This is a genomic window from Streptomyces sp. NPDC096013 (assembly GCF_044763565.1).
In the GTDB taxonomy this organism is placed as follows: Bacteria; Actinomycetota; Actinomycetes; order Streptomycetales; family Streptomycetaceae; genus Streptomyces.
In genome coordinates, this window is sequence record NZ_JBIWGK010000001.1 from 1,308,250 (window position 1) to 1,769,622 (window position 461,373).

Sequence of the window (461,373 nt, forward strand, 5' to 3'; positions counted from 1 at the left end):
TGCCGGCGTCCGGGTTGTAGACGAGGCGCCACATGATGCCGACGACGACCTCGGGCATCGCCCACGGGACGATCGCCAGCGCCCGCGCGAGCCAGCGCAGCCGCAGGTCCTGGTTGAGGAGGAGGGCGAGGCCGAGGGCGAGCAGGAACTGCGGCACGGTCACGCCGATCGCCCACACCAGGCCGATCCGGAACGACTCCCAGAACAGCGTGTCGTGCAGCAGGTCCCGGAAGTTGAGACCGCCGATCCACCGCGTGGGCGCGGTGCGGCCCGACTGGGAGTCGGTGAAGGCCAGCAGGACGCCGTAGAGGAGGGGGCCGACGCTGAGCACGAGGATCGGGATCAGGGCGGGTAACACCAGGAACCAGGCCGCGTGGTCGGGAGCGCCTCGCCGGCGGTCCCGGCTCGGGGCGCGGCTCGACGGCCTCCTCACCTCCGTCACCGATGTCATGGAATCAGCCCCTTTGCGCGGCCCGGTCGGGCCCCGTCATGGTCGTGAACACGTCGTACCGCGTCAAGGCACCTCGCATGCCGCCCCACCTGTGCGAATGCGACACTGACCGTCGGATGGCGGGAACCCGACGCCGTCCGCACACGCACAGGGAGACCACGGAGGCGGACGATGGACGAGGCACGGGCCCGGGACGTACTGGCCGCGGCGGACGTACTGCCCGGCGGGGCGCGGGACGCCCGACTCCTGGCCCTCGGCGAGAACGCGGTGTTCGCCGCGGGTGACCTGGTCGTCAGGGTGGGCCGCGACGCGGAACTCCTCGACCGGGCGCGGCGCGAGCTGGATGTCGCGCTGTGGCTGGCCGCGTCGGGCGTTCCCGCGGTGCGGGCCGCCGAGCCGGAGGCGCGGCTGGTCGACGGGCACCCGGTGACGGTGTGGCACCGGTTGGCCGATTCCGTACGCCCCGCCGAAGCCCGGGATCTGGCCGGACTGCTACGCCTCGTCCACGCCCTCCCCTCCCCCTCCTTCGGCCTTCCGCCGCGTGAGTTGCTGGGCGGTGTGGAGCGGTGGCTGCGTCTCGCGGGTGACGCGATCGACCCGGCCGACGCGGCGTATCTGCGGGAGCGGCGGGACGGTTTCGCGGCGGCCGCCGCCGCGCTCACGCCGCGGTTGCCGCCGGGGCCGATCCACGGTGACGCGCTGCCCCGGAATGTGCATGTCGGGCCGGACGGGCCGGTGCTGGTCGATCTGGAGACCTTCTCCGCCGATCTGCGCGAGCATGACCTGGTGGTGATGGCTCTCTCGCGTGACCGGTACGCGCTTCCGGCGCGGTCCTACGACTCCTTCGTCGAGGCGTACGGGTGGGATGTGCGGGAGTGGGACGGGTGCGGGGTGCTGCGCGGGGCCCGGGAGACGGCCAGCTGCGCCTGGGTCGCTCAGCATGCGCCGAGCAACCCTGAGGCGCTTGCTGAGTTTCGGCGGCGGGTGGGGTCATTGCGGGACGGGGACGAGACGGTGCGGTGGTTTCCGTTCTGAGCGCCTGGTGAACGGGGGCTGACTCGTATCGGGCGGCCGCGGGTTCGTTGTGGCTTGTCGCGCCGCCCCCCGCGCCCCTTTTGGGGCGCCTCGTCCCCGGGGCGCTTTCGGAGTTCGCCGGGTCAGACCGTCTCGTCCGCCAGTTCGCGGAGCGGCCAGGTGCCGTCCACCACCGCGTCCTGGTCGCCCTTGCGGCGAAGGAAGCTCTGGAAGTCGGCGGCCCATTCGGCGTACCACTCGATCTGGCGGCGGTGCAGGTCCGCGGGGCCGAGGGCGGCGACCTTGGGGTGGCGGTCGGCTATCGCGCCGGCCAGGCGGGCGGCGGCGAGGGCGTCGGCCGAGGCGTCGTGGGCGGAGTCGAGGACCACGCCGTACTCCTGACAGACCGCTTCCAGGTTGCGCTTGCCCCGGCGGTAGCGGTCGACGGAGCGGTCGATCGTGTACGGGTCGATGACCGGGGCGGGGTCGGTGCCGCCCAACCGGTCGCGCAGGGACGGCAGTCCGTGCCGGCGCAGCTCCGCGGAGAGCAGGGTGAGGTCGAAGGCCGCGTTGTACGCGACGACCGGGACGCCCGTCTTCCAGTACGTCACGAGGACGTCGGCGATCGCGTCGGCGACCTGGTCGGCGGGGCGGCCCTCGGTGGTGGCCCGTTCGTTCGTGATGCCGTGCACCGCGACGGCGTCCGCCGGGATCTCGACGCCCGGATCGGCCAGCCATTCCTTGCGGCCTATCGGGCGTCCGCCCCTGACCTCGATGACCGCGCCCGTGACGATGCGCGCCTCGCGCGGCTCGGTCCCCGTCGTCTCCAGGTCGAAGCCGATGAGCAGCTCCTGGTGCCAGGCCATGACGGCCCCCCTTCTCGGTGGTGCTTTCCCCCAGTGGTCTCCACGATCGCATGAGCCACTGACAATCCGATGACCGCGTTCCGCTTACCGCCGGAGCGGACCCCGGGCGCGGCCCTGGGACAGGTCAGGACACCGGTCGCGAATCCGCCCACATCTGCTCGAACTCATCGCGATAGGTGGGGAAAAGTGCGCTGTCATCCATTTCGTCCGACTTGACCAGTCGGCTGCCGTTCCGCAGCACCAGCACCGGCGCCTCCATGCCGCGGCTGCGGCGCAGATAGGACTGCACGACGGCGATGCCGTCCGAGCCGTCGCCGTCGACGAGGTACGCCGTGAAGCGCGGCGTCTCGTCGAAGACCTGGATCTCGAAGGCGTCCGGGTCCCGCAGCCGGGAGCGGACCCGCCGCATGTGCAGGATGTTCATCTCGACCGCACGGCTCAACTCGCCGCGCTTGATGCCGAGTTCGCGCTCGCGCCGCTTCACCGCGCTGGAGGCGGGATTGAGGAAGAGAAGCCGTACCCGGCAGCCCGACTCGGCGAGCCGGACCAGGCGGCGGCCGGAGAAGTTCTGCACGAGGAGGTTGAGACCGATGCCGATGGCGTCGACGCGGCGGGCCCCGCCGAAGATGTCCTCGGCCGGGAACTGCCGCATCAGGCGCACCCGGTCGGGGTGCACGGCGACCACGTCGGCGAAGCGGTCGCCGATGAGCTCCTCGACCGCGTCGACGGGCAGCCGGCGCGCCGAGGGCACGTCGCTCCCGGCGCCGAGGGTCTCCAGGAGTTTCGCGGAGGCCCGCTCGGCCTGGTTGAGGACGGCCTCGGACAGGGCGCGGTTGCGGGAGACGACGTTGCGGGTCACCTCCAGCTCGTCCAGGGCGAGTTCGACGTCACGGCGCTCGTCGAAGTACGGCTCGAAGCACGGCCAGTGCTGCACCATCAGCTCGCGCAGCTGCGGCAGGGTCAGGAAGCTGAGGACGTTGTCGTCGGCCGGGTCGAGCAAGTAGCCCTTGCGGCGGCTGACTTCGCGGACGGCGACCGCGCGCTGCACCCACTCCTGGCCGGCCGGTCCGGCGGCGGCGACCACCCACTCGTCGCCGTGGACGGGTTCGTAGATGGGACGCAGAACAGCGGCCACGACCGCGCGCAGCCGCTGTTCGACGAGGTTCAGCCAGATGTAGGCGCGGCCGGCTCGCTGGGCGCGCGTACGCACCTCGCGCCAGGCGTCGGCGTCCCAGTCCAGCTCCGGACCGATGGAACCAGCCGCGTCCATCGGACGTGCCAGGGACACCGCGCCGGGCGGGACTTCTGCGGAGTTCCCCTCGTGACCCTCGTCACCAGGGGGCAACTCCAGCCCTCCCGAGCCCACCCGTGCACCGCCTTCCGCTCCCCCGAGCTCTCCCCAGTCTCAACGATCAAGGAAGGGTACTCCGGGACCGGTCGGCGGTGCAGCCGGATGGACAGGGTCGTTTCTCAACTTCCGCCGAGTACATTGCCGTTCTGGTTGGCGAGCGCGGCCGGAGTGAGCGGATTCATAGCGGTGACGTCGCGCGGGGCGATGGAGAATCCCTGCCAGTGGACCGGCATCGGCTGCTGGTCCTCGTCGCGGGCGATGTGGTGGAAGCCGACGTTCACCCACACCACGGGGTGGGTGAGGGTCTGTCCGTTGACCCACTTGTCGACCGACTTCGGGTGCCCCGCACCGCAGTTGGGCAGGTTGTCGCTGGCGAACTGCTCGCACTTGTTGTACTCGGTGAAGTACACGTCGTGCTGGGTGAAGCTGCGGCCCGGGTACTTGGTGGTGGGGCCGGGGACTATCTCGTAGGACCGGGCGTGGTTGTCCTTGTTCTTGCCGGTCGCGCTGACGACGCGCCACCAGCGCATGTTCTTGGCGTCGCCCGCGAGTTCCTTGGTGACCTTGGTCATCGTGGTCTTGTTCGTGGGGGTGTTGGCGCCGTGCGTGGTGACCGCGGAGTCGTACTGCTCGACGCGGCCCTTGGAGGAGCCGTCGAGCGCGAAGTCCAACTTCCAGAAGACGTCGTGCTGGTGGCTCGTCGCGTACGCCGTGGCGCCCTTGCCGAGGGGCCAGCCGCGGCCGTCGCCCGCGTCGTAGTCGTACGGCGAAAGGCTGCCGGTGGCACCGACGTTCATGTTGATGGTGCCGTCGTCCTGGAAGCGCCACTCGGTGATGTACTCGTACCAGCCGACCTGGTTGACCGTGTAGACGAGGAAGTCCTTGCCCTGGGTCTGGAAGACCTTGTTGGCGGTGTCGCCCTGCATGCGGAAGGCGTGGCCGCGTGAACGGGTCGTCGTACAGAGGCCCTTGACGTTCGGGTGGGCCGGGTCGATGGCGTCGGGGACCTTGACGGTCTTGATGGTGCCGCCGGGGCACTCGCCGGGCGCCATGTTCATCAGGCCCGTGCCGAAGCCGTACTGCGTGAGGTCGCTGTACTCGTTCGTGCCGTCGTCGTACGGCACGTGGATCTGGGCGAGCTTGGCGTCGGCGAGCACCTTGATGGGCGTGGCCTGGCCGGGCGGCTGGTAGGAGATGTTCTCCAGGACGAGGCCGGCCTCGCGCTCGTAGTGCCAGCACATCCGCCAGGTGGTGCCGGTGGAGAGCTTCTGCTCGATGGTGTAGGCGGCGCTGCACCCGGGGGCCGCGGCGCTCGGGGCGGCCTTCGGCTGGGCGACGGCCGGGCCCGCGCCCGCGGTGGCACCGGCGGCCAGGGCGGCCACGGCGAGGGCGACGGCGCCCCGCCTGCCGGCACTGCTGGTTCTCCGCGGCCGGAAGCTGCTGATGGAACGCTTTACGCGCATGAAGAAATGACTCCCTTACAGGGAAAGCAAGTTGGGACAGTGGTCGAAGGAGGCGCGGTCGGCTCAGCCGGTGAGCTTGCCGACCTTGCGGGCACTCAGGTCGATGACGAAGTCGCGGGCGTCGATCCACGGCCCGTTCTTCACCTTCGGGAACAGCCGTACGCAGCGGTGCTCGCCGCACTGGTCGAGGTCGCCCGACTGCTTCCCCGGGGTCGCCTTGTAGATCATCGCGGTCAGCAACAGCTGGTCGGGCGAGGTGAGTTGACTGCCCGTGGCGTCCTTGTAGTCCGCCTTCAGACCCGCGCCGAGCGGGCTGGCGAGCAGCAGTTCGGCGGCCTCGACGTCCTCGGCGTTGCTCGCCGGGGGCTGCACTCCGTGCTGGGTGCCGGTCTGTTCGACCTTGCCGGTGTCGAGGTTGACGGTCTTGGTGAGGACCGAGTCGTCCTTGTAGTCGTAGAACGTCACGTCCGCGCGGCGCGGTGCGTTCGGGTTGTCCAGCTCGCTCGGCTCGGGGGCGGCGAGTTCGACGTCGAGGCGCTGCGGGCCACGCTTCCCGTCCACGTTCTCGGTGGAGTTGAACAGCTGCTGGTTCACCGCGATCTGCTCGACGCGCTTGGTCTCGTCGTCGGTCAGCGGGTCGCGGCCCTTGCCCTTCTCGCCCTCGGCGGGAGCCTGCTGGACCACTCCGGGTGCCGCGCCGAGCGTCCCCGCGGCCTGCTGTCCGGCCGATCCGGCGGCCTGTCCGGTGCCGCCCGACTCGTCCGCCCCCGCCGTGCCCGGCAGGGTGACGGCGACCATCACGGCGGTCCCGGCGACCGCTATGGCCGCACCTGCCACCACTTTGCCCAGGTGGCGGTGCACTGTCCTTCGCACATTTCCCCCTACTCCCCCTGGATCCATCCCCGGACCGCTGGGAGTGGTCTGTCGCACTTCCTTCGGGATACGGCATCCGTCGTATCCACCGGTCATTTGGTAAGAGGGACGTAAGTCATACGTGGTTCCCTCACTTTCGGGGAGACTCATTCCCAAGGCGCCCCGGTGGCGGGGCCCGGCTGAAAGAGTCGTGACCATGCAGGTCTGGCCTGGAGAGGCGTATCCACTCGGTGCCACGTATGACGGCGCCGGCACCAACTTCGCGGTCTTCACCGAGGCCGCGGACCGAGTAGAGCTGTGTCTGCTGCACGACGACGGCTCGGAAACGGCGGTGGAACTACGGGAGAGTGACGCGTTCGTGCGGCACGCGTACGTGCCCGGCATCATGCCCGGGCAGCGGTACGGCTTCCGTGCGCACGGACCGTACGCGCCCGAGCGCGGCCAGCGGTGCAACTCCGCGAAGCTGCTGCTCGACCCGTACGCGAAGGCGGTCAGCGGATCGATCGCCTGGGGCGAGGAGGTGTACGGCTACCACTTCGACGCGCCCGACAAGCGCAACGACCTGGACTCGGCGCCGCACACCATGACGTCGGTCGTGGTCAACCCGTACTTCGACTGGGGCGACGACCGGCTGCCCCGGCGCGGCTACCACGAGACCGTGCTCTACGAGGCCCACGTCAAGGGCCTGACGATGCGGCACCCGGGGCTGCCGGACGAGCTGCGCGGCACGTACGCGGCGCTCGCGCATCCGGCGGTCATCGAGCACCTGGTGGAGCTGGGCGTGACGGCCCTGGAGCTGATGCCGGTGCATCAGTTCGTGAACGACCACCGGCTGGTCGACATGGGGCTGAACAACTACTGGGGCTACAACACGATCGGTTTCTTCGCCCCGCACAACGCGTACGCCTCCTGGGGCGACCGCGGCCAGCAGGTCCTGGAGTTCAAGTCCGCGGTACGGGCGCTGCACGAGGCCGGTATCGAGGTCATCCTGGACGTCGTCTACAACCACACCGCCGAGGGCAACCACCTGGGGCCGACGCTGTCCTTCAAGGGCCTCGACAACCCCTCGTACTACCGGCTGACGGAGGACCCCCGCTACTACATGGACACCACGGGGACGGGCAACTCGCTGCTCATGCGGTCCCCGCACGTGCTCCAGCTGATCATGGACTCGCTGCGTTACTGGGTCACCGAGATGCACGTCGACGGCTTCCGCTTCGACCTGGCGGCCACCCTGGCCCGGCAGTTCCACGAGGTGGACCGGCTGTCGTCGTTCTTCGACCTGGTGCAGCAGGACCCGGTGGTCTCCCAGGTGAAGCTGATCGCGGAGCCCTGGGACGTCGGCGAGGGCGGCTACCAGGTGGGCAACTTCCCGCCGCTGTGGACGGAGTGGAACGGCAAGTACCGCGACACCGTGCGGGACATGTGGCGGGGCGAGGGGCGGGCGCTCGCGGAGTTCGCGTCCCGGCTGACCGGCTCGTCCGATCTCTACCAGGACGACGGACGCCGTCCCCTGGCGTCCATCAACTTCGTGACCTGCCATGACGGGTTCACGCTGAACGACCTGGTGTCGTACAACGACAAACACAACGAGGCCAACGGCGAGGACAACCGGGACGGTGAGAGCCACAACCGGTCCTGGAACTGCGGGGCCGAGGGCGAGACCGACGACCCGGCCGTCCTGGAGCTGCGCGCCCGCCAGATGCGCAACTTCGTCGCCACGCTGATGCTGTCCCAGGGCGTGCCGATGATCAGCCACGGGGATGAGTTCGCGCGCACGCAGAAGGGCAACAACAACGCGTACTGCCAGGACAGCGAACTGGCGTGGGTCAAGTGGCCCGAGAGCGAGGCCGAGTCGGCGGGGTTGCCCGCCTTCACACGCGCGCTGGTGTGGCTGCGCAAGGAGCACCCGGTGTTCCGGCGCCGGCGGTTCTTCCACGGGCGGCCCGTGGAGGGCACCCACGACGAGCTGTCGGACATCGCCTGGTTCACCCCGGAGGGCAAGGAGATGGCCCAGCGGGACTGGGACTCGGCACAGGCGTCCGCGCTGTCGGTGTTCCTGAACGGCAACGCCATCTCGGAGCCCGGTCCCCGCGGGGAGCGGATCGCCGACGACTCCTTCCTGATGATGTTCAACGCCTCCCCGGAGACGCTGGAGTTCGTCGTGCCGGTCAACCACGGCCGCCAGTGGGAGGTGGTCGTGGACACGGGCCGCCCCGAGGGGGTGCCGCCGGGCACGGGCGCGAAGGTGAAGGCCGGTGACCGGCTGACGCTGGTGGACCGCAGCATGACCGTGCTGCAACGGCCCACCTAGGAGGCGGGTCGGCCGATCAGAGCACCGGATGCGGGGTCGATGACACGAAAGACGGCCGGGCGGGTACGTAGGTCTGCATGACACCTGAGCGACCCGACCCGGCAGTGCCCACGGCCACCTACCGGTTGCAGCTACAGCCCGAGTTCCCGTTCCCGGCGGCGGCTGCGGCCGTGCCGTACCTGGCGTCGCTCGGCGTCTCGCACCTGCACCTGTCCCCCGTCCTCGAGTCCGTCCCGGGCTCCACGCACGGCTACGACGTCGTCGACCACGCGCGCGTGCGGGACGAACTCGGCGGCGAGGACGGGCTGCGGGCCCTCGCGCGCACCGCGCGCGAGCACGGTCTCGGCCTCGTGGTGGACATCGTGCCCAACCACATGGCGATGTCCCCGCGCCACAACCACGCCCTGTGGGAGGTCCTCCGGGAGGGCCCCAAGTCGCCGTACGCGCGCTGGTTCGACATCGACTGGGAGGCCCAGGGCGGGCAGGTGCTGCTGCCGGTGCTCGGCGGTCCCGTCGGCGGGGAGCTGGAGCACATGGCGGTCGACGGCGACGTGCTGCGCTACTACGACCACGTCTTTCCGCTGCGTGAAGGCACCGCCGAGCTGCCGCTGCCGCGGCTCCTGGACGCGCAGCGGTACCGCCCGGTGTGGTGGCGGCTGGCCCGCACCGAGCTCAACTACCGGCGGTTCTTCAGCATTTCGGAGCTGATCGGGGTGCGCGTCGAGGACCCCGAGGTCTTCGACGCCACGCACGCGAAGATGCTGCAACTGCTGCGTGAGGGCGTCGTCGACGGGCTGCGCGTCGACCACCCCGACGGCCTCGCCGACCCCGACGACTACCTCGCGCGGCTGCACGAGGCCACCGGGGGCCGCTGGACGGTCGTGGAGAAGATCCTCGCGGACGGAGAGCACCTGCCGGCGTCCTGGCCCGTCGCGGGCACCACCGGCTACGACGCGCTCCGCCAGGTCGACGGGCTGTTCACGGACCCGGCGGGCGTGGGGGAACTCCTGGGCCAGTACCGGAGGTTCGCGGCCCCGCAGACCGACCGCGGCGGCCAGTGGGAGGCGACGGTACGGCGGGCGGCGTACAAGGTGCTCACGCACGAGCTGGTCGCCGAGATGGACCGGCTGACCCGGGTCGTGGTCCGGCTGTGCGCCACGTCCCCGGAGCCCGCGCTGCGCGACCGGGCCCCCTGGGCGCTGCGGACCGCGCTGCTGGAGCTGCTGGTCCGCCTGGAGGTGTACCGGCCGTACACCTCCGGGGACACCGCCGCGGTCGTCACCGAGGAGGCGGCGGCCGAGGCCCGGCAGGCGTTCGTCGTCCCGGAGGAGGCGGGCGCCGTCGACGTCGTACGGGAGCTGCTGCTGGGGGGTCACGGGGACGGGCCCGAACAGGTCGAGTTCCGGACGCGGTTCGCGCAGACCGCTTCCGCGCTGCGGGCCAAGTCCGTCGAGGACACGGCCTTCTACCGGTATGTGCCGCTCCTGTCGGCGACCGAGGTGGGCGGGAACCCGGGGAGCCCCGCGGTGTCCCCGGAGGACTTCCACGCGTTCTGCGCGCGCGTGCAGCGCGACTGGCCCGCCATGGGCACGGTGCTGTCGACGCACGACACGAAGCGCAGCGCCGACGTACGGGCCGCGCTGGCGGTGCTCACCGAGGTGCCGGAGCGCTGGGCGGACGTGCTGGCCGAGGTGACCCGCACTGGCGAGGGCGTGCCGGACGCCCAACTGGCGTGGGCCGCCTGGCAGACGGTGTTCGGGCTCGGCCCCGCGGACCCGGAGCGCGTCCAGGAGGCCCTGCTGAAGCATGTGCGCGAGGCGGGCCTGTACACGAGCTGGACGGAGCAGGAGCCGCCGTACGAGGAGGCGGTGGCGGCGTTCGTCGCGGCGGGCCCGTGCGGGGCTCCGGGTGAGCGGGTGGCGGCTTTCCGTACGGCACTTGAGGCGCACATCCGGGCGAACATGCTGAGTGCCACCCTGGTCCAGCTCACGATGCCCGGCGTGCCGGACCTCTACCAGGGCACGGAGACTGAGTACCGGGCCCTGGTCGACCCGGACAACCGCCGCCCGGTGCCGTTCCCGCCGCCGCACCCCGGCGACAAGGGCGCGCTGACGGCCGCCGCGCTCCGGTTGCGGGCCCGGCGGCCCGAGGTGTTCGGTGACGCGGCGACGTACACCCCGCTGACGGCGGAGGGCCCGGCGGCGGCGCACTGTGTGGCGTTCGCGCGCTCCGGGAGTGCGGTCACGGCGGTGACCCGGCTGTCGTCGCGGCTCGCGGAGGCGGGCGGCTGGCGTGACACGGTGCTGCCGCTGCCGCCGGGGCGGTGGGTCGATGTGCTGGCTCCGGAGCGGGAGTTCACGGGGCACGCACGCGTGGCGGACGTTTTCGGATCGTCGCCCGCGGTGCTGCTGGAGCGGGTGGGCGAGAGTGACTAGCGGGTGCGGACCCTGAGGATCTTGGGCGAGCGCCGGACCAGGTCCTCAGGCGCCGCCTGGGCGCCCTCTGCGCGGCGCAGGCCCGGCAGGACGGCCAGCAGCGCCCGCAGGCCGTGTTCGGCCGTGAGACGGGCGAGGAGGGCCTCGGCCGAGGCGTGGCGGCCCGTGCCGTGGGCGAGCGGGGCGGGGTCGGGGCGGAAGGCGTCGTAGCGGTCGGGGTCGGTGAAGCGTTCCGGGTCGCGGCCCGCGGCGCCGAGGAGGCAGGCGACGGTGGCTCCGGCGGGGATCGCGCCGACGGGTTCGACGGCCCGGCGCTTCACGATGTGCAGCGGCGGGTCACGGCGCAGGGACTCCGCCCAGGCACCCGCCGTGAGGTCGGGCCGGTCCCGGAGCACCGCCAGCTGTCGTGGGTGCTCCAGGAGGTTGGCGAGGAACGACGCCAGCGCCCGCGCGGTGGACTCCCCCGCGGCGCCGAGCAGCGTGCCCACCAGCCCCGTGACGGCCTCGTCGGTCCGTTCGGCGCACAGCACGGAGAGCAGGTCACCGCCCGGGTGGGCGCGGCGCCGGGCCGTCAGCGGGCGCAGGAAGACGGCCAGTTCGGAACGCCCGCCCCCGGAGGGGCCGAGTCCCGTGCGGCACCAGCAGTGCACACGTGCGGTCTCCTCGTACGGCAGCCCGAGCGCGGCCACGAGCGTGGCGGTGGGCAGCCAGTCGCAGAACTCGGCCACGAGGTCGGCCTCTTCACGGGCGGCCAGCCGACGGGCGAGGACATGGGCGCCGCGTTCGACGGCGGCGGTCAGCGCGGCCGACGCGGGCCCGTGCAGCGCCCGTTCGAGGCGCTGATCGGCCTCCGACGTCCCCTCGCCGGGCAGGGGGATAAGCCGGGGGTCGGCGAGCGCGGCGCGGACGTCGACGTAGCGGCTGACGAGCCAGGCGCCGAAGGGCTCGTCGTACACCAGGGGGTGATGCGTACGCAGGGTGCGGTAGAGCGGATACGGGTCCCGTACGGCCGTCCGCAGGCTCGGCGGGGCCGGTGGGCGGGCGGGGATGCCCGTGGTCCGCGTGACGAGGACGTCCGTGAGACACAGCACCGCCGTCCGCTCCCGTGGTCGTCGCTCCGCCGCACACCGCCCTGGGGGCGCGCGGCCGGTCGTCCGCGCGATGCGCCCACGCGGCTGCCCCCAGCCGACCACCACTGCTCGCGGGGCGCAGCTCCCGTACGGCCGTCCGGGTGAGGCGGGCGTCCCGGAGACCTACGGCGTACGGGGACGGCCGCACGCCATGAGAACCCGGGCCCCCTGCCGGCGCCCACGCCGTTACCGGCTGCCGGTACACGCGCCTGGGCGCCCCCGGTAGCCTCCCCCGCGGTCTCCTTGACAGTTCCCAGAGGCCGTGGGGTACTGCGGTTGCGAAGCCGGGGCGGACTAGTCGGGGGTGAGTCTTCTGCCGGAGTTGCGATACCCCAGTGTGACCGAACTGGTCTCGACCGCAGGGGCGTTGGCCGCGCACCGGCCGGGTCTGTGCGCCCTGAGGCAGGTGGGTGTCTCCCGCGCGGGCAGACCGCTGCACCTGTTGTCCGTGGGGCACGCCCAGCGCGCCGTCCTGGTGGTCGCGGGCGCCCACGCCAATGAGCCGACGGGCGGCTCCACTCTCCTCGCCCTGGCCGAACGGGTCGTAGCGGAGAAGGAGTTGAGGTCGGACACCTCCTGGCACTTTCTGCTCTGCGCGGACCCGGACGGGGCGAGTCTGCATGTGACGCCGGCGCCGCGGAGTCTGTTCGACTACCACCTGGGGTTCTTCCGTCCGGCCGGGCCGGAGCAGCCGGAGTGGTCGCCTTCGGTGCTGCCGCCCGACCGGCTGCCGCCGGAGACGCGGGCGCTGACCCGGGTGATCGACGAGCTGCGGCCCTACCTCCAGGTGACGCTGCACGGGACCGATCTGGGCGGCAGCTGGGTGCAGCTGACGAAGGACATACCGGGGCTGGCCGAGCCGTTCGCCAAGTCGGCGGCCGAGCTGCACATCCCGGTGGAGACGGGCGCCTCGGACGCGGCGGGCTGGCCCGCCTCGGGGCCCGGGGTGCATGTGATGCCGGCGCCCGGCGTGGACATGGCGTACCCGAGCATGCCGGACGACGCGCGGCACAGCACCTGGTACCACGCGCACCGGTACGGCGGCCTCACGGCGGTCGTGGAGGTCCCGATGTGGGCCAGCGACCTGGTGGACGACCCGGCACCGCATCCGGCCCCCGCGGCGGCGATACGGCGGCTGGCGCGCCGTCTGCTGCGGGACGGGCGGGAGGTGGACCGGGTGCTCGCCGAGGCGCTGCCGCGGCTCCAGGGCGTCGACGGGCCGCTGCTGCGGGCCGCGAAGTGGGCCCTGGAGCTGGTGCCGGGTCTCGCGGCGGACTGGATGCACACCGAGCCGGCCGGCACGACGATGGCGTACGTGGGCAGCGTGGACGCGTTCGGGCGGCGGCTGCCGTTGCGGGCCGCGGCGATGCTGCTGCGGGTCCTGCGGGAGACCGACGACCGCGCGGCGCCCCTGCTGGAACAGCTCGTGGCGTCCTGGAGCGACGCCTTCGAGGAACGCTTCCGGGCCCGCTGGGTGCCGCTGGAGAACCAGGTCGAGCATCAGGCCCGCACGGTCGTGGCGGCGGCGCTGCACGCGCGCGAGCAGGCGGGCGGGTTCGACGAGGTCTCACGCGCGCGTGCCCGGCACTCGGCCTGATCCCGCCCGCTCCGGCCGCTCCGCCCGCGCCTCAGCGGTCCAGCGCGAAGACGTCTCCTGTGCGTGCCGCCATGGAGCACGCGTTGGCGAAGGTCCTGTTGTAGTCGACCGGGCGCCCCTGCCACTCCCCGCGCGCGTGGGCGGTCACCGGGGCGTAGATCATCGGGCAGAAGGCGCTCTTGGGCGGGAGCGCGTCGATGTCGCCGTCCGCCGCGGCCAGTTCGGCGCAGGCCTCGGCCGCGTGGGCGTGCCCCTGGGGCGGGTCGCACAGCAGCAGGGTCCCGCGCGTGTCACTGGACCGGCTGTCGCCCCGGGTGACGGTGAGGTAGAGCCAGTCGCCCCGGAGACCGTGGTGGGGTGCGGTCGCCCGGGCCGGTGCCTGCCCGGCGAGGAGCACGAGGGCCGCCGCGAGCAGGGCACTCCGTAGGGCGGTCGCCTTCCTGGTGCGGGTCTTCAGGGGGCGGATTTCCGCGATGCGGGTCTTCGGGGCGTGCGGCTCGGAGATGGTGTGCGTCATTCCCGGTGCATCGGCACCACGGTCTCCGTACCCCACCCCGGCTCACCCGAACGGGAACGCACGGGCGCGTGCCGGTGGGCCAGTTCGAACGCGCTGAGCACCACGCGCGACTGGTACTCGACCTGGCGTGCGACCGAGATCCAGCGCGCACCGCAGCCGTCGCGGTAGTCGGCGCACCATTGGTCGACCAGCCGGTCCAACTCCGGGAGGACATCGGCCTGATCGTGCCCGGAGGTGACGACGACCTGGTAGAGCAGCCCCGCCGTGCGCAGCGCCAGGCGCCGCCCCGCGATGCGCAGGGCCGCCAGATGCGCGGTGCCGAGCGGCGGGAGCGGACGGGCGGCGCCGGTGTCGACCTCGGGGTCCCACGCGTCGGCGAGCCCGGGGCAGACCAGTAAATAGTCGTCGACCGGCGCGAGCAGCCGTGCGGCGTCGGACACGACGAGGGTCCCGGGCCGCGCGCCGGGCACGGTGGACGGCGGCACCGGTCCACCGGTCCGCGCGAGCCCGCCCGACTCCAGGCCCGCCCGGGAGAGTCCTCCCGCTTCCGCGCCGCCCGGCACGAACGGCCGTATCCGCGCGAGGAGTCGCTCCAGGATGCGGGTGTCGTGGCGCAGGGTGTGGCTCACGGTGCGGAGGAACGCGTCCGCGTCGGCGGGCGGGGTGCCGTCCTCGACGCCGGCCACGCCCCACATCGGCGCCTCGACGACCGCGGTGACGGTGCCGTACCGGTGCGGGTGGTACCAGGTCGACTCGACGGCGGCCTCGGTGATGGCGGCGGCCAGGTCGCCCGGGCGCGGGGGCGGGATGCGGTAGACGGCGGGGCCCAGGCTGGGCCAGTACAGCGTGTCGTACGGGCCGAGTTCGCGCGGGACGGCGAGGCGGGCGGCGGTGTGGGCGACGCGGCGGGCGAGGCCGGGGAGGTCGTGGGTGAGTTCCACGAAGCCGCCGCCGACGTCGACGCCGTGCAAGGAGCACTGGAGGAACGGCCGGAGTTCGTCCTGGACCGCCAACAGGGCGCGGGTCTCCGGGAGTCGGGCCCCGGCCGCGCCGTCCGGGAGCCACTCGGGCTGCTCCAGGAAACCGGGCCGGAAGAAGTTCCGGAAGTACCGGCCGAGGCTGTACGGGCCGGACAGCCAGCCCTCGTTGCGGCGCGAGCCGTCGGGGTCGAGGCACAGCAGCAGGTTCCAGGTGGCGTCGGCGCCCTCGCTCAACCGGGGGTCGGCCAGGACCCGTTCGGCCAGCCGCAGCACCGTCGCGCCCCCGACCGGCTCGTTGGCGTGCGGTCCGGCGACCACGAGGGCCTGACGGCTGCCGTGGCCCACGGAGAGCAGCCACAGGGGCGTACCGGCCCGGGAGGTCCCGACGCGGCGCAGCCGGGCGTCCTGGGGGTGGCGGGCGACGAGCGCGGCGGCCTGGGCGCCCAACTCGTCCACGGACGGGTAGCGGAGGAGTGGCGGCAGGGCGCACCTCCACAAATGTGGTGCGGTCGGTTCACCTGGTGTGCATGGTGTACGCACAGTCAGTCACGGCGTACGGGGTACGTCAACACCGCCGTACACAAAGGGATTTCACGCACGCCAAGATCGCCACATCGGGTAATGCCCAGGCCAGAGGTGAGGTGGAGGTGCCGGTCGGCCGTCGCCGGACGCCGTCCGGGCTCAGGTGACGGCGAGCCGGAACGCCATCCGTCCGAAGCCGATCTGGTCGCCCTCGCGGACGACGGCCGCCCCGATGACCCGTCGGCCGTTGACCGTCGTGCCGTTGGTCGAGCCGAGATCGCGCAGCACCCACATGCCGCCCTGGCGGCTGAGTTCGGCGTGCACCCGGGACACCGTCTCGTGGGTCAGGCGCAGTCCGTTGGCGGGGTCGCGGCCGATGCGCAGCGGATGTCCGTTGCCCGGGTGGGGCAGCAGCAGCTTGGGGAGCCGCTCGGCCTGCCAGGCCCTGCGCAGCCGCACGGTGAAGCCGGAGACGGCCTCCACGGTGCCGAACAGCACCCGGGAGAGGCGGCTTTCGGTGGGCAGGTCGGCGGTGAGCAGCGCGAGGTCCTCGGACCGGCGGGCGGCGAGCGCGAGCTCCATGCGCCGGATGAACGTGTCGTGCGACAGCCTGCCCATGGCGACGCCGTCATGGAGGACCTTGAGCGCCTTGTCGCGCTCCACGTCGGACAGCCGCGCGGGGTACGTGTGGAACTCGAAGGACGACGTCACGTTCGTGATTGTCGGGCAGTGAACCCCGGGTGTCCAGCAGACGCGGAAACGGCCCGCACGCGCGCGAACATGACGACACCTGCGCCAAAGGGGTGGATTCAAAAGCGGATTGATCTCGTTTGAAGCACGATGGACGGGCTACATCCCGGTGAGCAGACGAAGGGGAACCGTCCGTGCAGTTCGAGGTGTGGGCACCAGAGGCAGACCGAGTGACGCTCCATTGCGACGGCGCCACGCGCGCGTTGGAGCGCGATTCCGAGCGCGCGGGATGGTGGCGCGGGGAGGCGGAGGCGGGCGACGGCTCGCGGTACGGGTTCGCGGTGGACGACGGGCCGCCACTGCCCGACCCGCGCTCGCGCCGACAGCCGGACGGACCGGACGGATTGAGCGCCGTCGTCGACCACGAGCGGTACACCTGGCGTGCCGCGTGGTCCGGACGCCCGCTCCCCGGAGCGGTCCTCTACGAGCTGCACGTCGGCACGTACACCCCCGAGGGCACCCTGGACGCGGCGGCCGACCGGCTCGGCCATCTCGTCGAACTGGGCGTCACGCACGTCGAGTTGATGCCCCTGTGCCCCTTCCCCGGCCGAAACGGCTGGGGCTACGAGGGCGTCTCCCTGTGGGCCGTGCACGAGCCCTACGGCGGCCCCGAGGCACTCAAGCGGTTCGTCGACCGCGCCCACGAACTGGGCCTGGGCGTCGTGCTCGACGTGGTGCACAACCACCTCGGCCCGTCCGGGAATTACCTCCCCGCGTTCGGCCCCTACTTCACGGACACGCACCACACGCCCTGGGGCAGCGCCGTCAACCTGGACGCGCCCGGCTCCGACGAGGTCCGCGCGTTCCTCCTGGGCAGCGCGCTGGCGTGGCTGCGTGAGTACCGGATCGACGGGCTGCGGCTGGACGCGGTGCACGCGCTGAAGGACACGCGCGCGTGCCACTTCCTGGAGGAACTGTCGTCCGCCGTCGACGCGTTGGCCGCCGAGACGGGCCGGCCGCTGTTCCTGGTCGCCGAGTCCGACCTGAACGACCCGCGTGTGGTGACCCCGCGCGCGGAGGGTGGCCTCGGGCTGCACGCGCAGTGGAACGACGACTTCCACCACGCCCTGCACACCGCGGTGACCGGTGAATCGCAGGGCTACTACGCGGACTTCGCGCGGGCCCCGCTCTCCGCGGTCGCCAAGACGCTGACGGGCGGCTTTTTCCACGACGGCACCTATTCGAGCTTCCGGGGCCGTCATCACGGCCGCCGCCTCGACCGCACGCGCGTGGCCGCGCACCGGCTCCTCGGCTACAGCCAGACCCACGACCAGATCGGCAACCGCGCCCAGGGGGACCGCCTTTCGGCCTCCCTCTCCCCCGGCCTGCTGGCCTGCGCCGCCGCGCTGACCCTGACCGGGCCCTTCACCCCGATGCTGTTCATGGGCGAGGAGTGGGCCGCGGGCACGCCCTGGCAGTTCTTCACCGACCACACCGACCCGGACCTCGCGGAGGCCGTACGGCAGGGCAGGCGGCGGGAGTTCACGTCGCACGGCTGGGCCGAGGAGGACGTGCCCGACCCGCAGGACCCGGCGACCCGCGACCGCTCGTGCCTCGACTGGACGGAACCGCAGAGCGAGCCCCACGCACGCGTGCTGGCCTGGTACCGGCGGCTCATCGCCCTCCGCCACCAGGAGCCCGACCTCACCGACCCCGACCTCACCGACACGAAGGTCGCCTACGACGAGGACGCCCGCTGGCTCGCCCTGCGCCGCGGCGACGTCCGCGTCGCCGTCAACCTCGGCAAGGAACCCGCCGCGATCCCCCTCGGCACCCGCTCGGCGGAGATCCTGGCCGCGTGGGAGCCGGTGGAGGTACCGGGGGCGGACGGGTTGCTGCGGGTGCCCGGGGAGTCGTGCGTGGTGTTGGCGCAGGGCTGACGTAAACGCTCGCGCAAGCGTTTACGCCCTAGAGTTCCGCGTCCCCACCCGCGTCCGCGTCCCGCAGCTCCGTCACCCGTTCCAGCAGGATCGCCTCCCAGGTGCGCCGTAGCTGGGTCCTGAGGAGGGGCAGGGGGCCGGTGTCGCGGCCCTTGAGGTGGTCGGCGAGGCGGATGACGGTGTCGCAGCGGGCGAGCCAGAGGCCGCGCAGACACGGGCGGGCGCCGTAGCCGGCCAGGGTCGCGGCGCGTACGGCGGCGGGGGAACCGACCGCCAGCGCGAGCCCGGCGATGTCCTCGGCGGGGTCGCCGAGGACCGCGTCGGTCCAGTCCAGGACTCCGCGGACCCGGCCCTCGGCGCTGACCACGAGGTGTTCGCCCTTGAGGTCGTGGTGGACGAGGACGGCGGTACCGGCCTGCGCGGCGAGCTGGATCGCGCCGGGCTGGGTCAGCTGGTGGAGGCGGGCGGCGTCGAACTCGTCGGTGGCGGCGAGCCGTTCGGCGGCCCGCTCGGCGGCGCGGCGCAGCGCCTCCAGGGAGCGTGGTGCGGTGCGCGGGACGCCGAGTGACTCGGCCTGCCGGGCGGGCACCTCGCGCAGCCCGGTGAGCAGTCCGGCGAGGTCGGCCTCGCCGACGGCGGAGACGTCCTGGTCCTCGCCGGAACGCCCGGGCACCTTGGTGTCCAGCGTGTAGGTGAGCCCGGGCGCCCACTCGCCGTACGCCACGCTGGTGGGGACCGCGACCGGGAGGGACGGCCGTACGAGGTCGCGCAGGCGCAGTTCGCGGCGCTGGCGCAGGGCGGCCTCGCGGGTCGGGGCGAGGCGCAGCACATGGCGGGAGCCGACCCACCAGGTGGCGTGCTCGCCGCCCTCGGCGACGGGCCGGATCTCGGGTCCGGCGCCGTCGGCCGCATTGTCCTTGAGCAGGGAGCGGACCAGTTGCCGGACGGTGTCCGCTGTGGGTGTCGGTGCCTGGGTCATGGTCGCGCCGTCGCCGTTCGGGGTCGGGGCTCCTGGTCGTCGTCAGTCCACCAGGGCCATCTCACGGGCCGTGTTGTTGAGCCGGCGACCGCCGTCCTCGGTCACCGTGACGATGTCCTCGATACGTACCCCGAAGCGGCCGGGCAGATAGATGCCGGGCTCCACGGAGAAGCACATCCCGGGCACGAGGGGCTGTTCCTCGCCCTCGATCATGTACGGCGGCTCGTGCGTGGTGACGCCGATGCCGTGGCCGGTGCGGTGGATGAAGTAGGGGCCATAGCCGGCGGAGTCGATGACCGCGCGGGCGGCGCGGTCGACCTCCTGGCAGGCGACTCCGGGGCGCACCGCGCGGAAACCGGCCTCCTGGGCCTCGCGGACGAGGTCGTGGACGCGCTGTTCCTCGTCGCTGGGCTCGCCGACGTGGACCGTGCGCGAGGTGTCGGAGCCGTAGCCGTCCTTGAGGCCGCCGAAGTCGAGGACGATCATGTCCCCCTGCTGGATGACACGGTCGCCCACTTCGTGGTGCGGGTTGGCTCCGTTGGGGCCCGAGGCGACGATCGTGAAGTCGACCTGGGAGTGCCCGAACTGCCGCAGCAGATCGGCGAGATCGGCGCCGACGTCGGACTCGCGGCGGCCGGCGAAGGGAACCTTCCGGATCTCCTCGTACGCTGCGTCGGCGGCGGCTCCGGCCGCCGCCATGAGGTCCAGTTCGGCCTTGTCCTTCACGGCGCGCAGCATCGGCAGCGCGTCGGTGAGGGAGGCGTAGGTGGTGTCGGGCAGCGTCTTCTGGAGGCCCAGCAGGTGCATGGACCAGGCGTTGTCGCTGATCCCGAAGCGGCCCGTGGCGTCGAGGAGCGCGGCGGTGGCGGCGTAGGGGTCCTTGCCGTCGGTCCAGTCGCGCAGGGTGAGGGCGTCGGCTCCGGCCGCCTTCGCGGCGTCGGGGGCCTCCAGGGTAGGGACGACGAGGACCGGGGAGCGTCCGGGCGCCAGGACGAGGACGGTGAGCCGTTCGGTGATCGCCGTGGGCACGTAGCCGGTGAGCCACACGAGGTCCGGTCCCGGAGCCACCAGCAGGCCCGCGAGACCGGCGTCGGCGGCGGCCCGGGCGGCGCGGTCCATGCGGGCCCTGTAGTCGTCGGCGGTGAAGGGCGCGGGCGGGCTACCGGTCATTCAGGGCCTCCGAGAGCGTGCGGAAGGGGGCTACGGTCAGCATCCTGCCCTCCCCCGCGGGGCCACGCGAGCCGATCGCCCGCTCTTTCCGCCCCGGACACGATCACGGCGTCAGCCCTCCCGGGGCCATGGGGGGACCCCCAGGAGGAGCGGCACTCCCCCGGGGACCTGCTCCGGACGCCTGCGCACACCGGCCCCGGGAGAGCAGCGTCCTGACTCGCCCGACGCACCGCACGGAGAGGCCGTGATAGCCCGCGTCGTAGACCGCCCCAGTACGGCGAGCCCGATCAAGGCGGGCTGGGCGGTACTGGACGCCGAAGCCGACCAGGACCACCGAGCCGAGGACCCGGGTCACGTCGTAGGCGACCTCGGCGGACCAGCGCTTTTCCCACCCAGGTGCTTCCTGGTGACTGACGTGGTTCGTCAGAGGACGTACCCCGGGACCACGGTGAACTGCTGGAAGCCGCCGCTGTGGTGGCGGACCGTGACGGTGACCTCGTCCCCGGGGTGGGCCCGGGCGACGGCGCGGGCGAGGTCGGCGGCGGAGTCGACACGGTCGCCGTCGAACGTGAGCAGTACGTCACCCCGGATCAGTCCGGCGGTGTAGCCGGGCCCGGGCATGTGGACGCCTACGATCAGGGCGCCCGCCTTCTCGGCGTCCACGGCCTCCACGCCGAGGGTCGCGGTGGCGGCCGTGGGCGACGGCGCCGGCGTCGGGCTCCCGGAGGACGCGGGCTTACCGGACGACGGTGCCGTGGACGCCGGTCGATGGGCGGCCTGGCGTTGCATCTCGGCGAGTTTGCTCATGCCGATCACCGTGGCGCCGACCGTGCCGAGGCCGACCCCGGAGAGGACCAGGACGGTCCCGACGAACACGCTGAACAGCAGGGTGATGAGCCGTCGGCCGCGGCGCCGCGCGGCGTGCGGGCGCCGGGGGCCGCCCGGCCTGGTGCCGTCGCCGGGTTCCTGACCGGGCATCGGCTTGGGACGCAACGCAGTCTGTTCCATGGATCGCCTCCGGCAGATGCTCTACCCGGCGCACCGGCGCCCGACGTGCCACGAACGAGTGAGACTGACCGGCGGTCCGTACGGTGCACGACACGCGGCTCCGCCGACGGGACGGCGACCGCGCCCGGTACCCCCGCGGCCGCCGAACGGGGCAGCGGGGTCAGGCCGAGACCGGCGGCGGCGAGAGACGTGAGGACGAGGAGCGTCACACCGCGCGCGGGTGGGCGTTCAGGACGCGGGGTCCGAGTGCGGTGAGCGCGGTGAGCGCGGTGAGCGCGGTGAGCGCGGTGGCGAGGGTGAACGCGCGTTCGGGGATGCGGCCAACCGGACGACGTCCGCGCCGCGCGACCCGATACCGGCGACTACCGATCCGGCCCACATCCTCCCGCTCCACCCGGTGTCAGTGGCGGCGACCACCCGGAACCCCGCTGCCCGGCCGCGTTGTCAGTGGCGGCTGTTACGTTCTGTGACATGACCGATCACGCACTGCGGCTGCTCCGAGAACACCCGCACCTGGCCGAACTGGCCGCGTCCCCCTTCGACTTCGACCTGGACCGGGCCGAGCACGGCGAGCCGGTCCGGCTGGCTTCGGGCGGGCCGCTGCGTCCGGTCGCGGGCGACGGGACGGGCGGTACGTACTTCGTGTGCGCGGACGGTTCCGTGCTGTACGCCGACTCCGAGGGCTCGGCCGGGATCATCGGCTCCAGTGTCGACGAGGCGCTGGAGATAGTGATCGGTCTGCCGGGCTGGCGCGACCATGTCGACCTGTCCCCGGCCGACGGCCCGGAGCAGATCATGGCCCGGGTCGCGGAGGCGGAGGAGGAGTTCCGCGAGGACTACGGCATCGACGAGGCGAGGCCCCCACTCCGCGCCGCCCTCGGTCTCCCCGAGCGCTCCCCCGTCGAGCTGATCGGCATGCTGCACACCGCCCTGCTGCGCACGGAGCCCGACTTCCTCCTCCTCAACGCCGAGGAGGGCTGCGCCTACGGCCTTCTGGACCACCATCCCCGCCGCCCCCTGTGGGAGCCGGTGCTCGCTCAGGGGCGAGCGGATCTCGCGGCACTGCGCGCGGGCGACCGTACGGTGTGGGATGCGACGGCCGTGGACCCCGTACGGCGTCGACTCGCGCTGCGGGCCGCGCAGTTCGACCGCGCGGACGGCGACCTTGAGCTGCTGCGGCACCTGGTCCGCCATGAGGCGGAGTCGTCGATGACGGACGAACTCCGGCTGGCCGCCGTGCTGGTGGGGCTGCGCGGACACGCCGAGGACCTGCCGTTGCTGGACGAGGTGCGGGCCACGGACTTCGACACGGCGTGCGGGCTGAGCGAGATGCCGGGGCCCGACGCGGACGGCGCGGCGCTGCGGGAGTGGGCCCGGGGCCTGGACGAGTCGCTCTTCGGTACGGACCCCTCCGACGAACCCCCTTCCACCTGGACCGAGTTGGCGGCCGACCAGGGACTCGTCGAGCTGGCCAGGACGGCCCTGATCCGCCGGCTGGACGACATTGAGCTGGATCAGAGCAGGCTGCGGCGGCGGAACGCCCCGAAGGCACTCGACCCGTCTCCGCTGCGGTCACTGGCCCGCGAGTTCGAGCGACTGGGCGACCGTATCCAGGCGTTGCGCGCCCAGCGTCTGTACACCGCGCTCCAGGACACGGCATGGGACCGCGTCTCGGCCCGGCTGACCCAGGCCCGCCTGGAGCGCGAGACAGGTCAACTCCCGCGAGCGGGGCAGACGTTGACCGCACTGCGGGGCATCCTCGCCGACCCCGCCGACGACTCCCTCCGGCACTGGTGGGGTGTGAACCTCGGCCGCTTCATCGCCGAGGAGCACTACGCCCTGACCCGCGCCCTGGCCGACGCGGACCTCCCGGAAGAGGCCCGCGCGACCCTGACCACCGCCGAGGAGATACGCGGCGAGCTCTCGGGGGCCGCCGCAACGGCCGTACGAGAGCTCGCCGTCGAGGTCGCCGAGCGGGTCGAGGACGTACGGGACCTCGGCTGAGCAGCCGCCTCAAGCCTCCCGAACCCCCGCCCGATCCGATCCGCCGTCAGCCGAACCGCAGCGCCGGCACCCGGTCCGGCACGAACCCGTGCGCACGGCTCGCCAGATACTCGGCCTTGTAGCGGTCGACCTCGCTGTGCCAGTTCAGGATGCCCGCCATCCAGTGCTGGAGGTCGGTCACATAGCCCTTCATGATCTCGCGGGCCTCGTCCGAGAGGTCGAAGTCGTCGTAGACGATGGGAAGTTCGTTCGCGGCGACGTGTTCGAACTGGCGCATCCGCTGGGTCATCAGGTCGTGGACGACGCCGAGTGCGGTCGGGTAGTCGATGCCGAAGAAGTTCTGGACGACAAGGATGGCGTTGTGGATCTCGCCCTCGTACTCGATCTCCTTCTGGTAGGAGAAGACGTCGTTGAGGAGGCAGGCGTAGTCGATGGCCGCGTTCTCCAGCGCGCGGACGGGACCGGTGCGGTAGACCTCGGGCGGCACCTTCGGGCCGTGCCCCATGCGGCACATGCTGAGGGTGAGGTCGGAGCCGAAGGTCGCGCGGCGCATCTCCAGATAGTCGATCGGGTCGGGGATGCGGTGCTGGACCTGGTTGGACAGCTCCCAGACCCAGCTCTCGGTCATCGTGTTGATCGCGGTCTTCAAGGTGCGCCGGTCGTCCAGGGGCATCTCGGCGGTGGTGAGGGCCCACAGGTCGATGAGGCCGCGTTCCATGCCGTTGACCGGCACGATGACCGCCGGTCCCTCAAGGGGCATGCACTCCGAGAGGCGGGCCGTGGTGACGCGGGCGGCGGCGAGGTCGCCGCGGTTGCCGTAGACGAGGGGGTAGTAGTCGTCGCCGTAGGTTCCCCAGGCGAGCCAGCGGGAGCTGAGGTCGAGGGCCGCCTCGGTGGCATCCGGGTCGATGCCTGCGGAGCAGAGCGGGAGGTCGGCGGCGGCGAGTTTCTCCTCGTCCCAGACGCCCTCCTCCAGGATGCCCATGGCGTGCGCCCAGTCGACGAGACGGTGGCGGGCGCCGTCGAGGTGCGGGCTGAGTTCGACCGTGAACGGCATGTAGAAGTCGGGGAGCCGGGAGGGGCCGACCTTCTGGAAGGGCACATGGGTGTAGGCGCGCAGCCGTTCGGCGCCGGCCGAGGCGAGGAGCGCGCCGACGTCGGCGGCGGAGGTGCCGATGCCGGTCGGTCCGTCCAACGGCGAGTTGTCCAGGGCGCCTTCGTTCATGTAGCGGCTGGACCGCAGATGCCATTCGTGGCCGCCGGACTGCCAGTCCTGGAGGCCCTGGGCATAGGCGGCCACGGCCCTGACCTCGTCGGGGGTGAGACCTTTCTCCAGGGCCACGGCGGGCACTTCGGTGAACGCGGTGTGCTCGAACTGGTGGAGCCGTGAGGTCAGCACGTCGTTGACGGTGTCGGCGGCCTCCTGGGTGGTGCAGCCGAAGAAGGACTCCAGGACGAGGACGCCGTTGCTCAGCTCGCCCTCGTCCTCGACCTCCCGCTGGTAGGAGAAGAGGTCGTTGCGCAGGTGGACGCCGTCGGAGAAGGTCTCCATCAGCACCCGCAGCGGTCGCTCCTCGGCGACGGACGCGGGTACTTCGGCGGTCGCGTACTCCACCAGACCGGCCGACCAGGGCGCCCCACCGACCTTGCGGCGCATCTCGATGTACTCGACGGGGTTGGCGACCCGCCCCTCGTTGATGTTGGACAGCTCCCACAGGGACTCGTTGAGCAGGTGCTCGGTGGAGACGGCGAAGCGGCGGCGCCAGTCGACGGACATCGAGGGCACCGTGCGCGCCCACAGGTCGGCGAGTCCCGCCTCGACCGGATTCTCCGGCTCGGGCACGGGGGTCGACAGGTCGAGCGGCATGAACAGCGGCAGCCGGTCCAGGTAGGCCTTGCCGCCGGCGCGGTCCTGGCTGCGCTTGAAGGTCTCCAGGAAGTGGTCGTCGAAGAAGAACACCCACACGTACCAGTCGGTGATCAGCGACAGGGCGGGCCCGTCGCAGTCGGGGTGGGTGTAGGCGCAGAGCAGGCCGTAGTCGTGCGCGTCGAGGTCGGCCTGCTCCCAGATCCCGGAGCCTTCCAGCATGCCCATCTCGCGCGCCCAGGCGGAGGAGTGGGCGCGGGCCTCGTCCAGATGCGGGTTGAGGCGCGCGGGATACGGCATGTAGAAGTGCGGGAGTTCGAACGGCTGGGTCATGGCCGGGCCCTACCCGTGGCCCTCAACACCCATCCCGGGCAGGGGACATGATCACACCATCGCGTGAATCACCGGTGAACCCATGCGTTTCGACCGCCTCTTGTGACGTTCACTTCTACGGGCGCGGACTACGGGGGTTCCGTGTCCTCTCGCCTGAGTCCCGCTGAAACACTCCCGCCCCTACCCCCGCCGTGCCACGCTCACCTCGCCGGCCGGTGCGGCGCCGACATCGGCCGGCTCGGCAACCCCGCCCACGACACGGCGGACTTCAGCGACACGACGCCGGGCAATCTGCCCGCGCACCACGTCCTGCCGTCCAAGGGCCTGCTCCCGGGCCGCAACGGCGTCTTCCGGCCGGCCTGACACCGCACCGGAGCCGAGTCCGCCTCCCCGCCCGGTACAGGCCGCCGACGACCGGGGCGCCTACCCGGCCCGCACCTGGATCAGCGCATGCGTACCCCCTGTACGCCACCGCTGCCCCTCCGCCTCGACCAGCGCGGCCTCCGTACCGGCGTCAAGCCCGGTGATCACATCGGACTTGAGGGTGCGCAAGGCCGCCACCGGCCCGGGGAAGTAGGCAGTGACGTCCGCGAACGGCGTCGTGGGCGGCCAGCGCCGATCCCCCACCAGGCGACGGTAGTTGAGGTCGCCCTTCAGGATCGTCAGGGTGGCCGCCGCGAACTCGGCGCGGAGGTCGGCGGGCATGTCGGCGTACGGCAGCGGCGCGCAGGAGAAGGGGTGGGCGCGCACGGTGAGACGGCCGTCCGCCATGGCCGACCAGAGGCCGCGGCCGTACGTCGCCGCGGCCCCCGGCGCGCCGAAGAGCCGGTGCAGGGCGTCGACGACGTCGGCGGTCGTGGCGTCGGAGACGTAGTACGGGTGCGGCTTGATGTGCAACACCGCGCGCTCGACGCGCTGTTGGTCGAGGAGATGCGCCAACAGGAGCAGATCGGGGATGAGTTCGCGGCCCGCGTTGTCGGCGACGAGGCAGAGGGTGCCGGTGCCGGAGAGCAGCGACCACAGCCGCTCGCTGTCGTCGGCGACCAGGGCCGGCACCGGGGCCCGCGCCGCCGACTCCGCTCCGGCCGCCGAGAGGCGGAAGCCGAGGTCCGCGCGGTTGCCCCAAAGGGAGCCGTGCAGCAGGGAGTCGGCGCGTTCCTCGGGTGACTTGTCCGCCAGCGCGTCGAGTGCGGCGAGTTCCCCGTCCGTCTCGGGGGCGTCGAGTTCGGCGTGCTTGAAGGGGCGGAACGGGTCGATGCCCTGCCAGGCGCCGGGGCGGAAGTAGCCGACGGCGTCGAGGAGTTGGCGGTAGAAGTAGCTCTCGGACCAGAGCCAGGGCACGTCGTACCAGGACTGTCCGGCGTACCGGTCGGTGCCCCAAGCGGCCCATTGGTCATGGTCGGGGGCGTCACGAGGGAGGGGTTCGATCGTGCCCTGGGTGCAGTTCTTCAGGAGGGCGTCGAGGGCGCGGTGCTGCTCGGGGCCGTAGGGGAAGGCGTCGCGTACCTGCTGGATGATCGCGGGGTGCCGTTCGGCCAGCACGCTGCGGGGGAACGAGTCGGGCTCGTCGCCGAGGATCACGGGCGCGGTGGGGGTGTCGGGCATGCGGCTCACCGTACCGGGCGGGTCAGCCGGCTTCGATCTCCCGCTCCAGGCGCGCGGCGAGGCTGAGATAGCGGGCGCGGCGCGGGACGGGGACCAGGCCGCGGATCACGAGGTGCCACATCTCGGCCGTTCTGCGCGGCTGTAACGCGACCGGTTCGAGGGTGCGGCCGAGGACGCGGATGCCCACGAAGAGGCCGACGAGGGTGCGGGCCATGGCGTCCACGTCGGTGTCGGGGTGTGCGTCGGCCTCCGCGACGGCGCCCGCGAGCTTGCGGGAGGCGATGTCCAGCCACTCGGTGAAGGGGTGCGGCATCGGGGGCCGTACGTCGATCTCCCCGGCGGCGAGCCGGAGCCCGGCGCGCGAGATGGGGCCCTCGACGGCGAGGCGTGTCATGCCGAACGTGACACGTATCAACGTCTCCAGTGAGGTGTACCCCCTGTTGTCCATCTCCTTGGCCATCTGGCGCGAGGCCTTGGCCTGCATCTCCAGGATGGTGTGGGCCAGGTCCTCCTTGGCCGCGAAGTGGAAGTACAGGGCGCCCTTGGTGACCTGGGCTTGGTCGACGATGTCGCTCAGGCTGGTGGATTCATAGCCCTGCCGGTCGAACAGCTCGGCGGCGGCCGTGATGATCGTTGTGCGGGTCTGTTCGGCCCGTAGCTGCCTCACCATCGACTGAAACACTCCCGATGAAGGAAAAACAACGGCCCATGCCGTTTTTTCTTACCCCCTGTACACAGTAGCTCACCCTGTGGCGGTGTCGACCTTGCTTCCGAAGACCACCAACACCCCTCACGTTCCCATCACTTGCATCTCTGTGTCACCCCCGTCCCGACTCTTGACCACTTTCAGTGGCTATGGCACGTGTCAACGCCGGTTCCCGGCCAAAGAGAAGACCGGCCAACCCGGCGGGGCACCCACGAAAGTACGCCCCGCCCTACGGGTCAGTCGGTCTGTTTCTCTGCATCCCCTGTGCGACCAGGGGTGTTGTGCGGAAGTGCGCTGTGACCCGCTACGAACCGCCGCGCACGGCCCGCACGGTCCTGGCCGCGTCCGCTAGTCCGGCACCGCAGCCGCCGGGGCAACTGCCCGGCAGGGCGCGGGCGTTCGCCTTGATGGCCGATTCGATCCGGGCCGGGGTCAGCGCGGAGTCGGCCGACTTCATCAGCGCGACCAGGCCCGCGATGTGCGCGGTGGCCATGCTGGTGCCCTGGTAGCGGGCGTACGACTCGGTGGACGGCGTCGTGGTGCCGGAGTTCAGCGTTGAGTGGATGCCGTCGGCGGCGCCGGTCTGTCCGCCGGGGGCCGAGATGTCCACGCCGGAGCCGTAGTTGGAGTAGGACGCCTTCGCACCGGCGCGGTCGGTGGCGGCGACGGAGATGACGTCGGCGCAGTTGCCCGGCGAGTGGTTGGCGACGTTGTCGTTGTCGTTCCCGGCGGCGACGACGACCGTGGTGCCGCGGTTCACGGCGGCGGTGATCGCGCTCTGGGTGGCCGAGGTGCAGGCGCCGTCGCCGCCCAGGCTCATGTCGATGACCTTGGCGACGTGGGCGTTGGCGGGGACGCCGGGGACAGTGCCGCCGGACGCCCAGGTGATGGCGTCGATGATGTCGGAGTCGTAGCCGCCGCACGTGCCGAGGACGCGCAGCGGGGAGATCTTCGCGCCGGGGGCGATGCCCGCGCTGCCCTTGCCGTTGTGGGGGACGGCGGCGATGGTGCCCGCGACACGGGTGCCGTGCCAGGAGGAGGGGCCGGCCGGGTGGCCCGCGCCGCACTCGTTCGCGGCGGAGCCGTCGCCGGGGTCGGCCGGGTTGCCGTCACGGCCGTCGCCGTCGGCCGACACGGCGGTGTCGGAGATGAAGTCGTAGCCGGCGACGACGTTCACGGCGAGGTCGGGGTGGGTGACGTAGCCGGTGTCGATGACGGCTACGGTGACGCCGCTGCCGGTCGAAGTCGGCCACGCGGCGGGCACGTCCATCCCGGCCGTGGTCTCGAAGAGGTCCCACTGCCCGCTGTACCCGGTGTCGTCCGGGCCGGCCTGAGGGGTGTTCAGCCGGTCCGGTACGACGTAGGAGACCTGCGGGTCGGACCGGAACTCGGCGATGACGTCGGCGACTTCGGTGGTGGAGCGGGCCTCGCCGAGGCCGACGAGGGCGGCGCCGGTGCCGAGGCGGCGCTCGAAGTCGACGCGTTCGCCGGTCGCTTCACCCTTGGCGGTGGCGTCGGCCTCGGCGGCGCGGTTCGAACTCGCCTCTGCGGCACCGGACTTGTAGCCGACGATGAGGCGTTCGGCGAGGGTGCCGGGGGCGGCCTCGGTCTGTCCCGGCAGGGCCGGGGCGGCGGTCTGGACGGGGGGTTCCTGGGCGACGGCGACCGAGGTCGCCGCTGTGACGAGGAGGGCAGCGGAGACCGCGGCGCCGGATATCAGGGCCCGTCCCGTGGTGCCTGCCGTGGGAGTGCGCAAGGGCTTGCCTTTCGTGGCCGTGCTCCACGCGGCGCGGAGCGGCGGTCGATGCGCTTCGCCGTCGAAGCGGGTAGGGGGTCGAGCCGAAGAGCGCCGGGCGCGGACGGGTGCCACAACAGGGGTTGCCCATGGGTCAGCTGGGGTCAAACGATAGGCAAAAAGAAGGTCACCGGGATACGGGGGAAACCCTCGATCAGGCCGGAAACCACCCCTGAGTGCCGGACGGTTGACCGGAAACGTCCTGGTTCACCGCGAGGGGCGGACTGAACGCGTCGGGCCTGGTTCCCGTATTGCACGAACAGACCGTTGCCGCCCCCGGCCGAGGAGACGTTCCGGATGTCCCGGATGACCGCACATCGCACCGCCATGGCGGGCGCCGCCCTGGCCCCGCTGCTGCTCACCGTCTGGGCGGCGGGTCCGGCGCGGGCGCACGGCGCGCCGACCTATCCGGTCAGCCGCGTCTACGCCTGTTCGCCCCAGGGCGGCAGCCAGGCCGGCTCGGCCGCGTGCAAGGCGGCGATCGCCGCGAACGGGGCGCCGTTCACCTACTGGGACAACCTCCGCGTCCCCGACATCAACGGCCGCGACCGTCGGCTGATCCCCGACGGCAAGCTGTGCAGCGGTGGACTCCCCGACTACAAGGGGCTCGACCTCGCCCGCACGGACTGGCCGTCCACACGGCTGACCCCGGGGGCGAAGCTGACGATGACGTACGCGTCGACGATCGCGCACACCGGGACGTTCAAGCTGTATCTGACGAAGGCCGGTTACGACCCGGCGAAGCCGCTGACCTGGTCGGAGCTGCCGACGACACCCTTCGCCGAGGTCAAGGACCCGCCGCTGACCGGCGGCGCGTACCGCATCGACGCGACGCTGCCGACGGGCCGTACCGGACGCCAGCTCATCTACACCATCTGGCAGAACAGCAGCACCGAGGACACCTACTACTCGTGCTCGGACGTGGTGTTCCCGGGCGGCGCCACCGCCTCCGCCCCCTCGTCCGCCTCGTCCGCGGGGAAGGCCGCCTCGAAGGGCACGCCGACGAGGCCGTCGCCGTCGGTCAAGTCACCGACGGCGGCGAGCAGTTCGGCGAAGGCCCCGGCATCCGCCACGGCGCAGAAGGCGTCCCCCGCCGAGGAGAGCACCGCGCCGGGCAGCACCCCGGTGGCGTCCGACACCGACGCGTCCGGTGGTCCGTCGGCGCCCATGATGGCGGGCGGCGCCGCCGCGGTGCTGGTGCTCACCGGGGGCGCCGCCCTGGCCCTGCGACTGCGCCGACGCTGAACTCGGCGCGTACAGGCCCTCCTTGCCACGTGGCCGGAACTTGTCGGCCGGTACCTCTTGGTTGGTGAAGACCGCCGCGTTAGTTGGTGAAGACCGCCGCGCCGCCGTCGGTCACCGGGGCGTACTTCGCGGTGAAGTAGCCGGCGCTGAAGCAGAGGGACGAGCCGGAGGTCTTGGTGAAGGCCTGGTTGGTGAAGTTGATGCTGGAGTCGGTGTTGCTCGCCGTGCCGTTCAGGCTGGGCGCCTGGTAGACGCAGGTGATGCTGCCCAGCAGGGTGGTCAGCTTGACGGTGGTCTGGATGGTGGAGCCGCTGGCCGGGGTGACGGTCAGGGTGCCGTCCGAGACGGCGGCCGTGCTGTACGGCAGGTTGTCGACGGTGATGCTGGTGACACCGGTGACGCCGAGCACGTTGCTGGTGCAGCTGCCGCTGGTGAAGGTCTGCCCGGAGACGGACTCGGTGGCGGTGCCCGGCGCGGTCGGGTTGTCGGTGACGGTCGCGGTGAACTGCGACGAGGTGCACTTGATGCCGCTGGTGCCGGTCGCGCTGGAGTACAGGGTGGCGGTGGTGCCGGTGGCCAGCGGCGCGGTGAGGACGTCGCCGACGGCGACGGGCGTACCGCCGAGGCTGCCGGTGGTGAGCACCGGGGTGTCGGCCGCCGAGGCCGGGACGGTGAAGGGGAGGGTGAGCGCGGCGACGGAGCCGACGAGGGTGAGGACGGTGCGAGTACGCATGCGGGTGTACCTCTTCTTCCGAAGTGGACCGTCGAACCAGGGGGGTTCTCGGGGGGGTGGGGAACTGGGGATCGGGGGCGCGAGTCCACCGCCGCCGGGCTTGCGCGCGTCGCCGCCGCCGGCCCGTGGCGCCTTCTCCGTACGCGACGGACCGGCAGCGGCGGTCGGCCGGTGACCGGCCGGAGGCCCGCGGGGGTTGGGGGTCTCCGGCCGGGCCGGGCGGTGGGGCGGACGGCACGGACCAGGGGGAAGCGGCCGTGCCGCGCCGCGGGGTGCGGACTCTGAGGGGCGTCAACTGCCCCTGTGGAAAGGGAAGTCCGGGAACGCGGCTCGTGCCGCGCGGCGGATCCGGCGCCACGGATCCCGCAAACAAGGGAGAGTTGTAGACCTGAGCGTCCGTCAACGTCAAGAGATACAGGGCAAGTTGGCGTACAGGACGAGGTCTGCCGAGAGGCCGGAAAGCCTTCTCTCACAGGTGGCGCATCATCAACACTCTTTTTTCACATCTCCCTTGACCCTTGAATGTAACCCCCGGTAACTTCCTCGACGGCTACTGCTGCGTAACCCTGAAAGCCCTTGCACCCGCCGGGAGTTGTGAGGAGGGCTGCGCCGCACCCGCTGTCCGCGCCAGGACAACGCGCCATTTGGAATCCGACCCGCGTTGAACCAGAGCAGCACATTGGGAGCAGACATGGCTTCACCCTCGGACGCCACCCCGTCCAACGGAAACACCCCTGAGCAGCCGGAAAGCGGTTCCGCGCCGGAGACGGCCGAGGGGCCCGAGAGACGCGGTCAGGTCCGGCTGCGCCGCGCGGCGGTCATGGCGGTGCCGGCCACGCTGGTCGCCGCGGCCCTCGCGGTGCTCACCGCCCAAGGCGCCCTGGGGGTGCAGTTCTCCATCTCCGGCATGCCGTTCACGGTCACCGCCAAGTCGATGGACGGCACCGGCTTCGAGCAGTTCGGCGACCTCGACAACATGATCCCGAACAGCCCGAACGCGGGTGACACGGGCGGCCAGGAGCTGATCATCACCTCCGCCATCAAGAACGCCACGCTGGACAGCCTCTGCCAGAGCGTCGACCTCGGCGGGGTCAACCTGCTGATCAAGGCGGGCAGCGGCGCGACGAAGGTGACGGCGACCGACCTGACCACGGACTCGACGGAGATGTCGGGCAACGCGTCCTTCAACAACATCGAGATCGGCAACGACGCCAGCACACTCACCAAGGCGGGCGTGCAGGGCAAGAAGGGCGTCTTCAGCCAGCAGGCCGACACCGTGCACATCGACAACCTGCGGCAGACCAACTACGCCACCACGGCAGGTGTGTTCAAGCTGCCGGGCCTCAAGCTCAGCTTCAGCGACTCGGGTTGCTGATGTCCGGAAACCTGTCACGGCAGGGGATGCGGCCCGCCTTCCGAGGGTGGCGGGCCCGCCGTCCGTTCTGGGGCGGGCTGCTGCTCGCCCTGGGCGGGGCGGAGATCCTGGTCACGGAGAAGGTGTCGCTCAAGGTCGCGATGCACATCGGCATGCAGGGCATGACCGGCTATCTGCTGCCCGTGGTGATGCTGCTCTGCGGACTGCTGATCCTCTTCAGCCCCGGCCAGCGCCTCTTCTACTCGCTCATCGGCATCCTGTGCAGCCTCGGCAGCTGGCTCACCTCGAACCTGGGCGGCTTCTTCATCGGGCTGCTGCTGGGCATCGTCGGCAGCTGCATGACCTTCGGCTGGCTGCCGGACCAGGAGCCGCGGTCGGAGCGCCGCCGCCGTAAGCGCGAGGCGAAGTCGACGGCGGAACCCCTCCAGCAGCAGTCCTGACGAACACTTCGGCCCCGGCGACCGCCGGGGCCCGACGCGTTCCGCCCTGGGTCGCGCTCAGGGGGTCAGTGAGCGGTTGCCGGTGGTTCCGTAGCGGTGGCCGCCGGGGACTCGGTCACGGTGGTGTGCGCCGTGGTCGGCTCCACCGTGTTGCTCTCCTCCTTCATGGCCTTCGCCTCGCTCTTGAGGATGCGCATGGACTTGCCCAGTCCGCGGGCCGCCTCCGGGAGCTTCTTCGAGCCGAACAGCAGAATGGCCAGGGTCACCACGACCAGCAGGTGCCATGGTTCGAGTCCGTTGCGGAGCATGGCCTCGCCTCTCTTCACCGACAACAGTTGCTATGTTGCGCAACTGTACAACCCGGAGGTCGCGCGGGAACCGCTCGGGGCCAGGGCGTCGTAGGGCCCGGAAAGGGGTGTGCGGGTGGGCGGAGCTGTCAGAGTCCGCGGAGGCGGGGCACGGGCAGGTCGGTCCGGTCGGCGCGGGCGCCCAGGCGGGTGACCGCGAGCCGGACGATGTCGACCACGTCGGGATCGTCGACGAAGTACACCTGGCGGCGGCCCTCACGGCGGGCCCGGACCAGTCCGGCGAGCCGCAGTTTGGTGAGGTGCTGGCTGACCGCGGGCAGCGCTCCGCCGACCCGTGCCGCGAGCCTGGTGACATCGCTCTCGCCCTGGGCCAGCGCCCACACGATGTGCAGCCGCGCGGGCGAGGCCAGCAGCCCGAAGGCCGCGGCGGCGTCCGCGAGCACGTCGGCGGACGGGTCGTCGAAACCGCTGCCGGCTGCCGTCACCGTCGTCGCCTCCCGCCCCTGACCGGTCCCTCGCACGGACCGCACCAGTCTAGGCGGCCGGAGTTTCTCCCCGGTGCAAGGAGAAGCCGGCCGGGGCGCGTGCGGTGATCCGGGTCGGCATCGTGATCGGCGGTGCGGACGGCGACTTCGACAAGGCCGAGCAGGCCGTGGTCCGCGAGGCGTGTTTCACCCTCGACCTCCCGCCGCACGGGTTCGGCCTCTGACCGACCGTCGATTTCCCCGTCCGGGACACTTCTCCGTCTCCCCCTGGGTAACCTTCACACCCTCGGCAACTCCCGTACGACGTCGCGATGATCACGATGCGGCAGCAACAACTCACTCCATGTCGCTGCTCACTTGACTACCAGCGGTCACACGCGATTGGCTCCGGCCCAACGGGAGTAACCCGGTCGGCGCACCTCATACGGCTCCGGGCGCACTCTCCCCGTCCCCGAGCTCGGCCGCACAGCGAGGTGCCGCACCCCCCATGACCACTCCTCCCTCACCTCACCCCTCCTCCCGTCTCATACGCGGTACGGCGCTGCCCTTCGCCGTCACCGCATGCGTGCTGCTCTCCGGCTGCTCCGGGACCGGCGCCTCCGGCACGGACGCGGCCGGTGCCGCGGACGCCGGTCGCCTCAGGCTCGCGCTGGTCACCCACGCGAGCAAGGGCGACGCCTTCTGGCTGCTGGTGAAGAAGGGCGCCGAGGCCGCCGCGGCCAAGGACGGCGTCGATCTGACGTACTCGAGTGACCCCGACGCCACCGGGCAGGCGGAGCTGGTGCGGGACTCGGTCAAGGACGGGGTCGACGGCATCGCGCTGACGCTCGCCAAGCCGGACGCGATGAAGGGGCCGATCAAGGAGGCCAGGGCCGCGGACATCCCGGTGGTCGGCCTCAACTCCGGTATCGCCTCATGGCAGTCGGAGGGCGTCCTGGAGTTCTTCGGCCAGGACGAGAGTGTCGCGGGCCGCGCCGTCGGTGAGAAACTGGACGCCCTCAAGGCCAAGCACGCGCTGTGTGTGATCCACGAGCGGGGCAACGTGGCCCTGGAGGCGCGCTGCGCGGGCGTGAAGAAGTCGTTCACCGGCCAGACCGACATGCTCTACGTGGACGGCACCGACATGGGCGCCGTGTCCGCGGGGGTCACGGACCGGCTCAAGCAGGACCCCAGCATCGACGAAGTGGTCATGATGGGCGCCGATTTCGCCCTCGCCGCGGTCAAATCCGTGAAGGCGGCGGGCAGTAAGGCCAAGGTCGCCACCTTCGACCTGAACCAGGACCTGGTCAAGGCCGTGCAGGGCGGGGACGTACAGTTCGCGGTCGACCAACAGCCTTACCTCCAGGGCTACTTGGCCGTGGACTCGCTGTGGCTCTACAAGACCAACGGCAACATCAGTGGCGGCGGGGCGGCTCCCGTGCTCACCGGCCCGGCGTTCGTGACGAGGACGAACGTCGGCGCGGTCGCGAAGTTCGCGGCCAACGGAACGCGCTGACCGGACACTTCGTACGAGGATGTAGCGAGGACGACCACGATGTCTCCACGGACAGGTGCCCGGCGCCGCGTCGGCTCCATACGTCTTTCCCTGATCCTGCTGGCCCTGGTCCCCAGCGTCACGCTGGCCGCGATGTGGGGCGTGACGACGACCCAGATGTTCACGGAGGGCCTACGGCTGCGCTCCCAGACGGAGTTGAGCCGCTCGACCGGCGCCATGGGCACCGAGGCCGCGCTCGCCCTCCAGAAGGAACGCAGCCTCTCGGCGGCCTGGATGGCCGATCCGCACGGCTCCCAGGCCGCGTTGGAGACCCAGCGCGCGGCGACGGACAAGGCGGTGGCCCAACTCATGGGCCAGTCGGGGGCGATCAAGAAGGCGCCGTCCCGCGTCAAGGACCGGATGTACTCGGTCGTCGCGTCCGTGGACAGCCTGGAGTACTACCGCAGCCAGGTCGACAATCCCACCGACATCACCGCCCAGCAGGTGCTGGACCAGTACACGGCGATCATCGACGACCAGATCCAGGCGTTCCAGGAGCTGTCCCAGGTCGACGACGGCGACCTCACCTCGCAGGCGGAGCCGCTCGTCGCCCTGGAGCACGGCGCCGAGCTGGTCTCCCAGGAGGACGCGCAGCTGACGCTGGCCTGGCGCTCCGGGCACCTCGACGACAAGTCGTGGGAGCAGTTCGCCGAGGTCGTGCACGCCCGGCGCTGGCTGGTCCAGGACCAGATCGTCACCGCGTTCCAGGGCCCCGCCAAGACGAAGATCGAGCACATCCTCCAGAGCCCGGAGTGGAGCACCCTGGAGTCCGTGGAGGACGCGGTGCTCACGTCGGGCACGGCGGACAACGACACGGCGGGACAGATCACGCTGCCCCCCGAGCAGAAGGAGTGGAACGCGGCACTGTCCGAAGTCGCCGACCAGTACACGGCGTTGATCAGGCAGCAGACGTCCGGGCTCCTCGACCGCAGCTCCGACAAGGCGCACAACCTGCTCGTCACCGCCGCCTCGCTGAGCGCGGGCGGACTCGCCGCCCTGCTGCTGTGCGTGGGCATGTCCTGGCGGATCACCCGCTCGCTGTCCCGCCGGCTGCGCGGCCTGAAGATGGCCACGCTGAGTCTGGCCGAGGACCGACTGCCCGATGTGGTGGCCCGGTTGAACCGGGGCGAGAAGATCGACGTGGAGTCGGCGACCCCGCCCCTGGACTACGGCGACGACGAACTCGGCCAGGTGGCGCAGGCGTTCAACGCCGCACAGCGCACCGCCGTGCACACCGCGGTCGAACTCGCCGACACCCGCAGGGGTTTCCAGAAGGTCATCCTCGGCATCGCCCGGCAGAGCCAGAACCTCGTCAACCTCCAGCTCACCAAGCTCGACCAGCTGGAGCGCCGCCACGACGACCCCGAGGTCCTGCGCGGCCTGTACGAACTGGACTCCACGGCAAGCCAGTTGCGCCGCTACGAGGAGAACCTCGTTGTCATCAGCGGCGAGCAGCCCCGCCGCAGCTGGACCGAGCCGGTCGCGTTGATCGACATCCTGCGCAGCGCCGTCGGTGAGGTCGCCCAGTACCAGCGGGTGGAGGTGCACACCGAGGAGGAGGTGTGCCTCGCGCCGCCCGCGGTCGCCGACGTGATCCACCTGCTGGCCGAGCTGATCGACAACGCCACCGTGTACTCCCCCGCGCCGAGCCCGGTCGGGGTGCGGGCCGCGATGGTCGCCAAGGGCCTGGTCGTCGAGGTCGAGGACCGCGGCCTCGGCATGTCGGAGGAGGACTACGCCTCGCTGAACGCGCAGTTGGCCGTGGCACCGAAGTTCGACGTCGTCGCCCTCGCCGACGACCTCCGGCTCGGTATGTTCGTGATCGCCCGGCTCGCCATTCGGCACGGCATCGCGGTGACCCTGCGCTCCTCGCCGTACGGCGGCACGACCGCGATCGTGCTCATCCCGCACGACATCGTCGTACCCGAACCGGTCGAGGAGTTCACGCCGGGTGCGTCAAGTGCCGCGGAGGACGAGGCGGTCGTGGCCGAGAAGGCGGCCGGAACCTCGACCGCCGCGCCGGACCGGGCAGTCGAGGTCCCGGATCGCGCTCCCGCGGCGCGGGCCGTCGTCCCTCCGGCGCGATCGTCCGAGCCGTCGGAATCCATCGATTTGGGTGGGCTCGCCCCATTGCCGCGGCGGGTGCCGCAGACCAGTCTGGCCAGTGAGTTGCGGGAGGAGGCCGGACCGCCCGAGGAGGACGGGGAGTTGGAGGACTTCACCGCGGAACGCGCGGCCTCTTCGCTGGCCGGGTTCCAGCGCGGCACGCTCCAGGCGCGGGACTCCCTCGACGACGACGCGCCATCGCAGTACGACCGGGAGGAAGCAGCAGCCTCCTCGAATCCGCCCGCCGACCGCTCATGAAGGACTCCGCCATGACACGTCCCGTCCCCGCCACGCACACCCAGCTCGACCAGTTGCTCACCGGACTCGTGGACCGGGTGGCCGAGGTGAACCAGGCCGTCGTGCTGTCCGAGGACGGCTTGGTCGTCAGCAAGTCCACCGGGTTCCTGCGCGACGACGCCGAGCGGCTCGCGGCCACCGCGTCCGGGCTGATGAGCCTCAGCAAGGGGGTCAGCATGGACTTCCGGGGCGGCCCGGTGCGCCAGGCGCTGATCGAGATGGCGAACAGCTATCTGATCCTCACCTCGGCGGGCCCCGGCGCCCACCTGGTCGTGCTGACCGGTCCGGGCGCGGACGTCGGGGTCGTGGCGTACCAGATGAACATGCTGGTGAAGAAGATCGGCGAGCATCTCAGCGCCGCGCCGCGGGCCGGTGTCGGCCCCGCGGCCGGCTCCGGCGAGTGAGGTGAGCGGTGGCGACGCGGCGGGGCGGCTCGTACGGCCGTTCACGCTGACCGGTGGCAGAACCCGGCCCAGCCGCGCCGATTTCACCCTCATCACGACGGTGACCGCGGTCGAGCCGGCGCCCGCCCGTGCGCCCAGGCCGCAGCCGGAGCAGTCCCGCATCCTGCGGCTGTGCGCCGAGCCGCTGGCGGTGGCGGAGGTCGCCGCTCTTGTCGACCTTCCGGTGAGCGTGGTAGTGATCATGCTCTGCGATCTGCTGGAGGCGGGCCTGATCACGGCCCGGCCCCCGCACCCGGTCTCCCGTACCAGCCCGGACCTGGACCTGCTGCAGAAAGTGAGGGAGGGCCTTGACCGGCTCTGACACCATCGCTCCGGCACCCGCGCCGCCCGAGACGGTCAAGATCCTGATCGCGGGGGGCTTCGGCGTCGGCAAAACCACCATGGTCGGTTCGGTCAGCGAGATCGCGCCGCTGCGCACCGAGGAGCCGCTGACCGTGGCGAGCCTCGCCGTCGACGACCTCGACGGCATCGAGGAGAAACGGGCCACCACCGTGGCCCTGGACTTCGGCCGCATCACCATCGGCCAGGACCTGGTGCTCTATCTGTTCGGCACCCCGGGCCAGCAGCGCTTCTGGTTCATGTGGAACGACCTCGCCCTCGGCGCCCTCGGCGCGGTCGTCCTGATCGACGTCCGCCGCCCGAAGTCCAGCTTCGCCGCCGTCGACTTCTTCGAGCGCCGGGGCATCCCGTTCGTGGTGGGCGTGAACGGCTTCTACGGCGAGCACCCGTATCCCGCGGAGGCGGTGCGCGAGGCGCTGGCCCTCCCGGAGGACGTCCGGGTGCTGCTCTGCGACGCGCGGGAGCGCGACTCGTGCCGGAACGTACTCATCGCGCTGCTCGACCAGTTGATCGCCGCCGCCATCGAGGACGGGGGCGGCGGCAAGCTCACTCGTCCGGCCCGCTGAGCGGTTCGTCCGAGGGGGCGACGACCCGGGCGGTGAGGTCCGGGTCGGGCATGTCCCGGTCGAAGGGGAACATGGGCCGCCGGATGCGGTGATGGCCGAGCCGTTCGAGGTCCTGGTCCACCCCGCCCGGGGTGAGGGCCATCTTCCAGTCGGCGGCCATGGCGAAGAGTTCGGGTTCGAGATAGCCGATCTTGACAAGCACGAGGTCGGCGGAGCGCGGGTCCAACTCCAGGTCGGTGAAGTCGTGTTCGTGGTGGTACGGCTTCCGCAGCCGGGTCAGGATCACATACACGCCGCCGACTCTGAGGACGACCTCGGTCTCCGCGTCCCGGTCGCCGTGCCGGATCGAGTGCACGACTCCGGTGAGGGTGAGCGGGCCCGCGTGCCGGTCGTCGACCTCGGCGCCCGCTGTGACGGTGACGGTGGCGCCGACTCCCGCCGCCGCGGCCGTGTCCACGGCTGCCGGTCCGGGGAGCGACGCGTAGATCACCGTAGGGCCGCTCTCGTCCTTGAACTCCGGGCGTTCCAGGACCTGTTGGAGGCCCCAGGTGACATCGCCCGCGCCGCCCGCGGTGGGGTTGTCGCCGGTGTCGCTGATGAAGTACGGGCGGGCGGTGGAGGCGAGTGCCTCGTCCAGGCAGTCGGCCAGGGTGCCGGTGGGCGCGACGAACTCGAAGTCGTGCCGTGCCTCCCAGAAGCCTCGGGCCAACTGCTCGGCGGCTGCGGTGACATGGGGCTCCGACGGGCCGGTGACGACGACCGCGGCCCGGTTGCGGGGCTCGTCCGCCCAGGCGTAGCCGACCCAGATCGCGGCGTCGGTGACCCCCTCGGTCGCCTCTGCTTCCGCTACGGCCGCGTAGACGCTCTTCGCCGGTTCGATGCGGGTGGAGGTCTGTTCGCCCGCGAGCAGTACGGGGACCGGGACCCACGCCTTGACCGGGCGGGGGGCGCCGCTGGTCAGGAGCTCCACGAGGTTGCGGGCGGCGCGTTCCTTGGTGTCCATGGCGTCCTCGTGCGGGGCCATGCGGTAGCAGGTGATCAGGTCGCTCCGGTGGACCAGTTCGCGGGAGACGTTGCCGTGGAGGTCCATCGAGGTCGAGATCAGGGTGTCCGGGCCCACGATCTCCCGGATGCGGCTGAGGAGGAGGGATTCGGCGTCGTCCATGCCCTCGACCGTCATCGCACCGTGGATGTCGTACCAGAGGCCGTCCACGGGGCCCAACTCGGTTAGTCGGGCCAGGAGTTCGTCGGTGAGTTCCGTGAATGCTGCCGCGGTTACCGTGCCGCCGGGGAGGGCCTTGCCCACGAGGGCGCCCTGCCAGGTCGCGGATTCGCCGAGGGGGGTGCCGGGGGCCAGGAAGGGGTAGCGGGTGAGGACTTCCGGGCCTCGCTGGGGGTGGAAGGCGGAGGCGTCGGTGCGGGCTGGGGAGAAGGTCGAGGACTCGATGCCCAGGCCTGCGATGGCTATTACGGGACGGGGTGACGGCATGGGTTCTCCAAGTCGTGTTGTCTGCGGATTCGTCGTGGCTGGTCGCGCAGTTCCCCGCGCCCCTAGGGATGTCACCTCGCCCCTGATTGATCCGTGACCGTTTGGAGGGCTTGTGCCAGGGCTCTCTGTAGGGCGAATTGGCCTGCGCCCACCAGGCCCGCGTCCGCGCCAAGGCTCGCTCGTTCGATGATCAGGTGTTCGGTGACCAACGGGTGGCAGCCCTCGTAGAGCTGGCTTCGGACGGCCGCGACGAAGGGTTCCAGGGTGGAGAGGATGCCGCCGAGGTAGACGGCGTCGGGGTTGAAGAAGTTGACGTTGGCCGCGAGGACCTGGCCGAGGTAGCGGCCGGCCTGGCGGACCGCTCGGGTTGCCTCGGGGTGGGAGTCGGTGGCGAGGCGTACGACGTCCTCGGTGGAGGTCACGTCGAGGCCGAGGCCGCGCAGGATGCGGACCAGGGCGGCGCCGGAGGCGACGGTCTCCAGGCAGCCGGTGTTGCCGCAGGAGCAGGGGATGTCGTGGGCGGCCTCGACGCGGACGTGGGTGATCTCGCCCGCCGCGCCGGTGCCGCCGCGGTAGAGGCGGCCGTCGGCGATGACGCCCGCGCCGATCGCCGTGCCCGTCTTGACCATGATCGACTGGCGTCGGTCGGCGGGCTGCACGGTGTGTTCGCCCACGGCCATGCAGTTGGCGTCGTTCTCGATGGCCGCCGGGACGCCGAAGCGGTCCTCCAGCCAGGCCCGGACGGGGAACCGGTTCCAGCCGGGCATGCGGGAGGGGAGGGTGACGACGCCGTTCGTGACGTCGACCGGGCCCGGCAGCGAGAGGCCGACCCCGCGCAGCAGTTCCGGCCCGCGGCGCTCGGCGAGATCCTGGAGGGTGTCGGCCAGGCCGGGCAGCGCCGCCTCCGGGCCCTCGGCGGTCGGGAAGGGCACGGTCGATACGTCGGTGAGGCCGCCGCCGGGCAGGACGACCCCGACGTGCGCGTGTTTGCCGCCCAGTTCCGCCGCGACCGCGAAGCCGTCGCTGCCGCCCAGCCGGAGCACCTTGCGCGGGCGCCCGCCGGTGGAGGAGCGGGTGCCGTGTTCGGCGACCAGGCCGAGGGAGACCAGCTGGCCCACGGCGAGGGAGATCGTCGAGGGGGCGGCGCCGAGGAGTTCGGCGAGTTCGGTGCGGGTCGCGGCCTGGCCGGAGGCGAGGAGTTCGAGGACGTGCTCGGCCAGTGAGGAGACGCCCGAGGTGCTCTTCCGGCGGTGCGCACTTTTTTCAGCCATGAAGGAAGTTACTTCCGGATCGGCGGTCGAGGCGACGAGCGTAAGTCACCCACATGCCCTGTCGGCTTTTTTCAGAACGGCAGTAACAGGCTTTTTACAGCCGCACGCCTGTTTCTTCGACAGCAGGGGTCGTTGACTGTCCTCACTCCCGCCTCCGCCCCTCTTTTTCCGAGGAGAACCATGTCCCCTGTTCGCTCGAGACTCCTCGCAGGTGCCTCCCTGACCACGGCCACGCTGCTGCTCGCGGGCTGTTCCGGGGCGAGCGGCACGTCGTCGTCCGGGTCCCACGACTCGATCGACTACGCGCTGCCCGCGAACTTCACCCCGAACTGGATCCTGCCGATCGGCACCGCGGCCCACCTCAACACCAACAACATCTCCCTGGCGAACTCGCTGTGGGAGCCGCTCATCGCCTACGACGGCTCGACCGGGACCATGGGCTGGAACAAGAAGGGCTCGGTGGCGACCGCCGCCGACTTCGCGGCCGACGACAAGAGCGTCACGATCACCCTCGGCGACCGGCACTGGAGCGACGGGAAGCCGATCACCTCCGCCGACGTGAAGTTCTGGTTCGACCTCATCAAGACGAACAAGTCGCAGTGGGCGGGCTACAACCCGGGCAAGGCGCCGGACAACTGGACGTCCTTCAAGGCCGTCGACACCACCCACTTCACGATCACGTTCGACAAGGCGTACAACCCGCAGTGGATGCTGGCCAACGAGCTGAGCTCCATCACCCCGCTCCCCCAGCACGTCTGGGACAAGGCCGGGGACGCCAAGAAGGACTGGACGTACCTCAACGACGCGGCGAAGAACATCAACGGCTACGCCACGAACGCCCTGTGGAAGACGATCAGCGGCCCCTACGCCGTCAAGTCCTTCTCCACGGCCGGCAAGGTCGTCCTGACCGCCAACGCGAAGTACGACGGCGGCGAGAAGCCCGGCATCCCCACGGTGAACCTCCTCCCCTTCACGACGGCGGACGCGGAGAAGAACGCGCTGCGCTCCGGGTCCGTCGACTACGGCTACATCGAGGCGACCGACCTCGACCAGAAGGCGAGCTTCACCGCCCAGGGCTACACGGTGAAGCCGTGGTCGGGCTGGGCGATCACCTATATGCCGTACAACTTCAACAACCCTTCCATGGGTGCCGTGTTCAAGCAGCTCTACGCCCGGCAGGCCGTGCAGCGCTCCATCGACCAGGCGGGCCTGTCGAAGGTCATCTTCAACGGCACGGCGGTGCCCGGATACGGGCCGATCCCGCAGGCGCAGACGTCGTCGTTCCTGTCGGCCACGCAGAAGTCCGACCCGTACCCCTTCTCCACCTCGGCCGCCAAGTCCCTGCTCAGCACCCATGGTTGGACCGAGCAGGGCGGGGTCATGACCTGCACCGCCCCCGGCACCGGCGCCGCCCAGTGCGGCGAAGGGGTCGCCAAGGGCACCAGGTTCCAGATGCAGGTGCTGTCGCAGTCCGGTTCGACGGTGACCGACAACATGATGAGCGCGATCCAGTCCTCGCTGGCGAAGACCGGCATCAAGTTCTCCATCAAGACCGCGCCGGTCAACTCCGTGCTGTCGCAGACCCCGCAGTGCACGGCCTCGCAGTCGATCTGCAAGTGGCAGCTGTCCTTCTTCGGTACGGCGGGCAGCTGGTACTTCCCGGCCTTCCCGACCGGCGACTCCCTCTTCCAGTCCAAGGGCGGCGCGAACTTCGGCAACTACTCCAACCCGGCCGTCGACAAGCTCATCTCCGCGTCCACGACGTCGAGTTCGACCCAGGCGATCCAGGACTACAGCGCGGCCCTCGCCAAGGATCTGCCGGTGATCTGGCTGCCGGAGCCCGACTACCAGATCTCCGTGGTCAAGAACGGCCTCGGCGGCTTCTCGCAGGACCCGCTCGCCAACTTCCACCCGGCCCAGTGGAAGTGGACCGGCTGAGGCATGGACACCCTCCTGTATCTGACCCGGCGGATCGCCCAGGCGCTGGTCGTCATCCTCATCGTGACGGTCGTGGTGTTCGGTCTGCTGCACGCGCTGCCCGGGGGTCCCGCACGCGGGATCCTCGGCCCGCAGGCCACACCCCAGCAGCTCACGCTGTTCAACCACGACCAGGGTCTCGACCGGCCGCTGCCCGTGCAGTACCTGTACTACCTGCGGCAGTTGCTGCACGGTGACCTCGGCACGTCGTACACCCTGAACGAGGCGGTGTCCCAGCTCATCGGGCAACGGCTCCCGAAGACACTGGTGCTGACCGTGCTGTCGGCGGTGCTCGGGCTGGTGCTCGCCATCCCCCTGGGCATGTGGCAGGCGGTACGGCGCAACAAGCCGGCCGACTACGTCATCACCACGCTGAGCTTCGTGGCGTACTCGACTCCCGTGTACTTCCTGGGACTTGTGCTGGTGCTCGTCTTCACACAGATGCTGCGGTGGTTTCCCTCGCAGGCGCCACAAGGAGACACCGTCGCCCAGGTCTTCGCTGACCCGGTGGCGTTGGTGCTGCCTGTCGTCACCGGGGCGGCTTCCATGGTCGCCGTGTTCAGCCGGTACATGCGGGCGTCGACCCTGGAGAACCTGTCCGAGGACTACGTCCGTACGGCTCGGGCGGGGGGTTCCCGGCCGCGGGCGGTTCTCTTCAAGCATGTGTTCCGGAACTCGTTGACGCCGGTGATCGCGATGCTGGGGTATTACGTGCCGGTGCTGTTCGGCGGGGCGTTGGTCGTCGAGCAGCTGTTCAACTACCCCGGGATGGGGCTGTTGTTCTGGAGTGCGGCTCAGTCGTCGGACTACCCGGTGCTCCTCGGGTGCGTCCTGGTCATCTCCGTCGCGACCGTGGTGGGGACGCTCCTCGCCGACGTCGTTCAGCGGATCGTGGATCCCCGAGTGAAGGCTGGTCGGGCATGAGTGTTCAACGTGTCCGCCGGTGGGGGCTGGTCGCGCCCCGCGGCGGAGCCGCATATCGACGCGGCTCCGCGCCCCTGAGCGCGCGTTTCGCGCGCAACAGACTCGCGGTCGCCGGACTCCTGGTCGTGGTCCTCTTCTTCCTCTTCTGCTTCGTGGGGCCTCTCCTCTACTCCACCGACCAGATCCACACCGATCTCACCCAGGTCAATCTCCGGCCCGGTGGGGCCCATTGGCTCGGCACCGATGCCGTGGGCCACGACGAGCTGGGGCGGCTCATGTACGGCGGGAAGGTGTCGCTGCTCGTCGGGCTCGCGGCCGGGGTGCTCGCCACGGTGATCGGGACCCTGTGGGGGGCCGTCGCCGGGTATGCCGGCGGGTGGGTCGATGCCGTGATGATGCGGGTGGTGGATGCCGGGATCGCCATACCGGCGCTGTTCATTCTGCTGGTGGTGTCCGCCATCACCACGCCGGACACCGGTGGGTTGATCGTCATTCTGGGGCTGGTGTCCTGGCTGGTGCCCTCGCGGTTGGTGCGGGCGGAGACATTGACCTTGAAGAGCCGGGACTATGTGCTGACGCTGCGTGCCATCGGGGGGTCGCACAGCCGGGCCATCACGCGGCACATCCTGCCGAACTCGGTGTCGACCATCGTCGTCGCGGCCACTTTCCAGGTCGCCGACGCGATTCTGCTCGTCGCCTATGTGTCCTATCTGGGGCTGGGAGTTCAGCCGCCGGCGACCGACTGGGGCGGGATGCTCTCGGCCGGGCTGACGGCCGCCTACTCGGGGCGCTGGTGGCTGATCGTTCCGCCGGGTCTCGCGATCATCCTCGTGGTGTGCGCGTTCAACGCGATCGGTGACGGGCTTCGTGACGCCTTCGACGTGAAGGGACGGGGATGAACAGCATCCTGGAGATAGAGAACCTGGGCGTCACCTTCTCCACCGAGAGCGGTGATGTGCCCGCCGTGCGTGGGGTGTCGCTGCGGGTGGAGCCCGGGGAGACGCTCGCCCTCGTCGGGGAGTCCGGGTCCGGTAAGTCGACCGTGGCCCTCGCCGCTCTTGGCCTGCTGCCCGGCAACGCCCGTGCGTCCGGGGGCGTTTCGGTCGGCGGTACGGATGTCGTGGGGGCCGGCGAGGCCGAACTCGCGCGGCTGCGGGGGCGTACGGCCTCGATGGTGTTCCAGGAGCCGGCCACCGCGCTCGATCCGCTGACCCGCATAGGCGGGCAGATAGCGGAAGTCGTACGGAACCACCGGGACGTGTCCCGGCGGGAGGCCGCCGCCGAGGCCGTCGCGTTGTTGCGCAGGGTCGGGATTCCCGAGCCCGAGCGGCGGGCCTCCGCGTTTCCGTTCCAGTTGTCCGGTGGGCAGCGGCAGCGGGTCGTGATCGCGATGGCCATCGCCAACTCGCCCGGGCTGCTGGTCGCCGACGAGCCGACCACCGCGCTCGATGTCACCGTGCAGGCCGAAATCCTCGACCTGCTGCGGGCGTTGGCCGCCGACTCCGGGACCGGGGTACTGCTGGTCACGCACAACATGGGGGTCGTCGCCGACTTCGCCGACCGGGTCGCCGTGATGCTGGAGGGGGAGGTCGTGGAGACGGGGGCGGTGGAGGACGTGCTGTTGCGGCCCACTCATGAGTACACGCGGCGGTTGCTGGCCGCCGTGCCCCGGCTGGCGGTGAGCGAGCCGGTGGGTGCCGTCGCAGGTGAACGTGAGTCCGCCGAGACGGCGCCCGTCGTCGAACTGCGGGACGTGAGTGTGCAGTTCGGGCGGGGGCCCCGTGCCGTGCGGGCCTTGGAGGAGGTGTCCTTGACCGTGCGGGCCGGTGAGACCGTGGGGCTCGTCGGGGAGTCCGGGTCGGGGAAGTCGACCGCGGCCCGGGTCGCGCTCGGCCTCGTCGCGCCGGAGTCGGGAGGTGTCTCGCTGTTCGGGGCCGATCTGCGCAAGGCGCGGGGACGGGCCCGGCGGGCGCTGTTGGCCGGGGTCGGTGTGGTGTTGCAGGACCCGGTGGCCTCGCTGGACGCGCGGATGAGTGTCGCGGAGTGCGTGGCCGAGCCGTTGCGGGTGCACCGGCGTGGGATGGGTGCGGCCGAGCGGCGCGAGCGGGTCGCCGAGGTGCTCGAACGGGTGCGGCTGTCCAAGGAGTTGGCGCGGCGCGGGCCGCGTGAGCTGTCCGGTGGGCAGCGGCAGCGGGTGAGTCTCGCGCGGGCGCTGGTCCTCGCACCGCGGCTGCTGGTCGCGGACGAGCCGACGAGCGCGCTGGACGTGAGCGTGCAGCGGACCGTGCTGGAGGTGATCGCCGAGTTGCAGGCGGAACTCGGGTTCGCGTGCCTCTTCGTGTCGCACGACCTCGCCGTGGTGCAGCGGTTCGCCGGACGGGTCGTGGTGATGCGGAACGGCCGGGTCGAGGAGGAGGGGCCGACGATGCGCACGCTGCTGCGTCCGGAGAGCGCGTACACGCGCCGGCTCATCGCCGCCGTGCCCGTCCCCGATCCGGTGCTCCAACGGGAGCGCAGGGAGAGCCGGTTGGCGCTCGGGACGGGGGCGGGCGCGTGAGCGACCCTCTCCAGGTGGTCGCCGGCGTCGACATCGGCGGCACGACCACCCAGGTCGTGCTGTGCACACCCCGGCTCGACGTCCTGGACCGGGCGGAGGTGCCGACCCCGGCGAGCGAGGGCGGCCCCGCGATGCTCGACACGGCCCTCTCCGCGCTCCGGCCGCTGCTGGCCCGCAGACCCGCCGCCCGGCTGGCCGGGGTGGGGGTCGGCGCCGCCGGGGTCGTGGACGCGCGGGCCGGGCGGATTCTCGTGGCGAGCGACTCCTTCCGCGACTGGGCCGGGTTCGAGGTGACGGCCGCAGTCCAACAGGCCCTGGGCGTACCGGCGTTCCTCGACAACGACGTGAACGCGTTTCTGCGCGGCGAGGTCGCCCGGGGCGCGGTCGCCGGTGAGGCGAACGTGCTCGGGATGACGCTCGGGACCGGCGTGGGCGGCGCGCTGTGGCTGGATGACGCCCTCTACGACGGGCCGCGCGGGGCGGCGGGCGAGATCGGGCATGTGCCCGGGTTCGGCGAACTGCCCTGCACGTGCGGCGGCCGGGGGCACCTGGAGACGCTGGCGTCGGGCCGGTCGGTCGCGGCGCGGTACGGGGAGCGGACAGGGCGGGAGCGGACGGCCCGTGAGGTCGCCGAGGCGGCCAGGGCGGGCGATCCGGACGCGCGGGCCGTGTACGCGGCGCTCGGTCGCGGTGTGGCCCGCGCGCTGCTCATCACGGCCGGGCTGCTGGACGTCACGACCTGTGTGATCGGCGGTGGTGTCGTCGGGGCCTGGGACCTGGTCGAGTCGGGTGTGCGCGAGACGCTGGCCCTGGAGCCACCGGTGAGCGGCCATCCGGTGCGAGTGCTGCCTGCGCTGCTGGGCGGCGACGCGGTGGCGGTCGGGGCGGCGGCCCGGGCACGGGCGGAACTCGGGGTGGGCGCGGGCGTGTGAGGGGTCGGGGGCGCGGGCGCGAGGTGTCGGCCCCTGATCCACACAGGAGGTGCTCAGGGGGCGCCTACGTGAACGACGGGAATCGGCCAAGCCCGACCGTGTGATTGACGCGCACGCGCCCCCTCCTTACCTTCTGATCGGCTTGCCGAACCACGTTCGGCATGTCGGACACGCAGGACTATCGGGCCGCACGTACCCCCTGGAGAACACATGGCCGTCCCTCCGCTCCCCCACCCGTCCCGCCGCCTGTTCCTCGGCATGGCCGCGACCGTCCCCCTCGCGGCCACCGGCGCGCTGACCCTCGGCGCGGGCAGCGCCCGGGCAGCCGCCAACTCGGCTTATGTCATGTGCTACTTCACCGAGTCGCCGACATTCCTGGGCGCCGACTACGGCCTGCACCTGGCCGTCAGCCCCGACGGGCTGGAGTGGACCCCGCTCAACCAGAACGCCCCCGTCGCCACCCCCACGGCGGGCTCGCTCGGCCTGCGCGACCCCTTCATCCTGCGCAAGCAGGACGGCACGTTCGTCGTCCTCGCCACCGACCTCAACGGCACCGACTGGTCGTACGTCAGCCAGTACATCCACGTCTGGGACTCCACCGACCTGCGCAGCTTCACCGGCTACCGGCGGATGAAGCTGCACGACCTGAACACCCACGCCTGGGCGCCGGAGTCGTTCTGGGACGCGGGGCGCGGGCAGTACGGCGTGATCTACTCGGCCGTCAACGACAGCGGCCACAACGTCATCATGGTCAACTACACGAGCGACTTCGTGACCGCCGGTGCTCCGCAGGTGTTCTTCGACCCCGGGTACGACGTCATCGACGGCGACCTGGCCGTCGGCGTGAACGGGGTCAACTACCTGTACTTCAAGAAGAATTCGACGCTGGTCGGCGCGAGGTCCACGTCACTGGACCCGGGCAGCTTCACCGAGTTCAGCACCGCGGTCTCGCACAACGGCACCGAGGCACCGGAGTTGGTCAAGTCCCTTACGTCAAACGGCACTTGGTACCTCTGGGGTGACACCTGGGACCCCAACGGCGTCTTCTACGCCTGGCAGACCAGCAGTCTCGCGGCGGGCACCTGGACCGCCGTCGACCAGAAGCTCTACACGCAGCCGCTCAACTCCAAGCACTGCGGCATCCAGCCGATCACCGGCGCCGAATACACCAACCTGCTGGCCAAGTGGGGCACTCCGGCCTGGAACCGGCTCAAGTCCTACAACTATCCGGCCCGTTACGTCCGCCACTCGAACTTCGTCGGACGGATCGACGAGTACGCCTTCGACCCGTACACCGACTCGCAGTGGACGCTGGTGCCGGGCCTCGCCGACCCGGCCGGGGTGTCCTTCCAGTCGGTGAACTACCCGACCCGCTATCTGCGGCACTACGACTACGCGCTCCGACTCGACGTGAACGACGGCACGTCGACGTTCGCCGGGGACGCCACGTTCTACCGGACCGCCGGGCTCGCGGACTCGGCCTGGGCGTCGTTCCGGTCGTACAACAATCCGACCCGCTACATCCGGCACTCGAACTACGTCCTGCGCATCGACCCGGTCTCCACGGCGACGGACCGGCAGGACGCGACCTTCCGCGTCGGCTACTGAGGGCCGGTCGCCGGGTCCGCGCAGCACGACGCGGGTGCCTCCCGGAGAAACGGAGGCACCCGCGTCGGCCGGAGCGGTCCTAGTCCATGCCGGCCGTCTTCAGCCAGGCCTTCGCCACGTCCAGCGGGTCCTTGTTCTGCGACTGGACCTGGGTGTCGAGGTCCAGCAGGGTCGCCGTGTCGAGCTTGGCGGAGACCGCGTTGAGGGCGGCGACGCCGGCCGAGGAGAGGCCGCTCTTGTAGACGAGGGGCTGCACGTTCTCGAAGCCGAAGAGGTTCTTCGGGTCCTGGAGCGTGACGTGCTTCTCCTTGACGATGGTCGGGTCCGTGGTGAAGAGGTCCGCCGCCTGGACGGTGTTCTTCTGCAACGCGGCGGCGGTCAGCGGGCCGCCCGCGTCCAGCGCCTTGAAGGACTTGAACTCCAGGCCGTAGACCGACTTCAGGCCGACCAGGCCCTGCTGCCGGGTCTGGAACTCCGGCGAGGCGCCGATGACCAGGTTCTTCGCGATGTCCTTGAGGTCACCGATGCTGGAGCTGGACGTGAGGTTGTACTTCTTCGCGGTCTCGGCGTTGAGCGTGACCGAGTCCTTGTCCTGCGCCGGCGACGGGTCCAGCAGCGACAGCTTGGAGTCGAGCTTGGCGTTGATCGCCGCCGTCGTGGCGGCCTCCGTCGTCGGGGTGGCCTTGGCGTCCAGGTAGGCCAGCAGCGCGCCGTTGTACTCGGGCAGCACCGTGATGGAACCGTTCTTGAGCAGGCCGTAGGTCGTCTCACGGCTGCCGATGTTCGGCTTGTAAGTGACCTTGACGCCCTTGGCCTTGAGGGCCTCGCCGTAGATGTCGGCGATCAGGATGCTCTCGGCGAAGTTGTTCGAGCCGACGACGACGGTGTCGCCGCTCGCCTTGCCGCCCGAGAGCGGGTTGTCGGACTTGCTGTCGGAGGACGAACCACATCCCGTGACCAGCGCAGCCGTCGCGGCGAGCGCGATGGCGGCCGCGCCGGGGTACCTAGTACTGGACCAGCTGTTCTTCGCTTTAGAAGTCACAATTCCCGTTCCGGGCTCGGATGTTGGCACAGGCGTGCAGGCATGGCTGTGGCGTCCACGCGCGGAGCGTGAACGCCGCACTCCGCTGATCCAATCCAGCCGGTTCTCGGTCAGTCAAGAGAAGTCTGGTCACCGATTGGCCTCAATGAGTGCCCAGTTGTGAAGGCGACGTAAACAGACCGGTCACGAACACAGGCGCTTTGTAATTGATTCTTGACGTAGGGCGACGCACTTGATCGTTCAAAGAGGCGGTAGTCTCCCCGGAGTTGGCGTCGGTCACAGCGGTGTGCGGGGGCCGCTTCGATCAAAAACAGTCACACGCGTCGTTGCGCGTACCGTGACAACACCCCACGAAGGAGGCCTGGTGTCCATACGGGGCTTCGCAGACCGTTGGCCCTTCAGGCGCAAGCTCAATCTGCTGGTCGGCGTACCGCTCGCGGTGGTCGCGGCGCTGCTGGCGTATCTCATCGCCGATGAGATCGGGCAGTCGACGGATGCGAGCGACGCGGCGCAACTGGTCCGGGACAGCGGGCAGGTCGCCAGGCTGGTGAACCTCGTGGAGGCGGAGCATCAGCAGGCCATCCTGCTCTCCGTGCGCTTCGAGGCCACCAACGACGGCGGCACCCCCTCGCAGAGCGCCTACCGGTCGGCCCAGAAGGCCGTGGACGCCCAGGTCGAGAAGGTGCGCGACACCTTCGGCGACCGGCTCCCGGACAACGAGGCCCAGGCGCTGCGCGAGATCAACGGCCTTCAGACCCTGCGCGACACCGTCGCGCAGAGCTATCTGCCCGCCGACAACATCGACCCGGCGTACACCAGCGCCTCCGACGGCCTGATCGACGGGCTCGACCTCGAGCACAACGCGAACCTCTCCACCACCTTCACCGGCAACATGCTGGACGCCGTGCTGCGGGCCGACGCCGCCCACAGCTCGTTCGAGACCAGCGTGTTCTCGGCGACGACCGGTGACAGCAACGCGCTGATCGAGTTCAACAACGCGGTCGGCTCCTACGAGCTCTACACCTACCAGGCGGCCAGGTTCGCCCGGTTCGCCACCGAGGTGCAGGCCGACCAGCTCGCCGGCATCGAGCACACCCCGGCGCAGCGGCAGATCGCCGAGGCCTACGCGGAGCTTCAGATCGACCCCAGCGGGCTACAGGCGTCGACACCGGGCGCCGTCCGCAAGGCCTTCGCGGACGCCATGAGCGACTACCCCGCCTACCCGCAGCAGGCCGCGGGCCGGCTGAAGATCACCACGTCGCTGATCGGTCAGATCGCGAGCCGCGCCGACAGCGCGTCCAGCTCCGCGTCCTGGCGCGCCGGACTGCTGCTGAACCTCGCGCTGATCGGCTTCGCGCTGTGGCTCTTCTTCGTGGTGGTCGTGCGCCGCTCGGTGGTCCGCCCGGTGCAGGCCCTCACCGGCGCCGCCAAGCAGGTCGCCGAGGTCGCGGGCCGTGAGCTGGCCCGCGTCGCCGACGACGACGCCGAGGACGACGGGCCGCCGCTGCTGCGGGACATGCCGGTCACCGCGAAGGACGAGATCGGCGACCTCGCCGAGGCCTTCAACCATGTGCAGACCACGGCCGCCGCGCTGCTGGCCCGCCAGGTGATCAGCCGCCGCAACGTCGCCGAGATGTTCGGCAACGTCGGCCGCCGCGTCAGTAACCTGACGACTCGTCAACTCGCCCTGATCGACGCGGTGGAGCGCGGCGAGACCGACCCGGCGCTCCTTGAGCGGCTGTACTCCATCGACCACATCGCCGTCCGTCTGCGCCGCAACGCGGACAGCCTGATGCTGCTGGCCGGCATCCGCGAGACCGTGCTGGACGGCGGCCCCACCGAACTCACCAACGTCGTACGGGCCGCGCTCGGCCAGATCGAGGGCTTCCAGCGGGTGAGTCTGCGGGCCGACACCGAGGTCATGGTGGAGCCCGACATCATCGGCGACCTCACGCTGATGGTGGCCGAACTGCTGGAGAACGCGGTCTCGTTCTCGCCCGCGGGCAGCCCCGTCGAGGTGGTCGTACGGACCGACGGCGACGACGCGCTGATCGTGGTCGCCGACCACGGTCTCGGGATGAGTGCCGAGCGCATCGCCGAGGAGAACGCGCGGCTGATCCGCCGTGAGCGTCTCGACCTGGTGCCGACGAAGGTGCTGGGCCTGTTCGTGGTCGGTACGCTCGCCCGCCGCTGGGACATCGACGTCACGCTCGCCCGCACCCCGGGCGGCGGTGTGACGGCCGAGATCACGATCCCGGCGACGCTGCTGCTGCGCATGAGCGCGCTGGCCTCCACCGGCGCCTCCTTCGGCGGCTCCATCGAGTCGGGGTCCGGAGCGGGATCGGCCCCCCTCGCGCCGCTGCCCGTCGAGCCGCCTGTCGTCGCGCACCACGACCACCGTCCGGCACCGTCCTGGGCCACCTCGGACTCCGGGCCCCGCCCGTCGATCACCCTGAGTACGCCCGAGCCGGTCGCCCAGGAGCACATGCGCGCCGACGAGGCCGCGCCGCTGCCCCGCCGGGTCTCCCGCTACGACACGGCGCAGGCCGGCGTCGCAGCGGAACCGGCTCCCCCGCACTCCCCGGTGGACGAGTCCGCCGACGGCCCCGACAGCGCGCCCGGCGGCTCCCGTCCGCTGCGGCGGCGGGTCCGGGGGGCCACCCTTCGTACGGGCGCCGACGCCGCCGCCCAGCAAGCCGCCCGGCAGGCCCCACGGCCCGCCGACGCGGACGCCGTCCGCTCGGCCCTCGAGGAGTTCGAGGCCGCCGTGGAGCAAGCGCATCGCGACAGCGACACCCTCACGGGCCTGCGCGCGCCGGACGCGAACCACCCGCACGACCAGAACCACCTCCCGAAAGGAGCGGAGCAGTGAGTACGTCGACAGGTGAAACTCCCACGGGAGGCACCACGCCGGCCGATCTGCAGGCAGCAGCGGCCGATTTCAACTGGCTGCTCAACCGTTTCGCGACGGAGACCGCGGGTGTCGTCGACGCCATCGCGGTGTCCTCCGACGGTCTGCTGATCGCCGTCGCGGAACTGCGCGAGCACGCCCACTCGGAGCGGCTCGCGGCCATCGTCTCCGGCATCACCAGCCTGGCCGCCGGGGCCTCGGGCAACTACGGCCTGGGCGCCCTGAACAAGGTCATCATCGACCTGGAGGGCGGCCACGTCCTCGTCTCCGCGATCGGCAGCGGCGCCGTCCTCGGCGTCGTCACCGACAAGGAGGCCAAGCTCGGCAACATCGCCTACGAGATGACGCTGTTCGCCAACCGTGCCGGTTCCGCGCTCAACCCGCAGCTGGTGCTCCAGCTGAAGAACAGCGTCGGCGCCGCTTCGGCTCGGTGACCGGTCCCCGACCGGTCGAGAGAGGAACAGCCACTCATGCCCGACGGCCGCACTCCGAGCGGTGCCGGCGCGGACGGGGCCACACCCCCGGGTCGCGATCCGGTGCGCACGCCTTCCGCCGTACGGCCGTTCCTGGTCACCGCCGGCCGGGTGGCGGGCGCCGGAGCGGCCGACTCCGGGCGGCCGATCCCGGTCGAGACCCAGGTGGTCGCCACGGCCGCCGGGCTCGAGGTGCTCGACCGGCTCTCCTTCGAGCAGCACGACATCGTCGCCGCCTGCCGGCAGCCGCAGTCCCTCGCGGAGATCGCGGCCCGGCTGCGGCTGCACCTGAACGTGGTGCGGGTCCTCGCCGAGGACCTGCGTGCCGCCGGGCAGTTGACGGTGCACGTGCCCAACTCCGACATCACCCATGACGCAACCGTCCTGCGAAGGGTCATCGATGGCCTCCGCGCCATCCCCAACTCCCGGGGAGTACTCCGTGACACCGACTGAACCGGTCGCCCGCGGTGCGGCTGCACAGACCGCCGTACGACCGCCGCTGCCGGTCAAGATGGTCGTCGCGGGCGGCTTCGGCGTGGGCAAGACCACCACTGTGGGCGCGATCTCCGAGATCGAGCCGCTGACCACCGAGGCCGCCATCACCGAGGTCGCGGCGGGTGTGGACGATCTGTCCCACACCCCGCGCAAGACCACCACCACGGTCGCGATGGACTTCGGCTGCATCACCATCGACCCGACGCTGAAGCTGTATCTGTTCGGTACGCCCGGGCAGGACCGGTTCGGCTTCATGTGGGACGACATCGTGGAGGGCGCGGTCGGCGGTCTCGTCATCGTCGACACCCGCAGGCTCGACGACTGCTATGCGGCCGTGGACTACTTCGAGCACCGGCAGATCCCGTTCGCGGTCGCCCTGAACGCGTTCGACGGCAAGATCGAGCACTCTCTCGACGAGGTCCGCTGGGCCCTGGACGTCAACGAACGCGTCCCGGTCCTGGCCTTCGACGCCCGTGAACGCGGCTCGGTGCGGGACGCGTTGCTGGTCGTGCTGGAACTGGCGCTGGCCCGCACGGAGAACTGACGGCCGCGCAAAGGGAGATGGGGGAGGGTCACGGTGACCCTCCCCCATCTCCCTTTGCGTACCGGGGTGTTCAGTTGCTCCTGCGGACCCCGGGTGACACCGCGAGCCGTGCGATGCCCCAGAACAGCCCCAGGGTCACCAGGGCCATGCCGGCGACGAGGGTGGCGCCGCCGACGACCTTCTCGTAGTTCTTCTGGTAGAGGCCGTCGATGATGTAGCGGCCGAGGCCGCCGAGGCTGACGTAGGCCGCGATGGTGGCCGTGGAGACGATCTGGATGGCGGCTGAGCGCAGGCCGCTGAGGATCAGCGGGAGGGCGACCGGGAGTTCCACCTGGAGGAGGATGTTCGCCTCGTTCATGCCCATGCCGCGGGCCGCGTCGACCGGGGACGGGTCGACGGAGCGCATCGCCTCGTACGTGGTGACGAGGATCGGCGGTACGGCGAGGACGACCAGCGGGATCATCACCGGGACCAGGCCGAAGCCGATCAGCACGAACATCAGCACCAGCAGGCCGAAGCTGGGCAGGGCGCGGGCGGCGGTGGCGATGAGCGCGAGGGTGTTGCCGCCCCGGCCGGTGTGGCCGGTCACCAGGCCGACGGGGAGGCCGATGGCGGCGGCGATGGCGAGCGCGGTCAGCGAGTACTGGACGTGTTCGCGCAGCCGGGTGGGGATGCCGTCGTAGCCGTGCCAGTGGCTGCTGTCGCTGAAGAAGGTGTTGATGAAGTGGAGTACGTTCACCGGGCTGCGTCCTCCAGTGCGGGCTCGGCCGGTTCGGGCCGGTCCTCGGCGGTACGGGCCTTGCGGGTGCCGCGCGGCATCCAGGGCGTGAGGAGCAGGCGTACGGCGACCAGGACGGCGTCCACGACGATGGCGAGGACGGCCGTGGTGATCACGGAGAGCCAGATCAGGCGTGGCTGGTGGTAGATCTGACCGTCGTTGAGCAGGTTGCCGAGGGCGCCCTGGTTGCCGATCAGCATGCCGACGCTGACGAGGGAGATGCTGGAGACGGTCGCCACCCGCAGTCCGGCGATGATCGCGGGCACGGCGATGGGCAACTGCACCTGGAGATAGCGGCGTACGGGCCCGAGGCCCATCGCGGTGGCCGCGTCCAGGGTCTCCTGGGGCACCGAGCGGACGCCGTCCACGATCGCCGGGACGAACACCACGAGGCTGTAGACGCCGAGCGGGATCATCACGGTGGTCTCGGTCTGGCCGGTGTAGTCGATGAGGACGACGAAGAAGGCCAGCGAGGGGATCGCGTAGAGCACGGTCGTCACCCACAGCACCGGCGGGTACAACCAGCGCAGCCGCACGCAGAGCTGGGCGATGGGCAGTGCCACCACCAGTCCGACGAGGACCGGGATCACCGCCTCGCGCAGATGCAGTCCGACCAGTCCGAGGTAGCTGTTCTGGAGGTCGCTGGGGATGCGGAACCAGTCGTTCATCCGGCGACCTTCGTGCCGCCGCGACCCGCCGCGTGCGCCTTCCGGATCGCCTCGCCGACAGCTCCCTGCGACACGACCCCGACCACGCGCCCGGACCCGTCGACGCCGACCGCCCAGCCGGTCGGCGACAGCACCGCCCCGTCCAGCGCGGCCCGCAGCGAGTCCTTGCCGGCCTCGAACGGGCGGCCGTGGGAGAGGAGCCGGTCGGTGTCGATCCGGCCCGCGGTGAGGGTGCCGGGTTCGCTCCAGCCGAGCGGCCTGCCGTCGAGGTCGGTGACGAGGAGGTAGGGCGCGTCGGGGGTGGTGCGTTCGGCGATCTGCTCGGCGGTGGAGTCGACAGCGACGATCGGGGAGGTCTTGAGGTCGAGGGCCGCCGAGGAGAAGAAGGAGAGGCGGCGGATGCCGCGATCGGCGCCGAGGAAGTCCTCGACGAAGGCGTCCGCCGGGTCGGAGAGCAGTTCGGCGGGCGGGGCGAACTGGGCCAGTTTGCCGCCGGTGCGCAGGACCGCGACCATCGTGCCGAGCTTGATCGCCTCGTCGATGTCGTGGGTGACGAAGACGATCGTCTTGCCCAACTCGTCCTGGAGGCGCAGGAGTTCGTCCTGAAGGCCCTTGCGGACCACGGGGTCGACGGCCGAGAAGGGCTCGTCCATGAGGAGGACGGGCGGGTCGGCCGCCAGCGCGCGGGCGACACCGACGCGCTGCTGCTGGCCGCCGGAGAGCTGGTACGGGTACCGCTTGGCGAGGGCAGCGTCGAGGCCCACCCGCTCCATCAGTTCGGTGGCCCGCGCCCTGGCCTTCTCCTTGCCCCAGCCGAGCATCCGGGGCACCGTCGCTATGTTGTCGGCGATCGTCCGGTGCTGGAAGAGTCCGGCGTTCTGGATGACGTAACCCATCGACCGGCGCAGGGTGTTGACCGGCTGCTTGGTGATGTCCGCGCCGTCCAGGGAGATCGTGCCCTCGCTGGGGTCGATCATCCGGTTGATCATGCGCAGGGTGGTCGTCTTGCCGCAGCCCGAGGGGCCGACGAGGACGGTGATCGAGCGGTCCGGTATGTCCAAGGACAGTTGGTCGACCGCCACCGTGCCGTCCGGGTACCGCTTGGTGACTGAATCTATCCGTATCAAAACGCCGAATACCCTTCGGGTTTGGCAGAATCTGCCCGTTCTCGGCCACGGTCGCAGGCCACTGGGGGCAGAGTCTAGACCGACAGTGTTGCGGGAACTTGGCGGGTTCCGACTCGACGGAGTCGGTACCCGGCGGCCGGAAAGCGCTGTTGACCGGTCGGTAGCCGCGTACTGTCATGGACGGAGACCCGACGGTTCCCGACCTTTCTCGACCGCATACGCACGCATCCGGCCGTCCGATGACGAGGAGCGCGACGTGACGAACGGCGGTACGTTCCCCTCCGACGCCGCCGTGCTCGCCCGGGGACGCCGACTGCTGGCCCTCGCCGGGGACGCGCGCGGCCGTGACTCGGCCGAGGAGGCGCGGACACTGGCGCTGCGGGCGGCGGCCGATCTGGAGCGCGGCGTGCGGCTCACCGGTGGTGCGGCGCCCTCCGCCGTCCGCTGCCGGGCGCTGCTGGACCTGGCCGAGGCGCGGGCGGTGGCGGCGGCCGACAGCGGGGCGACCGGGGTGCTGGAGGCGCTGCACGAGGCGGTCGAGGACGTCCGGGACGTGAGCCCCGATCTGCGGGTGCTGGCGCTGCGCAGGCTCGCCGAGGCGCACGGCGCCCGCTACCGCTACACCGCCGACCCGGCCGAACTCGACGCCGCCGACCGGGTGTTCGCGCAGGCGCAGGGTCTGGTGCAGCGCGACGACCCGGTGCGGGCGGAGCTGCTGGCGGGCCGCGGCGAGGTGCTGCTCGCGCGGGCCGACAGCGGCGGCGGACTGGAGGTGGCCGCCGAGGCGGTACGGGAGTTGCGCGCGGCGCTGGCACTGACGGCGGGCGGTGACCTCCGGCTGGCGGAGCGGCAGTTGCTGTTCGGCCGGGCGCTGCACCGGCACCACACCGCGGGCGGCGCGGCGACCGATCTGCACGAGGCCGAGTGGATTCTCGCCCGCGCGGCCCGCGGCGCCCGGGCGGACCGTACGGCGGCGCTGGCCTGGCTGGAGCGCGGCGAGGTGCTGCTGACGCTGGCCGGGGCGACCGGGGCGCCGGAGTGGCTGGATCTGGCGGCGGAGTCGTACCACCACGGGGTGCGCAGCGCGCTGCGGGCAGGCGAGCCGCTGCTCGCGGCGCAGGGGCACCATCAGCGCGGCGCGGTGCTGGAGCGGACGGCCGGGCCGGTGCGGGCGTTGACGTCGTACCGGGCGGCCTGGGAGCTGTGGCAGCGCGCCGGTGCGGCACAGGGGCCGCAGGCCCGGTCCACGTTCGAGCGCATGACCGCGCTCGGGGCGACGACGTAGAGGAGTGCAGAGTGGCGGACTTGGCGCGCTACGACGTGCAGGAGTGCGGGGTGGCGGAACCGGCCGCGCACGCGCCGGACGGGGGGCGGGGGCCGCTGCCCGACTACACCGGGGTCGATCTGACCGCGCTGCGGGCGCGGGTGGACCACCCGGTGCTGGGTGCGGTGCTCGCGACGCTGCTGGCCCGGTCCTGCCATCCCGACGGGGGCCTTGTCGCGTATCACGAGGACTCCCCCGGGGCAGAACGATAGGGGCGGCAGAGCGCCGGCCGACGGGAGGCGACGCTGTGCACAGGGCACCGGAGCACACCTTACGGACGGCCAGGGACCGGGAACTCGCGCCGTGGCCGCATGCCGTGCTCGATGTGGCGGCGCTCCGGCGCGCGGGTCAACGGCCTTTTCCCTTCCGGCAGTTCGTGCTCAAGGTGCACGGCCGCTGCAATCTCGACTGCACGTACTGCGTCATCTACCAGGGCCAGGACGCCGGTTGGCGGGAGCGTCCGGCGCGGGTGGGCCCGGAGGTGATGCGGCAGACCGCGCGCCGGATCGCCGAACACGCCGTCGCGCACGGGCTGTCGGAGGTGCGGATCGATCTGCACGGCGGCGAACCGCTGCTGTCGGGACCCGAGTCCGCGCTCGCCTACACGGCCGCCGTGCGCGCCGCGCTGCCCGCCCGTACGGCGCTGCGGACCACCGTGCAGACGAACGGCACGCTGGTCACCGAGCGCACCCTTGACCGGCTCGCCGACGCGAACATCCGGGTCGGGCTGAGCCTGGACGGCGGCACCGCCGTGCTGAACCGCCGCCGGGTCGACCACGCGGGCCGCTCCTCCTGGCCGGCCGCCGCCCGCGCCGCCCGTCTGCTGGCGGACCGCCCGGAGCTGTACGCCGGCATCCTGTGCGCGATCGACATCTCCAGCGATCCCAAGGACGTGTACTCCTCGCTGGCCGCTTTGCGACCGCCCCGCCTGGACCTGCTGCTGCCGCACGCCAACTGGTCCCAGCCGCCCGCGGGGTTGGCCGCCCGCCCGCCGCACCGCACCCGCGCCCAGGTCCCCACCCCGTACGGCGACTGGCTCTCGGCCGCCTTCGACCTGTGGTGGGACGGCCCGCCGGACGGTACACAGCCGCGGGTGCGCCTGTTCACCGAGATCGTGGCCCTGCTGCTGGGCGTGCCCAGCGCCACCGAGTCCGTGGGCCTGTCCCCGACCTGCGCGGTGGTCGTGCACACGGACGGCGCGGTCGAGCAGATCGACTCCCTCAACCTGGCCTACGACCGGGCCACCGCCACCGGGCTCGACGTCTTCGGCAACAGCTTCGACGAGGCGCTCGACCACCCCGGGATCGTGGCGCGGCAGCTCGGGACCGAGGGGCTCGCGGACGACTGCCGGGCGTGCCCGGTCGGCCGCGTGTGCGGCGGCGGCAACTACGGCCACCGGTACTCCGCGGGAACGGGTTTCCTGCACCCTTCCGTCTACTGCGCGGATCTGGAACAACTGGTGCGGCACGCGGCCCGACGGCTGAGCGCGGTAATGCCCGAGGACTGACTCCGCATCGACTATCGTGCACGCGAAAACCCGTAAAACCATGAGAAAACAGCTCATTTGCCTATTTTCGGTGCAGGGGGAGACGGCGGGATGACCGACAAGTCCAAGGGCGCCGAGTCCCACGAGCACTTCACCATCAGCTACGCGGGATTCAACCGGCCGTGGGCCACCTGGATCGCCCACCAGCTGGAGCAGTTGGGACACGAGACGACCCTGCTGCGCTGGGACCCGCCGCGCCGGATGTCGCTCGCGGAGGCGCTGCGCAACCTGCTCCAGGCGCCCGGCCGGGTCCTGCTGGTCCTCGACGACTGGTACTTCTCGCTGGGCCCGCGCACCGACGCCGAGTGGACGCAGGCACTGCACGAGGTAGTGCCGCCGCACGTCGACCGGTTCTCCGCGGTCAGTGTGGCCACGAGGGCGCTGCCCGCGACCGCCGCCCCGCTGCGCCCGGTCGACCTGCGCGACCTGGACTCGCGCGAGGCCCGGCGCCGTATCCTGCGCCGCCTGGACCTGGACGCGACGGTCTCCCCCGGCCCGGTCTCCGGGACCGCGCCGCGCTTCCCGAACGATCCGCCGGCCGTGTGGAACGTGCCGCGCCGCAATGTCCGCTTCACCGGCCGCGACGCCATCCTGGAGAAGCTGCACGCCCGCTTCGAGGAGGGCGGCCGAGGCGGCGCCCGGGTCGCCCTGCGCGGTATCTCGGGCGTCGGCAAGAGCCAGATCGCCATCGAGTACGCGCACCGGTTCGGCAACGACTACGACATCGTGTGGTGGGTGGGCGCGCGCTTCCGGGCCCCGGCCCGCGAGCAGTTCGCCCAGCTGGCACCCCGGCTCGAACTGCCGGTCGGGCAGGAGCTGGGCGAGCGGATCCGCGCGGTCCACGAGGCGCTGCGCACCGGCCGCCCTTTCCGCCGCTGGCTGCTCGTCCTCGACAGCGCCGACGACATGGAGCAGATCGAGGACCTCCTCCCCGAGGGCAACGGCCATGTCCTGATCACCACCCTCACCCAGGACTGGGCCACCTCGGGCAGCGTCACGGAGATCGAGGTGCAGCCCTTCCGCCGCCCCGAGAGCGTGGCCTACGCCCGCCGCCGCGCCCAGCGCCTCACCGAGTACGAGGCCGACGATCTCGCCGACGCCGTACAGGACCTGCCGCTGCTGCTCGCCCAGACGGCGGCCTGGCTGGACGCCAACGTCATGCCCGCGAAGGACTACGTGGCGATGATCCGGCGCGGCGAGGCCAGCCAGATCGGGATCCGGATCTCCTCGGACTACCCGATGGGTTTCCAGACCAGTTGGTCGATAACTCTGAACACGCTTCAGGAGAACAACCCCGAGGCTGTGGAGCTGCTGCATCTTTTCGCGCTGTTCTCGCCGGACGCCATCCCGGTCCGGCTGATGCAGGCCGCCCACCCGTCCGACCTGCCCGCGCATCTGGCCGCGCTGGCCGCCGACCCGATCCGCTGGCACACGGCACTGCGGCGGCTCTCCGAGTCGACCGCGGTCCGCCTCGACTACGTGGAGTCCTCGGAGGCCGAGCCCGCCGTGGACCGCGTGTCCATGCACCGGCTCTACCACAGCTTCCTGCTGAGCACCCTCACCGAGGACCGCCGCGAGGCACTGTCCACCATCGCCTGCACGCTGCTGGCCGGCGCGGACCCGCGGCGGCCCAACGACACGCGTGAGTGGACCCGTTACGCGGAGCTGATCCCGCACCTGGAGACCGCCGGGGCACTGGACAGCCGGGAGCCCGTGGTCCGCCAGCTCGTCCTGAACTGCGTCGACTACATGCGGGTGCGGGGCGAGAACCGGGCCGCGCTGCGCCTGTGCGAGCAGACCGTCGCCCGCTGGCGCACCCGGCTCCAGCCCGACGAGCGGGACATGCTGGTGCTGACCCACGACCACGCCAACATGCTGCGCCGCAGCGGCCGTTACCGCGAGGCGGAGGCCGTGGGGCGTGCCGTCCTCGACCAGCTCACGGAGACCCGCGCCGCCGACGACCCCGATCTGCTGCGCGCCAAGAACGGTCTCGCCGGCACGCTCGTGTCGCTGGGCCGCTACGACGAGGCCCACCAGATGTTCGAGGAGTGCGTCCACGCCTACTCCGACACCCTGGGCGCCGAGGCCCCGCGCACCCTCCAGGACCGCGGCAACCTCGCCGTCGTCACCAGCCTGCTCGGCCGCTACGAGGAGTCCCTCCTCCTGCACCGCGACATCCTGCTGATCCGCGAGCGGCTGCTGAACCCGCGCCACCATCTCACCCTGCGCTCCGGCATGTTCTACGCCTGGATGCTCCGGCTGCTGGGCCGGTACGGGGAGGCCACCTCACGGCAGGAACTCAACGTCCGCGCACACCGGCAGGCGATGGACCGCTTCACCCCGCAGACCCTGTTCGCCGAGCACAACCTCGCGCTGTGCATGCGGCGCACCGGCGATCTGCTGGGCGCCGAGTCGCTGATGCGCAGCGTGGTCGAGCGGTTCGTGCAGCGGCAGGGGCCGCGCCACCCGGACGCGCTGCTCGTGCAGGCCGACTTCGCGACCTTCAACCGCGAGCACGGCAATCTCGAACAGGCCCGCGAGATGGCCGCCACCGTGGCCGAGGACTACGCCCGTCTCGTGGGCCCCGATCACCCTTATGCCGTAGGCACGTTGGGCAATGTCGGGCTCGCGCTGTGGGAGTACGGGGAGCGCGACGAGGCGCTGCGGATCGCCGAGGAGGCGCTGACGCGGATGCGGGCCGCGGTGGGTCCCGCCCACCCGTGGGCACTGGGCGCCGCGCTCAACGCGAGCGGTGCGCGGAGCCTGGCCGGTGACGAGGAAGGGGCGGCCGAACTCAGCCGTGTCGTCCTGGAGTCGGCGCGCGCAGCCCTCGGCGAGACCCACCCGCTGACCCTGTCCTGCAAGGCGGCCCTCGCCGGTGACCAGCGCGCCCTGCGCCGCGGCCAGGAGGCCACCAAGCTGGAGAACGAGGCACTCCAACAGCTCTCGGACACCCTCGGGCCCCAGCATCCGCACACCTTGTCCGTGCGCCGCAGGGAACGCCCGTACTGGGACTTCGAACCGTTGACAACATGAGCCCCAGGGGACCAGTAGCATGGCCGAATTCGTTATCCCAAGGGGGACTTCGGCCTTCCTGGAGAGGTAGATCGTGCGGGGAACAGAAGGGGACGGCCCCTCCAGGCTGGGAGAGCGGGGGCCGGGTGGCGTGCTGCCCGACTTCGCGGATCTGGATCTGAGGGCCCTGTCCCGGCAGTCATCGCATCCGGTGCTCGCGGCGGTGGCCAGCGGCCTGTTGCCCCGGATGCTGCGCGGCGAGCCCGCGATGGCCTTCTACGAGGACGGCCCCTACCAACTGTGACCGCCCTGTGGCCCCTTGAGAAACTCGACGTCGCGGCGTTGCGGCGGTCCGGGGTACGGCCTGTGCCCTTCCGCCAGTTCGTCCTCAAGGTCAACGGCCGCTGCAATCTCGCGTGCACCTACTGCTACGTCTACGAGGGCGCCGACAGCAGCTGGCGGGACCGCCCCAACCGGGTCTCGCCGGATGTCGTGCGGCGCACCGCGACCCGGATCGCCGAGCACGCCGAAACCCATCGACTCACCTCCTTGCAGCTCAACTTGCATGGCGGCGAACCCTTGCTGGCGGGCGTCTCGCACCTGATCGACCAGGTCAGCGCGGTGCGCGAGGCGGTCCGCGACCGATGTGGCCGAAGCTGCACTGTTGACGCCTCGGTGCAGACCAACGGCACGCTCCTCACCGAGCGCGCCGTGGACCGGCTGGCCGACGCCGGCGTACGGATCGGGGTGAGCCTGGACGGCGGCACCGCCGCACTGAACCGGCGCCGGGTCGACCACGCGGGCCGCTCCTCCTGGGCGGCGACCGTGGCCGGACTGCGGGTGCTGCGTGGCCGTCCCGACGCCTACGCGGGCATCCTCAGCGTGATCGACCCGGACTCGGATCCGGCCGAGGTCTACACGTCGTTGACCGCGTTCGAACCTCCTTCGATGGATTTCCTGCTGCCGCACGCCAACCACGCGTTCCCGCCCGCCGCGAAGGGCCCGCATCCCTACGGCGACTGGCTGGTCCGTCTCTTCGACCTCTGGTTCGACGCCGGTGAACGGGCCGTGCCCGTACGGCTGTTCCACGAGATCATCGCGTTGCTGCTCGGGGTGCCGGCCCGCGCCGAGGCGGTGGGCAACGCGCCCGTCGTCGCCGTCGTCGTCGACACCGACGGCACCATCGAGCAGGTCGACTCCCTGAAGACCGCCTACGCCGGGGCGCCCGCCACCGGGTGCAACGTCTTCGACCATACCTTCGACGACGCCCTGGACCATCCCGGCGTGGTGGCACGGCAGTTGGGCGTCGACGCGCTCTCCCCCACCTGCCTCACCTGTCCGCTCGCGGAGGTGTGCGGCGGCGGCAACTACGCACACCGCTACCGCCCGGTCGAGGGCTTCCGCAATCCGTCCGTCTACTGCGCCGACCTGCACCTCCTCATCCCGCACATCGCCCGCCGGGTGCGCGGCGCGGCCGACGCCGACTTCCCCCGCGAAGCGATCAACGCCGGTTGACCACAAGGCTGTTGATGGCACGCCAGAATTGGGGAAGGTAAGGAGAGGATTCCGGCTCGGCAACGGGGGAAGTGCTGCATGGCGATCGTGACGAGGGCGTCCGCGGACGGCCAGGACCGACAGGTGCCGATCTACGTGGAGGTCGACACCCCGCTCGCGCCGGACGGCCTCGATGGCCTCTACGACGGGATCGACACCCGGGAGAACGCGGCGGACCGCGTACTGGCGGTGGCCCGGGACGTCTACGGCGACGGTCTGGAGCTGGCCCGGCGCTGCGCCCGGCAGGCGGCGACCCGGCTGCACGACCTCGGTGAGGGGCTGACCCCGGACGAGATCGAACTCCAGCTGTCCATCAAGCTCGACGCCGAACTCGGCGCGTTCCTGGTGAAGTCGGGGGCCGAGGCACAGCTCCAGGTGACCTTCCGCTGGACCCCGGGCAGCGCGTCGTGACCGGTGCGCCGGGCGGCTCGGACGTGCACATCCTGCCGTACAGCCATGTGGTCGGGCAGGCCGAGCTGAAGCTCGCGCTCGAACTCAACTACATCGCGCCGCGCATCGGCGGGGTCCTCATCAGCGGGCAGCGCGGCACCGCCAAGTCCACGGTGGTACGGGCCTTCTCCCTGCTGACCGGGGGCGAACTGCCGGTCACCCTGCCGATCAACGCGACCGACGACCGGGTGCTGGGCGGCTGGGAGCTGGACGCGCTGATGCGGGGCGAGGCGCGGACCCAGCCGGGGCTGCTGGAGGAGGCCGGCGAGAAGGGGATGCTGTACATCGACGAGGTCAACCTGCTGGACGACCACATCGTCAACATCATCCTGGACGTCGTCTCCACCGGCGTGCTGTCCGTGCAGCGCGAGGCCATCGACACCGTACGGAACATCGCCTTCGGTCTGGTCGGCACGATGAACCCCGAAGAGGGCGGTCTGCGGCCGCAGTTGCTCGACCGGTTCGGTCTGATGGTCGCCGTCTCCGAGCTGGACCAGGAGCAGCGCCGGGCGATGGTGCTGGCCGTGCTCCGCTTCGACGACGCGGCCGGCACGGACTCCCCCTGGCTGGCCGAGGGCCTCGACCGGGACCGGGAGTTGCGCGGGCGGCTGGACCGGGCCAGGGACGGCATCCAGGACGTGCGGCTGAGCGAGGACATCGCGAAGCTGTGCGCCGATGTCGCCACCCGGCTGCGGGCGGTGGGCCATCGCGGCGAGGTGGTCACCGCGTGGGCAGCCCGTGCGCTGGCCGCGTTCGAGGAGGCGGACGCCGTGACCGCCGACCATGTGCGCCGGGTGGTCCCGCTCTCCCTGCGGCACCGGCGGCCCGAGGCCGCGCACGGCGGTCCGGTCGAGTGGACGGCGGAGGAGTCGGAGCTGCTCGACGGGCTGCTGGGGTGAGCGCGCCCGCGGAGGCGCGTCCGGTCGGGCCCCGGCAGCGCCTGTTACAGGCCCTGGCCTGCTCCGCGCTGGGCCCCGGCCTGGACGGGGTGCTCCTGTTCGACCTGGAGCCGGAGATGGTCGCCCCGGTGACGGACGCGTTCGCCGCCCTGCTCCAGCTCCGCGAGCAGCGTCCCGTACGACGCACCACGCTCGGCTCGGTCACCGGTGACGACGAACTGTGGCTGCGCCCGACGCTGCGCCACGACGGCAATGGTGTCAACTTTTCTTTGTCTCCAGGCCCGTTGGTGGACAACACTCCCGACTCGGCGATGGTCGTCGTGGTCCCCGACCTGGTCCGCCTCAGCCTGCCGGGCATGCGGGCGGCCGTACAACTGCTCGGCGCGGACGTGGCGGCGGTCGAGCGGTCCGGGTTCCGGGCCCGCTGGCGCCCCCGCGCCCGCTGGCTGGCCGCCTGCCAGGAGGCGGAGATCGGCCGCCTCTCCCCCCACCTCCTGGACCGCTTCCCGATCCGCCTCAACGCGGCCGGCCTACGGCGGACCAGCAGCGGGCCCGAACGGGTGCTGGACGCGCTCGACGGACGTGAACCCGAGCCGGGGCTGGGCGAGTTGCCACCGTCCTGGCACAGCGCGCTCACGGCCCGCACGCGCCCGGCGTGCACGCTGACCGAGGAGGCGGCGGCACACGCCGTGGGCCTGTTCCGCGGGGACACCAGCGGGCGCCGGGCGATCGGACTGGCCCGCCTGGCCCGCGTCCTTGCGGTGGTGAACGGCGCCGACACCTGCGGCCCCGACCGCGTCGACGAGGCCGCCCGCCTCCTGGGTGTGGCCGCGCCCCCGGCGGCCCCGGCCGGCCCCGGCCACTCCGCCAACGGCACCTCCCTCGCCACCGGCGACGGCAGCGCCGGCCGCCCGTCCCCGCCCGAGCAGCCGAAACCGGACCCGGTCCCCGAGGAGACCGCGCCGACGGGCCAGCCGGGCGGCGCGATAGCACTCCCCGCGGGCCCCGCCGAGGCCCTGGACACCTTCACGGCCGAGACAGGAGAGGGCCAGGGCTCCCCGTTCCCGGAGGACGACGCCCGGTTCCTGCGGGAGTTCGCACCGTTGCGCATCCCCTGGCAACGCCGCCCGGAGCCAAGTTCCGCACGGGGCCCGGTGATCGGCGTCCGCTCCGCGACAACCCTGCGGGACCTGGCGGTCGTCGCGACGGTCGTCGAGGCGGCCAAACACCAGAACCTGCCGGGCCGCCGTGCGCTGCGAGCGGCCGGTGACGGCCAACTGGTCGTCCTGCCCACGGACTTCCGCAGCTACGCCCGCCTCCCGGTGGCGGAACGCATGCTGGTCCTGCTCCTCGACCACACCAGCCGCCGAGGCTGGGACTGGCAACCGGCCCTCGCCCCCTACCTCCAGTGGGCCTACACGGGACGGGCCTCGGTCTGCCTGGTCGAGGTGGGCAGCAGGGACGCGGCCCACGAGCTGCGTGCCGACCACTTCATCGCCCGCAGCGTCCTGGACCCGAGGGTCGGCAGCGCCCTGCACCGCCAGCCCGGCCGCAGCACTCCCCTGGCCCACGGCCTGACCCTCACCGACCAGCTCCTCCGCCGGGCCTTCCAGCAACGCTCCAACCTGGTCGAGGCCTGGCTGGTCGTCGTCTCCGACGGCCGGGGCAACGTCCCGTTGGACGCCAGCGCGGGCGGCCGTCTCCTGGGCCCGGTCCGCCGCACGGGCATCGACGACGCGATCACCGCCGCCTCCCACATCGGCGCCATGGGCCGCATGCGCCTCCACTCCGTGGTCATCGACGCGGCCCGCCAGCCCCACCCGGACCTCCCGTTCCTCCTGGCGGACGCCCTGGGCGGAGTGACGGTGGCGGGCCGCACGACCCGGGGGGTGCCCAGTGCCCGCTGAACCCCCCGGCCCCCGCCCCCTCGGCGGAGCCGTCCCCCTGGGCCCGGGAACCCCCGCCCGCAGGCCCGCCCCCGAGCCCCTCCCCGCCCCACGGACAGCGGGCGTCCCCGAACACGTCGTGGAGCCGTACGAACCCGTGCCGCTCACCCCGGCCCCCGTGGACCCGAACGCCCAACTCCCCCCGGGCTTCGCGAAGCTGGTGGTGAACAGGGCCTACGACGAGCGGAACCAGGAGGTCTTCTGGCTCACCGGCCACAGCGGCGACCTGGAACTGTCCCTGGACTCCGAGGACACCCGCCTGCGCCCCAGCGGCCTCGCCCTCAGCAACCTCCGCCCCGACGGCTTCCCCCCGACCGAGATCTTCCGCGCCGTGGCCGCGTGGTCGGGCCAGCAGGAGGACGTCGTGCGCTGGATCAACGAACTCCGCGCCCGCTTCGGCCCCGACCTGCACCTGGTGATCTGGGACGACACCGACTACGACATCCCCTGGGAGATGCTGCGCCTCACCGGCGGCCACGACCACGGCGTGGAGGACGGCATCCTCGGCGCCCTGGTGACCGTGGTCCGCTGGACCACCATCCGCGAGGCCGGCCGCACCCCCTTCAACGAACCGGCGGTCTGCTCCGGCCATGTGCTGGGCTACTACGCCGAGGAGATGCGCCGGGACGCCACGGTGTTCGAGAAGTTCGAGCACCGGGGCCACTTCGGCACCACCCGCACCTTCCTCACCGAACTCGCCCGCCCGAGCCTCGGCGCCGGTCTCGTCTACATGGGCTGTCACGCCACCCACGGCCCGAACCTGTACAAGCTCAAGCTCGGCACGGTCACCTGGAACGAACTCAACGACCTGGACATGTCGGCGCTGGACGGCCGCCGCACCCTGGTCTGCCTGAACGCCTGCCACTCCGCCCGGTTCGTCAACAACCGGCCACTCGGCGAGAACGCCCTGCGCGGCTTCGCGGAACTCTTCCTCCGCAAGGGCGCGGGCGGCTGCATCGCCACGTCGGGCAAGGTCGGCGACGACGTGGCGCACACCCTGATCCGCGAACTCATCGACCGGCTCTGCGCCGATCCCGAACTGCCCGTCGCCCGCGCCCTGCGCGACTTCCGGGCCGCCGCCGTCGCCCGGCTACCCGATCCGCTGCCGTACGTCTACGGTGACGACGACCGGGTCAATACCGAGGAGCAGCGGAAGATTCTGCCGATCCTCTACAGCTTCATGTTCCTCTACTTCGGACACCCCTTGACCACGCTGCGGCTCAGCGTCCGCGCGCAGGAGGCGAGGACATGAGCGGCGATCCCGCTGCGTTGATGATCGAGCCCCTGGTGGGCTGGCCCCGCAAGGCCCAGGCGGGGCAGAGCTATCTCGTCACCGTCGACCTCAACGGCCCGGCGGCACCCGAGGACTGGCCGTACGACGAGGAGGAGTTCGACTTCGGCGTCTCCCTGGACGGCTCCCGCCGCTTCGTGTGCGAGGCCCTGAACGAGCCCAGCGTCGTCCTGCACCGCTTCGGCGGCACCTACGGCCCGGCCCGCTTCGTGATCAAGGCGAGCCGCGCGCCGGGCCCCGGCACGATCTGGCTGACGATCAGCAACCGCTGGGGCGTCCCGGTCCGTACCGTCGAACTGCCCAGCGAGATCGTCGCGGACGCCGTCGTAGGACAGGGCCATGTCGTCGTGCCCGCGCTGAACGGCAGGACCGCCACCCTCCCCGCCGAGCACACCGTCCCCGGTCAGCGCACCGGACGGCGTCCCGCGTCCGGTGTCTGGTCGCCGCACCACATCACGATCAGCTACGCCGGCACCGACCGCGCGTGGGCCGTGTGGACGGCGCGGCAACTGGAGCGGCACGGCTGCCAGACGTTCCTGCTGCGCTGGGACCCGCCGCCCGGGGTGCCGCTGGCCCGGCTGCTGTCGGATCTCCTCGGCGCGCCCGGGCGGGTGCTGCTGCTGCTCGACGAGGACTATCTGCGGCTCGGCCAGCGCACCGAGCCCGAGTGGAGCGAGGCGCTGGGCACGGTGGTCGGCACGGACCTGGACCGGTTCGCCGCCGTGGACCTCTCCGCGCGGACCCTGCCCCCCTCGACCGCCGTACTGGGACCGGTCAGCCTGCGCGAGCTGGACCCGGCCGAGGCGCTGCGCCGGCTGCTGACCACCCTCGACCTCCAGGACGCCCGGCCGGAGCCCGAGGACGAGTCCGTCGCCCCCCGTTTCCCGGACGCGCCACCCGCCGTGTGGAACGTTCCGCGCCGCAACTTCCGCTTCACCGGCCGCGACACGGTCCTGGAGGAACTCCGCGCCCTCTTCGAGAACGGCCCGCCCGCGGGCTCCCGGGTCGCGCTGCGCGGTATCTCGGGCGTCGGCAAGAGCCAGATCGCCATCGAGTACGCGCACCGGTTCGCCAACGAGTACGACGTGGTCTGGTGGATCAGCGCGAGCTTCCGCGCCACGGCCCGCCAGCAGTTCGCCGACCTCGCCGAACCCCTCGGCCTGGCGGACAGCAGCGCGCTGCCCGAGCGGGTCCGCGCGGTCCGCGAGGCGCTGCGCACCGGCCGCCCGCACCGCCGCTGGCTCCTCGTCCTGGACAGCGCCGACGACCTGGAACAGGTCTACGACCTCCTCCCCGAGGCCGGTGGCCATGTCGCGGTGACCACCCTCACGCAGGGCTGGGCCGCGTCCGGCGGGGTCGCCGAGGTGCAGGTGGAGCGGTTCACCCGGGCGGAGAGCATCAGTTACGCGCGGCGGCACGTGGAGCGGCTCACCGAGGACGAGGCCGACCAACTCGCCGACGCCGTCGAGGACTTCCCGCTGCTGCTGGCCCAGACGACGGCGTGGCTGGACGCGAACCGGATGTCGGCGGCCGAGTACATCGGGCTGCTGCGCCGGGGCGACGCCGACGAGATCGGCATCCAGACCCTGCCGGACTACCCGATCGGCTTCCAGACCAGTTGGGCCCTCACGCTCGACTCGCTGGAGCAGGACAGCCCCGAGGCCACCGAACTCCTGCGCCTGTTCGCGATGTTCTCCCCCGGCTCCATTCCCGTCCGCCAGCTCCAGCGTGCGCGTCCCGGCGATCTCCCCACGCTGCTGGCCGAGTTGGCCGCCGACCCGGCCCGCTGGCTGGGTGCGCTCCGGCGGCTGTCGGAGTCGACTGCCGTACGGATGGACTACGTTCAGCCCTCGGACAGCGTCGGCTATGTGGACAGCGTGGAGATGCACCGCCTCTACCACCGCTTCCTGCGCCGCACCCTCACCCCCGGGGAACGGGACGAACTCTCGGCGGTCGCCTGCCGCGTGCTGGTCTCGGCCGACCCCCGCTCGCCGTCCGAGGTCGCCAACTGGCCGGTCTACGCCGAGCTGTTGCCGCATCTGCACCCGTCGGGCGCGCTGGAGAGTTCCGACGCTCCGGTGCGCGATCTCGTCCTCAACTGCATCGAGTACCTTCGGCTGCGCGACGAGGAAAGCACCGGACTCACCCTGTGCGAACAGGTGCTGGCCCGCTGGCGGATCAGGCTCGCGCCGACCCACCCGTCGATGCTGGTCCTCGTCCATCAGCACGCCAACATGCTGCGCCGGTGCGGCCGTTACCGGGAGGCGGAGGCGGTCGGCCGGGCCGTCGTCGAGCAACTCGCCGAGGAACGCCCCTCCGACGACCTCGACCTGCTGCGGGCCGAGGCGGGCCTCGGCGGCTCCCTGATGGCGCTCGGCCTCTTCAGGGAGGCCCACCAGCTCTTCGAGGACGTCTGGCGCGCCTACGACGTCCTCGACGGACCGGAGGCCCCCCGCACCCAGGCCTGCCTCAACAACCTCGGCGTCGCCCTCGGCCTCCTCGGCCGCTACCAGGAGGCGGCCGACGTCCATGCCCAACTCCTGTCCCTGCGGCGGCAGTCGTTCGGTTCCGACCATCCGTCGACCCTGCTCAGCGGTCTCACGTACGCGCGCTCGCTGCGCCTGCTGGGCCGCCATCAGGACGCCACCGCGATCCAGGGCGTCAACTCCCTGCTGCACCGCCAGACCATGGGCGACCACCATCCGCAGACCCTGGCCGCCCTGCACAACCAGGCGCTGTGCCTTCGCCGTTCGGGTGACGTCCCGGCCGCCGCCGACCTGTTGCGCAGCCTCGTCGAGCGGTGCCGGAACCTCCAGGGCGTCCGGCATCCGATGACCCTGATGGTCCAGGCCGACCACGCCTCATTCCTGCGCTCGCACGGCGATCTCACCGAGTCCGCCGAGCTGACGGACACGGTCGCCGACGGCTACCGGCATCTCCTCGGCGACGACCACCCGTACACCGTGGGTGTCCTCGGCAACCGGGGCCTACTGCTGTGGCTCGCGGGCGACCGGGCCGCCGGGGCGCGGCTGATCGAGCAGGCGCTGCGGGGCATGACCAACACCGTGGGCGCCGACCATCCGTGGACCCTGGGCTGCGCCCTGAACGCGGCGGCGGTCCGCCAACTGTCCGGACGGCCCGACGAGGCGGCCGAGCTGCGCCGGGAGACCCTGCTGCGGGCCCGCGACGCCGTCGGCCGCACCCATCCGCTCGCCCGCGCCTGCGAGGACGCGTCGGGGACGGCAGCGGACGCCCCACCCGGCTGGGACTTCGAACCGCAGCCCATCTGACGCCCTTCGCATCCGGCCCGAACTGCCCTGCCGGGCCCCAGCATTGGGGCCCGGCCTCAGCCCGCTGTGCACGACCTGTGAGTCCGCTGATTCTCATCGGCCGCTCAGTGAAGGCTCAGCGACGGCACAGGCGGGGACCGGAGAGTCACCGTCATGAACGCACAGAACGCGGGAGGCGTCCGGCGGCGCCCGGCCGGGGTCATGGTGGATGCGCACAAAGAGGCGCACGTCCTCGCCGGCGGCGTCGGCCGTCTCCATGCCTCCCTCGATGCGCCCTTCCCGTTCCCGTTCACGATCACCGTGGCGGACCACGCGAGCACCGGTGCCACCGCCCCTGTCCTGCCCGTCGGGGCGCCCGCCTCTCTCGCGGAACACCTGGAGTACGCGTCATGACGATCCTCGCCCCGCCCCCCGGTCAGGAGAGCGCCCGCCGCTCGCACCGCGCGGGCCCGGCGGCCGACCCGCGCTGGGCTCGCCCGGCCCTGTGGGCGATCCTGCTGCTGGCCACGGCGCTCTACGCCTGGAACCTGACCTCGATCACCGGCAACACCTTCTACGACGCGGCCGTCTACAGCGGCACCAAGAGCTGGAAGGCGTTCTTCTTCGGCGCGCTCGACTCCGGCAGCTTCATCACGGTCGACAAACCACCCTTCGCCCTCTGGGTGATGGGCCTCTCCGCCCGCGTATTCGGTTACGGCACCTGGCAGTTGACGCTGCCGATGGTCGCGGCGGGCACGGGTTCGGTAGCCCTGCTGTACCGCCAGGTGAAGCGGGACTTCGGCGCGGTGGCGGGCACGGTCTCCGCGCTGGTCCTCGCCCTCACCCCGATCACGGTCGCCATCACCCGTGACACCAACCCGGACCCGATCCTCGTCCTGCTGATGATGCTCGGCGCCGCGGCCCTCATGAAGGCCGTGCGCAACGGCAAGTTGGGGCCGCTGGTGTGGTCGGCGGTCGCGATCGGCTTCGCGTTCAACACCAAGATGATGCAGGCGTACGTCGTCCTGCCCGCGTTCTTCCTCGTCTACCTCTGGGCCGCGAACGTCTCCCTCGGCAGGCGCCTCCGCAACCTCGCCGTCGCCACCGTCGCGCTGGTCGTCTCCAGCGCCTGGTGGATGGTGATCGTCGACCTGATCCCCGCCTCCTCCCGCCCCTACATCGGCGGCTCGACGGACAACACGGTGTGGGACCTGGTCATCGGCTACAACGGCTTCGGCCGGATCTTCGGCGCTTCCTCGTCGGTCGGCTCGCAGGGCAACGGGGCGTCGTTCGGCGGCAGTTCGGGCCTGTACCGGATGTTCAACGAGATCATGGGCGGCCAGATCTCCTGGCTGATCCCCTTCGCGGCGATCGCGCTCGTCGGCAGCCTGGTGCTGCGTGGGCGCGCTCCCCGCACTGACCCCAAGCGCGCGGCCCTAATGCTCTGGGGCGGCTGGTTCGTCCTCCACTTCCTGACCTTCTCGCTCGCGGAGGGCACGTTCCACCCGTACTACGTCACCGCCATGGCCCCCGGCATCGCGGCCCTGGCCGGAGCGGGCGGGGTGCTGCTGTACCGCGCCTTCCGTGACGGCTCGGCGGCCGTGGGGGTCCCCCCGGTCGAGCGAAGCCGAGACTGGGGGAGGGCCTGGGTGCTCCCGTCGGCGATCGCGGCCGGCACCGCCTGGGCGGTCGTCCTGCTCCAGCGGGTCTCCGGCTCCGGCACGGTGTACACGGTCGCGGAGACCGTGGTCGCCGCGGCGGGCATCGCTTCCGTACTGGGCCTGCTGGTGAGCCGGTTCACCGGCCGCCACCGTCTGATGGGCTTCGCGGCACTGGCCGCGATCGTCGCCCTCCTCGCCGGCCCCGCGGCCTACTCGGTCTCGGCGGCGACCTCCTCGACCAACGGCACGAACCCGACGGCCGGCCCCAGCACGGGCGGCGGAATGGGCGGCGGCGGTGGCGGAACGGGCGGTGCCCCGAGCGGCACCAAGTCCGGTACGAAGCCCAGCGGTTCGGCCCCGACCGGCACCCGGCCCCCGGGCAGCGGTTCGGCGCCTTCGGCCTCCTCCGGCGCCACGGAGTCGGGTTCCGCGTCCGGTGCGCGGCAGGCCGGTGGCGGCATGGGCGGCGGCAGCCAGGTCTCGTCCGAGATGATCACGTACCTCAAGAAGCATCAGGACGGCGCCACTTGGCTGCTGGCGGTGTCCACCGACCAGACGGCGTCCTCGATCATCCTGGAGTCCGGCCAACCCGTGATCTCCATGGGCGGCTGGTCGGGCAGCGACAACGCGATGACCCTCGCCAAGCTCAAGTCCCTGGTGAAGTCCGGCAAGTTGCACTACATCATCATCAGCAGCGACGGCGGCCAGGGCACCGACACGGCCATCGCCACCTGGGTCAAGGCCCACGGCACGGCGGTCAAGTCCTCGGCGTACAGCTCCGGTTCGACCAGCTCGACCAGCTCGACCAGCACGGGCCTGTACCGCCTGGACGCCTCCGACGTCAGCTGACCTCCTCCTCCTGAACACCCCCTCCCCTGAACCACATGTCCCGACAGGAAGGGCCGCCGGTGACCCCGGCGGCCCTTCCGCATGTCCTGGATGGAGCGGTCGTGTCCCCGGGCTGCCTAAGCCGCCGCCATCGCGACCGGAAACCCGGCCGTACGCCGGACCCGGCGCTCGGCGTCGACCGCGAACACCTCGCAACCGGGCCGGGACGCGGCCCAGTCGACGCCCTCCGGGCCCATCGCGAAGGCCGCGGTGGCCGTGGCGTCCGCCTCGGTGAGGGAGGCGGACACGACGGAGATGCTGAGGAGCCCGGTCGCGGGGGTGCCGGTGCGGCCGTCGAGGATGTGGTCGCCGCGTTCGTAGCGGGCGGAGGTCGCCACCGCGCCGTCGGTCAACTCCAGAACCGTGCACAGCCGGTCGGCCTGTTCGGGGTGTCGTACGCCCACCCGCCACGGGCCGCCGGAGACGACCACGTCCCCTCCGGCGTTGAGGATGAAACGGCGGGCCCCGGCGGCGGTGAGGAGGTCCGCCGCGCGCTGCACCGACCAGCCCTTCACGACCGCGCAGGGGTCGAGGGGGCGGCCGGGCAGGCGGACGTCGAAGGCGCCGCCGGTCGCGACGCGGTACTGCTCGCAGAGGTCGAGGACCTCGGTCAGGTCCGCGCCGAGGTCGCCGAGCCGGAGCTCGCCCCGCTCGTAGCGGCAGACCTCGCTGTCCGGGCGGAACGGGCTGAAGCGGGCGTCGACCTCGCGCAGCCAGGCGAAGAGGGCGTCCGCCACCTCGTCCCCGATGCCTTCGTCGTCGACGCGCAACGACACCGGGAAACCCATCACGTGCTCGACTCGGCGCATCTCACGCGCCCTTGGCGTCGATCGCGGCCTGGAGCGACTGGACGTAGGCGTCGCTGGTGATCGTGGCGCCGGACACCGTGTCGATCTTCGAGCTCTGGGCGGTGAGGGTCTCCTCGATCAGCACCGGGACCGCCGCCTTGGTCTGCGGGTGGTCCGGCTGCTGGAGCATGCTCACCGAGCTGATCCTGTCGCCCTCGAAGGTCACCCGCACCTGCACGGTGCCCTTGGAGGTGTTGATCGCGGTGCCCTGGACGACCTTCTTCGTGGACGTGGACGGCGTGGACGCCGAGCCCGACGACGAGGAGGTGGACGTGGGGGTCGGTGTCGTGACCGTGGCCGGCGTATCCGCCGAACTCGTCGTCGTCCCGAGGGACGGCTCGTAGCGCCACACGGGGATCAACCCCGCGACGGACAGCACCAGAACAGGTATGACTCGCTTCACGATATGTCTCTCATCCCGCCAGGCTGAAGCGTTCGAAGTGGATCTGCCGCTTGGGCACGCCCAGGTCGCCGAGGCTGCGCAGCACCGCGTTCATCATCGGCGGCGGTCCGCAGAGGAAGACGTCGCGGTCGCCGATGTCCGGTACGAGCCGGGCGAGTTCGCGCGGGGCGAGCCTGTCGGGGACGGGCGGTCCCGTGACCAGGTGGAGCTGGGCGCCCTTGGCGTGGGCGAGTTCGACGAGTTCGCCGCGGAGGACGGCGTCGCGGTCGGTGGCGACGCGGTAGATGACGACGGCGTGGCCCTCCAGGTCCTCCAGCAGGGCACGGATCGGGGTGACGCCGACGCCGCCCGCGATGAGCAGGGACTCCGGCCTGGTGCGGTGCAGGGTGGTGAAGGCGCCGTAGGGGCCCTCGGCGAAGACGCGGGTGCCGGGCTTGAGGTGGCGCAGGGCGGCCGTGCCGGCGCCGGCCGTCTTCGCGGTGAGGCGGAGGCGGCTGCCGTCGGGGGCGGCCGAGAGGGAGAAGGGGTTGGCCTGCCACCAGCGGTCCTTCGTGAGGAACCGCCAGAGGAAGAACTGGCCTGCCTGGGCCGGGAGCCGGTGGAGGTCGCGGCCGGTGATGTAGATCGAGACGACGTTGTCGGACTCGGGGACGACCGCCTCCACCCGGAGCCGGTGGCGGAGGTTGCGCCACAGCGGGAGGATCACGCGGCCCAGGGCCACCGAGCCGAGCGCGACGCCCCACACCGCGTACCAGTACGTCGTCGCGGCGGACGACGCCGTGAACGTCGTACCGACCGCGACCTGGTGGGTGAAGGCGAGGACCACCGCGACATAGGTGTAGAGGTGGATGAAGTGCCAGGTCTCGTAGGCGAGCCGGCGCCGGGCGTAGCGGGCGGAGGTCGCGCCGATGACGAGGATCAGGGCGAACGCGACGAGCGCGCGCAGGATGCCCTCGGTGGTCTCGGCGAGGTCGACGACCTCGCCGACGGGCCCGGTGCCGGTGCCCTGGGCGTAGCCGAAGGCGATGAAGACGAGGTGTCCGAGCAGCGTCCAGAGCAGGGCGAAGCCCGTCCAGCGGTGCCAGGAGGTCAGCCGGTCCATGCCGATCCGGCGGTCGAGCCAGGGCAGCCGGGCCACCAGCAGCAGCTGGAAGGCCATGACGAGGGCGGCGTAGAGGCCGAGGACGCGGCCGATGACGATGAGGGTGTTGGAGGCGAAGCCTGCTTGGACGAAGAAGACGGTCACCACGGCGACGTTCGCAGCCAGCACGGCGTACAGGCTCGTGCGGGCCACCACCCTGGGGCGTATCGCCGTGGGGGGCGCAGGGGGTGATTGGACGGTCGTCACGGACGGCAGCTCCTTGATCGGGTCCTGGGACTCGAGCTTCGCCTCGGGGCACTGTCGTTTTCCTGTCGGACGACTTTCAAGTGGCTGTCGATGTGGGTGGGACGGTGACGCGGGTCTGGTGTCCCGCGGTGCGTGACGCAGTATGAGCGGGTGGACAAAGTACGACTCCTCGTCGTGGACGACGACCCGCCGATCGCCGACCTCGTCGCGACGGTCGCCCGGTACGAGGGCTGGGAGGCCGCGTGCGCGTACTCCGGTGAGGAGGCGCTGACCGTGGCCGCCGAGTTCCAGCCCGACATCGTGGTGCTCGACCTGATGCTGCCCGGCCTCGACGGCTTCGGTGTGCTGGACCGGCTGCGCCGTTCCGGGACGATGGTGCCTGTGGTGTTCCTCACGGCGCGGGACGCGGTCGCCGACCGGGTCGCGGGGCTGACGCGCGGCGGTGACGACTATCTCGTCAAGCCGTTCGCGGTGGAGGAGCTGATGGCCCGGCTGCGGACCGTGCTGCGGCGCAGCGCCGGGCCCGGTTTCCCGCGCTCGGTGCTGCGGGTCGCGGACCTGACGATGGACGAGGACACCCGCGAGGTGCGCCGCGGCGAGCGGCTCGTCACGCTCACGCCGACCGAGTACGAGGTGCTGCGCTATCTGCTGCGCAAGTCGCCGACCGTGCTCACCAAGGCGCAGATCCTCGACCATGTGTGGGAGTACGGCTTCGGCGGCCGCTCCAACGTGGTCGAGCTGGTGGTCAGCCGCCTGCGCCGCAAGCTCGACGAGGGACACGATCCGCTGATCCACACCGTGCGCGGCTTCGGCTATGTGATCCGGCAGGCCGCCGAGTGATCCGCCGGCTGCGCGAGACCTGGCGACGGCTGCGCCTGGGCACGCGGCTCGCGCTCGGGCTGGGGGCGCTGGCCCTGGTGGTGTTCGCCGTCGTCGGCACGGCCCTGACGACGTACATGCGGGACTACCTGTCGGCCCAGCTCGACGACCAGCTCGGGCTCGCCCAGACCGCGCAGTCGAAGTCCATCGTGGCCAACGGCACGCTCCAGGGGAAGAAGTACTACCGCTGGTACTACGCGGTGTACGACGTCAAGGACGGCATCCCGGTCCTGCGCAAGCCCGAGGAGAGCTCGGACCTGCCGTCGGACATCGGCGACCTGACCGCCGTGGCCCGGGCCCAGATCGCCGAGGGCACGGAGGTGCTGCGCACCCGCGACCTCACCGGCGAGGGCGAGTTCCGGCTGCGCGGCTGCGAGGTCGAACCCGGGGTGGTGCTGGTCAGCGGCGCGCCGATGGACGCGATCAACGACACGGTACGACAGCTGGTCATCATCCAGGTGGTGGCCTTCGGGCTGGCTCTGCTGGCACTGGTGGTGCTCGGCCGCAGGCTGCTGCGGCGCGGGCTGCAACCGCTGAGCGACATGGCGCACACCGCGCACGGCATCGCCTCGCACGACCTGACCGAGTCGGCGGCCCGGCTGCCGCTGCGCGCGGACGAGCGGGGCGGCGGCCCGGAGGTGGAGGAGCTGCGCACCGCGTTCAACACGATGCTGGAGCACATCGACGACTCGCTCGCGGTGCGCGCGGAGGCGGAGCAACGGCTGCGCCGGTTCGTCGCGGACGCCTCGCACGAGCTGCGGACCCCGCTGATGTCGGTACGCGGTTACGCGGACCTGTTCCAGTACGCGGCGGCCAACGTGCCCGAGGAGCGCGACAGGCACCTGGCCCGGCTGCGCGCCGAGGCCGCCCGCATGGGCATCCTCCTCGACGACCTCCTGCTGCTGGCCCGCCTCGACGCGGCCGACGTGGAGACTCCGCTGCGGCCCGAGGACGCGGACCTGGCCGAGCTGGTCGAGCAGGCGGCGGACGCCTTCCGCGCCGGGCACCCGGACCACCCGCTGACGGTGGCGCTCGGGGAGCGTCCGGTGCGGCTGCGCGTGGACCCGGTGCGGATTCGGCAGGTGCTGGACAACCTGCTGACCAACGCGGCCGTGCACACCCCGGCCGGTACGGCGGTGTCGGTGACGCTGTCGGTCGCCGGTGGCATGGCGTCGGTGCGGGTCGCCGACGCGGGGCCCGGTATCCCAAAGGACGACCGGGCCCGGGTCTTCGACCGCTTCTACCGCGTCGACAAGGCCCGCAGCCGCGACCGGGGCGGCAGCGGGCTCGGCCTCGCGGTGGCCCGGTCGCTGGCGAGGGCGCACGGCGGCTCCGTCGAGCTGGCCTCCGAGTCCGGCGCGACGGTCTTCACGGTGACGATCCCGCTGGGGGCCGCGCCGGCCCGGTGAGCACGGCGAGCGTGCCCTCGTTCGCTCTGGCTCCTCGAAGGGCTTGTGCCTACCATGGGTGACGTGTCGTCACCTGAGGCTCAGGACCATCAACTGGCTCTGTTTCATCGGCAGTTGTCATGCTTCGAAGCCCAGAGGCCGCCGTCACATCCCGCGCCACACATTGTCGTACGCCGCGTCCTCGACGGTCTTCCGCTGCCGTACGGCCTCCAGTTCCGTCACCGCGTCGTGGACCACGGCGATGACCGTGGCCAACGACTCGTCGGTGACCTTCGCGGAGTCCTCGTCGGACACCTCGCGAATACCGGCGGCCGACGCGAGCTGGGCGAGGACGGGCTCGCCCTCGGACCAGCGCTCGGCCGCGCGGCTGCGGGCCGGGGAGTCGACCAGTGCGGTCTTCCCGGTGCGGACCGGGATCCAGCGCCCGCGCTGCCGGGCCACCAGCCCTTCCGCCTCCAGCGCGGCGAGATAGGCGGAGGAGAGGCCACGCCCCCGCCGCCACAGCCAGTTCTCGACCGACTCGTACGGCGTCTCCCGTACGAGCGCGGTCGCTGCCTGGTCCAACAGGCCGTCCTCCAGTGGCACTTGGGGGTTCGGCACGATCAGGTCGCCGTCCAGTACGACGGCTCCGGCGGCGAGGAGGTCGACCACCTCCGCACCGGCGAGCGCGAGCGAAAGGTCACCCGTCTCGACAGGGCGGTCGGGTGCGACATCCATGGCGACGATCATCAGGTCCCGCGGTGTGCTCATGGGTGCCAACCTAGCGCGGCCTATGCGAGGAGGCATCGACACCCAACGTTTACATAATTCCTTCCTGCCGTCAGTGGTGTTTCGGGACTGTGAGCCTCGGATGAATAGCGGGGGCTTTTGGACCGCTTGCGCCACTGCGGCCGAGCGGTGTGCCCTCTGAAGGAAATTGGCAGGTTTTTCGGTTGTTTGGGGGCCGGTTCCGACTGGCCGGATCATTGCCGTCCACCAGCTGATTGCCTTGCCGTTGTTGACCGACGAGTAACAGAGGGCTAGCTTTCAACCAGCCATCTCGCGCCTTTGCGATTCTATTCGGCGCTGCGGCCGAAAACCCCCCACCGTGCAGTTTCACCGTTTATTCGGAGAATCATGACGTCTGTCGCGCACGCCGAAGCAATGATCATTGGAATCACCCCGTTCCATGAACCGGACGCCCGGCTCGCGGCGGCCGTCAGCCGGGCCGGCGGGTTGGGCGTACTGGACCTGGGGCACGGCGACCGAAGATCCGGGGAGGCCCTGGCGCGCATCCGGCGCTGGTCCCCGGGCCCTTTCGGGGTACGGGTCGGACCGCACTGCCGGACCGCTCCGGGTGACCTCACCACGGGCCCCGGCGCCGCCCCGCACACCGTCGTCCTCGCGGTGGACGCGCCCTGGCGGGTCGACGAGGTCGCCGCGGAGCACCGGGTGCTGGTCGAGGTCACCGACCTGGACCAGGCACTGACGGCGGTCCGCGCCGGTGCGCACGGTCTGATCGCCCGGGGCGCCGAAAGCGGCGGCAGGACAGGCGAGTTGAGCACCTTCGTGTTACTCCAGCACCTGCTGTCCGAACCCGCCGTGGACATCCCCGTCTGGGCCTGCGGCGGTATCGGTCCCCGTACGGCATCCACGGCCGTCGCAGGCGGTGCCGCCGGAGTCGTCCTGGACAGCCAACTCGCCCTGCTCGCCGAGTCGGGCCTCCCGGAGACGGCCGCCGCCGCGCTCCGCTCGATGGACGGCTCCGAGACCACGGTGATCGCCGGTCACCGCGTGCTCCTACGACGCGGCCCCGACGCCCCGCGGGTGCCCGCCGACCGGGTCACCGAACTGCTCGGCGCCCGCGACCCGCGCACCCAGCTGCTGCCGGTCGGCCAGGACGGCTTCCTCGCCGCGCGCTTCGCCGAACGCTGGGGCGACGTGGGCCGCACGGTACGCGAACTGACCGCCGCCATACGGGAGTCGGTACAGGACGAGAGCCCCGCCGACGCCCTGCGCGCGGACTCCCCGATGAGCCGGACCCTCGGCACCCGGCTCCCCATCGCCCAGGGCCCGATGACCAGGGTCAGCGACCGGGCCGACTTCGCCGCGGCCGTCGCCTCCGCCGGTGCGCTGCCGTTCATCGCGCTCGCCCTGTCGACCGGCGAGCAGTCGCGGACGGTGCTGACCGAGACCCGTACCGCCGTGGGCGACCGGCCCTGGGGTGTCGGGGTGCTCGGCTTCGCCCCCGAGGAGATGCGCGACGCCCAGCTCGAAGCGGTACGGGAGTTGGGGCCCACCCACGCGATCATCGCGGGCGGACGCCCCTCCCAGGCCGAGGCGTTGGAACGGTCCGGGATCGCCACCTTCCTCCACGTGCCCTCACCGGGACTGCTGCGGCAGTTCCTGGACGCCGGTGTCCGCAGGTTCGTGTTCGAGGGCTCCGAGTGCGGCGGCCATGTCGGACCGCGTGCCAGCTTCCCGCTGTGGGAGGCCCAACTCGCCGTCCTGGACGACTTCTTGGAGACGGCGGCAGCGGGTACCGCCGAGCACGTCGAGGTGTTCTTCGCGGGCGGCGTCCACGACGAGCGCTCGGCGGCGATGGTGGCCGCCCTCGCCGCACCCCTCACCGCACGCGGCGCCGCCGTCGGCGTGCTGATGGGCACCGCCTACCTCTTCACGGAGGAGGCGGTGACGCGTGGAACGGTCCAGCCCCTCTTCCAGGAGCAGGTGGTCCGGGCCACGCGGACCGCGCTGCTGGAGACCGCGCCCGGCCACGCCACCCGCTGTGTACCGAGCCCGTTCAGCGACAACTACCTCGCCTTCGCGGCCGAGTTGCGCGAGCAGGGCGTCCCGGACCGGCAGATCTGGGAGCGGCTGGAGCGGCTCAACGTCGGCCGGCTCCGCATCGCCAGCAAGGGCGTCGAGCGGGACGCGGCCGGCGCGCTGACCTCCGTGGACGAGCAACGCCAGCTCTCCGAGGGGATGTTCATGGCCGGCGAGGTCGCCGTGCTGCGTTCGGCGACCACCACGATCGACGCCCTGCACCGCTCGGTGACCGAGGGCGCCGCCGCCTTCCTGGCCGACAGCGCGCGAACCGCCCGCGCCCGCCTGGGAGTCGAGGAGACGGCCGAGCAGCAGGCCCCGGCCCCGCTGGACATCGCTGTCATCGGCATGGCGTGCATGTTCCCGCAGGCCCCCGACCTCCCCACGTTCTGGGCGAACATCCTCGGCGGACGCGACTCCGTCGACGAGGTCCCGCCCGACCGCTGGGACCCCGCCGTGCACTACTCGGCGGACAAGGGCGGCGCCACCACGTCGAAGTGGGGCGGCTTCCTCCCGCGCATCCCCTTCGACCCGCTGCGCTACGGCATCCCGCCGGCCTCCCTCGGCAGCATCGAACCCGTCCAGCTGCTGGCCCTCGAAGCGGCCCGGCGCTCCCTGGAGGACGCCGGATACGGCGACCGGGGGCGGGAGTTCGACCGCGCCCGCACTTCCGTGGTGTTCGGCGCGGAGGCGGGCAGCGACCTGTCCAACGCGACGACACTGCGCGCCGTACTGCCCTCCTACTACGGCACGATCCCGCCCGGCATCGAGGAGCAGCTCCCCGCCCTCACCGAGGACTCCTTCCCCGGCATGCTCTCCAACGTCATCTCGGGCCGCATCGCCAACCGGCTCGACCTCGGCGGCGCCAACTTCACCGTCGACGCGGCCTGCGCGTCCTCGCTGGCCGCCGTCGACGTCGCCTGCAAGGAACTCGTCGGCGGCACCAGCGATGTCGTGCTGTGCGGGGGCGCCGACCTCCACAACGGCATCAACGACTACGTCCTCTTCTCCTCCGTGCACGCCCTCTCCCCCACCGGCCGCTCCCGCGCCTTCGACAGTTCGGCGGACGGCATCGCGCTCGGCGAGGGCGTCGCCTGCGTGGTCCTCAAGCGGCTCGCGGACGCGGAGCGGGACGGGGACCGGATCTACGGCGTGATCAAGGGAGTCGGCAGCTCCAGCGACGGCCGCTCGCTGGGCCTGACGGCGCCACGCCCCGAGGGGCAGCGGGCCGCGCTGGAACGGGCGTACCGCAACGCGGGCGTCTCCCCCGCCGAGGTCGGCCTGGTCGAGGCGCACGGCACAGGCACGGTCGTCGGCGACCGCACCGAACTCTCCATCCTCAGCGAGGTGTTCACCGAATCCGGTGCGGAGACGGGAAGTTGCGCGCTCGGCTCGGTCAAGTCGCAGATCGGGCACACGAAGTGCGCCGCGGGACTCGCCGGTCTGATCAAGACCGTGCTGTCCCTCTACACCGGCGTCAAGCCGCCCACCCTGCACATGAAGCGGCCCAACCCGGCCTGGCAGGAGGACAGCAGCCCGTTCGTCTTCCACGCCCGGCCCCGGCCGTGGGCGGCACCGGCCGGGGAACGCGTCGCCGGACTCAGCGCGTTCGGCTTCGGCGGCACCAACTTCCATGCCGTGATCGGTGCTTACGGCGACGCCGTACCGCCCGCACAGGGGCTGGACGCGTGGCCCGCCGAGCTGTTCACGTTCCGGGCAGCCGACCGGGCGGCGGCGCGGCGGGGTGTCGAGGAGATCCTGAAGCTCGCGGAGACGGGTCACTGGAGGCTGCGTGACCTCGCGCTGAGCGCGTCACGGCGGGCGGACGCCCGGCTCGAACCGGTCCAGGTGGCCGTCGTGGCACGGGATGTGGAGGGGCTGGTCGGGCAGCTGCGGCGGGTGCTGGACGGTGAGCAGGACGTGGCCGCCGGTATCCACCTCGGGGACGGTGACGCGAGCGGGGATTGTGGCAAGGTCGCCTTCCTCTTCCCCGGCCAGGGCAGTCAGCGCCCCGGCATGCTCGCCGATGTCTTCATCGCGTTCCCCGAGTTGCAGCACTACCTGCACCTCGGCCGCGACCACGCCGACGCGCTCTACCCGCCGACCGCCTTCGACGACACCGCCCGCGACCGACAGCAGGCCGGGCTCACCGACACCCGGGTCGCACAACCCGCCCTGGGCATCGCCGGGTTGGCCGCCCACGCCCTGCTCACCGAGGCGGGTGTGCGGCCCGACATGGCGGCCGGGCACAGTTACGGCGAGCTGGTCGCCCTGTGCGCGGCCGGTGCGATCACGCCGGAGGCACTGCTGGAGCTGAGCACGGAACGCGCGGCGGCGATCCTCGAAGCCACCGGCACCGACGACCCGGGGACCATGGCCGCGGTGGCGGCAGGAGCCGAGGACGTGGAGCAGGCCCTGAAGGCGGCCGAGGCACCGGCTTCAGTCGTCATCGCCAACCACAACTCACCCCGCCAGACAGTGATTTCGGGCCCGACGGAGGCGGTCGCCACTGCCATACGGCTGCTGCGGGAGGCCGGTCTCGGCGCCAAGCGCATCCCCGTCGCCTGCGCCTTCCACAGCCCGCTGGTGGCAGGCGCCGGTGACCGCTTCGCACAGGCCCTCGCCCAACACCCGGTCCTCACACCCGAGTTCCCCGTGTGGTCCAACCGCACGGCGGCCCCGTACGGCGACGACGCCGAAGCGGTCAGGTCCGAACTCGCCGCGCAGATCGGCTCCCCGGTCGGCTTCGTCGCGGAGATCGAGGCGATGTACGAGGCGGGCGCCCGGGTCTTCGTCGAGGCCGGCCCCGGCTCCGTCCTCACCCGTCTGGTCGGCCAGATCCTCGGCGACCGCCCGCACCGCACCGTCGCCTGCGAGCCCGACCGGAACAGCGGGCTGCGCGGCTGGCTCGACGCGCTGGCCCAACTGGCCGTCGCCGGGCTGCCGGTGCGCACCGGCCGGCTCTTCAACGGGCGCGACGCCGTCGACGCCGCCCGGACTCCCGTGCCCTCGCGACCCGGCTGGACGGTAGACGGACAGCTCGTCCGTACCGCCGCCGGAGCACTCCTGCCCGGTGCCCTCGCACCGGCCCGACGCGTTGTGGAGACGACTGTGACGACGAACCCTCAGGACGGTGCTCCCGTCGAGGCGAACAGGGACGCGCTCATCTCCGAATTCCTGCGCACCAGCCGGGAGATGGTGGCCGCGCAACGGGATGTGCTGCTCACCTACTTCGGCGCGACGCAGGGCACGGCACCGCAGGGCACCTGGATACCGGCACCGGCGGCACCCGCCGCGATCGACGCACTCCCCCAGACACCCGCCCTGCCTGCCGCGGCAGCACCCGTGGCTCACCAGCCCACGGCTGTACCGGAGTTGCCCGCACCTCAGGCGCCCGAGACCGTCACCGAGTCCGACGTGCTCCGGGTCGTCCTGGAGATCATCAGCGAGCGCACCGGCTACCCCGTCGACATGATCGAGCCCGACCTCGACCTGGAGGCGGACCTCAGCATCGACTCCATCAAGCGCGCCGAGATCGCCGGCGAACTGGCCCAACGGCTGGGCATCGGCGGCGGGATGGACGTCGCGACGCTCGACGACGCCGAGCTGGAGGACCTGGCGAAGGCCCGCACGGCGGCCTCCGTCACCGGCTGGCTGTCGGCACGGCTGACGGCACCCCCGGCGACGGACGAGACGCCCGCGACCGTCAGCACCCCCGAGGTCGCCTCCCCGAACGCCCCGGCCGCACAGGACGAGGTCACCGGCGTCGCCCCGAAGCGCCTCCGGCTACGCCCGGTACTCCTGGCCCACCAGGACGGCGACAGCCCGGCGGACCCGGCATCCGTCCTGAGCGGCCGACGCTTCGTCCTCCACGGCGACGGAGACAGCGACGTCCCGGAGACGGTCGCGGCCCGCCTCTCCTCCTACGGCGCCGACCCGGTGATTCTGGGCCCCGAGCACCAACTCATCGAAGCCGACGGCGAGGTGGACGGCGTCCTGTACCTCGCCCCGCTCACGGCGTCGGCACCGGTGCTGCCGGACGCGTTCCCCGTGATCCAGGCCGCCCTGCGCCGTGGACCGCGTCAACTCCTCGCGGTACAGCGGGCGGACGGCGGTTCGGCGGGCCTGCGCGGACTGTTCCGCACCGTCGCGCGCGAGTACCCGGACACCGTCGCCCGGGTCGTCGAGCTGACGGACACCGCACCGGCCGCAGTCGCCGACGCCCTGATCGCCGAACTCCTCGCCCCCGACACCGAGCCGGTCGTCCTTCGAACCGCCGCCGGACGACACGGACTTGAGCTGGCCGAGACACCGCTCGGCGCGCTCGCGACGAACGGTGCCGGACCCGCCGGTGACGGAGTCGCGGAGGCCGCCGCGATCGGGCTCGACCGTGACGCGGTGGTGCTGCTGGTGGGCGGCGCGCGGGGCATCACAGCGAAGTTCGCCGCCGCACTCGCCGCGGCCTCCCGCTGCCGTATCGAACTGCTGGGCAGGACGGCCGCACCGGCGGGACCCGAGGACCCGGCGACCGCGGGCGCCCGCACCCCGGCCGAACTGCGTGCCGCCCTCGCCGCGCGGGGCGGTGGGCTCACCCCCGCCGAGATCAACCGCGCCGCCGAACTCCTGCTGGCTCAGCGGGAGATCACCGCGACCCTCGACGAACTCACCGCCCTCGGCAGCCGGGCCCGCTACCACTCGGTCGACTTCCGCGAACCGGACGCCGCGCTCCAGGCCGTCAAGGAGATCCACGCCGAACACGGCCGCCTCGACGGCGTCGTCTACGCGGCCGGGGTCATCGAGGACCGGCTGATCGCCGAGAAGACCACCGAGTCCTTCCAGCGGGTCTACGGCACGAAGGTCCACGGCGCCGAGACGCTGCTGTCGGCGCTGGAAGAGCTCCCCAACGGCCCGTCCTTCACCGTCCTGTTCGGCTCCATCTCGGCCGTGCTCGGCAACCGGGGCCAGGTCGACTATGCCGCCGCCAACGACGCGCTGGAGAGCCTGGGCGCCGACTGGACGGCCCGCACCGGGCACCGCGCGCTCACCGTGCACTGGGGGCCCTGGGCGCCCACCGGCGGCCACCACGGCATGGTCACACCGGAGTTGGGGCGCGAGTACGCCCGGCGCGGTATCTCGCTGATCGACCCCGAGGAGGGCACCGCGGCCCTGCTGCGGGAACTCGCCTGGGGCGACGAGTCGGCCGGAGCCGTCGTCTACACCGCTTCGGGCTGGTAGCCATGACGGACCGTCAAGTGCCGGTCGCCATCGTGGGCATGTCGGTGCTGCTGCCGGGCGCCGCCGACCTCGACGCGTACTGGCGGAACCTGCTGGGCGGCACGGACGCCATCAGCGAGGTGCCGGACGGGCGTTGGGACGCGGACTACTACCGCCCGGACTCCGCGAGCGGTCCGGCCGTCGCCGACCAGGTGTACTGCCGGCGCGGGGGGTTCGTGGACGGTCTGGCCGAGGTCGAGGTCACCCGGTTCGGCATCATGCCGAACTCGGTGCCCGGCACCGAGCCCGACCAGCTCATCGCGCTCCATGTGGCCGCCGCCGCCCTCGCCGACGCGGGCGGCGAGTCCCGCCTGCCCGACCGGCGGCGCGTCGGTGTCGTGCTCGGCCGGGGCGGCTATCTCACCCCCGGCCTGGTCCGCCTCGACCAGCGGGTCCGGACGGCGGGCCAGCTCGTGCACACCCTGGGCGAGTTGCTGCCCGACCTGGACCCCGGCCAACTCGACCGTATCCGCACGGCGTTCACCGAACGGCTCGGCCCCGACAGCCCCGAGTCGGTCATCGGCCTGGTCCCCAACCTCGCGGCGTCCCGCGTCGCCAACCGCCTCGACCTGCGCGGCCCGGCCTACACGGTGGACGCGGCCTGCGCCTCCTCGCTGATCGCCGTGGACCAGGCGGTCACCGAACTGGCCGCCGGGCGCTGTGACGTGATGCTCGCGGGCGGTGTACACCACTGCCACGACATCACGCTGTGGAGCGTCTTCTCCCAACTGCGCGCGCTCTCCCCGAGCCAGCGCATCCGCCCTTTCCATCGCGACGCCGACGGCATCCTGATCGGTGAGGGCACGGGAGTCGTCGTCCTCAAGCGCCTCACCGACGCCGAACGCGACGGCGACCGGATCTACGCCGTCATCCGCGGCACCGGGGTGTCCAGCGACGGCCGCGCGGCGAGTCTCGTCAACCCCGACTCGACCGGCCAGACCCACGCCGTACGGCAGGCCTGGCGGGCGGCGGGGCTCGACCCCGCACTGCCCGGTTCCATCGGCCTCCTTGAGGCGCACGGCACGGCGACGCCCGCCGGTGACGCGGCCGAACTCGCCACGCTGGCCGAGGTGTTCGGGGACACGGGCACCTCTGACGGCCGTGCGGTCATCGGCTCGGTGAAGTCGATGATCGGCCACACGATGCCGGCCGCCGGAGTCGCCGGTCTGGTCAAGGCCGCCCTCGCCGTCCACCACGGCATGCTGCTGCCGACCCTGCACTGCGACGACCCGCACCCGGCACTCGCGGCCACCCGGTTCCGCCCGCTGGAACAGGCGGCCCCCTGGGAAACGACCCCCGAACACCCGGTGCGCCGGGCCGCGGTCAACGCGTTCGGATTCGGCGGCATCAACGCGCATGTGGTGCTGGAGGAGGCGCCGGGGGCACGCGCGTCGCGTTCGTGGGCGGCGCCCGCCGACGGGCCGGAACGCCGAAGTGTCCGTGCCCGCATGGCCTCCGTGGACGAACCGGAGCGCGTGCTGACACTCGCCGCGGACTCCCCCGAGGCTCTCGCCGCACTGCTGGACGCGGACGACTCCACCCTCCTCTCCGCGCCCGCCTCCCCTGCCGCCTCGGGCCGTTCGCGGCTCGGCATCGTCGCCCCCGATGCCAAGCGCCTCGCGCTGGCCCGCCGGGCGGTCGCCAAGGGGCGTGCCTGGCAGGGCCGTAGCGATGTGTGGTTCACGCCGAGCCCGCTCATCGGACCCGGGGCGGGCAAGCTGGCGTTCGTCTTCCCGGGACTGGAGGGCGACTTCACGCCCCGGGTCGAGGACGTGGCCGCCCACTTCGGCCTGCGCGAGACCCGGTCGGCAACTCCCGTACAGGTGGGGGATGTCGGCCGTCACGGCTTCGATGTCGTGGGCGTCGGGCGGTTGTTGGACGCCGCGCTGCGCGGGATGGGTGTAGTGCCGGACGCGGTCGCCGGACACAGCGTCGGTGAGTGGACGGCGATGACGGCGGCGGGGGTGTACGCGCCGGACGAGGTCAGTGCCTTCATGGAGGCGTTCGACCCCGACTCCGTGACGGTCCCCGGCCTGGCCTTCGGGGCGATCGGGGCACCGGCCGAGCGCGTGCTGTCGGCCCTCGCCGCCGACTGGCCGGACGCCGGGATCGTCCTCTCGCACGACAACGCGCCGGGCCAGTCGATGGTGTGCGGACCGGACCGAGCGGTGGACGCGTTCGTACGGTCCTTCCGTGCGCAGGGTGTCCTGAGCCAGGTGCTGCCGTTCCGATCCGGGTTCCACACACCGATGCTGAAGCCCTATCTCGCGCCGATCGAAGAGGCCACGAACCGTTTCCGCCTCCATCCGCCGACGGTCCCCCTCTGGTCCGGGACCACCGCCTCGCCGTATCCCTCCGACGAGAAGGCGGTACGCGCGCTCTTCATCCGCCACCTCCTGGAACCCGTGCGCTTCCGTCAGCTCGTCGAGGCCATGTACGCGGCCGGTCACCGCGCCTTCGTCCAGGTCGGCACGGGACAGCTCGGCTCCCTCATCGACGCCACCCTCAGCGGTCGCGATCACCTGGTGGTGGCCGCCAACTCGCCCCACCGCTCCGGCCTGGCCCAACTCCGGCGCGTGGCGGCGGCGTTGTGGTCGGCGGGCGGCACGACGGACCCCGTGACGCTGGCTCCCCAGAAGACCGCGCCACGACGGGAACGGGCCCCGATCCGGCTCGACATGGACGGCGCCCTCGTCTCCCTCGACGCCCCGACCCTGGTGAGACTGCGGGCCGAACTACGCACACCGGCCTCCGCCAACTCCCCTACTACTGCTGCCCTTTCGCCCCTGGACGCCCTCACCGACCGCTTCCCGGCCGCCGCCGAACTGCACGCCCTCATGCGCGACACCGCCGACACGGCCGCCCAACTCATCGGCGCGGGCGTCCGCCGTGCCGCGACGACCGTCCCCGCACCACGCGTTACGGCCGCGCCTCCCGCTGCCCCACGGGAGTGGCAGACCACGGTCCATGTCTCCCCCGAGTCCATGCCGTACCTGATGGATCACTGCTTCTTCCCGCAGCGCCCCAACTGGCCGGATGTGGCGGACCGTTGGCCTGTGATGCCCGCGACCACGATCGTGCAGCACATCATCGAGCTGGCGGAGCGGGCCGCCCCGGGGATGCGGGCGGTCGCCGTGCACGACGCGCGGTTCGACCGGTGGCTGACGGCGACACCCTCGATCGACGTACCGGTACGGGTGGTCGCGGAAAGACCAGACCGCCTGGCCGTCTCCTTCGGCCCGCATGCCCGCGGTGTGGTCGAACTGGCCCCCGCCCACGCCCCGTCACCCGCATCGCGCCCCCGCCCGGACCCGACCACCGAGCGCGTCCCCGACCACACGGCGGCCCATCTCTACGACGAACGCTGGATGTTCCACGGCCCGGCGTTCCAGGGCGTCACCGAACTCACCGCGATCGGCGACCGCCATGTACGCGGTGTCATCACCACACCGCCCGCACCCGGCGCCCTGCTCGACAACGTGGGCCAGATCCTGGGCTATTGGATCATGGCGACCCGCACGGAACGCACCGTCGTCTTCCCGGTCGGCATGCGCGAGATGCGCTTCCACGGCCCCCACCCGCGCCCCGGCACGGAGGTGGAGTGCCTGGTGCGGATTACCTCGCTCACCGACACCGTGCTCGAAGCCGACGTACAGCTCACGGTCGACGGTGTGGTGTGGGCGGAGCTGACCGGCTGGCAGGACCGGCGCTTCGACAACGACCCGCAGACCAGGCCGGTAGAGCGCTTCCCCGAGCGCAACACCCTGTCCGAGGCCCGCCCCGGCGGCCGGACCCTGCTCAACGAGCGCTGGCCCGACCTCGCCTCCCGCGACCTCATCATGCGCAACTCCCTGAGCAGTGTGGAGCGTTCGCAGTACGCGGAGCATCCGCCGCGGGGGCGCAGGCAGTGGCTGCTGGGCCGGATCGCGGTGAAGGACGCGGTGCGGCAGTGGCTGTGGGGCCAGGGCGCCGGACCGGTCTATCCGGCGGAGATCCGGGTCCACAACGACGAGTCGGGCCGTCCGTACGTCACCGGTCTGCACGGCAGGACCCTGCCCCCGCTGGATGTCTCGCTCGCCCACCGCGCCGAGGCGGCGGTCGCGATCGTACGGCCGCATGTGCCGGGTCCCGGCCCCGGGATCGACATCGAGGAGGTCGTGGACCGGCCTCCGGCCACCCTCACCACCGCTCTCGGCGAGGAGGAACTCGCCCTGCTGCGGACCCAGTCGGCGGCCACCGGCGAGTCGGAGGCGCTGTGGTTCGCCCGTTTCTGGGCGGCGAAGGAAGCGGTGGCCAAGGCGGAGGGCACCGGCTTCCGGGGCCGTCCGCGTGACTTCGCCGTCTTCCAAGTGGCCTCCGGGTCACGGCTGTTGGTGTCGGGGCGGCTGGAACGCGCCTACACCGTGCACTACGAGGCGGCCGGCAATCCCCCCAATCTGCCGGACAGGACCTACGTCGTGGCCTGGACGACGGGACCCGCGCACGAGGAGGAGTACGACCGATGACCCCCACCACCGAGGACACCGTCCTCGCCGATCTCACCGGCATGCTCACCACGCTCCTGGAGGACGAGTACGGCGTCGACGACGTCGAGATCACCATGACGACGACCTTCAACCGCGATCTGGAACTGGAGAGCATCGACCTGGTGACCCTGGCCGGACTGCTCCAGGAGCACTACGGCACGAAGGTCAACTTCGCCGAGTTCCTGGCCGGGATGGAGTTCGACGAGATCATCGAACTCACCGTCGGCCGGCTCGTGGAGTACGTCACGCAGAGCCTCAAGGCAGCCGAGGCGGGCTGAGACATGGCGATGGTCGACACCGGTCAACTCCGGCTGCACGTACAGCGGATGAGCCCGCCCGACGGCCGTCCGGTCACCGCCACCGCGGTGCTCGTGCACGGTCTGCTCACCGACAGCCTGGCCAGCTACTACTTCACGATCGCGCCGCCGTTCGCGCTGGCCGGCATCGACGTCGTCATGTACGACCTGCGCGGTCACGGCCGCAGCGGGCGCCCGGCGACGGGCTACACCCTCGACGACAACATCGACGACCTGGAGGCGCTGCTCGACCGCCTGGAGGTGACGGGACCGGTCCATCTGGTCGGCAACTCCTACGGCGGGACGGTCGCGTTCGGGTACGCGGCCCGCCATCCGGAGCGGGCCGCCAGTGTCTCGCTCATCGAGTCGGAACCGGCGACCACGGCCTGGGCGCCGAAGCTCGGCGGCATCCTGGACCGTGTGCTGCACGAGCTGGCGCACAACGAGGACGACGCCCTCGCCTGGATCAGCGCGAACCGCGGCCACAACACCGCCCGCCTCGCGAAGGGCGCCGCCCGTCTGGCCCGCGAGACCTCCCTCTCCCAGGACATCCCGGCCAGCGCGGTGTTGACGGAGGATCAGATCCGCGCGGTGTGCTGCCCGGTGCTCGGCGTCTACGGCGGCGACTCGGACCTCGCCCTGCTCGCACCGTGGCTGGAGTCCACGCTGACGGACTGCCGGACCGTCGTCGTCCCCGGCCATGAGCACTCCGTGCTGGTCGAGGCGGCGGGCACCGTCGGCGGGCACATACTCTCCCTGATCCAGGCGAGCGCCCCCGCGGCGGCGGTCCGGTGAGCCGGTTCCTGTTCGTCGTCCCGCCCTTGGTGGGCCACATCAACCCGGCCGCCGCCGTGGCCGCCGAACTGAGCGCGCGCGGCCACGAGTTGGCATGGGCGTGCGCCGATCCCGCGCTCGTGCGACGGCTCGCGGACGAGACCGCGACCGTGTTCAGGTGCGCCGGTCCTGTGCCGGGCGACTGGGGCGGCGCGCGCCCGGCGGACATCCGTGGCCCGGAGGCGCTGAAGTTCCTGTGGGAACGCTTCCTGGCGCCGCTGGCCGTGGAGATGGCGCCGGGTGTCGAGGCGGCCATGACGGAGTTCCGGCCCGACGTGGTCGTCGCCGATCAACAGGCCCTGGCCGGTGGGCTGGTGGCCGAGCGGCTGGGGGTGCCGTGGGCGACCTCGGCGACCACGACGGCCGAGTTCACCGACCCGCTGGCGGGCATGCCCAAGGTCACCGAGTGGCTCGACGGGGTGCTCGGCGAACTGCGGGCCGGCATCGGCGACCCCTCGGGCAGCGCGGACCCGCGTTTCTCCCCGCATCTGGTGCTGGCGTTCAGCACCCCCGAACTCGCGGGCCCCGAAGCCCGGTCGGGCGACCCCATCCGCTGGGTCGGCCCGTCGATCGCCGCGCGTCCGGCCACACCGGACTTCCCCTGGGACTGGCTGGACCCGTCGCGCGCCACGGTCCTGGTGAGCCTCGGCACCGCCAACACGGACGTGGGAGCGCGCTTCCTCACCGAGTGCGTGACGGCGCTACGGGCCCGAACCGACCGCGTCCAGGCGGTGATCGCCGATCCGGGCCGAACCCTGGGCACACCCGAGGGACAGGACAAGGACCTGCTGATCCTCCCGTCCGTCCCCCAACTCCCGCTGCTCGAACGGGTCGACGCGGTCGTCTGCCACGCCGGGCACAACACGGTCTGCGAGGCCCTCTGGCACGGCGTCCCCCTCGTCGTCGCCCCGATCCGCGACGACCAGCCCGTCGTGGCCGCCCAGGTCACCGGCGCCGGTGCGGGAGTCAGGGTCCGCTTCGGCCGCGTGACGGCCACCCGACTCGGCGCGGCCCTGGACGCCGTACTCCACGAACCCGCGTACCGCGCCGCCGCCGAGCGCGTCCGTACGGCGTTCCGCGCGGCCGGCGGCACCCGCACGGCGGCGGACCAGCTGGAGCGGCTGGCGGCCGGCGCGTCCCTCAAGGAGGACCAGTGAGCAACGAGCCCGTGAGCGACGAGCCGCAGACCGCGCCCCCGAGCCGCGCCGAGCAGATCGCCGCCCTGCGCCCCGTCTACCAGGCCGACCTGGCCGAGGGGTTGGACCGGTTCTTCGAGCCCCGGCGCGAGACGTGCCCCTGGTGCGACTCGTCACGGCTCAGGACCAGGCTGCGCACGAAGGACCTGATCCAGCACAAGCCGGGCACGTTCGAGCTGGACCGGTGCGAGGACTGCCGGCACACCTTCCAGAACCCCCGACTGAGCCCGGCCGGGCTGGAGTTCTACTACCGGGACTTCTACGACGGCCTGGGCGAGAAGCAGTTGGGCAACACGTTCGCGGCCCGTACCAAGATGTACGAGCAGCGCGCGCGGTCACTGCTCGCGCACTCGCCCACTCCCAAGAACTGGCTGGACGTCGGAACGGGCCACGGCCACTTCTGCGAGTCGGCCCGCACGGTCTACCCCGACACCGCCTTCGACGGCCTCGACTTCACGGACGGCGCCGAACTCGCCGAGCGGGCAGGGCGGGTGGAGCGCGGATACCGGGGCGGCTTCCCCGAGCTGGCCCCGGATCTCGCGGGCCACTACGACGTCGTCAGCATGTTCCACTACCTGGAGCACAGCACCGAGCCCGAGCGCGAACTGGCCGCCGCCCACCAGGTCGTGCGGCCCGGCGGCCATCTCCTGATCGAGGTCCCGGACCCCGACAGCCGCTACTCCCGGCTGCTGGGCCGCTGGTGGCTGCCGTGGCTCCAGCCGCAGCACCTGCACTTCATCCCGGTCGAGAACCTGCGCCGCCGCCTCACCGACCTGGGCTTCACGGTCGTGGCCGAACAGCACGCGGAACCCCACGACCCGGTCGACCTCCTGGCCGGCGCCTGGCTGGCCCTGGACACGGCCGCGCCCCGCGACAACCTCCCGTGGCTGCCGAAGCCGCCGACCGGGCCGGCCCGTGCGGGCCGCGCGGCGGTGCTGATCGCGGGCATCCCGGCGCTGCTCCTCGGAACGATCCTGGACCGGTTCGTCGTGAAGCCGCTGTCGCACCGGCTGAAGGTGTCGAACGCCTACCGGCTGGTGGCCCGACGGGACTGAGCCCGGCCGCGCGTCGCCCGAGTACCGGCTGTCCCCCATTGAATGATGCATTCACCGCGTCTAGCATCATGTGGTGATTCCATCAATTCCCGTCTGACTTCCGCTCGTCGACGGCGAGCGTGACGGGGGTCGTGGCGACGGCGAGCGGCCGCGGCCCGGTTCCGGGGGCTCCGGCCGCTCGTCCACGGGATTCAGACTCAGCTCGCGGTACGGCGGATGCGCCCCTCGTACCGCTTCTCCAGCTCCAGGTTGCCCTCGAAGCCGCCGGGCACATTGGCCGAGACGTACACGGGCGGTCGCTCCCCCGAGGCGATCAACCGTGCCGCCGCCTCCGCGACCGACAGCTGGACGAGCATCGCGCCGGTGAGCGTGGACAGGGCGCAGACGGCACCCCCCGTGGGGAGTTCGAGGAGTGCGTCGCCGCGCGGGGCCGCGTTGTCGAGGACGACGTCGGCGAGGTCGGCGAGCTTCCTGCCGCTCGGGTGACCGGCGGGGACGGCGCTGCTGTGGGCGAGCGAGGTGATGGCCAGCAGCCGGTGGCCGCGCTCCTTCACCCGTAGCGCCATCTCCACGATCACCTTGTTCACACCGGAGTTGGAGATGATCACGAAGAGATCCTCGGGGCGGGGCGCGGCGAGGTCGTAGAGACGGTCGGCGATCCCGGCCCGGCGCTCCAGCAGCGGGTCGTCGAGGACGCTCGGGGCGTCGCCGCCGTAGAGGACGAGGTCGGCGATGCTGAGGCGGTTGGTGGGCACCAGGCCCCCTGCCCGGCCCGCGAGTTCGAGGACCATGGCCTGGGAGTGGCCGGTGCCGAAGGCCTGGACGACGCCGTCGGTGCGGACGCAGTCGGCGATCAGTTCGGCGGCGCGGGACACGGAGTCGCGGCTGGACTCGGTGATGTGCTGGAGGACGGCCAGGCTCTCGCGCGCGAAGGTCTCGGCGCTCACGGACTCGGCGGACACGCGATGCTCCTCACCGGTGGATCAAACCACCTGTTCCTTTTAGATCATGGAATCAATAAATCACATGCGGTCCTGGTATTCAATCGATGGCCTGTGGGGTGGCTGATACCTTCTCCCCATGCCTCCGACGGACGTCACCACCCTCATCCGCACCGAGCTGCCCCGGCTGGCCGGCTCGCTGCGGAAGGTCGGCGAGCTGATCCTGGAGGATCCCGCTGCCGTCACCCACTGCTCGGCCGCCGAACTCGGCCGCCGTACCGGCACGTCGCAGGCGACGGTGACCCGGTTCTGCCGGGCGGTCGGTCTCGACTCGTACCAGCATCTGCTGATCGAGCTGGCCCAGGAGCGCGGTCGCGGCGAGGTCTCCGACTGGGGCACCGCCGAGATCGGTCCGGACATCTCCCCCGACGACGATCTCGAACGGGTCGTGCAGGTCGTGGGCAACGCGGACCTCAGAGCGGTCCAGCAGACGATCGAGCGGATCGACCTCGACGCGGTGGAGCGCGCGGCCACCGCCGCCGCCCGCGCCCGACGGATCGACGTCTACGGCATCGGCGGCAGCGGCGCGATCGCCCAGGAGACCGAGACCCGGCTGTTCCGCATCGGCTGCGCGGTGCGCGGCTGGACCGAGGTCCACGCGGCGGCCACCTCCGCCGCCCTGCTCACCCCGGCGGACGTCGCGATCGGCATCTCCCAGTCCGGTTCGACGCGCGAGACCATCGAACCCTTCGAGCTGGCCAAGGAGCGCGGCGCCACCACCATCGCCCTCACCTCCGACCCGCGCTCCCCGCTCGCCCGCGCCGCCGACATCCGGCTCATCTCCTCGTCCTCCGCGACGAGTTTCCCCACCGGCATCATCGGCGCCCGCCACTCCGTCCTGGTCCTCATCGACTGTCTCTACGTCCGTATCGCGCAGCTCTCCTACCAGCGCGCGAGCGCCTCGCTCGCCCTGACCGACCACATCGCGGGGGAACACACGGCGAAGTCCCGCCGGGGCCGGTGATCCCAGGCGGTGGAGGGGGTGGGGTCGGTCATCGGGGGTGACCGTCGTGGGCGAGGCGGGCGAGGGCGACCGCGCCCCGGCAGCCGTCCGGTACCCAGTCGAGGGTGAGGCCGAGGGTGTGGAGGCGGGCGGTGAGGGATGCGGTCAACGGACCCTCGGGGCCGAGCAGTCCGCCGGTGGCGACGATGCGCTCACCGGGTTTCGGCTCCAACGCCCGCACGGTGTCCAGCAGTTGGGCCGCCGCATCGTCGAGGATGCCTTCCGCCACGGTGTCCCTCTTCCCGGCCGCCTCGACGACCAGGGGGGCGAACCGGGCCAGCCGGATGGGGAGTTCGGCCATCACGGCGGGGAGGACGCGCATCCGGTAGGCCTCGCGGTGGGCGCGGGACCAGGCGCCGTCACCGGGCAGTTCCTCGGCCGGTACCCCGAGCGCCTGTCCGACGGAGTCGGCCAGCACGGTCGTAGGGCCGCGTCCGTCCGCCATGCGGAGGGCCGCGCGGACCGCGCTCCGGCCGATCCAGAAGCCGCTGCCGTCGTCGCCGAGGAGCCAGCCGTCGCCGTCGACGCTGGTCGTGGTGGTGCGGCCGGTGATGCGCAGAGCGACCGCGCCGGTGCCGGCGACCAGGGCGAGGCCGTCGGCCGGGGTGCCGGGGGCGGAGGCGAAGGCCGCCTCGATGTCGCTACAGACGCGGAGCCGGTCGGCGGGGATGCCGAGGCGGCCCAGCGCGGCCGTGAGGGCGGCGCGGGCGTTGACGTGTCCCGGCTCCTCGGTGGAGGCTGCCGTGGCGCCCGCGAAGCCGCCGGACACCGCGACCACCCGGGCGCGCAGCGCCTCCGGGACGGCCTGGCCGATCGCCTCGGCGAGATGGTCGGTGAGGAGCGGGACCGGCACGGTCAGGGCGTTGCCGGGACCGGCCGCTCCCTCGCCGAGGTGACGCCCGTCCTCGGCGGCGGCGAGTACGGCACGGGTGCGTGTGCCTCCGGCGTCGAGGCCGATCACCCATTCCTGGCTCACATCATTGCTCATCGCTGACCATGGTGGTTGACACATTCGCCGTGAACAAGCGCAGGCGGCCCGAGGGGCAGGGCAGTTGGCGGCGGCGGGGCATCGAGGACGTCGTGCGGCTGGAGTGACGGAAGGCCTCGGCCGTCCCGCGCTCGGCGGTCACACGCCCGCCAACACCTCCGCGGCGGCGCGCAGGTTGGCCTTCCCCCGCCCGTAGGAGCAGAGGGCGCCGCCCTCCGGCAGTCCGGTGTCGACCAGTACGGCATCGGGCCGCCGGGCCGCCAGTGTGTCGCGCAGCCGGGCCTGCCAGGGGTGCAGTCCGGCGTCGGCGGTGGCGACGACCAGCGGTGCGCCCGTCCGTACGATCCCGTCGACGAGGGCAGCGCAGTCCGCCGGCTCCGTGGTGAGTGCCGTGCCCGTGGCCGTGGTGTCGAGTGCGCGGAGTTCGGTGAGGAGGTCCTCGCCGCCCCGGTCGAGGGCGGGGTGCGGGGCCGGGAACAGGTCGACGAGGTGGGCGCCGCGCACCGGCGCGGGCAGGGTCCGGGTGCGGACGGCGCGGCGGGCCGCTTCGAGGCCGGCGTCCGTGTCCCAGGGGGCGACCGTGCGGCGCGGTGTGGCGTACCGCTCGGCGAGGCGTCGTACGCGACCGGCCGCCTCATGGACCCGCTCCTCGGGCAGCGCGCGGGAGTGCAGTGCGTCCAGGACGGCGTCACGGCAGGCCAGGGTGACCGCCAAGTCCGGTACGGCGACGATGACTTGGTCCGCTCCGGCGGCGAGGGCGATCCGGGCTCCGGCTGCCTCGCCGTAGGCGTCGGCGATCGCCTTCATCTCCAGGGCGTCGCTCACCAGGACGCCGTCGAAGCCGAGTTCGAGGCGGAGCAGATCGCCGAGGATGCGGCGGCTCAGGGTGGCGGGGCGGTTGGCGTCGAGGGCGGGGAAGACGACGTGGGCGCTCATCAGCATCGGTACGCCCGCGTCGATGGCGGCGCGGAACGGGGCGAGATCGACGAGGAGTCGGTCGTAGGGCCGCGGGTCGACCGCGATGCCGTGGTGGCTGTCGGTGACGGTGCCGCCGTGGCCGGGGAAGTGCTTGGCGCAGGAGGCGATGCCGGGCGTCGGTGGCGGTGATCCAGGCGCGCAGATGGCGGCCGGCCAGGACGGGGTCGGCGCCGAAGGAGCGGGTGCGCACGATCGGGTTGCGCGGCTGGTGCTGGAGGTCGGCGACGGGGGCGTAGGAGGCGGTGATGCCGAGCGTGGCGAGGTGGCCGGCGAGGGCGTCGGCGCAACGGGCGGTGAGGGCCGGGTCGTCGGCGACGCCGAGGGCGTAGCAGCCGGGGGCCTCCGGGGCACCGGCGTTCACCAAGTGGCCTGTGTCGCCGCCCTCGTTGTCGATGGCGACGAGCAAGTCCGGGCGCAGCGCGCGGAGTTCGTCGGTGAGGCGGCGCACCTGTTCGGCGTCGCGCACATTGCGGGTGAAGAGGATGACCCCGCCGAGGCCGCGGTCGATGAGCCGCTTGAGCGTGTGCGGGACGGTCGTCGTGCCGTCGAACCCGGCGACCAGACAGCGGTGGGCCGCCTCGTCGAGGTCGAGGGGAAGGGCGGTCGCGGCGGCGGACGGACGGTCGGCGTGGGTCATAGTGAAATTCAAATGGCTCGATCAGCCGCAAGTCAACAAAACGATGGATTGTTGATTCAGGCAATGAACTGGAATGAACGGGAGTGGCGCGGGCCCGGCGCGGGGATGACACAGAGGACTGGCCCGGGGCCGGGACAGGTGATGCGGGTGCGTGTTCCCCCACGCCCCATCCGCATCCCACGCCACGACCACCGTGCCATTCACGCCATGTATGCCGTCCGCGTCGCCCACCCGCCCGCGCGCCTTCCGCTTCCGGACACCGCGGCGTCATACCGGAGGGGAACGTTTCGCCTCGTGTCCCTGCTTCCGCTCGAAGACATCCCCGGGCCGCTCCCCGCCTCCCCCGCGGGCCCCGCTCCCGCCCCTGCTCCCGTCCCCTTCCGCCTCCCTTCCGCGGCGCGCCTCATCACCAAGGTGCTGACCCTGCTGCCCCTCCTGCTGATCGCGGTGTGGGCTGCGGTCGACTGGCGTGCCATGTACGACGGCGCGAACCGGCTCGCCTCCGCCGACCCCTGGTGGCTGCTGGCCGCGTTCTTCTTCACCTGCCTCGGCTGGGGCACCGCCGCCCTGGTGCGCCAGGGTGCCGTGCCGGAACGGCTGCCGACCGGTCTGCTCATCGCCTCGCAGTTCGCCGCCGGAGCCGCCAACCACGCCCTTCCGGCCAGCATCGGCGCCCACGCCGTCACGCTGCGCTTCCTCCAGGGCCGCGGCATCCCGCTCGCCCGCGCGACCGCCTCGCTCGCCCTGTACTCCCTGGTCAGGCCGATCGCGAAGACACTCGTGCTGCTCGTGTTCCTGGTCTCCTTCCCCGAGATCCTGCGCTCCGGCCAACTCGTCCCCCGGGGCTGGTCGTTGGTCCTCGCCTTCGGCGGTCTGGGCGGCGGACTCGTCACGGCCGCCCTGCTCCTGGGCGTCGTACGTCCCCTGCGCCGCCCGGTCCTCCGCTGCTTCCGCACCGCCCTGACCGACGTACGGCAGCTGCACACCATGCCCAGCCGCATCCTCGCCCTGTGGGGCGGGGCCGCCGCCGCGCCGGTGCTCCAGGCGACGGTGATCTTCTCGGTCGGCGCCTCGCTCGGCATGCCGCTGACCTGGCCGCAGGTCGTCCTCGCGTTCCTCGCCGCCAGCACGGCGGTCGGCGCGGTTCCCGCACCCGGCGGGATCGGTCCGGTGGACGCGGCGACGGTGTTCACGATGGTCGCGTTCGGCGCCCCCATGGAACTGGCCACGGCGAGCGTGATCGGCTACCGGGTCCTGACGGTGTGGGTGCCGTTGCTGCCGGGGGCGCTGATGCTGTCGGCGCTGGTGCACCGGAAGGTGCTGTGACCGGAATCCCCCTGTCCGTGGAAATCCCTTTGTACGGCGGCCCGTTGCACGTCTAACGTCGCCGCTCGACGGCGTGTAGCTCAGCAGTGGAGCACCGGGCCTCTCATCCCGGAGGGCGCAGGGGCAGAACCTGCCGCGCCGGCTTATGGACGACAACGCTGACCAGCAGCACCTCACCGCGGCCCCCGGCTATGCCCAGGGCCAGTTGGCCAAGGCCTTCACGACCGCGCTCACCCACCAGGACGCGGACACCCGCCGCCGCGCGGAGGGCCGCGTGAAGCGCTGGCGTGCCGTCCTCGCGGGGATGGCCAACGGCCTGCTCACGATCGGTTCGCGCACCCCCGTGACCGGGTTCCCCGCCTGGGTCACCCCCGAGGTGGTGCACGGCGGCTTCGCCACGGGCGCCCCGGGCGCGGGCGGCCCGCTCCAGCCGTACGAGACACGGCTCGCGGAGCGGTTCGGTGTGCCCGCGGACCGGCGTGCGCTGTTCGCGCACTGCCTCACCGACACCGGACTCACCTGGCTGTGGGGGCAGTTGAACAGCGGCCGGTACGAGGTGACCGTGCCCGAGGAGGGCGCCCTGCTCACCATGGCCTGGCTGGTCCGGCACGGGGAGACGGCCGCCGCCCTGAACCTGGTCGCGGAGTTGGCGCCGTTCGCGGGTCGGCTCCGGTTCCTGCCCCGCCCGTCGACGGGTCGGCCCGCACCGGGCGCCGGCGACGCGCTGCACCGCCGTAGTGTCTCCGCCACCGTGGCGACGCTGGCCCGGCGGCGCCCGAACGCGGCCGTGGAGACACAGCGCGAGGCACTCGCCGTATGGCAGCCGTTCGGGGACGAGTTGCTCGCGCACTGGCTGGAGACGGCGGGCGGGGAGGGCGGCCGGGTGCTCGAACTCGCTCCGGACGCGCACTGGTTGGCGCGCGGCGAGGCTCTGTTGGACCGGTACGGACTGCTGGCCGAGGAGCACACCCGCTGCGGGAAGCACCGCAGGCCCAAGGAGAACCTGGCGATTCTGCGCGAGGCGCTGGAGGAGAGGGTCGCCGGGCGGCCGTTGGACCCGCGACGGCTCGGGCTGCTGCGGCACGCCGTCACGTCGATGGTGCGGCGACGCGGGCTGCCGGGTTCGGCACGGCACACGGAACTGCGGCGCGCCCAGCGGGCCCAGGCCGCCCTTCCCTCTCATCACGCCCTCGCGCAGCTGGTGGTGGGCCGCCTCGCCGCACTCCCCCAGGAGTCGGGCATCGCGGACCTCGCCCCCGTACTCGCCCCCGTCTCCGAGCGGGAGGAGCGGGACACCGGCCTGCCCTCCGGTGCCGAACTCCCGCCCGCGATACGCCGGGTGGTCGAGCGCGCGCTGAGCGCACCGGTGTCCGCCCTCGTGGAGCGCGGAGTCGTCCCCTCGGCGGAGGTACTGGCCTCACTGGTACCGCAGTTGGTCGCCGTCACCAGCGCGCGCAGCTACGACGACGAGGCGCTGCGGACGCTGATGGCCGAGAACTACCGGGCGTTCCGCAACCGCCGTTCGCTGCTCCTGCTCAACCTGGAGCGGCAGGTCCGGATCGAGGAACTGCCCTGGGTCCGCGCGGTGTCCGCGCGGCGCGGCGACACCACGGCCGAAGCGGCCCTGCTGCTACGGCAGTTGGGCGAGCTGGCGGTGGGGGCGTTCCCGGGCACGATCCTCCCCAACCCGCTCGTACGCGAACTCGGCGTGCTCGCCCGGCAGTCGGAGCTGGGCGCACCCCTGGTGGAGGAGCTGGCGGCGGACATCTTCATGGACGCGTTCGGCCCCAAGTTCCTCGTGGCGGCCGGGATCGCGGGCGAACTGCTCGGCGGTTCGGTGTACGAGCGGTACTACGGCATCGACTACGCGGCGGTCCGTGAGCTGGCGATCGCCGAGGCCGGCGCGTCGGCGGGGCGGCCGGAGAGAGCCAGGGCCGGTGCCGCCGCGGCCCGGACGTCGCCGGGTTTCCTGCGGCTGTGCGCGGAGCGGGCGGCGTCGGCGTCCTCGGCCCCCGAGGGGTCGTCCGGGGTCTCGCGCGGGTCCGGGGTGGCGGCCAACGGCAAGGTGATCGAGCAGTCCCAGATCCTCACCACGCACAACCTGGCCACGCTGGTCCACCGGGTCGGCATCGCCCCCGAGCCGGGCTGGGCCGAGCTGGCCCGCCGTGCCTTCGGCACCGTGTGCCGGCTGACGGCCCGCGTGCATCACGACGCGAGGCCGTACGGCACGATCAAGGACGCGGCCTACGCGTGGCGGCAGTCGGTGTTCCACCTGTCCCTGTGCCCGCCCGCCGAACAGCGCGCCGTGCTCGCCGACTTGGACGCGGAGGCGGCCCGGTGTCCCGTGCGGGTGACCGCGCGTCTCGCACCCGCGCTGGCCGGGCTGCGGCTGGTCGTGGAGGGTGGCGTGTTCGACCCCGACGGCACGGCGGACCGTGGCCGGGCGCGGCGGCTGCTCGGCTGGACGACGGACGGCCACTGGCTTGCGGCGGACCCGACTGCCGTAGGAACAAAGGGCAGTTGAGAGGCAGGGGCCGAGGTGGAGACATCGGTCGGCCCTGGTTCTCCTCCGGCGACCGCGCCGCCGCCTCCGTCACGCCCCGCCGCAGCGGGCACCCCTGCCTCCGTCACGCCCCCTCCGCCGCAGCCGGCACGCCCGCCTCCGTCAAGATCCCTCCGTCACCGCCCGCACCGCCGCCTCCATCACGCTCCCTCCGCCACAGAGGGCACCCCCGCCTCCGTCAAGATCCCTCCGTCAAGACCGCTTCCGCCGCCTCCCGGACCGCCGCCTCCGTCAGCGTCCTCGCCGTGCGGACCGCGCTGGCTACGGCCTCGTCCGGGGAGAGGCCCAGCAGGTCGGTGAGGGTGAACAGGGCGTCCGCGCCCATGACCACGGCGAGGCTCCGCTTGAGCTGGGTGAGCGCGTCCGGGTCGGTCGTCCCGAGGGTGGCCGCGAGGGGGGAGAGGGCGTGGTCGATGAGGCCGAAGCGGATGCCGGGTCTCATGTCCGCCGTGTCCGGGCGGACGATCGTCGCGGCCATCATCGCGCGCACCCCGCCCTGCCGGGCCAGTATGCCGCGGAGCAGGAACTCGCAGGCGAACGCGATCCGTTCGACCGGATCACGGGAGTCGGCGACCGGGCCGAGCGCGTCGACCGGGTCGGGCCAGACGCCCGCAAGGGCCTCGCCGATCAGGGACGGCAGGTCGGGGAAGTAGCGGTACGCGGTGGCCTCGGAGACCAGGGCGGCGCGGGCGACCTCGGGCATGGTCACCTCGCTGCCCGAGCCGATCAGGCCACGGGCCGCCTCGACGATCGCCGTACGGGTGCGCTTCTTCTGGTTGCTGCGGCCCGTGTCCGTCTGTGCTGTCGCCATCGGTGCGTCACTCCCCGTATCCGTTCGTCGTCGCCGTCCGTCCCGCCGACTTTATCATGCCGGACTCTCGTCATGAGAGTTCACTTGCATAACGAGAGTCGCGGGCCTAGGGTCCGGGGAGCCACAACGTGCCGCGAACACAAGGGAGTCGGCGATGAACGAGATGTCGAGCGAGGTATCCGTGGTCGGTCCCGACGACGGCGAGACGATCCGCCTGGGACCTGTCACGATGCGCATCCTGGAGGACGGCGGCACCACCGGCCACCGTCTGGGCATCGGTGAGATCACCCTCGCCCCGCACACCGAGGGCCCGCCCCAGCACCGGCACGCCCAGCACGACGAGGGCTTCTACGTCGTCTCGGGCACCGTGCACTTCACCATCGGCGAGACCGTGCACATCGCCCCGGCCGGCACCCTCGCGATGATCCCGCCGGGCGCCCCGCACACCTTCGCCAACCCCGGCGACGAACCCGCGGTGATGATCAACACCTTCACGCCCGACCTGTACGTGCAGTACTTCCGTGATCTGCGGGACATGATCGCGGGCGGTCGGGAACTCGACGCCGAGTCGACGGTCAAGGTGATGAGCCGGTACGCCACGGTCCCCTCGACCGACTTCGCCTGAACCGGACCGAGTCGACCGAAGCGAGCGGACCGCGCCCGTGGGGTCCGTCCGTCAGGAGCCGCCTCCGCTCGACGGACCGAAGAACTCGATCTCGGCGATGGCCACTTGCTTCTTCCCGGAGATCCCGTAGGCCGACTCGACGGTGAAGCGGACGGCGACGACCTTGCCGACCCGGAAGGCGCGGCGCTGGGCGCCCGCCCCCTGGTCGAGGGTCAGTTGACGCTTGGTCGTCTTGCCGTCGGCCGTGGTGATGTCGGCCTCGATCCGGTGCGGGAGCGCCGACTGGCCGAGCTGGTCGGGGCGGGTGGAGACCCCCGGGGTGATCAGCACGTCCAGCAGCCGGGTCGGCTCGTCGAACCGTGCCTCCAGCCACTGGCCCTCGCCGGACTGGGTCACCCCCGGCCCCCACCAGGTGTTGTTCAGCTTGTCGAACGCCAGCTCGGGCTTGTGCCCCGGGTAGGAACGCGACGCGGTGACGCGGTCCGGGGAGACCGGGGCCCGCTTGGCGAAGTGGTCCTTGGCCGCCTGGACGCCCCGCGGGATGTTCACGGCGAGCACGATCAGCAGGGTCAGCACGATCGCCGCGCCCAGCCAGGTCAGTATCCGGTCGAAGGTACGGCGCAGCCGGGGCCGGTCCCCCGCCCACGGGATCTCACCGGTGCGGAACGCGAGGAGCCGCCGCCACCAGGGCAGTCGGCCGGGGGCGCGTTCCTCGCCGGCCATGGGCATCGCGCAGCGGGTGCAGTAGTGCCGGTCGGGCCGGTTGGCCGTGGCGCACCAGGGGCAGGGGATTCCGCCGACGGCGCCGGGATCGACGCCGGGTGCCCGCACGGACTGGGGGCGGGCGGCGACCGGGCGGCCGGGCAGCACCGGCGCGACGGAGGGGGCCTGGCGGGGCTCCGGGTCGTTGACCGGGACGAGGAGACGCCGGGCGCGCTCGGCCTCGGACTCCGGTTCCGGGGCGGCGGCGGGGACCGGTTCGGTGGGGGCGGTGTCGGTCGTGGAGGGGATGTGGGGGGCTGTCCTCGGGTCGGGCGCGGGGGCCGGGTTCTGGGCCGGGTCCGTCGTGGCGTGGGGCGCGGGGTGGGGCGTGGAACTGCCGGACGTGAGCGGGATCGTGGCGCCGTTCCCGGACGCGTCGCCGTGCGGCGGGTCCTGGCGGGTGGCCGCGCCGACCGGGTCGTGGGTGTCGCCCGCGGCCAGGGCGTCCAGGCGCAGGGACAGGGCGTCGAGGCGGGCCGCGGGGTCTTCGGCGGTCGAACTGCCTTGTGGTTGGGGCCGGTTGGTGCGCGGGAGGCCGGCGCCGTCGGACTGGGAGAAGGCGTCCCAGCCCGGCTCGCCGCCGGTGGCCAAGGCTCCTCCCGTCCCCTCGCCGCCGGCGGTGGGGGCGCCTCCCGCTGACTCTCCGCGCTCGGCCGGTGCCCCGGTGCGGGCGCCCGCGCGGTCCGTCCAGCTCAGGACGGCACCGCAGGCGTCGCAGAACGACTGGCCCGGTTCCGCGCGGGTTCCGCATTCGGCGCAGCTCTGGGTGGTCGTCATCTCTCGGGGTTCCTTTCGGCGGGTACGGCGGCGGTGACCTGCACCGTGTACGGCATATGGGCGGGGCGGGCGGCCGCCACAAGGGCGTCCAGGCGGTGCGTGTCCAGGGTGGTCGGCGTGGGCAGCCGCAGATGGACGTGGAGCCGGGGGCTGCGTTCGCCGGGCACCGGGCCGAGCGGACGGGCGCTCCAGTCGGCGGCGCCGCTCTCGGTGATCTCCGGTTCGGCCCCGAACGCGAGCCGGACCGCCTCGGCCAGTCCGCGCCGGGTGCCGCGGATGCGGTGCAGGTAGGTGGCGGCAGCCACGGCGGCCCGCAGCCGCGCCTCCGGTTCGGTCCCGTCGGTCTCGGCCCCGACCCAACTGCCCAGCCACTGAACGAAGTCGAGCGGTGCGAGCGACGGGCGGAAGTAGGTGTCCAGGCAGTCCAGCACGCTCAGGATCGGCGCTACGACCTCGTCGAGCCCGGCGACGAACCGCTGGGCGAGGTCGTCGTCGGCGAACACGGCGGGCAGCATGGCGCCGATCGGCGCGGACGAGCCGAGCCCGTCAACCGATCCTCTCAACGTGAGCCTCCCCAGGCGGAGTTGCGGGTGTTCACGCGCCGTCTCCGATCACGCGGACGCGGTGGTCGAAGGAGAACACCAGCGACGGCCGCTCCAGGTCGATCCGGTCGGTGGGGTCGCCGCGCTTGCCGGTGAGCGGGTCGGCGGGGTGCAGGACGACCTCGTCGACCAACTCGACGCCGGGCACGCGCTGGAGCACCGCGAAGACCTCGCCGGACTGCACGGGCCGCCCGAACGGCCAGCCCTTGCCGTCCGATCCGCCGACGAGCGGGTCGAGGTGGCGGTACAGCGCGTCGTGGGCCTGGCGGCGCACCCGGTCGGTGTCGACACCGCGGAAGGCGTGGACCGTGGCGACGACGGTGACGCCCTGGTAGAACGGCGGGCCGACCGCCAACCGGGTCCCGATCAGCCGCCGTTCGTCGAGATGCCGGGTGATGCGGTCCAACAGGGCGTCCCCGGGGACGAGTTGTTCGAAGCGCAGCCGTCCACCGGGGTCGGGCACGGCCTGCGGGACGACCAACACCCGTACGGCGTACGCCCCGTGCTCCTCCTCGTCGCCCTCCAGGCAGGTGATGCGCGCGGTCTCGGGGGCCGCGCGGCGGGACAGCTCCTCGTAGTCCCGGAGGGTGACGGCCCGTTCCTGGGCGCGCAGGGTGATCGGCGCGCGGGTCTTGGCCTCCTGGACGGTCTCGCCGTCCACTCCCCCGCGCGCGGCCTCGCGGTTGACGACCTCGGAGACGTACGGGATGGAGCTGCGCAGGATCTGCACCGCACCGCGTGCCACATTGCCGGCCCGGCCGCCGCCGGTGCGGTAGCGGCGGGCGCGGATCACCGCGCCCTTGGGGGCGACCATGCCGTACTGCCGCAGGGAGCCGTCGGGTTCGCGGACGGCGGGGCCGAAGGCGAGCTCGCCCGTGGCGGCGTCCAGGGTGATGTGACGGTCGTCGGGGCCGGAGGCGGCGAAGTTCGGGACGACCTGCCAGTCCGTCCAGCCGTCGCGCTCGGCGGTCTGGAGGAGCAGGGGTACGGCGTCGCCGACGACCGGCGTGTGGGAGAGCCGGAGCCGCTGTCCGGGGAGGCCGGTGGACTCGCCGAGGGCCTCGTCGTAGACGGTGTCGGCGTGGACGACGGTGGTGGTGCCGCCGATGGTGAAGGCCTTGGCGGAGCGGACGGTCGGCGAGGTGGTGTAGAAGGGCTGGTCGGAGTGGGGTTCGGTGACGCGGCAGCGCAGCCAGCCCGCTTCCTGGCCGCCGTTGCGGGACAGGGTGTGGCCGGCGGGGACATGCAGGACGACCGCGCCGGGCCGGTTGAGGCCGCCGGTGCCGTCGCGGTCCACCTCGCACGCCTGCCAGCCGTCGGCGGTCCACGCCTCCCAGACCAGGGGCGGTTGGCGCGGGTCCACGCCGACTCCGTCGACGCGGCTGTCGAGTTCGAGGGCGAGCGCGCAGTGCGGGACGGCCGCGGTGAGACCGAACAACATCGAGTCCCCGGGGTCGGGCGACTCCGCGAAGCACATGACGTCGTTGCCCTCGGCGAGGTCGTGGGTGCGGTCGACTAGCTGCTTGCCCCGGTGCTGCACGACCAGATGCCTCAACGCGCTCGGTACGACGGCGAGTTCGCGCTCGGTGGCGAAGACGACCGCCTCCTCGCCCTCCGTGCGCATGGTCGCGACCTCGGTGCCGAGCGGCACATGGACCGCCTCCTCCTGGGGCGCCGACAGCCAGAACGTGACGTCGGTGCGGGCCGCCGACGGCGGGAAGAGCGTGATGCCGACCAGGTCGAGGAAGGCCAGGTGGTTCTTGTCCGGTACCCGGTTGAGGCGGTAGACGATCTGGTCGGCCATGTGGGCGACCGTCTCGACGAGGGTAACGCCGGGGTCGGAGACGTTGTGGTCGGTCCACTCCGGGGCGCGCTGCTGGATGTAGCGCTTGGCGTCGTCGACGAACTGCTGGAAGCGGCGGTCGTCGAGGTTCGGGGAGGGCAGGGCCATCGGTCAGTTGTCGCTTTCAGCAGCCGTGCCGGGCGTACCGGAGGTGTCCGGCTCGTCGTGGGACGGGATGACGTAGAAGGGGAAGACGAGGCTGCGCGGGTTGTTGGTGCCGCGGATCGAGTAGCGGACGTCGATGTACAGCACGCTCTGTTCGGTGCCCGCGGTGACCTCGACGTCGTCGACCTCGATGCGCGGCTCCCAGCGGTCGAGGCTGACGTGCACCTCGTGCTGGATGCGGCCCGCGGTCTGCTCGTTGACCGGCGCGAACACCAGGTCGTGGATCGCGCAGCCGAAGTCGGGCCGCATCGGCCGCTCCCCCGGCGCCGTCGACAGCACGAGCCGGATCGCCTCCTCGATCTCGCGCTCCCCGCTCACCAGCGCGATGCCTCCGGTCGGCCCGATGCGCAGCGGGAACGACCAGCCGGAGCCCACGAATTGTTCGGCCATCAGACAACACCCGCCTTTTCTCCGCACGTTGAGCCACGCACGTCTTCGCCCGTCGCGCTGCTCATGTCTTCGCCCGTCGCGCCGGTCATGCCGGAATCACCATCGGGACGAGGCCGTTGAGGGTGACCACGCCCATGATCGGCACGGTGGCGGCCCGAATGCCCACGGTGGCAACGGAGTTGATCTGCACACTGCCGATCCCGGAGAGCGTCGCGTTGCCGAGCGCCTTCATGTTGAGGGCACCCATCGCGTCCACCGTGACCGCTCCGGTGGTCGACTTGAGGTTGACCAGGCCGCGGCCCTCGATGTTCAGCGGCCCGCCGCTCTTGATGGTGAGACTGCGCCGGGCGCTGAGCGTGAGATCGGTACCGGCCTCGACGGACACCGAGCGGCTGCCCTTGATGGTGACCTCGCCCTTGCTGTCCACGATGATCTCGGTGTTGGTGCGGTCCAGGGTGATGGTCAACCGCTTGTCCCCCGAGGCCAGTCGGACCCCCTGCTTGCGGCCGCCGGTCTTCTGGCTGAGCAGGTCCATGCGGTTGCCGTCCCGGTCGGAGACGGTGTGCCGGCTCGCCTTCTTCCGTACGGCGTCGTGCAACGGCACATCGCCCACGACGGTCGGCTTGTCCTTGCCGTTGTAGAGCCCGCCGATCACGAACGGATGGTCAAGTGCCCCACGGTCGAAGGCGACCAGCACCTCGTCGTTGACGTCCATGGGGAAGATCCCGCCCCCACCGAGCCCGCCCCACTGGACAGTTCGCGTCCAGTCGCTGACGTACGTGTCGTCGAGCCACGGGAACTGGAGCCGCACCCGCCCCTGCTTCAGCGGGTCGTTGACGTCCGTGACAAGGGCGTTGGCGACACCGGGCAGCCGGGGCGTGGTCTCCGAACCGCCCGAGGTGAGCCCGTACAGGGAGCGCCACTGCCGTCCGCTGACCGTCACCCAGGTCTCGTAGTGCTTGCCGTCGCCGAAGACATGCCGTACGGAGGTGGCCGTGTACTTGCCCTCGAAGGGTGTGCCCACGTCCGCGAGGGCGACCGGAACTCCCGGGCGCAGCTTGGGATTTCCGCGGGCGACGACCTCCAGCTCGGCGAAGGAGGACGTCACGTCGTCGGCGAGGGCGGCGGCGGCGAACTTCACCTCGGTCTGCTTGTCGTAGGGCGTGCCCGTCTCGACCAGCTTGGCCGTCTTGAACTTGCCGGCCGCCGCGCCCGGGGTGGTGCCGATGCCGATCGCCGGGTTCGAGGCCCCGGGCGAGGAGGCGGTGAGCTTCTTCTTCGTGGTGACGTCCCAGCCGCGCGCCTCGACGGTGCCGACCTGGTCGGCGGCGGTCACGGCGGCCCGCAGCCGCAGGATGTCGTGCCCGGCCTGGAGCACGAACGGGCTCTTGTCGCCGTCGGTTTCGGGCGAGGGAGCGCCGGAGGACGGCTTCGGCTCCACGAACTGGAACTTGCCGTCCGCGTCGACGGACATCACCATCTCGTTCTCGTCGGCGAGCCGCGCGAGGAAGTCCCAGTCCGACACGTTGGACTGGGAGATGAACTCGTAGACCGTCCGCGTCGAGGTGATCCTCCCGATCGGCACGCCGTCCTGGGCGGCCAGTTTGCGGGCGATGTCGGACGCGCTCTGGTTGCGGTAGGCGGCGACCCGGCGCTGGCGCAGCAGCCGGTGCCCGAGGTCGTAGCCGCGGACGACGGTGAAGGTGCCGGTGCCGTCATAGTCGGCCTCAAGTCCCGTGACCTCACCGGTGAGCAGCGGATCGGAGGCGCCCTGTCCGTCGGCGACCGGCGCGATGACGACCTTCGTGCCGAAGGTGATGCCGAGCTTGCCGAGGAGCTGCCGGTACGGGTCGCGGAAGGTGAGCCGGAACGCGGCCGGGACGCCGACGCCCTGGTCGACGTAGCTGTCGACGAGGGAACGGGCGTACTCCGAGGGGAGTTTGGCGCCGCCGATCTTCACCTCGACGATGTTGGAGAACGCGGACTTCACCATCAGGAACGCACCTCCTCGGCGGCGGGCAGCACGAGTTCGACACCGTTCGCGAGGCGGGTCGGGTCGTCGATGCCGTTGGCCTCGGCGATCGCCCGCCACGCGGACGAGTCGCCGTACTCCCGCCAGGCCAGCGACTGGAGGGAGTCCCCCGCCACGACCCGGTGGACGCGCTGTGCGGTGAGCGCGCCCGAAGTCGGGTTCTGGCCCTTGGTGTTGCTCGGTATCTCGTGCAGTTGCAGCCGGCAGGTGGCGCGGATCGGCACGCCGGTGGTCCCGAAGAGGGAGTAGGCGGCCTCGACGGAGGAGACGTACGCGGTGAAGCGGGCGGTGGAGAAGGACCCCCACTGGAACACCACCCACGGCGGTGAAGGCTGCTTTGCGGCAATGGACTTGGTGGTCACGTCGCAGCAGGCGAGGAGCGACTCGACCTTCTTCAGCACCGAGTTGCTGGTGGGTTCGTCGGAGGAGTCGAGGAAGATCTCCACGCTCATCTGGCGGGGCTCCGATCCCATGAACTCCGGCAGGGAGCCGTCCCGTTCGATCTGCGCCGGGGTGGTCTTCCACTGGGCACGGCGGCTGAGTGACAGCTGTGCGGGGTTGAAGTCGAAGGCGAAGGTCTTGATGAGCCCGCCCGGGGTGGTGCTGCCTCCCACGGGTGGCTCGTGGATGGCGAGGTTGGCGCGCACAAGGCTCTTGCCCGCGCCCCTGCTGTTGCTGGCCATGGTCTGTCTCCGCCCCGCTCAGTCCGTGAATCCGTGGTGCGCGATCTCCAGGACCTCCGTGGCGACCGCCGGTCCCGACGGGTCGAGCGAGGGCCCCTGCCAGCTCACCGGCAGCACGTCGATCAGCCCCCAGTGCGCGACCTCGGAACCGTCCGCGCGCAGTGCCGCGATCTGCCCGGTGGGCCGTCTGATCCCGGTCTGCACGGAGGAGATCCACTTGGCGACCTTCGCGGTGTCCGGGGTGAGCGGGCGGGTCAGCCGGATGGTGGAGAAGGTGACACGGGTGGGGAGTTGCCAGACGAAACCGTTGTTGCCGCCCTCCTGCCGGTGCTCGACCTCCACCGTCGACGACAGCCCGTCGCACCCGTTGAAGTAGCCGAGGCTCTCGCCGTCGATGCTGAGGGTGAACCAGATGGTGGAGCCCGGGTCGAGGCGGGACATCGGGGGTGGGCCTTTCTCTCGTTGCGCGGCGGGACGGAGGGGATGCGGTGGGTCCGGTCAGTGGCGGGGGTCGCGGAGCTTGCCGATCCGTTCGCGGTCCAGGCGCAGTTCCGTGCGGATCAGGCGGGTGATACGGCCGATGATCCGGTGCACGAGTTCGTCGAGCTGGAAGTCGGTGAGGTCACGGGGGTCGAACTGGCCTGCGGGGATGGCCTCGTAGGCGGGCGGGGGCGGGGAGCCGGAGGCGGAGGCGCTCGGCGGGGAGTAGGGGGGCGGGGGGTCTGGGGGTGGGGTGGAGGTGGGCGGGGTGTACGGCGGGGGTGGGGTGGACGGACGGGTGGCGGGGGCGGCGACCGTGGAGGGCGGGGAGGCGGCCGGGGATTTGGCGAGGGTGGGGTGGGGGTGGTTCAGGGGGGTGGGAGTGGAGAGGGCGGTGGAGGCGGGGGTGCGCTGGACGGTGGGGAGGGGGGTGGTGGCGGGGTAGGCGCTGCGCTGGACGGTGGGGAGGGTCAGGGGGACTGCGGGGGTGCTGGGGGTGGCGGGTGCTGCGGGGATCGCGTGCGTGCCGGGGGTGGTGTGGGCCGTGGGGCCCTGGGCGGCCGTGCGGGGATGACGTTGTACGGAGGTGAAGGGCGACCGGGTGGTGAGGGGTTGTGCTCGGGGTGGGGTGGGGCGCGGGGACATCGCGGGTGCGGTCATGGTGAGCTGCGACGCGAGGGGCGAGGGCGCGGTGGAGAGAGGCGGGGGCGTGGCTCCGCCGGGAGTCATGGCTGCCGGGGGCGTCATGAACGGGGACGCGGGCGTGGTCGGGGTGGCGGAGGTGGCCGGCGCTGTCGGCATGGCCGGGCTTGTGGTGGCTCGGGGCGCGGCTGGTGGGTGCGTGGTGGTCGGGTACGGGGCGGGTGCCTGCGCGCTCGCCGGGTGAACGGCGGTCGGGCGCACGGCGGTTGGGGAGGCCGGGGACCGCTGGACCGTCGCCAGGGGTACGGCGGGGCGGTGCTCGCCGGACGGGGGTGCGGCAGGCAGCCGCACCGTGGCTGAGGGCGCGGTGGACCGTTCCACCGGGGCCGGAGGCCCGGCGGGCGGGTGCGCGGTGGTCGGGTAGGTGGCAGGCGGTTGCGCTGCCGTCGAGGGCAGGGCTGACCGTTGCACCGCAGTTGACGACGCGGCGGCCGGGGGCGCGGCAGGCGGCTCGACAGTGGCCGGACGAGAGTGGGACCGCTCCACCGTGGCCGGGGGCACCGCAGGCAGGGGCTCGGCGGTCGATTGCACGGCCGGTGACTGGACCGTGCTCGGGCGAGCCGCCGACCGTTGCACCGAAGCCGGGGACGCGGCAGCCGGGTGCTCGGCAGCCGGACGCGCGGCCGGTGACCGGACCGTGCTCGGGCGCACGGCAGACCGTTGCACCGCAGTCGGCGACGCGGCAGGCAGGTGCGCGGCGGGCGGCTCGACAGTGGCTGGGCGCGCGGCGGACCGCTCCACCGTGACCGGGTGCTCGGTGGTCGGATGTGTGGCCGATGGCTGGACCGTGGTCGGGTGGGCGCCGGATCGTTCCGCTGTGGCCGAGGGCGCGGCGGACGAGTACGTGACAGGTACAGGTGGGTGCGCGGCGGACGGAGGAGCCGTGGACCCTTCCGCCGTGGCCGAAGACGCGGCAGTCCGGTGCTCGTCAGTCGGGTGCACGGCGGGTGGTCGCGCGGCAGACCGTTGCACCGGGGCAAGGGGTACGGCAGGCGGGTGCTCGGTGGTCGGATACGTGGCCGACGACTTGACCGTGGCCGGGGTCGCAGCGGACCGTTGCACCGTCGCCGGCGCCGGCGAGGCGGCAGGCAAGGGCTCGTCGGTCGGGTGAGCGGGCAGCGGCTGCGCGGTAGTGGGGTACTGGGCCGGCGAGTGCGGGGCTGCTGACGGCGCGGCCGGCGACTGCGGTGGTGCCGGGGAGACGCGCGGGGTCCCGGAAGACGCCGTGCGGGCCGTGCTCCGTTGGATCGTCGGCGGTGCCTGGCCTGAGACCGGGCTCGAACCCGTTTCCGTACGGTGCCCAGTACTGCCCGGCGGGACCGAGGCACCGGCGATGGGCCTCGCGTCCGCGGGCATCGCGGTGACCGGAGCCCCGAGAGGTGAACGGCGTCGGGCTGGGGGTGTCGTCGCCGGAGCCGGAGAGCCGGGAGCCTGTGGTGGCGCGGGCGGGGCGGGTGTCGACGGGCCCGCTGCCGGAGCCGGGAGCGAATCACCGTGCGGGGAGGGGGCGTTGGGCGTCCCGACCTGCGCCGAGGACACCGGCGTGGAGGTCTGGCGCGTCTCACCCGGGCGGGCGGCGAGCGGGGCGCCCAGAGGTACGCGAGGCGGGCGGCGGGCGGGGCTGCGTTGGACCTGGGGTGCGGGAGGGGGCGTAGAAGCAGGGGTTGGGCCGTTCCCGGAGTCGGCGGTGCGGTCACGGAGGGCCGGTACGGCGGGCCGCGGCTGGCCGGTGCTGCCCTCACGGGAGGTGCCGGGTGCCGTGGGCCGCGTGGGGACGGGGGTCCCGGTGGACGGTGACTCGGCCGACGACTGTGGGGAGTTCGGTCGGGAGGGCGTGGCGGTCGCCCGCTGTACGTCGGCCATCCTGTTCCCTGAGACGGGAACCTCGCCGCCACGCGTGCCAGGGCGACTCTCCGGCACCGGCGCTGGTGACTCGGCCGACGGCTGCGCGGAGTTCGGCCGGGACGGCGTGGCGGTCGCCCGCTGCACGCCGGCCGTCCTGTTGGCGGAGACGGGAACCTCGCCGCCACGCGTGCCAGGACGGCTCTCCGGCACCGGCACGCCGGGCACGGCGAGTCCATAACTACCGTGCGCCGAGGGCGACTTCGGCACGGCGTCCTGTGTCGTCGGCTGAGCCGAGGGTGACTGCGCTCGCCCCGTGTCGGTCGTCGATCGCCGTTGCACGACCGGCGCGGCACCCGGAGTCCCCGCGGAGCCGCGAGTGTCGCCCGTCGGCGGAACACCCACAGGGGCAACGGGCGTAAGCACGGCAGAAGCGCCCCCACCGGCCCCGTCCGGGCCACCTCCCCCACGGTTCCCGTCAGTTGGCGCGACCGTGGAGCCGCCACCCTCGCCGCCACCCGAACCGCGCCCCGAATCACCCTCCACCGCACCGGAGTTGGGCCGGGCGACCAGCCGCCGCTGCACTCCGAGAACACCCGGACCCGACCGAGTCAACGACCCCGACCCCGACCGAGGCGACTCCGAGGACACCGGACTCACCCGAATTCCGGAGACCGGACCCACCGCACCGGCTGCATCAGCCGCGGGACGCACCGCCCGCTGCACCACGGACCCGGAACTACCGCGCCCCGCAACCGGACTCGGCCCCGGGCCCGCACTACCGCTCGCCCGCAACGGCACAACCGGCCCCTGCTGTGGAGCCAACGCCTTTCCGACCACAGGCAGTTCACCCGTTGGTCGGCCAAGACTCGATACCGCGCGCGCCGGGGCCGCCGACGACGACACGGCCGAACCCCCGATGCCGGCACTCCGCTCCGCGTCCAGCACCGAGCGGAACCCCGCCCCCGTGAAGGACGGGTTCTGCCACGTGGGCAGCCGTCCACCGAACCCGGCATCGGCAACCCCGGTGCCCCCTGCGGCGGAGGCACGCTGAATCGGCGGCAGCCCCGGCCAGGCGGCCACCGCCACCGCGGGCCCGCTGGAACCCGTAGAACCCATAGGTCCCTGAGACTGAACCGCACCAACTCCCGTACCACGGGCGGACCCGGACCCGGACCCGGACCCGGAGCCGGACTCGGAATCGGAATCGGTGCCGATGCCGGAGTCGGCGCCCGCACCGGTGACGGCCCCATCGCCCGGCCCTTCTCCCCTCCCCCGCAACCGGTCCAAGAACCCCACGTCTCAGCCCTCCGCCCCGGCCCGTGTGACCAGGGACGCGATCTCGCCCGTGTAGCGGCGGCGGTCGTGGTGTTCGAGGTCCAGGATGTCCTCCAGGCTCCAGTGGAAGTGGTAGGCGACGTACGCGATCTCCTCGTGCAGCCGGTCGGTCGCGTACGTCACGATTCCCCCAGGCGGCTCCCGCCGAGCTCCACTTCGAAGGACTCCGCGCAGTGCGGGCACTGAACTGCCGCGCGGGTGTGGCCTTCCGCGTTGATCTGGCGGTAGAAGTCCTGGAGGAAGGCGAGGTCGGAGGCGAACATGTTCTCCACGATCCCGTCGTGGACCATGGGGACGGTGCCCAGCCGGGTGATCACCCGGCCGAGCAGTACCACCGACAGATACGCCGGGTTCTCCTGCACGCGGACGTCCCGCAGCGGCACCAACTCGTCGCGTGCGGTGGCCAGTCGCATCACGCCGTCCTGGTGGACCGTTCCGGATTCGTCGACATAGCCGCGCGGCAGCTGGAAGGGGAACTCGGTCCGCAGCGTCTGCCGTACGGCCGGAGCGGGCGCCGTGGCGGCGGCCGGAGCCGGCACCGGACCGGCCCCCGCCTCGGTCGCCGTCTCCGCGCGCGCACCCGGCGCCACCGCCGCCGCAGCCCCCGAACGGCGCATTATTCGATGACCAGTTCTTCGAACACGATGGTCACGGACTCGGTGAGGGCGGCTGCCTCGCCGGCCTTCACCGTGCTCGCGTCGATCTTGCTGCACCAGGCGTTGCGCAGGTGGTAGCGCTTCACCGGGTTGTTCTGGAAGTCCATCATGATGATCGACGCGTTCTTGCGCGCGGTGGTCATCTGACCGGAGATCGACTCGTTGATCCACTGGGTGAACGAGGCGGACTGGGTCATGCCGCGGATGACCGTGCAGGTGCCGTTCTTCTTCACGCCCGGCAGGTTCTTGACCACGTTCTGGCCGTTGGGGGTGTTCTGCTGGTACGTGATGACGTCCTGCTCGATGCTGAGGCCGCTGACCTCCGCGAGGTACTCGACCATCACGCCGTCGATCTGCAGGCCGAAATTGTGTGAGGTGAGGGCGTCACCCGGCTGGAGACTCATGAATTCGCTGTCCTTCTAAGGGTGTTGATGACGACCTGGGGAGATGACGACCGGGAGCCGCGACGGGCTCGGGCCCGTCTACTCCTCCAACTCCCCGCTGCCGCTGGAGAACTGCGCCAGCCGGAAGATCACGAACTCGGCCGGCTTGACCGGCGCGATGCCGATCTCGCAGACGACCCGGCCGACGTCGACCGACTCCGGCGGGTTGGTCTCCTCGTCGCACTTGACGTAGAACGCCTCCTCCGGCCGCTGGCCGAACAGGGCACCGCTGCGCCACTCGTTGACCAGGAAGGCCGAGATGTTGCGCCGGATGCGCGCCCACAGGGCGTGGTCGTTCGGCTCGAACACCACCCACTGGGTGCCGATCAGGATCGACTCCTCCAGGTAGTTGAAGTACCGGCGGATGTTGAGGTAGCGCCAGGCCGGGTCGGAGGACATGGTGCGGGCGCCCCAGACGCGGATGCCGCGGCCCGGGAAGGCGCGGATGCAGTTGACGCCGATCGGGTTGAGCAGGTCCTGCTCGCCGCGGGTGATCTGGTTCTCCAGGTCGACCGCGCCGCGTACGACCTCGTTGGCGGGCGCCTTGTGCACACCGCGCTCGGAGTCGTTGCGGGCCCAGACGCCGGCGATGTGGCCGCTCGGCGGGATCAGCCGGGACTGTCCGCTGGACGGGTCGAAGGTCTTGATCCACGGGTAGTACAGCGCCGCGTACTTGGAGTCGTAGCCGGCCGTCTCCTGCCGCCAGACCCGGATCTGACGGGCGTTCAGGCTGGGCGGTGGGTCGATGACGGCGACGCGGTCGCCCATCAGCTCGCAGTGTGCGATCAGGCCCAACTGGACTGCCTTGACGGCCTCCAGGTCGATCGCGCCGCGCTGGTAGGCGGCCATCAGGTCGGGCACCGCGACCATGGAGATCTCGTCGACGGCCTCCAGGCCGCCGAAGCCGGTGCGGTCGGCGGAGTCGCCGAGGTAGGTGGCCGGGCCGGGGTGTGACGCGGTGTCATCTCCCTTGCCGGGTACGGCGGGTGCGGCCTGGGCGGCGGCGGGCGCGGTGAGGGCGACCGTCTGGTTCTCCGGGCGGGCCAGCTGCGCGGCGGGCGCGGTCTCGGCCACGGCGATGAGCTTGGAGCGTTCCTTGACCTGGGTGACGACGTAGTTGCGGCCGCCCTTCTTGGCGGTCACGTCGAAGGTCTCGACGTCCTTGCCGGCGTCCTTGACGACGAGCCGGAAGCGTTCGGCGGGCCCCTCGCCCTCGGCGTCGGTCACCTCGACGCTCAGGTCTCCGGGCGCCAGGGCTGTCACGGCGAACGTGCCGAGCTGGGCCGGCTCGCCCGCGGTCAACGCGGCCGGCGGGGCCGAACCGGTCACCGCGGACGGGGACTTGGTCTCCCCGGCGGTGCCTTCGCCGGTGCCGCCGACGCGGACGACGTAGGCGGCGGAACCGCCGTTGTTGAAGAAGCCGTAGACGGAGTGCGCGAGGTAGTACCCGTCGGTGAACTCACCGAAGGCAGCGACGTACTGCGTCCAGTTGGTCACCAGGGTCGGCTCGTTCAGCGGACCGGTCGGGGCCAGACCCACGAAGGCCGCAACCGAGGTGCCCACCCCCTCGATCGGGCGCGAGCCGCTGGCCACCTCCTCGACATAGACGCCGGGCGACAGGTAGGACGGCATGCTCTGCTCTCCTCGGGGTACGAGACAGGATGCCCTCAAGCGTCACGCGCGCGACCCGGCCGCCGAAACGTCCCCGAGTGCCTGCCTTGGGGCAACTTCCTTGCCCTCAGGGGCAGTCCGGTGCTGTGACGAGGGCGGCACGCTGCGGTGGACACCGACGCCGTAGGGGCAGGGGCGGGTTTGGCGGGCGGCCCTTTTGGGCAACTCCTGTTGCCCCGGTGGCTCCTGACGCGCTCTCACCGTCTGTCGTAGCGTCGGCCCATGAGTCTGTGGACCTCCCTGGAGCCCGCGTCCGCGACCGTCGATCCCGGTGGCAGTACCCGTGTGCGGCTGCGGCTGCGCAACACCGGCGACGTCGTGGACGAGTACCGCTTCGAGCCGGTCGGGAGCATCGCGCCCTGGACCGCTGTGGAGCCGCAGACGCTGCGGCTCTATCCGGGTACCACGGGGACGGTCGACCTGACGTTCACGCCGCCGCGCACCCCGGACGCGACGGCGGGCCCGAACCCGTACGCCGTACGCATCACGCCGACCGAGCACCCGGAGGCGGTCACCGTCCCCGAGGGCAATCTGACCATCACCCCGTTCACCGAGGTGCGGGCGGAACTGGTGCCGCCGACGGTCAAGGGGCGTTTCCGGGGCCGGCCCCAGCTCGCCGTGGACAACCTCGGCAACACCAGGCTGACGGCGTCGATCAGCGGCAGTGACAACGGCGACCAGCTGTCGTACGACATCCATCCGGGCAATGTGCAGATCGAGCCGGGCCGGGCCGCGTTCGTCAAGGCGTCGCTGAAGCCGCGGAAGATCATCTGGTTCGGGCCGAAGGAGCAGCGGCCGTACACGCTCAACGTGCTGCGGTCCGGCGCCAACCCCCTTCCGGTGGAGGGGACTTACCTCCAGCGCGGGTTCCTGCCGCGCTGGCTGGCGACCTTCCTCGGTGTTCTCACCGCGCTCGCCGTCACGTTCCTCATGCTGTGGATCGCGTACAAGCCGCAGGTGCGGACCTCCGCCACCGAGCAGCTCAAGGACGCGGGCGTCAGCACGCTCGCGCCCGCTCCCTCCCCGACGGCCAGTGTGCCGCCGCCGCCCGCAGCGACGGCCCCCACTCCCCAGCCCGCGGCCGAGACCTCCACGGCCGCCGCGGCGGGCGGCGGCGGGGGCGGGGGCGGGGGCGCTTCCGCCAAGCCCAAGCCCAAACCGGCGACGGCGGCGACCGCGGTGCGGAAGCTCGCCGCGAAGGACGCGGGCCGGCACATCTGCTACCGCGCGTTCATCGCGGGCGACGGCTGGACGGACGCGGTGTGCGACGGGGCCGCGACCGGCACGGTCGACGACGCGAAGAAGATCACGGCCCTGAACATCGCGGTGTCGGGCGCCCTCGGCTCGGCCGCCAACGCCTTCATCCACAACCCCGACTCGACCGACGGCAACGGTCACTGGGAACCGCAGTGGTCGGCGATCATCGCCGACCAGAAGGACAACTATGTCGGCAGCACGAAGGACGACGCCCCGTACATGACGGGGTTCGCCATCAACATCGGCAGCGGCCAGGTCTGCGAGACGGCCCGCAACACCGGTTGGGACTGGGGCGGTCAGGGGTGTGCGGACGCTCGCCCGAAGTACATCTTCGGCGGCACGCTCGACAACTCCCGCTGGCTGGTGGCCGTCAAGTTCACGGTGTAGCGCGCCGGGGCGGCTACCAGGTGCCCTCTCCCGGCACCAGCCGCCCCGCCTTGCGGTATTCGCGGCGGGCCCCTTCGAGGAGGTCCGCCGCCCCTACCGTGTCCCCGCGCCCGGCGGCGAGGTAGGCGGCGGTGACCACGGCGCTGCGGATGGACCCCCCGGCCAGCTCGAACTCGTCGGCCAGCGGCGTGAGTTCGAGGCCGGGGGCGCTCGGCACATGGGTCAGGCCGTGCCGCCACAGGGCGAGCCGCTGGGCGGGGTCGGGGAACGGGAAGTCGACGACCAGGTCGAGGCGCCGGGTGAACGCCTCGTCGATGTTGGCGCGCAGGTTGGTGGTGAGCAGCGCGATCCCGTCGAAGGACTCCAGCCGTTGGAGCAGATAGGCACTCTCCATGTTGGCGTACCGGTCGTGGGAGTCCTTGACCTCGGACCGTTTGCCGAAGACGGCGTCGGCCTCGTCGAAGAGGAGCACGGCGTCGGTGCGGTCGGCCTCCGTGAAGATCCGTTCGAGGTTCTTCTCGGTCTCGCCGACGTACTTGTCGACGATCGACGACAGCTGAACGACATAGAGGTCCAGGCCGAGTTCGGCCGCGACGACCTCCGCCGACAGTGTCTTGCCGGTGCCGGACTCCCCCGCGAACAGACCGAGCACGCCACGCCCCCGGCCGCCACCCGCGCTGAGCCGCCAGTCGCCGAGGACGCGGTCGCGATGCCGGGCACGCAGGGCGAGTTCGTGCAGCTGGGTGAGGGAACGGTCGGGCAGGACGAGGTCCGTCCAGTCGACGGCGGGCCGGATGCGCCGGGCATGCTGTTCGAGCCCCGACGCCGACTGCTGCCGTGCGGCGAGCCGCAGATGGGCGGCGGTCAGCGGGGTCCCGTCGAACTGGGCGAGTCCCCTGGCCGCGCGGGCGGCGCGGGCGATGCGGTCGGCGCCGAGGTGGTAGGGCGCGATGGTGGCCCGTACGTCGAAGCCGCTCTGCTCGCCGACGGCGTCCGTCCAGGCCCGCACCGCCGCGGCGCGCTGCCGGGGCGCCTCCAGGATCAGCGGATCGCTCTCGCACCACTGCGGGTCGTACGGCCGCGCACCGGCGATGAGCACGGTGACGTCGACTGCGTCGGTCAACGCCCGCACCAGCGGGCCGGGTTGCTCGGCCAGCCCGCTCACGACGACCGCGCGTCCGGTGAGCCGGGCCTCCCGCAGCAGCTCGGGCACCCGCTCCACGGGCCCGGAGTACCGCACGGCGTCCACCCCCGCCGCGTGCAGCCCGGCCGCCACGCACACGAGCCCGTCGCCTTCGTGACGTTCCCTCAGATAGACGGTGCGGGGCGGTCCCTCGCCGAGCAGCGCGCCCAGCCGGTCCACGAAAGCGGCGAACTCGTCGTCTCCGCCTGCCTCTTGTCCGTCGTACGACCCGCTCGGCACCGGCAGCGGGTGGAGGTGGCCGGTGAGGGTCGCGTCCGGGGTGTCGTCGCCGAGGAGGTGGGCCACGACGCGGTCGGGCACGCGCAACGAGCGGCTGAGGAAGGGGCGTTCGGGTTCCTCCACCGTGATCAGGCCGAGCGCGGACAGCGGGGCCGTCGGCAGGAACCGGGCCCTGCCCTCGGCCTGGTGGGCCGGTACGCCGCACAGGTCCAGGGCGAGTCCGACGGTGGCCCGGCGCCGGCTGACGTCGTCGTTGAGATAGCCGTAGAGGGGCTCGAAGGTGCGGTCCAGGTCGGGAGCGAGGGCGACGAGGAGGAGGGCGGTGTCGAGGTCGGTCAGGCGGAGGGCGGCGAGCCGGTCGGCCGGGCCGCGGTCCGACTCCGGTGCGGGCAGGGACGGCCCCGGCGGGCGCAGGAGCAGGTGCCGTACCGCCTCTTCGGGCAGGTAGAGGCCGCGCATCGGGTCGCCGGCCGTGGGGTCGGTGGCCGACCGCCCGTCGACGAGCAGGGCGACGCGGTCACGGAGCCGACCGAGGCGGGCGAGGAGGGCATCGGTCGCCGGCTCGGCGGCGAGGACAGCGGTATCCCTGGCCTCGTCCGTCATCGTCATCACGGCATCCCCGGCCTGCCCGACATCGTCGGTGGTTCTCATGTCGACGCCCCCGGTGCCCTCTTGCGCCGGGCGACCTCGCGCGACTCCCGTACCGCCGCGACCTGCCGCGGGCGGTGGGCGCGTTCCTCCGGGGCCGGTTCGGTGCCGTCGAAGCCGCCGAGGCGGACGGCGGCGCCCTCGGTGACGGGCGGCCCGGCGTCGTACTCGGGGTAGGCCGGGAAGGGCGCGGTGACCACGAGGTCGAGGGACGGCTTGAGTTCGCCGCCGAGGGCGGACCAGATCTCCGCGAGGGAGCGTGACTCGGTCTGGATGCCGGCCACCGATATCGGCACGGTCAGGCCCAGCTGACCGAGGGAGCCAGGAAGTTCGGCGGGGGCGAGCAGCTCGCGCGGGATGAGGGTCGCCAACACGGCCGACAGCAGCCGGTGTTCGTCCTGCGTCCGTTTCGTCCACGCCGTCACCAGGTACGACAGCCGGAACCAGCGCGGCGGCTGGCGGCGCTTGACGACCACGTCCCGCTCGTCGCGCACGGCGAGATGCCCGCGCTGGCGCCGGTGCACGTCCTCCCGGATGTCGTACAAGTAGGTGTTGATCGTGGGGGTGTTGCGGCGGGCCGCCCAGTCGCGGGTCGGGGCGTCGAAGGAGACCTCGATGCCCGAACCGGCCAGTGCGCCACCGCCGATCAGGCCCTTGAGGACCTCGTCCACCTCGTGGATCACCGCCGAACTCCCGCCCTGCCGTGCTGTCGTGCCCCGCGGTACGCGTCGGGGCCCGGTACGTCCCTGTCGGCCGTCCCCCGATCGTGCCGTCCGAACCGCCGTTCCCCGCAAGCACCTTGGGGACGCGAAGGGGGCACGACACGCTGCCCGCGCGTTCCCTTTCGAGTGCCCGTTCGGTCAGATGTAGCCTTCCCGAAGGGCATGCGCCACGGCATGCGCCCTATTGCGCAGGTGAAGGCGTGTGGTCAGTCCGTGCATGACGTTTTTGACGGTGCGTTCGGAATAGGAGAGCTTGCTGGCTATCTCTCCTGTGTCCAGCCCCTCGGCGACCAGCCGCAGGACGTCCACCTCACGCGGCGCGAGCCCCGAGGCGTGGACTCCGGATCGGCCCGCCGCGCTGCGATGCAGTGTCCCCACCTGTTCGACGAGGCGCCCGATGAGGTCGGCGGGCAGGTCGCCGTCACCGCGGGCGGCGGCGACCACGGCCTGTACCAGGCGCGGCGCGGTCGCCTCCTCGCGCCACACGATGGCGCCGACCCCGCACTCGATCACATCGAGCAACTCGGCCTCGCGCAGCGCCCCGACGACGAGCACGGCCCGCCCGCCCTCGCTGCGCACCAGTCGGCGCAGCCGGGTGAGCGCGGCCTCGTCGAGGGTGTCGGCGATGAACAGGGCGACTCTGCCGGGCCCGGTGTCGCTCTCCTCGCGGAGGTCGATCTCCGGGTATCTGCGCAGTTGGCTGAGGGCTCCCTCGCGGGAGATCGGGTCCGGGGCGTGCACCGCCACCGGTATCCGGTCGGCGGGGTCCGCCGTACCGGGATGTACGGGCCGCGATGAGCTGAGCAACGTTCTCTCCCGAATCCACATCCAACTACGTGCCGTCCCAGTCGCGCTGGTGGCGGCCGTGTACTCCTCACCCTCACGGGGCGGACGGGGCGCGCGCAATCGTGGAGCACCACGAGCAGCACCACGAGATCGGACGTACGGGGGACCACGCGGAGTGAGCGGCGGGAACGGCGGGATCGACCGGCACGACGGGTACGACGGAGACGAGGGGGGACCACGATGACGGGGACCAGGTCGGACGCCGCCGTGTCCGCGCTGCCGCCCGAACACCGGGAGGCGGCACGGGCGTTGGCGGTGGAGGCGGCGTGGGCCAGGGCGGGTGCGGGCCGGCTCGTGCTGCTGCGCGGGGCCACCGGGACGGGCCGGACCACGGTGCTGGAGGCGGCCGTGGCGGACGCCCAGGCGCACGGCATGCGGGTGCTACGGGCGCGCTGTTCGCCGCGGGACCAGGGGGTGCCGTACGCGACGGTGCTGCAACTGATGGCTCCGGTGCCGGAGTTCGGGGACGCGGCGTTCTCGGGGAACGACCGGGCGGGTGCCGCGCTGTTCCGCCGGGTGCTGCACTCGTACGCCGACCGGGCGCCGCTGCTGATCGCGGTGGACGACGTCCATCTCGCGGACCCGGCCTCGCACCGCTGGCTGGTCGAGTCCGCCCGGAACCTCGACCGATTACGGATTCTGCTGGTCGCCACGGAGCGCAGCCAGTACGACGTCGATCCCCCGGCCCCGGGCCTGACCCACACCCTGTCGCCCGCCCTCGTCCGCACCCTCACCCTGGCCCCGCTGACCGCGGACTCGGCCGCCGAGCTGGTGAGTTCGGCGCACGCGGACGCCTCCGCCTCCTGGATCGAGGACTGCGTACGGGCGGGCGCGGGAAATCCGCTGTTGCTGCGGGCCCTGCTCGACGACCTCGGTGCCGGCCGGCATCCGACCGTGCCGACGACGTCGGCCGCGCTGTACCCGGGCGCGTATCCGGCCGCCGTGTCCTGGTGGTTGGAGAGCGCGGGCCCTGGCACGGGTGAGGTCGCGCGGGCCCTGGCCGCGCTGGACGAGGGCTGGGACGGGGACGCTCCGGGGGAGCTGCCGAACGGGGCCACCGGTCCCGACGTGGTCTGCCCTTCCGACGAACTGACATCGCTGATCGCCGAGTTGACGGGTGCCGACCCGGCGCGGGTGGCCGGCTGGGTCACCGCGATGACCGGGCTCGGGGTGCTGCGCCCCGACCTCGACGGACGTCCGCGCTATGCGCACCCCCTCCTGCGCGACGCGGTCCTCACCGGGGTACCCGCGGCCAGGCGGCGGGCCGCGCACGCCGCGGCGGCCGAGACGATGCACCGGCACGGCGTCTCACCCGACACGGTCGCCCGGCAGTTACTGCTGTCCGACCCGGTGGGCGCGCCCTGGACGTCGGCCGCGCTCCAGGAGGCCGCCTCGCTCGCGCTGCGCGAGGGCCGCACGGACGACGCCGCCGCCTTCCTCCGCCGCACCCTGCGCGAGCCGCTGCCGGACGCCCACAGACAGCGCCTGCTGACCGAACTGGGCTCCCTGGAGTACAGGGCGAACGCGACCTCGGCCGGCATCCCCCGTCTGAGCGAGGCGTTACGGCTGCCCGGGGCGCCGCAGGACACGGTGCGCGCGGCCGTCGCACTCGGTACGGCGCTGGCCGGCCGGGGCAGGACCGTGGCCGCCGTCGACTTACTGCGCACGGTGGAGGACGAGTTGACGGACCGTCCGCAGCTGATCCGTACGCTCCAGACCGCCTCGGTGCTGCTGTCCGAGCAGGACCCGTCGGTGCGCAAAGAGGTGTACCAGTGGCTGTACGACGCCGCCGAGCACGCGCCGGAACTGATCGGTACGGCCGGTCACGCGCTGGTCGTACGGCACGAGGCCACGGCCGGGCTGATCTCGGCGGCGGAGGCGATGAGAAGGCTGCGGGCGCTGCTCGCCCAGCCCGCCGACCCGCAGACCGAGCCGTTCCTGATCGGTACGGCCGCCGCCGTCGCCCAGTGGGCCGACGAACTCCCCGAAGCGGAACGGCTGGTGGAGTCCGGCCTGGTGGGTCAGCGGCCCGACCTGCTGCACCCGATGCACGAGGCCCTGGCCAACGTACGGGCCGACATCCTGGCCGCCCGTGGCGAGCACGCGCGGCTGCTGGCGGAGCCGTGGGCGCGGGACCCGGCGCGCACCGCGCCCTCCAACCGCCAGGCCCACGTGCTGCTTTCACTGGTGGCGACCGGCGAGGAGGCACGCGCCGTACGGCTCGCGGACGGTCTCGATCTGCGGTCGGCGCCCGATTCCTGGGAGTTGAACCGTTTTCTCTACGCGCGGGGTGTGGCGCGCGCCGCCGTCGGCGACACCGCGGGCGCGCTGCACGACTTCCTGGAGTGCGGGCGCCGTCAGTCGGCCCGTGAGGTGGTCAGCCCGATCGTCACCCCGTGGCGCACGGCCGCCGCCGAATGCCGTATCGCCCTGGGACGCCCCCAGGAGGCCATCGCCCTGGTGGAGGAGGAGCTGCGGCTGGCCCGGGTGTGGAACACGCCCCGCACGGTGGGCCGTTCGCTGCGTGTCCTGGCCGAGGCGACCGGCGGCAGGCGCGGTCTGGAGCTGGCGGAAGAGGCCGTAGGGCTGCTGCGGGACGGGCCGCAGGGGACGGAGGCCGAGTTGGTGTCGGCGCTGATCGCGCAGGGGCGGGGGCTGACCGCGGTCGGGGACCGGGGGCGGGCGAGGGCCTGTCTGCGGGAGGCGGCCGAGCGGGCCGAGCGGCTGGGGGCGGCGCGCCATTGGGCCCTGGCCGAGGAGGCGTTGGGTGAGAGCGGAGCCCGGCGCACAGCCTCGGCGCGGACCGGGTCGCGGTCTCTCACGAGCAGTGAGCGGCGGATCGCGGAGCTGGCCGCCGACGGGCGGACGAACACCGAGATAGCGGATCTGCTGCATCTGGCGCGCCGTACGGTGGAGACCCATCTCACCAGTTCCTACCGGAAGTTGGGCATCCACCGGCGGGGCGAGCTGTCCGGGGTGCTGGGGCGCGCGGGCGGGAAGTGACGGGCGCGCGGTGGGTGTTGGCCGTGTCCGGCGTACACCGTCGGCCGCCTCCCACGTCGTGTGCGTGGCAGGCGGCCGTGGGCTGCTTCCCGCGCTGGCCGGCGGTCGGCTACTTCTTGCGCGTACTGGCGGTCGGCTTGGGCTCGGTGCCCTCAGCGCGAACAGTGCTGTGGCCCTTCTTGAGGACGTGGCGGGGCACGACGTCCTGAGGGAAGGTGAGTTGCTGGTTCATCCATGTGAGGGTGGCGGGCATCTCCCGTACCCAGGTGGGGAAGTTGTGGCTGCCGGACTCGGGCAGGATCGACGCGACGCGCATGGGGGCCTTGACGGCCTTGATGAAGGCGACGGTCTGCGGGTAGCCGCGCTCGCCGTGCTTGCTGTCGGCGACCAGGACGGAGACCTGGGGCACGGGCAGGTGCTTCAGCCGCCACATCAGGTCGTGCCCGTTGACCCGGTTCACCCGGCCGAGTCCGCTGCCGAAGAGGTTGCCGGTGGTGGGGTCGTCCTTGATCCGGTAGTCGGGCGAGAGCGCCCCGGCCGTCGTGTACACGTGCGGGTTGCGCATCGTGAGCTGGAGGGCGCAGGTACCGCCGGAGGAGTAGCCCATGACGCCCCAGGCGCTGGCGTCGTGGCCCACGCGGTAGACGGACTTGAGGGCCTGCGGGAGATCCTTGGCGAGGAAGGTCTCGGTCTGCGGTCCGCCGGGGACGTTCACGCACTCGGTGTCGCGGGGCGGGGCGATCGTCGGCCGGATCATCACCATGATGGTCGGCTGCATCTGCCCGCTCTTCTGCAACTGCCCGGCGGTCTGCGACACCCGCAGGTACTGCGCGAGGTTGAAGATGCTGCCCGGGTAGCCGCTGAGCGCGACGATGACGGGGAAGCGCTGGCGGGCGTAGGCCTTCTGGAAGTACTGGGGCGGGAGGTAGACGAACGCCGGGTCGACCACGCCCGTGCGACGCCCTATGACCTTGACGGACTCGACCTTGCCGTTCACCGCGGGATTGCCGCTCGGCAGTCCGCTGACCCGGCTCAGCTGCTCGTCACCGGCGGGCTGCACCAGGGCACCCTTCACGGCGACGGCGGCGGTGCCGGCGCTGTTGTGGCCGGCGGCCTGGGTCACACCGACGGGGGCGGTGTCGACGTTGCCGAACAGCTCGCCCCACGATCCGAAGAACTGGTACGAGGAGTTCAGCCAGCACGCGAACGCCGCGATGATGGTGACCTGAGTCACCCCAATGGCTGCCAGCCGCCCGAGCACATGCCGCACGCCCGGACTGGCGAGCCGCGGCCACACCCAGACCAGCAGCACCACGCAGACGGCAGCCACGGCCGCCACCACATAAACGGTAGTCTCGCTGGTCAAACCCATGCCACTCAGTCCCCGGTTTCCTTGCCTGTGCTGTTTCCTTCACACAGAAGGAGGGTTACGGACCCTTCTGCGTTCCTCAACGAGCACGAATAGGACAAAGAAGCGGGTCCGCGCGGGTTTCCACGGACGGCCTCATCCGAGGTTTACGGCTGCCCGCCCGCTGTCGGCCGGGGCGTCCGTCGCTCATGCGCGAGGTCGCGCCGTGCCCCGCCGTCCGGTCCGACCCGGTAGGTTTCGCAGCGGCCCGAAGGAGTCGACTCCGGGGAGGGGAACGGCATGGCGGCGGACGATTCCGCCCTGCGGTCCGGCACGGCGTACGCCAACTCGGCGGACGGGCAGGGCAGATCGGCCGGAAACGGCCGCCTCGCGGACCGGCTGGCGTCCGCGCGGTTGCAGTACTTCGTCGGCAGGCACGAGGAACTCGCGCTGTTCCGGAGGGCGTTGGCCGGTGAACCCGGCGCCCCGATGGTCATCGTGCTGCACGGCCCGGGCGGCATGGGCAAGAGCGCCCTGCTGGAACGCTTCGGAGCGGAGGCGCGTGCGGCGGGCCGTCCCGTCGTCGGCGTCGACGCCCGTACGGTCGCGCTCTCGCGGTCGGCCTTCGAGGCGGCGACCGCCGAGGTCTTCGTCCGTGACAACGCTGTCCTGCTCGTCGACGACTTCGAGCGCTACCGGGACATGGAGGAGTGGATACGTGACCGCTTCCTGCCCCGGTTACCGGCGGGCGCGCTGGTCGTCGTCGCCGGACGGCACCCACCGGACCCGCTCTGGAAGGCGGACCTGGCGTGGAGCGAGGTCCTCCAGGTCGTACCGCTGAGGGAGTTGGGGCCCGCCGACTCGGCGGCGCTGCTCACCGCGCAGGGCGCGGACCCGGCACTGCACGCGGCCCTGCTCCGGTTCGCAGCGGGCCATCCCCTCGCCCTGCGCCTGGTCGCGGAGGCCGCGACCCACGACAACACCGCGACGGACGAGGTCTTCTGGGCGCCGCTGCGCACGGTCGTCGACCGCCTGCTGACCCATATGGTCGGCCGACCGCCCACGCCCGCCCACCGCCGGGCCCTGGAGGTGTCCGGCCATGTCGCCGACACCACCGAGGAGTTGCTGCGCGTGGCCCTCCCCGACGAGGACGCCACCGAACTCTTCGCCTGGCTGCGGCAGTTGTCGTGCATGAGGTCGGGCCCCTTCGGGGTCTGCCCCTACGACGTCGTCCGTGATGCCCTCGACAGCGATTTCCGCTGGCGCGACCCGGAACGCTACAAGGCCATGCACCGCACGATCCGCCGCCACCTCGTGGAGCGGGTGCGCAACGCGCCGGAGAAGGAAGCCCTGCGCGCGGCGCGGGAGTTCAACCACATCGTGTCCAGGGCCCAGTGGCTGAGGGAGTTCCAGGGCGCCCGGGACGAACCCGCCGTCCACGAACAGCCGCTGCGCCCCCAGGACGCCCCCGCCCTCGTCGAACTGACCCGGCGCGTGGAGGGCGAGCACAACGCCCGTACGGTCTCCTACTGGTTGGGACGCCAGCCCGAGGCGTTCCATGTCCACCGGCGCTGCGACACCGGCGAACTCTCCGGTTTCATGGCCTGGTTGAGGATCGACGGCCTCGACGAGGAGACCCGGGCGGCCGACCCCGTGGTGGCGGAGGCGTGGGAGCTGGTCTCCGCGATGACTCCCCCGCGCCAGGGCGAACACCTCGGTGTGGCGCGGTTCATGGTGCACGCGGAGCACCATCACCGCCCCTCGCGGTCGTGGGACGCGGTGCGCACCCGGATCGTCTTCGAGGTGCTGCGCGCCAAGCACTGCGCCTGGTCCTGCTTCGTCAGCGCCGAACCCACGTTCTGGGCGCCGCTGTTGACGTACCTGGGCATGTTCCAGCCGCCCCGCCGGGCCGTGCACGCCGATCGCGGGTACGGCCTGTTCTGTCACGACTGGCGGGCGTCGCGGGTGGACGAGTGGGCCGACGGCATCGACGCGCGTCTGCTCGGCGGGGCACCGGCGGTGGCGACGGGGAAGCCCGCAACCCGGCTGACACCGCTGAGCCGGGAGGAGTCGGACGCCGCCGTCCGGGAGGCGCTGCGCGGCTGGCTCGACCCCGGCGGGCTCACCGACAACACGCTGCTGCGCGGCCGGCTGGTGGAGGAACTCAGCGAGGGAGACCCGGTGGCCGCCCTGCGCGAGCTGATCGGCAAGGCCGTGGATCGGCTCGACTCCCATCCCCGTACCCGGCATCTGCACGACGTGCTGACGCTGACGTACCACTCGACGTCCACGCAGGACGCGGTGGCGCGGAAGCTCAACCTGGCGTTCAGCACCTACCGCAGGCATCTGGCGCGGGCGCTGGACGAGGTGCGGGAGACAGTGTGGGAGTGGGAGGTGCACGGCCGGATCAGGACGGAGCATGAGCCGAACCGTCAGCCTTCATAGACGAGTTGGGCGCGTTGGGCGCGTTGGGCGCACGGCTGTGGTCCCTTCGGGATCACACGGCAGTGGTCTCCTCGGGATCACACGGCAGTGGCCCCTTCGGGATCGCCTGGAACAGCTCGGATCGATCGGGAGCCACTGCCGTCGCCGCCTGCCGGACCTGCTTACTCGGCGGGCTTGTAGAACGCGTACGTGGCCGTGTACCGCACGCTGACCTGGTCCGAACTGGTGCCGGTGCAGGCGGTGGTGGGCGCGACGCCGCCGCTCGTGTCGAGGCGCTGGACGTAGGAGACGCCGGCGAAGGTGCCGGTGCCGCGGGTGGCGGTGGCCTTCAGGAGCAGCTCGGGGATGGTGCCCGTCTTGGGCGAGTTGGCGATCGCGGAGCCGTTGACCGCGCTGCCGTCCACGGTGGACACCCAGACCGGGCCGCGGGAGTGCAGGGCGACGGGACGCTTGGTGCGGTCGTGCTTGGCCCACAGGGTGGCGGCCGGCTCCAGCAGCGTCCAGGCGCTGTTGACGCAGGTGTAGGTCTGGACGCCGGCGGCGGAGAAGACGCCGGTGAGCCGGTTGCCGTCGGGGACCTTCAGCGCGTCGGGCACGGTGACGCCGAGGCGGAGGGGCGGCTGCGGGGTGGCGGCCTGGCCGACGGTCGCGCTCACGAGCGTGCCGGCGGTCACGGCGGTGAGGGCCGCGGTGGTGAGGACGAGACGTTTGGCGATCTTCATCGGTGTGTCTCCAGAGCAATGTCCGAACAGGGTTGCGGGGAACCGGACTTCAAGGCGATCTTCCGGTCGGCCTGCCGGTCGTCCTTCAGGGCGACTGGATGATCTTCGGCCCCGCTGTCGCAATGTATGGCGGATTACTCGCGCTCAGGTTGCCACCTTCTGATCGACTTCTGACCACTACTGCTCACCCGGGGGGCGTGGGTCAGCCCGCCGACTGGAACGCCCGCCCGGCCGCCGTGGTCGTCGTACCGTCCGTGAACAGACCGCTGCTCGGCTTCGACGGGTCCGCGCCCAGCCCGAACCACGCGTAGCGCTGCACATAGGGCAGCCCGTCCAGCGCCTTGGTGGACGCGGTGACGAAGTCGGCCTGCTGCTGCGCGGACGGGAAGCGGGTCCCCTGGGAGAAGTCGATCAGCGCGTACTCGGTGAGCCAGATCGGCTTGTGATAGCGCTCGTGCACGGCGGCGAGGTACGACGTCAGCTGCTGGACGGCCTGCGGGGTGCGGAAGTCGCCGCCGTACCAGTGCAGCGTGATGAAGTCGACCCGGTACCCCTTCGCCCGCGCCCCGGACATGAACCGGTCGAGCCAGCCGCCCGCCGTGTCCCCGCCGTAGGCGACCGCCGGGCTGCCGAGGATCTTGCCCGCGGCCATGAGTCTGGGCCACAGCTCCAGCGCCTGCTCGACCGTCATGTTCGACTGCTGCGCCATGTCCGGTTCGTTGAACCCCAGCAGATACGGCCCGTACGACCGCGCCTGCGCGAGCGAGGAGTCGGTGACGGACGACGCGCCCCAGATCATCGGCACGAACGACCCCGAGGACGGTGTGGTGACGCCGGAGTGCTGTGTGGACCAGGTGTAGTACCAGCTCGCCCCGCTCGCGGCCAGCGCCTGGCTCACCCCGCCGAACGACCACACCCCGACGCCCTTCTTGGCACCCGAGGCGATGTGCGCGGGGGCGGCGGCGGTGTGCTTCGAGGGCGAGGGACTCGGCTTGGCCTTCGGTGTCGGGGACGGGCTCGGCGAGAGCGAAGGGGTGGGCGTGGGGCTCGGGGTGGCACTCGCCACGGGCGCGGGCGACGCGGAGGTCGGGGCGACAGCCGCCGTGGAAGACGAGCCGCCCGTCAGCCGGGGCGCGACCAGGGCCGCCACCACGGCGACGGCGACCGCGGCCGAACCACCGACGACCTGCTTTCCGATACGGCCGGACCGGCGGCCGTGTCGGCGACGTGCGGACCGTGAGGGCGTCGCCGTGTGCTCGGCGGGCGCGGCCGAACCGCAGTGCGCCGTAACGGCGTTGAGCACCCGGGCCGGATCGAGACCCGCGGGCACCGCCACCAGCGGGAGCCCGCTCAGCAGCCGGTCCATCGGGAGCAGGCCCTCGTCCATCCCCTCGCACACCCCGCAGCCACGGATGTGACGGGCAAACCGCTTGCGCCACAGGGCACTTGGGGTGCCGTCCCAGGCGGCGGCCGTCTCGTCCAGCTCCGCACAGCGCGGCGCGGCGGCCAGCGCCCGCACCACGACCCGCGAGACCTCCATCTGCTTCTTCATCCGCTGCACGCGGACGGACGCGTGCCGGTCGGAGAGCCCCAACGCACCGGCGAGATCGGCGCGTTCGAGCTCGCCGGTCTCCTCCAGCCACCACAGGGACAGCAGTTCCCGGTCGTCGGGGTCGAGCCAGCGCGTGGCCTCGGCCACCTCACGGCGCTGCTCGGTCAACCCCAGCCGCAGGATGGTCAGTCCGGCGAAGTCGAGCGCGGGGTCGGTGATCGCCTCCGCGTCCTCCAGGTGCGCCCTGCGGTCGCGGTCGGCGGCCCGTATCTGCTCACGGTCGCGCACCTGCCGGATGGTGATGGCCACCAGCCACGACCGGAACGCGGCCGGATCCCGCAGCTTCGGCAGTCCCCGCACCATGCGCAACAGCGTCTCCTGTACGACGTCATCGACATCGGCGTGACCGTTCAGGGCCCGGCCGACGATGTTGTAGACCAGCGGCAGGCACTGCGTCACCAGGTGGTCCAGGGCCTGCCGGTCACCCGCGCCCGCGGCCGTCACCACAGCCGAATCGGGTCCGCTCCTGGGCTTCTTGGGCATCTGGTTCGTTCCTCCGCGTGTGGTCCGGCCGTGCTGTGTCCCTGATTCGGAGACCGCCGGCGCGCGCCAGGACTACAGAAATCGGCCGGTCGGCTCGAAATTTATGTTGTCGAGCCGCCGCCGAGAAGGTCACCGATACGCGAGCACGCATCCGGAGAGCTTCAGGAAGGCGCGAGAACGATGGCACGAGGACGCAGAAGACACGGCGCGGAACCCCGACGACCGCGCCGCCGCTGGTGGTTCGCCGCGGTCGCCGCCCTCGCGACGGCGGCGACCGTACTGATCGCCTACGGCGCGTGGACTCCGTCGGGGACGGCGGGCAGTCGCGCCACGGCCCACCAGGACGCGGCCCCGGCCGCGCGCCCGTCGGCTGCGCGCGGCACCTCACCCTCGCCGTCCCTCTCACCCTCGCCCTCGTCCTCGCCCTCGTCGGGCCGCAGTGCCGCCGCCTCCCCCTCGCCCGAGGCCACGGCGTCGAAGCGGAGCACCCGAAAGCCGGCCGCCGCCTCGGACGCACCGGCGCGGCAACCCGCCACGGCCCCCGCGGGCAAACGCCTGATCACGGTCGTCAACCGCACCCCGAAGACGGTCTGGGCGATCGTCACCGACACCGCCCTCTACCCGGCGGGCCGCCGACTCGCCCCGGGCCAGAGCGTGTCGGTGACCGTGGCGAACAACTGGGGCGGCCGGATCTGGGGCCGCACCGGCTGCACCTCGACGGCCGCGGGCCACTGCGCGACCGGCGACTGCACCAGCGTGTGCGAGGGCGCCAACCCGCCCACCACACTGGGGGAGTTCACGTTCGACGCGTACGCGGGGATGGACTTCTACGACGTGAGCATGGTCGACGGTTCGAACCTGCCGATGTACATCAACATCTCGCACACCACGACCGTCGACCCGGTCAGTTCCTCGGGCTGCTACAAGGGCGTCTGCACCTCGGACGTCGACTGCCCCGCCGCGATGCGGGCGACCTCGGGCGGCCAGGTCGTCGGCTGCGAGCCGCCCTGCGCGGCGTTCGGGGGCGACACGTACTGCTGTCGTGGCGCCTGGGCGGGCCGCGACCACTGCGTCCCCGCGAAGTGGCCGGTCGACTACACCCAGGTCTTCAAGCGGGCGGCGCCCTACGCCTATGCGTACGCCTTCGACGACGGGGCGACGATGCCGTGCAAGGGCGCCTGCTACTACCGGGTGACCTTCGGGACGACGGGGTCGTAGCGCGCGGTGCGACGGTTCGGCCCGGTTCACCGCTCGGGGGTGGTCTCCGGTTCCGTGCCGCGGGCCGCGTGGGCGTAGCGGGCGGCGAGATCCCGTCCGTAAGGCGCTGACCAGCGAGGCGAGCGCGGCGTCCGGGGCCTGGGCGCCGCAGGCTGCCGCCAGATAACCCGGGGCACCGTCCGACCTGCTGCACGGTGCCCCTGCCCTGACCGGCCCGTCGCCGCGCTCCTTGTGCCGCTGTGGGGTGCGCCCTTCGGGGCGGTGCCCCTGACCGGGGCTGAATCAGCGGTCGACCCCGCCCGCCAGGGACCCTGCCCCGCTCCCGCTCAGATGTCGCGCAGGAGCCGGGTGAGCCAGTCGGTGCGGGTCCGGCGGGCCGCGGTCGAGATGTCCGCCCGCGGATACAGGGCGTCGAAGCCGTGGAACCCGCCTGCCCAGACATGGAGTTCGGCCTGCCCTCCGGCCGCCCAGATGCGCGTGGCGTAGTCGGTGTCCTCGTCGCGGAAGACCTCGGCGGAGCCCGCGTCGATATAGGTGGCCGGCAGGCCCGAGAGGTCCTCGGCGCGGGACGGCGAGACGTACGCGGGCACCTCGTCGTCGGTGAGGTCGCCGAGGACCGCTCGCCAGCCGAACTCGTTCATCTCGCCGGTCCAGACACCGGGCACGCCGGAGAACTGGCGGCTGGAGATGGTGGCGTTGCGGTGGTCGAGCATGGGGCAGATCAGCATCTGCGCGGCGATCGCCGGGGCGCCAAGGTCACGGGCCAGGAGCGTGAGGCCGGCAGCGAGGCCGCCGCCCGCACTGGCACCCGCGACGATGATCCGGGCGGGGTCGATGCCCAGTTCCTCGGCGTGCTCGGCGGTCCAGAGCAGCCCTTGGTAGGAGTCCTCGACGAGGGTCGTGCCGGTGACCTCCGGCGCGAGCCGGTACTCCACGGAGACCACGACCGCACCGAACTCGTCGAGCCATTCCAGCGGGATGTCGAGCTGCGAGAAACGGTCGCCCATGACCATCCCGCCCCCGTGGATCCAGTAGACGCAGGGGGCGGTCGTGGTGCGGTCGATGGTCGCGGGGCTGAAGACCGACAGGTGGATCTGGGCACCGTCCTCGCCCGGCACGGTGATCTCGCGCCGGTCGATCTGCCGGCCGGCCAGGAGCGAGTCGACGGGAGCCGTGGCGAGTTGTCGCACCTGCGCGAGGATTTCCGGAGTGAGCCGGGACATGAGGGGCATGTCGGTCAGCAGCTCGCGCAGTTCGGGGTCCAGAGCGGGACGTGCCGTGGTCATGGTGTGGGCCTTTCGTGGTGTGGTGCCGGACGGGGGGCGGGCAGGCGACGGATGGAGGACGACAGAGGACTAGGACGACAGACGGCGAAGCCGGGGACGAAGACGAGGCCGGGGCCGGAGCCGGAGCCGGAGCGTCTGGCCGGGCGGGCAGGTGGCGGATCGGCCGGCCGGGGGTCAGAACGCGGCCTTGCCGAGGACCGGGACGTAGTCGGTGTACTCGGACTCCTTGGCCAGCAGCCCGCCGATCCGCGCCACGATGGCCTGAGCCGCCTCGCCGGCGAAGATCCGGTGGTGGTCCTCCTCGCTGGTCCAGCCCTCGGTGACGTGGACGACGTCGGGGTCGGACGCGGAACGGGAGACGAGGTAGACGACGCAGTGTTCGCTCGCGCCGGGGCTGCCCTCGTCCAGGCCGGTCAGCAGCAGGTCGACCAGCTGGGTGCCCATGCCGGGCTTGGCGGTCAGGGTGGCGTTGAATCCGTAGTCGACAGGCATGATCTCTTCCTTCACGGTGGTGGCGCGGTGGACTGAACTGATTCCATTCAACGCTCCTGACCTGTGTAAACGTTAGAATGATGCTCGCGGACACTTGCACGATCCTCGCGATATCGGGAGGCGGAGGGCGGCGAGGTGCTGCAATGGACGCATGTCCCTGGAAGAGTTCCGAACCCTGCTGGACCGGCACGCCCGGCCCGACTGGACCACCGCCATCGACGGTGTCCTGATCTCGAAGGTCGACCGGCCCGATCCGCCCGCGCCCTCCACGTCCGGCACGGTGGTCGCCGTCATCGCCCAGGGCGCCAAACGCCTCGCGCTGGGCGAGCGGGTCTACGAGTACGGCCCCGGGCAGTACCTGGTCGCCTCCGTCGACCTGCCCGTCACCGGGCAGTTCACCCAGGCCGACCCCGAGCGGCCGGCCCTCGGCTTCGGCCTCACCCTGGAACCGTCCGCCGTGGCCGAACTCCTGCTTCAGGCCGGTCCCGGCGACCTCCCCCGCGGCGGCGGAGCCACACCGTCGGGGATCGCCGTCAGTGACGCCCCGGCCGCCCTGCTCGACGCGGTGGTCCGGCTGCTGCGCCTGCTCGACGAGCCGCGGGACCGGGCCGTACTGGCCCCGCTGGCCAAGCGCGAGATCCTGTGGCGGCTGATCACCGGCGAGCAGGGCGCGACGGTCCGGCAACTCGGTCTGGCCGACAGCGGGCTCAGCCATGTCTCCCGGGCCGTGCGCTGGATCCGCGAGCACTACGCGCAGCCCTTCCGGGTCGAGGACGTGGCGCGACTGTCCGGCATGAGCGTCTCGGCCTTCTACCGCAACTTCCAGGCGGTGACCGCGATGAGCCCCATCCAGTTCCAGAAGCAGATCCGCCTCCAGGAGGCCCGGCTGCTGCTGGCCACCCACCCCGGGGACGTCACGGGGGTCGGGCAGCGCGTCGGCTATGACAACCCGTCGCAGTTCAGCCGCGAGTACCGCCGCCAGTTCGGCGAGCCCCCGAGCCGGGACGCGGCCCGTCTGCGGAGCGTCGCGCGATCTCCCGTGAGCGTCCTGCCCTGAGCGGGACAGGAGCGCCGTAGAGGATCGTGCAAGCATGGGAGAGGATGACTCTACTGTCTTCGCAGCTGAGAGCGATTTACTGGGATCAGAAGTTCTTCCGCCGAGTAGGAACATGCCTGCTCGTCGCGGCTCCCACGACCTCGCGAGGATCTCAGCATGAAGACAGTTCTGATCACCGGTGCCTCATCCGGATACGGCCGGGCGACCGCCCTCCACTTCCTCGCGCAGGGGTGGAACGTCATCGCCACGATGCGCACGCCGCGTGCGGGCGTCCTGCCCGAGTCGGACCGGCTGCGCGTCGTCGCACTCGACGTGACCAGGCCCGAGACCATCGCCGCCGCGTTCGAGGCGGCGGGGCCCATCGACGTCCTGGTCAACAACGCGGGCATCCCGTCGATCGGCGTGTTCGAGGGCACCCCCATGGACCGGGTGCGGGACGTCTTCGAGACCAACACGTTCGGCGTGATGGCGACGACGCAGGCCGTGCTCCCCCAGTTCCGCGAGCGGGGCTCCGGCGTGGTGATCAACGTGACCTCCAGCGTGGTGCTGGGCCACATGCCCCTCACGGCCGTCTACAAGGCGAGCAAGATGGCCGTCGAGGGGTTCACCGCGTCCCTCTCCCTCGAACTCGCGCCCTTCGGCGTGCGGGCGATGACGGTGGAACCGGGTGCCTGTCTGACGACCAACTTCGCCGCCACCGCGGCGAACGACGCCCCGCTGGACGAGCTGGTCCCGGCGCCCTACGCGACCTGGGCGAAGAAGAGCATGGACTCCTTCATGGGCCAGGACCGGTTCACCGAGGAGAGCGACGTCGCCGAGACGGTGTGGCGCGCCGCGCACGACACGACCGGCCAACTGCGCTTCCCGGCCGGCCCCGACGCTATCTGGCTCGCGCAGGCGAAGTGACCGACCCGGCAGACACGGAAACGGAGCGGGGCCCGCGCATCTGCGCGGGGCCCGCTCGCTGTCCCGGAACGCTCCGACCGCCCTCCACCGGGCGGCTTGCCGGTGTCAGCCCTCGTCGGGCGTCAGCCGCAGCGAGATGCTGTTGATGCAGTACCGCTGGTCCGTGGGCGTCGCATAGCCCTCGCCCTCGAAGACATGCCCGAGGTGCGAACCGCACCGGGCACATCGCACCTCGGTGCGGACCATGCCGTGCGAGCGGTCCGCGATCAGTTCGACCGCGTCGGAGTCCTTCGGGTCGTAGAAGGACGGCCAGCCGCAGTGGGACTCGAACTTCTCGGTGGAGGTGAAGAGTTCGGCGCCGCAGGCCCGGCAGGAGTAGACGCCCTTGGTCTTGGTGTCGGTGTACTCACCGACGAAGGCCGGCTCGGTGCCGGCCTGCCGCAGCACCGCGTACTCGGCCGGGTTCAGCTCCGCGCGCCATTCCTCGTCCGGCTTTTCGACGTCGTACGACATGAAGCTCAGCCCCTTACTTCGCGAGACGGTCCAGGATCCGCGGGCCGAGGTCAGTCACATCGCCCGCTCCCATGGTGAGAACCAGATCACCAGGCTTCGCCATTCCCGCGACGGCCTCGGGCACGTCCGCCTTGTCGTGGACCGGGGTCACGTCGGCGCCCGCGGCACGGGCGGCCTCGATGATCAGGTCGCTGGTGACGCCGGGGATCGGGTCCTCGCGGGCCGGGTAGATGTCCAGGACCAGCGAGGCGTCGGCGAGGGCGAGGGACTGGCCCATCTCCTTGCCGAGCTCCTGGGTGCGGGAGAAGAGGTGGGGCTGGAAGACGACGAGCAGCCGCGCGGTGGACGCCGCCGCGCGCATCGCCTCCAGGTCGGCCGTCATCTCCGTGGGGTGGTGGGCGTAGGAGTCGATCACCTGGACGCCGGCCGCCTCGCCCTTGAGCTGGAGGCGGCGCTTCACGCCGGTGTACGCGGCCAGCGCGGGCGCCAGCTCCGCCGCCGGGATGCCGAGCGCGACGCCCGCGGCGAGGGCCGCGACCGCGTTGCTCGCGTAGTGGCGGCCGGGGACCGAGACGGTGAAGGTGAGTTCCTCGCCGCTCAGGAGGACGGTCACCTCGCTCTTCAGGCCCTGTGCCACGACGGACAGGATGCGGACGTCGGCGTCCTCCGCCTCTCCGTACGTCACGGTCCTCAGCGCGTCCGACGCGACCCGCCGGGTCAGCTCCCGGGCGCCCTCGTGGTCCGCCGAGATCACCAGGGTGCCGCCCTCGGTGATCCGGTCGGCGAAGGTCTGGAAGGACTCGTAGATCTCTTCCATGGACGCGTAGTTGGCGTGGTGGTCGAGCTCCACGTTGAGGACGATCGCGACCTCGGGGGCGTACTTGTGGAAGCTGCGGTCCGATTCGTCGGCCTCGGCGACGAAGATCTCGCCGTCGCCGTGCAGCGCGTTCGACCCGGGGGCGTCCAGGTCGCCGCCGATCGCGTACGAGGGCTTCAGGCCCAGCTCGGACAGCGACACCGCGAGCATCGAGGTCGTGGTGGTCTTGCCGTGCGTGCCGGCCACGGCGATCGGGCGGAGGCCGTCCATCAGGCGGGCCAGCGCGTCCGAGCGGTGGACGACCGGGATGCCCAGCTCGGCCGCGCGGGCCAGCTCGGGGTTGTCCTGGCGGATCGCCGACGACACGACCACGCAGGTGGCGTCGTCGGCGAGGTGCTCCGCGGCGTGTCCGATGTGGACCGTGGCACCCAGGGTGCGCAGGGCGTCGGCGGTCGCGGAGTCCTTGGCGTCGCTGCCGGCGACCTTCGCCCCGCGCTGCGCGAGGATCTTGGCGATCCCCGACATCCCGGCCCCGCCGATGCCGATGAAGTGCGGTCGGTCCATGGCGGCGGGAAGGCCGGGTGCCATGCGTGTCTCCCTGTGCGTGCTGGTTCCGTACGGGTACGGCGGACGTTCAGCGGCAAGCCTATGCGGTGCCACTGACAATCACGGACACCCGTCGGCCCTCCCGCCGGCCGCTACTCCTTGCTGTGCGAGAACAACTTCAGGACCGGTACGCCGACCTTGTGGCGTGCGCGCGACGCCCAGTCCCGGTGGAAGAACTCCTCCACGTAGTGGGGGTCGGTCAGCACGATCACCTCGTCCGCGCCGATCTCCTCCACAAGGGTCTTCAGCGCGTCCAGCGGATGGTTCTCGATGAGCCGGCCCTCGGCCGCGCTGCCCGCGGCGTGCAGCGCGTCCAGGGACACCTGGAGCGCCTGTGCGCCGAGCGCCGCCGCGTCCTTGCCCTCGGGGGTCTCCCGTTCGTGCGCCGCCTCGTCGAGTTCGCCGAGGGCGACGTCGTCGATGGCCCGCAGCAGGCGGTCCGCCTGGTCGCCGCGGGGCTGGAGCAATACGTGGAAGGAGACGGTCTCGTCACCGTGCAAGGTGGTGACGAACTCCACGTCGGCGGACGTAAGGGCCTTCTCGATCATCAGTACGCTTGTGAACACCAGGCGCCCTTTCTCCTTCGAGAACCCGAGGGTCCTCTCTCCTCCGTAGGCCTGCCAGGCCCTGCGGAAACCATCCTGCCCCGTGATCGCACGGGTACTGCCGGATTTAGTGTGCCCGTCGAAAGCTAAACGGAACGGATGATTCCGCCCCGTTTCTATGACCGACGGTAACGACCGAACAAGAACCCGGCCTCTTCCAGCAGGGACACCAGTTCGAAGCGATGGGGAACCCTAACCGACGGCCCGCCAGCGATCCGCGGCGCCTCCCCCGCGGCCAGCATCGGCGAGAGGGTCAGACACAGTTCGTCGAGCGCCCCGGCGGCCACGAACTGCCCGAGCAGCCGCGGCCCGCCCTCGGTCAGCAACCGGGTGTGCCCCAACGCGGCGAGCGCCTCCACGACCCGCGCGGGGTCGACGCCGACGCCGTCACCGGCGACGACCACCCGGGCGCCCGACTTCTCGGCGGCCGCGATCCGGTCCGGCGCCGCCTGGGCACCCGTGAGGATCAGCGTCGGCACCAGGGGCGAGACGAAGAGCGGAAGCGAGAAGTCCAGGTCGAGGCTCGCGGTGACGACCGCGATCACCGGGGCCGATCCCTGCCCGGCACGCGTGCGTGCCTCCGCGAACTCGGCACGCGCGCGTGCGGGGCGATAGCCCTCCTGGCGTACCGTTTCCGCACCGACGATCACGACGTCCGCCAGCGCCCGCAGGGTGCCGAAGATCCGCATGTCGGCGTCCCCGGAGATGGGCTGCGAGCGGCCCTCGTGGTGGCCGGCCCCGTCGAGCGTGGAGACCATGTTGGCGCGCAGCCAGGGAGCGTCGGCGGCCGGGTAGGCATACGCCTCCGCGAGGTCCGCGAGCCCCCATTCGCGGTCCGTCCCACCCGCATCAGGGGCCCCGTCCGAGGCCTGGGCTGCTGTTTCGTCGGTCACAGGGATCAGGCGTCGCATGTCGTGCAGTGTGGCACGGCCCTTAGAGTGGTGAACCGTGTCGTCCTCCTCCACCGCAGCCGGGACCAGCCCGATAGCAGACGCGGCCCCGCTGTCCCTGTGCGCCCGTGAGCCGTACGTCCCCGCGGACCGGCTGGTCGCCGAGATGGTGCCGCCGCCGCGCTTCGACTCGGTGCGCTTCGCCACGTACATCCCGGACCCGAACCAGCCCAGCCAGACCGAGGCGGTCGGCGCCCTGGAGGCCTTCGCCGCCGGGCTCGGCGGGGCACACGCGGCCGGCGCCGCCAAGCGCGGCTTCCTGGGCTTCGGCAAGGGCAGGGCGAAGGCTCCGGCGGGCCCCCGCGGCGTCTACCTGGACGGCGGTTACGGCGTCGGCAAGACACACCTCCTGGCCTCCCTGTGGCACGCGACCCCGGCCGAGCCCGCGCTCAAGGCCTTCGGCACCTTCGTCGAGCTGACGAACCTGGTCGGCGCCCTCGGTTTCCAGCAGACGGTCCGGACGCTCTCGGGCCACCGCCTGCTGTGCATAGACGAGTTCGAGCTGGACGACCCGGGCGACACCGTCCTCGTCTCGACCCTGCTCGGCAGGCTCGTCGACGCCGGTGTGGCGCTCGCCGCCACCTCGAACACCCTGCCGGGCAAGCTCGGCGAGGGCCGCTTCGCGTCCGTCGACTTCCTGCGCGAGATCCAGGGCCTGTCCGCGCACTTCCGCTCGCTGCGCATCGACGGCGAGGACTACCGCCACCGCGGCCTCCCGGAAGCCCCGGCACCGTTCTCCGACGAGCAGGTGACGAAGGCCGCGTACGCCACGCCCGGCGCCTCCCTCGACGACTTCCCGCACCTGCTGGCCCACCTCGCCAAGGTCCACCCCAGCCGCTACGGCGCCCTCACCGACGACCTCAGGGCGGTCTGCCTCACCGACGTCCAGCCGATACCCGACCAGTCGACGGCGCTGCGCCTCGTCGTCCTCGCGGACCGGCTCTACGACCGTGAAGTGCCCGTTCTGGCCTCGGGGTTGCCCTTCGACCGGCTGTTCAGCGAGGAGATGCTGAACGGCGGGTACCGCAAGAAGTACTTCCGCGCGATCTCGCGCCTCACCGCGCTGGCCCGGGACGCCAAGGGCCTCGTCGAAACCGCCTAGTTCACGCCAGCCCAGGCACGCTTTTCACGCTCTCTTTCATCGGAAACGCTGCGTTAACCCTGCAAACAACTTCGCTGGGCTACCGTGTTTCTTGACCAGTCATTGACCAATCGTTGGTCTGTACAAGAGATGCGAACTGCGTGAAGGGGGGCGAATGTTCCGAGGTAAGACGGCACGGACCGTGATCACGCTGATCACCACCGTCCTGCTCGCCCTCCAGTTCTTCGCACCCACGGCATCCTTCGCACCCGCGCACACCGTGCGTCATGCGGAGGCCAAAGCACAGCCGGTGCTCAAGCTCGGCGGCAAGGCCGTGCGCACCGAGACCATCACCTTCCGCGACTGCGGCGCCTCCGGGACCCCCACCGTCCCGCTGCGCCTGCGTGACCGTTACCGCGCCGCCGACTGCGGGCCGGAGGCGCCCGAGCGCCCCCTGCTGACCCAGGACCCGGCGGCCGTCAGCACCCCGGTGGCGCCGGGCGCGGCGCACCATCGCACCTCCAGATCCTCGACAGCGCACTCTCCGGCGGCACTTCAGGTCTTCCGCTGCTGAGAGACCGGCAGGCAGTCACTTCCCCCACGCACACTGTCATGCAAGCCCGACGCGCCCAGAGGGCGCGCCAGGAGGAGTCCACACGTCATGCAGCCCCTCATCGACAACGCCCGTACGTTCGGACAACGCCCTGAGGAGTTCGCCAGACTCGCCGAAGGCCAGTCCCCGCAGGTCCTGTTCATCACCTGCTCCGACTCCAGGGTCGTCCCGGCCCTGATCACGGGCGCCCGCCCCGGCCAGCTCTTCGAACTGCGCACCGCGGGCAACATCGTCCCGCCGTACGCCTCCGGCAACCCCACCAGCGAGGCGGCCACCATCGAGTACGCCGTGGAGGTGCTCGGCGTCCAGGACGTCGTCGTCTGCGGCCACTCCCACTGCGGTGCCGTCGGCGCCCTGGTGCGCGGCGACGACCTCGCCGCCGTACCGGCCGTACGCGACTGGCTCGCGCACGCCGCCGGCGAACCCGCGCCCAGCGACACCGCCGACCCGACGGTCGCCGGAGCCGTGCAGAACCACGTCCTCGCCCAGTTGCTGCGGCTGCGCTCCTACCCTTGTGTGGAGCGGCGGTTGGCGGACGGGCGGCTGCGGGTGCACGGCTGGTACTACGAGGTCCACACCGGTGCCGTGCTCGAACACAGCACGGACACCGACCGGTTCGAGGCCCTGTGAGTCGCGCCATGGAGAATGACCTGACCCCCGCGAAGACCAAGTTCCCTTATCTGCGGCAGGACTTCGCCGCCTCGCTCGTCGTGTTCCTGGTCGCGCTCCCGCTCTGCGTGGGCGTGGCCGTCGCCTCCGGTGTCCCGGCCGAACTCGGCCTGGTCACCGGCATCGTGGGCGGGATCGTCACCGGACTCATGCGGGGCAGCAGCCTCCAGGTGTCCGGGCCCGCCGCCGGTCTGACCGTGCTGGTCTTCGAGGCGGTGCGGGAGTACGGACTGCCCGCCCTCGGAGTCATCGTGCTCCTCACCGGTCTGCTGCAGATCCTCATGGGCGTCCTGAAGCTGGGGCGCTACTTCCGGGCCATCTCGGTCTCGGTCGTCGAGGGCATGCTGGCCGGTATCGGACTGGTGCTGATAGCCGGGCAGTTGTACTCGGTGGCCGGGGCGAAGGCCCCCGCCTCGGGGCTGGACAAGATAGCCGAGCTGCCCGGCGCGCTCATCGACGCCGCCGGGAACACGGAGGCACTGGCCTCGCTCGCGCTCGGCGCCGCCACCATCGCCGTCCTGGTGCTGTGGAGGCGGCTGCCCGCCAAGGTCCGTACGGTGCCCGGTCCGTTGGCCGCCGTAGGACTGGCGACGCTCGCCGCGCTCGTGTTCGGGCTGCCGGTGGCGACGGTCGAAGTGCAGGGGCTGCTGGGCTCGTTGCAGCCGCCGCCGCTCAGCGCGTTCGGTGACCTCGCACAGGTCGGGATGCTGGGCACCGTCGTCGCGTTCACCCTGATCGCGTCCGCCGAGTCGCTGTTCAGCGCGGCGGCCGTCGACCGGCTGCACTCCGGCCAACGCACCCAGTACGACAAGGAGTTGGTGGCCCAGGGCGCGGGCAACGCGCTGTGCGGCGTCCTCGGCGCGCTGCCGATGACCGCGGTGATCGTGCGCAGCGCGGCCAACGTGCAGGCGGGTGCGCGGACGAAGGCGTCCCGGGTCATGCACGGCGTATGGCTGCTGCTGTTCGCGGCGCTGCTGCCGGACGTCCTCGCGTACATCCCGATCCCGGCCCTGGCGGGCGTCCTGGTGCACGCCGGTGCCAAGCTCATCCCCGTCCGCCAGATCGTGTCGCTGTGGCGCGAGCACCGGGGCGAGGCGCTGATCCTGGTGGTCACGGCGCTGTCGATCGTCGCGGTCAGCATGTTCGAGGGCGTCCTCATCGGCCTCGCGCTGGCCGTCGTGAAGACGGCGTGGGAGGCCTCGCACATCAAGATGGAGGTCGTCGACAAGGGCGCAGGCCCGGTCCAGGCCTATCTGTCGGGCAACGCGACCTTCCTGCGGCTGCCGAAGATCCTCGACAGCCTGGAGGCGCTCCCCCAGGACCGCCCGGTGGAACTCCACCTCTCCGGCCTGCACCACCTCGACCACGCCTGCCGTACGGCCCTGGAGAACTGGGCCGAGCGGCACAGCGCGGCCGGCACCGAGCCGGTGAAGGTCACGGCCGCGAGAATCCCGGCGCCGAAGATCCCGACGCCGCACTAGGCGGGACAGCGGTGCCGGTGCCTGCTCCGGGGTGATCGTGGCCCCGGGGCAGGCACCGGGCATACCCTTGCAGGAGCAGACAGAACGGCCTCTCCGTGAGGGGGTCAGGATGCTCCAGGAACTGCTGGTGGCGGGCGCGGCTGCCGGTTCCGCGTGCGTGGTGTACGTCACCGCGGCGGCGCGGGTGGTCAAGCAGTACGAGCGCGGGGTCGTCTTCCGCCTCGGGCGGGTGACCGGTGACGTCCGGGCACCCGGGTTCACCATGGTCGTCCCGTTCGTGGACCGGCTCCGCAAGGTGAACATGCAGATCGTGACGATGCCGGTGCCCGCGCAGGAGGGCATCACGCGCGACAACGTGACGGTGCGCGTGGACGCGGTCGTCTACTTCAAGGTCGTCAACGCGGCCGACGCGATCGTCACGGTCGAGGACTATCGCTTCGCCGTCTCGCAGATGGCCCAGACGTCCCTGCGCTCGATCATCGGCAAGAGCGACCTCGACGACCTGCTCTCCAGCCGCGAAAAGCTCAACCAGGGGCTGGAGTTGATGATCGACAGCCCGGCGGTCGGCTGGGGTGTCCAGATCGACCGGGTCGAGATCAAGGACGTCTCCCTGCCCGAGACGATGAAGCGGTCGATGGCCCGGCAGGCCGAGGCGGACCGTGAGCGCCGGGCCCGGATCATCAACGCGGACGCCGAGTTGCAGGCCTCGAAGAAACTCGCCGAGGCCGCCGAGCAGATGTCCGAACAGCCCGCCGCACTCCAACTCCGGCTGCTGCAAACGGTGGTGGCGGTCGCTGCCGAGAAGAACTCCACGCTGGTCCTCCCCTTCCCGGTGGAGTTGCTGCGCTTCCTGGAACGGGCCGCGCCCCCTCCCCCGCCGCCCGTGGAGAAGTGACGCCCGGCGCCGACCGCCATGGACTGGCGCGTCCCGCGCCCACCCCGCAGGATCGAGGGACCCGACCGGAAGGGACGGCCCATGAGCGAGAAGGGCTCCAAGAGCGCGGAGCAGAAGAAGAGCAAGGGCAGCGGCAAGGGAAAGGACGGGGGCCGGAAGAAGCCGGAGAACGCGCATGCCTCCCCGGACGAGGTGAGCACCCTGGCCGACGAGCTGCGCGTCCCGGCCGGCCGCCCGGTCGACCTCTCCTCCTACGACCCGAGGGCCACCCCCGGCGGCCCCGCCGACAAGGCCGCCGGTCTCAAGGACACCGCCCGGATGGGCGAACACCTCGCCGACCTGCAAGAACGCCTCTGGGCCGCGAGCACGGCCGGTGACGGCCGCCGCCTCCTCCTGGTCCTCCAGGGCATGGACACCAGCGGCAAGGGCGGCACGGTCAAGCACGTCATCGGCCTGTTCAACCCCTCCGGCTGCCGGATCAGGGCCTTCAAGGCGCCCACCCCCGAGGAACGCCGGCACGATTTCCTCTGGCGTATCAAACGCGCCCTCCCCCACCCCGGCGAGATCGGCATCTTCGACCGCTCCCACTACGAGGACGTCCTCATCGCCCGCGTCCGCGACCTCGCCCCGCACCGCGAGATCAACGACCGCTACGGCCGGATCAACCGCTTCGAGAAGTCCCTCGCCGAGGACGGCGTGACCGTCATCAAGTGCTTCCTCCACATCTCCTACGACCAGCAGCGCCGCCGCCTGCTGGAACGCCTGGACAACCCGGACAAGCACTGGAAGTTCAACCCCGGCGACATCGAGGAACGCGCCCTGTGGCCCGCCTACCAGCAGGCCTACGAGACCGCCCTCACCCGCTGCTCCACCCGGGACGCCCCCTGGTACCTGATCCCGTCCGACCGCAAGTGGTACCGCAACTGGGCCGTCAGCCGCCTCCTCTTGGAACACCTGACGGCCCTGGACCCGCAGTACCCGAAAGCGGACTTCGACGTCGAGGAGTGCCGGAAACGGCTGCTGAGCACGGACTGACCGCCCGTCCGTGTCGGTGCCCCAATAATCCCTTTTATCCTTCTATCTTCCTACGGTGACCATTCGAGTACGCCAAGTCGCCGCCGCCTGTGCGCTCGGCGCCGCGCTCACCGCCTGCGGGGCCCCTTCGGCGCCGCACGCCGCCCGTCCGGCGCCCAGTGCGCCTTCCGCCGCGGTGTCGCGGCCGCCCACGCTCGCGCCCGGCCCCGCCGGGCTGACCCCCGTGTTCAAGAACGGCCCGCGGACCGGCGGCAAGACCGTCGCGCTGACCTTCGACGCCGACATGACCGCCGACGAGGGGCCCCGCGCGGCGAAGGGCGAGCACTTCGACAATCCGCAGCTGATCTCCACGCTGCGCACGCTGAAGGTGCCGGCGACCGTGTTCATGACGGGCCGCTGGGCCGACGAGTACCCGGCCGAGGCCCGCGCCATCGGCCGTGACCCGCGGTTCGAGATCGCCAACCACTCCTACAGCCACTACGCCTTCACCGGTGACTGCTACGGCCTGCCGACCGTGGCCCCGGACCGGATGAAGGCGGATGTCGAGCGGGCGTACACCGCCTTCAAGAAGGCGGGCGTGCCGAACGCGATGCCGTACTTCCGCTTCCCCGGCGGGTGTTACGACCGCCGGGCGCTGAAGGCGCTGAGCGCGGTCGGTGTCACGGCGGTGCAGTGGGACGTGGTGAGCGGCGACGCGTTCGCGACGGACTCGGACGCCGTGGCCCAGCAGGTGCTGGACGGTGTGAAGCCCGGCTCTGTCGTCGTCATGCACTGCACGCGCAGCGCCGCCCCGGCGACCGAGCGCGCCGTCCGCATGATCGTCCCCGAGCTGCGGAAGAAGGGGTACCGGTTCGTGAAGGTCTCCGAGCTGATCGGGGCGACCGGCCGGCACCGCTGAGCGGCCGGCGCTCCCTCGTACGCTGGTGCCATGAGCGACGAAGAGACGGCACCGGCGTACGCGGAGTGTGTGCTGTGCCGGGAGTCGACCGAGTACCCGGAGTCGTACAAGGGGATCACGCTGTGCCCCGTCTGCGCATGGCAGGAGGCACAGCGCACCGCCTGTTCGGGGTGACGGCGGGGGCTCGTCGCGCGGTTCCCCGCCCCCCTCGGGCAGGTCCCCCAGCGGTGCTGCCAAGGGCCGTTCCTCCGGCTGGCAGACTGAGGGGGTGATCAGTGACTCCTCCGTTCCCGGCGACAGCGCCGACCCCTTCCTGAACGAGCCCACCGTGCGCGACGAGGCTCCGCAGTTCGTGCTGCCTCTCGTGGTGCGGATCGAGCGGGACGCGCCGCCGGTCCGTACGGACGCGCTGGAGACGGCCGCCCGTGCCGTGCTGACGATCCTCAGCGACGAGCGGGCTCTCGGGGACGGCGAGTGGGCGCAGGCCATGCGGGACTGGCAGGACGCGCGCATCCGGAAGGTGGTCCGGCGGGCGCGCGGGGCCGAGTGGCGGCGGGCCGAGGCACTGCCGGGCATCACCGTGACCGGGAAGTCGGCGGAGGTACGGGTCTTCCCGCCCGTCCCGCTCGACGGCTGGCCCAAGGACCTCGCCCGGCTCCAGGTCTCCGGCACCGACCTCGACGACCCCGAACCCCCGGCCGACGCGGACCCGACGGCGCCGGTGCTCTGGCTCAACCCCGAACTCGACATGTCGGCCGGCAAGACGATGGCCCAGACCGGTCACGGCGCCCAACTCGCCTGGTGGGAGCTGTCCGACGAGGACCGCACCGCCTGGCGCCACGCGGGCTTCCCGCTCTCCGTCCGCACCGCCACCCCTGCCCACTGGGCCGAACTCATCAGCACCGAACGCCCGTTGGTGCGCGACGCGGGCTTCACCGAGATCGCCCCGGGACTCACGGTCGCGGTCGAGGGGCACGACCGCGTCGGCGATCTGCCGGGTGAGGACGCACCGCCGGTCGACTGACCTTGCCCGCGTCCGCCGGCGGCGGGTGTCACCCTCTCCTCACTCCCCCAGCATCCTCATCCGCCGCCGATGCCACACCACCGGTCTCCGGTCGTCGTCGGACCTCATCGCCAGCACCCGCAGCACGATGATGTCGTGGTCGCCGGCCGGATAGCTGTGCTCGACGGTGCACTCCAGCCACACCGGCGCCCCGTCGAGGAAGATCGCGCCGGACTCCGCCTCCACCGTGCGCAGGTCGGCGAAGCGGGCCGCCTTGCTGCGGGAGCCGAGCTGGCGGGCCTTGTCGCTGTGGCCCTCGCCCAGGACGGAGATGCCGATGGCCTGCGCGCGGGAGAGCAACGGCCAGGTCGTGGAGGTGTGCTGGGCCGCGAAGGAGACCATGGGCGGATTGTGGGAGACGCCGACCGCGAACGAGGAGACGATCATCACTGTCGGTTCGCCGTGGACGCGCGCGGAGAGGGCCGCGACCCCCGAGGGGAAGCCGGAGAACGCGCTCGTCATCTCCCCGGGATCCCAGATGATGCCGTCCAGATCCTCCAGGCCCTCCATTGCCGTCATCGTGCAACCCCCTTCCGCATCAAGCCTGTTGAGAGCTCGGCAGGCTTCATCAGGCAACCCCTGTGGGCAGTTGGGACGGGGCGGGAATCCCGGGGTGCGCGCTCGTCGGCGACTCGGTCCGCAGGAGCGCGCACGCGAGAAGACACAGCACTCCTACGGCCGCGAGCCCGCCGAGTGTGACCGCGTAGCCGTGACCGGCCAGCAGCACCGCGCACACCGCGCTGCCCAGCACCGCCCCGAGTTGCTTCATGGCGTTGAAGGTGCCGGACGCCGCCCCGACGTCGTCCGGTCGCACCGAGGTCACCGCCGCGATCGAAAGGGGCGACCAGACGAAGGAGTTGGCGACCCCGTACACCGCGAACGTGGCCGTCAGCGCGGAGATCGGCGCGTTCGTGGCCACGAGCGCCGCCGAGGCCCCGATGGAGAGGACCAGCGCGCCGGAACCGATGACGGCGACCGCGCGGGACCCGATCCCGTTGTTGAGCCGGGCCGACACCGGCGCCCCCAACAGGCAGACCACACCCATCGGTACGAGGGTGAGAGCGGCGGCGCCCGCGTCGAGCCCGCGTTCCCGCTGGAGGTACAGCATCAGCGGGATCATCGCCGACCCGGAGCAGAAGGCCGCCGCGGCACCGGCCGAGGCCGCGACGACGAACCCCCGGCTGCGCAACAACTCGACCGGCACCAGGGCGCGTTGACCGTCCCGGCGCTGGAACCACACCACACCGGCGACGACCACGACACCCACGGCGACGAGCAGCCACCGTGGCACGCCCCGCACTTCACCGCTCGCCGCGTCCGTGCCCTGGATGCCGATCACCAGCGCGCCGACCCCGCTCGCGTTCGCACAGATCGCCCACACCGGGATGCGCGCCTTCTGTCGCGGCAGCACCGGCACGAACACGGCCACGGCCACCAACGCGCCCGCACCGACCGGCACGTTGACCCAGAACACCGCGGGCCAGCCCCCGGCGGCGACGAGGAAACCGCCCAGCAACGGTCCGACGGCCACCGCCGCTCCGCCCACCGCGCCCCACACGCCGAGCGCGACAGCGAGGCGCGGGGGCCGGAACAGCGCCTTGATGAGGGTCAGGCACTGCGGTGTCATCAGCGCCGCGCCGATGCCCTGTGCCACCCGCCAGGCGACAAGTGCCGTGATGGAGGCGGCGGTTGCGCACAGCAGCGAGCCGAGGGTGAAGGCCGCGAGGCCGATCAGATGGACGCGTCGGTGGCCATAGCGGTCGCCCAGCCGTCCCGCGACGACCAACGGCACGGCGTACGCGATGAGATAGCCGCTGTTGACCCACATCGCGGCGGTCTCGCCGGTGTGCAGTCCGGTGATGAGGGACGGCAGTGCGACCGAGGTGATCGTGCTGTCCAGCAGGAGCATGAAGAACCCTGTGCAGAGGCTGCCGAGGGCGAGCCAGTCGCGCCGCGTGCCCGTGCCTCCGTCCCCACCCGCGCTCACCGCCGGCATCTCAGACGGCCAGGTTCTCGCGGAGAGTCGGCCCCGGGTAGGCCGGTGCGAGCGCGCCGCGGCGGCGCAGTTCGGGCAGCAGCAGTTCGCTGATCGCGGCGAAGCCGGAGGGCATGGCGAGCGGGCTGGAGAACATGAAGCCGCCGCGTGCTCCGGTGTCGGCGAAGTTCTCCTCCAAGGCGTCCGCCACGGTGGCGGGGTCGCCGACGATGCTGTGGTCCAACCCCGTTGCCCTGCCCCGCCCGTGCGCGAAGAACTCGCCGCGGCTCATGGTGCGGTCCGCGCCGAACTCCGCGACGAGCGAGCCGACGATCCCGGCGGGACTGGCGTTGGCCGCCGCCAACTCGTCGCGCAGTTCGCCGAGTCGGAAGGAGGCGGGCAGCGTGGAGAAGTCGTAGCCGGCGTTGTGCGAGAGGTAGGTGGCGACGGCCTCCTCGTTCCAGAACTCGTGGACCGCCTCGCAGCGCGCCGACGCCTCGGCCTTGGTGCGGCCGACGATCACCTGGGTGGCCCACAGGATGCCCACGTGATCCGGGTCCCGCCCTTCGGCGAGAAGGGCCTCGTCGAGCAGTTTGCGGTGGCGCCGCTGTCCGGCGAGGCTGCCGCCGAAGCCGAAGACGAGGTCGGCGAAGCGGGCCGAAGCGGCGATGCCCCGGGGCGAGTTGCCCGCCTGGACGATCAGCGGGTGGTACTGCGGGCCGGGTACGGACGCGAGCGGGCCCTTGACGGTGAAGAAGCGTCCCTCGTGGTCGATGGGGTGCACCTTCGCGGGGTCGGCGAACCGGCCCGTGCTGCGGTCGCGGACGATGGCGTCCGGTGCGACGGAGTCCCACAACGCCCGGCAGACGGCGACGAATTCCTCCATCCGGTCGTAGCGCAGGTCGTGGTCCATCAGCTCGGCGAACCCGTAGTTGGCCGCGTCCGCGCCGCGGGTGGAGGCGACCACGTTGAAGGCGATCCGGCCGCCCGTCACATGGTCGAGCGAGTTCAACAGCCGCGCCACGTAGAAGGGATGCATGAACGTCGAGGAGTACGTCAGTCCGAAGCCGACCCGTTCCGTGACGGTGGACATCGCGGCGATCACCGGTGCCATGTCGTGGCGCGGCCACTGGATGCCCCACTCCACGGCCGGGGCGATGCTGCCGCGCCAGGTGCTGGGGATGCCGCTGCCGTCGCCGAAGAACAGCAGGCCCACGCCCGCGCGTTCGGCGGTCTGCGCCAGCTCCATGAACATACGGACGTCAGGGAAGTCCCGCCCGACCCAGGACCCCTGACGCGCCCAGGCGCCTTCGGTGTGGGTGAAGGAGAGGTCGTAGCCGATGTGCATTCCGGTCATCGCGCGGCCTTCTTCCACAGCTCGACCACTTCGTCGGCGTCGCTCAGCACGGCCACGTTCAGGCCGAGTTGGAAGAGGGCGGCGGCGTTGACGTGGTGGTCGTAGGCGGTCGTCGTGTCCTGCGGTACGACGACGGGCCAGTCGAGTTGGACGGCGTCCTGGGCGGTGGCGTAGACACAGCACTCGCTGGTCAGGCCGACGACGGTGAGCCAGTCGCAGCCCGTCGCGCGCAGCCGGGTGTCGAGATCGGTGCCGAGGAAGCCGCTGTAGCCGCGCTTGACGACGCGCGCCTCTCCCTCGGCGGGCCGCATGCGGTACCACTCGGCGCCGGGTGTGCCGATGCGGCACGGCTCGTCGGGGCTCATGGGTGCGTCGTAGTCGCCCTCGCGCAGCCAGTTGCTCGACCGCCAGGGCCGTGCCGGGTCGCTGCCCAACTCCACCCAGACGACCGGTACTTCGGCGGAGCGTGCGGCGTCGACGAGGTCGGCGATACGGGTGACCGTCCGGTCGAGGGTGGCCAGCGCCGCGTCGGTCAGGCCGTACGCCCCGAGCAGGTCCGGGTCGGCGAAGTCGCGCTGCACGTCGACCACGACGAGCGCGGGCCTGCTCAACGGTCGTACAAGATGGGCGAGTTGTCTGTCCCGCAGGTCGGGCATCAGGCCGTCACCTCGTCGCGGGCGCGCAGTGCGGGCAGCACGGTCTCGCCGAACAGCACCATGTCCTCGTCGTACTCCGGGAAGATCAGCATGAGTCCGTCGAGGTCGGCCTCGCGCACGATGTACTCGATGTGCTCGGTGACGGTACGGGCCGAACCGGCGACGTACGGCGTCTGGAAGGCCGCCTCCCCGTCGGCGCCGGCGGCCCACGCGCGGGCCTGGTCCTCGGGCACGCCCCAGGTGTGCCGCATATGGGCGAGCGCCTCGCGGTCGACGCCCGCGCCCCACTCCCTGACCTTCTTGACGGCCAGTTCGTCGGTGTCGTCCTGGACGACGGTGAGCATCGAATACGTCCGGCAGACACGGCCGTTGGCCTTCGCGCGGGCGTGCACGTCGGCGGAGAGCGACCGCATGTCGTCGAGGCTGTCGGCGGCGAGGAAGGCGCCGTCGGCGTAGCGGGCCTGGAAGCGGCGCGCGTCCTCGGAGCGCCCCGCGCTGATGAGGGTCGGCCTGGTCGCGGGATGCGGCCGGGACTCGCAGTCGACGAGGTCGAAGTACGGGGTGCGCAGGGTGACCGAGTCCTCGGTCCACAGCCGGGTGACCGCCTCCGTCCACAGCTCCGTCATCCGGTAGCGGTCCTCGTGGCTCAACTCCGGGTCCCAGTCCCCGAACTGCTCGAACTCCCCCGCGTACGAGCCGTTCACGATGTTCATCCCGGCCCGGCCGCCGGAGATGTCCTGGAGGGTGGTGAGCATCTTCGCGGCGACGGCGGGGTTGTGGATGTTGGCGTGCAGGGTCGCCCAGATCTTGACCCGGCTGGTGGCCTCGGCGAGCGCCGCCATCATCGTCATCGACTCGAGGGAGCGGCCCCAGTGGTCCGTACTCCCGCCGAAACCACGCCACTTGGCCATCGACATCACGAAGTCGAGACCGATGTCCTCGGCGTGCAGCGCGGCACGCCTGTTGTAGGCGTAGGTCGCCTCGGGGTGCGGTGCGGTGGTGGACAGCATCCAGCCGCCGCTCCCGATGGGAAGGAAGATTCCATACTCTTTCGCGGGCACGTCGCGCGCCTTTCTACGGCTCTTTCAGGGGTTTTCCACGGCTCCACGGTGGCTACGGCGCGGGCCAGACGAGCTTGCCGCCGCTGTAGAGGTCCTTGACGAAGGAGGTGTCGAACCATCCCTGGGCCTTCGCGGCGGTCACACCGGCGGGCACGATCTTGAACTGGTGCAGCATGTCGACGAGTTGGGTGACGTTGTCGGGGTCGACCCCGCCCAGCGGCTGTCCGGGTGTCGGGTTCTCCTTGACGACCTGCGTCTCGGTCTTCCAGATCGTCGCGTTGAGCTTCTTGTCGTAGGTCGGTCCCGACAACTTGGCCGCGTAGCCGACGCATTCACTGATGTGCGCCTCGCTCGCGGAGCAGTACGCGTACGCGTGCAGCGCGGCCCGCAGCACGTCCTGCACGGCATGCGGATGGGCCTTGGCGAAGGCCGGGTTGACCGCCATCGCGCCGATCGAGCTCGGGATCTTGTAGTCGACCGGCTTCCACACGGTGACGTCCTTGCCGGCCGCCTTCAGCTGGTTGGGCTCGTTCGAGATGAACCCGGTGAGCGCTTCGAGACCGCCCTGCTTGCGCGGCAGCACGGAGGGGTCGTAACCCTCCTTGACCAGCTTGAGCGAGTCCCAGTTCACTCCGGCCTTGACCAGCATCGCCTCGACGGCGGCGGGCACATATCCCTTGTGTCCGATGACCTTTCCGTCGAGCTGGGTCAGTTCGGTGATGTCCTTGTTGGTCATCAGGATGTCGAGACCGGCATTCGAGTACGACGAAATCCCCTTGATGTCGATCCCGTTGGCCTGCGCCTGAATGAGGTCCTGCTCGGAGATCGCGGACACGGTCGCCTGTCCACCGGCGAGCAGTTTGGTGTTCTGCGCGGTGTCACCACTGCCGGGCTTGAGGTCGACGGTGAGGCAAAGGTCCTTGAAATAGCCGAGTTTGGCGGCGGCGATGTATTCGAGGATCGAGACGGAGGACTGGAACTGATAGCCGGAGAGATACGTGATCTTCCCGGCGGCCTTGTTCTCGGCGCAGCGCTTCGCGGAGATCGCGGACCCGGCCGAACCGGCGGAGGTGCTGTCGTCGGAGCCCGAGCCGCATCCGGCGGCTCCGAGCACCAGGACGGCGGCGACGAGGGCAGATCTGGTGGAGCGGTAACGAGGCATGGGTGACTCCGAACTGGCTGGAGAGCCGGTGAGTTGAGCGCCCCGGGAGGGCGCGAGGAACTGCGCGGCCGGCCCCCGGCCGGCCCGCGGATCGACGACAGGTGCCACTACTCCCGCACGCTGTCGTGCCAATGCAGCACACGCCGCTCGACCAAGGTCACGGCGAGCAGCAACAGCACCCCCATCACCGCGAGCACGAGGATCGAGGCATAGACAACGGGGAGTTGATTCATCGAGGAGGCCACACTGATCGCGGTGCCGAGCCCCCCGGTGGACCCGGACGCCGACATCTCCGCCACCACCGCCCCGATGATCGACAGCGGGAAGACGATCCGCAGCGCGGCGAAGAGATACGGCAGCGCGTTGGGCACGCGCACGTGCCACAACAGCTCGACCCGGCTTGCGTCCATCGTCCGGTACACCTGCACCACCTGCTGAGGAACGGACCGCAGCCCCGTGGCCGTGTTGATGAGGATCGGGAAGAAGCAGATCAGCCCGGTGATGATCAGCTTGGGCATGGGCCCGAACCCGAACGCCACGACGAGGGCGGGTGCGATGGCGACCAGCGGCGTCACATTGAGGACGACGGCGATCGGCATCACCGCCCGCCGGACCAGAGGGAGTTCACTGGTCAGTACCGCGAGCACGAACGCCGCGACGAACCCGATCCCCAGCCCGGCGGTGGCCTCGCCGAGCGTGACGAGGGCGTTGTGGACGTAGTAACCGAGTTCGCCGGAGAGGGAGTCGCCCACAGCGGACAACGGCGGCAGCAGATAGGGAAGTTGGCCGGCCCCCCAGTGCCAGAGCCCGGCAAGCAGTACCAGCATCACGACGAGCGGCAGCCATACGGCCGGACGGACCCACGCGATCCGGGATCTCGGGTGCTTCAGGCTGAAGCGGGACGGTTCGGCGGGCGGCGGTGTCTTGGCCGCCGGGGCGGTGGTGCGTTCGTCGGCTACGGTCATGTCCTCGCCCCCACTCACGCGGCTTCGCTGTGCCAGGCGCGGCGCAGCCGCTCTCTCACCAGGTCCTCGTACTCGTGGAACCGCCGTTCCCCGAAGAGCCGTTCACCGCGCGGCCGGGGCAGGTCGACGTCGATGCTCTCGACGATCCGGCCCGGGTTCGGCGCCATGACGACGACGGTGTCGGAGAGCCGTACGGCCTCGGAGACGGAGTGGGTGACGAACAGGACGGTGGTCCTCAGCTCCTCCCACAGGTCGAGAAGCTGGTCCTGAAGGCTTTCGCGGGTGAACTCGTCGAGCGCCGAGAAGGGTTCGTCCATCACGAGCACGTCGGGCCGCAGGCCGAACGCCCGGACGATCGCCGCGCGTTGGCGCATACCGCCGGAGAGCTGGGCCGGGAGCTTGTGCAGGGCGTCGCCGAGACCGGCCTTGACGAGGAGTTCCTCCATGTCGGGTACCGCCGGCTGCCGTTCGGCGAAGTCGGCGATGCGCTCACGGCGCTTGCCCGCACCCCGGTTGATCTTCTGCGGCAGCGTGACGTTCCGCAGGACGGAGAGCCAGGGCAGCAGCGCGGGGCTCTGCGGGACGAGGCCGATCATCTTGGCCGCGCAGGCCTCGGCCGGGGTCACCCCGTGCACCGACACCTCGCCGAGGTCCGGCTGTTCGAGCCCGGCGACCAGGCGCAGCAGCGTCGACTTCCCGCAGCCGCTGGGGCCGATGAGACTGACGAAACGGCCCGACGGCACCGTCAGGTGGACGTCGTCGAGGGCCGTGGTCGCGGTCGACCCGTAGCCGTAGACCCGTCGTACCGACCGCAGTTCGAGTGCTGGCGTACCAGTCACCTTCACGCTCCCATCCATGTCGCGGGCACGAGTGCCCGATCCTGGAAGTCGGAGAGCGTGCGTAGCGAGTGCGACTGACTGCCACGCGGAAATCCGCTTAGGTGCCCCCGACCGTAGGAAGATTCTGTTTCGGCGGACGGCAGTTGTCTGTTACGCGCGCTTTACGGCTGGCCGCGCCGGGGCCCGCAAAGGGACGATCGCGCCATTGTCGAAGACGTGGATCTCGATCCCGAGGTCGGTCGCGGCCCGCGCCACCCAGCCGCCGAGGGCCTGCACGATCACGTCCGTGACCAGCAGGACCGCGCGTTCGGCGGTCGGTACGGACTCCCGCAGCCAGAGCAGTTTGAACATGTCGGCCATGACCTTGTTCCGGTAGGCGGGTTTGTACGCGCCCTGGTTGCCGACGAGCTGGACGAGGACGCGGCACGCGGCGTCGATCCCCTCGACCTCGACCCGGCTGCCGTCGGGCAGCATCAGCGGCTTCGGGCGCAGCGGCGTGCCGAGCCGGTCGCCGAGCGCGAGCAGCATGCGGCGCTCGACGGAGCCCTCGGCGAACCGGCTCCACTCGTTGGATGCGTCCAGGACGGTCAGGTGCACGCGCCGCATCCTAGGAAGGGTCCGTTTCCCCCGTGTTGCTTAGGGTGGACCACCATGGGAGCGGGCGGAGTGGACGAGGGCACGGCGACGACACGACTCGACGGCCGGGTCGAGCGGGGCAACCGCACCCGGCGGCTCATCCTGCGCCGCACCGTCGACATCGCCTCGGTCGAGGGCCTGGAGGCGCTGTCCGTGGGGCGGTTGGCCACCGAGCTGCGGCTCAGCAAGAGTGGGGTGTTCGCGCTCTTCGGCTCCAAGCAGGAGCTACAGCTGGCGACCGTGCGCGAGGCCGCCCGCATCTACACCGAGCAGGTGATCAGGCCCGCCGCCGAAGTCGCCCCCGGCATCGGCCGGTTGTGGCGGCTGTGCGACCTGTGGCTGGAGTACTCGCGGGGCCGGGTCTTCCCCGGCGGCTGCTTCTTCTACGGGGTCATCGCCGAGTTCGACGCCCGCTCCGGGCCGGTGCACGACGCGATGGTCGGCGCGCACCGGGCCTGGATGTCGCTCGTGGAGCGGACGGCCGCCGAGGCCCGGGACACCGGCGAGCTGCGGGCCGACACCGACATACCCCAACTCGCCTTCGAGATCGTCGCGTTGATGGAGACGTCCAACGCGTTCTCCGTGCTGCACGACGAGGAGTCCGTGTACCGCAGGGCCCGTACCGGCATAGCGGCACGGCTGCGGTGCGCTGCCACCGATCCCGCCATGGCCCCTCAAGTCCTGTGACATTAGCGGCATTTCCCCTCCTCCCGATTTCGGCCGAAAACAAGTAGCACGATCGTTCGCACAGTTTTACGCTCACGCTTCATGACCACCACCGGAACGGACATCGTCGAGCTCGACCGGATCGCCGTCCACGAGGCCCTGCGCGTAGTGGAGTCGGCGCGGGCGGAGGACTGGGAGCGGGACACCCCCTGCGCGGGATGGGACCTGCGGCGGCTCGTGGCGCACATGGCCGCGCAGCACCACGGGTTCGCGGCCGCCGCGCGCGGCACGGGCCAGGACCTGGACTCCTGGCGGGAGCCCGCGGACATGAGCGAACCGGCCCGTACGCACCGCGCGGCGGCCACCGACGTCCTCGCCGCGTTCGCCGAACGCGGCGCCACCGAGCGGGAGTTCACCCTGCCGGAGCTGGGCGCGAGCTTCCCCGGCCGGACGGCGATCGGCTTCCACTTCGTCGACTACGTGGTCCACGCCTGGGACGTCGCCGCCGCCCTCGGCGTACGGCTGGACCTGTCGGACGACGTGCTCGACATCGCCCTGGCCGTCGCCCGGTCGGTGCCGACCGACCCGGCCGGGCGCGGACCGGGATTCGCCTTCGCCCCGCCCCTCGGCATACCGCCGGACGCGGGCCCGCTCGACGAGACGCTACGGCTGCTGGGCCGATCGCCGGAGCGGTGGCCGACGAAGGACTGACACACGGGCCGGCGGAGACCCGGCGAGGGATTGGCGGAGGCCTGAGGAGGGTCTGCCGGAGGGCCGCCGAGGGCTTGCCGGTGGGGCCACCGAACTCCCCTTCTTTGCCTGCCCTTTGAGGAAAGCTGCCCTCCCTTTGAACAAGGCGACCCGCCCGCTCGTACCTCCTGGCACTGGCCACGTGTCGACTTCTCCAACGACCAGTTGGTTTCCCCGGGAGGCTCCCTTGCGTCGTATCAACGGTACGGCTGTGCTCATCACGGCCATCGTCGCCACCACCGGCGCGCTCGCTTTTCCGGTGTGGTCGTACGCCGACCGCGCGGGCACCGGGCAGGCGAACGTGGCGGCGGGCACCGTGAACACCGAGTGGGGGCCGTTGACGGCCGCCGACCGGGATCTGATCGTGCGGGTGCGGCTGGCCGGGCTGTGGGAGCTGCCGGCGGGCCAGCAGGCGATCGAGCGGGCGCCCAGCCAGGCGATCAAGGAGGCCGGTGACCATCTCATCGTCGGCCACACCGACCTCGACAAGCGGGTGCGGATCATCGCGGCCCAGCTCAACGTCGCGCTGCCGAACGTGCCGAACGAACAACAGCAGGGCTGGCTGCGGGAGATGAGCGCGGCGACCGGCGCCGAGTACGAGTACAAGTTCGCCAACCTGCTGCGTGCCGCGCACGGCAAGATCTTCCCGGCCATCGGCGCCGTACGGAACACCACCCGCAACACGCTGGTACGGCAGCTCGCCTCGGACGCCAACCAGACCGTGCTCGACCACATCACCGTGCTGGAGAAGACCGGCCGGGTCGACTTCGACGCCATCGCCAACGAGATCGCGAACGCCTCCACCGCGAGCCCGACCGGCCCCGCCGCGCCGGTGCCCGGCCTGCCCGCGCCCTCCGCCCCGGCCGCCGAGGCGAGCGGCGACATCGGCACCACCTCGCGGCCGTCCCCGGCGGCGCCCGGGACGGTGAACACCGGTCGACCGGATCCGGTCGACTCGAACGGCGTCCTCGGCTAGGGGACCGCCCCTCCGAACCTCAAATGTTGCTCTGAAGGTGACGCGGCCGGGGTTCGGGACCCGCTGTCGCGGCGATACCCCCGTCACGCCGGAACAGCGGCCATGGGAGTTCATGGATTTCCTGGAGGACGGGGACGGACGATGGAGCGACTGGGGACAGGCATCGGCTGGCGGCCGGAGATCGCGGACGCCGTGGAACGCATGCCGGGCATCGACTGGGTCGAGGCCGTGGCCGAGAACGTCTGCCCCGGCCACCTCCCCGACTCCCTCCTACGGCTGCGCGCACGCGGCGTGACCGTGATCCCGCACGGCGTCTCCCTCGGCCTCGGCGGCGCCGACCGCCCGGACGAGTCCCGGCTGACGGCGCTCGCCGAGCGGGCCGAGGCACTGGGCGCGCCGCTGGTCACCGAGCACATCGCGTTCGTCCGCGCGGGCGGCCCCCTGACCGCCTCCCCGCTGCTGGAAGCGGGCCATCTGCTGCCCGTACCGCGCACCCGGGACGCTCTCGACGTGCTCTGCGAGAACATCCGCATCGCCCAGGCCGCGCTGCCCGTACCCCTCGCCGTCGAGAACATCGCCGCGCTGCTCGCCTGGCCGGGCGAGGAGATGACCGAGGGCCAGTTCCTGTACGACCTGGCCGACCGCACCGGCGTACGCCTCCTCATCGACGTCGCCAACCTGCACACCAACCACGTCAACCGCGGCGAGGACCCGGCCAAGGCCCTCGCCGAACTCCCCGTCGAGGCCGTCGCCTACGTCCATGTCGCGGGCGGGATCGAACGCGACGGCGTGTGGCACGACACCCACGCCCATCCCGTGCCGGCGGCGGTCCTCGACATCCTGACCGACCTGGCGTCCCGGGTCTCACCGCCGGGGGTGCTGCTGGAGCGGGACGACAACTTCCCTGATCCCGCAGAGCTGGAGCGGGAGTTGGAGGCGATTCACGGGGCGCTGACCAAGGGGTGGGCACGGCGGACGACGCGCGGGGCGGCCTCGCCGGAGCCGAAGGCCGGGACAAAGCCGGAGGCAAACGCTGAGGCGCTACGGGCCGCGGGGCCGCCGGATGCCTCCGACCCCGTCCGCCAGCGCCTCGCCCTGGCCGAGACCACCCTCCTCTCCGCCCTCGTCGCCGGGACCCCCGTCCCCGACGGCTTCGACCGCGTACGGCTCGGTGTGCAGGCCCGGGCGCTCGGGGTGAAGCGGGCGGACGTCGTGGCGAAGGTCGCTCCCGAACTACCGGAGATCCTCGGGGAGTCCTACCGCACGGCGTTCCTCGCGTACGCGCACTCGCACCCGATGACCGGCGGCTACCGGCGTGACGCGCTGGACTTCGCCGGGCAGCTGCTGCTGTCCGGCGGCCCCGAGGACGCCGAGGCGCGGCGGGAACTGCGGGAGTGGTGGCTGGAGCGCTCGGGTCCCGTCCCCCGGTCGCAGCGGCCCGGGGTACGGCTCGCCCGTGCCACCCGGCGGGTGCTGCTGGGCCGGTGAGGGCCGTGGCGAGGCTGACGTGGGGCCTTGGGGGGTGGGAGTGACCCCGAAGTAATGTTGTGGTCCCGCACGAGAAGCGCACGCGCGTGCGGTGCCGTGACAGGAGGCCCCCATGCGACCACGACCCCCCGTACAGGGCCGGGGCATCTTCAGCGGAACGGGCGTCATCGTCATCGGCCTGACCGCGACCCTGGCCGCGCTGATCTTCCCGGTCTGGTCCTATGCCGACCGGTCCGGCACGGCCGGTGCCAGCGTGCTCAGCGACCAGACCGTGACGACGCGGTACGGGCCGTTGTCCGCGCTGGACCGGGACTTCATCACGAAGGTCCGGCTGGCCGGGCTGTGGGAGCTGCCGGCCGGCCAGCAGGCCGAGGAGAAGGGCACGACCGCGGCCGTACGGACGGCGGGGCAGCACCTCATCGACGGGCACACCTACCTCGACCAGCGGGTGCGGGACGTCGCCGCGCAGCTCGGGGTGCCGCTGCCCAACCAGCCGAACGCGCAGCAACAGCAGTGGCTCGGCACGCTCTACGCGGCGCAGGGCGTCGACTTCGACCGCACGTTCGCCAACATCCTGCGCCTCGCGCACGGCAGGGTGTTCACGGTGGTCGCGCAGGTCCGGGCCACCACGCAGAACTCCCTGGTACGCGCCCTCGCCGACGACGCGAACACGACCGTCCTGGACCACATCAAGCTCCTGGAGGCCACCGGCTACGTCGACTTCGGCGAGCTGGCCCGGGACATGGCGGCGTCCAGCTCGCCCGCGCCCAGCGTCTCCGCCGCGGCCGACCCCGGCCAGGTCGTCCCGCTGGCCCCGTCGGTCTCCCCGACCTACACCCTCCCGCCGGCCGCCTCCAGTCCCCAGGCGTCGGCACAGCCGTAGACCTGTTTCGGCCGTGGGCGGTTTCCGGACAAGCGGAACGTCACGTGCCGACAACGCTCTGTCCGGATTGTGAACAAGGCATGGCGTCGCACTGGGCCTTTGGCATAGAAACTTGGCATGTTCTGGGTCCTTCTCCTGCTCCTGGCCTGGGCCGTCGCCGGCACGGCGTGCACGCGGCTGTGCCTGGCCGCCGTCAGAGCGGCGGCCGTCGACGCGGACGACGCGGGCACGGGACATGATCTGACGCTCTACGAGGCGGCGTTCCTGTCCGGCGGCCCCGCGCGGGTCGCCGATCTGACGCTCGTCTCCATGGCACGGCAGCACCGGCTGCTGCTCGCGCACACCGGCTGGGCGACCGTCGTCGACCCGCGTGGCCGGGACGCCATCGAGCGGTCGGTGATAGGCGCGATCGGGCCCGAGGGGCAGTCCAGGATCGGCCCGGTGCGGGCCAGCGCGGCGGCCACGGACGCGGTGCGCGACCTCGCGGTCCGGCTCGTCGACGCGGGTCTCGCCGTACCGGACGGGAGTACGACGACCGTGGCGTCCGGCGTCCGGCAGGTGCGGGCCGCCGCGCTCGTCGTGCTCGGGCTGGGCGCGACCGCGCTGCTGACGCCCGGGGCGGAGATGCCGCAGGGCCTGGTCGCGCTCTGGTTCGCGCTGCCGCTCGCGCTCACGCTGAGCTGTCTGGCCATCGCGCGGGTCGAGGTGCACCCGTACTCGCGCTGGGCCTCCCCGGCCGGTCAGCGGCTGCTGGGCACGCTGGCGCGGCACTCGGGGAGTGGTGACGACCGTACGTATCTGACGTCCGTCGCCGTACGGGGCATCCGCGCGGTCGGCGAGCCGGATCTGCGGGCGGCGTTCGCGCACCGCGAGCAGTACGAGTGGCGCCGCTGAGCACAGCGTGAGGGCGCTCCCCGGGGGCGCACGGGGGTCATTGGGGCCGACACCGCCCGACGGTGCTTGCCTTCACCTGGAAGCGAACGAAACATCCCCTTTGTTGCTGCCGTGCTCCGAAGGGATACGCCACCATGCGAGCCGCCGCCCTGTACTCGGCCGCCGGGTCCTTGCTCCTGACCACCCTCGCCGCCGCCCCGGCCACCGGTACCCCGGCCGTTCCTGGTGTCGGGGCCGCCGAGTCGACCGGCACCGCGCTGGCCGCCGCGCACGCCCGGGCGAAGGGCATCACCTTCGGGAAGTGCCCCGACGCGCAGGACCTGCCCGGCACCATGGAGTGCGGCACGGTCTCCGTCCCGCTCGACTACGCGCACCCCGACGGCACGCGGATCAAGCTGACCGTCAGCCGCGCCCGCGCCACCCACAAGGACCCGCACAACAGCAAGCGGAGAGTCCCCCGCCAGGGCTCCCTGGTCTACAACCCGGGCGGCCCCGGCGCCTCCGGCCTCTACTTCCCGCTGATCGGCATGCTCCCCGAGTGGAAGCGCATCGCGTCGGCCTACGACCTCGTCGGCTACGCCCCGCGCGGCGTCGACAAGTCGGCACCCCTGTCCTGCGAGGACCCCAAGCACTTCTTCAAGGCGCCCTCGCAGTCGCCGACGTACCCCTCGGAGTCGTACAAGAAGCAACGCGTCGCGGAGGCCAGGTCCTACGCCCGCGGCTGCGCCAAGCGCTCCGGCAGCAAGCTCCGCTTCTACACCTCCCTCAACAACGCCCGCGACCTGGACGTCCTGCGCGCCGCGCTCGGCGAGGACCGGCTGACGTTCATGGGCGCGTCCTACGGGACGTACTTCGGGGCGCTCTACGCGACGATGTTCCCGACGCACGTACGGCGGATGGTGTTCGACTCGGCGGTGAACCCGGACCCCGAGCAGATCTGGTACCGCAACAACCTCGACCAGTCGGCCGCGTTCGAGGGCCGCTGGACGGACTTCCGGGAGTGGATCGCCAAGCACGATGACGTCTACGGCCTCGGCGACACGGCGGACAAGGTGCTCGCCGCCTACCGCAAGGCCGAGGCGCGGCTCGCCGAGAAGCCGGCGGGCGGGAAGGTGGGACCCGCGCAGTTGCAGGGCGCGATCCTGTCCGCCGGGTACTACGACGACTACTGGCCGCACAGTGCGGCCGCGCTGTCGTCGTATCTGAAGGGTGACCCCAAGCCGCTGATCCAGCAGGCCGGGCCCACGCAGGGGGCGGCTGTCGAGGCGGAGAACGGGAACGCGGTGTACACGGCCGTCGAGTGCAACGACGCGCCCTGGCCGACCGATTGGCGGACCTGGGACCGGGACAACACCCGGCTCGCCCGGGTGGCGCCGTTCGAGACATGGGACAACGTGTGGATGAATCTGCCGTGCGCGTACTGGCCCGCGCCGCGTCAGCAGCCCCTCGATGTGCGGACCGGGCCCGGGGAGTTGCCGCCGGTGCTGATCATGGCCGCCGAGCGGGATGCGGCGACGCCGTACGACGGGGCGCTTGAGTTGCACCGGCGGTTGTCCGACTCCGTGTTGGTGACCGAGCGGGATGCCGGGACCCATGGGATCGCGGGTGGGGCCAACAAGTGTGTCAACGGGTATCTGGATGCTTACCTGTTGGAAGGGCGGTTGCCGGAGCGGCATGCTGCGTGTGCTCCGCATGCCGAGCCGAAGGCTGCGCGACCGGGCAGTGTTTAGTCTGCGGCCCGGTGGGGGCTGGTCGCGCAGTTCCCCTCGCCCCTGAAGACACCTATGCGAGGCCTGCCACCAAGTCGCCGATGTCCTTGCGGCGGCCCGTGTAGAAGGGGACCTCTTCCCGGACGTGCATACGGGCCTCGGAGGCTCGCAGGTGACGCATGAGGTCGACGATGCGGTACAGCTCGTCGGCCTCGAAGGCCAGGAGCCATTCGTAGTCGCCGAGGGAGAAGGACGCGACCGTGTTGGCGCGGACGTCCGGGTAGCCGCGGGCCATCTTGCCGTGGTCGGCGAGCATGCGACGGCGGTCCTCGTCGGGGAGCAGGTACCAGTCGTACGAGCGCACGAACGGGTACACGCTGATGTAGTTGCGCGGGGTCTCGTCGGCCAGGAAGGCCGGGATGTGCGAGCGGTTGAACTCGGCGGGGCGGTGCAGCGCCATGTTCGACCAGACCGGCTCCAGGGCGCGGCCGAGCTTCGTGCGGCGGAAGAGGTTGTACGCCTCCTGCAACTGGTCGGCGGTCTCGGCGTGCCACCAGATCATGAGGTCGGCGTCGGCACGCAGTCCCGAGACGTCGTACGTGCCGCGGACCGTCACGTCCTTCGCGGCGAGCTGGTCGAACAGCTCCTGGACCTCGTCGGCGTACCCGGCGCGGTCCTCGGGCAACACGTCCTTCAGCTTGAAGACGGACCACAGGGTGTAGCGGATGACCTCGTTGAGGTCCTTGGCCAGCTTGCCCTTGTTCGGGACACGGCCGGGCTCGGTGGTGGGGGCGTCGTCGCTCATGGGGCTATTCTCCCGCTCCGCCGGAGGCGCTCGGCACCGGGTCGCCGGTCAGCCGCTCGACGGCCGCGTACGCGCTGGCGATGGTGGCCGGGATGCCCACACCGTCGTACGCGGCACCGCAGACGGCGAGGCCGGGCAGCTTGGCCACGTGGTCGCGGACGCGGGCCACGCGCGCGTGGTGGCCCACCGGGTACTGGGGCAGGCCGTCGGTCCAGCGGGTGACGCGGGTCTCCAGGGGGGCGGCGTCCAGGCCCGTCGCCTCGCGCAGGTCGTGGCGCGAGACGTCCACCAGGCCGGTGTCGTCGCGCTCCAGGATCGCCGTCTCGCCGTACCGGCCCACCGAGGTGCGCAGGACGACCACGTCCGGGTTCTCGTCGGCGATCCAGCCCCATTTCTGGGAGGCGAACGTGGACGCCTTGATGGTGCGGCCGTCGACCGGCGGCACCAGGAAGCCGCTGCCCTCGGGGAGTTCGATGTCCGCGCGGCGGTAGGCGAGGGTGACCAGGGCCATCGAGGCGTACTCGACGGCGGCCAACTCGGTCGCCGCGCCCGGCGCTTCGGGGCGCAGCAACTCGGCGGCGGCCGGGGCGGGGACGGCGACGATCACGCCGTCGGCGTCCAGGACGCGGTCTCCGGCGACGACCCGCCAGCCCGACGTGCCGGTGCGGCGCAGCTCGGTCACCGGGGTGCCGGTGAGGATCTCGGCGCCCCGCGCGCGTGCCGACTCCGCCACGGCGAGCGGGAGCCGGCCCACTCCGCCCTGGACGCCCATGAAGACCGGGCCGGTCTGCTGTGCGGCGGCGGCGCGCTCCTGGATGCCCCGGACGGCCTCGGTGAGGGAGTCGTGGGTCTTCGCCGCCTGGTACAGCTGCGGGACGGCGGAACGCATCGAGATGCGGTACGCGTCGCCCGCGTAGACCCCGCCTAGGAGGGGTTCGACGAGGCGGTCCACGACCTCGCGGCCCAGCCGGGCCGCCACGTACTCGCCGACCGCGACGTCGTCGCCGACCTCCGTGCGGGGCAGGTCCGCGTCGCGCTCGATGCGGTGCAGGCCCTCGGCCGAGAGGACTCCGGCGAGGGCGGAGGCGGTGCCGGGGACGCCCATGACGTGGCCCTTGGGCATGGGGCGCAGGGCACCCCGGGTCCAGATCGACGCGGTGGCCGTGGCGGGCGTCCGGAGGTGGTCGGTGAGGCCCACCTCGCGGGCCAGGGCGACGGCCTCGGGGCGGCGGGCCAGCATCGACTCGGCGCCGAGGTCCACACGGGCGCCCGCGATCTCACCGGGCACCAGCTTTCCGCCGACCCGGTCCGACGCCTCGACGACGGTCACGCGCACGCCGCTGTCCAGCAGCCGGTGTGCGGCGGCCAGCCCGCCGATCCCGGCGCCGATGACGACGACATGCCCTGTGCCCGTACGAGTCTCCACTTCGCGCATGTCCCCAGCCTCTCAGACCCCACTGACAGTCCGGCTCCGGGCCGGTGTCCGGCGCGAGTCCCGACCGTGACCGCATCGGGACCGTCCGCCGCCAACGTCCCGGCCGGTCCCGGCGTCGAAGGTGCGTCAGTCGTCACGACGAACCCCCGGGGGTAGCGACACATGCGCACACGACACTCCGTACGGCCCGTCCAGGCCCTGGCCGCGCTGCTGCTGGCCTCGGCGCTCGCACTGGCCGGGTGCGGCGGCGGCGCGAGCGACAAGAGCTCCAGCGCCAGTGAGGCAGGCGGGAACGCCAAGGCCGCCGCTCCGGACAGCGCCCGGCAGGAGGGCGCGGCGGGCAGCGGCAACGCGAGGAACACCAGGGCGGTGCCCAAGCTCACCGCGAGCAGCATCATCCGGACGGCCTCGCTGTCCGTGCGGGTCAAGGACGTACCGAAGGCGCTCGACGAGGCCCGTACCACCACGGAGAACGCGGGCGGATTCGTCGGCGAGGAGTCCACCAGCCGCGACGGGCAGGGGCACGAGCGCACGCAGGTCGTGCTGCGGGTGCCCAGCGACAAGTACGACGGGGTCCTCGCCGACCTGGAGGGTGCGGGCAAGCTCCTGCGGCGGACCGCGAAGGCGCAGGACGTCACCGATCAGGTCGTGGACGTGGAGAGCCGCGTCGCCTCGCAGCGGGCCAGCGTGGCACGCGTGCGTGAACTGATGGACCGGGCCACCAAGCTCAGCGATGTGGTGGAGCTGGAGGGCGAGTTGAGCACCCGCGAGTCCGACCTGGAGGCGCTGCTCGCCCAGCAGGCCTCCCTGAAGGACCGCACCGGCCTCGCGACCATCACGCTGTCCCTGTCGCAGACCCCGGTCGCGAAGGCCGCCGCGAAGGACGACGGCCCCGGCTTCGTGGACGCCGTCGCGGGCGGCTGGCACGTCTTCGTGACGATGCTGCGGTGGATCGCCCTGTCGCTCGGCGCGGTGCTGCCGTTCGCGGCCGTGGCGGCGTCGGCGCTCTTCGTGTGGCTGCGTCTCGTACGGCCGCGCCGGGCCGGGTCCGGACCGGCGGCCACCGGAGCGGGCGCTCTGCCGGAGCGGGGCGGTCAGGACTGAAATGATCGGTCCCCGTAGCGTGTTCGCATGAGCATGAGCCGTGCGAGGGGTACCCGGGAACGACTGGTCGTCATCGGCGGTGACGCCGCGGGCATGTCCGCGGCGTCGCAGGCCCGCCGTCTGAAAGGGCCGGACGAGCTGGAGATCGTGGCCTTCGAGCGCGGTCACTTCACGTCGTACTCGGCGTGCGGCATCCCGTACTGGGTGGGCGGTGAGGTGTCCGCCCGGGAGGAGCTGATCGCCCGCACCCCGGAGGAGCACCGCGAGCGCGACATCGACCTGCGCATGCGCACCGAGGTCGTCGAACTCGACGTCGCGGGCGGCCGGGTACGCGCGCGTGACGTCGATTCCGGGGAGGAGTCCTGGACGTCGTACGACAAGCTCGTGATCGGGACCGGGGCGCGGCCCGTCCGTCCCGACCTGCCCGGGGTGGACGCGCCCGGGGTGCACGGGGTGCAGACGCTCGACGACGGGCAGGCGCTGCTCGACTCGCTGGCACGCACGCGTGGACGTCGTGCGGTGGTGGTCGGGGCCGGGTACATCGGGGTCGAGATGGCGGAGGCGTTCGTCAACCGCGGGTATGACGTGACCGTCGTCAACCGGGGCACGGAGCCGATGTCCACGCTCGACCCGGACATGGGGCGGCTGGTGCACAAGGCGATGGAGGGCCTGGGCATCACCATGGTCAACGACGCCCGGGTCACCGGGCTGCGCACCGGGGACGACGGGCGGGTGCGGGCCGTGGTCACGGAGGACGCGGAGTTCCCGGCGGACGTGGTGGTCCTGGGGATCGGCGTCCGGCCGGAGACGACGCTCGCGAAGGCCGCGGGACTGCCGCTCGGACAGCACGGCGGGCTGCTCACCGACCTGGCGATGCGGGTGCGCGGGCACGAGAACATCTGGGCCGGGGGTGACTGCGTCGAGGTGCTCGACCTGGTCTCCGGGCAGGAGCGGCACATCGCCCTGGGGACGCACGCCAACAAGCACGGGCAGGTCATCGGCACCAATGCGGGCGGCGGTTACGCCACCTTCCCCGGGGTGGTCGGTACGGCCGTGAGCAAGGTGTGCGATCTGGAGATCGCGCGTACGGGGCTGCGCGAGAAGGACGCCCACCGCGCGGGCCTGGAGTTCGTGGCGGTGACCATCGAGTCGACCAGCCGGGCGGGCTACTACCCGCAGGCCTCGCTGATGACGGTGAAGATGCTCGCCGAGCGCCGTACCGGCCGTCTCCTGGGCGTGCAGATCGTCGGCCGGGAGGGCGCCGCGAAGCGTGTCGACATCGCGGCGGTCGCCCTCACGGCCCGTATGACGGTGGAACAGATGACGGCCCTGGACCTCGGGTACGCGCCGCCGTTCTCCCCGGTGTGGGACCCGGTCCTGGTGGCGGCCAGAAAGGCGGCCGCGAAGGTCCAGGCGGGCCCGCGGTAAAGCGTTTACGCCGTGCCGTTTACGCCGTGCCGTTGATGCGGTCTATGGCCTGCCGTGCCTGCTCGGCCGGCGGCCTGGCGGGCAGGGACGAGACGGACGCGCTCGGCGGGACCATGGCGGCGGGCTGAGCCCCGGCCGGTTTCGCGTGGGCGCCCAGCGCGTTGGACCGCAGCCGGTTGCTCACCGCCTCGTCCAGGGTCACCGGCCGCTGCATCTGGGCGGCGAGGCGTCCCGCCTCCTGGCCCAGCCGGGCGACGTCCTCCCAGGGGAGGCGCACCACCAGGGAGATCTCGGCCTCGCCGTCGGGCGCGGCGGTCAGCTGCGGAGAGATTCGGTCGTTCATCGCCTGTTCCTCACGTCGTCCCCGCGACCCGCCTTCCCCGCGCCGCGGGCGGTTGAGGAGTCATACGCACAGGCGGACGGCGGTGTTCACCGGTTCGCCGCGCGGATCGGGGGCAGTACTTTCATGTGGTCATCCCCGTCCATGACGTGAACCCTGTGCGCCGCACCCCCTGGGTGACGTATGCGCTCATCGCCGCGAACGTGCTCGTCTTCCTGTCCACGCCCGGAATGGCGGGCTCCGTGGCGGGCGGCAGCGACCTCTCCCAGCTGTGCCATCTTCAGGCGTTCCTGGACCACTACGCGGCCGTGCCGCGGGAGCTGATCCACCACCAGATGCCGCAGATCGTCCCGACCGGCGGCATCCAGGTGGGCCCCGGCGGCGCGACCTGCGCGGCAGGCCCGCCGACCTATGACAAGTCGGCCCCGCTGAGCGTGTTCACCGCGATGTTCCTGCACGGCAGCTGGATCCATCTGCTGGGCAACATGCTGTTCCTGATGATCTTCGGCAACAACGTCGAGGACCGCATGGGCCACATCCGCTTCACGCTCTTCTACGTGGTGTGCGGCTACGCGGCGGGCTACGGCTTCGCGCTGCTGAACGCCGACTCCGCCGACCCGCTGATCGGCGCCTCCGGGGCGATCGCCGGGGTCCTGGGCGCGTATCTGGTGCTGTACACGAAGGCCAGGGTGTGGGTCCTGGTGCCGTTCCTGTTCTTCCTGCCGCTGCGCCTGCCGGCCTGGCTGGTGCTGGGCTTCTGGTTCGTGCTCCAGGCGTTCTACTCGTCCGGCGAGGGCGTCTCGGAGGCCGGCACCGTGGCGTACGCGGCACACGTCGTGGGCTTCCTGGCGGGCATGCTGCTGGCCTGGCCGCTCAAGGCCGGCACTCCCCCGCCGCCGGAACCGCGCGGCCTGCTGTTCGGCAGGCAGGCGAGGCCCCGGCACACGTGGTGAGCGGGCTCAGCGGGCCGTCTGCGTGTGGACGTACTCGACGAGCCGGGTGAGCGAGTCCGGGTCGGTGTTCGGCATCACGCCGTGCCCGAGGTTGAAGATGTGCCCCTCCAGGCCCTTCGCCGCGTCCAGGACCTCGCGGGTCTTGGTCTCGACGGCCTCCGTGGAGGCGAACAGGACGGTCGGGTCGAGGTTGCCCTGGAGCGCCTTGCCGGGGCCGACGCGGCGGGCGGCCTCGTCCAGCGGGACGCGCCAGTCGACGCCGACGACGTCCGCGCCGGCCTCGCCCATCAGGCCGAGCAGCTCGCCGGTGCCGACGCCGAAGTGGATGCGCGGGACGCCGTAGCCCTCGACGGCCCGGAAGACCTTCGCGGAGGCGGCTAGGACCGAGCGGCGGTAGTCGGCGGGGGCGAGGGCGCCGGCCCAGGAGTCGAAGACCTGGACGGCGCTGGCGCCCGCCTCGATCTGGACCTTGAGGAAGGCGGCCGTGATGTCGGCGAGGCGGTCGAGGAGGTCGGCCCAGAGCTCGGGGTCGCCGTACATGATCGCCTTGGCGTTCTCGTACGTGCGGGACGGGCCGCCCTCGATGAGGTAGCTCGCGAGGGTGAACGGGGCGCCGGCGAAGCCGATGAGGGGGGTGGAGCCGAGCTCGGCGGTCAGCAGGCCGATGGCCTCCGTGACGTAGGAGACGTCCTCGGGGGTGAGGTCGCGGAGCTGGGCCAGGTCGGCGCGGGTGCGGATGGGGTTCGCCACGACCGGGCCGACGCCGGGCTTGATGTCGAGGTCGATGCCGATGGCCTTGAGCGGGACGACGATGTCGCTGTAGTAGACCGCCGCGTCCACGCCGTGCCTGCGCACCGGCTGGAGGGTGATCTCGGCGACCAGCTCGGGCCGTGTGCAGGACTCCAGCATCGGGATGCCCGCGCGCGCCTTGTGGTACTCCGGGAGTGAGCGTCCGGCCTGTCGCATGAACCACACCGGGGTGTGCGGTACGGGCTCACGCCTGCACGCCTTCATGAAGGCGGAGTCGTAAGTGGCGGTCTGCTGCTGGCCCGCGGGGCTCTGGTTGGCACTCACGGGGCAAGTCTCGCACGGCGCCAAGAGGCGATTACACGGTGTGCTGAGCGGAAGAGGGGGTGTCTAGTCCCGCACGATGCCTCCGTTCCCCTTAATCTTCCCGCATGGCTGCGGCACAGGGACGATTGTCGGATGGCGCTGACGGGATGGACGACTCCAAGGAGGGGGACCGGGATGGGGGCGGTGCGGCGCCGCCGGCTTTCCAGGCCGCGGTCCAGGCCCTGCGGAACAGCCGGCTGAGGCCGCAGATCGAGATCGATCCGACGCCCGCTCCCCAGCGGCTCGCGCCGTACGCGTACGCGCTGGAGGCCGCGGTCGTCGACGGCGACCAGGATCTGGCCGACGGCCGCCTGGTGCTGCTGCACGACCCGGCCGGTCACGACGCCTGGCACGGCACGTTCCGGCTGGTGACGCTGGTGCGCGCGGAGCTGGAGGCGGAGATGGCGGCGGACCCGCTGCTGCCCGACGTGTGCTGGTCCTGGCTGACCGGCGCGCTCCAGGCGCGGGGACTGACGTACGGCGAGCCGAGCGGCACCGTCACCCGGGCCAGCTCCCACTACTTCGGCGGGCTGTCGGAGCGGCCGTCCGCCTCGCAGATCGAGATCCGTGCCTCGTGGACACCGCGCGAGGGGCTCGGCGGCGTGCCGGACACTGCGGCACATCTGGCCTCCTGGTGCGATCTGCTGGCCCAGGTCGCGGGCCTGCCCCCGGCGGGTCCCGGTGACGCGTCCATCGTCACGCTGCCGCAGCGCAGGGGCCCGCAGTCACGCTGAGCCTTACCCGAGGCACACCGAGGTCTTACCGACCACTTCCGGTGTCTTTGTCGATACGGCCACTTTCAATCAGGAGTGGCCCATCGAACGAGCCGTTTCGTGCACCGAACGATCGACAGCGTGTCCGAATTGCACTGATTGCTACTCACTAAATCGTGATCTTTCTCTAAAGGACCTGGGGTTTGGTGCCGAAGACGACTGTGACCTTGAAAGTCGTCCCACACCCCAGGAGGCCTGGTGTCCGTTCTCCTCGAGCAGCCCGCAAGCCTGGTCGCCTACCGCCCGAACAAGCCGACCGCCATGGTGGTCGTGGCCGACCCGCGCGTCCGCTCCACCGTCACCCGCCACTTGTGGGCGCTCGGTGTGCGCGACGTCATCGAGGCCTCGTCCGTCGCGGAGGCTCGTCCCCGCATCGGCAACCCCCGTGACATCTGTGTCGCAGACGTCCACCTCCCCGACGGCTCCGGTCTCACCCTGCTCTCCGAGACCAGAGCCGCAGGCTGGCCCAACGGCCTGGCCCTGTCCGCCGCCGACGACATCGGTGCCGTGCGCAACGCCCTCGCGGGCGGCGTCAAGGGCTACGTCGTCACCGGCACCCGCACCAACGTCGGGCTCCCCACCCGGCCCGGCGCCGCCCCCATCGGCTCCGCCGCCGCCCGTATGCACCGCCGCCCCCCGGGTTCCCCGAGCCACCCGGGTGGCTACCGCGAACTGTCCGGCCGAGAGGTCGAGGTCCTGCGCCTGGTCGCGGAGGGCCAGTCGAACAAGGCCATCGGCGTCTCCATGGGCCTGTCCGCACTGACCGTCAAGAGCCACCTCGCCCGCATCGCCCGCAAGCTCGGCACGGGCGACCGCGCCGGCATGGTGGCGGTGGCGCTGCGCACCGGAATCATCCACTGACCCTTCTCCCGCGACCCCGTCCCCGCTTCCCCTTCCGCTCCCCTTCCCGCTCCCCCTTCGAGCCGTGAACCGGATCTTTCACTTACCTGACTGGTTTACGACCCCCAGACGCCCGTCGACGGAACGTTCCGTCGGCGGGCGTTGTCCATACACGGATACCCTTGACAGGTGACCGACGCCCAAGAAACCGCAGCAGACAGCTCACTGCGAACCACCGGAGGCGCCCCTCCGGACGACGTCGAACCGGCGCCGATCCCTTTGCTCGAACCCCGGGAGGGCATTCCGCCCGTGATCGCCGACGAGGAGTCCCTCGCCGAGGCGATCGCGGCCTTCGCGGCCGGCACGGGTCCCCTCGCCGTCGACGCCGAGCGCGCGTCCGGCTACCGCTACGGACAGCGCGCCTATCTGGTGCAGCTGCGCCGTGAGGGCGCGGGCACCGCACTGATCGACCCCGTCGCCTGCCCCGACCTGTCCGGCCTCGGTGAGGCCGTCTCCGGCGTCGAGTGGGTGCTGCACGCGGCCACCCAGGACCTGCCGTGTCTGCGCGAGATAGGCATGGTGCCGACGCGGCTCTTCGACACCGAGCTGGCCGGCCGGCTCGCCGGATTCCCGCGGGTCGGCCTGGGCGCGATGGTCGAGAGCGTGCTCGGTTTCGTCCTGGAGAAGGGCCACTCCGCCGTCGACTGGTCCACCCGCCCGCTGCCCGAACCGTGGCTGCGGTACGCCGCCCTCGACGTCGAACTCCTCGTCGACCTGCGGGACGCCCTGGAGAAGGAACTCGACCGCCAGGGCAAGCTGGACTGGGCCCGCCAGGAGTTCGACGCGATCGCGTCCGCGCCGCCCGCCGAGCCCCGCAAGGACCCGTGGCGCCGTACGTCCGGGATGCACAAGGTACGGCGGCGCCGGCAGCTCGGTGTCGTCCGCGAGCTGTGGCAGACGCGGGACCGGATCGCGCAGCGGCGGGACGTGTCGCCGGGGAAGGTGCTGTCCGACGCGGCGATCGTCGAGGCCGCGCTGTCGCTTCCCGTCGATGTGCAGGCGCTGGCCGCGTTGAGCGGGTTCGGGCATCGGATGGGCCGGCGGCAGCTGGAGCAGTGGCAGGTGGCCGTGGACCGGGCGAAGGCGCTGCCCGACTCGGCGTTGCCGCAGCCCGGGCAGCCGGTCACCGGGCCGCCTCCGCCGCGCGCCTGGGCCGACAAGGACCCCGAGGCCGCGGCTCGGCTGTCCGCGGCGCGCGCGGCGGTCTCCGCGGTGGCCGAGGGGCTGAACATGCCGCAGGAGAACCTCATCACTCCGGACACCGTGCGGCGGGTCTGCTGGGAGCCGCCGAAGACCCTGGACATGGCTTCCGTGGGGGCGGCTCTTGCCGGGTACGGGGCTCGGGCCTGGCAGGTTGAGCAGGTTGCGCCGGTTCTGGTCGAGGCTTTGACCGCGAAAGCGCCGTAGGGGTCTGTGTCGTTTTGCGGGTGCGGGCTCGTTGTGGCTGGTCGCGCAGTTCCCCGCGCCCCTGAAGACAGAAATGCCTCGGAAGCGGAACTGGGGCGTCGAGATCAAGCCAAGATCCTCGGCGCACAGGCGGGGAACCGCTCGCGGGCGGGGTGTGACGTTCGCCGCTCCCGGCCCCGGGACTGGGCAGCTTGGTTACTCGTAAGTAGCATGGGTACTGAGCGCGCGCTCAGCGCATCGCAGCAGTGCCGATCCCGCACCCTGGAGGAGAGCCAATCGTGCCTCGTACCGTCAGGGACGTCGTCTTCGTAGACGGCGTCCGTACCCCGTTCGGCAAGGCGGGCCCGAAGGGCATCTACCACGAGACCCGGGCCGACGACCTCGTCGTGAAGGCGATCCGGGAGCTGCTGCGCCGCAACCCCGGACTCGACCCCGCGAAGATCGACGAGGTCGCGATCGCCGCGACCACGCAGATCGGTGACCAGGGTCTGACCCTGGGCCGGACCGCGGGCATTCTCGCCGGGCTGCCCCAGTCGGTGCCCGGCTACTCCATCGACCGCATGTGCGCGGGCGCGCTGACCGCCGTCACGACCACCGCGGGCTCCATCGCCTTCGGGGCGTACGACGCCGTCATCGCCGGTGGTGTCGAGCACATGGGCCGCCACCCCATGGGCGAGGGCGTGGACCCGAACCCGCGGTTCGTGAGCGAGAAGCTGGTCGACGACTCCGCGCTGTTCATGGGCATGACCGCGGAGAACCTGCACGACCGCTACCCCACGATCACCAAGCAGCGCGCCGACGAGTACGCGGTGCGTTCGCAGGAGAAGGCCGCCAAGGCGTACGCCAACGGCAAGATCCAGCAGGACCTGGTGCCGATCTCGGTACGCAACACCAACGACCAGGTGGGCGAGACCGGTTGGGGTCTGGTGACCGCCGACGAGCCGATGCGCCCGGGGACCACCCTGGAGAACCTGGCCGGTCTGAAGACGCCGTTCCGTGTGCACGGCAGGGTCACCGCGGGCAACGCGGCCGGCCTGAACGACGGCGCCACCGCGTCGATCATCGCGAGCGAGGACTTCGCCCGCGAGCACGACCTGCCGGTGAAGATGCGTCTCGTGTCGTACGCCTTCGCGGGCGTCGAGCCGGAGGTCATGGGCTACGGCCCGATCCCGGCCACGGAGAAGGCGCTCGCCAAGGCGGGCCTGTCCATCGAGGACATCAACCTCTTCGAGATCAACGAGGCCTTCGCCGTCCAGGTGCTGGCCTTCCTTGAGCACTACGGCATCGCGGACGACGACGAGCGCGTCAACCAGTACGGCGGCGCGATCGCCTTCGGTCACCCGCTGGCCTCGTCGGGCGTACGCCTGATGACGCAGCTGGCCCGTCAGTTCGAGGAGCAGCCGGACGTCCGCTACGGCCTGACGACGATGTGCGTCGGCTTCGGCATGGGCGCCACGGTCATCTGGGAGAACCCGCACTTCGAGGGGGACAAGTGAGCACCACCACCGAGCTTCTGAAGGGTGCGGCCGAGCTGTTCCCCGACGAGGTCGTGACGTCCGCGCACGTCCGCCACCTCGAACTGCCGTACGGCGCCGGGCGCTTCGCGCTCATCACGCTGGACAACGGCTTCGACCACACCAAGCCGACCACCTTCGGCCCGGCCTCGCTGGCGAACCTCAACACCGCCATCGACCAGGTCGAGAAGGAGGCGTCGGCCGGCGAGATCGTCGGTGTCGGCATCACCGGCAAGCCGTTCGTCTTCGCCGTCGGCGCGGACCTCAAGGGCGTCGAGCTGCTCAAGAACCACGACGACGCGCTCGCCATCGGCAAGGGCGGCCACGAGGTCTTCAAGCGCCTCGCGGACATCGCGGTACCGACCTTCACGTACTACAACGGCGCGGCCATGGGCGGCGGTGTCGAGGTCGGTCTGCACTGCGCGTACCGCACGGTGTCCAAGCACATCGCGGCCTTCTCGCTGCCCGAGGTCTTCCTCGGGCTGGTCCCCGGCTGGGGTGGCTGCACGCTGCTGCCGAACCTGATCGGTGCCGACAAGGCCGTCTCGGTGATCATCGAGAACAGCCTCAACCAGAACAAGCAGCTGAAGGGCCAGCAGGTCTTCGACCTCGGGATCGCGGACGCGCTCTTCGAGGGCGCCGACTTCCTGGAGCAGTCGCTGATCTGGACGGCGAACGTCCTCAAGGGCGACATCAAGGTCGAGCGTCCGGCGATCGACCGCGGCGAGGCCTGGGACCAGGCCGTCGCCAAGGGCCGTTTCATCGCGGACTCCAAGGTGCACGGCGCGGCCCCGGCCGCCTACCGCGCCCTCGACATCATCGCCGCCGCGAAGAACGGTGATCTCCAGCAGGGCTACGACGCCGAGGACCTGGCGCTCGCCGACCTGATCATGGGCGGTGAACTCCGCGCCGGCATCTACGCGTTCAACCTCGTGCAGAAGCGCGGCAAGCGTCCGGCGGGTGCGCCCGACAAGTCGCTGGCCCGTCCGGTCACCAAGGTGGGTGTGGTCGGCGCCGGTCTGATGGCCTCGCAGCTCGCCCTGCTCTTCCTGCGCCGCCTCGAAGTACCGGTCGTCCTCACGGACATCGACCAGGAGCGCGTCGACAAGGGTGTGGGCTACGTCCACGCCGAGATCGAGAAGCTGCTCGGCAAGGGCCGTATCAACCAGGACAAGGCCAACCGCCTCAAGGCCCTGGTCACCGGTGTGCTGGACAAGGCCGAGGGCTTCTCCGACGCCGACTTCATCATCGAGGCCGTCTTCGAGGAGATCGGCGTCAAGCAGCAGGTGTTCGCGGAGGTCGAGGCGGTCGCCCCGGCGCACGCGATCCTCGCCACCAACACCTCCTCGCTGTCGGTGTCCGAGATGGCGTCGAAGCTGAAGAACCCCGAGCGGGTCGTCGGCTTCCACTTCTTCAACCCGGTGGCGATCCTGCCCCTGCTGGAGATCGTGCGCGGCGAGCAGACGGACGACGCCTCGCTCGCGACCGCGTTCGCGGTGGCCAAGAAGCTGAAGAAGACCGCGGTGCTGGTGAAGGACGCCCCGGCGTTCGTCGTCAACCGCATCCTCACCCGCTTCATGGGCGAGATCCAGAACGTCATCGACGAGGGCACCCCGGTCGCGGTCGCCGAGAAGGCCGTGGAGCCGCTCGGTCTGCCCATGTCCCCGCTGGTTCTCCTGGAGTTGGTCGGTCCGGCCATCGGTCTGCATGTCTCGGAGACCCTCAACCGGGCCTTCCCGGACCGCTTCACGGTCTCCCCGAACCTCGCGGCCGTCGTCAAGGCGGGCAAGCGCGGCTTCTACGTCTACGACAGCGGGAAGCCCGAACTCGACCCCGAGGTCGCCGCGTTGCTCAAGCAGGGCGACTCGGTGCTGACCGAGGAGCAGGTGCGGGACCGGGTCCTGGACGCGGTGGCGCAGGAGATCGGCCTGATGCTCGACGAGGGCGTCGTCGCCGAGGCCCAGGACATCGACCTGTGCCTGATCACCGGCGCGGGCTGGCCCTTCCACCTGGGCGGCATCACGCCGTACCTGGACCGTGAGGGTGTCTCGCAGCGGGTGAACGGCAAGCCGTTCCTGGCGCCCGGTGTGGCCAGCGTTCCGGCGTGATGTGACGACCGGCGACTGCTGAAGGGGGGCCTCCGCGCGATCGCGCGGAGGCCCCCCTTTCTTCTCGGGTCCCGTCCCTCAGAACGTACCGCCGTAGTACGCGGCGGGGGTCGCGCCGGACGTGGTGTGCATGACCGTGAAGGGGACCGTGGTCACCGGGGACTCCGTACCGGAGGCGTCGACGGCGAAGACGTCGATGACGTGCGGGCCCGCGGCCCACTGCCAGCCGGACTCCCACGACCACGCGCCGTTCGGGGCGACGGCCGTGCCGCCCAGCAGGACCCCGTTCTCCCGGAACCCCACCTGTGTGGAGGCGGCGGCCGAGCCGGTGAAGACGACGCGCGGGTCGAGGACCTGCTCATGGGCCACGGGTTCCAGCACCACCGGCGCGGAGGTGCTCGGCCCGACCGTCGAGATCATCGTGGCCAGGGGCGCGGCCGGAGTGTCCGGTCCCGGGTCCACGGCCGTGAAGCGGATCTCGGTGCGCCGCGACTGGAAGCCGGACGCGTCGACGCCGTAGACCTTCACCGGGTGTTCGCCCTTGCTCCAGGATCTGCCGAGTTCCCAGGACCAGGTGCCGTGGGCGTCGACGTCGGTCTGGCCGAGGTACTTGCCGTGCTCCCAGACGATCACCCGGACCGCCCCGGGAGCGTGACCGGCGAGTCGTACGGCGTCCCTGCGGACCTCCGTGCCGGGTGCGGGTGTCGTCACCGCCGGGGGCGGGAACTCCTCCCCGCGGACCATGCTCGTGGCGGCCAGGTAGGAGTCGATGGCGGATCTGTCGCGGTCCGGCTCCTCGAATCCGTTGCCGACGAAGCCGAGCCGCGGGGCGATGCCGTCGATCAGGAGGTTGGCGATGCCCATCAGCATGGGGACGTTGCGGCCCGCGATCTGGGTGTGGTCCGCGATGTGCGGGGAGTCGCTGAAGACGAAGTTGAAGTTCTCGTAGTGCTGGAACAGGCCGAGGAAGGGTTCCACCTGCGTCGGGTACTGGTCGTCCTGGGGCGAGGAGACCAGGTAGACGTTGGCCGCGCGGTTGACGCCGGAGCGGACCAGGTCGGGGACGAGTGCGTCGACGATCCGCACGTTCTCCTCCGGGACGCCCTCGCCGAGCATGAAACCGGCGACTCCGGGGTGCACGTTCTTCACGTACGTGCCGATCGAGAACTGGGGCGCGATGGCGACGATGTTCCTGAAGCCGTACTTCAGGCCGAAGTAGAGGGCCGCGCTGCCGCCCTTCGAGCCGCCCCACAGGGTGACGGACTCCGTGGTGAGGTCGAGGGACTTCATCACGTTCGAGATGAGGGTGACGACGGACTGCTCCAGGCCGAAGTCCATCTCCTTGCACAGGTAGTAGCTCCGGTTGCCCTCGAAGCTGTCCCGGATCCAGAGGATGTTCGCGCGCAGCTTGTCGAAGACGCCGTTGGACCAGCCGTAGTCGCCGGGCGCGGAGAAGTTGGCGAAGACGACGACCAGATGCCGGTTGCCCTTCTGCGCGTGGGCGAACCGGTACTCGACGGGGTACGCCCCCGCGGCCTCGATGCCGGTGAGCAGCTGCCTCCCGCTCGCGGGTGCTGGGGACATGGGGAATCCGTTCTTGGGACGTGGCTGGGTTCAGTGGGCGGGGACGGCCGGGGTCGGGATGACCGCGAAGGTGACAAGGGCGGGCGGGGACTCGTCGCCGACGGCGTTCACCACGAACACCTCGACGGTGTGCGGGCCTTGGGCCCACCGCCAGTCCGCGTTCCACAGCCAGCGGCCGTCGTGGTCGAGCCCGCAGGACCCCAGGAACACCCCGTTCTCCCGGAACCCCACCTGGGTGGCGCCGTTGGCGGTCCCGGTCAACCGGACCTGCACGTCGAGGAGTTGCTGGTAGGGCTCGGGTGTCCGCACCAGCGGGGGCAGCAGGGTCACGACGGCCCCTTGGCCCGGCGCCGGCGCCTGCGCGACGGGTTCCTGAGCGGTGAACTGCGCTTCCGCAGGCTCAGGTTGCCGTTCCGGAGCCGCCGACTGCGGCTCTGTACGCACGGGTTGGCGTTCCGACGCCGTGAACCGCGTCTCCGTGCGCCCGGACTGGTAGCCGCTGGCGTCGACCGCGAAGAGCCGCAGCAGATGCTCCCCCGCGCTCCACGGCTGCTCCCGCTGCCAGGTCCAGGTGCCGTCGGCGGCGACCGGAGCGGACGCGAGATACCTGCCGTGTTCCCAGATGCTGACGCGCACCGCGCCCGGGGCCCGGCCGGTGAAGCGGACGTCGGTGGTGGGCAGCAGGTCGTGCGGCTGGGGCGCTGTCACGACCGGTGCGGCGAACGAGCCCTGTACCACCGCGGTCGACTCCAGGAAGGACGTGATGCCCGAGAGGTCGGCGTCGGGCTCCTCGTAGCCGTGCCGGGTGATCCCCAGGCGCGGGGCGATGCCCTCCACGAGGAGGTAGGCGATGCCCAGCAGCGGGGGTGTGTTCCGCTGGGTCACCTTGCCGTGGTCGGTGATGAACGGGGACTCGCTGAAGATGAGGTTGAAGTTCGGGTAGCGCTGCAACAGCCCGAGGAACGGCTCCACTTGAGTGGCGTACTGCTCGTCCTGCGGCGACGACACCAGGTAGAGGTTGGCGTCTCCGTTGGCCCCGGAGGCCAGCAGGTCGGGCAGGACCGCGTCCAGGACCCGGACGTCGTCGTCGGCCATCGCCTCGCCGAGCATGTGCCGGCCGGTGTCGGGATAGACGTCGCGCACGAAGGTGCCGATCCGCAGCTGCGGCACGCTGGCGACGATGTTGCGGAAGCCGTAGCTGAGCCCGAAGTGGAGCGCCGCGCTGCCGCCCTTCGAACTGCCCCACAGGGTGACGTCGTCCGGGGTCAGGCCGAGGGACTTCATCACGCGGGTGATGAGTCCGATCACCGACTGCCCGACCCCGAAGTCCATCCCCTTGCACAGGTAGTAGGTGTTCCCGCCGTCGAACCGGTCGCGGATCCAGAGGATGTTGGAGCGCAGGCCGCCGAGGACGCCGGTGGCCCAGCCGTAGTCGTCCGGGGCGTAGATGTTGGCGAAGACGACCATCAGGTGCCGGTTGCCGCTGCGGGCGTGGGTGAACCGGTACTCGACGGGGTGGGGGCCCGAGGCGTCGATCCCGCCGATCACCTTGCGGGCCTTCGCGGGTGCCTCAGCCATGGTGCGCTTTCACTCTCGTCGGGTGCTTGTGGTCCGGGCCGGTGCGGTGCCGGACCGGGAGGTCGGCCATGATGTCGTGATGCATCCCGCTGCCTCCCCGCCCAGGTCCGGGCATATGGGCATCCCGTGGCGCAGGGTCGCCGTCGCCGCGGTGGCGCTGCTGGGGCTCGCCACCGCGGTGACCGCGGTCCGCGCCCACGGGCCCGGCCGCTCCGCCGCGTCGGGCCGGGCGCTGACCGTGGCGACCTGGAACATGTGCGGTGTCCGGCAGTGGGGCTGCGCCGCCACCGGCAGCTGGGCGGAGAAGCGGACGCGCCTTGACCAGCTCGCCACCCGGGCGGGGGCCCGGGTGATCTTCCTTCAGGAGACCTGCGGCGCGGAGCTGGAGTCGGTGCGCCGGGGGCTCGGCGGGTCCTGGCACACGGCGTTCCGCGCGTACTCCGAGCGGGACGCGGCGGGGCGTACGGCACCGGTCCGCTGCGCGACGCCCGGAGCGGGCGCCGCCGGTTTCGCGATCCTGTCCGCCTATCCCCTGTCGGCCGTCACCACCGTGGCCTCGCAGCAGCCCACCGTGGGGGTGCGGCGCGGCATCCTGTGCGCCACCGTCGCCGCGCACGAACTCCGGGTGTGCACCGCACACGTGAGCCCGCGGCACAGCGATGCGGCGCACCCCGGCTGGGAGTTCCGCGACGACCAGCTGAAGGCCTTGGCCCGTGCGGCGGACGCCCGGCGCACGGTCTACGGCGGTGATCTCAACGTGAATCCGCCGGGTTCCCGCAACCCCTTCTCCTGGGTGTGGCCGTCCGGTCCCTACACCGACCAGCGGGAGTGCGACCAGCCGTCCGCGTCCTCCCGGGCGGGCCGGGACACCCATGTGTCGGGCCACAAGTTCGACTACCTCTTCACCGGGCTGCCGAGGGTCCGCTGCACGGTGCGCGACACCGGGACGTCGGACCACTACGCCCTGCTCCTGCGGGTACGCACCGGCTGAGATCCCGTTCACCGGTGTCGCCCGTGGCCGTCGGGGGTCATACGACCACGTCCTCGGCGACCCTTCCCGGGGGTGACGGCTCCTCGGAGAAACGATCCTGCCGTGCGCCGTGCGCGTCGAGGGTCCCGGCCGGCCTGGGCTGGGCGGGCAGCGCGTTCACCGTCCGGTCGACGGTGGGCGCTGTCTGCGCCGGGTGGCGCTGCGGGGTGAACCAGTGCTGGGCGTTCCAGCTGATCGGCGTGAGCGGGCGGCCCGGGTGACTCGTGTCCACGGAACCGACAGCGGGCGCCCGTGCCTCCTCGGGGGCGAGGTCTCCGCCGACGATCAGCATCCGGTCCGCCAGCCGGGCCGAGGCGTAGCCGTCGTCGAGGTCGCAGAACTCCCGCTGGAACCAGCGGTAGCGCTCGGCGTAGGCGTCCTGGATGCGGTCGATCTCCCGGATCGCGGTCACCAGGTCCTCGGAGGAGTACACCAAGGGGCCGGGCGCGCTGCGCTCGAAGTCGAAGTAGAAGCCGCGCAGGGTGTCCCGGTAGTGGTCGAGGTCGTAGGTGAAGAAGAGGATGGGGCGTCCGGTGTTGACGTAGTCGAACATCAGGGACGAGTAGTCCGTGATCATCACGTCGGTGATGAGGGACAGGTCGGCCATGTCCGGGTAGTCCGAGACGTCGAAGACGAAGCCGTCGCCGGCGCCCGGCACCGGGTCGACCACGTTGGGGTGACGCCGGACCAGGAGCACGTGGTCGGCGGCCAGTCGGGCCCGGGCGTCCGCGAGGTCGACGCGGAAGTCCAGCTTGTACTTGCCGGGGGCGTAGAACTGGTCGTCGCGCCAGGTCGGCGCGTACATCACGACCCGCTTGCCGTCGGGCAGGCCGATGCGCCGGCGGATCTCCCGCTCCCGCTCCTCCGTGCCGGGTCTGCGCAGGACGTCGTTGCGCGGGTAGCCGGACTCGACCATCTCGCCGGGGAAGCCGAAGGCGCGCTGGAGGATCGGGGTGGAGAAGCTGTTGGGCGAGACCAGCATGTCCCAGTTGCGCACCTCCTTCTCGACCCGTTCCAGATAGCGCTGGTCGGCGAAGTGGATGGCCTCGATGTCGTGGCCGATCTTCTTCAGCGGGGTGCCGTGCCAGGTCTGCACGACGGTCTGGCCCTCGCGCTTCTCGAACCAGTCGGGCAGGTGGTTGTTGGCGACGACATACCGGCTGGTGGCCAGCGCCTCGTACCACTGCGGCGACCACATGCGCACGGGGGTCGCGGTCGGGGGCACCTGGACCTGGTCGTCGCGGACGACCCAGAGGTGCTCCAGGTCGAGGCCGCGGCGCACCAGTTCCTCGTGCAGGGCGCGGGGGCTGTCGGAGTACTGGGTGCCCTTGAAGGCGTCCAGCAGGATCGCGGGGCGTACGGCCTTGCGGCGCGCGGCCGGGTAGGCCTTGGTGCGCAGCAGCTTCTGGCGGTAGGGGCCGCGGGCGTCGTCCGGCATGGCGGAGTGCACCATGAGGGAGAGCCGGTCGTAGGCCTCGGCCTGGAGTTCGTAGCGGCGCTCGTTCGCCTCGTAGTCCTGCGGGAAGGACTCGACCAGGGGCTGCTCGATCTTGACCATGAGGTCTTCGAGGCGGTCCTCGCGGGCCACCGAGGAGAGGTCCTGGCGGCGCAGGAAGAAGTCCCAGCGTCCGGCGGCCAGCGGGATCTCGCCGGCCAGGGTCCGCATCGCGGCGGGCGCGAGGACGGCGCGGAACGCGGTGCCGTCCCACTGGAGCGGTACGGTGCGCTCCGCTCCGTGCGCTCGCGAGCGGACGACGAGATGGGCGTCGCGGTACTCGCGTGCGGAGAGCCGGTCGGCGGCCAGATAGCGGCCCGTGATCTCCAGGGAGCCGTCCTCGCCCCAGCTGACCTCGCTCGCCATGGGCAGGGTGGCGCGCTCGAAGACCACGAGGTAGCCGGAGCCGTTGCGGTGCACGACGACCTCGCGGTCGCCCTCGCCGGTCTGCAACGCGGCGGGCATGCGGTAGTGCCCGTCGGGTGTCTCCTCGGCGACCACCGGATAGATGGTCATCTTGCGGCCCTCGACGTGGAAGGTGGTCTTCCAGCCGTTGCTGCCCATGTTCCAGGACTGGGGTACGTCCGCCCCGGCCTCGGCGGCGGCACGGTGTCCCGGGATGAGGACGCGCAGCGGAATCCGGGCGGTGAACGTGCACCAGCCGTCGCCGCCGGCACCGAAGTGGGCCCACGCCTCGTGCTGTCCGGTGCCGCCCATGCTGGTGACCCGGAGCTTGCCCCACTCGGGGACCTTGGGGCCGAGGTAGACGCCGTTCAGCTCCAGGTGGTCGCCGCTGACGCGGTGTCCGGTGATCCGGCAGCGCACGATCTCCACGCGTAGCTTGAGCTTGCCCTGAAGGAACACCGGCAGGACCCGGGTGTTCTTGTCGACATAGCGGTACGGCGGATTGGCGGCGGAGCCGGCGCTGCCGCGGTCGATGCCCCGGTAGCGGAACAGACCGCGGCTGAGCACTCCGGCGGCGACGTCCCAGGTGCCCTCGACCCACTGGCCCTTGCGCTTGAGCCGGGTGGTGTCGATCCTGGCCTCGAAGCCCGCCCAGTCGTAGCAGTAACGATTCTGGTTGGACTGCTCGGTGGCCTGCGGCGCATAGGTGGTCCTCGCCGTGGTGAGCACCATCCGGCCCTGCTTCTTGTTGCGCAGGGCGATCGCCTTCACCGACATGTGCTTCTTGTGCACGTTGATGAAGCGGACGTACGCCGAACCGCTCAGGGTGAGCAGGTGGCCGTTCGTGCTCCAGCGGGCCGCGTCCAGCGAGCCGTGCAGCGAGAACTCCTTGTCGAGGCGGTAGGCCTTCTTGTCGAGGCCGACCTCCCGGTCCCCGAGGTAGGGGTACTTGAGGTAGCGGCGGAACCGGCGCTGGACGGGCATCGGGCCGCCGCGCCGCTCGAACCGGATGACCTCCAGCAGCTCGGGCAGCCGCCCCTCGCGCACCAGGAGCCATTTGACCCGGGCGTCGGCCGGCAGCTCGTCGATGAGGGTGGGGTCCGCCTCGTCGAGGAACTCGTTGGCCCACTCCATGAAGGCCTGCTGGTACTCCTCGTCGGCGTCCGGGAGCACCTTCAGATGCAGCATCAGGTCGGACTTGAGGCAGGCGAGGTCGTACTTGCGCTTGCTCTCCTCGTAGAGCCGGGAGCGCCGTTCGGCCAGGAAGCGGCTGACCGACTGGACGGCTGCGACCCGGTCGCGGAGGTTGGACAGCTCGGTGTGGCGCTGGGTGATCGAGGGGGCCGCGCCGCCCTCGCGGCGGCGCCAGTAGTAGACGATGTCGGTGAGGACGTCGACCTTCGCGGCCCGGAAGTGGGCGAACATGTTGACCCAGGAGTCCTCGTAGAGGACGCCTTCGGGGAACGCGATGAAGTGGTGGTCCCAGAAGGAGCGCCGGAACAGCTTGTTCCAGACCGTGCGGTCGTAGATGAGCGCGTCGAACCGGGTGATGTGGGTGCCGCGCCGGTTCTTCTGCATCGGGGTCTTGTGCAGCGGGGACTGCCACTTCTTGGTGGAGTTCATCATCTGCACGTTGCCCGAGACGAAGTCCGAGCCGGACTCCTCCAGGGTGCGCACGAGCAGTTCGTAGGCGTACTCCGGGATGACGTCGTCGCCGTCGACGAACGCGACGAACTCCCCGCGCGGATGCATGGCCCGCAGACCGGTGTTCCGGGCGTGCCCCGGACCGTGCGACTCCTGGCGGATCAGCCGGAAGCGCGGGTCGGCCGCGCAGAACTCGGCGACGATCTCCGTCGAGCGGTCGGTGGAACCGTCGTCGACGAGGATCACCTCGAAGTCGCGGAACGACTGACGCGCGATCGACTCCAGGCACTCCGCGAGATAGCTCTCCACGTCCTGGAAGGGAACGACAACACTGAGACGCGGATGATCCGCCAACTCCGACTCCTACCGAGACAATGCGCCCGTTGAGCTTGGTCGAGAAGCCCACTCCGGGCGGACACCCCCTGACTCGGCACGCCCCCCAGCCTCATCGCTGGCACGCAACTGCCGCCCCTGTGGCCTCGGGCAGAGCCCCCTCCACCGAGTGTCACAGGATGCACATATTCTTAACAGATACTAACCATGGGTCAAGGTCGAGCCATGTGGCGTTCATCTTGAGCCCAGTGTCCGTACATCCCGGCTTAAAGCCAGGTCATGGGGATGCCTATAGTTCTGCCACTGCACTGCTTGTTTCAGTGGGCCGGAATCCCCCCTACCCGGGCCCCGCACCTCCGCGGAAGCGGAGCCCGTGAGGAGAGGAACCGCACACCCATGTCCCACAGCGCCACGACCGAGCCTCGGCGTGCCCGGAAGTCGAGCGGCGACGGCGGATCCACTCCCCCGCGCAAGAGACGCAAGGGACGCATCGTCCTGCTGTCGTTGCTGGTCCTGGTCCTGGCGGCGGGCGGAACGGCCTACTGGCTCTACAGCGGGATCGACGGCAACATCAAGGGCGTCGACATCGACAAGGCGATCGGTGACGACCGCCCGGAGAAGCTGCCGACCTCGGGCCAGAACATCCTGATCCTGGGCTCCGACTCACGCGCCGGAGCCAACGCGAAGCTGAAGACAGGCAATGTCTCCGGGGCCCGTTCGGACACCGCGCTGGTGATGCACATACCAGAGGGGCGTAAGAAGGCGGTGGCGGTCAGCATCCCGCGCGACACCCTGGTGACCCGGCCGCAGTGCACCACATCCGGCGGCTCCTCGGTCGCGTCGGCACAGCGTGTGATGTTCAACTCCATCTACTCCCAGGTCGGTCCGGCCTGTGTGGTGAAGACGGTGGAGCAGATCTCCGGGGTCCGCATGGACCACTACGTCGAGGTCGACTTCGCCGGCTTCAAGGACCTGGTGGACGCGATAGGCGGCGTGACCGTCACCGTCGACCAGGACATCCACGACACCTCCAGCGGCCTCGACCTGAAGGCGGGCACGCACAGGCTGAACGGCACCGAGTCCCTGGAGTTCGTCCGCACCCGGCACGGCATCGGCGACGGCAGCGACCTCGGCCGGATAGGTCTCCAGCAGAAGTTCATGCTGGCCCTGCTCACCGAGATCCAGAAGCAGGACCTGCTGGGCAGCCCCGTGAAGGCCTACAAGATCGCCGACCAGCTCACGGCGGCGCTCACCACCGACTCCGCGCTCGCCTCGCTCCCCAAGCTCGCGGAGTTCGGCCGCAGCCTGAACGGCGTCAACCCGTCCACCATGGAGACGATCATGCTCCCGGTGGCCTACGACAAGGTCGACCCGAACCGGGTGGTGGCCGCGGAACCGCAGGCGAGCACGCTCTGGAAGGCGGTCCGCAGCGACGCGACCATCCCCGAGTCGGCCAAGAAGTCCCCGGCGACGGGCGGCTGAGCCGTCCTCAGGAGCCCGGTGCGGGACGGTCGGCTCAGAGGGCGGACCAGGGGCCCAGGCTCAGTCCCTCACCGGGCTCCTGCCGGGCCACGCGCGGGGTGCCGTCGGGGGCGATCAGCGCCATGACGACCCGGCCGCGGCCGTCCCGGGCCAGCGCGGGCGTGCCCTCGCAGGGCTCGGTGAGCGCGTACCACCACAGGCCGTTGCCCTCGTCCCCGGCGCCGCCCACCCCGAACACCGCGTGTCCGTCCGGGTCCCGGTGGGCCAGGACGAGACAGTCGTAGCCGTCGATCGCCGTGCGCAGCGTCGCGTACGGCCGCTCCGCCGGGGAGCCGCCGAGCGGGGTGGGCCAGCCGCCCGCGCGCCAGGAGACCGCGGTGCCGTTGTCGGCATCGGTCCAGAAGAAGGTGGCCTGCTCCGGGCCGGTCTCCGCCCCGGCGACGGTGCCCGGCGCGGCGCGCAGCGCGAAGCCTCGCGGGCCGGTGAAGTCGCCGCCCGCTTCGAGCTGCCGCCACACGAACACCCCGGTCTCGGCGTCGGCGCACACCTCGACGCGTCCGCCGGAGAGGGCCACCGGCGCGGGCCACGGGCTGATGCCCACGCCCTGGAGCTCCTCCCAGGCCCGCCACTTGCCGTTCGGTGCCTCGCGGCGCAGCACCAGGCCGCCGTGTGCGCCCCGGGCGAAGACATGGACACTGCCGTCCGCCGCGACCGCGCCCACGAGCGGGCCCAGCAGCAGCCCCTGCTCCCGGTCGGGGTGCGGGTTGCCGAGGGAGCGCCAGTCGGTGACGGCGAGCCCGGTCTGGTACTGGATCGCGTGCACGACGTCCACCCGGCGCGTCCCGTCGGCGCCGGTGCGCTCCCGGCGGCCGAGGAAGTGCACGTAGGAGTCGGCGCCCTGGACCACCGTCAGATGCGTGAGCCCGGCGCCGGGCACGAGGTGGGGGCCGGTCCAGTCGGCTCCGCCCGGGGTGTTCTCGGTCCAGCGCAGCAGCCCGCCGTCGGCCGGCGCGTAGAGGCTGAGCCTGCCGTCCCTGCCGAGGGTCAGCCAGTCGCCGTGGGCGGCACCGGACGCGGCCGGTCCCGGGGTGCGGACGCCGGTACCGGCCGGGCGGACGGGGGCGACGGGACCTGACGACTTCTTCCGCATGGCCTGCCGCTCTCCCCTGAAGCCGACGCGTCATGCGTACGGATTGGCTGAAACACCGCTCATCATATGTCGGCGGTGTGCGCGTCCCCCGGGCTCCGGTGCTCCGGTGACCGGGGACTTCCCGCTGCTCAGACCTCCCGCCAGGCCTCCAGGGCGAGCCCCGCCTCCGCCTTCCGCCGGGTGACGAGGAGTTGGCCGGTCGACGGCGACACCGTCGCGGCGACCACCCGGTCGTCCTCGTCCAGGGCGAGGGAGACCTCGGCGTCGGCCGGGAGCTGCGGGCCGGACTCGGTCCACCAGGCGCCGGCCGACTCCTGTTCCGTGGGGTAAGCGGCGAAGGCGACCCGGCCGCTGGCCGACCGCTGGGCGAGCAATGTGCAGTCGTGACCGTCGAGTTCGCAGCGGACGGCGGAGACCGGGCCGGGGCCTGCCGAGGGCAGCAGGGTGATCGGTTTGGTGCCGGGGCGCCAGGCGCAGAGGTCGCCGGAGTCGTCCGTGCAGAAGAGGGTGGTGCGCTGCGGGGAGGTGGCGAGGGCGCGGAGCGTGCCGGGGCGGACCCGGGCCTCCATCGCCTCCTCCAGCACCGGTTGCGCTCCCGGTTCCAGCTGGCGCCAGTGCAGGATCGCCCCCGGTACCGACGCGTACAGCTCGACCGTGCCGGACTCCCCCGTCACCGCCGCCAGGTCCTCGTGGACCTCGCTGCCCTTGAGGTCGCGCCAGGGTTCCCAGCCGCCCTTCTCCTTCTGGGCCAACAGGCTGACCCCGCCGCTCGCGTTGCGCACGAAGAGGTGGGCGCGGCCTTCCGCGTCGACCGCGATCGCCGGTACGCCGGTGCGGTCGCCCTTCTTGTCCGGATGGCCGACCGGGCTCCAGTCGAGGGCCGCGAGCCGGGGCCTGAAGTGGGTGGAGTGGACCAGTCCGGATTCACCGGCCGCCGTGGGGCGCCAGGCCGCGAGGTGGGCGTAACCGTCCGTGCCCTGTCCGATGCCGAGGGGTCCCGGGTGCAGTTTCTGGGTGCCGCCCACCGTGCGCGGGGCGCTCCAGAGGCCGCCGGGGCCGCGTTCCGCCCGGCACCGGACGGCGTCGCCCGAGGGCAGATAGACACTGAGCCGGCCGTCGCGGCCGCGTATGAGCCAGTCGCCGTTCACCGGTTCACTGTAATTGGGGCGGGCGCATCCGTGCGGGGCACCCCCGTCCGCGTGCGACCCTGGCCCCATGGACGAGGACACCCCCCTGCTCGTGATCGTCGACGGAGCGAACGTCGTCGGGTCGGTGCCCGACGGCTGGTGGCGCGACCGCAAGGGTGCCGCCGAGCGCCTCCGCGACCGCCTCGCGAGCGACGGCCTGCCGGGCCGCACGGACCCCGTGGAACTCGTCCTCGTCGTGGAGGGCGCGGCCCGCGGTGTGACGTCCGTCCCGGGCGTCCGGGTCGACTCGGCCCCCGGCAGCGGCGACGACCGCATGGTCGAACTGGTCGCCGAGGCCGCCGGCCGCCCCTGCCTCGTGGTCACCGCGGACCGCGAACTCCGGCGCAGGGTCACAGAGTTGGGCGCGGAGGTCACGGGGCCGCGGAGCGTACGGGGCTGACGCTCGCCGGGGCTGACGCGCGGGCGACGGGACCCCGCAAGCCTCCCCCGGCGAGCGGGACTTACCAGGCCCGACGGCCGACAGGCCACCGGACGCCCCCGTCCCGGCCCACCTTCGCCCACGAACTCCGGCGCAGGGCGACCGAGTTGAGCATGCGGACATCGGGGCCGCGCGGTGCACGGGCCGACATCCACGCGCTCCGGCTCGCAGCACCCTCGGCTGACGACCACGGCACACGACCCCGCAAGTCCCCCTCACCAACCGGGACTTGCGGGGCCGTAGGACCAACTGGGCCGGCTACGAGGCGTTTCCGGGGGGCGGGGGCGTGGACTTGCCCGCGTCCGCCGCCTCTTGCAGGGCCAGGCGGCTGTGGGTGCGGCCGTAGAAGAAGTACACGAGGAAGCCGATCGCCATCCAGACGGCGAAGCGGAGCCAGGTCTCGGCGGGGAGGTTGAGCATCAGCCAGAGGGAGGCCAGGACCGAGAGGATCGGGAGGGCCGGGACCAGGGGGGTGCGGAAGGAGCGGGGGAGGTCGGGGCGGGAGCGGCGGAGGATGATGACGCCGATCGCGACCACGATGAAGGCGAACAGGGTGCCGATGTTGACCAGTTCGGCGAGTTGGCTGAGGCTCGTGAAGCCCGAGACGATCGCGATGATCACGCCGAGGAGGATGGTCGGGCGGTACGGGGTGCGGAAGCGCGGGTGGACGTGCGAGAAGAAGCGGGGCAGGAGGCCGTCACGGCTCATCGCGAAGAAGACGCGGGCCTGCCCCAGGAGCAGGATCATGCACACCGTCGTCAGACCGATCGCGGCGCCGAAGCTGATCAGGCCCGCGAACCACGGGTGTCCGGTGGCCTTGAAGGCGTCGGCGAGCGGGGCGTCGACCGACAGTGAGCTGTACTTCTGCATACCGGTCACGACGATCGCCACGGCGACGTACAGGGTGGTGCAGATGACCAGCGAGCCGAGGATGCCGCGCGGCACGTCCCGCTTCGGGTTGCGGGTCTCCTCGGCGGCGGTGGCGACGACGTCGAAGCCGATGAAGGCGAAGAAGACCACGGAGGCGGCGGTGAAGATGCCCATGACGCCGAAGTTGGAGGGCGCCCAGCCGAACATCAGCTGGATCAGCGGGGCCTTGAGGTTGCCGCCCGCCTCCACGGCCTGCGACTTGGGGATGAACGGCTTGTAGTTGTCGCCCTTGATGAAGAAGGCGCCGGCCACGATCACCACGAGGACGACGGCCACCTTGATGGCGACGACGACCGAGGTGACCCGCGCGGAGAGCTTCATGCCGAGCACGAGGATCGCGGTGAGGACCAGCACGAGCAGCGCGGCGAGGATGTCGAAGCCGAAGCCGTGGGCGCCGTCCCGGCCGCTGAGCGACTCGGGCAGGTGCCAGCCCGCGTTGTCCAGCAGCGAGTGGATGTAGCCGGACCAGCCGACCGCCACCACCGCCGTCCCCAGGGCGAGTTCGAGGACCAGGTCCCAGCCGATGATCCAGGCGGGGAACTCGCCGAGCGAGGCGTACGAGAAGGTGTACGCGGAGCCCGCGACCGGGACCGTGGACGCGAACTCGGCGTAGCAGAGCGCCGCGAGGGCACAGACGACGCCGGCGACGACGAAGGACAGGGCCACCGCGGGGCCGGCGGTGTTCTTGGCGGCCGTGCCGGTGAGGACGAAGATGCCGGTGCCGATGACGACACCGACGCCGAACACGGTGAGATCCAGGGCGGAGAGGGATTTCTTGAGCGCGTGCTCGGGTTCCTCGGTGTCCTGAATGGATTGTTCGACTCTCTTCGTCCGGAAGAGTGTGCTGCTCACGGGTGCTACCTCCCACGCTTGGCGTCCTCGGCATGATCGAGAGGGGGCGATGGGGACACCCCCGGTCGAACGAAGCCGAGACTGGGGGACCGTATGCCCCGAGGCGGGCGGGTTCACGCGAACGGGCCGCTTTCGCCACTGCAAAGAGTGGTGAAAGCGGCCCGTTCAGCGGTGCGGGCGTGTCTCAGTCGCGCGCGGACTCCACGGAGTCGGCCTCGGCCGTGGGTCGGTCGAAGCGGCCGTCCAGCTTGGAGACCAGGCCGGTGACCTGGCGGGCGATGTCGGGGGCGGTCAGACCGATCTCCGTCATCACCTCGGCGCGGGAGGCGTGGTCGAGGAAGCGCGGCGGGATGCCGAAGTCGCGCAGCGGGACGTCCACACCGGCGTCGCGCAGCGCCTGTGCGACCGTCGAACCGACGCCGCCGACACGGGAGTTGTCCTCGACGGTGACGACCACCCGGTGCTGCTCGGCGAGCGGGGCCATGGCCTCGTCGACGGGTTTGACCCAGCGCGGGTCGACGACCGTGGTGGTGATGCCCTGCTGGTCGAGGAGGGTGGCGATCTCCAGGCACATCGGCGCGAGGGCGCCGACCGACACCAGCAGGACGTCCGGGGCGTCGGTGCCGGGCGCGCGCAGCACGTCCATGCCGCCGATGCGGCCGACGGCGGGTACGGCCGGGCCGACCGCGCCCTTGGAGAAGCGGACCACCGTCGGGGCGTCCTTGACCTGGACGGCCTCGCGGAGCTGGGCGCGGACCTGGTCGGCGTCGCGCGGTGCCGCGAGCCGCAGGCCCGGGACGACCTGGAGGATCGACATGTCCCACATGCCGTTGTGGGAGGCGCCGTCGGTGCCGGTGACGCCGGCCCGGTCCAGGACGAAGGTCACCCCGCACTTGTGCAGGGCCACGTCCATCAGCACCTGGTCGAAGGCGCGGTTGAGGAAGGTGGCGTAGACGGCGAAGACGGGGTGGAGTCCGCCGGTGGCGAGGCCGGCCGCGGAGACGGCGCCGTGCTGCTCGGCGATGCCGACGTCGTAGATGCGGTTCGGGAAGGCGTCGGCGAACTTCTTCAGGCCGACGGGCTGGAGCATCGCGGCGGTGATCGCGACGATGTCCTCGCGCTCCTGGCCGAGGGCGACCATCTCGTCGCCGAAGACGGAGGTCCAGTCGGCGCCGGAGGCCTTGATCGGGAGGCCGGTGTCGGGGTGGATGGGGCCGATGCCGTGGAAGCGGTCGGCCTCGTCCTGGAGGGCGGGCTGGTAGCCGCGGCCCTTCTCCGTGAGGACGTGGACGATCACCGGGCCGCCGAACCGCTTGGCGCGGGCGAGCGCGGACTCCGTCGCCTCGATGTCGTGGCCGTCGATCGGGCCGACGTACTTGAGGCCGAGGTCCTCGAACATGCCCTGCGGGGCGATGAAGTCCTTGAGGCCCTTCTTCGCGCCGTGCAGCGTCTCGTAGAGGGGCCTGCCGACGACCGGAGTGCGCTCCAGGAGGTCCTTGCCGCGGGCCAGGAAGCGCTCGTAGCCGTCAGTGGTCCGCAGGGTCGCCAGGTGGTTCGCGAGGCCGCCGATGGTCGGTGCGTAGGACCGCTCGTTGTCGTTGACGACGATGACGAGGGGGCGGTCCTTGGCGTCGGCGATGTTGTTCAGCGCCTCCCAGGCCATGCCGCCGGTCAGGGCGCCGTCGCCGATCACCGCGACCACGTGGTCGTCGCGTTCGAGGACCTGGTTGGCCTTGGCGAGGCCGTCGGCCCAGCCGAGGACCGTCGAGGCGTGCGAGTTCTCGATGACGTCGTGCTCGGACTCGGCCTGCGAGGGGTAGCCGGACAGGCCGCCCTTCATCTTCAGCTTCGAGAAGTCCTGGCGGCCGGTGAGCAGTTTGTGGACGTAGGACTGGTGGCCGGTGTCGAACAGCACCCGGTCCCTGGGGGACTCGAAGACGCGGTGCAGGGCGATGGTCAGCTCGACCACACCGAGGTTCGGGCCGAGGTGGCCGCCGGTCTTGGAGACGGCGTCGACGAGGAAGGTCCTGATCTCCCCGGCCAGCTGGTCCAGCTGCTCCAGGCTGAGCCGGTCCAGATCGCGCGGTCCCCTGATGCGGGTCAGCAGCGGCACCCGTGCCTCCTTGCGAGTAGAGCTGATCGAGCTGTTGCCGGGCTTGTCGAGTCTAATGTTCCGCCTTCGCGGGCGTCGCCCGGGCTGTGCGTCGTAGGTCACGCGATCGGCTGTACCCAGGAACAGACTTTCGTACGACATGACTGTGCCCGGTACCGACGTCGGTACCGGGCACAGTACGGAAGGACACAGGTCAGCCGCGACCGGACGCCTTCTGGCTCTTGCGGGACACCGAGTCGATGACGACCGCGCCGAGCAGGACGCCACCCGTGATCATGTACTGGATCGACGTGTTCATGTTGAGCAGGTCGAGGCCGGTCTGGATCGACTGGATGACGAGCATGCCCAGGAGGGCGGACCAGACGGTGCCGCGCCCGCCGAAGAGGCTCGTACCACCGATGACCGCGGCCGCGATGGCCAGCATCAGGGTGTTGCCGCCACCGGCGTTGAGCGTGGCGCTCTGCGTCTGACCGGCGAAGAACATACCGCCGACCGCCGCGAAGCCACCGGAGATGGCGAACACGGTGATGCGGATCATCGGCACGTTGATACCGGCACGGCGCGCGGCCTCGATGCCGCCGCCGACCGCGAAGACCTTACGGCCGTACGGCGTACGACGGAGCACGAAGTCCACGATCACCAGGGACGCGAGGAAGATCACCAGCGCGTTGGAGACACCGGCCGAGGAGTTCAGCACGTACGCGGTGACGAACGCGGCCACGGCGAGCAGGCCGACCCGCAGCGCGATCTCGCTGGTGGGCCGGAACGGCACCCCGGCGGCCTTGCGGCGGCGCTGGTCGGTGAGCGAGCCGATGAGCAGGGAGCCGACGCCGAGGGCGGCCAGGATGTAGGCGCCCGCGATCGACTGGTTCATGAAGAACGAGCTCTGGCCGAACAGGTGCACCGGGCCGCTGTCCGGGATGTTGATGGTGCCGCTCGAACCGAGCAGCCACAGCATCAGACCGTTCCAGCCGAGGAAGCCGGCCAGGGTCACGACGAAGGCTGGTACACCGATCCTCGCGAAGAAGAATCCGTGCAGTGCGCCGATGCCGATACCGGTGATGATCGTGAGGACCAGCGCCAGCCAGCCGTTCATCCCGTGGTTGACCACGAAGACGGCGAACAGGGTGGACGCCAGACCGCTGACCGAGCCGACCGACAGGTCGATCTCGCCCAGCAGCAGCACGAAGACCAGGCCGATGGCGAGCATGCCGGTCGCGGACAGGTAGTAGCTGATGTTGGACAGGTTGTCCGCGCTCAGGAACCGGCTGTTCTGGACCTGGAAGATGATGCCGATGGCGATCAGGCCGGCGACGACCGGCAGGGAGCCGAGCTCACCGCCCTTGACCTTGCGCTTGAACTCGGTGATGTAACCCCTGAAGCCCTCTTCGCGGACCAGCAGACGCGGGTCGACGACGGTGGCGGCACCGGCCGCCGCCGTGGGGTCCTCCACGGGGGCCGCGGTGGGTTCCACCGCGTCCTTCTTCACGGTGCCTGACGTGTCGCTCACTTTGCCGCCTCCGTGCTGCGCACCGCACGACGGGTCACGGCGTTGTCCGTGGCACCGGTGATCGCGGCGATGATCGTTTCCTGACTGGTGTCCTTCACCGGGAAGGAGCCGTTGTTCTTGCCCAGGCGCAGCACGTTGACGGTGTCGGCGACCGCCTTCACGTCGGCCATGTTGTGGCTGATGAGGATGACGCCGAGGTTGCGCTCGCGCAGCCGCTCGACCAGGTCGAGGACCTGCGCGGTCTGCTCCACGCCGAGGGCGGCCGTGGGCTCGTCGAGGATGACGACCTTGGGGTCGCCGATCAGCGCGCGGGCGATCGCGACGACCTGTCGCTGGCCACCGGAGAGGCTGGCGATCGGGATGCGCACGCTCGGGATGCGGATCGAGAGCGTGCTCAGCAGCTCACGGGAGTTCTTCTCCATCGTGACCTCGTCGATGACCCCGCGGCGCAGCAGCTCACGCCCGAGGTAGAGGTTGCCGACGACGTCGAGGTTGTCGCAGAGCGCGAGGTCCTGGTAGACCGTCGCGACGCCGAGTCCCTGGGCATCGTGCGGCTTGTTGATGCTGACCGGCTTGCCCTCCCACTCGATGACTCCTTCATCGATGGGGTGCACTCCGGCGATGGTCTTCACCAGGGTGGACTTTCCTGCGCCGTTGTCGCCGACCAGTGCGACGACTTCTCCGGCGTGGACCTCCAGCTCTACTTCGGTGAGGGCCTGCACCGCACCGAATCGCTTGGAGACTCCGCGCAACGCCAGCACGGGCGTAGCGGACACGTGAACCATCTCCTTCGCCGCCTGACCGGCGGGGATGCCGCGCTTGTCAAAAGGCGCGGAGGGTTGTGCCTAGGCACAGATTTACAAGATGAACATGCGCGCGGCCGGTGCCAGTTGGCAACGGCTGCGTTCGCGGGGGTTCCGATCGGCGCCCGCCCCGCAGCGGGGTTTGAAGGTGGGGCGGGCGCCGAAGGGGGTCTGTCACCGCTGGGCGGTGGTTACTGCAGACCGGCTGCCTTGCACGCCTTGGCGAAGTCGGCGGTGCAGATCTGCGCGACGGTGTAGAGACCGTCCTTGACGACCGTGTCCTTGATGTTGGCCTTGGTGACCGACACCGGGGTCAGCAGCTGCGAGGGCACCTTGTCGCCGGAGCCGCTGGTCTGGGTCGTGGTGGCGAGCGACGAGATGCTCTTGCCCTGCGCCAGGTCGACGGCGAGCGTCGCGGCGGCCTCGGCCTCCGGCTTGAAGGCCTTGTAGACGGTGCTGGACTGGGTACCGGCGACGATGCGCTGGATACCGGCGAGCTCCGCGTCCTGGCCCGTCAGCGGGATGCCGCTGATGCCCGCGCCCTTGAGGACGGTGGCGATACCGCCGGCCATGCCGTCGTTGGCGGAGTAGACGCCCGCGATCTTCTTGGCGCCGAGCTGCGTGATGGCCGCCGACATCTTCTGCCCGGCGACGGTGTCCTTCCACAGGCCGGACTGCTCGTAGGCGATCTTGACCTTGCCGTCGAGGGCCTCGTGGGCGCCCTTCTTGAACTGGGCGGCGTTCGGGTCGGCGTCGTCACCGTTGATCATGACGACGTTCGCCGAGGGGGTGGCCTTCGAGCCCAGCGAGGTGAGGAGCGCCTGGCCCTGGAGCTTGCCGACCTCGACGTTGTCGAAGGAGACGTACGCGGAGACCGGGCCCTGCGCCAGGCGGTCGTACGCGACGACCTTGATGCCCTTGTTGACGGCCTGCTGGATCGAGGACTTGATCGCGGCGGAGTCCTGGGCGCTGATCACGATGACCTTGACGCCCTTCGTGATCATCGTGCTGACCTGCTGGGCCTGGGTGGCCGCGCTGGCGTTGGCGTTGGCGTACTGGACGGTGCAGCCGGAGCAGAGCTCCTTGACCTTCGCCTCGAAGTACGGCTTGTCGAACTTCTCGTACCGAGCGGTGACGCTGTCGGGCAGGAGCAGGCCGATCGAGGCGTTCGTACCGCCGCCCGAGGAGCTGGAGCTGCTGTCGGACTTCTTGTCGTCGCCGGCCTTGCCACAGGCGGCCATCGAGACGGCCATCGTGGTGGCGATAACGGCAACGGCGGCACGACGCATACGCGTGTTCACTTTGAAACCTCCCTGACGAGGCCGCGTCGTTGCGGCCGAGGTGGCTGGAAGTCAACTCGGCCGCGCGTTCGGCGTCAAGAAGTAAATACTTAACGAGATGGCAACGGCGTCGTGCGTTCTCTAAGTGAAGACAGGTGTGGCCGCGGTCAGCGACCCGTCCAAAAGGGTCGAATCGCCCATCTCGCTCAACGCGAGAGCGAGCGCTCCGAGCACCTCCGCACGGCCTCCAAGTGCCCCCGGGAGAACGGACAGTTGACGTGCCGCACTGGGGATCGCGTAGCGGCCGACAGACTCCCTGATCGGCCCGAGCACCAGCTCACCGGCCTCGGCGAGATCGCCACCGAGGACCACTCGGCTCGGGTTCAGCAAATTGCAGAGATTGGCGACTCCACTGCCGATGTGTCGGCCGACGTCGGCGATCACCCGACGGCAGCCCGGGTCTCCGTCCCGCGCCAGCCGTACGACTCCTTCCATGGTCAGGTCGGTGCCGTGGCTGGGCTGGAGGAGCGGCAGCACATAGCGCGCGGCCGTGAAGGTCTCCAGGCAGCCCCGGTTTCCGCAGCGGCAGACAGGGCCGGACTCATCAAGAGTAATATGCCCGATTTCTCCCGCTGTGCCACCCGGGCCCCGGTAGATCTTGCCGTTGATGACCAGCCCCGCGCCGACCCCGCTCGCCACCTTGATGTACGCCAGGTCCCTGACGCCCCGCCCGCTGCCCCAGACCAGCTCACCGAGGGCGCCGAGGTTGGCGTCGTTGTCCACGTGCACCGGTACGCCCAGACGGCTGCCCAGCTCCTCCGCGGGTCTGGTGCCGGTCCAGCCCGGGAGGATCGCGGTGGAGCCCAGGGTGCCCGACTCGACGTCGATGGGTCCGGGCACGCCGAGGCCCACTCCGGCGATCTTGGAACGGTCCACTCCGGTGGCCGCGATCAGCCGGTTGACCAGCTCTTCCGCCCGGTCGAAGCCCTGCGTGGAGGAGGCGTCCACATCGACGGGCTCGGACTCCTCGGCCAGCACCTGGTGGGCCAGATTCCCGACCGCGACGCGCAAATGCGTATGCCCGAAGTCGACGCCTATGACGATGCCGGCGTCACCGCTCAGCGAGACGCTGCGCGCCCGGCGGCCGCCCGCCGAGGTGGGGGTGACCTCGACCGTTCCGCCGTCCTTGAGCTCACGCACGATGTTGGAGACCGTCGCCGCGGACAGCCCGGTCGCCCTCGCGATCTCCGCCTGCGTCAGCGACCCGGCCAACCGCACCGCTCGCACGACCCGCTCGAGATTGGCTCGGTGCAGTGACGACTGCGACCCCGGAGTCTCCACGACGACCTCCTGCGCGCGGGACCGCATCGATGAGGCCCCGTCTATGTCCAACTAGTGAACTCTAAGCTGAGCCGTTCGGGCTGCCTCCCGTCAAGAGGTTGAACCGCATCGAGGGTTCAGGACACATACGTGGACACCGCTCCCGGCCTTCCGGGAGCGGTGTCGGAACGAGGGCTTCCTCCCGCGTTCTCCGGACGCGCTACTTGAGCGTCGCCGAGGTCAGACCGGCCTGCACCTGACGCTGGAACGAGAGGTAGACGACGAGCATCGGGATCATGGCGATCGTGACGCCCGCGAAGAGAACGGGCAGGTCGGAGGCGTAACCCTGTTGCTGCTGAAGCTGGATGAGGCCCTGGGTGAGGACATAGCGCTCCGGGTCCGAGCCGCTCTGCGGCTGCATCAGGACCGTCGGCAGGATGAACTGGTTCCACTGGCCGAGGGTGTTGAAGATGCCGACGCTGATCAGACCGGCCTTGGCCATCGGCAACATCACTTGGAAGAACGTCCGGGTGTGCGAGGCGCCGTCGAGGATCGCCGCCTCGAAGACCGCGGTGGGCAGCGTCCGGAAGAACGCGTGCATGAAGAACACCGTGAACGGCATCGAGTAGGCGATGTAGACCAGGATCAGCCCCTGGTACGTGTTCAGCATGTCCAGCCGCTTGACCATGAAGAACAGCGGGACCAGGGCAAGGAACACCGGGAACATCGCCCCGGCGACGAAGAAGTAGTACAGGATCCGGTTGCCCCAGAACTGGTAGCGGGCCAGCACGTACGCGGCCATCGAGCCGAACAGCATCGTCAGCGGCACCGAGAACACCAGCACGATGAGGGTGTTCACGAAGTAGTCGCCGATGCCCTTGCTCCAGGCCCGCCGGAACACGTCGAACGACCAGTTGTGCGGCCAGCCGAAGGCCGAGTTGCCGATCTGCACGTCCGTCTTGAACGAACTCAGCACCAGCCACAGCAGCGGCAGCACGATCAGCAGGGCCCACAGGGCGAGGAAGCCGTGCGAGAAGACGTTCAGTACGGTGCCCTCGCTCCGCGGCTCACGGGGCCGGGCGCCGGCCCGGCCGGCCGAGGGCTGGGGCGGGACGGTGCCGCCGGTGGGGGCGGTCTCCTTCAGGGGTGCGCTCATCGTCGTATGTCTCCCGCTCAGAACTCGATGCGCTCACGGCGGGTGGCGCGCAGCGTGACCACGGACAGGACCAGGGTGAGCAGCAGCATGACGACGCCCATCGCGCAGGCGTAGCCGCTCTTCCCGTAGTAGAGGAAGTTGCGCATCATCACGGTCGACATGACGTCGCTGTGATGGTCGGGACCGCCTCCGTAGGCGCCCATGTTCGACGTCATGGAGGAGACCAGGACGAACATGTCCATCGCGATGATGCCGAGATACACCCAGGCCGTCTGGACGGTCTCCCACAGCAGCGGCAGCGTGATCCGGAAGAAGGACTGGGAGCGGCTCGCGCCGTCGATCAGGGCGGCCTCGTAGACGTCTCTCGGAATGGACTGCATGGCCGCGGAGAACAGCACGAGATAGAAGCCGACGCCGTGCCAGACCACGACCGCCATCAGCGCCCACAGCACCATGTGCGGTTCGTTGAGCCATTCCACGGGGTTATTGGCGTCGACCAGGTGGAGTTTGATCAGGAAACCGTTGAGCAGCCCGCCGCCGTCGCTGCGGTACACGGCGTTGAAGAGCACCGCGAGAATCGCGAGCGACAGCACCTGCGGAAAGAAGTAGACGATTTTGTAGAAACCGGAACCGGCGACCCCCTGTACCCCGCCGGCCTTGCTGCTGCCTCCCGCGTTGACCATGAAGGCGAAGAAGAGGGCGAGCAGAATGGTGATCACCGGGATGAACACCAGGAACAGAAGGTTGTGCCAGATGGCCCCCAGGAAGACGTCGTCGTGGAACAGCGCTCGATAGTTGTCCAGTCCGACGAACTTGAAGGTCTGTGACTCGCCCTTCCAGTCGGTCAGCGAATAGCCGAACGTCTGGATGTACGGCCAGATCACGAAGATCAGATAGAGCGCCACGGGAAAGAAGAGAAATCCCGCGACGAACCTGTACTGCCCTTTGCGCATTGGCGTTTCCTGCCCCTGGTGTCCCGAGCGTGATCAGGTGGTGCGATCAGGCATTGTGATCAGGAGTGCACGTTCTTCTTGGACGCCGGGTCCTTGGCCTGCTTGTCGACCGCGGCCTGACAGCGCTTCAGCCACTCCTTGGGCTGGATGCGCTTGGACATCAGCTCGTTGGACGCGTTCTGGATGGAGGTGTCCATCTCGCTGTACCAGTCCGGGTACAGGAAGCGGAAGGTGTTGTCGCCGGCCGCCTTGGACGCCTCGACCGTGGACTGGGTGCCCGGGCGCAGGGTGACGCTGGAGTCGACACCGTCCTTGAGGATGGTGAGCGAGTTGGCCTCCTTGGCGAAGAGGGTCGACCACTCCTTGGAGAGCATGTGCCGCATGAACTCCTTGGCGGCGGGGAGGTTCTTGGCCTTCGCCGGGATGATGAAGGGCTCGCCCGAGCCGGCCCGGATCGCCTCGAACGGCATCTTGCTGCCGGACAGCAGGGGCATCGGCAGGAACTTCATGTCGAAGTCCGTGGGCGTCTGCTTCAGCTGCTCGTTCTCCAGCCAGGAACCACAGGTGATGAACGCGGCCTTGTACTGGTTCCAGCGGGTCTGCGACTCGGTGTGGGTCAGGCCGTTGGTGCCGGGCATCAACAGGCCCTTCTCCACCACCTCGTAGATCGCCTCGACACCGGCCTGCGCGGCGGCCGAGCCGACGAACGCCTTGGGGTCGAGGTTGTCGATCGCCTTGACGGCGTCGATCCCGCCCTTCTTGGCGATCAGGTCCATGATGGCGACGTTGATGTAGTACGGGTACTTGCCCTGGTGCGCGAGACCGCCGATGCCCTCCGCCTTCGCCTTCTGGCAGATGGCGATGAACTCGTCCCAGGTCTTCGGCGGGGTCCAGCCCTTCTCCTTGAAGAGCTTGCCGGAGTACCACAACCCCCAGACCGTGTAGATGTAGTTGAGGGCGACGACCTTGCCCTCCTGGACACCCGGGTCGAGGGTGCCGGGGATCAGCAGGTCCCTGACCTTCTTGCTCGGGTCGTCGACCGCCGGGGCGTCGAGCACCGGCGAGAGGTCGAGCAACTGGCCGTTCTTGTACAGGACGTCGATCTTGATCTGCTGGGCGCCCGAGTCGTCGACGATGTCCGGCGGGTTGCCGGCGTTGAAGCGGGGCTGGAGCTTGCCGGTGATCTCCTGCGTGCCGGTGTGGGTGGAGCCGACGCCGATCTTCGTCTTGAAGTTGGCTTCCCAAGCCTTCGCGTAGTCGTCTCCGTAACCGCCCTTGAAGACGACGACGTCGAGCGTGCTGCCCTTCTTCACACCGAAGGGATTCGACTTCGACGTGGTGCCCTTGGTGGTGTCGTCGCTGCTGCCACTGTCCCCGCCGCCGCTCGCGCACGCGGACAGGAAACTCATCGTGGGTACGGAGATCAGACCGAGTGCGGCCGACCTCTTGATCAGATCACGGCGGCCGACGCCTTTGGAACCGTTGTTCTCGGCGGAAGTGGATCCCATGCTCAAGTCCTCGCCTTCTCCAGGACTCAGGCGGTGAACCGGATCCTCCCCGGCACCGCGGTCAGGTCGAGCTTGGTCGTGCAGGAGTACTTCGTGCGTGCTGCGAGAGCGGTGTCGAACGCGACAGGTATAGTCCACTTCCGGCCGACAGAGCAAGATCGAATGCAGGGTGGGTTGTCGGTCTTTTCCGAAGTGAGACCTCGCGGAAATATGAACGCCCTGTGTGCGCGATGGCGGAGAAATCCCCGCCATTGCCCTCGAATGCCTCACTCAACACCCTTGACACATCAGGTCACTTGACTCCCTACTGTTCCTTGCGCATCGAAGCTGACAACGTTGTCCAGCGTGCAGGGAGGATGCCCTCGTATGCATCACAGATGGTGGGGTCCGGCGGTCGTCTCGACCGCCGCACTGGCTTTGCTCGTGGGTTCTCAGGGAGTGGCGGTCGCCCTCCCCGTGAAGGCCCCGGCCGCCGGCGGGGAGTTCGCCTCCTCGTTCGAGACGGGAGATCCGGCACCGGACTGGCTGAACACGGTCGACACCGCGCCCGACGGCGGCAAGCGGGCCTCGGGGGTCGACGGCGGCTACAGCACCGGCATCCCGGGCAATGTGACCGACCATGTCACCGATGTCCGGGCCAGTTCCGAGAACACGGGCGGCGGTGAGGTGAAGGAGAACCTCGTCGACGGCGAGTCCGGCACCAAGTGGCTGACCTTCGAGCCCACCGGCTGGGTCGAGTTCGACCTCGACAAACCGGCCAAGATCGTGACCTACGCCCTGACTTCGGCGAACGACTTCGCCGAACGCGATCCACGGGACTGGACGCTGTCGGGCTCGACGGACGGCAAGGACTGGAAGACCCTGGACACCCGCTCCGGCGAGAGCTTCGCCGAACGGTTCCAGACGAAGTCCTACGACCTCGCCGAGCCGGCCGAGTACCAGCACTTCCGGCTCGACATCACGAAGAACAACGGCGCGAGCGGCATACTCCAGCTCGCCGACGTCCAGTTCTCGACGGGCGGCACCACAGCCCCGGTCCCCGAGGACATGCTCTCGCTGGTCGACCGGGGCCCCAGCGGCTCCCCCACCGCCAAGGCGGGCGCGGGCTTCACCGGGAAGCGGGCGCTGCGCTACGCGGGCCGTCACACGGCCACGGGGCGGGCGTACTCGTACAACAAGGTCTTCGACGTGAACGTGCCGGTCGGCCGGGACACCGCGCTCTCCTACCGGCTCTTCCCGCAGATGTCCGACGGTGACCTCGACTACGACGCCACGAACGTCTCCGTCGACCTCGCCTTCACCGACGGCACCTATCTCAGCGACCTCGGCGCGACGGACTCGCACGGTTTCGCGCTGACTCCGCGGGGGCAGGGCGCGGCGAAGATCCTCTACGTCAACCAGTGGAACAACGTGGTCTCGCGGATAGGTTCGGTCGCGGCCGGCAAGACCGTCGACCGCATCCTGCTGGACTACGACTCCCCCAGCGGCCCGGCGAAGTTCCGCGGCTGGCTGGACGACGTGAGCCTCAAGCCGGTGGCGCCGGAGAAGCCGAAGGCGCATCTGGCCGACTACGCGCTGACCACCCGGGGCACCAACTCCAGCGGCAGCTTCTCGCGCGGCAACAACTTCCCCGCCACGGCGCTGCCGCACGGCTTCAACTTCTGGACGCCGGTGACGAATTCGGGGTCGCTCAGCTGGCTCTACGACTACGCGCGCGCCAACAACGCCGACAACCTGCCGACGATCCAGGCGTTCAGCGCGAGCCATGAGCCGAGCCCCTGGATGGGCGACCGGCAGACCTTCCAGGTGATGCCGTCGGCGGCCTCCGGCACTCCCGCCACCGACCCGAACGCACGGGAGCTGGCGTTCAAGCACGAGAACGAGACGGCCCGGCCGTACTACTACGGCGTCACGTTCGAGAACGGTCTGAAGGCCGAGATGGCCCCGACCGACCACGCGGCCTCGCTGCGCTTCACCTACCCCGGCGACGACGCGAGCGTGGTCTTCGACAACGTCACCGAGCACGCGGGCCTGACCCTCGACAAGGAGAACGGCACCGTCACCGGCTACTCGGACGTCAAGTCCGGGCTGTCCACCGGCGCCACGCGGCTCTTCGTCTACGGCACGTTCGACGCGCCGGTGACGGACGGCTCCTCCAGCGGGGTCAAGGGCTACCTGAGGTTCAAGCCGGGCGCCGACCACACGGTCACCCTGCGCCTGGCCACCTCGCTGATCAGCGTCGACCAGGCGAAGGACAACCTGCGCCAGGAGATCCCGGACGGCACCTCCTTCGACACGGTCAGGAAGCAGGCCCGGAAGGTGTGGGACAAGCTGCTCGGCAAGGTCGAGGTGGAGGGCGCGACACCGGACCAGCTGACGACGCTGTACTCCAGCATGTACCGGCTGTACCTGTACCCCAACTCCGGCTTCGAGAAGGTGGGTTCGGCCTACCAGTACGCCTCGCCGTTCTCCCCGATGACGAGCCAGGACACCCCGACCCACACCGGCGCGAAGATCGTCGACGGGAAGGTCTACGTCAACAACGGCTTCTGGGACACGTATCGGACGACCTGGCCCGCCTACTCGTTCCTGACGCCCAGTCAGGCGGGTGAGATGGTCGACGGGTTCGTGCAGCAGTACAAGGACGGCGGCTGGACCTCGCGCTGGTCCTCGCCCGGCTACGCGGACCTCATGACGGGCACCTCCTCGGACGTCGCGTTCGCGGACGCGTACGTCAAGGGCGTGAAGTTCGACGCCAAGTCGGCCTACGACGCGGCCGTGAAGAACGCGACCGTGGTCCCGCCCGCCTCCGGCGTCGGCCGCAAGGGCATGGCCACCTCGCCCTTCCTCGGCTACACCAGCACCGACACCGGAGAGGGCTTCTCCTGGGCGATGGAGGGCTATGTCAACGACTACGGCATCGCGCAGATGGGCCAGGCCCTCTACCAGAAGACCGGCGAGAAGCACTACAAGGAGGAGTCCGCGTACTTCCTCAACCGCGCCCAGGACTACGTGAACCTGTTCGACAAGCGGGCCGGGTTCTTCCAGGGCAAGGACGACCAGGGCAACTGGCGGGTGGACTCGGCGAGTTACGACCCGAAGATCTGGGGCTACGACTACACGGAGACCGACGGCTGGGGCTACGCCTTCACCGCCCCGCAGGACAGCCGCGGCCTCGCCAACCTCTACGGCGGCCGAAAGGCCCTCGGGGACAAGCTCGACCAGTACTTCTCCACCCCCGAGACCGCCTCGCCCGCCAACGCCGGTTCCTACGGCGGCGTCATCCACGAGATGACGGAGGCGCGGGACGTCCGCATGGGCCAGTACGGGCACTCCAACCAGGTCGCCCACCACGTCACGTACATGTACGACGCGGCCGGCGAGCCCTGGAAGGCGCAGAAGGACGTGCGCGAGGTGATGTCGCGCCTCTACACCGGCAGCGAGATCGGGCAGGGCTACCACGGCGACGAGGACAACGGCGAGCAGTCGGCCTGGTACCTCTTCTCCGCGCTCGGCTTCTACCCGCTGGTGATGGGCAGCGGCGAATACGCCATCGGCTCCCCGCTGTTCACCAAGGCGACCGTGCACCTGGAGAACGGCCACGACCTGGTCGTCAAGGCGCCGAAGAACAGCACGAAGAACATCTATGTGCAGGGCCTGAAGGTCAACGGGCGCACGTGGACGAAGACTTCACTCCCGCACGCGCTGCTGGAGAAGGGCGGAGTGCTGGACTTCTCCATGGGCTCCAAGCCCTCGTCGTGGGGCAGCGGCAAGAACGCGGCGCCCGTGTCCATCACCAAGGACGACCAGGTGCCGACGCCCCGCAGCGACCAACTCAGCGGTGACGGCGCCCTGTTCGACAACACGTCGGCCACGGAGGCGACGGTGACCTCGGTGGACCTGCCGGTCACCAAGGCCACCAAGGGCATCCAGTACACGCTGACGTCGCCCAAGGACCACACGCTGGCGCCGACCGGCTGGACCCTCCAGGGCTCGGCCGACGGCACCTCGTGGAAGACGCTCGACAAGCGCTCCGGCGAGTCCTTCACCTGGGACCGGCAGACGCGCGTCTTCTCGGTCAAGTCGCCCGGAGCGTACGCCCATTACCGGCTGGTGCTGAACGGTTCCTCGACGCTCGCGGAGGTGGAGCTGCTGGGCTGAGGCGCCCTCACGGCACGGGGAGGCGGGGCAGCAGCCGCCGCAACGCCTCCGCGTGCTGGTGGACCCGTCTGAGGACGCCCCGTCTGGTCGACGCGAAGACGGGGACGTCCTGGGGCGGACCGCACGCGGCGGCCGTGTACAGGTCGTCGAGCCACGCCCCCCTCCCCCTGGTGCCGTCCGGCGCCAGGGGGATCAGTCGTGTCAGGACCTCCGATTCGGCGCCGCCCAGGAACCACACCCGCACCATCAGGTCGGCGCGCAGATATCGCAGGCCCCCGTCTATGTCCTCCGGCGGCGCGAAGCCCTCGTCCCCCACCAGGAACGCGAAGGCGGTGCGCGCCTCGGCCCTGAACTCCTCGGGCAGCTGCGGCCGTTTCACCATCTGCGGATGCTCGCACGCACCGCTGTGCCCCCGCCACCGAAACGGGCGAGGGCACAGAGGGTGGACGTCAGTTCACCGCAAGGGTGAACACATGGAGATCCGGGTCGTCCGGAAGTGTCACGCTCTTGATGGTCTTGCCCGTGGGTGCCGCGAACGGCTTGGTGGCGAACACGTATGTGACGACCGGGTCCTTGTCCGCACCCGCGACATTGCGGTACGCGGCCCGCGCGACGACCTCGTTGCCGTACTGCACGGTGCCGCCGCCCCCGCCGACCGTCCAGTCCGTGAAGGACAGGTCGACGGCGTCGGTGCTGCCGTCGGTGTAGGTGACGGTCGCCTTGGTCTGCTGGTTGCCGTTGACCGCGCTGCCGATGAACGACAAGTTGGCCGCGGGCCGCGGGAGTTGGACGGTCTGGCCGGCCGCCGAGACGTTGTCGGGACGCCCGTTCGGCGAGGCGGGCCAGGTGAAGCCGAGCCCGTCCACCGTGCCCGCGCCGCCCGGGGTCAGCCCGGCGGCGTCGAGCGCCTGGAGGGAGTAGCTCCAGCCGCCCCCGTCGTAGTCCGCCTCGTCGTGCTCGCCGGTGTCGTCGGAGACGCCGGTGTTGTTGTAGGCGGCGAGGAGGGTGCCGGGCGCGGCCACGGTCAGGGACACCGGCTGCTCGTAAGACATGCTGCCCGAGGTGACGGTGACCTTCGCGTCGTAGAAGCCCTGCTGGACGTCGTCGGCGGCGGTGAGGGTGATGTCCTGGGAGCCGTCGACGACCGTGCCCTGTGCGGGCGTCGCGGTGACCCCGGTGGGTGTCTCGACGGTGTAGCGGACCTCGGGTCCGGTGCCGCCGCCGAGGGACAGGGCCCTGATGTTGACCTTGGTGCTCTCGCCGGGGGCGAGGGTCGCGGCGGTGGGGCCGACGCCGATCTGGTACGGCTGCTCGCCGGTCCGGAAGGACGGCGGGGCGTCGGCGGGGTCGCTGCCCCAGGTGCGGTTCGGGGTGGCGGAGAGGGTGTAGTCGAGCGTGCCGCCGTTCCTGACGATCGAGGAGGAGAGCCAGGGGCGGTCGCTGGTACGGCCGTTGACCTTCAGGGACTGGATGTACGGGGCGTCGGTCGCGGCGCCCCGCGCGTGGATGGAGATGTCGTTGCCGTGCGGGCGGGTGATCTCGATGCGCTCGAACAGCGGTGAGGCGAGGGTGAGTTCGGCGCGGGAGGGGACCTGCGGATACATGCCGAGCGCGGAGAAGACGTACCAGGACGACATCTCGCCGAGGTCGTCGTTGCCGGGGATGCCGGCCGGGTCGGTGGTCCAGAGCTGCTTCATGGCCGCCCTGACCGTCTCCTGGGTCTTGTAGGGCGCGCCCGCGTAGTCGTAGAGGTAGGGGACGTTGACGGACGGCTCGTTGTCCAGCTCGGACTTGTCGCCGCCGCTGCCCGTGAAGGCCCAGCTTCCGTCCGCCTCGTGGAAGAAGGAGTCGAGGCGGGCGAGCGCCTTGCCGGTGCCGCCCATCGCCGCGAACAGGCCCGCGGGGTTGTGCTGGACCATCCACGTGTACTGGGCGGCCGTGCCCTCGACGAAGCCGTTGCCGGTGCCTGGGGTGAAGCCGGTGACCCAACTTCCGTCCGCCTTGCGGTTGGCGATGTAGCCGCCGGTGGGGTCGGCGGCGATGTTGAAGTTGTTCTGCCACCACTGGGCGCGCCGGGCGAAGTCGGAGGCCGTGCTCTTCTTCCCTGCCGCCGCGGCGAGTTGGGAGAGCGCGAAGTCCGCCGTGGACATCTCCAGGGTCTCGGCGGCGCCGCCCCAGGCGTTGGAGACGGACGGCATGTAGTGCAGCTTCAGGTACTTGTCCAGGGACGGGCGTTGGCCCACCGAGAGGACCGGCTTGCCCGAGGAGGACAGGTCCTGGGCGGTCGGGACGGTGGCCGCCTCGACGAGGGAGGCGAGCGCCCCCTTGAGGTCGAAGTCGGTGCCGCCGAAGGCGCGGATGCCGGCCAGGGCGGTGGGTGAGGGGTCACCGTTCATGACGTGCGTGCCGTTCGCGCCGTGCAGCCAGCGGTCCCAGACTCCCCCGTTCTGCCGGGCGAGTTCGTAGAGGGACTGGGCGATGTCCGAGCCGGTGCGGGGGCTGAGGAGCGTGAGGAGTTGGACCTGCGACCGGTAGATGTCCCAGCCGGAGAAGGTCCCGTACTGCGCTGCATGGCCCCTGCTGACCTTGTGGACCTTGCCGTCGCTGCCGGTGTATCTGCGGTCGGCGTCGCTGATGACGTTCGGGTGCAGGAGGGAGTGGTAGAGGGCGGTGTAGAAGGTGGTGCGCTCGGTGTCGGTGCCGCCGCCCACCTTGATCGCGCCGAGCTGGTCGCGCCAGGCGCGGTGGGCCGCACTCTCGACGGCGTCGAAGGAGCGCTTCGGCGGGTTCTCCGCCGCGAGGTTGGCCGTGGCTCCGGCCTGACTGACGTACGAGATGCCGACCTTGACGCCGACCGGGCCGGTGCCGGGCTCGAACTCGACGTAACCGCCCGCGCCCTTGCCCGCGACGGGACGGCCGCCGCTGGAGAAGCCGCCCGTGCCGCCGGTCGCGCTCGTGGAGCCCGGGGTCAGCCTGTCGTCCTGCCAGGTGCCCGTCGACTTGAAGGCGCGGTCGAAGCGGGCGGTGAAGTACACGGTGTAGTAGGCGCGTTGGCCCTCGGGGTCGAGGTAGCCGCAGAAGTTGCCGGAGGTGACCGAGCCGGAGACCGTGCGGGTCTTCGGGTCGATGGTGACCGCCGAATCGGTGGACCCCACCTCGGAGTTGGCGGTGCGGATCAGCAGCGAGGCGGGCTTGTCGGCCGGGTAGGTGAAGCGGCCGGAGCCGGTGCGGGCCGTCGCGGTGAGGTCGGCGGTGACACCGGAGGCGAGGCCGACCTTGTAGTGGCCGGGTTCGGCGGTCTCGTCGGTGTGGCTGAAGTCGGAGGCGTAGACGGCGTCCTTGGTGTCGCTCGCCGGGGACGAGGTGACCTCACCGGCGTACGGGTAGAACGGGATGTCGCCGCTGCCGCCCGCGCAGCCCGTGCCGGACATGTGGGTGAGGCTGAAGCCCCGGATGCGGGTGGCGTCGTACTGGTAGCCGCCGGGCGCGGCCGTACTGGTCGCACTGCCTCTGGTGTTCTCCGGGCTCCAGGAGAGCATGCCAAAGGGCACGACGGCGCCCGGGAAGACATTGCCGCCGTTCCTGGTGCCGATCAGCGGATCGACGTAGGCGCTGGGGTCCTTGACGAGTTGTGGCGGGGCGGCGGCGGTCGCCGCCAGGGCGGGGGTGGCACCGCCGACCGCGAGTGCGGCGGCCAGTGCCGCGGCGGACATCGCCTTTCGCGGTACCGGCAACAGGGACATGGGACGGAAACGCATGGGGCGGACCCTTCTCCTTCGGACGGGTCGCGCACCGCAGGTCGCACAAGCCGCAGGGACAGTAGCGTGCGCCACCCGCACCACGGAAGAGCGCGTGGGCCGGTGGGGCACGCGGGACACCCACTCGGACGGCGCCCGCAGGCCAAGTGGGTTGACATCGTTGTCCGTTGAGGCGGTAGAGTCATGAGCAGACCATTCGACAACGTTGTCGCACCGCAGTGCCGTACCAAGCCACGCACCACCCGGGCAGGTTGAACCCCCATTCCCTGCCCGGCTCGCGGACCCGGTGGCCCCCGTCCACCGGGTCCGCCCCGAGCGCCGGGTCAGCCGACCTGGCAGGGAAGGGCGGTTGCCGGGTCACCGCCGTCGCCGTTGACGACGTAGCCGAAGGTGGCGGTCTGCCCTGGACTCAGTGAGCCGTTCCAGTCGGCGTTGTGGACCATCACGTCCTGGCCGGCGTAGGTCGCGTTGCCGCTCCACAGGCTGGCGACCGACTGCCCCGCGGGCAGCGACCAGTTGACCATCCAGCCGAGCATCGGGACGTCGCCGGAGTTGGTGACGGTCACCTCGGACTGGTAGCCGCCGGGCCAGCTGCCGGTCGTGCGGCGGGTGGCCGAACAGACGCCGGGGACCGGGTCGGTGGGGTTGCCCGGGTCGTGGATGCCCGTCACTTCGCCGTTGCCGCCGTCGAACACGACGTCCGAGCAGGAGTAGAAGGTCTCCGCGCTGTCCGAGCGCTGCCACACCATGTAGATGATGTGGCGCCCCGACTTGCCCGCCGGAAGCTGCCCGGTCCAGGAGTAGTTGGCCTCGACCGTGCCCGGCGTGCCGTTCAGCGGCGGGTGGTCGACCGTGAGGAACGGGGTGTCCTCCATGTCGTCCCACGTGAGCGTCTTCGTCGGGTCGAAGCCGTCCTTGGTGATGTAGACGTAGAACCAACCCGGGTGCGCCGCCCACGCGTTGTACGAGAAGTCGACCGTCGCGCCCGCGGTGAGATGGGTCAACGGCCAGTCGTCGCGCGGGAGATCGAAGCCCGTGAAGTTCGGGTTGCCGCCGCTGCACAGCGAACCGTCCGGCACGAAGCCCCGGGTGCGGCCGGCGCCGTCGGAGCGCAGCACCGAGAACCAGTTGTAGAACGGCGTTGTCCCGCTCACCTGTTGGGCCGCCCTGCACGCCGGGTTCACCGGTTTGATCTCGCCGGTGTCGGTGAGCGCGTCCTGCCAGCAGAGAAAGGTCCGGCTGCCGGGCTTCATGGGCGTACCGTGCGCCTCGGCCCGGCCTCCGGTGGCGAGGATCAGGGCCAGGGCGGGGACGGTGGTGAGGAGAGCCAGGAGCACCAGGAAGAGGGCCCGGTGCGGGGTGGGGTGCGGTAATCGCGGCACGGGGGCGGGAGTTGGGTGTGGTGTTGTCGCAGACATGACAGTTCTACGTCCCTTCGGTCGGCGGGTGCGAGGAACGTGCGGGGTGGATGGGTGGGGCGGGGCGATCCGGCCACCCGACGGGTTCCGGACCATCGGGCGGATGGGAGCGCTCCCACCCCACTTGTCCGTGAAGTTAGCGCGGACTTGGGGGGCTGTAAATGTCTGGTGGCTGCGGAAGTGGGGGTGGGGGTGGGGGTGTTCGGGGTGGGGGTGTCTGGGACCGGGGTTGTTGGGAGCTGGGGTGGCCTGGGGGTGGGGTTGTTGGGAGCTGGGTTGGCCTGGGGGCGGGGTGACCTGGGATCGGAGTGGCCCTGGGACCGGAGTGGCCTCGGGACAGGCGTGCCTGCGACCGAGGCGGCCCGGGACTGGGGTTGTCTGGGATCGGGGTTGATCGGAGCCTGGGTGCCTGGGACCGGGGTGGCCTGGAGGCGGGGCGACCTGGGACCGGGGTGACCTAGGACCGGAGTGGCCTGGGGACGGGCGCGCCTGCGACCGAGGCGGCCTGGAACCGGGGTTGATCGGAGCCTGGGTGCCTGGGACCGGGGTTGGCTGGGACCGGGGTGGCCTTCGACCGGGGTTGCCTGGCGTCGGGGTGGCCTTGGGACGGGTTTGCCTGGGACCGGGGTGGCCTGCGACCGCAGTGGCCCGGAGCCGGGTTGCCTGGAGCCGGGGCGGTCTGCGACCCAGGTGGCCTGGAGCCGAGGTTATCTGGAGCTGGGTTGCCTGGAGGTGGGTCTGCCCGGCGCCGGGTGCGCCTGGAGGCAGGTCTGCCCCGCGCCGGGTGGCCTGGAGCCACGTGCGCCTGAAGGCTGGTGCGCCTGAACGGGTGCGTCTGGCTTCGGGTGCGTCTGGCTTCGGGGCTCGTAAGATCTCGGGATGATCGCAGTCGTCGTCACGGTTGTGCTGGCCTTCGCCGGGTATGCCGCCGCCTATCTCAACGGGCTGCGGCTGACGCAGCGGCAGGAGCGGCTCGCTCGGGTCAATCGGCAACTCAGCGACTTCTACGGGCCGTTGTTCGCGCTGACGGAGGCCAACGCCCGCACCTTCGCCGCGTTCGTGGAACGGCACGGCCGCCCTGCCGGCGCCTCGCCCTTCAACGACGCGACGCCGCCGAGCGACGAGGAACTCGCCGAGTGGCGGCTGTGGGTGACGACGGTCTTCCTGCCGGTTCTGCGCGAGATGCGCGAGCTCGTCGTAGGGCGGGCGGATCTGCTGCGGGAGCCGGAAATGCCGCCGCTGCTGCTGGAGTTGTGCGCGCACGCGGCCGGTTACGAGATCACCGTCGCGCGCTGGGCGCGGGGCGACTTCACGCAGCATCTGTCGCTGGTCGCGTTTCCGAGTGCGGAGCTGGCCGCGTATGCGCGGCGGGGCTTCGGTGAACTGAAGCTGGAGCAGGCGCGGTTGCTGGGTGGCACCGTCACCGTCCCGTCCGCCGCGTCCTAGACCGATGCCGTGCGGGCGCGCAACGCCGGTTCGGCGGGCGGGAGTTCGGTGGTGGCCGCCGGGAGTTCGATGGTGAACTCCGTGCGGCCCGGGACGCTGGTCACGTCGATGCGGCCGCCGTGGGCTCCGATGATCGCCGTCGCGATGGCGAGGCCGAGGCCGGAGCCGCCCTCCTTGCCGCCGGCGCGGGCGCGGGAGGCGTCGGCACGGGTGAAGCGTTCGAAGACCGTGGGGAGGAGGGCAGGGGGGATGCCGGGGCCGTCGTCGCGTACCCGGATGACGACGGTCCGGGCGGCGGTGGCCTCGACGCCCGCCGTGACGGTCGTGCCAGCGGGTGTGTGCGTCCTCGCGTTGGCCAGCAGGTTGGCCAGCACCTGGTGCAGGCGGGCCTCGTCGCCGACGACCAGGGCCGGGGCGTCCAGGGAGAGGTGGAGCTGCCATTCGTGGCCGGTGCCTGCCGCGCGCGCGTCCCACACCGCCTCGGCGAGCAGTGCCGCGAGGTCGACCTCGGCGGACGCCAGCGGCCGGCCCTCGTCGAGCCGGGCGAGCAGCAGCAGGTCCTCCACCAGACCTGTCATGCGCGCCGACTCCGCGGTGACCCGGCGCCAGGCGAGGCCCGGTTCGATGCGGTCGGTGCCGCGGTTCATCAGCTCGGCGTAGCCCGCGATGGAGGCGAGCGGCGTGCGGAGTTCATGGCTGGCGTCGGCGAGGAAGCGGCGCATGCGTTCCTCGCTGCGGCGCATCTGCTCCTCGCCGCGCCGGCGTTCGGCGAGGGAGGACTCGACGTGGTCGATCATGAGGTTGAGCGCGGCACCGACCTGGCCGGCCTCACTGCCGGGGTCGGTGTCCCGTTCGGGCACCCGGGTGAGGGCGGTGACCTCGCCGTGCCCGAGCGGTGAGCGGGAGACCTCGACGGCGGTGGCGGCGACCCGGCCCAGCGGCCGTAGCTGCCGTCGTATGACGACCGCGCAGAGGCAGCCCGCGACGGTGAGTCCGGCGAGGGCGACGGCCGCCTCGACCGCCACCAGGCCGCTGATCATGTCCTGTACGTCGTCCATCGGGAGGCCGGTGAGGACCCGGACGCCCTTGCTGTCGAGGGCCGTGAGCCGGTAGGTGCCGAGGCCGGGCACGGTGCGGGTGTGCATCGCGCTGTCGGCGGTGATGCCCGTGAGGGCGGCGCGCTGGGCGGCGGTGAGGTTCCGGGGCGGGGCGTCCTGCCTGACGACGGCCGCGGCGATGATCGTGCCCTTGTCGTCGAATCGCGCGCCGAGCGTCCCGACGGCGTGGCCGTTCTCCAGGAGGAAGCCGAGGTAGTCGTCCAGTGCCGGTTGCAGTTCGGCCCCGCCGAGGCTGCGCTCGGCCGCGTTGCCGACCCGGTCGTCCAAGTTGTCCAGGAGATAGGCGCGTTGGGCCAGGACGGTGGTGAGGGACATCGCGGCGCAGACGACGACCAGGGTGGCGCTGATGAAGAGGAGGAGCCGGGTGCGGAGCGAACGGCCGTGCAGGCGGCCTCGGTTGCGGGTCAGGAGGTTCATCTGCCGTCCTCCACGGGCCGTAGGGCGTATCCCATGCCGCGCACCGTGTGGATCATCGGTGCCCGTCCGCGGTCTATCTTGCGGCGGAGGCTGGAGATGTAGACCTCGACGAGGTTGCCGCCGCCGTCGAAGGCGCTGCTCCACACCCGGTCGAGGATCTGGGCCTTGCTCAGCACCTGGCGGGGGTGGTCGAGGAACAGGGTGAGCAGGTCGAACTCCTTGGCGGTGAGCTGGATCGGCGCACCGGCGCGGCGGACCTCGCGGGTCTCGCCGGTCAGGACGAGGTCGCCGAGGACGCGTACGGAGTCGTCGGCCGGGGTGCGTTCGCGGCCCGCGCGGCGGAGCAGTCCGCGCAGCCGCAGGATGACCTCCTCCAGGGAGAAGGGCTTGGTGACGTAGTCGTCGGCGCCCGCTTCGAGGCCGTCGAGGCGGTGTTCGATGGCGTCGCGGGCGGTGAGCATGAGGACGGGCAGCCGCGGGTTCTCGTAGCGGAGTCTGCGCAGTACCTGGACGCCGTCGAGGTCGGGCAGCATGCCGTCGAGGACGACGGCGTGCGGCGCGCAGCAGCGGGCGATGCGCAGCGCGCTGCGTCCGTCCGGCGCGGGGTAGGGCCGCCAGCCCGCCTCGGTGACCGCGACGGAGAGCAGCTCGGTGAGCGCGGGCTCGTCGTCGACGATGAGCACGCGCACGCGGCTGGTGCGGGACCCCGAGGTGCCAGTCATGTCCCGATTCTGTCCCGGCCCGCTGGGGGAACCCTGTGTTCCACCTGAGTCCTGGCGATGTCCTGTACGGCTCCGACGGCGGCGAACGCGAAGGGCCGCACCCCCGTCGCCGGGGATGCGGCCCTCAACTGCGGTAACGGAGCCGCTAGTTGCGGATCAGGTTGCGCAGGACGTACTGGAGGATGCCGCCGTTGCGGTAGTAGTCGGCCTCGCCGGGGGTGTCGATGCGGACGACCGCGTCGAACTCCACGCCGGTGTCGGTGGTGACCTTGACCGTGCTCGGGGTGGTGCCGTCGTTCAGCTCGGTGATGCCGGCGACGGAGAAGGTCTCCTCGCCGGTCAGACCGAGGGACTCGGCGGTCTGGCCCGCCGGGTACTGGAGCGGGATGACGCCCATGCCGATGAGGTTCGAGCGGTGGATGCGCTCGTAGGACTCGGCGATGACGGCCTTGACGCCGAGGAGGGCGGTGCCCTTGGCGGCCCAGTCGCGGGACGAGCCGGAGCCGTACTCCTTGCCGGCCAGGATGACCAGCGGGATGCCCTGCTCGATGTAGTTGCGCGAGGCGTCGTAGATGAACGACACGGGCGCGTCGGCCTGGGTGAAGTCGCGGGTGAAGCCGCCCTCGGTGCCCGGCGCGACCTGGTTGCGCAGGCGGATGTTGGCGAAGGTGCCGCGGATCATGACCTCGTGGTTGCCTCGGCGGGAGCCGTAGGAGTTGAAGTCACGCCGCTCGATGCCGTGCTCGGTGAGGTACTTGCCGGCCGGGGTGTCGGCCTTGATGGCACCGGCCGGGGAGATGTGGTCGGTGGTGACGGAGTCGCCGAGCTTGGCGAGGACGCGGGCGCCCTCGATGTCGGAGACCGGGGTGGTCTCCATCGTCATGCCCTCGAAGTACGGGGGCTTGCGGACGTAGGTCGACTCGGCGTCCCACTCGAAGGTGTTGCCCTCGGGGATGGGGAGCGCCTGCCACTGGGCGTCGCCCGCGAAGACGTCCTGGTAGGACTTGTTGAACATGTCCTCGCCGATGGCGTTGGCCACGACGTCGTTGACCTCGGCCTCGGTCGGCCAGATGTCCTCGAGGTAGACCGGCTTGCCGTCCTGGTCGGCGCCGAGGGCGTCGCGGGTGATGTCCACCTTCATGGAGCCCGCGAGGGCGTAGGCGACGACCAGCGGCGGGGACGCCAGGTAGTTCATCTTGACGTCCGGATTGATCCGGCCCTCGAAGTTGCGGTTGCCGGAGAGCACCGAGGTCACGGCCAGGTCGTGGTCGTTGACGGCCTTGGAGACCTCGTCCGGCAGCGGGCCGGAGTTGCCGATGCAGGTGGTGCAGCCGTAACCGACGAGGTTGAAGCCGACCTTGTCGAGGTAGGGGGTGAGCCCGGCCTTGTCGAAGTAGTCGGTGACGACCTTGGAGCCCGGGGCGAGGGTGGTCTTGACCCACGGCTTGCGGGTCAGGCCCTTCTCCACGGCCTTCTTCGCGACGAGCGCGGCGGCGACCATGACGTACGGGTTCGAGGTGTTGGTGCAGGAGGTGATGGCCGCGACCGTCACCGCGCCGTGGTCCAGCTCGTAGGTCGAGCCGTCGGGGGCGGTCACCGTGACCGGGTTCGACGGGACGCCGTTGCTGGCGGCCGGGGCGTCGGAGGCCGGGAAGGACTCCTTGCCTGCCTCGTCGTCGTCGGCGACATAGTTGCGCACGTCGCTCTTGAACTGCTCGGCGGCGTTGGCGAGGACGATGCGGTCCTGCGGGCGCTTCGGGCCGGCGATCGAGGGGACGACCGTGGCGAGGTCGAGCTCCAGCTTCTCGGAGAAGTCGGGCTCGGCGGCCGGGTCGAGCCAGAGGCCCTGCTCCTTGGCGTACGCCTCGACGAGCGCGACCTGCTGCGCGCTGCGGCCGGTCAGCTTCAGGTAGTTCAGGGTCTCGTCGTCGATCGGGAAGATCGCGGCGGTGGAACCGAACTCCGGCGACATGTTGCCGATGGTGGCGCGGTTCGCGAGGGAGGTGGCGGCGACGCCCTCGCCGTAGAACTCGACGAACTTGCCGACGACGCCGTGCTTGCGCAGCATCTCGGTGATCGTGAGGACCAGGTCGGTGGCGGTGGTGCCCGGGGTCAGCTCGCCGGTGAGCTTGAAGCCGACGACGCGCGGGATGAGCATCGAGACCGGCTGGCCGAGCATCGCGGCCTCGGCCTCGATGCCGCCGACGCCCCAGCCCAGCACGCCGAGGCCGTTGACCATCGTGGTGTGCGAGTCGGTGCCGACGAGGGTGTCGGGGTAGGCCTGGCCGCCCCGGACCATGACCGTGCGGGCCAGGTGCTCGATGTTGACCTGGTGGACGATGCCGGTGCCCGGCGGGACGACCTTGAACTCGTCGAACGCGGTCTGGCCCCAGCGCAGGAACTGGTAGCGCTCGCGGTTGCGGCCGTACTCCAGCTCGACGTTCTGCGCGAACGCCTCGTGGGTGCCGAACTTGTCGGCGATGACGGAGTGGTCGATGACCAGCTCGGCCGGCGCCAGGGGGTTGATCTTCGCCGGGTCGCCGCCCAGCTCCTTCACGGCCTCACGCATGGTCGCGAGGTCCACCACGCAGGGCACGCCGGTGAAGTCCTGCATGATCACACGGGCCGGCGTGAACTGGATCTCCTGCGACGGCTGGGCCTGCGAGTCCCAGGTGCCGAGGGCGCGGATGTGGTCGGCGGTGATGTTCGCGCCGTCCTCGGTGCGGAGCAGATTCTCCAGCAGGACCTTAAGGCTGTAGGGGAGCCGGGCCGAGCCCTCCACCTTGTCCAGGCGGAAGATCTCGTACGACTCGTCGCCGACCTGCAGCGTGCTGCGGGCGTCGAAGCTGTTCGCCGACACGACAGTCTCCTTCATTGATGTGCGCGTTCCCACCGCATCCTGCCGCTACGACGTCGTGGCCGATCCGCTAAGGTAAGGCTAAGTTAGGCAAGCCTTACTTCTGGATCGGCGGAGTGTGCGGCTGCGGTGCACCTCGGCAGATATCTCGATGTCGAGATAACTCTAGTACATGGGGGCGAGCTGGTCATGCCCGGACCCGGCCACGCGGTAAAACCGCTGGAGCCGGCCCGCCCCGCAGCCCTACCGTCGCCGGAGTGACCTATCTGAGCCCGCTCGGCTATCTGCTGGGACTTGAGGGCGCCGCCCTGCTGCGCGGCCTCAGGGAAGGAACCGCCGACCAGGACTTCGTCGAGGCCAGGACCGCCGAGATCCGCGGGCTGCTGGACACCCCGGAGCTCGCCCGCGCCGAGGGCGTCACGGCGGTGCCCGGTGCGATCAGCACGGCCGACGTGTACCAGGACTGGGCGCCGTACTACGACGAGCCCGGCAACCAGATGATCGACATCGAGCAGCCCGTCGTCCGGCGCATCCTGGACGGCCTGCCGGTCGGCACGGCACTGGACGCCGCCTGCGGCACCGGTCGGCACACCGCCCATCTGCGCCGGCTCGGCCACCGCGTGACCGGCGTCGACGCCTCTCCGGAGATGCTCGCACTGGCCCGGGAGCGGCTGCCGGACGTCGACCTCCGCGAGGCCGATCTGCACCGACTGCCGTTTCCCGACGACGCGGTCGACACCGTCGTCTGCGCGCTCGCGCTGACCCACGTGCCCGATCTGGCGGCCGTGCTCGCCGAGTTCGCGCGGGTGCTGCGGCCCGGCGGCCACCTCGTGATCTCGGACGCGCACCTCATGTCGTCCTATCTCCGGCCCACGCTCCCCCGCCGCCCCGGCCCGGACGGCAGGCCGACCCTGCTCACCGAGTACCACCGCCCGCTCAGCGCCTACCTCTCCGCCGCCCTCCCCCTCGGCTTCCAGGTCCGCCACTGCGAGGAACCCCGCCGCCCGCGCCGCTCCCTCGACCCCGGCTCCGCCCCGGACGCGCCGCCCACGTGGATGTCCTGGGACCTCCAGCACTGGTGCCCCGAGGCGTCGGCCGCCGCGCTGGACGGGGCGCCGGTCGTCGTGATCTGGCATTTCCAGCTCGGGGACGACGGGGGGAAGTGAGCAACTCCCTTCTGTCCTCGGATGTTTGGCCGACTTCGGGGTATCCGGTGCGAGACGAAAGGGGGCGGGCATGCCGCTCACGTTCCGCAAGAGTTTCCGGATCCTTCCCTGGCTTCGGCTGAACATCAACAAGGGGTCCCTGTCGGTCACGACCGGGGGCAAGCGCGGCCCGCGGTACACACGCAGTACCTCGGGGCGCCGTACGACGTCGATGAACCTGCCCGGGCCGTTCGGGTGGCGCAAGACGCGCACCAAGAAGGACGACTGACGGCCCCGCTGACCGGCCGTCACCCGAATGGACCCCCCAGGAGGCGCCATCTCATATCTGAGATAACCTCGGCCTCATGGCAGACGACTACCTCGTACGTATCGGCAAGCTCATCCGTGACGCCCGGCAACATCGGGGCTGGACACAGACGCAGCTTGCCGAGGCGCTCGGCACCAGTCAGAGCGCCGTCAATCGCATCGAGCGCGGCAATCAAAACATCAGCCTTGAGATGATCGCTCGAATCGGTGAAGCCCTGGACAGCGAGATCGTCTCTCTGGGCTACGCCGGTCCGATGCATCTGAGGGTGGTCGGCGGACGCCGGCTGTCCGGCGCGATCGATGTGAAGACCAGCAAGAACGCGTGCGTGGCACTGCTGTGCGCCTCGCTCCTCAACAAGGGGCGCACAGTGCTGCGCCGGGTCGCGCGGATCGAGGAGGTGTACCGCCTTCTGGAGGTACTCGGCTCGATCGGCGTCCGCACCCGCTGGATCAACGACGGCGTCGACCTGGAGATCGTCCCCCCGGCCGAGCTGGAGATGGAGTCGATCGACGCCGAGGCGGCCCGCCGCACCCGCTCGATCATCATGTTCCTCGGCCCGCTGCTGCACCGCATGGACAGCTTCAAGCTGCCGTACGCGGGCGGTTGCGACCTCGGGACGCGCACGATCGAGCCGCACATGATCGCGCTGCGCCGCTTCGGTCTCGACATCGCCGCGACCGAGGGTCTCTACCACGCGCGGATCGACCGGTCCGTCTCCCCCGACCGCCCGATCGTGCTGACCGAGCGCGGCGACACGGTCACCGAGAACGCGCTGCTGGCCGCCGCCCGGCACGCCGGTGTCACGGTCATCCGCAACGCGTCCTCCAACTACATGGTCCAGGACCTGTGCTTCTTCCTGGAGGCGCTGGGCGTCGAGGTCGAGGGCATCGGCACCACCACCCTCACCGTGCACGGCGTGCCGACCATCGACGTCGACGTGGACTACTCCCCCTCCGAGGACCCGGTCGAGGCGATGAGCCTGCTGGCCGCCGCCGTCGTCACCGAGTCGGAGCTGACGGTCCGCCGGGTGCCCATCGAGTTCCTGGAGATCGAGCTCGCGGTCCTGGAGGAGATGGGCCTCGACCACGACCGCACCCCGGAGTACGTCGCGGACAACGGCCGTACGCGCCTGGTGGACCTGACGGTCCGGCCCTCCAAGCTGGAGGCGCCGATCGACAAGATCCACCCGATGCCGTTCCCCGGCCTGAACATCGACAACGTGCCGTTCTTCGCGGCCATCGCGGCGGTCGCGCAGGGACAGACCCTCATCCACGACTGGGTCTACGACAACCGCGCGATCTATCTCACCGACCTCAACCGCCTCGGTGGCAGGCTCCAACTCCTGGACCCGCACCGGGTGTTGGTCGAGGGCCCGACCCGCTGGCGTGCCGCCGAGATGATGTGCCCGCCGGCGCTGCGGCCCGCGGTGGTCGTCCTGCTCGCGATGATGGCGGCGGAGGGCACGTCCGTCCTGCGCAACGTGTATGTCATCAACCGCGGTTACGAGGATCTGGCGGAGCGGCTCAACTCGGTCGGGGCGCAGATCGAGATCTTCCGCGACATCTAGGACACCTCGCGGACGCCTGGGGTGCCGCCGTGCCTCACGGGTGCGGCGGCACCGCCGTGTTCAGCGGGTGCTCCACTTCTGGTTGTCCTGGCCGTTGCAGTCCCAGAGCTGGATCCGGGTGCCGTTGGCGGTCTTCTGGTCCTTGACGTCCACGCACTTGTTGGACTGCGGATTGACCAGGTCGTTGCTGGAGTTGAGGCGGAACTGCTGGGCCGGGTTGCCGCTGCACACCGCGATCTGGATCACCGCGCCGTTCGCCGACGAGCCCCAGGCGACGTCCATGCACAGGCCCATCGAGCGGATCGTGCCGTCCGAACGGAAGTCCCACTTCTGCCAGTTCTTGCCGGTGCAGCTGTTGATCTGCAGCGGCGAACCGTCGGCGCCCTTGTGACCCACCATCTCGATGCACTTGTTGGAGGCGTGGCTGTAGATGGTGGTGCCGGGGGCGCTGATCACCGTCTTGGTGGCCGTGACCTTGGGCGTGGTGGACTTCTTCGTCGAACTCTTCCCGGAGGACGCCTTCTTGGGGGCCTCGGCGGAACTGCCCGCGATGACCCCGGCACCGGAACCGGCGCCGGCCGCCGCCGCTCCCGCGCCGTGCTTCACCGCCTTGTTCTTGCCGCCCGACGGGTGCGAGGGGGTCGGCTTCGGCGAGGTCGGTTCCGGGGTGGCCGAACCGTAGGCGCCCGCGCCGCTGTCCGTCGTCGCCCCGTTCAGCACCGTCCCGGCGTCCGCGACCTGGTCCGACGGCTTGCTGTCCGAACTCGACTTGCCGAGCAGCCCCGACACCAGGAACGGCACCCCGATCAGCAGCGCACCGGCTATCGCGGCGCCGGCGAGGAGACCTCGGGAGGGACGGCCGAAGGCAGGAGCGGCGGTGGCCGTGTCCTCACCGGTTCCCGAACCCGCTCCAACCCCCGCTCCGGACTCGGCTGTTGCCGCTCCGGCGAGGGCTCCGGCGGCGGGGTCCGGGTCGGGGTCGGCGTGGCCCTGGGCCCGGGTGCCGGCGGCTGCTTCGGAGGTGGTGCCCCCGTCGGCGCCACCCCCGGTGCCCGCACGGGCGCTCGCATCGGTTCCTACGGCGGTTTCCGCGCCCGGGAGTTGCGCCGCCGCCGCCGCAGGCTGCGCGGGAGGCGTCAGCACCGCTTCCGCCTGCGCCGCGGTCTCCGGAGTGCCGGTGGCGGCAGTGCTGGCGCTCTCCGACTCACCGCTCGTGGCCGGGAGTTCGGTGGTCTCGGGGGTACCGCTCGCGGTGGTGTCCGGGGCCGGAGTGGGCTCCGCCCCGCCCGTCGCTGCCTGGTGCTGCGGGCTGTTCTTGCCGGACATGCTGGTCCTTCCAGAAAGGGGATCGGGTGACGACCGGTCAGTCGTCGTCCGGGGCGGGCGGGTTGACCGTGAACCGGTTGCCGTCAAAATACAAGGTCAGCGGGGCGCCCTCGGCCGGGCCGAGGCGCCGGGTGAGCTCGCCGGGGCCGAGCAGCACGATCGGCCGCCCGGTGTCCCGTGCGACCAGGGCCGCGAGGGTGGCCGCGTAGGCGGCGTCGTCGGGGCGGGCCAGCACCAGCGCGAGGCGGGCCGCGTCGTCGAGCCCGGCGTCCCCGACGGTCACCATGCCGCTTTGAAGGATCGACTGGGCGCGCAACTCCTCGGTGAGCGCGCCGATTTCGGCCAGTACGTCGGTCGACACCGCGGTCCCCGGCGTCGGGAGCGGGGCGTCGTCCGGGGCACCGTGAGCCGCCACGTCGGCCTGGGCCCAGGCGAGGAGGGCGGTGTGGGGGTCTTGGGCACGGGTCCAGACGGGGGCGGGGTCGGTGGTACCGGGAGTCGAGAGTAGACGGGCGAGTGCGTGGGCGAACGTCTCGGGTCCCTGTTCCGGCACGACGACGGGAGGGAGCTGCGGTTCCTGAGGCTCGTTCTCCGGCTCTTCCTGTGGGTCGTCCCTCAACTCGGCAGGGGTCGCGGACAGGGAACCGGCACTCAGCGGCGCCTCAGGTGCGTGGGAGGCGGGCCAGACGAGATCGGTGTCGGTGGGGATGGGGGTCGTGTCGGGGTTCTGGGGCGGGGTGGTCTCGTCCTGGCCCGTGTGGTCGTGGAGTTGGGGCCCGGCAGCGGTGACGTCCTCGATGATGCGGAGGTAGCGCTGCGGGATGTGGACCGGTCCTTGGGTGGTGGCCATGAGGCCGGTCGTGCGGACCGTGGTGCTGTTGGCGTGGTTGCGCAACAGGAAGTCGTTGTCGCGCTGCTCGTCCGGGAGACCGAGGTAGTGCAGGACCTCGTGGAGCAGGTCCTCGTCGGAGTGGTTGACGTCCAGGTGGAGTTGGTCGGCCCGGCCCGGCTTCGCGGTGTCGGTGAGCGTGACCGCCTCGGGGTGGGAGGGATCACTGATCAGGTTCAGGTTGATGTGCAGCTGGTCGCCTGAACGTGGCAGCGCCAGACCCGAGTTGAGATGCGTGTCCAGGAGACGGGTGATCCGGTCGTTCAAACGCTGTGCGAGGGCAGGGTCGTTGGCCGCGACCGGAAGATTGACCGTGTAGTCGCGTATCCGCTGGCCGTTGGGCGCCTGGATACGACGGATCTGGGCACGGATGAGAGTCGTCGCACCGCTGAGCGTCCCCGGGCGGGGCGGGCTGGACTGGTCCGCGTGCGGATCGAACCGCTCGGTGGAATGCACCGCAGGACGGGCATGCGGACGCAGACCGTGCCAACTGGCCTTCGGCGCAGGGTCCTTGACATGGACCGCGGGCAGGTCATCAGCCGCGTCACGCACCGGCTCGGGACGGTAACGGCCATCCGGCTGGACACTGTCGGCGTCCCCGGGACCCCGCGGCGCCTTCGACGTAGTGATGTTCGGCGGGGCGGCCACGGTGTTCACGTTGCTCGCGCTGTAGTGGTTCAGGCCCGTGTAATGGACCTCCAGCGCAGGGATGTTGGTGGTCGGCCCGTACGGCAGGACGATGCCTCGGGGGCCGCCGGTCGCGGTGGTGCCGGCGAGTGCGGCGGGCATCGGCTGGAAGACGTGGATCGGGGCGCCGAGGGTGTCGGCGAGCAACGGCAGGAAGGCGTCGCCGACGCGGTTCGCCCACTCCGTCGACCAGTTGCGCACCGCGCGGTCGAGTACGGCCGCTTCGGGCGCGGTGATCGGGGCGGTGCTCTCGTGATAGCCGGCGACCAGCAGGGCCCGGCGCTCGTCCGGTGTCATGGTGGCGACCGTCGGCAGGGCGTTCAGCGCACGGAGGTAGGCGAACATCCGCGCGTTGCTCGGCGGGGTGCCTGCCGGTGCGGGCGGTGCGCCCGGCGCCGAGACGGCCACCACGTAGCGGGCCTGGAGGTCGGCCGGGTCCATCTGCTCGGCGCGGGTCGGGCCCTGGATGCCGTAGAGGGCGAGTTGGGTGGCGACGGTGGCGTTGTTCATGCCCTGTACCGCCGTCGCGAACCGGCCGACGAGGACGCCCCGGAGCTGGCCCAGCACCTGCGGCGGGAGCGGGTGGGTGTTGTTGCGTGCGGCGGTGAGGCGGGCCAGCACCAGGTTCTGCAACCCCCGCTGGGTGGCGCGGAGATGGGCGGTTCCCTGGTCGACGGTCCCCGGGTGCTGCGCGAGGGTGGTGAGGGTCTGCCGGACGAGCTGGGGCTGCCCGAGCCAGGCGTCGGTGCCCGCGTCGAAGGTCGGGTCGGCCTGGCGCAGCCGGGTGGCGACGTGGCCGGGGGCGCTGCCGATCACGGCGTACAGGAGGCAGTTGCCGTCGCCGGGGGTCTGGACGGCGTTGCCGGTGGGGGCGACGTAGGGGGACAGCGGGGCGGCCGGGGCCGCGGTGGTGCCCGGTGCCGGGTTCTGGGTGGCTGTCGCGGTCGTGGTGGTCGTGCCGGGTTTGGGCGCGGGCCCGGTCTTCGTCTTGGTCTTGTCGGTGCCCGTGTTCTTCGCATTGCCGGGGCCCGGCTTCTTGGTGGTGCTCGTGCCGGCGCTCTTGCCGTTGGCCGACTGCTTGCCCTTGCCCTTGTCCTTCTCGGGCTTGGACGGCGCGGTCTTCTTCTGCGGCTGCTTCGGCGGGGTCTGCGTGGTCGTCGTAGCCGTCGTTGTGGTGGTGGTCGTGGTGGTGGTCGGCACCGTCGTCGTGGTGGCCGGGGGCGGCGTGTGGGTCTGGCCCGCGGCAGGGAGGGGGGTGGGGCGGCCGTCGGGGTCGGGCCAGCGGGGCGGGGTGGTGGCGAAGGTGGTGCGCGGGGACTGTTCGGGGGTCGGGGCGTTGTCCTGGACATCGGCGGACACACCGGGCAGTGCGGCGGTGGCCGCCAACTGGTCGGCGGCGGCCTGGAGTTGGGCGGTGACGGTGGTGGCGAGCTGGCCGTTGCGGCGGGCGATCCTGGCCTGGGCGCGGGGTATGCGGCGCTGGGCGCGGGCCTCGCGGAACCTGGCGATCCGCACGTTCTCGGCCCGGCGGACGACGGCGCGCGCGTCCTGCTCCGCCTCTTCGACGGCCTCCTCGTGGCTCTCCTCCGCCTGGCCGATGCGTTGGGGAGCGATGCTGACGATGTGCTCAGCGCGGGCCAACCTCGGCCGATCGGCGGCGAGTTGGTCGGTGGCCTGTTGGATCGTGTCGTCGAGGGCGTCGATCTGCGTGACCACGGCCCGCACGCGGGGGTCGTCGGCGACATCGGCCGCCGGGGTCTTGGTCCGTGCGGCGTTGGGGGCGACGGGGGCCGGTGCGGGGGTCTGCGTGGCCGTCGACTGCCCACCCTGCGCGGCCTGTTGGGCTGCCGCGCGTTCGGCGCGCACGGTGTTCTCGGTCTGGGTCAGGCGGGCCAGGGCTGTCCGGCGTTCGCTGCGGGCCCGGGTCTCGTCCCGTTCGTGCTGCGCGATCTGCGGCGGCAGGGTGGTGACCGTCCTGCGCGCGTCGGCGAAGTCCCGCTTCAGCCGCTCGACCAAGGCCGCCGCGTCGGCCGCCACCTTGGCGGAGGCGGCTGCCTCGTCCACGGCGTCACGGTGGGCGGTGACCGCGACGGTGACCGCGTGCCGCGCCCGTGTGTGGGCGTCGACGGCGTCCGTGTGCGCCCGGTTGCGGTGCTGGAGGGAGGCGGTGAGGCGGTTCAGCCGCTGCGGGGTGTCCGCGAGCGTGTCGGTGGCGTCGTGCAGCCGTACGGCCTCGGTGTGGAAGGCCGTCCACGCGGTGGTCAGGTCAGGGTCAGAGGTGACGAGGGCGCCGTCGGGGGCGAACTCCCAGCGGCGGATGCCCTGCGGGTCGCGGGTCATCAGCTCCAGCGGGCGGTTGCCCAGCACGGCGGTGCGGGACGCGGCGTAGAGGGCCCGGCCGAGGTGTTCGCCCTGAGGGTCGGCTCCGAGGGCCGCCCAGACCTGGACGCCGTGACTGCCCGCCGGGATGGCGGAGTTGAGGCGCTCGGGCAGGGTGTGCGGCTCTGCTGTAGCCCAGTTGGGGACGAGGGCGGGCAGGTCGTGGACGTTGGGCGGAGCCTCGGCCGGGGTGATGAGACCGTGCCCGAGGAGGTCGCGTTCCTCCACCCGGAGGGTGACGGTGCCGGTGACGTGGCGGGTGCCCTCCGGTCCCTCGACCAGGAGGTGGACGTCGGCGTCGACGACGTAACTCCGCGTACCGCGCGCGCCGTTGGCGGGAGCGGAGGTGCTGCCGGACTTGAGCCAGTCGCGGCGGCTGCCGGTGGTGGTGCCGCCGAAGGTGGAGGGCTGGGTCTGCCGCTGCGCGAGCGGGACGCTGACCCCGGCCAGCTGGCGGTTGTCGTCGTCGCCGCTGAGCAGTTCGGTGAACGCGGTGGAGAAGGAGTGGTCGGCGCCGGCGGCGGTGCTCACCGTGTCGGTGGAGTTGTGGAGCTGGTCGAGGGTGACGTCGTCGGCGTGGGTCGAGCGGCGCGGGTTGTAGAGGGTGACCGCGATGGTCGGGGGCTGGGCCGGTGCTCCCTCGAAGGGGGTGGTGCCGGGCAGCTTGCGGGTGAGGTCGGCGGCGAGCCGGGGGCGGTCGAGGCTGACCCGCCCGGCTTGGATCAGCTGGCCGAGCCGGACCGCCTGTCCCTCCACGGAGACCGACGTGATCTGCGCGTGCCAGCCGCGTCCACCGCGCGGTGCCACCGCGTCGAGGGCGGTCTCCAGGTGGGCCCAGCCGTCGAAGTGGAACGCCGGGGTGGGCCCGACCGGGTGGAACATCTGCGCGTCGGCGAGATACCGCGTGCGGGCCGGGCCCGGCAGCACGGTGTTGCGCGGGTCGGCGCCGGAGACGACCGACGGGGCGGTGACCGTCGCGGGCCGCGTGGGCGCGTTGGTCTCGGTGCCGGTGAACCGCAGACTCAGCCGGACCGGGACGGTGCGGGTGCGCGGGTTGCCACGCGCCAGCAGTTCGTCCACCCACCGGCGTACGTCGTGATCCGCGTCGGCCCAGGCGATGACACCGTTCTGGATGAGACCGCCGATGACGTTGGGCGGCCAGTCGGCGACCAGCGCGGAGCGCACGGACAGGACGTAGTCGTACTCGAGGCCGTCGAAGTCGGCGCCGTTGTCGGTGCGCAGCCAGAACCGGTTGTCGGCGGTGGTGGCCCGGCGGGCGGACCTGCTGGTGGCCGACTGCGGGGTGAACACCGGCGCCGCGCGGTCCGTCCTCTTCGGGTCGGGGCCCTGGCCGGGGCGGCGGTAGCGGGTGGTCAGGGTGACCGGGAGCTGCTTCTGCCGGACCGAGGCGCGGGTGGTGGTGCGGCCCGCGGCGGTGTGCGACTGCCACTGTTCGAGACCCGAGCCGGGCGTGGACGAGCCCCGGATGGCGGCCAGGTTCTGGGTCCGTCGGGGCACCGCCGTGAGCGTGACCTCGATCAGCCGCTCGCCGCCGTGGCCGTGGTGGCGGAAGTGGAAGCGGGTGGTGGCGCGGCGCGGGGTGCCGTCCGGGCCGCGTCCGGGCAGCGAGCGCAGTCCGGGCGTCGAGGTGAGCTGCGCGATCCGGCTGTGCACACCGGCCTGGTATCCGGCGTGCCCCGGGGTGACCGCGCCGGGCGCCTCCGCCTCCACCAACTCCAGCAGTTCGCGCCGGACTTGGCCGCGCCGCTCCCTCGGGTTGACCGGCCCGAGCGGTATGTGTCCCGCGGTGGGCCCGGTCGCCGGGACGGGGGCGGCGACGGGACGGTCGTACTCGATGACCGAGAGGACGCCGCCGAGGCCGAGTTCGCGGTTGCGGGTGTACGGCGTCGGGAGGGGGGCCGTCAGGGTCGGCGCGGGGGCCGGGGCGAGGCCCTGGACGGAGCCCATCCACCGCGCGTCGCGGGCGAGTTGGCCCTGCGTCATGAGGAACTGGAGGCCGTCGGGGACGTCGACCGCGAAGGTGACGGGGGCGACGGTGCCGGGCTCGCCGACGCCGTTGAGCAGGGTGCGGGAGCCGGCCCTGACCGTGACCAGGTAGGTGACGTCGGCGACGACGCGGTGCAGGGTGCCGCTCTCGGTGGGGGTGCGGTTGACGCCCGTGCTGGCGGAGAGGGTGTCGGCGGTGTCCGTGCGGGAGACATAGCCGAGCCGGGCCGAGGGGTTGAAGAGTCCCTTGAACGGCTTGCCGCTGCTCTGGACGGTGGAGACCGAACCGTCCGACTCGGGGCCGGTGTTGCCCTGTCCGGCCGCGTTCTCCGGGCCGCTCGGCTGCGTGGGCGGGTTCTGGGTGAAGACCCCGGTGCCGCCGAACTGGTGGGATTTTCCGAGGGACTTGGCCTGCTGGGCGCTGTCGGTGGCGGAGACGCCCGTCTCCAGGTACTGCCGGGTGGTGTCCAGCAGCCGGGGGCGGTGCGCGACGGCCTGGATCTCCAGGGAGTACTGCCCGTCGGCCAGGGTCCCCGGCAGGCTCAGGCCCTCGACCACATAGGAGTTCTTGAAGACTTCGTGGCCGTGGGCGACGAGGCTGCCCGGGGTGATCGCCGCGTGCCGGGTCTCGGCGGCGCGCGTCGTGCTGTCCGTGAGCCCGTGTCCGGCGAGCGGTGAGATGCCGTCGCGCTGCGGTGCGGCGGCGGGCGCGGGTGCCGTGACGGGCAGGATCGGGCCGGTGGCGGGGGTGGCGGGCGTCGGCTGGGCCTGGTTGCGGATGTCGGCGGCGGCGCGCTGGAAGGCCGACTCGATGGCGGCGGAGCCGCGCACGGTGTCGATCAGCGCGTCGTCGGGAATCCGCACCAGCTCCGGGCGCGGGGTGCCGGTCGCGTCGGTCCCGTCCAGCCGGGCCCGGTCCACCGCGTTGGCCGGACGCGGCGCCCCGTCGACACGCGCGACGGGCGGCGCGGCGACCGCCGGGGGTACGTGGGTACGGCCGTCCGGCACCGCGAGCCGCAGCGTGCCGGTGACGGTGGGCGCGACGGGCGGCGCGGGAGCAACCGGCGCCGCTCCGGGAGCGGTTGGGGCCGGTGCCGGGGCCGCGGCCTGGTTGACGTTCTGCCCGAACCGCTCGCTGGGCCGGTCCCCGTCGTCCGCGTACAGGTCGAGCGCCAGCCGCACCGGCACGGTGAAGGCGTGGCTGTCCTGGCCGGTGGCGATGAAGAACTGGTCGTGCCCGGTCGCGCCGCCCACGGTGTCGCCGTGCGTGACCTGGTGGCCGTACTGGTAGTCGGCCCCGAACCCGATGGACCCCCAGCCGCCGAGCGGCCCGCTGACGCTGCCCATCGGCCCGAGCGCGCCGCCGTAGGACTCGCCGCGCTGCTCGGCGTCGCTGCCCGCCATCTGCGCGAGGCCCATGACCTGGATGCCTGGGAGGACCAGGCGGTGGGTGCTGGCCTGGGTGTGGTCGCGGACGGCGGTGAGGAGCAGCCGGACGCGGCGGACGCCGGTGTCGGTGCTGTTGGGCACCTCGAAGTGCAGGGCGTGTCCGCCGTCGACCATGGCGTCGGTGGCGGCGCGCAGGCCGGTGCGGGAGCGGGCCTCGCGCAGTCGGCGGAGGTTGTTGAGCTGGGCGTGCAGCCGGATCTGGTGCTCGGGTTCGTGGTTCCGCGCCGTCTGCTTCAGCCGCTCGCCGACTCCGGTGGGTGCGGGCGCCGTTGGGGACGGTGGCAGGAATCCCTCGCGGCGCAGCCATGCCTCGGCCTCGTCGAAGAGGCCGTCCGTGCCGGTGACGTCGAGGGGCGCGGCGCTCAGCCCGATCCCGTCCAACCGCTCCAGGGAGTCAGGGAGTTCGCGTACCTCGGCGGGCGTCGGCGGGTGCCCGTTGGCGTCCGCCTGGCTGAGCACGCGGAGGTCCATGCCGCGGGTCTGGGTGAGCGGGGGCGCCGCCGTCTCGGTGCCGTCGGGGCGGATCAGGGTGACCTGGTAGGTGGTGCCGGAAGGGGTGAGGAGGTGGCCCCGGTTGGTGCGGATGGCGTGCATCGTCCCGGCGGAACTGCTCGCGCTGTAGGTGTTGGTGACGGTCGCCTGGGTCTGCCCGCGCAGACCGAGGCTGCCGCCGATCACGCTCGACGCGTCGGGGTGCCCCTGCGCGTGGTCGCCGGTGAGGGCGGCGGCACCGCTGCCGCTGACCCCGATCCCGCTGGTGTAGCGGGAGGAGAGGTCCACCTTCGCGGTGTTGACGAGGTGGCTCTCCAGGTTGATCTGACCCGGGGTGCTCTGCCGCAGCGGGGTGCCGACGTTCGGCACGGTGACCAGGTGCAGCATGCCGACCGCGTTGCCGGAAGCGTCCGTGAGGACCGGCGAGTAGATGCCGCCGTCGATCTGCATCGGCAGCGTGCCGCGCAGCACCTGCTCGGAGAGGAAGTCCGAGACCTGCCCGGCCGCGGTCTCGTCGAGGTCGGCGTGGAAGGTCTGGTGGACATGCTCGTACAGCGCCCTCGGGTCGAGCACCGAGTCGACGCCGTAGAGCGGGAGATCGGCCGGTGCGGCGGGCGCGGGCAGCGAACCCGGCGCGGGGTCGGCGGTGGTGAGGTGCCGGGGGAACCAGATCGTGGTCGGCCCGTGGGACTCCGCGGTGCCCCAGCCGTCGGCGGCGGGCGCGGTACCGGTGGTCGGCGCGGTGACGGCGGGCGCGTCGACGCGCACCCGCCACCGGGTGCTGAACTCCACTGGATCGGAGGGCTCGTTGGAGCGCTGCGCGGACGTCGTCTGCACGGCCTGGGTGACCGTGGTGGCATCGCTCGCCTGGTTGTGTGTGAGGGCAGCCGTCACCGAACCGTCCACCGCCCGTACCGCGGTCGCCGCCTCTATCGGCCACGACCCGGTCCACGGCACCTGGACCGTGCGATACGTCCCCGACGGCTGACTGGAGAAGTTCTCCCGCGTGCCGAACCCGCGCCGCTCGACGTGCTTGTCCGGATCACGCGCATCGAACCGCCCCTGCCGCAACGAGGCCCGGGCATCGGACAGCGTCAGCTGTACGTCCACGGTGTGGTCGCGCCCGTCGACCGTCACGGTGATCCGGTGACCGCCGTTCGACCGCAGATACGGCAGCTGGAGTCCGAGGTTGTCCCGGTTCAGCGCACCCCGTACCTGCTCGCGGACGGACTCCGGCGGATCGTCGGCGTCCAGCCCGAGCGCCTCGTAGATCTGCCCGTGCAGCCCCTCGATCACCTCGTCGGAGAACGGCTCCGCGTACACCAGGCCGACGGTCCCGTCCGGGAGCGAACCGTACGAGTTCACGTAGGACGACGGGAGTTGGGCCGGTGCGGGGGCCGGGACGGTCGGGGCGTGGGAGGCGGGCCAGACGAGGGGGGCGTCGGTGGGGATGGGAGTGGTGTCCGGATCGAGAGTGGGGGTGGTCTCGTCCTGGCCCGTGTGGTCGTGGAGTTGGGGCCCGGCAGCGGTGACGTCCTCGATGATGCGGAGGTAGCGCCGCGGGATGTGGACCGGTCCTTGGGTGGTGGCCATGAGGCCGGTCGTGCGGACCGTGGTGCTGTTGGCGTGGTTGCGCAACAGGAAGTCGTTGTCGCGCTGCTCGTCCGGGAGACCGAGGTAGTGCAGGACCTCGTGGAGCAGGTCTTCGTCGGAGTGGTTGGCGTCCAGGTGGAGTTGGTCGGCCCGGCCCGGCTTCTCGCTGTCGGTGAGCGTGACCGCCTCGGGGTGGGAGGGATCACTGATCAGGTTCAGGTTGATGTGCAGCTGGTCGCCTGAACGTGGCAGCGCCAGACCCGAATTGAGATGGGTGTCCAGGAGACGGGTGATCCGGTCGTTCAACCGCTGCGTGAGGGCAGGGTCGTTGGCCGTGACCGGAAGATTGACCGTGTAGTCGCGTATCCGCTGGCCGTTGGGCGCCTGGATACGGCGGATCTGGGCGCGGATGAGAGTCGTCGCACCGCTGAGTGTCCCCGGGCGGGGCGGGTTGGACTGGTCCGCGTGCGGATCGAACCGCTCGGTGGAGTGCACCGCGGGCTGGGCATGCGGACGCAGACCGTGCCAACTGGCCTTCGGCGCAGGGCTGTTGACCCGTGAGGCGGGCAGGTCATCGGCCGCGTCGCGCACCGGCTCGGGACGGTAACGGCCGTCCGGCTGGACACTGTCGGCGTCCCCGGGACCCCTCGGCGCCTTCGACGGGGTGATGGTCGGTCCGCCCGTGCCCTGGGTTGTGTCGCTCGCGCTGTAGTGGTTGAGGCCCGTGTAATGGACCTCAAGCGCACGGGCGTTGGTGCTCGGGCCGTAGCGCAGCACGATGCCCTGGGGGCCGGTGGGTGTGTCGGTCACCGGCTGGAAGACGTGGATCGGGACGCCGAGGGTGTCGGCGAGCAGCGGCAGGAAGGTGTCGCCGATCGGGTCGGTCCAGACGTTAGACCAGTCCTGCACCGCGCGGTCGAGGAAGGCCGCCTCGGATGGGGTGAGCGGGGCGGTGCTGCGGTGGTAGCCGGCGGTGAGCAGGGCCCGGCGTTCGTCCGGTGTCATGGTGGCGACCGTGGGCAGGGCGTTCACCGAGCGCAGGTAGGCGAACATGCGCCGGTTGCTCGGCGCGGCGCCAGTCGGTGCGGGCGCGGTGCCGAGCGTGACGGCCTGGAGGTAGCGGGCCTGGAGGTCGGCCGGGTCGAGGTCCTCGGCCTGGGTCATGCCCTGGATGCCGTACACGGTCAACCGGTTGGTGACGTCCGCGTCGGACATTCTCTCGACCAACGTCGCGAACCGGTCGGCGAGGACGCCCCGGAGCTGGCCGAGCACCTGCGGGGGCAGCGGGCGGCTGCCGTCCCGGGCCGCCGCCAGCCGCGCCGCGACCAGGCCCTGCAACTCCCGCTGGGCGGCCCGCAGATGACCGGACCCCTGGGTCACGGTCCGCGGGTTCCGCTCCATTGTCCTGAGGGTCTGCCGTACATCGTCGGGCCGGCCGAGCCATTGGGCGAGACCCGGGTCGAGGGTCGGGTCGGCCGCCTGTAGTCGGGTGCGGACCAGGGCGGGCGCGCTGCCGATGACGGCGTAGAGGAGGCAGTTGCCGTCGCCCGGGGTCGGGACCGCGTTGCCCGTGGGGGCGACGTACGGGGACAGCGGGCCGGCCGGGGTGGTGCCGGACGGCGATGTCACCAGCGGGGCCTTGCCCTTGTCGACGCCCTTGCCCTTGTCGACGCCCGTGCCCTTGGTGAGCGCCGTGCCCTTGTCCGGGCCCGGGGTCTTGTCGGTGGCCGACTTCTTGCTCTTGGCCGACTTCCCGCCGCTGGTACCGGACTTGGGCGGCGCGGTCTTCTTCGGCTTCGGCGCGGTCGCCTTGGGGACCGTGCCGGTGGTGGCGGTGGCCGGGGGCGGGGTGTGGGTCTGGCCGCCGGCCGGGAGGGGGGCGGCCGGGCCGTCGGGGGCGGGCCAGCGGGGCGGGGTGGTGGCGAAGGTGGTGCGGAGGGACTGTTCGGGGGTCGGGGCGCTGTCCTGGACGTCGGCGGACAGGTCCTCCAGCGCGTCGGTGGCCGCGGTCTGCTCGGCGGCGGCCCGCACCTGCGCGGTGACGACGGCGACGATCTCCGCGTCGCGTTGGTCGACTTCGTCCTGGGCCTCGTCCACCTCGTCCTGGGCCTCGGCCTCCTGCGCCGTGGCGGTCCGGAGGTTCCTGGCCGCGGTCTCCTCGTCGCGCGCGTCCCGCTCCGCCTCCTCGACGGCCTTCTCGTGGCTCCCCTCCGCCTGTTCGATGCGTTCGGGGGCGATGCTGACGATGCGCTCCGCGCGGGCCAACCTCGGCCGATCGGCAGCGAGTTGGTCGGTGGCCTGTTGGATCGTGTCGTCGAGGGCGTCGATCTGCGTGACCACGGCCTGCACGCGGGGGTCGTCGGCGACATCGGCCGCAGGAGTCTTGGTCCGGGCGGCGTTGGGTGCCACGGGGGCCGGCGCGGGGACCGACTGCCCACCCTGCGCGGCCTGTTGGGCTGCCGCGCGTTCGGCGCGCACGGTGTTCTCGGTCTGGGTCAGGCGGGCCAGGGCCGTCCGGCGCTCGCTGCGGGCCCGCGTCTCGTCCCGCTCGTGCTGCGCGATCTGCGGCGGCAGGGTGGTGACCGTCCGCCGCGCGTCGGCGAAGTCCCGCTTCAGCCGCTCGACCAGGGCCGCCGCGTCGGCCGCCGCCTTGGCGGAGGCTGCTGCCTTGGCCACGGCATCGCGGTGGGCGGTGATCGCGTTCGTGCGTGCGAGCCGCGCTGCCCTGTGCTCCTCCACGGCGATCGTGTAGTCCTGGTTGGCCTCCCGGCGGGCGGCGGTGCGGAGGTTCAGCAGGCGCGGGGTGTCCGCGAGGGTGTCGGTGGCGTCGTGCAGCCGTACGGCCTCGGTGTGGAAGGCCGTCCACGCGGTGGTGAGATCGGGGTCGGCCGTGACGAGGGCGCCGTCGGGGGTGAACTCCCAGCGGCGGATGCCCTGCGGGTCGCGGGTCATCAGTTCCAGCGGGCGGTTGCCCAGCACGGCGGTGCGGGACGCGGCGTAGAGCGCCTGGCCGAGCCGGATGCCGTGCGGGTCGGCGCCGAGGGCGACCCAGACCTGGATGCCGTGATCGCCGGGCGGGATCGCGGAGTTGAGGCGTTCGGGCAGCGTGTGCGGTTCCGCGGTGGCCCAGTCGGGGACGAGCGCGGGCAGGTCGTGGACGTTGGGCGGGGCCTCGGCCGGGGTGATGAGACCGTGCCCGAGGAGGTCGCGCTCCTCCACCCGGAGGGTGACCGTGCCGGTGACGTGCCGGGTCCCCTGCGGTCCGTCCACGAGGAGGTGGACGTCGGCGTCGACGACGTAACTCCGCGTGCCGCGCGCCCCGCCGGCGGGCGCTGCTGTGCTGCCGGACTTGAGCCAGTCGCGGCGGCTGCCGGTGGTGGTGCCGCCGAAGGACGAGGGCTGGGTCTGCCGCTGCGCGACGGGGACGTTGATCCCGCCGAGCTGGCGGTTGTCGTCGTCGCCGCTGAGGAGTTCCGTGAACGAGGTCGCCATGGAGTGGTCCGCGCCCGCGGCGGTGCTCACCGTGTCGGTCGTGTTGTGGAGCTGGTCGAGGGTGACGTCGTCGGCGTGGGTCGAGCGGCGCGGGTTGTACAGCGACACGGCGATCGACGGGGCCTGCTCCGGCGCTCCTTCGAAGGGGCGGCTGCCGGGCAGCTTGCGGGTGAGGTCGGCGACCAGCCGGGGACGGTCGAGGCTGACCCGCCCGGCCTGGATCAGCTGGCCGAGCCGGACGGCCTGTCCCTCCACGGAGACCGACGTGATCTGCGCGTGCCAGCCGTGCCCGCCGGGCGGCGCCACCTGGTTCAGCGCCGTCTCCAGATGCGCCCACCCGTCGAAGAAGAAGGCCGGGGTCGGTCCCACCGGGTGGAACATCTGCGCGTCGGCGAGATACGGCGTGCGGGCGGGGCCCGGCAGGACGGTGTTGCGGGGGTCGGCACCGGACTCGGCGGACGGCGCGGTCACCGTGGCCGCCGGTACGGGCACGTTGGTCTCGGTGCCGGTGAACCGCAGTGCCAGGCTGACCGGGACGGTGCTGGTGCGCGAGTTGCCGCCCTCCAGCACCCGGTCGATCCACTGGCGTATGTCGCCGTCCGTGTCGGCCCAGGCGATGACGCCGTTCTGGATGAGACCGCCGACGACGTTGGGCGGCCAGTCGACGACCAGCGCGGAACGGACCGACAGCTCGTAGTCGTAGCGCAGGCCGTCGAAGTCGGCGCCGTTGTCGGTGCGCAGCCAGAACCGGTTGTCGGCGGTGGTCGCCCGGCGGACCGAGATGCTGCTCGCGGACTGCGGGGTGAACCCGGGCGCCGAGCGGTCCGTCGTCAGGGGGTCGGGGCCCTGGTCCGGACGGAGGTAGCGGACGGTCGGTGTGATCGGGAGCTGTGTCTGCCGGACCGAGGCGCGGGTGGTGGTGCGGCCCGCGGCGGTGTGCGACTGCCACTGTTCGAGGCCGGAGCCGGGGGTGGAGGAGCCCCGGATGGCGGCCAGGTTCTGGGTCCGTCGGGGCACCGCGCGCAGGGTGACCTCGACCAGTCGCTCGCCGCCGTAGCCGTGGTGGCGGAAGTGGAAGCGGGTGGTGGCCGGGTGCGGGGTGCCGTCCGGGCCGCGTCCGGGCAGCGAGCGCAGTCCCGCGGTCGAGGTGAGCTGGGCGATCCGGCTGTGCACACCGGGCTGGTGGCCTGCGTGCCCCGGGGTGAACACTCCGGGTGCCTCGGTCTCGACCAGTCCCATCAGTTCGCGCCGGACCTGGCCGCGCCGCTCCCTCGGATTGACCGGCCCCAGCGGGACCTGTCCCGCGGTGGGCCCGGTCGCGGGGACGGGCGCGGCCACGGGACGGTCGTACTCGATGACCGAGAGGACGCCGCCGAGGCCGAGTTGGCGGTTGCGGACGTACGCCGCCGGCAGCGGAGCCTGGCCCGGGACGGGTGCCGGGGTGAGACCGTTCACCGAGCCCATCCACCGTGCGTCGCGGTTGAGCTGGCCCTGTGTCATGAGGAACTGGAGGCCGTCGGGGACGTCCACGGAGAAGGTGACGGGGTCGATCGTGCCGGGGTTCCCGACCCCGTTGAGCAGGGTGCGGGAACCCGCCCGGACGGTGACCACGTAGGTGACGTCGGCGACCACCCGGTGCAGGGTGCCGCTCTCGGTGGGGGTGCGGTTGACGCCGGTACCGGCGGAGAGCGTGTCGGAGGTGTCGGTGCGGGACACCTTGTTGAGCCGTACGGCCGGGTTGAACTGGTTCTTGTTCGGCTTCGAGGTGTTCTTACCCGCGGAGTCCGAACCACCCGTCTCCGTACCGGTGTTGCTCGGCGCCACCGGTGTGGTCGCGCTCTGGCTGACCGTCCCGGTGCCGCCGAACTGGTGCGACTTTCCGAGGGACTTGGCCTGCTGGGCGCTGTCGGTGGCGGAGACCCCCGTCTCCAGGTACTGCCGGGTGGTGTCCAGCAGCCGGGGCCGGTGGGCGACGGCCTCGATCTCCAGCGAGTACTGCCCGTCCGCGAACGTCCCCGGCAGGCTCAGGCCCTCGACCACATAGGAGTTCTTGAACAGTTCGTGCCCGTGCGCGACCAGACTGCCCGGGGTGATCGCCGCGTGCCGGGTCTCGGCGGCACGCGTCCTGTTGTCCATCAGCCCGTGCCCGGCGAGCGGGAAGACGCTCGCGCGCTGCGGCGCGGCGGCAGCGGGTGCCGTGCCGGGGGCGGCGACCGGGAGGATGGGGCCGGTGGCCGGGGTGGGCGGCGCGGCCTGCTGCGCCTGGTGGCGGATCTCCCGCGCGGCCCGCCGGAAGACCGACTCGATCGCGGCGGAACCGCGCACGGTGTCGATCAGCGCGTCGTCGGGAATCCGCACCAGCTCCGGGCGCGGAGTGCCGGTCGCGTCGGTCCCGTCGAGCCGGGCCCGGTCGACCGCGTTCGTCGGGCGCGGCACCCCGTCGGCACGCGCGGGCGGCGCGGGGGCCGTCGTGGGTGCGTGGGTACGGCCGTCCGGCACCGCGAGCCGCAGCGACCCGGTGACGGTGGGCGCGACGGGCGGCGCGGGAGCAACAGGCGCTGTCCCGGGGGCGGTTGGGGCCGGTGCCGGGGCCGCGGCCTGGTTGACGTTCTGCCCGAACCGCTCGCTGGGCTGATCGCCGTCGTCCGCGTACAGGTCCAGGGCGAACCGCACCGGCACGTCGAACGCGTGGCTGTCCTGTCCGGTGGCGATGAAGAACTGGTCGTGCCCGGTCGCGCCGCCCACGGTGTCGCCGTGCGTGACCTGATGGCCGTACTGGTAGTCGCCGCCGAACCCGATGGACCCCCACTTGCCCAGCGGACCGCCGACACTGCCCAGCGCCCCGAGCGCGCCGCTGTACGACTCGCCGCGCTGCTCGGCGTCACTGCCCGCCATCTGTGCCAGGCCCATGACCTGGATACCCGGCAGCACCAGGCGGTGGGTGCTGGCCTGCCCGGTGTCCCGGTCGGCGGTGAGCAGCAGCCGCACCCGGCGGACGCCCGTGTCGGTGCTGTTGGGCACCTCGAAGTGCAGGGCGTGCCCGCCGTCGACCATCGAGTCGGTCGCGGCACGCAGCCCAGTGCGGGAGCGGGCCTCGTTCAGCCGCCGCAGGTTGTTGAGCTGGGCGTGCAGCCGGATCTGGTGCTCGGGCTCATGGTTCCGCGCCGCCTGCTTCAGCCGCCCGCCGACTCCGGTGGCGGCCGGGGCTGTTGGGGCAGGTGGCAGAAAGCCCTCGCGGCGCAGCCATGCCTCGGCCTCGTTGAACAGACCGTCCGTACCCGTGACATCGAGAGGAGCCGCGCTCAGCCCGATCCCGTCCAACCGCTCCAGGGAGTCCGGGAGTTCACGCACTTCGGTCGCGGCGGGCGGGCGACCGGTCGCGGCCGTCTTGCTGAGGACGCGCAGGTCCATGCCGCGGGTCTGGGTGAGCGGGGGCGCCGCCGTCTCGGTGCCGTCCGGGCGGATCAGGGTGGCGTGGTAGGTGACGGCGGTGGGGGCCAACAGATGACTCTGGTTGGTACGGATGGCGTGCATCGTGCCGGCCGAACTGCTCGCGCTGTACGTGCTGGTGACGGTCGCCTGCACCTGGCCGCGCAGACCGAGACTGCCGCCGATCACGCTCGACGCGTTCGGATGCCCCTCGGCGTGGTCACCGGTGAGGGCGGCGGCACCGCTGCCGCTGATGCCGATACCGCTCGTGTAGCGCGAAGACAGGTCCACCTTCGCGGTGTTGACGAGGTGGCTCTCCAGGTTGATCTGCCCGGCGTTGCTCTGGCGTTGCGGGGTGCTGGTGCCCGGCACGGTCACCAGGCGCAGCATGCCCACCGCGTTGCCGTCGGTGTCGGTGATCACCGGCGAGTAGATGCCGCCGTCGATCTGCATCGGCAGCGTGCCGCGCAGCACCTGCTCGGAGAGGAAGTCCGAGACCTGCCCGGCGGCGACGGCATCCAGGTCGGCGTGGAAGGTCTGGTGGACGTGCTCGTACAGCGCCCGGGGGTCGATCACCGTGTCGACGCCGTAGAGCGGGAGATCGGCCGGAGCGGCGGGCGCGGGCAGCGAACCCGGCGCGGGGTCGGCGGTGGTGAGGTGCCGGGGGAACCAGATCGTGGTCGGCCCGTGCGACACCGGCCGGCTCCACGTGTCCCGAACCGGCGCGGTGGCGGGCGCGGCGGGCGGCGCGGTGACCGCCGGGGCGTCGACGCGCACCCGCCAGTGAGTGGTGAACTCCACTGGATCGGAGGGCTCGTTGGAGCGCTGCGCGGATGTCGTCTGCACGGCCTGCGTGACGGTCGTCGCGTCACTGGCCTGGTTGTGCGTGAGGGACACCGTGACGGAACCGTCCACCGCCCGCACCGGCGTCGGCGCGGTGATCGGCCACGTCCCGGTCCACGGCACCTGGACGGTCCGGTACGTCCCGGACGGCTGCCCGGAGAAGTTCTCCCGCGTGCCGAACCCGCGCCGCTCGACGTGCTTGTCCGGGTCCCGCTGGTCAAAGCGCCCCTGCCGCAGGGACGTTCGGGCGTCGGACAGCGTCAGCTGTACGTCCACGGTGTGGTCGCGCCCGTCGACCGTCACGGTGACCCGGTGACCGCCGTTCGACCGCAGATACGGCAGCTGGAGCGCGAGGTTCTCCCGGCTCAGCGCGCCCTCCACCTGCTCCCGCACCGACTCGGGCACGTCGTCGGCATCCAGCCCGAGCGCCTCGTAGACCTGCCCGTGCAGCCCCTCGATCACCTCGTCCGAAAACGGCTCCGCGTACACCAGCCCCACCGTGCCGTCCGGGAGCGAACCGTACGAGTTCACATAGGACGACGGGAGTTGGACCGGTGCGGGGGGCAGGGCGGTCGGTGCGTGGGAGGTGGGCCAGACGAGATCGGTGTCGGTGGGGATGGGGGTCGTGTCGGGGTTCTCGGCCGGGGTGGTCTCGTCCTGGCCTGTGTGGTCGTGGAGTTGGGGCCCGGCAGCGGTGACCTCCTCGATGATGCGGAGGTAACGCTGCGGGATGTGGACCGGCCCTTGGGTGGTGGCCATGAGGCCGGTCGTGCGGACGGTCGTGCTGTTGGCGTGGTTGCGCAACAGGAAGTCGTTGTCGCGCTGCTCGTCGGGCAGGCCGAGGTAGTGCAGGACCTCGTGGAGCAGGTCCTCGTCGGAATGGTTGACGTCCAGGTGGAGTTGGTCGGCCCGGCCCGGCTTCGCGGTGTCGGTGAGCGTGACCGCCTCCGGGTGGGAGGGATCACTGATCAGGTTCAGGTTGATGTGCAGCTGGTCGCCCGAACGTGGCAGCGCAAGACCCGAGTTGAGATGGGTGTCCAGGAGACGGGTGATCCGGTCGTTCAACCGCTGCGTGAGGGCAGGGTCGTTGGTGGTGACCGGGAGGTTGAGTGTGTAGTCGCGTATCCGCTGGCCGTTGGGCGCCTGGATACGACGGATCTGGGCGCGGATGAGAGTCGTCGCACCGCTGAGCGTCCCCGGGCGAGGCGGGTTGGACTGGTCCGCGTGCGGATCGAACCGCTCGGTGGAATGCACCGCAGGACGGGCATACGGACGCAGACCGTGCCAACTGGCCTTCGGCGCCGGGTCCTTGACATGGGCCGCGGGCAGGTCATCGGCCGTGTCACGCACCGGCTCGGGACGGTAACGGCCATCGGGCTGGTCGCTGTCGGCGTCCTCGGGACCCCGGGGCGCCTTCGACGGGGTGATGGTCGGCGAGCTGTCGCCGAGGGGACCGGCGTCGGTGGCGTTGTAGTGGTTGAGGCCCGTGTAGTGGACCTCCAACACCCGGGTGGCGGTGGGTGATCCGACGCGGGTGACGGTGCCGAGGCCGGTCGTCGGGTTCGGCCGGAGCACCTCCACGGCCACGTCCAGGGTGTCCGCCAGAAGGGGCAGGAACATCTCGCCCTGGTTGCTCTCCCACGCCTGGGACCACCTCTGGACGGCGTCGAGCGCGTGGGCGAGTTCGGCGTCGGTGAACTGGGCGGCACTGTCGGTGTATCCGTGCCCGAGCAGCCTGCGGAGCTGGTCGTCGGTGAGCTGTTCGAAGGTGGGGAGCCGGTTCGTGTCCCGGAGGTAGCCGAACATGTCACGGACGCCGGGCTCCGCCGGGCCGGTCACGTTGTCCTCGGTCAGCGCCCGGTCGTAGCGCGCGTTGAGGTCGTCCAGCTGGTCGGGCTCGGTCACCCCTGTGATGCCGTACTCGGCGAGGGTGGCGCGGAGTTGGGACCGGTTCATGGTCGCGGTGCGCGCGCCGAACCACGGCACGAGGGTCTGCCGTACCTGGCCGACCACCTCGTGCGGCAACGGGCGTCCGCTGCGGGCGGTGAGCAGCCGGTCCTCGGCGTGGGCGCGGAGCAGGTCGGCCGCGATCCGCAGGTGGTTGCCCGCGGTGGGCATCGGACCGCTCACGCCGTTCCACCGGGCGAACTGGACCATTCCGGCGCGGACTTGGTCCGGCCGCCCGAGCCAGGCGTAGGTCGCGGGGGCCTCTGTACGCAGGTTGGGCACCTGGTCGCGGATGCGCTGCGGGTCGGTGCCGAGGAAGGTGTAGAGCAGGCAGCGGCCGTCGCCGCGGGTCCGGATCGTACGGCCGCGTGGCGGGCGGATCTGGAAGGGGGCGTGCTGGGGTGCGGTCGGGTGGGGCGAAGTGGGGTTCGGGGTGGCGGGGTTGGGAGACGTGGGGTCGGTGGACGTGCCGTTGCTGTCGTCCTGAGCCGGGGCCTTGCCCTTGCCCTTGGACTCGGTCTTGGTCCCGTCCTGGGTGAGGGGGGCCGCGTCCGTGTCCGCGTCCGTGTCCGTCTCCGCCGGGGCGGTGTGCGGGGCTGCGGGTGTACTGCCGTTGCCCTGGGCCGAGTTGGTGCCGAGGTTGCCGACCAGGGCGTCGAACACGGTGTCCTGGTGCGGGACCGAATCCTGGTCGTCCTGGTCGCCGCCGGGGGTGTCGTCGTCGCCGGTCGGTGCGGGGGCCTTCGGCGGGACGGGCGCTGTCAGGTCGGGGGTGGTCAGTTCGGTGTCCGGGACCGAGTGGTCGTCGTCCGTCGGATCGTCGCCCGGGGTGGTGGTGTCGGTGTCGTCGTCGCTGGTGGAGCTGTCGTCGGTGTCGGTGCCCGGGGTGTTGCCGGTGGAGGGGCCCGCCGTGCGGGGCAGGCCCGAGCCCGGCCAGCGGGGGCTGGTGGAGGCCAGGGTCGTGCGCGAGGTGGGCAGTGCGGAGGGGCCCGCGGCCAGCACCGGTCCTGTCACCCCGGGCAGTTCGGTCTGCGCCGCCGCCCGGCGGGCCGCCGCGTCGTCGCGTCGGCCGAGGGCGTTGTCGATCTCGGTGTCGATGTCGGCGAGGCCCTGTGCCGCCCGGTCGTGGGACTCGCGTGCGTCCTCGTGGACGAGGGCCGCGTCCTCGGCATGCCCGCGCGCCGTGTCGGCGTCCGAACGCGCGGTCCCCGCGGTGGCCGTGGCGCCCGGCAGCTGCGACCGCACGTCCCGCAGGTCCGCCTCGTCGCGGTCCAGGCCGTTCCTTGCTTCGTCGAGGGAGGCACTGTCCCGCGCGAGACCGGCCCGCACCTCGGCGAGGTCGGCGTCCAACGTGCCGATCTGCGCCGTGACGTCCTCTATCTGCTGGGTCAGGGCGGGGTCCACAGCGGGGGCGTTGTCCGCTGCGGGGGCGGGGGCGGGCCCGGTGGTGCCGTCTCCGACCGGCGGTGCCACGGCCGTGTCCCGCGTGCCGGTGTCCGTGGTGGAAGGACCGGGCGCCGGGGTGTTGTCCGCGGTGGACGGGCCTGGCGTCGGCACGTTCTCCGTGCCGCCGGGGGTCCTCGTCGTAGAGGCTGCCGCCGCGCGGGCGTAGAGGTCGGCGAGGGTACGGCGGGTGGTCTTGGCCTGGGAGCTGAGGCTGAGTTCGGCGCGCTGGCCGTCGGCGACCGCGTCGGTGAGGGTGCCGACCCTGCGGCGGCCCGCGGAAATCTGCCCGATGAGGGTCTTCTCGCGGCCGGTGAGGTCGCCGAGGTGCTGTTCGGCCCGGTCCGCCCACTGTTCGGCGGTGGTCGCGGCCGTGTGGGTGCGGTGGGCCTCGGCCGCCGCGTTCGTCAGCGCGGTGACGGCGTGGTCGAGGGAGTCCTGCGCGTCGATCCGCAGCCCGCGCTGGAGGGCTTCGTCGACGAGCGCCGCCGAGTGGTCGAACTCGGCCCGGTCGAAGTCGGCGGCGACCCGCTCGAAGTCCGCCCATGCCTGGTCCAGGGCGGCGACACCGGTGGTGGAGCCGGGGGTCGTGGGGTCGGTGCCGGGTGCCGTGCCGTCGCCGGTCCCCGGTGTCGCATCGCCGCTGCTCCCCCGGTCGGTCGGCGGACCCGTCAGCGTGCCGTCCTGGTCGAAGGTCCAGACGCGGAGGCCTTCCGGGCCCCGGGTGACCAGTTCGACCGGGTGGCCCTGGGAGCGGGCGGTGCGTGAGGCGCCGTAGAGGGCGAGGGCGAGGCGGGAACCGTCGGGGTCGGGGCCGGTGGAGACCCAGAACTGGTAGCCGTCGTCGTCGGGGTGGACGCCGCCGGCCATGAGGTCCGGTACGTCGCTGAGGGGGGTCGTCGCCCAGTTCTCCGGGGTGAGACCGGTGCCCTGGGTGAGCAGGGCCGGGAGGTCGTAGACGCGGGGCACCGGTCGAGGCTCGGTGATGCCGTGGCCGAGGGCGTCGCGTTCCTCGATGCGGATGGTGGCGGTGCCGGTGACGTGGCGGACGCCCTCGGGTCCCGAGACCTCGATGTGGACGTCGGCCTGCACCTCGTAGCTGCGGGTGCCGCGGCCGTCGGCGGGCAGGCTGGTGCTGCCGGTCTTGAGCCAGTCACGGCGTCCGCCGGAGACGGTGCTGCCGAAGTTGCTCGCGTCGACCGGCCGTTGGAGGACCGGCGGGGTCGCGCCGAGGAGGTAGCGGTCGGGATCGTCGGTGCTCGCGACGAACGGCAGCGCGAGCCCGGTGGTGGTGTCGCCGCCGGAGACCGTGCTGGTGTTCTCCGAGGTGATGCGCAGCCGGTCGATGGTCACGTCGCCGCCGTCGGTGACCGGCCTCGGCCGGTACAACGACACGGTCAGCGTGGGCCGTTGGTCCGGCGCGTTCTGCAACGGGAACGCGCCCGGCATCGCGGGCAGCATCCCGCCGGTCTGGCGGGGCGTGTCGAGCGAGATCGTGCCGGCCTGGATGAGTTCGCCGAGCCGCACCGACGCGTTCTCGTCGGAGGTCGAGGCCGGCTGGGCGCGCCAGCCGCTCCCGGTGGCGGGGGCGACCTCGTCCAGGGCCCTGTAGAGCTGGTTCCAGCCGTCGAAGCCGTAGACCGGGGTGGAGGTGGTCGGGTGGAACAGGTCGGCGTCGTCCAACGAGGGTTGGCTGCCGGTGAGTTGGCGGGGGTCGGTCTGGGACACCGTGGGCGGCGGGGGTGCCTGGATGTCCGGCGGGTTCGTCTCGCTGCCGGTGAAGCGCAGGCTCACGAGCGCCGGTACCCGGACCTGGCCGCCGAGTTCGCCGGAGAGGGTGCGGCTGAGCCAGGAGCGGGTCGGCGCGTCGGCGTCGTCCCAGGCGATGATCCCGCGCTGCACCAGGGCGCCCAGGACGTTGGGCGGCCAGTCGATCACGTAGGTGGAGCGGACCGTGGCGACCAGTTCGTAGTCCAGGCCGTCGAAGTCGGCGGCGCTGTCGGTGCGCAGCCAGAATCGGTCCTCGGCGGTGCGCCCCGACTTGTCGACCTTGCTGGACGCGGAGACGACGTTGACGGAGGGGCCGAGCCGGTCGGTGCGGTCGTCGCTGTCGGGGCGGGTGAAGCGGGCCGTCGGGTTCGCGGTGAGCCGGTGCTGGCGGCCCTCGGAGGAGGAGACCGAACGCCCCTCCGCCGTGTGCGAACCCCATTGCTCGATACCGGACTTGTCGCCCGCCACTGCGGTGCCGCGTACGGCGCTCCGGCTCGCGGCGGTGCTGGTGGGGCGGGCCGAGAACGTCACCTCGACGAGGGCCGCCCCGCCGAACCGGTGGTGCCGGAAGCTGAACCGGGTCTGTCCGCCGCCGCGTCCGATCAGCCCCCGCTTCCCGGCGACACCGGTGTTGTCGGCGATGAGCGCGGCGACACCGGGGAGGTAGGAGGCATGGCCGGGGGTGGTGACGCCGGGGGCGTACCGCTCCACCAACTGCTGTACCTCGTCGTGGAGTCGGTTGCGCACCTCGGTCGGCGGAGGCACGGAAACGGTGCTGGTGCCGTCTCCGGTGTCCGTGTCGGTGTCGGCCGTCTGCCGCGTTCCGGGGCCGGAGAGTTCGGTGACCGAGGTGACCGCGGCCAGGCCGAGGGTGCCGTCGCGGACGTAGCGGCTGGGCAGTGCCGGGCTCTCCAGGCCGGTGGTCGGCGGATCGTCCGGGCGGTTCTCCACGGCGTCCATCCACCGGCTGTCGCGCCGGAGTTGACTGTCCGTCATGAGGAACTGGAGTCCGCTCGGCACGTCCACGGCGAGTGTGACGGTCTGCCCGGGGCCGATCCCGAGGGAGTTGGCGATCACGTTGCGGTGTCCGGACCGCACAGTGATCAGATAGGTGACGTCGGCGGTGACCCGGTGCTGGAGACCCGACTGCGTGGGCGTCCGGTTGGTTCCGGTGCCGCTGATGAGGGTGTCGGACTTGTCGCTCTTGCGGTCGTACTGGTAGCGGACCGACGGGTTGAAGCGGGACGGCGTCAGGGCCGGGGAGGGGGTGGGCTGCGGGCTCCCCGCGGGCTGCGGACTCGGGGCCGCGGGGGTCGGCGGGTTGTTCTGGACCACCGAGCCGCCCAGGCCGAACTGGTGTGTTTTTCCAAGGCCCTTGAGCTGCTGCGCGGAGTCGGCGGCGGAGATGCCGGTCTCCAGGTACTGGTTCACGCTGTGCGTCAGCCGGGGCGTGTGGGCGACGGCCTGGATCTCGATCGCGAGCTGTCCGTCGGCACCGAGGCCGGGCAGCGTCAGCCCCTCCACGACGTAGGTGCCGCCGAGGATCTGGTGGCCCCGGCCGACCAGCGACCCGGGCGAGAGCGCCGCCGTACGGGACTCGGCGCTCACCGTGGTGGTGTCGGAGGCCGGACTCCCGATCAGCGAACTGCTCAGGAATCCGGTGACCCCGCCCACCAGCCGGGAGACCCGCCCGGGTCGGGGAGTCGGGGTGACGGGGTCGACGACCGGCGCCGGGTCGGTGGCAGGGGCCGTGTCCCCATCGGTGGCGGGGTCGACGGTGGTGGTGTCGGTCGAGGACCGGACCGGTGGCGCGTCCGCGGCGGGGCCGGCGCCGATGCCGGTGACGATGCGGTGGAAGGCGTCCTGGAGAGCCGCCGAACCGCGCATCACGTCGATCAGCGCGTCGTCCGGGACACGGACCACGTCCGGGTGCGGGCCGCCGGTGGCCGGGTCCGTCATGGTCAGCCGCTCGGTGTCCAGCGGCGCGACGTCCCGCACGGTGTACGGGTCACCGTCCGGCGCGGCCTCCTCGGCGTCGAGGGTCCGCTCGTGCGGCACGGCCAGCCGGATCGTTCCTCCGACCCCGCGCGGGCCGATGAGCCGCGGGCCCTGCTCCAGGTCGCCCTCGGCGCGGGACCCGGCGTCCTCCCCCTCCCCGAAGCGGACCGTCGGGTCCGCGCCCGGGCCCTCGTACAGATCGAGGGTGAGGCGGGCCGGAACGTCGAAGACCTGGGTGTCCTGTCCGGTGCCGATGAAGAACTGGTCGTGGCCGAGCGTGCTGCCGGTGGTGTTGCCGAGGGTGGCCGCTCCGACGTACTGGTAGTCGCCGGTGCCGTTGAAGGTCCACGCGCCGTTCGGGGTGGGCACGGTGAGCCCGCCGCCGAACCCGGCGCCCAGGCCATAGGTGTTGCCGAGCCTGCCGTTGCCGCCGCCCGCCGCCTGGGCCAGCCCCATGACCTGGATGTTGGGCAGCACCGTGGTGTGCGTGACCGGCCGGTCCGGGTCGCGCCGGGCGCCCAGCTCCAGCCGCACCCGGCGCGGCCCGGTCACCGCGGGTACCTCCAGGAACAGCGAGTGGCCGCCGTCGACCATGGAGTCGGTGGCGGCGCGCAGCCCGAGCTGGGAGCGCAGCTCGCGCAGCCGCCGCAGGTTGTTCAACTGCGCCTGCACCAGCGTCTCGTCGGGCAGCCGGCCCCGGTGCGGCGCGGTGGCGGGCGGCGGCAGGAATCCATGGTCCCGCAGCCAGGTCTCGGCCTCCTGGAACAGCTGGTCGGTGCCCGTCACGCCGAGCGGCGCGGTGGACTGTCCTACGGTCTCCAGGTTCCCCAACTCGTGCGGCAGCGACCGGAGTTCGTCCTCTGTCGGGGTGTGTCCCCGAGCGTCCTCGGCGCTGAGCATCCGCAGGTCGAGACCGTGGGTCCAGGTCCCGGGCGCGTAGGTGCTGACGGAGCCGTCGGGCCGGATCAGGGTGAGGGTGTAGCTGACGTCGGCCTCGGTCAGCAGATGGCTGCGGTTGGTGCGCACCGCGTGCATGGTGCCCGCGAGGGAGCTGGTGCCGAACGCGTTCTGCGCCGCGAGACTCGCGGTGCCCTTGCCGTTGAAGCTGCCGCCGATCTGGTGGGAGCCGTCGGGGTGGCCGGCCCGCAGGTCGCTGGTGAAGTTCGGGCCGATGCTGCCGGAGAGGTTGAACCCGCTGTTGAACGTGGTGTTCTGGTCGTTCTTGACCGTGTTGACGAGGTGGCTCTCCAGGTTGATCTTCTTGTCGATGCTCTTGGCGACCGGGGTGGTCGGCGTGACGTGCGCGTCCAGCCGCATGATGCCGACGGCCCGGCCGTGCGCGTCGGTGAGCACCGGCGAGTACAGTCCGCCGTCGCGCTGCATCGGCAGGGTGCCCCGGAGCACCGGTTCGCCCAGGAAGTCGGCGAGTTGGGAGGACGAGGTGGCGTCCAGGTCGGCGTCGAAGTGCTCGGCGGCACCTTCGTAGAGCCGGCGCGGGTGGAGCACCGAGTCCACGCCGTAGATCGGCAGGGCGTCCAGGTCGGCGGGCTCGGGCAGTTCCTGGTCGGGGTCGGCGTCGGCGTCCACGACGTGCTGCGGGAACCAGATGGTGACGGGCCCGTGCGGCTGGGCCGGCCGCCAGTCGTGCGCGGGATCGGGGGTCGGGGTGCCGACCGCCGTGTCCGCTCCGTCGGTCGGGTCCGCGCCGCTCGGGTCCGCCGGGGGCGTGACGGGGGCGGGAGCGGTGTCCGCGTCCAGCCGGACCTGCCAGTTGCCGGTGAAGTCGTAGGCGCGGGACGGCTCGTTGCTGCGCTGGGCGCTGGTGGTCTGCACGACCTGGGTGACGGTGGCCGAGCCGTCCGCCTGGTTGTGGATGAAGGTCCCGGCCAGCGCGAGGTCGATCCCGCGGACCGGGCCCGCCGCGCCGATCGGCACCGAGCCGGTCCACGGCACCGGGAAGGTCGAGAACGTGCCGGACGGCTGCGCCGAGACGATCTCCCGGGTGCCGTGCCCGCGCCGCTCCACGTGTTTGTCGGGATCGCTCGTGTCGAGCCCGCCGCGCGCGGACGGCCGCGCGTCGTCGAGCGACAGCCGTACGTCCACCTGCCGCTCGACGCCGTCGACGTCGAGGGTGATCCGGTGACCGCCGAGGCTGCGCAGATACGGCATGTTCATCGCCATCTGCTCCGCCGACAGCACGTCCCGCAGCTGCGCGTGCACGGGGTCGTCCGGGCCGGGCGCGGGCCTGCCGAGCGCGGTGAGCACCTGCCGGTGCAGCCCGTCGACGACGTCCGGCGAGAACGGCTCGACGTGCACCAGACCCCACTGGCCGTCGTGCCGTCGCCCGTAGCCGCCGAGGTAGGAGGTACGACGGCCACCGCCGGCCGGTGCCTCGACCGACGTGACGTCTCCCTCCGGGGAGGTCACGGTGATGACGGGCGCGGGCACCGGCACCACGGCGGGGGCGGTCTCCGGCTCCGGCTCCGTGTGCGTGTCCGCCGGATCGGGGTCCGGTGTGACCGTGTCCTGGGACACCGTCAGGGGCGTGGACGTGGTGACCACGGGGGTCGGTGCGGTGTCGGCCGGATCGACGGTGGATGTGGTGAGGGGGGCGGGCGGGTCCGCGCCGGGCGCGCCCTTGAGCGGCCCCCGGGGACCGTTGCCCCGCCCGGCCACCGGCGTGGTGTTGACGATCCCGCCGATCACGTCGAGGTGATGGGACCTCAACCCGCCCACCACGTACGGCGCGTCGTCAGGGCCGGTCTCGGGCACGGGCCCGGTGGCGTCGCCCATCAGGCTCGCGGTGCCGCCTCGGTGCGGGGCGGCGGGGTCACGGCCGCTCTCGTCGCGCAGGCCGAGCTGGTGGCCGACCTCGTGGACGAGTCTGTCCTCGGGGATGTCGGCCGGCCACGAGTGATGGGTGGTCGGTACTCCGTCCGCCGGGTCGGTGAGGGTGACGTCGAGGTGCGGGGTCTCGCCGGGGGCGGCCGGTACGACGTTGACGCGCAGCAGGCTTCCGTCCCGCAGCCGGTGCCCCGGCGCGTTGAAGACCCGCTGAATCCCGTCCGTCATCCGCTGGTGGACACCGTCGACCTGCGGCCCGAGCTGCGGACTTCCGGTGAACCGGTAGGTGACGGTCACATCGGTGACGGGCCCGCCGTCATGACTGAACTGCCGCACGGCGAACCCGGCCCGCACGACGTACTGCGTGGGCCTCCCGTCCGGCCCGATCGGCCGGGACACCGGGTCCACCCAGGTGGTGCTCCGCTCCGAGGGCTCGACCCCGGACCGGACGTCCTCGTAACTCCCGCGCTCTGGCACGGAGTTGGGCGCCGGGGAGGGGGTCAGGACGACGGGCTCCGGCGCGGGCGTGCTCTCCGGTACCGGGGTGGGCGTGCTCTCCGGCGCCGGGGTGGACGAGAGGTCCGAGGAGGTGTGGACGGGGGTCGGCGGGGCGGAGGAGACCGTACCGGGATCGGAGTCGGTCGGCGGGGCCGTCTCCGGGGCGGGGGTGCTGCTCGTCGTGACCGGTGTGCTGTTGCCGGTGGTGGCGACCGGGGTCGGTAGGTCGGTGCCGGTGGTGTTGTCCGTGGTGGTGTTGTCCGTGCTGGTGTTGTCCGTGCTGGTGTTGTCCGTGGTGCTGCTGCCGATACCGGTCTCGGAGTGCGGGGTGCCGGTGCCCTCGGTGACCGTGGTGTTCGAACTGCCGTTGGCGTCCGTGCCGTTGGTGTCCGTGCCGTTGGTGTTGTCGCTGGTGGTGGTGTCGTCGGAGGTCGTGCTCTCCGGGCGCCCCGATGGCGTGTTACGCGGGTTGCCCCCGGCATTCGAGGACGTACCGGAGCCAGGCGCCGAGTTGCCCGAGGTCGTGCTGCTCGGGGTGGGAGTACCGGTTCCGGTCGTGTTCGTGTTCGTGCTCGGCGGTACGGCGGTGCTGTTCGGCGGTACGACGGTGTTGTCGGACCCGTTCGCGATCGGAACGTCCTTCGGGGAACCGGGAGTTGAGGTGTCCGGGGTATCCGAGGTGTCCGGGGTGTCCGAGGCGTCCGGACTGTCCGAGGTGTTCGAGGTGTCCGACGTATCGCCCTGCTGAACCGTCCGCACCGGCGCCGGAGTCCCCGAGTTGCCGGCGTGCGGGATGCCGTTCTGCTGGCCGGTGCCCTGCGGCTTGTTGGTGTCGTCGGTGGTGGTGTTCGGGTCGGGCTGGTCCTGCTCCTGGCCCCGCCCTTGCCCCTGCCCTTGCCCTTGCCCCTGACCCTGCGTCCCGGTCTGCGTATGGGGCGACCCCGTCGGCGTCTGGGTCGTGCTCGCCGGGTTCGTCGATCCGTGCGGGACGTTGCCCTGGAGGTTTCCGCCGTCGACCTTCACCTCGTCGAGGTGCGGGTCGGTGATGTGCGTGTCGACGTCGTCGGATTCCGTCGACGGGGTGTTCGTCGTGGTGCGCGGGGGGTTGGCCGTCGGCGTGGAACTGCCGTTGTTCGACGTGGTGTTGATGGCGCCCGGGCCCGATGTGATGGACGGATTCGACGACGGACCGTTCGTCGAGGAGTCGGGGCCGGAGTCGGTGTGGGAGTCGGAGTTCGTGTCGGTGTCGTCCGGGATGTCCGCCGTGCCCAGCGTGTTCACCGGCGCCGGGGTGTTGAAGTTGAACTTGTTGCCCAACGCGCCCGCGCCCTGGCCGAGATGGCGCTCGCTCATCGCGCTGAGTCCGCTGCCGAGGAAGGTGTTCAGGGGGTCGATGGGGAAGCCGAAGATGGACGCCGTCGCGATCTCGCCGAGCGTCTCCGCGCCGCCCTCGGTGAGGAAGTGCTCGAAGTCCTCGCCGAGTTCGTGCTTCACCTTGTCGCCGAAGGTCTTCGGCTTGGGGGTGGGCGTCGGGTTCGGCGTCGGGGTGATGTGCGGGGTCGGCGTCGGCGTGGTCTTCGGATTCGGTGTCGGCGTCGGCTTCGGGTTCGGCGTGGGTGTCGGCTTCGGGTTCGGCTTGGTGTTGAGGTCCGGGTTGTCGAACTTGTGGCTGTCGAACTTCTTCCCGTTGTCGCTGATGTCCTTGAACGGGTTGTGGCTGTTGAAGATGTTCTTGAAGTTGTTCTTCAGGTTCTTGCCGAGGTCGTTCAGCAGGCCGTGGAACAGTCCGGTGAACGCGCCGAAGACACCGTCCTGGATGATCTGCGACCAGTCGAACCCGTTCGGGCGGCGGCCCTTGGGCGCGCCGAGCATCATGGCCAGCCGAACCGCGAAGGTCGTGAACGCCTCTTCGATCGCCTCGGTGATGCTGGGCATCAGATGCGTCTTCTTCATCAGCCATTCCATCAGCGTGAGAATGGCGACCCGGCTGCGGGCCTTCGCCACCGCAGCCTGGCTGGAGGCGGAACCCCCGGTGAAGGCGGACAGCACGGCGATGATGAGCAACTCGATGAGCAGCCGCACCAGTTCGGCGATGATCTGCCACTTCGACTCCATGATGTCCATGGAGGACTTGGTGCGGGACTGCCCGATGCTGTCGAGCTGGTCGGCGAATTCCTTCAGGTAGTTGACGCCGCCGCTGTCGAGGAACATGTGCATCGCCCGCACATAGTTGTTCCCGACCTGCGGCGGCAACGCGCGCCCCACTCCACCGGCGGTCTGCGCGATCAGGTCCGAGAGATCACGGACACGCCGACTGAGCCGTTCGTACGGCTTGCCGTTGGCGTAGGCCATGTCCTCGTCGGCCTGGAGGAGCTTCTCGCCGATGAGCACGAACAGGAGGTTGTTCAGCTGGGGCGACGCGTGGATGGTCATCAGGGGCGATCCGCTGCGTCAGTGCTTTCCGCCGTGCGAACCGCCGTCGGTGCCGCCCGAGTTGATGTCGGAGTCGTGGATGGCGCCGAGGACGCCGTTCTGCGTGCCGATCACGCTCTTGAGGTTGGCGAGGGTGCCGTCACCGACGCCGACGATGGCCTCGGCCAGGGCGGAGCCGGTCGTGATGGTGCCCTCGCGCTGCTCCTTCTCCTGCGGCAGCATCTGCTTGGCGTAGCTGTCGTCGTGTCCGGGCCACCGGGAGGTGGCGGAGACGTCGGTGATGAACTCGCTGATCATCTCGTTGGCCAGCCGGCTGATCTGCTCGATCTGCCGGGTGCCGGCGATGAGCGCCGCCGGGCTGGCGGAGTAGGCGTTTCCCATCGTGTTCTCAGTCCTCCGGGTCTTCGCTGATCTCGTCGCGGAGCCGGCCGGCCCCACGCCGTCGGCCGCCCTTGGGGCCCTCCAGTACACCGGGCCCGAAGATCTTGTTCCAGTCGACGTCGAAGCCGGTGATCTCGGGGGCCTCGGGGTTGGCCTTGGTGAAGGGCTCGAAGGTGGCCATGACGTGCCGGGCCATCCGCGCCCGGGCCTCCTGGACGGCCTCCAGCACGCTCGCGGCGAGCTGACCGGCGGGCATGGTGCGGTACTTGTCGTCCAGGAAGGTCAGCGCGCGCAGGTCGCCCTGGGCGGAGACGGTCGCCTCGACCGCGCGGTCCGCGGAGCGCACCGTGCTCTCGGCGTGGGCGAGTTCGCCCTCCGCGCGGGCCACGGCGGCCTCGGTGGCCTCCAGTTCGGCCACGGCCTTGGCCAGCCGCTGCTCGATCGACTCGCTGCCGTTCACTCCGTGCCTCCCCAACGGCCTTGGTTCCGGCCGCCGTTCACCGTTCGTACCCGTCTCGTCATCGGCCGATCACCGCCGGGGCGCCGCCCTCGTCCGTGCCCCAGACGTCCTCGTCCTCGGTGAGCCAGGCCTCGCGGGCGCGGTCGCCGCTCTCGGTGGAGCGGCCGTTCTGGCCGGCGCCGTTGCCGCCGGGGCCTCCCACCGGGTAGGGGGCGCTGGACGTGGTGGGCCGGGTGTACACGACGTCCTCGTCCTCGTCCACGGAGGCCGCCCGGTTGCCCCGGCCGCGCCGGGTGCTGCCGTTGGACGGGTCGGTGAGGACGGCGCGGGTGCGTTCGCTGGTGCCGCCGCCCTGTCCGCCGCCGCCTCCCATGCCGCCGCCCATCCCCATCGGGTTGAGCGGGGTGCCGCTGGAGCCCTGTGTCGCGGAGGAGGCGTTGAGCGCGGTGCCGTCGAGGGCGTCGGAGCGCAGCGCGCCGCCGGTGTAGGGGGTGCTGTCGTACTCGTCGTAGCCGCTGTCGAGGCCCGAATCGAGGCCGCTGCCCGTGGTGTTGAGGCCGCCGCTGTTGAGGCCGGTCGTGTTCAGGCCGCTGGTGTCGAGACCGCCGCCGTTGTTGAGGCCGCTCGTGTCGAGGCTGCTGCCGTTGTTGTTCAGGCTGCTCGTGTCGAGACCGCTGGTGTCGATGCCCTTGCCGTTCAGGCCGCTGGTGTCGACCGAGGAGGAGGGGAGCTTGCTGCCGTCGATGTCGGTGGTGGTCGTGTGGCCCGACGGGTCGGTGGTGGTGAGCTGGCCGGTGTCCGGGTTGAGGGTCTGGCTGGAGCCGTCCGGGAACTTGGTGGTCAGCGTGCCGTCGTTGTTCAGCGTGGTGGTCGAGCCGTCCGGGTTGGTGAAGGTGTCACCGGGGTCGAGGTGCGAGGTGGTGACGTGGCCGGAGGGGTCGGTGACGGAGATCTGGCCGGTGTCCGGGTTCAGGGTCTCGGTGGAGCCGTCCGGGAACTTCGTGGTCACCGAGCCGTCGGCGTTGAGCTGGGCCGTCGATCCGTCCGGGGTGGTGAAGGAGCCGTCGGTCGGGTTGAGCGTCGACGTGCTGACGCTGCCGTCCGGGTTGGTGGTGGTGACCTGGCCGGTGTCCGGGTTGAGGGTCTGGCTCGTGCCGTCCGGGAACTTGGTGGTGAGGGTGCCGTCGTCGTTGAGCGTGGTGGTCGAGCCGTCCGGGTTGGTGATGGTGGTGCCCGGGTTGAGCTGGGAGACCGAGGTGGTGCCGTCCGGGTTCGTGGTGGTGACCAGGCCGGTCGAGGGGTCGATGGTCTGGGTCGAACCGTCCGGGAACGTCGTGGTGAGGCTGCCGTCGCCGTTGAGCTGGGTCTCGCCCCCGGTCGGGGAGTTCAGCGTGGTCGAGCCGTTCTTGGTGGGGTCGTTGTTCGTCAGCGAGTTCGGGCCGAGGCCGTTCAGCAGGGAGTTGGCGAGCTGCGTCGGGTCGTTGCCGTTCGTGCTGTCGTTGTTCAGCAGGTCATCGGTGTTGAGGTTGTCGGCGTTGAGGTTGTTGAGGTCGTTGAGGCCGTTGCCGACGTTGTTCAGGCTGTTGCCGAGGTTGTCGTTCAGGTTGCCGAGGCTGTCGTTGAGCCCGTCACCGATGTTGTTGAGGTCGTCGTTCAGGTTGTCGTTCAGGTTGTTGAAGTTGTCGCCGAGGTTGTTCAGGTTGTCGTTGAGGCCGTCGTTGAGGTTGTTGAGGTTGTCACCCAGGTTGTTGAGGTTGTCGTTCAGGTTGTCGTTGAGGTTGTTGAAGTTGTCGCCGAGGTTGTTGAGGTTGTTGCCGAGGTTGTTCAGGCTGTTGTTGAGGTTGTCGCTGTTCTCCTTCGCCTCCTGCTCGGCGATCTCGTTCTCCTCCTTCTGGAGGACCTCGGAGAGCGTCTCGTTGTTCTTGTTCGTGACCTCTTGGTCGAAGGCGTCCTGGACGTCGGCCCAGGCGTTCTTCACGGAGCTGAGCGCGTCGATGGCCGGCTGCTTGAGCTTGGCGTCCGCGTGGTCGGACCAGCTCTTGACGGCGGCGTCGGCGACCTTCTGCCAGGTGGTGTGCTGGGTGAGGTCGCCGTACTCGGGGACGGACTGCTTGAAGTTGGCGTCGGTCGAGTACGAGGTGTAGGTGCCGCCGCCGTACTGGCTGTACGTGGAGTGCTGGGACGACAGCACGTGGTTGATGTTGTTGTTGATGACCCACTGACTGATCTCGTCGAGGATCTTCTTCACGTGGTAGTGCGGGTCGTGCTGCCCGTCCGACGCCCAGTCGGTCCACGCGGTCTGGAGCGAGGTGATCGCGTCCTTCAGGGCCGTCTGCGCGGCGGCCAGCGCGTCGCTCAGCTTCGACTTCGGGACGTAACCGCCGAGGGTGGTGTTGGTCGGTGTGTAGTCGCTACCGCCCAACTGCGTGACGTAGCCGTTGTAGTTGGTCTTCAGCTCTTTCAGCAGATGCCAGAAGAGGCTGGCCGCCTTGCCCTTCCAGGACGCCTGGTCCTCGCCGAGCGAGGTCATCCACTTGTCGACGATGTCCGAGTGGTCCTTGAAGAACTGCACCACCCGGTCGAAGGACTGCCCGGTGTTCTCGAAGGAGAGCATGTCGACGGCGTTGTCGTCGATGACGGACAGCCCGCTGTAGGAGAAGCCCTGCGTCGAGTACGGCGACGCCAGCAGGTGGTCGAGGACCAGCTTGCTGCCCGAGATGTACTGCGCCATCGGCCCCGAGTCCCACTGGACGTGCGAGTACGAGCCCTCGAACGCGCCGCCGCCGGTGACCTCGCCGCCGCTCCACAGCGTGGCCCGGCCGTGCTCGTCGACGGTGACGCCGATCATCACGATGCGGGCCTTCTTCATCTTCACGCTGTTGTGCGCGCCGTCCCCGCCGGCGTCGTAGAAGGCCAGGTCGTAGTCCTCGCCCTTGTTGACCTGCCAGCCGCCGATCGCCGAGTAGTCGGCCGCGGTCACCGACCTCATGTCGATGCCCTGGATGTCCATCCGGAACAGCTTGAGGTTGCCGAAGTCGTCGTTGCTCGAACTGCTCAGCTTGTCGAACAGGGTGGACCGGGCCGGGAGCGTGTAGCCGGTGAAGTCGGTGACGGCCTGTGCGAAGTAGTCGTCCGGGTCGTAGTTGGCGGTCCCGGAGGTGGTGCTTTCGGCCATGGGGCGGAACTCCCCTGCTGGGAATGTGGGGGCGGGGACGGGGTGGGACAAGCGCGGCGCCCGGCCTGCGGCTCAGGGAGAGCCGGCCGGGCGCGCGCCGGGTCAGGTGGTCGTGGAGTCGCTGCCGCTCATCTCGCCGTCGACGGTGTCGAAGATGTCGAGCAGCTTCTCGCCGTCGATCGAGGCGAGGCTGTCGCCCTGGGTCTTCAGCAGAGTGGTGATCGTCTCGTCCAGGGCGCTGTCGATGTCGTCGAAGAGCGTCTTCTGGCCGGTGAGGATCTTGTCCAGGGCTTTCGCCTGCGTCTTGAGGGATTCCACGAGCGTGCCGCCGCCGACCGGGTCCTTGCTGTCGCCGCCGTTCATCAGGCCGATCCGGAGGATCTTGGCGAGGCCGGCGGCCGAGCCCTCACCGGTCTCCGCGAGGAGGTTCTTCAGGGACCGGACACCCGCGTTGTCCTTGCGGATGGCCACCAGATCGCTGATGAAGTCGGCGACGTCGGTGTTCTTGAAGTTCTTCAGCGCGGTCGAGTCGAGGTGGGTCAGGTCTGCCATGGGTGCCTCCGCGGGCGGAACGCGCCGACCCTGGCGTACGGCGCGGCGACGGAACGGGAAGGAGCCTGGACCGCACCGACCACGAGGAGACAGGTCGGTGCGGTGGGAGTCGGCCGGCTCAGCGGCCGATGGTGACCTCGGACCACATCTGGCTCAGCGAGTTCTCGCTGTACTTGTAGCTGTTCGAGATCTCGTTGAGGAGCTGCGAGTGCGAGGTGAGCAGCGTCTCCATGTTCTGCACCGCGCCGTCCCAGGCCGCCTGCTTCTGGCGGTAGGTGTCGGCGTCGTTGCCGTACCAGGTCTTGGAGAGCTCGCTGAGCTCCGCCTCAAGGTTGGACAGCGTCTGCGCGATCGCCTTGGTCTGCGCCACCATGTCGTCCGCGGCGTTCGACATGTGGTTGTAGCTGACGTAGATGACACCGTCGGACAGGTTGTCTGCCACAGCTAGCCTCTCTTACGCGATGGGTCTTGCGCGATGTGGGGATCGGACGTGACCGTGAGGTCAGCCGGCGAGCTGGTCGAAGGCCGACTGCGCCGCGTTGTACGCCTGGTTGATGGAGTCGTTCGAGGAACCCTGGGTCTTGTTGTGTTCCACGAGGCTCTGGTTCAGCCGGTCGATGACGTCCTCGAGGTTCTTGAGGATGACGTTGCACTGGCCGTCCCACTGCGCGAGGAGCTGGCCGTACTGGCCGCCGTCGCTGCCCTGGTAGCCGCTGCCCAGGGTGGAACGGGTGCTGTCGACGTCCTGACGGATCTTCACGATGCCGCTGAAGGCGCTCTCCAGGGCCTGGATTCCGTTCCGGGTCGAACCTTCGCTTGACTGCTGGCCATCTCCAGCCATCGTCCCACCTTTCATAAGTCGATCTACAGTACGAGTACAACTGAGCCTAGGTTGACGGAAGTTGCGCTGGCAACGAACTGAGGAAGATCTGAGGTTGCCATCGCTTCCATTCAAAGGCTTTTACCGGTAAGCAACTTGACCGGAACACGCTGTTCCGTTGATGTTGGTTCTGACCCTGATCCGGTTTGGCGTGAACACGATCCCCATCGGCGTGATTCCGTCAGTTCGAGGCACCCGGGGCACCCGAGGCGCTCCCCGAACCGCCCGCCGAGGCAGTCCCCTTGCCTCCCGCCGGGACGCCCCCGGCGATCGCCGGAAGCCCCGCGCCGATGGCTCCGCCGGGGCCCGCACCGGTCCCGGACGCGGCTCCGGTGCCGCACTGCGCCGCCGCGCCGCCCGGCGCCACGGCCGCCGTGCCCGAGTCCGACGACGCCGCCCGGGCGCTGAGTTCGGGGCCGGTCGGCAGCATCGACAGCAGCGTGGACGGAACCTTCACGGGAGTGGCCCCGCCGTAGCCGAGGGCGGCCAGCGCGTTCGAGTCCGGGATGCGGTACTTCACGCCGTCGTCGCCGATCAGGAACGTGGTGTCGCCGACCGTGCCGCCGGCCGCGCCCAACGCCCGTACCAGCGTGCCGTGTCCGGGCCGTGCCACCACCCGGTCCACGGTCACGCAGGCCGCGGTCAGCGCCGTCGGGTCGGCCTGGGCCGCCGGGAACAGCGCGGACTCCGCGACCCGTACCGACGTCACCCGCACCTGCCCGTCGGCCGGGTCGACCTGGGCGCACACCGACTCACCGGCGGGCAGGGACAGCGCGCTCGGCGGAGTGTCCGGCAGCCCGGCGACCGACGCGTCGGTGCCCGCCGAACCCGGTGCCTGGTGGGCGCGCAGGTCGGACACGTCGATGGTGACGACATTGGGCGCCCCGCCGTCGTAGGCCTTCTTGCGGGTGTCCGGATCGCCCAGCAGCAGTGCGGACTGGGTGTCCGTGACCGGGTGCAGGCCGTCCTTCTGGAGGAGGTACTCCTGGTTGCCGGAGCCCGCCACGACGCGGAACACCTGGCCGATGCGGGTGGCCCGGCCGCCGAGTTCGGGTCCTGCGGTGCCGCGGCCGTCGACCTTCGGGGTGGCGAGGTCGGGGCCGGTCACCAGGGCGTCCAGGAAGGCGGCGGACACCGGGCGGGGGGTCACCGGCGCGTAGCCGAGGGACTCCGCCGCGCCCGAGTTCTCGTCCAGCTCCAGACGGCTGCCCTGCCACACCAGATAGGTGTGTTTGTCGGGGCCCTTGACGACCAGCGCCGTCTTCGCGCCGACGGACTCCGTCTCGACCGGGGCGCCCGGCACGAGGGTGGTCTGCGCGCCGGAGCCCGTCGAGCAGACCTCCCACGGCGAGGTCTCCAGGTCACTCGTGCCCGGTACGGAGTCGGGGGCGCCGGTGATGCCGACCGGGCGGCCGACCGGGGTGCCTGCCAGCGACTTCGACCCGACCGAGGTGGTCTTGAGGTCGGCGCCGCCGATCAGCACGGCCGAGGCGTAGTTGCGCACCGGGCGCAGCCTGCCGTCGGCGTACAGATAGCGGGCGCCGGTGTCCTTGTTGACGATCAGGGTATCGCCGCTGCGCCAGGCGTCGTTGCCGCCGGGCCTGAGCAGCCCGAACACCAGCGCACCCGCGCTGAACAGCACGCCGACGATCACGCCGACCAGCGCGCCCCGGCTGGTTCGGCCCAGCGGGCTCTCCGGGGCGTCCGGGTCGGCGAGCAGCATGCCCGAGGTCAGGCGGCCCATCATGAACGTGTGCGCTTGCACCTGGTCGCGCTTCGACCGCACGCTTTCCTCCTGCTCGGTCGTTCAGGTTCTGGTCGGGTCGGCCCTGGCGGGCGGTCAGCCGAAGAGGCCGCGGAGGGTGCCGAAGACGCCCAGCAGCCACAGGGTCAGCGGCAGCAGCGCGATCGCCAGCAGCGAGTGCAGGATCTCCGCCGCGCGTCCCCAGTACGGGACCATGCGCCGTCCCGGTACGGTCCACACCGCGACCGTGAGCACCGCCGCCACCGCGAGCAGGCCCGCGACCAGCAGTGTCCGCCCGGAGCCGGACAGCCGCAGCCCCCAGCCGAACGAGAGCAGCAGCAGACCCCACGCGCCGGGCAGCACCAGCACCAGCCGCTGCGCGGTGTTCACCAGGCCCCGGCCGTGCAGGAGCAGCAGCAGCGACAGCACCAGCGCGACCAGCAGCGCGGGGAGGGTGGGGCGGCGGGCCAGCGCCACCAGGCAGGCCGACGAGAGCACGCCGGTCGCGCCGTACAGGGCGGTCATCCACTCGCCGGCCAGCTCGGTGCGCACGGCGACATCGTTGCCCCGGTAGGGCTCGATGCCCTCCTGGAGCTGCTCGGCGTTGGTGGGCAGCGCGGGCATGCGCATCCCGGCGAACTTGAACGACAGCGACGGCACCAGACCGCCGAGCAGCACCGTCAGCGCCGCGACCACACCGGCGGCGGCCGCCACGCGTACGTCGAAGACCGTCATCAGGACACCGCCGACCGCTGTGGCCAACGCCACAAGCGCCGAGGCGAGGAAGAGCGGGGTACGGGCCGCGGAGGCCGCGAGCGCGAGGACCGCGGCGCCCGCCCAGGCCGCCGCCGCCCCCAACAGCCGTGCCCCGAGCACCTGGTGGGCCTGCGGCCCGCTCAGCTCACCGCCCGGCACCAGCCAGCCAGCGAGCCCCAGCGCCGGAGACGCCAGCAGGCCCAGGATCACCCCGGTCGCCGGATCGTCCACGGCCCGGCTCGCGGAGGCGGCACCGGCCAGCAGCAGCAGACCGGTTCCTACGGCGGTGGCCGCGCGCAGTGACGCCGGGGCGCCGGGCAGGGCCAGCAGGACCAGGCCGGTGAGGACCGCCACGGCGAGCAGTCCGCGCAGCAGACGGCGGGCCGCCTCGGGGCTCCAGCCGTGCAGCCGGTCCCGGGTGACCGCGGCGATGCCGTCGACCAGGTCGTCGAGGCGCACCTCGGGCAACGCCTCGGTGCGCGGCCGGAGATGGAGCGCCTCGCCGTCGGTCAGCCCGAGGGAGGCGAGGGTCGCCTCCTCGTCGAGGGGCCGGCCGCCGAGGCGCTGGAGGACCCAGCCGTCGTGTTCGAGACCGGTCTCCTCGGCCTCCTCCCCCGCGTAGCGCAGCACCGTGGGCAGCAGGTCGGCGACCGGCACGTCGGACGGCACGGCGAGGTCGATGGTGCGGGCCGGGGCACGCACGGTCAGGTGGCACAGTCCGGTCACGGAAGTGTCGGTCATACCGGGGCTCACGTCTCCTGGACATCGAAACGGGGGCACGCGGCGCGGCGTGCGGGGGTGGGGGGAACGAGGTGTGTGTGAAGCGGGGGGTGACATGGACGTACGGAGTTGACGGGGTGCACACTACTGACACTCCCCGCGACGCGTGTCAACGGGAGTCCCCACGAGCGGTGTTGACAGCGTCCTCCACCGCGCCAGTGCCGAGGCCGGTTCCGGTGCACGCCCCCACATGCCGCCGCGGTACGCGAAGTCCGTTAGGAGCCCCAAGCGTTGAGCGTGGTCCTGTTCCGTCGCCCTGCCCGCCGTCGCGGACCCGACATGCCGGCCGGCGAGTTGGTCCTCCAGGAACCGCCGACCCTCATGGAGACCGTCCCGGACACGTCCGCGGTGTGGACGTATCTGCCGATGGCCATGATGTCGGTCTCGATGATGATGCTGTTCCTGCGGTCGGGCGGCCAGTCCAGCGGTGTCTTCATGTACATCGCGCTCGGCATGATGGTGATGGCCGCCGGTGCGATGATGGTCGGCCAGGTCATGCGGAAGGCCGGCGACCGCAAGCAGCGGCTGCGCGGTGAACGCCGTGACTACCTGCGCTACTTGGCGCAGAGCCGCCGTACGGTGCAGCGGGCCGTGGTGGAGCAGCAGCTCGCCCTGGCCTGGCGGCATCCCGAGCCCCGGGTGCTGCGGGCCATGGTGCGCACCACGCGGCTGTGGGAGCGCCGGGTCAAGGACGAGGACTTCGGCGAGGTGCGGATAGCCGTCGGCGACCAGCAGCTCGCGATGCGGCTGACTCCGGTCTCCAGCAAGCCGGTCGAGGACCTGGAGCCGCTGTGCGCGCACGCCCTGCGCCGCTTCATCCGCGCCTACAGCACCGTCCCCGGCCAGCCGATCGCGCTGTATCTGCGGTCCTGGTCACGGGTGTTGGTGCACGGCGACCCCGACGCCGCGCGGGGGATGCTGCGCGCCGCGCTGGCCCAACTCGCCCTGTTCCACCCGCCGGAGGAGCTGTGGATCGCGGTCTGCGCCGGTGACGAGGTGCGGGCCGAGTGGGAGTGGGTGAAGTGGCTGCCGCACAACCAGCACCCCCAGGAGACCGACGGCGCGGGTCCGTTGCGTATGGTGGCCTCCGCGTTCACCGACCTGGAGGACCAGCTCGGCAGCGAGTTCTCCGAGCGGCCCGCGTTCGACCCGGACGCCGTGCCCGGACGTGACGAGCCGCTGGTGGTCGTCGTCGTGGACGGCGCGAGCATCCCGGCCGGGCACCGCTTCGACGGTCCCGGCTACCGCAACGCCGTGGTCCTCGACCTCTCCGACAGCCTCACCTGGCGCCCCGGCCGCTCCACCCTGCGTCTCGACGTGGCGCCGGACGCGGTCTCCCTGGTGCGCACCGACCGCAGCCGCAAGGAACAGTCCACGGTGCTCGGCCGCCCCGACCGGGTGGGTCCGGTCGCCGCCGAGTCGCTGGCCCGGCTGATCGCGCCGTACCGGATGAGTCTCTCCTCCGACGCGGTCGAACCGCTGTCCAACGACACCGAGTTGACGACCCTGCTGGGCATCGCCGACCTGCACCGGCTCGACCCCGACACGATCTGGCGGCGGCACACCGGCTCGGCCCGGCTGCGCGTCCCGGTCGCCGTGGGCGCCGACGGGCGGCCGGTCGAGCTGGACATCAAGGAGTCCGCGCAGGGCGGCATGGGCCCGCACGGCATGCTGATCGGTGCCACCGGATCCGGCAAGTCCGAGCTGCTGCGCACCCTGGTCCTCGGCCTCGCGCTCACGAACTCTTCCGAAACACTCAACTTCGTCCTGGTGGACTTCAAGGGCGGCGCGACCTTCCTCGGCCTGGACGAACTCCCCCACACCTCCGCCGTCATCACCAACCTCGCCGACGAGGCCGCCCTGGTGGAGCGCATGCAGGACGCGCTGCACGGCGAACTCATCCGCCGCCAGGAGCTGTTGAGGTCCGCGGGCAACTACACGTCGGCGCTGGAGTACGAGCGGGCGCGGGCCGGCGGTGCCGCTCTGGCCCCGCTGCCGAGCCTGTTCGTCGTCGTCGACGAGTTCAGCGAACTCCTCGCCTCCCACCGGGAGTTCATGGAGCTGTTCGTGATGATCGGCCGCCTGGGCCGGTCGCTGGGTGTGCATCTGCTGCTCGCCTCGCAGCGTCTGGACGAGGGCAGGATGCACCAGTTGGAGTCGCATCTCTCGTACCGGATCGGTCTGCGCACCTTCTCCGCGATGGAGTCCCGGGGTGTCCTCGGTGTCCCCGACGCGTACGAGCTGCCCTCGCAGCCCGGCAGCGGCTACCTCAAGTCCGGTATCGAGGCGCTCACCCGGTTCCGCGCCGCCTATGTCTCCGGCCCGTACCGCAGGCGCGGCGGCGCGGTCGCACAGGCCCGGGTCGCCACGCAGGTGGTGCCCTGGTCGACCGGGTACATCGTGCCGCGCGCTCCCGCGCCGGCCGCGATCGTGCCGGAACCCGAGGCGGAGGAGAGCGCCGAGAGCCTGCTGGCGGTGGCGCTGGACCGGCTGCGCGACTCCGGGCCGCCCGCCCACCGGGTGTGGCTGCCGCCGCTGGACACCGCGTCCCCGCTGGACGTGCTGCTCGGCGGTCTCACCGAGGACCCGGACCGCGGCCTGACGGCGTCCCGCTGGGCCGGTGCCGGGAAGCTGCGGGTGCCGGTCGGCCTCGTCGACAAGCCCTTCGACCAGCGGCGTGACCCGCTCGTGGTGGACCTCGCCGCGGCCGGTGGCCATGTCGCCGTCGCGGGCGGTTCGCAGAGCGGCAAGTCCACGGTCCTGCGCAGCCTCATCATGGCGCTCGCGCTCACCCATACCCCGCGCGAAGTGCAGTTCTACTGCCTGGACTTCGGTGGCGGCACGCTCTCCCAGCTGACCGGCCTGCCGCATGTCGGCGGGGTCGCGGCCCGCCTCGACACCGAGCGGATCAGCCGTACGGTCGCCGAGGTCACCGCCGTCCTCACCCAGCGCGAGCAGTTCTTCCTCGACAACGGCATCGACTCGATGTCCACCTACCGGCGCCGCCGGGCCGCCGGGGAGTTCCCCGACGAACCGCACGGCGACATCTTCCTGGTGATCGACGGCTGGTCGGCGGTCCGGCAGAACTTCGACCAGTTCATCCCGACGTTCAACCAGATCGCCACCAGCGGTCTCAACTACGGCATCCACCTGATCGTCGCGACCGCGCGCTGGCTGGAACTCACCGCCCCGGTGCGCGACCAGTCCGCGACCCGGCTCGAACTCCGGCTCGGCGACACGATGGACTCCGTCGTGGACATCCGCAAGGCGAGCGCGGTGCCGCAGATCCCGGGCCGGGGTCTGACCGTCGAGACGAAGCTCCACTTCCTGTCGGCGCTGCCGCGTGGTGACGGTTCCACCGACCCGGAGACGCTCAGCGAGGGCGTCGCCGACCTGGTCGACCGGATCGCCTCCGCCTGGCACGGGCCGCGCGCCCCCCAGGTCCGGATGCTTCCGCACCGGCTGCCCGCCACCGAACTCCCCGCGCCCGAACTCGGCGACGGCGTCAGCCTCAAGATCGCGCTCGGCCAGGACGAGGAGACCCTCGGCACGGTCTGGCACGACTTCTCCCGCACCCCGCACCTCGTCGCCGTGGGCGACACGGAGAGCGGCAAGACCAACCTCCTGCGGCTGGTCGCGGACTCGGTCGTCGCCCGCTACTCCCCCGCCGAGGCCCGCATCCTGGTCGTCGACTACCGTCGCGGCCTGGTCGACGCCGTCCCCGAGGAGTACCGCCTCGGCCACGCGGTGGCCCTGGAGGCCCTGAAGCAACTGGTGGGCGGCTCGGCGAAGGCCCTCCGCACCCGTGTCCCCGGCCAGGAGATCACCCCGGCCCGCATGCGCCAGGCCGACTGGTGGACGGGCCCCCGGCTGTTCGTCCTGGTCGACGACTACGACATGGTCGGCGGCGGCACGGTCATGGACCATCCCTTCGCCCCGCTCTTCGAACACCTCGCCCTGGGCCACGAGTTGGGCCTCCACGTGGTCGTGGCCCGCTCCGCCACGGGCGCCGGCCGCGGTCTCAACGACCAGCTCCTGCGCCGCCTGGACGAGGTCAACACGCCGGGCATCCTGATGTCCTGCTCCCCGTCCGAGGGCTACGTCTTCGGCAACGTGAAACCCCGGGTCCTCCCGCCGGGCCGAGCCCTCCACATCGTCCGCCGCAAGCCGTCCCTCATCCAGACGGCGCTGGCGGCACCGGGGGCGGAGGAGTGAGGAACGGGCACTGAACGCAACGGCCCCGGGCGACTGTTCACCGCCCGGGGCCGTTCCGTTTCGCGCTCTGCGTGGTGTCCGCCGTCAGCTCTCCGACGTCCCCTGTGCACCCGTGCCCACCAGCACCGGGCTCTCGGCGCCCTCGGGTCCGGCCGTGCCCGCCTGCTCCACCGGGCCGGCCTCCGCATTCCCCCGCGACGGACGCCAGCCCAGGCGCCGCCCCCGGGGAATGACCAGGCCCAGCCACACCACCGCGATGATGACCGCGAGACCCGCCGACGCGGGCCACAGGGCGCGGCGGAGGGGGCCGGCCGCCTTGTCGGCGGGGAGGTGGACCGGGGCGGCGGGTTCGTCGCCGCGGGACGACGCGGCCGTGCCGGTCAGGATCGAGGTGACGGCCGCGTACGGGTCGAGTCGTGGGACGTCCGCCGGGTAGGCCGAGGTCCGGAGGAGGTCCGCGGTCTGGGTGGCCGTCAGGTCGGGGTGGACGGAGCGGACCAGGGCGGCCGTACCGGCCACGAAACCGGCGGCCAGGGACGCACCTGAGCCGATGTAGTGGCCCTTCTTCGCCGGGCCGATGCCGACGACCCCGTCACCGGGCGCGGCGACGGCGGCGCTGTCGGTCGTGTACGCGCCGGTCGGACGCTTGCCGTCCACGTCCACGTCCAGGACGGAGAGCACGCCCTTGTCCGAGGCCGGGTAGTAGGGGCGGGCGGGCGGACTGTCGGTCGCCGACGTCGCCGAGGCCGGGGTGTCCGGTACGGCGGCGGCGACCACCAGGACGTCCTTCTTCGCGGCGTACGCGACCGCCGACCGCAGTGCGGCGGTGTCGCTGCCGAGCGCCGCCGACACGGTGACGACCTTCGCACCGCCGTCCACGGCGGCCCGGATGCCGTCGGCGACCTTGCCGGCGGTCACCGACCCCCGCGCGTCGCTGCCCCGCACCGCGAGGATGCGCGCCTGCTGCGCGACCCCCGCGAACCGCACACCGTCGGCCACGGCCGCGCCGATCAGCCCGGCCACGAAGGTGCCGTGTCCCACGCAGTCGGTCCCGGCGTCACCGACCGCTGTCACCCGCCCCTTGAGCGTGGGGGCCGAGGACGAGACCCCGGTGTCGACCACGCCGACGGTCACCCCGGCGCCGGAGGCGAACTGCCAGGTCCGGCCGAGCTGGAGGGAGACCTGCTCCCAGGGTATGTCGGTGGCCCGCTGGTCCGAGCCCGCCGTGCAGGCCGCGTTGGCGTCCAGCTTCGAGGCGAGGACGGGGAGTTGGACCGTGGAGCCGTCGGCCGCCGTGGCGGTCCCGGCGCCGACGGCGCTCGCGGCGGCCGTCAGCAGCAGGGCCAGTCCGGCGGCGAGGGCCTTGCCGTGTGTCGTCGTCATGCCCGGGCCGCCCCGCTGGAGGAGGAGGCACCCGCCGGATCGGCGAGGTCCTCGGGCAGCAGCAGCCGCAGGTCGTCGAGGCTGGGGACGGCCAGCCTGCTGAGCCGGCCCGCCTGTCGGGTCATCATCCGCTCCAGGATCTGACGGGCGGTCCGCGCGTTGCCGAACGACCGGTCGCGGGGCAGCGAGTCGAAGTACTGCCGCAGGACCGGGCCGAGTCCGGCCGCGCACTCGTAGCCGAGTTGTACGGCGTGCTCGCGGACGATCGTGACCAACTCGTCGGAGGAGTAGTCGGCGAACTCCACGCGGCGCGAGAAGCGCGAGGACAGGCCCGGGTTGGAGGCGAGGAACGTCTCCATCTCCTGGGTGTAGCCGGCGACGATGACGACCACCTTGTCGCGGTGGTCCTCCATCAGCTTCAGCAGGGTGTCCACGGCCTCCCGGCCGAAGTCGGAGCCGGACGCCTCGCGCGGGGTGAGGGTGTACGCCTCGTCGACGAACAGCACTCCGCCCAGGGCCCGTTCGAAGACCTCGCGGGTCAACTGCGCGGTGTGGCCCACATAGCGGCCGACGAGATCCGCGCGGGACACCTCGACGAGCTGGCCGCGCGGCAACACGCCCAGGGACGCGAGGAGTTCGCCGTAGAGCCGGGCGACCGTGGTCTTGCCGGTGCCGGGCGGGCCGGTGAAGACGAGGTGGTGGCTGAGGCGGGGCACCGGGAGTCCGGCGGCCTCGCGCTGCTTGGCGGTCGACACCAGGTTGACGAGGTCGGTGACGTCCCGCTTGACCGCGTGGAGTCCGACCAGCGCGTCCAGCCTGCTGAGCGCGTCGTCGCCGGGGTCGACCGCGTTCGGGCCGTCGGCGGCGCTGCGGGCCGCCTCCTCGCTGATGTCCTGCGGCAGCAGCAGGGAGAGGTCCTGCTCGGTGACGTCGGTGAGCGCGGACAGCCGTACCGCCTGCCGGTCCACCATCTCCTCGAACACCTGCCGCGCGGCACGTCCGTTGCCGAAACCGGCGTCCTTCGGTATCCGCTCGAAGTGCACGGCGAGCGCGTGCCGGGTCTCGTCGGCGAGCGTGTACTGGTGGCGTACACACATGCTCTCCATGATCTCCACCAGCTCCGGCACCGAGTAGTTCTCGAACTCGACGGTGCGCGAGAAGCGGGACGCCAGACCGGGGTTGGAGCCGAGGAAGCTGCGCATCTCCTCGGAGTAGCCCGCCGCGACGACCACCACGTCCTCGCGGTGGTCCTCCATCAGCTTCAGCAGCGTGTCCACGGCCTCGCGGCCGAAGTCGGCGCCGGAGCCGCGGGAGTCGGAGGTGAGGGTGTACGCCTCGTCGACGAACAGGACGCCGCCCAGGGCCCGTTCGAAGGCCTCGGTGGTCTTGATGGCCGTACCGCCGATGACCTGGGCGACGAGGTCGGCGCGGGAGACCTCGACGAGGTGGCCGGAGCGCAGGGCGCCCAGCTCGGCGAGGATCGTGCCGTAGAGCCGGGCCACGGTCGTCTTACCGGTACCGGGCGGGCCCGCGAAGACCAGGTGGCGGCTCATCGGCGGGGCGGACATGCCGAGTTGGGCGCGGCGGGCGGCGAGCTGGGTGAGGTTGACGAGGGTGCGGACCTGTTCCTTGACGTTGTCGAGGCCGATGAGGCTCTCCAGCGCGGCCATCGGTCCGTCGGGGCGTCCGGGTCCTTCCGACGCCGGGACGGTGCCCGCCGGGTCGGTGCCCTCGGCCTCGCCGAAGCCCCACGCGTCGCGGGACTCGTTGCCGGTGCTGATGAGGTTCTCCACCGCGAGCCGGCCGCCCGCCTTGGCCTGGACGAGGCCGCCGCCCTTGTTGTCGCGGACCGTGCAGCCCACGACCGACACCGGCGCCTCGGACTCGACGCGGATGCCGTCGCGGTCGTTGCCCGCGGCCTCGCAGCCGTTCAGGGAGGCCCGGCCGCCCTCGCGGACCAGGAAGCCGTGCTCGGCGGCGGCCGCGGTCCGTACCCGGTTCGCCGTCAACTCGCCGCCGGTGTCGACGAGTACACCGCAGCCGCCGGCCGAGACCAGCTCGCCGTCGCGGATCGCCGCCGTGCCCTCGCCGCCGATCTCCAGACCGGCGCCACCGGGGTTGTTGACCCGGAACCCGGCGAGATAGACGTTGCCGCCCGCCGCGATCTCCGCGCCGGAACCGCCCGGTGTCTCCACCGTGCAGTCCTCCACCCGGCCGCGTCCGCCGTCGCGCACCGACACACCGCAGCCGCCGGCCCCGGTGATCCGGGCCCGCCGCACCAGCGGGTTGGCGTTGCCGCGGATCACCACACCGGCGCCCTTGACGTCGATGATCTCCACGCGCTCCAGCTCGGCCGCCGAGTCCTCTTCGAGGAGGACGCCGTCGGACTCGCCGTCGCGGACGGTCAGCGAGGTCAGCGTGGGCGACGACGCCCCGGCCACCCGCAGCGCCGCCGTCTGGGCGCCGGTCAGCCAGCAGTCCTCGTACGTGCCGCGCGAACGGTCCGTCACCAGCAGACCGTTGCCCGTGCTGCGGGCGGTACGGCAGCGGCGCAGCACCGGGTCGGAGCCGTGCGAGACGATGATGCCGGGGCCGCTGCTGCCGGTGACCCGCACCTCCTCCAGCTCACAGCGGGCGGCGCTGGTCACATGCACACCGATCGAGGTGTCACGGATCACGGTCCGCAGCACCCGCAGCGCGCTCCGCTCCTCAAGTGCCAGCGAGGGCTTGTCCGTCGACGCCAGATCGCAGTCCTCCACGGAGCCCTGGGCGTCACCGTTGGCGAGCACTCCGTTGCCCCGCGCGTCGCGCACGGTGCAGCCGCGCAGGGTGGCCCGGCCGCGGTCGCTGATCACCACGCCGCTGGTGCCGAAGTGTTCGAAGGTGCAGGACTCCAGCGAGCTCTCCGTGGGCGAGGTGACCACGACACCGGCGCCGGTGCGGTTGGACACCCGGCACTCCCGCATCGCGAGGGAACCGGAGTTGCGCGCGAGGATGGTCGTCCACGAGGCGCCGGAGAGGTCGCAGCCCTGCATCGCGACCTGTCCGTGCGAGGCGTCGACGGCGGGCTGTTCCTCGTCCTGGCCCTGCACCACGAGGTCGGTCAGCATCACCGCGTCCACGCGCAGCGAGATCACGATGCCCTTGCGCGGTGCCAACCGGACGGTGCCGCGCGCCTGTTCGGCGACGATGGTGACCCGGGTGGTGACGACGAGGTTCTCCTCGTACGTTCCCGGGCGCACACTCAGCACCGCGCCTCCACGCGCCCTGGCCAGGGCCTCTCCGATCGTCCGGGCGTCCCCGGTGCCCTCCGGACAGACCGTCAGTACCTGGCGCACTCAGCTGACCTCCTCGTGTCGGCACCTGTCGGTTGCGGCAACCCCATCATGCCGTCCCCGCACGCGCGTTCCCACTCCGGTCCGGTACGCGGGACGTCCGGCCGGGGTGCGCGGTACGGCACGACCGTGCCGTACGACGAATTATGGGCTGTCGCGCAACAGGCGTACCAGCGGCGGGGTGCAAGCGAGGTGATTGTTAACTCCGGTGAAAGGAACCGTCGTTGGCACATGCGCGTGATGAGAGGTGAATAGGATTGCGCGGACAGACGTACGACGAACTGCTGGGCGAACAGGGCGGACAGGGCGGATGACAGACCGGACCGGACCGGCCGCGCGGAACACGGCGGCAGAGAACTCGGTGGCGGGCACCCCGGCCGGCGAAGCGGCGGCGGACCCGACGACACCTGCACCGGCGACACCCTCGGCGGCCGACACCGCGGAGACGGACACGGCGGCGAAGAACACGGCGGGCGAGACGCCCAAGTCCCCATCGGGGGCGACCGGTTCTCCGGAATCCTCTTCAGGGACCACAGAAACCCCTTCGGGCACCACGGCTTCCCAGGGAACCGTGTCGGCGGAGACCGTCGCGGGGGAACTCTCGGCGGAGGCGGTCGCGGCGGAACTGAGCCGACCGGCGAGTGCGGGAGCGGGGGCGGGCTCGGAAGCGGGCACGGGTACGGCGGGCACGGCAGCGAGCGCGGGCACGAACCTGGCGGGTACGGCAGCAAGCGCAAGCACCGGCACGCCAGGTACGGCAGAGAGCGCGGGCACGAACCCGGCGGGTAAGGCAGCGAGCACCGGCACCGCGGGCACCGCAGCAAGCTCGGGCACGAGCGCGACGGCAAGCTCGGCGGAAGCCGCGGCGCTCGCCGGGGGCCGGGCGGCGGAGGAAGCGGCAGGGCCGGGTGCCGGTGCGGGGCCCTCTTCCGGGCGGGGCGGGCGGCAGGAGGTCGAGGCCGAGGCGCCCGCGGGGGTGCTGGCCGCGAGCGCGCCCGAGGGCGACGGGCCCACCCCCGACGCGCACGCCGCGTCGGTGGGGCGTCCCGGCCGGCCGCTGCTGGCCGGTGCGGCGGTGCTCGGCGCGCTGCTGATCGCCGTACCGGGGCTGCTGATGAGCCGGGACCGGGCGCCGGAGAGCCACGACCGGGTGGTCGCCGACCAGGCGGGCACCGTGCTCGGCGGCGGCGACGCGACGCAGGGAGCGGGGGCGTACGCCTCGTCGAGCCCGTCCGCGTCCGTCCTGAAGGCCTCGCCGAAGGCACTCCCGCACAAGAAGGCGCCGGCGAAGGCGTCCGTCGCGCAGCCGGTGAGCGAGCCGACGACGGTCAAGAAGACGAAGAAGCCGGTCGCGACGCCGAAGCCGAAGAAATCCACGTCTACGGCGAAGTCCGGGACGAGTTCGACCAGCAAGTCCACGACCTCGTACCCGTCGGACATCCGTGTCACGGCCACCCGGGTACTGCACGCGGGCCAGTCCCTCAACGCGAAGAAGGCCCGGCTGCGCATGCAGACCGACGGCAACTTCGTGCTCTACGACGAGAACAACAAGGCCCGTTGGGCCACGATGACCTTCGGCTCGAACTTCCACGCCGTGTTCCAGGCGGACGGCAACCTCGTCGTCTACACCGCCGACAACCGCCCCGTCTGGGCCAGCCGGACCGACGGCCACAACGGCGCGACCCTGCGGCTCCAGAGCGACGGCAACATGGTGATCTACTCGGGCTCGGCCCCGATCTGGGCCACCAACACCGTCCACTGACCGCCGTCGACCGACCGCGGTCAACTCCCTCCGGCCCGCCCCCACTTGGGGACGGGCCGGAGGCGTATCGCGGCATGGTCAGACAGTGAGGATGATGTCCTGCTGTCGCACCGCGTGGAAGCGGGGCAGGGGCAGGCCGGAGCCGGCGGAGAGTTCCATCACCGTGGCCTCGACCCGGGCCGCGCCGGAGGTGACCGGGTGGGACGGCTTGCCGGAGTTCTGCCAGGTGTGTTCCACGCCGTCGCAGACCGCCCGGGTGCCGCCGATGCCGTGCCGGACCTGGGGGTCGCCCTGGGAGACGGAGGAACTGACGAACGCCGGGCCCGAGGCGCCGAGACAGCGGTAGGTGCCGGAGAGGGTGACGGTGCCGTCCGGGGCGATGCTGCCCGTGGGGTCGACCGTCACCGTCTCGTAGGAGTCGGCGGACGCGGTCGCGGCGGGGGCGGCGGCCAGCAGGAGCAGCGCGGCACCGGCCGCCGTGCCGAGGACGGAACGCAGGGACATGGGAAAACCTCCTGGAGTCGGGGCCTCCACTGGTACCGGGCGAGCGCCCCGACTCCCGTGATCCTCACTCCTTCGGTGGCGAGTCCGCGCCGGGCGATGCGATCGTCACTCCTCAGCACTGCTCGGGGCTCCTCGGCGCTCCTCGGCGCTCCTCAGGTGGCGGCTTCGCATCGACCGTCGTGGAACCGTCCGAGTGTTGTCCGCGTGTTGTCACGCTTCACAGCGGGCTGTTCCGATGAGTTCGCGCCGGGAGGATGGTCTGTATATGCGATGCGGGCGGTGACGGAGCCGCCGGAACGGATCGCATCCGACGTGGAGGTACGCCATGTGTTCCCACCAGTCCTCGTGCCCCGTGACCGACACCCGCACCGAGACCCCGCACATCGTCTCCGCCCACCCCGAGCAGGGCTGGACGCTGCTGTGCGACGGCGCGATCGTCTTCGACGACACCGGCGCCCTGCTCCCCGACGGCCGGATCGTCGCCCCGCACCGGGTGCCGGCGGACCAACTCGCCGTCGCCGCCTGACCGTTCCGCCCGCACGCGACACGGCGGGACCGCCGGGCACCGCCACCTCCTCCCTGCGCAGGTTCCGCTTGCGCACCCGAGGTGACCAGCAGCGATGCCGTCGGCCTAAGATGATCAACGTGTCCGACCAGCATGCTCCACGGTCTCTCATCGTCACGCTCTACGGCGCGTACGGCCGCTTCGTGCCCGGGCCGGTCCCGGTCGCGGAACTGATCCGGCTCCTGGCCGCCGCCGGCGTCGACGCACCCTCCGTGCGCTCCTCCGTGTCCCGCCTCAAACGGCGCGGGCTGCTCCTGCCCGCCCGCACCGCACAGGGCGCCGCCGGTTACGAACTGTCGCCCGAGGCACGGCAGTTGCTCGACGACGGCGACCGCCGCGTCTACGCGAGCACTTCCCCGCAGGACGAGGGCTGGGTGCTCGCGGTGTTCTCCGTACCGGAGTCGGAGCGCCAGAAGCGGCACGTCCTGCGCTCGCGCCTGTCCGGCCTCGGCTTCGGCACCGCGGCCCCCGGCGTGTGGATCGCACCCGCCCGGCTCCACGAGGAGACCCGGCACATCCTCCACCGGCTGCACCTCGACCCGTACGTGGACTTCTTCCGCGGCGAACACCTCGGTTTCGCGCCGACCGCCGAGGCCGTCGCCCGCTGGTGGGACCTGCCCGCGATCGCCGCGCAGCACCAGGCGTTCCTGGACCGCCACGCGCCCGTGCTGCACGCCTGGGAGCGGCGGCCGGACACCCCGCCCGAGGACGCGTACCGCGACTACCTCCTCGCCCTGGACTCCTGGCGCCATCTCCCCTACGTCGACCCCGGACTGCCCGCGGGCCTGCTCCCCCGGGACTGGCCGGGCCTCCGCTCGGCCGAGGTGTTCCGGGCGCTGCACGAGCGGCTGCGGGACGCGGGAGCGGTCTTCGCGGGCGTGTGAGGGCGATCACTCAGCCAAACCTCAGGTTCCTCAACAGGTCTTCTCAGAGTTCTTACCTAGCCTTCGACGACGTCGCTCGTCGGGTAAGAAAGAGGACTGTTGCGCATGACCACCACGGCAAGGGCTCAGGGAGCCACCGTCTGGCTCACCGGACTGCCGAGTGCGGGCAAGACGACGATCGCCCGGCAGCTGGGTGAGCGCCTGAAGGCCGAGGGACATCGTGTGGAGGTCCTCGACGGCGACGAGATACGCCGCTTCCTCTCGGCCGGCCTCGGCTTCTCCCGGGAGGACCGCAACACCAACGTCCAGCGCATCGGCCTCGTCTCCGAGGTCCTCGCCCGCAACGGCGTCCTCTCCCTCGTCCCGGTCATCGCGCCGTACGCCGACAGCCGCGAGGCCGTCCGCAAGCGCCACGAGGCGAGCGGGACGCCGTACATCGAGGTGCATGTCGCGACCCCGGTCGAGGTGTGCGGCGAACGCGACGTCAAGGGCCTCTACGCCCGCCAGGCCGCGGGTCACCTCACCGGCCTGACCGGTGTGGACGACCCGTACGAACCGCCCACGGACCCGGCGCTCACCCTGCCGACGCAGGTGCAGAGCCCGCAGGAGTCGGCGGACGCGGTGTACGCGGTGCTGTCCGAGCGGGGACTGGTGTGAGCGCGGTGACGCCCCCGGAAGCCTTCGTCCTCTCGCACCTGGACGCGCTGGAGTCGGAGGCGGTGCACATCTTCCGTGAGGTGGCGGGTGAGTTCGAGCGGCCGGTGATCCTCTTCTCCGGCGGCAAGGACTCCATCGTCATGCTGCACCTCGCGCTGAAGGCGTTCGCGCCGGCGCCGGTGCCGTTCTCGCTGCTTCATGTGGACACCGGACACAACTTCCCCGAGGTCCTTGAGTACCGGGACCGTGTGGTCGCCGCACATGGGCTGCGCCTCCATGTGGCCTCCGTACAGGACTACATCGACCGCGGTGTGCTGCGCGAACGCCCCGACGGAACCCGCAACCCGCTCCAGACGCTCCCGCTCACCGAGAAGATCCAGAGCGAGAAGTTCGACGCGGTCTTCGGCGGCGGACGCAGAGACGAGGAGAAGGCACGGGCGAAGGAGCGGGTCTTCTCGCTGCGCGACGAGTTCTCCCAGTGGGACCCGCGCAGACAGCGCCCCGAACTGTGGAACCTCTACAACGGACGCCACGCACCCGGCGAACACGTCCGCGTCTTCCCGCTCTCCAACTGGACCGAACTGGACGTATGGCAGTACATCGCCCGCGAAGGCATCGACCTCCCCCAGATCTACTTCGCCCACTACCGCGAGGTCTTCGGCAGGAACGGCATGTGGCTCACCGCCGGTGACTGGGGTGGCCCGAAGGCGGGCGAGACGGTCGAGAAGCGGCAGGTGCGGTATCGGACCGTGGGCGACATGTCGTGCACCGGCGCCGTCGACTCGGACGCGGTGACGCTGGAGCAGGTCATCACCGAGATCGCCGCCTCCCGGGTCACCGAGCGGGGCGCGACGCGGGCCGACGACAAGCTGTCCGAGGCCGCGATGGAAGACCGCAAGCGCGAGGGGTACTTCTAACCATGAGCACCACCACCATCGACACGCTGCGGTTCGCGACAGCCGGTTCGGTCGACGACGGCAAGTCCACGCTCGTGGGACGGCTGTTGCACGACTCCAAGTCGGTCCTCACCGATCAACTGGAGGCCGTGCGGCGGGTGTCGGCCGACCGCGGCCAGGACGCACCCGACCTCGCGCTCCTCACGGACGGCCTGCGCGCCGAACGCGAGCAGGGCATCACCATCGACGTGGCCTACCGCTACTTCGCCACCCCGCGCAGGCGGTTCATCCTCGCCGACACCCCAGGGCACGTGCAGTACACCCGCAACATGGTGACGGGTGCCTCCACGGCCGAGCTGACGGTGGTCCTCGTCGACGCGCGCAACGGTGTCGTCGAGCAGACCCGGCGGCACGCGGCCGTGGCGGCGCTGCTGCGCGTCCCGCACGTCGTCCTCGCCGTCAACAAGATGGACCTCGTCGGCTACGAGCAGGCGGTGTTCGAGCGGATCGTCGAGGAGTTCGCGGGCCATGCGGCCGAGTTGGGGCTGCCCTCCTTCACTCCGGTCCCGGTGTCGGCGCTGGTCGGCGACAACGTGGTGGACCGCTCCACGCGCATGGACTGGTACGAGGGCCCGGCGCTGCTGGAGTTCCTGGAGAACGTCCCGGTCGGCGCGGACCCGTCCGACGCACCGGCCCGCTTCCCTGTGCAGTACGTCATCCGGGACGGCCAAGTCCGGTGGTACGCGGGCCAGTTGGTGTCCGGTTCGCTGCGGGTCGGGGACCGGGTGACGGTGCATCCCTCCGGAGAGGGTTCCGAGATCACCGCGATCTCCGTGCTCGGCACCGGGGCGGGGGCGGCGTACGCGCCGCAGTCGGTCAGTCTCCGGCTGGCCGATCAAGGGGACGTGTCGCGCGGCGACATGATCACCGCCGGGGTCGACGCGCCCACGCTCACCCAGGACGTCCGGGCCGCCGTCTGTCATCTGGCCGACCGCCCGCTGCGGGTCGGGGACCGGGTGCTGCTGCGGCACACGACCCGCACGGTCAAGGCCATCGTCAAGGATCTCGGCGGCGCGGCCGAGCTGGCCGCGAACGACCTGGGCCGGATCACCCTGCGTACCGCCGAGCCGCTCGCGCTCGACGACTACGCGGTCTCCCGGCGTACGGGCGCGTTTCTCGTGATCGACCCGGCGGACGGCGCGACTCTCACCGCCGGGATGGCCGATCTGACCTGATCCTTACCCGCAATACGCCCTCGGGCCCGTTTCGGACGGGCTCGGGGGTGTTTTCATGTCCTGGCGAAACAACCTGTCGAAATGACCTGTTGCCGTCGCATCCGTCACGAGTCGTCAATAGCGCGGTAACAACGGGAGCAGGTGTGCGGGAGAGACCGTTGAACGGGGTATGCCGCTCGGTACCGGGGCCGAAGGTCCCGTCCGGCGCCTGCCGAGAGACTCTGACAAAAGGCGCCGTACCATTCATATAGTTGAAAGCAGGACAGCCTGCTCCATGAACGGACCCGCCTTGCAAGAACGACCCTCCGCCTCCGCCTCCTGGCGCATCGCACTGCCGCATACCGCCGCGGCCGTGCCGGTGGCCCGCGCACTGGTCCGTACGGCCCTGTCCGAGGTCATGTACACGGCCGACAGTGACACCGCGGAGCTGCTGACGGCGGAACTGGTCGCGAACGCGGTGGAACACACCGCCGGTGACGCTCCCATAGAGCTCGTGGTCGAGCTGCTGCCCACCGGCTGCCAGGTCGAGGTGCACGACCCCGACCCGAAGCCGCCCGGCAGCCTCACGAAACCCGTCGTCGAGGACCCCGACCCCTGGCAGGAGCACGGGCGCGGCCTGCTGCTGATCCGCGCCCTCAGCTCGTCGTGCGGCCACCGCCCCACCGAGTCGGGCAAGGCCGTGTGGTTCAGGCTGCCCGTCGTACCGCCCCAGTGGCGCCCGGCGGGATAGCCGCCGTAGGAGATCAGGCCTGGTCAGGCCAGGGTGGCGACCAGGACGGCCTTGATCGTGTGCAGTCGGTTCTCCGCCTGGTCGAACACGATCGAGTGCGGGGACTCGAAGACCTCGTCCGTGACCTCCAGGGAGTCGAGGCCGTGGGTCTCGTATATCTCGCGGCCGACCTTGGTGCCGAGGTCGTGGAAGGCCGGCAGGCAGTGCAGGAACTTGACGTCCGGGTTGCCGGTGGCCCGTAGGACGTCCATGGTCACCGCGTAGGGCGCGAGGGCCGCGATCCGCTCGTCCCAGACCTGCTTGGGCTCGCCCATGGAGACCCAGACGTCCGTGACGACGAAGTCGGCGCCCGCGACGCCCTCCTCGGTCTCCTCGGTGAGCGTGATGCGCGCACCGCTCCGGGCGGCCAGCGCGCGGGCGGCGGTGACGATCTCCCCGGCGGGCCAGTACGACTTCGGGGCGACGATCCGTACGTCCATGCCCAGCAGCGCGCCGGTGACGAGGTAGGAGTTGCCCATGTTGAAGCGGGCGTCGCCGAGGTAGGCGAAGGCGATCCGCTCCAGCGGCTTGTCGCTGTGCTCGGTCATGGTGAGCACGTCGGCGAGCATCTGGGTGGGGTGCCAGTCGTCGGTGAGTCCGTTGTAGACCGGCACGCCCGCGTACGCGCCCAGCTCTTCCACGGCGACCTGGCTGTCGCCCCGGTACTCGATGCCGTCGAACATACGACCGAGCACCCGCGCGGTGTCCTTCACGGACTCCTTGTGCCCGATCTGCGAGCCCGACGGGTCGAGGTAGGTCGTCGAGGCCCCCTGGTCGGCGGCGGCGACCTCGAACGCGCAGCGGGTGCGCGTCGAGGTCTTCTCGAAGATCAGCGCGATGTTCTTCCCCGACAGGTACCGCGTCTCGCTCTCCGCCTTCTTGGCGGCCTTCAGCTCGGCGGCCAGCTCGATCAGACCGCGGAACTCCTCCTCGGAGAAGTCCAGCTCCTTGAGGAAGTGGCGGCCGGCGAGGGCGGTCGGGACTGTCGCCATGGGGGCGCTCCATCGGTGCAGGTACGGGGACACGGGGAACAGGTGCTCAGGTTTGGAACTCTATACGATACATAGAATTTCTATACGGCGTCCCGCTCGACCGGGCAGCTCATGCAGCGCGGGCCGCCTCGGCCCCTGCCCAGCTCGCTCCCCGGGATCTCGATCACCTCGATGCCCTGCTTGCGCAGATAGGTGTTGGTGGTGGCGTTCCGCTCGTAGGCGACGACGACTCCGGGCTCGACGGCGAGGACGTTGCAGCCGTCGTCCCACTGCTCGCGCGCGGCGGCGTGCACGTCCTGGGTGGCGGTCAGGACCCTGATCCCGCCGAGCCCGAGGGCGGCGGCGATCGCGTCGTACATCTGCTCCGGCGGATGGTCGGTGACCTTCAACTCCCTTTCGCCGACGCCCGGTTCGATGGTGTACGACCGCAGCATGCCGAGCCCGCCGTACTGGGTGAAGGTGTCGCCGTCGACCATCGTCATCACCGTGTCGAGGTGCATGAAGGCGCGCTGCTTGGGGATGTCGAGAGCCACGATCGTGCGCGCCGAGCCCTCGGCGAACAGCTTGTGCGCGAGCATCTCGACGGCCTGCGGGGTGGTCCGCTCGCTCATGCCGATGAGCACCGCGCCGTTCCCGATGACGAGCACGTCACCGCCCTCGATGGTGGACGGGTAGTCGGCCTGCCCCTCGGACCAGACATGGAACTTCTCGGACCGGAAGAGCGGGTGGTGCCGGTAGATCGCCTCGAAGTGGACGGTCTCGCGCTGCCGCGCCGGCCAGCGCATGGCGTTGACGGAGACGCCGTCGTAGATCCAGGCGGAGGTGTCGCGGGTGAAGAGGTGGTTGGGGAGCGGGGCGAGGAGGAAGTCGTCGAGGTCCATGACGTGGAAGCGGACGGAGGTCGGCTCCGCGTGCGCCTCCAGGAACTCGCGCTTGGTCATGCCGCCCACCAGCGCCTCGGCGAGTTCGGGTGCGGGCAGCGCCTCGAAGGCGGCGCGGAGGTGGTCGGTGGCGAGGGGGCCGTACTCCTTCTCGTCGAAGACACGGTCCAGGACGAGCGCGCGGGCCTCGGGGATCGCCAGGGACTCGGCGAGCAGGTCGCCGAAGAGGTGGACGGCGACGCCTCGGTCGCGCAGCACGTCCGCGAAGCCGTCGTGCTCGGCGCGCGCCCGGCGCACCCAGAGCACGTCGTCGAAGAGGAGCGCGTCCTTGTTGCCGGGGGTGAGCCTTTTGAGCTCCAGATCCGGCCGGTGCAGGATGACGCGGCGCAGCCGCCCGGTCTCGGAGTCGACATGGAGTGCCATGTCTCCATCCTGACCACCCCGGACCGACTTCACCCCCGTACTTTTCATACTGCACTTGTTCTCGTCCCCTTGACGACAACTGCGTCCTCCGCTTATCGTCTTACTGACGAGATCGATGCGGGATCTGACCGGATCCCACGGGAACGACCGGATCTGAGGGACTCTGATGGCCGACATCACCCGGCGCCTGGGCTGGCGCCACCTGCGCGGGGCGCCCACGGCGCACATCAGGCACCACCGCGGCGGCACGCTGCTGCACGACGGTCCCGGACTCAGCTTCTGGTTCCGCGCGTTGACCGCCGCACTCTCCGAAGTGCCGGTCGACGACCGCGAGTTGGCCATGACCTTCCACGCCCGTACGTCCGACTTCCAGGACGTGGCGGTGCAGGCGACCGTCACCTACCGGATCAGCGACCCGGCCCTCGCCTCCGCCCGCCTCGACTTCTCCGTCGACCCGGACACGGGCGTCTGGCGGGGCTCGCCCCTCGAACAGCTCGGCACCCTGCTCACCGAGACGGCCCAGCAGCACGCGCTGGCCGTCCTCGCCCGGACCCCCCTCGCCGCCGCGCTGGTCGACGGGGTGACGGCGGTACGGGAGCGGATCGCGGCCGGGCTCGGCGCCGAACCCCGGCTGCCGGCCACCGGCATCGAGGTGGTCGCCGTCCGCGTGATGGCCATCCGCCCCGAACCCGAGGTGGAGCGGGCGCTGCGCACCCCGGCCCGCGAGCAGATCCAGCAGGAGGCGGACAAGGCCACCTACGAACGCCGGGCGGTGGCCGTCGAGCGGGAGCGCGCGATCGCCGAGAACGAACTGGACAGCCAGATCGAACTCGCACGCCGCGAGGAGCAGTTGGTCGACCAGCGCGGCACCAACGCGCGCCGCGAGGCCGAGGAGCACGCGGCTGCCGACGGCGTACGGGCCGAGGCGGAGGCTACCCGCACGGTACGGCTCGCCGACGCCGAGGCGGCGCGTTCCGTACGCCTCGCCCGTGCCGAGGCCGAGGGTGCGCGTGAGGTGGGCGACGCGCGCGCACACGCCCAGGCGGCGTGGCTGCGGGTGCACGCCGATGTCGACGTGGCGACGCTCAACGCGCTCACCGGCACACGGCTCGCGGAGAACCTGCCGAACATCGACAGCATCACCATCTCGCCGGACGTGCTGACGGGGCTGTTGACCAAGCTCGGCGGCGGGGAGACGGGCGCGTGAGTCTCGCGCCACGGGCCGTCCTCGTCCATCGGACCACGGAGTACGAGGAGTTGGTGGCCCGGCACGGGACGCACGGGCAGGCCGCGTACTTCCTCCGGTCGCGGGGGCGGGACATCGAGGAGGTCGCCGAACGGCACCGCAGGACCCGGCGGGCGCTGGCCGAGGTCTCGGCGGCGATTCCCCTGACCTGGCGTCAGACCCAGGTCGAGCGGGCCGACTTGGACCGGTTCCTGTTCGCACCGGAGGACGTGGTGGTCGTCGTCGGCCAGGACGGACTGGTCGCCAATGTCGCCAAGTACCTCGCCGGGCAACCGGTGTTGGGCTTCGACACCGACCCCGGGCGCAATCCCGGTGTCCTGGTCCGGCACCGCCCGTCGGCCGCGGCCACGTTGCTGGCCTCGGCTCATTCGGCCGGTACCGGGGTGGACGAACTGACCATGGTCGAGGCCGTCGCCGACGACACGCAGCGGCTGGTCGCGCTCAACGAGATCTATCTGGGCTCCGTCGGTCATCAGACGGCCCGATACCGCCTGGGTCTGGAGGGCGACGGGGGTGTCGTCGAGGCCCAGGCGTCCTCCGGGGTGCTCGTGGGAACGGGCACGGGGGCCACGGGGTGGCTCCGGTCGGTGTGGCAGGAACGGGGCAGCGCCCTGCCCCTGCCACACCCCTCGGAGGGCAGGCTTGTGTGGTTCGTACGGGAGGCGTGGCCGTCACCGGTGACCGGCACGTCGCTGGTCTCCGGGCAGCTGGTCGGTTCAGCGGTGCTCGAACTCACCGTGGAGTCGGAGCAGTTGATCGTGTTCGGGGACGGGATGGAGGGGGACGCGGTGGAGTTGACGTGGGGGCAGGGGGTTCGGGTCGGGGTGTGCGGACAGAGGCTGCGGCTCGTCGGATGATCCGGCCCTGCGCCTTTGCCCACCCACCGCCCGTTACGGGCGTTTTAGGTTCACCTTGAAACGCCCGTAAACGGGTGGGTGGGCGGGAAACGGGGGTCTGGGGGCGGAGCCCCCAGGGACACCCCCCCCCCCCCCCCCCCCCCCCCCCCCCCCAACCCCCCCCCCCCCCCCCCGGGGCCCCCCCCCCCCCCCCCCCCCCCCCCCCGGGGGGCCCCCCCGCGGTCGGGGGGGGGGGGGGGGGGGGGGGGGGTGGGGGGGGGGGGGGGCGGCCCCCCCCCCCCCCCCCGGGACACCCGCCCCCACCCACCCGCACCACACCTCACAACCGCGGATCCACCGGCTCGGACTCCAACGCCAGCACCCCGAACACCGCCTCGTGCACCCGCCACAACGGCTCCCCCTCGGCCAGCCGGTCGAGTGCCTCCAGACCGAGCGCGTACTCCCTGATCGCAAGGGACCGCTTGTGGTTCAGGAACCGCCCCCGCAGCCGCGCGAGGTTGTCGGGCCGCGTGTACTCCGGACCGTAGATGATCCGCAGATACTCGCGCCCCCGGCACTTGATCCCGGGCTGGACAAGCCGACCCGCCTCGCTGCGCACCACCGCACCGACCGGCTTGACGACCATGCCCTCGCCGCCCCGCCCGGTCATCTCCAGCCACCAGTCGACCCCGGCCTGGACGGACTCGGGGTCACCGGTGTCGACGTAGAGACGCCGTGTGGTCTGGAGCAGGCCGCTGCCGTCGTGCTCCACGAGCCGGTCCAGCAGGGCGAGTTGGTCGTCGTGCGGGAGTGCGGCGAGGCTGCGCCCCTGGACCGCGAGGATCTGGAAGGGGGCCAGCCGGACACCGTCGAGGCCGTCCGTGGTCCAGCAGTAGCGCCGGTACGCGTCGGTGAACGCCGAGGCGTCCGAGGCCCGTTCGCGCTGCCGGGAGAGCAGCGCGTCCACGTCGACACCCCGCCCCGCGGCACCTTCCAGCGCGGCCAGCGCACCCGGGAACACCGCCCGCGCCGCCGCTCCGACCGCCGCGTACTGCCCGCGCAGCAGCCCGGACGCCTTCAGCGACCACGGCATCAACTCCGCGTCCAGCAGCAGCCAGTCGGTCTCCAGCTCGGCCCACAGGCCCGACTCGTCGAGTGCCGTCCGCAGTCGGCCGAGGATCTCCTCGGTGACCGTGGCGTCGTCGAAGAACGGGCGGCCGGTGCGCGTGTAGAGAGACCCCGTCAGCCCCTGTCCGGCGTCCACGCCGAACCGCCGCGCCGCCGCCTCCGCGTCCCGGCACACCAGCGCCACCGCCCGCGACCCCATGTGCTTCTCCTCGCACACGACCCGCGCGACCCCGTCCTCGGCGTACTGCGCGAACGCCTCGGCCGGGTGCTCCAGATAGCCCTCGGCATGCGAGGTCGCCGTCGGGGCCATCGTCGGCGGCAGGTACGGCAGCAGGCGCGGGTCGACGGCGAAGCGGCTCATGACCTCCAGGGCCGCCGCCGCGTTCTCCTCGCGGACCGACACCCGCCCGGCGTACCGGGTCTCCACCACCCGGCGGCCGTGCACATCCGCCAGGTCCAGCGGGCGGCCGTCGTGGCCGCCGGGTGCCTCGGTGCGCAGCGGGCGGGCCGGCTCGTACCAGACCTGCTCGGCCGGTACGTCGACCAACTCCCGCTCCGGCCACCGCAGGGCGGTCAGCTTGCCGCCGAAGACGGCGCCCGTGTCGAGGCAGATGGTGTTGTTGAGCCAGGTGGCCTCGGGGACCGGGGTGTGGCCGTAGACGACGGCCGCGCGGCCCCGGTAGTCCTCGGCCCACGGGTAGCGCACCGGCAGGCCGAACTCGTCGGTCTCGCCGGTGGTGTCGCCGTAGAGGGCGTGCGAGCGGACCCGGCCGGAGGTGCGGCCGTGGTACTTCTCGGGCAGCCCGGCGTGGCAGACCACGAGCCTGCCGCCGTCGAGGACGTAGTGGCTGACGAGTCCGTCGATGAACTCCCTTACCTGGGCGTGGAATTCGTCGGTCTCCTCCGCCATCTGCTCGATCGTCTCGGCGAGGCCGTGGGTGTGCTGGACCTTGCGGCCCTTGAGGTGACGGCCGTACTTGTTCTCGTGGTTGCCCGGTACGCACAGTGCGTTGCCGGAGCCGACCATGGACATCACGCGGCGCAGCACGCCGGGCGAGTCCGGGCCGCGGTCGACGAGGTCGCCGACGAAGACGGCCGTGCGGCCCGCGGGGTGGACGCCGTCGTCGTAGCCCAGCTTGCCGAGCAGGGTCTCCAGTTCGGCGGCGCAGCCGTGGATGTCGCCGATGATGTCGAAGGGGCCGGTGAGGTGGGTCAGGTCGTTGTACCGCTTCTCGGTGACGACCGTGGCGTTCTCGATCTCCTCGACGCCGCGCAGGACGTGCACCTTGCGGAAGCCCTCGCGCTCCAAGCCCCGCAGGGAGCGCCGGAGTTCGCGGGTGTGGCGGGTGATGGCGCGGCGCGGCATGTCGGCGCGGTCGGAACGGGAGGCGTTGCGCTCGGCGCACACCTCCTCCGGCACGTCGAGCACGATGGCGATGGGCAGCACGTCGAACTGCTTGGCCAGGTCGATCAGTTGCCGTCGGCTGTCCTGCTGCACGCTGGTCGCGTCGACGACGGTGCGGCGGCCGGCGGCGAGGCGCTTGCCCGCGATGTAGTGCAGGACGTCGAAGGCGTCCCGGCTGGCGCTCTGGTCGTTCTCGTCGTCGGCGACCAGGCCCCGGCAGAAGTCCGAGGAGATGACCTCGGTGGGCTTGAAGTGGCGGTGCGCGAACGTGGACTTGCCCGAGCCGGAGGCACCGATCAGCACCACGAGGGAGAGGTCGGTGACGGGCAGGGTGCGTACCTTCGCGGGGGTCTCGTTCGTCATGCGGCCTTCTCCTCCTTCACGGTGGTCATCCGGAACACGGCCATCTGGGTGGGCGGTCCCACCTCGGGGTCCTCGGGCCCGACCGGCACGAACTCGACGTCGTAGCCGTGCCGTTGGGCGACCTTCCCCGCCCATTCGCCGAACTCGGCGCGCGTCCACTCGAAGCGGTGGTCGCCGTGCCGTACCTGTCCGGCAGGGAGGGTCTCCCAGCGGACGTTGTACTCGACGTTCGGGGTGGTGACGACGACCGTCCGGGGGCGGGCGGCGCCGAACACCGCGTACTCCAGGGCCGGCAGCCGGGGCAGGTCGAGGTGCTCGATGACCTCGCTGAGCACGGCGGCGTCGTAGCCCTTGAGGCGGTTGTCGGTGTAGGCGAGGGAGCTCTGGAAGAGCTGGACGCGTGCGGCCTGCCGCTCCCCCATGCGGTCGAGCTTGAGGCGGCGGCCTGCGATGGTGAGCGCGCGCATCGACACGTCGGTGCCGACGATCTCGGTGAACCGGGTGTCCTTGAGCAGCGCCTGCACCAACTGGCCCTGTCCGCAGCCGAGATCGAGCACGCGGGCGGCACCGGAGGTCCTGAGCGCGTCGACGATCGCTTCCCGGCGAAGCACGGCGAGGGGGGTCGGCTTCTCCTCGGTCCCGGTCTCCGGCTCGACGGCGTTGTCGATCTCCTCGACCTCGCTGTCGTCGGACTCGGCGAGCCGCACCAGCTCCAGCCGCTCCATGGCCTCCCGGGTGAGGGACCAACGGCGGGACAGATAGCGGCTGGTGATGAGCTTCTGCTCGGGGTGCGCGGCCAGCCAGCCCTCGCCCGCGCGCAGCAGCTTGTCGACCTCGTCGGACGCCACCCAGTAGTGCTTGGCGTCGTCCAGGACCGGGAGCAGGACGTAGAGGTGACGCAGCGCCTCGGCGAGGGTCAGCGTCTCCGACTCCAGTACGAGACCGACGTACCGCGAGTCGCCCCACTCGGGGAACTCGGCGTCCAGCGCGACCGGTTCGGCGGTGACCGTCCAGCCGAGCGGCGCGAAGAGGTTCCGCACGAGGTCGGGGCCGCCCCTGGCGGGCAGCGCGGGTACCTCGACGCGCAGCGGCAGCGGCTGTCCTGCGCGCTCGGGGCGGGCGGTGCACACACCCCGCATGGCGCTGGAGAAGACCGCGCTCAGGGCGACGGCGAGGAGTGAAGAGGCCGCGTACGGACGGTCGTTGACGTACTGCGCGAGCGCGGCGTCGGGGGCGCCGCCGCGTCCCTTGCCCTTGCCGCGCCGGACCAGCGCCACCGCGTCGACCTCCAGCAGCAGCGCCGCCGTGCAGCGCTCGGCATCGGCCTCCGGGTAGAGGACGTGCGCCTTGCCGTAGGACGTGGAGAAGGCCTGCGCGTTGTCGGGATGCTTGTGCAGCAGGAAACCGAGGTCGGTCGCGGGGCGTTCGGGGGTGCCGGTGGTACTGATCGTCAGGAACACGGTGGGTCTGCCTCGAAACGTCTGCTGAGCCTCTGAACTGGGGAAGCGCGCCACCGCGAATCTCGGGGCCGCCCGCCCAACGTACAGCGAACGCCCCTCGCGCACTCCGGCATTTTCCCTCCGCCTCTCCCCCGCCGGGCGGCCGTGAGGGTCGGCGTTTCTTGCGGCGCCGTGGGCGGGCTGGTAGGACTGACCCGCGCTGTCGCCGTCACATGTTCGATTCTGCGGGGGTTCATGTGGTCGCCACGGCCTTGCCGTCCTCGTCACGGCGGCGCCCCGACGCGCCACGCCCAACTCGCCGTCGGCTTCCGGTGGTTGCCCGGCGGGCCACCCAGCACGGGCTGGTGCTGGCGTCCGTAGCGGTGACCGTGCTGCTGTGCGCGACAGCGCTGGCCGCGCTCACGGCGCTGGCGGGAAGCTCGGTGCAGGCGGGGGCCGTACGGCGGCTGGCCGCCGATCCCGGTGCGCAGGTGAACGTCAACGCGTCCTACCGGGCGGGCGGGATGGCCGCCGCCGACCGAGCCGTGCGGGCCGCCGCCGCGCGGGTGTTCGCCGGGGTGCCGCAGCGGACGTACGTGGGGCTGCTCGGCACCTCGCCGGTGTCCGTCTCGGGGATCGACGGGGTCGCGGGTCCACCGCACGGGCCCGGGGGCAGCGGGCTGCATCCGGTCGCCGTACAACAGCCGGGCAGGTTCGGGGAGTTGGTGGCCGGGCGGTGGCCCGCCGGTACGGCCGATGCCCCGGCCGGCGCGTTCACCTCGCTGCCCGATGTCCCGGTCGCCACCGGGGCCACCGCGCCGGTCGGCACGGCGATACCCGTCGCGCTCGCCAAACGCCTTGGCGTCACGGCCGGTTCGCGGCTCCAGGTGCGGGACGCGTTCAGCCGGCCCATGACCCTGCGGATCACCGGTGTCTTCCGGGCGAGCGGTGCGGTCGGGTTCTGGCCCGCGATGGCCGGGGACCTGGCCGAGGGCGAGACCGCCGACCAGGATCTGCTGGTGGTTTCGGCGGCGGCACTCAACGGCAGCGCCGCACTGAACGGGCATCTCACCGCCCACTGGAGCGTGCAGCCCGACCTCACCCGGCTCGACGCGGACGGCCTCGCCCGACTGCACGACCGGCTGCGGGCGTTCTCCGGCAGTCAGAGCCAGGTGTCGGTGTTCGGCGGGCGGCGGCCGTCGCTGGACGATCTGACGGTGGCGTCCGGACTGCCGGGCGCCATCGACGACTTGACCATCCCGACGGTCGCGGCCCGCTCCTCGCTGTATCTGCCGAGCCTGCTCCTGGCGGTCCTCGCCCTGGCCACCCTGGTGCTCGCCGCCCGTCAGCTGACCGTACGCCGACGCGACGAGCTGGCCCTCCAACAGGCAAGGGGCGCGGGCACGTTGAGGCTGCTGCGTGGCGCGGCGGCCGAGTGGGCGCTCACCGGCATCCCGGCCGCCCTGGCCGCGCCCTTCCTGGCCGGGCTGCTGCATCCCGGCACCCGGGGCGCCGACGCGTGGGCGGCCGTAGGGCTGACGCTGGTGGTGCACGCGGCGGCGGTGCTGCTGCCCGTGCTGCCGTCGGCGCGGGCGCGAAGTGCCCGGGGTGCGCGGGCCGCCGCCGCTCAACGGCTGGGCGTGGACCTGGCGTTGGTGGCCGTGGCGGCCCTGGGGTATCTGGAGCTGCGGCGGCACCACTCGCTGATCGCCGATGTGGGCTCGGGCAGTGCGTCCGTGGACCCGGTGCTGGTTCTGGTGCCGACGCTGGTGGCGGGGGCCTCCGCGCTGCTGTTGCTACGGCTGCTGCCGCTCACCTCACTGCTGCTGGACGCCTCCGGCCGGCGCGGGCGGGGGCTCGTACTCGCCCTGGCCGGCTGGCAGCTGAGCCGCCGGGCGGCGCGCACCGCGGGGCCGGTGGTGCTGATGTGCCTGGCCGTGGCGGTGAGCGCCTTCGCCACCACGGCGCTGGCCTGTCTGGGCGGACTGGCGTCGGAGGAGGCCGCGTTCACCGTCGGCGCGGACGTGCGGATCGCCCCGTCGGCGGACGACGGCTATCCCACCGCCGTGCTGGGCGCCGCCTATCGCGCGCTGCCGGGGGTGACCTCCGCGACCCCGGTGACGCGGTCGACGGTGAACCTGCCGGGCGGCGCCACCGAGGACCTGGTCGGCACGGTCGGCGGACCCGCGCCCCGCACCCCGGCACCGGCCGTCCCCGGCATACGGCTGCCCGGACGGCCGACCGCTCTCCTGCTGGACGAGCGGCTGCGCGGCGACGGCAGCCGGGTGGCGCCGAGCCTGGAACTGACCGTGCAGGACGCGTCCGGCCTGGTCAGCGTCGTACCGGCCCGGCTGCCCGCCGCCGACGGCACCCGGCACACCGTCGCGGTCCCGCTGGCCGTGGCGCTGAGCGGGGGCCACCCCCGGGCGTATCCGCTGACGGTGACCGCGATCAGCGTCCTGCCGCAGCCGAACGTGGCTCCCGCCCGGCTGGACCTGGACCTGCTCCGGGTCGGCGCGCGCGGCGCCGCCGACACCTGGGTCGCCCGGCTCCCCGGCGGACAGACCTGGTCCGACGGCACGGACCACGGCTCCGACGCCACCAAGGGGGCCTGCGAGGGGAAACTGGCCGGGAGTTACGAACCCGGCGTCCCCGGGGTGTGCTCGATCGCGCCGCGCGGTCCCGAGGTGCTCCGGGCCACCGTCAGCACCGGGGTCCGTCCCTCGCAGTCGATCTCGGACACGTTCGGCGGTCTGTCGGCCGGCGACTACGCGACCAAGCCCGGCGGTCACGTGCGGTTCGTGGCACGGCCGTCCGGCGGTCCGGCACCCCTTCCCGTGCGTGCCGACTCCTCGACGTTGAGCGCGGCCCGCCTGCGCATCGGCGGTACGACCACGCTCGACCTGGGCGGTGGCCGGATCACCGCGAGAATCGTGGGCCGCGTCGACTCGCCTCCGGGACTGGGCCGCGCGCAGGGGCACCTGATCGCCGACCAGCGTCAACTCTCCAGCGCGCTCACGTGGGCCGGTGCCCACCAGGAGGACCCCGCGTTCTGGTGGCTGACCAGTACCGACAGCGCGCGTACGGCCGCCGCCGCCGAGGCGCAGCCCGCGCTGGGCGCCGTCACCACCACGGCACGCACCGCCGCCGCCCTCCAGGCCGACCCGTTCCGCGACGGGCTGCGCCGGGTGCTGGAACTGGTCCGGTATCTGGCCCCCGGTTTCGCGGTCATCGCCTTCACCGTGCACGCGGTGGTCTCCACCCGGGAGCGCCGCAAGGAGTTCGCGCTGCTGCGCGCGATCGGCGTCCGCGCGAAGAGCCTGTCCGCGCTGCTGGGCGCCGAACAGGTGGGCCTCGCGCTGTTCGCGGTGATCCCGGGGGCGCTGCTGGGCATGGCCCTGGCCGCGGCCGTACTGCCCCTGGTCACCGTGGACGACACCGGCCAGGCCCCCTATCCGCCGCTGCCCCGGATCACCCCGTGGGCCACCGTCACCCTCACCGCGCTGGCGACCGCCCTCGCCATCAGCGTGATCGTCCTGGCCCTGGCACGGCTACTGGCCCGGGTGGACCTGGTCCGCGTCCTGCGAGCGGGGGAAGACCGTTGAGCCACACGACGGAGCTGACGGCGACCCGCCCCAGGACCACGGGCACGGCGGTGACCCGGCGCCTCATCCGCCGCGAGACCCGCGGCGACCTCCCGCTGCTGGCCTGTCTCGCGGTCCTGGTCCTGCTGCTGACCGCGCTCTGCGCCTGGGCCCCCGCCCTCGCGGGCCGCCAGGAGGACCGGGCGCTACGACAGCGCGTCGACGCGGCGCAGACCGAGGCACCGCTGATCAGCCTGAGCACCACCCCGGAGGTCTTCGACACCACACCGCCCTCCGTCGACATGGCCTCCCTGCTCACCGCGGGCCGCACCCTCACCGAGCAACTGGGCGCAGCCGCAAGGCACTTGTCCTTCACCGGTGGCAGCTACGACTACGACCCGGCATCCCTGCTCTCACCCCGGCCACCGGGCCCGGCGAACACGAGCACCAATCTGACGGCCAGTTACCTACCGGCCGCACGCGGCCACTTGCGCTACGTCAGCGGCCGACCACCGGCGGATCACACCCCGTTGGCCACCCCGCCCCAGATCGCGCTGTCGCAGACCACCGCGCGGGCCCTCGGCGTCCGGACCGGGAGCCGCCTGTCCCTGGAATTCCCCAGGACCCCCGAGGCCCAGACCGCCCCGCCCCACGCGACCCTGCTGGTGAGCGGGATCTACCGCGCCACGGCCGCCGCCGACGACTTCTGGGCCGGCCGCGAGACCCTGGACCGGCCCGCGCGCTACGCGGCGGAACGCTCCGCCGGCACCGTGCTCGCCGTCCGCGGACTCGTCGGCCGCGACGCCGCCGACCTGCTGGCCGGCGCCGGCGTCGGCGGCCCCCGGGTGACCTGGCAGCTGCGCGCCGACCTGTCCGGGGCGGCCTACGACCGGGCCCGCACCCTGACTGGACCCCTCTCCCACTACGGCACCGACCTGAGCGCCGCCCGCTGCCAGGGCAGCGACTGGGTCACCGGCGACATCAGCTGCCGGATCGACGGCCAGGCCACCGGCTCCCTGCTGGTGACCGACTCCCTGACCCCGCTGCTCACCGCGTTCACCGCCCAGGACCAGCAGGCCCGGGCGCTCGCGACCTATGCCGTGGACGCGCTCGCCGCGGTCGCGCTGGCCACCGTCGCCGTCGCCGTACGACTGCTGCTGCGCCGTAGACAGCCGCACCTGCGGTTGCAGCGGGCGCGGGGCGCGTCCACCACGCGGCTGGTGCTGCTGCGCTGCGCGGTGGCCTGGCCGGTGGTGCTGCTCGCGGCGCTGCTCGGCTGGGCGGTCGGGCGGGCCCTGGCTCCCACCGGCGCGTCCGGCTCGCCGCAGCCGGTGCCCGCCGCCGTCGTCACCGGCGTGGTGATGCTGACGGTGCCGCTGATGACCTGGCTCGCGGTCCGCGAACCGCGCAGACCCGGGCGTCTGCGCCGCACCCGCCGGAAAACCGCCGTCGGCCGCCGCGTGGTCCTGGAGCTGACCGTGCTGCTCGCGACGACCGCCGGGGTGGTCGCCCTGCGCTCGCAGGGCCCCGACGGAATCCTCGGCGCGGTGCCGGTGCTGGTGGCGCTCTCCGTCGTACTGCTTCTGCTGCGGGTCTATCCGCTCGTTCTGCGCCTGGTGCTCCGGCAGGCCCGGCGCGGCCGGGGAACGGTCGGCTTCGTCGGCGCGGCCCGGGCCGCGCATGACGCCCCGGCGACCGGGCTGGCCCTGTTCGTCCTCGTCCTGACCCTGGGCACGGCCGTGTTCGGCGGCCTCGTGCAGCGGACCATCGGCGACGGGCTGGCCACGGGGGCGGCCTGGACGAGCGGCGCGGACGCGAGCGCCACGGTGGCGGGGACGGTGGCCGTGGCACCGGGGGCCGCCACGGCGACCGGTGTCCGGACCGCCCTCCAGCGGCTGTACGCCCTCGACCTCGCCGGACAGAACGACGGGGCGGTGGTCTCACAGGTCGCCGTGATCACGGTGGACCCGCGTCAACTGGCCGCCGTAGCACCGACGTCGGGGCTGGCCGAAGCCCTGCTGTCCGGGCTGGGCGGTATGTCGGGAGCCGGGGTCGACGCGCGGGTCCCGCTGCCGTCCTTCGTCTCCCCCGGCCTCCGGGCGGCCGAGCGCACCGGCGGTTTCGGCGCCACGGTCGTGACACAGGGCGAACCGCCGGTGAACCTGACCTTCGAGCCGGTCGGCACCCTCACCACGGCGGAACTGCGCGATCCTCTCCTCGGGCCGGTCACCGCGCGGCTCCCCGCCGGGACGCCGCTGCTGATCACCGTCGCGGGTGCGGAGCGGCTGCTGCCCCCACAGGCCTCGGGCAGCACCGTCCTGCTCCTCCGAGGCGGCGGCGAGGGGAAGGGCAACGAGGCCACGGCGTTGCGGTCGGCGGCTGCCAGGGCGCTCGGGCCGCTGGCGCGGATCCGCGTCCGTTCCGAGACGTTGAGCACCCTGCGCGCGGACGGCCTGACCCAGGGCCTCGGCACGATCTACACCACCACCTCGATCCTGGCCGCGCTCTCCGGCCTGCTCGCGCTCGCTCTTGAGCTGACGCTCACCGCCCACGAGCGCGGCCGAACGACCGCGTTCCTGCGCACACTCGGCCTCGGCGCCAGAGAGGCCGGAGTGATCCACTTCCTCCAGCTGCTCCCGCTGGCGGTGGCGACCGCGCTGGGCGGCACCCTGCTCGGCCTGCTCGAACCCCGGCTCCTGGCACCGACGTTGGACCTGCGGCAGTTCACCGGCGGCCCGGCCCAGCCGGCACTGCGGACCGACTACTCGCTCACCCTCGCGCTGGTCGCCGGCGTGACGCTGCTCATCCTGGTCGCCGCCGCGTCCGAGACGGTGCTCGCCCGGAGGCGGCGGCTGGGAGCGGTACTGCGCCTCTCGTGACGGGCAACTCGCCTACGGCGCGCTTTCGTTGAGGTCTCCGCCCTCCGCCTCGGACCTCGCCCGCCGGGCCGCCTCGTCGGGCCAGACGCCGATGTGGTCGGTCTCCAGGGCGAGTCGGACCCGCTTGCGCAGGTGCAGGCGTTCGGTGAACTCGGCGGGGAGCTGGAGGCGTCCGCCGGCGTCGAGTACGGCGTACTCCTCGGCGGTGAGCACCTCGACGCCGTCCTCGTCGGTGGCGACCCGTCGCAACACCTCGGTGGAGGTACGGCCGTTGCGGATCCGTACGGTGCGCTGGACCTGCTCGGAGACCAGCGCGTCGTGGGTGACGACGATGACGGTGACGCCCAGGTCCTCGTTGGCCCGGCGCAGCGCGGCGAAGACCTCGTCGCTGGTGGCGGTGTCGAGTTCGCCCGTGGGTTCGTCGGCGAACAGCACCCGGGGTTCGTTGGCATTGGCGACGGCCACGGCGACACGCTGCTGTTCGCCGCCGGAGAGGGTGTCGGGGGTGCGGTCCCGGCAGTGGCCGACGGACAGCAGGTCGAGCAACTCCTCTGCGCGGGCCCGGCGTTGGGAGCGTTTGATCCCGGTGTACGTCATCGGCAGCATCACGTTCTCGGCGGCCGAGAGATAGGGCAGCAGGTTGCGGGAGGTCTGCTGCCAGATGAAACCCACCGTGCCGCGACGGTAGGCGAGGCGGTCGCGGCGCTTCATCGTCAGCAGGTCGTGCCCCGCGACCTCGGCGGCACCGGCGGTGGGCACGTCCTGGCCGGCGAGAATGCCCAGCAGAGTGGACTTGCCGGAGCCCGAGGCGCCGACGACCGCGATCATCTCGCCCTCGGCGACGGCCAGATCGAGCCCTTGGAGGGCCTGCACCTCGACGCCCTCGGTCTGGTAGATCCGCACCAGGTTCTCGCAGACGACCAGGCCCTCCTCGCGGCGCGGGGCGGCAGCCGCGACGGCCCGCCGCCGCAGCTCGCCCAAGTCCGGTGCCCCGGTGGGCTGTTGGTGAACTGCCACGCGTCCCCCGAGGAGGTGAAGTCTGCGGATGAGATGCCGGGCTGCGGTCAGGGTGGTGCGGCGGACCCGTGTCGCCGTCAGCTGTCCTCGACGATGCGGCCGTCGCGGAGTTCCAGCACCCGGTCGGCCAGCGCGAGGAGTTGGGTGTCGTGGGTGGCGACGAGGGCGGTGACGGACTCGCTGCGGACGACGGCCCGCAGCAGGTCCATCACCGTCAGGCCGGTGTCCGCGTCGAGTTGGCCGGTGGGTTCGTCGGCGATGATCAGGGCCGGGTTGTTGGCGAGCGCGCGGGCGATCGCCACCCGCTGCTGCTGGCCCCCGGACAGCTCGCCGGGACGCTGGTCGGCGTGGTCGGAGAGACCGACGAGGGAGAGCAACAGGGCGACGCGGGCCTCGCGTTCACGGGCCGGGACCTTCCGCAGCCGCAGCGGCACCCCGACGTTCTCGGCGGCCGTCAGGATCGGGATGAGGCCGAAGGACTGGAAGACGAAGCCGATACGGTCCCGGCGCAGTGCCAGCAGGTCGTCGTCGCCGAGCCCCGCCAGGTTCGTGCCGTCCAGCACGATCCGGCCGCCGTCCGGGGTGTCGAGCCCGCCGACCAGGTTGAGCAGCGTGGTCTTCCCGGAGCCGGACCTGCCCCGGAGCGCGACGAGTTCACCGCGCGGCACGCTGAAGGAGACCCCGCGCAGCGCGTGCACGGCGGTGTCCCCGCTGCCGTAGGTGCGGCGCAGTTCCTCGACCACCACCATCGGGTCGTCCGGCGCCCCGACGTCCACGGCGACCCCGCGCCCACTGGCCTGCTCGCTCATACCCGCTCCCCCGGCTCGATGGACAGGACGGCCCCGCATCGCACCGTACGGTACGCCGACCCGACAAGTACCCGCCCCCGAGGGCCCGTTCGGCCATTCATCGCGGCGGCTACCGCGCGCCGCCGCCCGCGAGCCGCTCCACCGTCGTGACCGTCTGGTCGAGGATCGTGTCGTAGAGGCGGGCGTGCGCCGCGGGGAGGCCCGCGACGAGGGGGCGCAGGGCGTCCGTGGTGGGGTCGGGACCGGGGCCGGCGTCGTCGAGCAGGGCCGTCATCTCCTCGTCGGGCCGTCGGTACCCCTCGTAGACGGCGTGGCCGAGCATCGTGGACGAGATGAGCGCGGCGGCGAGGGCGAGGTCCTCGACGGAGAGGCCGGCCGGGGTGAGGATCTCGCGCAGCCGGGTCAGACCGGGGAGCCAGGCGGGGTGCCGGGTCGTCGTCATGTACGGCATGAGCTGCGGGTAGGGGCGGAGGTTGGCCTGCCCGGCCCGCATCCAGGCGCGCAGCCGGTCCGGCCAGGGGCCCTCGGCGATGGGGGCGCGCTCCATCGCTTCGAGGACGTGGTCGGCGGTGGCCTGGAGGAGGGCGTCGCGGTCCGGGAAGTAGCGGTAGAGGGCCATGGGGGCGGCGCCGACGGCGTCGGCCACGCGCTTGATGGTGAGGGAGACGGCGGGTTCGGCGAGCAGGACCTCGACCGCGCCCTCGACGATCCGCTCCCGCGACAGCCGGGGCGGACGCCCCCTGCCGCGGCGGTCAGGACCCGTCGCCACCTGCGTCATCTCCCGCGCCTCTCCGTCCGCGACGCTCTCGCCCGGACCCCTGAAGGCTACCGCTCCGGCAGCCCTCCATTCGGGCTCCACCTATTTTGCGTACGTCATACGAAAAACATGCCAGACTCGTTTCGTTCAGCCCCGTGTCGCACGCGTCAGCCGGAGGCTTCGCCATGTCCGCGTCCAGCTCCCCCTCCCCACCCGTTCCCGTCGAGGGGGTCGGGCCGTCGGGCTCCGGCGCCGTCGTCTGGGTTCTGGCGCTCGGCGGGATCACCGTCTCGCTGATGCAGACGCTGATCATCCCGATCGTGCCGGAGCTCCCCAAGCTGCTGAACTCCTCGCCGTCCGACGCCACATGGGCGATCACCGCGACCCTGCTCGCCGGTGCCGTGGCCAACCCGGTGGTGGGGCGGCTCGGGGACATGTACGGCAAGCGGCGGATGCTGCTGCTCAGCCTGGTGCTGCTGATCGCCGGGTCGGTGATCGGCGCGCTCAGCGACTCGCTGGTACCGATGATCGTGGGGCGGACGTTCCAGGGCGTCTCGATGGCCGTGATCCCGCTCGGCATCAGCATCATGCGGGACGAACTCCCGCCCGAGCGACTGGGATCGGCGACCGCGCTGATGAGCGCGTCGCTCGGCGTGGGCGGCGCGCTGGGGCTGCCGACGGCCGCGTTCATCGCCGAAAAGGCCGACTGGCACGTGCTGTTCTGGACGGCGGCGGTGCTCGGCGCCGTCGTGACCGCGCTCGTCGTGGCCCTCGTACCCGAGTCGGCGGTGCGCAGCGGCGGCCGGTTCGACGTGGTGGGCGGCGTCGGGATGTCGATCGGTCTGGTGTGTCTGCTCCTCGCCATCTCCAAGGGCGCGGACTGGGGTTGGGGCAGCGGCACCACAACGGGCCTGTTCGCCACGGCGGTTGTGGTGCTGCTGGTGTGGGGCTGGTGGGAACTGCGTACCGTACGGCCGCTGGTCGACCTGCGCACCAGCGCGCGCCGCCAGGTACTGCTCACCAACCTGGCGTCCGTGATGTTCGGCTTCGCCATGTTCGCGATGTCGCTGGCCGTGCCCCAACTGCTCCAGCTGCCCACGCTCACCGGCTACGGCCTCGGTCAGTCCGTGCTCGCGGCGGGCCTCGCGCTCGGCCCGTCCGGCCTGGTGATGATGGCGACCGCCCCGCTCTCCGCCCGTATCTCGGCGACGGCCGGACCCAGGATCACCCTGATGCTGGGCGCGCTGATCGTGGCCGCCGGGTACGGCCTCGGGGTCGTCATGATGGCCGCGGTCTGGCAGGTCGTGGTGGTGTGCTGTGTGATCTCGGCCGGTGTCGGCTTCGCCTACGGCGCGATGCCCGCGCTCATCATGGGCGCCGTGCCGCTCTCCGAGACGGCCGCCGCGAACAGCCTCAACAGCCTGATGCGGTCTATTGGTACGTCCGCCTCCAGCGCCGTCGCCGGGGTCGTACTGGCGCACATGACGACGAGCTTCGGCTCCTTCACCGCCCCCTCCCACAACGGCTTCCGCGTGATCATGGGCATCGGCTCGGCATCCTCCCTGGCAGCCCTGTTCCTGGCCGCGTTCCTCCCGGGACGCCGGAAGCCGGTGACCGCGGGAATGCCCGCGACGGCCACCGCGAGGGCGGGGGCGTCGAGTTCGGGCTAGGACGGCTCGGGCAAGCGGCTCCGGACGAGCCGGTGCGGGCGGGGCCGACGCGCCCCGCCCGCACGGCTCACCTGCCGGTCCCGCGACGGGACTACGACAGCTGGGTCTGCACCTGGGCCGAGATCAGCTCCAGGTGGTCCAGGTCGGCGAGGTCGAGGACCTGGAGGTAGATGCGCTGGGAGCCGATCTCGGCGTAGCGGCCGATCTTGTCGACGACCTCGGACGGGGTGCCCGCGAGGCCGTTGGCCTTGAGTTCGTCGACCTCGCGGCCGATGACGGCGGCCCGGCGGGCGACTTCCTGGTCGTCCTTGCCGACGCAGACCACGAGGGCGTTGGAGTAGGTCAGGTCGTCGCCCTTGCGGCCGGCTGCCTCGGCTGCGGCGCGGACCCGGCCGAACTGCTGCTCGCTGTCCTCGATCGAGGCGAACGGCATGTTGAACTCGTCGGCGAACCGCGCGGTCAGCTTCGGGGTGCGGCTCGCGCCGTGTCCGCCGATCAGCACGGGGATCTTCGCCTGAGCGGGCTTGGGCAGCGCGGGCGAGCCGGTCAGGTCGTAGTGCCTGCCGTGGAAGTCGAAGGTGTCGCCGGGCTTGGTCGCCCACAGGCCGGTGACGATCGCGAGCTGCTCCTCCAGGCGGGCGAACTTCTCCTTGGGGAAGGGGATGCCGTACGCCTTGTGCTCCTCCTCGAACCAGCCCGCGCCCAGGCCGAGTTCGACCCGGCCGCCGGACATCTGGTCGACCTGTGCGACCTGGATGGCGAGGACGCCGGGGAGCCGGAACGTGGCGGCCGTCATCAGGGTGCCGAGGCGGATGCGCTTGGTCTCGCGGGCGAGGCCGGCCAGCGTGACCCAGGCGTCGGTGGGGCCGGGGAGGCCGTCGCCGGAGCCCATCGCGAGGTAGTGGTCGGAGCGGAAGAAGGCGTCGAAGCCGAGGTCCTCGGTGGCCTTGGCCACGGCGAGCAAGGTGTCGTAGGTCGCCCCCTGCTGGGGCTCGGTGAAGATACGCAGATCCATGTCTCCATCCTGCACGGTCGGGTGCCGGTCAACCCCATCGGTCCCTCCGGCCGATCCCGTCCCCGGTCGGGTGAAATCGCGTCAACCGTGCGCACGGGGGGTGCCCGCGCCAGTGACCGGCCCCGTTGATGATCGTTGGCTCGGGCGGAGCCGGACCGCCCGGATTCCCGCACCGGCAGGACGACGTCGGGGCGTCACCCGCATCGGCCTCCTCCTCGGCGGGGAGGCCACGGGCCGAGGAGGCCGTCATGTCCGAAGAAGCCGTGCCGCAGCAGGGTGGGCCTGCGCAACCCAAGGGGTTGTTGCAGCAGATGGAGGAGCTGATGGCGTCCCTGAACGCGGACCTCTCCGCCCTGGACGCGGATCTGCAGTCGACCGCCGGCCCGGGGTCGGCGCCCGCTCAGGAGACCGGCACGACCGGCTGACCGGGCGAACCCGACGCCGACAGCACAGGCCGCGTAAGGCGCCCTGAAGGGGCGCGGGGAACTGCGCGACCGGCCACGACGGAGTCGCGCAGCCCCACGAACCGCAATCACCCCGAAGCTCAACCACCCCGAAGCTCAAACCACCACCGCACTCCCCGCAGCCGAGAACATCCCCGCGCCGGAGGCGAACCCCCAGGTCACCCCGCCTCCCGCTCCGGTACCGCCGCCGCCTCCCGATCCGCCAGCCTGCGGAGCATCTCCAGCACCCGGTCCCGGGACTCGTCCGCCGCGTCGATCGCCTCCATGCACTGCCAGTACGTGCCCTCGTCGTCCACCGCGCAGGCGATGCCCACGAGGGCGATACCGACCTCACCGAGCAGACCGCCCAGGCACAGCAGGGCGAGACGGGCGTCGCCCAACTCCGTGAGCTGAGCCGCGCGTAAGTCCTCGATCGCGAGCACCGGGGTGTCGAGGACCCCGCAGCCCCGGCCCGCCAGCTCGGTCAACCCCAGTGCCTCTCCCCGCAGTTCGGGCGGTCCGAAGACCGCGAGCCGACTCCCTATGGCCTGGGCGAGTGCCTGCGCCTGCCACACCTCCGTCATGGTCTCCGGCACGTCGCCGCTGCCGGCCAGGGCGCGCCTGCTCGTCACGATGAGCCGCATCGCGTCCATGCGCTGCCCCCGTCATGTCCCGACGTGCTGGTCGCACGTCCGCTCGAACTCACCTGTCCACTACCCAGAGTGAGAGTCCCTGAGACGAAAAGCCAGAGGAAGGCGGAAATCTGTGGACAACAAATCGGTTGCGGACAGATGAATGACTCCGGAGAGTGAAAATGGACGCGCCGACTCCTCCAAACGGACCCCAAGTGATCGACGGGGCGACGGAGTTGTCGGCTACGGAGCCGGGAACCTGTGCTCGTTCCGGTCGATCTTCGCGTCCAGCGCGGCGAGCGGATCGACGCCGAGCACCTCGCACAGCTGGAGCAAGTAGGCGAGCACGTCGGCGACTTCGTCCCGCACCCGGTGCGCGCTGTCCGGGTCGTCCATGACCCGCACCGACTCCTCGGGGGTCAACCACTGGAAGATCTCCGCGAGTTCGGAGGCTTCCACGCTGAGCGCGGAGACGAGGTTCTTGGGTGTGTGGTACTTCTGCCAGTTCCGCGAGGCCGCGAACTCGGCCAGTCTGCGCTGTAGTTTCGCCACGTCGAGATGTTCTGTCACGGGTCCAGGTCTACCACTGTGACGCCGTCGATCCGGGTGGCCCAGGACGCGTCGCTCACCGCGCCGACCAGCCGGATGTGCCCCCGCTCGCACATCCGGGCCGCGAGCCGCAGCAGTTCGGCCCGCTGCCGTACGTCCACCGCCCGGTCGAGGCCGTCGGCGAGGACGGTGAGGGTCTGCATCGCGGCCGGGACCTCGCCCGGCGGGTCGACCTCCAGGACGCCGGGGCCGGTGAGGAGCACCAACGCCAGTGCCGTGTAACGGAGTTCACCGTCGCCGAGTCGTTCGAACCCGGTGCGCAGTCCGTCGCCCCGGTCGAGGACCGCGCGGAGCAGGGCGTCGGGGAGCGGTTCCGCGAGGACGTCGACCACGGGTCCGGCGCAGCCGGTGCGCACCGCCGTGACGAGTTGCCCGTGCCGTCGCCCGCACTCGGTCCGGGTGCGCCAGAGCACGTCGGCGAGGTTGCCGCAGTCCCGCAGCAGCCGCCCGTCGCCGATCGGCACGGCGTCGCGCATCCGCCCGGGTTCCGGGTCGCAGGCGAAGACGGAGCGCAGGGCGACCACCATCTGCTCGGCGGCGGCGAGGACTTGGCGCTGCCCGTCGGTCTTCCCCGCGACGCGCAACGGCAGCAGCGCGGTGCCGAGCCGGTCGTCCGGCAGCGGCGCGCGGGTGACCGGCGAGGAACCCCCTGTGTGCCAGGCGGCCTGCACGAAGCGGCGGGTGGGGTCGCGCAGCGCGGTCTCCAGGAGGACGAGCCCGCCGGAGGTCAACCGCTCGCCCACGATGCGCAGTTCGGGCTCAGCCTGCACGGCGACGTCGAGCCGTACCGGACCCTCGGGACCGTCCGCCGTGCAGCCGATCCGGAAGCCGCGCCGGTGCTGGGCGTCGGGCCGGGCACGTTCCGGGACGCAGGCGAGCGGGTCGGGGAACACCTCGCCCACCGCATCCCCTGCACCGAGCCGCGCGAGCGCCTCGTACGCCCGCAGGGCACTGGTCTTGCCACACCCGCTGGGCCCGGCGAAGAGCGTGAGCGGCCCGAGCGGAAGCCCCGCGCCCCGGTGCGCCGCGAACGCCGACAGCCTCAGCTCGGTGAGGTGCGGCCGGTCGGAGTACGCGTCGAGGCGCCCGGCATCCCCCGGCCCCGGCGTCCGCGCCGAGTCCGGCACGAGACCGGCCGAAGGCTCCGGCACGGGCACGCCTCGGCGCGAGACGGCTTCGGGCGAACGGCCCTGCGCGGGCACGGACTCGGAGGAGCGAGAGGAGCCGGGCGGCCGGGACGACGCGGACGCGGGCGACGGCGAGGACTCCGGCGGGCACACCGACTCGGACGAGCGGGACAACTCGGGCATCGTCGGCCCCGACGCGAGTGTCGGCGGACGCACCGACTCGGACGAGCGGGACAACTCCGGCATCGTCGGCCCCGACGCGAGTGACGGCGAGGACTCCGGCGAGCGCGACGACTCGGACGCGCGGGACAACTCGGGCGTCACCGTCACCGGCGCCGACGCGGGCGGCGGCTTCGGCGGCCCGGAGGGCTCAGGCGGCTGGGCGCACCCGGCGGTGGTTCCGGTCGGTCGGGGCGACGGTGCTGACACGGTCATATCCGGACCGTAGGGCTCCGCCGGCAGGCGAACCGTTCCGCCCGGGGGACCTTCCTACGATCGGGGGACCGCCCCGCCGCGCCGGGCACCCGAGCCGCCCCGGCCGCTCCCGTCACCGGGGCGGCTCACACGCCCGGAACCCCCGCACCCTCCATCAGCCCCTGCACCTCGGTCCCCGGCGGTGTGAGGAGGAACACGTTCCGGTCGACGCGGGTCATCCCGCTCGCGAGGCCGAAGACGACGCCCGTGCTGAAGTCCAGCACCCGCTTGGCGACGTCGGTCTCCGCGCCGGTGAGGTCGAGAAGGACCGGGATGCCCGCCATCAGGGTCTCCGCGACCTCGCGGGCGTCCCCGAACACATTGACGCGCAGGACGACGAAGCGGCGGCGCGGCTCGGTCGGGGCCTCCGGCATCGAACGGTGGTCCACGGCGGACGGCCAGGCGTCCCGCCCCCGCAGCGGCACTACCTGGGCGAGCCCCTCCCACTGTTCGTCGGTGACATCGTGGCTGTTCACCGGCATGCTCCGTCCTGGGTCGCGCTGGCAGTCTGCATCCGCCAATTGTTGCGCACTGTCACCCGTTCGGCTCAACAGCGACACACTCCGCGACAAGATCGGGCGCATCTCACAGTGGCGCCGACCCGGTTGTGCAGTGCGCGTAACCCCTCAAGATCGAGCCGCGTGACATCGGCGTAACGGGCAATTCGTACGGTCGACGCCATGACGACGACCCAGGCACGGCAGGTACGGACGGTCTGCTCGTACTGCGGTGTGGGCTGCGGCATGCTCCTCGACATCGGCGCGGGCCCGGACGGCGGTCCTACGGTGCTCAGGGCGTCCGGCGACAAGTCGCACCCGGCGAACACCGGGCGGCTCTGCACCAAGGGCGCGACCACGGCCGACATGCTCACCGCACCGGGCCGGCTGACCGGTGCCCTGGTGCGGGACGAGCGGGGCGCGGAGCCGGTGCCGACACCCGTGGCCGACGCGATCACGGAGACCGCGCGACGACTCCGGCAGATCGTCGACGAACACGGGCCGGACGCGGTCGCCTTCTACGTCTCGGGTCAAATGACCCTGGAGGCGCAGTACTTGGCGAACAAGCTGGCCAAGGGGTTCGTCCGGACGAACCAGATCGAGTCCAACTCCCGGCTGTGCATGGCGAGTGCGGGCGCCGGTTACAAGTCGTCGCTGGGCGCGGACGGGCCCCCGGGGTCGTACGACGACTTCGAGCACGCGGACGTGTTCCTGGTCATCGGCTCCAACATGGCCGACTGCCATCCGATCCTCTTCCTGCGGATGATGGAACGGGTCAAGGCGGGCGCCAAGCTGATCGTCGTCGACCCGCGCCGGACCGCCACGGCGGCGAAGGCGGATCTCTTCCTCCAGATCGCGCCGGGCACCGATCTCGCTCTGCTCAACGGCCTGTTGAGGCTGCTGCACGACAACGGCCACACCGACCCGGAGTTCATCGCCGCGCACACCGAGGGTTGGGAGGCGCTGCCCGGCTTCCTCGCCGACTACGCGCCGGACACCGTCGCCGCCCTCACCGGTCTCGCCGAGGACGACATCCGTACGGCGGCCCGGCTGATCGGTGAGGCGGGCGAGTGGATGAGCTGCTGGACGATGGGCCTCAACCAGTCCACGCACGGCACCTGGAACACCAACGCCCTGGTCAATCTGCATCTGGCGACCGGCGCGATCTGCCGCCCCGGCAGCGGCCCGTTCTCCCTCACCGGCCAGCCGAACGCGATGGGCGGGCGTGAAATGGGCTACATGGGCCCGGGGTTGCCGGGGCAGCGGTCCGTACTGGTCGACGAAGAACGGGAGTTCACCGAGGAGCTGTGGGGCCTGCCGCCCGGCACGATCCGCGCGGACGGGGTCGGCCGGGGCACGGTCGAGCTGTTCCGGAAGATGGCCGACGGAGACATCAAGGCCTGCTGGATCATCTGCACCAACCCGGTCGCCTCGGTCGCCAACCGCCGTACCGTCATCGAGGGGCTGGAGGCGGCCGAGTTCGTCGTCACCCAGGACGTCTTCGCCGACACCGAGACCAACGCCTACGCCGATGTCGTCCTCCCCGGCGCGATGTGGACCGAGTCCGAGGGCGTCCTCATCAACAGCGAACGCACCCTCACCCTCGCCCGCCCGGCCGTCCCCCCACCCGGCGAGGCACTGCCCGACTGGCGGATCATCGCGTCCGTCGCCCGCGCGATGGGCTACGAGAAGGGCTTCTCCTACGACAGCGCCGAGCAGGTCTTCGAGGAGCTGCGGCAGTTCTGGAACCCGGTGACCGGCTGGGACCTGCGCGGGGTGACGTACGAGCGGCTGCGGTCCACGCCGGTGCAGTGGCCGGCGGCGGAGGAGGACGGGCCCGACCGCAACCCCATCCGGTACGTCGGCGGGGGCGAGCTGCGCTTCCCGACTCCCGGCGGGCGCGCGGTGTTTCACGCCCGCCCGCATCTGCCGGCCGCCGAACTGCCCGACGACGACTACCCGTTCGTGCTGAACACCGGGCGGCTCCAGCACCAGTGGCACACGCTGACCAAGACCGGCAGGGTCCCCAGGCTCAACAAGCTGAACCCCGGCCCCTTCGTGGAGCTGCATCCGCTGGACGCACGGGAGTTGGGGATCGCGGAGGGCGACTCGGTGGAGGTCGCGTCCCGGCGGGGGCGGGCGGTGCTGCCCGCCGTGCTGACCGACCGGGTGCGGCCCGGGGACTGTTTCGCGCCGTTCCACTGGAACGACCTCTTCGGCGAGTATCTGAGCATCAACGCGGTGACGAGCGACGCGGTGGACCCGGTGTCGTTCCAGCCGGAGTTCAAGGTGTGCGCGGTGTCGTTGGCGAGGGTGGCGCCGGCACCCGTACCGGCACCGACAGCGCGCTCCCACGCGGCAGTTGTTCCGGACACTGTCACCCCGGACACGCGTCCCTTCGGCCTCGACCCGGCCCCGCCACCGGTCCTCACCGCCCGGGAACGCCTCTACCTGACCGGCTTCCTCGCGGGCATCCCATCCGGCGCCCCGGGTGTGCCGACCCTCCCGCCGGACGCGCCCTTCAGCGCCGAGCACGCGCTGTGGGTCAACGGCGTGCTGGCCGGGATGTACTCGAGGTCAACGCCCGCTCCCCCGGCACAACAGCCGCCGCCCGCCCGGCGGATCGTCGTCCTGTGGGCCTCGCAGACCGGCACCGCCGAGGAGTTGGCAGCCGCCACCGCCGAACGGCTCGGCTCGGCCGGGCACCGGGCGACGCTCGTCGGCATGGACCAGGCCGATCCCGGCACGCTCCCGGCCGACGCCGATCTCCTCTTCGTCACCAGCACGTTCGGCGACGGCGACGCCCCCGACAACGGCTCCGGCTTCTGGGCCACGCTCGCCGGTGAACAGGCGCCCCGGCTGGACGGAGTGCGGTTCGCGGTGCTCGCCCTGGGCGACTCGTCGTACGACGACTTCTGTGGGCACGGGCGCCGACTGGACGCCCGGCTCGACGAGTTGGGCGGCGTCCGGCTGACCCCGCGCACGGACTGCGAGCCGGACTTCGAACCGTCGGCGGACGCGTGGCTGGGTCAGGTGCTCGCGGCACTGGGCACCGAAAGCGCCCCCGCGTCACCGCCCCGCGCCCCGGAGCTCACGCCGACTCCCACCACCGCCCGGCTCGTCGGCAACCGTCTGCTGAGCCGCCCCGGCGCGGCCAAGGAGGTCCGCCGCTTCACCTTCGACACCAGCGGCACCGGCCTGACGTATGAGACCGGTGACGCACTCGGCGTCCGGCCGGTCAACTCCCCTGCCCTGGTGGACGAATGGCTCACCGTCTCCGGCGTCGACGCCTCGGCGGCCGTAGAAGTGGACGGCGTGGGAGAGCTGCCGTTCGGCGAGGCGGTCCACCGGCACCTGGACATCACCCGCATCACCCCGGACCTGCTCCGCTTCGTAGCCGAACGCACCCGCGACGGCCGGGAGTTGCGCAGGCTGCTGCGGCCCGACAACAAGGACGGCCTGGCGCGGTGGAGTTGGGGGCGGCAGCCGGTGGACGTGCTCGCCGAGTATCCGGTGAAGGCCGGGGCCGAGGAGTGGGCCGGAGTCCTCAAGCGGCTTCAGCCGCGGCTGTACTCGATCTCCTCCAGCCCGCTCGTCGACCCGCACACTGTCTCGCTGACGGTGTCGGTGGTGCGGTACGAGGGTCTCGACGGGCGTCCGCGCGGCGGGGTCTGCTCGCCCTTCCTGGCGGACGCCGAGGAGGGGACCGAGGTCCCGGTGTTCGTGCGGCGCTCGCCCCACTTCCGGCCGCCCGCCGATCCCGCGACCCCGATGGTGATGGTCGGACCCGGCACCGGCGTCGCGCCGTTCCTCGGCTTCCTGCACGAGCGGCGGGCGCTCGGGCATGCCGCGCCGAACTGGCTGTTCTTCGGGGAGCAGCATCGGGCGACGGACTTCCTCTACGAGGAGGAGTTGACGGGGCTGCTGGCGGAGGGGGCGCTCGCGCGGCTCGAAACGGCGTTCTCCCGGGATCAGCGCGCGAAGGTGTACGTGCAGGACCGGTTGCGGGAGCACGGGGCCGAGGTGTGGCGCTGGTTGGGGGAGGGCGCGCACTTCTATGTGTGCGGGGACGCCTCGCGGATGGCGAAGGACGTGGACCGCGCGCTGCGGGACATCGCGGTCGCGCACGGCGGGATGGACGAGACCGAGGCGGGGGCGTATGTGAAGCAACTGGTGGCGGCGAAGCGGTATGTGCGCGATGTTTACTGAATGAACTGATGGCCACGGCCAGTTGAACAAAGCCGTTCGAGTTTGCCCCATTTGGACCATGAAGAGGGGTTCTTACCGGTCTCATACCGGAATCTTCTCGATTGCCGACGCGCGGCTCACCGGCCGGGATTAGCGTCCCTTCCTGTGCACTTGGCAGAAACACAGCAGGTGACACCCGGTCGGCGGACACAGTCGGCGGTGTCCGCCCCGGAACCTCCCGCGCAGTGGCACCGCATCCTCACCCTGCTCGCCGACATCAGTCTGTTCATCGGCGTCCGCCCGGTGTGGATGGAGGCCGCGAGCCACCGGCTCGTCATGGCCGCGGTCGTCTGCGTCTGTTACGCCTCGATCCTGGTGTGCGGGGTGCTGACGCTGGTGGTCCGCCAGGCGCGGTCGCTGGCCCGGATCGATCTCGTCGTGCTGGTGACCGCGGTCCTGCTCGCGCTGTCCGCCTGGTCGGTGTTCCACACCGGCGGCGACGAGGCGGTCCTCACCACCCAGGCCGCCAGGGAACTCGTCGCCGGACACCCGATCTACGGCCAGCCCTGGCCATGGCTCTTCCACTCCGCCCACGGCGTCGCGCTGACCCCGACGGTGACCGGCGGCTACGACTACACCTACGGCTATCCCCCGCTGGAGACGCTGCTGACGGCGCCCCTGCTGTGGATCGGCCATGAGGGCGCCCCCGCGACGGCGGTGGCGACCGGCGCGCTCATCGCGGCCGCGGTCCTCATGTGGCGGCTGCTGCCGACGCAGTGGCGGTCGGCGGCCACCATCGCGTGCCTGGGTCTCGGACTGCTGCCGACCTACGGCCGTCAGGGCTATCCCGCCGTGCTGGCGATGGCGTTGCTGGTGCCGGTGGTGATCCGCTGGCCCCGGATCGGCAGCGGCGGCCGGCTCGGCCGTGCCGGGCTCGCCCAGGCCGCGTGCCTGGGGGCGGCCTGCGCCGCGCAGCAACTCCCCTGGTTCCTCACGCCGTTCCTGCTCGCCGGGATCTACGCGGTGCGACGCGGTGAACTCGGCGCCCGGCAGGCGGCGTCGGTGCTGCTGCGGATCGTCGGGGTCGCCGTCACCGTATGGCTGCTGATCAACACGTACTTCATCGTGCACGAGCCGGGCACCTGGCTGCGGGGCATCGCGCTGCCGCTGACGCAGGGCGCGGTGGTGCACGGCCAGGGCCTGGTGGACATCTCGCTGTACTTCACGAACGGCAGCGACCGGCTCGACTGGTACTCCCACGCGAGCATGCTGCTGGCGGCGGGCCTGCTGGCCGTGTTCGTGCTGTTCGTACGGCGGTTGGGGCCCGCGGCGACCGTCCTGCCGTGGTGTGCCTTCTATCTGGCGACGCGTTCGCAGGACGGCTACTACCTGCTGATGACGCCGCTGTGGCTGGCGTCGGCGGTGACCGCGCCGCTGGCCGAGTTCCGTACGGCGTGGCAGCCGCGCCCCCGGCTGCTGTCCGGTCCGCACCGCGGGCAGGCCCGGGTCGCGGCGGCCGTGCTGCTGGTCACGCCCGCGCTGGCGAGCGCCGCCGTGGCGGCGACGGGCGCACCGCCGATGGACCTGCGGCTCACGGGTGTGCGGCGGGCGTTGCCCACCGTGGTGACCCGGCTGACCCTCAAGGTGACCAACTCGTCCGGTGACGCCCTCACCCCGCACTACACGCTCACCACGGGCCAGGGCATGAGCAGGTACTGGTCCCAGGTGGGCGGCCCGGCGACGCTGCCCGCGCACAGCACGGAGACCGTCGAACTCCGGCCGCCCAACGGGACGTTCACGCTGCCCCACAAGAACGTCCGCATCCGGGTGCGGGCCTTCACCGCCACCCCGCAGACGCTGTCCAGCTCGGATCTCCGGCTGCGGCCCGCTGATTGACGGACTGTCAGGCGCCCGTACGCACGAAGCGGAGCGTGGCGGTGACGGTGGTCAGGCCGCGGAGCATGCCCATCTGGTTCCAGCCCAGGCCGAACTGGTCGCGGTCCACGGTGAATTCGGTGTCCAGGGTGAGCGCCTCGGCGGTCGCGTCCTTGAGGCTGGCGGTGAAGGTCTGGGGGCGGCTGATGCCGTGGACGGTCAGCTGGCCGACGACGTGCACGGTGTCGCCGTCACGGAGTTCCGCGCTGCGTGCCACGAAGGTGATCTCCGGGAACTTGTCGGTGTCGAACAGGTCGGCGGACCGCAGGTGCTTGTCGCGCTTGGCGTTCTTGGTGTCCAGGGAGGCGGCGTCCAGGGTCACCGTGCCGATCGCGGAGCCGTCGCCCCGGACCTCGCCCTGACCGCTCAGGGTGCCGAAGGTGCCCTTCACAGTGACCAGGCCCCACATCGTCTTGTGGCTGATGCCCACGGTGGAGGCGGTCTGGTCGAGCTGCCACACACCGGTTTCGACGGCGACGGTCATGATCTCTCCCACTGATTTCCGGTAGTCCAAATTTGTATGAGCCTCACGCTAGCCCATTATCCAAATCTGGACAACACGCTGTTCCAAAATTGGACAACGGGTAGACTCGACACCATGGCCGACCTCGTGGAGCACCCTGCCGACCAGCCCGAATGCCCCTCCCTGCGGGGCGAGGGGCTGCTGCCGCCCGAGCTGCGCGCATGGATGCTGCTGCTGGCGGCGACGGGCGCGGTGGAGCAGGAGCTGCGGTCGGCGGTGAAGGGCAGCCTCGATGTCTCGCACGACGAGTTCCTGGTGCTGTGCCTGCTCGCCGAGGAGCCCGCGGGGCTGCGCATGACCCGGATCGCCGAACTGCTGGGCCGCCCGAAGACCCGGCTGACCTATCAGATCGCGTGTCTCCAGCACGCGGGCCTGGTCACCCGGAAGTCGGTGTGCGGGGACAAGCGCGGGGTCGAGGTGGCCCTCACGGAGAAGGCGCGCGAGCTGCTGAAGGAGGCGTCGGGGACGCTCTCCGAGACGGTCAAGCACGCCCTCGGCCGGTTCGTCGGACCGGCCCAACACGACGCCATGCGCGCCCTGTTGCCCGATCTCACCGGCAACTGACGGGGCTCAGCTGGACTCCCGCACCACCAGCCGGCACGGCACCGTGTGCAGTCCGGGCGCGAGGTCGTCGTCGATCGCCTCCAGCAGCCGCAGGGCCGCGATCCGGCCGATCTCGGCGAGGCTCATGTCGATCGTGGTGAGGGGCGGGCGGCTGGCCAGGGCCATGGTGTCCCAGTTGTCGTAGCCGACCACCGCGATGTCGGCGGGGACGCCCACCCCGCGTTCGCGCAGCGCGTCCGTCACGCCGCGCGCGATCTGGTCGTTGCCGCAGAAGAAGGCGTCCGTGTCGGGTGCCGTACGCAAGACCGCGTCGGCCGCGCGGCGCCCCCATGCCTCGCTCCACTCGCCGAAGTGGACGCGCCCGGTGGCGAGTTCGAGCCCGGCGCCCTTCAGCTGATCGCCCGCGAACCGGGCCCGGTCACGAGCGGCGGCATGATGGGCCGGGCCGGTGACATGCGCGATCCGGGTGCGCCCGGTGGCCAGCAGATGTTCTACGGCCAGACGGGCGCCGCCCTCGTCGTCGGAGACCACGGAGGTGTCGTCCGGGGCGGTGGACGGGGACAGCGCGTAGACCACCGGTACCGCGTCGACACCCGTGAGCGGCGGACGCGGGTCGGTGCGGCGGCCGGTGACGATGATGCCGTCGACGCGGCGGTCCATGAGGTTGCGCAGATGGTGCTGCTCGCGGATCGCGTCGCCCCGGGTGTCGCACAGCAGCACGGAGATCTTGCCGGCCCCGAGCGCGTCCTCGGCGCCCAGCAGTACCGGTGTGGAGAACCGCCCTATGCCGTCCGTGGTCATCAGTCCGACGGTCCAACTCCGGCCGGTGTGCAGGCTCTGCGCGTTCTGGTTGGGCCGGAAGCCGAGGGTCTCCACCGCGTCCAGCACCCGCTGCCGGGTCTCGGGCCGCATCCGACCGGCGCCGTTCAGCGCCTTCGACGCGGTGCCCACGCTGACGCCCGCGAGCGCGGCGACATCGGTGAGTCTGGCCCGGCCCGCGGAGGGCGAACGGGAAGCAGAGGTCACGGGCGGTCCTTTCCCTCCTCGCCGACGAGCGCGTCGGCGCCGACGGCCTCACCGGCGACAGTAGCAGCCCATGTACGACGTGAAAAAAGGTAGGTCGCGCTACTTGACCTCGATCCGCCGACTCCCCTCTACTTTCCGGCAGAAAAACGATTGCTCAAACGAGTTCCTGAGAAGAACCGGAGAGCCATGCCCCGCATTTCGTCCGCCGCGTCCTCCCCCGGCCCGGTCCGGCTCGGCCCGGCCGCCCGCGCGGCACTGCGCCCCGCCACCACCGCCGTCGACGCGGGCTTCTGGCACACCCGCCGCGAGGTCAACGCCCGGGTGTCCCTCCCCCAGGGCCCCGACCTGCTGGAGTCCGCGGGCAATCTGCACAACCTGCGCGTCGCCGCAGGCGCGGTCGAGGGCGAGTTCCAGGGCGCGTACCCGTTCGTCGACACCGACGTCTACAAGTGGCTGGAGGCCGCCTCCTGGCAGCTGGCCCAACAGCCCGACGGGGAACTGGAGTCGGCGGTCGACCGGATCATCGCCCTGGTCGCCGCCGCCCAGCAGCCGGACGGCTACCTCAACACCTGGTTCCAGGTGCGGGAGGGAGGCGCCCGCTACCAGGACCTGCGCTGGGGCCACGAGTTGTACTGCGCGGGCCATCTGATCCAGGCGGCCGTGGCCCACCACCGGGCCACCGGACGCACCGAACTCCTCGACGTGGGCGTCAAGTTCGCCGATCACCTCGGCACGGTCTTCGGACCGCCCGGCAGCGGCAAACCGATCGACGGCATCGACGGCCACCCCGAGATCGAGACCGCCCTGGTCGAGCTGTATCGGGAGACCGGCGACCGCCACCACCTCGACCTGGCCGGCTACTTCGTCGACCGGCACGGCCACGGCCTCCTCGGCGGCGAGGCCTACTGCCAGGACCGCGTCCCCGTGCGCGAGGCGACCGACGTGGAGGGCCACGCCGTACGGCAGTTGTATCTGCTGGCGGCCGTCGCCGACCTGGCCACCGAGACGGACGATCCCGGACTCCGGTCCGCCGCCGAGCGGTTGTGGCGCGCGATGACCGCGGCCAAGACGCATCTCACCGGCGGTCTCGGCGCCCACCACGACAAGGAGGACTTCGGCGACCCGTACGAACTCCCCAACGAGCGCGCCTACTGCGAGACCTGCGCGGCCATCGCGTCGGTCCAGTGGAGCTGGCGCATGGCCCTGCTCACCGGCGAGGCCCGCTACTCCGACCTGATCGAACGCACCCTGTACAACGGCTTCCTGGCCGGGGTCTCCCTGGACGGAGAGCGCTGGCTGTACGTCAACCCGCTCTAGGTCCGCGACGGCCACACCGACCCCGGCGGCGACCAGTCGGCCCGCCGCACCCGCTGGTTCCGCTGCGCCTGCTGCCCGCCGAACGTGATGCGGCTGCTGGCCTCCCTGGAGCACTACCTCGCGTCCGGCGACGAACAGGGCCTCCAGATCCACCAGTTCACCACCGGCCGCTACTCCCACGAGGGGATGTCCGTCCGCGCCGAGACCGACTACCCCTGGCACGGAACCATCACCCTCACCGTCGAGGACACCCCCGAGAGGCCGTGGACCCTGTCCCTGCGCGTCCCGCAGTGGTGCCGCGAATTCCGGGTCCGGGTCGGGGAGTCGTCGTACGACGAGACGGACGCGCCGGTCGAGGACGGCTGGCTGCGCCTCGAACGGGCCTGGGCGCCGGGCGACTCGGTCGTCCTGGAGCTGGCGCTCGAACCCCGGCTCACCGGCGCCGATCCCCGGGTGGACGCGGTGCGTGGCTGTGCGGCGATCGAGCGCGGGCCGCTCGTGTACTGCCTGGAGCAAGTGGACGTACCCGGCGGCGGCTTGGACGACATCGTCCTCGACGCCACCCGCCCGCTCGCCGTGAAGCACCGCCCGGATCTGCTCGGCGGGGTCACCACCGTCGTCGCCGCCGGGTACCGCAGGAGCCGTGCGGAGAAAGGGAGTTGGTGGCCTTACCGGGCCGCCGGACCCGAGGCCGCACCGGCAGGCGACTTGGTCGAGCTCACCGCGATCCCCTACTGCGCGTGGGCCAACCGGCAGGACGGCAGCATGCGCGTCTGGCTGCCGACCTCCTGAACTCCCTTTTCCACCAGCTCGGTTCACCTGACAACGAGGTCACTCCCGTGCGAATAACCCGCCGAACCCGCAGCACCCTCCTCATCGCGCTCACCGCGACCGGCGCGCTCGTCTCGGTCGCCGCGTGCGGCTCGGGCTCCGGTTCCTCCTCGTCCTCCGGAGACTCCAAGACCTACACCTTCTGGGACCCCTACCCGCAGTTCGACGCCTCCTCCGACTGGGGCAAGCGGGTCGCGCGGTGCGGCACGCAGGCGGGGGTGACCGTCAAGCGGACCGCGTACGACACGACGGACCTGGGCAACAAGGCCCTGCTGGCCGCCCAGCAGGGCAACGCGCCGGACGTGATGCTGGTGGACAACCCCGTCGTCTCCACGCTGGTGGAGGCGGGCATCCTCAACAAGACGAGCGACCTCGGGCTCGACACCTCGTCGATCCAGAAGAACATCATCGGCGCGGGCACACTGGACGGCGCCGCGTACGGGATACCCGTGGGGGCCAACACCCTTGCCCTCTACTACAACAAGAAGATCCTGGCCGCCGCGGGGGTCGATCCGGCCTCCGTGAAGGACTGGGCGTCGCTCACGGCGGCGCTGAAGAAGGTCAAGGCCGCGGGCAAGAAGGGCATCACGTTCTCCGCGATCAACACGGAGGAGGGGAGTTTCCAGTTCCTGCCCTGGTTCTGGGGCGCGGGTGGGGATCTCACCAAGCTCAACTCAGCTCAGGGGACAGCCGCGTTGGCCCTGTGGAAGCAGTGGGTGGACTCCGGGTACGCGCCCAAGGACGTTCTCAACAACACGCAGACCACGAGCTGGCAGGAGTTCGCCACCGGGGACTACGCGTTCGGTGAGAACGGGACGTGGCAGCTCGGTAACGCTGACAAGGCGGGGTTCGGGTACGGGGTCGTCAACATCCCGGCCCGGAACGGGGGTTCGGCCCCGGTGCCCACCGGCGGGGAGTTCGTCACCGTGCCGGTGCAGAAGGACACCGGGCGGTATGACGTGAGCAAGAAGATCGTGACGTGTCTGACCAGTGCGAGCAGTCTGCTGGCCACCGACACCACGCTGACCTATGTCGCGCCCACCGCCACCGTGCAGGCGCAGCAGGTGGCGAAGAACGCGGAGCTGAAGCCGTGGGTGACGGCGGTCGCCGCCGCGCGGGGACGGACCAGTGGGGGGCTGGGGACCAAGTACCCGGGGATCTCACAGCCGTTGTGGACGGCTGTGCAGTCGGCGCTGTCCGGGGGGAAGAGTCCCCAGGCCGCGCTCGATGCGGCGCAGTCCTCTGCCGGCAAGGGCTGAGCGGTCGTGGTGAACCTGCGGGCCGCCGAGGGCTTGTCGCGCCCGGCGGCGAAGCCGCACATCGTCACAGCCCCGCGCCCCTTCAGCGCGCGGCAGCTGGCCTCTCTCGCGTTCCTCGCGCCGCTGCTCGCCTACCTCGGCGCCTTCTACGCCTATCCCCTCTACCGCAATCTCGATCTGAGCCTGCGTGACTACACCGTCCGGTCGTTCGTGCAGGGCGACGCGCCGTACTCCGGATGGCGCAACTTCTCGACCGTGCTGCACGATCCGTCGTTCGGGCCCGCGCTACGGCACACCATGATCTTCACCTTCGTGTCGATCGTCTTCCAGTACGCCATCGGGCTCGCCCTCGCCGTCTTCTTCAACCGGCACTTCCGACTGGCCGCCACGCTGCGGGCGTTGTTCCTGATCCCGTGGCTGTTGCCGTTGATCGTGTCGGCGTCGACCTGGTCGTGGATGTTCAACAGCGAGTCGGGGGTGGTGAATTACGGGCTGCACCTTGTCGGGGTGGCGCCGATCGGGTGGCTGACCTCGCCGCACTGGGCGCTGGCCTCGGTGATCGTGGCGAACGTCTGGATCGGGATTCCGTTCAACCTGGTGATTCTCTACAGCGGGTTGCAGAACATTCCGGCCGAGCTGTACGAGGCTGCCGCTCTGGACGGGGCGGGTGGCTGGCAGCAGTTCCGGCGGATCACCTTTCCGCTGCTCCGGCCGGTGTCGGCGATCACGGTGCTGCTCGGGCTGGTCTACACGCTCAAGGTGTTCGACCTGATCTGGATCATGACGAAGGGCGGACCCGGCGACTCGTCGTCCACGCTGGCGACCTGGTCGTATCAGCTCGGATTCGGCACGCTGCTGCCGAAGTTCGGGCCGGGGGCGGCCGTCGGCAACATCCTGATCCTCATCGCGCTCGTCTTCGGGCTGCTGTACATCCGCGTCCAGAGGAGGCAGGAGACGTGAGAGCGCGCGGCTACACCCTCATCGGTCTCCTCCTCACGGCGCTCATGCTGTTCCCGGTGTACTGGATGCTGAACGTGTCCCTCACCCCGCAGCAGGACATGCGCAAGTCACCGCCCGACCTGCTCCCGCTGCACCCCACGTTCGAGGGCTACCGGGCGGTGCTCGACGACCAACTCCCCTACCTGGGCACCAGTCTGCTCATCGGGATCGGCACGGTCGCCCTCACCCTCGCGATCGCCGCCCCGGCCGGCTACGCGCTGGCGAAGCTGCGGCCGCGCGCGGGGGGCGCTTTGAGCCTGGCCCTGCTGATCGCCCAGATGATCCCGGGAATCGTGATGGCGATGGGCTTCTACGGCATCTTCCTCGACCTCGGGCTGCTCAACTCCTGGTGGGGGCTGATCATCGCGGACTCCACCATCGCCGTGCCCTTCGGCGTCATGATCTTCACCGCGTTCATGTCGGGCATCCCGGGCGAGCTGATCTCGGCCGCGCTGATCGACGGGGCCGGCACCTGGCGCACCTTCCGGTCGATCGTCCTGCCGCTGAGCCGCAACGCGGTCGTCACGGTCTCGCTGTTCGGCTTCCTGTGGGCCTGGTCCGACTTCGTCTTCGCCAACACGCTCGACGGCGGCGGGAGTTGGCGGCCGATCACGCTCGGTATCTACAAGTACATCGGCAACAACAACCAGGAGTGGAACGCGATCATGGCCACCGCCGTCGTCGCGTCCGTCCCGGCGGCCGTCCTCCTGGTCCTCGCCCAGCGCTACGTGGCCGCGGGCGTCACCGCGGGCGCGGTGAAGGACTGACTCCACCTCCAACTCCCCTCCGCCCCAACCCCCTTCCTGAGGAGATCCATGTCATGAGCCGCACATCCCTCAGAGCCATCCTCGGTGCCGCGATCCTCACGGCCGCCGCCGCACTCGGCAGTTCCGCCCCCGCCCAGGCCGCCCCCACGGCCGCGACCACCCTGGTCGTCAACGCGGCCTCCACCCTGCGACCGGTCACGCATGTGGCGACCGGCAGCCTCTACGGCCTCGCCGACGCGAACACCCCCGCCGACAGCCTGGTCACCCCGCTCAAGCCGAACACCTTCGTCCAAATGGCCCCGGGAGGCGCCCAGTTGCCGAACGGTGAGCCGAAGCCCGCCGGTGACGCGCTCGTCGTGGCGTCGAAGGCGGCGCGGGCCGGTGCGAAGGTGGTGGTACGGATGCCCGACTGGTATCCGAACTTCCCGTACCAGTGGGTGAGTTGGAGCGACTGGTTGTCCGCCGTGGACAAGCAGGTCGCGTCCGTGAAGTCCTCCGGCGCCACCAACGTCGCCGCGTACGAGCTGTGGAACGAGCCCGACTGGACCTGGAACACCTCGGCGGCCGGCGCCTTCGACGCCGGCTGGGTGACGACGTACCGGGAGGTTCGCGCCAAGGATGCCAACACGCCGGTCCAGGGCCCGAGTTACTCGGCGTGGAACCAGAGTTGGATGAGCACGTTCCTCACCGACGCCAAGGCGAGCGGCACCCTCCCCGACATCGTGAGCTGGCACGAGTTGCAGGGCTCGCAGAACATCGCCGCGCACGTCGCCGCGTACCGTGCGCTCGAATCGAGCCTGGGCATCAGCCCGCGCCCGATCTCGATCGAGGAGTACGGCACGACCAGCGAGGTCGGTGTCCCCGGCCAACTGGTGGGCTACGTCGCCAAGTTCGAGCGAGCGGGCATCCATGACGCCGAACTCGCCTTCTGGAACCACTACGGCACCCTCGGCGACACCCTGACCGACACGGGCGGCTCGCCCAACGGGTCGTACTGGCTCTACAAGTGGTACGGCGACATGTCGGGCACCATGCTCACCACCACTCCCCCGGCCCAGACCGGCATCGACGGCGCCGCCGCGCTGACCGGCGACGGGAAGCAGATCAGCGTCGTCTTCGGCGGCGGGGTGGGGTCGACCGCCGTACAGGTGAACGGACTTGGGTCGCTGTCCGGCTTCGGCAGTACCGTGCACGTGAAGCTGGAGTACACGCCGTCGAAGGGGCGGACCACCGCTGTGGCGGCGCCGGTCACCGTCTCCGACACCACCTACACCGTGACGAACGGCTCGATCACCGTGCCCGTCGCGATGAACGCGTCCGACGGCTACCACCTGGTCGTCACGCCCACCGGGACCTCGGCCTCGCTGGCGGGGACGTACCAGATCAAGAACAAGAACAGCGGGCTGGCGCTGGACACGCAGGGGGCCGCGACCGCCCAGGGGACAGCGGTCGTCCAGGCCACGTCGAGCACCGGCAGCAGTCAGTCCTGGACGCTGACGGCCGCCGGGTCCGGGCTGTACAAGATCGGCAACAAGGCGAGCGGACTGCTGCTCGGCATCACCAACGCCGGTACGGCGGACGGCGGTACCGCCCTGATCTGGGGCGACAACGGCACCGCCGACCACCTCTGGCAGCTGATCCCGGCCGGAGACGGCACGTACAAGATCGCCAACTACAACAGCGGGCTGCTGCTCGGTGTGACGAACATGAGCACCGCCTCCGGCGCGCAGGTCCTGCAATGGGACGACAACGGAACGGCCGACCATCTCTGGAGCCTGACCGCCCGTTAGCGGCCCCGGCTAGAGGGTGTGTACGGCGCCCCCTTCGGCCAGCAGGTCCACGAGGGTCGCCCGGGCGCGGGCGACCCTCGAACGGACCGTCCCCACCGGGCAGTTGGTGAGTTCCGCCGCCTCCGCGTAGGGCAGGCCGAGGAGTTGGGTGAGGAGGAAGGCCTCGCGGCGCTCGTCCGGGAGCAGGGCGAGCAGGTCGAGGAGTGCCACGCCGTCGTCGAAACCGGGCAGGCCCCGGGGTTGGGCCAGTTCGACGGCGAGCTGCCAGTCCTGGACGTCGGACAGACGGGGGCGGGCGGCGGCGCGGCGGTAGCTGTCGATCACCGCGCGGCGGGCGATGGCCAGCAGCCAGGTGCGGGCCGAGGAACGGCCCTCGAAGCGGTGCAGACTGCCGAGCGCCCGCAGGAACGTGTCCTGCGCGAGGTCGTCGACGGCCTGCGAGTCGGCGCAGAGGTGGGAGACGTAGCGCAGGACGTCGCGGTGCAGCGCGCGCACGAGGTGGTCGACGGCGGCGGGGTCGCCGTGGCGGGCGGCGAGCGCCCAGTTGGTCAGCGACTCGTCGCTCGACTCGGTCACGTCGGGCGGCGCGGGCAGGGTGGGAGTGATCACCTGGGGTCCTTCTAGGTCACCGTGAAAGGGGATCGGCCGTCCCGCGGCACCCGGAGGAGGGGCGGCGCGGGGGTACGGCCGGGCCCGGGGCGCGTAGGAGCGGCCCGGGGTGCCGGCTGTCGTCAGACGACAGCGGTCCCGAGCGGTGGACCGCGCGAGGTGATCGCGTGGCCGAGAAGGAGAAGGCGCGGCGCCCGCTCGGAGCGGGGGCGGCGCGGGCGGAGTCGCGGGCGGTGCGGCGGGGCGGGGAGTGCGAGCAGCAGTCGTAGCGGAGCCGCGAGTCGGGTGGCCACGGCCCGCAGGACGCGGAACGCGGCGCGCTCGCCGTGAGCGAGCCACAGGCCGCAGAGCAGGGCGGCCAGGAGGTGGGCGGCGAGCATGCCGGTCGAGGACGCGCCTGTGGTGGTGGCGGACATATGGCCCATATCCATGGAATCCATGGCGCCCATATGCGTGGAGTCCACGGCACGCATGTGCATGGAGCCCATGTCGGCCGACCCCATGTCCATGCCCGGCGACTGCCCTGCCGCGGGCTGTGCCAGGGAGAACGCCGAGTGCAGGGCGGCCTGGGCGGCGACCACGAGGGTGACGACGAGCGGGAGGCCGCGTTCACGGCCCGCCAGGGTCCAGCCCGCGAGGGCGGTGACGACGAGTCCGGCGGCCAGTGCCCAACCGGGTACGTGGCGGCCGGACATGAGGACGTGCCCCAGGGCGGCGAGCACCACACAGACGGCCGCGAACATCGCGGCCCGTACCGTGCGCACGCCCCACCCTGCCGTCATCGCGCCTCATCCTGGCATCCGAACCTGGGTCTCAGCCGTGGGTACGGTATTTCCGGGCGCGATGCTCAGTGGGGCGGCCGGCACGGTCTCGTCCAGCTCCTCGACGACGAGCCCTTCGCCGCGAGCACAGGCGCGAGACCGCACATCCCGACGACCGTCCCGCGGTTCGGAAGCTTTGCGTGGTGAGGCGGGCGGGACTCAAACCCACGGCCGCCGGATCATGAGTCCGCCGCACGGCCCGACGCGCGCATCGGCCCGGCTGCCCAAGCCCCCCGGGCTCAGCCCAGCTTCGCGACCGGCTCCAGAATCGCCACGCACTCCACATGATGCGTCATCGGAAACAGATCGAACGCCCGCAGCGTCCGCACCTTGTATCCGCCGTCCCGGAAATACGCCAGATCCCGGGCCAGCGCAGCCGGATCGCACGCCACGTACGCGATCTTCCGTGCCCCGAGCGACGACAGGTGCTCCACCGTCTTCTTGCCGGCGCCCGCCCGCGGCGGATCGAGGACGATCAGGTCGACCTCGCTGATCCCGGTCCGCGGCAGCACGCTCTCGACCTTGCCCTGCTCGATGCGGACGCGGTCGAAGCCGGCGAGGTTGTGGCGCGCGTCCTCGACCGCGCGCTTGCCGGACTCGATGCCGAGGACCGCGCCCTTGTCGCCGAGGCGGTCGGCGAGGGCGCCGGCGAAGAGGCCGACGCCGCAGTACAGGTCGAGGGCCATGTCGCCCTTGCGCGGGAGCAGGCCCTGCATGACCGCCTTGACGAGGGTGTCCGCGGCCATCGGGTGGACCTGCCAGAAGCCGCCGCTGCCGACGCGGTACGTACGGCCGTCGGCCCGCTCGCGGACGAACGCGCGGCCGTGCACACGGTGGATGCCGCCGTCGTGCTCCTCGACGCGCATGACGGAGACGGGGCGTTCCAGCTCGACCAGGGGCAGGCGGGCGCCGGGGCGGGGCTCCAGGATGACCATGCGGTCCTGGGAGCCGGTCGCCGCGATCGCCTCGACCGAGGCCATGCCGGACCAGTCGCGCTCCTCGATGCCCAGCTCGCTGACGCCCGGCGCCGCGATCATGCAGTGCTCGATCGGCTCGACCTCGTGCGAACGGTGCTTGCGCAGACCGGCGTTGCCGTCGACGTCCACCGCGTACTGCACGCGCGTACGCCACTGCGGCACCTGGCCCGCGGGCAGCTTGTCGCCCTCGGCCGGCATCACCGTGCCGTCCCAGCCGGCCTCCTCGGGCGTGAGCCCGGCGAGCCGCTGCAACTGCTCGGTGATGACCTCGCCCTTGAGGCGACGCTGGGCGCCGGGCTTGGCGTGCTGCCAGTCGCAGCCGCCGCAGCGGCCGGGCCCGGCGTAGGGGCACGGTGCCTCGACACGGTCCTTGGACTCCTCAAGGACCGTCACGGCGTCGGCACGCAGGAACCGCGCGCCCTCCTCGCCGTCGGTGACCCGGGCGACGACCCGCTCCCCGGGCAGGGCATGCCGGACGAACAGCACCTGGCCCTCGGCCGTACGGGCGATGCAGTGCCCGCCATGGGCGACGGGGCCCACCTCGACCTCGTACTCCTCCCCCACCAGCGATTTCTTCGGTTCTGCCTGCATGGCGGGGTGACTCCACAACGTCAAAGGGGGTACGGCCGGACAACAGCCCACCAGTCTACGTGGACCCCGCCCGGCCGCTCACCACAAGGCCGCGGCGACTAGAGCTTGGACTTGGAGGACTCGCTGTGCCGTTCCTCCGCGGGACCCCGCCGCACCGCGCCCGGCGCGCTCCACTCCTGCCGCTTCCGCGCCCGGTTCTTCGCCGCCTCGGAGGACTCCAGCTGGTACGGCACCGACGTGACCATCACGCCCGGCGTGAACAGCAGCCGGCCCTTGAGCCGCAGCGCGCTCTGGTTGTGCAGCAGATGCTCGTACCAGTGGCCGACCACGTACTCGGGGATGATCACGGACACCGCGTCGCGCGGCGACTCCTTCCGCAGCCCCTTCACGTACTCGATGATCGGCCGCGTGATCTCCCGGTACGGCGAGTCCAGCACCTTCAGCGGTACGTCGATGCCGCGCCGCTCCCACTCCTCGCGCAGCGCCTTGGTCTCCGCCGGGTCCACGTTGACGCTGAGCGCCTCCAGGGTGTCCGAGCGCATCAGCTTGGCGTAGGCGAGGGCCCGTAGCGCCGGGCGGTGGATCTTGGAGATCAGGACCACGGAGTGGACGCGGGACGGGCGGAGGCTGTCGTCGCTCGGGCCCTCGGGGGCCGCGATCTCCTCGGCGACCCGGTCGTAGTGCTTACGGATCGCGGTCATCGTGGCGTAGAAGATGCACATCCCGAGCAGCGCCACCCAGGCGCCGTGCGTGAACTTGGTGACCAGGACGACGACCAGGACCAGGCCGGTGAAGAACGCGCCGAACGTGTTGATCGCCCGGGAGCGGACCATGTGGCGGCGGGTGGCCTGGTCCTTCTCGGTGGCCAGGTGGCGGTTCCAGTGCCGGACCATGCCGGTCTGGCTGAGGGTGAAGGACACGAACACGCCGACGATGTACAGCTGGATCAGCCGGGTCGAGTCGGCGCCGTAGATCGCCAGCAGCATGGCCGCGGTGCCGGCCAGCAGCACGATGCCGTTGGAGAAGGCGAGGCGGTCGCCGCGGGTGTGCAGCTGGCGCGGCAGGTAGCGGTCCTGGGCGAGGATCGAGCCAAGCAGCGGGAAGCCGTTGTACGCGGTGTTGGCGGCCAGGAACAGCACCAGCGCGGTGGCGGCGGCGAGCACGACGAACAGGAGGCTGCCCTTGCCGAACACGGCCTCGGCGACCTGGGAGATCACCGGGTTCTGGACATAGCCGGAGCCGATCGCGACGCCGTTGTGCAGCAGGTCGGTGGCCGGGTTCTCGGCCATGCGGACCTTGGTCGTCATGGCGAGGGCGATGATCCCGCAGAACATGGTGACGGCCAGCAGGCCCATCGCGGCCAGGGTGCTCGCCGCGTTCTTCGACTTGGGCTTACGGAAGGCCGGGACGCCGTTGGAGATGGCCTCGACACCGGTGAGCGCGGCACAGCCGGAGGAGAAGGCCCGCAGCAGCAGGAAGACCAGGGCGAAGCCCGCGAGGCCCTGGTGTTCGGCCTTGATGTGATAGGCGGCGGTCGGTGCGCGCATGGTGTCGCCGAGGACGAGTCCGCGGAAGGCGCCCCACGCGATCATGATGAAGACGCCCGCGACGAAGACGTACGTCGGGATCGCGAACAGCGTGCCGGACTCCTTCACCCCGCGCAGGTTCATCAGGGTGAGCAGCACCACCACGGCGATCGCGCAGAACACCTTGTGCTCGACCACGAACGGGACCGCGGAGCCGAGGTTCTCGATGCCGGAGGCGATCGACACGGCGACGGTGAGGACGTAGTCGACGAGCAGGGCGCTGGCGACGGTGAGGCCGGCCTTGGGACCGAGGTTGGTGGTGGCCACCTCGTAGTCGCCGCCGCCGCTGGGGTAGGCGTGCACGTTCTGCCGGTAGGAGGCGACCACGGTGAACATCAGCACCACGACCGCGACCGCGATCCACGGGCTGAAGTGGTACGCCGACACGCCCGCGATGGAGAGGACCAGCAGCACCTCGCCGGGCGCGTAGGCCACGGAGGACAGCGGGTCGGAAGCGAAGACGGGGAGTGCGATGCGCTTCGGCAGGAGCGTTTCGCCCAACCGGTCGCTGCGCAACGCCCGCCCGATGAGGATGCGCTTGGGCACGTCGGTCAGTTTGGACACAACAGAGGATCGTAGGGCTTCGAACAGGCGATCCTCCACTTTCCGCCGTCTTACCCCCTGTCATCTGCCTCACGAGTGAATTGAGGGGCGAGTGGAGGTGCGGATTCCGTCGGGAGCGCCGGCGTCGTGTCTATATGACGAAACCCCGCTCCCACCGCCTCCTGGAGGTTCCATGCCCGCGACCGCAGAACTGATCGGCGCCCTCGCCGCCCTCGTCGGCCTCGGATTCCTCACCCTGGCCAGTGTGCGCAGCATCGGGCGCCGCTGACGCAGAGGGGTGCCCTGGAGGGGCCGGGCGTGTGTAGCTTGGGCCTCGGTCTGAGACCCTGATGGGGCTGAGCATTGATTTCAGGACACCGGAAGGACGGTCGTGCACATCGTCATCATGGGCTGCGGCAGAGTGGGTTCCGCTCTCGCCCAGACCCTGGAGCAACAGGGGCACACGGTCGCCGTGATCGACCAGGACCCCACCGCCTTCCGTCGGCTGGGCCCGGGATTCGGCGGTCGCCGGGTCACCGGGGTCGGCTTCGACCAGGACACGCTGCGCGAAGCGGGCATCGAGGAGGCGGGCGCGTTCGCGGCCGTCTCCAGCGGTGACAACTCGAACATCATCTCCGCGCGCGTCGCCCGCGAGATGTTCGGCGTGGAGAACGTCGCGGCCCGTATCTACGACCCCCGCCGCGCCGAGGTCTACCAGCGCCTGGGCATCCCCACCGTGGCCACGGTCCGCTGGACCGCCGACCAGATGCTGCGCCGGCTGCTGCCCTCGGGCGCGGAGCCGCTGTGGCGGGACCCGACCGGCGGTGTCCAGCTCGCCGAGGTGCACGCCTCGGCCGCCTGGGTCGGCCAGCGGATCAGCAAGCTTCAGGAGGAGACGGGCGTCCGCGTGGCGTTCCTCACCCGGCTCGGCGAGGCGATGCTGCCCTCTTCGCAGACCGTGCTTCAGGAGGGCGACCTCGTGCACGTGATGATGCGTACGGACGAGGTCGACAAGGTCGAGGCGGCGTTCGCCAAGGGTCCCGAAGAGGAGGGCGGTCACTGATGAGGGTCGCCATTGCCGGAGCAGGCGCGGTCGGTCGTTCGATCGCCGGAGAGCTCCTGGAGAACGGTCACGAGATCCTTCTCATCGACAAGGCCCCGACCGCGATCTCGGTCGAGCGGGTCCCCCAGGCGGAATGGCTGCTGGCCGACGCCTGCGAGATCACGTCCCTGGACGAGGCGGCGCTTCAGCGCTGCAACGTGGTGATCGCCGCGACGGGCGACGACAAGGTCAACCTCGTCGTGTCCCTCCTCGCGAAGACGGAGTACGGCGTCCCGCGGGTCGTCGCCCGCGTCAACAACCCGAAGAACGAGTGGCTCTTCAACGAGTCCTGGGGTGTCGACGTGGCCGTCTCCACCCCGCGTCTGATGTCGGCGCTGGTCGAGGAGGCGGTGTCGGTCGGCGACCTCGTCCGCCTGCTCCGCTTCAGCCACGGCGACGCCAACCTCGTCGAGCTGACCCTCCCCGAGGAGTCCGCGCTCGCGGGCACCCAGGTCGGCGACGTGGAGTGGCCGGAGGACACCTCCCTGGTCACGATCATCCGCGGCACCCGCGTCCTGACCCCGTCCCGCGAGGACTCGCTGGAGGCGGGCGACGAGCTGCTCTTCGTGGCGGCTCAGGCACGCGAGGAGCAATTGGAGGACCTGCTGTCGGTGCGCCGGGAGGACGCGGCGAGCTGACCCCTCCGGGGACACGACGAGGAAGGGCGCCCCGAATGTTCGGGGCGCCCTTCCTCGTCGTGGTGGGAACTACGCGTCGCGGTCGTGGTGGGAACTACGCGTCGCGCCGGTGCCGTCCCGGCGTGGCGTCCTGGCCCTCGCCGGTGGCCTCGGCGGCGGCTGCCTTGCGCTCCTTCTCCGCCTGCTCCTCCGCCTCCATCTCCGCGAACACGTCGATCGGCGCGGGTGCCTTCGCGAGGAAGACCCAGGTGAGCCAGACGGCGAGGAGGAAGGGCGGGATCTTCAACGCGACCAGGACCCAGCCGAGTTGGGCGGTGTTGGCCCACCAGTAGAGCGGGAAGAGGATCGCGCACTTGGCGAGCAGGATCAGGCCCCAGGCCCAACTGGCCTTCGCGTAGGCCTTCTTGCGGCCGGGGTTGCGGGTCCGCCAGGAGAGGTTCTCCTTGAAGACCGGGCCGAGGATGAGGCCGATGAGCGGGACGCCCGCGAGGGTGGTGATGATGTACGCGAGCGCCAGGCCCAGCGTGTAGAGCATGCCGGGGAGGTAGAAGTTCTTCGCGTTGCCCGTCATCATCGCGAAGACCACACCGAAGGCGACGCCGAAGACACCGCTGAAGGCGTGCTTCACGGTGTCCCGGGTGGCCAGCCGGACCACGACCAGGGCCAGCGCGACGACCAGGGCGGCGATCGCCGACCAGTGCAGGTTCTTGTTGACGGTGAAGATGCTGACGAAGAGCAGCCCGGGCAGGACCGTCTCGATCATGCCGCGCAGTCCGCCGAACGCCTCGAAGAGGGCCGCCTCGGTCACCGCCCGGACATCCTGCTCGCTGTCTTCGGCGTCCACGGTCTCCGCGGTCGGCTTGTCGAGCGACGTCACCGGCTACTCCCGTCCGAGGGGTTTCAGTTCGTATTTCGGGTTGAAGAGCACGCGGCGGCCTCTGCTCATCGAGATCCGGCCGGACGCGATCAGCTTGCGCCCCGGTTCTATCCCCACGATGGAGCGCCTGCCGAGCCACACCACGTCCAGGGCGGCGGAGCCGTCGAACAACTCGGCCTCCAGGGCCGGGACTCCCGCCCGGGGGCGCAGCGTGACCGTGCGCAAGGTACCAGTAACCGTCACGATCTGTCGGTCGTGGCAGTCGCCGATCCGGACACAGCCCTCGGTCTCGGCGTCCTCACGCAGCTCCTCCGACTCCAGGTCCTCCTGCGAGGTGGAGAGCCGGTCGAGCATGCGCCGGAACCGGCCGACCGGCTTCTCGGAACGTGGGACAGCGCTCATATCTGAAGCGTACCGGGGTCCACCGACAGCGACGCACCCACGCCCTCAGCGCTCGAACCGGTAGCCCATACCGGGCTCCGTGATGAAGTGCCGGGGATGGGCGGGGTCCGTCTCCAGCTTCCGCCGCAGCTGTGCCATGTACACGCGGAGATAGTTCGTCTCCGTCCCGTACGACGGCCCCCACACCTCCTGGAGCAGCTGCTTCTGGCTGACCAGCCGCCCGGTGTTGCGCACCAGCACCTCCAGCAGATGCCACTCCGTGGGGGTCAGCCGTACGTCCCGTCCGTCCCGGTGCACCTTCTTGGCGGCGAGGTCGACGGTGAACTCCTCGGTCTCGACCAGGACGTCGTCCTCGCCGGCCCCGGTGGGCTCGGCCCGGCGCACGGCGGCCCGCAGCCGGGCCAGCAGCTCGTCCATCCCGAACGGCTTGGTGACGTAGTCGTCGGCTCCCGCGTCCAGCGCCTCCACCTTCTCGTCGGAGGAGTGCCGCGCGGACAGCACCAGGATCGGCACCCGGGTCCAGCCGCGCAGCCCGCGGATCACCTCGACGCCGTCCATGTCGGGCAGCCCCAGGTCGAGGACGACCACGTCCGGATGCCGGGAGGCGGCGAGGTCGAGGGCGGTCTTGCCGTCGGCGGCCGCGTCGACCTCGTACTTCCGCGCCTTGAGGTTGATCACGAGGGCCCGCACGATCTGCGGCTCATCCTCGACCACGAGGACCCTGGTCATGAGGCCTGCCTTTCCGTTTGCACGTCCTGCGTGTCTCGCATGTCCCGCGTCTCTTGCGTGTCTTCTACGGCGCTGTCGGCCGTCCCGGCTTCGAAGGGCTCCGCAGCGCGGAGGGTGAGGACCATGGTGAGGCCGCCGCCGGGGGTGTCCTCGGCGTTCAGGGTGCCGTTCATGGCCTCGCTGAAGCCACGCGCCACGGCGAGCCCGAGTCCGACTCCCGCGCCGCGCGGGGCGTCGCCGTAGCGCTGGAAGGGCTCGAAGATGCGGTCCTTGGCCTCGTCGGGGACTCCCGGGCCCCGGTCGACCACCCGTACCTCCACGCGGTCGGCGATGGCGCTGGCGGAGACGAGGACGGTTTCGCCGGGCGGGCTGTACTTGACCGCGTTCTCCACGAGGTTGGCCACCGCGCGTTCCAGCAGCCCGGGGTCGACGGCGACCATGGGCAGCGTCTCCGGGATGTCCAGTTCGGCGCTGCCTTCGGGGACCCCGCCCAGCGCCATCGGCACCACCTCGTCGAGGTCTATCTCGCGGATGATCGGCGTGACCGTGCCGGTCTGGAGGCGGGACATGTCGAGGAGGTTGCCCACGAGATGGTCGAGCCGGTCGGCGCCGTCCTCGATGCCCTCCAGCAGCTCGGCCCGGTCCTCCTCGGACCACGCCACGTCGTCGGAGCGCAGGGAGGAGACGGCCGCCTTGATGCCGGCCAGCGGGGTCCGCAGATCGTGGCTCACGGCCGCCAGGAGGGCCGTACGGATGCGGTTGCCCTCGGCGAGCGCGCGGGCCCGGTCGGCCTCCTCACGCAGGCGCCTGCGGTCGAGGACGACGGCGGCCTGGGCGGCGAAGGCGGCGAGGACCCGGCGGTCGGAGGCGGGCAGGACGCGGCCGGTCAGCGCGAGGGCCATGTGGTCGCCGACGGGCATGTCCACATCGCCGTCCTCGGGCCGCTCCAGCGGCGCTCCCACGCCGACCCGGCCGGCGCAGGTCCAGGGCTCCACGTCGCTCTTGCGCTCCAGCAGGGCGACGGACTCCATGCCGAAGGTCTCGCGGACCCGTTCCAGGAGCGCTTCGAGGCTGGTCTCGCCGCGCAGCACGCTGCCCGCGAGGAAGGACAGGATCTCGGACTCGGCGCGCAGTCTGGCGGCCTGCTGGGTGCGTCTCGCGGCGAGGTCGACCACGGAGGCCACGGACACGGCGACGCCGACGAAGATCGCGATGGCGACGATGTTCTTGGGGTCGGCGATCGTCATCCGGTGCAGCGGAGGCGTGTAGTAGTAGTTCAGCAGGAACGATCCGACGGCCGCCGACACCAGCGCGGGAGCCAGCCCGCCGAGCAGCGCCGCCGCCACCGTCAGCGACAGGAAGAGCAGCATGTCGTTGGCGAGCCCGAGGTGGACGGCGTTCAGCAGGAACGCGAGCCCCACCGGGCCCACCACGCCGACCAGCCATCCGGAGACGATCCGGGTCCGCCCGAGCCGCGCGCCCCGGGCCACGGGCAGTCCGCGCCCCTTGGCGACCTCTTCGTGGGTGACGATGTGGACGTCCAGGTCGGGTCCGGACTCGCGGGCGACCGTGGTGCCCACCCCCGGCCCGAAGACGTACTGCCAGGTCTTGCGGCGCGAGGAGCCGAGGACGATCTGGGTGGCGTTGACCCCGCGCGCGAAGTCGAGCAGCGCGGCCGGGATGTCGTCGCCGACGACGTGGTGGAAGGTGCCGCCGAGGTCCTCGGCGAGGGTGCGCTGGACGGCGAGTTCCTTCGGGGAGGCCGAGGTCAGGCCGTCGCTGCGGGAGATGTAGACGGCCAGCACCTCACCGCCGGCCCCCTTCTCGGCGAGCCGTGCGGCCCGGCGTATCAGCGTCCGCCCTTCGGGGCCGCCGGTCAGTCCTACGACGATCCGCTCGCGCGAACCCCAGATCGCCGAGACCTGGTGCTCGCTGCGGTACTCCTGGAGGTACTCGTCGACCCGGTCGGCCACCCACAGGAGGGCCAACTCCCGCAGGGCGGTGAGGTTTCCGGGCCGGAAGTAGTTAGAGAGGGCCGCGTCGACCTTGTCGGGCCGGTAGATGTTGCCGTGCGCCATGCGGCGGCGGAGCGCCTGGGGCGACATGTCGACGAGTTCGATCTGGTCGGCCCGGCGGACGACCTCGTCCGGGACGGTCTCCTGCTGCCGCACTCCGGTGATGGACTCGACGACGTCGCCGAGGGACTCCAGGTGCTGGATGTTGACGGTGGAGACGACGTCGATGCCGGCCGCGAGGAGTTCCTCGATGTCCTGCCAGCGCTTGGTGTTGCGGGAGCCCGGGATGTTGGTGTGGGCGAGTTCGTCCACCAGGGCGACCGCGGGGGCCCGGCGCAGCACCGCGTCGACGTCCATCTCGGTGAAGACGGTCCCCCGGTACGCGAGCTCCGCGCGCGGGACCTGCTCCAGGCCGTGGAGCATCACCTCGGTACGGGCCCTCCCGTGGTGCTCCACGAAGGCGACCACGCAGTCGGTTCCCCGCTCCACCCTGCGGTGGGCCTCGGACAGCATGGCGTAGGTCTTGCCCACGCCCGGTGCCGCACCGAGATAGATCCGAAGCTTGCCGCGTCCCATGGCCCCATTGTCTTCCCGTCACCGCTGTGTACGCAGCGTCGACTTTACGGCCAATAAGTCCGACAAATGGGGTGGGGCGTGCGCCGGGAGACGTCTTTGACACATCCCTGATGCCCGTACGGCACCGTCGGCACCGTACGGGCATCAGGGCGGGGCGCTGTTCAGTTGGGGTTGTCGCCGTGCGTGAGGGTCTCCCAGGCCACGAAGAGGTTGTTCGTGCCGGCCGGGCGGTTGTTCTGGGTGAGGGTCTGGGTGTTGGTCATCGCGATGCCCAGCCGGTTGTGCAGCGCGTTGTACCCGACCTCGGTGACCGGCCCGAGCCCGAGGTTCAGGGAGCCGCCGCACAGCCAGCTCGGGACGGCGGCCCCCAGCTGGTACTTGGCCTGGAATCCGAGCGCCTGCCGCAGCCGCTCGCCCACGTCCGTGCCGTACAGGTCGGTGCCCTGGATGCGGCTGGTCTCGGCGACGTGCGAGATCGACGAGATGCCGTACCCGGTGTGCGTGAGGTCGCGGCACGTCTCCTGGGTGAGGCCGGTGACGAAGGTCGACTGGCCCTGCCAGTAACTGACGATCTTGGCCGTGGTGTTGAGGTTCTGGCTCGGCACGGTCTTGGGCACGGAACCGTCCGAGGCGAGGTAGACGTACGCGGCCGTCCGCGTCCTGAAGAGCGCCATCGCCTTGTCGTACGACGTCCTGTCCTCCAGGAAGACGGAGATGCCGATGGCGGCGTCCATCATGGTCAGCTCCCAGTTCCCGTTGGAATTGGAGCCGTTGATGATCTCCGGGAGGTACACGTTCCGCAGCATGGTCGCGAAGCGGGCCGAGTTGGCCCACGTCCCGGTGTACGTGTACTTGATGATCTCGGCGGCCTTGGGCCAGGAGGCGCCGGCCCAGCCGGTCTGGAGGGGCGCGTTGCTGTTGGTGTGGCCGGTGATCGTGGCCGACCAGGCGTCCATGATCTCGATGGCCTTCTGGGCGTAGCGCGCGTCCTTGGTGATGTACCAGGCGAGCGCGTCGGTGTAGGCCGCGATGGCGTCCTCGCGCTCGTCGGTGCAGCCGTAGTTGGGGTTGGAGTAGGAGCCGCACTCGACGACGGCTCTGGGCTTCGGGGTCCGGCTCAGACTCGCGTAGGAGCTGGCCATCATCTGGTCGTAGGCACCCTTCCAGGGCTGGGCGCCGGCGAGGGCCTCGGTGCGGGCGAAGTCCAGCTGGCTCCTGGAGACGTCGACTCCGGGGTGGACGAAGGTGGCGGGGGCGGCCTGGGCGGTGGTGCCGGGCTGGGCGAAGAAGCCCAGGACCAGCGCGGTGACGACGGAGAGCAGGGCAGCGCGGCGCACGGTGACTCCGTTCTCGTATGTGAACACAGAGCACCCTCATGAACATGGGCGTTGAGCCGAGACGATAGGTACAGACCAATACGCCGTCAAGAGTCCCCGCATGCCGAACACGCCGAAAGGGCCGCACCCCGGGGAGGGGTACGGCCCTTTCGGCTACGACTGTGCCGTACGGCGTGTTCCCGTACGTCTCTTCCCGCTAGCGGACCTCGGTGATCTCCGGTCCGCGCTGCAACTGGCCCATGCCGCCGGAGAAGCGGGAACCCGCCTCCTCCTGCTGGACACCCTCGGGAACCATCTGCGCGTCGTTCGGCAGCTTCAGGACGATCGGGTCGCGGGGCGCCATCGGGCCCTCGCCGCGCACGACGACCGTGTCCCGGAAGATCTGCTCCAGCAGACCGGCCGCCTGCGGCTGTACCGCGCCCTGCCCGGAGATCACCCCGCGCAGGAACCAGCGCGAACCGTCCACACCGACGAACCGCACCACCTGGAAACCGCCCGTGCCGTCCGGCAGCTGCACTGGGACCTGCGCGCGCAGCTCCCAGCCCAGCGGTCCCTCGACCTCGTCGACGATGCCACCCTGCTGGGTGATGCCGCTGGCGATCTCCTCGCGGACCTCACCCCAGATGCCCTCGCGCTTGGGAGCGGCGAAGGCCTGCAACTGGATGGCACTGTCCTTGAGGACCACGGTGGCGGCGACGATCGCGTCACCCGCGACCTCGACCCGCAGCTCCATGCCGTCGACTCCCGGCACGAACAGACCGCCCAGGTCCACCCGGCCCTCGGCGGGGTCGCCGATCTCCGAGTCGTCCCAGGGTCCGTCGGGGCGGGGCTCCGGCTCGAGCTTCACGCGCTCGACCGGTCCGTCCGCCTCCGTGTCGACGTGGTCGACGACCTGCTCGGCCTCGCTCGCCGCGTCCTCGGCGGCAGTGCCCTTCTTGCGACGTCCGAACACGTCACTGTCCTTCCCGGTCGGATACGACCGAAGCGTATCGATTCCCACCCGTGGTGCCGCCCACGGCGGCATGACCGCCGGTGGACCCGAAGCCCCCCTCGGCCCGCGCCGAATCGGGAAGTTCCGCGACCTCCTGGAAGCGGACCCTCTCGACCTGCTGGACGACCAGCTGGGCGATCCGGTCGAAGCGCTCGAACCGTACCGACTCGTACGGGTCGAGATTCACCACGATCACCTTGATCTCCCCACGGTACCCGGCATCAACCGTCCCCGGGGCATTCACGAGGGCGACACCGCAGCGGGCGGCGAGCCCAGAACGAGGGTGCACGAAGGCCGCGTACCCCTCGGGGAGCGCGATAGACACCCCCGTGGGCAGTACGGCCCGTTCCCCCGGCTTCAGTTCCCGCTCCTCGGTGGTCCGCAGATCGGCTCCCGCGTCCCCGGGGTGCTCGTACGACGGAAGCGGTACGTCGGGGTCGACGCGGCGAATCAGCACGGCGAGCTCTTGACGGGGGCTACGGCTCACGGGTTCACCTCGAAGGCACGGGTACGCCGGACCTGGTCCGGGTCGTCCATGGCGGCCCGGATCTCCTGCGGGCGGCCGTTGTCGATGAAGTGGTCGACCTTCACCTCGATGAACAGGGCGTCGGCACGCACCGCGACGGGACCCTCGGGGCCGCCGATGCGTCCGGTGGCGGTCGAGTAGATCTTCCGGCCGGCCACCGCCGTCACCTCCGCCTCCAGGTACAGCACGGTGTCCACGGGCACCGGCCGGACGAAGTCGGTCTCCAGGCGGCCGGTCACCGCGATCGTGCGCAGCAGCCAGTTCAGCGAGCCGAGGGTCTCGTCCAGCGCGCTGGCGAGCACCCCGCCGTGCGCGAGGCCCGGGGCGCCCTGGTGGGCGGCCCGCACGGTGAACTCGGCGGTGATGGTCACGCCCTCACCGGCGCGCGCCGCCAGGTGCAGCCCGTGCGACTGGTCGCCGCCACATCCGAAACACTGTTCGTAGTGCGCACCGAGCAGCTCACCCGGCGCGGGCGCGTCAGGGTGCCGCACCGGTTTCACGGCGTCGGACGGGGGCTTAAGAGCTGGAGAAGTACCACTCACAGCCGCAGACCTTACCCGCCCGCCCGTCACCCACGGCCACCCTGCCTGACAGCGCTGCGCGCCGGGCCCCCCTGCTCCTGGCACCTTCCGGACACCGTGCCAAGCTTGCTTCCATGCAGCTTTCCGCCTCCCCCTACGACGAGCGCCTCACCGCCCCCCGTTCGTGGTGGTTCATCTCGTTCCTGGTGGGCGTCTCCTTCGCCCTGATCCTGCTGCCCTTCGGCACCCTGCCGCTGCTCGGCGGCCTGGTCGGCGGCACCGCGGCAGCATCCGTGATGGCCAGCTCCTACGGCTCGCTCCGCATCCGGATCGTGGGCGACCAGCTGATCGCCGGCGAGGCGAAGATCCCGGTGACGGCCCTGGGCGAGGCGGAGATCCTGGAGCCGGAGGAGGCCCGCGCCTGGCGGACCTACAAGGCCGACACCCGCGCCTTCCTGCTGCTGCGCTCGTACATCCCGAGGGCACTGCGCGTCGAGGTCACCGACCCGGAGGACCCGACGCCGTACCTGTATCTGTCGACCCGCGAGCCGGAGCGGCTGGCGGCGGCGCTGAAGACCGCGAAGGCGGCGGCCGCCTAATACCCGAGTTCCTTCGGGATCTCACCCATCCGGAGTGGGTCCGGCGGGGGCTCCAGGGGCGGGAGCTGGGGCAGCGCGTCCCACGGAATCTGGTTCTTGCGCAGGTCCTTGCGGATGCGCTCGGCGAGCTTCTTGGTGTCCCGGCGGTTCATGACCGCTCCGACGGCGGCGCCGACCATGAACGGCATCAGGTTCGGCAGGTCGCGGACCATCCGCTTCATGATCTGCTGGCGCAGCTCGCGCTTCATGTGGCCGTTCAGCGCGGTGCTCATGGTCGACGGTTTGGTCACGTCGATGCCGCGCTCCCCGGACCAGGAGTTCAGATACGCGACGCTGCGCTCCCGGAGATCGCCGGGCGGACGGACGCCGTAGACCTCGTACAGCTCGGCGATGAGCTTCAGCTCGATCGCGGCCACACCGGTGATCTCGGCGGCCAGTTCGGTGGGCATCGCGGGCGGCACCGGGAGCATCGCCGCGGCGCCGATGCCCGCGCCGACGGTCGACGTCGCGTTCGCCGCGCCCGCCACCAGTTTGTCGGCGAGCTGCTCGGGGCCGAGGCCCGGGAACTGCCGCCGAAGCGTCTGAAGGTCCCGTACGGGGATCCTCGGGGCTATGTCGATGATCCGGTCCGCGAGGTACGCCAGACCGGCCCTGGCCCGGCTGCCGCCCTTACGGACGCCTTCCTTGGCCTTGTCCCGGATCACCGCCGCCCGTCGTTTGGCGACGGGGGCGGCTGCGGGATCGTCCGCCGGCACCGGGAGGTCAGCCCGGTTCGCCGCCGGTTCGAGCGAGGCTGATCCCTGGTCGGATGAGCCCCGCTCGTCGTCACGCGCGCCATGAGGACCCACAGTCGGTCCTTCGTCCGCTCCCGATCGCCGGGAGCGGCGCTTCCAGGGTGGGGTCGAGCCAGTCACGGCCGACCCCTCCTCAGTCGCAGTCGCGGCAGATCGGCTGGCCGTTCTTCTCGCGGGCCAGCTGGCTGCGGTGGTGCACCAGGAAGCAGCTCATGCAAGTGAACTCGTCCTGCTGCTTGGGCAGCACCCGGACGGCCAGCTCTTCGTTCGAGAGGTCCGCTCCGGGCAGTTCGAGGCCTTCGGCGGCCTCGAATTCGTCGACGTCCACTGCGGAAGTCGACTTGTCGTTCCTACGCGCCTTGAGCTCTTCAAGGCTGTCCGAGTCGACGTCGTCGTCGGTCTTGCGTGGGGTGTCGTAATCCGTTGCCATGTCGCGCTCTCCCCCTCTGGGTGTCTGCGGTGTCTCCAGCGCACGTAACGCGTGAGAGGCCGGACTTGTGCCCGACCTGAGGCGGAGATTTTGCCTCACATCAAGGTCTGTTACTCAATCGACACCCAACCGGACCCCTCAAGAGTGATCGGCTTGGATGGCGAAGGGGACCGTACACGGTCCTCATGCCGCTCTTCAAAGGCACCTCATCGTGTACTTCCCGTGATCAAGACCCCCGAAAACCCGGATTTTCCCGGCTTTCCGACAGGGTGCATGATCACGGAGAGTAGATGGCCTGAAAATCGCGCTTGTGATCGATCACACACGGGGGTGCCGGAGAAGCGGCCAGGAAATTCCGCGCAAAGCGAACATCCTCGTGTGTCGGCGACATGATCTCAGATGGGCAGGGTGACTCGCATCACGAGTCCACCCCCCTCGCGGGGCTGGGCCAGGATGTGACCGCCGTGAGCGCGCGCCACGGAGCGCGCGATCGACAGACCGAGGCCCACGCCCTTGTCGCTGCCCGTTCGCTCCGTACGCAGCCGTCTGAAGGGCTCGAAGAGGTTGTCGACCTCGTACGCCGGGACCACCGGTCCCGTGTTCGAGACGACCAGCACCGCGTGGCCGTGCTGGACCTCGGTGGTGACCTCGACCCAGCCGTCCTCCGGCACGTTGTACCGCACCGCGTTCTGCACCAGGTTCAGGGCGATGCGCTCCAGCAGGACGCCGTTGCCCTGGACGACCGCGGGTTTCCGGTCGCCGCGGATCACCACGCCCTTGGCGGCCGCCTCGGCGTGCACCTGGTCGACCGCCTGCTCGGCGACCTCGGCGAGGTTCACCGGCTTGCGCTCGACGATCTGGTTGTCGCTGCGGGCGAGCAGCAGCAGGCCCTCGACGAGTTGCTCGCTGCGCTCGTTGGTGGCCAGCAGGGTCTTGCCGAGCTGCTGGAGCTCTATGGGGGCGCCGGGATCGGACAGATGCACTTCCAGGAGCGTGCGGTTGATCGCCAGCGGGGTGCGCAGCTCGTGCGAGGCGTTCCCCACGAAGCGCTGCTGGGCGGTGAACGCCCGCTGGAGCCGGTCCAGCATCTCGTCGAAGGTGTCCGCGAGTTCCTTGAGCTCGTCGTCCGGGCCGTCCAGCTCGATCCGGCGGGACAGGTCCGAGCCGGCCACCGCGCGGGCGGTGCGGGTGATCCGGCCCAGCGGGGACAGCACCCGGCCCGCCATCGCGTACCCGAACGCGAAGGCGATGATCGCGAGGCCGAGCAGGGCCAGCAGCGAGCGGCTGAGGAGGTTGTCCAGGGCGGCCTGCCGCTGGTGGTCGATGCACTCGCTGATCGCTGCGTTGAACTGGGTCAGCGGGATGTTGCTCGCGTTGTTCACCGCGGTGCAGCTGTCGCTGGTGACCTTGATCGAATCACCGTCGACGATCTTGAACAGTGGTTCGTTGCCCGTGTTCAGCGCCTGCGCGGCGAGCAGGTAGATGATCGACAGCAGCAGGATGCCGGCGATCAGGAACATGCCGCCGTACAGCAGCGTGAGCCTTATGCGGATGGTGGGACGCAGCCAGGGGAACGGCGGTTCGGGCCTTCTGGGGTCCCAGGTGGGCTTCGGTGGCGCCTGGGGAGGCGCGGGGGTCGTGGCCACAGTGGATCAGATCCGGTATCCGGAGCCGGGGACGGTGACGATGACCGCGGGCTCACCGAGCTTGCGGCGCAGGGTCATCACGGTGACGCGCACGACGTTGGTGAACGGGTCCGTGTTCTCGTCCCACGCCTTCTCCAGGAGCTGCTCCGCGGAGACGACGGCGCCCTCGCTGCGCAGCAGCACCTCCAGGACGGCGAACTCCTTGGGCGCGAGCTGGACTTCCTTGCCGTCGCGGAACACCTCGCGGCGGTTCGGGTCGAGCTTTATGCCGGCCCGCTCCAGGACGGGCGGCAGCGGCACGCTCGTGCGCCGGCCGAGGGCACGCACGCGTGCCGTCAGCTCGCTGAACGCGAAGGGCTTGGGCAGATAGTCGTCGGCGCCGATCTCCAGGCCCTCGACACGGTCGCTGACGTCGCCGGACGCGGTCAGCATCAGCACGCGGGTGGGCATGCCGAGCTCGACGATCTTGCGGCAGACGTCGTCCCCGTGCACGAGCGGGAGGTCCCGGTCGAGGACGACCACGTCGTAGTCGTTCACGCCGATGCGCTCCAGGGCGGCCGCGCCGTCGTACACGACGTCGACGGCCATGGCCTCCCGGCGCAGTCCGGTGGCCACCGCATCGGCGAGCAGCTGCTCGTCCTCGACGACGAGTACGCGCACGTCGCTTGTCCTTCCTCTGTCCACCCGCGTAGCGCGCCTCGGCGCACGCGGGCAGGGTCTTCGTGGCTGTGTGACCTCCATCCTGCCCTTTTCGGCCATAAGTCGGCTGTAAGGCGGCCTGGAGCGAGATGAAGGTCGGTGCGAGACCCGGGAATGCGGGATTTTCTCGGTGGGTTGAGGTTTCCACGGAAGGGAGCGGGGGGAGGACGGCTTTACACCCCGCGATCACGCTCTGCACGTGGCAAGCCACCTTGTGGTACGTCCAACCGCTTCCGCAGAGCGGGCGTGGGTGTCCGGCACCGTCGCCGCCCAGCCAGGGCAGCGCTGGGCACCCCATACCGCAGACGTGATCGCCCCTTCCGGACGGCACACCCCCGTGCCAAACGACCCACGACCCAGGACGAGGGGGCGCAGCATGGACGCATTCACCGCAGGACTTCTGCAGCGCATAAGGGCGACCGAGACCGACCTGACGCGGGCTCGTGACGAGGGCGACGACTTCCTCGTCGAGGTGGAACAGGCCGAGCTCGACGACCTGCGCCGCCTCGCCGCCGACCACGGTGTGGAGGTCGGCGCGACGAGCGTCTGATCAGTGCGGCCAGCGGAAAAGCAGGACCCCGGCGAATCCAGCGCCGGGGTCCTGCTGCTTTCGGCCCGTGCACCGTCGGGGCGGCCGGGCCGGTGTCGGGAGCGTCAGTCGTGCCAGGCCCCGAAGTCCTCCAACAGCCGCTGGAGGGGCTCGAAGACGCCAGGGGTGGCCGCGATCGCCAGATCACGTGCGGGGCGTTCTCCGGGGCGTCCACCGGTCAGGGCGCCCGCCTCCCGGGCGATCAGGTCGCCCGCGGCGAGGTCCCAGGGGTTCAGGCCCCGCTCGTAGTAGCCGTCGAGGCGGCCCGACGCCACGTCGCAGAGGTCGACCGCGGCCGAGCCGCCGCGCCGGATGTCGCGCAGCAGGGGGATCAACTTCTGGGCCACGTCGGCCTGGTGGGCGCGGACCTCGGTGACGTAGTTGAAGCCGGTGGAGACCAGCGCCTGCTCCAGGGGCGCCGTCGGGCGGCAGGCGAGCCTGCGTTCGCCCTCCCACGCGCCCGTGGCCCACGCTCCGCCGCCGAGCACCGCGTGGAACGTCTCGCCCCGCATCGGGACCGCGACGACCCCGGCGACGGTCTCGCCGTGCAGTTCGGCGGCGATGGAGACGGACCAAGTGGGCAGTCCGTAGAGGTAGTTGACCGTGCCGTCGAGCGGGTCGATGACCCAGCGGACGCCGCTGGTGCCCTCCACGGAGGCGCCCTCCTCACCCAGGAAGCCGTCGTCGGGGCGCTGTTCGGAGATCAGGTCGGTGATCAGCTTCTCGGCCGCGATGTCCATCTCGGTGACGACGTCGATCGGGCTGGACTTCGTGGCGGCGACGGCGAGGTCGGCCGGGCGCCCGTCCCGCAGCAGGGCGCCCGCCTTGCGGGCGGCGTCCTGGGCGAGGGCGAGCAGTTCCTGGTGCAGGGGGTCGGTCACGGCGCTCCTCAGGCGTAGGGGCTGTCGGCGCCCGCGGCGGCCGGGCGGGGGGCGCGGGCCGGGCAGCAGCCCACCGGGCAGAGGTTGTGGCTCGCGCCGAGCGCGCCCAGGGCGCAGGGGGTGACCTGCCGTCCGCTCTCGGCGGCGGCGCGCTCCAGGACCAGCTCGCGGACCGCGGCGGCGAAGCGCGGATCGGCGCCCACGGTGGCCGACCGGCGTACGGGCAGGCCCAGTTCTGCGGCCTTGGCCGTGGCCTCGGTGTCGAGGTCGTAGAGGACCTCCATGTGGTCGGAGACGAAGCCGATGGGGGCCATGACGACCGCGGGGACGCCGGCCGCGTGGCGCTCCTCCAGGTGGTCGCAGATGTCGGGCTCCAGCCAGGGGATGTGCGGGGCGCCGGAGCGGGACTGGTAGACGAGCTGCGAGGGGTGGTCGACGCCGGTGCGCTCGCGGACGGCGTCGGCGACCAGCCGGGCCACCTCCAGGTGCTCCTTGACGTACGCCCCGCCGTCCCCGTGGTCCTCGGCCGGGCCGGAGCTGTCGGCGGCGGCGATCGGGATGGAGTGGGTCGAGAAGGCGAGGTGCGCGCCGTCCCGGACGTCCTCGGGGAGGTCGGCGAGGGAGGCGACGACGCCGTCGATCATCGGCTCGAGGAAGCCGGGGTGGTTGAAGTAGTGGCGCAGCTTGTCGACCTTCGGGAGGTCGAGGCCCTCGGCCCGGAGGGCGGCCAGGGAGTCCGCGAGGTTCTCGCGGTACTGGCGGCACCCCGAGTACGAGGCGTAGGCGCTGGTGGCCAGGACCAGGATGCGGCGGCGCCCGTCGGCGACCATCTCGCGCAGGGTGTCCGTCAGGTACGGCGCCCAGTTGCGGTTGCCCCAGTAGACCGGCAGGTCCAGGCCATGGTCCGCGAAGTCCTTGCGGAGGGCGTCCAGGAGGGCGCGGTTCTGGTCGTTGATCGGGCTGACCCCGCCGAACAGGAAGTAATGCCGGCCCACTTCCTTGAGGCGTTCCTTGGGGATGCCTCGCCCACGCGTCACGTTCTCCAGGAACGGAACCACGTCGTCCGGGCCTTCGGGGCCGCCGAACGAGAGCAGGAGGAGGGCGTCGTAGGGGGTGGCATCGAGCGCGTCTGGCATGCCTCCGATCCTGCCACCCGCCACTGACAGCCGGGAAACGGCGGGGGGCCGGACGGAGATCCAGGCCCGTCACGTACGGAGATCCAGGCCCGTGACGGACGGGTGCAACGGGGCCCGCCTGCTCGTAAGCTGTATCAGCCGCATTCGCACCTTACGCAGCCGTCACCGCGGCACCACCGAGCCGCCCCAGCCCTTTCCCGACCGGAGACACCGTGCCCAGCCCCTATCGCGCCCTGTTCGCCGCACCCGGCTCCAAGGGCTTCTCCGCCGCGGGGTTCCTCGGCCGTATGCCGCTGTCGATGATGGGCATCGGCGTGGTCACGATGATCTCGCAGATCAACGGGCGCTACGGGCTCGCGGGCGCCCTGTCGGCCACCATCGCGCTGGCCGCCGCCGCGATCGGGCCGCGGATCTCGCGCTGGGTCGACCAGTACGGGCAGCGGCGGGTGCTGCGTCCGGCGACCCTGGTGGCGCTGACCGCGGCGGCCGGGCTGCTGCTGGCCGCCCGCTTCGCGTGGCCGGACTGGGTGCTGTTCGTGTGCGCCGCCGGCATCGGGTCGGTACCGAGCCTGGGCGCGATGGTCCGCGCGCGCTGGGCGGCGATCTACCGGGGCACCCCGCAACTGCACACCGCGTACTCCCTGGAGTCCGTGGTGGACGAGGTGTGCTTCATCTTCGGGCCGATCATCTCCATCGGGCTGTCCACGGCGTGGTTCCCGGAGGCGGGTCCCCTGCTGGCCGCCTGCTTCCTGGCGGTCGGCGTCTTCTGGCTGACCTCCCAGCGCGCCACCGAGCCCGCGCCGCATCCACGCGCGCGTGGCGACAAGGCCGGCGGCTCGGCGCTGCGCACGGCCGGTCTCCAGGTGCTGGTGGCCACCTTCGTGGCGACCGGGGCGATCTTCGGGGCGGTCGACGTGGTCACCGTGGCGTTCGCCGACGAACGCGGCCACAAGGGCGGCGCCAGCATCGTCCTCGCGCTGTACGCGGCGGGCTCCTGTGCGGCGGGGGTCGTGTTCGGGCTGATGCGCTTCCGGGGAGCCCCGGAACGTCGATGGCTGCTGGGCATATGCACGATGGCCGTGAGTATGATCCCCCTCCTACTGGTCGGAAACCTGCCGCTTCTGGCCGTGGCGCTGTTCCTTGCGGGCCTGTCCATCGCACCCACGATGATCACGACGATGTCCCTCATCGAAGAGCACGTACCACGCGCGAAGCTCACCGAAGGCATGACCTGGGTGAGCACCGGCCTTGCGGTCGGGGTCGCGCTCGGCTCCTCCGTCGCCGGCTGGGTGATCGACGCAGCCGGCGCGCGTGCCGGGTACGGGGTTCCGGTCGTCGCCGGTGCCGTCGCGGTCGCGGTCGGTTTCCTCGGGTACCGCCGGCTCAGCAGACCGGCGCCGGGTCGGGGAGGCACCGTTGAGCACCACAGCGAGCGCGAAGAACGGCACGTGGCGTAACTGGGGCGGTACGGTCGCGTCGCGGCCCGTGCGGGAGGTCTCGCCCGCCTCCGTGGAGGAGCTGGCCGCGGCCGTGCGGCGGGCCGGTGAGGACGGTCTGACGGTGAAGGCCGTCGGCACCGGGCACTCCTTCACGTCGATCGCCGCCACGGACGGTGTGTTGATCCGCCCTCAACTCTTGACCGGCATCCGCAACATTGATCGGGATGCCTTGACGGTCACGGTCGAGGCGGGCACCCCGCTCAAGAGACTCAACATGGCTCTCGCGCGCGAGGGTCTGTCGCTCACGAACATGGGCGACATCATGGAGCAGACCGTCTCCGGGGCGACCAGCACCGGCACCCACGGCACCGGCCGCGAGTCCGCCTCGATAGCCGCCCAGATCAAGGGACTTGAGCTGGTCACCGCGGACGGCTCGGTGCTCACCTGCTCCGAGAAGGAGAACCCCGAGGTCTTCGCGGCGGCTCGCATCGGCCTCGGCGCGCTCGGGATCATCACGGCGATCACGTTCGCCGTGGAGCCCGTCTTCCTGCTCACGGCCCGCGAGGAGCCGATGACCTTCGACGAGGTCACCGGACGCTTCGACGAACTCTGGGCCGAGAACGAGCACTTCGAGTTCTACTGGTTCCCCCACACCGGCAACACCAACACCAAGCGCAACAACCGCAGCGCGGGCCCCGAGAAGCCGGTGAGCCCCGTCTCCGGCTGGTTCGAGGACGAGTTCCTCTCCAACGGCGTCTTCCAGGTGGCCCAGTGGGTCGGCCGCGCGGCGCCCGGCACGGTTCCGTCGATCGCGCAGATCTCCAGCAAGGCCCTGTCGGCGCGGACGTACACCGACATCCCCTACAAGGTCTTCACCTCCCCGCGCCGGGTGCGGTTCGTGGAGATGGAGTACGCCGTCCCGCGCGAGGCGCTCGTCGAGACCCTGCGCGAGCTGAAGGCCATGGTCGACCGCTCGGACCTCAGGATCAGCTTCCCCGTGGAGGTGCGCACCGCCCCCGCGGACGACATCACCCTGTCCACCGCCTCCGGCCGGGACAGCGCCTACATCGCCGTGCACATGTTCAAAGGCACGCCCTATCAGGCGTACTTCACCGCCGCCGAGCGCATCCTCACCGCGCACGAGGGCCGTCCGCACTGGGGCAAGGTGCACACCCGGGACGCGGAGTACTTCGCCGGGGTCTACCCGCGCTTCGGCGAGTTCACGGCGTTGCGGGATCGGCTGGACCCTGATCGCCGCTTCCAGAACGACTACTTGCGGAGGGTCCTGGGTCAGTAGCCGACGCGCTCGGCGTGGGGGTCGGCGTACCGCCGCCGTCCGAAGCACCCGGTGTCGGCGTCGAACCGGCCGTCGTACCACCGCTCTTGGACGGTGTGCCGGTGTCGGTCGAGCCGGAGGACGGCTCCGGGGCGGGCGCCGAACCCTCCTGGGATTCGGACGGGGAGTCGGCCGGACTCGGCGTGGGGTCGCCGGACTTCGGGGACGAGGACGTGTCGTGGCCGGTGACGGCGGCGCTGACCGTGGTGCCCTTGCCGCCGCTGAAGCTGTCGCCGGACACCAGTTCGTAGACGGTGATCCCGGTCATCGTGACCCCGAAGACGAGGGCCGCGGCGAGCACCGGGCGCTTCCAACTGCCCACCCGCGCGCGGTAGACGGTGCCCTCGGTGAACTCGCCGGGGCGCGCGGGGGGTGGTCCCGGCTCCCTGGAGGTGACGGCCTCCTTGGGGGTGATCTTCGCCTCACGGAGCTGGGCGCCGGTTCTGCTGAAGAAGTGCTGGAAGACGGTGCCTCCGGAGGTGGCTATCGCGCTCACGACGCCGGCGCCGAGGATCGTGCCGTAGACCCCGAAGTAGGAGGCGAGCTTGGCGGCCACCACCGCCGCCACCGCGCTTCCGGCGACTTGAGGGACGCTCAGTTCGATCCGCTTCTTGCTGACATCGGGCACTTCACGCATTCCGGGGCCTTGCCTGCCTTTCCCGTACCTGATCAACTATCTGTACGACAAAGGGACGTACGGCCGAAACCAATAGTTCCGTTTCCGGCTTTTGCGTGAAGTACGCCACTTTCAAGATCGCCCGAACCCCGCCCCAGACCGCCAAGTCCCGCCCCCCACAAGAAGTTGGGCGGCGTGCCAATCCACGCACGTGGTCCAAATGGAGTACTGTTGCGAGCCCTGGGTCAGGCCTCCCGCCAGGGCGTCCACAGGCTTTTGGACCGCCCATAAGGGGCCCGTTGCACAGGGTGACGTAGTTGGTCACTTAGCGTTGCGAATAGGTAACCGTGCCATAACGGCGAGTCCGGGCCCGTGCCCGACACGCCGGGCAACTCGGCAAGGTTGTGGCAGGCTGCACCCGGGCAGGCCACACTCGACTAGCGGAAGCAGCGACGCACGTGACGTCGGCAGGCACCACCCGGGAGGTCCCCATGCCCGAACTGCGTGTCGTGGCCGTCTCTAACGACGGCACACGGCTGGTGCTGAAGGCTGCGGACAGCACGGAGTACACGCTTCCGATTGACGAGCGTCTGCGCGCCGCCGTACGCGGCGACCGTCCCCGCCTCGGCCAGATCGAGATCGAGGTGGAGAGCCATCTCCGCCCCCGAGACATTCAGGCACGTATACGCGCCGGCGCCTCCGCCGAGGAGGTCGCCCAGCTCGCCGGCATCCCCGTCGACCGGGTGCGCCGCTTCGAGGGCCCTGTCCTCGCGGAGCGCGCCTTCATGGCCGAGCGGGCCCGGAAGACTCCCGTCCGCCGCCCCGGCGAGAACGCGGGACCCCAGCTCGGCGAGGCCGTCCAGGAGCGCCTGACGCTGCGCGGTGCCGAGAAGGACACCGTCCAGTGGGACTCCTGGCGCCGCGACGACGGCACCTGGGAGGTCCTGCTGGTCTACCGGGTCGCGGGCGAACCGCACTCGGCGAGCTGGACGTACGACCCGCCCCGGCGGCTCGTCCAGGCCGTCGACGACGAGGCGCGCTCGCTGATCGGCGAGTCCGACGACCTCGCCTCGACGCCCGAGCCCAGCTTCCCGTTCGTGCCGCGGATCGCCCGGCTGCCCCGGGACCGGCCGTTGGACCGTGCCCTGGAGCGCCCGGAGCGTCCCGCGCTGCCGTCGCCGGAGCCGGTCGAGGAGAGCGAGCGCGACTCCCTGACCAGCCTCCTGGAGGCGGTGCCCAGCTTCCGCGGCGACATGGTGGTCCCCGAGCGCCCCTCGGAGACCCCGGAAGAGCCCGCCGTGGAACCGGAGGAGGAAGAGCCCCCGGCCCCCGCGGCCTCGGCCGGCTCGGCCTACGCGGACGTCCTGATGCCCCGCTCCGTGGGAGCCCACCGCGACCGCCTCATCGGCTCCACCGACCGCCAGGCGGAGGCGGACGGCGTCCGTCCGGGCCGCAGAGCGGCGGTGCCGAGCTGGGACGAGATCGTCTTCGGGACACGCAGGAAGAAGCAGGAGTAGCAGGAAACAGCAGGCGTGGTACGGCAGTTGCGCGTACGACGACGGGGGCCCGCACCGGTTCGGTGGCGGGCCCCCGTCGTCGTACGGAGATACGGCTACTCCGGTTGTACGGGCCCTACTGGGGGTCCGGGCCCACGGCGACCGGGCGTTCCGGGTCCGTGGACCACTCCGACCAGGAGCCCACGTAGAGCGCGGCCGGGATACCGGCGACCGCCAGGGCCAGCACCTCGTGGGCGCCGGAGACCCCTGAGCCGCAGTACACGCCGACGCCCGTGCCCTCCGTGGCGCCCAAGGACCTGAAGCGGGCGGCCAGTTGGTCCGCCGGGAGGAAGCGGCCGTCCGGGCCGACGTTCTCGTTGGTCGGGGCGGACAGGGCTCCCGGGATGTGGCCGCCGACGCGGTCGATCGGTTCCACCTCGCCCCGGTAGCGCTCCCCCGCGCGGGCGTCGAACAGGACGCCGGTGCGGGCGAGGGCGGCGGCTCCGTCGGCGTCCAGGAGGTCCATGGCACCCGGTTCCGGCGTGAAATCGCCCTCCTTGGGGGTCGGTGCGTCCGTCTCCAGAGACCCCTCCCAGGGGGGAAGGCCGCCGTCGAGGACCCGCACGTCCGGGTGACCCGTCCAGCGCAGCAGCCACCACGCGCGGGCCGCCGCCCAGCCCTGGCCGCCGTCGTACACGACGACCGGGCGGCCCGCCGACACGCCCGCGCGCCGCATCGCGGCACCGAAGCGCGCGGTGTCGGGCAGGGGGTGCCGGCCGCCGACGCCGGGGGCCGAGGCGAGTTCCTGATCGAGGTCCACGTAGACGGCGCTTGGGATGTGCCCGGTCGCGTAGGCGGCGTGGCCGTCGAAGGGGGGTTCACCTGCGGCCTTGGCGACGCTGAGCTGCCAGCGGACGTCGAGCAGGACGGGCGGGTTCGGTCCGGCCAGATCGGTCGCCAGTTCGGGTGCGGAGATGATGGCGTTCATGACCACCATCCTCGCGCAAGGGGTGGCCGCCGCGTCCAGGTCCGACTACTCTGCTCCGCCGGACAGTCTCGATCACGAGGCGTACGGGAACGAGCACATGCTGTACAACCGATGGACGCCCCCTGGCAATCGTCCGGAAACGGAGGAGAGGCCGCTGCTCGGCCATCCTCTCCACGTGAGCCGTCCGTCGACGGCGCGGCCGGGGCGCGGTGCGCCACAGGGGGTGCGAGCATCGGCACGGGGCGTGCACGCGGGTGCGGCACGCGGATCCGCAGAGCGGAAGCGACACGGCCACCGCAAGGGGCCTAGGAGAAGGTGACGATGACCGAGGCACGGGCGTCGGCCGGCCTGAACGGCGACACGCACACTCGGCGTACGCAGGGCACACCCTGCTGGGTGAGTCTGATGGTGCACGGGATGGCCACGACTCAGGAGTTCTACGGAGAGCTGTTCGGCTGGGAGTTCGAGCCCGGCCCGCAGCAGCTCGGCCCCTACGCACGGGCCCTGCTCGACGGGCAGGAAGTCGCCGGCATCGGCCAGCTGCCGCCGGACCGGCATCTGCCCATCGCCTGGACGCCGTATCTCGCCTCGGACGACGTCGACCAGACGGCCGAGACGGTACGGATGTGCGGCGGCACGGTCGGGGTGGGCCCCCTGGACGCGGCCGAGGCCGGCCGGCTGGCGATCGGCTCCGACCCCTCGGGGGCGGTGTTCGGCATCTGGCAGGCCGCCGACCACCTCGGCACGACCATCACCGGCGTGCACGGCACACCGGCCTGGAACGAACTGCTGACGTCCGAGACCGCGAACGTCGCCAAGTTCTACGAGGCGGTGTTCGGCTACGAGCAGCGGCCGGTGGCCTCCGCCGACTTCGACTACGTCACCCTCCACCTGGACGGCCACCCGGTGGCCGGCATCCACGGCGTCGGCACCGCCCTGCCCCGCGACCGGGGCCCGCACTGGATGACGTACTTCGAGGTCGCCGACGCGGACGAGGCACTCCGCCGTGTCGCGGAGCTCGGCGGGCACACGCTGGCCGCGCCCCACGACAGCCCGCACGGGCGCGTGGCCACGGTCGCGGACCCCGAGGGTGCGATGTTCTCGGTGATCGAGGGGCCGCGCTAGGACCTGTCCGACCATTCCCGTCGTCGCCCGCAGGGCAGCAGACGGGTATGGTCGGAAAGGCCCTAGGCCGACGTCATCGGCAGCACGTCGGGGGACAGGGCCGCCGCGCGGGCCGTGGCCGCCGTCATACGGCGGCGGTGGTGGCGGCGGCACAGGACCTCGTAGCCGACCGCTTCCGCCTGGTTGACGTCGCCCACGACGACCTGGGCGCCCTCGACGACCATCTCGCCGCCTATCGTGCGCGCGTTGTGGGTGGCGCGGGCGCCGCACCAGCACAGGGCCTCCACCTGGAGGACCTCCACGCGGTCGGCGAGTTCGACCAGGCGCTGGGAGCCGGGGAAGAGCTTGGAGCGGAAGTCGGTCGTAATTCCGAAGGCGTAGACGTCGAGGCCCAGATCGTCGACCACGCGCGCGAGCTGGTCGATCTGCACCGGGCCCAGGAACTGCGCCTCGTCGGCGATGACGTAGTCCGCCCGGCCGCCCTGGGAGAGGTGGTCGACGAGGTACGCGTACAGGTCCTGCTCGTCCTCGACCTCCACGGCGTCGGTGACCAGGCCGAGGCGTGAGGAAAGCTTTCCCTCGCCCGCGCGGTCGTCCCGGGTGAAGATCATCCCCGCCAGTCCGCGTGCCGAGCGGTTGTGCTCGATCTGGAGCGCCAGGGTCGACTTCCCGCAGTCCATGGTTCCGCAGAAGAACACCAGCTCGGGCATGGGGAGTTGAGCACCTTTCGGCAAGACGGAGGTCGGAGGGGCTTCAGGAGCGTACTTCGAGCAGCGGGACGAACTGCTCGGCGGGGGTCATCGAACCGTGGTTGCCGACCATCGCCGACTCCTTCGGTTCGCGCTCGGACGCGATGATCAGGACGTCGTCCCGGGCCGCCGCGATCACGTCGCCGAGACGGTCGTAGACGCGCTCGTCGATGTGCGGGCCGAACCAGCCCGCCGCGATCGCCTCGTCCCGGGAGGCCACCCAGAACTGCTCGCCGAGGACCTCGCGCCAGCAGGTCAGGACGTCGCTCTCGGCGCCGCGTACCGCGTAGACGTGGCGGGCGCGGCCCTCACCGCCGAGGAGGGCGACGCCGGCGCGCAGCTCCCAGTCCGCGTCGAAGTCGATGCGGTGCTCCTCGTCGAAGGGCACGTCGATCATGCCGTGGTCGGCGGTGACGTACAGGGCGCTGCGCGGCGGGAGTTGGCCGGCGAGGCGCTGGACGAGCCGGTCGACGTACATGAGTTGGCCGCGCCAGTTGTCGGAGGCGATGCCGTGGCGGTGGCCCGCGCCGTCGAGTTCGGCGTAGTACGTGTACACCAACGAGCGGCCCCCTGCGGCCAGTTGCTCGGCCGCGAGGTCCATGCGCTCCTCGCCGGTGAGCCGCCCGTGGAACGTCCCGCCGCTGAGCGCGACCTTCGTCAGCGGGGTGTTCTGGAAGGTCGGGGACGACACCTGGGCGGCGTGCACACCCGCGTCCTGGGCCAGCTGGAAGATCGTGGGGTACGGCTGCCAGGCCCCCGGCTTGGTCCACGGCTGCCAGCGGAGCTGGTTCATCAGCTCGCCGGTGGCCGGGTTGCGCACGGTGTAGCCGGGCAGGCCGTGGGCGCCGGGCGGCAGGCCGGTGCCGACGGAGGCAAGGGAGGTCGCGGTGGTCGCCGGGTAACCGGCGGTGAGGGGGCGCCCGGTGCCGCCGCGTGAGCTGCCGAGCAGTGCGTGCAGGTAGGGCGCCTCGTCGGCGTGGTCCTTGATCTGCTCCCAGCCGAGGCCGTCGATCAGGAAGACGCAGTTGCGGTCGGCCGGGGTCAGCTCCGGGATCGCCGCGGTCGTGCCGGGTACGCCCATGCCCGCGGCCAGCGTGGGCAGCAGGTCGGCCAGGGAGCCGGAGCCGTACTCGGGGACGGGCGCGGACTCGACGGGCAGGGGTTCCGGGTGGTCCCAGGCCGCGAAAGCGGGAGGGGTGGGCGCTGAGCGCCCTCGGTCATGGGCGGCGGAGGGAGACGGGTGGGACATCAGCGCGGAACGTCCGCGGTCGCCTCGGAGAGGGACTGGGCGAAGGCGAGGGTCTGCTGGACCGTCTCCGGGCCGTCGCCCGCCTCGCTGACGCGCAGGCTCAGGTCGTCCGCCGTCGAGTTGCCCGTGTAGCCGTGGTCCGCCTCGCAGTTGGGGTCGCCGCAGGCGGCCGGCTCCAGGTCGATCCGGGCGACGGCACCCCAGCCGATGGTCAGCACGACCTCCCGGGGCAGCGTGCCCGGGGTGTACGACTCCGGGTTGGCGACCACGCGGCTGAGCACCACGGACGAGATCCGGCCGAGCTTCACGGACTCCGTGGACGTCGTCGCGTACGGCGTCGGGGAGGTGCTGTCGGCGGCCTGCTCGTCGGTGTGGCTGACGATGAAGCGGTTGCCGGTGAGGACGAGCACGGTCACATGCCGGCGCACTTCGTTCTGGTCGAACGTGGTCTCCTGGTGGACCAGGAACGACCGGATCGGCTCGCCGCCCACGGCGGCCTCCACCGCCTCGGCCACGAGGGCCGGGTAGTAGCCGCTGCGCTCGATCGCCGCACGCAGCCCCTGGGTCGTCGTACTGGTCTTGGCCATGACGTCCATCCTACGGTGGCGCACTGACTGCGAGGCACCGGTCAGGGCCGTCTCATCTCTCCTGTCGCACGGCTGTGCCCAGTGCGCGGAAGGCGTCCGGGGGTGCCTGCCGTGTCTCTCAGTACACGGGAAGCGTGCGCGGGCCGAGGTCGTCGCGGACCGGGGGCGGGGCCAGCCGGACGGAGGCGCCCAGCACGCTCAGGCCGTGCGCGGCGACGACGACCGGTTCCAGGGTCACGGCGACGACCTCGGGGTGGTCGTCGACCAGCCGCGACACCCGGAGCATCAGCTCCTCCAGGGCAGGCGTGTCGACCGGTGTGGAGCCGCGCCAGCCGAACAGGAGCGGTGCCGTCCGGATCGACCGGACCAGCGAGGCGGCCTCCCGGTCCGTGACCGGGATCAGCCGGTGCGCGGTGTCCCCGAGCAGCTGCGAGGCGGCCCCGGCGAGCCCGAACGACAGCACGGCCCCGGCCGCCGGGTCGATGACGGCCCGTACGACGGTGTCGACCCCGCGCGGCGCCATCCGCTGCACCACCGGCCGCAGCTCCTCGGGCGTCCCGAACAGTTCACCCAACTCGGCGTACGCCCGCCGCAGTTGGTCCTCGTCCGCGAGATCCAGCCGTACGCCGCCCAGGTCGGCGCGGTGGCGCAGGTGCGGGGCGGTGGCCTTGAGGGCGACCGGGTAGCCGAGGGTGCGGGCGGCCTCGGCGGCGGCGTCCGGGGTGGGCGCGGGGAGCGCGCGGTGGACGTCGACGCCGTACTTCCCGAGCAGGTCGCAGGTGTCGTCGACGCCGAGGGTGAGGCCCTGCCCGCGCGCGAGGAGCCTGCCGATCAGCCCGGCGGCGCCCTTCTCGTCGATGTCCTCGAACTCGGGGACCCGGCCGGGGTCGACGGCCTCGCGCCGCCACTGGGCGTACTTCACGGCTTCGGAGAGGGCGCGGACGGCGCGCTCGGCGGCGGGGAAGGCGGGGATGAGACCGCCGCCCCCGGGGGCGGGTATCCCGGTGACGGGCTGCTCCGGTTCCGCGGTGTCCGGTCGCGGGGCTCCCTCCGCGGGGCGGTGCCGGTCGGAGCCGGCCGCTGTGCCGGGTGTCCTGGAGGCGACCTGGGGTGCCGTGCTCATCGCGGCGGACAACGCCTCGGCCAGGCCTCCGAGTTCCACGTGCACCACCAGCACCGGCTTCCCGGGAACGGCCGCCGCCGCTGAGCGCAGTGCCTCCGCCAGTGCCGCGTCCTCGGCCGGCCCCTCCCCCACCGCGGGTATCGCCGTCACCACCACGGCGTCGCACGCCTCCTCGGCCAACGCCTCCGACAGGGCCCGATGGAAGTCCCCGGCCGTCGCGGCCGTCGTCAGGTCCAGCGGGGCGAGCGGCCGCAACCCCTCGGAGAGGCACGCGTCGTACGTCAGCAGTCCCAGGGACTCGGAGTTCCCGACGATCGCCACGCGCGGGCCGCCGGGCAGCGGCTGCCGTGCCAGGAGCAGCCCGGTGTCCACCAGTTCGGTGATCGTCTCGACGCGGATCACCCCGGCCTGGCGGAGCAGTGCGGACACCGTGGCGTGCGGCAGGCGGGTCGCCCGTACGGCGTGACCCTGGGGGGCGGAGCCGGCGCCCTGGACGACGACCAGCGGTTTCGCCGCCGCGGTGCGCCGGGCGAGGCGGGTGAACTTGCGGGGGTTGCCGATGGACTCCAGGTACATGAGGGCGACGTCGGTGTCGGGGTCGTCGAACCAGTACTGGAGGACGTCGTTTCCGGAGACGTCCGCGCGGTTGCCCGACGACACGAACGTGGAGACGCCCGTGACCCCGGTGACCCCGCCGCCGCGCCGGTGCAGCCGGGACAGCAGGGCGATGCCGATGGCACCGGACTGGGCGAACAGGCCGATGCGTCCGGGGCGCGGCATCTCGGGGGCGAGGGAGGCGTTCAGGCGTACGTCGGCCGCGGTGTTGATGACCCCGAAGGCGTTCGGTCCGATGATGCGCATGCCGTACGTGCGCGCGTGGCGCACGAGTTCACGCTGGCGCTCGCGTCCTTCGGGGCCGCTCTCGGCGTAACCGGCGGTGAGCACGACCAGCCCCTGCACCCCGTGTTCACCGCACTCGGCGACGACTTCGGGGACGTGCTCGACCGGTACGGCGACGACCGCGAGGTCCACGGGGCCCTCGATGTCGCGCACCGAGCGGTGGGCCGGTACCCCGTCGAGGTCCTTCTGCTCTTCGGGGAACGCCTTGTTCACGGCGTACAGGCCACCGGCGAAACCGGCGTCCCTGATGTTGTCGAGAACGCTGCGGCCCACCCCGCGGGGGGAGCGGCCGACACCGATGACCGCGACCGATCCGGGCACCAACAGCCGCCGTACGGAACGTGCTTCGGCGCGCTGCTCGCGTGCGCGCTGCACGGCGAGGGACCGGTCCGTGGGTTCGAGGTCGAACTCCAGGCGGACGACGCCGTCCTCGAAGCTTCGCTTCTGGGTGTAGCCGGCGTCCGTGAACACCTTGATCATCTTGTTGTTGGCGGGCAGCACCTCGGCGGCGAAGCGGCGGATGCCGCGCTCGCGGGCGACGGCCGCGATGTGCTCCAGGAGGGCGGACGCGACGCCCCTCCCCTGGTGCGCGTCCTGCACGAGGAAGGCGACCTCGGCCTCGTCGGCCGGTGCGGAGGCGGCTCGCCCGTCGGCACTAATGCGGTCATAGCGTACGGTGGCGATGAACTCGCCGCCGACGGTGGCCGCGAGTCCCACCCGGTCCACAAAGTCGTGGTGCGTGAAGCGGTGGACGTCCTTGGCGGACAGGCGGGGATACGGCGCGAAGAAGCGGTAGTACTTCGACTCGTCGGAGACCTGCTCGTAGAAGCTGACCAGGCGATCGGCGTCGTCGACGGTGATGGGCCTGATGCGCGCGGTACCCCCGTCGCGCAGCACCACGTCGGCTTCCCAGTGGGCGGGGTACTCGTGCCGGTCCGACGAGGTCTGCATGGGGCCCAGCGTACGGCTCGCGTCCGACAACGGCGCGAGGCAGTCTGTGGGGAACAACAGAGCGCGGGGAGTGGGGCCGAGGCCGCGGCCCGACACCCCGTTCCGGACGGTCCGGCGGACCGGTCCGGGCTCGCTTCACGTGTGGGAAACTGGTCTAGACAACCCTGAGACTCTGAAGGGCAGCATCACATGGCTGAGCGCCGCGTCAACGTCGGCTGGGCGGAGGGCCTTCACGCCCGCCCCGCCTCCATCTTCGTCCGGGCCACCACGGCCTCGGGTATCCCCGTGACGATCGCCAAGGCCGACGGCAACCCCGTCAACGCGGCCTCCATGCTCGCGGTCCTGGGCCTGGGCGCCCAGGGCGGCGAGGAGATCGTCCTCGCGTCGGACGCCGAGGGCGCGGACGCGGCCCTCGACCGCCTCGCGAAGCTGGTCGCGGAAGGCCTCGAGGAACTCCCCGAGACCGTCTGAGCACCACCCAATTGAGGGTTGCGGTGCATTTGCCCAAAACCCGATGCACCACAACCTCGAAGGGCTCGTCCGAATTACCGGGCGAGCCCTTCGCATTTCCATTTGTGGGCAGCATGAATAATCCCCCGCGAATTAGCTCCTCTTTGTATACGGTGCCCGTGTTAATGCCGCAGACCCGACATGTTTACGGGAGGTTGCGAAGTCCTCACACGGTCCGCGCCGTTCGCGGCGTTCGCCCCGCCGGGAAAGCGCAGCCGGTGCGCGGTGCCCGCGCGCTCGGTGTGCAGGGCGGTGATCGCCCGGGCGCGCTCGGCGTCGCCGCGGGCCACGGCGTCCACGATGGCGCCGTGCTCGGCCCAGGACTCCACGGGGTTGGCCGGGGCGTCCACCGCGTACATCCAGGCGATCTTGTGCCGCAGCTGGGTCAGCATCGAGGTCAGCGCGGGACTCCCGGAGGCCTGGGACAGCGTCTCGTGGAACCAGCTGCCCAGGGAGCGCAGATCCTCGCTGTTGCCCCGCCTGGCCCGCTCCTGGCCCAGCCTGACGAGGCCGCGCAGCACCTTGAGGTGGGCCTCGGTGCGCCGCTGCGCGGCCCGTGAGGCGCCGAGCGGCTCCAGCAGCATCCGCATCTCCAGCAGGTCGGCGGCCTCCTGCTCGGTCGGTTCCGCGACGCACGCGCCCGCGTGCCGCCGGGTCACCACGAACCCCTCGGCCTCCAGCGTGCGCAGGGCCTCCCGGACGGGGACGCGCGAGACCCCGTACCGGCGCGCGAGGAGTTCCTCCGTGAGCCGGCTGCCGCGCTCGTAGACACCGGCGACGATGTCGTCCCGGATCGCCGTGCATACCGAGTGCGCCGGAATACGCATGTCCGACCTCCGCCTTAATCCCCGTGAAACGTCGACGATTGACGTGTGTTCCGTGACTCTATTGCAATGAGCGGGAATTTCCGATGGGGGGCCGGAATCCATGCATATTTTTTGGACAGGAGGGCTCCGGAAACGCCGAAAGCCCCGGCCGGGCGGGCCAGGGCTTCGGGAAGTGCGGTGCTACGCCGTCAGACGTTCACGCCGTGCTTGCGGAGGTAGGCGACGGGGTCGACGTCCGAGCCGTACTCCGCGGTGGTGCGGGCCTCGAAGTGGAGGTGCGGTCCGGTGACGTTGCCGGTCGCCCCGGAGAGGCCGATCTGCCGGCCCGGGGTGACCGTCTGGCCGACGGAGACACCGATGGACGACAGGTGGCCGTACATGGTGTACATGCCGTCGGCCATCTTGATCACCACTTGATTGCCGTACGAGCCGCCCCAGCCGGCCTCGACGACGGTGCCGGAACCGACAGCGTGGACCGAGGTGCCGGTCGAGGCGTGGAAGTCGATGCCGGTGTGGGCGCCGGACGACCAGAGGGAACCGCCGGTCTTGTAGCCGGTGGAGACGTACGAGCCGGTGACCGGTGCGACGAAGGTGTTGAGCCTCTTGCGCTCGGCGGCACGGGCGGCGCGCTCCTTGGCCTCGTGCTCCGCCTTGGCCTGCGCGGCGGCCCTGGCCCGGGCCTCCTCCTTGGCCTGCGCCTCGGCGGCGGCCTGCCGCTGGGCGGCGGCCTGGGCGTCGATCTTCTCGGCCACGGAGTCGCCGATGGCGATGACGGGGGTGAGTCCGGTCTGTTCTGCGGCGGGCTCCGCGGCGAACGCCGGGGCGCTCGCGAGGGTGCCGATGACGCCGGTGGTGGTGAGGGCCGCGACGCTCGCGACACGAACGGTGGTGCGGTGGGTCCGGCTCGGGCGACGGTGCTTCCCGGTGGCGCGGGTGAACGCCATGGAGTGGCTGATCCTTTCCTTCCTTCTCGCCTACCGGGTTAGCTGACGGGTTCGGAGCAGGAAGGTCTCCTACGGACCCCCTCCACGGGCGTCCGATTCACCCCAGGGACGTGGGTCCCCGGCTCCCCTGGCTCGCGCCGTACGGGGACTCGGCGATGACTGTCCGGTGCCGCGAGTGCGGCGCGGTGCCTGACGGACAGCCGGACCGACGCTAAGGGGGGCCACTTTCAATCCCCAAACGGATCAAGGTTTTTGTTGCACATGCCACAGGGCAGACAGGCAACCTCTCCCCCAATTCGGACAATAGGGGGCCCTGGTGACTCTTCAGCCACCAGGGCCCCCACGCGCGCGTGCCGCTCATCGGCCCGCTACGGGTCGTCTACTCGGCCGGGACGACGGTCACTTCGCCGATGCCGAGCGCTTCCACGGGCGCCTTGATCTGCTCCGCGTCGCCGACCAGGATCGTCACCAGACGGTCCACCGGGAAGGCGTTCACGACCGCCGCGGTGGCCTCCACGGTGCCGGTCGCGGCGAGCTGCTGATACAGCGTCGCCTGGTAGTCGTCGGGCAGGTGCTGCTCGACCTGGTCGGCCAGCGTGCTCGCGACGGCCGCGGCGGTCTCGTACTTGAGCGGCGCCACCCCGACGAGGTTCTGCACGGCGACGTCACGCTCGGCGTCGGTGAGGCCGCCCTCGGCGAGCTTGCGCAGCACCGTCCACAGGTCGTCCAGCGCGGGACCGGTGTTCGGGGTGTCCACGGAGCCGCTGATGGCGAGCATCGCGGCGCCCGTGCCGTCGGGTGCCGAACGCAGCACCTGGCCGAACGCCCGCACACCGTAGGTGTAGCCCTTCTCCTCGCGCAGGACGCGGTCCAGGCGGGAGGTGAGGGTGCCGCCGAGGCAGTACGTGCCGAGCACCTGGGCCGGCCACACGCGGTCGTGCCGGTCGGCTCCGACACGGCCGATGAGCAGCTGCGTCTGGACGGCGCCGGGACGGTGCACGATCACGACCCGCCCGGTGTCGTCGGCGGTCACCGGCGGCACGGGACGCGGCTGCGCGGAGGAGCCCGTCCACGAACCCAGGGTGTCGGCGAGCAGCGCGTCCAGGTCGATGCCGGTGAGGTCGCCGACGACCACGGCGGTGGCCGTCGCGGGGCGGACGTGCCGCTCGTAGAAGGCGCGTACGGACGCCGAGTCGATCTTCTCGACGGTCTCCTCGGTGCCCTGGCGCGGACGCGACATGCGCGAGCTCGCCGGGAACAGCTCCTTGGAGAGCTCCTTGGCGGCGCGGCGCGAGGGGTTGGCCGTCTCGTGCGGGATCTCGTCGAGGCGGTTGCGGACCAGCCGCTCGATCTCGCTGTCCGCGAAGGCGGGCGCGCGCAGCGCGTCGGAGAGCAGGCCGAGCCCCTTGGCCAGGCGCGAGGCCGGGACCTCCAGGCTGAGGCGCAGCCCGGGGTGGTCGGCGTGCGCGTCGAGAGTGGCGCCGGAGCGCTCCAGCTCGGCGGCGAACTCCTCGGCGGAGTGCTTGTCGGTGCCCTCGGAGAAGGCGCGCGCGGTGATCGTGGCGACACCGTCCAGGCCGGCCGGCTCGGCGTCCAGGGGCGCGTCCAGGAGCACCTCCACGGCGACGACCTGCTGGCCGGGGCGGTGGCAGCGCAGGACCGTCAGGCCGTTGGCCAGCGTGCCGCGTTCGGGGGCCGGGAAGGCCCACGGCCTGGCCTCGCCGGCCTGGGGCTGGGGGTGGAATTCCATCGTGGCGAGCTCGGTCACTTGGCCGCCTCCTCGTTCTCGTCGCCGGCCTCTGCTTCGTCGTCCTCTTCCGCGACGGGCTCGTAGACGAGCACCGCGCGGTTGTCGGGGCGCAGGCGGGCCTTGGCGACCTCCTGGACCTCCTCCGCCGTCACGTCGAGGACGCGCTGTACGGCGGTCAGGGCGAGCTGCGGGTCGCCGAACAGGACGGCGTACCGGCACAGTTCGTCGGCGCGGCCCGCGACCGTGCCCAGCCGGTCGAGCCACTCGCGCTCCAACTGGGCCTGGGCGCGCTCCATTTCCTCAGCCGTGGGGCCCTCCTCGGCGAACCGGGCGAGCTCCTCGTCGATGGCGGCCTCGATGACGGGCACCTCGACGTCACCGGACGTCTTCACGTCGAGCCACCCCAGGGAGGGCGCTCCGGCCAGCCGCAGCAGTCCGAAGCCGGCCGCGACGGCCGTACGGTCGCGTCGGACAAGGCGGTTGTAGAGGAGCGAGGACTCGCCGCCGCCGAGGATGGTGAGGGCGAGGTCGGCCGCGTCGGACGCGCGCGTGCCGTCCTCCGGGAGGCGGTACGCGCACATCAGGGCGCGCGCCGGGACCTCCTCGACGACGACCTCGCGCAGCTCCCCGCCCATCGTGTCGGGCAGCGCGCCGTCACGGGGTGCGGGCTTGCCGTCGTGCGCGGCGATGGACCCGAAGTACTTCTCGATCCAGGCGAGCGTCTGCTCGGGGTCGATGTCGCCGACCACGGACAGGACCGCGTTGTTGGGCGCGTAGTAGGTGCGGAAGAACGCGCGCGCGTCCTCCAGGGTGGCCGCGTCCAGGTCCGCCATCGAGCCGATGGGCGTGTGGTGGTAGGGGTGGCCCTCCGGGTAGGCGAGGGCGGTCAGCTTTTCGAACGCGGTGCCGTAGGGCACATTGTCGTAGCGCTGGCGGCGTTCGTTCTTGACGACGTCCCGCTGGTTCTCCATGGACTCGTCGTCCAGGGCGGCCAGCAGGGAGCCCATGCGGTCGGCCTCCAGCCAGAGGGCGAGCTCCAACTGGTGGGCGGGCATGGTCTCGAAGTAGTTCGTGCGCTCGAAACTGGTGGTGCCGTTGAGCGAACCGCCCGCGCCCTGCACCAGTTCGAAGTGTCCGTTGCCCTTCACCTGTCCGGAGCCCTGGAACATCAGGTGCTCGAAGAGGTGAGCCAGGCCGGTCCGTCCCTTGACCTCGTGGCGGGAACCGACGTCGTACCAGAGGCACACCGCCGCGACCGGGGTCAGGTGGTCCTCGGAGAGCACCACGCGCAGACCGTTGGCCAAGCGGTGTTCGGTCGCTGTCAGGCCGCCGGAGCCTGCCTCGGCGGTGGCCGTGTGACCCATGGGCATGTACGTCCCTTCGATCGCGGATTCTCTGGCTGGAAACGCAGAAATCCTGCTCGTCCCGCCACTGTATGCAAGCGTGCGGACCGTCGGCGAAGTTCCCGGCGGACGTACGCCGAGAGCGAGATCGCGTAGCCTGCGGGCAGTCGCACACGTGGACTCACGCGGCAACCGCCCGCGACGGACCCGAGCGGGCGACGCCGGGTCCTGGTCCGCGTTGTCAGTGCCGCGGTCCACAATGGTTCACGTCAAGACCCCGTTCACGCTTCAGCAAGAGTAAGCCGAAGGGGAGCGACCCCCAGGCGAGCGACCAGAAAAGAGGAGCCGGCAGCGATGGCCCGCCGCAGCACGAAGACCCCGCCGCCCGACGACTCGTTCGAGGAGCGCATCCTCGACATCGACGTCGTCGACGAGATGCAGGGCTCCTACCTTGAGTACGCGTACTCGGTCATCTACTCCCGCGCCCTGCCGGACGCCCGGGACGGCCTGAAGCCGGTCCACCGACGCATCGTCTACCAGATGGACGAGATGGGCCTGCGCCCCGACCGCGGCTACGTGAAGTGCGCGCGTGTCGTCGGCGAGGTCATGGGCAAGCTGCACCCGCACGGAGACGCGTCGATCTACGACGCCCTCGTGCGCATGGCCCAGCCCTTCTCCATGCGCGTGCCCCTGGCCGACGGCCACGGCAACTTCGGCTCGCTGGGCAACGACGACCCGCCCGCCGCCATGCGGTACACCGAGTGCCGGCCGTCCGAGGCCGCGAACCTGATGACCGAGTCGATCGACGAGGACACGGTCGACTTCACCCCGAACTACGACGGCCAGGAGCAGGAGCCGGTGGCCCTGCCCGCCGCCTTCCCGAACCTCCTGGTGAACGGCTCGTCGGGCATCGCCGTCGGCATGGCCACCAACATGCCGCCGCACAACCTGGGCGAAGTCATCGCCGCAGCCCGGCATCTGATCCGCTATCCGAACGCGGACCTGGACAGCCTGATGCGTCACGTCCCCGGCCCCGACCTGCCCACGGGCGGCCGGATCGTCGGCCTCACCGGCATCCGGGACGCGTACGAGACGGGCCGCGGCACCTTCAAGATCCGCGCGACGGTCACCGTGGACAACGTCACGGCCCGCCGCAAGGGCCTGATCGTCACCGAACTGCCCTTCTCCGTGGGCCCCGAGAAGGTCATCGCCAAGATCAAGGACCTGGTCGGCGCGAAGAAGCTCCAGGGCATCGCCGACGTCAAGGACCTCACCGACCGCGCGCACGGCCTGCGCCTGGTCATCGAGATCAAGAACGGCTTCGTCCCGGAAGCGGTACTGGAGCAGCTCTACAAGCTGACGCCGATGGAGGAGTCCTTCGGCATCAACAACGTCGCTCTGGTCGACGGCCAGCCCCTCACTCTGGGCCTCAAGGAACTCCTGGAGGTCTACCTCGACCACCGCTTCGACGTCGTGCGGCGCCGTAGCGAGTTCCGCCGCACCAAGCGGCGCGACCGCCTCCACCTCGTGGAGGGTCTGCTCACCGCTCTCATCGACATCGATGAGGTCATCCGGATCATCCGCTCCAGCGACAACTCCGCACAGGCGAAGCAGAGCCTGATGGAGCGCTTCTCGCTGTCGGACATCCAGACCCAGTACATCCTGGACACCCCGCTCCGCCGCCTCACCCGGTTCGACCGGATCGAGCTGGAGTCGGAGATGGAGCGACTCCAGGCGGAGATCGCGGAGTTGACCCGCATCCTGGAGTCCGACGCCGAGCTGCGCAAGCTGGTCTCGGCCGAACTGGCCGCGGTGGCCAAGAAGTTCGGCACCGACCGGCGTACGGTCCTGCTGGAGTCGGCGGGCACCCCCGCCGCCACCGTGCCGCTCCAGGTGGCGGACGACCCCTGCCGGGTGCTGCTCTCCTCGACGGGCCTGCTGGCGCGCACGGCGAACGGCGAGCCCTTCCCGGAGGACGCCGACGCCCGGCGCGTCAAGCACGACGTGATCGTCTCGGCGGTCCCGGCAACCGCGCGCGGCGAGCTGGGCGCGGTCACCTCGGCCGGCCGCCTCCTGCGGATCAACGTCGTGGACCTGCCCCAGCTCCCGGACACGGCCGCCGCGCCGAACCTCTCCGGCGGCGCCCCGATCTCGGAGTTCGTCTCCCTGGACGAGGGCGAGACGGTCATCTGCCTGACGACCCTGGACGAGTCCTCCCCCGGCCTCTCCATCGGCACGGAACAGGGCGTCGTCAAGCGCGTGGTCCCCGACTACCCCACGAACAAGGAGGAGTTGGAGGTCATCACGCTCAAGGACGGCGACCGGATCGTCGGCGCGATCGAGCTGCGCACGGGTGAGGAGGACCTCGTCTTCATCACGGACGACGCCCAGCTCCTGCGCTACCAGGCCTCCCAGGTCCGCCCCCAGGGCCGCCCGGCCGGCGGCATGGCGGGCGTCAAGCTCACCGACGGCGCGAAGGTCATCTCCTTCACGGCGGTCGACCCGGCGGTGGACGCGGTCGTCTTCACGGTCGCGGGCTCGCGCGGCACGCTCGACGACTCCGTCCAGACGACGGCCAAGCTGACCCCGTTCGACCAGTACCCCCGCAAGGGCCGCGCCACCGGGGGCGTCCGCTGCCAGCGCTTCCTGAAGGGCGAGGACTGCCTCTCCCTGGCCTGGGCGGGCGCGGTACCGGCCAAGGCGGCCCAACGGGACGGCACCCCGGCGGAGCTCCCGGAGATGGACCCGCGCCGCGACGGCTCGGGCGTGTCACTGCCGAAGACGGTGTCGGTGGTGGCGGGGCCGGTGTAGCACGCCGGTGTAACACCGTTCAGTCGGCGAGACCGAGGTCGGACTCAGGTCCGGATTCGACCTCGACCTCGACCTCGAACTCGACCTCGAACTCGGCCTCCCGCTCCGGTTCTTGTACGTAACGGAGGACGCCCCACATGCCGCGCTCGTCGTCGGCAGGTGGGGCGTCGCCGTCCGCGCACGCCTCCAGCTCCTTGCCGAGGGCGGCCATGTCGAGACCGGTACCGATGAGCACGAGCTGGGTGAGCCGTATGTCCCCGTCGGCCCAGGGCTCGGGATAGAACCGCAGGAACCGTCCTACGGCGTGCACGGCGTACCGGTTGCGCGGATCGTGCGCGCCGAAGTCGACGTACCCCTTGATGCGGTAGAGCCCCTCGGGCCTGCTGTCGAGGAACGCCATCAGCCTGCGCGGGTCGACGGGCACGTCGGAGGCGTGGGAGAGGCTGTCGTAGGCGGTGTGCAGGTGGGCGGCGTGGTCGTGGTCCGGCTCATGGAGATCGTCGAAGGTCAGCTGTCCGACGCGCTCCTCGTTCGGGCGGCAGTCGAAGAGGAACTCCGGGTCGATACGGCCGTAGGTCGCGGGGACGACGGCGGCGCGGTCCGTGAGCGAGCGGACGAGGCCGAGGACGCGCGGGGCGTCGGCCACCCGGTCGAGCTTGTTGACGACGACGAGGTCGGCGAGGGAGAGATGCCGGTCGATCTCGGGGTGCTTCACGCGCGTGTCGTCGAACTCGGCCGCGTCGACGACCTCGACGAGCCCGCCGTAGACGATCCCCGGGTGCTCGCTGGCGAGCAGCATCCGCACCAGCTCCTCCGGTTCGGCGAGCCCGCTGGCCTCGATGACGATGACGTCGATCCCGGCGGAGGGCCGGGCGAGTCGCTCCAGATAGACGTCGAGTTCACTGGCGTCGACGGCACAGCACAGGCACCCGTTGCCGAGCGACACGGTCGAGTCACCGAGGGCCCCGGCCACGGCCAGCGCGTCGATCTCGATCGCCCCGAAGTCGTTGACGATCGCCCCGATACGGCTGCCTCCGCTGCGGTGCAGGAGGTGGTTGAGGAGGGTGGTCTTGCCGGAGCCGAGGAAGCCGGCCAGGACGATGACGATGACGGGGGTTTGGGGTGGGGGCGAGGCGGCGTTCGAGGTTGTGGGTGAGGGCGCGTTCGAGGGCGGGGGTGAGGCCGGGTTCGGAGACGGGGTCGGGTCCGGGCGGGGTGCTGATGCCGGGGGCGGGGCCGGGGCGGTATCGGGTGCGGAGACCGGGGGCACCGGCGGGGTCGCGTCCGGGCGGGGCGAGGAGTCCGGGTGGCCGGGCGGGGTGGAGTCTGGGCGAGGCGCGGACACCGGGTGCCCGGGCGGAGTGGACTCTGTGCGGGGCGCGGACACGGGGTGTCCGGGCGGGGTGGACTCTGCGCGAGGCGCGGACACCGGGTGCGGGCCGGGGCTTGGACGTGCGCCCTGGCTCGGGCTCGGCTCTGTGCTCGGGCCCGGCCCTGCGCTCTGGCTCGACCCAGGGTTTCGGCTCACGAACGGGCCCCGACTAGACCCCGGGCCCTGGCCCAGTCCTGCGTTCCGGTTCGGGCCGAGGCTTTGGCTCGGGCTTGCGCTCGGGCTCTGCTCGCTCAACGTGCGACCTCTTTCGCGCCGACGCGTGCACCGGCTCGTGATGCGGCACACGTACGGAGGTTGAATACCGCCCCAGGATAGGAGTCGGGAGAATCGCCGCGAAGTGAACGATTGTTAGCAGCGCCCGCGGGGCAGACGTTGGGGAAGGCGCCGGTTCGTGCGACCCTCGCTTCCCTCCGTGCGCCTCCTCTCCGCCTCCCCGCCGATCAGAGCCGCTCGGCACTCTGGGAGACGGCAAGCGCCGCCCATCGCTCGCCGGTCCCCGTCTTCACCAACCCGCACCCGACGGCCGGCGGATGGCCGCCTGATTCGGGGGTTGTTGACATGGCCACACGGAAGTATTCGGCGGGGAGGATCGGTTCCGCGGCGCTCAGCCTGCTGCTCGCCACCGCCACGATGACACTCGCGGCACGTCAGCGACGTCTGGAAGCGGCGCGCCTGGCCGAACAACGGCTGGAAGAACGGCGCCTGGAACTGGAGGAGTTGGCGATCCGGCGGAAGGCGCTGGCCCATCAGCAGCGCATGCACTGGGAGTTGCTGGCACGGGCCATCGACGATCCCTCGCTCGCCGCGGTGATAGACACCTACGACAAGAGCATCCCTGCCGAGAAGCGTCGGCAGTTCTTCTACGCCAACGCGTGGTACGTCCACCTCTTCCATCTCTACCGGGCCGGGATTCTCGACCGGGAGGAGCTGTACAGGCACTTGCGCGAGTTCTTCCAGAGTCCGCTCTTCCGGGAGTACTGGGAGGCGTCGCAGGCCCAGCGGGCGACCCTGAACGAGTCGTCGGAGGAGGCCGTGATCGGCCGCATCGTCGACGGCCTGGTCACGGACCTGGACGAAGCGGACACGGACGAGTGGTGGGTGGTCGGTACCCCGCCCACCGACTGACGTCGACCGCCAGGATCCGGTTGTCAACCCTTCGGCACCATGGACACAGCTGAGTGACTTTCTGCCATGTCGCCACGAACTCCTCACGCGTCACAGTATTTTGCTGATCACAACTGTGCCCACACCCTTTGTAAGGACCGGTACCCCTTTGAAGATCGTGCGCCGCATCGGTGTGCCCCCGAGTGCCCGTGGCAGCAACTCAGGAGCCAACTGCCCCGATGTGTTCGAACTCAGTGACGGCAATTTCGCCGTCATCGGCACCGAGGCAACCGAGAAGCTGGACGGTGAACTGCCCCCGGACGCCGCACGCGCCGACTACGAGCGCATCGTCATCGTGAGTCGGGAAACGCTGATTCGAGCCAAGGCAGACATCCCCGACGCCTGACAGCACCGCACGAGCACGCGTCCACCAAAGACCGTCCCGTCCCAACTCCGGCCGCACGCCACCGTGAGCGAGTCCGGCACCCGACATGCGAGCAGCCCGCAACCCCGTCGCTGCTCGATCACCACCCATGAGGCCTGGCGTCAGAACGGCACCAGGCCACACGCGTTCCCGGGGCTGGTCCTCAGCTCATGAGCGGCACCGCCACCGGCGCCTCCACCCCCACATACCGAGCCACCGGACGAATGATCTTCGGGTCCTCCGCCTGCTCCACGACGTTCGCGCCCCACCCCACCACCCGCGCCGCGGCGAACGTAGGAGTGAACATCTCCCGTGGCAGCCCGCAGAGTTCCATCACCAGCCCCGCGTAGAACTCGACGTTCGTGTGGAGTTCGCGGCCCGGCTTGAGCTCCGCGAGGATCGCCTCCACCTGTCGCTCGACCTCCACCGCGAACTCGACCCGCGGCCCGCCGAACTGCTGGGCGACCTCGCGCAGCATCCGCGAACGGGGGTCCTCCGTACGGTAGATGGCGTGGCCGAAACCCATGATGCGGTCGCCTGCGAGGACGCGTTCACGGATCCAGGGGTCGATGCGGTCCGGCGTGCCGATCGCGTCCAGGGTGTCCAGGGCCCGGCTGGGCGCACCCCCGTGCAGCGGACCCGAGAGCGCCCCTACGGCCCCCACCAGGCAGGCCGCCACATCCGCCCCGGTCGACGCGATGACCCGCGCGGTGAAGGTTGACGCGTTGAATCCGTGGTCAATGGTTGAGATCAAGTATTGCTCGATCGCCCTGGCCTGCTGCTTGTTCGGCTCCGAGCCCGTCAACATGTACAGGTAGTTGGCCGCGTAGGAGAGGTCCTCGCGCGGCTCCACGGGATCAAGTCCCTGCCCCAGCCGGTACAGCGCGGTCAGCAGTGTCGGTACGGCGGCGGACGCCACGAGGGTGTCCCGGCGGCGCGCGTCCGCGTCGATGTCGTACACCGGCCGGAAGCCCTTCGCGGCACCGAGCAGCGACAACGCCGTACGCATCCCGGACAGCGGTCCGGACGTGCCGCTCGCCGCCACCGCGGGCAGCGCGGCCCGCACCTCCTCGGGCAGCCGGCGCAGCGCGGCGGTCTCGGCGGCGAAGGCCGCGCTCCGGTCGGCGTCCGGCAGTTCGCCGTGGGCCAGGAGATGCCAGACGTCCTCGAAGCCGCGGGTCTGGGCGAGGTCCACGGCGGAGTACTGGCGGTAGTGGTAGAAGCCCTCGATGCCTCGGACGTCACCGATTCGGGTGTCGGTGACGACGACGCCCGCGAGTCCCCGCGGCACCTCGATACGCGTGGCTACGGCCCTGTTGCTGGACATGTTTCCTCCCTGGACTTGATTTCAATGTCCATGGTTGACTCAATCTCTGTCAATATTGATTGAATCAATATTCGCAAGGCATGTATGCGGATGGATACGGTGGCCTCCATGCGCGATCAAGAACCCGCTCCCGGTCACCCCGAGCGACGGCTGAGCACCAAGGAGACCGCCGAGCTGCTCGGCGTGAAGCCCGACACCGTGTACGCGTACGTGAGTCGCGGGCAGCTGAGCAGCAGGCGCGAGCCCGGCGGCCGGGGCAGCACCTTCGACGCCAAGGAAGTGGAGGCGCTCGCCCGGCGCAACAGACGGGAGAGCAGCGGGAGTTCGGGCTCCGGGGGTGAGCTGTCCGTACGGACCCGGATCACGCTCATCGAGAAGGACCGGTACTACTTCCGGGGCGTCGACGCGACCGAGCTGGCCGCCCGCCACTCCTACGAGGAGATCGCGGAGTGGCTGTGGACCGGGGAGCTGCGCCCCGGGATCATGTTCACCGCGCCCAAGGCGGCCGTCGCCGTCGCCCGACGTGCCGTGGACGCGCTGCCCGAACACGCCGGCCCCACCGACCGGTTGAGGGTCGCGGCCATCGCTGCGGCGACCGCGGACCCGCTGCGTTTCGACCTGTCCGAGGACGCCGTGCTCGGCACCGCGCGCATCCTCATCCCCACCCTCGTCGCGGCCCTGCCGCCGGTACGGCGCACCCATCGCGACGAGGGTCCCCTGGCCCATCGCCTGTGGGCCAGGCTGAGCGGCCGACCCGCTGATGATGCCTCACTGCGCGTTCTGGACACGGCACTTGGCCTCCTCGTCGACCACGATCTGGCCGCCTCGACGCTCGCGGTGCGCGTCGCCGCCTCGGCCCGCGCGCACGCCTACGCGGCCGTCTCCTCCGGCCTGGGCGTCCTCGAAGGGCCCCTGCACGGCGCCGCCAGCGGCCTGGCGCACCGGTTTCTGCTCGACGTGCTCGACCAGGGCACCGCGGCCCCGGTGGTCGCGAACGAACTGCGGTCCGGCCGCCGTATCCCCGGACTGGGCCACCGGCTCTACCCGGGTGAAGACCCACGCGCGCGTGCCCTGTTCGCGCTCCTGGAGGAGATCCCGGGGGCCGCGCCCGCCCTCGCCGCGGCCCGCGACATCGTCGCCACCACCGCCCGCCACACCCCGCTGCACGCCAACGTCGACCTCGCGCTCGCCGTGTTCACCGTCTCCTCCGGGATGCTCTCCACGGCGGGCGAGACGGTCTTCGCCGTCGCCCGTACGGCGGGCTGGATCGCGCACGCCCTGGAGGAGTACGGGGAGCGCCCGCTGCGGATGCGGCCCAGCGGTCACTACGTGGGCCCCAGACCGCCTCAACCACTACCGGAGTAGGACACGAGCACGGTCGGAAGTCGCCCTGAGCCAAGTCAGGTTAGGCTCACCTCTGTGAGTACGTGCGCGACCGACTCTCGGGACCTCGACGAGCCCATTTCCGGAACCGCGGCCACAGCGACGACGTGGCTGCTGCTGGAACAGCCCGGTCCTTGGGGTGCCAAAGCGCTCACTTCGAGCCACCTGGACCCCGTGGTGGGGCGTGCCCTGGAAGCGGCCGCCGCGGACACGGGCGTCCGGATCGCGCTCATCCGGCGCCCCGGGCGGCACGCGGAACTCGCGCCGTCACGGGTGCGCCAGGTGTACGCGGCCCACACCGTTCCCGGGAACGTATGGCTGCACAGCGCGACGACCACCGAGCCCGAGGAGCTGCTCGGCCTCGACTTCACGGCGCTCGGCGCGGGTGATCCCCGCTCGTTCGGCTCGGCGCTCGGCGGGCGGCCTCACACCGGTGATCCGCTCGCGCTCGTATGCACCAACGGCAAGCGCGACCGCTGCTGCGCGCTTCTGGGCCGCCCCCTCGCGGCGGAATTGGCCGCCTCCGGGGTTCAGGGCGCCTGGGAGGTCACCCATCTGGGCGGTCACCGCTTCTCGCCCACCGTGCTCGTCCTGCCGTACGGCTACGCGTACGGGCGGGTCCAGGCGCACGGCATCAAGGAGATCCTCCACGGGGTCCGGGAGGGCCGTGTGGTCGTCGAGGGCTGCCGGGGCGCTTCGGCCTGGGAGCGGCCCGGACAGGCGGCGGAGCTGGCCGTACGGACCGCGGCGGGCGAGTATGCGACGGACGCCCTGAGCGTCGTACGGACGGACGGTGCCGCGCCGCGCTGGGAGGTGACCGTGGCGCACGTCGACGGGCGCCACTGGCGGGTGATCGTCGCCCAGGGTGCCTCGCTTCCGCCCCGGCCGGAGAGCTGCGGGGCGGCGGTCCTGGGCTCACCGGCGCGGATGGACGTCGTGGCGGTGCGCGAACTGACGACGGCGCTGGCGGGCTGACCCGCACGGCAGCGGCCTCCTGGGGGCCCGCACAGGAAATCGCCCTCCTCTGAAGGCCGGTTTTCCCAAGAACTGGTCAAGAGATCCGCGCCACACCCCTGGGGCAGCCCCCGTCCCGGCACGTACGGTCAGGGGTATGAGCCCCACTCCCCCCGCACGCCGCCGTCGCCTCGGGCTGCCGCGGCGGGTGTTCTCGCAGGTGCTGCTGATGCAGCTGGCGATCGCCGCGGGAGTCGCGGTCCTGGCGACCGGGCTGTTCCTCGCGCCGCTGAGCAAGCAGCTGGACCAGGAGGCGATGAACCGCGCCCTGGCCATCGCCCAGACGACCGCGCAGCAGCCGCAGATCGTCAAGGAGATCCAGAACACCGCTCCGACCGCGGACGGACCCGTGCAGCGGGAGGCGGAGCGGATCCGGAAGGCCACCAAGGCCGAGTACGTGGTGGTGATGGACTGGCGGGGCATGCGGTGGTCGCACACGACGCCGGGCGAGATCGGCCGTTTCGTCTCGACCTCTCCCGGTCAGCCCCTGGCGGGCCAGGAGGTCAAGGAGATCGACAAGGGCACCCTGGGCCGCTCCGCGCGCGGCAAGGTGCCTCTCCGGGACACCGACGGCACGGTCGTCGGGGCGGTCTCGGTGGGCATCAAGTACGACGGCGTCCGCGCGCAGCTGATCAGCGCGATCCCGGGGCTGCTGGCGTACGCCGGGGGCGCGCTCGCGGTCGGCGCCCTGGCGGCCTGGCTGATCTCCCGGCGGGTCCAGCGGCAGACCCGGGACCTGGCCTTCTCGGACATCTCGGCGCTGCTCTCGGAGCGCGAGGCGATGCTGCACGGCATCAGGGAGGGCGTCGTCGCCCTGGACCGCACGGGCCGCATACGCCTCCTGAACGACGAGGCGGGGCGCCTGCTGGGCATCGGTGACGAGGCGGTCGGCCGCTCCCTGGACGAGGCGCTCGGCGAGGGACGGACGACCGACGTCCTGGCCGGCCGGGTCACCGGCACCGACCTGCTCGCCGTCCGGGGCCAGCGGGTCCTGGTCACCAACCGGATGCCCACCGACGACGGCGGCGCCGTCGCCACCCTGCGCGACCGCACCGAACTGGAGCAGCTCGGCCGGGAGTTGGACTCGACGCACGGCCTGATCGACGCCCTGCGCGCCCAGGACCATGAGCACGCCAACCGTATGCACACACTTCTGGGACTGCTCGAACTGGAGATGTACGACGACGCCGTGGACTTCGTCGGCGAGGTGGTCGGCGATCACCGGGCGACGGCCGAGCAGGTCACCGAGAAGATCCAGGACCCGCTGCTCGCCGCCCTGTTGGTGGGCAAGGCGACCGTCGCGGCCGAGCGGGGCGTCGCCCTGTGGATCTCCGACCGGACGTGGCTGCCGGACCGGCTGATCGACCCGCGCGGGCTGGTCACCGTCGTCGGCAACCTGGTGGACAACGCGCTCGACGCCGTGGCGGGCACACCGCACGCACGCGTGGAGGTCGAGCTGCGGACGGAGGGGCGTACAACCGTCCTCCGGGTGCGCGACACGGGGCCCGGAATCCCGGCGGAGCAACGGGAGCTGGTCTTCACCGAGGGATGGTCCACGAAGAAGCCTCCGGCGCACGGAAAGCGCGGGATCGGGCTCTCCTTGGTGCGCCGGCTCGCCGAACGACAGGGCGGCAGCGCGGTGGTGACGGAGGCGTTCGGGGGTGGCGCGGAGTTCGTGGTCGTCCTCCCCGAGGCACTGACCGAACCGGACCTCGCCCCCGCCCTCACCGCCCCCGGGGAGCCCGTTGCCGAGGAGGAGTCGCGATGATCGAGGTCCTGGTCGTGGACGACGACACCCGGGTCGCGCAGGTCAACGCGGCCTACGTGGAGAAGGTGCCGGGCTTCCATGTCGCGGCCGAGGCGCACACCGCGGCCGAGGCCCTGGACCGGCTGGAGGCGCTGCCCCGGCTTGATCTGGTCCTCCTGGACCACTATCTGCCCGACGAGACGGGTCTGGCGGTCGTCCAGGAGATGCGCAGGCGCGGTCACCAGACCGACGTGATCATGGTGACGGCCGCCCGGGACGTGACGACCGTGCAGGCGGCGATGCGCCACGGCGCCCTGCAGTACCTGGTCAAGCCGTTCGCGTTCGCGGGCCTGCGCGCCAAGCTGGAGGCGTACGCCGAACTGCGCCGCACCCTCGACGGCGGCGGCGAGGCCGAACAGGCCGAGGTGGACCGGATCTTCGGCGCCCTGTCCGCGCCCTCGGAGCCCGGTCTGCCCAAAGGGCACTCCCCCACCACGGCGGAACTCGTCCGCCAGTCCCTGATGCACGCCGAGGGCCCTCTGTCCGCCCAGGAGATCGCCGATCGCACGGGAGTGAGCCGGCAGACCGCCCAGCGCTATCTGAAGCTCCTGGAGCGCACCGGACGGGCCAGGCTGACGCTGAAATACGGCGACGCGGGCCGCCCGGAACACCGTTACGTGTGGGCGACCCGCGCCTGAGGGCACGGCCTGTGGGGGTGAGGGAAGGAGCCGTACCCGCCCTCCTTCACGGATGCCGACCGCGCGGCCGTCAGCCTGTCGCGTTCTTCACGAACTCAGTCGTGTAGGTCTTGTCGAGGTCCACGTCGGCGTTCTTGATGGTGGGGTTGAACGCCTTGAGCACCTTCTCGACGGTCTCCGGGCCGTTCGCCGGCATCACGCCGTCCTTGGTGAACATCGGCAGCGTGCTCTTGATCGCGGACGCGTAGAGGACCTTGTTGCCCTGGGAGTAGTCGGCGGGCATCTTGTCGGCAATCTCCGTCGCGCTGTGGGTGGACATCCACTTGAGCGTCTTGACGAATGCGTTGACCATCTTCTGCACCGTTGATTTGTGGCCGTTCACCCAGTCCGTCTGCATGTACAGACTTGACGAGGGATACGGTCCACCCAGCGCCGCCTGCGAGCCCTCGGGCGTACGCATGTCGACGAGGATCTTGCCGGCCTTCTTGTCGAGGATCGTCGCGACGGTCGGGTCGGTCGTCATCCCCGCGTCGATGGAGCCCTGTTGGAGCGCCGCGACGAAGGTCGGTCCCGCGCCCACGGCGACCGGGGTGAACTCGCTGACGTTGACGCCGTTCTTGACGGCGAGGTACTTGGTGAGGAAGTCGGTGGAGGAGCCGAGGCCCGTCACGCCGAGCTTCTTGCCCTTGAAGTCCTTGGCGGACGTGACCTTCCCCGCCGCCTTCGTGGAGACGACCTCCACCTCGCCGGGCGCCTGCGAGAACTGCACCACGGACTCGACCGACTTGCCCTTCACCTGGAGGTCGAGCGTGTGGTCGTAGAAGCCGACCGCTCCTTGGACCTGCCCGGAGACGAGCGCGGTCTCGGCCTGGACGCCGGCCGGTTCGCTCAGCAGTTCCACGTCGAGGCCCTCGGCGTCGAAGTAGCCGAGCCGCTGGGTGAGCATCGCGGGCAGGTAGATGACCTTGTCCAGGCCGCCGACCATGATCTTGACCTTCTCGCCCTTGCCGTCGCCCTTGGCGCCGGAGCCGGTGGAGGCGGTGCCGGCCGCGTCGTTGGCGCAGGCGGTGAGGGAGGAGAGGGCGAGCAGGCCCGAGGCGGCCAGGGCGGCGTATCTGACGGTTGTGCGCATGGCGGTTCACGTCCTTGTGAGGGTGCGGTGCGGGGGGGGGAGAGAAGAGGCGTCTTCAACAGGGCTGCGGCGAGGGGCCGTTCAGCTGTCGGAGCCCGACGGCTTCCAGCGGAAGATGCGGTTCTCGGCGAAGGTGAGGAGCCCTTCGGCGACCAGAGCGACGACGGCGAGGATCACCATCGCGGCGTACACGCCGGCCGCGTTGAAGGTGCCCTGGGACTGCGCGACGAGCAGGCCGATGCCCTTGGTGGCGCCGATGTACTCACCGACGATCGCGCCGATGAGGGCGAAGCCGAAGCTGACATGGAGGCTGGTGAAGATCCAGGAGGTGGCCGACGGGATGACCACCTGGAGGGTCACCCTGCGGTCGCTGGCGCCGAGGATGCGGGCGTTGGCGACCAGGTTGCGGTCGACCTCCCGGGCGCCCTGGAAGGCGTTGAAGAACACTGGGAAGAAGACGAGCACGACGGCGGAGGCGACCTTGGAGGCCGGTCCGAGGCCGAACCAGATCACGAAGATCGGGGCGAGCACGATCCTGGGTATGGAGTTGAGCACCTTGATGTATGGACCAAGTACGTCGGCCAGCAAGGTGATCCGCCCCAGAGCGATACCGAACACGACACCGGCGACCACACCGATGATCCAGCCCAGCAGCGCCTCCTGGAGCGTGTACCAGATCTGCTCCCCCAAGGAGCCGAGCGCGGTCCCGTGCATCACCCAGGTGTAGATCTGGTCCCAGATCTTCGAGGGCATCGAGAAGTTGAACGGATCGATGACCTTGACCCGGGAGAGCCACTCCCACAGGCCGAGCACGGCGACCAGGAGCAGCACCCGGGCCGCCCCGACTCCGACCTTGCGTTTACGGGCGGCACGCGCGCGTGAATGGGCCCGGTCCGACGTGGCACCGGACTCGACCACGGCCGGCACGACCTTGTCCTCGGGCATGACGTCAGGCGACATTGGCCGCACCTCTCTCGCGCGTGATGCGGACCTCTTCGCCCAGGGACTCCCAGATCTCGCGGTAGATCTCGATGAACCGCGGCTCCAGGCGCACGGATTCGACCTTGCGGGGCCGCGGCAGGTCGATGTCGAAGACCTGCTTCACGGTGGCGGGCCCCGCGGTCATGACAACGACCTTGTCGGCCAGCGCGATGGACTCCTCCAGGTCATGGGTCACGAACACGACCGAGGCGCCGGTGCCCTCCCACAGCTCCAGGAGCTCGTCCGACATCAAAGCCCTGGTCTGCACGTCGAGCGCCGAGAACGGCTCGTCCATCAGCAGGATCTCGGGGTCGTTGACGAAGGTCGCGGCGAGTGCGACGCGCTTGCGCATACCGCCGGAGAGCTGGTGCGGATAGCGGTCCTCGAAGGCGGACAGCCCGACCCGGGCCAGCCACTCACGCGCCTTCGCCTTGGCCTCCGCCTTCGGTACGCCGCGGAAGCGCGGGCCCGCCATGACGTTGGACAGCACCGTGCGCCAGGGGAAGGTGGCGTCCTGCTGGAAGACGAAACCGACCTTGTCGCCGACGCCGGAGACCGGCTCACCGGCCACCAGGACATCGCCCTCGGAGGGCTCTTCCAGCCCACTGACGAGGGTCAGCGTGGTCGACTTGCCGCAGCCCGTGGGGCCGACGACCGCCACGAACTCGCCACGCCCGACGGTGAGATCGAGCCCCCGTACGGCCGTGTGCAGACCCCCCGACGGGGTCCTGAAGGTCTTGCTCGCGCCCCGCAGCTCGATGGCGGGGCTGATGTCTGCGCTCATGGCCGGGACCGTAGATGTGGCCCGGACCACAGCAGCAGTCTTCTGGGCGCAAGCCGTTCTTTTGCTCGCAAGAGCCTGTTGTGCTCGTTTTGCTCGCGCTACAACTGCGGAGCCGAAACACGGGCTTAACGCTCGCCTGGCCTTGAGGAAAGAGGCCCAATGATTGACGTCATGGTCGTGGACGACGATTTCCGCGTCGCCGAGATCAACGCCAAGTACGTGGGGAAGGTTCCCGGTTTCCGGGTCGCCGCCCGCGCGCACAGTGCTGCCCAGGCGCTGGCCACCGTGGAACGCGGGACCATCGACCTGGTGCTGCTCGACCACTATCTGCCCGACCGGACGGGTCTCGAACTCGTCCACCACATGCGGGAGCAGGGCCACGGAACCGACGTCATCATGATCACGGCGGCCGGCGACGTGGCGACCGTGCAGCGCGCGATGCGCCTCGGCGCCCTGCACTACCTGGTCAAGCCGTTCACCTTCACCGCACTGCGCACCCGCCTCGACTCGTACGCCGCCCTACGGCGCACCGTCGAGCGCGTCGGCGGCCGGGGCATCGCCGGCCAGGAGCAGGTCGACCGCATCTTCGGTGCCCTGCGCACGACGCCCGCACCGGCCTCCCCCGGCCTGCCCAGCGGCCATTCGGAACCGACCACTGACCTGATCTGCGGCGTCCTGCACCGAGCCGGCCATCCGCTCTCGGCCCACGAGGTCGCCGCCGAGACCGGCCTGAGCCGCTCCACGGCCCAGCGCTACCTCCGCCACCTCGAACAGGCCGGCCGCCTGCGCCTCTCCCTCAAGTACGGCGACACGGGCCGCCCGGAACACCGCTACGCCTGGGTGGCGCCGTAGCCACGCGACAGCCGCACAACCCTCGCGTGGCCACGGCACACAGGGACCGCTACACGGCCCCCGCCCCCGTCAGCGCACGCACCTCGGTCTCCGCGTGCTTGGCCTCGTCCGGGACCTCCGTCGAGGTGACCGTGCCGAGCCAGCCGGCCAGGAAGCCGAGCGGGATGGAGACGAGGCCGGGGTTCTGGAGCGGGAAGAACTGGAAGTCGACGCCCGGGAAGAGCGATTCGGGACTGCCCGACACGACCGGCGACAGCAGCACGAGCACGAGCGCGGGGATCAGTCCGCCGTATACGGCCCACACGGCGCCGCGGGTCGTGAAGCCGCGCCAGAACAGCGAGTAGAGCAGCACCGGGAGGTTCGCGGAGGCGGCGACGGCGAAGGCGAGGCCCACCAGGAAGGCGACGTTGAGGTTCCTGGCGATGAGGCCGAGCCCGATCGCCGCGATGCCGATGCCGACCGCGGCGACCCGCGCCACGGCCACCTCACTGCGCGGTTTGGCGTTCGGGCGCCGTAGCGACGCGTACAGGTCGTGCGCCACGGATGCCGAGGAGGCCAGGGTGATCCCCGCCACCACCGCGAGGATCGTGGCGAAGGCCACGGCCGCGACGATCGCGAACAGGACGGTGCCTCCGGTGGAATCGGCGCCTCCGCCGAGGTCGAGGGCGAGCAGCGGGACCGCCGTGTTCCCCGCCGCGTTCGACGTGCGGATCGTGTCCGGTCCCACGACCGCCGCGGCGGCGAAGCCGAGGACGATCGTCATCAGGTAGAACGCGCCGATGAGCCCGATCGACCACACCACCGAACGGCGCGCGGCCCGTGCGGTCGGCACGGTGTAGAAGCGCGACAGGATGTGCGGCAGCCCGGCCGTGCCCAGCACCAGCGCGAGGCCCAGGCTGATGAAGTCGAACCGCGCGGTCCAGTCCCCGCCGTACTTGAGCCCCGGCGCCAGGAAGGCGGCGCCGTGACCGCTGCGCGCGGCGGCCGTGAGCAGTAGGTGGTTCAGGTTCCCGTGGAAGCGGACCAGGGTCAGCACGGTGAGCGCGATGGTGCCGCTCATCATCAGGACCGCCTTGACGATCTGGATCCAGGTGGTGGCCCGCATCCCTCCCATCGACACATAGATCACCATGAGCGCCCCGACGCCGATGACGGTCCACGCCCGCGCGGCCGGACTCGTCCCTCCCAGCAGCAGCGAGACCAGGCTGCCCGCGCCCACCATCTGCGCCACCAGGTAGAGAACGGACACGGTGACCGAGGAAGTTCCCGCCGCGATCCGCACCGGCCGCTCGCTCATCCGGGCGGCGACCACGTCGGCGAGCGTGAACCGCCCGCAGTTGCGCACCAGTTCGGCGACGAGGAACAGCACCATGAGCCAGGCGACGAAGAAGCCCACCACGTACAGCAGGCCGTCGTAGCCGAACAGCGCGATGAGCCCGGTGACCCCGAGGAAGGAGGCCGCGGACAGATAATCACCCGAGATGGCAAAACCATTCTCCATCGGGGAGAAGAGCCGTCCGCCCGCGTAGAACTCCTCCTCCGAACCATGCCGGTTGCGGCTCACCCAGGTGGTGATCCCGAGGGTGACCGCGATGAACACGCTGAACAGCAGCAGCGCCAGCGTCTGATGGTTCCCGGTCACGACGTACCGCCTCGAATGCCTCGTGTCAGTTCCTGTGTGTCCCAGCGCAGTTCGAGCGCGGCCCGGTCCCTGCGCAGCCGCGCGTGCCGGGCGTAGGCCCAGGTGAGCAGGAAGGTGGTGAGGAACTGCCCGAGTCCGGCGACCATCCCCACGTTCACCGCGCCGGCCACCGGCCGGGCCATGAATCCGGGTGCCGTGGTCGCCGTCACCACATAGGCCACGTACCAGGTGAAGAAGACGACGGTGGCCGGCACCACGAACCGCAGATACCGGCCGCGCACCTCCTGAAAGGCCGCGCTGCGCTGCACCTCCCGGTACACGTCCGCGGCGCGCATCGCCCTGACCTCGTCCTCCCGGCGAGCGGCCGGCACCTCGGGGGCGGGCACGCCCGCGCCGTCCGACTCGCCCCAGCCGGACGCGAGGGCGTCGTACCAAGGGTCGTGGTACCGCACCTTTCCGGTTGCCTCGGCAGGGGTCAGGTCATGGCCTTCGTGGTTCTCGGCCGGACTCTCGTGACCGCTCCCGCCACCGCGGGGACGACCGTTGCTTGACTGCATGCCCAAGGATGGACAGAACGGGAAGATCCCCGACACTTCTTCTCCGGTGTCTTCACCCCATCAGGTGACTCAACTCGCTGGTGGCCGCACCAGTCCTTTCCCGTAGGCGTAACGCACCGCCTGCGCACGGTCCTTGAGCCCCGTCTTGGCGAACAGGTTGTTGATGTGGGTCTTCACCGTCGCCGTGGAGACATGCAGCTCGCGGGCGATCTCCTGGTTGCTCAGGCCCTCGGCGATCAGCACCAGCACCTCCACCTCCCGGGCGGTGAGACCGTCCGGCGGCGCTGCGGGCACAGACGACGGCAGCGGCTCGGGCTCCGACAGCCGCTCCAGCAAACGGCGTTGGATGCTCGGCGACAGCCCCGCGTCCCCCGACAGCACGTTCTCCACGGCCCGTACGATCTCGTCGCCGCCCGCGTCCTTGGTGAGATAGCCGCGCGCCCCTGCACGCAGCGCCGGGAACAGCGACGCGTCGTCCGCGAAGGTCGTGAGTACCACCACCTGCGTACCGGGATACTCGGCACGGATCCGCCGGGTCGCCTCGGCACCGTCGCAGCGCGGCATGCGCAGGTCCATCAGGACGACGTCCGGGGCGAGTTCGGCGACGAGCCGCACCGCCTCTTCCCCGTCGCCGGCGGCGCCGACGACCTCGATCCCGGGCAGCAGCCCCAGCAGCATCACGATGCCTTCTCGTACGACGGTCTGGTCGTCCGCGACCACGACCCTCGCCGGCTTCTTCACGGGCTCCTCCGTCATGCGGGCACCTTCAGCGTGACCACGAATCCCTCCTCGTCCGGCTCGGCGCGCAGCGAACCACCCAGCAACTCGGCGCGTTCCCGCATGCCCAGCAGACCGTATCCACCTCCCGCCCCGGTCAGTTCGCCGGGCGAGCCGCCCGAGTCCCGTACATCCAGGGTCACTTCGCGCTCGCCGTAGTCCAACGTGAGCAGCACCTTGGCGCCCGGGGCGTGCTTGCGGACGTTCGTCAGGGCCTCCTGGGCGACCCGGCGCACGGCCTGCGAGGCCTCGGCGGAGAGCTGTCTCCGATCACCCGTAACGGTGACCTGCGCACCGCCGGCCGTACCGACCAACTCGGACAGGAAGTCCTCCAGCGGGCTCATCTCGCCCCGCAGCGCGGACAACGCCTGCCGGGTCTCGGAGAGTCCGTCGCGGGCCATCCCCCGGGCGGCGACGACCCGCTCCAGGATCGTCTCCCGGTCGGCGCCCCGCTCGATCAGCAGCCGGGCCGCCTCCAGGTGTACGAGCTGGGCCGAGAGGCTGTGCGCCAGCACGTCGTGGATCTCCCGGGCGATACGGGCCCGCTCCGCCAGCGCGGCGGACTCCGCCTCGGCCGCTCTCGCCATGCGCTCCTGGGTCAGCAGCCGCTGGGCGTTGCCCCGGGCCTCTGCGTCGAGGCGGAGCGTGTATCCCGCGAGCGCCAGGCCCGCCGTCGTGACCGCGGTGGTCAGCCAGACGTCGTTGTTGACCGCGGCGAAGGTCGCGAGGGACACCGCTGTCACCGGTACGGCGACCGCGATGGGCAGCCGCTCCAGCGAGCTGACGGCACACCCGCACCAGATGACGAGGGCCGGAACCCTGAACCCGGCCGCCTGTCCCCCGACCGCCATCGCGAGGAGCACGGCCATGAGTGCCACCGAGGGCCAGAGCCTGTGGGCGAGAGTCGTGCGCCAGAACGCCCAGGCGACGGCCGCCGCCAGCAGAATCCCGGCCGCGCCTGCGGCCAGGGCCCAGCCGCGGACGTGACTGCCGGTGAGCGCGCCTCCCAGGAGCACGCCGATCACCAGCAGCCGGACGGCCCAGGCGAGCAGTCGCCGGGGCCGTGAGACCCCCTCTCGGCCCAGCGCCTCCCGGGAGGGCCAGCGCGTCCAGGCGTTCTCTGTCACACGCGCTCCTTCCGGGCAGGCCGGCCCATGCCGAAACCGTACGCCGGGGCGAATCCGGCCGTCCCGGTGAAGGACTGGGCCCGCCAGGCCAGGACCCCGGAGCGGACCAGCAGCGTCGCCGCGAGACCGAGCATCAGGGCCGAGCTGTCCTGGTGCACACCCACGGCCGCGCCCAGAGCCACGAGGCCGACGCGCAGGGCTATGCCGACGAGCCAGACGCCCCCGCTCGCCTTGGTGCTCTTGCTCCACACGGAGCCGTCGGACTCCACCCACAGGCGCGTGGTCCAGGCCCAGCCGGCTCCGGTGACCAGTCCGATGACCAGCTCGACCGCGAGCAGCAGGGCGGACGCGGTGTGGTGGTGCGGGTCGAGCAGACCGGGCTCGCGCAGCGCCACGACGCCGAGGATCACGGGGAGGAGCCACCAGCGCCGGTCGGTGCCGATCTGACGGGCGCGGAACTGCCGCACGATCACCACCGCGACGACGGCCACGATCACCAACGCGTTGACCAGCCCGGACATCAGAGCCTCCGTGAGCGGAAGAGGATGCCGGCGGCGAGCGCTGCCGACGCCTTCGACGCTACGGAAATCCGCAGCTCAGCAGATCGGCGCCAGGGTGGATCGCGGGTGGATTCCCGGACCGGCTCGTTCTCCACCCGTGGGTGGAGGCGGTGGACGGCGGCGGGTACGCCTCCGGCTCTGGCCCCGGCGCTGGCTCCGGCTCCGGCTCCGGCTCCGGCTCCGGCTCACGAAACAGAGCGACGGTGCGGGGTCGTGCCGGGAACAGGGCGCTTGTGCCGGGCTCGTCTCGGCAGCGGAGCGAACGTGTCGGGGCGCCTGTCGGGAGCGGGGCGGTCGCGCCAGGTCGGTGGGTGGAACCGAGCGATCTCATCGGGGCAGCGTCCGAAGCGGAACGATTCTGTGGTCCAGTGGCCAAGCTTCCGCGCTCGGGGTCTGGGTCCGGCTCTGAGGCCGGGGCTGGCTGGGTCCGGGCGTCGAGCCCAGGCCCAGATCCCAGCCTCGTGGCCAGGACCAGGCCCGAACCCGAACCCAGGTCAAGGTCGACCCCGGCCCCAAAGCCGAACCCGAACCCGAACCCGAACCCGAACCCGAACCCGAACCCGAACCCGAACCCGAACCCGAACCCGGCGGGATGGTCAGGCGTCGATGCGCGACCGGTCCAGCGTCGCGGCCGAGCTGGAGATGAACTCCTTGCGCGGTGCCACGTCGTTGCCCATCAGCAGATCGAAGACCTGCTCGGCCGCCTCCAGGTCGGAGAGGTTGATCCGGCGCAGGGTGCGGTGACGGGGGTCCATCGTCGTCTCGGCCAGCTGGTCGGCGTCCATCTCGCCGAGACCCTTGTAACGCTGGATGGAGTCCTTGTACCGGACGCCCTTGCTCTGAAGCTCCAGCATCTTCTCGCGCAGCTCACGGTCCGAGTACGTGTACACGTACTTGTCCTGGCCCTTCTTGGGCTGGACGAGTTCGATCCGGTGCAGCGGCGGCACCGCGGCGAACACCCGGCCGGCCTCGACCATGGGCCGCATGTAGCGCTGGAAGAGGGTCAGCAGCAGACAGCGGATGTGGGAGCCGTCCACATCGGCGTCGGTCATCATGATGATCTTGCCGTAGCGGGCCGCGTCGATGTCGAAGGTGCGGCCCGAGCCCGCTCCTATGACCTGGATGATCGCCCCGCACTCGACGTTCTTCAGCATGTCGGTGACGGACGACTTCTGGACGTTGAGGATCTTGCCGCGGATCGGCAGCAGCGCCTGGAACTCGGAGTTCCGGGCGAGCTTGGCCGTACCGAGCGCGGAGTCCCCCTCGACGATGAACAGCTCGCTGCGCTCCACGTCGTCGCTGCGGCAGTCGGCGAGCTTGGCGGGAAGCGAGGAGGACTCCAGGGCCGTCTTCCGGCGCTGGGCGTCCTTGTGCTGCCGGGCCGCGATGCGCGTACGCGCGGCGGCGACGGCCTTCTCCATGACCACGCGGGCCTGGGCCGCCGCGTCACGCTTCGTCGAGGTCAGGAAGTCCTTGAGCTCCTTGGTGACCACGTTGGCGACGATGCGGCGGGCGGCGGACGTACCGAGCACCTCCTTGGTCTGGCCCTCGAACTGCGGTTCGGCGAGCCGGACGGTGACGACCGCGGTCAGGCCCTCCAGGGCGTCGTCCTTGACGATGTCGTCCTCGGCGACGCGCAGCAGCTTCTTGGCGCGCGCCACCTCGTTCACCGTCTTGACGATGGCCTGCTCGAAGCCGGCGACGTGGGTGCCGCCCTTGGGGGTGGCGATGATGTTGACGTACGACCGGAGCGTCGTGTCGTAGCCGGTCCCCCAGCGCATGGCGATGTCGACGCCGAGTTCGCGGGTGACCTCGGTGGGCGTCATCTGGCCGTGGTCGTCCAGGACGGGCACCGTCTCCTTGAAGGTGCCCTGGCCCGACAGGCGCAGGACGTCGCAGACGGGCTTGTCGCTCGCCAGGTACTCGCAGAACTCGCTGATGCCGCCGTCGAAGCGGAAGGACTCCTCGCCCTTGCTGCCGCCCTCGCCGAGGCCGTACTCGTCGCGTACGACGATGGTCAGCCCGGGCACCAGGAATGCGGTCTGCCGGGCCCGCTGGTGGAGGTTGTCCAGGGAGAGCTTGGCGTCCTTGAGGAAGATCTGGCGGTCGGCCCAGTAGCGCACGCGCGTGCCGGTGCGGGTCTTGGGGATCCGCTTGGTCTTGCGCAGGCCACCGGGCTCGAACGCGGCATCGGGACCGGCGGAGGCGAAGGAGCCGGGCACACCCCGCCGGAAGCTGATGGCATGGGTGCTGCCGCTGCGGTCCACCTCCACGTCCAGTCGCGCGGACAGGGCGTTCACCACGGAGGCGCCCACGCCGTGCAGACCACCGGAGGCGGCATAGGAGCCGCCGCCGAACTTGCCGCCGGCGTGCAGCTTGGTCATGACGACCTCGACACCGGAGAGGCCGGTCTTGGGCTCGACGTCGACCGGGATGCCCCGGCCGTTGTCCCGGACCTCCACCGAGGCGTCGTCGTGCAGGATCACCTCGATGTGGTCGCAGTAGCCCCCGAGGGCCTCGTCCACGGAGTTGTCGATGATCTCCCACAGACAGTGCATCAGGCCACGACTGTCGGTGGACCCGATATACATCCCAGGGCGCTTGCGTACGGCCTCGAGCCCCTCGAGGACGAGCAGGTGCCGCGCGGTGTAGTTGGAACCGTCCCGGTCTGCTCCTGCCAGCAGCGCTGTCGACGGCACGGACGTTTCGGCGGTCACGCGGTTCGCTCCTCGCTGAATTTCAGATGAGGCCCTTTTGGGTAAGGGCCCGGCTTCGGTTGCCGCTCAGAGGGTACCGAGGCCTGGTAGAGCCGTTGTAACGCCACCCTCGTCTCCTCCTCACACTAGTCCAGGGTCGTATACCTGTTCGATCCCTCGATGGAGTGAAGTACATATCACGTTCCCTTCGGGGCATGAACCATTTAGGCTCCGGGCACGTCCTCAAGAACAACCGGCAACCCAGCCGGGAGGACCCGACCCTGACAGACAGCGCGAACCCGTACAGACACATAGACACGCAATACGGCACATTCGCCGCCAACCGGCAGCAGACAGCCGCCCCGGAAGAATTTTTCGAGGAAAAGCCACGAGCGGGAACGTTTTCGGGCTGGTTGGATGTTGACCCTGGTACGACAGCTCGTCGAGCTAGAGAAGAGGCGACGTGACTACTGTTCTGACCCCCGCGAGCCCACTGACGGCCGCCGATCGCTGCGACCGCTGCGGCGCCCAGGCATACCTGCGCGTCGTCCTGCTGAGCGGCGGAGAACTGCTCTTCTGCGCCCACCACGGCCGCAAGTTCGAGCCGGAACTCAAGAAGATCGCCGCTGAGATACAGGACGAGTCGGAGCGGCTGACCTCCGCTCCTGCTGCAAGCGCTCCTGAAGAAGACCGCTGACACATCGCGTCCACGACGAGCCAGCACCGGCCCAGGCCGGCGACGGGCGGCCCCGCTCCTGAACCACAGGAGCGGGGCCGCCCGTTTTCGTACCCGCGGGTGTCGCTCGGCCCGCGGATGCCTCTCAGCCGCCGTCAGGCGCCCCTGTGCGGCCCTGGCGAGCCCCGGCGGCCGCCCAGGCTCCGCAGGACGTCGGACACCCTCGTGTAGACACCAGGGCTCCCGGCCCGCCCGCACCCGCTGCCCCACGACACGAGCCCGATCAGCCGCCCCTGGGCGACCAGCGGGCCCCCGCTGTCCCCCTGGCAGGCGTCCCGGCCGCCCTGGACCTCCCCGGCGCACAGCATGGACTCGGGGAGGTAGGTGCCGTCGGAACCGGCCGGATAGGCCTCCTCGCAGCGCGCGTCGGGCAGCACGTGCACGCTCGCGGCGTGCAGACTGCCCGCGTAGTCGCCGGTGCCGGTCAGATCGCCCCAGCCGTAGACCGTGGCGGCCGTACCCGGCGCGTAGGCCGGGTCACCCGCCCCCGCCATCTTGATCACCGAGCTCTGCGACAGCGGCTCGGCGAGGGTGAGCACGGCGAAGTCACCGGCGTTGGTGGCGGGGTCGTAGGCCGGATTGACCCGCACAGTGCGTACGGCGATCTCCCGGCCCCGGTCCGAGAGCAGGTCCGTACGGCCCGTGATGGCCTTGAGGTCGGTCGCCCGGTGCGGCGGCGCCCCCAGGACGTCGTCGGCCATGCAGTGGGCCGCGGTCAGCACGGTGGTCGGGTCCACGGCCACGGCGCCGCAGAACTGTCCTGCCCGGGTACCTCCGAATCGGTCACGGCTGGACAGCGCCACTGTCCACGGGCTCACGGAGACGTCGACCGGGAACCCGCCGACGACGATGCTGTCCGCGGCCGCGGGGACGGCGGAGACCAGCGGTATGGCGGACGCGGCAGCCGCCAGGACCAGCGGCCGGGTCAGCGCCCGGGCAAGGGGACGACGCATGCACGTTCCTCACTCTGGGATGGTCATGGGAGACCCACAGTGATCCAGTGCGTCGCGCCCCGCACCCGCGCGGCAGCACGAAGGCCCGGCTCCCCGAGGGGGGCCGGGCCTTCCGTGTCGTACGACTACGACCTAGTCGAGGTAGTCGCGCAGCACCTGCGAACGCGACGGGTGGCGCAGCTTCGACATGGTCTTGGACTCGATCTGGCGGATGCGCTCACGGGTGACCCCGTACACCTTGCCGATCTCGTCGAGGGTCTTCGGCTGACCGTCGGTGAGACCGAAGCGCATCGAGACCACGCCGGCCTCGCGCTCGGACAGGGTGTCCAGGACGGAGTGCAGCTGCTCCTGGAGGAGGGTGAAGCTGACCGCGTCGGCGGGGACGACGGCCTCGGAGTCCTCGATGAGGTCACCGAACTCGCTGTCGCCGTCCTCACCCAGGGGGGTGTGCAGGGAGATGGGCTCGCGGCCGTACTTCTGGACCTCGATGACCTTCTCCGGGGTCATGTCGAGTTCCTTGGCCAGCTCCTCCGGGGTGGGCTCGCGGCCCAGGTCCTGGAGCATCTGGCGCTGCACGCGCGCGAGCTTGTTGATGACCTCGACCATGTGCACCGGGATACGGATGGTGCGGGCCTGGTCGGCCATCGCGCGGGTGATCGCCTGACGGATCCACCAGGTGGCGTACGTGGAGAACTTGTAGCCCTTGGTGTAGTCGAATTTCTCGACCGCGCGGATCAGACCGAGGTTGCCTTCCTGGATGAGGTCCAGGAAGAGCATGCCGCGGCCGGTGTAGCGCTTGGCCAGGGAGACCACCAGACGGAGGTTGGCCTCCAGGAGGTGGTTCTTGGCGCGGCGGCCGTCCTCGGCGATGATCTCCAGCTCGCGCTTGAGCTTGGGGGCGAGCTTGTCGGCGTTGGCCAGCTTGTCCTCGGCGAACAGACCGGCCTCGATGCGCTTGGCGAGCTCGACCTCCTGCTCGGCGTTGAGGAGGGGGACCTTGCCGATCTGCTTGAGGTAGTCCTTGACGGGGTCGGCGGTGGCACCGGCGGCTGCGACCTGCTGCGCGGGCGCGTCGTCCTCGTCCTCGTCGGAGAGCACGAACCCGGCACTCTCGGCGCCCTCGGGCTCGTCCCCGGTCTTGCCGGGGGTCTCCTCGGTCGCCTCTTCGTCGATCAGCTCGACGTCGTCCTTCTTGGCGCTGGTCTTCTTGGCAGCCGCCGTCGTCTTCTTGGCGGCGACCTTCTTGGCGACCGCCTTCTTGGCGGGCGCCGTCTTCTTGGCGGCGGCCTTCTGGGCGTCGTCCTCGGCGGGAGCGTCGGCGACGGGTACCGCCGGAGTGGCGGTGGCGGTGGCCTTCTTGGCGGTCACCGTCTTCGCGGCGACCGTCTTGGTGGCGGTGCGCTTGGCCGGACTCTTCGCTGCGACGCTCTTTCGGGTGCGCTTGGGCTCCGCGGCACTGACCATCAGCGTCACACCCTCTTCCTCGAGGATCTGGTTGAGGCTGCGCAGTACGTTCTTCCACTGAGTGGCCGGAATCTGGTCAGCTTCGAAGGCCCGACGCACGTCATCGCCGGCGATCTGCCCCTCAGCCTTTCCCCGCTCGATGAGCGCCATGACAGAGACGGACTCGGCGATCTCCGGCGGGAGCGTACGGGATGTGCTGGCCGACACGAACAACCTCTCGGAACGATGGAAAACGGCTTCCGGCCCCGTCCGGTACGGACAGGAACCGACGACCGCCGACTGGGGATGGGCCGACGGCGCGGGCTGGGGCCGGGAAGAAACACAGCGCCTTGAACGGCGTCCGTATTCCCTTCCGCGGCTGTCACCTCTTAGGTCATCGCGCAGTTCCCGCGAGCGTTACGCCCAATCTGCGTGGCCCGAGTCACACCCCGTAAGCGCGCAAAAACGGTCAGACACGGGCAGAGGAGGTCATCCGCAGCCGTGACAGGCCCTCCTCAGGGAGATCCGACACCCCGTCGCGCCGCCGGACCCCGCCGGTTCCCTGGAGGATCCTGCGGGGTCCGGCGGGAGACGGGCGTCCCGGCCGGGCGACGCCACGAGAGCGCGGCACACCTCGGCCGCGCCGACCACCCGGCACGCGTCAGTGTTCGCGCGGGGCGGGCACCACGCGCTCCACCTCGGGGTGCACGATGAGCAGCTGCCGCATCGCCGCCTCGGCCGCCGCGCCGTCACCGGCGCCGAGGGCGTCGACGATCCGGGCGTGGTGCCCCAGGGAGGCGTCGGTGGGGCGGTCACAACCGGTGACCGGGCCGCCGGAGACCTGGAGGGCCGAGGAGACGATCCCGGAAAGGTGCTCCAGCATCCGGTTGCCCGCGACCTGGATGAGCAGCGAGTGGAACTCGGCGTCCGCGCGGGAGAACGTCAGCGCGTCACCCTGCCCCAGGGCGTGGCTCATGATCTCGACCATGTCGGAGAGGCGCTGCTGGATGTCCTCGCGCCCGTGTCCGGCGGCGAGGCGCGCGGCGAGCGGCTCGATCGTCCAGCGCAGCTCGCTCAGCTCGCGGCGCTGGTTGTCGCGCTGCGGGCCGAAGGCGCGCCATTCGATGATGTCCGGGTCGAGGAGGTTCCAGTCGCTGACGGGACGCACGCGCGTGCCGACGTTCGGGCGCGCGCTCACCAGGCCCTTGGCCTCCAGGACGCGGAGCGATTCGCGGACGACGGTGCGGGAGACCTCGAAACGCTGGCCGATCTCCTCGGGCACCAGCGGGCGGTCGGCGCCCAGGTCCCCGGAGACGATCATCTGACCCAGTTGCTGGACGAGTTGGCCGTGCAGCCCGCGTCCGCGGCTGCCCGCGGCACGCCGGCCCACGCGGCCCAGCTCGGGGTCGGAACCGTCCCAGGAGGGGGCTCCGAGGCGCTCGGTGACGGGCGCCTCGGCATAGGGGTAGCGGTCGAGTTCGCCCGGGCCGGCGAGACCGGAGTCTGCGGAGCGGGCGGCGGTCATCATGGTGTGCGCAAGGGTACTCACGGATCATTTGTCGGCGTTGGTTCCAACTCCCTTGAGGTCTTTGGTGAAAAGCACACGAAAGGGTGATCGCTCACCCCGTCGCAATTGACGCCTTATCGGAAAGAAATGGGCTTTCTCCGGGGAGTTGTGCGCAGAGCGGGCCCCCAGGGTTGCGGACGGTCGTCATCGGACCCTGCTCCGCAGGGTCGTGAGCAGATACGCGCAGAGCAGTGCGGTCAGCGACAACGTCAGTGCCCCGCCCACGGGTTGGGCGATCACACGCGCCGCCGCGGACAGGTAGCGCTCGCCCCCGAAGGGCCACTGCAACAGGAACACCTTCCGCATCCGCAGCGGGAAACCTTCCGCGGTCCGAACAGCCGGTCCCTCCAACGCCTTGTGTACGAGGGGTACGACGACGATCGGTACGGCGACTACCGCGGCGAGCCCGGCCGTGGTGGACCGGAAGGTGCCGGCGGCCAGTACCCCGGCCCAGGCGCAGCCGACGACCAGGCCGATCCAACTCGCGCTCATCGAAAGCGAGTCGGCGGGAACTTGCGCGAGCTCCCGTCCGTAGACGAGATAGAGCGCTTCGGCGTCGCAGCCCACCGTGAGGAAGGCCAGCAGCAGCGCGGTGGCCGCGGAGACAAGGAGCTTCGCGACCAGCAGTCCCATCCGGCGGGGCACGGTGCCGCGATCCGCCGCCAGGGCAGGGTGACGGAACTCGTCACCGAAGGCGAACGCCCCCAGCAGCCCCGCGCCGAGCGCCGCGGGCGGCAGGGGCAACTCCCGCGGCCACGCGGCCAGCAGACGCGGCTGCGGGGTGTGCCCGACACGCGCCAGGAACAGCGCGGTGAGCACGGACACGACGAGTACGGCGGCCCCGGTCAGGAACCCGGTGCCGACGCCGGTGGCGCGGCGCAGCTCGTAGCGGAGGGGACGCAGCGGGCTGGGGGCGGAGCGGACGGAGATGGGGGGCGGGAGCGGGGACAGGGCGTCGAGGGTCAGGGCGTGGGCGGGGCGTGCGGCACGCGCGCGGGGAGTACCGGCCGACTCCTCCGGGTCGATGAGGGCGACCAGCCGGGAGGTCGCGGGGGAAGGGCTCGCGGCGGCTGCGTGGGCCTCGTGCGGCGGGTGAGGGTCGGCTGCGGGTTGCGGTTCTTCGGCTACGAGCGGCTCGGCGGTGGGCGTCGGGGCGGTGAGCGACGCGCTGGTGTGAGGCTGCTGTGGGGCGTCGGCGTGGGGTTGCGGGGCTTCGGCCGATCGCATGTCGGTGGACGGCCCAGCTGCGGTCCGCGCGGGCAGCTCAGCAAGGGGCGTGTCCGCGCGGGGGGTTGGCATCTCGGCGGACGGCACGTCGGTGAGAGGCGTTGGCACCCCGGCGGGCGGCGCGTCGGTGAGGGGCGTTGGCATCTCGGAGAGTTGTGCATCCGTGCGGGGCGTTGGCGGCTGAGCAAGGGACGCGTCCGCGCGGGGTGCTGACGGCTCACCAAGGGGTGCGTCAGTGCGCGGCGTTAGCGGCCGACCAAGGGGCGCGTCCATGCAGGGTGCTGACGGCTCGGCAAACGGCGTGTTAGTGCGCGGGGTTGGCGGCTCGCCAAACGGCGTGTCCGTGCGGCTTGCTGACGGCCCACCAAGCGGTACGTCGGTGCGAGGGGTTGGCGGCTCGGCAAACGGTCTGTCGATGCGAGGCGTGGGCCGCTCGGCAAGCGGTCTGTCGGTGGGCGGCGTTGGCGGCTCGGCAAGCGCCGTTTCGGTGCGGGCCGCCGGGCGCTCGGCGACCGGTGCGTTGGCGCGGGCCGTTGGGATCTCGGTCGTCGACGGGGTGTCCGGGACTCGCGGTTCCTCGATGGATGCGGGCTCGTCTCGGCGGAGTGCACCCGCGCCCGGCCCCATGTCCCCGATCTCGTCCGCGAGTTGGTGTACGAGGATGTCGTGCCGGAACGCCGTCTCGCCCACCTCGGCGCACGTACTGCCGTACACGGAAAGGCGGTTGCCGCCCTCCCGGACGACTTCGACGGAGCGGTGTGCGGTGCGGGCCTCCCTGGTGAGGAGGGCGGCGAGGCGGACGGCGTGTGGGCTGCGGACGGCGACGCGGGGGCGCAGCCGGGTGCGGGCGAACTCTCCGGCCTCCTGGTCGGCGACGAGTCTGCCCTGCTCCAGGGTGACGACCCGGTCCGAGCAGCGGGCGGCCTCCTTGGGCTCGGAGGTGGTGAACAGGACCGTGCCGCCCTGAGCCGCGTGGGCGTGCAGCATGCCGTACAGCCAGCGGCTTTCGCGGGCGGAGAGTTCGTCCGCGGGTTCGTCCAGCACGAGTGTGTGCGGGTCGGACAGCAGGGCGCAGGCGAGGCCGAGGCGGCGGTCCATGCCGCGCGCGAGGCTGCCGAGGCGTTCGTCGCGCAAGCTGACGAGGCCGACCACTTCGAGGACTTCGTCGGCACGCCGGGCCGGAACGCCCGCCGCCGCGCACAGCATCCGGAGATGGCCGCGCACCGATCGGGCCGGATGACCCGGCACATCGCCCAGGAGGACGCCGACCTCGCGCGACGGATGGGCGATGCGGTGCAGGGGGCGGCCCCTGAAATAGGTGCTTCCACGTCCCTGTTGGAGTTCGAGCATGAGCCTGAGCGCGGTCGTCTTTCCCGCGCCCGGTGCTCCGAGGAGTGCGGTGACACGGCCCGCACGTGCCTCGAAGGAGACGTCGTCGACGGCGGGCGGATGCTCCTTGCGGGCGTTGCTGGTCAGTCCGAAGGCCTGGATCACCCACAGCAAGATAGCGCGCTATGTCCGTTTTTCCGGGCACCGAACGGCCCGCTGCGCAACCGTTGATCGCCGCGGACGACGCGCTACGGCATCACACCTCGGGGCGCAGCATCGGCGGGTTGAGCAACGTGGCCCCGCCGGCCCGGAACAACTGCGCCGGGCGCCCGCCCTGACGGGTCGTCGTACCACCCGTCGGGACGAGGAACCCGGGCGTGCCGGTCACCTTGCGGTGGAAGTTGCGCGGGTCGAGCGCCACGCCCCACACCGCCTCGTAGACGCGGCGCAGCTCACCGACGGTGAACTCGGTGGGGCAGAACGCCGTGGCCAGGGACGAGTACTCGATCTTCGAACGGGCGCGCTCCACCCCGTCGGACAGGATCTGCGTGTGGTCGAAGGCGAGCGGTGCCACGGCATCGCCGTCGCGGCCGAACCCCCCTTGTTGCAGCAGCTCTTCGACGGGCGCCCACCGCGCGTTGCTGGCGTCCCCGCCTGCTCGGGGTGCCGGCAGGTCGGGAGCGAGCGCGAGGTGGGCGACGCTGACGACGCGCATTCGCGGGTCGCGCTTGGGGTCGCCGTAGGTCGCGAGCTGCTCCAGGTGCGCTCCGTTGTCCTGGGCGGGGGCGCCGGGGTCGTGGGCGCGCAGTCCCGTCTCCTCGGCGAGTTCGCGTGCCGCGGCCTGCGCCAGGTCCTCGTCGGCCCGCACGAAGCCGCCGGGCAGCGCCCAGCGTCCCTGAAACGGCGGCTCGCCCCTGCGTACCGCCAGCCCGCACAGAGCATGGCGGCGCACGGTCAGCACGACCAGGTCCACGGTGACGGCGAAGGGCGGATACGCTGACGGGTCGTAGGACATGCGGCGATCATAGTCGTCTGCCTGACGATAAACACTCCCTTCGCCGGTACCGTCGAGACTGATCCACTGCGGTGCGAAGAGGGGTTTCCTCCTCCGCTTCCGGCCGTCGGCCGACACCGCCTTCCCCGAGGTCACGCTCCCAGTTGCAGGCCGTCGGCCGCCTCCTCGACCATGGCGACGCCGAGCCGGCCGACCCGGACGGAGAAGGGGGCGCCCGCGATCCGCAGCCCGGTCAAGCCGATCTCGCCCAGGGGCGCGCTGCGCACCGGGCGGAGAGTGACCGTGCGGGCGGGGGCGTCGGGGCGGATGCCCGCGAGGGTGGTCAGCAGCAGGACTCCGGCGGCCGCGGCCGTGGCTGCCGGGCGGCAGGCCGCCGGATGGGGAAGGGGAGCGCTCCCGTCCGTGCGCTGCTCCCCCGCGTACATCTCGGGGAGCCGGTGTCCGAACGCCTCGGCAGCGGCGAGGACGCCCCGCAGCAGCGAGGTGGCCTCCTTCTCGTACCCGGCCACCGCCAGGCCCGCTACGGCGATCGCCGTCTCCGCCACCCGGACGGCTCCGCCGCGGTGGCTGAACGGGCTGTATCCCGGCTCCTTCACGCCCAGGCCGCGCAGTCCCCAGCCCGAGTCCATGGCCGGGGCACCGAGCAGCCGGGCGAGTTGTTCGGCCCGCGCTTTGTCGAGCAGGCCGGGTGCGTACTCGCCGCCGCCCAGGAGTCCGGTGTCGAGGAGGTGGGCCGTCGTCGCGCCGAGGTTCGGTACGAGGCGTCCGTCCGGAGCCCGGGCCGCCGCCGGGCGGCCGCCGCCCAGGTCCCCGATCCAGAACTCCGCGCGGAAGGCGGTGCGCAACTCCTGGGCCCACTGCCGGAGTTCCGTGCCGCCGGGTCTGCCGTACGCGTCGAGCAGATCGGCGCCGAGCAGCGCCGCCCGGTGAGCGTGGGCCTGCGTCTCGCAGCGGACCGGTCCGCCGGGGTGCGGGTCGTGGAGGTAGGTGCCGTCGCCCACGGTGGTCCGCAGCCAGGTCAGACAGCGCTCGGCGGCCGGCAGCAGCTCCTGTGTCTCCTGCTCCGAGAGCCCCCAACGGCGGGCCTCCGCGAGCAGCACCGGGAAGAGCAGGGTCGCCTCCGTACCGGTGCAACTCGGCGGCAGATGGGCGCCGGCGTCACGGCGCGGTCCGGGGATCATGCCCAACTGTGCTCCGGGGCGCTGGAGTTGGGTACGGGCGAGGGTCCGCAGCGTGCCCGCGGCCAGGCGTGTGCCGAGGGGCAGCGTCATCCGCGCCGCCGTGAGTGACTCCGCCGGGGCGAGCCCGCAGCGCCAGGGTGCCCCTGCCGCGAGATGGGTGTCGGAGGGGTGCGCGGGGTCGCGCAGCAGCAGTGCCTGGAGGTCCTCGACGCTGGTCCGCAGGAGAGCGTGGACTCGGGGGTCGTCGCCGGTCGCCCGTGCGCTCGCCAGGGGGCTGGTCGCCCCGTGGCCCACGGCCCTGACCGGTCCCGTGCCGTCCGGCCGTACCCGGAGTTCCACGCTCGCCGTGCCGCTCGGTGGCAGTTCGAACTCCCAGCGCAGGAGTCCCGCGGAGGCCAGTGCGTCGGTGGGCGGTGGGGCGGCCGTGACCGCCGAACTGCCGGTGGCGCCGGACCAGCGCAGGCCGGAGTCGTGGACGCTGGCGGGCAGTTCGGGTCCTGTGTGGCCCGCGGCGATCGCGCCCAGGTCGGCCATGTCGGTGCCGAGTGCCACCTCGACCGGCAGGCGTAACGGGCGCCGGGACACGCTGCGCAGCGTGATGCGCTCGGTGCCGTCGGCGTGCCGGGTCCGCTCGACGACGAGGTCCGGGTCCGGGCCGCAGTCCGGGGAGACCCGCAGGGTTCCCACGAACCGGGCGCGGTCGGATGCCGTCATCCGGGCCTGCACCGCCAGCGGTTCCCGTCCGGCCACCCGGAGCTGGCAGCGGGAGAGCACGCGCCGGCCCGCGCGGTAGAACCCCTCCAGCCCCCGGCCGTTCAGCTGCCCTTCCTCGGTGGAGACGGCGAGGCCGGGGAGCGCCACGCAGATCAAGGTGGTGTGGGTGGGCGGCAGTTCGAGGGAGCGGCGGGGCATCGGGCGGGACGGGTGTGGCAGGGAGCCTTGAGGTGGGGAGAGCGAGGCGGGCTGGTGCGGTGCCGGGGTTGGACGGCGGTTTCGGCCGGGTGTCCAGCCTTCCGGCTGCCGGTGGGAGGGTTGCGGTGGGCGGTCGGGATCGGTCGTGCCCGTTTGCGGCGGTGATGAGCCGGTGCCTCGGCTCGGGCGTGGCACGGAAGGATCGACGTCAGGGCGGTCGCCCTCGGCCGAGGGCGGTGTCGGCTGGTGCATGGGCGGCTTCTTCTGGGCTCTGTGCGCCTCGGACGTGTTCGGCGCCGGGTGGACGGTTCCGCGAGGGACGGTTCCGACAGGACGGGGGCTGTCCGGCGACACGGCCCGTTCAGGCGTTCCGCCACTCAGGTGAACGGAACCGGGCTCCTCCTGGTCACGCCTCCGGCCTGCGAAGCCGACCGAATGGCGGCGTGGCGGAAGGGCGGGACAGCCGGCCTCGGCCCGCCGGTCCCGGTGGCCGCCGACCCGGCGCACGGCGGACCGGCGGAGCCAAGCTCCGAACACACCGAGCCGCCCACTGGACCGGCGGTGCCGCCCCTCACTCCCCCGAGCTTTGTTCACCCGTCCCCCTCAAGGCCGTTGGCCTCCGGCTGCGGCCCCTCCGAGCAGGTGTCGTAGCGTCGCGACCCGCCCTTCCCAGAGGTGCGCGCACGCTCGCCGCCGGGGCGTGCCGTGCCCTGCGCCGGTGTGCGCGGACGCGATCCGTCCGCCCCGCCGGATCGGCGGCTGTCCGTGCCCGAGCGGCGGGGACGGCCGTGGACTCGGCCGACGTCGGGGGTACGCGTGCGGTGCCGACGGCGGGAGGGCGCGGGTGAAGCCATGGGTGAGGCCTCCGGTGCCGGGGATTCGGCGGGCGCGCTCGCGCCCTGCTCCGCGGAACCCTCGGCGGTCTCCGCGCCGGCGACCACGTCTCCGGTTCGTGGCGCCCCTCCAGCACCCGATGCCTCGCCGGCTCCCGTCCCCTCTGCGCGCTCCACCCGCTCCGCACGCAAGCATCGCCGGATCGACTCCGGGTCGAGGCCCTCGTTGCAGGCCTGGTGGAGGAGGCGGGCGAAGAGGTAGTCGGGGTCCGTGCCGAGGGCCATGGCCAGGGCTTCCCTTGCCTCCAGGTCGTCGCCGGTGGACCAGGCGACCCAGCCGGCGAGGGTGAGAGGAGCCGCGGCGTGCTCGCCGTACGGTCCGACGCAGCGGCGGGCCAGTGCACGCCAGAGGCGCAGGGCCGGCAGCGCGTCGTCGCCCTCCATCCATTCGGCTGCGCGGTCGCGGGTGGTGCGGTCCTGGAGGCCGAGGATCAGGCTGGCGGCCTCGTCATGGGTGAGCAGGGCATCATCGCGGAAGTCCGAGTGGAGCACACCGGTCACGCGTGGTGCCAGGGCGAACCGCTTCATGATCCGCCGGGCGAGGTCCAGGGTGTCCTCCGCGACGTCCGCCCGGCTGGCGTCGTCGAGGATCTTCGGGACCAGGGTCATGCCGGCGGCGTCCAAGGCGACTTCCTGCTGTAGCGCGGCAGCCGTCTCCCACGGCAACAGCCTCGCCCGCAACTCGCGCAGAGTGCCGCGCACTTGGAGTCCCGCGTAGGTCGCCGCCGCTGCCAGTACGGACGTGCCGGGCAGGCCCATCGGGGAGCCGTCGACCGGGCAACATCCTTGACCCGAGCAGCAGTAGGACCAGAAGCGGCCGTCCGAGATGCAGAGCGCCTCGATCACCGTCACGTCCAGTCGGCCGCATTCGGTGCGCAGCTTCTGGACGAGCGGGCGCAGGCGCTCCATGACCTGGCGCCCCGATTCTCCCGGCGCCGGTTCCTGGCAGACGTAGGCGATCATCTGCTCGGGCCGGGCGCCTCGGCGCTCGCTGCCCGTCACGAGGCCGTGGGCCAACTGGCGTGCCACGGAGGCCCAGTCGTCCGCGCCGGCGGGAATGCCGAGCCGGGCCCTCCCGCCGAACCGGCCCCGGCCGGCCCGGTCGTACAGGGCGACGAGGACGATGCTGTCCTCGGGGCGGTACCCGAGCAGATAAGGCAGGGCGTCGGCGAGTTCGGCGGGGCTGCGCAGGGTGAGCTGGTGTTCGGGGCTGGTGTGGCGGTCGTAGGCGGTGGGGTCGATGTCGCCGTTTTCGGAGGATCCGGTCGTTTCGCTGTGATTCGTCATGCGATGACGATCTCGCGGATCGCGAAGTCCCGCTTGAGCCTGTGGATAAGTCCGGTCAGGGACACGCCACATGGGCTTCGACGCGGCCAAGTCGGGCCATGTGACCGGAAGATCCGGACCGACTCGATGATCGTGCGGTCGCCCTGCGAGGAGGCGACGACCGTGGCGCTTCAGTCCCGGTAGCCGCCGAAAGGCTCGACCCGCCTCAAGCGCCTCGCCCGCAGGCCGACGTCACCCCGACAGAGCTCCGCAACCTCAAAGGCCCGAAGAGAAGCCTCAGCTCGCCGCAGCGAGTACCAGTGGAAGAACCTGTTCGGCGCCCGCTTGGCGGAGCAGACGGGCAGCGACCGCGAGGGTCCAGCCGGAGTCGGTGTAGTCGTCCACGAGCAGGACGGGGCCGGGAGACGCGGCCAGGGCGGCGGCCAGTTCTCCCGAGACGGCGAAGGCGTCGGACAGTGCCCTGAGGCGTTGGGCGGAGTTGCTGCGGCGTGCGGCGTGCGTGCCGTCCGGGCCCGTGTACGTCAGGCTGCCCAGGAGGGGCAGGCGGCCGATGGTGGCGATGCCCTGGGCGAGGGAGCCCACCAGTTGCGGACGGCCCAGGGACGGGACGGCCACGACGCCCACGGGCCGGGGCGACACGTCCGTGGCATTCGGTGCCCAACCGCCGGGAGAGCGCGCCCAGTCGGCGAGGACCGCCACGGCGGCCTTCAGGACGTCGTCGGGGACCGGGCCGTCGGGCGCGCTCTCCGCGAGCAGCGGGCGCAGGCGGTTGCCCCAGCCAATGTCCGAGAGCCGCCCCAGGGCACGCCCTGTGGAGCACTGGTCCTTGGCCGGGATGCGGCCCTTGAGGTCGACCCCCAGCGCGGCCATGCCGGTCGGCCACATGCGGCGCGGCTCGACCTCCATACCCGGGCGGTCCAGTTCCTTCGTCGCCCCTGTGAGCGTCTCGGCGGAGACCGATGAGTCGATCCAGGCGCCCGCGCAGTTGTCGCAGCGGCCGCAGGGCACCGCCCCTTCGTCGTCCAGCTGCCGGCGCAGGAACTCCATCCGGCACTGGGTCGTGCTCACGTAGTCGCGCATGGCCTGTTGCTCGGCCGCCCGCTGCTTGGCCACCCAGGTGTACCGCTCGGCGTCGTACGCCCACTCGGCGCCCGTGGCCGCCCAGCCGCCCTTCACGCGCTTGACGGCGCCGTCGACGTCCAGGACCTTCAGCATGGTCTCCAGGCGGCTGCGCCGTAGGTCGACCGCCGTCTCCAGGGCGGGCACGGACAGCGGGCGCCCCGCGTCGGCCAGGGCCGCGAGGGTCTGGCGGACCTGTGTCTCGGGCGGGAAGGCCGTATCGGCGAAGTAGCGCCAGATGGCCTCGTCCTCGCGGCCCGGGAGGAGCAGTACGTCGGCGTGGGCGACTCCGCGGCCCGCACGGCCCACCTGCTGGTAGTAGGCGATCGGCGAGGACGGCGAGCCGAGGTGGACCACGAAGCCCAGGTCCGGCTTGTCGTAGCCCATGCCGAGCGCGGAGGTGGCCACGAGGGCCTTGACGCGGTTCTCCTGGAGGTCGATCTCGGCCTGGAGCCGGTCGGCGTTCTCCGTCTTCCCGGTGTATGAGGCGACCTTGAAGCCGCGTTGGCGCAGGAAGGCGGTGGCTTCCTCGGCGGCGGCCACGGTGAGGGTGTAGATGATCCCCGAGCCGGTCAGTTCGTCCAGGTGCTCGGCGAGCCACGCCAAACGGTGGGCGGCGTCCGGCAGTTGGACCACTCCCAGCCGCAGGCTCTCCCGCTCCAGCGGACCGCGCAGCACCAGGGCCTCTCCTGCGCCGGTGCCCAACTGCTCGGCCACGTCGGCCGTCACGCGCGCGTTGGCGGTCGCGGTGGTGGCCAGGACCGGTACGCCGGCGGGCAGTTCGGCCAGCATCGCCCGCAACCTGCGGTAGTCGGGGCGGAAGTCGTGTCCCCAGTCGGAGATGCAGTGCGCCTCGTCGACCACCAGGAGGCCGGTCGTGGCCGCGAGCTTGGGGAGCACCTGGTCGCGGAAGTCGACGGAATTGAGCCGTTCCGGGCTCACCAGGAGCACGTCGGTCTCACCCCGTTCGACCTCTCCGTAGATGGTGTCCCACTCCTCGGGGTTGGCCGAGTTGATGGTGTGCGCGCGGATTCCGGCCCGCGCCGCGGACTCGACCTGGTTGCGCATCAGCGCGAGCAGCGGCGAGATGATCACCGTAGGACCGGCGCCGCGTCGGCGGAGCAGGGCGGTGGCGACGAAGTACACCGCCGACTTGCCCCAGCCGGTGCGCTGCACCACCAGCGCGCGCCGGCGCCCCTCCACCAGGGCCGCCACCGCCTGCCACTGGTCCTCGCGCAGCCGCGCCGTGCCGCTCGGATCACCGACCAGCTCGGCGAGGATGGCGTCGGCTTCGGCACGCAGCTCCTGGTTGCTCATACCCCCATGCAACCGCACGCCACTGACAACGGCCCAATCCCCCGCCGTGCCGAACCCTCGCGGGCCCCTTCCCGCAGCCCGTCCCACCGGCGCTCTCTGGACCTCCCGCACCTCAATGGCGTACGAAAGTGTGGTGCCCGAACGTCCCAGGCGTCGCCGGGTGACGCATTGGGTAGGGATATATGCCACACACCGCCAGATAAGGGTCTGTGGCCCCATTTGCTCGTTGCCGCATCCAAGTTCGGCAGGAAGAATTGGAGTCCGCTCCCCGCACGGTTCGTCCGTGATCCGGTAGGGCTCCGTTGCGGTGTGCGCTCCCCCGAATCCGACCCCGCCCGTAGTGTGGGCGCGTAGCCGAAGGGAGGACCGTGACCTTCGGATTCGCTCCGTCCTCCGCGGCAGCCATGTCGACGTCTGCCGACCTGTCCGCCGCTTCCGCCAACCCCCTGGCCCGTCTGCTCGAGCCCTCCGAATGGGCCGCCGCCGGAATCCCGTTGCTGCGCAATCCCCGCGAGGTCGTCAGCGGGCTGCACTCCCGGCACCGGCCGAGACCGACGACCGCGATCGTGGCCGTCCTCGACCCGGACGAGCGACTGCTCGCGAGTGCCTCGTTCGTCCGGCGGTCCGCCCCGGCAGACGGCTGGATGTTCCGCAACGCGCTGCTCGCGCAGCTGCGCCGCGTCATCCCGCACGACCTGCGCCGCCGGACCCCGGTGCGTACGGCCGTGCTGCTCTACTGCCGTGAGGGCGACGCGCGTTGGACGGAGGAGGACGGTGCGTGGATGTGGGGGCTGCGCGACGCGTGCACGCTGCACGGGCTGCGCTGCGGCGCCTACATCACCCTGACCCGTGACGGCTGGCAGGTGCTGGGCGAGGGGCGTGGCGGCCGACGGCCCAGCGCGGGCTCCGCGCCGGAACCTTTCGCCATGTCCGAGGTACCGCCCCTGCTGCCCCGCACCGGCGGCGCCGCCTCCGAGGTCCTGCGCCGCGCCGCGGCCCGCTGAAACCCGGTCCGGGCCTCGCGCCCGGACCGTACGGCGGTATGCCCCGGTGGTACGCCCCGGGTGCTGAGCAGGCCCTCGTGGGGAGTCACCTGCGGTCTCGTCGCGACGTGCCCCTACGGAGGGCACGCTTCGCCGAATCCGCGCACGCCGAAGGGCTCACCGTGCACAGACCGCCGCGACGGCGTTCACCTGACCGCCGTCGTCGTCCCCATGCCTTCCGGAGTTCCCGGAAGGCTCAGACGCCCGCGCCCAGCACCGAGTTGATCTGCTGCGGGTCACCGCAGACGATCAGCAGGGCGCCGGCCCGGCCGAGGGCCAGGGGCAGGGCGGTGGTGACAACGGCGGCGGGACCTCCGTTGACGGCGACCACGACGACGGGACGGGATGTCGCCCGGCCCGCGACGGCGGCGTCCGCGTAGAAGACGTCGTCGCGCGCGTCGTGCTGCGCCCAGTAGGAGGCTTCACCGAAGGACAGTTCGTGGGCGGCCCACGGGTGCGGTTCGCCGGTGGTGATCACCAGCACGTCACCGGGGGCACGACCCGACTCCAGGAGCAGGTCTACGGCTTCCTCGGCAGCGTCCAGAGCGCCCTCGGCCGAGGCCGGAATGAGCTGGATCTGCGGGGTCGCCACAGCGGTGTCGGAGGAGGCGGGAACAGCCGGACCCGAGGGTCCGGGCTTGGCCACGGCCACGTCGCGCGGCGTACGTTGCGCCGGTGCCGTCGGCCGCAGGGGGCCGGGGCGACCGGGACGCGACGGAGCCGCGGGGCGGGGACCGGGAACAGGGCGGGGGGTCGGCACGACACGGCTGCTGGCCGGAGTGGCGCTGGGACCCTGGGCACTCTCGTGAATCTGAGGCTCCTCGGGAATGAGAGGCATGAGCTGATTTTTATCAAACGCTGATGCGGCTTGCGGCAGCGGGTGGCACATGAGTGCGAGCGGAACGGTCAGAAGTCGAAGCCGAGCTGGCCCTCGATCTCCGGAACGTTTCCCTCCGCCCAACTGCGGGCTTTCTTGAGGTGCCGCCACTGGGGCAGCGCATCAAGATACGCCCACGACAACCGGTGGTACGGGGTGGGGCCCCGCTCCTCCAGTGCGGCCTTGTGCACGGGAGAGGGATACCCGGCGTTGGCCGCGAAAGCGAAGTCTGCATGGTCGATGCCCAGTTCGGCCATCATTTTGTCGCGCTGAACCTTGGCGATGACGGAAGCGGCCGCGACCGCCACACACGACTGGTCGCCCTTGATCACCGTACGGACCCGCCAAGGAGCCCCCAGGTAATCGTGCTTACCGTCGAGGATGACCGCGTCGGGGCGAACCGGCAAGGCCTCCAGGGCACGCACCGCGGCGAGCCGCAGCGCAGCCGTCATCCCGAGGCTGTCGATCTCCTCCGGAGAGGCGTGTCCGAGGGCGTACGCAGTGACCCACTTGCGGAGCTGTTCGGCGAGTTCGGTGCGTCGTCTGACCGCGATGAGCTTGGAGTCGGTGAGGCCTTCGGGGGGTCGGCGCAGTCCGGTGACCGCCGCGCAGACGGTGACGGGACCGGCCCACGCGCCGCGCCCCACCTCGTCGACGCCGGCAACGACCTTGGCCCCGGTCGTGGCGCGGAGTGAGCGCTCGACGGTGTGAGTGGGTGCTTCGTACGGCATGGCGGGATCAGCCTACGCCGCGCGGAACCCTCCGCGACACCCAGCCTTCCGAGATCCCCTTCCGGACCGGCCCCCTCCCGCTTCACGCACCGCCGGACCGGAGCAGCGGAAGCATCAACTGGTCGATCATCTCCTCGAGATCGCGGTCCGGCCATTCACTCCCGCACATCTTCGATCGGTACATCATCATCGCCGGGATGGCGTCCAGGACGTAACTGTTGGAGGCGTCGGCGCGGACCTCGCCCCGCTCGATTCCGCGGTTGATCACCTCTCCGAGCAGTCGGATCGTGGGCTCCACGACCCCTTCGAAGATCACACTGTGGAAGCGCTCCGCCTGTGCGGTGTCGCATTCGTGAATCACGGAGCGCAGGGCGTATCCGGGGCGCGAGTACATCGCGTCGCGCGCCTGCACGCACAACGCCAGCAGGTCCTCGCGCACGGTCCCGAGGTCGGGCGCCTCGCTCATGCCCGGCAGCCCCGCCTGTAGCGCGTCCGCGACGAGGTCCTCCTTGGACGACCAGCGCCGGTAGACCGCCGCCTTGCCGGTCTGGGCACCCGCGGCGACGCCCTCCATCGTGAGGGCGTTCCATCCGACCGTGCCGAGTTGGTCCAACGCGGCGTCCAGGATCGCGCGTTCGAGCACGGCGCCGCGGCGACGGAGGGAGGCCGTCGGAACTGCGGAGGCCGTCCCGCCCGAGGTAACCATCTGAGTGTCTCCAGCGAGCAGAGGTGAACGGGGTGTCCAGGGAACGAGAACAGGACATGCGGCATCGGCCAGGGGTCCGGACCGCACGAAGACGGCTTAAGTGAACGCTTGCGTTCACTGTCTGGGACTCACTACCGTTGCCGCGACAGTGAACGCTGGCGTTCACTAACGGACTTGTGGGGGACCCATCGTGACAACCTCTCAGTCGATCGAAACCCCGAAACCGGGGGCGGCCCGTCGGGAGGGGCATCCCGGTATCGCGCTCACAGTCATCGCGGCCTGCCAACTCATGGTGGTACTCGACGGCACGATTGTGAACATCGCCCTCCCGCACATTCAAGTCGCCCTCGGCTTCAGTACCACCGACCTCACCTGGGTCGTGAGTGCCTACACGCTCACCTTCGGCGGTCTGCTGCTGCTCGGCGGCCGGGCCGGCGATATCCTCGGCCGCCGCCGGGTCTTCATGACCGGCATCCTGCTCTTCACCTTCGCCTCGCTGCTCGGCGGGCTCGCCCAGGAACCCTGGCAGTTGCTCGCCGCCCGCGTCTTGCAGGGCGCCGGAGGCGCGATCGCCTCGCCGACCTCGCTGGCCCTCATCACCACCACGTTCCCCGAAGGCCCGGAGCGGAACAAGGCGTTCGGCGTCTTCGCCGCCGTCTCGGCGGGCGGTGGCGCGCTCGGACTGCTCGCGGGCGGCATGCTCACGGAGTGGCTCGACTGGCGCTGGGTGCTCTTCGTCAACGTCCCGATCGGCGTGCTGATCGCCGTGCTCACGCCGGTGTACATCAGCGAGTCCGAACGGATCACCGGCCGGTTCGACATCGCGGGCGCGCTGACCTCGACGGCGGGCATGGCGACCCTCGTGTTCGGCTTCATCCACGCGGCGGACAAGGGGTGGAGCAACGGCGTGACCATCGGGTCCTTCGCCGCCGCGATCGTCCTGCTGCTGGCTTTCGGGCTCATCGAGTCCCGGGCCAAGGAGCCGATCACCCCGCTCAAGATGTTCGCCGACCGCAATCGGTCGGGCACCTACGTGATCATGCTGACCCTGACCGCGGCGATGTTCGGCATGTTCTTCTACATCGTGCTCTTCGTGCAGAACGTGCTGGAGTACAGCCCGATCCAGGCGGGTCTCGCCTTCCTGCCGCTGACGGTGGCGATCGGGGCCGGCGCGGGTCTGTCCCAGCGGTTCCTGCCGGTGCTCGGCCCGCGGCCCCTCATGCTGATCGGCTCGACGCTCACGGTGATCGGGCTGATCTGGGAGAGCTTCATCAGGCCGGACAGTTCGTACGCCGGCGGAGTGCTCGGCCCGATGCTGGTGTTCGCCTTCGGCATGGGCCTGAACTTCGTGACCCTGACGGTGACCGCTGTCTCCGGTGTCCCCCCGCACGAGGCGGGCGCGGCCTCCGCACTGCTCAACACCACCCAGCAGGTGGGTGGTTCGCTCGGCCTGTCCATCCTGACCACGGTGTTCGGCTCGGCCAGCAGGGACGAGCTGAAGAAGCAGCTGCCGAAGTTCCTGGCCGACGGCTCGGCGCAGCAGAAGGCGGAGTTCGCCAAGACGCACCGACTGCCGGCGCCCTGGGGCAGTGAAGTGCTCGCGCACGGCATCTCGACGGCTTTCGTCCCGGCCGCCGCGATGGCCACCCTCGCCCTGGTCACCGCCTGGTTCGTGATCCGGGTGCGCAAGAGCGACCTCGAAGCCCTCGCGGGCACAGCGGGCGCGGGGGTGGCGGCGGGGGCGGGCTGACCGGCCGCCGGGCCCGGTCGGGACCCGGCCGACCGGCACCAGCGAAAACCACCTCATGACCACCCCCGCAGCTGTCGTGTCCTGTCTGCGCCGACTCATGTCCCGCACGGCGACTGCCACGACAACGGACGGCCGGTCACGGAGAGTTCCCGAAAAACACAGAGAGTTTCGATCGAATGCGGGGGGCGCTGCCCGGGCCGCAGGTTCAGGACGTCAGACCGACGCCTGAACCCAGCCCGGCAGCGCCTCCGTCCGCTCCAGCCATGCGGCGGGCGGCGCCCCCGTCTTCGCGCCGGCGATCACGCCGCCCACGATGGCGCAGGTGGTGTCGACGTCTCCGCCGACCTGGGCGGTGGTCCAGAACGCCCGCTCGTAGTCGCCGAGGCCGCGCGCGGCCGACCAGAGCGCGAAGGGCACCGTGTCGTGAGCGGACGTACGACGTCCGCAGCCCAGGACGGCCGCGACGGTGCCGGGATCGGCGTAGTCGAGCATGTCCCGGGCGCGGCGCAGGCCCGCGCCGACGGCGCTCTTCGGGACGAGTGCGATGACGCCGTCGAGGAGTGCCTCGGCGCTGGGCGGACCGCCGGGGGCGGCGGCCAGCGAGGCGGCCGCCGCGACGGCCATGGCGCCGACCACGGCCTCACGGTGCTGGTGCGTGGGGTAGGCCGAGATCTCCGCCTGGTGGGTGGCCTGCTCGGGGTCGTCGGCGTACCAGGCGCCCAGGGGCGCGATCCGCATCGCCGCGCCGTTGCCCCACGACCCCCGTCCGTCGAAGAGGGCGGCGGACAGTTCACGCCAGTCGCCCCCTTCGCGGACGAGGCGCAGCAGGCGGTTGACCGCCGGGCCGTAGCCGCGGTCGAAGTCATGGTGCTCGGCGAAGGAGTGTGCCAGGGCGTCCTGGTCGATGCGGCGGTGGGCTGCCAGGACGGCGACCACGGAGCACGCCATCTCCGTGTCGTCGGTCCACTGCCAGAGGTCCGGGGGCAAGTCGCGGCGCTTGAGCAGCGGGTAGTTGGCGGGGACGAAGAACTGGGAGCCGAGCGCGTCGCCCACGGCGAGTCCACGCAGGCTGGCAAGGGCGCGATCCAGGCGCCCGGCAGAGGAGTCGGGAGAGGAGTCAGAGGTCATCGGTGGGTCACCCTATCCGCTGATCCCGTAAGGCTCCGGGTCCCGCCAGCTGTCGAAAGGCCGGTCCAGCGCGTACCGGCCGTCCTCACCGAGAACGAGCATCCGCATCTCGGCGTTCCCCGGATTCGACAGCGACTCGAACTCCGCGACAGTCCAGTGGAACCAGCGCATGCAGAACAGCCGCATGGCCAGGCCGTGGGTCACCAGGAGCACGTTCGGAGGGTGGTCGGGGGCCTCGAAGCTGCGGTACAGGCTCTCCAGGAAGCCGCCGACCCGGTCGTAGACGTCGGCGCCGGACTCGCCCTGGGCGAAGCGGTAGAAGAAGTGCCCGTAGGCGTCCCGATAGGCCTTCTGGAGGCGTACGTCGTCCCGGTCCTGCCAGTTCCCCCAGTCCTGCTCGCGCAGCCGGGGTTCCTCGCGTACGCGGACGAGGTCGGGATCGAGGTGGAAGGCGCGGAAGGTCTCGTGGGTGCGGCGGTACGGGGAGACGTACACGCTGATGCGCTCGCGGCCGAACACCTCCCGCAGTCGTTTGCCGGTCTCCTCCGCCTGGAGCCAGCCCTGGTCGGTCAGCGCCAGGGAATGGTCGGGTTCACGCTCGTACACAGTGTCATCAACATTGCCCGTTGACTCGCCGTGCCGGACAAGGACGATGCGCCGTGGTCGTGCCATGCCAAAACCCTAGATCGAGTGACGGCATATCGAGCACTCGTACGGGCTCCATACGGCGTAGGTCACACGAATTGGGTCCGATGGGCCACATAGGGGCGCACGATTCACACAGGGGGACGCCTGTGACGTCGGTTCACAGAGCGGGACGCCTGGGGGCGTCAGTTGGGATGTCAAACCGTCCAGGACGGTTCCAGTTGCACGATGTCCCCGGTGAGGGAATCGATGTCCGCCTCGATCTGTGCCCGCAGGGCGAGCCGCTCGACCCGCTCGGTGCGGTACTTGCCGTGCTCCGCGGCCGACTGCCACATGGACAGCACCATGAACTCGTGTCCCGGGGCCTCGCCGAACAGCCCGCGGAGCATGCCGGGGGAACCGGCCATCGCCGGGTTCCAGACCTTCTCCTGCATCAGCGTGAAGTGCTCCGCGCGCTCCTCGTGGACCCGGCACAGGGCGACCCGCACCAGGTCGGCGTCGGTGAAGCGCGGCTCGAAGCCGGTCTTCACGTCGAAGCGGTGGTCGAACAGCTTGGCCTGCGCGTCCTTGAAGGTGCCCACCTGGGCCGACGCCAGCCGGTCATGGGATCGGGCCATGAAGGAGTCGTAGAAGGCACGGCTTTCCCAGAACGCGAAGATGTGCGCCACTCCTGGCCGCGCTCTGCTCCAGCCTCCCCCCTGTCCCCGAAATCCCGGCTCCCCCAGAAGCCCCGCCCACTTTCGCTGCCCGCGCTCGAAGCCGCGGCGGTCCACCACGGTGCAGCGAATCCACTTGACCAGCACCGCGCCATCGTAAGGCCACGGAGCGTGGCGCCGGTCACGCTCCGGCTGAGATCGTCGGCGCATACGCCCCCGCGCGCGTGGCACGATGGACAACGCACGCTGATCGCCCGGTAGTTGGGGCGCGCGTTCGAGGCGAACGGGGAAGGGGAACTGTGGTGAACGGCCTCAGCAAGGGGATCCGCAAGGCCGAAGTCGGGCTCCAGTGGGATCCGAGTCCCACCGGAGAGCCGCCCGTCGATCTGGACATCGTCGCCACCACGTATGTGGCGGACGATCTGTACGGTGCTCCCGCGTACGCGGTGTACTTCGACAGCCGTTCCCCCGACGGGACCATCTATCTCAACCGGGACAGCAAGGACGGCAAGGGCTTCGGCTGGGACGAGGTCATGACACTGGAGCTCGACCGGCTCTCCGAGCGGTACGCGCGCGTGGTGGTCGGTGTCGTCATCCAACAGCGCGTCGCGCACCGCACGTTCGTCAATGTGCTCAACCCGAAGCTGCGCATCCGCGAGGGGTACACCGTCCTCACCGAGAACGACTTCGGTGACGTCCTCGGTGCTACGGCGGCGACGGTCGGGGAGTTCGTCCGCGACGACTCCGGGAGCTGGGACTTCCATCCCGGCATCCGGGGCTTCGAGGACGACCCCGCGACCTTCACCGGGACGATGGGCCGGGCTCAGCAGCCCTGAGCCCGTCGCGGACGGCTCGTCGCTCGTCAGCCGGCGGTCCAGCCCGGGACCGTCGGCAGCACCTCCTGGGCGATGCGGAACAGCGCCTCGTCGTCGGGCGGCACGTCGTCCTGACGCCAGATGGATATCTCGAAGGAGTCTCCGCCGTCCTTCGCGCTCGTGGAGACCAGCAGGCTGCGGGCGATGCCCCCGGGGCCCGTACTGGCCTTGCCTCCGCCGAGGTTGAAGCTGATGGCGATGGTCCGGTCCGAGTAGAGGACGGCCGGGTGCCCCAGGACCATCTTCACCTCTGAGGTCGAGTCGGCGTACCGGGCCGCCTCGGCGACGGGAATGTCGTCGTAGGACGCCGACAGCCGCACGGAGTACGTCCTCAGGTCGACGTCCGCCTCCGGGCTGGCGATCTTGGTGCCGCCCGCCAGTGTCATCCAGCCCGCGCTGCCCCCGGCGGTCTCCGCGTGCTCTTCCGGGGTCCCCAGGAGCGCCGGAAGGTCCGAGCGGTTCAGTGCCGTGCAGAGTTGCGCCGGCGAGACGTACTTCGCCGGCAGGGACTTGTCCGTGCTCGCCGAGCAGGTCGCCGGTTTGCTGTCCGCCTGTGACGTCTTCGGCAGGACTCCCCCGAGGCCCCACATGCCGCCCACGACACCCCCGACCACGACCACCGCCGCGACCGCCTGGGCCCCCGCCCTCATACCTTTTTCGGGCTCGACTGAATTGTCGACCATGCCCCCACCCTCCCCGGTGCGCGCGCTATGCGCGTCGAGGGAGATTATCTGCTGATCGTTCCGCTGGGAAACCTGATTCGCCCGGGGCCCGGACATGCTGAGGGCGGTGAAGCCCTGATACCGGCTTCACCGCCCTGACCAGCTAATTCACCTCAAGCAGGTGCTCTTGATCAGCTGCATCCGCTGGTCGAGCCACACCCCTCGCAGATGTAGCAGGAACCGGCCCGCTGCATCTTCGTGCCGCAGGAGAAGCAGAGCGGGGCGTCGGCCTGGATGCCCAGCTGCATCTCCACCAGCTCGGCGCTGGTGTGCGCCTGCTGCGGGGCGGGCTTGACCGCCTCGGCGACGGCCTTGGGCGCGGCCACGGCCTTCAGTTCCTGGGCGCGCGGCGCCGACTGGGCGAGGCCCTCGACGTCGACCTCGTCCTCGGTCGGCTCGTACGAACCGGTCTCCAGGTGGCGCTGACGCTCCTCGGCGGAGTGGATGCCGAGCGCGGAGCGCGTCTCGAAGGGCAGGAAGTCGAGCGCCAGGCGGCGGAAGATGTAGTCGACGATCGACTGCGCCATCCGCACGTCCGGGTCGTCCGTCATGCCGGCCGGCTCGAAGCGCATGTTCGTGAACTTCGAGACGTACGTCTCCAGGGGGACGCCGTACTGCAGGCCCACGGAGACGGCGATCGAGAAGGCGTCCATCATGCCCGCGAGGGTGGAGCCCTGCTTCGACATCTTCAGGAAGACCTCGCCGAGACCGTCGTCCGGGTAGGAGTTGGCGGTCATGTAGCCCTCGGCGCCGCCGACCGTGAAGGAGGTCGTGATGCCCGGGCGGCCCTTGGGGAGACGCTTGCGGACGGGACGGTACTCGACGACCTTCTCGACCGCGGTGCGGATGGTGTCCTCGGCCTTGGCGGTGACCTCGGCCTTCTCCTTCTCCTTGGTCTTCGCGGAGAGGGGCTGGCCGACCTTGCAGTTGTCGCGGTAGATCGCGAGCGCCTTGACGCCCAGCTTCCACGCCTCGAAGTAGACCTCTTCGACGTCCTCGACGGTCGCCGTCTCCGGCAGGTTGACCGTCTTGGAGAGCGCGCCGGAGATCCAGGGCTGGATCGCGGCCATCATGCGGACGTGGCCCATCGCGGAGATGGAACGCTCGCCCATGGCGCAGTCGAAGACCTCGTAGTGCTCCTGCTTGAGGCCCGGGGCGTCGATCACATTGCCGTTGTCGGCGATGTGGGCGACGATCGCCTCGATCTGCTCCTCCTGGTATCCCAGGCGACGCAGGGCCTGCGGGACGGTGCCGTTGACGATCTGCATCGAGCCGCCGCCGACCAGCTTCTTGAACTTGACCAGGGCGAGGTCGGGCTCAAGTCCGGTGGTGTCGCAGGACATCGCGAGACCGATGGTGCCGGTCGGCGCGATGACGGACGCCTGCGAGTTACGGAAACCGTTCTTCTCGCCGAGGCGCAGCGTGTCCTGCCAGGCCTCCGTGGCGGCGGCCCAGATCGGGGTGTCCAGGTCGTCCGCGCGCGGGGCCACGGCGTTGGCGTCGGAGTGCTGCTTCATGACGCGCAAGTGCGGCTGCTCGTTACGGGCGTAGCCGTCGTACGGGCCGACGACCGCGGCGAGTTCGGCGGAGCGCTTGTACGACGTGCCGGTCATCAGGGAGGTGATGGCACCGGCGAGGGCACGGCCGCCGTCGGAGTCGTACGCGTGGCCCGTCGCCATCAGCAGGGCGCCGAGGTTGGCGTAGCCGATGCCGAGCTGGCGGAACGCGCGCGTGTTCTCGCCGATCTTCTGCGTCGGGAAGTCCGCGAAGCAGATGGAGATGTCCATCGCGGTGATGACGAGTTCGACGACCTTGGCGAAGCGCTCGACCTCGAAGGACTGGTTGCCCTTGCCGTCGTCCTTGAGGAACTTCATCAGGTTCAGCGAGGCGAGGTTGCAGGACGTGTTGTCCAGGTGCATGTACTCGCTGCACGGGTTCGAGCCGTTGATGCGGCCGGACTCCGGGCACGTGTGCCACTGGTTGATGGTGTCGTCGTACTGGATGCCCGGGTCGGCGCAGGCCCAGGCGGCCTCGGCCATCTTGCGGAAGAGCTGCTTGGCGTCGACCTCCTCGATGACCTCGCCGGTCATGCGGGACGTCAGGCCGAACTTGTCGCCGTTCTCCACGGCCTTCATGAACGTGTCGTTCACGCGGACCGAGTTGTTGGCGTTCTGGTACTGCACCGACGTGATGTCGTCGCCGCCCAGGTCCATGTCGAAGCCCGCGTCACGCAGGGCGCGGATCTTCTCCTCTTCCTTGACCTTGGTCTGGATGAAGTCCTCGATGTCGGGGTGGTCGACGTCCAGGATGACCATCTTGGCCGCGCGGCGGGTGGCGCCACCGGACTTGATGGTGCCCGCGGAGGCGTCGGCACCGCGCATGAAGGAGACCGGACCCGAGGCGTTGCCGCCGGAGGAGAGCAGTTCCTTGGAGGAGCGGATGCGCGAGAGGTTCAGGCCGGCGCCGGAACCGCCCTTGAAGATCATGCCCTCTTCCTTGTACCAGTCGAGGATCGACTCCATGGAGTCGTCGACGGCCAGGATGAAGCAGGCCGAGACCTGCTGGGGCTGCGGGGTCCCGACGTTGAACCAGACGGGGCTGTTGAAGCTGAAGACCTGGTGCAGGAGGGCGTACGCCAGCTCGTGCTCGAAGATCTCGGCGTCGGCGGGCGAGGCGAAGTACTTGTGGTCCTCGCCGGCCTTCCGATACGTCTTCACGATGCGGTCGATGAGCTGCTTGAGGCTCACCTCGCGCTGCGGGGTGCCCACAGCACCGCGGAAGTACTTGCTGGTGACGATGTTGACCGCGTTCACCGCCCATTCGGCGGGGAACTCGACGCCACGCTGCTCGAAATTGACCGAGCCGTCGCGCCAGTTGGTCATGACGACGTCACGGCGCTCCCACTCCACCTCGTCGTACGGATGCACGCCGGGGGTGGTGTGAATACGCTCGATGCGCAGTCCCTTGGTGGCCTTGGTGCCCTTCGCGCGGGAACCTCGTGCCGGACCGCTCGCCGTCTCTGTCATGCCGCCTCCCTCTACAGGCAAAAACGCCCGAAAATGCCACGATGTTCCCGTGGCAGAGTGTTTGTCTGGTGTCACGGCAGCCCACACGCTCATGGCTCCGCGACAAATCCTGGTACGCCGCCGCCCGACCGGACCCGGGGTCTCCGCCCGGTTCCGGTCCGTCGGTCAGTCGGCGGAGTGGACGGGCACGGGGACCTGAACAGTCCCTCCGCGCCCGCCGTCGTCTTCCTGGCTCCCCGATGCCGCGTCTTCGTCGTCCGCGGCGGGGCCTGGCGTCGCCTCCCGCAGTTCCACGATCGCGGCCTCGAAGTCCTCAAGGGAGTTGAACGCCCTGTAGACGGAGGCGAATCGCAGATAGGCGACGAGGTCGAGCTCCTGCAATGGGCCGAGTATGGCCAGCCCGACATCATGGGTGGTCAGTTCGGCGCTTCCGGTGGCCCGCACCGCCTCTTCGACCCGCTGGCCGAGCTGGGCGAGTGCGTCCTCGGTGACAGGCCGTCCCTGGCATGCCTTGCGCACGCCGTTGATGACCTTGGTACGACTGAAAGGCTCGGTGACTCCGGACCGCTTGACCACCATGAGCGAGCACGTCTCCACGGTCGTGAAACGACGGGAGCAGTCAGGGCACTGGCGGCGCCGGCGGATCGACGTGCCGTCGTCGGTCGTACGACTGTCGACCACACGGCTGTCGGGGTGCCTGCAGAAGGGGCAGTGCATGGTCTCCAACCCTCCCTCACAGCAGACTCAATAGCCTCGTGAGACCCCATGGGCCTCTCGAAGCAGCCCCCAGCATAGGCGATGGCCGGGACTCTGGAGACCCGGGGGACCACAACTTCTGGGCTGCTGTAGCAATCCAACCACTAGATGTGGTGATTGGCTCACACAAACACGCGGCACGCGCGTGTCGCACCCGTATTGGCATGTGCCATACGGCCATCCCGTCGCCCCGAACACGCGGGCGCACAGCCGTACCGCCAGGCCACATACGGAGATACCGTGAGCGCGGCACGGAGGAGGCGTGGGACTCCCGCACAGAACGGGACCGGCCCCCGACCGCCGGGACACCGGGTGGCAGACTGTGGCGACAACCCGCGAGGCCACCACCCCGGCGGCGAAGAGGTCGACAATGACCTCTTTTGTCCGCCAGGTGCCGCGTTAGCCATACACCCAGACGCATGATCGCGACAGGCTATCTGTACTTTTTCACTCGAACGTGTGTTTGGCGCAACCTTTCGAAAGCAACTACCGTTGTCCAGCAGGGAGACCATCGAGAGGGGCCGACGTGACCACCACCGCAGACAGTGCCACCATCACTGCCCAGGATCGCTCCCAGGGCCGACTCGAGCCGGTGCATGCAATGAACGAAGCCGCGAATCCCGAGGGACACAAGCGCTCGCTACCGGGCCGACCTCCCGGTATCCGGGCGGACAGCTCGGGGCTCACGGACCGGCAGCGCCGGGTCATCGAGGTCATCAGGGACTCGGTGCAGCGACGGGGCTACCCGCCGTCGATGCGCGAGATCGGCCAGGCCGTGGGCCTGTCCAGCACGTCCTCGGTCGCACACCAGCTGATGGCACTGGAGCGCAAGGGCTTCCTGCGCCGCGACCCGCACCGCCCGCGCGCGTACGAGGTCCGCGGTTCCGACCAGTCCTCGTCGGTACAGCCCACGGACACCGCGGGCAAGCCCGCCGCGTCGTACGTCCCGCTGGTGGGCCGGATCGCCGCCGGTGGCCCGATCCTCGCCGAGGAGTCCGTCGAGGACGTCTTCCCCCTCCCCCGCCAACTGGTCGGTGACGGTGAGCTGTTCGTCCTGAAGGTCGTCGGTGACTCGATGATCGAGGCCGCGATCTGCGACGGCGACTGGGTCACGGTGCGCCGCCAGCCGGTCGCCGAGAACGGCGACATCGTGGCCGCCATGCTCGAGGGCGAGGCCACCGTCAAGCGCTTCAAGCGCGAGGACGGCCACGTCTGGCTTCTCCCGCACAACTCGGCGTACGAGCCGATCCCGGGCGACGACGCGACGATCCTCGGCAAGGTGGTGGCAGTGCTGCGGCGCGTGTGACGGCCGCGGCGGGCGGGCACCATCGGCCTCGCCCCCAGACCGGACCCCGGGACCCCTGCGCCGGTTCCGGGGTCCTGTGCTGTCCGGGGTTCCGGGGGCCTGTGCTGCCCGGGGTTCCGGGGGCCTGTGCTGCCCGGCTCCGGGCACCGCGGGTCGGCCAGGCGGCGCCGGACCAACCCTTTCCCGGATCACGCCGATTCGGCTGCTTCCTCCGCCGATTCGGCCCCCTTTTCGGCTGCACCCTTCGCCGATTCGGCCTCCTCCTGCTTCGCCTTCGCGTCGATCGCGGCCAGCGACCTCCGGACCTGGTTACGGTCCGTGGTGTACCAGAAGTCGGGCAGTGACGCCTTGAGATAGCTGCCGTAGCGAGCCGTCGCCAGCCGCTGGTCGAGGACGGCGACCACGCCCCGGTCACCCGACGCGCGGACGAGACGGCCGGCTCCCTGGGCCATGAGCAGCGCCGCGTGGGTGGCGGCCACCGCCATGAAGCCGTTGCCCCCGGCGTCCTCAACCGCCTTCTGGCGGGCGCTCATCAGCGGGTCGTCCGGGCGCGGGAACGGGATCTTGTCCATGACGACCAGCTGACAGCTCGCTCCGGGGACGTCGACGCCCTGCCAGAGCGACAGCGTGCCGAAGAGGCACGTCTTCGGGTCGGCCGCGAAGTTCTTGATCAGCTCGCCGAGCGTCTCCTCGCCCTGGAGCAGGATCGGGTACTCCGGGATGCGGGAGCGCAGTTCCTCCGCCGCGAGTTGGGCGCCCCGCATCGAGGAGAAGAGGCCCAGGGTGCGACCGCCGGCTGCCTGGATCAGCTCCGTCAACTCGTCCATCATGTCGGCCCGGTCGCCGTCCCGCGCGGGGCGTGCGAGGTGCTTGGCGACGTACAGGATGCCCTGCTTCGGGTAGTCGAAGGGCGAGCCGACATCGACGCCCTTCCACTGCGGCAGATCCTCGCCCGCCGTGCCCTCGGGGGCGAGCCCGAGGGAAGCCCCTACGCCATTGAAGTCGCCGCCGAGCTTCAGGGTCGCGGAGGTCAGGGTCACCGAGCGGTCCGTGAAGAGCTTCTCCCTCAGGAGGCCCGACACGGACATGGGGGCGACGCGCAGGGAGGCACCGAAGCGGTCGTGGCGTTCGTACCAGACGACGTCCCACTCGGAGCCGTTGGTGATCCGCTCCGCCACGTCGTGCACGCTCTCCACGGAGGCCAGCGCCTGCTTGCGGACCGCGTCCTCGTCCTGCACGGACTTGTCGCGGGTGGCGCCGATCGCGGAGATGACCGTACGGCAGGCGTCGCGCAGCGCCATGAGGGCGTAACCGAGGTCCTCCGGGATCTCCTCCAGGCGACCCGGCAGGGCGAGCTCCATCAGCCGCTCGAAGCCCTCGGCGGCGGTCTGGAGCTGATCGGCGGCCTTCTCATTGGCCAGCTTCGCGGCGCGACGGACCGCGCGGTTGACCTGGCCGGGGGTGAGCTCGCCGGTGGCCACTCCGGTGACCCGCGAGACCAGTTCGTGCGCCTCGTCGACGATCAGCACCTCGTGCGGCGGGAGGACGGGGGCGCCTTCGATGGCGTCGATCGCGAGCAGCGCGTGGTTGGTGACGACGACCTCCGCGAGCTTGGCCCGCTCACGGGCCATCTCGGCGAAGCACTCCGCTCCATAGGCGCATTTCTGGGCGCCCAGGCACTCACGGGAGGAGACCGACACCTGCGCCCACGCGCGGTCGGAGACTCCGGGTGTGAGGTCGTCCCGGTCGCCGGTCTCGGTCCCGTCCGTCCAGTCGCGCAGCCGTAGGAGGTCCTGGCCCAGCTTGCTGGTGGGGGCGGCCGCCTCGAACTGGTCGAAGAGGCCCTCCTCCTCGTCCTGGGGCATGCCCTCGTGGAGGCGGTGCAGACACAGGTAGTTCGACCTGCCCTTGAGCATCGCGTACTGGGGGCGGCGGCGCAGCAGGGGGTGCAGGGCGTCGACCGTGCGGGGCAGGTCGCGCTCCACCAACTGGCGCTGGAGCGCGAGGGTGGCGGTCGCCACGACCACACGCTCCCCGTGCGCGAGCGCGGGCACGAGGTAGCCGAGCGACTTTCCGGTGCCGGTGCCTGCCTGGACCAGCAGATGGGAACCGTCGTCGATCGCCTCCGCGACGGCTTCGGCCATGGTCACCTGGCCGGGGCGCTCCGAACCGCCGACGGCAGTGACGGCAGCATGCAGGAGTTCGGGGAGTGAGGGCTTCGTCATAGCGCGACCACCCTACGGGGCGGGACTGACAACCGGGTGATCACGGATGGGGAGCGGGGGTGGATCGGGGGGTGTGGGCTTTGGGGTGGGGTGGATTTTGTTCGGGGGCGGATCGGTTTGAGGCGAGTGCGGATCGGGGTGCGGGCGAGTGCGGATCGGGTGGGGGCGAGTGGTGATCGGGCTGGTTGTTGGTTTGTGTCGGATGGGGACCGGGCCGGGGTGAGCCGGGGGCGGGTGAGCCAGGGGCGGGTGCGGTGGTCGGCTGGTTCGGGGTGGGCGGATGCGGCGGGTTCGGATGGTGCGGCTCCGTTGCGCTTGTGACGGGGTCACCGCGTGGCGCTAGAGCAGATCGCGCAAGGGACGGTCTCGGACCATGAGGGCGGCCCGCTTGTCTGGCAGGTCCACCTCGGCGGAGAAGCGGAAACCCGCGCCCAGAAAAGCAGCCACCGAAGGGGTGTTGCGAATGTCGGGTTCCGCGATGACGCGGGCGCAGGCGGGGCGCTTGTGCAGTACGAGGTCGGCTACGGCCCGGAGCAGGGTGCCGCCCAGCCCCCGTCCCCGGTCGGTGCCGTTGCCGACGAGGAGATGGATGCCGGTGTCGTGGAGTCGGGCGGGGTAGTGGTGGGCCAGTGGATCGAGGTCCGCCCGGTAGATCTCCCAGTAGCTCATCGGGGTGCCATCCAGCACGCCGAGACAGGGAACGCTGCGTCCGTCGCCGGTGAGCTGGGCGTGCAGGTGGTTCTCGGTCAGGGCTTGGGGGCCGGACAGTTCCCAGAATTCTGCGACTGCGGGGTCGTTCATCCAGCGGTGGATCAAGGGGAGGTCGCGTTCGATGTGGACGGGGAGGAGGTGGAAGGGGCCTGCGGGGGTGCGGGTGGGGCCCCAGTCGCCGATGTGGTCCAGGAGGTCGGTGGTGGGTGAGGTGTGCGGGGTGAGCGGGATGTAGATGCGGGGCGAGGTGTTGGGTTTGGGCGGGGCGTCGGAGGTGGGTGAGGCGTCGGAGGTCGGCCTGGCCTCGAAGGCGAGCCGGGACGTGACCTCCGCATCCGGTGTCGGGTTCTGTCGCTCGATGGGGTCGGCCTCGCCGTGAGCGGCCACGCCAACTCCGTCTGTCTCGGCGCAGAGTGCGAAGAACTCCTCGGGCAGGCGGAGGTCGAGGGTGTCCTCGCAGTCCGTGCGTGGACTCTGGCTTGTAGTCGCCACTGCGCTTGCACTCGGGCTAGAGCGTGGGGCAAAGCCGGGGACGGTCGCGGAGTCGGCGCTCGCATCGATGGGCGGCACGGTGACGCTCCTCTCAGGAGATGGGGTGGGTCATGTTCCTTAGCGGCGGAGGGAGTTGGACGATCAGCAGTGGTTCGTGACGGCCGGGCTGAAGGGGGACCGCGACCGTCAGCGTCGGCGTCGGTCAGGAGTAGAGGGGGTTCGCGATGGTGACGTAGACGGACTGGGTGTCGACCGGGCCGATGAGTTCGTCGAGGCCGTGCAGTCGGGTCAGCAGGTTGGCCTTGCAGCGCAGAACGGGTGAGTCGAGCAGGTGGGCCGGCAGGGAGGTGCGCAGTCGGGCGGGACCGCTGGCCACGTCGCCGAGGAAGCGGCGGAACGCGGAGAGCAACAGCCGCTCGTCGGCGAGGCGTTGTGAGCCGAACGCCCCGATGAGGCCGAGCACGTTGTTGATCGCGAGGTAGTACGCGAAGCGTTCGTCAGTGACCTCGTCGGAGACGAAGGTGTCGCTGTGTTCGCCGATGCCGGGAAGCCGGGCGTCGAGGTCAGCGCGTCGGGATTCGCGGAAGTAGTAGCCCTGGTTGTCGCGGTAGCGACCGCCTACGGGCCAGCCCTCGCCGTCCAGCAGAAGCAGCGTGTTCTGCTGGTGCGCCTCCAGGGCGATCCCCGCCTCGCTGTCCAGCCACAGCACGGGACGTACGACCTGCTCCAGGTAGCGCAGGAACCACTCGGCGGCGACCGCGCCACACGGTCGGCCGGTCCGCGCGGCGAGGCCCGTGATGACGTCGGCCAGACGAGACCGCAGCAGTGGTGCGCCGGACGCGGGGTCGCTGCTGTTCGGAGTCGGTGCCGGTCCCTCGGTAGCGGCACTCCGCCCGGCGTACGGCCGAGGTGATACGAACCCGGCGACGCAGGACACGTCGTCGGACGGGCTGAACGGGTTGTGCCGGATCACCACGTCGATGCCGGCCAAGGGCACACGGGCAAGCTGCTCGGCACGGCCGGCACGGCCGGCACGGCCATCACGGTCCCAACCGTCCTCGGCCAGACCGACCCCGCTCGCACCTGCGCCACGCTCTCGCGGATCGGCGCCGTACTCGTCCAACGCGCCCGACTCGGCCGACTCCGCCGGCGCGTCGACGGCCAGCCACGCCGGGTCGCGGACGATGTCGAAGTCCGGGTGGGCGGCGCGCCACTGCCGGGAGAGGCCGGTGCGCAGCAGGCGGTGCACCTCGACGCCACGGTGGAGTTCTTTGCGGAGGTTCTCACGACGGGAGTTGGTGATGCGGAGGCCCAGGGACAGCTTGAGCATGGCGGGGGCGCCAGATCGGTGGACCGTTCGTACGGAGGAGGTGGGGTGCCACGGGGCGCCATGAGGACCGAGGTCCTGGAGCAGACCGGCGTCGAGCAGGGCGGAGATATCGGCTCGCTGTCGGATCTCGCGCCACTGCCAGGGGTGCAGGGGAAGGGCGGAGTGGCCCTCCGGCAGCGGCAGTTCGGGGCCGGCGAGTCGGGCCGTGAGATGGGCCGCGGTGACTGGGCGGCCACGTTCGGTCCAGGCGGAGTCGGTGGCGAGGACGGAGGGTGCGACGGCCAGCCAGTGCAGGGGGAAGGAACCGCGCAACTCCGGTGAGTACAGGCGGGCTTCGGCGTCTGAGAGACCTTCGCGGCTCTTCGGGGTCGGGTGCAGTGGGTGTCCGAGCAGGAGAGCCTGTTCGGCGGAGAGGAAGAGGTCGGGGCCGTCGGCTGGATGGATACGGCGTTCGGTGATGAAGATGACGGTGCGGCGGACGGAGTCGGCTACGCGGGCGACCAGGTCGGTCCCCGTGTCCGGTACCCGTGCTGCTGCGGATGCCGTAGCCCCAGTCGCTACCACTACTTCTTCAACTAGCTTGCTGGCGGTGGGATTTGCCGACACGTCAGTACTCCCGGCGACGCGGCGGCCAGTCTCCTGGGACACCTCTCCCTCGAAGGCGCCGTCCGGCATCTCGGCCCCCGTCCCGGAGCCGTCGCCGCGCGCAACCGTCTCCCTGGCGAGCAACGCCGCGACGGTCACCGCGTCGACCGGTGGTGCGCCGTAGGGAGCGGTTGAAAGGTACGGAAGACCGAAGCGGTGACAGCCCGACGGTGACCAGTAGTGGACCTGGGCGAGCAGGGCCGTGCCGCTGGCGGGGAGGGGGATGTGGAGGGTGCCGTCGGTGGGGGCGGGGAGGTTCGTTTCGCGTACCCAGCAGCGCAGGAGGTTCTCTACGGCCGCGGCCTGGGCGGCGGTGTGGGGGTCTGGGTGCTCCAGGAGGTCGGAGGCTGTGCCGCGCGGTTGATCCTTTTCTGGGTTCCGGGGAAGCCGGGCTTCCAGGTTGCGGGGCTGCTGCTGGGGAACGGACTCGGGCGACGCCGTCAGGGTCTGCGCGTAGTGAGGGTTTGCCTCGTTGGAGTTGCCGTCAGGGGTGGGTGTGGGGTTCAAGACCGTTCCTCGGGAGGTGCTTCGGAGTGGGAAGGGAATGGGGGTCGAGTCCTGGTGTTCTGGCGAGCATTGAGCTTGGTTTTCCGCAACTGGTCTTTGGGATCGGTCGAGTTGTTGCCCGGTGGCGTTGCGCCCTCCGGAGCGGTCGGCTCGACGCACCGGTAACGGGCTAGTCGAAGCGACGGTCAGCGCGGCCAGCACGCCCGCTGCCACCGCCCACGCCGCTTCCGGTACCGCTACCTCCGGTCTGGCCGCGGGCGACAGCCTCCACCGCGTCGTACAACCGGTCGAGGACCGCGCCAGCCTGCTCGTCGGTGATCGTGAGGGGTGGGAGGAGGCGTACGACGTTTGCGTGGTGGCCGGTGAGTTCGACGATGAGGCCGCGGCGCAGGCACTCCTGTTGAACTGCGGCGGCGAGTTCGGCTGCGCGGGTAGGGGCCGAGCGGGGCTTGTGCTGCGACTCAACTGCTCTGTCGACAAAGGCACCTTGGCACTTCGTCATCGCCTCCATACCGGCAACGGCCCAGGCACCCTCAGCCTCTCCAGCACCCGCTCCCGATCCGGCTCCCGTTCCCGTCCCCTCCCCGCCCACGAACTCGACCCCGATCATCAGCCCCCGCCCCCGCACGTCCCCCACGCACGCGAACTCCCCCACCGACCTGCCGAGTTGGCTCAGCATCCGCGCCCCGATATCGGCCGCGCGACCGGCGAGGTCGTTCTCGCGGACGTACGTGAGGGTCGCGGTGCCGGCGGCCATGGCGAGTTGGTTGGCGCGGAACTCGCCTACGTGGGCGTCGGGTTGGTGGATGTCCAGGTCGTCGCGGTGGACGATCACGGACAGGGGCAGGCTGCCGCCGATGGCCTTGGAGAGGACCATCACGTCGGGGATGACACCGCTGTGCTGGACAGCCCAGAAGGCACCGGTTCGACCGACTCCCGTCTCGGTCTCGTCGACGATCAGCGGGATGGAGTGGGTGGCGGTGGTGTGCCGGATGCGCCGCATCCAGTCGTCGGGAACCGGGATCACTCCGCCGTCGCTCTGGACGGGTTCGAGGAGGACGCCAGCGGGTTTGGGGTTCGGCAGCCCGAACTCGGGAGCGTCGAGCGCGAACTCCGCCCAGGGGGAGCACAGTTCACCTTCGACAGCGTCTCCTGACGCCTGACACGCGACAGTGGTCACCCCGCGCTGGCCGCCGGCAAAGGCGAGGATTTCAGTGCGGGCGGTGCGGTCAGTAAGGCCGGTGTGGTCAGTGAGGCCAGTAGCGTCCCGGACGAGTTGGAGCGCGGCCTCGACCGCGTCGGTACCGGCAGGTCCGCAGAACCGCACGCGCGCGTGGTCGGCCAGTCCGGGCGGCAACGTGCGGAGCAACTCGGTGACGAAGGCGTCCCTGACGGGCGTGGCAAGGTCGTAGGCGTGCAGCGGAGCGCCCGAGTCGAGGACGCTGCGGATCGACTCAAGGACCACCGGGTGGTTGTGCCCGAGGACCAGCGCGCCGGCGCCCGAGGCGCAGTCCAGGTATCGGCGGCCGTCCGCGCCCTCGACGGTCAGGCCGCGCGCCCGCACCGGCACGATGGGAAGGGCCCGCGCGTACGTCCGCGCCGCCGCCTCGCGCACCGCGTGCCGCCGCAGAATCCCCTCGTACCCGTCACGCACCGGGTCGCGGCGCGGAACGTTCCTGTACACGTCCCGCGTCAGCTCACGCCCCGGTACCTCCCCGGACCCCGCACCCGCCGACTCACGACTCAGAGCGCCCCAGCAACCGTCACGCGTCGCCTCCCCACCCGAGACAACTCCGCATCCGGCACCCGCCGACTCGCTGCCCGAGGCGCCCTCGAACCCACCACGCGTCAGCTCACGACCTGGCACATCCTCGCACCTGCCACGCGTCAGCTCACGACCCGGCACATCCTCGCACCCGCCACACCCCGCCCCACAACCCGGCGCCCCCTCGCACCCACCGCTCCCCACCCCACAACCCCGCGCCTCCTCAAACCCATCACACCCCACCCCACAACCCGAGACATCGCCACCCCCGTCCCCCGTCAACCGCCCCTCCGGAACAGCCCCGTCCCCACCCCGCACCAGTTCACCCCCCGAAGCACCGCCGCCCCCGCCCCACGCCGCCGACTCACACTCCAAGGCGTCCCCGACCCCCTCACCCGCCGACCGAACCCACAGAGCGCTCTCACCCCGCCCGACCCCCAACTCCCGCCCCTGGCCGCCCGCATGCTCCCCGCCCACCGCCATCCCTTCGCCGCCCATAGGCGACTTGAGTCCTCGCATCACCACCGGCGCGGTCGCCGGGGCCCTACCGCCGGGCCAATGTCGCCACGGGCACAGGGATGGACCCGCGCATCGGCAGCAGACTCCCCACCGCTACCAACCCCGCACCTCGCAGCGGGTTACGGGTTGCCTCAAGATCCTTGCCGTAGCGAAACCGTTGCCGTTCCGTGGGAAGTCGCCCACAGCGAGCGCATAGTGTGTGGTGCCGTTCCGAAGGTCGTGAGGTCGGCCGGACTCGCCATGAGGTCCGGCTGAGATCACCGTCGGAAGCGCACCGTCCGTTCACCCAGGGGGAGTCAAGACCATGCGATCGATACGGCCGTCCTTCAGCGCCCGTCATGGGAGGGGCGCGCGGCGCGGAACCTCCCCCGTGCTGGCCGCCGTTGCCCTCGCCTCGGCGCTCGCGCTCACCGCGACCGCGTGCGGGTCCAGTGACACGAAGGCCGATGGGCAGTCCACGGCGTCCGCGAGCAGCAGTGGCACCGGTGACGGCAAGATCAAGATCCCGGACGACATCAGGGACAAGCTCAAAGAGCGCGGGATCGACATCGACAAGTGGAAGCACGGCGCCTGGAAGAACTGGAACAGGGACGACTGGCTGCGTGAGGCCGACGACTACATCAACCCGATCATCAAGGGGCTGTGGAGTTCCGGCCGGATGCGGGGCGCCGACGTCCCGGACAAGGGTGTCGACACCAATGACATCTCCGGCGACCAGGGCGTGACCGATCCGACGCCCGCGGTGGTGGACGCGAAGGCCGTGTCGCCCACGTACCACGCCAACGCGGCGACGGCGGGCAAGGTGTTCTTCGACTCCCCCGAGGGCACGATGGTCTGCTCGGCCACGGTCGTCGAGGACCCGGCGCACCCGGGCAAGTCCAACTTGGTCTGGACGGCAGGCCATTGCGTGCACGCGGGCAGGAAGGGCGGCTGGTACCGCAACATCGCGTTCGTGCCGTCGTACAACAACTCGGGCCGTTCGGCGGCGCAGTTGGAGTCCGCGACCCGCGACCAGGTCGCTCCGTACGGTGTCTGGTGGGCGGACTGGGCGCGGACCTCGCAGCAGTGGATCGACCAGGGCGGCGAGACGGGCGGCCAGGGTTCGTCGTACGACTACGCAGTGATCCATGTGACCCCGGAGAAGGGCACCGGGGGCAAGTCCCTTGAGGAGACGGTCGGTTCGGCGCTGCCGGTGAACTTCGACGCGCCTGCCGTACCGAAGGTGTCCACCATCACGGCGACCGGCTACCCGGAGGCGAAGCCGTACGACGGTTCGACGCTGTACCAGTGCACGGACAAGCCGGGGCGGCTGTCGATCAAAGTCTCGGACCCGACGATGTACCGCATCGGCTGCACGATGACGGGTGGTTCGTCGGGCGGCGGCTGGGTCGAGACGGGCTCCGACGGCAAGCCGGCGCTGGTGTCCAACACCTCGATCGGGCCGGTGACTTCGGGCTGGCTGGCGGGTCCGCGGCTGGGTGACGTGGCCAAGGGTGTGTACGACTCGGTCAGCAAGAAGTTCGCCGGCCAGTAAGCGCGACGGCGGGGACAGTCGGGGGACAGCCGCCGGCGGGGTGCCGACGGGGTGCCTCACAGGAACCTCACCGCCTCACCGGCGTTCGTCCCCAACTCCCCAGGCATAGTGGTCTCGCGGCACGGTCAGCGGCACCCGATCGCCGAGACGTGATCGCTGAGACGTGATCGCCGGGACGTGATCGGCCTCAACGACCAGCGGCAGAAGACCAGTAGTCTCCACGGGGGTAACCGCACCATGCGTTCCATCAGCACGTCCGCGACCGATCCGCGCGGGCGACGCCTGTCTCGTGGCGGCACTGTCGCTCACCGCGACCGCCTGCAACGGCGACGACTCCGCGAGCGACAAGCCCGCCGCCACCGCCACACAGGCCTCCGGCCAGGACAGGGTCCGGATTCCGTCGTCCGTCGCCGACAAGCTCAGGCGGCACGGCGTCGACGTGGACAAGTGGGCCGAGGGCGGCTGGAAGGACTGGGACAGGGACAAGTGGCTCAGCTCGGCCAAGGACTTCGTCAATCCGGTGATCAAGGGGCTGTGGAAGCCCGAGCGGATGAAGTCCGCCGAGGAGGCCAACAAGACGGTCACGACGAAGGACGCCGCCGCCGACCAGGGCGTCAGCGACCCCGAGCCGACGCCCGTCGAGGCCGTGGCCGAGAAGACGCCGTACCACCGGAACGCGGCCCCGGTCGGGAAGGTCTTCTTCGACTCCCCCGAGGGTTCGATGGTCTGCTCCGGGACGCTCGTCAAGGACGTCAACCACCCCGGCAGGTCCAACCTCGTCTGGACGGCGGGCCATTGCGTCCACGCGGGCAAGGACGGCGGCTGGTACCGCAACATCGAGTTCGTGCCCTCGTACAACGATCTCGGTGAGTCCGCCTCCCGGTTGAGCAACGCCTCGGCGTCGGAGATCGCTCCCTACGGCCAGTGGTGGGCGGACTGGGCGTCGACCTCGAACCAGTGGATCCAGGGCGGTTCGGAGACGGGCGGCGCGGGTGCCGCGTACGACTACGCGATCCTGCATGTGAAGCCGCAGTCCGGTTCCAAGTCCCTTGAGGAGACGGTCGGTGCCGCGCTCGACGTCGACTTCTCGGCGCCTTCCGCGACCCAGGTCGGCTCGATGGGCGCCTGGGGCTACCCGGCCGCGCCGCCGTACAGCGGTCTGAAGATGTTCAAGTGCCTCGACCGGCCCGGCCGGTTGTCGCTGGACACGACCCTGCCGACGATGTACCGCATCGGCTGCACCATGACCGGCGGTTCGTCCGGCGGCGGCTGGTTCCGTGTGGTCGACGGCAGGACCGAACTGGTCTCCAACACCTCGATCGGCCCGACCGACAACACCTGGCTCGCGGGCCCCCAACTCGGCGCCACCGCCGAGTCGCTCTACGAGAACATGAGCAGGACGCACGGCGGTCGGTGACACCCGCACAGATACGCGCACACCGAAGGCCCGCCCCCGCAAAGCGAGTTGGGGGCGGGCCTTCGGGCTGTTCCTCGACCGTCTCCGCGGCCACGGCATTTGCCACGACCGTCTCCACGGCCACGACCACGGCCTTTGCTACGACCATTTCCGCGGCCACAGCCTCTGCGCTACGACCGTTTCGACTCGCCGCAGCCCTTGACCACGGCCGTTTCGACGGCCTCCGCTACGACCGGTCAGGCCAGCGGTGCCGGGACGTACGGCGCGAGTTCCGCCGCCAGTTCCTCGTGCACACGGACCTTGAGGTGGGTGCCCTCAGCGGTGTGCTCCTCGGAGATCACCTCGCCCTCGGAGTGGGCGCGGGCGACCAGCTTGCCGTGGGTGTACGGCACGAGCGCCTCGATCTCGACCGAGGGGCGCGGCAGTTCGTTGTCGATGAGCGCGAGCAGCTCGTCGATGCCCAGGCCGGTGCGGGCCGAGACCGCGATGGAGCGCTTCTCGTTCCGCATCAGCCGCTGGAGCGTCAGCGGGTCCGCGGCGTCCGCCTTGTTGATCACGACGATCTCGGGCACCTTCGTGGCGCCGACATCCCGGATCACCTCGCGCACGGCGGCCAGCTGCTCCTCCGGGACCGGGTGCGAACCGTCCACCACGTGCAAGATCAGGTCGGCGTCGCCGACCTCCTCCATGGTGGAACGGAAGGCCTCGACCAGGTGGTGCGGCAGATGCCGGACGAAGCCGACGGTGTCGACCAGCGTGTACAGCCGTCCGCCCGGGGTCTCGGCCCGGCGCACGGTCGGGTCGAGGGTGGCGAACAGTGCGTTCTCCACCAGGACGCCCGCGCCCGTGAGGCGGTTGAGCAGGGAGGACTTGCCGGCGTTGGTGTAACCCGCGATCGCGACCGAGGGCACCTTGTGACGACGGCGCTCCTGGCGCTTGATGTCGCGGCCCGTCTTCATGTCCGCGATCTCCCGGCGCATCTTCGCCATCTTCTCGCGGATACGACGCCGGTCCGTCTCGATCTTGGTCTCACCGGGACCACGGGTGGCGAGGCCGCCGCCCGAGCCGCCGCCCATCTGACGGGACAGCGACTGACCCCAGCCTCGGAGCCTCGGCAGCATGTACTGCATCTGCGCGAGCGCGACCTGTGCCTTGCCCTCTCGGGACTTGGCGTGCTGGGCGAAGATGTCGAGGATCAGGGCCGTACGGTCGATGACCTTGACCTTGACGACGTCTTCGAGGTGGATCAGCTGGCCCGGGCTCAGCTCGCCGTCGCAGATGACGGTGTCGGCGCCGGTCTCCAGGACGATGTCCCGCAGTTCGTTCGCCTTGCCGGAGCCGATGTAGGTGGCCGCGTCCGGCTTGTCGCGGCGCTGGACGACACCGTCGAGCACCAGCGCGCCCGCGGTCTCCGCGAGGGCTGCCAGCTCGGCGAGCGAGTTGTCCGCGTCCTGGACCGTGCCGGTGGTCCAGACGCCTACGAGTACGACGCGCTCCAGGCGGAGCTGTCGGTACTCGACCTCGGTGACGTCCTCGAGCTCGGTGGAGAGGCCGGCGACACGGCGCAGGGCCGCGCGCTCGGAGCGGTCGAACTGGTCGCCGTCCCGCTCTCCGTCGATCTCGTGGCTCCAGGCGACGTCCTCTTCCATCAGGGCATCGGCCCGAAGACCTTCGGGGTAGGCGTGCGCGAAGCGCTCAGTGTCCTGGGAAGGGGAAGAAGAGGAGGTCATTGGGTCCTTACGTCGATGGGAGTCCTGCAAAGGTCATAACGTGCGAGTGCCTCCGGAGATTCCCGGCGAATCCGGATTCCCGATGGCTGCCCGGTGTGTCCCGGTACCCGCGCCGCCGACCTGAAGATGGTCGCACGGCGCGGATCGCCGCGTCACTGCCTTATTCACTGCCCCTCGCCGCGCTGTTTCACCGGTGCCTGCGACTTCCAGTCCGGGTGACCCGGCATCGGCGGCGTCTTCGCGCCGTAGAGCCAGGCCTTGAAGAAGTCGCTCAGGTCGCGGCCGGAGATCGCGGAGGCGAGTTCCTCGAAGTCCGCGGTGGTGGCCGTGCCGTCGTGGTGGATGTGGACCCAGCTGCGCTCCAGGCGTTCGAAGGCCGGGCGGCCGATCTCCTGGCGCAGGGCGTAGAGGGCGAGGGCGGCGCCGTCGTAGACGTTCGGGCGGAAGATGCCGATCTTCTGGCCGGGCGCGGGCGCCTTGGGCAGTGCGGGCGGTCCGCCGGCGGCGCGCCAGCGGTCGGATGCCTCGTAGGCCGCCTTCATACGGGTGTCCATGGGCCGGTGCGCCTTCTCCTCGGCGTACAGCTCCTCGTACCAGGTGGCGTGTCCTTCGTTGAGCCACAGGTCGGACCAGGTGCGGGGGCTGACGCTGTCGCCGAACCACTGGTGGGACAGTTCGTGCACCATGATCGACTCGACGTACCACTTCGGGTAGGCGGGCTCGGTGAAGAGATCTTTCTCGAAGAGAGAGATCGTCTGCGTCTCGAGTTCGAAGCCGGTGGACGCGTCGGCCATGAGCAGCCCGTACGTCTCGAAGGGGTACCGGCCGACCTTGCTCTCCATCCAGGCGATCTGGTCGGGGGTCTTCTTGAGCCACGGTTCGAGCTGTTTGGCGTCCTTGGCGGGGACGACGTCGCGCATCGGCAGGTCGTGCGGCCCGGTGCGGTGCAGCACGGCGGAGCGGCCGATGGACACCTGGGCGAGTTCGGTGGCCATGGGGTGCTGGGTGCGGTACGTCCAGGTGGTGTTCCCGCCGACCTTGTCGACGCCGGCCGGGAGTCCGTTGGCGACGGCCGTGTAGGCGTTGGGGGCGGTGACCCTGATGGTGAACATCGCCTTGTCGGAGGGATGGTCGTTGCACGGGAACACCAGGTGGGCGGCGTCGGCCTGGTTGGCCATCGCGAGCCCGTCCTTGGTGCGCACCCAGCCGCCGTCCTCGCCCTTGGCGGACACGGGGTCGCTGGTGTGCCGCACGGTGATCCGGGTCCAGCTCCCCTCGGGGATCGGCCTCTCCGGAGTGACGACCAGGTCCTCACCGGCACTGGCGAAGTCGGCGGACCGCCCGTCGACCTCGACCGAGTCCACGGTGCCGTGCGCGAAGTCGAGGTTGATCCGGTCCAGCGTCCGGGTCGTCCACGCGTCGATGGTGGTGACGGCCTGGAGGGGCTTGCTGTTGCTGCCGGGATACGTGAACGAGAGGTCGTACGACGCCACGTCGTAGCCCGGGTTGCCCAGGGTCGGGAAGAGGCGGTCACCGACCCCCAGGGGCGTGGGCGGCGCGGTCGCGGCGACGAGGCAGACGGACACGGCGGAGGCGAGCAGCGCCGCCTTCAGCCGTCGGGAGTTCCTGGTGCGCGACCGGGGGGCCTGATCGCCGGAGCCGGTGCGGGGGACGCCGTTGCCGGTCGTGCCGGTGCGGGGGGTGAGCAGCATGCACCACCGCTACCAGCGCGCGCGTGCCATACGGCGACGACTCGCGACCGGCCCACTCGAACGGGGTGTTCCGGGGCCGCACAGCGGACGCACGTTGCAAGGGCCCCTCTGGGCGCGCTTCGGAAAGGCCTCTCCAGGTGTGCGTGTCAACGGCCCTTCCGGGTGCACGTCGCAAAGGCCCCTCCAGGTGCGCGTCTCAAAAGCCCTTCTACAGGGAGGCGAAAACCGAGCGCCGAGCGCGCACCTCACGCGGCCGGCGTCGGAGTTCGCGCCCCGCTCAGAAGGCCGACGTCTGGTGGTGCTGCGCGCGGCTCACGTCGTAGACCCCCGGGACGTTGCGCATCGCCCGCATGAGGGTCAGGAGGTGGGCCGCGTCCGGGAGTTGGAGTGTGTAGGTGTGGCGGACGCGCTGCTGGGTGGGGGGTTCGACGGTCGCCGAGACGATTTCCGCGCCCTCCTGGGCGATGGCTTCGGTGAGGTCGGCGAGCAGATGCGGGCGGCCGAACGATTCGGCTACCAGCGTGACCCGGCACTCGGTGGTGTCCCCCCAGCGCACACCGACCTCCGCGCGCCCCACGCCCTTCATGTGCGCCACCGCGCTGCACCCCACACGGTGGACGGTCACGACCCCGCCGCGTACGGAGAATCCGGTGACCTCGTCGGGCGGTACGGGCGTGCAGCAGCCGGCCAGCCGTACGGTCGCGCCGGGCTGGTCGACCACGGGTGTGGCCGGGGCGTCCAAGGGGTTCGAGGTGTCCTCGGAGGCGGGGGGCGCCGTACGGACGCTCCGAGCCCTGTCGTCTGCCGCGGCGCCCGCACCGTCGTCGCTTCCCGGATGCGCGGCGATCCAGCGCTGGATGGCGATCCGGGCGGCGGGCGTGTGCGCGTGCTCCAGCCACTCCCTGGAGGGCTCGGAGGCCGGGTCCTGGCCCATGAGGAGCTGGACGGTGTCGCCGTCCTTCAGGACCGTGCTGAGGGTCGCCAGGCGGCCGTTGACGCGGGCGCCGATACAGGCGTGGGCGTCCTCGCCGTACTGCGCGTAGGCGGCGTCCACACAGGTCGCGCCGTCGGGCAGGCCCAGTGTGCCGCCGTCGGGCCGGAACACGGTGATCTCGCGGTCCTGGGCGAGGTCCTCGCGGAGCGTCGACCAGAAGGTGTCGGGGTCGGGCGCGCCCTCCTGCCAGTCGAGCAGGCGGGAGAGCCAGCCGGGCCGGGTGGGGTCGGCGCGCTCGCCGTCGTTCGCGGCCTGTTGCTCCTCCGAAGGAGGAGCGTAGGGATTGCCGAGCGCGATGACGCCGGCCTCGGCGACCTTGTGCATCTGGTGCGTGCGGATGAGGACTTCGACGACCTGGCCGTCGGTGTGGGCGACGGCGGTGTGCAGCGACTGGTACAGGTTGAACTTGGGTACGGCGATGAAGTCCTTGAACTCCGAGACGACGGGCTTCAGGCAGGTGTGCAGCTCGCCGAGGACGCCGTAACAGTCCGCGTCCTCGTTCACGAGTACCAGGAGGCGGCCGAAGTCGGCGCCGCGCAGCCGTCCGCGCTTGCGGGCGACGCGGTGCACGGAGACGAAGTGCCGTGGCCTGATGAGGACTTCGGCCTGGATGCCGGCGTCGCGCAGGACCCCGCGCACCTCGTCGGCGACCTCGGCGAGCGGGTCGTCCGCGCGGGAGGCGTTGTCGACGATCAACTCGCGTGTGTGGTCGTACTCCTCGGGGTGGAGGATCGCGAAGACCAGGTCCTCCAGTTCGGTCTTGAGCGCCTGGACGCCGAGCCGTTCGGCGAGCGGGATGAGGACGTCCCGGGTGACCTTGGCGATGCGGGCCTGCTTCTCGGGGCGCATCACGCCCAGGGTGCGCATGTTGTGCAGCCGGTCGGCGAGTTTGATCGACATCACGCGGACGTCGCTGCCGGTGGCGACGAGCATCTTGCGGAAGGTCTCCGGCTCGGCCGCGGCGCCGTAGTCGACCTTCTCCAGCTTCGTGACGCCGTCGACGAGATAGCGCACCTCGGCGCCGAACTCCTCGCCTACCTGATCGAGCGTCACTTCCGTGTCCTCGACGGTGTCGTGGAGCAGGGAGGCCGTCAACGTCGTGGTCTCCGCGCCGAGTTCGGCGAGGATCAGGGTCACGGCGAGGGGGTGCGTGATGTAGGGCTCGCCGCTCTTGCGCATCTGGCCGCGGTGCGAGGACTCGGCGAGCACCCAGGCGCGGCGCAGCGGTTCGAGGTCGGCGTCGGGATAGTGGGCGCGGTGCGCCTCGGCGACATGGCCGATGGCGTCCGGCAGCCGGTCGCGCGCGGTGGGGCCGAGCAGGGCGGCCCGGCCGAGCCGGCGCAGGTCGATCCGGGGGCGGGCCTTCCTGCGGGGCACTGTGTTGGTCACAGGGCCTGGGGTCGCAGGGTTCGTGGCCTCCGCACTCATGGGCACCTCCGGCTGCTTGACCGGCGGACGGGTGCCCCATGGCGTACTCGGCTCAGGGGATGGTGACGATCCCCCGTCCGGGCCGGTGCTTGATGCTACCGAGCCCACCACGTGCGACTGACCGCCTCTCGCCGAGCGTGAAACGGATCACCCATTCGAGCGAAGGTCGGAAGGTTTACGGTTTTGCGCCACGGCATACGAGGTCAGCCGTGCTTTCGAGCCGCGCCGGACGCCGGAGACTTGGAATCAGGGCGCCCGGGACGACCGCGGCTATGTTTCACCCGTTCAGCGGATGGCGTTTTCCAGCCACTCGGCATCGATCTCGCCTTCGGCGACGATCACCGCGGGGCCGGTCAACTCGATCTCTCCGTCGGGCCGCTCGGTGATCACCAGCGTTCCCCCGGGCACATCGACGGTGTAGGTCGCGTGCGTCCCGGTGACGGCGGGGTCGGCGCCGTCTCTCCGCGCGGTGGCCACGGCGACGGCGCACGCGCCCGTGCCGCACGAGCGGGTCTCGCCGGCGCCGCGCTCGTACACGCGCATGGCGACGTGCCGGGGGCCACGGTCGACCACGAACTCCACGTTGACCCCGTCCGGGTAGGCGGCGGCCGGACTGAAGGGCGGCGGGGCGTACAGGTCGCCGGCGTCGGCGAGGTCGTCGACGAAGGCGACCGCGTGCGGGTTGCCCATGTTCACGTTCCGCGCGGGCCAACTGCGGTCGCCCACGCTCACCTTGACGTCCCCTTCGGGGAGGCGGGCCTTGCCCATACCGGTGGTGACGTCGCCGTTCTTGGCGATGTGCATGGTCTTCACGCCCCCGCGCGTGGCGATCGAGAAGTCACCTTCGGCCACATGACCGGCGCGCTGGAGATAGCGGGCGAACACACGGGTGCCGTTTCCGCACATCTCCGCGATCGAGCCGTCGCCGTTGCGGTAGTCCATGAACCACTCCGCCTCGGCCGCCATGTCGCGCGCCTCGGGGTGCGCGGCGGACCGCACCACATGCAGCAGTCCGTCGCCGCCGATGCCCGCGCGGCGGTCGCACAGGGCGGCCACGGCGGCCGGGGACAGGTCGATGGCGTTCTCGGGGTCCGGGACGATCACGAAGTCGTTCTCGGTGCCGTGCCCCTTGAGGAAGGCGATCCGCGTGCTCATTCCTCGATCGTACGGGGTGCCTACGACAACCCGGCGATCACGGTGACAGGCCCTAGGCCGTGTCCGCAAAGTCCCGTCGTCCGCCCGGAGGGCGGGCCTCGCGGCGTCCGGTGCGTGCGCTCGGTGTGCCGCCCGGAAGCCCCCGTACTGGACGTACTTGGGCTTCCGGGCGGTGCGGCGAGCGTGCGTGCCGGGCGTCGCGAGGCAGGCGGGACCTTGCGGACACGGCCTAGCGGAGCCTGGCCACGCGCCACACGGCGAGGACCACCACCGCGCCCACCGCGAGGGCGTACGCGATGACGACCCGATAGTCCGGGCGCCCCCCGGAGCCGCGCTGCGGGAAGCCCGGCCAGGTGGAGCCGACGCGGCGGGCGGCCATCATGCCCCAGCCTGCCGCGCAGGAGCAGATGAGCAGGCCGAGCATGGCGATCACGGCCCCGCTGTCGCCGAAGTCGAAGGCGAGCGGGAAGGCGAACATCAGGGAGCCGACCGCGGCCAGGGCCACGATGGGCGCGAGCTGCCAGATGCGCAGACGGCGCTGCGGTCGCAGCTCGACCTCGACCTCGGGTCCGGCGTACATCTCGTCGGGCCCGGGACCGTCGGCGGTCACGCCGCCCTGGATCTCGTCCGGGCCGTCCGGGCTCAGCCTGCCGTCGCCCTCTTCCGGTTCACCACGGTCCGCGGTGACCTGCTCAGCGCCTTCTGCGGTCTCGCGAGGGCCGGCCTCCATCGCCACGCGCCCTCCCAACTCGGACTCCACTTGGTCGATCGAAGCTCGATGATGGCACGCCCCCGGAGGCCGGAACGGCGGCCGGAGCGTCCCGATGCCATGACGTGATCAGGCTGTAACCGGTCGTTCGACCAACGCCAGTGCCAGGTGCGGAAGTTCTGTGAGATCCGCCGCAGCCCCACTCAACCAGTGCACCCGGGGATCGCGTCTGAACCACGAATCCTGACGGCGCGCGAAGCGCTTGGTGGCACGCACGGTCTCCGCGCGCGCCTCCTGCTCCGTGCACTCCCCCGCGAGCGCCGCGAGCACCTGCTGGTAGCCGAGCGCGCGCGACGCCGTGACCCCCGCGCGCAGGCCGCGCGCCTCCAGCTCCCGCACCTCGTCCACGAGGCCCGCGCTCCACATCCGGTCGACCCGGCGCGCGATGCGCTCGTCGAGTTCGGGGCGCGCCACGTCGACGCCGATCTGGACGGTGTCGTAGATCGAGTCGTGGCCGGGGAGGTTGGCGGTGAAGGGCTTGCCGGTGATCTCGATGACCTCCAGGGCACGGACGATACGGCGGCCGTTGCTCGGCAGGATGGCGTGCGCGGCCTCGGGGTCGGCGGCGGCCAGGCGGGCGTGCAGGGCGCCGGAGCCGCGCAGGGCGAGCTCCTCCTCCAGGCGGGCGCGGACCTCGGGGTCGGTGCCCGGGAACTCCAGGTTGTCGACCGCGCCGCGCACGTAGAGGCCGGAGCCGCCGACCAGGATCGGCCAGCACCCCTCGGCGAGCAGGGCGTCGATGCGCTCGCGGGCGAGCCGCTGGTACTCGGCGACCGACGCGGTGACCGTCACGTCCCAGATGTCCAGGAGGTGGTGCGGGATGCCGTCGCGCTCCTCGGGCGTCAGCTTGGCGGTGCCGATGTCCATCCCTCGGTAGAGCTGCATGGAGTCGGCGTTGACGACCTCGCCACCTAGGCGCTGGGCCAGGAAGACGCCCAGATCGGACTTTCCGGCCGCGGTCGGTCCGACGACGGCGATGACTCGGGGGGCGGGGGGTGCGCTGCTCACGTCCCCAGTCTCGCAAACGTCGAACCCTCGCCTCGAACGAGTTACGTGACAGCACGCGCGTGGGGTCGTTGCCCGATGCGAGGTATCCCGCCGCCGGTTTCTGGAGGCGGTGACCCGGGCGACGCAATCGGACGCACCGGGCTACGCGGGATTTCGCCCGCACGAGTAGCGTATGGAGTTGATATGGGCGTTTTTGACCGGATTCTTCGGAGGTCGAAAGCTACGGAGGAGGCGTCGACCGCCGAGGCGGTGACCGACACGGAGACGGTCGAGGCACTGCCCGCCGAAGCGGCGGACGAGGTGTCGGGGACCGAGGCCGGGGCAGGGGTCGAGGAAGCGGCGGAGACGACGGCGACGGAGGCCGTCGCGACCGCCGGGTCCGCGGACGCCGCCGACGGCGTCGAGATCCCCAAACAGCAGTCCGCCGAGGTGGCCGCCGACAACGAGGCCGGTGAGGGCGCCCGCACGTAACGGCCCCGCGTGGGAAGGATGACCATGGGTCTGATGGACAACTGGAAGGCCAAACTCGCCCCGGCGAAGGACAAGGTCTCGGGCCTCGCGCAGCAGCACGGAGGCAAGATCGAGAACGGCCTGGACAAGGCCGCGAAGATGGTCGACGAGAAGACCAAGGGCAAGTACAGCGACAAGATCCAGACCGGCACGGGCAAGGCCAAGGACGCCATGGACCGCCTCGCGCACAAGGACGACGGGACGGGGAGCACCGGAAGCACCGGAAGCACCGGGAAGACGGGGCCGGAGGCGGGCGGCACGACGCCACCACCGCCGGGCTCGACTCCGTCGGCCTCCTGAGCGGCATCTGAACAGCGATCGGCGGACGGCCGAGGGGCGTAGGGCTCCTCGGCCGTCCGCCGTTTCGTGGGACTGAGGTGGCGGGGCGGGGGGTTCGGATTACGGGCCGGGCGGTTCGGATGCCTGAGGGTTTCGGATGCTGAGGGTGGGGTCGCTTCGGAGCGGGGGTGAGTGGTGAGGGGGGCACGCGGGCGCTACGGCGGCTCTAAGGCCCGCTGTGGCCCATGGGCCCTACGGCAGTTCCAGGGCCCGGTGTGGCGCGCGGACGCTACGGCGGCTCCAGGCCCCGGTGTCCGTTCGCACCGCTCGCCTTCCCACTGCTCGCCTGCCTCCCGCCCGCTGACCTTCAGGTCGCTCCCCGCCTACGAGCTCAGCGCACGGAGCACTCGTCCTCCAGCCGGGCCCAACCCCGCAGCCCCGTATGCCCTCCCCGCCCCTACGACCAGGTGGCAACCACGTACCCAACCCCGTACGGCGCGTCCTCGTACAACAACGCACCGCCCAACCCCGCGCCCTCCGCAGCCCCCGCGAGCACCTGCCACGGCGCCCGGCCGGACGCCTTCAGTTCGTACGCCAACTCCGCGTCCAGCGCCTTCACCCCCGCCACGTCCGCCGCACCCAGCACCCGCGCGACCTCCGCGTCGAACGGCGCCGCCCGCTCGTCGAGGTAGCCCGGCGCCTTCAGCGTCCGGCACGCGCTGGCGTCGCCCATGACCAGCAGCGCGACCCGGTCGGTCGGGGCGACGATGTTCCTTCCGGTGTGAATACACCGCTCGGGCTCGAGGGGTTCCCCAACGCCGAGTCCTTCGATCGGGGCGTCGGACCACCCGGTCCGCTCAAGCAGCCATGCCGCGACGGCGAGCGAGGGCGGAAGCTCACGCTCCGGCACGGCGCCCGTCTCTTCCCGCCCGTCCCCGCCCAGCCGTACGTCGAGATCCACACCGAAGCCGCGGAACGAACCCCGGGTGCCCTGAGGATGGGGCCCGCGCCCGCTCTGCTCGGCGGGTCCGACGACCACCAGGCGGTCCGGCCGGGCGGCGGCGAGGACGCCCAGCGCGTCGGTGCACGCGGCCCGCGCGACGGCCAGTTCCGGCGCGGCACCGGCGGCGACATCGGGGACGAGAATCGGCGGGCAGGGACAGACAGCGGCGGCTACGAGCATGGCCGGAACCCTAACAAGGCACCCTGACAAGTCACGCCGACGATCCACAGGTCACGTCACACGGGCGCACGCCTCACACGAGCGCACGCCGCACGGGGCCAACGTCACACAGGCACACGCCTCGCATGAGGACAACAACCCGCGGACGCCCACCTCGCTTGGCCGCGCCCGCAAGCGCACGGCCCGCCCACACAGGCCGCGCCCCACGACACACATCCATCAGCGGCACACACGCCCCGGCCACACCCGCACCGACCACACCGTCGCGCCCCCACCGTCACTCAGCAGGAGCGCAACGACACCTCAGTCACACCCGCAACCGCTCCCCGTGGCGACGGCCAGCGGCGCCGGCGCGCCGATCTTCGGCAGGCCCAGCATCACGCCGGCCGGCTTCGCGGCCTCAGTCGCGTTGCGCTTCTCCCAGGCGTCACCCGCGCGCGTGCGGCGCACGTCCAGGGTGGGGCCCTCGGCGAGGAGGTGGTGCGGGGCGGCGTACGTGATCTCCACCGTCACCACGTCACCGGGGCGGACCTCCTGGTCCGGCTTGGTGAAGTGAACGAGGCGGTTGTCGGGGGCGCGGCCGGAGAGGCGGTGGGTGGCGCCGTCCTTGCGGCCCTCGCCCTCGGCGACCATCAGCTCCAGAGTGCGGCCGACCTGCTTCTTGTTCTCGTCCCAGGAGATCTCGTCCTGGAGGGCGACGAGACGCTCGTAGCGCGCCTGGACGACCTCCTTGGGGACCTGGTTCTCCATCGTCGCGGCCGGGGTGCCGGGCCGCTTGGAGTACTGGAACGTAAACGCTTGCGCGAAGCGGGCCTCGCGGACCGCGTGCATCGTCTGCTCGAAGTCCTCCTCGGTCTCCCCGGGGAAGCCCACGATGATGTCGGTGGTGATGGCGGCGTGCGGGATGGCCGCGCGGACCTTGTCGATGATCCCCAGGTACCGCTCCTGGCGGTACGACCGGCGCATGGCCTTGAGGATCGGGTCGGAGCCGGACTGCATCGGCATGTGCAGCTGCGGCATCACGTTCGGCGTCTCGGCCATCGCGGCGATGACGTCGTCGGTGAAGTCGCGCGGGTGCGGGGAGGTGAACCGGACCCGCTCCAGGCCCTCGATCGCGCCGCACGCGCGGAGCAGCTTGCTGAAGGCCTCGCGGTCGCCGATGTCGGAGCCGTACGCGTTGACGTTCTGGCCGAGCAGGGTGATCTCGGAGACGCCCTCGCCGACCAGGGCCTCGATCTCGGCGAGGATGTCGCCGGTGCGACGGTCCTTCTCCTTGCCGCGCAGGGCCGGGACGATGCAGAAGGTGCACGTGTTGTTGCAGCCGACGGAGATCGACACCCAGGCCGCGTAGGCGCTCTCGCGCCGGGTCGGCAGCGTCGAGGGGAAGGCCTCCAGGGACTCCGCGATCTCGACCTGTGCCTCTTCCTGGACGCGCGCGCGTTCCAGCAGGACCGGCAGCTTGCCGATGTTGTGCGTGCCGAAGACGACGTCCACCCAGGGCGCCTTCTTCACGATGGTGTCGCGGTCCTTCTGGGCCAGACAGCCGCCGACGGCGATCTGCATCCCGGGGCGCTTCGTCTTCATCGGGGCGAGCCGGCCGAGGTTGCCGTAGAGCCGGTTGTCGGCGTTCTCGCGCACGGCGCAGGTGTTGAAGACGACGACATCCGCGTCCCCGTCCGAGCCCTCGGGTGCGCGCACATAACCGGCGCCCTCCAGGAGACCGGAGAGCCGCTCGGAATCGTGGACGTTCATCTGGCACCCATAGGTGCGCACTTCGTACGTTTTGACGTCCACTGCCCCGCTCCGGTCACCGCTGCTCATGTGACAAGGGTAGGCGGTGCCGGGAGCAACTCTCCCGGCGGCCGAGAACCGCCCCCCGCCCACCTCAGGCGTCGCCCGCGTCCCACCCCTGCTTGCGCAGTACCCCGGAGACGTCCGGCGCCTCGTAGTGCTCCCCCTTGAGCACCTTGCCGTCGGCTCTGCGGGAGATCTCGCCGGCCGGACCGATCTTGGTCATGTTGGAACGGTGGATCTCGGCGATCACCGCGTCCAGGTCGACGCCGTGGACGAGGGCGGTGCCGTACGCGACGTAGACGACGTCGGCCAGCTCGTGCGCCAGCCGGTCGAGGGGGCCGCTCACCGCGACCTCGGCCACCTCGGCGGCCTCCTCGGCGAGCAGTTCGCCCCGGTGGGCGGCGAGGGCGGGCGAGACCTCGGTGGGGGTGGTGCGGGCGTCGAGCCCGAAGGCCAGGTGGAATTCGCGGACCAGGTCGGCGGGCGAAGAACTCATGCCACGACCTTAATGACCACCACTGACACTCCGGCACGGCCACCGCAGTCACCCCGCAGTCACCCCGGGCGGCCAGGCCGTGTCCGGCGCCGATCAGCACCGCCGATCCTCCACAACCCCACGCGCACCCTTGTCCACGCCCGACGCGCGCCTACAGCCCGCCCTGGTCAGCACCGCGCACCGGCTGGCAGGATCGCGCGCATGTTCAAGGTGTTCTCCCGTATCAGCAGGCGCCGGGCCCTTCAGGGCGCGGCGGCCGGTTTCGTCGCGTTCGGGCTGTTGCTGTGGTGGCTGCTGCCCCTGGGCGACGAGCCGCCGACCGGGACGATCACCTTCAGCACCGGGACCCCGCTCGGGGTCTACCAGGAGTACGGCAAGCTCCTGCGCACCGAGCTGGACAAGGACATGCCGGGTCTCAAGGTGAAGCTGGTGAACAGCGCCGGATCGCAGGAGAACGTCGCGCGCGTGGCGACCGGTCACGCCGACTTCACCATCGCCGCGGCCGACGCGGTGGAGACGTACGAGATGGACGGCAAGCCCGGTGCCTCCGAGCTGCGCGGGGTCGCGCGGCTCTACGACGACTACGTCCAGCTCATCGTCCCGCACGACTCGGACATCGACTCGGTCGCCGATCTGCGGGGCAAGCGGGTGGCCATAGGGCCCGACCGTTCCGGTGTGCGGCTGATCGCCGAGCGGGTGCTCACGGCGGCCGGCATCGACCCGAAGAAGGGCGTCGAGCCGGTGCCGGCCGGTATCGACAGCGGCCCGGATCTGCTCAGGCGGGGCAAGATCGACGCGTTCTTCTGGTCCGGCGGGCTGCCGACGGACGGTCTGAAGGACCTCGCCGCCCACTACTCGTTCCGGTTCGTGCCCATAGACGCCACCCTGGTCGCCAAGATGCACGAGCAGGGCGACGCCACCCGCTACTACCGCGCCACCAACATGCCGGAGTCGGCCTACCCGAGCATCCAACGGGGGTCCACCGTGCCGACGATCGCCGTGTCCAACCTGCTGATGACCCGCGAGGATTTGAACCCCCGACTCGCCGAATGGATCACCAGGACCGTGATCAAGAGCCGGGACGGCATCGGCGCGCACGTGCACTCCGCGCAGCTCGTGGACCTGAGGACGGCGATCTACACCGACCCCTTGGTCCTGCACGAGGGTGCCCGGCGCTACTACCGCTCCGTCAAGCCGTAACTCGCCCGGACCGTGCGACGGCGGGCCGCCGCCCCCGTAGGCCGTGAGGGGCCAACACAGGCCCCTGGAGGGCCCGTTCAGGCCGTCGGGCCGCTCCTGGGCACCGTGACCGTCACCTTGAGGCCGTGCGGCTCGTGGTGGGCGTACGTGAGGGAGCCGCCGCCCGCGGCCAGCAGGACCTGGGAGATGGACAGGCCGAGGCCGGAGCCCTTGATGTTCTGGTGGTGGCCGCTGCGCCAGAAGCGGTCACCCACGCGCGCGAGTTCCTCCTCGGTGAGACCTGGGCCGTGGTCCGCGACGACGACGGTCGAGGTCTCGCCGTTCGACGCGACCGTGACCTCGACGGTCTCGTCCTCGGGCGTGAACTTGACCGCGTTGTCGATCACCGCGTCCAGGGCGCTGGACAGCGTGATCGGATCGGCCCAGGCCGTGGTGGGCGGGCAACTGCCCACCAGTCGCACGCCCTTGGCCTCGGCGGTCGGGGCCCAGGCCGCGACGCGCTCGGCGGTCAGCGCGCCGATGTCGGTGATCCTGAGGTCGGCGTCCGCGTGCTCGGCCAGGGCCAGGTCGAGCAGGTCGTCCAGGACCTGGGTCAGGCGCTTGCCCTCGGTGCGGACCGAGGCGATCTCGTCGTTGTCCTCCGGGAGTTCGAGTGCGAGCAGTTCGATGCGCAGCAGGAGCGCCGAGAGCGGGTTGCGCAACTGGTGCGAGGCGTCGGCGACGAAGGCGCGCTGCTGCTCCAGCACGTCCTCGACGTTGTCCGCCATCTCGTTGAACGAACGGGCCAGGCGCTGGAGTTCCGGCGGCCCGCCGGCGGCGGCGACCCGGGACTTGAGGCGTCCGGTGGCGATGTCGTGGGTGGTGGCGTCGAGGACGCGTACGGGGCGCAGGACCCAGCCGGTCAGCCGTAGGGCCGCGCCTACGGCGAGCAGCATCGCGGCGATCTCGCCGGCGCCGATCGTCAGCCAGCCGCGCAGGGTCCGTGAGCGCATCGGCCCGGTGGGCGAGTCGGTGACCACGACCGCGATGACGTCGCCGTCGCGGATGACCGGCGAGGCGACGACCAGGCGGTTGCGCTGCCAGGGCCAGACCTGTTCCGGGTCGTGGCTGCGACGGCTGAGGAGGGCCTCGGCGAACGCGTCGCGCACCTCGCCCGTCTTGGGCACCAGGAAGTCGTCCGGCGCGTTCGCCATGGAGGTGTCGGTGCGGTAGAAGACGCCCGCGCGGATGCCGTACACCTCGTAGTAGCTGGCGAGTTCGCGGTCCAGGGTCTGCTGGCGTTCGTCCGGGACCGTGTCGGCGGGGCGTGATCCCGTGGGCACGTCGGTGACGAACTGGGCCAGGGCCGCGAACCGCGCGGTGTCGTCGATACGGTCGACGATCACCTTCTGCTGCTGGGCCGCGGCCACGCTGATCGCGAGCGGCACGCCGAGCGCGAGCAGAACGGCCGCCATCAGGACGATGAGCAGCGGGAGGAGACGTGTGCGCACCCGTGCCCGCTACGCGGCCGGAGCGACGAGCCGGTAGCCCACGCCTCGTACGGTCTCGATCAGCGCGGGCATCCGCAGCTTGGCGCGCAGGGACGCGACATGCACCTCCAGGGTACGTCCCGTGCCCTCCCAGCTGGTGCGCCACACCTCGCTGATGATCTGCTCCCGGCGGAAGACCACTCCCGGGCGCTGGGCCAGCAGCGCCAGCAGGTCGAACTCCTTGCGGGTCAGCTGGACGACCGCACCGTCCACGCTGACCTGGCGGGTGGGCAGTTCGATGCGCACCGGGCCGAGCCTGAGCGCGGTGTCGCCGTCGCCGCTCGCGTCCTCGTGGACGCTGCGCCGGCTGACGGCGTGGATACGGGCGAGCAGTTCCCCGGTGTCGTACGGCTTCACCACGTAGTCGTCGGCTCCGAGGTTGAGGCCGTGGATGCGGGAGCGCACGTCGGAGCGGGCGGTCACCATGATCACCGGGGTGCTGGTGCGCTTGCGGATCTTGCCGCAGACCTCGTAGCCGTCCTGGTCGGGCAGGCCGAGGTCGAGAAGGACGACACCGAAGACGTCGCCTTCGGGGACGAGTGCCTGGAGGGCCTCCTCACCGCTGCGGGCGTGGGTGACGTCGAATCCGTGCCGCGCCAGGACCGCGGACAGAGCGGCGGCGACATGGTTGTCGTCCTCGACGAGGAGCAGTCTCATCCCGGCCCCCTCCGGTTCATCGTTCGTATGGTGTCGGCCTGTACAAAAGCATGTCTCACGTGCGCGTGCACCCAGGCAGTCACGCTGATGGACGAAGACGCCGTCAAGTGGGTTCCGGTTGCGCGCCGCTTCCGTTATCCAGCCGGTACGCGTCCCGGCGTCCAGTACTACGACACGTGTCCGATTGCTATCCGATCGTGATGCTCAGATCTCGCTCAGATGTGATGACGCTGGTCGCACGGCCTCACTACTGTCCTCCGCAACCGACGAGGACGGAGCCAGCAAGCGATGACCGAAGTATCGGTGGCCAAGGAAGATGTGGCCGCGACCGGCGAACTCGTCGTCCTGAAGAGCGTCAACAAGCACTTCGGCGCGTTGCACGTACTCCAGGACATCGATCTGACGATCGCCCGCGGCGAGGTCGTCGTGGTGATCGGGCCCTCCGGGTCCGGGAAGTCCACTCTCTGCCGCACCATCAACCGCCTGGAGACGACCGATTCCGGTTCGATCACGATCGACGGCAAGCCGCTGCCCCAGGAGGGCAGGGAGCTGGCCCGGCTGCGTGCGGACGTCGGAATGGTCTTCCAGTCCTTCAATCTCTTCGCGCACAAGACCGTGCTCGAGAACGTGATGCTGGGCCAGATCAAGGTCCGCAAGGCCGACCGCAAGCAGGCCGAGGAGAAGGCCCGCGCGCTGCTCGACCGGGTGGGCGTGGCCACGCAGGCGGACAAGTACCCGGCCCAGCTGTCCGGCGGTCAGCAGCAGCGCGTCGCCATCGCGCGGGCGCTGGCCATGGACCCCAAGGTGATGCTCTTCGACGAGCCGACCTCGGCGCTCGACCCGGAGATGATCAACGAGGTGCTGGAGGTCATGCAGCAGCTCGCCCGGGACGGGATGACGATGATCGTCGTCACCCATGAGATGGGCTTCGCCCGCTCGGCCGCCAACCGCGTGGTGTTCATGGCCGACGGACGCATCGTCGAAGAGGCCGTGCCGGACCAGTTCTTCAGCAACCCGCGCAGCGACCGTGCCAAGGACTTCCTGTCGAAGATCCTGCACCACTGACGACCGCCGGCCGTCGCCGGCGCCCCCTGACGATCAGCCACGAGCGCTGACGAACCGCTACAGCCAGCCACTGGCGGCCCGCCGACGACGGGCGGCCGCCGACTGCCGCTGAGGGCCCCGCACGCCCTGACGGCTGCCGTCACACGCCCTGACGGGCCCTCATCTCCGCACCAGTCAAAGGATGTTCACCATGAAGCTTCGCAAGGTCACCCTCTTCGCCACCACCGCTCTCGTCCTCTCGCTCGCCGCGACGGCCTGCGGAAGCAGCGACAAGAACGACTCCGGTTCGGGGTCCGGCGGCGGCAGCAAGATCAAGATCGGCATCAAGTTCGACCAGCCGGGCCTTGGCCTGAAGCAGCCGGACGGCACCTACGCCGGCTTCGACGTGGACGTGGCGACCTATGTGGCCGGTCAGCTCGGGTACAAGCCGGCCCAGATCGAGTGGGTCGAGACCAAGAGCGCCGACCGCGAGAACGCGCTGGAGCGCGGCGACGTCAAGTTCATCGCGGCCACGTACTCGATCAACGACAAGCGCAAGGAGAAGGTCGACTTCGCCGGCCCCTACCTGCTGGCGCACCAGGACCTGCTCGTCAAGAAGGACTCGACGATCGCGAAGGCCACGGACCTCAACGGCAAGAACCTCTGTTCCGTGACCGGCTCGACCTCGGCGCAGAACATCCACGACACGATCGCCCCGAAGGCCAACCTCCGTGAGAACGCGGGCTACTCGGAATGCATCGCGGCCCTCCAGAGCGGCGCCGTCGACGCGGTGACCACGGACGACTCGATCCTCGCGGGCTTCGCCGCGCAGGACAAGTTCAAGGGTCAGTTCAAGCTCGCCGGCCTGAAGCTCAGCAACGAGAACTACGGCATCGGCGTCAAGAAGGGCGACTCCGCGACCCTCGGCAAGATCAACACCGCGCTGGAGAAGATGGTCAGCAGCGGCGCCTGGCAGACCGCGGTGACCAAGAACTTCGGCCCGGCCGACTACAAGAACGAGCCCGCCCCGAAGATCGGCAACATCGTCAAGTAAGCCCGATAAAACCCCGGTAAGGCAGGCCCCATACCCGGAAGCGCGGGAGATCGTGTTCGACTTTCTTCAAGGTTATGACGTCCTCGGGGCGTTCTGGATGACGGTGAAACTCACCGCCCTCTCCGCCCTCGGCTCCCTGGTCTGGGGCACACTGCTGGCCGGAATGCGGGTCAGCCCGGTCCCACTGATGCGTGGTTTCGCCACCTTCTACGTGAACACCGTCCGGAACATCCCTCTGACGGTCATCATCGTCTTCACCTCGCTCGGCCTCGCTGACATCTTCGGCGTCACCATGGGCGCGTCCGACGACTTCAAGGTGCAGGGTTTCCGGCTGGCGCTGCTGGGTCTCGTGGCGTACCACGCGGCCTTCGTCTGTGAGGCGGTGCGCTCCGGTATCAACACGGTGCCGGTCGGCCAGGCGGAGGCGGCCCGCGCCATCGGGCTGAGCTTCAGTCAGGTGCTGCGGATCGTCATCCTTCCGCAGGCGTTCCGCGCGGTCATCGGACCGCTGGCGAACGTACTGATCGCCCTCACGAAGAACACCACCGTGGCGGCGGCGATCGGGGTGGCCGAGGCGGCGGCCCTGATGAAGACGATGATCGAGAACGAGGCCCAGACGGTCGCCATCGGCGCGGTCTTCGCGTTCGGCTTCGTGGTACTGACCCTGCCCACCGGCCTCCTCCTCGGCTGGCTGAGCAAGCGACTGGCGGTGAAGCGATGACCTCCGTCCTCTACGACGCTCCCGGCCCCCGTGCCAAGCGGCGCAACGTACTCATCTCCGTGGTGTTCTTCGTCCTGCTGGCCCTCTTCTTGTGGTGGGTCTGGCAGACGATGGACGACAAGGGGCAGCTGAAGTGGTCCCTGTGGCAGCCGTTCACCACGGCGGACGCCTGGACGACGTATCTGCTGCCAGGTCTCGGCGAGACCCTGAAGGCCGCCGGCCTCGCCATGGTGATAGCCCTCCCCCTGGGCGCGTTCTTCGGTATCGCCCGGATGTCCGATCACAAGTGGGTGCGGGTACCCGCCGGAGCCGTGGTCGAGTTCTTCCGGTCGATCCCGGTCCTCCTGATGATGCTCTTCGCGAACGAGTTCTACGTCCGCTCCACGGGCATCGGCAGCGAGGAACGTCCTCTGTACGCCGTCGTCACCGGCCTGGTGCTCTACAACGCCTCGGTGCTCGCCGAGATCGTCAGGGCGGGCATCCTGTCCCTCCCGAAGGGGCAGACGGAGGCCGCGTACGCGATCGGCCTGCGCAAGGGCCAGACGATGACGAGCATCCTGCTGCCGCAGTCGGTCACCGCCATGCTGCCGGCCATCGTCAGCCAGCTCGTGGTCATCGTGAAGGACACCGCGCTGGGCGGTGTGATGCTGGGCTTGACGGAGCTGCTCAACTCGCGCAGCACCCTGGCGGCCAACTACGCCAACGTGGTGGCGAGCTTCATCGTCGTGGGAATCATCTACATCCTGCTGAACCTCGCCCTCACCACCTTCGCGAGCTGGCTGGAGCGCAGGTTGCGGCGCAGCAAGAAGAGCACGGGCGCGACCGTCGACCTGGAAGACGCGACGGGGCTCAACCCCGCGCAGGTCGGCGGATCGTATGGGACCGGCGCCGACGTAGTGTGATGATCCGTCAAAAGGTGTGAAGGACACGGAGGCAGTGGCATGATCGCCACTGCCTCCGTCACTTGACGCAAGCACCGGCAATGGGTTGCATACGTTCTGTGATCGTGCACCCTGCTCCAACTTCCTGTTCACATGCGTCCCTGAGGACACCGTCACGGGCAGGGGGCGCCACACCGTGGACCCGGTGATCATCGTCGGGGCGGGGCCCGTGGGGCTCACGCTCGCCCTGGCACTGGCGCGGCAGGAGGTGCCCTCCGTCCTCCTCGACGAGGGACCGGCCAAGGACGAACCGCGTCCCGCGCGCACCGTCGTCCTGCGCGAGGACACCACCGCGCTCCTGGAGCGGCTGACCGGCGCGCCGCTCGGCGGGGCCGGAACACACTGGGCCGGATGGCGGTCGATGCGGCGCAAGCAGGTGACACGCGAGATCACCTTCGACGAGGTCGAACCCGCCCCCCTGCACATCGCCCAGCACGTCCTGACCGGCGCCCTCCGCCAGGCCCTCGCGGGCGAGCGGCTGGTGAAGGTCGTCCCGGACAACCGCCTCGACTCGCTCGAACAGGAACCCTCGGGCATCACCGCCCACACCCGCGGCCCCAACGGCACCTGGTGGCGCGGCAGTCACCTGGTCGGCTGCGACGGCCCGCGCTCCACCGTCCGCAAACTCCTCGACATCCGCTTCCCCGGCCGTACGGCGGTGGAGCGACACGCCGTTGCCGCGCTGCGCACGGAACTTCCCTGGCCCGACCAGGCGTTGTTGCATCGGGTGCCGCCGTGGCGGACGTCCGGACCCTCGGCCGGGGAGGTCACCGGACGCCCCCTCCCGGACGGCGTGTGGCGCCTGGACTGGCTGCTGCCCCCGGGCAAGGACCTGGTCACCCCCGAGCTGCTGCTGGCCCGCATCCGGGAGACACTCGCGGGCTGGACCGAGGGCCCGACCCCGCCGTACGAACTGCTCGACACCGGTGTGCACACCGTGCACCACCGGCTCGCGCGGCGCTGGCGGGTGGGGCGGGTGTTCCTCGCCGGGGACGCGGCGCATCTGCTGGGGGCGCTCGGGACGCAGGGGCTGGACGAAGGGCTGCGGGACGCCGACAACCTCGCCTGGAAGCTGGCTCTGGCCTGGCACCACGGGCCGCACGAGGCGCTGCTCGACAGCTATCAGGCGGAGCGGCGGGCGGTCGTCGCGGCCCGGCTGCGCGCCGCCGACCAGGCGCTGCCGCTGGTGCGCGGCGGCGCCGGACTGCGCGCCGTCGTGCCCGGCTCGACGCGCAACCACGACGTGCTGCTCACGGACGGTCACCTGGGGCGCGGCGCGCTCGGTGCGCCGGGGGCGTACGCCGACTCGCCGCTCGCGCCCCTGCACATCGAGCCGGAGGTCCCCGTCGACACCCCGCCCGGCGCGCCCGTCGCCGACGTCCGGGTCACCGCCGAGGACGGCGCCTTCGTACGGCTGCGGGACCGCCTCGGACGCGGATCCCTGCTGGTCGTGCTGGTCGCGCCGGGCACGGGCGTGTGGGAGCGCAAGCACTGGGTGACCGCCGGGATCATGCCCCGGCTCGCCGCCGCCGTGACCGCCCTGCCGCACCCGGCCGAGCTCCTGGTCGCCGAGAGCTACCCGGGCGCCGCCGCCCACACCGTCCTGCTCGTACGGCCCGACGGACACCTGGTCACAGCGCTGGGCGGGGTGCGTCCGGCCGACCTGTACGCGGCGGCGGAGGCGACGCTGGGCGGTCCGGCGCGGACGGAGGCGACGGCCGGTTCACGCTGAGGCCGGCGGGCCGGTCGCTGTCCACATAGTGACGGTGAGTTGACCGGCCCGAACCGCCATGCTGTACTCCGAATCGTGACTGATACCTCTGTCCACCTGTGGCGGAAGGTCCATCTGGACCTTGTCCGCTACGTGGGCTGCGTGTGTCACATCTCCTGCTGAATTCGCATCTCCCTCACCCGCGCGCGCCACTTCTGTGATGTCCGCGCGCACCTTCGCGAACCTTCATCAGGACGGTGCACGTGTCTGTCTCCCCTTCTGCCTCCGTGTCCCCCGCCGCGCCCGCTCAGGCCCCGACACAGGCGGACCTCCTCGACTTCGTCCGGCGCACGGCCGCCGACGCCGAGCTGATCGCCTCGCTCCCCCTCGACCCCGAAGGCCGCACCTGGGTACGGCTCGAAGGCCCCGGCGGCAGCGAGGCGTGGCTGATCGGCTGGCCGCCCGGCAGCGGGACCGGCTGGCACGACCACGCCGAGTCGGTCGGCGCCTTCCTCACCGCCGCCGGCGAACTCAAGGAGAACTCGCTCGCCGCTCGACTCCCCAGCCACGGCTGGAAGACCCTCGAACTGGAGGAGGGCGTGGACCGCGAGCGCCGGCTGCCGACCGGCAAGGGCCGCGCCTTCGGCCGCCACCACGTCCACGAGGTGCTCAACGAGTCCCTCGAAGAGCACGCGATCTCCGTCCACGCCTACTACCCGCCGCTGCCGCAGATCCGCCGCTACAGCCGCACGGGCCCGGTGCTGCGCCTGGAGCAGGTCGAGCGCCCCGAGGACTGGCAGTGAGCGCCGTACGCGAACAGCCGCCCGGCATAGACGAGTTGCTGGAGCGGGTCCGCGCGGACTACGAACGGATCGAGGCGGGGGCCGCCTACGAAGCGGCCCGCGACGGCGACGCCCTCCTGGTCGACATCCGCTACGCCGCCCTGCGCGACCGGGACGGCCTCATCCCCGGCGCCCTGGTCGTCGAGCGCAACGAACTGGAGTGGCGCCTCGACCCCCGGGGCAGCCACCGCGCCCCCGAAGCCACCGGCCACGACCTGCGCGTGGTGGTGATCTGCAACGAGGGCTACGCGTCCAGCCTGGCAGCCGCGTCCCTGCATCGACTGGGCCTGCGCCGCGCGACGGACCTCGTCGGCGGCTTCCAGGCCTGGAAGGCGGCGGGCCTGCCGGTCACGTTCTCCCAGACACCCTGTCCATGACAGGACGGGATGTCGACGCCCTGTCCACGACGTGACGTCCGGCCCGCTCACAGCCCGTCGGAAGGGCAGTAGAGCGGGGCGATGTCCGCGTTGCCCTTGGTGATCAGGTGGGCCGGCGTGGTGGCGATCTTCTGCGCCTTCTCCCCACGGAGGAGGCTGATGGCGTTGGTGACGGCCAGTTCGCCGGTGTCCTTGGCCGAGTTCGAGACGGTGGCGGCGAAACGGCCGTCCTTGAGGGCGGCCAGCGCCTCGTCGGTGCCGTTGACCGTCACGATCTTGACCTTCTCGCCGCCGGCCGCGTCGAACGCCTTGCGGGCGGCGAACGCCATCTCCTCGTCGGCGACGAAGGCGTAGTCCAGATCGGTACCTCGGCGTTCGCCTGCTGCCGGCGCGCTGGATCGAGTCGGCGTCGGCCGGCGCGCGAGAACTTGGACGCCCTTGAACTCACGGAGGCCAGTCGCGAGTTGTCCGGTGGAGGGGGTTGGCCCTGCCTCGGCCATCACCCCGGTGCTTGCCTGAACGCGGTCGGCGCCCCCGCGCGTCCACCGTGTTCAGGACGTTCGCACCATCGAAAGGCCAGAGCCGGAACTGTTCCGGTCAGTACCCCTCGTCCCCGAGGAACTCCGTGTCCTCGCCCTCTTCCTCCAGCGCCTGTCGGACCACTCTGAGGGCCATGCCCTGGGAGTAGCCCTTGCGGGCCAGCATGCCCGCGAGGCGGCGCAGCCTCTTGTCGCGGTCGAGGCCTCGGGTGGACCGCAGTTTGCGGTCCACCAGTTCACGGGCCGTCGTCTCCTCCTGCTCGGAGTCGAGCTGGGAGACGGCCTCGTCGATCAGCGTGGAGTCGATGCCCTTGGTGCGCAGCTCCTGGGAGAGCGCGCGCCGGGCCAGGCCCCGGCCGCGGTGCCGGGACTCGACCCATGCGTCCGCGAACGCGCTGTCGTTGATGAGCCCGACCTCCTCGAACCGCGACAGCACCTCGTCCGCCACCTCGTCCGGGATCTCCCGCTTGCGCAGGGCGTCCGCGAGTTGCTTGCGGGTGCGCGGGGTCCCGGTGAGCAGGCGCAGGCAGATTCCCCGCGCCCGCTCAGCCGGGTCCGCCGGTGGCTCCTCCTTCTCGGCCCTCGACGAGGAGAAGTCACCCCCGTCATCTCCGGACGACTCGCCGAAGCCACGGCCACGGCGCCCGCGCCTACCGCGCGCGCCGTCACCGCGCGCCGCGGTCCCTCTTGAGCCTCCCTGGTCACGCGCTCCACGGCTACGGCGTGCGCCGCGGCCGTACGCGTCGTCATCGGACTCGTCGCCGGGCGAACTGCCGCCGCCGGGCGTCGAGCTTCTGAAAGGCCGGCCGGTGCCCGCCGAACCGTCGCCGGGCTCCGAGCCGCCGAAAGGCGGACCGGGCTCCCCCGCGAAGCCGTCGGCCGACCACCCGCCGCCCGACTCACCGCCGTACGGCTCCTCGAACCTGCCGTCCGCACCATGGGCCAGGCCGTCGCCGCCTTCCCCGCGCCCCTGGGGGGCGCCGGGATACGCGTACTCCGACCAGTCCGTTCGTCGTGTCACGGGTCAGCTCTTGGCTGCGGCGGCCTTGGACTTGGTGGTCTTGGCCGCCGCCGGAGCGGGCACCGCCTTGGCGGCGTCGTCCGTGGCGGTGGGGACCGCCGCGTCCGCGACCGGCTCGGCTGCGGGCTTGTCCTTCTCGGGACGGACGCCCACGCCCAGCTTCTCCAGGATCTTCTTCTCGATCTCGTTGGCCAGGTCGGGGTTGTCCTTCAGGAAGTTGCGCGCGTTCTCCTTGCCCTGGCCGAGCTGGTCGCCCTCGTACGTGTACCAGGCGCCGGCCTTGCGGACGAAGCCGTTCTCCACGCCCATGTCGATCAGGCCGCCCTCGCGGCTGATGCCCTGGCCGTAGAGGATGTCGAACTCGGCCTGCTTGAAGGGCGGTGCGACCTTGTTCTTGACGACCTTGACGCGGGTGCGGTTGCCGACCGCGTCGGTGCCGTCCTTCAGGGTCTCGATACGGCGGATGTCGAGTCGCACCGAGGCGTAGAACTTCAGCGCGCGACCACCGGTCGTGGTCTCCGGCGAGCCGAACATCACACCGATCTTCTCGCGGAGCTGGTTGATGAAGATCGCGGTGGTCTTGGACTGGTTGAGCGCGCTCGTGATCTTCCGCAGCGCCTGGCTCATCAGACGGGCCTGCAGACCGACGTGGCTGTCACCCATCTCGCCCTCGATCTCCGCGCGCGGGACGAGCGCCGCGACGGAGTCGATGACGATGAGGTCGAGGGCGCCGGAGCGGACCAGCATGTCCACGATCTCCAGGGCCTGCTCGCCGTTGTCCGGCTGGGACAGGATCAGGTTGTCGATGTCGACGCCGAGCTTCTTCGCGTACTCGGGGTCGAGGGCGTGCTCCGCGTCCACGAACGCGACCTGGCCGCCGGCCCGCTGGGCGTTCGCCACCGCGTGCAGGGTCAGGGTCGTCTTGCCGGAGGACTCCGGGCCGTAGACCTCCACCACTCGGCCGCGCGGCAGGCCGCCGACGCCGAGGGCGACGTCCAGTGCGGTCGACCCGGTGGGGATGACCTCGATGGGCTCGTTCGGCCGCTCGCCGAGGCGCATCACCGCGCCCTTGCCGAATTGCCGTTCAATCTGTGCGAGTGCGGCGTCCAACGCCTTCTCGCGGTCGGTTCCTGCCATGGGTTCCACCCGGTTTGCTTGAGTCGATCGCTTCACGTCAAAGACGCTAACGCCTGCCACTGACAATGCGCCCCGACGCCCGTCCGGCCTGTGGATAACTCGGACACTTCGTCATCAAAAGCCTGCCAAAATGGCCGTCATGGCCTCGCCGGAGCTTCCATAAGAATGGATGTTCGATTTTCGTGTCAAGCGCACCACGCGGCACTCACGTCACCGATCTCCTCCACCGCCGAACGCCGTAACGACGCCTCGAGCGACATGGAAATCCTTCCTGCGCCGGGCATGAGCCCGGCGGCATCGGCCGCTCCCATGCCGTGGGAGACCAGCCTCGTGCACAGGCCCGCGCCGACGCGGAGCACGGCGGTCACCCCGGCCGGCGAGACCGGGACCGTCACCGTCCTGTGCAGCGGCAGCTGCTACGAGTAGGAACCTCCGCGGGCGCCGCACGCTACCGAACCGGCTGGCAGCGCACGTTGACCGCGACCGCGTGGTCGTCCCCGTTCTGGAGCGCGAGCCGGACGGGGGCGCCGCCGGGGTTGTCGTAGAGCCGGATGCCGTCGCCGAGCAGTACAGGGACGATGTGCAGGTCGATCTCGTCGAGCAGTCCGCGCTCCAAGAGCTGCCGTCCGATCGTGGGTGAGAGCACTTCGAGGTTCTTGCCCCCGGCGGCCTCCAGCCCGATGCGGACGGCCTCGGCCACGTCGCAGTCAAGGAAGGTCACCCCGGGGGCGGGCGGCGCGTCGTCGGGGTGGTGCGTGAGGACGAACACCGGCCCCTGCCACGCGCCTCCGTAGACGTTGCTCGCATCGGGGAAGGCGTCGAAGCCGTCCCGGCCGCCCAGTACGGCGCCGGTCGTCGCGGCGTACTCCTCGACGAGGCCGGGCCTGAACGAGAACCCCGTCATCCAGTCCATCGCATGCCCGGGCCCCGCCACGAACCCGTCCAGCGACATCGTGAAGTGCCACAGCACCTTGCCCGCGGCGGTCTGCCGCTCGGTGTCCGCCAGGCGAGGGGCGGGCGCGATGCCGGTGCGCTGCGGGGTCTTTGCGGTGGACATGGTTGTTCCTCGCTTCGGGGGTCACGGTTCCGCGGATTCCGAGCGGCTTCCACGTCCATGGACCCGGCGCGCCCCCGAAACTCATCGCCACGCCTCCGGGGGTCTACTTCCGCCGTCGTACGGCGGGTGCCTTCGGTCGTACGACGACTGTGCGACGGGTTCCCGCGAGGCTCGGGCCATGAAGCCGCACGTACGTCCCGCCGAGCGTCTCTGCCACGTGATCGGGGCCCTGTTGATCCTCTCCGGGCTGGTGCACCTGGGGGTGTTCGCGGTCGACGGCGGCCCCTGGTACGGGCCCGTCTCCTGGCGCAAGCCCGTCACGTTCGGGCTGTCCTTCGGGGCGACGCTGATCGCGGTCACCTGGGTCACGTCGTATCTGCGCATCGGGGCCCGGCTGCGTACCGTGCTGCTCGTCGTGTTCGCCGCCGACTGTGTCGTGGAGGTCGGCGGCATCACCCTCCAGGCGTGGCGCCGGGTGCCGTCGCACCTCGACATGGAGACGCCCTTCGACACGGCGGTGTCCATGATGCTCGCGGTGGGCGGCGGCGTCCTCGTGGTGCTGCTCAGCGTGTTCGCGGTGGAGTCCTTCCGGCACCGGCCGGCGGGTCCTACGGGCATGGCGCTCGCGGTGCGTTCCGGGTTCGCGATCATGCTCGTGGCGCTGGTCTCGGGCGCCGCGATGATCGCGCGCGGGGTCGTCCTCGCCCGGACCGGCCACCAGGAGGCGGCGTACCACTCGACGGCCCCGCTCAAGCCGCTGCACGGGGTGAGCCTGCACGCCGTCCTGGTCCTGCCCGCGCTGGCCTGGCTGCTGTCCCGCACATCCTGGAGCGAGGCGGTACGGCTGCGGGTCGTGACGGTGGCGGTCGGTTGCTACGTCGTCGCCGTGGCCGTGGCCGGGGTGTGGGCGGTGCTCACGTACTGACCGCGACGCCCCGGTGCTCTCGCCCGGTCGCCCCCCGGGGGGGCTCGCCAAGTCCTCCTTCAGGAGGAGCTCTCGCCGGAGTCTCTCGGCGTGGAGTCGGTGTGCGTGGAGTCGGTCGGCTCGGAGTCGATCGCTTCCGGATCGGTAGGCCGCGAGTCGGCTCTCCCGGAGGCGGTCGCATCGGTGGCGTCGGTCGTACGGGCGGAGCCGGTCGTGCCAACCGCGTCGGTCGCGCCGGCGGCCTCGGCCTCCGTCAGCTCCGCCGTCGTCCCCTCCCCCGCTCGCCGTTCCCACAGCCCACGCGCGCGTGTCAGCAGGCCGGGGGCTCCCGAGCCGCGGGGCGTCCGGTGGCCCTGGAGCCGGGGGTCGTCCGTGACGTCGTACCGCTTCACGTACGCCCCGAGGAACGCCTGGAGCGTGGCGACGGCCGGGATGGAGATCAGCGCGCCCACGGCGCCCAGGAGCGCGGTGCCCGCGATGACCGAGCCGAAGGCGACAGCGGGGTGGATGTCGACGGTCTTCGCGGTCAGCTTGGGCTGCAGCATGTAGTTCTCGAACTGCTGGTAGACCACGACGAAGATCAGCACCCACAGCGCGTACCAGGGGTTCACGGTGAAGGCGATCAGCATGGGCAGGGCGCCCGCCAGATACGTGCCGATGGTCGGGATGAACTGGGAGACCAGGCCCACCCAGACGGCGAGCACGGGCGCGTACGGGATGCCCAGCGCCTGTAGCAGGATGTAGTGCGCCACTCCGGAGACCAGCGCCATCAGGCCGCGTGAGTATATGTAGCCGCCTGTCTTGTCGACGGCGATCTCCCACGCGCGCAGCACCTCGACCTGCCGGGCGGGCGGCAGTACGGAGCACAGCGCGCGCCGCAGCCGCGGCCCGTCGGCGGCGAAGTAGAACGAGAACAGACCGATCGTCAGCAGCTGGAAGAGGCCGCCGAGCACCTGGGTGGACACGTCCAGCACGCCGGTCGCGCTGTTCTGCACGTACTTGCGCAGCCAGTCGGAGTGGAGCAGCCCTTCCTGGATGTCGACCCGTCTGAGGTCGGTGCGGAAGTGCCCGTTGATCCAGTTGATGACGGAGTCGAGGTAGTCCGGGAAGTCCTCGATCATCTTGATGATCTGGCCGGCGAGCATCGACCCGAGGAGCGTGACGAAGCCGGCGCACACGATCAGCAGGCCGAGGAAGACCAGGAAGGTGGCCAGTCCCCGGCGCATCCCGAAGGCGGCCATCCTGCTCACCGCGGGCTCGATGGCGAGGGCCAGGAAGAACGCGATGAGGATGTTGATCAGCAGCCCGATGAGCTGGTGGAAGGCCCAACTGCCCAGCTGGAACACGGCGACGAGGGCGAGCGCGAGCACCATGGCGCGCGGCAGCCAGCGCGGCATGCCCAGGTGCGGTGAGGCGCCGTCGGCCGGGGGCCGGATCGGGGGCGTCGCACCGGTGGGGGATGCCTGCGGGGCGTCGTGCCCGGTCTCGTCAGTGACTGCCACGGTGCAAGTCTCGCCTACGCCACTGACAACCGGTCACCGCCGTCGATCTTCGTGACCGATCAGCGACTTTCCGGCGGAGGATCAGCGGCTCTGCCGCGGAACGTTCATGACGTCGCAGACCACGCGCCACACGTCCTTGGCCTCCCAGCCCGCGTCCAGCGCCTCGTGCACCGTCCGCCCGCCGAGTTCCGTCATCACATGATCGCGCGCGAAGCTCTCGGCGTATCCCGCGCCGAAGTGCTCCGCCATCCGCTGCCAGAAGACCGTCAACCGCATGACACCAGTATCCCGCCCTGAGAGTGGGACCAGGTCGGGACCCCTTGCGGAGACCGCTTTCCGTCCTACGGTCTGACCCATGGCCGAAACAGGAGCTTCCCCACTCCCCCCGACGCCCCCGGCGCACTCCCCGCTCTTCCGCGCCGAGCACTTCGTCTGGCTCACCGCGCGCGTGCTGGAACAGCGCCTCTTCGCGTATCACTTCCTCAACGGCGAACCCGATCCGGTGGAGACCGCGCTGGACGCCTACCGCAACGAGGACGGCGGCTACGGGCACGCCCTGGAACCCGATCTGCGCGGCCCGGTCAGCCAGCCGCTGCACACCGGGCACGCGCTGCGCGTCCTGGACGCCGTCGGGCGCTGCGGCGGGCAGCGGGTGGAACGTGTCTGCCGGTATCTGACCTCGGTCTCCACGGCCGACGGCGCGCTGCCGGCCATCCTTCCCGGCCAGCGCGGCTATCCGACGGCGCCCTTCGTGCCCATCGTGGACGACCCGCCCAGTGAACTCCTCGCCACCGGGCCGGTGGTGGGCCTGCTGCACCGCAACGAGGTGTGGCACGCCTGGCTGTTCCGGGCCACCGACTACTGCTGGCAGGCGGTCGATGCCCTGGAGAAGTCGCACCCGTACGAGATCGAGGCCGCCGTCGCCTTCCTGGACTCGGCGCCCGACCGCCCGCGCGCGGAGGCGGCGGCCGACCGCCTCGGCCGCCTGGTGCGCGAACACCGGCTCGCGGCCCTGGACCCGGAGCACCTGGAGGCGTACCCGGTCGCCCCCGGGTACGCGCCGGGCGAGCACCACTTCCCGTACGACTACGCGAGGACGCCGAGTTCGCTCGCGCGCGCGTGGTTCACGGACGACGAGATGGCCCGCTCCCTGGACCACCTCGCGGGCGACCAGCGCGAGGACGGCGGCTGGCCGATCCGCTGGCGTCAGTGGGCACCAGGCATCGCCCTGGAGGCACGCCCCATGGTGACGATCCAGGCCCTGCGCACCCTGAAGGCGTACGGCCGTTCCGTGGGCTGACCCCGGGCGCGCGTCAGCCGCCGATGGCCCGCACGCCCGCCGTCACGAGGACGGCCGCCGCGACGACGAGCAGGAACGGTGCCCGCAGCACCAGCGCCACGGCGGCCGCCGCGAGCCCCGCGGCCCGGGCGTCGAGGACGAGCGCGTGCCCGTCGGCGAAGGTCTGCTGGGCCGTGAGCGCGGCGAGCAGGGCGACCGGCAGCAGGGCGGCGAGCCGCCTCACCAGCGGCCGCTCCAGCGCGCCCGCGGGCACCAGCAGTCCGGCGAGCTTGACGACGTAGCAGCCGATCGCGGTCGCCGCGATCGCGATCCAGACGCTCAACGGTCCTCCTCCTGTGTGTCGTGACGTGTCCCTCCGTGCCGTCGGCCCTCTACGTAGAGGGCGATCGGCGCCGCGAGCGCGGCGGCCAGCACCGGCACACCGGCCGGCAGCACGGGCAGCAGACCCAGTCCCAGAAGGACCGCGAGCGCGGCGACGGCACGCTCCGTGGTGGTCGTGAGCATGGGCGCGAGCAGCGCCAGGAAGACGGCCGGCCCGGCCGCGTCGAGGCCCCACGCGTCCGTGTCCCCGATGGCCTTCGCACCCAGCGCGCCGAGCAGCGTGGTGAGGTTCCACAGCAGGTACAGGCTGAGCCCGGTGACGGTGAAGCCGATCCGCGCGGCCCGCTGTGTGGGCTGTGCGAGCGTGACGGCCGTCGTCTCGTCGATGACCCACTGGGCGGCGAACGGGCGCACCGCGCGCGGGAGCGCCAGCAACTGCGAGAGACGCAGCCCGTAGAAGGTGTTCCGCACTCCCAGGAAGAAGGCTCCCGCCGCCGCGGTGAGCGGATTGCCACCGGCCGCGAGCGCCCCCACGAGCGCGAACTGGGATGCCCCGGTGAACACCAGGAGGCTGAGAGCGCAGGTCTGCAACAAACTGAGTCCGCCACCCGCCGAGGTCACCCCGAAGGCGAACCCGGACAGCCCTACGGCGATCCCGACTCCGAGGGCGTCCCGTACGACCGCGGAGTCCGGCTTTCCGCCCGCCTCGGGGGCTCGTTTCCCTTCCGGTCCAGTCCCTTCCGCTCCGGCGCGTATGTCTTCTGAAGCGATCTGTTCTGCCACGTGTCGAACGGTAGGAGCAGTCGCTGCCCCGCGTCTTGTACGTTCTTGCGCTCCCGCTGGTAGGCGCCCGGGGGCACGCCCACGATCCGGGCGAAGTGCCGGTTGAGGTGCGGCTGGTCCGTGAAGCCGACGGCGACGGCGACCTCCGCCGGCCCCGTACCCGCGTCCAGGAGGCGACGCGCCCGCCGTACGCGGGCGTCGGTCAGCCAGGTGTGGGGCGGCATCCCGTAGGCGTTCCGGAAGGCGCGCAGCAGTGCGAAGGGGCTGGTATCCAGGTCCCTGGCGAGCTGTTCCAGGGTGGGTGGGTCGGCCATGCGCGCTTCCAGCACGGCACGCGCGCGTGCGGCGACCCGATCGCCGGCCGTGGGCACGACGCGTTGGGGCAGCGGGCCGCCGTTGAGCCGGAGCAGTCTGGTGACGGCGACCCGCAGCAGGGTGTCGGCGGCGAGCGCGTTGCCCTCCTCGGCCGCCCGCAGGATCTGGTGGACGAGTCCGGCGGTGTGGGGATCGTCGAGCACGGGACTGACGAAACCGGGGGTGCCGCGGATCGAGGTGGTCTCGGCGGCTATCGCGCCCACCACCTCGGGCGACGGGTAGACCGCCCCGTAGCGCCAGCCCTCGGGCACACCCGCCCGGCCGGTGTGCGGAGTGTCCGGATTGACCAGCGCGAGCGCTCCCGCCCCGGCGGACACGTCGCCCCCGCCGTGCTGGAACACCTCGACGCCGGCCGAGATGGCGGCGATGACGAAGTTCTCGTGCGTGTGCCGGATGAACGTCTTGCGGATGTACCGGGCCCGCAGCAGGTCGACGCCGGGCAGCTCCGTGTACTGCCAGTGTCTCGCCAGCTCGCCCGAACCCGCCATGCAGCCATTCTCCGCCACGGCGACGAGAGGGCGCGGTCCCGGCCACGGCGGCCGGAAGCCGAAGCCGGAAGCCGGAAGCCGGCGAAACGGTCCTGCCCGCGGCGGCAGGCAGGGGGCCGAGACGGTTCCGCGAGCAGCCATCGGAGAAACGTCGCAGGTCAGACGGATTGTCAGTGGTCGGGTGCAGGATGGACGCATGGTCAGTTCCGCACACCGAGCCCTCGACGGCTTCTCCCCCGCGACCCGCGGCTGGTTCACGGGGGCCTTCTCCGCGCCCACCGCGGCCCAGGCGGGCGCGTGGAAGGCCATCGGTGAGGGCTCGGACGTGCTGGTGGTCGCCCCGACCGGGTCCGGCAAGACCCTGGCCGCCTTCCTCGCCGCCCTGGACCAGCTCGCCGCGACACCCCCGCCCGCCGACCCGAGGAAGCGCTGCCGCGTTCTGTACGTGTCTCCGCTGAAGGCCCTCGCGGTCGACGTCGAGCGCAACCTCCGCTCCCCGCTCACCGGCATCCGCCAGGAATCCGTCCGTCTCGGCCTGCCCGAGCCCGAGGTCAAGGTCGGCATCCGCTCCGGCGACACGCCGCCCGCCGAGCGCCGCGCCTTGTCCACCCGGCCGCCGGACATCCTGATCACCACCCCGGAGTCCCTCTTCCTGATGCTGACGTCGGCCACGCGCGACGCGCTGACCGGCATCGAGACGGTGATCCTGGACGAGGTGCACGCGGTCGCGGGCACCAAGCGGGGCGCTCATCTCGCGCTGTCCCTGGAGCGGCTGGACGAGCTGCTGCCGAAGCCGGCCCGCCGTATCGGCCTCTCGGCGACCGTGCGCCCGGTCGACGAGGTCGCCCGCTATCTCTCCCCGCGCGGCAAGGTGGAGATCGTCCAGCCGAAGTCCGGCAAGGAGTTCGACCTCTCCGTGGTTGTCCCGGTGGAGGACCTGGGCGAGCTGGGCGGCTCCCCGGTGACGGACGGCAACGAGGGCAAGGAGAAGCCCTCGATCTGGCCGCATGTCGAGGAGCGCATCACCGACCTCGTCCAGGCGCACCGTTCCACGATCGTGTTCGCCAACTCCCGCCGCCTGGCGGAGCGTCTGTGCAACCGGCTCAACGAGATCGCCTACGAGCGCGCGACCGGCGAGCCCCTGGACGAGCATCACGCACCGGCCGAGCTGATGGGCGGATCCGGCGCCGCCCAGGGCGCGCCCCAGGTCATCGCCCGCGCCCACCACGGCTCGGTCTCCAAGGAGCAGCGCGCCCAGGTCGAGGAGGACCTCAAGGCGGGCCGGCTGCCCGCCGTGGTGGCCACGTCCAGCCTGGAGCTGGGCATCGACATGGGCGCCGTCGACCTCGTCATCCAGGTGGAGTCCCCGCCCTCCGTGGCCTCCGGCCTCCAGCGCGTGGGCCGCGCGGGACACCAGGTCGGCGCGGTCTCCACAGGTGTGGTGTTCCCGAAGTACCGAGGCGACCTCGTCCAGGCCGCCGTGGTCACCGAGCGGATGCGCACCGGCTCCATCGAGTCCCTGAAGGTCCCCGCCAACCCCCTGGACGTCCTCGCCCAGCAGCTCGTCGCGATGACGGCGCTGGACACCTGGCAGGTCGACGACCTGCTCGCCACGGTCCGCCGGGCCGCCCCCTTCGCCTCGCTCCCGGAGTCGGCGTTCACGGCCGTGCTCGACATGCTCGCGGGCCGCTATCCCTCGGACGCGTTCGCCGAGCTGCGCCCGCGCGTGGTGTGGGACCGCGTCGTCGGCACCATCACCGGCCGCCCGGGCGCGCAGCGCCTCGCCGTCACCTCCGGGGGCACGATCCCCGACCGCGGGCTCTTCGGGGTCTTCCTCGCGGGCGCCGACCCCAAGAAGGGCGGCGGCAGGGTCGGCGAGCTGGACGAGGAGATGGTCTACGAGTCCCGGGTGGGCGACGTCTTCACCCTCGGCACCAGCTCCTGGCGGATCGAGGACATCACCCGTGACCGCGTCCTGGTCTCTCCCGCGCCGGGCGTGCCGGGCCGGCTCCCTTTCTGGAAGGGCGACCAGCTGGGCCGCCCGCTCGAACTGGGCCGCGCGCTGGGCGCATTCCTGCGCGAGGTCGGCTCGCAGCCCAAGGAGGACGCCCGCCTGCGCCTCCTCGCCGCGGGCCTCGACACCTGGGCCGCGGAGAACGTGCTGTCGTACCTGGCCGAACAGCGCGAGGCCTGCGGCCACATCCCGGACGACCGCACGATCGTCGTGGAGCGCTTCCGCGACGAACTGGGCGACTGGCGCGTGGTCATCCACTCCCCCTTCGGCGCCCAGGTCCACGCCCCCTGGGCCCTCGCCCTCGGCGCCCGTCTCTCCGAGCGCTACGGCATGGACGCCCAGGTCATGCACGCCGACGACGGCATCGTCCTGCGCCTGCCCGACGCCGACCTGATGGGCTTGGACCTGCTCGACCAGGAGCCCATGAAGGCGGGCACGGAGTACGACGCCGACCGGGCCCCCGTAGGAGCGGCGGACGTCGCCTTCGACAAGGGCGAGGTCAACCAGCTCGTCACCGACCAGGTCGGCGGCTCGGCCCTGTTCGCGGCCCGCTTCCGCGAGTGCGCCGCCCGCGCGCTGCTGCTGCCCCGCCGCAACCCCGGCAAGCGCACGCCCCTGTGGCAGCAGCGCCAGCGCGCCGCCCAACTGCTCCAGGTGGCCAGCGAGTTCGGTTCCTTCCCGATCGTCCTGGAGGCGGTCCGCGAGTGCCTCCAGGACGTCTTCGACGTCCCGGGCCTCACCGAGCTGATGGGCGACCTGGAGTCCCGCAAGGTCCGCCTCGTCGAGGTCACCACCCCCGAGCCGTCCCCCTTCGCCCGCTCCCTCCTCTTCGGGTACGTCGCCCAGTTCCTCTACGAGGGAGACTCACCGCTCGCCGAGCGCCGTGCCGCCGCCCTGTCCCTGGACTCCCACCTGCTGGCCGAGCTGCTCGGCCAGGCGGAGCTGCGCGAACTGCTCGACGCCGAGGTGCTGACCGAGCTGGAGCGCGAACTCCAGTGGCTCACCGAGGACCGCCGCATCAAGGACGCCGAGGGCGTCGCCGACCTGCTGCGGATGCTCGGCCCGCTCACCGACGCCGAGTTGGCCGAGCGGGGCGCCGAACCGCAGTGGGCCCAGGAGCTGGCCTCGGCCCGCCGCGCGATCCGGGTCCGTATCGCGGGTGCCGACCACTGGGCGGCGATCGAGGACGCGGGCCGCCTGCGCGACGCGCTCGGCACAGCACTGCCGGTCGGCGTCCCGGAGGCCTTCACCGAACCGGCCAAGGACCCGCTCGGCGACCTCCTCGCCCGGCACGCCCGCACGCACGGACCGTTCACCTCGGCCACGGCGGCGGCCCGATTCGGCCTGGGCGTGGCCGTCACCGAGGGCGCGTTGCAGCGGCTCGCGGCCAACGGCCGTGTCGTACAAGGGGAGTTCCACCCGGCCGGCATCGGCCAGGAGTGGTGCGACGCGACGGTGCTGCGCCGTCTGCGCCGCCGCTCCCTGGCCGCGCTGCGGCACGAGTTGGAGCCGGTGCCGCCCGCCGCGCTCGCGCAGTTCCTCCCCCAATGGCAGCACATCGGCAAGGGCCACGGGCTGCGCGGCATCGACGGACTGGTGCGCGCCGTCGAGCAGTTGCAGGGCGCCTCCGTGCCCGCGTCCGCCCTGGAGAAGCTCGTCCTGCCGTCCCGCGTGGCGAACTACGCGCCCGCGATGCTCGACGAACTCACCTCGGCCGGCGAGCTGGTCTGGGCCGGCGCCGGCGCCCTCCCCGGCAAGGACGGCTGGATCTCCCTCTACCTGGCGGACGCGGCCCCCCTGCTCCTCCCGCCACCCCACCCGCTCGAACTCACCGCGCTGCACCAGTCGATCCTGGACACCCTCTCCGGCGGCTACGGCCTGTTCTTCCGCCAGATCACCGACCAGGTCCGCGCGACCACCCACCCCGACGTCACAGATCCCCAACTGGCCGACGCCGTATGGGACCTGGCCTGGTCCGGCCGGCTCACCAACGACACCC

At 71.3% G+C, this 461,373-nt stretch carries 344 protein-coding genes, 1 tRNA gene, 4 pseudogenes and 1 riboswitch (2 of these 350 cut by a window edge); of the genes and pseudogenes, 151 read left to right on the forward strand and 198 right to left on the reverse strand.

What is annotated here, in order from left to right; translation table 11 throughout:
- On the reverse strand, positions 1-451 hold the start of the coding sequence (locus tag ACIRB1_RS05680) for a carbohydrate ABC transporter permease (protein WP_403464667.1). 485 nt of this gene lie to the left of the window's left edge; the window shows 451 of its 936 coding nt (coding positions 1-451); its start codon is at positions 449-451; its stop codon lies off the left edge, out of view.
- A 171-nt stretch (positions 452-622) separates the two neighbouring features.
- On the opposite strand from ACIRB1_RS05680, the gene ACIRB1_RS05685 reads away from it, so the two are divergent.
- A complete protein-coding gene (locus tag ACIRB1_RS05685; RefSeq protein WP_403464668.1) occupies positions 623-1,486 on the forward strand; it encodes a phosphotransferase enzyme family protein in 864 nt (287 codons plus the stop codon).
- Between the two features lie 122 nt (positions 1,487-1,608).
- On the opposite strand, the gene ACIRB1_RS05690 is transcribed toward ACIRB1_RS05685, so the two are convergent.
- The 4 genes from ACIRB1_RS05690 to ACIRB1_RS05705 all read right to left on the reverse strand — a co-directional run bounded on the left by ACIRB1_RS05690 (position 1,609) and on the right by ACIRB1_RS05705 (position 6,018).
- A complete protein-coding gene (locus ACIRB1_RS05690; RefSeq protein WP_352177794.1) occupies positions 1,609-2,331 on the reverse strand; it encodes a 3'-5' exonuclease in 723 nt (240 codons plus the stop codon).
- 124 nt (positions 2,332-2,455) lie between these two features.
- A complete protein-coding gene (locus tag ACIRB1_RS05695) occupies positions 2,456-3,697 on the reverse strand; it encodes an SAV2148 family HEPN domain-containing protein (RefSeq protein ID WP_328827919.1) in 1,242 nt (413 codons plus the stop codon).
- Between the two features lie 104 nt (positions 3,698-3,801).
- Entirely contained in the window at positions 3,802-5,145 is a 1,344-nt protein-coding gene (locus ACIRB1_RS05700) for a copper amine oxidase (RefSeq protein ID WP_352177795.1), read from the reverse strand.
- Positions 5,146-5,208: 63 nt separating this feature from the next.
- Positions 5,209-6,018 carry a Tat pathway signal sequence domain protein gene (locus ACIRB1_RS05705; protein ID WP_403464669.1) on the reverse strand — a complete coding sequence of 270 codons (810 nt, stop codon included), beginning with the start codon at positions 6,016-6,018 and terminating at the stop codon, positions 5,209-5,211.
- 196 nt (positions 6,019-6,214) lie between these two features.
- Between ACIRB1_RS05705 and glgX the strand changes: the two genes are divergently transcribed.
- Together glgX and treY are read left to right on the forward strand one after the other, a co-directional pair.
- A complete protein-coding gene (gene glgX / locus ACIRB1_RS05710) occupies positions 6,215-8,332 on the forward strand; it encodes a glycogen debranching protein GlgX (protein WP_352177797.1) in 2,118 nt (705 codons plus the stop codon).
- Positions 8,333-8,409: 77 nt separating this feature from the next.
- Positions 8,410-10,767, forward strand: a complete 2,358-nt coding sequence (treY, locus tag ACIRB1_RS05715) for a malto-oligosyltrehalose synthase (RefSeq protein ID WP_403464670.1) — start codon at positions 8,410-8,412, stop codon at positions 10,765-10,767.
- On the opposite strand, the gene ACIRB1_RS05720 is transcribed toward treY, so the two are convergent.
- The gene (locus ACIRB1_RS05720) at positions 10,764-11,858 is read right to left on the reverse strand and encodes a cytochrome P450 (protein ID WP_403464671.1); all 1,095 of its coding nucleotides are present in this window, start codon (positions 11,856-11,858) and stop codon (positions 10,764-10,766) included. The two genes, treY and ACIRB1_RS05720, sit on opposite strands and share 4 nt — an antisense overlap.
- 343 nt (positions 11,859-12,201) lie before the next feature.
- Between ACIRB1_RS05720 and ACIRB1_RS05725 the strand changes: the two genes are divergently transcribed.
- A complete protein-coding gene (locus ACIRB1_RS05725) occupies positions 12,202-13,494 on the forward strand; it encodes a M14 family zinc carboxypeptidase (RefSeq protein WP_403464672.1) in 1,293 nt (430 codons plus the stop codon).
- Positions 13,495-13,525: 31 nt separating this feature from the next.
- Here the strand turns inward: ACIRB1_RS05725 and ACIRB1_RS05730 are convergent, their stop codons facing one another.
- The 3 genes from ACIRB1_RS05730 to ACIRB1_RS05740 form a co-directional block, all read right to left on the reverse strand.
- Complete coding sequence (locus ACIRB1_RS05730) at positions 13,526-14,011, reverse strand: SSI family serine proteinase inhibitor (protein ID WP_403464674.1); 486 nt, start codon at positions 14,009-14,011, stop codon at positions 13,526-13,528.
- Positions 14,008-15,489 (reverse strand): M14 family zinc carboxypeptidase, encoded by a 1,482-nt coding sequence (locus tag ACIRB1_RS05735; RefSeq protein ID WP_403464675.1) that lies wholly within the window; start codon positions 15,487-15,489, stop codon positions 14,008-14,010. Before ACIRB1_RS05735 ends, ACIRB1_RS05730 begins: the two co-directional genes overlap by 4 nt.
- A gap of 183 nt (positions 15,490-15,672) precedes the next feature.
- Positions 15,673-16,224 (reverse strand): DUF1707 and FHA domain-containing protein, encoded by a 552-nt coding sequence (locus tag ACIRB1_RS05740; protein ID WP_352177803.1) that lies wholly within the window; start codon positions 16,222-16,224, stop codon positions 15,673-15,675.
- Between the two features lie 173 nt (positions 16,225-16,397).
- Here ACIRB1_RS05740 and treZ point away from each other — a divergent pair, with 173 nt between their 5' ends.
- On the forward strand, positions 16,398-18,143 hold the full coding sequence (gene treZ / locus ACIRB1_RS05745) for a malto-oligosyltrehalose trehalohydrolase (protein WP_403464676.1): 1,746 nt from the start codon (positions 16,398-16,400) through the stop codon (positions 18,141-18,143).
- Positions 18,144-18,171: 28 nt separating this feature from the next.
- Here the strand turns inward: treZ and ACIRB1_RS05750 are convergent, their stop codons facing one another.
- The 4 genes from ACIRB1_RS05750 to ACIRB1_RS05765 all read right to left on the reverse strand — a co-directional run bounded on the left by ACIRB1_RS05750 (position 18,172) and on the right by ACIRB1_RS05765 (position 21,694).
- The gene (locus ACIRB1_RS05750; protein WP_403464677.1) at positions 18,172-19,122 is read right to left on the reverse strand and encodes an aminoglycoside phosphotransferase family protein; all 951 of its coding nucleotides are present in this window, start codon (positions 19,120-19,122) and stop codon (positions 18,172-18,174) included.
- Between the two features lie 42 nt (positions 19,123-19,164).
- Complete coding sequence (locus tag ACIRB1_RS05755; RefSeq protein ID WP_403464678.1) at positions 19,165-20,292, reverse strand: M24 family metallopeptidase; 1,128 nt, start codon at positions 20,290-20,292, stop codon at positions 19,165-19,167.
- Positions 20,293-20,715: 423 nt separating this feature from the next.
- Positions 20,716-21,300, reverse strand: coding sequence for a PDZ domain-containing protein (locus ACIRB1_RS05760; protein WP_403464679.1), 585 nt, complete (start codon positions 21,298-21,300; stop codon positions 20,716-20,718).
- Positions 21,301-21,505: 205 nt separating this feature from the next.
- Positions 21,506-21,694, reverse strand: a complete 189-nt coding sequence (locus ACIRB1_RS05765) for a hypothetical protein (RefSeq protein WP_403464680.1) — start codon at positions 21,692-21,694, stop codon at positions 21,506-21,508.
- A 77-nt stretch (positions 21,695-21,771) separates the two neighbouring features.
- Here ACIRB1_RS05765 and ACIRB1_RS05770 point away from each other — a divergent pair, with 77 nt between their 5' ends.
- Positions 21,772-23,304 (forward strand): hypothetical protein, encoded by a 1,533-nt coding sequence (locus ACIRB1_RS05770; protein WP_403464681.1) that lies wholly within the window; start codon positions 21,772-21,774, stop codon positions 23,302-23,304.
- Positions 23,305-23,350: 46 nt separating this feature from the next.
- On the opposite strand, the gene cyc2 is transcribed toward ACIRB1_RS05770, so the two are convergent.
- Positions 23,351-25,504 (reverse strand): germacradienol/geosmin synthase Cyc2, encoded by a 2,154-nt coding sequence (gene cyc2 / locus ACIRB1_RS05775; protein ID WP_403464682.1) that lies wholly within the window; start codon positions 25,502-25,504, stop codon positions 23,351-23,353.
- A 141-nt stretch (positions 25,505-25,645) separates the two neighbouring features.
- Between cyc2 and ACIRB1_RS05780 the strand changes: the two genes are divergently transcribed.
- Positions 25,646-25,867 (forward strand): hypothetical protein, encoded by a 222-nt coding sequence (locus ACIRB1_RS05780; protein ID WP_403464683.1) that lies wholly within the window; start codon positions 25,646-25,648, stop codon positions 25,865-25,867.
- 60 nt (positions 25,868-25,927) lie between these two features.
- Here ACIRB1_RS05780 and ACIRB1_RS05785 read toward each other — a convergent pair whose 3' ends face one another.
- From ACIRB1_RS05785 to ACIRB1_RS05795, 3 genes and pseudogenes are all read right to left on the reverse strand, one after another.
- On the reverse strand, positions 25,928-27,109 hold the full coding sequence (locus ACIRB1_RS05785; RefSeq protein WP_403464684.1) for a damage-control phosphatase ARMT1 family protein: 1,182 nt from the start codon (positions 27,107-27,109) through the stop codon (positions 25,928-25,930).
- A 22-nt stretch (positions 27,110-27,131) separates the two neighbouring features.
- A complete protein-coding gene (locus tag ACIRB1_RS05790) occupies positions 27,132-27,779 on the reverse strand; it encodes a ScbR family autoregulator-binding transcription factor (RefSeq protein ID WP_352177813.1) in 648 nt (215 codons plus the stop codon).
- Positions 27,780-28,125: 346 nt separating this feature from the next.
- Positions 28,126-29,571: pseudogene (locus tag ACIRB1_RS05795) on the reverse strand (S8 family peptidase); the annotation flags it as partial.
- Between the two features lie 336 nt (positions 29,572-29,907).
- On the opposite strand from ACIRB1_RS05795, the gene ACIRB1_RS05800 reads away from it, so the two are divergent.
- A complete protein-coding gene (locus tag ACIRB1_RS05800) occupies positions 29,908-30,855 on the forward strand; it encodes a lytic polysaccharide monooxygenase (protein WP_403464685.1) in 948 nt (315 codons plus the stop codon).
- A gap of 79 nt (positions 30,856-30,934) precedes the next feature.
- On the opposite strand, the gene ACIRB1_RS05805 is transcribed toward ACIRB1_RS05800, so the two are convergent.
- On the reverse strand, positions 30,935-31,588 hold the full coding sequence (locus ACIRB1_RS05805; protein WP_352177815.1) for a Tat pathway signal sequence domain protein: 654 nt from the start codon (positions 31,586-31,588) through the stop codon (positions 30,935-30,937).
- A gap of 691 nt (positions 31,589-32,279) precedes the next feature.
- Between ACIRB1_RS05805 and ACIRB1_RS05810 the strand changes: the two genes are divergently transcribed.
- On the forward strand, positions 32,280-32,963 hold the full coding sequence (locus tag ACIRB1_RS05810; RefSeq protein ID WP_352177816.1) for a DUF6230 family protein: 684 nt from the start codon (positions 32,280-32,282) through the stop codon (positions 32,961-32,963).
- Positions 32,963-33,403 carry a DUF6114 domain-containing protein gene (locus ACIRB1_RS05815; RefSeq protein ID WP_403464686.1) on the forward strand — a complete coding sequence of 147 codons (441 nt, stop codon included), beginning with the start codon at positions 32,963-32,965 and terminating at the stop codon, positions 33,401-33,403. Before ACIRB1_RS05810 ends, ACIRB1_RS05815 begins: the two co-directional genes overlap by 1 nt.
- Before the next feature lie 65 nt (positions 33,404-33,468).
- On the opposite strand, the gene tatA is transcribed toward ACIRB1_RS05815, so the two are convergent.
- Both tatA and ACIRB1_RS05825 read right to left on the reverse strand, forming a co-directional pair.
- Positions 33,469-33,711 carry a Sec-independent protein translocase subunit TatA gene (gene tatA, locus ACIRB1_RS05820; RefSeq protein WP_352177818.1) on the reverse strand — a complete coding sequence of 81 codons (243 nt, stop codon included), beginning with the start codon at positions 33,709-33,711 and terminating at the stop codon, positions 33,469-33,471.
- A gap of 128 nt (positions 33,712-33,839) precedes the next feature.
- Positions 33,840-34,196 (reverse strand): ArsR/SmtB family transcription factor, encoded by a 357-nt coding sequence (locus ACIRB1_RS05825; protein WP_403464911.1) that lies wholly within the window; start codon positions 34,194-34,196, stop codon positions 33,840-33,842.
- 71 nt (positions 34,197-34,267) lie between these two features.
- On the opposite strand from ACIRB1_RS05825, the pseudogene ACIRB1_RS05830 reads away from it, so the two are divergent.
- From ACIRB1_RS05830 to ACIRB1_RS05855, 6 genes and pseudogenes are all read left to right on the forward strand, one after another.
- Positions 34,268-34,420 (forward strand): annotated as a pseudogene (locus ACIRB1_RS05830) (TerB family tellurite resistance protein); the annotation flags it as partial.
- A 263-nt stretch (positions 34,421-34,683) separates the two neighbouring features.
- Entirely contained in the window at positions 34,684-35,691 is a 1,008-nt protein-coding gene (locus tag ACIRB1_RS05835) for a substrate-binding domain-containing protein (protein ID WP_403464687.1), read from the forward strand.
- Between the two features lie 39 nt (positions 35,692-35,730).
- On the forward strand, positions 35,731-38,094 hold the full coding sequence (locus ACIRB1_RS05840) for a nitrate- and nitrite sensing domain-containing protein (RefSeq protein ID WP_352177821.1): 2,364 nt from the start codon (positions 35,731-35,733) through the stop codon (positions 38,092-38,094).
- 11 nt (positions 38,095-38,105) lie between these two features.
- Positions 38,106-38,537 (forward strand): roadblock/LC7 domain-containing protein, encoded by a 432-nt coding sequence (locus tag ACIRB1_RS05845; RefSeq protein WP_266773724.1) that lies wholly within the window; start codon positions 38,106-38,108, stop codon positions 38,535-38,537.
- A 1-nt stretch (position 38,538) separates the two neighbouring features.
- Positions 38,539-38,898, forward strand: a complete 360-nt coding sequence (locus ACIRB1_RS05850) for a DUF742 domain-containing protein (protein WP_328827955.1) — start codon at positions 38,539-38,541, stop codon at positions 38,896-38,898.
- Complete coding sequence (locus ACIRB1_RS05855) at positions 38,885-39,502, forward strand: ATP/GTP-binding protein (RefSeq protein ID WP_352177822.1); 618 nt, start codon at positions 38,885-38,887, stop codon at positions 39,500-39,502. Before ACIRB1_RS05850 ends, ACIRB1_RS05855 begins: the two co-directional genes overlap by 14 nt.
- Here ACIRB1_RS05855 and ACIRB1_RS05860 read toward each other — a convergent pair.
- Positions 39,483-40,991 (reverse strand): M81 family metallopeptidase, encoded by a 1,509-nt coding sequence (locus tag ACIRB1_RS05860; protein WP_403464688.1) that lies wholly within the window; start codon positions 40,989-40,991, stop codon positions 39,483-39,485. The genes ACIRB1_RS05855 and ACIRB1_RS05860 overlap by 20 nt on opposite strands.
- Before the next feature lie 71 nt (positions 40,992-41,062).
- Positions 41,063-42,262, reverse strand: a complete 1,200-nt coding sequence (locus ACIRB1_RS05865; RefSeq protein ID WP_403464689.1) for an ROK family protein — start codon at positions 42,260-42,262, stop codon at positions 41,063-41,065.
- 180 nt (positions 42,263-42,442) lie between these two features.
- Between ACIRB1_RS05865 and ACIRB1_RS05870 the strand changes: the two genes are divergently transcribed.
- From ACIRB1_RS05870 to ACIRB1_RS05895, 6 genes are all read left to right on the forward strand, one after another.
- Positions 42,443-44,200 (forward strand): peptide ABC transporter substrate-binding protein, encoded by a 1,758-nt coding sequence (locus ACIRB1_RS05870; protein WP_403464690.1) that lies wholly within the window; start codon positions 42,443-42,445, stop codon positions 44,198-44,200.
- Positions 44,201-44,203: 3 nt separating this feature from the next.
- Positions 44,204-45,163, forward strand: coding sequence for an ABC transporter permease (locus tag ACIRB1_RS05875; RefSeq protein WP_352177826.1), 960 nt, complete (start codon positions 44,204-44,206; stop codon positions 45,161-45,163).
- A complete protein-coding gene (locus ACIRB1_RS05880) occupies positions 45,160-46,062 on the forward strand; it encodes an ABC transporter permease (protein ID WP_403464691.1) in 903 nt (300 codons plus the stop codon). Before ACIRB1_RS05875 ends, ACIRB1_RS05880 begins: the two co-directional genes overlap by 4 nt.
- A complete protein-coding gene (locus ACIRB1_RS05885) occupies positions 46,059-47,720 on the forward strand; it encodes a dipeptide ABC transporter ATP-binding protein (protein WP_403464692.1) in 1,662 nt (553 codons plus the stop codon). Before ACIRB1_RS05880 ends, ACIRB1_RS05885 begins: the two co-directional genes overlap by 4 nt.
- Positions 47,717-48,652, forward strand: a complete 936-nt coding sequence (locus tag ACIRB1_RS05890; protein WP_403464693.1) for an ROK family protein — start codon at positions 47,717-47,719, stop codon at positions 48,650-48,652. Before ACIRB1_RS05885 ends, ACIRB1_RS05890 begins: the two co-directional genes overlap by 4 nt.
- Before the next feature lie 210 nt (positions 48,653-48,862).
- A complete protein-coding gene (locus ACIRB1_RS05895; protein ID WP_352177830.1) occupies positions 48,863-50,260 on the forward strand; it encodes a glycoside hydrolase family 43 protein in 1,398 nt (465 codons plus the stop codon).
- Positions 50,261-50,339: 79 nt separating this feature from the next.
- Here the strand turns inward: ACIRB1_RS05895 and ACIRB1_RS05900 are convergent, their stop codons facing one another.
- Positions 50,340-51,302 carry an ABC transporter substrate-binding protein gene (locus ACIRB1_RS05900; protein ID WP_403464694.1) on the reverse strand — a complete coding sequence of 321 codons (963 nt, stop codon included), beginning with the start codon at positions 51,300-51,302 and terminating at the stop codon, positions 50,340-50,342.
- Positions 51,303-51,666: 364 nt separating this feature from the next.
- On the opposite strand from ACIRB1_RS05900, the gene ACIRB1_RS05905 reads away from it, so the two are divergent.
- Genes ACIRB1_RS05905 through ACIRB1_RS05920 form a run of 4 tightly spaced genes read left to right on the forward strand, consistent with a single transcriptional unit; the run spans position 51,667 to position 55,725 of the window.
- On the forward strand, positions 51,667-54,174 hold the full coding sequence (locus ACIRB1_RS05905) for an ATP-binding protein (protein WP_352177832.1): 2,508 nt from the start codon (positions 51,667-51,669) through the stop codon (positions 54,172-54,174).
- The gene (locus tag ACIRB1_RS05910) at positions 54,171-54,647 is read left to right on the forward strand and encodes a roadblock/LC7 domain-containing protein (protein ID WP_352177833.1); all 477 of its coding nucleotides are present in this window, start codon (positions 54,171-54,173) and stop codon (positions 54,645-54,647) included. Before ACIRB1_RS05905 ends, ACIRB1_RS05910 begins: the two co-directional genes overlap by 4 nt.
- A 36-nt stretch (positions 54,648-54,683) precedes the next feature.
- Entirely contained in the window at positions 54,684-55,139 is a 456-nt protein-coding gene (locus ACIRB1_RS05915) for a DUF742 domain-containing protein (protein ID WP_266773698.1), read from the forward strand.
- Positions 55,126-55,725: an ATP/GTP-binding protein gene (locus ACIRB1_RS05920; RefSeq protein WP_352177834.1), complete on the forward strand. Its 600-nt coding sequence runs from the start codon at positions 55,126-55,128 to the stop codon at positions 55,723-55,725. The genes ACIRB1_RS05915 and ACIRB1_RS05920 overlap by 14 nt, the downstream gene beginning before the upstream one ends.
- Before the next feature lie 70 nt (positions 55,726-55,795).
- Here the strand turns inward: ACIRB1_RS05920 and ACIRB1_RS05925 are convergent, their stop codons facing one another.
- The 3 genes from ACIRB1_RS05925 to ACIRB1_RS05935 are packed head-to-tail and all read right to left on the reverse strand — an operon-like array spanning position 55,796 to position 58,298.
- Positions 55,796-56,464, reverse strand: coding sequence for an ABC transporter permease (locus ACIRB1_RS05925; RefSeq protein ID WP_352177835.1), 669 nt, complete (start codon positions 56,462-56,464; stop codon positions 55,796-55,798).
- Positions 56,461-57,171: an ABC transporter permease subunit gene (locus ACIRB1_RS05930; protein ID WP_352177836.1), complete on the reverse strand. Its 711-nt coding sequence runs from the start codon at positions 57,169-57,171 to the stop codon at positions 56,461-56,463. The genes ACIRB1_RS05925 and ACIRB1_RS05930 overlap by 4 nt, the downstream gene beginning before the upstream one ends.
- Positions 57,168-58,298, reverse strand: coding sequence for an ABC transporter ATP-binding protein (locus ACIRB1_RS05935; RefSeq protein ID WP_403464695.1), 1,131 nt, complete (start codon positions 58,296-58,298; stop codon positions 57,168-57,170). Before ACIRB1_RS05935 ends, ACIRB1_RS05930 begins: the two co-directional genes overlap by 4 nt.
- A gap of 256 nt (positions 58,299-58,554) precedes the next feature.
- Between ACIRB1_RS05935 and ACIRB1_RS05940 the strand changes: the two genes are divergently transcribed.
- From ACIRB1_RS05940 to ACIRB1_RS06000, 13 genes are all read left to right on the forward strand, one after another.
- A complete protein-coding gene (locus ACIRB1_RS05940; protein WP_403464696.1) occupies positions 58,555-59,583 on the forward strand; it encodes a hypothetical protein in 1,029 nt (342 codons plus the stop codon).
- An 11-nt stretch (positions 59,584-59,594) separates the two neighbouring features.
- The gene (locus tag ACIRB1_RS05945) at positions 59,595-59,834 is read left to right on the forward strand and encodes a YxD-tail cyclophane-containing RiPP peptide (RefSeq protein WP_352177839.1); all 240 of its coding nucleotides are present in this window, start codon (positions 59,595-59,597) and stop codon (positions 59,832-59,834) included.
- A 35-nt stretch (positions 59,835-59,869) separates the two neighbouring features.
- Positions 59,870-61,129, forward strand: a complete 1,260-nt coding sequence (locus tag ACIRB1_RS05950) for an FxsB family cyclophane-forming radical SAM/SPASM peptide maturase (RefSeq protein ID WP_352177840.1) — start codon at positions 59,870-59,872, stop codon at positions 61,127-61,129.
- Between the two features lie 90 nt (positions 61,130-61,219).
- Positions 61,220-64,204: an FxSxx-COOH system tetratricopeptide repeat protein gene (gene fxsT / locus ACIRB1_RS05955; protein ID WP_352177841.1), complete on the forward strand. Its 2,985-nt coding sequence runs from the start codon at positions 61,220-61,222 to the stop codon at positions 64,202-64,204.
- Positions 64,205-64,277: 73 nt separating this feature from the next.
- A complete protein-coding gene (locus ACIRB1_RS05960) occupies positions 64,278-64,487 on the forward strand; it encodes a YxD-tail cyclophane-containing RiPP peptide (protein ID WP_352177842.1) in 210 nt (69 codons plus the stop codon).
- A gap of 5 nt (positions 64,488-64,492) precedes the next feature.
- Positions 64,493-65,698, forward strand: a complete 1,206-nt coding sequence (locus ACIRB1_RS05965; RefSeq protein ID WP_403464912.1) for an FxsB family cyclophane-forming radical SAM/SPASM peptide maturase — start codon at positions 64,493-64,495, stop codon at positions 65,696-65,698.
- Between the two features lie 78 nt (positions 65,699-65,776).
- Positions 65,777-66,148, forward strand: a complete 372-nt coding sequence (locus ACIRB1_RS05970) for a CU044_2847 family protein (RefSeq protein WP_352177843.1) — start codon at positions 65,777-65,779, stop codon at positions 66,146-66,148.
- Entirely contained in the window at positions 66,145-67,086 is a 942-nt protein-coding gene (locus ACIRB1_RS05975; RefSeq protein ID WP_352177844.1) for an AAA family ATPase, read from the forward strand. Before ACIRB1_RS05970 ends, ACIRB1_RS05975 begins: the two co-directional genes overlap by 4 nt.
- The gene (locus tag ACIRB1_RS05980; protein WP_403464697.1) at positions 67,083-68,993 is read left to right on the forward strand and encodes a magnesium chelatase; all 1,911 of its coding nucleotides are present in this window, start codon (positions 67,083-67,085) and stop codon (positions 68,991-68,993) included. The genes ACIRB1_RS05975 and ACIRB1_RS05980 overlap by 4 nt, the downstream gene beginning before the upstream one ends.
- Entirely contained in the window at positions 68,983-70,284 is a 1,302-nt protein-coding gene (locus ACIRB1_RS05985) for a CHAT domain-containing protein (RefSeq protein ID WP_403464698.1), read from the forward strand. Before ACIRB1_RS05980 ends, ACIRB1_RS05985 begins: the two co-directional genes overlap by 11 nt.
- A complete protein-coding gene (fxsT, locus tag ACIRB1_RS05990) occupies positions 70,281-73,613 on the forward strand; it encodes an FxSxx-COOH system tetratricopeptide repeat protein (RefSeq protein WP_403464699.1) in 3,333 nt (1,110 codons plus the stop codon). The genes ACIRB1_RS05985 and fxsT (ACIRB1_RS05990) overlap by 4 nt, the downstream gene beginning before the upstream one ends.
- A gap of 153 nt (positions 73,614-73,766) precedes the next feature.
- On the forward strand, positions 73,767-74,006 hold the full coding sequence (locus ACIRB1_RS05995; RefSeq protein WP_403464700.1) for a hypothetical protein: 240 nt from the start codon (positions 73,767-73,769) through the stop codon (positions 74,004-74,006).
- Positions 74,003-76,102, forward strand: a complete 2,100-nt coding sequence (locus ACIRB1_RS06000) for an ArnT family glycosyltransferase (protein ID WP_403464701.1) — start codon at positions 74,003-74,005, stop codon at positions 76,100-76,102. Before ACIRB1_RS05995 ends, ACIRB1_RS06000 begins: the two co-directional genes overlap by 4 nt.
- Positions 76,103-76,218: 116 nt before the next feature.
- Here the strand turns inward: ACIRB1_RS06000 and ACIRB1_RS06005 are convergent, their stop codons facing one another.
- From ACIRB1_RS06005 to ACIRB1_RS06015, 3 genes are read right to left on the reverse strand one after another with little or no spacing between them, the layout of a single operon-like run.
- Positions 76,219-76,950, reverse strand: coding sequence for an FAD:protein FMN transferase (locus ACIRB1_RS06005; RefSeq protein ID WP_403464702.1), 732 nt, complete (start codon positions 76,948-76,950; stop codon positions 76,219-76,221).
- Between the two features lies 1 nt (position 76,951).
- Positions 76,952-77,392, reverse strand: a complete 441-nt coding sequence (locus ACIRB1_RS06010; protein ID WP_352177851.1) for an FMN-binding protein — start codon at positions 77,390-77,392, stop codon at positions 76,952-76,954.
- Between the two features lie 10 nt (positions 77,393-77,402).
- Positions 77,403-78,740, reverse strand: a complete 1,338-nt coding sequence (locus tag ACIRB1_RS06015; RefSeq protein WP_403464703.1) for a ferric reductase-like transmembrane domain-containing protein — start codon at positions 78,738-78,740, stop codon at positions 77,403-77,405.
- A gap of 150 nt (positions 78,741-78,890) precedes the next feature.
- Here ACIRB1_RS06015 and ACIRB1_RS06020 point away from each other — a divergent pair, with 150 nt between their 5' ends.
- Together ACIRB1_RS06020 and ACIRB1_RS06025 are read left to right on the forward strand one after the other, a co-directional pair.
- Positions 78,891-79,580 (forward strand): response regulator transcription factor, encoded by a 690-nt coding sequence (locus ACIRB1_RS06020; RefSeq protein WP_266776825.1) that lies wholly within the window; start codon positions 78,891-78,893, stop codon positions 79,578-79,580.
- Positions 79,577-81,028 carry a sensor histidine kinase gene (locus tag ACIRB1_RS06025; RefSeq protein WP_403464704.1) on the forward strand — a complete coding sequence of 484 codons (1,452 nt, stop codon included), beginning with the start codon at positions 79,577-79,579 and terminating at the stop codon, positions 81,026-81,028. The genes ACIRB1_RS06020 and ACIRB1_RS06025 overlap by 4 nt, the downstream gene beginning before the upstream one ends.
- A 144-nt stretch (positions 81,029-81,172) precedes the next feature.
- Here ACIRB1_RS06025 and ACIRB1_RS06030 read toward each other — a convergent pair whose 3' ends face one another.
- Positions 81,173-81,778: a GPP34 family phosphoprotein gene (locus ACIRB1_RS06030; protein ID WP_352177854.1), complete on the reverse strand. Its 606-nt coding sequence runs from the start codon at positions 81,776-81,778 to the stop codon at positions 81,173-81,175.
- A gap of 366 nt (positions 81,779-82,144) precedes the next feature.
- Here ACIRB1_RS06030 and ACIRB1_RS06035 point away from each other — a divergent pair, with 366 nt between their 5' ends.
- The 6 genes from ACIRB1_RS06035 to ACIRB1_RS06060 are packed head-to-tail and all read left to right on the forward strand — an operon-like array spanning position 82,145 to position 97,014.
- Positions 82,145-89,068 carry an SDR family NAD(P)-dependent oxidoreductase gene (locus tag ACIRB1_RS06035; protein WP_403464705.1) on the forward strand — a complete coding sequence of 2,308 codons (6,924 nt, stop codon included), beginning with the start codon at positions 82,145-82,147 and terminating at the stop codon, positions 89,066-89,068.
- Positions 89,069-89,070: 2 nt separating this feature from the next.
- Positions 89,071-93,612, forward strand: a complete 4,542-nt coding sequence (locus ACIRB1_RS06040) for a beta-ketoacyl synthase N-terminal-like domain-containing protein (protein ID WP_403464706.1) — start codon at positions 89,071-89,073, stop codon at positions 93,610-93,612.
- Positions 93,609-93,911: an acyl carrier protein gene (locus ACIRB1_RS06045; RefSeq protein WP_352177857.1), complete on the forward strand. Its 303-nt coding sequence runs from the start codon at positions 93,609-93,611 to the stop codon at positions 93,909-93,911. The genes ACIRB1_RS06040 and ACIRB1_RS06045 overlap by 4 nt, the downstream gene beginning before the upstream one ends.
- Positions 93,912-93,914: 3 nt before the next feature.
- Positions 93,915-94,724, forward strand: a complete 810-nt coding sequence (locus ACIRB1_RS06050) for an alpha/beta fold hydrolase (RefSeq protein ID WP_403464707.1) — start codon at positions 93,915-93,917, stop codon at positions 94,722-94,724.
- On the forward strand, positions 94,721-95,920 hold the full coding sequence (locus ACIRB1_RS06055; RefSeq protein ID WP_403464708.1) for a glycosyltransferase: 1,200 nt from the start codon (positions 94,721-94,723) through the stop codon (positions 95,918-95,920). Before ACIRB1_RS06050 ends, ACIRB1_RS06055 begins: the two co-directional genes overlap by 4 nt.
- Positions 95,917-97,014 carry a class I SAM-dependent methyltransferase gene (locus ACIRB1_RS06060; RefSeq protein ID WP_352177860.1) on the forward strand — a complete coding sequence of 366 codons (1,098 nt, stop codon included), beginning with the start codon at positions 95,917-95,919 and terminating at the stop codon, positions 97,012-97,014. The genes ACIRB1_RS06055 and ACIRB1_RS06060 overlap by 4 nt, the downstream gene beginning before the upstream one ends.
- 197 nt (positions 97,015-97,211) lie before the next feature.
- Here ACIRB1_RS06060 and ACIRB1_RS06065 read toward each other — a convergent pair whose 3' ends face one another.
- Complete coding sequence (locus tag ACIRB1_RS06065; RefSeq protein ID WP_352177861.1) at positions 97,212-97,976, reverse strand: SIS domain-containing protein; 765 nt, start codon at positions 97,974-97,976, stop codon at positions 97,212-97,214.
- 118 nt (positions 97,977-98,094) lie between these two features.
- On the opposite strand from ACIRB1_RS06065, the gene ACIRB1_RS06070 reads away from it, so the two are divergent.
- Positions 98,095-98,979, forward strand: coding sequence for a MurR/RpiR family transcriptional regulator (locus ACIRB1_RS06070; protein ID WP_352177862.1), 885 nt, complete (start codon positions 98,095-98,097; stop codon positions 98,977-98,979).
- 28 nt (positions 98,980-99,007) lie between these two features.
- Here the strand turns inward: ACIRB1_RS06070 and ACIRB1_RS06075 are convergent, their stop codons facing one another.
- Both ACIRB1_RS06075 and ACIRB1_RS06080 read right to left on the reverse strand, forming a co-directional pair.
- On the reverse strand, positions 99,008-100,006 hold the full coding sequence (locus ACIRB1_RS06075; RefSeq protein ID WP_352177863.1) for a BadF/BadG/BcrA/BcrD ATPase family protein: 999 nt from the start codon (positions 100,004-100,006) through the stop codon (positions 99,008-99,010).
- Positions 100,007-100,144: 138 nt separating this feature from the next.
- Positions 100,145-101,621: pseudogene (locus ACIRB1_RS06080) on the reverse strand (glycoside hydrolase family 3 N-terminal domain-containing protein).
- 294 nt (positions 101,622-101,915) lie between these two features.
- Here ACIRB1_RS06080 and ACIRB1_RS06085 point away from each other — a divergent pair.
- The 3 genes from ACIRB1_RS06085 to ACIRB1_RS06095 all read left to right on the forward strand — a co-directional run bounded on the left by ACIRB1_RS06085 (position 101,916) and on the right by ACIRB1_RS06095 (position 105,471).
- Positions 101,916-102,947, forward strand: a complete 1,032-nt coding sequence (locus ACIRB1_RS06085) for a YbhN family protein (RefSeq protein ID WP_403464709.1) — start codon at positions 101,916-101,918, stop codon at positions 102,945-102,947.
- A 69-nt stretch (positions 102,948-103,016) separates the two neighbouring features.
- Positions 103,017-103,089: transfer RNA gene (locus ACIRB1_RS06090), tRNA-OTHER, on the forward strand.
- Positions 103,090-103,092: 3 nt separating this feature from the next.
- On the forward strand, positions 103,093-105,471 hold the full coding sequence (locus tag ACIRB1_RS06095) for a hypothetical protein (protein WP_403464710.1): 2,379 nt from the start codon (positions 103,093-103,095) through the stop codon (positions 105,469-105,471).
- Between the two features lie 217 nt (positions 105,472-105,688).
- On the opposite strand, the gene ACIRB1_RS06100 is transcribed toward ACIRB1_RS06095, so the two are convergent.
- A complete protein-coding gene (locus ACIRB1_RS06100; protein WP_403464711.1) occupies positions 105,689-106,321 on the reverse strand; it encodes a TetR/AcrR family transcriptional regulator in 633 nt (210 codons plus the stop codon).
- Positions 106,322-106,475: 154 nt separating this feature from the next.
- Between ACIRB1_RS06100 and ACIRB1_RS06105 the strand changes: the two genes are divergently transcribed.
- Entirely contained in the window at positions 106,476-106,946 is a 471-nt protein-coding gene (locus ACIRB1_RS06105) for a cupin domain-containing protein (RefSeq protein ID WP_352177871.1), read from the forward strand.
- A gap of 51 nt (positions 106,947-106,997) precedes the next feature.
- On the opposite strand, the gene ACIRB1_RS06110 is transcribed toward ACIRB1_RS06105, so the two are convergent.
- The 12 genes from ACIRB1_RS06110 to ACIRB1_RS06165 all read right to left on the reverse strand — a co-directional run bounded on the left by ACIRB1_RS06110 (position 106,998) and on the right by ACIRB1_RS06165 (position 121,293).
- Positions 106,998-108,485 (reverse strand): NADase-type glycan-binding domain-containing protein, encoded by a 1,488-nt coding sequence (locus ACIRB1_RS06110; RefSeq protein ID WP_403464712.1) that lies wholly within the window; start codon positions 108,483-108,485, stop codon positions 106,998-107,000.
- Complete coding sequence (locus ACIRB1_RS06115; RefSeq protein ID WP_403464713.1) at positions 108,482-109,048, reverse strand: phage tail protein; 567 nt, start codon at positions 109,046-109,048, stop codon at positions 108,482-108,484. Before ACIRB1_RS06115 ends, ACIRB1_RS06110 begins: the two co-directional genes overlap by 4 nt.
- Positions 109,049-109,079: 31 nt before the next feature.
- Positions 109,080-111,038: a putative baseplate assembly protein gene (locus ACIRB1_RS06120; RefSeq protein ID WP_403464714.1), complete on the reverse strand. Its 1,959-nt coding sequence runs from the start codon at positions 111,036-111,038 to the stop codon at positions 109,080-109,082.
- A gap of 3 nt (positions 111,039-111,041) precedes the next feature.
- Positions 111,042-111,485, reverse strand: coding sequence for a GPW/gp25 family protein (locus ACIRB1_RS06125; RefSeq protein ID WP_352177875.1), 444 nt, complete (start codon positions 111,483-111,485; stop codon positions 111,042-111,044).
- Between the two features lie 85 nt (positions 111,486-111,570).
- Positions 111,571-113,478, reverse strand: coding sequence for a VgrG-related protein (locus ACIRB1_RS06130; RefSeq protein WP_403464715.1), 1,908 nt, complete (start codon positions 113,476-113,478; stop codon positions 111,571-111,573).
- Entirely contained in the window at positions 113,478-114,200 is a 723-nt protein-coding gene (locus tag ACIRB1_RS06135; RefSeq protein WP_352177877.1) for a peptidase M23, read from the reverse strand. The genes ACIRB1_RS06130 and ACIRB1_RS06135 overlap by 1 nt, the downstream gene beginning before the upstream one ends.
- An 18-nt stretch (positions 114,201-114,218) precedes the next feature.
- The gene (locus ACIRB1_RS06140) at positions 114,219-114,641 is read right to left on the reverse strand and encodes a phage tail protein (protein ID WP_266773623.1); all 423 of its coding nucleotides are present in this window, start codon (positions 114,639-114,641) and stop codon (positions 114,219-114,221) included.
- 57 nt (positions 114,642-114,698) lie between these two features.
- Positions 114,699-115,481 carry a hypothetical protein gene (locus tag ACIRB1_RS06145; RefSeq protein ID WP_403464716.1) on the reverse strand — a complete coding sequence of 261 codons (783 nt, stop codon included), beginning with the start codon at positions 115,479-115,481 and terminating at the stop codon, positions 114,699-114,701.
- A gap of 3,045 nt (positions 115,482-118,526) precedes the next feature.
- Positions 118,527-118,685: a DUF6760 family protein gene (locus tag ACIRB1_RS06150; RefSeq protein ID WP_200716683.1), complete on the reverse strand. Its 159-nt coding sequence runs from the start codon at positions 118,683-118,685 to the stop codon at positions 118,527-118,529.
- Positions 118,682-119,179 (reverse strand): hypothetical protein, encoded by a 498-nt coding sequence (locus tag ACIRB1_RS06155; protein ID WP_403464717.1) that lies wholly within the window; start codon positions 119,177-119,179, stop codon positions 118,682-118,684. Before ACIRB1_RS06155 ends, ACIRB1_RS06150 begins: the two co-directional genes overlap by 4 nt.
- Positions 119,179-119,622: a phage tail protein gene (locus tag ACIRB1_RS06160; protein WP_019063375.1), complete on the reverse strand. Its 444-nt coding sequence runs from the start codon at positions 119,620-119,622 to the stop codon at positions 119,179-119,181. Before ACIRB1_RS06160 ends, ACIRB1_RS06155 begins: the two co-directional genes overlap by 1 nt.
- Before the next feature lie 78 nt (positions 119,623-119,700).
- Positions 119,701-121,293, reverse strand: coding sequence for a phage tail sheath subtilisin-like domain-containing protein (locus ACIRB1_RS06165; RefSeq protein WP_352177881.1), 1,593 nt, complete (start codon positions 121,291-121,293; stop codon positions 119,701-119,703).
- A 261-nt stretch (positions 121,294-121,554) separates the two neighbouring features.
- On the opposite strand from ACIRB1_RS06165, the gene ACIRB1_RS06170 reads away from it, so the two are divergent.
- Positions 121,555-122,976, forward strand: a complete 1,422-nt coding sequence (locus tag ACIRB1_RS06170; protein WP_403464718.1) for a hydrolase — start codon at positions 121,555-121,557, stop codon at positions 122,974-122,976.
- A 13-nt stretch (positions 122,977-122,989) separates the two neighbouring features.
- On the opposite strand, the gene ACIRB1_RS06175 is transcribed toward ACIRB1_RS06170, so the two are convergent.
- From ACIRB1_RS06175 to ACIRB1_RS06185, 3 genes are all read right to left on the reverse strand, one after another.
- On the reverse strand, positions 122,990-125,008 hold the full coding sequence (locus ACIRB1_RS06175; protein WP_403464913.1) for an ATP-binding protein: 2,019 nt from the start codon (positions 125,006-125,008) through the stop codon (positions 122,990-122,992).
- 38 nt (positions 125,009-125,046) lie between these two features.
- Complete coding sequence (locus ACIRB1_RS06180) at positions 125,047-125,730, reverse strand: DUF4255 domain-containing protein (protein WP_352177883.1); 684 nt, start codon at positions 125,728-125,730, stop codon at positions 125,047-125,049.
- 177 nt (positions 125,731-125,907) lie between these two features.
- On the reverse strand, positions 125,908-126,576 hold the full coding sequence (locus ACIRB1_RS06185; protein WP_352177884.1) for a LuxR C-terminal-related transcriptional regulator: 669 nt from the start codon (positions 126,574-126,576) through the stop codon (positions 125,908-125,910).
- Between the two features lie 219 nt (positions 126,577-126,795).
- On the opposite strand from ACIRB1_RS06185, the gene ACIRB1_RS06190 reads away from it, so the two are divergent.
- A complete protein-coding gene (locus ACIRB1_RS06190; RefSeq protein ID WP_403464719.1) occupies positions 126,796-129,618 on the forward strand; it encodes a LuxR C-terminal-related transcriptional regulator in 2,823 nt (940 codons plus the stop codon).
- Between the two features lie 109 nt (positions 129,619-129,727).
- On the opposite strand, the gene ACIRB1_RS06195 is transcribed toward ACIRB1_RS06190, so the two are convergent.
- Entirely contained in the window at positions 129,728-130,990 is a 1,263-nt protein-coding gene (locus ACIRB1_RS06195; protein WP_352177886.1) for an alpha/beta hydrolase-fold protein, read from the reverse strand.
- Between the two features lie 276 nt (positions 130,991-131,266).
- Here ACIRB1_RS06195 and ACIRB1_RS06200 point away from each other — a divergent pair, with 276 nt between their 5' ends.
- The gene (locus tag ACIRB1_RS06200) at positions 131,267-133,411 is read left to right on the forward strand and encodes an ATP-binding protein (RefSeq protein WP_352177887.1); all 2,145 of its coding nucleotides are present in this window, start codon (positions 131,267-131,269) and stop codon (positions 133,409-133,411) included.
- Positions 133,412-133,572: 161 nt separating this feature from the next.
- Here the strand turns inward: ACIRB1_RS06200 and ACIRB1_RS06205 are convergent, their stop codons facing one another.
- Positions 133,573-134,133 carry a DUF3455 domain-containing protein gene (locus tag ACIRB1_RS06205; RefSeq protein ID WP_352177888.1) on the reverse strand — a complete coding sequence of 187 codons (561 nt, stop codon included), beginning with the start codon at positions 134,131-134,133 and terminating at the stop codon, positions 133,573-133,575.
- Positions 134,134-134,335: 202 nt separating this feature from the next.
- Positions 134,336-136,228, reverse strand: a complete 1,893-nt coding sequence (locus ACIRB1_RS06210; protein WP_352177889.1) for a sigma-70 family RNA polymerase sigma factor — start codon at positions 136,226-136,228, stop codon at positions 134,336-134,338.
- 180 nt (positions 136,229-136,408) lie between these two features.
- Here ACIRB1_RS06210 and ACIRB1_RS06215 point away from each other — a divergent pair, with 180 nt between their 5' ends.
- Complete coding sequence (locus tag ACIRB1_RS06215; protein WP_352177890.1) at positions 136,409-137,446, forward strand: thaumatin family protein; 1,038 nt, start codon at positions 136,409-136,411, stop codon at positions 137,444-137,446.
- A 326-nt stretch (positions 137,447-137,772) separates the two neighbouring features.
- Here ACIRB1_RS06215 and ACIRB1_RS06220 read toward each other — a convergent pair whose 3' ends face one another.
- Entirely contained in the window at positions 137,773-138,732 is a 960-nt protein-coding gene (locus tag ACIRB1_RS06220) for an alpha/beta hydrolase (protein WP_403464720.1), read from the reverse strand.
- Positions 138,733-138,906: 174 nt separating this feature from the next.
- The gene (locus ACIRB1_RS06225) at positions 138,907-139,224 is read right to left on the reverse strand and encodes an antibiotic biosynthesis monooxygenase (RefSeq protein WP_352177892.1); all 318 of its coding nucleotides are present in this window, start codon (positions 139,222-139,224) and stop codon (positions 138,907-138,909) included.
- 151 nt (positions 139,225-139,375) lie between these two features.
- On the opposite strand from ACIRB1_RS06225, the gene ACIRB1_RS06230 reads away from it, so the two are divergent.
- Both ACIRB1_RS06230 and ACIRB1_RS06235 read left to right on the forward strand, forming a co-directional pair.
- On the forward strand, positions 139,376-140,281 hold the full coding sequence (locus tag ACIRB1_RS06230) for an AraC family transcriptional regulator (RefSeq protein WP_352177893.1): 906 nt from the start codon (positions 139,376-139,378) through the stop codon (positions 140,279-140,281).
- Between the two features lie 156 nt (positions 140,282-140,437).
- The gene (locus tag ACIRB1_RS06235) at positions 140,438-141,187 is read left to right on the forward strand and encodes an SDR family oxidoreductase (protein ID WP_403464721.1); all 750 of its coding nucleotides are present in this window, start codon (positions 140,438-140,440) and stop codon (positions 141,185-141,187) included.
- A gap of 105 nt (positions 141,188-141,292) precedes the next feature.
- Here ACIRB1_RS06235 and msrB read toward each other — a convergent pair whose 3' ends face one another.
- From msrB to ACIRB1_RS06255, 4 genes are all read right to left on the reverse strand, one after another.
- Positions 141,293-141,700: a peptide-methionine (R)-S-oxide reductase MsrB gene (gene msrB / locus ACIRB1_RS06240; protein WP_352177895.1), complete on the reverse strand. Its 408-nt coding sequence runs from the start codon at positions 141,698-141,700 to the stop codon at positions 141,293-141,295.
- A gap of 13 nt (positions 141,701-141,713) precedes the next feature.
- Positions 141,714-143,105 carry a UDP-N-acetylmuramate--L-alanine ligase gene (gene murC, locus ACIRB1_RS06245; RefSeq protein ID WP_403464722.1) on the reverse strand — a complete coding sequence of 464 codons (1,392 nt, stop codon included), beginning with the start codon at positions 143,103-143,105 and terminating at the stop codon, positions 141,714-141,716.
- Positions 143,106-143,215: 110 nt separating this feature from the next.
- Complete coding sequence (locus ACIRB1_RS06250; RefSeq protein ID WP_266773574.1) at positions 143,216-143,689, reverse strand: indole-3-glycerol phosphate synthase; 474 nt, start codon at positions 143,687-143,689, stop codon at positions 143,216-143,218.
- Between the two features lie 155 nt (positions 143,690-143,844).
- Positions 143,845-144,639, reverse strand: a complete 795-nt coding sequence (locus ACIRB1_RS06255) for a pyrimidine reductase family protein (protein WP_403464723.1) — start codon at positions 144,637-144,639, stop codon at positions 143,845-143,847.
- Positions 144,640-144,676: 37 nt separating this feature from the next.
- On the opposite strand from ACIRB1_RS06255, the gene zapE reads away from it, so the two are divergent.
- From zapE to ACIRB1_RS06300, 9 genes are all read left to right on the forward strand, one after another.
- On the forward strand, positions 144,677-145,780 hold the full coding sequence (gene zapE, locus ACIRB1_RS06260) for a cell division protein ZapE (protein WP_403464724.1): 1,104 nt from the start codon (positions 144,677-144,679) through the stop codon (positions 145,778-145,780).
- Between the two features lie 154 nt (positions 145,781-145,934).
- Positions 145,935-146,333 carry a hypothetical protein gene (locus ACIRB1_RS06265; RefSeq protein WP_403464725.1) on the forward strand — a complete coding sequence of 133 codons (399 nt, stop codon included), beginning with the start codon at positions 145,935-145,937 and terminating at the stop codon, positions 146,331-146,333.
- 87 nt (positions 146,334-146,420) lie between these two features.
- Complete coding sequence (locus ACIRB1_RS06270) at positions 146,421-147,002, forward strand: carbonic anhydrase (RefSeq protein ID WP_352177900.1); 582 nt, start codon at positions 146,421-146,423, stop codon at positions 147,000-147,002.
- Between the two features lie 8 nt (positions 147,003-147,010).
- Entirely contained in the window at positions 147,011-148,522 is a 1,512-nt protein-coding gene (locus ACIRB1_RS06275; protein WP_403464727.1) for a SulP family inorganic anion transporter, read from the forward strand.
- A gap of 109 nt (positions 148,523-148,631) precedes the next feature.
- Positions 148,632-149,417, forward strand: coding sequence for a slipin family protein (locus ACIRB1_RS06280; RefSeq protein WP_352177902.1), 786 nt, complete (start codon positions 148,632-148,634; stop codon positions 149,415-149,417).
- 81 nt (positions 149,418-149,498) lie between these two features.
- Positions 149,499-150,452: a PPK2 family polyphosphate kinase gene (locus ACIRB1_RS06285; protein ID WP_403464728.1), complete on the forward strand. Its 954-nt coding sequence runs from the start codon at positions 149,499-149,501 to the stop codon at positions 150,450-150,452.
- A gap of 55 nt (positions 150,453-150,507) precedes the next feature.
- Complete coding sequence (locus ACIRB1_RS06290) at positions 150,508-151,350, forward strand: polysaccharide deacetylase family protein (RefSeq protein ID WP_403464729.1); 843 nt, start codon at positions 150,508-150,510, stop codon at positions 151,348-151,350.
- Between the two features lie 30 nt (positions 151,351-151,380).
- The gene (locus tag ACIRB1_RS06295) at positions 151,381-151,524 is read left to right on the forward strand and encodes a hypothetical protein (RefSeq protein ID WP_403464730.1); all 144 of its coding nucleotides are present in this window, start codon (positions 151,381-151,383) and stop codon (positions 151,522-151,524) included.
- Positions 151,525-151,618: 94 nt separating this feature from the next.
- The gene (locus tag ACIRB1_RS06300) at positions 151,619-152,374 is read left to right on the forward strand and encodes a peptidyl-tRNA hydrolase (protein ID WP_403464731.1); all 756 of its coding nucleotides are present in this window, start codon (positions 151,619-151,621) and stop codon (positions 152,372-152,374) included.
- Positions 152,375-152,413: 39 nt separating this feature from the next.
- Here the strand turns inward: ACIRB1_RS06300 and ACIRB1_RS06305 are convergent, their stop codons facing one another.
- The 9 genes from ACIRB1_RS06305 to ACIRB1_RS06345 all read right to left on the reverse strand — a co-directional run bounded on the left by ACIRB1_RS06305 (position 152,414) and on the right by ACIRB1_RS06345 (position 161,034).
- Positions 152,414-152,932 (reverse strand): flavin reductase family protein, encoded by a 519-nt coding sequence (locus ACIRB1_RS06305; protein ID WP_403464732.1) that lies wholly within the window; start codon positions 152,930-152,932, stop codon positions 152,414-152,416.
- Positions 152,933-152,981: 49 nt separating this feature from the next.
- A complete protein-coding gene (locus ACIRB1_RS06310) occupies positions 152,982-154,400 on the reverse strand; it encodes an MFS transporter (RefSeq protein ID WP_403464733.1) in 1,419 nt (472 codons plus the stop codon).
- 10 nt (positions 154,401-154,410) lie between these two features.
- On the reverse strand, positions 154,411-155,745 hold the full coding sequence (locus tag ACIRB1_RS06315; protein ID WP_352177909.1) for an NtaA/DmoA family FMN-dependent monooxygenase: 1,335 nt from the start codon (positions 155,743-155,745) through the stop codon (positions 154,411-154,413).
- The gene (locus ACIRB1_RS06320; protein WP_403464734.1) at positions 155,742-156,401 is read right to left on the reverse strand and encodes a cysteine hydrolase family protein; all 660 of its coding nucleotides are present in this window, start codon (positions 156,399-156,401) and stop codon (positions 155,742-155,744) included. The genes ACIRB1_RS06315 and ACIRB1_RS06320 overlap by 4 nt, the downstream gene beginning before the upstream one ends.
- Positions 156,401-157,462: an LLM class flavin-dependent oxidoreductase gene (locus ACIRB1_RS06325; RefSeq protein ID WP_403464735.1), complete on the reverse strand. Its 1,062-nt coding sequence runs from the start codon at positions 157,460-157,462 to the stop codon at positions 156,401-156,403. Before ACIRB1_RS06325 ends, ACIRB1_RS06320 begins: the two co-directional genes overlap by 1 nt.
- Positions 157,463-157,514: 52 nt before the next feature.
- Positions 157,515-158,624, reverse strand: a complete 1,110-nt coding sequence (locus tag ACIRB1_RS06330) for an ABC transporter substrate-binding protein (protein ID WP_403464736.1) — start codon at positions 158,622-158,624, stop codon at positions 157,515-157,517.
- A 107-nt stretch (positions 158,625-158,731) separates the two neighbouring features.
- Positions 158,732-159,589 carry an ABC transporter permease gene (locus tag ACIRB1_RS06335; protein ID WP_352177913.1) on the reverse strand — a complete coding sequence of 286 codons (858 nt, stop codon included), beginning with the start codon at positions 159,587-159,589 and terminating at the stop codon, positions 158,732-158,734.
- A gap of 14 nt (positions 159,590-159,603) precedes the next feature.
- Complete coding sequence (locus tag ACIRB1_RS06340; protein WP_352177914.1) at positions 159,604-160,428, reverse strand: ABC transporter ATP-binding protein; 825 nt, start codon at positions 160,426-160,428, stop codon at positions 159,604-159,606.
- A gap of 150 nt (positions 160,429-160,578) precedes the next feature.
- Positions 160,579-161,034, reverse strand: a complete 456-nt coding sequence (locus ACIRB1_RS06345; protein ID WP_352177915.1) for a hypothetical protein — start codon at positions 161,032-161,034, stop codon at positions 160,579-160,581.
- Between the two features lie 45 nt (positions 161,035-161,079).
- Here ACIRB1_RS06345 and ACIRB1_RS06350 point away from each other — a divergent pair, with 45 nt between their 5' ends.
- From ACIRB1_RS06350 to ACIRB1_RS06380, 7 genes are all read left to right on the forward strand, one after another.
- A complete protein-coding gene (locus ACIRB1_RS06350; protein WP_403464737.1) occupies positions 161,080-161,751 on the forward strand; it encodes a TetR/AcrR family transcriptional regulator in 672 nt (223 codons plus the stop codon).
- Positions 161,752-161,832: 81 nt separating this feature from the next.
- Positions 161,833-162,441, forward strand: coding sequence for a TIGR03086 family metal-binding protein (locus ACIRB1_RS06355; protein ID WP_403464738.1), 609 nt, complete (start codon positions 161,833-161,835; stop codon positions 162,439-162,441).
- A 226-nt stretch (positions 162,442-162,667) separates the two neighbouring features.
- Complete coding sequence (locus ACIRB1_RS06360) at positions 162,668-163,456, forward strand: DUF4142 domain-containing protein (protein ID WP_352177918.1); 789 nt, start codon at positions 162,668-162,670, stop codon at positions 163,454-163,456.
- Between the two features lie 141 nt (positions 163,457-163,597).
- Complete coding sequence (locus ACIRB1_RS06365; RefSeq protein WP_403464739.1) at positions 163,598-164,944, forward strand: DUF692 domain-containing protein; 1,347 nt, start codon at positions 163,598-163,600, stop codon at positions 164,942-164,944.
- Positions 164,945-165,056: 112 nt separating this feature from the next.
- Positions 165,057-165,827: a DUF4142 domain-containing protein gene (locus ACIRB1_RS06370; protein ID WP_403464740.1), complete on the forward strand. Its 771-nt coding sequence runs from the start codon at positions 165,057-165,059 to the stop codon at positions 165,825-165,827.
- 117 nt (positions 165,828-165,944) lie between these two features.
- A complete protein-coding gene (locus ACIRB1_RS06375; protein WP_403464741.1) occupies positions 165,945-166,721 on the forward strand; it encodes a TIGR04222 domain-containing membrane protein in 777 nt (258 codons plus the stop codon).
- A 134-nt stretch (positions 166,722-166,855) separates the two neighbouring features.
- Entirely contained in the window at positions 166,856-168,451 is a 1,596-nt protein-coding gene (locus ACIRB1_RS06380; protein WP_403464742.1) for an alpha/beta hydrolase, read from the forward strand.
- A gap of 52 nt (positions 168,452-168,503) precedes the next feature.
- Here ACIRB1_RS06380 and hemQ read toward each other — a convergent pair whose 3' ends face one another.
- Together hemQ and hemG are read right to left on the reverse strand one after the other, a co-directional pair.
- Positions 168,504-169,235 (reverse strand): hydrogen peroxide-dependent heme synthase, encoded by a 732-nt coding sequence (gene hemQ, locus ACIRB1_RS06385; RefSeq protein WP_403464743.1) that lies wholly within the window; start codon positions 169,233-169,235, stop codon positions 168,504-168,506.
- A gap of 4 nt (positions 169,236-169,239) precedes the next feature.
- Complete coding sequence (gene hemG / locus ACIRB1_RS06390) at positions 169,240-170,670, reverse strand: protoporphyrinogen oxidase (RefSeq protein ID WP_403464744.1); 1,431 nt, start codon at positions 170,668-170,670, stop codon at positions 169,240-169,242.
- Positions 170,671-170,832: 162 nt separating this feature from the next.
- Between hemG and ACIRB1_RS06395 the strand changes: the two genes are divergently transcribed.
- Positions 170,833-171,774 carry a DUF4349 domain-containing protein gene (locus tag ACIRB1_RS06395; RefSeq protein ID WP_352177924.1) on the forward strand — a complete coding sequence of 314 codons (942 nt, stop codon included), beginning with the start codon at positions 170,833-170,835 and terminating at the stop codon, positions 171,772-171,774.
- Positions 171,775-171,801: 27 nt separating this feature from the next.
- A complete protein-coding gene (locus ACIRB1_RS06400) occupies positions 171,802-173,202 on the forward strand; it encodes an FAD-dependent oxidoreductase (RefSeq protein WP_352177925.1) in 1,401 nt (466 codons plus the stop codon).
- A gap of 19 nt (positions 173,203-173,221) precedes the next feature.
- Here the strand turns inward: ACIRB1_RS06400 and ACIRB1_RS06405 are convergent, their stop codons facing one another.
- Positions 173,222-173,545 (reverse strand): hypothetical protein, encoded by a 324-nt coding sequence (locus ACIRB1_RS06405; RefSeq protein WP_352177926.1) that lies wholly within the window; start codon positions 173,543-173,545, stop codon positions 173,222-173,224.
- Positions 173,546-173,670: 125 nt separating this feature from the next.
- On the opposite strand from ACIRB1_RS06405, the gene ACIRB1_RS06410 reads away from it, so the two are divergent.
- The gene (locus ACIRB1_RS06410; RefSeq protein ID WP_403464745.1) at positions 173,671-174,495 is read left to right on the forward strand and encodes a rhomboid family intramembrane serine protease; all 825 of its coding nucleotides are present in this window, start codon (positions 173,671-173,673) and stop codon (positions 174,493-174,495) included.
- A 6-nt stretch (positions 174,496-174,501) separates the two neighbouring features.
- Here the strand turns inward: ACIRB1_RS06410 and hemE are convergent, their stop codons facing one another.
- Positions 174,502-175,569, reverse strand: coding sequence for a uroporphyrinogen decarboxylase (gene hemE, locus ACIRB1_RS06415; RefSeq protein WP_403464746.1), 1,068 nt, complete (start codon positions 175,567-175,569; stop codon positions 174,502-174,504).
- A 146-nt stretch (positions 175,570-175,715) separates the two neighbouring features.
- On the opposite strand from hemE, the gene ACIRB1_RS06420 reads away from it, so the two are divergent.
- The 5 genes from ACIRB1_RS06420 to ACIRB1_RS06440 all read left to right on the forward strand — a co-directional run bounded on the left by ACIRB1_RS06420 (position 175,716) and on the right by ACIRB1_RS06440 (position 182,310).
- Entirely contained in the window at positions 175,716-176,342 is a 627-nt protein-coding gene (locus ACIRB1_RS06420; protein ID WP_266773523.1) for a DUF3000 domain-containing protein, read from the forward strand.
- A gap of 237 nt (positions 176,343-176,579) precedes the next feature.
- Positions 176,580-177,242: a response regulator transcription factor gene (locus ACIRB1_RS06425; RefSeq protein WP_030605794.1), complete on the forward strand. Its 663-nt coding sequence runs from the start codon at positions 176,580-176,582 to the stop codon at positions 177,240-177,242.
- Positions 177,243-177,410: 168 nt separating this feature from the next.
- Positions 177,411-178,688, forward strand: coding sequence for an HRDC domain-containing protein (locus ACIRB1_RS06430; RefSeq protein ID WP_403464747.1), 1,278 nt, complete (start codon positions 177,411-177,413; stop codon positions 178,686-178,688).
- A 278-nt stretch (positions 178,689-178,966) separates the two neighbouring features.
- Positions 178,967-180,184 (forward strand): thiolase family protein, encoded by a 1,218-nt coding sequence (locus tag ACIRB1_RS06435; protein ID WP_403464748.1) that lies wholly within the window; start codon positions 178,967-178,969, stop codon positions 180,182-180,184.
- Positions 180,181-182,310, forward strand: coding sequence for a 3-hydroxyacyl-CoA dehydrogenase NAD-binding domain-containing protein (locus ACIRB1_RS06440; RefSeq protein ID WP_403464749.1), 2,130 nt, complete (start codon positions 180,181-180,183; stop codon positions 182,308-182,310). Before ACIRB1_RS06435 ends, ACIRB1_RS06440 begins: the two co-directional genes overlap by 4 nt.
- 78 nt (positions 182,311-182,388) lie before the next feature.
- Here the strand turns inward: ACIRB1_RS06440 and ACIRB1_RS06445 are convergent, their stop codons facing one another.
- Both ACIRB1_RS06445 and ACIRB1_RS06450 read right to left on the reverse strand, forming a co-directional pair.
- The gene (locus ACIRB1_RS06445; RefSeq protein WP_403464750.1) at positions 182,389-183,894 is read right to left on the reverse strand and encodes a hypothetical protein; all 1,506 of its coding nucleotides are present in this window, start codon (positions 183,892-183,894) and stop codon (positions 182,389-182,391) included.
- 30 nt (positions 183,895-183,924) lie between these two features.
- The gene (locus ACIRB1_RS06450; RefSeq protein ID WP_403464751.1) at positions 183,925-185,472 is read right to left on the reverse strand and encodes a hypothetical protein; all 1,548 of its coding nucleotides are present in this window, start codon (positions 185,470-185,472) and stop codon (positions 183,925-183,927) included.
- Between the two features lie 79 nt (positions 185,473-185,551).
- Here ACIRB1_RS06450 and ACIRB1_RS06455 point away from each other — a divergent pair, with 79 nt between their 5' ends.
- Entirely contained in the window at positions 185,552-186,463 is a 912-nt protein-coding gene (locus tag ACIRB1_RS06455; protein ID WP_403464752.1) for an endonuclease/exonuclease/phosphatase family protein, read from the forward strand.
- A 37-nt stretch (positions 186,464-186,500) separates the two neighbouring features.
- On the opposite strand, the gene ACIRB1_RS06460 is transcribed toward ACIRB1_RS06455, so the two are convergent.
- On the reverse strand, positions 186,501-190,400 hold the full coding sequence (locus ACIRB1_RS06460) for a CDP-glycerol glycerophosphotransferase family protein (protein ID WP_403464753.1): 3,900 nt from the start codon (positions 190,398-190,400) through the stop codon (positions 186,501-186,503).
- A 375-nt stretch (positions 190,401-190,775) separates the two neighbouring features.
- Here ACIRB1_RS06460 and ACIRB1_RS06465 point away from each other — a divergent pair, with 375 nt between their 5' ends.
- Positions 190,776-191,861: an LCP family protein gene (locus tag ACIRB1_RS06465; protein WP_403464754.1), complete on the forward strand. Its 1,086-nt coding sequence runs from the start codon at positions 190,776-190,778 to the stop codon at positions 191,859-191,861.
- Between the two features lie 34 nt (positions 191,862-191,895).
- Here the strand turns inward: ACIRB1_RS06465 and ACIRB1_RS06470 are convergent, their stop codons facing one another.
- A complete protein-coding gene (locus ACIRB1_RS06470; protein WP_403464755.1) occupies positions 191,896-193,011 on the reverse strand; it encodes a hypothetical protein in 1,116 nt (371 codons plus the stop codon).
- A 128-nt stretch (positions 193,012-193,139) separates the two neighbouring features.
- On the reverse strand, positions 193,140-194,159 hold the full coding sequence (locus ACIRB1_RS06475; RefSeq protein WP_403464756.1) for a hypothetical protein: 1,020 nt from the start codon (positions 194,157-194,159) through the stop codon (positions 193,140-193,142).
- A gap of 67 nt (positions 194,160-194,226) precedes the next feature.
- Here ACIRB1_RS06475 and ACIRB1_RS06480 point away from each other — a divergent pair, with 67 nt between their 5' ends.
- Positions 194,227-194,598 carry an NTP pyrophosphohydrolase gene (locus ACIRB1_RS06480; RefSeq protein ID WP_403464757.1) on the forward strand — a complete coding sequence of 124 codons (372 nt, stop codon included), beginning with the start codon at positions 194,227-194,229 and terminating at the stop codon, positions 194,596-194,598.
- Between the two features lie 297 nt (positions 194,599-194,895).
- Here the strand turns inward: ACIRB1_RS06480 and ACIRB1_RS06485 are convergent, their stop codons facing one another.
- From ACIRB1_RS06485 to ngcE, 9 genes are all read right to left on the reverse strand, one after another.
- Positions 194,896-196,419 (reverse strand): amino acid permease, encoded by a 1,524-nt coding sequence (locus ACIRB1_RS06485; RefSeq protein WP_403464758.1) that lies wholly within the window; start codon positions 196,417-196,419, stop codon positions 194,896-194,898.
- A 184-nt stretch (positions 196,420-196,603) separates the two neighbouring features.
- Positions 196,604-198,532 carry a 1-deoxy-D-xylulose-5-phosphate synthase gene (gene dxs, locus ACIRB1_RS06490; RefSeq protein ID WP_352178275.1) on the reverse strand — a complete coding sequence of 643 codons (1,929 nt, stop codon included), beginning with the start codon at positions 198,530-198,532 and terminating at the stop codon, positions 196,604-196,606.
- 193 nt (positions 198,533-198,725) lie between these two features.
- Positions 198,726-200,042, reverse strand: coding sequence for an ABC transporter permease subunit (locus ACIRB1_RS06495; protein WP_352177941.1), 1,317 nt, complete (start codon positions 200,040-200,042; stop codon positions 198,726-198,728).
- Complete coding sequence (locus tag ACIRB1_RS06500) at positions 200,039-200,827, reverse strand: ATP-binding cassette domain-containing protein (protein WP_329552461.1); 789 nt, start codon at positions 200,825-200,827, stop codon at positions 200,039-200,041. Before ACIRB1_RS06500 ends, ACIRB1_RS06495 begins: the two co-directional genes overlap by 4 nt.
- 209 nt (positions 200,828-201,036) lie before the next feature.
- Positions 201,037-202,134 carry a substrate-binding domain-containing protein gene (locus ACIRB1_RS06505; RefSeq protein ID WP_352178276.1) on the reverse strand — a complete coding sequence of 366 codons (1,098 nt, stop codon included), beginning with the start codon at positions 202,132-202,134 and terminating at the stop codon, positions 201,037-201,039.
- 132 nt (positions 202,135-202,266) lie between these two features.
- Positions 202,267-203,466, reverse strand: coding sequence for an ROK family transcriptional regulator (locus ACIRB1_RS06510; protein WP_352177942.1), 1,200 nt, complete (start codon positions 203,464-203,466; stop codon positions 202,267-202,269).
- A gap of 199 nt (positions 203,467-203,665) precedes the next feature.
- A complete protein-coding gene (locus tag ACIRB1_RS06515; protein WP_352177943.1) occupies positions 203,666-204,601 on the reverse strand; it encodes a carbohydrate ABC transporter permease in 936 nt (311 codons plus the stop codon).
- A 17-nt stretch (positions 204,602-204,618) separates the two neighbouring features.
- Positions 204,619-205,554, reverse strand: a complete 936-nt coding sequence (locus ACIRB1_RS06520; RefSeq protein WP_352177944.1) for a sugar ABC transporter permease — start codon at positions 205,552-205,554, stop codon at positions 204,619-204,621.
- Between the two features lie 59 nt (positions 205,555-205,613).
- A complete protein-coding gene (gene ngcE, locus ACIRB1_RS06525) occupies positions 205,614-207,062 on the reverse strand; it encodes an N-acetylglucosamine/diacetylchitobiose ABC transporter substrate-binding protein (protein ID WP_352177945.1) in 1,449 nt (482 codons plus the stop codon).
- Positions 207,063-207,428: 366 nt separating this feature from the next.
- On the opposite strand from ngcE, the gene ACIRB1_RS06530 reads away from it, so the two are divergent.
- Positions 207,429-211,223 (forward strand): GH92 family glycosyl hydrolase, encoded by a 3,795-nt coding sequence (locus tag ACIRB1_RS06530; RefSeq protein WP_403464759.1) that lies wholly within the window; start codon positions 207,429-207,431, stop codon positions 211,221-211,223.
- 7 nt (positions 211,224-211,230) lie between these two features.
- Here the strand turns inward: ACIRB1_RS06530 and ACIRB1_RS06535 are convergent, their stop codons facing one another.
- The 3 genes from ACIRB1_RS06535 to ACIRB1_RS06545 all read right to left on the reverse strand — a co-directional run bounded on the left by ACIRB1_RS06535 (position 211,231) and on the right by ACIRB1_RS06545 (position 216,399).
- Positions 211,231-211,605 carry a hypothetical protein gene (locus tag ACIRB1_RS06535; RefSeq protein WP_352177947.1) on the reverse strand — a complete coding sequence of 125 codons (375 nt, stop codon included), beginning with the start codon at positions 211,603-211,605 and terminating at the stop codon, positions 211,231-211,233.
- A 67-nt stretch (positions 211,606-211,672) separates the two neighbouring features.
- On the reverse strand, positions 211,673-214,981 hold the full coding sequence (locus tag ACIRB1_RS06540) for a GH92 family glycosyl hydrolase (protein WP_403464760.1): 3,309 nt from the start codon (positions 214,979-214,981) through the stop codon (positions 211,673-211,675).
- Positions 214,982-215,304: 323 nt separating this feature from the next.
- Positions 215,305-216,399, reverse strand: coding sequence for a lytic polysaccharide monooxygenase (locus ACIRB1_RS06545; protein WP_403464761.1), 1,095 nt, complete (start codon positions 216,397-216,399; stop codon positions 215,305-215,307).
- Positions 216,400-217,278: 879 nt separating this feature from the next.
- Here ACIRB1_RS06545 and ACIRB1_RS06550 point away from each other — a divergent pair.
- The gene (locus ACIRB1_RS06550) at positions 217,279-217,845 is read left to right on the forward strand and encodes a hypothetical protein (protein ID WP_352177950.1); all 567 of its coding nucleotides are present in this window, start codon (positions 217,279-217,281) and stop codon (positions 217,843-217,845) included.
- Here the strand turns inward: ACIRB1_RS06550 and ACIRB1_RS06555 are convergent.
- The 3 genes from ACIRB1_RS06555 to acnA all read right to left on the reverse strand — a co-directional run bounded on the left by ACIRB1_RS06555 (position 217,842) and on the right by acnA (position 222,962).
- Positions 217,842-219,380: a sensor histidine kinase gene (locus ACIRB1_RS06555; RefSeq protein ID WP_403464762.1), complete on the reverse strand. Its 1,539-nt coding sequence runs from the start codon at positions 219,378-219,380 to the stop codon at positions 217,842-217,844. The genes ACIRB1_RS06550 and ACIRB1_RS06555 overlap by 4 nt on opposite strands.
- A complete protein-coding gene (locus tag ACIRB1_RS06560) occupies positions 219,377-220,102 on the reverse strand; it encodes a response regulator transcription factor (protein ID WP_403464763.1) in 726 nt (241 codons plus the stop codon). The genes ACIRB1_RS06555 and ACIRB1_RS06560 overlap by 4 nt, the downstream gene beginning before the upstream one ends.
- Positions 220,103-220,247: 145 nt before the next feature.
- Positions 220,248-222,962, reverse strand: coding sequence for an aconitate hydratase AcnA (acnA, locus tag ACIRB1_RS06565; protein WP_352177953.1), 2,715 nt, complete (start codon positions 222,960-222,962; stop codon positions 220,248-220,250).
- 254 nt (positions 222,963-223,216) lie between these two features.
- Here acnA and ACIRB1_RS06570 point away from each other — a divergent pair, with 254 nt between their 5' ends.
- The 3 genes from ACIRB1_RS06570 (at position 223,217) to ACIRB1_RS06580 (ending at position 225,999) form a co-directional block, all read left to right on the forward strand.
- A complete protein-coding gene (locus ACIRB1_RS06570; protein WP_403464764.1) occupies positions 223,217-224,125 on the forward strand; it encodes a class I SAM-dependent methyltransferase in 909 nt (302 codons plus the stop codon).
- Positions 224,126-224,195: 70 nt separating this feature from the next.
- Positions 224,196-224,393 carry a DUF4236 domain-containing protein gene (locus ACIRB1_RS06575; protein WP_352177955.1) on the forward strand — a complete coding sequence of 66 codons (198 nt, stop codon included), beginning with the start codon at positions 224,196-224,198 and terminating at the stop codon, positions 224,391-224,393.
- A gap of 76 nt (positions 224,394-224,469) precedes the next feature.
- Positions 224,470-225,999 carry a UDP-N-acetylglucosamine 1-carboxyvinyltransferase gene (locus ACIRB1_RS06580; protein ID WP_352177956.1) on the forward strand — a complete coding sequence of 510 codons (1,530 nt, stop codon included), beginning with the start codon at positions 224,470-224,472 and terminating at the stop codon, positions 225,997-225,999.
- A 60-nt stretch (positions 226,000-226,059) separates the two neighbouring features.
- Here ACIRB1_RS06580 and ACIRB1_RS06585 read toward each other — a convergent pair whose 3' ends face one another.
- From ACIRB1_RS06585 to eccD, 10 genes are all read right to left on the reverse strand, one after another.
- Positions 226,060-227,325 carry a ricin-type beta-trefoil lectin domain protein gene (locus ACIRB1_RS06585; protein WP_403464765.1) on the reverse strand — a complete coding sequence of 422 codons (1,266 nt, stop codon included), beginning with the start codon at positions 227,323-227,325 and terminating at the stop codon, positions 226,060-226,062.
- A 37-nt stretch (positions 227,326-227,362) separates the two neighbouring features.
- Entirely contained in the window at positions 227,363-257,518 is a 30,156-nt protein-coding gene (locus tag ACIRB1_RS06590; RefSeq protein ID WP_403464766.1) for a hypothetical protein, read from the reverse strand.
- Positions 257,519-257,536: 18 nt separating this feature from the next.
- Positions 257,537-257,899 carry a hypothetical protein gene (locus ACIRB1_RS06595; protein WP_352177959.1) on the reverse strand — a complete coding sequence of 121 codons (363 nt, stop codon included), beginning with the start codon at positions 257,897-257,899 and terminating at the stop codon, positions 257,537-257,539.
- Positions 257,900-257,906: 7 nt separating this feature from the next.
- Positions 257,907-258,359, reverse strand: a complete 453-nt coding sequence (locus tag ACIRB1_RS06600; RefSeq protein ID WP_352177960.1) for a YbaB/EbfC family nucleoid-associated protein — start codon at positions 258,357-258,359, stop codon at positions 257,907-257,909.
- A gap of 58 nt (positions 258,360-258,417) precedes the next feature.
- Positions 258,418-261,534: an AAWKG family protein gene (locus ACIRB1_RS06605; RefSeq protein WP_403464767.1), complete on the reverse strand. Its 3,117-nt coding sequence runs from the start codon at positions 261,532-261,534 to the stop codon at positions 258,418-258,420.
- A gap of 102 nt (positions 261,535-261,636) precedes the next feature.
- Positions 261,637-262,086 carry a type VII secretion system-associated protein gene (locus tag ACIRB1_RS06610; protein ID WP_352177962.1) on the reverse strand — a complete coding sequence of 150 codons (450 nt, stop codon included), beginning with the start codon at positions 262,084-262,086 and terminating at the stop codon, positions 261,637-261,639.
- Positions 262,087-262,204: 118 nt separating this feature from the next.
- Positions 262,205-262,528 carry a WXG100 family type VII secretion target gene (locus ACIRB1_RS06615; protein WP_133027746.1) on the reverse strand — a complete coding sequence of 108 codons (324 nt, stop codon included), beginning with the start codon at positions 262,526-262,528 and terminating at the stop codon, positions 262,205-262,207.
- 60 nt (positions 262,529-262,588) lie between these two features.
- A complete protein-coding gene (locus tag ACIRB1_RS06620; RefSeq protein ID WP_033285066.1) occupies positions 262,589-262,927 on the reverse strand; it encodes a hypothetical protein in 339 nt (112 codons plus the stop codon).
- Between the two features lie 220 nt (positions 262,928-263,147).
- Positions 263,148-264,752, reverse strand: a complete 1,605-nt coding sequence (gene eccB, locus ACIRB1_RS06625; protein WP_352177963.1) for a type VII secretion protein EccB — start codon at positions 264,750-264,752, stop codon at positions 263,148-263,150.
- A gap of 54 nt (positions 264,753-264,806) precedes the next feature.
- A complete protein-coding gene (gene eccD, locus ACIRB1_RS06630; RefSeq protein WP_352177964.1) occupies positions 264,807-266,207 on the reverse strand; it encodes a type VII secretion integral membrane protein EccD in 1,401 nt (466 codons plus the stop codon).
- A 318-nt stretch (positions 266,208-266,525) separates the two neighbouring features.
- Between eccD and eccCa the strand changes: the two genes are divergently transcribed.
- Positions 266,526-270,461, forward strand: coding sequence for a type VII secretion protein EccCa (gene eccCa / locus ACIRB1_RS06635; RefSeq protein ID WP_352178277.1), 3,936 nt, complete (start codon positions 266,526-266,528; stop codon positions 270,459-270,461).
- Between the two features lie 84 nt (positions 270,462-270,545).
- Here the strand turns inward: eccCa and ACIRB1_RS06640 are convergent, their stop codons facing one another.
- The gene (locus ACIRB1_RS06640; protein WP_403464768.1) at positions 270,546-271,844 is read right to left on the reverse strand and encodes a S8 family serine peptidase; all 1,299 of its coding nucleotides are present in this window, start codon (positions 271,842-271,844) and stop codon (positions 270,546-270,548) included.
- Positions 271,841-275,182: a right-handed parallel beta-helix repeat-containing protein gene (locus tag ACIRB1_RS06645; protein WP_352177966.1), complete on the reverse strand. Its 3,342-nt coding sequence runs from the start codon at positions 275,180-275,182 to the stop codon at positions 271,841-271,843. The genes ACIRB1_RS06640 and ACIRB1_RS06645 overlap by 4 nt, the downstream gene beginning before the upstream one ends.
- Before the next feature lie 307 nt (positions 275,183-275,489).
- Between ACIRB1_RS06645 and ACIRB1_RS06650 the strand changes: the two genes are divergently transcribed.
- Positions 275,490-276,941, forward strand: coding sequence for a hypothetical protein (locus tag ACIRB1_RS06650; RefSeq protein ID WP_403464769.1), 1,452 nt, complete (start codon positions 275,490-275,492; stop codon positions 276,939-276,941).
- 78 nt (positions 276,942-277,019) lie between these two features.
- On the opposite strand, the gene ACIRB1_RS06655 is transcribed toward ACIRB1_RS06650, so the two are convergent.
- Positions 277,020-277,445 carry a DUF6299 family protein gene (locus ACIRB1_RS06655; protein ID WP_403464770.1) on the reverse strand — a complete coding sequence of 142 codons (426 nt, stop codon included), beginning with the start codon at positions 277,443-277,445 and terminating at the stop codon, positions 277,020-277,022.
- A 325-nt stretch (positions 277,446-277,770) separates the two neighbouring features.
- Here ACIRB1_RS06655 and ACIRB1_RS06660 point away from each other — a divergent pair, with 325 nt between their 5' ends.
- The 6 genes from ACIRB1_RS06660 to ACIRB1_RS06685 all read left to right on the forward strand — a co-directional run bounded on the left by ACIRB1_RS06660 (position 277,771) and on the right by ACIRB1_RS06685 (position 282,412).
- Positions 277,771-277,971 (forward strand): DUF5999 family protein, encoded by a 201-nt coding sequence (locus ACIRB1_RS06660; RefSeq protein WP_266773442.1) that lies wholly within the window; start codon positions 277,771-277,773, stop codon positions 277,969-277,971.
- A gap of 110 nt (positions 277,972-278,081) precedes the next feature.
- On the forward strand, positions 278,082-278,894 hold the full coding sequence (locus ACIRB1_RS06665; RefSeq protein ID WP_403464771.1) for a PaaX family transcriptional regulator C-terminal domain-containing protein: 813 nt from the start codon (positions 278,082-278,084) through the stop codon (positions 278,892-278,894).
- A 105-nt stretch (positions 278,895-278,999) separates the two neighbouring features.
- Complete coding sequence (cysC, locus tag ACIRB1_RS06670) at positions 279,000-279,551, forward strand: adenylyl-sulfate kinase (RefSeq protein ID WP_403464772.1); 552 nt, start codon at positions 279,000-279,002, stop codon at positions 279,549-279,551.
- Entirely contained in the window at positions 279,548-280,468 is a 921-nt protein-coding gene (gene cysD / locus ACIRB1_RS06675; RefSeq protein WP_403464773.1) for a sulfate adenylyltransferase subunit CysD, read from the forward strand. Before cysC ends, cysD begins: the two co-directional genes overlap by 4 nt.
- Before the next feature lie 2 nt (positions 280,469-280,470).
- Complete coding sequence (locus tag ACIRB1_RS06680) at positions 280,471-281,682, forward strand: sulfate adenylyltransferase subunit 1 (RefSeq protein WP_403464774.1); 1,212 nt, start codon at positions 280,471-280,473, stop codon at positions 281,680-281,682.
- A 274-nt stretch (positions 281,683-281,956) separates the two neighbouring features.
- Entirely contained in the window at positions 281,957-282,412 is a 456-nt protein-coding gene (locus ACIRB1_RS06685; protein ID WP_352177973.1) for an ATP-binding protein, read from the forward strand.
- Between the two features lie 23 nt (positions 282,413-282,435).
- Here the strand turns inward: ACIRB1_RS06685 and argF are convergent, their stop codons facing one another.
- A complete protein-coding gene (gene argF, locus ACIRB1_RS06690) occupies positions 282,436-283,443 on the reverse strand; it encodes an ornithine carbamoyltransferase (RefSeq protein WP_403464775.1) in 1,008 nt (335 codons plus the stop codon).
- Between the two features lie 80 nt (positions 283,444-283,523).
- Positions 283,524-284,747: an arginine deiminase gene (locus ACIRB1_RS06695; RefSeq protein ID WP_403464776.1), complete on the reverse strand. Its 1,224-nt coding sequence runs from the start codon at positions 284,745-284,747 to the stop codon at positions 283,524-283,526.
- A gap of 166 nt (positions 284,748-284,913) precedes the next feature.
- On the opposite strand from ACIRB1_RS06695, the gene ACIRB1_RS06700 reads away from it, so the two are divergent.
- Positions 284,914-285,954 carry an SPFH domain-containing protein gene (locus ACIRB1_RS06700; protein ID WP_352177976.1) on the forward strand — a complete coding sequence of 347 codons (1,041 nt, stop codon included), beginning with the start codon at positions 284,914-284,916 and terminating at the stop codon, positions 285,952-285,954.
- Positions 285,951-286,850 carry a hypothetical protein gene (locus tag ACIRB1_RS06705; protein ID WP_403464777.1) on the forward strand — a complete coding sequence of 300 codons (900 nt, stop codon included), beginning with the start codon at positions 285,951-285,953 and terminating at the stop codon, positions 286,848-286,850. The genes ACIRB1_RS06700 and ACIRB1_RS06705 overlap by 4 nt, the downstream gene beginning before the upstream one ends.
- A gap of 319 nt (positions 286,851-287,169) precedes the next feature.
- Here the strand turns inward: ACIRB1_RS06705 and ACIRB1_RS06710 are convergent, their stop codons facing one another.
- Together ACIRB1_RS06710 and ACIRB1_RS06715 are read right to left on the reverse strand one after the other, a co-directional pair.
- Positions 287,170-289,725 carry a polynucleotide kinase-phosphatase gene (locus tag ACIRB1_RS06710; protein WP_403464778.1) on the reverse strand — a complete coding sequence of 852 codons (2,556 nt, stop codon included), beginning with the start codon at positions 289,723-289,725 and terminating at the stop codon, positions 287,170-287,172.
- Positions 289,722-291,185: a 3' terminal RNA ribose 2'-O-methyltransferase Hen1 gene (locus ACIRB1_RS06715; RefSeq protein ID WP_403464779.1), complete on the reverse strand. Its 1,464-nt coding sequence runs from the start codon at positions 291,183-291,185 to the stop codon at positions 289,722-289,724. The genes ACIRB1_RS06710 and ACIRB1_RS06715 overlap by 4 nt, the downstream gene beginning before the upstream one ends.
- A 344-nt stretch (positions 291,186-291,529) precedes the next feature.
- Between ACIRB1_RS06715 and ACIRB1_RS06720 the strand changes: the two genes are divergently transcribed.
- The gene (locus ACIRB1_RS06720; RefSeq protein ID WP_403464780.1) at positions 291,530-294,769 is read left to right on the forward strand and encodes an FtsX-like permease family protein; all 3,240 of its coding nucleotides are present in this window, start codon (positions 291,530-291,532) and stop codon (positions 294,767-294,769) included.
- On the forward strand, positions 294,766-297,627 hold the full coding sequence (locus ACIRB1_RS06725) for a hypothetical protein (protein ID WP_403464781.1): 2,862 nt from the start codon (positions 294,766-294,768) through the stop codon (positions 297,625-297,627). The genes ACIRB1_RS06720 and ACIRB1_RS06725 overlap by 4 nt, the downstream gene beginning before the upstream one ends.
- 12 nt (positions 297,628-297,639) lie before the next feature.
- Here ACIRB1_RS06725 and ACIRB1_RS06730 read toward each other — a convergent pair whose 3' ends face one another.
- The 3 genes from ACIRB1_RS06730 to ACIRB1_RS06740 form a co-directional block, all read right to left on the reverse strand.
- Positions 297,640-298,608: an ABC transporter ATP-binding protein gene (locus ACIRB1_RS06730; protein ID WP_403464914.1), complete on the reverse strand. Its 969-nt coding sequence runs from the start codon at positions 298,606-298,608 to the stop codon at positions 297,640-297,642.
- A gap of 113 nt (positions 298,609-298,721) precedes the next feature.
- Positions 298,722-299,453 (reverse strand): ABC transporter ATP-binding protein, encoded by a 732-nt coding sequence (locus tag ACIRB1_RS06735; protein WP_352177982.1) that lies wholly within the window; start codon positions 299,451-299,453, stop codon positions 298,722-298,724.
- Between the two features lie 109 nt (positions 299,454-299,562).
- Positions 299,563-300,231 (reverse strand): TetR/AcrR family transcriptional regulator, encoded by a 669-nt coding sequence (locus ACIRB1_RS06740; protein ID WP_352177983.1) that lies wholly within the window; start codon positions 300,229-300,231, stop codon positions 299,563-299,565.
- Positions 300,232-300,395: 164 nt separating this feature from the next.
- Here ACIRB1_RS06740 and ACIRB1_RS06745 point away from each other — a divergent pair, with 164 nt between their 5' ends.
- Positions 300,396-301,880: an MFS transporter gene (locus ACIRB1_RS06745; RefSeq protein WP_403464782.1), complete on the forward strand. Its 1,485-nt coding sequence runs from the start codon at positions 300,396-300,398 to the stop codon at positions 301,878-301,880.
- A gap of 91 nt (positions 301,881-301,971) precedes the next feature.
- Here the strand turns inward: ACIRB1_RS06745 and ACIRB1_RS06750 are convergent, their stop codons facing one another.
- Complete coding sequence (locus ACIRB1_RS06750) at positions 301,972-302,895, reverse strand: LLM class F420-dependent oxidoreductase (RefSeq protein WP_403464783.1); 924 nt, start codon at positions 302,893-302,895, stop codon at positions 301,972-301,974.
- A gap of 248 nt (positions 302,896-303,143) precedes the next feature.
- On the opposite strand from ACIRB1_RS06750, the gene ACIRB1_RS06755 reads away from it, so the two are divergent.
- Complete coding sequence (locus ACIRB1_RS06755) at positions 303,144-303,320, forward strand: hypothetical protein (protein ID WP_352178073.1); 177 nt, start codon at positions 303,144-303,146, stop codon at positions 303,318-303,320.
- A gap of 197 nt (positions 303,321-303,517) precedes the next feature.
- Here the strand turns inward: ACIRB1_RS06755 and ACIRB1_RS06760 are convergent, their stop codons facing one another.
- From ACIRB1_RS06760 to ACIRB1_RS06770, 3 genes are all read right to left on the reverse strand, one after another.
- The gene (locus ACIRB1_RS06760) at positions 303,518-303,991 is read right to left on the reverse strand and encodes a DUF6099 family protein (protein WP_352178074.1); all 474 of its coding nucleotides are present in this window, start codon (positions 303,989-303,991) and stop codon (positions 303,518-303,520) included.
- Between the two features lie 222 nt (positions 303,992-304,213).
- On the reverse strand, positions 304,214-304,540 hold the full coding sequence (locus ACIRB1_RS06765) for a nucleotide pyrophosphohydrolase (RefSeq protein WP_403464784.1): 327 nt from the start codon (positions 304,538-304,540) through the stop codon (positions 304,214-304,216).
- A complete protein-coding gene (locus ACIRB1_RS06770) occupies positions 304,537-305,736 on the reverse strand; it encodes an AAA family ATPase (protein WP_403464785.1) in 1,200 nt (399 codons plus the stop codon). Before ACIRB1_RS06770 ends, ACIRB1_RS06765 begins: the two co-directional genes overlap by 4 nt.
- Between ACIRB1_RS06770 and ACIRB1_RS06775 the strand changes: the two genes are divergently transcribed.
- A complete protein-coding gene (locus tag ACIRB1_RS06775; RefSeq protein ID WP_403464786.1) occupies positions 305,630-306,154 on the forward strand; it encodes a hypothetical protein in 525 nt (174 codons plus the stop codon). The two genes, ACIRB1_RS06770 and ACIRB1_RS06775, sit on opposite strands and share 107 nt — an antisense overlap.
- Positions 306,155-306,266: 112 nt before the next feature.
- Here ACIRB1_RS06775 and ACIRB1_RS06780 read toward each other — a convergent pair whose 3' ends face one another.
- Positions 306,267-306,662, reverse strand: coding sequence for a cell division protein SepF (locus ACIRB1_RS06780; RefSeq protein WP_352178077.1), 396 nt, complete (start codon positions 306,660-306,662; stop codon positions 306,267-306,269).
- 198 nt (positions 306,663-306,860) lie between these two features.
- Here ACIRB1_RS06780 and ACIRB1_RS06785 point away from each other — a divergent pair, with 198 nt between their 5' ends.
- Positions 306,861-310,886, forward strand: a complete 4,026-nt coding sequence (locus tag ACIRB1_RS06785; RefSeq protein ID WP_403464787.1) for a molybdopterin-dependent oxidoreductase — start codon at positions 306,861-306,863, stop codon at positions 310,884-310,886.
- A gap of 198 nt (positions 310,887-311,084) precedes the next feature.
- Positions 311,085-312,761, forward strand: coding sequence for a hypothetical protein (locus ACIRB1_RS06790; protein WP_403464788.1), 1,677 nt, complete (start codon positions 311,085-311,087; stop codon positions 312,759-312,761).
- Positions 312,762-312,768: 7 nt separating this feature from the next.
- Here the strand turns inward: ACIRB1_RS06790 and ACIRB1_RS06795 are convergent, their stop codons facing one another.
- Positions 312,769-313,284 (reverse strand): YceI family protein, encoded by a 516-nt coding sequence (locus ACIRB1_RS06795; protein WP_403464789.1) that lies wholly within the window; start codon positions 313,282-313,284, stop codon positions 312,769-312,771.
- A 114-nt stretch (positions 313,285-313,398) separates the two neighbouring features.
- On the opposite strand from ACIRB1_RS06795, the gene ACIRB1_RS06800 reads away from it, so the two are divergent.
- Positions 313,399-313,887 (forward strand): MarR family transcriptional regulator, encoded by a 489-nt coding sequence (locus ACIRB1_RS06800; protein ID WP_352178081.1) that lies wholly within the window; start codon positions 313,399-313,401, stop codon positions 313,885-313,887.
- Between the two features lie 6 nt (positions 313,888-313,893).
- On the opposite strand, the gene ACIRB1_RS06805 is transcribed toward ACIRB1_RS06800, so the two are convergent.
- Complete coding sequence (locus ACIRB1_RS06805; protein ID WP_352178082.1) at positions 313,894-314,913, reverse strand: LacI family DNA-binding transcriptional regulator; 1,020 nt, start codon at positions 314,911-314,913, stop codon at positions 313,894-313,896.
- 186 nt (positions 314,914-315,099) lie between these two features.
- Here ACIRB1_RS06805 and ACIRB1_RS06810 point away from each other — a divergent pair.
- The 5 genes and pseudogenes from ACIRB1_RS06810 (at position 315,100) to ACIRB1_RS06830 (ending at position 321,876) form a co-directional block, all read left to right on the forward strand.
- A pseudogene (locus ACIRB1_RS06810) lies at positions 315,100-317,022 on the forward strand (glycoside hydrolase family 127 protein).
- A gap of 47 nt (positions 317,023-317,069) precedes the next feature.
- Positions 317,070-318,320, forward strand: coding sequence for an extracellular solute-binding protein (locus ACIRB1_RS06815; RefSeq protein WP_403464790.1), 1,251 nt, complete (start codon positions 317,070-317,072; stop codon positions 318,318-318,320).
- Positions 318,321-318,380: 60 nt separating this feature from the next.
- A complete protein-coding gene (locus ACIRB1_RS06820) occupies positions 318,381-319,280 on the forward strand; it encodes a carbohydrate ABC transporter permease (RefSeq protein WP_403464915.1) in 900 nt (299 codons plus the stop codon).
- 44 nt (positions 319,281-319,324) lie between these two features.
- Positions 319,325-320,086: a carbohydrate ABC transporter permease gene (locus ACIRB1_RS06825; protein WP_352178281.1), complete on the forward strand. Its 762-nt coding sequence runs from the start codon at positions 319,325-319,327 to the stop codon at positions 320,084-320,086.
- A 53-nt stretch (positions 320,087-320,139) separates the two neighbouring features.
- Positions 320,140-321,876, forward strand: a complete 1,737-nt coding sequence (locus ACIRB1_RS06830; RefSeq protein WP_403464791.1) for an RICIN domain-containing protein — start codon at positions 320,140-320,142, stop codon at positions 321,874-321,876.
- Between the two features lie 9 nt (positions 321,877-321,885).
- On the opposite strand, the gene ACIRB1_RS06835 is transcribed toward ACIRB1_RS06830, so the two are convergent.
- From ACIRB1_RS06835 to ACIRB1_RS06850, 4 genes are all read right to left on the reverse strand, one after another.
- The gene (locus tag ACIRB1_RS06835; protein ID WP_403464792.1) at positions 321,886-322,485 is read right to left on the reverse strand and encodes a sigma-70 family RNA polymerase sigma factor; all 600 of its coding nucleotides are present in this window, start codon (positions 322,483-322,485) and stop codon (positions 321,886-321,888) included.
- 122 nt (positions 322,486-322,607) lie between these two features.
- Positions 322,608-323,267 (reverse strand): hypothetical protein, encoded by a 660-nt coding sequence (locus ACIRB1_RS06840; protein WP_403464793.1) that lies wholly within the window; start codon positions 323,265-323,267, stop codon positions 322,608-322,610.
- Positions 323,268-323,545: 278 nt separating this feature from the next.
- Positions 323,546-324,874 (reverse strand): class I SAM-dependent RNA methyltransferase, encoded by a 1,329-nt coding sequence (locus ACIRB1_RS06845; RefSeq protein WP_352178087.1) that lies wholly within the window; start codon positions 324,872-324,874, stop codon positions 323,546-323,548.
- A 98-nt stretch (positions 324,875-324,972) separates the two neighbouring features.
- Positions 324,973-327,024: an APC family permease gene (locus tag ACIRB1_RS06850; protein WP_352178088.1), complete on the reverse strand. Its 2,052-nt coding sequence runs from the start codon at positions 327,022-327,024 to the stop codon at positions 324,973-324,975.
- Between the two features lie 370 nt (positions 327,025-327,394).
- Between ACIRB1_RS06850 and ACIRB1_RS06855 the strand changes: the two genes are divergently transcribed.
- Both ACIRB1_RS06855 and ACIRB1_RS06860 read left to right on the forward strand, forming a co-directional pair.
- Entirely contained in the window at positions 327,395-328,066 is a 672-nt protein-coding gene (locus ACIRB1_RS06855; protein ID WP_033283949.1) for a TrkA family potassium uptake protein, read from the forward strand.
- A complete protein-coding gene (locus ACIRB1_RS06860; protein ID WP_019061074.1) occupies positions 328,066-328,743 on the forward strand; it encodes a TrkA family potassium uptake protein in 678 nt (225 codons plus the stop codon). The genes ACIRB1_RS06855 and ACIRB1_RS06860 overlap by 1 nt, the downstream gene beginning before the upstream one ends.
- A 94-nt stretch (positions 328,744-328,837) precedes the next feature.
- On the opposite strand, the gene ACIRB1_RS06865 is transcribed toward ACIRB1_RS06860, so the two are convergent.
- From ACIRB1_RS06865 to ACIRB1_RS06900, 8 genes are all read right to left on the reverse strand, one after another.
- Positions 328,838-329,620: a DUF3159 domain-containing protein gene (locus ACIRB1_RS06865; protein WP_352178089.1), complete on the reverse strand. Its 783-nt coding sequence runs from the start codon at positions 329,618-329,620 to the stop codon at positions 328,838-328,840.
- Positions 329,621-329,623: 3 nt separating this feature from the next.
- Positions 329,624-330,022: an OB-fold nucleic acid binding domain-containing protein gene (locus tag ACIRB1_RS06870; protein ID WP_403464794.1), complete on the reverse strand. Its 399-nt coding sequence runs from the start codon at positions 330,020-330,022 to the stop codon at positions 329,624-329,626.
- Positions 330,023-330,067: 45 nt separating this feature from the next.
- A complete protein-coding gene (locus tag ACIRB1_RS06875; protein ID WP_328828226.1) occupies positions 330,068-330,751 on the reverse strand; it encodes a response regulator in 684 nt (227 codons plus the stop codon).
- Positions 330,748-333,342 (reverse strand): ATP-binding protein, encoded by a 2,595-nt coding sequence (locus tag ACIRB1_RS06880; protein ID WP_403464795.1) that lies wholly within the window; start codon positions 333,340-333,342, stop codon positions 330,748-330,750. Before ACIRB1_RS06880 ends, ACIRB1_RS06875 begins: the two co-directional genes overlap by 4 nt.
- A gap of 161 nt (positions 333,343-333,503) precedes the next feature.
- Positions 333,504-334,679 carry an alginate lyase family protein gene (locus ACIRB1_RS06885; protein WP_403464796.1) on the reverse strand — a complete coding sequence of 392 codons (1,176 nt, stop codon included), beginning with the start codon at positions 334,677-334,679 and terminating at the stop codon, positions 333,504-333,506.
- A 196-nt stretch (positions 334,680-334,875) separates the two neighbouring features.
- On the reverse strand, positions 334,876-335,631 hold the full coding sequence (locus ACIRB1_RS06890) for a DUF3710 domain-containing protein (RefSeq protein ID WP_352178091.1): 756 nt from the start codon (positions 335,629-335,631) through the stop codon (positions 334,876-334,878).
- A gap of 1 nt (position 335,632) precedes the next feature.
- Complete coding sequence (dut, locus tag ACIRB1_RS06895; protein ID WP_352178092.1) at positions 335,633-336,157, reverse strand: dUTP diphosphatase; 525 nt, start codon at positions 336,155-336,157, stop codon at positions 335,633-335,635.
- The gene (locus ACIRB1_RS06900; RefSeq protein WP_352178093.1) at positions 336,154-336,738 is read right to left on the reverse strand and encodes a PaaI family thioesterase; all 585 of its coding nucleotides are present in this window, start codon (positions 336,736-336,738) and stop codon (positions 336,154-336,156) included. Before ACIRB1_RS06900 ends, dut begins: the two co-directional genes overlap by 4 nt.
- A 113-nt stretch (positions 336,739-336,851) precedes the next feature.
- On the opposite strand from ACIRB1_RS06900, the gene ACIRB1_RS06905 reads away from it, so the two are divergent.
- On the forward strand, positions 336,852-337,316 hold the full coding sequence (locus tag ACIRB1_RS06905; RefSeq protein ID WP_352178094.1) for a DUF3093 domain-containing protein: 465 nt from the start codon (positions 336,852-336,854) through the stop codon (positions 337,314-337,316).
- On the opposite strand, the gene ACIRB1_RS06910 is transcribed toward ACIRB1_RS06905, so the two are convergent.
- From ACIRB1_RS06910 to ACIRB1_RS06925, 4 genes are all read right to left on the reverse strand, one after another.
- On the reverse strand, positions 337,313-338,230 hold the full coding sequence (locus tag ACIRB1_RS06910) for a hypothetical protein (RefSeq protein WP_352178095.1): 918 nt from the start codon (positions 338,228-338,230) through the stop codon (positions 337,313-337,315). The two genes, ACIRB1_RS06905 and ACIRB1_RS06910, sit on opposite strands and share 4 nt — an antisense overlap.
- A 13-nt stretch (positions 338,231-338,243) precedes the next feature.
- Positions 338,244-338,540 carry a DUF4193 domain-containing protein gene (locus ACIRB1_RS06915; protein WP_005481602.1) on the reverse strand — a complete coding sequence of 99 codons (297 nt, stop codon included), beginning with the start codon at positions 338,538-338,540 and terminating at the stop codon, positions 338,244-338,246.
- 395 nt (positions 338,541-338,935) lie between these two features.
- A complete protein-coding gene (locus tag ACIRB1_RS06920) occupies positions 338,936-340,186 on the reverse strand; it encodes a HAMP domain-containing sensor histidine kinase (protein WP_352178096.1) in 1,251 nt (416 codons plus the stop codon).
- Positions 340,187-340,192: 6 nt separating this feature from the next.
- Positions 340,193-340,846, reverse strand: coding sequence for a response regulator transcription factor (locus ACIRB1_RS06925; protein WP_103549594.1), 654 nt, complete (start codon positions 340,844-340,846; stop codon positions 340,193-340,195).
- Between the two features lie 415 nt (positions 340,847-341,261).
- Here ACIRB1_RS06925 and ACIRB1_RS06930 point away from each other — a divergent pair, with 415 nt between their 5' ends.
- Entirely contained in the window at positions 341,262-341,435 is a 174-nt protein-coding gene (locus ACIRB1_RS06930) for a hypothetical protein (RefSeq protein WP_019061061.1), read from the forward strand.
- A 104-nt stretch (positions 341,436-341,539) separates the two neighbouring features.
- On the opposite strand, the gene ACIRB1_RS06935 is transcribed toward ACIRB1_RS06930, so the two are convergent.
- Together ACIRB1_RS06935 and ACIRB1_RS06940 are read right to left on the reverse strand one after the other, a co-directional pair.
- Positions 341,540-342,355: an inositol monophosphatase family protein gene (locus tag ACIRB1_RS06935; protein WP_352178097.1), complete on the reverse strand. Its 816-nt coding sequence runs from the start codon at positions 342,353-342,355 to the stop codon at positions 341,540-341,542.
- An 8-nt stretch (positions 342,356-342,363) separates the two neighbouring features.
- The gene (locus ACIRB1_RS06940) at positions 342,364-343,491 is read right to left on the reverse strand and encodes a ferrochelatase (RefSeq protein ID WP_403464797.1); all 1,128 of its coding nucleotides are present in this window, start codon (positions 343,489-343,491) and stop codon (positions 342,364-342,366) included.
- Between the two features lie 212 nt (positions 343,492-343,703).
- On the opposite strand from ACIRB1_RS06940, the gene ACIRB1_RS06945 reads away from it, so the two are divergent.
- Together ACIRB1_RS06945 and ACIRB1_RS06950 are read left to right on the forward strand one after the other, a co-directional pair.
- Positions 343,704-344,948: an MFS transporter gene (locus ACIRB1_RS06945; protein ID WP_403464798.1), complete on the forward strand. Its 1,245-nt coding sequence runs from the start codon at positions 343,704-343,706 to the stop codon at positions 344,946-344,948.
- A complete protein-coding gene (locus ACIRB1_RS06950) occupies positions 344,908-346,227 on the forward strand; it encodes a D-arabinono-1,4-lactone oxidase (protein ID WP_403464799.1) in 1,320 nt (439 codons plus the stop codon). The genes ACIRB1_RS06945 and ACIRB1_RS06950 overlap by 41 nt, the downstream gene beginning before the upstream one ends.
- Here ACIRB1_RS06950 and ACIRB1_RS06955 read toward each other — a convergent pair.
- On the reverse strand, positions 346,151-346,903 hold the full coding sequence (locus ACIRB1_RS06955; RefSeq protein ID WP_403464800.1) for a hypothetical protein: 753 nt from the start codon (positions 346,901-346,903) through the stop codon (positions 346,151-346,153). The two genes, ACIRB1_RS06950 and ACIRB1_RS06955, sit on opposite strands and share 77 nt — an antisense overlap.
- A 470-nt stretch (positions 346,904-347,373) precedes the next feature.
- Between ACIRB1_RS06955 and sepH the strand changes: the two genes are divergently transcribed.
- Positions 347,374-348,399, forward strand: coding sequence for a septation protein SepH (gene sepH / locus ACIRB1_RS06960; RefSeq protein WP_266773300.1), 1,026 nt, complete (start codon positions 347,374-347,376; stop codon positions 348,397-348,399).
- A 115-nt stretch (positions 348,400-348,514) separates the two neighbouring features.
- On the opposite strand, the gene ACIRB1_RS06965 is transcribed toward sepH, so the two are convergent.
- Positions 348,515-349,366, reverse strand: a complete 852-nt coding sequence (locus tag ACIRB1_RS06965; RefSeq protein WP_403464801.1) for a sulfurtransferase — start codon at positions 349,364-349,366, stop codon at positions 348,515-348,517.
- A gap of 321 nt (positions 349,367-349,687) precedes the next feature.
- On the opposite strand from ACIRB1_RS06965, the gene ACIRB1_RS06970 reads away from it, so the two are divergent.
- The gene (locus ACIRB1_RS06970) at positions 349,688-350,491 is read left to right on the forward strand and encodes a VOC family protein (protein ID WP_352178103.1); all 804 of its coding nucleotides are present in this window, start codon (positions 349,688-349,690) and stop codon (positions 350,489-350,491) included.
- A 62-nt stretch (positions 350,492-350,553) separates the two neighbouring features.
- Here ACIRB1_RS06970 and ACIRB1_RS06975 read toward each other — a convergent pair whose 3' ends face one another.
- The 4 genes from ACIRB1_RS06975 to ACIRB1_RS06990 form a co-directional block, all read right to left on the reverse strand.
- The gene (locus ACIRB1_RS06975; RefSeq protein WP_352178104.1) at positions 350,554-351,201 is read right to left on the reverse strand and encodes a thymidine kinase; all 648 of its coding nucleotides are present in this window, start codon (positions 351,199-351,201) and stop codon (positions 350,554-350,556) included.
- A gap of 43 nt (positions 351,202-351,244) precedes the next feature.
- Complete coding sequence (locus ACIRB1_RS06980) at positions 351,245-352,489, reverse strand: nucleotide pyrophosphatase/phosphodiesterase family protein (protein ID WP_352178105.1); 1,245 nt, start codon at positions 352,487-352,489, stop codon at positions 351,245-351,247.
- Positions 352,489-353,085 carry a DUF5998 family protein gene (locus tag ACIRB1_RS06985; RefSeq protein ID WP_078652624.1) on the reverse strand — a complete coding sequence of 199 codons (597 nt, stop codon included), beginning with the start codon at positions 353,083-353,085 and terminating at the stop codon, positions 352,489-352,491. The genes ACIRB1_RS06980 and ACIRB1_RS06985 overlap by 1 nt, the downstream gene beginning before the upstream one ends.
- Before the next feature lie 109 nt (positions 353,086-353,194).
- Positions 353,195-356,050 (reverse strand): GNAT family N-acetyltransferase, encoded by a 2,856-nt coding sequence (locus tag ACIRB1_RS06990; protein WP_403464802.1) that lies wholly within the window; start codon positions 356,048-356,050, stop codon positions 353,195-353,197.
- Between the two features lie 189 nt (positions 356,051-356,239).
- Between ACIRB1_RS06990 and ACIRB1_RS06995 the strand changes: the two genes are divergently transcribed.
- Positions 356,240-356,521, forward strand: coding sequence for an HPr family phosphocarrier protein (locus tag ACIRB1_RS06995; protein WP_013000229.1), 282 nt, complete (start codon positions 356,240-356,242; stop codon positions 356,519-356,521).
- Between the two features lie 161 nt (positions 356,522-356,682).
- On the opposite strand, the gene ACIRB1_RS07000 is transcribed toward ACIRB1_RS06995, so the two are convergent.
- From ACIRB1_RS07000 to ACIRB1_RS07015, 4 genes are all read right to left on the reverse strand, one after another.
- The gene (locus tag ACIRB1_RS07000) at positions 356,683-357,387 is read right to left on the reverse strand and encodes a GntR family transcriptional regulator (RefSeq protein WP_403464803.1); all 705 of its coding nucleotides are present in this window, start codon (positions 357,385-357,387) and stop codon (positions 356,683-356,685) included.
- A 188-nt stretch (positions 357,388-357,575) separates the two neighbouring features.
- On the reverse strand, positions 357,576-358,331 hold the full coding sequence (locus ACIRB1_RS07005) for a M23 family metallopeptidase (RefSeq protein WP_403464804.1): 756 nt from the start codon (positions 358,329-358,331) through the stop codon (positions 357,576-357,578).
- A 13-nt stretch (positions 358,332-358,344) separates the two neighbouring features.
- Positions 358,345-358,496: riboswitch (cyclic di-AMP (ydaO/yuaA leader) on the reverse strand.
- A gap of 214 nt (positions 358,497-358,710) precedes the next feature.
- A complete protein-coding gene (locus ACIRB1_RS07010; RefSeq protein ID WP_403464805.1) occupies positions 358,711-360,099 on the reverse strand; it encodes a M16 family metallopeptidase in 1,389 nt (462 codons plus the stop codon).
- Complete coding sequence (locus tag ACIRB1_RS07015) at positions 360,096-361,451, reverse strand: M16 family metallopeptidase (RefSeq protein WP_403464806.1); 1,356 nt, start codon at positions 361,449-361,451, stop codon at positions 360,096-360,098. Before ACIRB1_RS07015 ends, ACIRB1_RS07010 begins: the two co-directional genes overlap by 4 nt.
- A 327-nt stretch (positions 361,452-361,778) precedes the next feature.
- On the opposite strand from ACIRB1_RS07015, the gene ACIRB1_RS07020 reads away from it, so the two are divergent.
- The gene (locus ACIRB1_RS07020) at positions 361,779-364,235 is read left to right on the forward strand and encodes a DNA topoisomerase (ATP-hydrolyzing) subunit A (protein ID WP_403464807.1); all 2,457 of its coding nucleotides are present in this window, start codon (positions 361,779-361,781) and stop codon (positions 364,233-364,235) included.
- A 19-nt stretch (positions 364,236-364,254) separates the two neighbouring features.
- Here the strand turns inward: ACIRB1_RS07020 and ACIRB1_RS07025 are convergent, their stop codons facing one another.
- Complete coding sequence (locus ACIRB1_RS07025; RefSeq protein ID WP_403464916.1) at positions 364,255-365,343, reverse strand: CobW family GTP-binding protein; 1,089 nt, start codon at positions 365,341-365,343, stop codon at positions 364,255-364,257.
- Positions 365,344-366,186: 843 nt separating this feature from the next.
- Here ACIRB1_RS07025 and ACIRB1_RS07030 point away from each other — a divergent pair.
- The gene (locus tag ACIRB1_RS07030) at positions 366,187-366,753 is read left to right on the forward strand and encodes a DUF6082 family protein (protein ID WP_403464808.1); all 567 of its coding nucleotides are present in this window, start codon (positions 366,187-366,189) and stop codon (positions 366,751-366,753) included.
- A 148-nt stretch (positions 366,754-366,901) separates the two neighbouring features.
- Entirely contained in the window at positions 366,902-367,138 is a 237-nt protein-coding gene (locus ACIRB1_RS07035; RefSeq protein WP_403464809.1) for a hypothetical protein, read from the forward strand.
- Positions 367,139-367,319: 181 nt separating this feature from the next.
- Here ACIRB1_RS07035 and ACIRB1_RS07040 read toward each other — a convergent pair whose 3' ends face one another.
- Positions 367,320-368,483 carry a citrate synthase gene (locus ACIRB1_RS07040; protein WP_403464810.1) on the reverse strand — a complete coding sequence of 388 codons (1,164 nt, stop codon included), beginning with the start codon at positions 368,481-368,483 and terminating at the stop codon, positions 367,320-367,322.
- Positions 368,484-368,591: 108 nt separating this feature from the next.
- Between ACIRB1_RS07040 and ACIRB1_RS07045 the strand changes: the two genes are divergently transcribed.
- The 4 genes from ACIRB1_RS07045 (at position 368,592) to ACIRB1_RS07060 (ending at position 373,325) form a co-directional block, all read left to right on the forward strand.
- On the forward strand, positions 368,592-369,848 hold the full coding sequence (locus ACIRB1_RS07045) for a citrate/2-methylcitrate synthase (protein WP_403464811.1): 1,257 nt from the start codon (positions 368,592-368,594) through the stop codon (positions 369,846-369,848).
- A gap of 54 nt (positions 369,849-369,902) precedes the next feature.
- Complete coding sequence (locus tag ACIRB1_RS07050) at positions 369,903-370,841, forward strand: sucrase ferredoxin (protein WP_403464812.1); 939 nt, start codon at positions 369,903-369,905, stop codon at positions 370,839-370,841.
- A 136-nt stretch (positions 370,842-370,977) separates the two neighbouring features.
- Positions 370,978-372,648 carry an ATP-binding protein gene (locus ACIRB1_RS07055; protein ID WP_403464813.1) on the forward strand — a complete coding sequence of 557 codons (1,671 nt, stop codon included), beginning with the start codon at positions 370,978-370,980 and terminating at the stop codon, positions 372,646-372,648.
- Positions 372,645-373,325 (forward strand): response regulator, encoded by a 681-nt coding sequence (locus ACIRB1_RS07060; protein WP_352185313.1) that lies wholly within the window; start codon positions 372,645-372,647, stop codon positions 373,323-373,325. The genes ACIRB1_RS07055 and ACIRB1_RS07060 overlap by 4 nt, the downstream gene beginning before the upstream one ends.
- A 70-nt stretch (positions 373,326-373,395) precedes the next feature.
- Here the strand turns inward: ACIRB1_RS07060 and ACIRB1_RS07065 are convergent, their stop codons facing one another.
- The 3 genes from ACIRB1_RS07065 to ACIRB1_RS07075 all read right to left on the reverse strand — a co-directional run bounded on the left by ACIRB1_RS07065 (position 373,396) and on the right by ACIRB1_RS07075 (position 376,222).
- Complete coding sequence (locus ACIRB1_RS07065) at positions 373,396-374,457, reverse strand: ABC transporter substrate-binding protein (protein WP_403464814.1); 1,062 nt, start codon at positions 374,455-374,457, stop codon at positions 373,396-373,398.
- Between the two features lie 81 nt (positions 374,458-374,538).
- Complete coding sequence (locus ACIRB1_RS07070; protein WP_352185311.1) at positions 374,539-375,417, reverse strand: ABC transporter permease; 879 nt, start codon at positions 375,415-375,417, stop codon at positions 374,539-374,541.
- Positions 375,407-376,222: an ABC transporter ATP-binding protein gene (locus ACIRB1_RS07075; protein ID WP_403464815.1), complete on the reverse strand. Its 816-nt coding sequence runs from the start codon at positions 376,220-376,222 to the stop codon at positions 375,407-375,409. Before ACIRB1_RS07075 ends, ACIRB1_RS07070 begins: the two co-directional genes overlap by 11 nt.
- 159 nt (positions 376,223-376,381) lie before the next feature.
- Between ACIRB1_RS07075 and ACIRB1_RS07080 the strand changes: the two genes are divergently transcribed.
- Entirely contained in the window at positions 376,382-377,074 is a 693-nt protein-coding gene (locus ACIRB1_RS07080) for a response regulator (RefSeq protein WP_352185309.1), read from the forward strand.
- 49 nt (positions 377,075-377,123) lie between these two features.
- Here ACIRB1_RS07080 and ACIRB1_RS07085 read toward each other — a convergent pair whose 3' ends face one another.
- From ACIRB1_RS07085 to ACIRB1_RS07110, 6 genes are all read right to left on the reverse strand, one after another.
- Complete coding sequence (locus tag ACIRB1_RS07085) at positions 377,124-378,716, reverse strand: cation acetate symporter (RefSeq protein ID WP_403464816.1); 1,593 nt, start codon at positions 378,714-378,716, stop codon at positions 377,124-377,126.
- Positions 378,713-379,273, reverse strand: coding sequence for a DUF485 domain-containing protein (locus ACIRB1_RS07090; protein WP_266773254.1), 561 nt, complete (start codon positions 379,271-379,273; stop codon positions 378,713-378,715). Before ACIRB1_RS07090 ends, ACIRB1_RS07085 begins: the two co-directional genes overlap by 4 nt.
- 69 nt (positions 379,274-379,342) lie before the next feature.
- Complete coding sequence (locus ACIRB1_RS07095) at positions 379,343-380,029, reverse strand: response regulator (protein ID WP_403464817.1); 687 nt, start codon at positions 380,027-380,029, stop codon at positions 379,343-379,345.
- Positions 380,026-381,177, reverse strand: a complete 1,152-nt coding sequence (locus ACIRB1_RS07100) for a sensor histidine kinase (RefSeq protein WP_403464818.1) — start codon at positions 381,175-381,177, stop codon at positions 380,026-380,028. The genes ACIRB1_RS07095 and ACIRB1_RS07100 overlap by 4 nt, the downstream gene beginning before the upstream one ends.
- Positions 381,174-381,698: a DUF1453 domain-containing protein gene (locus ACIRB1_RS07105; RefSeq protein WP_403464819.1), complete on the reverse strand. Its 525-nt coding sequence runs from the start codon at positions 381,696-381,698 to the stop codon at positions 381,174-381,176. Before ACIRB1_RS07105 ends, ACIRB1_RS07100 begins: the two co-directional genes overlap by 4 nt.
- A 635-nt stretch (positions 381,699-382,333) precedes the next feature.
- Positions 382,334-384,454: a type IIA DNA topoisomerase subunit B gene (locus ACIRB1_RS07110; RefSeq protein ID WP_403464820.1), complete on the reverse strand. Its 2,121-nt coding sequence runs from the start codon at positions 384,452-384,454 to the stop codon at positions 382,334-382,336.
- Between the two features lie 442 nt (positions 384,455-384,896).
- Here ACIRB1_RS07110 and ACIRB1_RS07115 point away from each other — a divergent pair, with 442 nt between their 5' ends.
- Positions 384,897-385,130, forward strand: a complete 234-nt coding sequence (locus ACIRB1_RS07115) for a hypothetical protein (protein ID WP_033283991.1) — start codon at positions 384,897-384,899, stop codon at positions 385,128-385,130.
- 134 nt (positions 385,131-385,264) lie between these two features.
- Here ACIRB1_RS07115 and ACIRB1_RS07120 read toward each other — a convergent pair whose 3' ends face one another.
- The 8 genes from ACIRB1_RS07120 to ACIRB1_RS07155 all read right to left on the reverse strand — a co-directional run bounded on the left by ACIRB1_RS07120 (position 385,265) and on the right by ACIRB1_RS07155 (position 399,412).
- Positions 385,265-386,122 carry a S1 family peptidase gene (locus ACIRB1_RS07120; RefSeq protein WP_403464821.1) on the reverse strand — a complete coding sequence of 286 codons (858 nt, stop codon included), beginning with the start codon at positions 386,120-386,122 and terminating at the stop codon, positions 385,265-385,267.
- A gap of 132 nt (positions 386,123-386,254) precedes the next feature.
- Positions 386,255-387,793, reverse strand: a complete 1,539-nt coding sequence (locus tag ACIRB1_RS07125) for an RNA polymerase sigma factor (protein WP_403464822.1) — start codon at positions 387,791-387,793, stop codon at positions 386,255-386,257.
- Positions 387,794-388,226: 433 nt separating this feature from the next.
- The gene (locus tag ACIRB1_RS07130) at positions 388,227-389,114 is read right to left on the reverse strand and encodes a FadR/GntR family transcriptional regulator (RefSeq protein ID WP_403464823.1); all 888 of its coding nucleotides are present in this window, start codon (positions 389,112-389,114) and stop codon (positions 388,227-388,229) included.
- Between the two features lie 162 nt (positions 389,115-389,276).
- A complete protein-coding gene (locus tag ACIRB1_RS07135; RefSeq protein ID WP_403464824.1) occupies positions 389,277-391,853 on the reverse strand; it encodes an ATP-binding cassette domain-containing protein in 2,577 nt (858 codons plus the stop codon).
- Positions 391,854-391,944: 91 nt separating this feature from the next.
- Entirely contained in the window at positions 391,945-392,703 is a 759-nt protein-coding gene (locus ACIRB1_RS07140) for an NUDIX domain-containing protein (protein ID WP_403464825.1), read from the reverse strand.
- Positions 392,704-392,834: 131 nt separating this feature from the next.
- Entirely contained in the window at positions 392,835-394,796 is a 1,962-nt protein-coding gene (locus ACIRB1_RS07145) for a glycogen debranching N-terminal domain-containing protein (protein ID WP_403464826.1), read from the reverse strand.
- Positions 394,797-395,386: 590 nt separating this feature from the next.
- Entirely contained in the window at positions 395,387-396,976 is a 1,590-nt protein-coding gene (locus ACIRB1_RS07150) for a DUF4192 family protein (RefSeq protein ID WP_403464827.1), read from the reverse strand.
- 276 nt (positions 396,977-397,252) lie between these two features.
- A complete protein-coding gene (locus tag ACIRB1_RS07155; protein ID WP_403464828.1) occupies positions 397,253-399,412 on the reverse strand; it encodes a RecQ family ATP-dependent DNA helicase in 2,160 nt (719 codons plus the stop codon).
- Positions 399,413-399,780: 368 nt separating this feature from the next.
- Between ACIRB1_RS07155 and ACIRB1_RS07160 the strand changes: the two genes are divergently transcribed.
- Positions 399,781-400,416 carry a hypothetical protein gene (locus ACIRB1_RS07160; protein WP_403464829.1) on the forward strand — a complete coding sequence of 212 codons (636 nt, stop codon included), beginning with the start codon at positions 399,781-399,783 and terminating at the stop codon, positions 400,414-400,416.
- A 235-nt stretch (positions 400,417-400,651) separates the two neighbouring features.
- On the opposite strand, the gene ACIRB1_RS07165 is transcribed toward ACIRB1_RS07160, so the two are convergent.
- From ACIRB1_RS07165 to ACIRB1_RS07175, 3 genes are all read right to left on the reverse strand, one after another.
- Positions 400,652-401,293 carry a hypothetical protein gene (locus tag ACIRB1_RS07165; RefSeq protein ID WP_403464830.1) on the reverse strand — a complete coding sequence of 214 codons (642 nt, stop codon included), beginning with the start codon at positions 401,291-401,293 and terminating at the stop codon, positions 400,652-400,654.
- A 68-nt stretch (positions 401,294-401,361) separates the two neighbouring features.
- On the reverse strand, positions 401,362-402,063 hold the full coding sequence (locus tag ACIRB1_RS07170) for a ribonuclease HII (protein WP_352185293.1): 702 nt from the start codon (positions 402,061-402,063) through the stop codon (positions 401,362-401,364).
- Positions 402,064-402,145: 82 nt separating this feature from the next.
- A complete protein-coding gene (locus ACIRB1_RS07175) occupies positions 402,146-402,769 on the reverse strand; it encodes a TetR/AcrR family transcriptional regulator (protein WP_403464831.1) in 624 nt (207 codons plus the stop codon).
- A gap of 190 nt (positions 402,770-402,959) precedes the next feature.
- On the opposite strand from ACIRB1_RS07175, the gene ACIRB1_RS07180 reads away from it, so the two are divergent.
- Positions 402,960-404,519, forward strand: coding sequence for an MFS transporter (locus ACIRB1_RS07180; protein ID WP_403464832.1), 1,560 nt, complete (start codon positions 402,960-402,962; stop codon positions 404,517-404,519).
- A gap of 213 nt (positions 404,520-404,732) precedes the next feature.
- On the opposite strand, the gene ACIRB1_RS07185 is transcribed toward ACIRB1_RS07180, so the two are convergent.
- From ACIRB1_RS07185 to ACIRB1_RS07195, 3 genes are all read right to left on the reverse strand, one after another.
- Positions 404,733-405,647 (reverse strand): ADP-ribosylglycohydrolase family protein, encoded by a 915-nt coding sequence (locus ACIRB1_RS07185; protein WP_403464833.1) that lies wholly within the window; start codon positions 405,645-405,647, stop codon positions 404,733-404,735.
- A 12-nt stretch (positions 405,648-405,659) separates the two neighbouring features.
- Complete coding sequence (locus ACIRB1_RS07190) at positions 405,660-406,319, reverse strand: histidine phosphatase family protein (protein ID WP_352185289.1); 660 nt, start codon at positions 406,317-406,319, stop codon at positions 405,660-405,662.
- A gap of 170 nt (positions 406,320-406,489) precedes the next feature.
- Complete coding sequence (locus tag ACIRB1_RS07195; protein WP_266773220.1) at positions 406,490-407,095, reverse strand: YdbC family protein; 606 nt, start codon at positions 407,093-407,095, stop codon at positions 406,490-406,492.
- Between the two features lie 155 nt (positions 407,096-407,250).
- On the opposite strand from ACIRB1_RS07195, the gene ACIRB1_RS07200 reads away from it, so the two are divergent.
- On the forward strand, positions 407,251-407,784 hold the full coding sequence (locus tag ACIRB1_RS07200; RefSeq protein ID WP_403464834.1) for a TerD family protein: 534 nt from the start codon (positions 407,251-407,253) through the stop codon (positions 407,782-407,784).
- Between the two features lie 26 nt (positions 407,785-407,810).
- On the opposite strand, the gene ACIRB1_RS07205 is transcribed toward ACIRB1_RS07200, so the two are convergent.
- The 3 genes from ACIRB1_RS07205 to nrdR form a co-directional block, all read right to left on the reverse strand.
- Positions 407,811-408,506 carry a DUF6215 domain-containing protein gene (locus ACIRB1_RS07205; protein WP_352185287.1) on the reverse strand — a complete coding sequence of 232 codons (696 nt, stop codon included), beginning with the start codon at positions 408,504-408,506 and terminating at the stop codon, positions 407,811-407,813.
- Between the two features lie 170 nt (positions 408,507-408,676).
- The gene (locus ACIRB1_RS07210; RefSeq protein ID WP_352185286.1) at positions 408,677-411,571 is read right to left on the reverse strand and encodes a vitamin B12-dependent ribonucleotide reductase; all 2,895 of its coding nucleotides are present in this window, start codon (positions 411,569-411,571) and stop codon (positions 408,677-408,679) included.
- A 165-nt stretch (positions 411,572-411,736) separates the two neighbouring features.
- Positions 411,737-412,288 (reverse strand): transcriptional regulator NrdR, encoded by a 552-nt coding sequence (nrdR, locus tag ACIRB1_RS07215; RefSeq protein ID WP_403464835.1) that lies wholly within the window; start codon positions 412,286-412,288, stop codon positions 411,737-411,739.
- 565 nt (positions 412,289-412,853) lie between these two features.
- Between nrdR and lexA the strand changes: the two genes are divergently transcribed.
- Positions 412,854-413,633: a transcriptional repressor LexA gene (gene lexA, locus ACIRB1_RS07220; protein ID WP_026151025.1), complete on the forward strand. Its 780-nt coding sequence runs from the start codon at positions 412,854-412,856 to the stop codon at positions 413,631-413,633.
- Positions 413,634-413,821: 188 nt separating this feature from the next.
- On the opposite strand, the gene ACIRB1_RS07225 is transcribed toward lexA, so the two are convergent.
- The 4 genes from ACIRB1_RS07225 to ACIRB1_RS07240 all read right to left on the reverse strand — a co-directional run bounded on the left by ACIRB1_RS07225 (position 413,822) and on the right by ACIRB1_RS07240 (position 421,227).
- Positions 413,822-415,858, reverse strand: coding sequence for an ATP-dependent DNA helicase (locus ACIRB1_RS07225; protein WP_403464836.1), 2,037 nt, complete (start codon positions 415,856-415,858; stop codon positions 413,822-413,824).
- A gap of 339 nt (positions 415,859-416,197) precedes the next feature.
- Complete coding sequence (locus ACIRB1_RS07230) at positions 416,198-417,139, reverse strand: GNAT family N-acetyltransferase (protein WP_403464837.1); 942 nt, start codon at positions 417,137-417,139, stop codon at positions 416,198-416,200.
- Positions 417,140-417,263: 124 nt separating this feature from the next.
- On the reverse strand, positions 417,264-419,543 hold the full coding sequence (locus ACIRB1_RS07235) for an IucA/IucC family protein (RefSeq protein WP_403464838.1): 2,280 nt from the start codon (positions 419,541-419,543) through the stop codon (positions 417,264-417,266).
- A 169-nt stretch (positions 419,544-419,712) separates the two neighbouring features.
- A complete protein-coding gene (locus ACIRB1_RS07240) occupies positions 419,713-421,227 on the reverse strand; it encodes an aminotransferase class III-fold pyridoxal phosphate-dependent enzyme (protein WP_403464839.1) in 1,515 nt (504 codons plus the stop codon).
- Positions 421,228-422,131: 904 nt separating this feature from the next.
- Here ACIRB1_RS07240 and ACIRB1_RS07245 point away from each other — a divergent pair.
- Entirely contained in the window at positions 422,132-423,361 is a 1,230-nt protein-coding gene (locus ACIRB1_RS07245; protein WP_403464840.1) for a trypsin-like serine peptidase, read from the forward strand.
- Positions 423,362-423,650: 289 nt separating this feature from the next.
- Positions 423,651-424,778: a trypsin-like serine peptidase gene (locus tag ACIRB1_RS07250; RefSeq protein ID WP_403464841.1), complete on the forward strand. Its 1,128-nt coding sequence runs from the start codon at positions 423,651-423,653 to the stop codon at positions 424,776-424,778.
- A gap of 236 nt (positions 424,779-425,014) precedes the next feature.
- Here the strand turns inward: ACIRB1_RS07250 and hflX are convergent, their stop codons facing one another.
- The 6 genes from hflX to miaA all read right to left on the reverse strand — a co-directional run bounded on the left by hflX (position 425,015) and on the right by miaA (position 433,574).
- Positions 425,015-426,508 (reverse strand): GTPase HflX, encoded by a 1,494-nt coding sequence (gene hflX / locus ACIRB1_RS07255; RefSeq protein WP_352185279.1) that lies wholly within the window; start codon positions 426,506-426,508, stop codon positions 425,015-425,017.
- Positions 426,509-426,672: 164 nt separating this feature from the next.
- The gene (locus tag ACIRB1_RS07260) at positions 426,673-428,220 is read right to left on the reverse strand and encodes a M1 family metallopeptidase (protein ID WP_403464842.1); all 1,548 of its coding nucleotides are present in this window, start codon (positions 428,218-428,220) and stop codon (positions 426,673-426,675) included.
- 277 nt (positions 428,221-428,497) lie between these two features.
- Positions 428,498-430,642 (reverse strand): RelA/SpoT family protein, encoded by a 2,145-nt coding sequence (locus tag ACIRB1_RS07265; RefSeq protein ID WP_403464843.1) that lies wholly within the window; start codon positions 430,640-430,642, stop codon positions 428,498-428,500.
- A 285-nt stretch (positions 430,643-430,927) separates the two neighbouring features.
- Positions 430,928-431,797, reverse strand: coding sequence for a diaminopimelate epimerase (gene dapF / locus ACIRB1_RS07270; protein WP_403464844.1), 870 nt, complete (start codon positions 431,795-431,797; stop codon positions 430,928-430,930).
- Positions 431,798-432,026: 229 nt separating this feature from the next.
- A complete protein-coding gene (locus tag ACIRB1_RS07275; protein WP_403464917.1) occupies positions 432,027-432,527 on the reverse strand; it encodes a hypothetical protein in 501 nt (166 codons plus the stop codon).
- 108 nt (positions 432,528-432,635) lie between these two features.
- Positions 432,636-433,574, reverse strand: coding sequence for a tRNA (adenosine(37)-N6)-dimethylallyltransferase MiaA (miaA, locus tag ACIRB1_RS07280; RefSeq protein ID WP_403464845.1), 939 nt, complete (start codon positions 433,572-433,574; stop codon positions 432,636-432,638).
- Positions 433,575-433,757: 183 nt separating this feature from the next.
- Between miaA and ACIRB1_RS07285 the strand changes: the two genes are divergently transcribed.
- Positions 433,758-434,045, forward strand: a complete 288-nt coding sequence (locus ACIRB1_RS07285; protein WP_403464846.1) for a hypothetical protein — start codon at positions 433,758-433,760, stop codon at positions 434,043-434,045.
- Positions 434,046-434,069: 24 nt separating this feature from the next.
- A complete protein-coding gene (locus ACIRB1_RS07290) occupies positions 434,070-434,384 on the forward strand; it encodes an antitoxin (protein ID WP_403464847.1) in 315 nt (104 codons plus the stop codon).
- Positions 434,385-434,820: 436 nt separating this feature from the next.
- On the opposite strand, the gene ACIRB1_RS07295 is transcribed toward ACIRB1_RS07290, so the two are convergent.
- The 3 genes from ACIRB1_RS07295 to ACIRB1_RS07305 form a co-directional block, all read right to left on the reverse strand.
- Positions 434,821-435,546, reverse strand: coding sequence for a class III extradiol dioxygenase subunit B-like domain-containing protein (locus ACIRB1_RS07295; RefSeq protein WP_352185272.1), 726 nt, complete (start codon positions 435,544-435,546; stop codon positions 434,821-434,823).
- Positions 435,547-435,849: 303 nt separating this feature from the next.
- Positions 435,850-437,367: a tRNA (N6-isopentenyl adenosine(37)-C2)-methylthiotransferase MiaB gene (gene miaB, locus ACIRB1_RS07300; RefSeq protein WP_403464848.1), complete on the reverse strand. Its 1,518-nt coding sequence runs from the start codon at positions 437,365-437,367 to the stop codon at positions 435,850-435,852.
- Positions 437,368-437,431: 64 nt separating this feature from the next.
- Complete coding sequence (locus tag ACIRB1_RS07305; protein WP_352185270.1) at positions 437,432-437,836, reverse strand: MazG nucleotide pyrophosphohydrolase domain-containing protein; 405 nt, start codon at positions 437,834-437,836, stop codon at positions 437,432-437,434.
- Positions 437,837-438,037: 201 nt separating this feature from the next.
- Here ACIRB1_RS07305 and ACIRB1_RS07310 point away from each other — a divergent pair, with 201 nt between their 5' ends.
- Positions 438,038-439,036 (forward strand): TAXI family TRAP transporter solute-binding subunit, encoded by a 999-nt coding sequence (locus ACIRB1_RS07310; RefSeq protein ID WP_352185269.1) that lies wholly within the window; start codon positions 438,038-438,040, stop codon positions 439,034-439,036.
- A 77-nt stretch (positions 439,037-439,113) separates the two neighbouring features.
- Here the strand turns inward: ACIRB1_RS07310 and ACIRB1_RS07315 are convergent, their stop codons facing one another.
- Both ACIRB1_RS07315 and ACIRB1_RS07320 read right to left on the reverse strand, forming a co-directional pair.
- Complete coding sequence (locus ACIRB1_RS07315; RefSeq protein ID WP_352185268.1) at positions 439,114-440,526, reverse strand: HAMP domain-containing sensor histidine kinase; 1,413 nt, start codon at positions 440,524-440,526, stop codon at positions 439,114-439,116.
- A 9-nt stretch (positions 440,527-440,535) separates the two neighbouring features.
- A complete protein-coding gene (locus tag ACIRB1_RS07320; RefSeq protein ID WP_352185267.1) occupies positions 440,536-441,222 on the reverse strand; it encodes a response regulator transcription factor in 687 nt (228 codons plus the stop codon).
- A 288-nt stretch (positions 441,223-441,510) separates the two neighbouring features.
- On the opposite strand from ACIRB1_RS07320, the gene ACIRB1_RS07325 reads away from it, so the two are divergent.
- The 7 genes from ACIRB1_RS07325 to ACIRB1_RS07355 all read left to right on the forward strand — a co-directional run bounded on the left by ACIRB1_RS07325 (position 441,511) and on the right by ACIRB1_RS07355 (position 447,912).
- Entirely contained in the window at positions 441,511-442,287 is a 777-nt protein-coding gene (locus ACIRB1_RS07325; protein WP_019060965.1) for an amino acid ABC transporter ATP-binding protein, read from the forward strand.
- Positions 442,288-442,477: 190 nt separating this feature from the next.
- A complete protein-coding gene (locus tag ACIRB1_RS07330; RefSeq protein ID WP_403464849.1) occupies positions 442,478-443,320 on the forward strand; it encodes a glutamate ABC transporter substrate-binding protein in 843 nt (280 codons plus the stop codon).
- A gap of 52 nt (positions 443,321-443,372) precedes the next feature.
- Positions 443,373-444,041 (forward strand): amino acid ABC transporter permease, encoded by a 669-nt coding sequence (locus ACIRB1_RS07335; RefSeq protein WP_352185265.1) that lies wholly within the window; start codon positions 443,373-443,375, stop codon positions 444,039-444,041.
- Positions 444,038-444,943, forward strand: coding sequence for an amino acid ABC transporter permease (locus ACIRB1_RS07340; RefSeq protein ID WP_352185264.1), 906 nt, complete (start codon positions 444,038-444,040; stop codon positions 444,941-444,943). Before ACIRB1_RS07335 ends, ACIRB1_RS07340 begins: the two co-directional genes overlap by 4 nt.
- 175 nt (positions 444,944-445,118) lie before the next feature.
- Positions 445,119-446,714 carry an FAD-dependent monooxygenase gene (locus ACIRB1_RS07345; RefSeq protein ID WP_403464850.1) on the forward strand — a complete coding sequence of 532 codons (1,596 nt, stop codon included), beginning with the start codon at positions 445,119-445,121 and terminating at the stop codon, positions 446,712-446,714.
- A 242-nt stretch (positions 446,715-446,956) separates the two neighbouring features.
- Positions 446,957-447,496, forward strand: coding sequence for a cysteine dioxygenase (locus tag ACIRB1_RS07350; protein ID WP_403464851.1), 540 nt, complete (start codon positions 446,957-446,959; stop codon positions 447,494-447,496).
- Entirely contained in the window at positions 447,493-447,912 is a 420-nt protein-coding gene (locus ACIRB1_RS07355; RefSeq protein WP_403464852.1) for a rhodanese-like domain-containing protein, read from the forward strand. Before ACIRB1_RS07350 ends, ACIRB1_RS07355 begins: the two co-directional genes overlap by 4 nt.
- Before the next feature lie 47 nt (positions 447,913-447,959).
- Here the strand turns inward: ACIRB1_RS07355 and ACIRB1_RS07360 are convergent, their stop codons facing one another.
- The 3 genes from ACIRB1_RS07360 to recA form a co-directional block, all read right to left on the reverse strand.
- Positions 447,960-448,412: a sugar ABC transporter substrate-binding protein gene (locus tag ACIRB1_RS07360; RefSeq protein ID WP_403464853.1), complete on the reverse strand. Its 453-nt coding sequence runs from the start codon at positions 448,410-448,412 to the stop codon at positions 447,960-447,962.
- 97 nt (positions 448,413-448,509) lie between these two features.
- Complete coding sequence (gene recX / locus ACIRB1_RS07365) at positions 448,510-449,472, reverse strand: recombination regulator RecX (RefSeq protein WP_403464854.1); 963 nt, start codon at positions 449,470-449,472, stop codon at positions 448,510-448,512.
- 3 nt (positions 449,473-449,475) lie between these two features.
- Positions 449,476-450,609, reverse strand: coding sequence for a recombinase RecA (gene recA / locus ACIRB1_RS07370; RefSeq protein ID WP_352185259.1), 1,134 nt, complete (start codon positions 450,607-450,609; stop codon positions 449,476-449,478).
- Between the two features lie 282 nt (positions 450,610-450,891).
- Here recA and ACIRB1_RS07375 point away from each other — a divergent pair, with 282 nt between their 5' ends.
- Positions 450,892-451,035: a hypothetical protein gene (locus ACIRB1_RS07375; RefSeq protein ID WP_403464855.1), complete on the forward strand. Its 144-nt coding sequence runs from the start codon at positions 450,892-450,894 to the stop codon at positions 451,033-451,035.
- Between the two features lie 22 nt (positions 451,036-451,057).
- Here ACIRB1_RS07375 and ACIRB1_RS07380 read toward each other — a convergent pair whose 3' ends face one another.
- Positions 451,058-451,666 carry a dihydrofolate reductase family protein gene (locus ACIRB1_RS07380; RefSeq protein WP_403464856.1) on the reverse strand — a complete coding sequence of 203 codons (609 nt, stop codon included), beginning with the start codon at positions 451,664-451,666 and terminating at the stop codon, positions 451,058-451,060.
- A gap of 178 nt (positions 451,667-451,844) precedes the next feature.
- Between ACIRB1_RS07380 and ACIRB1_RS07385 the strand changes: the two genes are divergently transcribed.
- Positions 451,845-452,591 carry a hypothetical protein gene (locus ACIRB1_RS07385; protein ID WP_403464857.1) on the forward strand — a complete coding sequence of 249 codons (747 nt, stop codon included), beginning with the start codon at positions 451,845-451,847 and terminating at the stop codon, positions 452,589-452,591.
- A gap of 59 nt (positions 452,592-452,650) precedes the next feature.
- Here the strand turns inward: ACIRB1_RS07385 and ACIRB1_RS07390 are convergent, their stop codons facing one another.
- Positions 452,651-454,093, reverse strand: coding sequence for an AI-2E family transporter (locus tag ACIRB1_RS07390; RefSeq protein WP_403464858.1), 1,443 nt, complete (start codon positions 454,091-454,093; stop codon positions 452,651-452,653).
- 81 nt (positions 454,094-454,174) lie between these two features.
- Positions 454,175-454,369, reverse strand: a complete 195-nt coding sequence (locus tag ACIRB1_RS07395) for a DUF3046 domain-containing protein (RefSeq protein WP_352185256.1) — start codon at positions 454,367-454,369, stop codon at positions 454,175-454,177.
- Between the two features lie 79 nt (positions 454,370-454,448).
- Here ACIRB1_RS07395 and ACIRB1_RS07400 point away from each other — a divergent pair, with 79 nt between their 5' ends.
- Complete coding sequence (locus ACIRB1_RS07400) at positions 454,449-455,393, forward strand: hypothetical protein (RefSeq protein ID WP_352185255.1); 945 nt, start codon at positions 454,449-454,451, stop codon at positions 455,391-455,393.
- Between the two features lie 13 nt (positions 455,394-455,406).
- Here the strand turns inward: ACIRB1_RS07400 and ACIRB1_RS07405 are convergent, their stop codons facing one another.
- From ACIRB1_RS07405 to ACIRB1_RS07415, 3 genes are read right to left on the reverse strand one after another with little or no spacing between them, the layout of a single operon-like run.
- Positions 455,407-455,715 carry an AzlD domain-containing protein gene (locus tag ACIRB1_RS07405; RefSeq protein WP_352185254.1) on the reverse strand — a complete coding sequence of 103 codons (309 nt, stop codon included), beginning with the start codon at positions 455,713-455,715 and terminating at the stop codon, positions 455,407-455,409.
- Complete coding sequence (locus ACIRB1_RS07410) at positions 455,712-456,470, reverse strand: AzlC family ABC transporter permease (RefSeq protein WP_403464918.1); 759 nt, start codon at positions 456,468-456,470, stop codon at positions 455,712-455,714. The genes ACIRB1_RS07405 and ACIRB1_RS07410 overlap by 4 nt, the downstream gene beginning before the upstream one ends.
- Positions 456,359-457,360 carry an AraC family transcriptional regulator gene (locus tag ACIRB1_RS07415; protein WP_403464859.1) on the reverse strand — a complete coding sequence of 334 codons (1,002 nt, stop codon included), beginning with the start codon at positions 457,358-457,360 and terminating at the stop codon, positions 456,359-456,361. The genes ACIRB1_RS07410 and ACIRB1_RS07415 overlap by 112 nt, the downstream gene beginning before the upstream one ends.
- Positions 457,361-457,556: 196 nt before the next feature.
- Here ACIRB1_RS07415 and ACIRB1_RS07420 point away from each other — a divergent pair, with 196 nt between their 5' ends.
- A protein-coding gene (locus ACIRB1_RS07420) for an ATP-dependent helicase (RefSeq protein WP_403464860.1) crosses the window boundary here: on the forward strand, positions 457,557-461,373 show its 5' portion. Its footprint extends 1,199 nt past the window's final position; the window shows 3,817 of its 5,016 coding nt (coding positions 1-3,817); it begins with the start codon at positions 457,557-457,559; its stop codon lies off the right edge, out of view.

Excerpts from the sequence above, each read along its gene's own strand:
- ACIRB1_RS06225 (WP_352177892.1), bottom strand. The coding sequence starts at position 139,224 with ATGCCTGTCGACTACGGATTCAACGCCACCCTGACCGCCAAGCCCGGC.
- ACIRB1_RS06825 (WP_352178281.1), top strand. The coding sequence starts at position 319,325 with ATGCTGTTCCCGGTGTACTGGATGCTGAACGTGTCCCTCACCCCGCAG.
- ACIRB1_RS06980 (WP_352178105.1), bottom strand. The coding sequence starts at position 352,489 with ATGTCCCACCCGTCTCCCTCCGCCGCCCATGACCGAGGGCGCTCAGCG.
- ACIRB1_RS07385 (WP_403464857.1), top strand. The coding sequence starts at position 451,845 with ATGAAGCCGCACGTACGTCCCGCCGAGCGTCTCTGCCACGTGATCGGG.
- ACIRB1_RS07030 (WP_403464808.1), top strand. The coding sequence starts at position 366,187 with ATGGCCACACGGAAGTATTCGGCGGGGAGGATCGGTTCCGCGGCGCTC.
- ACIRB1_RS06760 (WP_352178074.1), bottom strand. The coding sequence starts at position 303,991 with ATGGACGCGATGCGGCTCATCGTGACGAGCAGGCGCGCCCTGGCCGGC.
- ACIRB1_RS05970 (WP_352177843.1), top strand. The coding sequence starts at position 65,777 with ATGGCGATCGTGACGAGGGCGTCCGCGGACGGCCAGGACCGACAGGTG.
- ACIRB1_RS07305 (WP_352185270.1), bottom strand. The coding sequence starts at position 437,836 with ATGAGTTCTTCGCCCGCCGACCTGGTCCGCGAATTCCACCTGGCCTTC.
- ACIRB1_RS06375 (WP_403464741.1), top strand. The coding sequence starts at position 165,945 with ATGTTCTGGGTCCTTCTCCTGCTCCTGGCCTGGGCCGTCGCCGGCACG.
- ACIRB1_RS05840 (WP_352177821.1), top strand. The coding sequence starts at position 35,731 with ATGTCTCCACGGACAGGTGCCCGGCGCCGCGTCGGCTCCATACGTCTT.
- ACIRB1_RS06370 (WP_403464740.1), top strand. The coding sequence starts at position 165,057 with ATGCGACCACGACCCCCCGTACAGGGCCGGGGCATCTTCAGCGGAACG.
- ACIRB1_RS06350 (WP_403464737.1), top strand. The coding sequence starts at position 161,080 with ATGGGAGCGGGCGGAGTGGACGAGGGCACGGCGACGACACGACTCGAC.
- ACIRB1_RS07015 (WP_403464806.1), bottom strand. The coding sequence starts at position 361,451 with ATGCCCATGGGTCACACGGCCACCGCCGAGGCAGGCTCCGGCGGCCTG.
- ACIRB1_RS06100 (WP_403464711.1), bottom strand. The coding sequence starts at position 106,321 with ATGGCGACAGCACAGACGGACACGGGCCGCAGCAACCAGAAGAAGCGC.
- ACIRB1_RS06555 (WP_403464762.1), bottom strand. The coding sequence starts at position 219,380 with ATGAACCTCCTGACCCGCAACCGAGGCCGCCTGCACGGCCGTTCGCTC.
- ACIRB1_RS06335 (WP_352177913.1), bottom strand. The coding sequence starts at position 159,589 with ATGACCGTAGCCGACGAACGCACCACCGCCCCGGCGGCCAAGACACCG.
- ACIRB1_RS06550 (WP_352177950.1), top strand. The coding sequence starts at position 217,279 with ATGATCGCAGTCGTCGTCACGGTTGTGCTGGCCTTCGCCGGGTATGCC.
- ACIRB1_RS06685 (WP_352177973.1), top strand. The coding sequence starts at position 281,957 with ATGAACGGACCCGCCTTGCAAGAACGACCCTCCGCCTCCGCCTCCTGG.
- ACIRB1_RS06990 (WP_403464802.1), bottom strand. The coding sequence starts at position 356,050 with ATGCAGACCTCGTCGGACCGGCACGAGTACCCCGCCCACTGGGAAGCC.
- tatA (WP_352177818.1), bottom strand. The coding sequence starts at position 33,711 with ATGCTCCGCAACGGACTCGAACCATGGCACCTGCTGGTCGTGGTGACC.
- sepH (WP_266773300.1), top strand. The coding sequence starts at position 347,374 with ATGCCCGAACTGCGTGTCGTGGCCGTCTCTAACGACGGCACACGGCTG.
- ACIRB1_RS06170 (WP_403464718.1), top strand. The coding sequence starts at position 121,555 with ATGAGTCTGTGGACCTCCCTGGAGCCCGCGTCCGCGACCGTCGATCCC.
- ACIRB1_RS05880 (WP_403464691.1), top strand. The coding sequence starts at position 45,160 with ATGAGTGTTCAACGTGTCCGCCGGTGGGGGCTGGTCGCGCCCCGCGGC.
- ACIRB1_RS06840 (WP_403464793.1), bottom strand. The coding sequence starts at position 323,267 with ATGACGGCAGGGTGGGGCGTGCGCACGGTACGGGCCGCGATGTTCGCG.
- ACIRB1_RS05845 (WP_266773724.1), top strand. The coding sequence starts at position 38,106 with ATGACACGTCCCGTCCCCGCCACGCACACCCAGCTCGACCAGTTGCTC.
- ACIRB1_RS07375 (WP_403464855.1), top strand. The coding sequence starts at position 450,892 with ATGAGCCCGGCGGCATCGGCCGCTCCCATGCCGTGGGAGACCAGCCTC.
- ACIRB1_RS06830 (WP_403464791.1), top strand. The coding sequence starts at position 320,140 with ATGAGCCGCACATCCCTCAGAGCCATCCTCGGTGCCGCGATCCTCACG.
- ACIRB1_RS05860 (WP_403464688.1), bottom strand. The coding sequence starts at position 40,991 with ATGCCGTCACCCCGTCCCGTAATAGCCATCGCAGGCCTGGGCATCGAG.
- ACIRB1_RS05865 (WP_403464689.1), bottom strand. The coding sequence starts at position 42,262 with ATGGCTGAAAAAAGTGCGCACCGCCGGAAGAGCACCTCGGGCGTCTCC.
- ACIRB1_RS07380 (WP_403464856.1), bottom strand. The coding sequence starts at position 451,666 with ATGTCCACCGCAAAGACCCCGCAGCGCACCGGCATCGCGCCCGCCCCT.
- recA (WP_352185259.1), bottom strand. The coding sequence starts at position 450,609 with ATGGCAGGAACCGACCGCGAGAAGGCGTTGGACGCCGCACTCGCACAG.
- ACIRB1_RS06285 (WP_403464728.1), top strand. The coding sequence starts at position 149,499 with ATGAGCGAGAAGGGCTCCAAGAGCGCGGAGCAGAAGAAGAGCAAGGGC.
- ACIRB1_RS05815 (WP_403464686.1), top strand. The coding sequence starts at position 32,963 with ATGTCCGGAAACCTGTCACGGCAGGGGATGCGGCCCGCCTTCCGAGGG.
- ACIRB1_RS06305 (WP_403464732.1), bottom strand. The coding sequence starts at position 152,932 with ATGACGGCAATGGAGGGCCTGGAGGATCTGGACGGCATCATCTGGGAT.
- ACIRB1_RS07140 (WP_403464825.1), bottom strand. The coding sequence starts at position 392,703 with ATGTCCTACGACCCGTCAGCGTATCCGCCCTTCGCCGTCACCGTGGAC.
- ACIRB1_RS06965 (WP_403464801.1), bottom strand. The coding sequence starts at position 349,366 with ATGAACGCCATCATCTCCGCACCCGAACTGGCGACCGATCTGGCCGGA.
- ACIRB1_RS06735 (WP_352177982.1), bottom strand. The coding sequence starts at position 299,453 with ATGAGCGAGCAGGCCAGTGGGCGCGGGGTCGCCGTGGACGTCGGGGCG.
- ACIRB1_RS07285 (WP_403464846.1), top strand. The coding sequence starts at position 433,758 with ATGGGCGTTTTTGACCGGATTCTTCGGAGGTCGAAAGCTACGGAGGAG.
- ACIRB1_RS07275 (WP_403464917.1), bottom strand. The coding sequence starts at position 432,527 with ATGGAGGCCGGCCCTCGCGAGACCGCAGAAGGCGCTGAGCAGGTCACC.
- ACIRB1_RS06135 (WP_352177877.1), bottom strand. The coding sequence starts at position 114,200 with ATGGCCAGCAACAGCAGGGGCGCGGGCAAGAGCCTTGTGCGCGCCAAC.
- ACIRB1_RS05995 (WP_403464700.1), top strand. The coding sequence starts at position 73,767 with ATGAACGCACAGAACGCGGGAGGCGTCCGGCGGCGCCCGGCCGGGGTC.
- ACIRB1_RS06165 (WP_352177881.1), bottom strand. The coding sequence starts at position 121,293 with ATGCCGTCCTACCTGTCGCCCGGCGTCTATGTCGAGGAGGTGGCCAGC.
- ACIRB1_RS07065 (WP_403464814.1), bottom strand. The coding sequence starts at position 374,457 with ATGCGCACAACCGTCAGATACGCCGCCCTGGCCGCCTCGGGCCTGCTC.
- ACIRB1_RS06940 (WP_403464797.1), bottom strand. The coding sequence starts at position 343,491 with ATGCCAGACGCGCTCGATGCCACCCCCTACGACGCCCTCCTCCTGCTC.
- ACIRB1_RS06140 (WP_266773623.1), bottom strand. The coding sequence starts at position 114,641 with ATGTCCCGCCTCGACCCGGGCTCCACCATCTGGTTCACCCTCAGCATC.
- ACIRB1_RS07000 (WP_403464803.1), bottom strand. The coding sequence starts at position 357,387 with ATGCGTATTCCGGCGCACTCGGTATGCACGGCGATCCGGGACGACATC.
- ACIRB1_RS06545 (WP_403464761.1), bottom strand. The coding sequence starts at position 216,399 with ATGTCTGCGACAACACCACACCCAACTCCCGCCCCCGTGCCGCGATTA.
- ACIRB1_RS06585 (WP_403464765.1), bottom strand. The coding sequence starts at position 227,325 with ATGTCCGGCAAGAACAGCCCGCAGCACCAGGCAGCGACGGGCGGGGCG.
- ACIRB1_RS06605 (WP_403464767.1), bottom strand. The coding sequence starts at position 261,534 with ATGGCCGAAAGCACCACCTCCGGGACCGCCAACTACGACCCGGACGAC.
- ACIRB1_RS06330 (WP_403464736.1), bottom strand. The coding sequence starts at position 158,624 with ATGCCTCGTTACCGCTCCACCAGATCTGCCCTCGTCGCCGCCGTCCTG.
- ACIRB1_RS06235 (WP_403464721.1), top strand. The coding sequence starts at position 140,438 with ATGAAGACAGTTCTGATCACCGGTGCCTCATCCGGATACGGCCGGGCG.
- ACIRB1_RS06455 (WP_403464752.1), top strand. The coding sequence starts at position 185,552 with ATGCATCCCGCTGCCTCCCCGCCCAGGTCCGGGCATATGGGCATCCCG.
- hemQ (WP_403464743.1), bottom strand. The coding sequence starts at position 169,235 with ATGAGCGACGACGCCCCCACCACCGAGCCCGGCCGTGTCCCGAACAAG.
- ACIRB1_RS06595 (WP_352177959.1), bottom strand. The coding sequence starts at position 257,899 with ATGGGAAACGCCTACTCCGCCAGCCCGGCGGCGCTCATCGCCGGCACC.
- ACIRB1_RS06255 (WP_403464723.1), bottom strand. The coding sequence starts at position 144,639 with ATGCGACGCCTGATCCCTGTGACCGACGAAACAGCAGCCCAGGCCTCG.
- ACIRB1_RS06275 (WP_403464727.1), top strand. The coding sequence starts at position 147,011 with ATGGAGAATGACCTGACCCCCGCGAAGACCAAGTTCCCTTATCTGCGG.
- ACIRB1_RS06700 (WP_352177976.1), top strand. The coding sequence starts at position 284,914 with ATGGCCGACATCACCCGGCGCCTGGGCTGGCGCCACCTGCGCGGGGCG.
- ACIRB1_RS05805 (WP_352177815.1), bottom strand. The coding sequence starts at position 31,588 with ATGCGTACTCGCACCGTCCTCACCCTCGTCGGCTCCGTCGCCGCGCTC.
- ACIRB1_RS06470 (WP_403464755.1), bottom strand. The coding sequence starts at position 193,011 with ATGCGGAAGAAGTCGTCAGGTCCCGTCGCCCCCGTCCGCCCGGCCGGT.
- ngcE (WP_352177945.1), bottom strand. The coding sequence starts at position 207,062 with ATGGGATCCACTTCCGCCGAGAACAACGGTTCCAAAGGCGTCGGCCGC.
- ACIRB1_RS07175 (WP_403464831.1), bottom strand. The coding sequence starts at position 402,769 with ATGGTTACCTCGGGCGGGACGGCCTCCGCAGTTCCGACGGCCTCCCTC.
- fxsT (WP_403464699.1), top strand. The coding sequence starts at position 70,281 with ATGAGCGGCGATCCCGCTGCGTTGATGATCGAGCCCCTGGTGGGCTGG.
- ACIRB1_RS06345 (WP_352177915.1), bottom strand. The coding sequence starts at position 161,034 with ATGCGGCGCGTGCACCTGACCGTCCTGGACGCATCCAACGAGTGGAGC.
- ACIRB1_RS06880 (WP_403464795.1), bottom strand. The coding sequence starts at position 333,342 with ATGGGACGCGGCAAGCTTCGGATCTATCTCGGTGCGGCACCGGGCGTG.
- ACIRB1_RS07400 (WP_352185255.1), top strand. The coding sequence starts at position 454,449 with ATGGCCGAAACAGGAGCTTCCCCACTCCCCCCGACGCCCCCGGCGCAC.
- ACIRB1_RS06575 (WP_352177955.1), top strand. The coding sequence starts at position 224,196 with ATGCCGCTCACGTTCCGCAAGAGTTTCCGGATCCTTCCCTGGCTTCGG.
- ACIRB1_RS05800 (WP_403464685.1), top strand. The coding sequence starts at position 29,908 with ATGTCCCGGATGACCGCACATCGCACCGCCATGGCGGGCGCCGCCCTG.
- ACIRB1_RS07070 (WP_352185311.1), bottom strand. The coding sequence starts at position 375,417 with ATGTCGCCTGACGTCATGCCCGAGGACAAGGTCGTGCCGGCCGTGGTC.
- ACIRB1_RS06210 (WP_352177889.1), bottom strand. The coding sequence starts at position 136,228 with ATGCCCAAGAAGCCCAGGAGCGGACCCGATTCGGCTGTGGTGACGGCC.
- ACIRB1_RS07260 (WP_403464842.1), bottom strand. The coding sequence starts at position 428,220 with ATGCTGCTCACCCCCCGCACCGGCACGACCGGCAACGGCGTCCCCCGC.
- ACIRB1_RS05690 (WP_352177794.1), bottom strand. The coding sequence starts at position 2,331 with ATGGCCTGGCACCAGGAGCTGCTCATCGGCTTCGACCTGGAGACGACG.
- ACIRB1_RS07340 (WP_352185264.1), top strand. The coding sequence starts at position 444,038 with ATGACCTCCGTCCTCTACGACGCTCCCGGCCCCCGTGCCAAGCGGCGC.
- ACIRB1_RS06695 (WP_403464776.1), bottom strand. The coding sequence starts at position 284,747 with ATGGCACTCCATGTCGACTCCGAGACCGGGCGGCTGCGCCGCGTCATC.
- ACIRB1_RS06905 (WP_352178094.1), top strand. The coding sequence starts at position 336,852 with ATGCAGCTTTCCGCCTCCCCCTACGACGAGCGCCTCACCGCCCCCCGT.
- ACIRB1_RS06145 (WP_403464716.1), bottom strand. The coding sequence starts at position 115,481 with ATGCCGACAGCGCCGGCCACCTCCGCCACCCCGACCACGCCCGCGTCC.
- ACIRB1_RS06205 (WP_352177888.1), bottom strand. The coding sequence starts at position 134,133 with ATGAAGATCGCCAAACGTCTCGTCCTCACCACCGCGGCCCTCACCGCC.
- ACIRB1_RS06915 (WP_005481602.1), bottom strand. The coding sequence starts at position 338,540 with ATGGCAACGGATTACGACACCCCACGCAAGACCGACGACGACGTCGAC.
- ACIRB1_RS05685 (WP_403464668.1), top strand. The coding sequence starts at position 623 with ATGGACGAGGCACGGGCCCGGGACGTACTGGCCGCGGCGGACGTACTG.
- ACIRB1_RS06200 (WP_352177887.1), top strand. The coding sequence starts at position 131,267 with ATGGCGGCGGACGATTCCGCCCTGCGGTCCGGCACGGCGTACGCCAAC.
- ACIRB1_RS06655 (WP_403464770.1), bottom strand. The coding sequence starts at position 277,445 with ATGTCCCTGCGTTCCGTCCTCGGCACGGCGGCCGGTGCCGCGCTGCTC.
- ACIRB1_RS06800 (WP_352178081.1), top strand. The coding sequence starts at position 313,399 with ATGGCCGACCTCGTGGAGCACCCTGCCGACCAGCCCGAATGCCCCTCC.
- ACIRB1_RS06620 (WP_033285066.1), bottom strand. The coding sequence starts at position 262,927 with ATGGCTGGAGATGGCCAGCAGTCAAGCGAAGGTTCGACCCGGAACGGA.
- ACIRB1_RS06265 (WP_403464725.1), top strand. The coding sequence starts at position 145,935 with ATGTTCCGAGGTAAGACGGCACGGACCGTGATCACGCTGATCACCACC.
- ACIRB1_RS05875 (WP_352177826.1), top strand. The coding sequence starts at position 44,204 with ATGGACACCCTCCTGTATCTGACCCGGCGGATCGCCCAGGCGCTGGTC.
- ACIRB1_RS05885 (WP_403464692.1), top strand. The coding sequence starts at position 46,059 with ATGAACAGCATCCTGGAGATAGAGAACCTGGGCGTCACCTTCTCCACC.
- ACIRB1_RS05755 (WP_403464678.1), bottom strand. The coding sequence starts at position 20,292 with ATGACCGGTAGCCCGCCCGCGCCCTTCACCGCCGACGACTACAGGGCC.
- ACIRB1_RS06795 (WP_403464789.1), bottom strand. The coding sequence starts at position 313,284 with ATGACCGTCGCCGTCGAAACCGGTGTGTGGCAGCTCGACCAGACCGCC.
- ACIRB1_RS06785 (WP_403464787.1), top strand. The coding sequence starts at position 306,861 with ATGACGACGACCCAGGCACGGCAGGTACGGACGGTCTGCTCGTACTGC.
- ACIRB1_RS06000 (WP_403464701.1), top strand. The coding sequence starts at position 74,003 with ATGACGATCCTCGCCCCGCCCCCCGGTCAGGAGAGCGCCCGCCGCTCG.
- ACIRB1_RS07040 (WP_403464810.1), bottom strand. The coding sequence starts at position 368,483 with ATGTCCAGCAACAGGGCCGTAGCCACGCGTATCGAGGTGCCGCGGGGA.
- ACIRB1_RS06955 (WP_403464800.1), bottom strand. The coding sequence starts at position 346,903 with ATGCGTGAAGTGCCCGATGTCAGCAAGAAGCGGATCGAACTGAGCGTC.
- ACIRB1_RS06680 (WP_403464774.1), top strand. The coding sequence starts at position 280,471 with ATGAGCACCACCACCATCGACACGCTGCGGTTCGCGACAGCCGGTTCG.
- ACIRB1_RS06930 (WP_019061061.1), top strand. The coding sequence starts at position 341,262 with ATGGACGCATTCACCGCAGGACTTCTGCAGCGCATAAGGGCGACCGAG.
- ACIRB1_RS06985 (WP_078652624.1), bottom strand. The coding sequence starts at position 353,085 with ATGGACGTCATGGCCAAGACCAGTACGACGACCCAGGGGCTGCGTGCG.
- ACIRB1_RS07205 (WP_352185287.1), bottom strand. The coding sequence starts at position 408,506 with ATGGTCGACAATTCAGTCGAGCCCGAAAAAGGTATGAGGGCGGGGGCC.
- ACIRB1_RS07360 (WP_403464853.1), bottom strand. The coding sequence starts at position 448,412 with ATGGCCGAGGCAGGGCCAACCCCCTCCACCGGACAACTCGCGACTGGC.
- ACIRB1_RS07020 (WP_403464807.1), top strand. The coding sequence starts at position 361,779 with ATGGCCCGCCGCAGCACGAAGACCCCGCCGCCCGACGACTCGTTCGAG.
- ACIRB1_RS07155 (WP_403464828.1), bottom strand. The coding sequence starts at position 399,412 with ATGAGCAACCAGGAGCTGCGTGCCGAAGCCGACGCCATCCTCGCCGAG.
- ACIRB1_RS07105 (WP_403464819.1), bottom strand. The coding sequence starts at position 381,698 with ATGTCCGGGCTGGTCAACGCGTTGGTGATCGTGGCCGTCGTCGCGGTG.
- ACIRB1_RS06530 (WP_403464759.1), top strand. The coding sequence starts at position 207,429 with ATGCATCACAGATGGTGGGGTCCGGCGGTCGTCTCGACCGCCGCACTG.
- ACIRB1_RS06070 (WP_352177862.1), top strand. The coding sequence starts at position 98,095 with ATGCCTCCGACGGACGTCACCACCCTCATCCGCACCGAGCTGCCCCGG.
- ACIRB1_RS07265 (WP_403464843.1), bottom strand. The coding sequence starts at position 430,642 with ATGAGTGCGGAGGCCACGAACCCTGCGACCCCAGGCCCTGTGACCAAC.
- ACIRB1_RS06380 (WP_403464742.1), top strand. The coding sequence starts at position 166,856 with ATGCGAGCCGCCGCCCTGTACTCGGCCGCCGGGTCCTTGCTCCTGACC.
- ACIRB1_RS05810 (WP_352177816.1), top strand. The coding sequence starts at position 32,280 with ATGGCTTCACCCTCGGACGCCACCCCGTCCAACGGAAACACCCCTGAG.
- ACIRB1_RS06420 (WP_266773523.1), top strand. The coding sequence starts at position 175,716 with ATGGACGACTCCAAGGAGGGGGACCGGGATGGGGGCGGTGCGGCGCCG.
- ACIRB1_RS06035 (WP_403464705.1), top strand. The coding sequence starts at position 82,145 with ATGACGTCTGTCGCGCACGCCGAAGCAATGATCATTGGAATCACCCCG.
- ACIRB1_RS05700 (WP_352177795.1), bottom strand. The coding sequence starts at position 5,145 with ATGCGCGTAAAGCGTTCCATCAGCAGCTTCCGGCCGCGGAGAACCAGC.
- ACIRB1_RS07075 (WP_403464815.1), bottom strand. The coding sequence starts at position 376,222 with ATGAGCGCAGACATCAGCCCCGCCATCGAGCTGCGGGGCGCGAGCAAG.
- ACIRB1_RS05770 (WP_403464681.1), top strand. The coding sequence starts at position 21,772 with ATGACCGATCACGCACTGCGGCTGCTCCGAGAACACCCGCACCTGGCC.
- ACIRB1_RS06870 (WP_403464794.1), bottom strand. The coding sequence starts at position 330,022 with ATGAGCGCTGTCCCACGTTCCGAGAAGCCGGTCGGCCGGTTCCGGCGC.
- ACIRB1_RS06970 (WP_352178103.1), top strand. The coding sequence starts at position 349,688 with ATGACCGAGGCACGGGCGTCGGCCGGCCTGAACGGCGACACGCACACT.
- ACIRB1_RS07325 (WP_019060965.1), top strand. The coding sequence starts at position 441,511 with ATGACCGAAGTATCGGTGGCCAAGGAAGATGTGGCCGCGACCGGCGAA.
- ACIRB1_RS06845 (WP_352178087.1), bottom strand. The coding sequence starts at position 324,874 with ATGCAGGCAGAACCGAAGAAATCGCTGGTGGGGGAGGAGTACGAGGTC.
- ACIRB1_RS05730 (WP_403464674.1), bottom strand. The coding sequence starts at position 14,011 with ATGACGCACACCATCTCCGAGCCGCACGCCCCGAAGACCCGCATCGCG.
- ACIRB1_RS06660 (WP_266773442.1), top strand. The coding sequence starts at position 277,771 with ATGTGTTCCCACCAGTCCTCGTGCCCCGTGACCGACACCCGCACCGAG.
- ACIRB1_RS06860 (WP_019061074.1), top strand. The coding sequence starts at position 328,066 with ATGAGGGTCGCCATTGCCGGAGCAGGCGCGGTCGGTCGTTCGATCGCC.
- hflX (WP_352185279.1), bottom strand. The coding sequence starts at position 426,508 with ATGACCTCCTCTTCTTCCCCTTCCCAGGACACTGAGCGCTTCGCGCAC.
- ACIRB1_RS07145 (WP_403464826.1), bottom strand. The coding sequence starts at position 394,796 with ATGCCCCGCCGCTCCCTCGAACTGCCGCCCACCCACACCACCTTGATC.
- ACIRB1_RS07185 (WP_403464833.1), bottom strand. The coding sequence starts at position 405,647 with ATGACCTCTGACTCCTCTCCCGACTCCTCTGCCGGGCGCCTGGATCGC.
- ACIRB1_RS06450 (WP_403464751.1), bottom strand. The coding sequence starts at position 185,472 with ATGGCTGAGGCACCCGCGAAGGCCCGCAAGGTGATCGGCGGGATCGAC.
- ACIRB1_RS06095 (WP_403464710.1), top strand. The coding sequence starts at position 103,093 with ATGGACGACAACGCTGACCAGCAGCACCTCACCGCGGCCCCCGGCTAT.
- msrB (WP_352177895.1), bottom strand. The coding sequence starts at position 141,700 with ATGTCGTACGACGTCGAAAAGCCGGACGAGGAATGGCGCGCGGAGCTG.
- ACIRB1_RS06320 (WP_403464734.1), bottom strand. The coding sequence starts at position 156,401 with ATGCCCGACCTGCGGGACAGACAACTCGCCCATCTTGTACGACCGTTG.
- ACIRB1_RS06590 (WP_403464766.1), bottom strand. The coding sequence starts at position 257,518 with ATGACCATCCACGCGTCGCCCCAGCTGAACAACCTCCTGTTCGTGCTC.
- ACIRB1_RS06745 (WP_403464782.1), top strand. The coding sequence starts at position 300,396 with ATGTCCGCGTCCAGCTCCCCCTCCCCACCCGTTCCCGTCGAGGGGGTC.
- ACIRB1_RS05760 (WP_403464679.1), bottom strand. The coding sequence starts at position 21,300 with ATGGAACAGACTGCGTTGCGTCCCAAGCCGATGCCCGGTCAGGAACCC.
- ACIRB1_RS07120 (WP_403464821.1), bottom strand. The coding sequence starts at position 386,122 with ATGCGTCGTCCCCTTGCCCGGGCGCTGACCCGGCCGCTGGTCCTGGCG.
- ACIRB1_RS06155 (WP_403464717.1), bottom strand. The coding sequence starts at position 119,179 with ATGCGCCGTTCGGGGGCTGCGGCGGCGGTGGCGCCGGGTGCGCGCGCG.
- ACIRB1_RS06780 (WP_352178077.1), bottom strand. The coding sequence starts at position 306,662 with ATGCCGGTGAACAGCCACGATGTCACCGACGAACAGTGGGAGGGGCTC.
- ACIRB1_RS06220 (WP_403464720.1), bottom strand. The coding sequence starts at position 138,732 with ATGACCACGGCACGTCCCGCTCTGGACCCCGAACTGCGCGAGCTGCTG.
- ACIRB1_RS06465 (WP_403464754.1), top strand. The coding sequence starts at position 190,776 with ATGTCCCACAGCGCCACGACCGAGCCTCGGCGTGCCCGGAAGTCGAGC.
- ACIRB1_RS06710 (WP_403464778.1), bottom strand. The coding sequence starts at position 289,725 with ATGACGAACGAGACCCCCGCGAAGGTACGCACCCTGCCCGTCACCGAC.
- ACIRB1_RS06500 (WP_329552461.1), bottom strand. The coding sequence starts at position 200,827 with ATGGTTCACGTGTCCGCTACGCCCGTGCTGGCGTTGCGCGGAGTCTCC.
- ACIRB1_RS06105 (WP_352177871.1), top strand. The coding sequence starts at position 106,476 with ATGAACGAGATGTCGAGCGAGGTATCCGTGGTCGGTCCCGACGACGGC.
- ACIRB1_RS07310 (WP_352185269.1), top strand. The coding sequence starts at position 438,038 with ATGTTCAAGGTGTTCTCCCGTATCAGCAGGCGCCGGGCCCTTCAGGGC.
- eccCa (WP_352178277.1), top strand. The coding sequence starts at position 266,526 with ATGCCGGCCGGCGAGTTGGTCCTCCAGGAACCGCCGACCCTCATGGAG.
- ACIRB1_RS05915 (WP_266773698.1), top strand. The coding sequence starts at position 54,684 with ATGCCCGACGGCCGCACTCCGAGCGGTGCCGGCGCGGACGGGGCCACA.
- ACIRB1_RS06030 (WP_352177854.1), bottom strand. The coding sequence starts at position 81,778 with ATGAGCACACCGCGGGACCTGATGATCGTCGCCATGGATGTCGCACCC.
- ACIRB1_RS07190 (WP_352185289.1), bottom strand. The coding sequence starts at position 406,319 with ATGGCACGACCACGGCGCATCGTCCTTGTCCGGCACGGCGAGTCAACG.
- ACIRB1_RS06515 (WP_352177943.1), bottom strand. The coding sequence starts at position 204,601 with ATGAGCGCACCCCTGAAGGAGACCGCCCCCACCGGCGGCACCGTCCCG.
- ACIRB1_RS05835 (WP_403464687.1), top strand. The coding sequence starts at position 34,684 with ATGACCACTCCTCCCTCACCTCACCCCTCCTCCCGTCTCATACGCGGT.
- miaB (WP_403464848.1), bottom strand. The coding sequence starts at position 437,367 with ATGAGCAGCGGTGACCGGAGCGGGGCAGTGGACGTCAAAACGTACGAA.
- ACIRB1_RS07395 (WP_352185256.1), bottom strand. The coding sequence starts at position 454,369 with ATGCGGTTGACGGTCTTCTGGCAGCGGATGGCGGAGCACTTCGGCGCG.
- ACIRB1_RS06405 (WP_352177926.1), bottom strand. The coding sequence starts at position 173,545 with ATGAACGACCGAATCTCTCCGCAGCTGACCGCCGCGCCCGACGGCGAG.
- ACIRB1_RS06535 (WP_352177947.1), bottom strand. The coding sequence starts at position 211,605 with ATGGTGAAACGGCCGCAGCTGCCCGAGGAGTTCAGGGCCGAGGCGCGC.
- ACIRB1_RS06560 (WP_403464763.1), bottom strand. The coding sequence starts at position 220,102 with ATGACTGGCACCTCGGGGTCCCGCACCAGCCGCGTGCGCGTGCTCATC.
- ACIRB1_RS07005 (WP_403464804.1), bottom strand. The coding sequence starts at position 358,331 with ATGGCGTTCACCCGCGCCACCGGGAAGCACCGTCGCCCGAGCCGGACC.
- ACIRB1_RS06230 (WP_352177893.1), top strand. The coding sequence starts at position 139,376 with ATGTCCCTGGAAGAGTTCCGAACCCTGCTGGACCGGCACGCCCGGCCC.
- eccD (WP_352177964.1), bottom strand. The coding sequence starts at position 266,207 with ATGACCGACACTTCCGTGACCGGACTGTGCCACCTGACCGTGCGTGCC.
- ACIRB1_RS07170 (WP_352185293.1), bottom strand. The coding sequence starts at position 402,063 with ATGCCGTACGAAGCACCCACTCACACCGTCGAGCGCTCACTCCGCGCC.
- ACIRB1_RS07090 (WP_266773254.1), bottom strand. The coding sequence starts at position 379,273 with ATGCAGTCAAGCAACGGTCGTCCCCGCGGTGGCGGGAGCGGTCACGAG.
- ACIRB1_RS05870 (WP_403464690.1), top strand. The coding sequence starts at position 42,443 with ATGTCCCCTGTTCGCTCGAGACTCCTCGCAGGTGCCTCCCTGACCACG.
- ACIRB1_RS06005 (WP_403464702.1), bottom strand. The coding sequence starts at position 76,950 with ATGCGCCGAGTCGAGCACGTGATGGGTTTCCCGGTGTCGTTGCGCGTC.
- ACIRB1_RS06750 (WP_403464783.1), bottom strand. The coding sequence starts at position 302,895 with ATGGATCTGCGTATCTTCACCGAGCCCCAGCAGGGGGCGACCTACGAC.
- ACIRB1_RS07060 (WP_352185313.1), top strand. The coding sequence starts at position 372,645 with ATGATCGAGGTCCTGGTCGTGGACGACGACACCCGGGTCGCGCAGGTC.
- ACIRB1_RS07095 (WP_403464817.1), bottom strand. The coding sequence starts at position 380,029 with ATGACGGAGGAGCCCGTGAAGAAGCCGGCGAGGGTCGTGGTCGCGGAC.
- dapF (WP_403464844.1), bottom strand. The coding sequence starts at position 431,797 with ATGAGCACGCGGATCGCCTTCCTCAAGGGGCACGGCACCGAGAACGAC.
- ACIRB1_RS07295 (WP_352185272.1), bottom strand. The coding sequence starts at position 435,546 with ATGCTCGTAGCCGCCGCTGTCTGTCCCTGCCCGCCGATTCTCGTCCCC.
- ACIRB1_RS06175 (WP_403464913.1), bottom strand. The coding sequence starts at position 125,008 with ATGACGATGACGGACGAGGCCAGGGATACCGCTGTCCTCGCCGCCGAG.
- ACIRB1_RS06445 (WP_403464750.1), bottom strand. The coding sequence starts at position 183,894 with ATGTCCCCAGCACCCGCGAGCGGGAGGCAGCTGCTCACCGGCATCGAG.
- ACIRB1_RS06045 (WP_352177857.1), top strand. The coding sequence starts at position 93,609 with ATGACCCCCACCACCGAGGACACCGTCCTCGCCGATCTCACCGGCATG.
- hemG (WP_403464744.1), bottom strand. The coding sequence starts at position 170,670 with ATGCGCGAAGTGGAGACTCGTACGGGCACAGGGCATGTCGTCGTCATC.
- ACIRB1_RS06040 (WP_403464706.1), top strand. The coding sequence starts at position 89,071 with ATGACGGACCGTCAAGTGCCGGTCGCCATCGTGGGCATGTCGGTGCTG.
- ACIRB1_RS07165 (WP_403464830.1), bottom strand. The coding sequence starts at position 401,293 with ATGCCTCTCATTCCCGAGGAGCCTCAGATTCACGAGAGTGCCCAGGGT.
- ACIRB1_RS07055 (WP_403464813.1), top strand. The coding sequence starts at position 370,978 with ATGAGCCCCACTCCCCCCGCACGCCGCCGTCGCCTCGGGCTGCCGCGG.
- ACIRB1_RS06215 (WP_352177890.1), top strand. The coding sequence starts at position 136,409 with ATGGCACGAGGACGCAGAAGACACGGCGCGGAACCCCGACGACCGCGC.
- cyc2 (WP_403464682.1), bottom strand. The coding sequence starts at position 25,504 with ATGACCCAGCCGTTCGAACTCCCGCACTTCTACATGCCGTATCCCGCG.
- ACIRB1_RS06270 (WP_352177900.1), top strand. The coding sequence starts at position 146,421 with ATGCAGCCCCTCATCGACAACGCCCGTACGTTCGGACAACGCCCTGAG.
- ACIRB1_RS06195 (WP_352177886.1), bottom strand. The coding sequence starts at position 130,990 with ATGGGTTTGACCAGCGAGACTACCGTTTATGTGGTGGCGGCCGTGGCT.
- ACIRB1_RS07330 (WP_403464849.1), top strand. The coding sequence starts at position 442,478 with ATGAAGCTTCGCAAGGTCACCCTCTTCGCCACCACCGCTCTCGTCCTC.
- ACIRB1_RS06110 (WP_403464712.1), bottom strand. The coding sequence starts at position 108,485 with ATGACGACCACCCAGAGCTGCGCCGAATGCGGAACCCGCGCGGAACCG.
- ACIRB1_RS06075 (WP_352177863.1), bottom strand. The coding sequence starts at position 100,006 with ATGAGCAATGATGTGAGCCAGGAATGGGTGATCGGCCTCGACGCCGGA.
- ACIRB1_RS05750 (WP_403464677.1), bottom strand. The coding sequence starts at position 19,122 with ATGACCCAGGCACCGACACCCACAGCGGACACCGTCCGGCAACTGGTC.
- ACIRB1_RS06125 (WP_352177875.1), bottom strand. The coding sequence starts at position 111,485 with ATGGCCGAACAATTCGTGGGCTCCGGCTGGTCGTTCCCGCTGCGCATC.
- ACIRB1_RS05790 (WP_352177813.1), bottom strand. The coding sequence starts at position 27,779 with ATGGTGAGGCAGCTACGGGCCGAACAGACCCGCACAACGATCATCACG.
- ACIRB1_RS06650 (WP_403464769.1), top strand. The coding sequence starts at position 275,490 with ATGACAGACCGGACCGGACCGGCCGCGCGGAACACGGCGGCAGAGAAC.
- ACIRB1_RS06050 (WP_403464707.1), top strand. The coding sequence starts at position 93,915 with ATGGCGATGGTCGACACCGGTCAACTCCGGCTGCACGTACAGCGGATG.
- ACIRB1_RS06295 (WP_403464730.1), top strand. The coding sequence starts at position 151,381 with ATGAGCGACGAAGAGACGGCACCGGCGTACGCGGAGTGTGTGCTGTGC.
- ACIRB1_RS06975 (WP_352178104.1), bottom strand. The coding sequence starts at position 351,201 with ATGCCCGAGCTGGTGTTCTTCTGCGGAACCATGGACTGCGGGAAGTCG.
- ACIRB1_RS07320 (WP_352185267.1), bottom strand. The coding sequence starts at position 441,222 with ATGAGACTGCTCCTCGTCGAGGACGACAACCATGTCGCCGCCGCTCTG.
- ACIRB1_RS06400 (WP_352177925.1), top strand. The coding sequence starts at position 171,802 with ATGAGCATGAGCCGTGCGAGGGGTACCCGGGAACGACTGGTCGTCATC.
- ACIRB1_RS06130 (WP_403464715.1), bottom strand. The coding sequence starts at position 113,478 with ATGGTGAAGTCCGCGTTCTCCAACATCGTCGAGGTGAAGATCGGCGGC.
- treY (WP_403464670.1), top strand. The coding sequence starts at position 8,410 with ATGACACCTGAGCGACCCGACCCGGCAGTGCCCACGGCCACCTACCGG.
- cysC (WP_403464772.1), top strand. The coding sequence starts at position 279,000 with ATGACCACCACGGCAAGGGCTCAGGGAGCCACCGTCTGGCTCACCGGA.
- ACIRB1_RS05930 (WP_352177836.1), bottom strand. The coding sequence starts at position 57,171 with ATGAACGACTGGTTCCGCATCCCCAGCGACCTCCAGAACAGCTACCTC.
- nrdR (WP_403464835.1), bottom strand. The coding sequence starts at position 412,288 with ATGCACTGCCCCTTCTGCAGGCACCCCGACAGCCGTGTGGTCGACAGT.
- argF (WP_403464775.1), bottom strand. The coding sequence starts at position 283,443 with ATGGCGACAGTCCCGACCGCCCTCGCCGGCCGCCACTTCCTCAAGGAG.
- ACIRB1_RS06355 (WP_403464738.1), top strand. The coding sequence starts at position 161,833 with ATGACCACCACCGGAACGGACATCGTCGAGCTCGACCGGATCGCCGTC.
- ACIRB1_RS06160 (WP_019063375.1), bottom strand. The coding sequence starts at position 119,622 with ATGAGTCTCCAGCCGGGTGACGCCCTCACCTCACACAATTTCGGCCTG.
- ACIRB1_RS06665 (WP_403464771.1), top strand. The coding sequence starts at position 278,082 with ATGATCAACGTGTCCGACCAGCATGCTCCACGGTCTCTCATCGTCACG.
- ACIRB1_RS06520 (WP_352177944.1), bottom strand. The coding sequence starts at position 205,554 with ATGCGCAAAGGGCAGTACAGGTTCGTCGCGGGATTTCTCTTCTTTCCC.
- ACIRB1_RS06280 (WP_352177902.1), top strand. The coding sequence starts at position 148,632 with ATGCTCCAGGAACTGCTGGTGGCGGGCGCGGCTGCCGGTTCCGCGTGC.
- ACIRB1_RS07225 (WP_403464836.1), bottom strand. The coding sequence starts at position 415,858 with ATGACGAAGCCCTCACTCCCCGAACTCCTGCATGCTGCCGTCACTGCC.
- ACIRB1_RS06395 (WP_352177924.1), top strand. The coding sequence starts at position 170,833 with ATGCGCACACGACACTCCGTACGGCCCGTCCAGGCCCTGGCCGCGCTG.
- fxsT (WP_352177841.1), top strand. The coding sequence starts at position 61,220 with ATGACCGACAAGTCCAAGGGCGCCGAGTCCCACGAGCACTTCACCATC.
- ACIRB1_RS06580 (WP_352177956.1), top strand. The coding sequence starts at position 224,470 with ATGGCAGACGACTACCTCGTACGTATCGGCAAGCTCATCCGTGACGCC.
- ACIRB1_RS07415 (WP_403464859.1), bottom strand. The coding sequence starts at position 457,360 with ATGGCGGGTTCGGGCGAGCTGGCGAGACACTGGCAGTACACGGAGCTG.
- ACIRB1_RS05785 (WP_403464684.1), bottom strand. The coding sequence starts at position 27,109 with ATGCCCGACACCCCCACCGCGCCCGTGATCCTCGGCGACGAGCCCGAC.
- ACIRB1_RS06480 (WP_403464757.1), top strand. The coding sequence starts at position 194,227 with ATGGACGAGGACACCCCCCTGCTCGTGATCGTCGACGGAGCGAACGTC.
- ACIRB1_RS06875 (WP_328828226.1), bottom strand. The coding sequence starts at position 330,751 with ATGACCAGGGTCCTCGTGGTCGAGGATGAGCCGCAGATCGTGCGGGCC.
- ACIRB1_RS07080 (WP_352185309.1), top strand. The coding sequence starts at position 376,382 with ATGATTGACGTCATGGTCGTGGACGACGATTTCCGCGTCGCCGAGATC.
- ACIRB1_RS06995 (WP_013000229.1), top strand. The coding sequence starts at position 356,240 with ATGGCTGAGCGCCGCGTCAACGTCGGCTGGGCGGAGGGCCTTCACGCC.
- ACIRB1_RS06540 (WP_403464760.1), bottom strand. The coding sequence starts at position 214,981 with ATGCGTTTCCGTCCCATGTCCCTGTTGCCGGTACCGCGAAAGGCGATG.
- ACIRB1_RS06120 (WP_403464714.1), bottom strand. The coding sequence starts at position 111,038 with ATGGCCCTGCCCTCCCCGAACCTCGACGACCGCCGCTTCCAGCAGTTC.
- ACIRB1_RS06505 (WP_352178276.1), bottom strand. The coding sequence starts at position 202,134 with ATGCGTCGTGCCGCCGTTGCCGTTATCGCCACCACGATGGCCGTCTCG.
- ACIRB1_RS07290 (WP_403464847.1), top strand. The coding sequence starts at position 434,070 with ATGGGTCTGATGGACAACTGGAAGGCCAAACTCGCCCCGGCGAAGGAC.
- ACIRB1_RS06610 (WP_352177962.1), bottom strand. The coding sequence starts at position 262,086 with ATGGCAGACCTGACCCACCTCGACTCGACCGCGCTGAAGAACTTCAAG.
- ACIRB1_RS06190 (WP_403464719.1), top strand. The coding sequence starts at position 126,796 with ATGACGGGGACCAGGTCGGACGCCGCCGTGTCCGCGCTGCCGCCCGAA.
- glgX (WP_352177797.1), top strand. The coding sequence starts at position 6,215 with ATGCAGGTCTGGCCTGGAGAGGCGTATCCACTCGGTGCCACGTATGAC.
- ACIRB1_RS07045 (WP_403464811.1), top strand. The coding sequence starts at position 368,592 with ATGCGCGATCAAGAACCCGCTCCCGGTCACCCCGAGCGACGGCTGAGC.
- murC (WP_403464722.1), bottom strand. The coding sequence starts at position 143,105 with ATGGCACCCGGCCTTCCCGCCGCCATGGACCGACCGCACTTCATCGGC.
- ACIRB1_RS07245 (WP_403464840.1), top strand. The coding sequence starts at position 422,132 with ATGCGATCGATACGGCCGTCCTTCAGCGCCCGTCATGGGAGGGGCGCG.
- ACIRB1_RS06740 (WP_352177983.1), bottom strand. The coding sequence starts at position 300,231 with ATGACGCAGGTGGCGACGGGTCCTGACCGCCGCGGCAGGGGGCGTCCG.
- ACIRB1_RS06755 (WP_352178073.1), top strand. The coding sequence starts at position 303,144 with ATGTCCGAAGAAGCCGTGCCGCAGCAGGGTGGGCCTGCGCAACCCAAG.
- ACIRB1_RS06365 (WP_403464739.1), top strand. The coding sequence starts at position 163,598 with ATGGAGCGACTGGGGACAGGCATCGGCTGGCGGCCGGAGATCGCGGAC.
- ACIRB1_RS05895 (WP_352177830.1), top strand. The coding sequence starts at position 48,863 with ATGGCCGTCCCTCCGCTCCCCCACCCGTCCCGCCGCCTGTTCCTCGGC.
- ACIRB1_RS06640 (WP_403464768.1), bottom strand. The coding sequence starts at position 271,844 with ATGACGACGACACACGGCAAGGCCCTCGCCGCCGGACTGGCCCTGCTG.
- ACIRB1_RS07210 (WP_352185286.1), bottom strand. The coding sequence starts at position 411,571 with ATGACAGAGACGGCGAGCGGTCCGGCACGAGGTTCCCGCGCGAAGGGC.
- ACIRB1_RS07150 (WP_403464827.1), bottom strand. The coding sequence starts at position 396,976 with ATGACGAATCACAGCGAAACGACCGGATCCTCCGAAAACGGCGACATC.
- ACIRB1_RS06315 (WP_352177909.1), bottom strand. The coding sequence starts at position 155,745 with ATGACCGGAATGCACATCGGCTACGACCTCTCCTTCACCCACACCGAA.